Here is a 461,373-nt window from a genome sequence, read left to right as displayed (position 1 = left end):
GTAAGCGAATAGGTGGAATATGCGCGCCCCAAACGCGACCGGATCAAGTTACGCGGGTAGGTCAGGCCGTAGAAGACGTGCCGGAAATTCACCAGGAAACCGGTGACTGCCGCGGACAGCGGGGAAATCGCCGAGGAAACCAGGCTGATCGCCAGGAATTCCGCGGAACCCGCGTAGATGATTAACGAGAAGATTGGCGCCCACCACCAGGCGTACCCCGACTGGACGATGAGCACGCCGAACGCGAGACCCAGCGGGATCAGACCCAGGCCCACGGCCCACGTGTCGCGGAGGCCCTTGCGGATCTCGGCGACAGTCGATGTTTCACGTGAAACATTGCCGTCCATCAGTTATCCACAACGTCAGCCGGGAACGTAGAAAAGAGCGGCAGCGGCATCGCTTGACGACGCATCACGTTCGCCCACAGATCCACATCCCCGGGAGTAATCACGTCACCCGGGAGGGCCGGGGCGACGAACCAATCGCCGCGTTCAATCTCGTCGTGGAGTTGTCCGGGGCCCCATTCGGCGTAACCGGCGAAGAGCCGGAGGCCGTCGATAAGCTCCGTGAGCTCCTCGGGGTCCTTCCGCAGATCCACGTGCACCAGACGGTTAGCCAGGCGGGTGAAGTAGGGGTGCTCTTCGATGCGCACGCCGTGGGCCGTCACGCCCAAGCCCACGACGGACTGCTGCTGCAGCGGCCCGCCGATGTAGAGGGCGGCCGGGTCGGCCAGTAGGTGCTCCCACTCCGGCATCACGTTGAACACGGCGACGTCCGAACGCGCCGCCAGATTCACGCCGAAAGTGAGGTACTCGTTGTGTTCGATCACCAGGACGACAGACCGATTAAACTCCGGCGACAACATACCCGGCGCAGCCACAAGCAACTGGCCGGGCTCCGGGTCCGTGCGCTCTAAAGCGTTGAAGAGGCGGTCGCCGTACAGACCGCCGGGGTATGGGTCGTAGTCGCTGGGGCCGCCGCCACCGAACGGATCAAACATGGGCACTCCTTAGCGTTGATTCCACCACGAGAGTAGCCGAGCCACCGCCTCATCGCGGTCAAGTGGACCTTCCTCAAGCCGCAATTCCTTCATAAAAGCCCAGGCCTGACCCACTTCCGGGCCCGGTTTAAGGTCCAGAATCTGCATAATTTCATTGCCGTCCAAATCGGGGCGAACGCGCGCCAAATCCTCACGCGCCGCGATGTCGGCGATCCGCTCCTCCAAGTGGTCGTAGGTGCGCTGGAGGCGGGCCGCCTTCTTCGGGTTGCGGGTCGTGCAGTCCGCGCGGGTCAACTTGTGCAGGCGTGGCAACAGGTCGCCGGCATCCGTGACGTAGCGGCGCACCGCAGAATCAGTCCACTGGCCGTCGCCGAAACCGTGGAAACGCATGTGCAGGAAGACAAGACGCGAGATGTCCTCGATCTCGCGCTTGGGGAACTTCAACGCGCGCAGGCGCTTGCGCACCATCTTCGCACCCACCACCTCGTGCTGGTGGAACGTCACCCCGCCACCAGGCTTCGCGGCGCGGGTCGCGGGCTTGCCGCAATCGTGCAAGAGTGCAGCCCAGCGCAGGATCAGGTCCGGGCCGTCTTCTTCCTGATCCATCGCCTGGCGTAGCACCTGCATCGAGTGGGCGTACACATCTTTGTGCTGCATGTGCTCGTCACGTTCCATGCGCAACGCAGGAACCTCCGGCATCACAATCTGCGCCAGCCCGGTTTCCACCAGCAGGTCCCAACCATCCCACGGCGCCACCCCAGCCATGAGCTTGTTCAGTTCGACGGTGATGCGTTCTGTAGTAATACGGCAAATCTGGTCGGCCATCGCCTTCATCGCTTCGACGACGCGCGGAGCCACCGCGAACCCCAACTGTGACACGAAACGCGCCGCGCGCAGCATCCGCAGGGGATCGTCGTCGAAGGATTGGGATGGGACCGCCGGGGTGTCCAGGCGCCCGGCCACCAGGTCGGGGAAACCGCCGACCGGGTCGTGGAAGGCGGCGTGGAGGCCGGAGGCGTCGATAAGCAGTTCCACTGCCATGGCGTTGACCTTGAAGTCGCGGCGGATCAGGTCGCCTTCGAGGGTGTCGCCGAAGGTGACGTCGGGGTTGCGGGAGATGCCGTCGTACTGGTCGGCGCGGAACGTGGTGATCTCGATCTGCTGGCCGTCCTTCTCCGCGCTGATCGTGCCGAATTCGATGCCGGTGTCCCACACGGTGTTCGTGTACGCCTCGAGGATCTCCTGGATCACGTTCGGGCGGGCAGAGGTGGTGAAGTCGAGGTCGTGGCCCAGGCGGCCGAGCAGGGCGTCGCGCACCGAACCTCCGACGAGGTAGAGTTGCTCGCCGCGTTCGTGGAAGGCCTTCGCCAACGGTTCCAGCACCGGGGCAAGGCGGTGGACCTCCGCCTCGGCGCGGGCGAGGGTCGCGGCCTGGTCAGGACTCATCACATCTGGGGAATTCACGCAGGACAGTCTACCTGGGCCACATTTAGGCACCCACGCTGGCTTAGGGATAGTATGGGCATGATGTCTACCTCAAACCAGAAACCGCGGCGTTCCAACGGCCGGCCCAACCGCCGCCGTTCCTCCGGCGCCGGCAAAAACTCTGGCACGGGGTCTCACTCAGGTGCTTCTCGACGTCGCCGTCGCCACCCCAAGCAGGGTCAAGGAAGTGCACGGGGCGCGCAGCGAGGCCGTTCGCGCAATGCCCGTGGCCATGCACCGCAGCGGCCCTCGATGCCCACGCGCGACGAGACGTCGGCAGGCGGCCTCATGGTTTCCGGCCTCGCCGAGGCTGTGCGTGACGACGGCACCGTGGACCTCTCCCGCGTCTACGTCGCCCTCATCGGCCGCATCGACCGGCGCGGTCGCCTCCTGTGGTCCATGCCGAAAGGCCACGTGGAACCAGGCGAAGGCTACGCTTCCACCGCCGAGCGTGAAGTGTGGGAAGAAACCGGCCTGACCGGGGAAGTGATCTCCGAGCTGGGCGTTATTGATTACTGGTTCGTCTCCGATGGGGTGCGCATCCACAAGACGGTGCACCACCACCTGCTGCGCTACGTCGACGGCGACTTGAACGACGAAGACCCCGAGGTCACCGAAGTGTCGTGGGTACCCGCCGACCACCTCATCGAACACCTCGCATACGCCGACGAACGCAAACTCGCCCGCATCGCCCACGACCAACTGCCGGATCTTGCCCGCGCGGAAAAGGCTGCCGGAAGGCTCACTCCGCGATGATGCGCACGCTTCGGGGGCTGCTCGCGGTCGGCGTCGCGGGCACCGTGCTGTTCGGCACCAGTTTCCCGGCCGCGGCCGCGCCGTTCCCGCAGAGCCCAACGCATCCCGATTACTCCGAACTGTGGGCGAATCCCGTGGTGCGCGTCGGTGAAAAGGACGCCGAAGAGACCCTCACAGCGGAACTGGTAGAAGTTACTCCGTTTACTTCCGACGGCTCCGTGAGCGCAACCGTGCGCCTGACAAACCGCAGCTCAGAACCCATAACGCAGGCCTCGATTACGGCGCGGCGCGCCGGCGCGGTAGCCACCGTTGCGGAGGCGCGGCGCGCGCTCGCCCAAGACGTGGGGGCATACACCACGGTCGGGGAGACGACCGCGCTCGAAGACTTAGCGCCGGGGGAGAGCGCCGAGGTCACGCTCACCTACGAAGCAGAGAACCCGCTATCGCTTAATTTTACCGGCACGTACCCGCTGCTCTTCGCCATTTCTGGGCAAGCGATCACCCCCGAAGGCGCGCGCTTAATCAGCACGTCGGAGCGCACTCTCATCCGCGTTGAGGCGGGCGCCTCCGACGCGCCTACCGACGCATCGCCAGATGCGGCGGTACCGGAGGTTTCACTCTTACTTCCGTTGACGGCGCGCACCTACATCACGCCCGGCGAGACCGGCGAAGCCCCCGAAGACCCGCCCCTTCTCCTCCAAAACGAAAGCTTCAGCGAGCAACTTTCCCCAGGTGGGCGCCTCTTAGAACTCCTAGACGTCTACGCGGATGCACTCACCGGGCCGGCGGCCGCGGGCACGTGCCTGGCCGTCGATCCCGCCATCGTGTACACGGCGTCCCGCATGGTTGACGGGTACCAGGTGGCGGGGGAGCGAGGTGTCGTCGATACGCAACCGCGCAGGCTCCGCGACTCCTGGACCACGGAGAACACAGCCCCCGACACCAGCGACGGCACCGGCGCCGACGCAGCCGCCACCTTCCTGGAGACCCTGCGGGGACTGGCCGCCGACCACTGCGTCACCGCCCTCCCGTGGGCCAACGCGGACCTCGGGGCCGTCGCACGCACCAACAACGCGTGGCTCATGCGCGAAACCCTGGAACGCGGCCAAGGCACCCTCGCCACCATTCTGGGCATAAAGCCGCGGACCAACCTGGTCATCCCCGGTTCCGGGTACCTGGAACCCGGCACCGAACCCACGATGGCGTGGGCCGACGCAACCACAACCACCGTCTTCGAAACGGGCGGGCTCGCCGCCGCGTGGGAGGCTGCCACCCAGGAAGACCGCGGGGCTCTGACCACCGCGGCGGCGCCTGGCGAACCCATCCCCGCGCAACAGCCTGTGGGCGTGCTCGTCGCCGGCAACACCGTCCAGGCGGATACCCCGATCGCGGACCTCGGGGCCAATATCCACGCCGTCACCTTCGACGCCTCGCTTGCCGCCACGCTCGCCGCGACCGGCGCGCAGCCCCGCACCACCGCGTACTCCAACCCGGCGTTCCGGTACGACTACCGCGTCGACTCCGAAACAGCCCGCGCGACGACCGCCGCGAACTCCCTCCACCTGGCACTCGGCACCGCCGCGCAAGACGAAGAACGCCTGCTCATCATGCCTCCCGCCGACGTCGACGCCTCCACCGCGCGCCTCATCGTGGACACGCTCGCCGGCGAAGACGTAGCCTACGTCCCCGCCACTGCTGCCGAAGTCAGCCCCGGAACGAACACGGGCACCCCATTTACCGACCCCGCCGCCTACGGCGACACGGAAGTCCAACCGCTGGCCCAGCAAGCGTTCATCGCCGATGACATTTCCCGCCTCCTCATCAACGACCCCGGCATCGCGCTGACCCGCTACGGGTACACCGCGCCTCTGCGCCGCGACATGATCACCGCGCTAAGCGCCACCGGCCGCTCCACGATCGCCGGGTTCGACACCTCCGTCGAGGCCACCCGCCAGCGCACCACCGTGCTGCGCGACACGCTGCGCGGCATCGTCAGTTCCGTCGCACTCCTGCCCCCGGGCAACGTGTTCACCCGCACCAGCGACAACTCACCACTGCTCATCGCCGTGCGCAACGGCCTCCCCCTGCCGGCGCACACGTCGATCAAATACACGTCCGACGACGGCATGGTCATCTCCACCCCCGACTCCGTCATCATCCCCGCGCGCGGCTCTCTGACCATCCAGATGACCGCCGACACCCCCGACGGTGAAAACGCCTCCACCGCGGACCTCTGGCTCGCGACCACCGACGGCGCCCGCATCTCCGACCCAATCACCATCTCAGTGCGCACGCGTACCGACGCCATCCGGATCGGCGTCGTCGCCGCCTCCATCATCGCCGCAGCCGGGCTAGCACTCATATACGGAATCGGGAAGCGGCGGCGTTAACTTAACCGAGCGCGGCTAGCGGGACTACCACTATTCCGTCAGGTCGCGTGTACAGTTCTTTCCCCGCATGCACAACCATTCCGGCCTTAAACTTCTCGCCTAATTTTTCCTGCAACCACAACAGGTGGGCAACGTCGTTGTCGCGTACCACACCGGAAAGTTTCACTTCGATGCCAACTACATTCTGGTAGGCGTCTTCTACAACAATGTCTATTTCCCTCTTTCCGTCAGCCGTACGCAAGTGCCGGGTGGTGGCGCCGAAGGACTCAGCCGCAACGCGCACCGTTAAGACAACGAGGGATTCAAAAAGCTGCGCCAAAATGTCTGCCGACTTTGGAGAACCACTCAACAAGCTCGCCTGGTTGAAACCTAAAACGCGGGCAGCCAAAGCGGGATCACACAGGTGATGCTTCGGCGCTTTAGCCAACCGTGGAATCCCTTCGTGAAGCGGACTCCAGGCATCCAAAGGCTCCAGGATCATGAGCTGTTCGAGGAGGGCCCGGTAAGCATTCGTCGTAGAGCGCGACGGCTTATCCGACTCTCCGGGTGTAGCCCGGTCCAAAATTTGCTGGTAGGTATCCATCCGTGATGTTGCCAACGCGTAGGCCTGCATCCAATGCCGTACCGCTTCGGGGTTTCTCACCTTCAGGCCTTGCTCTGGAAAGTCGTGCGTGACAATGCGCGACAAATACGAGTCCAACCGGACCGTCCTGATCCTTTCCGGTAAATCCATAATCCCGGGAAATCCAGACCGGCAGATTTCGTGCGCGTAGTCGGCAATGCCTGGCCCCAGCGTGGCAGGCTCGACAGCGCCGATCTCGCCGGCAAACAACGCTTCCACAACAACCCTGGTATCTGCGATAGGCCTTTCTTGGATACCAAATGGCCGCATCCTGACCGAATCAATCCGGCCCGCACCCGAGTGGATCGACGCTGAATCCGGCGGGTACGCACTTCCTGTCAGAAGAAAGGAAGCTGGATCTGCCCCGTCATCGACAGCCCGACGCACAATATCCCACGAGGAGGGGAAGCGTTGCCATTCGTCGAGAAGCACAGTCCCGGAATAAGAAGTGATCAGCTGTGGGTCCGCCTCAAGCATCGCGTGAACCGCGGGAAAGTCCATGCGTAACGTCGTGTGCGCACGCTGCAGCGCAGTCTCGGTTTTCCCCACGCCCTTCGCGCCCTCCAGGGCGATCGCCGGGAGATGCGGCAGGTACTCATCAAGCAGCTTATCGACGCACCGAGTGGTATACGCAGGCACCTAAATCCATCCTTTTTAGTCCGCTATTTTCGCACTACAAACACTATACTGTACAAATTGCAGGCGTTCTACCGGTCAAATTGCAGCATTTCTACCGGTCAAATTGCAGGTGCGAGCAACCACCAATAAGCCCGAACGCATACTTAACAGCCAGGGTTAATATCCCAGGTCGCGACCCCGCGACCCAAAACTCCCCACCTGGGATGTTAAGTCTGGCCGATAAATATGCACCCAAACTCACAACCCGCAACGCAGCGCGGTAGTTCGCGTAAATTCCACGCAACGACAACAATAGGCGTGTGACTGATTCAAATTCCGTGGCCACAAACGCCAGCGCCACCAACCCCGGCGCCCGCACCCAAGGCGTCCCGGTGGGGTTGCGTTCGCGCATCGTGGAGCCGTCTCCGCCGGCTCCGGTTCCGCAACCCCGCCCGAAGCCTGGTAACCGGGCGTCGGAGAGGGAGGAGGTGGTCGTCGATAAGTCTAAGTTGACTGCGGCCCCTGCTGCGCCGCCGGCTGCCCCGACCGCGACTGCCACAGCTGAGGCGACCGCACAGGCGACGGCATCGCAGGAGGGGACCTCCGACCGTGATGTGGTGCGTGCCTCCGGTTCGATGGCGGTGGCAACACTGATTTCGCGTATCACGGGTTTCTTCCGTAATGCGTTGATTGGCGCGTCGTTGGGCGGCGCGGTGGGGTCGGCGTTTACGGTGGCGAATACGCTGCCGAACTTGATTACGGAGATCGTGCTGGGCGCGGTCCTGACTTCGCTTGTGGTGCCGGTTTTGGTGCGCGCGGAGAAGGAGGATCCGGATCGGGGTGCGGCGTTTGTGCGTCGTCTGTTCACGTTGGCGTTCACGCTGCTGGGTGTGATTACGGTGGCGGCGGTGGTGGGTGCGCCGTGGCTGACTAAGACGATGCTTCGCGACGACGGCGAGGTCAACATATCGATGGCCACCAGCTTCGCGTACCTTTTGCTGCCGCAGATCATTTTCTACGGCCTGTTCTCACTGTTCATGGCGGTGTTGAACACGAAGGGCGTGTTTAAGCCGGGGGCGTGGGCGCCGGTGGCCAACAATATTGTGTGCATTGCGGTGTTGCTGCTGTACATGCTGGTCCCGGGGCGTTTGAATCCGGCGGCGTCGGTGACGATTCTGGACCCGCACGTCCTGCTTTTGGGGGCGGGTACCACGCTTGGTGTCGTCGTGCAGCTGTTGATTATGATTCCGCCGCTGAAGCGCGCGGGCATTGACCTGCGCCCCTTGTGGGGGATTGATGCGCGGCTGAAGCAGTTCGGCGGCATGGCCCTGGCGATTGTGGTGTATGTGGCGATCTCCCAGTTGGGGTACGTGATTACCACGAATATCGCATCGGCTGCGGATGAGTCCGCGCCGCTGATTTACCAGCAGCATTGGCTGCTGTTGCAGATGCCGTACGGGATTATTGGTGTCACGCTGTTGACCGCGATCATGCCGCGGCTTTCGCGTAACGCCGCCGACGGCGACGATAAGGCCGTGGTCCGTGACCTCACGATGGCAACGAAACTGACGTTCATCGCGCTGATTCCGATCGTCATTTTCATGACCGCCTACGGCCCCCAGTTGGCGACCGCGCTCTTCGAGTACGGCGCCTTCAACCCAGAAGATGCGTACACCCTGGGCCTGACCGTCAGTTTCGCGGCGTTCACGCTGATCCCGTACGCGCTGGTCTTGCTGCACTTGCGCGTGTTTTATGCGCGTGAGGAAGCCTGGATCCCAACCTTTATCATCGCGGGTATCACGATCACGAAGGTGGTGCTGTCGGCGGCGGCCCCGCTGGTGGCCAGTTCCACGAAGAATGTGGTCATCCTGTTGGGTGCTGCGAATGGTTTTGGTTTCGTCGCCGGTGCCGTGATCGGCGTGTTCCTGCTCAAGCGCAAGCTGGGCAACCTGGGTATGCGCCAGGTCTTGCGGACCTCCATGTGGGCGGCCGCGGCGGCAATCGTGGGTGTGGCGGCGTCCACGTTGACGCACTGGTTGCTGGGCTTGGTCTTCCCGGTCGACGAACTCGGCTCGATCGCCACCATCGTCCTGCTGGGCGTGTTGGGCGTGATCTTCCTGATCGTGACCGGCATCGTGCTGAGCTTCTCCCGCCTGCCCGAGGTCCAGAATCTGGCCGCGATTTTCCAGCGCATCCCGTTTGTGCGCCGCTTCATCCGCACGGACCCGGAGGAGCAGTTGGCTGTGGGCGAGGTGTCCCAGGAGGAGAAGGCTGTGGAGTTCTCCGGCCTGGATTCCTTCGTCGCGTCCCCAGTTCCGCCGCCCATGTCCGCGGGTGTGGTCCGCGGGCCACGCCTGGTGCCGGGAGCGCCGGTGTCCGACGGCCGGTTCCGTCTCCTGCGCGAGCACGGTACCGCCCAGGGCGCCCAGTTCTGGCAGGCGCAGGATTTGCGCACGAAGCAGTTGGTGGCGCTCACGTTCGTCGATACTGCGGGTGCATCCCCGCTGGCGCCTCTCACCCCGGCGCAGGCTTCGGCGAAGGCCGCTGAGGTGACGCGCCGTACGCAGGTGCTCTCGAGCCTGAAGCACCCAGGTATCGCAACCGGGATCCAGGTCCGGGGTTACCGGTCTGGCTGCATGGTTGTGGCTGATTGGGTGGAGGGGTCGTCGTTACGCAGTGTCGCTGAGGCCGGGGGAGTGGACCCGCAGGCGGCGGCTCTGGCGCTGTCGCCGATTGCGGCGGCGACGGGTGCGGCCCACGCGGAGCACGTGCCGCTGGGGCTGGATAACTGGTCGCGGATCCGCATTTCCACCGACGGTCACGCGGTGCTGGCGTTCCCCGCGGTCTTGCCGGATAATTCCCGCGCGGAAGACATGGAGGCTTTGGCCTCTGCACTGAATTTGCTTATCGACGACACCGCCCCCGCCGACGTCACCGCCGCTAAGAAGCTGGCCGAGCAGGCTGCCGACGATGATTCCGGCGAGTCCGAGATCACCCCAGAAGACATCGCCGAAGCTTTGCGACGCGCCGGTGAGGGCGAGGAACCCGTCCTCGACGTAGAAGTCGAACAGGCCCCCACCGTGGAGGCGCAGACCGGTTTCGGCGACCGCTCCATGACCAGGCGTGGCACCGGCCTCCTGATCGTCGGCGCGGTCGGCGTGGTGACCTTGGCGGCGGCCGCGGTGACATACATCGTGGGTGTGCTCGGCGGCGATGACCCCGACGCCCCGGTCACCTCCGATTCCCTCCAAGGCGCGGCGACCACCACGACGCAACCGCAGCGAATGTCCCTGGTCTTCCCTGCCACCGACGCCCGCGTGTGGGGCGCACCGGGCACCGACATCTCCATGGACAACCCCGAGGATGCGCCCCTGGCTATCGACGACGACCCCGCCACCTCCTGGGCCACCGCCGAATACCCCAACGGTTTGGGCACCAAGCCGGGCGTGGGCCTGCGCGTGGCGATCGCCGAGGACGTGTACCTGCAGCACCTGGTGTTGGACACCACGGATTCTAAGGGCGCGCACTACAGCATTTACGCCCTCCCACCGGAGGTCACCCCGGACACCCCGCTGGAGGAACTGCCGCGTATCGCCGACGGCACCATCCGCGGCGGCAAGACCAACATCGAACCCAAGACTGAGGGCGTGCCACGCTCTGGCGCGGTACTGATCTGGTTGACCACCATGCCCGTGGAATCGGGCCGCGTGGATATCAATGAGGTTTCCGTTATTGGTTCCTACAACCCACCGCCACTGCCGAAGTCCATCGAAGTGGAGGAACCTGCCGAGGCAGAGACTGCGACACCGTAGTTCACACGCCTCCGGCGTATTGCGCGAAACGCACCGGCTACTCGGCCGGTGCGTTCTTTTTGTTGCTCCACCAGGCGTCTATCAGAGTTAAACACAGAAAAGTGTGTCCTGCCGTGCTGCATCCCGCTCCGCGAGCCGGCCTTTTTATTTACTGGGTCACGCAGGTGAGTCTCGGATATACGCAGATTGCGCCGCGTGATACGAAAAAGACATTCTGCCAGTTAAGGCCCATTAAACCCCCAGGTGGATTTTTCCAGACGATCGCACAATGTCTTTTTCATATCACCGCCAAGCCCATGCCCCGCCGAGAGCGCGCAGTGCGGGGCGATGGGCACCCGTTTCCGGCCTGCTGGGCGGGGTTATCCCGGATTGGAACCACACTTTTCTTTACGTAACCCGTACACCAGGTGGGCGCCTGCTGCGATGATAATAGGCGGATAAATAATCTTGGACCAGACGCTGAGATCCTCGACAAAAGGAGTGATCACGAACCACGGAAGAATCTGCGCCACAATAAGCGTGATGAAAGCGAATCCGGCAATCCAACGATTCCATGTCGCACGCACAAAAATAAGGGGGATGGAAATTATCACGCTATATCTCAGAATGAGGGCGATGACAAATGAAATATCCCACAGATAAAGGGGATAAGAAAGTGGCCAGACCGAGACAGTGAGGTTCTGGTCAGGGGAAACAATCCACACGAAAAGGTGGAATGGCACGCACATGAGTACCAAAACAATGGTACGTAGATTCGTTTCATGCTATGTAACCCTATCGCTGAGCATCGATACAAGCCATCTCCGCAAGAGGTGGCGCGCCCCGTAAAACTATGGCATCATGGGGCACACTTCGCCGTGGGGTCGGCGGGGAAAGGAAAACTACGTACAAGGGGAACTCGGGGTTATGCACGGGGGAGACATTTATGCGTCCGCCACGGACGAATTTTTAACACGGCACCATCTGGCAGGGGATTCGCGCGCATTCAGGGAGATTGTGCGCCGCCACGAGCGCGCGGTCCGCTGGGTGGCGCGCCGGTATGCGCGCACGGAGGCTGATATTGATGACATCGTCCAGGACACCTTCCTGAAGGCCGCCCAGAAGATGGATACTTTCCGAGGGACGGCCAAGCTATCTACCTGGTTGCACCGTATCTGTATGAATGTGGGGGCAGATTTTATGAGGCACAGGTTTCGTCGTGAAGTGCCCACCGATTCCGCTGACCTCTCTACTTTTTATGCACAGTTAGCGTGGGACCCGCTGGATTCGTGGGACACGGCGTTGTGGGTGCGGGCGGCATTGCGGCACATTTCAGCGCAGCAGGTGGTTGCGTTGGTGCTTATCGACGCCTTCGGTTACTCCGTGAAGCATGTCGCCGCACGTGAGGGGGTGGCTGTGGGGACGATTAAGTCGCGTCGGGCGCGGGGTCGCGACTGCCTGCGCATGGTACTGCACGCCTAATACCTCTAAGATTGTCGCCATGATTACGTTGAACACGTCCGGAGATAATTCAGCACCAACGGGTGGCAATGATGACGCCACCGTTTACGATGTGGCGATCATCGGTTCGGGCCCTGCCGGCTACACCGCAGCCCTGTACGCTGCGCGCGCCGAGCTGAGCCCGATCGTTTTTGAGGGCTACGAGTTTGGTGGTTCGCTGATGAACACCACGGAGGTGGAAAACTACCCAGGCTTCCAGAACGGGGTGATGGGCCCCGAGCTGATGGAACAGATGCGTTCCCAGGCGCAGCGCTTTGGCGCGGACCTGCGCATGGAACTCGTCGATTCCGTAGAGCTCGAAGGGGACGTGAAGGTAATCCACGTGGGTTCCCAGACTTTCCGTGCACGCGCCGTCATCTTGGCCACGGGTGCCGCACCGCGCCTCCTGGGCGTCCCAGGGGAGCAGGAGCTCATGGGCCGTGGCGTGTCGTCGTGTGCAACGTGTGACGGTTTCTTCTTCCGCGACAAGGAGATCGTGGTCGTCGGTGGTGGGGACTCCGCCATGGAAGAAGCCACGTTCTTGACCCGTTTTGCGTCGAAGGTGACGTTGGTGCACCGTCGTGAAGAGTTCCGTGCTTCGAAGATCATGCTGGACCGTGCACGCGAGAATGAGAAGATCGAGTTCCTCACCAACAAGGTGGTTGAGGAAGTCGTGCAGGACGATAATAAGGTATCGGGCCTGATCCTCCGCGACACGGTGACCGGCGAGAAGCTGGAACTACCTACCGCCGCAATGTTCGTTGCCATCGGCCACGACCCGCGTTCGGCATTCCTGGACGGCCAGGTGAAGTTGAAGGAGGGGGGTTACGTGTGGGTCGACGAGCCGTCGACACGCACTTCCATCCCGGGCGTGTTTGCGTGCGGCGATTTGGTTGACGACCATTACCAGCAGGCCGTCACCGCCGCGGGCTCCGGATGCCGGGCCGCGATTGATGCGGAACACTTCTTAGCGGAGCAGGGTGCATAGCCGTTTTCTATGGTGTGGGTTTTCCACGTAGACTGGGGCGGAATTTGATGAAGAAAGAATCCGCCCCAACCAAAGGAGAACGATGAGCAACGTCATCGACGTTACCGAGTCCACCTTCAAGTCCACGGTCATCGAGTCCGATAAGCCCGTGGTCGTTGATTTCTGGGCAGCGTGGTGTGGCCCATGCAAGAAGCTTTCGCCCGTGATCGATGAGATCGCCAGCGAAATGGGCGACAAGGTCACGTTCGCGAAGGTCAACGTCGATCAGGAGCGTTCCCTGGGCGCGATGTTCCAAATCATGAGCATCCCAGCTGTCCTTATCTTTAAGGATGGCAAGAAGGTGGATGAGTTCGCGGGGAACCGCCCGAAATCTGACATCATTGATGTGATTAATAAGCACCTCTAAGTGCTAGTGTTGATTTTTAGTTCTGTTACTACGAAAAAGGGGTCATCTGGTGCCGCAAGTTTTACGCGTTGGTGACCGTAGCCCGCGCGTCGCCGAAGTTCGTCTCACCTTCTCCCGCCTTGGGATGCTCGGAGACTACGACGGCCCGCACCCCACCACTGAAGGCTCTACCACGCAATTCGCCGATGAGGAGCAGCTTTTCGACGCCCCCCTGGCCGTCATCGTGAAAGCCTTCCAACAGTCGCGCGGCATCGTGCCCAGTGGCAACATTGACGAACTGACACTGCGCGAACTCCGTGGCGCCTCCTATTCGCTGGGCGCCCGCGTCCTCGTCTTCGACGAAGAAAACTTCGTCACTGGCGACGACGTCTCCCAACTCCAGAATCACCTCCAAGAGCTGGGCTTCTACACTTCGCGTATCGACGGCGTCTTCGGCACAAATACCGAAACAGCACTCAAGTCCTACCAGCTCAACTCCGGCCTCGAGCCTGATGGCGTGTGTGGCGACGACACCGTCCGCGCCCTGAGCCTCCTCGGACGCCGCATCACCGGCGGTTCCCTGCAGTCAATCCACGAGCGTGAATACGTCCGCGCCGCCGGCCCCTCGCTGCGTGGCAAGAAGATCGTCCTCGACCCGGGCCTCGGCGGCGATGAAGCCGGCCAAGTAGTCCGCGGCAAGCATGGCAGCATTAGCGAAGAGGAAATCCTCTGGGACATAGCCGCCCGCACCCGCGAACGCATGGAAAAGCTGGGCGTGGAAGTTATTATCTCCCGCCCGCGCGGCGATAATCCTGGCCCGCGTGCACGTGCCGCCATGGCAAACGCCGCGAAGGCCGACATCATGATCTCCCTGCAAGCTGACCAGTACCCGAACGAGAAAGCCAACGGCTGCGCAACCTTCTACTTCGGTTCAGAAATCGGCAACTCTTCAATGACCGGCGAAATGCTTTCCGGATACATTCAACGCGAAATTTCCGCACGCACCTCGCTGACGAACTGCGGTAATCACGCCCGCACGTGGGAATTGCTTCGCCTAACGAAGATGCCAACCGTCGACGTCGTCGCCGGCTACCTTTCCAACCCCCACGACGTCGCCGTGCTAACCGATCCAAAGCAGCGCGACGCCATCGCCGAAGCGATTGTTGTCGCGGTGAAGCGTCTCTACCTCCTCGACGAGGACACCCACGCCACCGGCACGTACAACTTCTCCGAACTGCTTGAGGCCGAACACGGGGCGTAGGAGTTTAGGAGCGCTGGGAGGCCTTACTGGGCGCAGGATAACGTACCCAATTCTGCGCTAAAGCGTAGCGCATTACTTCGCACACGCCAGCCGTCGATATCGCGCGAATGAATAGCAGAAGTAATGGGTATTGCCCCCACACGTCGAATTGAATTATCACGCATGCAATCACAGTAATTGCTGCTGTACTGATAACTGGCCACTGGAATATCGCGAGCGAAAGTATCGCAGATATTATTAAGAGGTAGGTGAATTCAGGGGAGTAATATTCGTGCAGGACGCTACGCGAAAACAACTCAGCAATACACGAGATAATACATAAAACTTGGGCATTGCTCCACCGAACATTAGCACTACTAGTTACATCGAAACGTGATTTCTGGACGAGGTATACAAAACCGCACCCGCCTCCGATGCCAGCGATTATAGGGCTCCACACGATGAGAATCAGCGGAGGCCCTGTGATTGCCAGTAAGGCTAGTACGGATGGAACTCCTAGCGGAAGAAGGATTGATGTTGCGCAGCGGTTTACCGAGGCTGGCAGCAAGAACCCGGCACTACTAGCGACGCCACATGCCGGAATAAACAGGACCAGAAACGGGTGTGTTGGTTCAGCCAACGATCCCAACAAAAACAGGGTAAGAGCAGGAATTAAAGCAACCATTATTCAGTAGAGGACTCTGTCCAAAAGCGGTAACAGTGCTGAGGCATAACGCCAGTAGGAGTTAAATCGCGACTGTCGAGGAATTTCCTAGACAGTACATTTATACTGAACTATGCGCAAGGGGGATTAGCGGATAGCATTTAAGAAAGCAGTTCAGAAATTTCCACTAGCTAATAAGATGACCCCCAGTATGTAACTGGGGGTCAGAGCTTCTTTGCCTCTCGGCCCGACGTACGCACGCTAGGCTTTGCCAAGCAGTCCCATGATGCGTTCGAAGTCATCCTGGTCGCTGAATTCTACGACCATCTTTCCCTTACGCTTGCCCATGGTCACGGTCACCTTCGTGTCCCATGCGTCGGCTAGGCGCTCGGCGGAGCGGGTGAAGTATTCGGGCTGGGGGATGGGCTCGCGCTTGCGCTTCTCGGCGGGTTTTTCGCCGCGGTTGAGTAGGGTGGCGGCTTCTTCCGTCGCGCGGACCGAGAGGCCTTCGGCGACGACGCGTTCGGCCAGGGCTACCTGGTCGGCCTCGCCGGTCTTGACGCTCATGATCGCACGGGCGTGCCCTGCGGACAGGACGCCGGCGGCGACGCGCGTTTGGACGTCGATAGGCAACTGCAGGAGCCTGATTGTGTTGGTGACCGTCGAGCGGGCGCGTCCCAGTCGCTTGGCTAGTTCCTCTTGGGTGACGCCGAATTCTTCCAAAAGTTGCTGGTAGGCGGCGCCTTCTTCGAGGGGGTTGAGTTCGACGCGGTGGATGTTTTCAAGCAGGGCGTCGCGGAGCATGGCGGAGTCGTCGGTTTCGCGGACGATCGCCGGGATTGTTTTCAGCCCGGCTTTGGAGGCGGCGCGCCAACGTCGCTCGCCCATGATGAGTTCGTAACCGCCGGCGACGGGGCGCACCACGATCGGCTGGAGGAGGCCGAACTCGCGGATCGAGTGGACTAGTTCGCCCAGCTGCTCGGGGTCGAAGACCTGGCGCGGCTGGTTCTCGTTGGGGCTGATCTTCCCGATGGGAATCTCTTGGTACGTTGCGCCCATGGAATCGATGCCCGGCTCACGTGGGTCAGGCTTGCGGCCAATGGTGTCGCCGCCGCCGGGCTTCTTCTTCGGGGCGGGGGTGCCGCCGAGGATGGCGTCGGCAGCCGAATCGGACAGGCGTGGCTTCTCCGGGCCGGAGGGGATCAGTGCGGCGAGGCCGCGCCCGAGTCCACCTTTGCGGGATTCTTCGAACTTGCCCATCTTGGGGCCTTGGGGTGCTTTAGCCATTGCTCTCCTCCTGGGCTGCTTCTAGTTGTGCGGCGGTCTCGGGGGAGACGCCGATGGGTCCGGTGCCGGGGCCCGGCTGGTAGTCGCCGCGGGTCACGAATTCCTCAGCGGCCGCAATGTAGGCCAGGGAACCGCGGGAGCCGGGGTCGTACGCGATGATCGGCATGCCGTAGCCGGGGGCCTCGGATACCTTGACGGAACGTGGGATGACGGTGCGCATGGTCACGTCGCCGAAGTGGTCGCGGACTTCGGTGACCACCTGTTCGGCGAGTTTGGTGCGGGCGTCGTACATCGTCAGCAAGATCGCGGAGATGTGCAGGTTGGGGTTCAGGTGCTCGCGGATCATGGAGATGTTGTTGAGCAGCTGGCCCACGCCTTCCAGGGCGTAGTACTCGCACTGGATGGGGATCAGGACTTCGTCGACGAACGTCATCGCGTTAATCGTGAGCAGGCCAAGGGAGGGCGGGCAGTCAATGAACACAAAATCGAAGCCATTTTCCTCCAGGAATCCGCCCTTGAGCTGGTCGTACAGACGGTATTCGCGGCGGACCATGCTCACCAACTCGATCTCTGCACCCGCGAGGTCGATCGTGGCCGGGATGCAGTACATGAGCGGGGAGTGCGGGGAAGGCTTCATCGCCTCTTCTGGGGTGGCCTGGCCGATGAGCAGTTCGTAGCTCGACGTCGTGCCCGCGCGGTGTTCCACACCCATTGCGGTGGAGGCGTTGCCCTGCGGGTCCAAGTCGATGACCAGAACCTTCATACCGACGGCCGCGAGACCCGCCGCCATATTCACACTCGAGGTAGTCTTACCAACCCCGCCCTTCTGGTTCGCGACCGTGATCAGGCGCGGTGCGTCCGGCTTGGGCAGGGGAGTGCGCTGTGGGATGACGGACTCGGTCATAGTTGAATGCTCCCTTGCAAAGTTGCGGTGACGAGGTGCTGCGTGCGTCGTAAAGCGCTAGTACCCACGCTATCGCACCCGCGGAATCTTGATCAGGGTGGTCGGCTCGGCCAGGACGGAGGAGCCGACGGTGAAGATCTCGCCCTGGCCGCCGCCTGCCTTGCGGATGTCGTCGGCGTCGCGTTCGAGTTCCTCGCTGACGGAGGAACCCTTCATGGCGATCATCGCGCCACCCACTTTCACCAGGGGCAGGGACCAGCGCGAGAGCTTGCCCAGCGGAGCGACCGCGCGGGAGGTGACGATGTCCGCGGAACCGGCTTCCTTCTGAATTGCAGCGTCCTCGGCGCGCCCACGGATGACGGTGACGTTCTCCAGGTTCAGCTCTTCGCAGACTTCGCGCAGGTACGTGGAACGCTTCAGCAGCGGCTCGATGAGAGTGATGCGCAGGTCGGGGCGGGCGATCGCCAGGGGGATGCCGGGGAGGCCGGCGCCGGATCCGATGTCGATGACGTGGACGCCTTCATCCATGGCCTCGCCGATGACGGCGCAGTTGAGGACGTGGCGATCCCAGAGGCGCGGGACTTCGCGCGGACCGATGAAGCCACGCTCCGAACCGGTCGTCGCGAGTGATTGGTGGTAGGCGATGGCCTTGTCTGTGTTCTCCCCGAAGATGCGCTCCGCCTCGGCAGGAACCGGGTATTCGGTGGTCTGATCTGCGTCGGGCGCGCCCTGTGTTTCGTCATGTTTCACGTGAAACATCCCCTTTATGTCATCGGCTGATGGATTTATCCCCCATAGCCTAGCGCATGAAAAAGTCCCCGGCCACTACCATTTCAGTGGCCGGGGACTCGCTCGTGAAAACCTACTTACACCGCAGGAGAACTACTTCTTCTTTTTCTTCTTCGGGTTATTCGGCTTCACGCCGGGCTTCGGAGCGGTGCTGCGCTGCGCTGCCTTCTTCTGCTCAATCTCCGCGTCTTCCTCCGCGTCGATCTTCTTGAAGATGTAGCGCTGCTGGAAGAACGTCCAGATGTTGTTGGACATCATGTAGACCAGCAGGCCGATGTGCCAGAACGCACCCGTGATGAGGATCGTAAACGGCATAACCCACATCATCATCTTGGACATCATCTGCTGCTGCATCTCAGCCATCTCGCCGGACGCGGCCTGAGTCTTGCCCTCTTCACGACGACGATTCATCCGCTCCACCGACAGTCGAGCATTCATGTGCGTTGCAAAAGCGATGATTGCAATGAGTGGCGCGGCCACCATAAAGATGCGGCCCTGCGAAAGCTCAGTAGCGGTGGGGAACGCGGCGTACATTTCCTTCGGCATAGAGATGAACGCCGAAAGTGGGACGCCAAAAATGTTCGCATCCAGGAAGGACTGCACATCGTCGACGCCGAAGATGTAGTTCGGGGTCATACGGTTCTGCTCTGGGGACATGCCCAGCTGGCCGGTACCTTCACCGGTTCGGTTGAAGGAGCGCAGCACGTGGAACAGACCAATGAACACTGGCAGCTGTGCCAGGGCGGGCAGGCAGCCGAGGAGCGGGTTGACGCCCATTTCCTTCTGCAGCTTGCGCGTTTCTTCCATCAGCTTCTGCTGATCGTTCTTGTACTTCGCCTGGATCTCACGCATGCGCGGAGCCATCTTCTGCATCTTCATGCTGGAACGCATCTGGTTGATCATGGGTTTCAGCAGCAGCAGACGCAGGGTGAAGGTCAGGAACATGATCGCGAAAATCCAGGACCAGGCTGAATCTGCCCCGAAGGGGAACGCGAAAATCTTGTGCCAGAACCACAGGACCGCTGAAATCGGCCAATAAATGAAGTTGAGCACTCTACTCAGTTACTCCTCGTGGTGGGTGGTCAGTGATTACAGTAAATATAGTGCACGCAGGCCTAAACGGGTATCCGTGGAGGCACGTGGTCAATCCCGCCGGGGTGCCACGGCCCGCATTTAGACAGTCGCACAACGGTCAGGATTGTGCCGCGGATTGCGCCCCACTCGCGTAAGGCCCCGATGGCGTAATTGCTGCAGGTTGGTTCGAAGCGGCAGCTCGGCGGAGTCAGCCCCGAAATGTATTTCTGGTAGAAATACATCCCTTTGAGAAGAATCCGCGTCCCTAATCCGCTTTGCGACGCCTCCGGCCGATCAGCGCACATGCTTTAAAGAGCGTGACGCTTTGTCAGTGGCGTGGCCCAGGGCGCTGGTGACGTCGCGAAGCAGCTTGTGGGAGGTAGCCTCCGCCGCGGCTGGGAGCGCCCGGACGACGACGTGCGCCTGGTCCGGGATCGTGCCGTCGGCTATGAGGCTGGCTAGGACGTGACGAAGCCGCCGGGACACGCGGTGGCGAACCACTGCATTCCCGACGGCTTTCGAAACAACCAGGCCGCAGCGCGGCGCTGCGCTTAATGCGACCTGGTCTACTGAAGTAGTCAGCGCGTCACGCTGCTGGACTCCTCCGAGGAAGGGACACCAGTAGTGAACAACTACGGTGCGGCTGCCTGCCTTCGACCCGCGTCGCATCGTGCGCTTGAACTGCGCCGGCGACGTCATTTTCAGGTGTGAAGGCAGCATGCTACCTCCTACGCGGTCAGCTTTGCGCGACCCTTACGACGACGAGCAGCAACAATTGCGCGGCCGGCGCGGGTGCGCATGCGCAGACGGAAGCCGTGCTTGTGCGCGCGGCGGCGGTTATTAGGCTGGAAGGTCCGCTTCGACACGGTGTTCTCCTTTTACTTTTATTCGGCACTAAGCCCTCACCACGGCATAGCCTGCCGCCGCCCCGGTGTGAGCGCTGCGAGCCACTAACTTTCAACAGCGCGATGCAGGTTTCCACACACGTGGTGTGCGAAGTAGCGATGCACCATCTCCGCAGCGCTCCCAGGGCGGGAAAGGCGTTGCTTGACGATCGGCGCGCCTGCTCGCTAAAGCACATGCACGCTCCGGAGCTTGGTTAAGCGCCTGAAGACATGGATGTGACGAACGGCAACCAGAATACGCCATCGTCGTAGGCCCTTACAAATCGACACACCCTCCCTTTTCGCACGCCACCCCCACGTACCCCCGAAATAACAAATGTGTGTTTTTCTCCAGCTGACGGCCATTTTTCACCTCGAGACTGGCGTACGCGCAGGCCACTCCGGCTCACATGGAAGTCACAGCTTCATGTAGACCTTTTCGCTTCTCGACGCCCATCCGGCCCCACTACTTCACATAAAAGTTACCAACATGGACAAATGCGAGGTGAAATGACAAAAATGGGGCGTTAGCGTCAAAATTTCACACACATGTTATCAACACAGATGTGGATAACTGTGGATAACTTGGCACCTAAAAATGCACCGGTTTTATAATTATGCTGGTAAGAGCAGTTTTAGGGGCCACGGAAAGTTATCCACAGGCATGCGGGTTGTTTGTGGATAACTCTCTCGCCTAAAGTTATCCACAGTTGTGCACAACTCTGTGGAAAGCCAGGTAACAGGACTTTCCCCTTGTGCATGGGAAGGTGGAAGGACCTGAAGTTGTGCACCTCCAGGCATTCCCGTTGATAGCTATACCGAACCGGGAAAATTCTCCTCGCGAAGGAGTTAGACAGAGAAAGGATGGGCAGACGTCGTGGCACCTGCCGAACTACCCCTCGCCCAACAATGGAACGAGGTGGTCTCTGAACTCACGCATCATTCAGAGTCGTCTGACCCCACCATTCCCGCCTTCACCGCGCGGCAACGCGCATTCCTAAGTTTGGCCAAACCAGTCGAGCTGGTCCCTGGCTTCGCGCTTATTACTACGCCGCACGAGATGGCCGCCCAGGTCATTTCTGAGGAATTGGGCCAGTACATCGCGCACGTCCTCGGTGAGCGCATGGGCGTCCCATGCCACGTCGAGGTCACGGTGGACCCGGATTTTAATAATCAGCCGGAGCAGCACGAACCAGCGGCGCCCGCGCCAGCAGCCCCGGCGCCCGCACCGGCAGCGGCGCCCGTCGAGAAGCCCCAGCCTGCGGAAACGCCCGCAGCACCGGTCGCTCCGGCAGTCACGCCCGAGCCGCCGGCGGAGTCGCCGGCTGAACCGTGGAACCAGAACCACAGTGTGGGCGACGAAGGTCCGGCGGGCGAGCCGGTGGCCCCGCCGCTTCACACGGCTGCTGACGCCATGGCCAAGCGTTTTCCCCGCGAGCAACCGGCGCATAACCCGGATCGGGAAACGTCGCTGAACCCGAAGTACACCTTCGATTCGTTCGTCGTGGGTTCCTCAAATCGTTTCGCTAGCGGCGCTGCGATCGCGGTGGCGGAGAACCCGGCACGGGCCTACAACCCGCTGTTCATTTCCGGCGGTTCTGGTTTGGGCAAGACGCACCTGCTGCACGCGGCCGGTAATTATGCGCAGGTGCTGCAGCCGGGGTTACGTATTAAATATGTGTCGTCGGAGGAGTTCACGAACGACTACATCAATTCGGTTCGTGATGACCGCCAGGAGTCCTTCAAGCGACGCTACCGCAACCTGGACATCCTCATGGTCGACGATATCCAGTTCCTGCAGGGTAAAGAGGGTACGCAGGAGGAGTTCTTCCACACTTTCAACGCGTTGCATCAGGCGAATAAGCAGATCATTTTGTCCTCTGACCGCCCGCCGAAGGAATTGACCACCTTGGAGGATCGCCTGCGTACGCGGTTCCAGGCTGGTTTGATTACGGATATTCAGCCGCCGGACCTAGAAACCCGCATCGCGATTTTGTTGAAGAAGGCTGAGGCCGACGGCACCCGCGTTGAGCATGACGTCCTGGAGCTTATTGCCTCAAGTTTCGAGTCTTCCATCCGTGAGCTCGAGGGGGCGCTGATCCGCGTGTCAGCGTATTCTTCGCTGGTCAATGAGCCCATCAATATGGAGATGGCAGAGATTGCGCTGCGCGATATTCTGCCGACCGCCGAGCAGATGGACATCACGCCAGAACTGATCATTTCTGCTGCTAGTGAGTACTTTGACTTCACCGTGGAGCAGATTCAGGGCACGGGTAAGACGCGCCCGCTGGCGCACGCCCGCCAGCTCGCCATGTACCTGTGCCGCGAGATGACGGATCTTTCTTTGCCCAAGATCGGGGAGGCTTTCGGCGGCCGCGACCATTCGACTGTCATTTATGCGGTGCGCAAGATCAATGAGGAGATGACGAAGAAGCAGGACACCTACGACGAGATCCGCGAGCTCACCCAGAAGATTAAGACGGGTAACTAGCCCGCTTATCGACGTCCTCCCGGCCCGAAGGGTCGCGCTGTGTGCTCAGCGCGCCCCTTTTTTATGCGCCTCACCAGCACCATCTACAACCATAAGCCCCACGAACCCCTTGAATCCCACTCTCCACAGCGCTATCCACAGTTGTGTAATTCCATGTTTGTAATTTAGAGATGTTCGCCACGAAACCGCAGCCACAACCGGCGCACGCAATGCTCTAGACCAAGGGAAAAGTGGGGGATCGGTGGCGTCGCGAAGCAATAAAACCGCAGGTCGCGGAGGTGTGCATAACCCAGGAAAACGTGTGCAGAACCCGAATGACAAAAGTGGAGAAACTGTGGAAGGATCGGAATCCCAAAATTTCTCCACAGAAGCGCGGAGTTATCCACAGGCCATCCACACCGAAAATCACACCCCAAATTTTCGCGCCGACCAGCACCGGGAGGCCCTTCTCCACAGTTTCGACAGGCCCTATTGCTGTTACTAAAGAAATTACTGGTTTCTATAGAGAAGAAAGAGGGGGTGGGGAAAACGTGTAATTCCAAGAAAATCGCGGGCGACCGGATGGGCGTCGAAAAGCAATTGAATTACAAACTTGTAATTCAGCCACCTGTTTCGGGAACCTGAAATTACAATTCCCATACCGCGAACATTTGCCGTATCTTGGTAAGCAGTTTGGTCCGTGGCCGAAACGTGTAATTTCACGTTTCCGGTCGCCGCGTAGCAAAAGAGCAGGAGCAAGAGATAGCGAACATGGATGCACAAGGGGTTTCGTTTCGGGTCGCCAAGGATGATTTCGGCGATGCAGTCAGCTGGGTAGCACGTAACCTTCCGACGAAGGCTGCGCAGCCGGTCCTGCGTGCAATGGTTATCTCGGCGACGGACGAGGGCCTCGAGATCGCAGGCTTCGACTACGAAGTCTCCACCCGTGCTCGCATCAGCGCCGAAGTCATGGTTCCAGGGCGTATCGCCGTGGCAGGTAAGTTGCTCTCCGACATCATTGGCCTGCAGCCCAACAAGCCTATCGACGTCTCCGTGGACGGATCCCAAGCCATCGTGACCTGCGGATCCGGCCGCTATGAACTGCCGCTGATTCCACTCGAGGAATACCCAAAGATTCCGCAGCTGCCGGAGACCACCGGCCAGATTGACCCAGCGCTTTTCTCCCAGATCGTCGGCCAGGTCGCAGCAGCCGCCGGCAAGGATGAAACCCTGCCGATGCTCACCGGCGTCCACGTCCAAGTCGAAGGTTCCACCCTGACCCTGGCCGCAACGGACCGCTTCCGTCTGGCGCAGCGCCGCGTGGAATGGCAGCCGAAGCAGCCGGACATCACAGCTGAACTGCTCATTCCTGCGAAAACGTTGCAGGATAACGCCCGCACGCTGGACACCAACAACGGCGAACCCATCGACATCGCCGTGGGCAGTGGCGACCAGATCGGTGCCGACGGCCTCTTCGGCGTCCACGCCGGCAACCGGGAGACCACCACCCGCATGCTCGACGCGGAGTTCCCGAACATCTCGCCACTGCTGCCGAAGGCACACTCTTCGATGGCCAGCATCGAAATCGGCCCGCTCTCGGAGGCGATCCGCCGCGTGGCTTTGGTCGCCGACCGCAATGCCCAGATCCGCATGCAGTTCTCCGAAGGCCAGGTCATCCTGTCCGCAGGCGGCACCGACGCCGGCCACGCCGAGGAAGTCGTGCCGTGTGCATTCGCGGGCCGCGACGATCTGCTCATCGCGTTCAACCCGTCCTACCTGCGCGATGGCCTGGCGGTCATCGACACGGGCCGCGTGGTCTTCGGCTTCACCGAACCAGCACGCCCCGCGATCATGATCCCGCAGCCGGAAAACATGCCTGAGCTGGGCGAAGACGGTATGTACCCAACGCCGGCCACGAATTTCACCTACCTGCTCATGCCGGTACGCCTGCCGGGTTAAACCGCAGGTGTTGTGGGCAGGAGGACGTCGATAAGCAAAGCAGAAAAGGGGGCATGACCTGTGCATATCGCGGAACTGTCCCTACGCGATTTCCGCTCGTGGCCGGAACTGAAAGTCACCCTCGAACCCGGGGTGACCATCTTCGTGGGGCGCAACGGCTTCGGCAAAACGAACATCGTCGAAGCAATCGGCTACGCCGCACACCTCGGTTCACACCGCGTGAACTCGGACGCCGCACTCATCCGCAGCGGGGCACCGAATGCGCGGATCTCCTGCACAGTGCTTAACGACGGCCGCGCCCTCACCGCACACCTCCTGCTCAAACCGCACGGGGCGAATCAGGCACAGATCAACCGGACTCGCCTGAAAAGTACCCGCGAAGTGCTCGGCGTGGTGCGCACCGTCCTCTTCGCCCCCGAAGATTTGGAACTTGTGCGCGGTGAACCGGCGGTGCGCCGCAAGTACCTGGATTCGATTATCGCGACGTTGACCCCGCGGTTGGCCGGCGCCAAAGCCGACTACGACAAAGTCCTGCGCCAACGCAACGCCCTGCTCAAATCCGCAGGTGGGAGCCTACGCCGCGGGTACACAGACGACGACGGCGCCTCCGCACTGGCAACCCTTGACGTGTGGGATGCGAACCTGGCCAGCCACGGCGCGCAGGTTCTCAAAGCACGCTTAGACCTAGTGCGCGCCCTGGAACCGCACGTTTTTGAGGCCTATTCGACCGTGGCGCCCGAGTCGCGGCCCGCGCGCCTGCGCTACACGCCGTCGATCACGATCCCAGCAGGGGAGGAACCCACGGTCGAAGTCTTGGAGGCATTGCTGCTGGCTGAGCTTGGTGCCGCGCGTACCCGCGATATTGAACGCGGCATGTCCACCGTGGGCCCACACCGCGATGACCTAGAGGTTTACCTCGGCGACCAGCTGGCCAAAGGCTTCGCCTCCCACGGGGAAACGTGGAGCATGGCGATCGCGCTGCGACTCGGCGAATTCCAACTACTGCGTGCCGGCGGCTCGGACCCCATCCTCATCCTCGACGACGTCTTCGCCGAACTCGACGCCCAACGCCGCGAAAAGCTGGTGGGCATAGCGTCCGACGTGGAGCAAGTGCTCATCACAGCGGCTGTCGACGAAGACCTCCCCGGCAACCTCGAAGACCACGTGGTGGCCAGGCACCTCGTGACAGTAGAAGACCGCGAAGAAGGGAGGGTGTCACTCCTTGACCACGTCGAATGAACCGGTACCGGAGCAACCGGTATCAGATGCTCCGGAAACGCCGGACGCTTTGGATGCTGCTTTCGAAGCGATGCGTGCCGCAGCAAAGAAACGTGGCGGTTACGTTCCCAACCTGCGGAAACCCGCGAAACTGAAAGTGGAGGATGATCCCTCAGTTCGCGTGCCCGGCTTGGAGAACGTTGCGGAGATGGACCGGAGGCCCGTCGGAAAGCGGAGGAAAGTACGCGGCATCCCCACTGGTAAAGACGGCTTTATCGTGCAGCGACGCCGCGACATGGACTCGCTTGGAACGCTCTTCGCGCGCGAGGTCCGCAAGCGGGGCTGGAATAAGGAAATCGCCGGCGGGTGGGTCACGGGCAACTGGGAAGAACTCGTCGGCGAAAAGATTGCGCAACACACCCACGTGAACATGATCAAGGAAACCACCCTGTTCATCAGCTGCGACTCCACCGCCTGGGCCACGAACCTGCGCATGATGCAACGCCAAATCCTGCAGGCGATCGCAAAAAAGGTAGGCCCGAACGTGATTACGGAACTGAAAATCTTCGGGCCGAACATTCAGCACAAGTGGCGCAAGGGCCCGCTGCACATCAAAGGCCGTGGGCCACGCGACACCTGGGGGTAATGCTGCGGGGAACTGGCGTGCGCGGGTGCGCGGGTGCGCGAGCGTGCATATTTATCGGCTGCGATTAACATGCCTGGTCGCGCGTGCTCGCCCGGGTGGCCGCGACCTGGGATATTAAGCCTGGCTGGTAAGGACAGCCGGAAACGCGGCTCAAGCGTAAGCCCGCCGCGCACCCACCAGCCCCCAGCCTGCGCCGGCCCGTCCCGTTCGTCCTGCTCATATGCTAAAATTTAAGGCATTTAGCACTTGCACGGCATCGGCGATTCGCGCAGACGGCCCCAGATGGCCGTTCGACGCGCCGAAGCATGCCCCTAGTGGGGGCGTACGTGGGTGTACAATCGAACAGTCTTAACCGTTTTTAGCGAGGAGATCAGGGTACACGTGGCCACTGAACAGCATGATTACGATGCCTCATCGATTACTATCCTTGAGGGTCTTGAGGCGGTGCGTAAACGCCCCGGCATGTACATCGGGTCGACCGGCTCGCGTGGCCTGCACCACTTGGTGTGGGAGGTCGTTGACAACTCTGTCGACGAAGCGATGGCCGGCTACGCATCCAAGGTCGACGTGACTTTGCTTGCCGACGGCGGCGTTCAGGTCACCGATGATGGCCGTGGTATCCCCGTCGAAATGCACGCGTCCGGCGTTCCTACCGTGCAGGTTGTTATGACGCAGCTGCACGCCGGCGGTAAGTTCGACTCCGAATCCTACGCAGTTTCCGGTGGTCTTCACGGCGTGGGTATTTCCGTGGTGAACGCCCTGTCCACCCGTGTTGAGGCGGATATTAAGCGTGACGGCAAGCACTGGTATCAGGAATTCAACAATGCGGAGCCGGAGCCACTCAAGGAGGGCGGCAACGCACGCGGTACCGGTACGTCGATTCGTTTCTGGCCGGATGCGGAAATCTTTGAGACCACCGAGTTCAACTTCGATACCATTGCGAAGCGTCTCCAGGAGATGGCCTTCCTGAATAAGGGCCTGACGATCACCCTGAAGGATGAGCGCGTCACCGAAGAGGAGCTGGAGCTTGAAGCTCTCGCTGAGGAAGGCGACACGGCGCCGTCGTTAGACGCTATCGACGAGGCAGCTGACCTTGAGGCCGCGTCCAGCGATGACGACAACAAGCCTGCGAAGGCCAAGAAGCTGGAAAAGAAGCGCGTCTTCCACTACCCGAACGGCCTGGTTGATTACGTTGAGTACCTCAACGCCAAGAATTCACCCATCCAGCCGACCGTCATCTCGATTGATGTTAAGGGCGAGACCGAGGAACTCGAACTGGCGATGCAGTGGAACGCTTCCTACAAGGAATCCGTCCACACGTTTGCTAATACGATCGCCACGATTGAGGGCGGCACCCACGAAGAGGGCTTCCGTTCCGCGCTGACCTCGGTGATTAACCGTTACGCGCGCGACCACAAGCTGCTCAAGGAGAAGGAATCCAACCTCACTGGTGACGACTGCCGTGAGGGCCTCGCCGCCGTCATTTCCGTCCGCGTTTCTGATCCGCAGTTCGAGGGCCAGACGAAGACCAAGCTGGGCAACACGGAGATCCGTTCCTTCGTACACAAGGCGCTGTACGAGCACTTCGGCGACTGGCTGGAGGCGAACCCTGCTGAGGCGAAGCTCATCGTGAACAAGGCGATGTCGTCGGCGCATGCCCGCCAGGCTGCACGACGTGCCCGTGACCTGGTGCGCCGTAAGTCCCCAACCGATTTGGGTGGCCTGCCCGGCAAGCTCGCGGACTGCCGTTCCAAGGACCCGGAGAAGTCCGAACTCTACATCGTGGAGGGTGACTCCGCAGGCGGTTCCGCAAAGGGCGGCCGCGATTCCATGTACCAGGCGATCCTCCCGCTGCGCGGCAAGATTTTGAACGTGGAGAAGGCCCGCCTCGACCGCGTGCTCAAGAACGCCGAGGTCCAGGCGATTATCACCGCGCTGGGTACCGGTATCCACGACGAGTTCGACATCAAGAAGCTGCGCTACCACAAGATCGTGCTCATGGCCGACGCTGACGTCGACGGCCAGCACATCGCAACGCTGCTGCTCACCCTACTGTTCCGCTTCATGCCGCAGTTGGTTGAGGAAGGGCACGTATTCCTGGCGAACCCACCGCTGTACAAGCTGAAGTGGCAGAAGGGTGAACCGGGTTACGCTTTCTCCGATGAGGAACGCGACCGTGAGCTCGAGGAAGGCCTGGCTGCTGGTCGGAAGATCAACACCGACGACGGCATCCAACGCTACAAGGGCCTGGGCGAGATGAACGCGAACGAGCTGTGGGAAACCACCCTCAACCCAGAGACCCGTATCCTGCGCCGCGTGGACCTGCACGATGCGGAGCGCGCGGACGAACTGTTCTCGATCCTCATGGGCGATGACGTCGCATCGCGTCGTTCGTTCATTACCCGCAACGCGAAGGATGTCCGTTTCCTGGACGTCTAAAAACGCGAGAATGGGCCACATTCGTGTGGCCCATTTTTTATTGCTTATCGACGCCCTCCCGGCCGCCGCACTGCCTACTTCGCGGTGTAGTGGCGCTCGATGAGCGCACCCAACTCCGGCAGGACGGGTTCAATGAGCGAGGACGCCTTGCCGCGTACGGTCTTGTAGATGCGGTGAACCGCGGCGTTATCGGAATTAGCGATGGCGTCGTCACCAACCTTGAGAAGGTCCCCGGTAACAGCCTCGACGTTGTTGGCCAGGTAAGCGCCGAATTCGGCATCAGCTGCGGCGGCTGCATCGGCGTGTGGCTGCAGGCTGCCCAACAGGTTGGGTAGGAGCCGGTTGACGCCTACGGGAACGATGTCTGCCTGGAGTTTCTTCGCAGCTGCTGCCGCACCCTTGATAGCCATGCCGGTGATTCCGGATTGTTCGGAGATCGTGCGGTCAACGAGGGCGCTCAGGTCGGAGACCAGGGGAGCGCGGCGGGTTTCGTCTAGTAATACGGATAAATCCATGCCAGCCATTGTTCCACAAGTCTTCAGCGTGGGGCGAATATAAATAAACGCGTGCGTCGGGGCGGTCTTATTGTTAAAAATCGCGATTTTTATAAATAAGGGGCACCGGTGGGGCGTGCTAATTGCTAGAAATCGGTGTTTTTGTAAAAAAGGGCTGCGCGCTCATCGGGCTGGAGTAGCCTTTCCGCTGCACCTGGATTTCCGGGTCCAGGGTTGCGGCGGTTTCGCGCACATCCCAGATGGCCAGGGCGAACGTCATATCCAGTTCGAATGGGATCCGGCCGCCTTCTTGCTGCTCGTTGAAGATGGTGTCGGCGACGTCGATAAGCGATGAGCCGTACCTGCGCGCATAGCGCTGCGCCTCGGTGCGGACGCCGTCGCGGTCTAGCCACCGCGAGCTGACGCGCCGCGCGTACCGCAGTTGCGGCAGAAACCCTTCAGACAGTGCCCACCCCACGAGCTTGCTTATCGACGCCCTTCCGCCACCACCATGTTCCTCCTGCCCGGTCCGGGCGAGGCATTCGGTGAGCAGGCTGGTGCGCCGGGCGATAGGTGTGGAAATGATGCACCATTCTTCCGCAAGCGCTACTGCTTTCTGCAGGTCAGCGGGCGTGTTCATGCCGGGGTTTCGGTTGGAGATGACGGTGGAAAACTTTCGCCCCTGGATGTCGCGGGGGAGGGGTGCGGCCCAGTCGTGGACGTGGAACGTCAGGTGTGCGGCGCGGCTTTTGTTCGCTTCGGCGATCATGCCGGAGGAGATGTCCAGCCCTACGCCCTCGGCGATGCGCGGGGCCATTTTCTTGAGGTGCCAGCCGGGTCCGCACCCAATATCTAGGACCGACGCGCCCTGATGCAGAACTGAGAATTCATCTATTACTTCGAGGAGTAGGTCCCGCGTCCCTTCGAGGCGTCCCGCCCAGCCGGCGGCCTGCTTGTCCCAATGCGAAGCTTTCATAGTCCGCGAGCATAGCAACGCGGTCTATATCCCCAGGTAATTAATTTTTGCCAGAATTCTTTCGCGAAAAAGATATCGGAAAGATATAGCGCGAAGATATCTCCGTGGGAAACCGTATTCGTGCAGTTCAGGGCTGTTATACGATATCTTTCTATATCTTCACGATATCTTTTCGGCGGGAATCCAACGGGTACCACGGCCGCGCGCAGGCCCTGTCGGATCGATGACAATCTTGCCCTCATTCTTCAGGTTTTGCAGTATTCGGCCGGCTTCAGGTGCGCTAATTCCGGCATAAGAAGCGATATCTGCAGAGGTAAGCGGTATACGTGCCTTGAGGCGACCGTTAATCCATTCCTCCACAGACATAGCGTCGTTGGTCTGTGGGGAAAGAAGTTCGCGCGCCTTATCACTGAGGACCCACTCGTCGGGGGAGAGTTGTGTAAGGATGCCGCAGGATTGAACAACATCCATGAACTCAGATATTTCATTGTCTGATGTTTGTGTTTTCAGCTTCGCGGTTGCCCGAGTAATGACCGGGGAGGTATTCAAATGCCATAGGACGATGAGGGTGTTCACATTATTGATAATGTGGTCGCCAAATTCTTCGGCGAGGCGGTTGAGCCCCTTGATGAAGGATATGTCTGGCTGCTGCGCTGCAAGTATTACCGAGACAAAAGACGAGGTGGCAGTTACCTCAGGCACCTCGCGCCCAGTACGAATCATTGCGGCCCACATGCGGTCGAAGCCACGTGAGTTTTCTTCAGCCAGGCCCAGCGTACGCATAGCCCCCATAAGCCGGTTATTTCGGGGGACTGAAGGCATCGTCAACAGTTTGTTTACTTTTACGCCCGGTGGCAGTGGTCCCGGGGAGGTTACTTTGAGGACTTTGCGGGATTGTTCAATAACAACTGGTCGTGGATCCTGCCAGTCACGGTGAATGACGGCATTAGAAATGACTTCATCGATGGCTTGTCCCGGGAACCGGGAAATTGCGGTTTCCTGGCCGTTATCAAAAAGTACGCGGTCGATCTCTTGAGAGCTGTTTTCCGCAATGAGCCTTCTCAAACGCGGTAAGGCGAGCACTAAAGGATCTGAGATTTCTGTTGCCACTGGATCGTCGCCGGGGATTTCGCGCCATAAGTGCCTGATGGTCACCTCGGTTGGTGCAGGGTCCGCAAGAAGGATTTCTCCTGCCTTCTTCAGTATTCCCTCTTCTGTGACTACACCTAATTCGCGAAGCAGCCCGAAAGTGGTGTGCGCAATGGCTAGATCTTCGCCTTTATTTTCCCGGTGTACTCGTAGAATTCTGCGTGTTTCTTCGATGACTTCGAGTCGAAGATCACTGATATTGATGGGTGACAGTGTGTTTGAAAAATCGGTGTTCCGGCGGGCAAGGTCGATAGCTCGTCTTTCCTCTTCAGTCATTGGAGCGCAGGAGAATTGGCCGTCATCGATACGGCGTTTCGCTGAGCCGCTCTTCCGGGAATAGAGGGCTAGGGCTTCCGGAATTTCAATGATTAGTAGATTCGACCCGAAACGCTCAACGGTTGAAGCAAATACGCGCATGTTGGGAACCGTGTGGCTGAATATACGTTGTCGTATATCTATCGGGTCCAGCTGGGTACCAGTGAATGCCTCGGGGCCACTTACTTTATCCGCGACTCCGACGATGATGTATCCACTGCCTACGTCGCTGTTTGCCATGCATACTGATTCGTCAATGAGCTTCTCGACGAGACCTGCACGCCCTTTATCCCCGGTTTTAAAAGAGCGGTCTTCCTTGAATTCGAGAGTCATTGATTCTTGGGCGTCGGCGGTTGAACCCTCGTAGATAGCGGTGAGGGCATCGTCGACGTAGAGAGGGATGCTTGCCATAGTTGTCACTATATCTCCAGGTAATTAATTTTTGCCAGAATTCTTGCGCGAAAAAGATATCGGAAAGATATAGCGTGAAGATATCTCCCCGGGAAACGCTATTCGTGCAGGTCAGGGCTGTTATGCGATATCTTTCTATATCTTCACGATATCTTTTCCGGTCACCGGGAAGTGCGAGCGTGAATGTAAATTAGAAGTTTTTCGATCTGGTTTCTGTGGCAAAACTCATGCTCAGGGGTACTTAGCCGGGCAACCCGCCAGGGGGCAGTCCTGTGCGGCCGTAAATTTTTCCAAAGTCAAGGGAACTTTAAAAAACGTGCGAGCGACTTAATGGAGGTCCAATTACCCTGAAACCTTCGAATGGAGTTTATTGCATGAAGAAAATTGCCGCCGTCGCAGCAGTAACGGTCGTCCTAGCTAACCCCGTTGCCGCATCTGCACACGTGTCCGCCGAGCCTTCCGAGGCAGCTGCAGGAACTTTTTCCACGATCTCTTTCGGCATTCCTCACGGTTGTGACGGTTCCGCAACGACAGCCCTTACTTTTGCCATCCCAGACGGGGTGGAAAAAGTGAAGCCAAACGTGAACCCGGCCTGGGATATCACGCTTGACCAGCAGAATGACCGCGTGACATCCGTGACCTACAAGGCGAAGACTCCATTGCCGGACACTCTGCGTGATTCCGTCGCGCTGACGGTGAAGCCTGCTGAATCGGCGGCTGGCCAGGCGCTCCTTTTCCCGGTCACCCAGGCGTGTGAGCAGGGGGAGATCGTGTGGGATGCGGCGGACCATTCGGAAAAGCACCCGGCGCCGGCAGTTCAGATTACGGCAAAGCAGGGCGATGAGCACTCGCACGGCGGTCATTCGCATGAGGGCCACGAAAGTCACGAAGCTGCAGCCCCAGCAGAGTCCCCAGCGGCAGAATCTTCGCCACTCGCCGGCTGGGGAGTGGGACTTGGCGCGGTGGGCGTTCTGCTTGGTCTGGCGGCGCTCATTGTTGCTTTGCGACGTCGCTAAGCGCATGTTTCACGTGAAACATTAAAGACGACGACCGCGAACGTACATGCGCTACGTTCGCGGTCCAGTCCGAATTCTTTGTGGTTCTTCCGCCACAGCCGCTAGGAAATGAGCTTCCTAAAGAAACTTTAGTCACACTAGTTAACTGTAACCACAACAGCAACAGAGTTTACTATAAAAAATCGGAGGCGCAACCCGAATTGGGAACGTCTCCGAAATATATGGTCTACCTCACGCTACTGCTGGGAAGACAGTGCCTTCTGCAGCTCGGCGAGCGGGGAACCTTCTGAGGAGAGGTTCGAGGACATCTGTGAGGAACCCGTAATCGGGCCGAGGTCGGGAAGCTGAATATTTTCCAGACCCGGGATGACGAGCTTGCCGGTGCGGAGCTGCTCGTAGAGGAAGCCCAGGGCGCCCAAACCCAGGACGACGCCACCAGTAATCAGCCCAACATCGATGGGGGAGGATCCGGTCAGTGAAGACCCCTGATCCGCTGGCGGATTGTAATTCGGGGCCATGCGGTCGGCGACGGGGTCAGAGGAACCGGTTGCGGCGTTCGCTGGGGTCACGCCGACAGTGCCCACGGTAACAGCGAGCGCGGTAGTCACGGCAATCACAGTCTTTTTCATGTTTCACACCTTAATTAATGTCCCGGACAAGGGCTAGTTCACGCATGGTATCGGAAACTAGGCGGGCAAACGTTTCATTGTGGCTACTCAGCGGCTGCAGTTTCAGGATGAGGCGCGAAGCCGTGCGCGCCGCGTTCTCAACGGAAATGTGCACCGGAACCCCGTGCAGGCGGGCGGTCGTGGCACCCGCTACGGCTGCTAGGGCGGGGTAGTCCACTATCTTCGCCCGCGTGTGGGGCCGGAGGGCGTCGGCAAGCAAAACTAGTTGCTCCAGGCTCATCGCAAGCGGGCCTCCGCGTCGAGGTATTCGGGCAGGAGAGTGCGGGCAACGTCTGCGACCTGCGCGTCCGCGAGTGTGCGCGCAGCCGCGGACACGATTGCGCGGACGGCGGCCTCGTGCTTGCTGGAGCCCTGAGCCTGCGCCAGCAATGTGAGCGCGCGGTCTTGGTCGGCGGTGAGTCGGAGCGTCATAGCCATACGGTGATGGTATCAAACTGATACCACAAAAAGGAGGAAAAGCCCGAAAACCGGGCGTAGACGGTAATATGGGCGGTTATGAGCGATGACAATAATCACGGGTCCGGCGAGACCCTCTTTGATCGCATCCACCCCATTGACATCAATGAGGAGATGCAGACCAGTTACATCGACTACGCGATGTCGGTGATCGTCGGGCGCGCCCTGCCCGAGGTCCGAGACGGCATGAAGCCCGTCCACCGACGCATCCTGTACGCGATGTATGACTCCGGCTACCGCCCCGACCGTGGCTTCGTGAAGTCCTCACGCCCAGTCGCGGACACCATGGGTCAATTCCACCCGCACGGTGACGCCGCAATTTATGACACCCTGGTGCGCCTCGCCCAGGACTGGAACATGCGCTACCCGTTGGTCGAAGGCCAGGGCAACTTTGGTTCCCGCGGCAACGACGGCCCCGCAGCAATGCGTTATACCGAGTGCCGCATGACCCCACTGGCCATGGAAATGGTCCGCGATATCCGCGAAGAAACCGTGGACTTCCACCCCAACTACGACGGCAAGACCAAGGAACCCGACGTCCTGCCATCGCGCGTGCCCAACCTGCTGATGAACGGCTCCAACGGTATCGCCGTCGGTATGGCCACGAACATCCCGCCGCACAACCTCACCGAACTGGCGCAGGCCATCTTCTGGTGCCTGGAAAACCCGGAAGCGGACGAAAAGTCCACGCTCGAAGCGTGCATGAGCTTCATCAAGGGCCCAGACTTCCCGACGGCCGGGCTCATCGTCGGCGACCAGGGCATCAAGGATGCCTACACCACCGGACGCGGTTCCATCCGTATGCGTGGCGTGACCTCCATCGAGCAGGAGGGCAACCGCCAGACCATCGTTATTACGGAGCTTCCGTACCAGGTCAACCCGGACAACCTGATCTCTAACATCGCTGAGCAGGTCTCCAACGGCAAACTGGCGGGCATCTCCAAGATTGAGGACGAATCCTCCGACCGCGTGGGCATGCGCATCGTCGTCACGCTGAAGCGCGACGCAGTGCCTCGCGTGGTGCTGAACAACCTGTTCAAGCACTCCCAGCTGCAGACAAACTTCGGCGCCAACATGCTTTCGATTGTCGACGGCGTCCCGCGCACCCTGCGCCTGGATCAGATGATCCGCTACTACGTGGCGCACCAGATTGAAGTCATTGTGCGCCGCACCCAGTTCCGCCTGCGCAAGGCTGAGGAACGCGCACATATCCTGCGCGGCCTGGTCAAGGCTCTCGACGCCATCGAGGAAGTCATCAAGACGATCCGCCAATCCGCGACCGTCGACATTGCCCGCGAAGGGTTGAAGGACCTCCTCGACGTCGACGACGTGCAGGCAGACCACATCTTGTCCATGCAGCTGCGCCGCCTGGCAGCGCTGGAGCGCAAGAAGATTGAGGACGAACTCGCCGAGGTTGAGGCGGAGATCGCCGATTACAAGGACATCCTGGAAAAGCCAGAGCGTCAGCGCGCGATTGTGCGTGATGAGCTGGGCGAGATCGTCGAGAAGTATGGCGACGAGCGCCGCACCGAAATCGTTGCAGCTACCGGCGACGTGTCAGAGGAAGACCTCATCGCCCGTGAAAACGTAGTAGTGACTATCACTTCTACCGGTTACGCAAAGCGCACCAAGGTCGACGCCTACAAGTCACAGAAGCGCGGCGGCAAGGGCGTGCGTGGGGCAGAGCTGAAGCAAGACGATATTATCCGCCACTTCTTCGTCTCCTCCACCCACGACTGGCTGCTCTTCTTCACCAACTTCGGCCGAGTATACCGCCTCAAGGCCTACGAACTGCCGGAAGCAACGCGTACCGCGCGCGGCCAGCACGTGGCTAATCTGCTGGAACTGCAGCCGGAAGAAAAGATTGCCCAGGTTATCCAGATCCAGTCCTACGAGGACGCCCCGTACCTGGTGCTGGCTACCAAGAATGGTCGCGTGAAGAAGTCGCGCCTGGCGGACTACGAATCTAACCGTTCCGGCGGATTGATTGCTATCAATTTGAACGAGGGCGATTCCCTCATCGGCGCGGCACTGTGTGAGGAAACGGATGATCTACTCTTAGTTTCCGAAGAGGGCCAGTCCATCCGCTTCACCGCCGACGACGAACAGCTGCGCCCCATGGGCCGCGCCACCGCCGGTGTCCGCGGTATGCGCTTCCGCGGCGAGGACCAACTGCTGGCTATGTGCGTGGTTACCGACGGCGATTACCTGCTGGTTGCAACCAGTGGCGGCTACGGTAAGCGCACCGCGATGGAGGAATACAACGCGCAGGGCCGTGGTGGCCTGGGTGTTGTGACCTTCAAGTACACCCCGAAGCGCGGCAAGCTCATTGGTGCCCTCGCGGTGGATGAGGACGACGAAATCTTCGCAATCACCACCGCCGGTGGTGTCATCCGCACCGAGGTCAACCAGATTCGCCCGAGCTCGCGCGCAACGATGGGCGTGCGCTTGGTCAACCTGGAAAATGACGTGGAACTCTTTGCCATCGACAAGAATGTTGAGGGCGAGGGCGAGGAAGCAGCCGAGGCCGTCGCTAAGGGCGACGTCGACGGGCCAGCCGACCGCAACAAGGGTCAGCAGGGCTTGGAGGACATCCCTGGCGTAGAAACGGACGAAAGCTAAAGGGGCACCCATGGCACACCGTGAAGTTGTGATCACGAAGGTCGCGCCCATGTCGGCCTTCCGTGTTGGCCTGGCTTTGTCGCTGGTAGGGCTCGTCGCGTGGGTGATTTGCGTGGCGATCCTCTACGTGGGTCTGGACGCGACGGGCGTCTGGAACAACGTCAATTCCGTCATCGGTGGTGTTGGTGGCGAACAGAAGGTCACGTTTGGCCTGGTCATGAGCGTGTCCGCGCTGGCGGGTGCGATCATGGCGATCGCTGCGACCATCATGGCCCCGTTGGGGGCGGTTATCTACAACGCCGTCGTGGACCTCTTCGGAGGCCTGCGCGTCAGTCTCTCGGAGACCCGCAGCATTGATGTTTAGCGGCTCACTCTGACCGCTTATCGACGCCCTCCCGGCCCCACACCAGTGGCCCGGGAGGGTTCCGTTTTTGCCCTGTGAACTGGCGATTTGCGGAATCTTCGAGTGGTATCGTAAAGTATCTATCTGTTGCACGGGCCTATAGCTCAGTCGGTTAGAGCGCATCGCTGATAACGATGAGGTCGCAAGTTCGATTCTTGCTAGGCCCACCAGCAACAATGGGGCATTAGCTCAGTTGGTAGAGCACCTGCTTTGCAAGCAGGATGTCAGGAGTTCGATTCTCCTATGCTCCACAGTGTGAAGAGGCTCGCAGAAATGCGGGCCTCTTCTTTTTTGGTCCATACGCTACCCACGGGTAGCCTTAACCCCCATGACTAACGCATCCCTCTTTGACCCCATCCAGTTTGGCCCGACTACCTGCACAAACCGCCTGGTGATGGCGCCGCTGACGCGCTTGCGCGCTGGCGAGGATGGGGTGCCGAATGCGTTGATGCAACAGTATTATGTGCAGCGCGCGAGCGTCGGACTGATCGTTACGGAAGGCACCTGGCCTGTGTTGGAGGGGCGTACGTGGCATGGGCAGCCGGGTATTGAAACCCAGGAGCAGCAGGACGAATGGTCGAAGATCGCGGACGCGGTCCACGCCGAGGGCGGCAAGATCGCGATGCAAATTATGCACGGTGGACGTGTTTCGCACCCTGAGCTTTCGGGGTCGGGGCGCACGGTTGCTCCGAGCGCGTTGGCTTCGCCGAATCCGATTCGCGTGTTCGCGGGCAAGGTGCCTGCGCCGGTGCCCGAGGCGTTAACCATCGCGGAGATCTGCGAGATCACGGATGGTTTCGTGGCCGCTGCACGTCGGGCAATCGACGCAGGTATGGATGCGGTCCAGATTCATGGTGCGAATGGGTATTTGCTGCACCAGTTCCTGTCACCAGTGTCCAACATTCGCGACGATGAATATGGTGGCAGCGCGGTGAATCACGCGCGCATGGTGATTGAGGTGGTGCGCGCGGTAGCGGCGGAGATTGGAGCGGAACGTACCGGCCTGCGCTTGTCGCCGCAGCATAACGTGCAGGGCGTCTTGGAACCGGATGATGCGTTTACGCGCGAGGTATACGTGGCGGTGGCTGAGGGGCTCGCTGATCTGCCTCTGCACCACGTCGACCTCTTGAGCGAGGAGCCGTCGGGTGCGCTGGTGCAGGAGTTGCGCACGCTTTTCGACGCACCGTGCGTCGTCAACACCGGCTTCTCGACGCCCACCACCCGCAACGAAGCCCTATCCGTCGTGGCCGATGGCGTTGCCGACGCCGTCTCCGTCGGCAGGGCCGTGATCGCGAATCCGGACGTGGTGCGTCGTTGGCGCGATGAGCTGCCGGAGAACGAGCTGGTGAGCGAGACAATCTACGCGAAGGGCGCACTCGGGTACACGGACTACCCTTTCTTTGAGGGATAGTATGGTCCTTTGCCCGCGGATTTGCCAGGACCAAGCCTAAATCAAACATTTAACAGCCGTTTCGGCCAATTTCTTCCTGAATAAAATAAAACTGGCTGTCAAATGTTCACTTTGGCCCAGAACCGCGTGCGCCGAGGAACGCGTTGCGGTGCTTTACTATTCTTTACTATTTTTACTATTTTGTGAATGATTGAATATTCTGTAGGTCGCGCGCTCTCGGATGTATTCACTCCTCCCAGGGCACGGTGCTTTACTATTTGGAGCTGAGCGCAGCCGTGTACTAAACTAGTCCGAGCGCGGGGCATTAGCTCAGTTGGTAGAGCACCTGCTTTGCAAGCAGGATGTCAGGAGTTCGATTCTCCTATGCTCCACAAAATAACCGGCGTCTTCCAGGTGGAAGGCGCCGGTTTTGCGTCTGCGTGTACCAGGAGTAACGTCACAAATGTTCAGGGGCATTAGCTCAGTTGGTAGAGCGTCGCGTTCGCAACGCGAAGGTCACGGGTTCGATTCCCGTATGCTCCACAAATTTTTGGGGCACACCCCGGCCGATTGTGCTTACACTTGTGCGCGAAGGAGGGTTTGTTATGGGGAAAACTCTGCGCCAGTGGTCTGGGTTGGCAATTTTTCTGGTCGTTGTGTTTCCGCTGGTCCCCTTTGTGTTGGGGGCTGGCGCGATTTTTCTTGCTGGGGGCGCGTCCGGGGTTTCAATCTGGCGCCTGCTCGCCTGTGGCTTCGCTGCGCTGGGGTTGAGTATCGTCGCTGGTCTAATGGCCAGAGTTGTGGTGAACGCCGTCCTGGCGCCGGGTGGCAGAAACCGAGCAGTCGTCCAAGAGGTATGCGAAAACGTGCTCCTCGTGGCTGTTTATATTGCGGTCTACAGTTTATTGGCTCCTGGCCCGTCCGCGCTTGTGGGCGCAGCCGTCGCGGTGTTGGCGCATTGGCTTGGGGATCGGCTGCTCACGCGCTGTAAGGCAGCGGCGCGCTAACCTGTTGCGCTGCCTTTACACTGTTGGGCATGCGTGTTCTTTCCACCAACATTGGGCAGCCCCGCCCCAGTGGCGTTCCTCGTTACGCGATGACGGGCATCGATAAGCGGCCACAACCATATGTGCAGGTCAGCGCGCCGGGACCGGAGTATGGTGACGGTTCTGGGGTGCTTCACGACGTCGTCGGGGACTCCCAATGCCATGGCGGCGAACAGAAGGCCGTGTACGCGTTTGCGCGGGAGGAGTTGGATTACTGGGAAAGTATCTTGGGCCGCTCCTTACCCAACGGGGTTTTTGGGGAGAACTTAACCACCGAGGGGATCGATCTTTCGCGCCTTGTTATTAACCAGCAGGTGCAGATTGGCGAGGTACTTCTCGAGGTTTCGGTTCCGCGTTCACCGTGCGCCAAATTTGCCGCGTGGGTGCAGCACCCTGGCTGGTTGAAAAAGTTCACCGCCCACGGTGATTGCGGTGCCTATTTTCGCGTGGTGAGTCCCGGCGTGATCCGCCCTGCTGACCCGATTGTGTTGCGTGAAGCCCCCGATCACGGGATCACTATGGCCGAAGCATTCGCCGCAAAGATGGGGAACAAGGAAATAGCCCGGAAGGTTGTGGCTGCGCACTGTCTTCCGGGCCATCATCACGAGGGTTTACTACGCCTCGTCTGATTCAGCTTCTTCGGTTTCTTCAGCTGGTGTTTCGGTGGAGTACACCAGGCGGGATTTGCCGTCTTCGCGGTGTTCTTCGACGCGCGGTGGGGTGTCGCTGACTTCTTCGTTGCGGTTCAGGAATTTTGCCACGACCCAGCCGACCAAAGTGGCAATCGCTGCAACCAAGGCCGTTATGCCTAGGGCGCGGAGAAGCTTCTGCCACCAGGGCTTTTTGCCGCGCGCCTTGTCAATCTTCTTCTGTGCTTTCGCGCGGGCTTTGTCTGCGGCCTTGTCGGCTTTTTTGGCTAGGCGCTTGGACATTTTCTTGCCGTCGGAGCCGAGGCGCTTTGCTTCGGAGGTAACGGTTTCAGCGGCGTCGGAGGCGGCGTCGGTGGCTTTGTCCCAGGTCTGTGCTAACCGACGTTTCGCCGAGGCCGTGAGAGCCCCGGCTTCTTTGGAGAGGTCGTCTGGGAGGTTCTCGGTGACGTCGACAAGCGCATCGTAGGCCTGCGATTGTTTCTTCTCGCGGTATTCGTTGAGTGCGCTAAGCGCGCTGCGCGACGCGTTCAGTGCGGTCAGGGCCATGCTGAGTGTGTTCATGTCACTATCATAGGTGTGAAAAGGTGGCACGTGGGGAAGTTTTCCGCCTACACTGGCCGGCATGAGTATTTCTACTGCTACTGCAATCATGCACACTAACCACGGTGACATTGAGATTGAGCTGTTCGGCAACCATGCGCCGCAGACCGTCGAGAATTTTGTTGGCCTGGCTGAGGGCACCGCTCCTTACACTGAGAAGAATGCCAAGGGTGAGAAGGAAGGCCCGTTCTACGACGGCGCGATCTTCCACCGTATTATTGCTGGCTTCATGATTCAGGGTGGCGACCCAACCGGCACCGGCATGGGTGGCCCTGGATACCGCTTCGCCGATGAGTTCCACCCAGAGCTCCAGTTCGATCGCCCATACCTGCTGGCTATGGCTAATGCGGGCCCTGGCACCAACGGTTCCCAGTTCTTCATTACCGTCGCACCGACCCCGCATCTGAACAACCACCACACCATTTTCGGTGAGGTCACTGACGCGGCTTCGCAGAAGGTCGTCGACGAGATCGCAAACGTGCGCACCGGCATGCAGGACCGCCCGGTTGACCCGGTAGTCATCGAGTCCATCGAGATCAAGAAGTAAGCTTCTCGACGCCCATCCGGCCACCTCCCTCTAGGTAAGGAAGTGGCCGGTTTTTTATGCCCACGCCTGGGTCGGGCTTCTCACAAACTTGTAATTTACCGCCTCCGGGCGGTTTTCTTTTATCCACAGCCGGTGACCTGCGGTTCGGTGTATTTTTGTGGAATATTCGAGGAGTTACCCACAGGTTCTTGTCATTTCACATTGTCCACATGGTTTCTCCACAATGTGGATAACTACATTCTTGTAATTTACCGAAAATCCGGGCGGGCACTTTCGAAAGCACGTCCCTCTGCCCGAAGAAAAACATGTAATTTCGAACTTCCTGGCGAACTGTGGAGTTTGTCAACAGGTTTATCCACAGGCTGTGGATAAAGGGTGTGGAATCCTGAATTACAAACTTTCCACAAAATTCTCCACAGCCTGTGGATAACTTTATGCACTGGCGGTGGACACCTTCTCCTGCTTCACCGGGACCAGCAAGAACGCGCCCGCAGCCAGTACCACGGCAATGCCCACGATGCCTAGGCGATCTCCGCCGATGGCGGTTAAAATCATGAACATGAGCGGAGCCAACCAGCTGACCGCGCGGCCCGTTGTTGCGTAGAGGCCGAAGATTTCCCCCGAATGTTGTTCATCGGTGAGGCGCGCCAGGAAGGAACGCGACGCCGATTGCGCCGGCCCCACAAAGAGGCACAGCAGGAGTCCGAAAATCCAGAAAATGGTGGGTCCTTCCCCGAAAAGCAGCACGCCGGCGACCACGATCATGGCTACGAGCGATCCCATAATCACAGGTTTCGGACCGATGCGGTCATCGAGCCAACCGCCGGCCGCGGCACCCGCCGCTGCAACCACATTCGCTGCCACGCCGAAGAGCAGGACGTCACTGTTATCTAGTCCGTAGACCGCTACCGCGAGGATCGCGCCGTACGTGAATACGCCGGCGAGCCCGTCGCGGAAAACAGCGGATGCGATGAGGAAGTAGGCGGTATTGCGGTCGTTAATCCACAGGTGGCGGATGGTCGCCCACAGTTTCTTGTAGGAGCCAGCCCAGGAGAGTTGTTCGCCGGTCTTCGGGGCGGGTGGTGCCTTGAAAAATAGGGGCAGGGCCGCGAGCAAGAACCAGGTCGCCGCGAAGAGGGCGACGAGGCGGATGTTCAGGCCGGCTTCTGTGGGCAGCCCGAATGCGCCACCCTCCCCGGAGATGAAGAGGATGAAACATAGAAGCAGTACGACGATGCCACCCACGTAACCGAGCGCCCAGCCCACTCCCGAAATACGACCGACCGTGGCGGGTGTGGAGATTTGGTTGAGCATGGCGAAGTAGTTGACCTCGGCGAACTCGAACGTGATGGAGGCGACGGCCATGATTGTGATGCCTACCCAGAACCAGAGCGCGGCGTCGTTGCGCACGAGGAAGAGGGAGGCCATGAGGCCGATCGTCACGAGGGTCCACAGGATCAGGGACTTTCGACGGGTGCCGCGGGCGTCGGCACGCTGACCCATCACCGGGGCTACCAGGGCAATCGCGACGCCGGCAATGGCGAGCGCGATGCTGTAGTAGAACGACGGTGTTTGGGAGGCGTCGATGGTGGCGCCGACGGAATCCGTGAGGTACACCGAGAAAATGAACGTCACCAACACCGCGTTGAATGCGGCGGAACCGCAGTCCCACAAAGCCCATGCTGTTTTCATACCCGAAAGTGTATCGGGTGGTGAAGCATTGGGCGCGGTGAAGCGGTGATGCAATTCCCGAGCGTGAAGAGTTTTGACGGCTAGAGCAACTTGTTGTCGCCCGGGATTTCCGGATACTTAGGATTTGGTAGCGCATTGCTAAGCAGTACCTTGTTCCATAAGAAGTCTAACCGCGTTTCTACGTCCAGGAGTCTGGCTTCGTTCAGCGGCGCTAACTCTTTGACTAACGCCTCGATTTTCGGCATTTCCTCTTTCACTGCTTGATTCACCTGCTGGGTGATCCACAACCACTCTGGATCCTTCTGGGTCTCCGGAAGCGGTTCGTTGAGGAACTGGATCCTTTCCAATAGTGCCTCCAGGAACTCGTCGAACAGTAGAGACCCGTCCGGCCATAGGCTCTCTCTGTAGTATTCCGTCAACTCGCCGACGACGATCTTGTCGCGGTCTTCCTTCCACCCGTTTGGGCGCATTAATACTTTCTTGGATTTCTCGAGCTTGCGAGCTTCTTGCTCTAGGCGGTACTGCTCCTCGTCCCACTCGTCTTCCTCAATTTGGCGTTGAGCGATCTCCTGATTCATTCCCTCCAGATATGCTCCGTAAATCTGATTCTTGGCCCGCAAAGCGCCCATCTGCCTAATCGATACGGTCTCCATGTATCCGGGTTCCTGGCCATACTTGGTTCTGAAAGCCTTCAACTCGGTATCAGCTAGCTGGTCACAGAGCTGACTCCATTGGGTGTACATGGTGTCGTAGAGATTGTCGATCTGCTCTTGGGTCACCGACGGGTCGTAGGCTTTCAGGACGTTGGCTATGTCTGCTTTCCAGATCATGGGTTGCTCCTTGTGGTTGCAAGCTATAAAGCTTGGTGGATGTTTAACTGGCGTCTATCTCGAGCATGTCCAGAAGGCTGGTATCCGGATAAAAAGGCCGCTGACCATCATCGATGTCGTCTAAAGGCGTGGCGATTTCTCCATACAGCGCATGGAACGGGGCTGCGCGGATTGTCTCATCGCGCATCGAAGCAATAGATGCGAAATGTACACCAGGTTTTGCGTCCCGCCAGTCCAGGTCGATCCCGTGTTTATAGGCCAGCGTTGTCATGACGAACCGGGTCGTGCGCCCATTGCCATCACGGAAAGGGTGAACAGCGTTGAGCTTGGCATGAATGGTTCCCAATGTTTCGATCAAGGCGTCAGAATCCAGGCCGCTAAGCGATTCAATATCACCGTCAATCGTGGCTAGGAAGGCTTCGATGTGTTCGGGGTCGATGAATTCCTGGACCTCATCGTCGTCGAAGATTTCATTGGCTTTAGCCATGGGGACATTACGAAACTGGCCAGCCCACGAGTAGCAATCCTGGAAAAGATGCCCGTGTACGCGCTTCAGATATTCGGCCACGGTGTCTCCACCGAGTCCTTCCGGTGGGATCTCAATTGCGCGGTAACTAGTCAGTTCTGCTTCTTGGTCTTGCCATACGTAGTAATCAGTTACCCCGCTCAAGTTACGGAGAGTTCCAGTTTCTGGATAGATTAATTCGTTCCAGCGTTCCCGATTACTGCTCATTGCAGTGCCTTGCTTTCCGCTTCCGCATAGCAGCAATAGCTTCGTCAGCGGTGATCTCACCGGCTGCGATCCGGTGGCACTGTCGCCTGGTTTCCTCGCTTAGCGGAGGGGTGTCGATTTCGATTGAGGCCAGGATGTTTTCAACCTGACGCTTACTATGGATGCGTTTCATGGCAGGACTCCTTGGAAGAATGTGTGGGTACTTGGTCTATCAGATAAAGCAGACACCCAATACCAACAATTCGAACATATGAACGCATATTAGCTGAAATGGTGCAGCACAACGCAGGTTTTGCCGCTAACATAAGTAGCAAATCCAAGAGCGATGAGAAAAGGGGGAACCCATGCGTACTTTCCGGCTAAGTGTGGCGCAGGTGATCGTCGTTAATCTGCTCCTGTTGGCGTGGCTGCTTTTCCTGCGCCCGCTGATTACGGGGATGCCGGGGGTGATGACGCTGCTGTTTGCAATGTCGTCGATTCCGCTTCTCATCGTGTGGGGCGTTGCGCTTCTTTTTGGGTGGCGCACCGAGGAGGCCACTGGGCGAAAGTACTACACAACGCCGGTTAGCTGGGCGTGGGTTGTGCACCAAGTCATGTTCTTCCTTTTCGGCTTCATGGTCCAAGACAGCTCTGATTTCAATGACAGCTATTCGGTGCTGATCACCTTGATGGGCGAGCAGGCCACAGACCTGTCCGACCTACTAGCTGGCTTGTTCTTCGTTGGCTGTGTACTCAGCTATATCGCGATCTTCGTGCTGGGCTTGTGGTCCTCCTACCGCATGAGAACCACGCTGTGAAGGAAAGTGCGCCTCCAATCCGGCTTATCCCCAGGCTCACAAGCTTGAAGAGGGTATCTATCGTTTCCGGAGGGGCTGGCGATGATATAAAAAAGACATTCTGCGGCCATCCGAAAAAATTCACTTGGGGGTTTAATGTTGCCTAACTGGTAAAATGTCTTTTTCGTATCACGCGCGGCAATCCTCGTGTAGCCGAGACGCCCCGCGTGGTCATGGCGCAATCTCCACCGCGGCCGGACACACTTTACTTCACCCAAACAAGCTGCGAAGAAGGCCAACGCAACAAAAAACCGGGCCCCGCGCATATAAGCGGGGCCCGGTGTGCCGGCTAATTCTCTAGCGCCAACCCATCGTCATGAGCAGGCCAACGATGAGGAAGCCGAAGCCGATGCCGTAGTTCCAGGGGCCGAGTTCCATCATGAATGGGATCTTGTCGCCGGCCAGGTAGTTCACAACCAGCCAGGCAAGGCCGATGAGCATAAGGCCGAACATAACGACCTTGTACCACACGGGCGTGCCGCCGGTATTGATTTTCACCGGGGTGCGGTTCGCGTTGCTGCCTGGGGTAGAGGAGGGCAGCTGGCCGGTGGTCGTAATTTTTGCCTTAGGCATAGTGGTCAACCTTCTGTATTAAGCTGCATGCGTTTATCGGCTCACTATACTATCAGGACCGGCGGGGCGTCGAGAAGCTCGCTACGGTGGGGTGGGTGAGTGAAATGATTTCTGTCCGCGGTGCCCATCTCCATAACTTGAAGGGGGTGGATGTGGACATCCCGCGTGGCCAGGTGGTTGCGGTGGCGGGGATTTCGGGGTCGGGGAAGTCGTCGTTGGCGTTCGGGACGATTCATGGGGAGGGGCAGCGCCGCTATTTTGAGTCGGTGGCGCCGTTTGCGCGTCGGCTGATTGGTTCGGCGACGGACCCGCAGGTTGATGCGATTGATGGGCTGCCGCCGACGGTGGCGTTGCAGCAGAATACGTCGGCGGGTGGAGCGCGCTCGACGGTGGGCACAGTCTCCACGATGTCAAACACGGTGCGCCTGCTGTATTCGCGCGCGGGCACCTACCCCGACGGTGTGGGCCATATGGATTCCGATCATTTCTCCCCGAACACGACGGCCGGCATGTGTCCACAGTGCCAGGGAACGGGCACCGAGTATGTGGCCACGGAGGCCAGCATGGTCCCAGACCCCACTTTGAGCATCAACGATGGGGCAATCGCCGCGTGGCCGGGCGCGTGGGCGGGCAAGAATTTCCACGACATCCTCGAGGAGCTCGGCTTCCCGATGGACACCCCGTGGCAGGACATCCCCGCTGACCAGCGCGAATGGATACTCTACACCGAGGAACAGCCGGTGGTCACGATTTACCCGGTCCGCGGCAAGGATCAGGTGCAGAAGACGTACGAGGGCACATGGCGTTCCGTGTCCTCGTACCTGAACAAAACACTCGCGGAGACGGAGTCGGATACCCTGCGTAAACGCACGCTCGGTTTCATGGAGGCGCGCACGTGCCCGCTTTGCGACGGCCGCCGCCTCATCCGCGAAGCGCTCACGGTGACCTGGGCGGGAATGCCTATCGACGAACTCGGGACGCTCTCCCTTACCGAACTCCAGAAGATTACGGCCACCCACCACGCGGACCCCGCCAGCGAAGCCGAACGCCTCCTCCTCGACGCCCTGGCCCCAATCCTGGATTCCGCCGTTGAGCTGGGCCTTGGGCACCTAAGCCTGGACCGTCCGGCACGCACGCTTTCTGGCGGGGAGACGCAGCGCCTGCGCTTGGCGTCCCAGTTGAAGACGGGCCTATTTGGGGTGGCGTACGTCCTCGACGAGCCGACCGCCGGCCTACACCCGGAAGAACGCGAAGCCGTATTCACCGTGGTGCGCACCTTCGTGGAACAGGGGAATACGGTGCTGCTGGTGGAACACGACATGAATTTGGTCGCCCAATGCGATTGGATCGTCGACGTGGGCCCAGAAGCCGGCGAAGGTGGCGGAAAAGTGCTGTTCAGCGGGCCCGTCGCCGAGTACCTGGACGCCGCTATTGATTCGCCCACGCACCGCGAACTCACCGCCGGTGCCAAGCCTGTGCTCAATGAGAATCCCCGCGAACCGCGGGGCACCGTGGAGGTGGTTGTAGATGAACGCTCCTTCGATGACGTCCACGTCAACCTGGGGGTCGGGCAGTTCACGACCGTCGCCGGGTTATCGGGTGCGGGGAAGACGACGCTGCTGGAGGCCGTCGAGAAGCAAGTGGAGAACCCACTATTAATTACGCAGGACCCCATCGGCCGGACCCCGCGATCGTGCGTGGCCACCTACACCGGCTTCTTCGACGACATCCGCCGCCTCTTCGCACGCACCGACGAGGCGAAACGTCGCGGCTGGGGTGTGTCGCGGTTTAGCTACAACGTCAAGGAAGGGCAATGCCCCACCTGCTCCGGCGAGGGGCAAATAGAGGTGGAACTGGTCTTCCTGCCGGGCTCCTACACCACGTGCCCCACGTGCGGCGGGGCGCGATACACGGACGAAACCCTCGAGGTCACGTGGCACGGGTACACGATTGCGGACGTCCTCGGACTCACAGTGGAGGAAGCGCTATCAGTTTTTGAGGGCGAGGAGAAAATCTCCCGCGCCCTGCGCACACTCCACGACGTGGGCTTGGGATACCTGCGCCTCGGGCAGGGCGCGCCTGAGCTCTCCGGTGGTGAGGCGCAGCGCATCAAAGTGTCCCGCGAGCTGGCCAAATCGCGGCGTGGGCACACCGTTTACCTGCTCGACGAGCCGTCGACCGGCCTGCACCCCGCGGACACTGCGAAGCTCATCGACAGGCTCCAAGAGCTTGTCGACGCCGGCGCATCCGTCATCATCGCCGAACACAATGTGGCCGCGCTCGCTGCCGCGGACCGGATCATTGAGGTCGGCCCTGGCGCTGGCGCGGACGGCGGGCGGATCATCGCCGACGGAACCCCCGCCGACGTGGCCGCCGGGGACACGCCGACCGGCCGGGTGCTGGCTTAGGTTGCTGGGACGTCACCTTCCATAATTACCCGGTTTTCTGCATCCGACCAGGTGAAGGTTGCGTGGGTTTCTCCAGAACGCATCGCGTTGCTTTCACCCGGGAGCGGGTAATGGTACGTCACCGCAATACTGTTATCACTGGTGCGCGTCACTGTCGGCATGAAGGCGTACGCATCCAGCGTGCCCGTCCCCAGGTACTCGCCCTGGTGGAACAACATGATCTGGAACGGGGACGACGACGATCCTTGCTCAATCGAAATAACAGCCCACGACAAGTCCGCGCACGCGTCGTATCCGGAGGTATCCGCGTGATCTGGATCCCAGTCTGACCGGACCGGCTGCAACTGGTGAAGGTTAGCCCGCACAGCTGTGTCGCCGTCCGGGTAACCACACGAAGCCACCGGCGCAGGGGCAGTGGTCGTTGCGGTGACCGTGACCGTAGAAACTTCCGGAGTGGACGATGTTGACTCCGTAATATAAGAGGCCGGGGTGGGTTCGGCGGAACAACCAGCTACAACCAGGCTGGCAGTAAGCGCTGCACACGCGAGAACGGGTCGGATTTCCATGGTGTTGTCCTTGTGCGAGATGGCTGCTTTAGTCTGGTGAGATGCGCTCACTGCCGATGACGCGGTTTTCCGCGTCCGACCAGTTGAATACGCGATACCACGCCCCGGAGGCCTCTGAATTACTTTCGCCTTCGCGTGGAGCCGAGTAGATGATTCGGAAAGCGTCGTCGCTGAGACGATCAACGCTGGGCAAAAGACCTTCCGGCTGCTCGGTAGCCGTGCCCACGTATTCACCCTTGTGGAAGAGCATGAAATGAATCGGGGAGGAACCAGTCCCGCCATATACATGGATGGCCGCCCAGGATAGGTCCGCGCACGGGTCATAGCCGCTGAGGTCGGGGCAATCAGCATCCCACTGGTACTTGTCAGGCTTCAGCGTGTGAATGTTTTCCCGAACTGCCGTAAGACCGTCTTGGGTTCCGCATGCTGCGCTGTTCTGGGATGCCGTTGAGGTTTCCGTGACCACCACGGTGGATGGTTCCGGGGTAGGTTCCTCCGTAATCGTGCTGGTCACGGTGACGACTTCGGGTTCTTCCTGCGCCTTATTATGTGCCGTCCCACAACCAGCGACGGTGAGACCGAGCGCGAGAGCTGTGACTCCGACTAGTCGAGTCTTCATAGTGTCCTCCTAGCAGGGGCTCGCATAATTATCGACACTACTTTTCAGCTCCCGGGCGTTGCCCTCACCACGAGCCTGCGCCGCGCAGACGCCAGCGCGGTCACTGCCGTAGTCCTTATATATGGGGTAGACGTCGGCACCGTCGTAACGCCCGCGTAGCGAAGGGCACGCTCCCGGGGAAGTAGCCAGCGCGCCGGGGTGACGCGCCAAACCTGCATCAACCAGCGGTTTCGGATCCTGGCCATCGTACGCCAGAACCGATTCGACGATGAGCACGTACCTGCCACCGCCACACGACACATTGGTCAGATTCGAAGCCGGGGAAGGGGCGGGAGCGGGTGCTGGCGCGGGCTGTTCAGGTGTGGACGTCGGGCACGTAAAAAGTTGGGGCATAACTTTCGCCCGAACGTCAGCTGGTACGCCCTGGGAGATGAGGTCGGACTCGTAGAAACAGGCCTTCATGGACACTGGGTATTTTCCGGTGCTCTTGATGTATTCCCATTTTTCGCCGTTCCAGTGTTGTAGGGAGCTCCCATCTGTAGCGTAACCTGCTGCTACCTGATACTGACCATCACAGTAGGACGAAAAGATTGCGCCCGCGGGAGATGGATCGTTAGCAAGAAGTTCTTCTCGGGTGGGCGCACACTCGCCCTTGCTGGGCTTCGCGACGACGGTGGTAACGGTCGTCGTCACGGCTTCAGAGGAGGTGGATGTGCTGGTTGTCGTCTGCGCGGTCGAGCTCGCTGCCTCGGCGAGATACGGCGCTGGCGGCGGGTTATCGCTGCAGGCCGTGAGCCCGAGGCCGAGGATCAGGGCGGCGGCGGTTGTGAGGACGCGACGCATTATCGATTGCTCCAGGTTGCTTCGTCGTCAGCAGAACACAGGTTAAGCTGTTCGATTAATTCGTCGGGGGCGCCGTCGGCACGTAGCCCGCTTTCGCGGAAGCATGAATAGCCACGGCTGAGGAACGTAATCTGGTTACGCTCATAGGGGACCCACTTTTCGCCGGTCCAGGCGGTGATGAAGTCGTGACCGTCGATAGTGAGGTGCGCCCACGTGCCGTTGCAGAAAGGTAGTTCGATGGACTCGGAGTCGTTGTGAATATCCTTGATTTCTGCCTCGGTGAGGGAAGAGCCGAAGATGGCATCGATGGAGCAGTTCGAAGGCTTTTTATTCTGTAAGGAGATGACCGCTCCAACAGCGACGAGGGCCAGGATTACGGCTACGATGATGGCTACGATTTTCGTCGGGAAAGAACGCCGTGCCGGCGCTGGCGGAGGGGTATCGAACGGGTTCGTCATATGCATCCTCAGTTTTGGTCTGACTGTGTTCAGATAAGTGTAGAAGATTTTCGCAGGCGCATAGCAGTACTTCCCCCGGGTTGTCTGGGTGGGTGTATAAAAGCAGGTGGTTAGGCGTTTGGACTGTCAGCGCAAATCGGCCCGATGTTCTGGTACTTCTGAATAATCGCCTCCGGCAGGCCCTCATTTCGTAGGGTTTCCGGGTTATAGCAGGGGAGAGCGCTCATCGAGTGCGCGCCGTCCTTCGCGTAAGGAACCCACGAAGTGCCGTCCCACCGAGCGAACCACGTGTGATCACTAGCGGGCTGGCCTGCATATTTCCACGTGCCGTCGCAGAACATGACGAATTCTTCGTACTGGTAGCCGTCGTTAGTAATCAGCTCCGGAGTGCACGGGCCTGGCATTGCGGTAACGGTGGTGAGCGCGGTAACGGTGGTCGTGCTGGGGGCGGCGGGCTCGGTCGGCGTGGTGCACGCGGCAAGTGCACACGCCATCGCTGTGGCTGACGCCCCGGCTATGAGTTTTCGCATGGTTTTCCTCTGTCGTTGGGGTGGGTTGGATTCATTATGTCGCTAAGCCTCCATTCTGCACAGGGTGCAAAAATTTGGCCTGCGAGTTTAATCTGGTTGAACCGACAGAATGGAGGGAACGCGACACCGGCTTCAAGGCGACAGTAAAAACCGTTCCGTCGGCGGGCGGGGAGCCTTACGGCGCTTGCGATTAGTGGGTTCGCGCGCGCCGGGCCAGCCAGTTTCCCAGCGACTGAATGAGCTGCACGACGACGACCAAGATGATGACGGTCATGACAATCGCGACGGTATCGAATTGCTGGTAACCGTAGGAAATAGCCAGGTCACCCACGCCGCCGCCGCCGATAGTTCCGGCCATCGCGGTAGCACCAATCAGGCCCACGGTGGAGGTGGTTAGTGCCAGGATGATTGAAGGCTTAGCTTCGGGGAGCAGGAAGTGGCGGATGGTTTGCCACGTTGTTGCGCCCATCGCTTCTGCCGCTTCAACGATGCCGGGATCGACGTCTAAGAGGGCGGATTCGATGAGCCTGGCGATAAACGGTGCGATGTACAGCGTCAATGGAACTAACGCGGCTGTCGTGCCAATTGATGTGCCTACCAGCAGGCGGGTGAACGGGATGATCGCCACCATCAAGATGATGAACGGCAGGGAACGTACGAGGTTCACCACCGCGTTCACAACGTTGTATAGGACGGTGTTCTTCAGCAGGCCACCGGGCCGGTACAGCACGAGTGCCAGTGCTAGTGGGATGCCGATCAGCGTGCCCACGAATAGGGAGACGAACACCATGTAGAGGGTTTCGTAGCCGGCGGATAGGTAATCGCCGAGGCCAACGCGGGTATCAAAGGTTTCTTGCCACCAGGTCATGGGAGTACCTCCACGTTCACATTGGGGCGCGAGTGGGCGTCGGCAAGCGCGGCGTCCACGTCGCTAGAGGCTCCGGAGATGGCCAACACTAGCGTGCCGACGGTCGTACGCCGCAGTGGGGCGTCCGCCGCGTGTAATAGCGATACCTTCACCGGATATGTACTGCTCAAGTCACCGATTAACGAGGCCGCGGCACCGCCTGTGTGGACGACGCGCACGAGCACGTCGGTGGGCTTGGAGCGGGCGCGGGTACGCACGTCGTCGGGGAGGCGTTGCGGAATGACGGTCTCCACGAAGCGTCGGGTCAGTGGTTGGACCGGTTGGGCAAACACTTTCTCGACGGGCCCATGCTCAATCAAACTGCCGTTTTCTAGGACGGCGACATCGTCGGCGATGCGAGCAACCACGCTCATCTGGTGAGTAATCACGATGATCGTGAGTCCCAGTTCTCGGTTAATCCGCGCCAGCAGTTCCAAGATTTGGGCGGTGGTGATCGGGTCGAGGGCGCTGGTTGGTTCGTCGCAGAGCAGGATTTCCGGGTTGGTCACCAGGGCGCGCGCGATACCGACACGCTGCTGCTGACCGCCGGACAATTGTGTAGGGCGGTGGCTGGCACGCTCGGCAAGGCCGACGAGGCTCAGCGCCTCTGCTACTCGACGCTCACGTTCCTCCTGTGCCACGCCCGCCAGGAGAAGGGGCATGGCCACATTCTCCGCGACCGTTTTGGAACCGACGAGGTTGTAGTGCTGGAAAACCATGCCAACCTTGCGCCGCAAGGTGCGCAACGCGGACGTCGATAAGCGAGCGGGTTCCTCGCCTAAAGTCTCAATCGTGCCTGAGGTGGGCTTTTCCAATCCATTGACCGTGCGCAGCAGGGTGGACTTGCCGGCCCCCGACGTGCCCACGATGCCGCAGATGGTGCCGCGTGGGATATCGAAGCTGATGTCGTCGACTGCGGTTACCTCGTCATAAGACTTCGTGACATTCCGAAACGAGACCGCTGGTCCGTGAGTGTGCGCCATTACTTGATCTCGTCCGGGACGAACCAGTAGTTATTCTTGTTCTCCTGATCCAGGAACTCGTGGAACTTGGGGTTGCGGTACGCCTCCGCGACGGCCTTCGCCCACTCGGAATCCTTATCCTCCGAACGGACCACAGCCTGCAGAATTAGCTCAGGGCGCAGGTTCTCCTGGAAGTACTGCAACGCTGGATCCACCTTCGCAGAATAAGAGATTGCGCCAGGGATAATCGCCCAGTCCAGGTCGCCCAAAGCGCGTGGAATTGTGGAAGAATCCATCGGCTGGATGTCCAGGTTGTAGCGGTTTTCTTCCACATCCTTGGTGGTCAGAAGGCCAGGGTTTGCGCCTTCCTTGAGGGTGATCCAGCCGGCGTCGGCAAGTATGAGGAATGCGCGGGACTGGTTGGAGGCGTCCGCCGGGATACCCACCTTGTGGCCATCGGCGACCTGGCTGATGTCGTTGTGGCGCTGCGAGTAAATACCCGCTGGGACCGTCGGGATCGGCGTAATTGCGGCCAAGTTCGCGCCCGTCTCCTTGTTGAAGTTATTCATGTAGGAGGTGTGCTGGTCCACATTCAGGTCCGTAGAACCTTCTTGCACGGAAACATCCGCCTGACGCAGATCGGTGAACTCCGTGTACTTAATCTTGTAGCCGGCTTCGGTCAGGATTGGATCGATGCCATCTTGGAAGAGAACAGAGTACGGGCCAGGGGAAGTGGCCACGCGAATCGTCTGGTCATCGGTTTCCCCACCACCGCAGGCGGCAAGGGACAGGCCGACGGCAGCTGTAGCAGCGAGGGTGGTGACTTTCTTGAGGAAAGACATGGGCGAACTCCTTTGGGGTGGGCGCATACTAACTAGACCGCTTAGGCTACTTCGAATAGACAAGGAAGTCTATTAGTTATATATTCCTGCAGGTGTGCTGTGAATAAAAACGTTCGTGCGATCATGGCTCCCTCTGGGTAATTATTCGGGTCCTCGCCGTAAGTAGAAAGCAAGCGACTAACGGAGGCGCCTGCTGGAGCCCGCGCGGCGGATTGTCGCAAACCCTCCAATCTGCACAGGGTGCAAAATTTTAACCTGCGGGTTTAGGTGGGCTTAACCGGCAGAATGGAGGGAAAGCGACACGAGCTGGCGCCAGCCAGCAAAAAGCGGCACCCTCCGCAGAGGATGCCGCCCAGCGCCCGGCCGCGCTAGTTCGCCAGCGCGCTGAGGTCGAATCGGTACAACCGGATATCGATCGTCTGGTTATTCCGGATCGGCGTGCCGGGTTCAGGGGAGACGACGGCGATGCGTTCGGCGTCGGTAGGCAGCGCGGTCTTGACCGTTTCTCCCTGCCGGAGCTGCGATTCTTGGCCTTGCCATCCGGCTGCGCGCAGGGCGTCGAGTGCGCCGGAGGGGGTCATGCGGGTGATGTCGGGCATCATGATGAGGTTCCCGCGCGAGACTTCGAGGGTGATCACGGAACCTTTCGGCCGGTATCCGCCCAGTCCGGAGACGCCCACGACCTGTTCGGCGCGTTCGTACCCGTCGATGGGTGTCACGGAAACTTCGAAGCCCAGGTCCTGCAGGATAGTGGTGGCCTGGGCGCCGGTCATGCCGCGTACGTCGGGGACGCGCAGTTCTTCTGCGCCGGTGGATACGGTGACGATGACTTCAGAGCCTTTGGATAGTTGGGCACCGGCGGCTGGGTGTTGGCTGATGATTTCGCCTTCGGGTACGTCGGTGGAGGATTCCTCCCGCACGTTTTGGGCGAGCGCCAGGCCGGCTTCGTCGAGAAGCTTGGATGCGTCGGAGAGTTTCTTGCCGGTCACGTCGGGGACGTCGGTGATTTCTTTACCTGCAGAAACCACGACCATGATCGCGGTGCCGCGCTGTAGCTGCGAGTTCGCCGACGGGTTGGTGCGCAGCACGGTGCCGCGTGGCACGTCGGGGCTGGGCTCCTCGGTGACGTCGACGAGCAGGCCCAGGTTCTCTAGCTGTTTGACGGCGGCTGCGCGGTCCATGCCTTCTACGTCGGGGACCGTGACGGCGTGTGCGGTTGCCCGGGATTCGGTGAAGTAGTCGTAGGCGAAGGCTCCACCCACGCCAACGACGACGACCGCAAGCACCGCGGCCACCCACTTCAACCACGCGGAGCCTCTTTCAGCGCGGCGGTGTGTCCCACCCTGCGGCGGGATCTGCGCCGGCTGTGCAGCAACCCCAGCACCAGCCCCGGCGGCTGCTGCTCCGCGTGCCGCCGGCGCGCCGGGTTCGATGTCCGTGGGCGCCTCGTGGGGTGTCACGTGGGTGCGGGCGGCTTGGGTGACTGCGTTGCGGGAGAGTAGTTCCAGGTCGTTGGCCATGTCGATGGCGGTTTGGTAGCGGTCGCCGGGGTGTTTTGCCATGGCGGTCAAGACCACGGCGTCTACGTTGACGGCTTCCGTGGGCGTCAAACCGGGGATGAAGTTGGACGGCGGTTCGGCGTTTTCTTGGACGTGTTGGTACGCCACGGCGAAGGGGGTTTCGCCTTGGAAGGGTGGTTTCCCGGTGAGAAGTTCGTAGAGGACGCACCCGAGGCCGTAGATGTCGGAGCGTGCGTCGGCTGCTTTGCCGCGGGCTTGTTCGGGGGAGAGGTATTGGGCGGTGCCGATGACTGCGGAGGTTTGCGTCATGGCGGAGGTGGAGTCGTCCAAAGCGCGCGCGATGCCGAAGTCCATGACTTTCACGTCACCGGTGTTGGTGATCATGATGTTGGCAGGTTTGACGTCGCGGTGGACGATGCCGGCGTCGTGGCTGGCTTGCAGCGCGTCGCAGACGGGGATGAGCGTGGCGGCCGCTTCGGTGGGTTCCATCGGCCCGTGGTCTTGGACGATGTCGCGCAGGGTGGACCCGACGATGCGTTCCATGACGATGTAGGGGACGGAGGTGCCGTCGATAAGCGTCTCGCCGGTGTCGTAGACGGCCACGATCGCGGGGTGGTTGAGTTTGCCCGAGTTGTGGGCTTCGCGGCGGAATCGTTCGCGGAAGTTGAGGTCGCGGGCCATTTCTAGGCGCAGCATTTTGATGGCGACGTCGCGTCCGAGCAGTGTGTCGGTGGCGGCGTAGACGTCCGACATGCCGCCGGTGCCAATGACATCGCCGAGTTCGTAACGGTCTGCGATCAGTGTCATTGTGCTAGCTCACCTCCTGGCGTGCTGTTCGGGAATACGGGTTCGGCCACGGGGTTTGCGGGGGCCGTGGTTGCCTCGGGGGCTTGTTGCGTGGTCGGCGGCAGCTCTGGCTGCTCAGCCGGGGTGCTGGCCCGCGTGGGGGCGGTCGTCGCTGGGGTGGTGGGCCGCAGCGTGGGCTCGTCGGTTTCGGTGACTTCCGGGGTTGTCGGCTCGGGGCGGGCGCTCGTCGTCGGTGGCGGTGCCTGCGTGGTCACGGTCGGGGTGACGGTTTCGGTGACCACCATGGTCTGCTGGGTGGTGGTCGGCGTTTCTGGCTCCAGCTTGGAGTTGCTGCTGCTCATCCACCACAGGCCGCCGGCGCCAAGCGCCGCGATCAACACGGCTATGCCCAGCCCGATGGCGAAGCCGTTGCCCTTCTTTGGGGTTGCTTCGCGACGTCCCACCTCCCGCGGAGCCACCGGCGCAGCAGGGGCCGGGCGTGGTGCCGGCGCGGGCTGCGGGCGTGCGGTCGTGAGCATGGCGGTGGACGCATCCGCGTCGGGGCCCAGGACTGCCGTCATGGAGCCGGTGGTCCCGCGTGGGTCCGTCGGACGCTGGCCGCCGAGGACTTCGGCGGTCGCGCCGGCTGCTTCGGTGCCGGTGGCGAACCGTTCAGCGGGCACCTTGCGCATCGCGATGCTGATCAGTTCGCGGGTTTCGGCCGAGATGGCCGTCGATAAAGCGGCTGGGGCTTGGTTGATGTGCGCCAGCACCACGGATACCGAAGAGTCCCCGGTGAACGGGCGGTGCCCGGAGAGCATCTCGTAGCCCACGACGCCCCACGAGTACACGTCGGAGGCGGACGTCAGGTTTTTGCCCTGCGCCTGTTCGGGGGACACGTATTGGGCGGTGCCCACGACCATGCCGGTGCGCGTCAGCGGGACGGCGGCGGCAGCTTTCGCGATGCCGAAGTCCGAAATCTTGATGACCCCATTCTGGGTGATCATCAGGTTGCCGGGCTTAATGTCCCGGTGGACCAGGCCCTTTTCGTGGATGGCGGCCAGGCCGGAGGCTGCCTGGTACAGGATCTGCAGGGCCTCTTCTTCCGGCAGGATGCTGCGGCGCGCCAGCAGGTCGGCCAGCGATTCGCCGCGAATAAATTCCATGACGATGAAGCAGAACGTGGTCCCGTACTGGTCGGGCACTTCCCGGTAGTCGTAGGTGGCCACCACGTTCGGGGAGTCGATGTCCATCGCCGCGTTCGCTTCGTTGCGGAAGCGTTCTAAGAATTCGGGGCTGTTGGAGTACTCGGGCCGTAACGCTTTGATGGCCACTTCGCGGTCGTTTACGGTGTCGTCGGCAAGCCATACCGTGGACATGCCGCCGTGCCCGACGATCCACTGCAGGCGGTAGTCGGGGCCGATGAGCTCCTGTAGGCGGGCGCGGTCATCGTTCGGGTTATTGCCCGCGTGGCGTCCCGTGCCGGGATTCGTATTCTCGTTCACGTCCACCCTCCTTAATTCAACGCGGCGCGCGCGGCGTCAATGACCGCGCGCCCAATCGGGGAGGCTACAGAGCCGCCAGTTGCAGAATTACCCTGGTGGCCACCATTCTTCACGACGACCGCCACCGCCACATCAGCGCCCTCACTGGGAGTAAACGCCACGTACCAGGTATGCGGTCCCACGGAGCCGTCACCGTGCTCCGCCGTACCGGTCTTCGACGCGATGTCGTCGCCCCGGTAGCCGTACGTGTTGCGCTCCGAATCGCGCATCAGGTCCGTCAGCGTTGCCGCAATCTCAGGCGAGACCGCCTGGGCTGCTTCCTTCGCGTCATTCGTGCGGATCGTGGTCAGGTCGGGGGCGGTGATCTTGGAGACCACGTGTGGTTCCATCCGCTTGCCGTCGTTAGCCACCGTCGCCGCCATCACCGCAGCTTGCAGGGCCGACATGGTGACGTCGCGCTGCCCGATCGAGGACTGCCCTAAAGCACCCTGGTCGGCCACGTCGCCGAGCGCGCCGGGGGCCATCGGCAGGCCCAGGTCGTAGGTTTGGCCTACGCCGAAGCCCTCGGCGGCTTTGCGCAGAGCGTCGGCGCCAATGTCTAAGCCCATCTCCACGAACGCGGTGTTGCAGGAGAGGGCAAACGCGGTGCGCAGGCTGACTTGCCCGCCGCCCGCGCAGGCCTGGCCGGCGTAGTTCGTAAGCGTCTGGGTGGTTCCCGGCAGGGTGATCTCGGCGGCGCCGGTCAGCTGGGAGTCCGGGGTGTAGTTGTTCTCCAGGCCCGCGGCGGTGGTGATGATCTTGAAGATCGATCCCGGGGGCAAGGTGTCTTGCGCCGCGTGGTTGAGCAGCGGGTTGGCGGGGTCGTTGGTCAGTTGGTTCCAGGTGGCCTCGGCGGTCTCCGGGTTGACGATCGCATTCGCGTCGAAGCCGGGGGTTGATGCCATCGCGAGGACCTCGCCTGTCGACGGGCGCAGCGCCACCACGGAACCCTCATAGCCGGCGGAGGCCAGCTGGTCGTACGCCACCTGCTGGATTTCGGGAACCAGGGTCAGTTCCACGTTGTTGCCCACGGCCTCGCCGCCGGTGAGCTGTTCGAACCACTGCTTGGTGGAACCTTCCTGCCCGGAGAGCGCCGCGTTATAGGAGGCCTCGATGCCGGAGGCACCGTACTGGTCGGAGAGGTAGCCCACCACGTTGCTGTACGCCGGGTTGTTGGCTTCGTAGGTGCGGTGGTAGAAATCGTCCTCGCCTTTGTAGGAGCTGGCCAGCAGCATGCCGCCGGCGGTGATCTGGCCGCGCGGGACGGACTTGATCTCAAAGAAGTTGCGCGAATTGAGCTGGTTGTGCGCGTATTCGTCCTGCTTGAATACCTGCACGACGGTGAGGTTAATCAGCAGGATCGCGGTGAGTACTAGAGAAAAGATGGCGGTCAGCCGTATTGATCGGTTCATGGGTTACGCCTTTCCTTTCTCATTCGGGGCCGGTTCGCCGGGGAATACCGGGAACAGGGAGGTCGCATACGGGCTATCCGACGACGCCACGCCCGCGTTACCTGCGGGAAGTTCCGCCTGCGGGACCGGGGGCGCGCTCTTGACTTCGGCTGGTTTACGCGCGGAGTTGGAGATCCGGATAAGTAGGGCGAGCAGGATGTAGTTCGCCATGAGGGAGGAGCCACCGGCCGACATGAACGGCGTGGTCAGGCCCGTCATGGGCAGCAGGGCGGAAATACCGCCGACGACCACGAACACCTGAATTGCTAGCGTCAGGGAAAGCCCGCCGGCCAGGAGTTTGCCGTAGGTGTCGCGGACCTCGGTGGCGGCCTTGAAACCGCGGGTCACAAACAGTGCGAAGAGCAGGAGGACAGCGCTCAAACCAATCAGGCCCAGTTCTTCGCCCACGGCGGACAAGATGAAGTCCGACCACACGATCGGGATGGTCAGCGGATAACCCTCGCCTAGGCCCGTGCCGGTGAGCCCGCCCCACGACAGGCCGAAGAGGCTGTTGGAGAGCTGCTGGCCGGTTCCGTAATAGTCGTCGAGCGGGTTGAACACGTTCTTCACGCGCGTCTGAATCTTCGTGGAGACCGAGTACACAGCGGTGGCGCCGATCGCGATGAGCACGCCACCGATGAGCAGCCAGGAGGCCCGGTTGGTGGCCAACCACATCATGCCGAGCACCGTGGCGAATAGCAGGAGTGCGGGCCCGAAGTCGTTGGATGCCGCCATGATCAAGATGGCGAAAGCCCACACCACGAGGATGGGCGCCAGGTCACGCAGGCGCGGGAAATCCAGTTTGAGGAATCGGTAGCCGGCGACGGTAAACAGGGAACGCTTCATTGCCAGGAGTTGGGCGAAGAAGATGATGAGCAAGATCTTGGCGAACTCACCCGGCTGCACCGAAAATGGGCCGATGCTGATCCAGATGCGCGCATCCGATTCGGTGGGCTGCGGCCACACCAAGGGCAGGGCCAGCAGAATAAGCCCCGCTAGGCCCAGCACGTACGAATACCGCGAAAGTGTGCGGTGGTCACGCACAATAGCGAGCACACCGCAGAAGAGGACCACACCAACGAGCGTCCACATGACCTGCCGGTTAGCCAGGCTACTGTCGCGGGCAATGTCGATGCGGTAAATAATCACCAGCCCGATGCCGTTGAGCAGCGCCGTCACCGGCAGCAGGATCTGGTCGGCGTGCTCCGCCAAGAAACACAGCGCCAGGTGCGCGATCGTGAAGACTAGGATGAACCCGCCAATCAGCCACAGGATGTCCGAGGTCAGCGCATTACCCTGGGATAATTCCAGGCTGACTAGCATCAGCGACACCACGATGGCCGCCACGATGAGCAAGCCCATCTCGCGCTTGCGTCCAAAAATACGCGACATTACTTCACCTCCCGGCAGTTCACGCCCGGATCCGAAAGATCCTTGCTGCCCGAGTCCGCGCCCGCTTTTTCACGGGTGACGCAGACGGGCAGGGCTTCGTCGGCAAGCGTGCGCAGGTGCGCGGTGGCGTCCTCGTAGCTGCCGGCCGGTGTCGCGGTAATCGAGCCGCGCACGGCAGGTGGCACGTCCTTCACGGAGAAGTACTGGCAGGATTCGGCGTCACTTTCGACCATCCGCAGGGAACCATCCTTGCCGATGCACGCGTATTGGTACGTCGAATGCAGGTCACGCCCGAACGCGGAGAAATCGAAACCGCGCTCGACCACGATCCGGTCTTGCGTATCGACGTCCACGTAATACCTATCTTGGCCAGCGGTATAAGCCCACCAGCCGCCACCAATCGCGGCGATAAGGACTACGAGCAGGCTAATAATTCCGACCCATTTCCATGCCTTCGAACCTGTTTCGCCCTCCTCGTCGGAGTCGTCGGGCACGTCCTCTTCGGTGGGGGCGGGTGGAATGACCTGGGGTTGGCGTCGCAAAGCTGCGGCGCGCCCGGCGGCGGTGTCCGGGTGCGTGGACTCCTGCTCCCCGAGCAGTGCGCCCGAGGTCGCCGGCTTCGTGGGCAGCTCGCGGTGCGGCGCGGAATCCTCCACGACGTCCGCGATGACCACAGTAATGTTGTCCGGCCCGCCCGAACGCAACGCCAGGGCGATTAGCCGCTGCGCGGCCTCCTCCGGGGTGCCTCCGGCCAGGGTGGACTCGATAGTCTCGTGCGTGACCGGGTCCGAAAGACCATCCGAGCACAAGAGGAGGCGGTCACCTGGCTGGGCGTCTAGGGTCCAGAGGCCGGGTTCGACGGGCATGCCCGTGTACGCCTTCAAAATCAGGGAACGCTTCGGGTGCGTGGACACGTCCTGGGGGTCCAACTGCCCGGACTCGACGAGGGACTGGACGTAGGTGTCGTCGACAGTAATCTGCTCCAGCTTGCCGTCGCGGAGGCGGTACCCGCGGGAATCGCCGACGTGGCAGATAGCCAGGTGCTTCCCGTTGAACATAATCGCGGTAAGCGTGGTGCCCATGCCCTCCCGCTCAGGGTGGTCCGTTACGGCCGCGGCAATCGACGCATTCGCGTCATCAGCAGCCGCGCCCAGGAGCGCGAGCATGTCGTTATCGCCTGGGTCGGCGTCCAACACCTCCAGGTGCGTGATCATGAGCTGGGAGGCCACCTCGCCGGCGGCGTGGCCACCCATCCCATCCGCGAGCGCGAGAAGATTCGGGCCCGCGTAGGCCGAATCCTCATTATTACCGCGCACTAAGCCCTGGTCGGAGGCGGTGGTGTAATCGAAACGCAAAGCCATGACCTACACCAGCCTTACCGTGGAACGGCCCATGCGGATATCCGAACCCACGCCCACACGCTCCGGCTGGTCAATGCGAACACCGCCCACCGACGTGCCATTACGCGAATCCAAATCCTCCACAAACCAATCCGAGCCGCGCCGGAAAAGACGCGCGTGCCGAGCCGAGGAGAAATCGTCACCCAACACGAAATCACAGTCCTGACTACGGCCAATCGTCACCGCACCCATACCGGAAATATCCATGTGCGAACCACGCAGCGGCCCATCAACCACAGTCATCCGAGTCACCGGAGCACGCTTCGGCGCACTCGGACCCGGGCCAGGAACCCCGCGCGCAGGCCCACGGCCCGCGTACGCCTTCGGCGCCACATCCTTTTTCATCGCCCGCAAGGCAAGCAGCACGAAGAGCCACAGCACCACAAGGATGCCTACCCGGATGCCGGTAACAACAAGACCGTCCACAGGTTTTCCTCTTTCCTTATATACGGGCTTTACACACCGACGGGTGCGGTGGTGATACGAACCTCTATGTGCGAATGGCCGATGGTGATGACGTCGCCGTCGGCAAGCAACCAATTCTCAATCGGAGTGTCATTGACCGTGGTGCCATTCGTCGACTGCAAATCAACGAGCACCGCATCCTGCCCATTCCACGTAATCTCCGCATGCTGACGCGACACACCCGTATCCGGCAGGCGGAAATCCGCATCCGTAGCACGGCCAATAATGTTCGACCCATCCTTGACCACATACGTCCGCGACGAACCATCCTGCAAAAGCAGCGTCACGACGGGCTCAGACACCTGCGGCTCCGGCTTCTCAGACTGCTCCTGCGCCGGATTCGGCACGGCAATAAACTCTGTCGACGGTGCATTGGTATCCACGGAATCCTCCTCAGAAAGTTCAACTTCGGCGTCCGCCTGCGTACCAGCCTGGGCCTCAAACTGGGCCAAGGCCTCAAAACCACTCGAATCCTGCGGTCGCTCATTGCTAAACGACGACACCCGCAACTGACCCGACCGCAAACCAGACTCCTCAGCGATCACCACAACCACCGGCCCAGCAACTGCCCAGCCCTGATTGCGACAAAAACGCCCCAGCTGATCCGCGAAATCTACAGGCAACCGCGGATTCTCCTCCTGCAACGAAGCAAAATCCGCGGCCGCGACGCCCACGTGAAAAACATTCGGCACCTGCGTGAACGTATCCGCCGCGTTCCCATCCGAGAACGCGGCGGTGGAGGTGGCGGTAAACGCATTATCGTCCATCTCCTGCTTGAGGGCTTCCTCAATCTCCGCAGGCACAACCTTGCCGCCAAACACCAACGCGAAAGCATTATCAAGACCCCGCTGCAAAGAACTGTCGAACTTAGCCAAACGACCCATCAACGACATCGCAGGGCCTCCTTTCTTATCCTTAAACACGTAAGCGTGCCTGGCGGGCACGTGATTGCAGCCCAGTATAGAGCGCACAAGGCCCTAAACCCTATCTGAACCAGAGGTAATCGTTCTTTTTCGGGCTGTTCAGTGTGCTTGCGGCACGGGCATTGGGGCTGTGTAGTGCGGGTTTGTAGGTTTCTGTCAATATGAGTAATATCTTAGGAGCTGCCCGCCCGGGTGGCGGAATTGGCAGACGCGCTGGCTTCAGGTGCCAGTGTCCGCAAGGACGTGGGGGTTCAAGTCCCCCCCCGGGCACAATATGACCGGCCACCTTATATATAAGGTGGCCGGTTTTGTTTTCGCTGTGGGGGTGTGGGGGTGGTTGGGGCTGTGGGTGCGCGGGGTTTCCTTTTCGGGTTGCCCGTGACGCAGGCGCGTCTCGTCTGCGCGCCAATTGCGCCGCGTGATACGAAAAAGACATTCTGCCAGTTAAGCTTTGTTAAACCCCCAGGCGAATTTTCCCAGGTGCTCGCAAAATGTCTTTTTCATATCATTCCCAAGCCCATGTTCCCCCGAGGGTGCGCAGTAGGGGCAACGGGCACCACGAATACTGAAGATTTGTGATTGCAGCTCTTCGTTGCTGGGCTGGTACGCGCGAATGCGATTTGTTTATAGGTCACAGCGAATAACGGATACCTATTTTGGGCCCGCTAGGCGGAGTCTTGCCGGATCGGAGATGCACGCTTTCTCTACATAATCCGCCCTCGGCACCGCACCCGACATTTACGTAGACGAATGTATCCCGCGGCTCCTTGCCGTAGCGCCATCCCGAATCCGAACAGCATTCCAGGAGGCGTCCAACGCGCACGAGTTCCCGACTTTTTGCTTCCACACCGAAGTGGCATATTTGTGTGGTTTTTTAACCCCGGGTGGTGCTGTCAGTTTTCTGGGAACAATGTGGAGTGGTCTGTGTATTTTGCGTAGATGTCCACTAAATCGCGTGGTCGGGGCTCCCAGAATTTTCCCAACTTTCCCGCCCTCAATCCATTAATCATTTGATAGAGAAATGTATGATTGAATATATCTTTTACCCATATAGTACCCCCAAAAGGGGGTGAGCCATTAGTGGTCAATCAATAGAAACACCGTATGGTTTTGCAGGTCAGAAAACAGTATGCCTATTGGTCTACCCAAATAAACATAAATAGTACTAATCGGTAAATCCATCTGTTACGGTTCACTCTGTGAATAAGACAACTCCAGGTGCGGTAGGCACCTCCTCCAGCAATTACCTGCCGGTTAAGCCGGTAGGGCACGGGAAGGCTGTGCTGATCATTGCGCTCGGTACTGCCATGCTGGCTTTCACTCCAATCTGGGTGAAGGCGACCAACATGGACCCTGCAACGCAGGCCTTCCTCCGTGTTTCCATCGGTTTCCTCTGCTTGCTCCCATTCGGTATTTGGGAGATCAAGCGTAAGGGCGCACTTCCTAAGAAGGGCATTACTTACTCTGTCGTCGCGGGTCTGTTCCTTGGTGTTGACTTCACCTGCTGGAACTACTCCATTTTCTATGTCGGCGCCGGTATTGCGGCGATTCTGCTGAACCTGCAGGTCATCGTTGTGCCTATGCTGACCGCGATCTTCGACAAGTACAAGATTCCTAAGGTCTTCCTCATTCTCGTGCCAATCATGGTCGTCGGTGTTCTGTTGACCGGTGGTGTCTTCGAGCCTGCTGAGGCGTCGACTGGCCCAGAAGAGATTCTTGGCATCAAGACCGCAACCCTGGGTACCATCCTGGGTCTGACCTCCGGTATCTGCTACTCCTTCTACCTGTACTTCTCCCGTAAGGCCGGTACCACGGCTCCTCGTAAGGACCTCTACGTCCAGCCGATGATGTACACCTTCGCGGCGCAGATGGTTGCTCCTACCCTGTGGGCCTTCACCGGTTCCCCACGTGGTGGCTTCGACTTCAAGTACGGCGTATTCGACAAGAACGGCCAGCTGCCAATGGGCGACCCATGGAACGACCTGGGCGCAGAGCTCACCGGCTGGAACTGGTTCCACCTGATCTCCCTGGCTGTTGTTGGTCAGGCTATGGCATGGACCTTCGTTCAGTGGGGTACGGTCTGGCTGGAGCCAGTGCTGTCCGCGGGTATCCTCCTGCTCTCCCCAGTGTCCTCCGTTGTTATCGCTTGGCCGCTGTTCGGCGAGATCCCGTCTGCTCTGCAGTGGGTTGGTATCGTCCTGATTCTGGGTACGGTTATGTACCAGAACGGCCTCTTCGACTCGATGTTCGGTAAGAAGAAGAAATCTGGCGACGTTGGTAACCCCGAAGACAACATCGACGACGAGCTCGTCCGTGAAGGTCTCGCACCGGGTCACTCCCCAGATGAGGCAACGCCACTTCGCGATCAGAAGTAAGCAGCCCGTAGCTAATTAAATAGCCTGCCAAACTTGGAAGCCCTGAGTAGTTCATCTACTCAGGGCTTTTGGCTTGCTTATCGACGTTTATTTGCCCTGGCCAGCGTCCGGTCGGAAGTGTGCGCCAGGTGCTGGGCGCGTGCATATTTATGGGCTGGGCTTAATATCCCAGGTCGGGTCGGTTTGTCAGGCGAGGCGTGACCTGGGATGTTAAGTCTGGCTTTTCGCGGCCGGTTTCGGCGCCTGGCGTTTACAACCGGATGGGATAATCCGTGGCGCGCTGTGCGCGCCTCGTTCTAGTTGACGCCGAGTGTGCAGGGGGCGTGAGCCGGAACGGCCGGCGCAGGAGTGCCGGGCTGATTTCCCTTCCGGTTGTATGCGCGTGTTCTTGATCCGGATTCTTGACTGGCGTTCTTGACTGACAAACCTGATACGCCAGGTCGCACGCGCCCGCCGCGTAACCGCGACCTGGCGTATCAAAGACGCGCACCAAATATGCGTGAAATCGCATAATTAGCAGCCAGGCTTAACATCCCAGGTGGGCGGTTAACTGCCCGGCACGCGCGACTAGGGATATTAAGTCTGGCTGGTAAGCCCAGCGCGTGGCGGCAAAAGAAAAGCGCCGGCACATGGCCGGCGCTGAACTTGCTACTAGAACGATGAGCCCAGGTTGAGCTGTCCGGTCAGCTGCGCGATGAGGTTGCGCAGGATCGTCAGTACGTCAGGTAGGGCGATTGTCTGACCTGCGACGTTCACGGTCACGGATGGCTGGCCTCCGGAGAGGTCAATCGCAGCGGCAGGCGCAGCTGGAGCGGGCGCAGGAGCCGGAGCACCAGCACCAGCACCCGGAGCAGCCGCCGGAGCACCGGCACCAGCACCCGGGGCAGCGTTTCCGCCCTTGAGGCCGCAGCGGTTGGCGGCTTCGTCGACACGCGCGAGCGCGGCGCGCACTTCTCCGCCACGCGGGTGGAAGGCGGCTAGGGCGTTGGCTTGGGCGACTTTGTTGTTGTAGTCGGCTTCGTTGGTCCAGTAGCGGTTGGCTTGGTCGCAGGAGATGGGGCCGGCCGGCAGTGCGGCGAGTGCCTTGTCGACGACATCAGCGTGAGCGGTCGCGGGCGCCAGCGCGAGGCCGCCGGCGAGGGCGGCGGTAAGCAGGATTCGTTTCATGCGCACCATTGTTACACATGTTGCTGGTGGGGTCCATGTTGCGAATAGGCGCGTACCCTTAGAAGCGGTTGCGCGTCCCCGCGAACGCAGGTACCGTAGAAGGTGATTGTAGATACATCAACAAAGGTTCATACAAGGTACATCCAAGGAGTTTTCATGGCTAAGAAACTGGCATCTGCGTTCCTCCGCGTCCCAACTGGCGCGTTCATCCTCAATTCGGGTATCGGCAAGTTGGGCCTGAAGGGCGAGGCGGCGGAAGGTCTTCAGGGCTTCGCGGCGACTGGTATTCCGGCGCTGGGCAAGCTGGATCCGGATACGTTTGGCAAGTTCATTTCTTACTCGGAGATCGGCATTGGCGCGTCCCTCCTCGCGCCGTTTGTTCCGAACAAGCTCGCCGGCGCGGCGGTCGCGGCGTTTGGTTCTGGTCTGCTGACTCTGTACTTCAACAATGACAACATGACTGAGGAAGATGGCATCCGCCCGTCCGAGGACGGCATCGCGATTGCTAAGGATTCCTGGCTGGTAGGCATTGGCGCTGCTTTGATTGCGCTGGGTAGCACGAAGAAGTAGGTCGTCGATAAGCAATCTTCGGTGTGGCGCCGACGTGTATCGGTGGAACCTTTAGACTGGGGGCATGAGTCTTCCGATTACCCTCGACGAATTTGCCGACAAGCTAGATAACCTAAACAACAAGAATTACGGGGCGTACAAGTCGCTCGCGGGGGTACGGGTGGATATTGCGCCGGGGATTGTGCTGGTGCTCGATAAGGTGCAGGCCGATCCGTTCGCGCCGCCGTCGTTGGCGCATGTAGAGATCGCTGACCACGCCCTCGACGGCACGGAGGCCCTGGCGGTGGAGGACCTGCTGGCTCGCCGCCTGCGCGACGCCTTCCGTGGCAACCGTGACCTGCAAGTCGGGCACGTGGGCCAGGAGATCATCGAGCGCACCGTGGCGAACACTCGCAGCGATGTGTGGGTGCTCCGCTTCACGGTGGCGCTGCCGGCTCGCGGCAGGCGCATCATGGGGTATGCGGCAAACACACTGCTCACGGAGGTTCTTCCCCCGCTTATCGACGACGTCGTGGACATCCCCGACACCGACTGGGACAATGCAGCCGACAACCTGGAGCGCCAAGAATCCATCCGCGCGCAGCTCGCCGAGCGTGGCCTTGTGGCCTTTGTTGCCGACGGTTCCATCCTCCCGCGCGAAGCCGGAAACCGCGACACCCCCGCCGACAACGCCGTCCCGTTCACCGCGCCCTCTGAGTTGGCCGTGGAGATTGACGGCGTACGCGGCATGGGCATCCCCGAAGGCGTGACCGTGATCGTCGGTGGCGGCTACCACGGCAAATCCACCCTCCTGCGCGCCCTGCAGCTGGGCGTTTATCCCCACGTGGCTGGCGACGGCCGCGAAGGCGTAGTCACGCGCCCCGACGCCGTGGCCCTGCGCGCCGAAGACGGACGCTGCATCACCGGCGTGGACATTTCCGCATTCATCAACGGGCTGCCCGGCGGCCAGGACACCACCGCGTTTTCCACCCAGAACGCGTCCGGTTCCACCTCCCAGGCGGCGAACCTCATCGAGGCTTTGGAAGTGGGCACGTCCGCGCTGCTCATCGACGAAGACACCTCCGCCACCAACTTCATGATGCGCGACGAACGCATGCGCGCCCTCATTAAGTCCGAGCCGATCACCCCACTCCAGGACCGCGTGCGCGACCTGCCGTGCTCCACCGTAATCGTCACCGGCGGCTCGAGCGCCTTCCTCGACGAGGCCGACACCATCATCATGATGGAAGAATTCGTGCCCTCGGTGGTGTCGTGGGAAAGCGAACCACGCGAGCGCGGCACGTTCGAGGTGCCGGCTGCGCGGTCCCTGAAGCTGGAGAACCCCGAAAAGCGCAAGCCAGCCAGCCCGAAAGGCCGCGCCCTGGTGCGCTACGGCCGCGACGTGATCAACCTGGGTGCCGCCGAGCAGCTCAACGACCCACAACAAACCGTGGCCATCGCCCACGCCATCGACCTCCTCGAGGAAAAGTCTTTAGACGAGGTCATGGCAATGCCACTGGAAGAATGGTCCCCGTACTCCCACAACCCCGGCCTCTACGCCCGCCCACGCCGCCACGAGGTGATGGTGGCCGTGAACCGGTGGCGCGGGCTGCAAGTGGGGTAGCGGGGTAATGGGTGCGTGCGAGATGGTTCGGTACGCGCCCAATTTACGTTTCTCCGTAATTGCTTTGGAAAATATCCGAATTTCTTGCTCAGGATGTTGATACGCGGTGCGCCTATCTTTCAATCAGAATTTGAGTCCTCAACTAGATTTTCGCCCCGTTGCAGCTCCCTGTTGGTAAACGGTGCAAGACGTTGTTTGTATTGTGATGGAATGTCAACAACCATCCAGGTATATCCGTCGATTAGCGATTTTCCGTTTGTTGAGCAAACTCGTGCCCGCACAGAAGAGCTTTTTCAAGAGCTTCTCGATCGCTACCGGGTAGGATCCACTATCGAAGTCAAGGCGTTTTATCCCGCTAAGAGCGCTGAAGATGAGATTCGCTACGTCGATAAGCATGTTGCGTGGGCGCCGGACATGGAAGTCGGTTTCAGCTACTGGATCAACGGCGAATGGGACTCTAGCTCGTGGCCAAGCTGTCTTCCTGTTGATGACGCAGATCGAATCTCTGAAGAAGATCTGGTTTACCCATTCCATTCGAAGCCAGAGCATCTTGGACAATGGGCAATTGTCGAGGAGTTTGAGGGTGTGCTGCCTCCGGAAAAGCTTTCGAAAATACTTGCCCAAGACCATTACTGGTCCGAGTACCGCAACTTTGCTGGACCAGCAATCGCATCGATCGGTTACGGACTCGTTGCCGCGGCCTTAGCTGAAGCCACAGACGGGGTCATCGCCTCGATTGATAGTGCTTTCGAAATCGAACACAACGGAGAGAGTGCTGCGGAGTTCCTGGCATGGTGGGGCGATGAACAAATAGCTTTTTATGGTACTGACGACTTTAAAGGCGTTGGTGGTATTTAGATTTCGTCGCTGAACCAACGGGGTTCCAGGGTTTCCGTATAAAACAGCGGGCTCCGTGCCAAAAATGGATCGACATCACAGGGTCGTATACGCACTAGCGACCGGTAGTCTTGGGGACATGCTGCACACAGATTCGCTGGTTTCAGTTCTATATTCGGCGGGCAAGGTCTTCGATAATCTTCGGTCAGGCCGGTTGGCTACCGAGGCCTTCCTTCGCAGCGGGGAAACAGCTGGTATTGCTTCGCGCGCTGACCTACAGCTCCTCGAAGATCTCAAAGCTGCAGGCCATCTCGTAGCCCAAACGAAAAGGGATGAGGCAACACTGACTGCTGACTTGGTGTGTGAAATCAATGCTGCGATGACTCGTTCCGCAGCATTGCACCCAGGTCAGTTACGTACCGATGAACAGCGAATTGGCGTGCGCACAACATACGGAAATCACATGCCTCCAGCTGTAAGTATGGATGGTTTGCGTGTGATCGTCGAAAAGTACCGAAGTGCACAGAACCGTGAGGGCGCTGCACGATTGTTCGTCGAGCTTGCGAAAGCTCAACCGTTTGAAGACGGCAACAAGCGAACTGCGTTACTTGCAGCCAACGTGCTTTTGCCTGGCGACGCAACGCTTGTGGTGCCCTTCGACGCGGAAGGCCCCGGAGATGTTGAAGCCAGGTTCCATGACTTGCTGGCCCGCGCCTACATCTTCGATGAGACCGAGCCCGTTGTGCGATACATGTGCGAGTGGGTGGAGTCCACGTAGGTGCTCATTGTCATCGATCACATGGCAATGACGTACGCAATGAGGGCCATTTTTACGCAATGACGTACGCAATGAGGGCGCCAAAATACGCAATGACGGCCTTCATTCAGTTCCTCATTGCGCTCATTGGGTACCTAAGGATCGCAATGACGAGCGCAACGAGACCGAGCGCCACCGCCCGGCCCCACGCCACGCGCCCACCCGCGCCCGTCGCGAAGCAGATCCGCCCAGCTGTGGCCTACCGTCCCTGTTCCTCCCGTAGCGCGAGCCAGCGGTCGCGTACGTCGTAGGCCGCCTTCTTGGGGCGGCGGTCGCGGGTGAACATGCCTTTCTTGTTGCCACCGACGCGCATGATGCCGGGGGTGGTCATGAAGTCGGCGAAGTTCCACATTTGTTCGCCGATGACCTGCGGGGTGTCGTCGAAAACTGCGTGGAACATGGCCAGCATGTCCACCTGGTATTCCTCTGACCAGGGGCGGCGGTATAGGTCGTTGAGCCCGGGCATGGTGTCGGGGCCGTATTCGGTGAAGATGATCGGCTTGCCGGGGTAGCGTGCGATCCAGACGGCGAGTTCTTCGCGCAGTGCTTTCTCCGCGTCGGCGAGGTTGCCGGTCTGGACGTACCAGCCGAAGTAGCGGTTGAGCATGATGACGTCGAAGAGGTCCGTGATGTTTTCTTTGTCGGCGGGTGAGGTCATCACGTTGACGTAGCCGACGGGGCGGGTGGGGTCCGCCTCCCGGGCGGCCTGCACCAGTGGGGCGAAGTAGTCGCGGGCGGCGTCGGTGTGCGATTCGGGTTCGTTGGCAATCGACCACAGGACCACGCACGGGTGGTTTTTGTCGCGCGCGATCAGGGCCTCGATTTCGCGTTTGTGGGAGGCTTGGGTGCGCTCGTTGATGGTCTCGGGGGAGAAGGTCGGTAGTGGTTCGCCGCCGAAAATACCTCCTGAGATGCCGGTATTCAGGCCCACGGCAGGCGTTTCGTCGATGACTACGAAGCCTTGCTCGTCGGCGTAGTCCATGACTTCTTCCGCGTAGGGGTAGTGGGAGGTGCGGAAGGAATTGGCGCCTTGCCACTTCATGAGTTCGAAGTCGTGGACCATCATCACGTTGTCGTGTTGCTTGCCGCGGATGTCGGCGTCCTCGTGGCGGCCGTACCCGCGGAAGTAGAAGGGCTCACCGTTGATGAGCAACTGCGAATCCTTGACCTCGACGGTGCGGATGCCCACGGTCTGCGGGTACACGTCCTGGCCGGCGGTAATTTCCAGGGTGTACAGGTAGCCGTCGCCGGGCGCCCAGAGGTGCGCGCCGGGAACGCGCAGGGTGCCGATCGCTCCGGTTGCGCGGGTCACTTCCGCGCCGTCGCGGTCGAGCAGGCGCACTGAAACCTCACCCGCGGACACGACGTCGTAGGTGACCAGGCCGTCCGTGCCGTCGATATCTGTGACCACGGTGACGTCCTCGACGTACGTTTCCGGCCGCGTATACAGCTTCACGGAGCGGTGAATGCCGGCGTAGTTGTAAAAGTCGTGGTAATAGTTCTGGACTCGGCGGCCCTGCGAGTCGGTGGTCACGTAGCCGGGAGGGATCGTCTCCCAGGACAAGCGATTATCGACGGCCACCGTCAGCCGAAATTCCGCGCACCCCGCAACAACGTCGGTGATATCCGCCTCAAACGGTAGGTAACCGCCGGTGTGGTGGGCTACTTCGGTGCCGTTGACCCACACGGTTGCGGCGTGCGTCGCGGAACCGAAACGCAGGATCATGCGATCCCCGGCAAGCGTGCGCGGCACGACGACGCGCCGCTGGTACCACAACAGCCCCACGTGATTGCGCACGTCCGCATCGGTGACGATGTCGTTAAACGACGCCGGCACCGGCATGCGTTGGGGGTTGGGCAGGCGGCCGGCGAACCACCCGTCTTCGATACCGGAATCGTTGCTATCAATTGCAAAGTCCCAGATTCCATCCAGAACATGGACCGACCGGGAGGGCGTTTCACGAACAGTAAGCACAGTGGACCTCTTTCACCTCAGCGAACGGCAATGATTAAGCCCCACTGTAGGACTGTTGCTCGGTCCGGCGCCTACACCCCGAGCATGAGTTCCGCCACGCGGCGGTATGCGCGCACGGTCAGTTCCAGGTCCTCGAGGTAGAGGTGCTCGTCGTGGGAGTGCAGCTGCCGGTTGACGTCGGCGAGGTTGCGGGAGGCGGCGTGCATCGCGAAGCCGTAGCCCACGCCACCGAGACGGCGGGCGAACCGCAGGTCAGAGCCACCGGTCGCGTGGACGGGGACGACGTTGGCGTTGGGGAAGATTTCCCTGGTAGTGGTCACAATCGCGTCCCACAGGGGGCCTTCGGTAGGCGATTGGGTGGCCGGCTCGGTGAGCAGGTGCTCGATTTCTACTTCGTCGGCGAGGTCGCCCAGGCCGGCGCGCAGCAGGTCGTCGATTTCTTCCTGCGTCTGGCCGGGCAGGGGGCGGATGTCCATCTCCAGGTAGGCGTGCGAGGGCATCACGTTGATCGCGCCGCCGGCACGCAGCACCGTTTGCGCCAGCGTGACGTGGGAGAATGCATGGGCGTACGCTGCGAGGTCACCGAAGGCTGAGTAGTTGCCGGTGCCGTCGAGAAGCGCTTGCTCGGTGGTGGGATCAAAGCGGAAGGACTGCACGAAGCCGCGCCACACCGAATTGTGGGTCACTGGGGGTTCGATGGCGGCGATGCGGCGGGCGACTTCACCAATCTTCACGACGGCCGAATCCTTCCCATACGGCGTGGACCCGTGGCCGGCATCCCCATGCACGTGAATGCGACGCTGCGCGGCACCCTTCTCACCAACGTTGAACCCGATCGCACCGTCACCGAAGTGAGAGCCACCGGTCTCAGAAAGGCAGTTCTTCCAGCTAAACGCGCTGGGCTCATGCTCGGCGATCCATCCCGCGCCGAGGCCGCCACGCGCTTCTTCGTCGGCAAGCCCCACAAACGTCAGCGTGCCCTTTGGGGTGCCGGTGCGCGCAATGTCCCTGGTCACAGCAGCCTGCGCCGCGGTGATGAAGAGCATGTCCATCGCGCCGCGGCCAAAAATCTTCCCATCAATAATCTCCGCCCCGAAAGGATCCGTGGTCCACTTCGGCTTATCGACGGGCACCACATCAATATGTCCCAAAAGAGTAAGCGGTTCAGCGGTTTCGTCCGCGCCGGGCACCGTAAACGCCACCGAACGACGACCCGGATGCGGCTCAAAACGCTGCACCTTCACCGAACCGGCCGCGATCTCCGCGGCGAAAAACTCCTCCAACGTATCTGCGTTACGGACCTCATGACCAGAATCGGCGGTGAGGTCATTGACGCACGCGTTGCGGATCAACTGCTGCAAAAGGGCGAGGGTGTCATCATAAAGAGTCATGGGGACCATTATGGCCCGCGGTGGGGGAGAGTGTCAGGGATTAATTTCGTGGTGGTGCGGAAGCTGGGCGTGAAACTGTAGACATCAGAAGCGTTCAGAGTTCCGACATAGTAACTGGAGAATTATCTATCCCTGCATGCGCGGGGAACGCCAGTCAGCAACCCCGTGGCCAGCGTGAATGTTGGGCTCATCCCCGCATGTGCGGGGAACACTAGGCCCTTGTATGGCGGTTGCTGAACGGTGCGGGGAACACCCGTGTGTGACCTCTAGGACAGTGACCCGCCCCGGCTCATCCCCGCATGTGCGGGGAACACGCTTCATACACAGCCGGGGGTTCCCTTTTAACCGGCTCATCCCCGCGTGTGCGGGGAACACCACCCGCGTAGCTTCATGTCAGACAGTGCGCGGGGCTCATCCCCGCGTGTGCGGGGAACACAGTAAAGTACGCCGTTGTCAACGCCGTAAAGGGGGCTCATCCCCGCGTGTGCGGGGAACACCATCTCCCACGACACACGCAGACCAACCGCAAACGGCTCATCCCCGCGTGTGCGGGGAACACAGGTGGAATGATGGAGTTAATCGCGCGGTAAAGGGCTCATCCCCGCGTGTGCGGGGAACACAGCAGTGGTTGGTCGGAAAAAGAGCTTAGTTTCGGCTCATCCCCGCGTGTGCGGGGAACACTTCGAGATCGTGCCCGGCAAACGCGGCGCCAACGGCTCATCCCCGCGTGTGCGGGGAACACTGGTGCCTCGACTGGGGTGCCGGTGGGGTGGAGGGCTCATCCCCGCGTGTGCGGGGAACACGATGGTTCGGATGCTGACGTACGCGCCGGGCGGGGCTCATCCCCGCGCATGCGGGGAACACTCATGATTTGAAATTTACCTGACCTGCGCAGAGGGCTCATCCCCGCGCATGCGGGGAACACCTCAGTGATCTCCCACGCTACGTTTGGCCACGGGGCTCATCCCCGCGCATGCGGGGAACACGCGTCGTTGGAGGAGTGTGTTCTTGCTGGTCGGGGCTCATCCCCGCGCATGCGGGGAACACTTTGCGACGGAGCTGGGGCCGATTGCGACCGCGGGCTCATCCCCGCGCATGCGGGGAACACGGAATGTGAGGTTCATGGTGTGTCCTTTCGGGGGGCTCATCCCCGCGCATGCGGGGAACACTGATGGTGTCGGTGAAGGTGCCGTTTTTCCTGGGGCTCATCCCCGCGCATGCGGGGAACACTCGGGTGTTTCTTTCCTACTCCTCGATTTACACGGCTCATCCCCGCGCATGCGGGGAACACTGTCAATGCTGAGCACCTGGCCGTGCCGTGGGAGGCTCATCCCCGCGCATGCGGGGAACACCAAGCCCTGAACGATATTCTGCCGCCCATTTCGGGCTCATCCCCGCGCATGCGGGGAACACACTCCTTGAACAGGAGTTTTATCAGCCGATTGCCTATTTTACATACGACTTGATCGAATGAAAATAGGGGCTTACGTCCGTCCCTGCAGGTGCAGGGAAAAATAATTGCCCCAACTTAACAAGGGCTCATCCCGGCAGAAGCCGGGATGAGCCACATTCTATAGCCCTGCTCCGTAATGCTCTAAGAGCGTCAGATTTACACAATAAAACTTGTTAAGTTGGGTATTGGGTATTGACATGTTTTACTTTTCAGGATAGATTCAAAACCATCGAAGAAAACATCTAAAAGAAAGCTAATCATGAGTGTCGGACATGAACTTCCGAAAAGTGTCCTTGATGTGGCACGCCTGTTCGATGGGTGGGTTTCTCGGCGCAGCCCCATGGCCAATTCTTTGTGGGCCAAGTCAGGCGATGAATCTGGGTATCTTTCATTAACGCAGCATCTAGTTGATGCAGCTTGCGCTGCTGCTGCGGTGTTTGACGTGTGGTTAGCGGCAAACGTGAAACGTCAGTTGGCTAAAGAGCTGGGGATTGAAGTCGAAGAACTGCGCACTCTTTACCTATGGCTGGCTGGCGTACATGATTGCGGGAAAGCAACCATGACTTTCCAATCACAGATTGAGATGACTTATCCGCATATCGTAAATGCGGTCTACGATTCAGGTTTGACGTTGGAAAAACCTAATTTAGAGCTAAAGCTACCTAAGATGCCACACGGCATATCGTCAGGTGTTTTAGTGAGTAAATGGCTTAAGGGTCAGGGGATTTCTGCCCTGCTAGCACGGCGTATCGCTTCGACTGTCGATGCTCACCACGGCATTGCCTCCGCAGACTCCGAAGCGCGTACGATTCGTCTCATTCTCGATGGTTATCCCGAAACGTGGAAGGCGGTTCAGGATGAGATCATCACCGCAATGGCTGACACTCTAGATGTTTACCCTGTCCTGGAAAAGCTTGGAGAGGTCCGCCTTGCCCGGGGTGGCGTAGCGCAAATTCTCACTGGAATTATTGTCATTGCTGACTGGATAGCTTCGAACGCAGACGCTTTCCCGATGGTAGTTCAGCAATCTCAGGAGGACCGCCTGAAAGATGGGATGGCGCTTACTGATTTAACCAACCCGTGGACTACGTCCATGCCTAATAAGGATATGGATACGTTCTATCGTGATTCTTTTGGGTGGCCCGATTCGTTTAACGCTAAAAGCGTGCAGCAGGCCATCGCCGAGTGCGCTCGACAACTGAAGGGTCCTGCGCTCGTGATGCTTGAAGCAGAGACGGGCGTGGGTAAGACAGAGGCAGCGCTCGCGGCTGCACATATCATCGGACGGAATACTTCTGCTCAGGGGATATATTTTGCAGCGCCGACGATGTCTACAGCTAACGGCATCCTGGAGCGAACGATTGAGTGGGCGAAGAACACCGGAGCGCGAGAAACGGTTGCGTCAATGTACCTGGCGCACTCGAAGAATCAGCTTTCGACACAGTTCAAGAAGCTGAAGCTGTAAAATATTGCGGAGGATGTGCCGGAACATGGTGGTGCGGCCGTCGCTAGCCAGTGGATGAATGGTAAGCGGCGTGGGCTGCTATCCAACATTGTTGTGGGCACCGTGGATCAGGTGCTGATGCTCGCATTGGAGCAGCGTTATTCCATGCTTCGCCATGCCGCTCTAGCTGGGAAGATAATCATTTTCGACGAGGTTCACGCCTATGATGCCTACACTTCCGATTATTTAGAAACAACACTTGAGTGGTTGGCATACTACGGCGCTACCGTGATTATGATGTCCGCGACGTTGCCTGCGAATCGGCGGGCAGCACTCGCACAAGCGTATACGGGTCACAGGTTGGAAAACGTGCCCGATTCGTATCCCCTGATTACTGTCGGCACTGCGGATGGTTACAGTTTCGCAACGCCAGCTCCCAACCCAACAAATCTTCGAGCTTCTGTCCAGGTCATCGGGGATTCCTTGGATGAGCTAGAGAACCTTACTCATGAACTGCTTATCGACGGCGGCTGCGCGCTCATAATCTGCAACACCATAGCTCGCGCGCAAGATGTCTACCGAACTCTATCTTCGGCGTATCCCGAAAAGGTTGAGTTGCACCATGCGGGTTTCATGGCGTGGGAGCGTTCGCAGAAGGAAGATTTTCTGCGCGAACAATTGGGGCCAAAGGCTAGTAGGGGTGATGGTCGCCCCGATTCCAAAATAGTTGTGGCCACACAGGTTGCGGAGCAAAGCCTGGATATCGACGCCGACGTGCTGATTACAGATTTGGCTCCTATGGATCTGATCATTCAACGCGCAGGTAGGTTGCACCGCCATAACCGTTCCGAGCATGATCGCCCAGAGCCGGTCCGCAAACCCAAAATCTTTATTCGAGGACTTACGCAAGTGGCGCCCACTCCCGAAATAGATGGCGGTGCGATGGCTATTTACGATCCGAAGATCCTCGTTGCAACCTTGCTTCATCTTCCCAAAGAATTCAATCGCCCCGATGACATTGCCGGATTGGTCCAAGCCACGTATAGCGACGACCAACCTGAAATGGGCGAGGAACTGCAGGAGCTGTGGGAACAATCCAAAATAACAAGTGCGCAGCGCGAGGCGGAAGCGCATAGGCGATCGAAAGGTTTCCGGACACCTTCTCCTTTCACTGTTAAAGAGTTGAATCAGCTGTTTAGCAAAGTCAATGCTGCTCTTTCACTTGCCGATGAAGAAGCCGGAGCGGCTCAGGTCAGAGACGCTGAGCCGACGGTGGAAGTGATACCGATTATTCAAACGGAATATGGGTATCGGCCGCTAGGGAAAGAGATGGAAATCTTGGATGAAAATGACGTAGATTATCCCACTGCTTTTCATCTTGCTTCCAGCACGCTTCGGCTACCTGCGCGAATGACACGTTATGCGAACGATTTCGAGCAGGTAATTAGCGAACTGGAACGCAACACTCCCGTCTCCTGGAGCAAACACTTCCTGTTGAAGGGGCAAGTCGCTCTCGTTTTGGACGAAGACAAGACAGCTCGTGTGGGTCGGTTCGTGGTCACCTACAGCAGCGAACTCGGATTCGAAATTTTGAGCGATGGGAAGAAGGCTGATGTCCATGCCTAACGCTAGGGTTAAACCATATAAAAGTTGAGTAGAAGTGAGTACAGAGAAAGGAGTGAGCAGCATGTCTTTCAATCTGATTGAAGAGCCGTGGATCATCTGCGAGACCGCGCAGGGGACTAAGGCCCTAGGAATCAAGTCGATTTTTGACGGATCGGAGAAGGTCCTAAGAGTTGTTGGTGATTCACCGACACAGGACTATGCCGTTCTTCGAACATTGCTGGCGATTTTCTGGCGTGCCCAGCATCAAAGCCTAGAAGGATCTTTCACTAATCCACGAGCTTATGGTCCATTTGAATGGTCATCTTGGTTCATTGAGAAGCGAAAAGCTTTGCTCGCTGAAGGTAGAGACGAAGCCGTACTTTCCTACCTGGAAAAATACCGTGATCGCTTTGATCTGCTGGATCATGAAGCCCCATTTATGCAGGTCGCAGACCTGCATACAAAAAACGGAAATACATTAGAAGTTTCTAGGATTATCCCGGAAGCGGAACATGATTATTTCACGATGCGTACCGGGACAGGACGCACATCTTTGTCCTTCGCTGAGGCAGCACGCTGGTTAATTCACACACAAGCCTACGACTATTCGGGGATTAAACCGGGCGTAGAAGGCGATCCCCGTGTGAAAGGTGGGAAAGGGTATCCCATCGGTACTGGGTGGACTGGTATGACCGGCGGTACTTTTGTCCAAGGCGAAAATCTGCTGGATACCTTGTTGCTGAACACGACGCTGGAGGCAATCGGACCTGATGCTGCGAATGACCGGCCAGTGTGGGAACGTAAACCAGACTCAAGTGCCCAGCGGGTCCTCAATGAGGCTGATGTTAATGCTGCGATGACTCCTGAGGGCGCTTCTGACCTGGCAACCTGGCAGTCACGCCGTATTCGCCTCTTCACAGAAGGGGGCGAGGTAGTCGCAGTATTAGTCGGCAATGGTGACCGTATTCCAGACGCTGGTAAGAACGTGTTTGGTGACGTGATGACTCCGTACCGCTTCAGTCCGAACCAGACCAAAAAAGGCATCCTCGCTTACTATCCACAGACATATTCTGTGGAGCGAACCATGTGGAATTCTTTGGATGCCTTGCTCGTCTCTCAAATGGATTCTGGGTTTAGCGAAAAATTGCATCCACCGAAAAGGCCACAAACGCTTGAAAATCTTAGTTCCGAAGCGTTGGTTGGATATGTCGATGAGGTACTCGATGTGTCCATCGTGTCTATGGAATATGGGCCGCAGAGTTCATCTGTGGGGACAATTATCAGTTCGCAACTGGGTATTCCATTGCACCTGCTACGTAGTGCGCAGCATTCTGAAGAAAGCCGGCAGAAGGTGCGCAATGCAGCGCAAACGGTGCGTGATGCTGCCACAGCACTAGGTTCTTTCGTCGGTCAGCTGTCGCTGGCAGCCGGAGGCGACTATGCGTTCAACGTTGACGCAGCTGACCGGCTCTACACGGATTTAGAGCCCAAGTTCATTGCTTGGCTCCGGGGCTTAACGCCGGAGAATATTGATGATGAATGCGTGCGTTGGGAAAGCACGATCCGTCGAGCAGTGCTTGAAATGGCGCGCGAACACGTTCGCGGTGCTGGCCCGAAGGCCCTCATCGGACGGCTAGATGGTGGTGAAGATGGAACGGGGCGCATTGTCAACGCTGGATCGTTACACAACCAGTTGTTACGAAAGCTCCGTGACATCCTGCCTTTGCTCACTAACCAACGAAAAAAAATAAAGAATGAAGAAGGAGGAACGTCTGATGAGTGAAGAACAGTCCACACTTCGTCAGAGCGTAGGTAAAACTGCAGCGCGGCTACAGCGGCAGTATCTAAACTCTCAAAACACTGCCGACGGTGCCTTAGCCCGCGGAACACTGGCGGAGCTACGCAAATTCGCTTCGCGGCCACTCGACACTAATCCGCTTGCCCTCCAGGAAGTCCTTCTGACGCTGGACCCACCGCTCAGCGAACGGGAAGTTGGACGAGGTGACGCGCCTAGCCCGAGCGAGCGAGCTGCGTACTATGCGCTGAGCCTTTTCGGTATCCATATGCAAAGTGCGAAGAAACCTATGCACTCTAACGACGTTTCTTTTGCAACCGCATGCGGTCAGCTTTACCGCGTAACTGAATCACGTTCCATCAAAATGCGTTTCGACGCAATGCAGGTGGCAGGTGACGAGCAATCCCGCCTGGTTCACCTACGTTCGTTAATATCGCTGCTTCGAGCCAATGAAATAGCGTGCAACTACGGGCAATTAGCTGCCGATCTTCGCAGCCTCTCTAATCCGGAGTACCGGGACCGTGTCTTGCTTCGTTGGGGGCGCGATTTTGCTACAGGAACCTTGCGCCTATCTGCACGAAGAGATGCAGAAGCCACTGCCCAAGAAATTCAATAACCAAAATTCTGGAAAGGAATTAAACATGTCCCTCGTCATTGATATCCACGCCCTTCAGACCCTCCCTCCATCACTGATCAATCGTGACGACACCGGTGCTCCGAAATCAGCAGTGTTTGGTGGTGTGTCACGTCAACGTGTTTCGTCGCAGTCCTGGAAGCGAGCAATCCGCAAAGACTTCAACGACCGCTTCTCGCCGGAGCTTGTCGGAAGCCGTTCCAAGCGTCTACCTGAGCAAATTGCACGGCTGCTCGAAAAGCGTGGAGATGTCGCGCAGGCAGATGCTATCGGGCGTGTAGAGCAACTTTTCAAAGCTGCAGGTATCAAAACGGTCGTCGAGAAGCCATCCAAAAAAGATGCCGAAGATACTGAACACAACCCATATCCGCAGACCTCCTATCTCATTTTCTTGAGCCCCGCCCAGGTTGAGCGTGCAGTCACGACGCTTATTGAGAAAGAGGGCGAAAAGCTCAAGAAGTCTGAGGCTCAAGAGATTCTCGACACCGACCATTCTGCTGACATGGCAATGTTTGGACGTATGGTTGCTGACGACGCAGCGTACAACGTTGACGCCGCCGTCCAAGTCGCGCATGCAATTGGTGTGCACGCTTCTGCTCCGGAATTTGATTTCTTCACCGCTGTCGATGACCTTGCAGAAGCTGGCGAAGAAACAGGCGCAGGCATGCTAGGCACTGTCCAGATGATGTCCTCGACGCTGTACCGCTATGCGACGGTCAACGTGGAAGGCCTAGAAAAGAACTTGGGATCGCAGCAAGCGGCAAATGAGACACTGAAGTATTTTGTCGATTCGTTCGTCGCCTCCATGCCCACCGGCAAGATCAACACTTTTGCCAACCAGACACTTCCAGAGCTGGTGTACATCACAGTGCGCGACAGCCGTCCGGTTTCCTTGGTCAATGCTTTCGAAGATCCTGTTGAAGCCGACAATGATCGCGACCGTCGTACGGTAGCTGCCGACCGCCTGGCCACAGAAGCAAAGGAAGTTCAGGAAAAGTATGGCTTCGTTCCCAAGGCGGCATATGTAATCGGTTTGGGTAACCTGGCTGATTCTTTCAAAGAGATCGCGCAGGAAGTTACGTTGCCTGAGCTCGGTGAGAAGCTAGTAGCTGAGGTCGAGAAGCTCCAGCAAGGTGCAGAGTAATGAAGCATTCACTCCTTCTTCTCCTCAAAGGACCAATGCAGTCCTGGGGCGATGAGTCACGCTTCAAAACGAGGGCTACCGCCCCGACGCCGACGAAATCGGGCATCATCGGCCTCATCGCTGCTGCGCAGGGGCGACGCCGAACTGACCCCGTCGAAGATTTAGTTGAGCTACGCTTGGCAATCCGAGTCGACCAATCCGGTAGCTTATTGCGGGACTACCAGACGGCACAACCATGGATTACTAAGCCTTCAGCTCCAGCCCAATTGGTGACCAGGTATTTCCTTTCGGACGCTGCCTTCGTGGCTGCTGTTGAAGCAGATGACAAAGAGTTTTTGGAAGAGATCGCAAGCGCTTTACGCAAGCCCGCATTCCCCTTGTTTATGGGACGCAGATCTTGCCCAGTTCATCCTGGTCTGGTGATTGGCATCGTGGACGCTGATGCGGAAACAGCACTCCGTGAACATAAGGAATGGTACGCAACGCGTCAGCACAAGCGTGAGTCTCCTACGGAAGTATCATTGGCTGTTTATCGTGACGGTACTCCACAGGAAGCCGGTGGGATCGCCCGTCAAGACGTGCCGATTTCGTTTGATCCGCAGCATCGCAAATACGGGTGGCGTACTGTCGTTCGCGGCGAGGACGTGATCTTAGAAAATCCAGACGGTAAAGATCAGATCCTGGGTAGCGACATCTTCTTCGATACGGTGGTGAAAGCGTGACAACACTTACACGAATCTTGCTGAATCCAGCACGGCGAGCAGGACGTAAATACCTCACCGAAACTAACGCATTGCATGCTGCTGTGCGCAGTACATTTCCACCGGACATCCAGGAGGATGAGGCCCGCGTCTTGTGGCGTGTCGATTCGCATGAACACACTCATACGCTCTATATCGTTGGACCTGAGAAACCTACAGCAGATGGGATAGTCGCTGAGGCCGGATGGGAAACTCGGCCGGCGCAAAGTGCTGACTACACCCGTTTCTTGGACGGACTGATAAAAGGCCAGCGGTGGCGTTTTGAATTAGTAGCGAATCCGACCTATTCCGAGCGTCGCGAAGGGAAGCGCGGCAAGATTAAAGCACATGTTTCACCGCGTCATCAGCTGGATTGGTTATATAAGAAGGCAGACCTCCACGGTTTCGCCCTTGCTCCACGTACGGATGATGAAGCCTCTGAACAGGAACGGGAACGCTGGTCAGCGTTAGAACAAACCGGAGTTGTGCAACGCTGGACCGATGTATTCCACAAGAACCGCCAAGATGGGACCAAAGGTAACCCGGTGCGCATCGTTAAGGCGCGCTTTGCAGGAACGTTAGAGGTCACAGAGCCCGAGGCACTCCGCCACGCGCTTACACACGGAATTGGGCGCGCCCGTGGCTATGGGTGTGGGCTAATGACGTTGGCTCCGGTGAAATAGGATGCCAACACCACAAGAAGTTCCGATTACCCGTCATGCATTAGCACAGATGGGTGATCGGATTTCTTTTCTATACGTAGAACGAGCAGTGGTTAACCGCGACGGAAACGCTTTAACCATTACAGACAAACGCGGAACCGCACACGTACCGGCTACACAACTCGCGGCACTACTTCTTGGACCTGGCACCAGGATTACTTATGCTGCAATGGCTCTGCTTGGCGACGCCGGTGTGTCCACCGTATGGGTGGGGGAGCGTGGCGTGCGGTATTACGCCTCCGGTCGTCCGCCAGCAAAATCTTCCCGCATGGCAATTGCGCAGGCAGAAATTGTGACCAACCAGCGGAAACGATTAGATTGTGCCCGCAAGATGTACGGGTTACGTTTCCCCGGTGAGGACGTTTCTGGCCTGACGATGGCCCAACTACGGGGCCGTGAGGGAGCACGCATGAAAAAGGTGTACGCGCAGGAAGCAGAGCGCACCGGAGTCTTTTGGGACCGGCGTAGCTACGACCCCAATGACTTCGATTCAGGATCCCCAATAAACCAAGCACTGACCGCTGCAAGTGCTGCTCTTTATGGCATAGCACACGCAGTAATCGCAGGTCTCGGCTTTGTTCCTGCGTTAGGCGTTGTACACACGGGAACCGACCGTTCCTTTGTCTATGACATCGCTGACCTCTACAAAGCGGAAATTGCAATTCCTGCCGCATTTGACGCCGTGGCGGCAGCGCAAGGAACACCACACATTGAGGTGCGGCGGAAGATCCGGGACGCGGTCGTCGAAAAGCGGCTCATGCAGCGCATGGTGTCTGACCTGAAGTATGTCATGGACATTCCTGACGACGATCTCATTTCAGATGCTGAACTGATGCTGTGGAGCGAACTCGAAGTTATTGCTTCCGGGATTAACTGGGCCGAGGAAGAACTGAAATCATGATGGTGCTCGTGGTAACAGCTTGCCCTGCAGGACTTCGTGGTGATTTGACCAAGTGGCTCATGGAATTGAGCCCGGGCGTATTCGTCGGTAACCCTTCCGCGCGCGTACGCGAACTATTGTGGGAGCGCACTGTCGACTTGTGCAAAGATGGCCGGGCATTGCTTGTACAGTCAGCGGCAAATGAACAAGGTATGGAGTTCAGGGAACACCGCCACAGCTGGAAACCCACCGACTTTGATGGTCTTACCCTGATGATGCGACCGGACAAACGTAGCTCGGCTCGTCGAACTGGATGGAGTAACGCCCGGCGACAGCGCAAGAAATACAACTCGCGGTGACATTCACGTACCCCGTCTCAACGCAAAAGTGACTTGCCTCGCCTTTACCTGCAAAGCTAATATGTAACACCAATACTGTTTTCTGCAGCGTCTAGCGCGCACCTTCACAACCATTGTCCTTGGGGCAACCGGTCAGGGGAGCGCCGTCCCGAGGCGTAGCACGGAAAAGTCCGCGGGATGTTGCATTCAGGCTCCCGCCAATTGTAGAGCGGAGTAAGCCCATCATGTCTGTCCTTTCGGTGACCGTAATTATTTTGGGGTGTATCGCGGTCGGGGAAATCCTGTCCGCATTGTCGAAGGCGCGCATCCCATCAATCCTGGTGGCCATGCTGCTGGCGTTCGTCCTGGCTAACCTCGGTTTCTTGCCGTATGAGATGGCGATGGCATCCGCGCTCGTGGCGTTTGGTTCGTGGGCGCAGTCGGCGGTCATGATTCACATGGGTTCGCTGATTCCGATTGGTAAGTTGCTGGTGCAGTGGCGTCCCGTCGCTATTGCGGTGTCGGGCATTGTTATGGCGGCGGCCTTCGTGCTGGGTATCGGTACGTGGCTGTACGGTTTCGACATTGCGGCGGCGTCGGTTGGCCCGATGACCGGTGGCCTTGTCGCGACGACGCTCATGAATGAGGGCCTCCAGGGCATCCCGGATCTGGATCCGATGGCGCTCATGATCCCATCGATGCTGCTCATGGTGCAGTGTCTTCCGGGGATGCCGGTTGCGTCGACGTTGCTGCGTCGATACGCACTTGCCCACCGTGAGACCCTCACCCCCGAGCCCGGCCCTGAGGTCGGCGACGTCGAGGACCACATCGACGAGGACGGCGACCTCAACGACGGCCACCGCACCCTCATCCGGCTTCCCGACGCCATCGCCGACAACGCCTACTTCGCCCTCTTCATGGCAGTCGCCCTCGGCTGGGTCGCCCGCGTACTCGAAGACGCGACGGGCGTCAGCTACTCGCTGTGGGGCCTAGCGATCGGCTTCATCGGCGCATACATCGGCCTCGTGCCACGCCGCCCCCTGGAGAAAGCCGGCTCCTTCGGCATTATCATGGCCAGCCTGGTATTCCTGGTCATCGTGCCGTTGACGGGCTTCACCTTCGCGGACCTCGCATCCATCGCCGGCATTCTGGTCGTCATGATGATCGCCGGCTTCGGCGGTGTCTTCCTCGGCGGCGCCATCATGACCAAACTCGTCGGCTGGGACCTCCGCCTCGGCATCCCCGTCGCCCTGACCTCCACGTTCGGCTTCCCCGCCGACTACATGATCTCCCAAGAAGTGGTCAAAGCCACCGGCCGCACGCCGAAGGAGCGTGAGGCCCTCCGCGAACAGATCCTGCTCCCCATGCTCATCGGAGGCTTCTCGACGGTCTCCGCCGGCGCCATCGTCATCGTCTCTATTATTCTGTCCGTGCTGTAACTAAAATCCCGGCGTATGACCGCCGTAAAACTCACAGCCCAGGCCAGCGCTCTCATAGCGGTGGCCTGGGCTGTTGCGTACGCCCCGAGTCATTTCGACCAGGCCTACTCGTGGTGGCACTACCTAGCCGGCGCATACGCACTCGCGGTCGGCTTAGCAACCAAAGCGCCCTGGCTCATGATCTGCGCCGGGCTATGCATGGCGCTGCCATTACTGATCTTGGTGATCGGCTTCGCGTTCTTCTTCGGGGTGTAGGTTTCTGACCTGGGCAGACGGCTGTGAAGGTTACCAAACGCATGACGTGAAGGGGTCCAAACGCAGGCCACGGCTACGTCCGAAGTGCCGGTTCCGTGAATATTTGGTGCGCATCTTGTATACGCCAGGTCGCTGAAACGCTGGCTGTGCTGGCGACCTGGCGTATCAGGTTTGCGAGTCAAGGATTCACGCCCACAACGCTAGCCTTACGAGCCAGCCTTAATATCCCAGGTCAGTCTCGCCACGCTGCACAGCCGTGACCTGGGATATTAACGCCAGCTGATAAACATGCGGATACACGCATGCGTTGTGGGCCAGGCGGGCGCCGTGTTTGCGCGGGGCTGCCGAGAATTCTTCGTACGCACCAAGATCTCACCTGTACTTTTGCATGCCACACGCCTGAAACCGGAAGGGAATAGTCAGCCCGGCGCCACTGCGCCGGCCCTTCCGGTCCACGCCACTTTCACAAGCATGCTGGCTAAGGCGAGGCGCGCCCAGCACGCCACGGACTTTCCCATCCGGTGGGATTCGGGTGGCTTCAGGTTCCGATTTTCTGCAAGCGCGCTCACGCCCACAACGCTAGGCTTACGAGCCAGACTTAATATCCCAGGTCGCGCGGAGCCTAGCGCACGCCCGCGACCTGGGATATTAACGCCAGCTGATAAATATGCACGTCCCTGCGCACTTCCCGCTCCTAAGAGCAGCGCGTTTGCGCTGGCGAAGCGCGCAACGCTGGCCGGCCGCCCCGCGCTGGCGAAGCGCCCTGTCGCAGCGCTGGCGGGCCGGAGGGCGTCGATAAGCGGGCTAGATCTTGCGCAACTTCTCCAGCAACTCGCGGGAGTGCGCGTCCTGTAGTCCAACGATGCGGACCTCTTTGCCGCGCTCGGCGTACTTGTGCTGCACGGAGTCGAGTGTGGAGACGGTGGAGGCGTCCCAGATCTGGGTTTCGGAGAGGTCGATGGTGATGGGGGAGGGGTCGTCGGCGTAGGCGAAGGAATACACCAGGTCGTTGGAGGAGGCGAAGAACAGTTGGCCGGAGATCCGGTAGGTGGTGCCGTGGTCGGTTGCTTCGCGGGTCATGTTCGTGAAGTTGGAGACCTTGCCGGCGAACGCGATCATCGCGACGAGCACGCCCGCAATCACGCCGATCGCCAGGTTGCCGGTAAACACGGTCAGCGCGACCGTAATGAGCATGATCACGGTCTCAGCCAGCGGCATCGTGCGCAGCGTCTGCGGTTTGATCGAATGCCAATCCATCGTGCTGACCACCACAATCAGCATCACGGCGACGAGCGCGGCCATCGGGATCAGGCCGGTAATATCGCCCAGCGCCACCACCAGGACCAGCAGGAATACGCCGGAAATGAAGGTGGACATACGGGTCCGCGCACCCGCCTGCACGCCGACGACCGTCTGGCCGATCATGCCGCAACCGCCGATACCGCCGAACAGGCCGGCCGCCAGGTTCGCCACGCCCTGGCCCCACGTCTCGCGCGTCTTATTCGAGTGCGTTTGGGTGGAATCGTCGACGAGGTTCGCCGTGAGCAGCGATTCCATCGTCGCCACCAGCGCCATCGCCAGCGCGTACGGGAAAATAATCTTGAGCGTCTCCAGGTTCAGCGGCACGTCGGGAAGCAGCAGGCTAGGCCACGAATTCGGCAGCTGCCCCATGTCGCCCACGGTGGGCACCGTCCAACCGGCGGCCACAACGATGGCGGTCAGCACCACAATTGCTACTAACGACGAAGGCAGCGCCGTCGTCACCTTCGGTAGCAACCACACGATAAGCACGCCGACGACCACCAGCGGGTACACCAGCCACGGCACATCAATAAGGTGTGGCACCTGGGCGGAGAAAATCAGGATAGCCAGCGCGTTCACGAAGCCAATATTCACCGAACGCGGGATGAACCGCATCAGCTTAGCCACGCCACCGATGCCCATCAGGATTTGGAGGACGCCGCCGAAAAGAACCGTGGCGATCAAGTAGTCCATCCCGTAATCCCGGACCACCGGGGCGATGACCAGAGCGACGGAACCAGCGGCGCCACTCATCATCGCCGGGCGTCCGCCCGAAAACGCCACCACGATAGCAATCGCAGCCGACGCGAAGAGGCCCACCTGCGGGTCCACGCCCGCCAAGATAGAGAAGGAAAGCGCCTCCGGGATCATCGCGAACGCCACGACCAGGCCGGCGAGGACCTCCGTCTTGAACCGTCCGAACGAACTCAGTGACGCCCGGAATGAACTGACAACGTCCAGCGCTTCCGGACGATTTCTATGCGGCATGACCTTGTAACCCCATCTAAAAATTCAAATAGTTCCGATATAAAGGTATCGGGGTGCTGGGGTAGGGGCAAACGGTCCACGTTGCTTAGGCAGTTCGTCCGGCTGCTTCATTGTCTGACGCAGCCTCAGCATTATAGAGAGCAAAGATGCCACGGTAAATACACACGTAAAGAACAAGAATGTAGAGCCGGTATCAGCAAAACCAGGAAACTCAGACTAGCCAGGGTTGTGCCAAGCGTGCCAATGGATAAAGGGTCTAAGTATAAATGCTCCTTATGTGCAATTAAATAAAACAGCGACGCAGAGTTAAAACCATCGATAGTACCCACGCCAAGCGGTAGTAAAAGTCGAGTGAGCAGCTACAGATTATCCCCTGTGCGGTAGGCGACTGCGCCGTAATATATATTGCTGGCTCCTAAGCGTCCGCGATTCCGTGGACAATTTGTTGTGCGCGGTCGTGGGTGCGAAATGAAGAGGTGATGAATCGGTCACGTGGTCGGTGAATTCTTTTTTCGTTTCCACCAGTCCTGAATCAGGTGAGCACCTGCCGCAATGATAAACGGTGGAGTTATTAGGGTTGACCACTCCGCTAGCCCACTATAAAACGGCCCTGTCCCGGCGGTGGAAACTAGGAGAGCTCCCAGGAAAGCTGTGAAGGTTAATCCGATGATCCAAAACAGCCATTTCCTACTCGCCCAAGCCATGGGGATAGAGATAATGCAACAAATCTGGAACAAAAATCTGAGCATGAATGATGTTTCCCACAGGTAGATAGGGAAGGGGATCGGCCACACGCTAATCGAAATCAAACGCTCCTGGGGAACAAGATACGTGATGATGAGGAAAGGCAGGCTGGCGATAGCAAAGAATAGGGGTACAGAAAAACGGTTCATCTTAGAGATTCCCAATGTGGTAGCCCGTAACAGCAATGAAATAGATGTCGCGTGCATCAAAACAACCGTTTCGACGGAGATCCACTACGGAGTAATTGTTGGAACACACTTGATGAAGATCTTTCCATAGGGTCTTGTTGCACGGACCGTAACCGTTTCCTTGGGTATCGGCAACATCCATGCACAAGTCATGGCGGGCACAGGCACCCTCAAAACGAGCATTACGTCCAGGTGCTGGGAACTGGTCGGGACTCTTGGTGCAGAAGTCATGCCGACCGTATGCGGGCAGTTCTTTCAGCCACTCACGACAGGCCCAGTAATTGTAATGCCCAGGAATAGAAATTCCACCGAAGTCTGTAGTTGATGAATCGGGTAACGGACACACGCTTACTGACCGTGCACTTCTTGTCGCTAAACTTTCGGAGGAGGCAAGACCTGCCGGCTTGATTGCATTCTCTAGTGAAATCCTATGGTAATTGAGGTATTCGATAAGGAGGTTGCTTACTTCCTTACCGCCAACGTCGCGTACCCCAGCAGTCTCAAACTCCTCCGCAATGCTCAATTGTCCACCACTAAAGGGCTGGGCTACTGTCACCGGAACATCCGGGTCCATCACCGGTGCCCCTACCGGATACTCCCACCGAGAATCCGTGCCACCGCGCATATCCCACAGGTCATGAACCAACCCAAAACTCTCCCACGCACCATAAGCTGGATGCCAGGTGATCATCCCATTCTGAAAAACCTGATACCTACCTACACCATCACTAGCGACAAGCTCATCGGTAATAGGAAAACCAAGTACTGACTCCGGCCCACCGATAGCTTTGTAGCGTTCTAAGATCGCACCCCACACCACAGCCACATGCTGGCCCACACCTTCTAGCGGTCCCCCAAGAGCTGCCTTCGACCGGTAGACGGTACCGCCCTGAAATTCTTGTAACCACCCATCTAATACGTCCCCCTCTACTGGGCTGCGCCCAGTAGAGGTGACTTCACCACCACGCGGGTATCCCATAGGGCCTGCTTCCCACCCGTGGGCAGCCCATACCTGGGCAACACGGGTACTAACAGCGTGCGCGCCTGTTACCGGGTGCCAGTAAATAAACCCGTTTTGGAATTGTTGGCGTGCCCCCACCCCGTCAGGGTTACGCAGTTCTGGGCCAATAGGCCATAGTAACCAGGAGGTGGGTCCTCCTTGTTGGATGTACCGGTCTTTAATTGCCCCACATACCTGAAACTGGTTGAAAGGAATACTCATGCAATTTGATCGACTTGCACGGATCGGGGCAGACGCAAGCTTGAGTCGAGCTTCTTCCTGCAACGCTTCTACTTCAGCGTCGGTATACCCGCCAGAGCCTGCGACAACGGGGCTACGCTGCGCGTCTTGGATCCTAGCTTCAGGTGGAAGGGACGCGCGATAATCTGCGGCCGTGTCGGTGATCGTATTCTCGGTTGCTGTGGCGGGCGGTGCATTAAACGCTCCGACGGCAAGCAGTGCAGCCGCTACAGAAGCTGCGAGTTTTCTAAACATAAGTAATACCTTCTAGGGGGAAACTACAAGCGTCAGGGCGTAACAGTACACTTATACGGTGAGATGTGCAATGGTTACGCCGATTCGCTAATACTGGTCGGTCTAGGTAGGGTGGACCAGTCAGTCTAGATAGTACGATTGGAAAACCTCGTGACCACACAAACACAGCCCGCGGGCGGAAAGAAGATCTTCGGCGCTCTTATCGGTAGCGCGATGGAAGTCTTCGACTGGAGTATTTACACAACGTTCGCCGCGTTCTTCGCTTTCTCCTTCTTTGGGGGCGGCGGAAGTGATACGCAGGCGTTTATTAATTCGCTGGTCGTGTTTGCGGTCGGCTTCATTGCCCGGCCTATCGGCTCCCTGCTGTTCGGCTACATTTCGGACGTGCGTGGCCGGCGCGTCTCGCTTTTCCTGACCTCCCTCACCGCGTTGATTGGTACGCTGCTCATCGCGCTGGCGCCGTCGCACGCGCAGATCGGGGTGGGCGCGGCCATCATCCTGGTTGTGGCGCGCGTGGTCCAGGGCTTGGCGCATGGTGGCGAGCAGCCCGCCGCCGGCGCGTACATCGCGGAGCGTTCCACCCCGTACAATCGCGGCGCGCTTTCTTCCTTAATATATGTGTCCATCATGGTGGGTTCCCTGCTGGCCACCCTGCTGGGCGCGGTGCTCACTAGCTCGACCAGCAAGGAAGCGATGATCGACGGCCTGTGGCGCGTCCCTTTCCTGGTGGGCGGCCTCGGTTCTTTGATCGCCCTGTACTTCGTGTGGCGCTTGGAGGAGACGGAAGTCTTCGAGGCCGCTGCCGAAGACTCCGCAGCCAAGGCCACGAAGCGCCCGAACCTGTGGAAGGAGATGGCCCGCGCATGGCGTCCGGCCCTCCAGATTATTGGCCTGACCTTGGGCATTACGATCGCGTTCCAGAACTGGGCTGCGATGGTCGGTTTCCACATCTCTATCCTGCACGCCGATCCGGCGCACGCGCTGTGGACCGCGGTCGCCGCGAATATCCTGGCGATCATCGCGCTGCCACTGTGGGGCGCCCTGTCAGACAAGATCGGCCGCAAACCAGTCCTGATCATCGGCTTCGTAGGCCTGGCGCTAAGCACGTACCCGCTCATGCAGTTCCTTGACGGTTCGTGGCAGCACATGCTCATTGGCATGGGAACCTCGATGGTGTTGTTGGCTGCGCCGCTTTCGATCCTGCCGGCGCTCATGGCGGAACTCGTGCCCACCTCGATCCGCACGATTGGCGTGGGATTCTCGTACGCCCTGGCCACCGCCATTTTCGGGGGCACGGTCCCGGCGTTGCAGGCGTGGATTGGTGAAAACTGGTCGCCACAGCACTTCGGAATCTACGTCACGTTAACTGTGATCATTTCGCTTATCGTGACGTTCTTCATCCCAGAAACGCGCGGCAAGGACCTGTCAGAAGAGGCGACGACCGCCGACATGGACGTCGAGAAGCATTAGGAGAAACATGAAAGACCATCTTGCGGCCGAAGCCGGGGCCCGCGGCGAGTTCAAACGCCAGAGCAACCGCTTCACCGAACCGTTCGAACCCGCCGCCGGCAAGTATCGCCTGATTGTGGGCAACCTGTGCCCGTGGGCGCACCGGCAGCTCATCGTCCGCGAAGTCCTCGGCCTCCAGGACGCGATCAGCGTGGGCACCATCGACCCCATCCGCGGCGAAGACGGCTGGGAATTCAACCTGGACCCCGGCGGGGTGGATCCGGTGCTGGGCATCCACGAACTGCGGGAGGCATACCTCAAGGCAGACCCGCTTTTCGACGGCCGCCCCACCGTCCCCGCGATCGTCGAGATTGAAACCGGCAAGGTGGTCAACAATGACTACCACACGCTCTCGCACCGCTTCGAAACTGAGTGGACCGACTATCAGAAACCGGGCGCGCCGAACCTCTACCCCGAAGAACTGCGCGCAGAAATCGATGAACTCGCCGACTACATCTTCCACAACGTGAATAACGGCGTGTACAAATGCGGATTCGCCCGCACCCAAGAAGCCTACGAAGACGCCTACCGCGAACTCTTCGCCGCCCTCGACCGGCTGGAAGAACACCTCGCCGGCCGACGCTTCCTCATGGGCGACCACATCACCGACGTCGACGTCCGCCTCTGGGTCACGCTCGTGCGCTTCGACGCCGCCTACCACGGCGGATTCAAATGCAACCGCCAACGTCTCACCGAATTTCCCAACCTGTGGGGCTACGCCCGCGACCTCTACCAAACGCCCGGCTTCGGGTCGACCACCAACTTCGACCACATCAAACGCCACTACTACTCAATCCCACAGATCCGCAACGAATTCGGCATCGTGCCCGCCGGCCCCGACGAATCATGGTGGGACACCGCCCACGGCCGGGAAGTACTCTCGGCCACACCGACAGAAAAGTTCCGCAACTAGGAGGACACATGGCAATCAGCGAACGCACTAAAGAAACCGACGGAAAAGGCGGCTTCAAGCGCCAGACCTCGGCATTTACCACCTCATTCGGCGAGGGTGGCCTGCCGGTGGAGTCCGGCCGCTACCGCCTAGCCGTCGCGATGATCTGCCCGTGGGCACACCGCCAACTCATCGCCCGCGAACTCCTCGGCCTGCAGGAACACATCTCCGTCGCCGTCGCCGGGCCACGCCGCACCGAACACGGCTGGCGCTTCTACCTCGACGAAGGCGACCGCGACCCCGTACTCGGCATCGAGTACCTCGACGAGGCATACCGCGCCGCCGACCCCGACTACTCCAAGCGCGGCACCGTCCCAGCGCTTATCGACGTCACCTCCGGCAAAGTTGTCAACAACAACTTCCACCGCATGACCAACGAACTCGAAACCGCCTGGGCACCCCTCCACGCCGCGGACGCTCCCGACCTATACCCGGCTTCGCTGCGCCAGGACATCGACGAATTCAACGACTGGCTCTTCCACAACGTCAACAACGGCGTGTACAAATGCGGCTTCGCCACCACCCAAGCCGCCTACAACGACGCCTACGACGCCCTCTTCACCGCCCTCGACCAGCTGGAAGAACGCCTGAGCACCCAGCGCTTCCTGTGGGGCGACCACATCACGGACTCCGACATCCGCCTCTACGTCACCCTCGCACGCTTCGACGCCGCCTACTACGGCGGATTCAAAGCAAACCGCCAGCGCATCGTCGACTTCCCCAACCTGTGGGCCTACGCCCGCGACCTCTACCAAACCCCAGGCTTCGGTTCCACCACGGACTTCGACGCCATCAAGGAAGGCTACTTCGGCGGCGCCGGCGTCCTCTCCGAAGGCGCGGAGCCCATCATCCCGAAGGGCCCCGACCAGTCCGGCTGGGAACTCCCGCACGAGCGCGCGTCACTGTCCGCCACGCCGAACGAGCGCTTTAAGCGTTAACCAGCGCCGCGAGGTCCGCGCGCACCAGTTGGCGCACCCGGCGGTCGCGCGGCAAGTTGTCGTGGGAGACCACGCTGGTGGGGTCCAAGTCCTGGACCCACACGTTGCGCACGCGGGCACTTTCCCGGTCGGTGTGGAGGAAGGCGGTCTCGGGTGGCTGCACGACGGCGTCGTAATGCGTGGCGATGCACGTGTAGGACATACCTTCCTCCGTGTCGCCGTCGTCGTTGATGGACGCCAGGAAATCCGAGCCGTGAATCTGCTCAAAGCCGGCGGGCCCGAACCAGGAATCGATGATCGAATCCGCCATCCGGCGACCCACCTCGCCGGTGAGCGCCTGCGCCACGATCCCGCCGTGCGTAGTCCCATGGTGCGGCGCACCCAACGTGACTAGGTGGCGGATCTTGCCCGCCCCGCCGCCGTGGCGCATCCACCAGCGGGGGAGCACGCCACCTTGGGAATGGCCGATGACCACCGCCTGTTCGGCACCCGTGGCAGCCAGGACCGCGTCAATGTACGCGCCCACCTGCGCGGCACTGGAAGCCAGGGGGTCCGTGGCGCGATGACCGTAGGATACGGCGAAGGTGGCCCAACCGTCGTGACGCAACTCGGTACCCAGTTCCTGGAAATAGCCGGCACTTGCGCCCGTGCCGTGGACCAGAATCACCGGCCACGGGCGCTGCTTCGTGGGGCGGGCGCGCCAATCATCCTCCCAGTAGCCGCGCGGGCGCAGGCGGGCGAGAACCGGCAGGGAGCCGTCGTGATTCTCCAGCTCAGCCTGCTCGTTTTCGGACTCGTAGTGCTCCACGATGCGCCGCGCCGTGTCTTCCGGGAGCGGGGTCTCCTCCGGTGCGCCGTCGGAAAGCACGTCCGGGCTGATATTGTTCCACGCCTTGGCTAAAAGGCGGGTGAGTTCCTTCTTCAAATTCAGCGCCATAGCGCCTAGGGTAGTGGACATGGACGCCGTGAGAGCCCTGCAAGAGTTGTACAACACCGCCTGCGACACCGCCCGCGACATCTTCCACACCGGCCAGTGGGAACGATACGCCGAGGTCACATACCCCAAACTGATCATCGACGTCCTCGACTGGCAACCCGTCGACCGCACCTATTCCTTCGGCTACGTCGACGGGCCAGGCACCTACTCGGCGGTCCTGTCCAAACCTGGGCTCATCGCCGACTACCTGCGCGAGCAGATCGCCGCGCTCACGTCCCACTACCGGTGCGAAGTGAGAGTCGAACCTTCAGATATCCGCATCGCCCCCGAATACATCCGCGGCCTAGAAAACATCGGCGACCACCGCGCCCCCGAAGTACCGCGCCCCACCCTCGACGACGTCCACGACGCCATCATCGACAGCCACTGGGACGCCTTCCACGGCGCCGAAAAACCCCTCTTCCAATTCGGGCCCCAACGCTTCGACATCGCCTGCGCGCGCATCGAACACTACACCGGCATCCCGGTCGATAGCCTGCAAAAATACATCCTGTTCACCAACTACCCGATGCACACCACCGAATTCGTGCGCTTCGGCGTCGCCGAACTCGGGGGCCGCTACACCCACATGATGCTTGCCGACGGCACGCGCATCAACGCACACGTGGACGTCGACAAGCTCAACCTGGAATCCCGCAACCAGATGCCCCGCTTCGACCTGTGTGCCGAAGGCGGAACCGGAATAACCATTATCAATATCGGTGTCGGGCCCTCCAACGCGAAAACTATCACCGACGCGCTGGCCGTCCTGCGCCCCGAAGCGTGGATCATGATCGGCCACTGCGCCGGCATGGACGGGCGCATGCGCATCGGCGATCTCATCCTCGGCAACGCCTACCAACGCGAAGACCACGTTTTAGACTCGCATATTCCCCCTTCGCTCCCAGTCCCGCCGATCCCCGAAGTACAACGCGCGCTCGAGGCTGCCGTCGACGAAGTCTACGGCGACAAACAACACATCATGCGCACCGGCACCGTCTTATCCACCGACGACCGCAACTGGGAATGGCGCACCCCCGCCGAACTATGGGAATGGCTCCGCGGATCCACCGCCGTGGCCGTCGACATGGAATCCTGCGCACTCGCCGCCAACGGATACCGTTACCGCATCCCCTACGGCACCCTACTCTCCGTCTCCGACCTGCCGCTGCACGCCGTACCGAAACTCCCGGCTGGCGCGCAGGCGTTCTACGCCAACTCCAAACAAGCACACCTCATGTGCGCGGTCCGCGCGGTAGAAAAACTCGCCGAAAGCCCCGGGAAACTACACACCCGCAAACTGCGACGCACCCTGGGGGAAGTGCCGTTCAGGTAGGGGGTATGGAAAAGCGGCGCGCTGTGTATAGTGTGAGCCATGAGTACCCTCGGGGGGTTCCTCGCCGCATTAGCTTCAGGGGTGGAGCTGGTGAAGGAAACCGCAAACAAACAACACCTCATTGACCTTGGCGTGTCCACGACTCTTGCCGGCAAACTCGTGAAAGCCCACGAAATGCTGTTCGGCCGCACGAAATTCAGCCGCTACCAGGAGCGATGTCGTCGTTCTGCGGAAGGTAAATCGGTGGAAACGCTGATCGTCATTGCTGAAACGTCGGGCAGAATCAAGGACGAAAAAGCGCGGTGGGAATTCCGCGAAGAACTCTGCGCCCTGAACCTGGGCCCAAACTCCATGAAAACACTGGCCAACAAGCGGGTGAAGGAAATTCAGCCCACCGTGCGCAAGCCTAAAGTCGCGTATGCGCGGCACGACGGCAACATGGCCTCGTGCACGATCACAGCAGACCGCGCCACGATCGAGGACTTGCGCGCCCAGATTCAGACCGTCGATGATGTTACTGCGCTTTTCGACGGCTCCCTGTTACCGAAACAAAAAGGTAACCTGCACATCATCATCCATGACGAGCAACTCCGAAAAATCCTCGACGGTGAAGAAGTCCGCCTTCAGATGACCAACGGTGCAGAAATATCCTCCACCGAAATCATGGAACGAGCTTCCGACGACCTACTCTTCGGCACCATCATGAATCAGGTGCTCGGCCCCATCGACGCCTTCGAAACCGCGCGCTTCGCCAACTTCAAACAACGCCTCATGCTTGCCGCGCAATACCCGACCTGCGTGTGGGACGATTGCCGCGTCCCCTTCTCTGAATGCGAAATCCACCACATCGAACCGTGGGTGACCGGCGGGCCGACAAACCTGAACAACCTGGTCCCGCTGTGCAAATACCACAACCGAATCAACGACGACGCCCGCGCCGGCTCCTCCCGCGGCTACGTCATCAAAATGGACAACAAGGTGAGGCGGGTGTTCGCCAAAGCCTAATCCAACTGCAAGAGGGAAAGTTCTAGGTATTCCAGGTAGGTGCGCTGGCGCTCGTAGTCGGCGTAGACGAGGCCGCGTTGGCACCGGTCGACGTGCCGGCGTAGCCGGGCGGCGTGGGCTTCCAAAGCCGCGCGTGGCAGGGTGTACTGCGTCATGTCGGGAACCCGGACGCGGCCGCCGTAGTCGGCCACATTATCCGCCCACGCCAACAGTAGCGCCGGGTCCGGGTCGGTGAGCTTGTTCCACGCCATCACGTGGGTGCGCATAAGCATGGTCAGCGGGGAGTTGAGGCCCTCCGCGCGGGGGAAATGAGCAGCCAGGATGGCCACCCGGGCGAGCATGTCGGAGGCTTGGAGGTAGGCGGTGAGGGGGTCGTCGCGAAGCATGATACGCAGACCCGGGATCGGGCGAATGAGTTCCGCGGCGAGCGTATCGCCGGATGCGCGTGGCGGGAAGGAATACGCGCCGGGCATGCCGTCGAGGGTCGGGGCCTGCAAGCCGAGGGCCACGAGGTGTTGGCACATGTCGGCGTTCGCGGCGTCGGGGCAGAAGCAGACGGCGTCCAGTTGGCGGAAACGCAAACGCAGGCGCACATCGTAGGTGTGGCCTGCGGCGTCAGTCACGCTGCCGGCGGCCAGGTGGGGTGTGCGTTCATGGACGCGCACCCCGGCCTGGAGTTGTTCGGCAGCGGAATAGGTGGCGGGTGAAGAGTTAGCGCGCAAGAACCCCGGCGACAGCGTCGGCGGCAGGGGTCCGAGCGGCAGAAACACTACTGGGACTTTACCACCAGGTCGACGATGTCATTGCCGGATGCGTCCTCGAGGTCGACTTCCCAGCGCAGTTCGCCGTTTTCGCGGTCGAGCTCGATGTTGTCCAGGTGCGCGTCCGGGTGGGCGGCGAAGGCCTCGGCCAGGGCGTCCTTCACGGAGACGATCGCTTCCTGGGCTGCGCGGATATCGTCTTCGTCGCGCTCGCGTTCCTGTTCGGTGACGGAGGTGCCGTCGACGCGCAGTTCAACGGTCTCTTCGCCGGCGACGATCTGGATTTCGTAGGAGTTGGAGTTGTCCTCGCGGTCTACGGACACGACGGTGCCGTCAACCTGGTCAAGTGCTGCGTCGATGGCGTCTTCGACGGACTTCTGGTCGCCACCCTTGTTTGCGGCGGCAGCCGAAGTGGAGGAAGCAGCCGACGATGCGGAGGTTGCCGCCTCGGAGGACTGGGAGACGGTGACGGTCTCGGTGGTGGAATCGCCAGAGCATGCAGTGAGGAACAGTGCGCCGGCTACGGTTACGGAAGCAATAATACGGGATGTAGTCATGTCCACCACCGTACCAACTTTCAGCGGCGCAGGACGCGGGCCAGCGGGCCGATCACCCAGCCGACGAGCCCCATCGCGATCGCGCCGGTAAATGCGGCGCGTACCGTCGTCACGTCCAGACCAATGCCCGCGGCGCGGGCCGCCCACGCCTGCAGCCAGAACATTCCGGCATTCATAACCAGGGCGAACAAGCCCAGCGTGAGAATATTCAGCGGCAGGCTGACCACCCGCACGATGGGACGCACCAGCATGTTGACCAGCGCGAACACCAGGCCAGCGCCGAGGAATACCCAGGCGGGGTGGACGTCGGTGCCGGCGGTCTCCAGGGCGACGCCGGGCACGAAGGCCACGACCACGTAGAGGGCCACGCCCATGCCGGCGGCGTTAATCAGCAGGTTCCATAGAAAACGCATGGGCGTGAGGTTACCGGAGGGCGTCGATAAGCATGTCCACGAGTTGCGAATTAATATCCGGGCTCAGCGATTCGACGGCCGGGGGCGCGGGACGCGCCACGACGCACAACCCGGCGATGAGCTGCTCGGGGCGGATGCCCGGGCGGATGAGGCCGGCGTCCGACGCTAAGCGGAGAATTTCCTCCGATTGTGCGGTGGCTTGCGTGCGCAGGGTCTTGACCTCGTCGGGGAGGTCGTCCAGGTTGTCGGGCGCCAGCGCGGGCAGGAGAGTGGCCACGCCGAAGTCGACGAGCGTGTACACGAAATCCTCCCACGCGGCCTGCGGGTCGGCGGGGAAGTCGGCGATGATGTCCGTCTGCAGTTCGAGCAGCTGGTCCATGAGGTGCGTGGCGCAGGCGAGGCGCAGGCTGGCGCGGTCGGGGAAGTTGCGGTAGACGGTGGCAACTCCGACGTCGGCGTATTCGGCGACCATGTCGTGGGTGACGGCGTCGGGTTCTGTGGTGCGGTAGAGCTCGCACGCGATGCCGATGATGGTGGTGCGGCGCTTGCGGGCGTCGCTGCGCATTGGGGTGTGTGGCATGGCTTTAACTTTAGCTGCGCTACTATTGGCAAACAATTAATAGTAAACCCTCCACTTGTGGAAGATTGGACACATGAACGCACCATTGGAACTGCGCGCACTCCGCGTAGCCAAGGACGCCCCCGAATTATCCTTCGAGGTCACAGAGCCCTTCACCGTGCTGCGGACAGGACGTGAGAGTCACGCCTCCGCCACGGCACTCGTCATCGCAGGCAGGCTGCGGGCCACATCCGGAGAGGTGCTTATCGACGGCACCCCCGCCGACACCCGCGCCCGCTTCGCACACGTCGCCCTGGCCGGCGCGATGGAAGTTGATTCCCTCCCGCGCCTAGCCGATGTGCGCGCCGTCGTCCGCGAGCAGCTGGCGTGGGCGTCGCCGTGGTACAAGCCGGTGCCGCGCACCCCGGACGTCGCGGAACCTTTCGCCGCGGCCGGCTGCACCGCGGATCTGGGCGACGTGATCGGGGACCTGGATGTGGAGCAACGATTCCGCTTACGCGTCGCGCTCGCGCTGATCGCCCGCCCGGACGCGCGCCTGCTCGTCGTTGATGACGTGGACCAGGTCAAGAACATGGCAATCCGCGACCGCATCCTGGACACCCTGGCCCGCGCCCCGCTGCCGACCGTCGCCTTGTCCACCAACCCGACCGACTACCCGGAGGTGTCCCTATGATCGCTGGCCTGCACATTGGTTCCGAGCTGCGCCGCCTGCGCCGCGGCGTCCTGCCCCCGGTAGGTTTCGTGGTGATCTGCCTGCTGCCCCTCATTTTTGGCGGCCTGTTCCCGTGGGCCTACTTCGACCCGGTAGGCGGTTTAAGCCGCATGCCGGTGGCGGTGGTGAACTCGGACCGCGGCGGCACGCTCGGCGGGGAGCCGTTTAACGCCGGCGACCTGGTGGCCGACGAGCTGGAGAAAAATGACGCCGTGAACTTCATCCCCGTGTCGGCGGATGAGGCGCGCCGGGGCGTGGCCGACGGGACGTATTACTTGGCGATCGAGTTGCCGGAGGATTTCTCGGACGCCGCGACTTCGATCCGCGGGGAGAATCCGCAGTCCGCGACGATCAACGTCCAGCTGAACAACAACAATGGTTTCATCGCCTCCACGCTGGGCAATCAGGTGTCCACGACGGTGGTCAACACCGTTGACCAGCAGCTGGGCGAGCAAGTCACGAACCAGTTGCTGCTCGGCTATTCCACGGTGAAGGACGGCATGTCCACCGCCCGCGACGGGGCTGGCACGCTTCACGACGGCACCTCGTCCGCTCGCACCGGCGCCGAGGACCTCACCAGCGGTGCCGCCACCCTGGAGGAAGGTTTGGCCACCGCGGAGCAAGGCACGCAGCGCCTGCGTGAGGGCGCGTCCACCTTGGACGCAGGCCTGGCGAAAGCGGAGGAAGCGTCGGCGCAGCTTGCCGACGGCCTTTCCCAGCTCGACGCCGTGACCAACCGCGTGGGCCAGGGCGCCGATAATCTGCAGGCCGCCTTCGACCAGGCGGTCGCGCCGCTGGTGAACGCGTCGGCGGCGCTGCGTTCCTCGGGCCTGCCGGGCGCGCCGCAGCTGGCTGACCAGATCGATGCGGCGCTTCATGGCGTGCGCACCGAATCCCAGGCGGCGCAGCTGCGCGACGCCCTGGCGGCCTACCGCGCCGGCATGAATACGGCGACGGCGGGCGCGCACGCCTTGAACGAGGGGCTCGTGCAGCTCAAGGATGGGTCGGCGGCGCTGGTCGTCGGCGTGAATGCGGTGGCCGACGGTTCCTCCAAGCTGTCCGCCGGCGCGACCCAGCTGCGCACCGGTGCGGCCGCCCTGCGCGACGGCCTGGTCACACTCGACGACGGTTCCGGAGAACTCGCCTTCAAACTGGGGGAGGGCACGGACGCGGTGCCCACCTGGGAAGGCCAGCGGCTGAACGACGCCTCCGCCGTCGGCGGCCAGCCCGCCCACCGCGAACTCACCGGCGACGGCCTGACCAAGTTCGGCGTGGGCCTGGCGCCATTCTTCCTGTCCCTGGCCATGTTTATTGGCGGGATCATGATGTTCTTCGTACTCAACCCGCTGCAGCGCCGGGCCCTGGATTCGGGTGTGTCGCCGCTGCGCGCGGTGTTGGCGTCCTACCTGCCGGCGATCGTCGTCGGTACGCTGCAGGCCACGATTGTGTGGGCTGTGATTACGGGCCTCGTCGGCCTGGATCCGGCACGCCCGGGTCTGCTGTGGGCGGCGCTGGTTGGTGTGTCGTGGACGTTCGTTGCGGTGGTCCAGGCGATCAACGCGGCGGTGGGTGCGACGGCCGGTCGCGTGGTCGCGATCGCATTCATGGCGCTGCAGCTGGTGTCCTCGGGCGGGCTGTACCCGCCGGAGACGCAGCCGGCGTTCCTGCGCTGGTTTAATACGTACGACCCCATGACGTATTCGGTGAATATATTCCGCCAAGCGATCATCGGGCCGGGCCAGGGGGATCCGCGCCTGCAGCAGGGCGTGATCGTGTTGGCGTGCGTCTGGGTCGGCGCGCTTGCGGTGTCGTCGCTGGCGGCGTGGGCCAAGCGGGTGATTGCCCGCAAGGACCTGCACCCAGAACTAGCGATTTAGCACGGGGAACCGCAGCGGGTCACGCAGCACGGGGTCGAGCGCTGCGGCCCGCGCGATGGCCTGCACAATCTCATTGTGGGTGGGGATCAGGCGCAGCTCGGGGACGGTGTCCACGACCTGGCGGATAGCCTGCGAGAACGCCTTCGTGGTGCCCTTGTCCTCGGTGAAGGTGGAGCCGGCCAGCACGACGGTGCTGGGCTGGTACCGGGCAATCAATTCTGCGGTCAGGCGCGCCAGTAGGGTGCCGCGTTCGTCGAGGACCGCGCGCGCACGCGGGGTGGTTTCCGCGGATTTCACCAGCGCCTGCAGGGAGGGGGCGGGCAGGCCGGTGCGGCGCACGTGGGCCAGGAAGCCATCGGTGTTGAGGCTCGTTTCGGGGGCGTTGTCGCGCAGGCCCAGGGTCTCGGACGTAACGGCAGGTAGGGTGCGGATCTGCCAGGCACCGTCGTCGGTGGTGACGGCGGCGGAGAGGGAGTCGTCGGCGAAAAGGGCCAGCGTATTCGTGGTTTCCAGGCGCGTGAGTTCGGTGGAGTGGATCTCGCTGCCCAGGATGGCGGGCACCGCGCCGGAAATGCTGACGGGCACGTTGACGTGTTCGCGCAGGAGGTCGGCGGCGGGGACTGCTTCCCACCCGAGGTTGGGGGCGTCGACGGTGCCGTCGTTAAGCACCCTGCCTGACGTGGTGACGCCAAGTGCCGCGATGGTGTACTGCCCGGCGGCGAGCGTGTCGTGCAGGGCGGTGGACAGGGCGGCGAAGAAGTCGCGCGGGGTCATGTCGGCGACTGGGATGCGCACGGGGGTGCCGTGGACGCGGGTGCCGTGGACGGAGTAAATGCCCAGGAAGTGGTCGGTGGTGCCGATCGCGATGCCGGCGAACAGGGTGGGCACGCGCGGCATGTCGACGGGGATGGTGGGCCGGCCGCGGGTGCGTTTGGTGGCAAGGTCGGGGCGCTCTTGCGCAAAACCGGCGTTAATGAGGTTCGTGACCGCGCGCGTGATTGTGGGCTGCGAGAGGCCGGTGGATTCTACGATGGAGGCCCTGGTCAGCGGTTTTCCCTGCCGTAAGAGGTGGAGGGTGCGTGCTGCCGGCGTGGTCGGCCTGGCGAATGCGAGTGCTCCGGTCTGGTCCATGGTTGACATCCTAGTCACAAGTAGACTGCATGGTCTAAATTTTCATCGTAAATCTGAACAACATGGTCTACCCCTGCGCTACCCCCGCCACAACGGGTAGGGTACATATCAGTACCTTGTTGTTTTTCAGGAGTATTTGTTTTATGTCTTTTAGAAATTACTACAGTGAACAAAATGTTCAGAATCTTTTGAGCCGCGTGGGCAAGGCAAGCGTCGGCTGGCTCGTCGTGCGCGGCATCATCGCGGCCATCTTCGGTGTGCTCGTCCTCATCGCCCCCGGCCCCAGCACCGCCGCGATCTCGGCGATGCTCGGCATCGTTATCGCAGCTTGGTTGCTTATCGACGGCATCGCCCACGCCTGGGGTGCCTGGCAGGAAAAGAAAAACGACGTCTCCGGCTGGGGCTGGGACATGTTCTTCGCAGTGATTGCCATCATTGCCGGCGTCATCTTGTTCTTCCTGCCACTATCCGCCGGATTCTTCATAGGCCTTTTCTTCCTCTGGCTCATGGCCATCGGCGTCATCTTCCGCGCCGTCCCCCTGTTCACCCGCGGCGGCGGTTGGTCCACGGCACTGGGCGTGCTCAACGTGATTATCGCCATCGTGTTCGTCCTGATGCTCCTGCTCAACCCGGGCGGCGCGCTCGTCGCGGCCGTATGGGTTGCCGGAATCTGGGCGATCATCTTCGCCATCACCAGCTTCGTGCTGGCGTACCAGGTTAATAAGGCGCTGAAATAAACTCCTGCGACGCAGGACCCGCCTCCGCGGCGGTCGTGGACCACGTGGCGCTGCATAGTGGCGTTAGGTCCGTGGGCTGAGGGCTCACCTCCACGAGGGTTGCCCCAGCCCTTTTCGCTTCCACCGGCAAACCCGCCGCCGGGAACACCACGCCCGACGTCCCCACAATGATCACCAGATCCGCAGCCAGCATCCGCTCCTGCGCCACCTGCCAATCCCGCGCCGGCAACGCCTCCCCGAAGAACGTCACCGCCGGCTTCACCAGGTTCCCGCAGGCCGGGCACTCCGGCGGGGCAATCCGCTCCACCGGCTCCTCCGGCAGGGGCACCTCGCCGCGATACGGGCGCCCACAGATACCGCACTCGAACTTTGCGACGTTCCCGTGCAGGTGAGCAACGTTGCGCGAACCCGCGGCCTCGTGCAAGGAATCGATGTTTTGGGTGGTCACGTGGGCGTCGCAAAGCGAAGAAGCCTCCCACGTGGCGGCGGCGAAGTGCCCCGGATTCGGCGCGGCCTGCGACATCAGCCGCGCCTGCCACAGGTGCCAGCCGAACACCAGCTCCGGGTCACGCGCCCACGCCGACATGCTGCACACTTCCTGCGGATCCACCTGCGACCACAAGCCCGTATCCTTATCCCGGAACGTGGCAATCCCCGAATCCGCACTGATTCCCGCCCCGGTGAAGAACTCCACAACCGGGCGCTCCACCCGCTCGAAAACACCGCTGATCGCTGCGAAAAAGTCCGTCTGCATAACTCCTATTGTCCCACAGGTGGCAGTTCACCGGCACGGTAGCTAAGATTGCCCGCTATGAGTTCTGAAGAACGTGAGTACTCGTTGCTCGATTCGTCGTGCGATGCCTTCGTCGTCGACCTCGCCCACATCAGCCCCACCGACGCCACCGCCTGGGGCATCGAAGGGCTCAACGGCGAATTGCAGGACTTCTCACCCGAATACTGGGAACGCCGCGCCGAACGCTACCGCGACATGATCATGGACGTCGACGCCTTCGACGAAGGCACCGACGAATCCGACGACGATGACGACTTCGACGCCGTCGACCACGTCACCGCCGCCACCCTCCGCGACCGACTCACCCTCGAGCTGGACAAACACCACCTCGACGAGACGCTGCGGCTCCTTAATAATATTGACTCGCCCGTCCAAACCATCCGCGACACCTTCCTCCTCATGGACCGCGAGACCGCCGAAGGCCGCGACGCCATCCGCAGCCGCATGTCCAAAATCCCGGCCGCGCTCGACGGCTACCGCGAATCCTTAAGCGAGGCCGCCAACCGGGGGCACGTGGCGTCGGCACGCCAAATCGACGAGGTCATCTCCCAGTGCGACGACCTCGTCGACGCCGACTCCATGCTCGACCACCTCGGCCTAGAAGAACACTGCGCCGAAATCGTCGCCGCAAAACACGCCTTCGAAGACTTCGCCGAATGGCTCGGCGACCAACTCGCACCATCCGCCCCCGACACCGACGCCGTCGGCCGCGACCGCTACGAACTGTTCTCCCACGAATTCGTCGGCGACGAAATCGACCTCGACGAAACCTACACCTGGTCCCTCGAACGCCTCCAAGAAATCCGCGCCGAACAAAAGAAAATCGTCCACAGCCTCTACGGCTCCGACGTCTCCATCCGCGAAGCCTTCTTCAACCTCAACCACGACGACCGCTACACCATCACCGGCGTAGACAACCTGCGCGAATGGATGCAGCGCACCTCCGACAAGGCCGTCGCCGAACTCGGGGCCGAACACTTCGACATCCCACCAGAGATGCGCACCCTCGACTGCTGCATCGACCCAGCAGGCACCGGCGGAATCTTCTACACCCCACCCACCGACGACCTCGACCGCCCCGGCCGCATGTGGTGGTCCGTCCCCGAAGGCCAAAACACCTTCCACACCTGGCAAGAACTCACCACCGTCTTCCACGAAGGCGTGCCCGGACACCACCTGCAATGCGGCACCACCGTCTCCTCCGACATACTCAACATGTGGCGCCGCAGCGTCTGCTGGATCTCCGGCCACGGCGAAGGCTGGGCCACCTACGCCGAAACCCTCATGGACGAACTCGGCTACTTCGACGACCCCGCCACACGGCTGGGCTACCTCGACGCCCAACGCCTCCGCGTCGCCCGCGTCGCCCTAGACATTGGCGTCCACCTGCGCAAACAGGTACCCGTCAAGACCGGCGTGTGGGACGCGTCCTACGCCAAGTGGTTCCTGCGCGAAAACACCGCCATGGACGAGGCCAACCTCAACTTCGAAATCAACCGCTACCTCGGCTGGCCCGGCCAGGCCGCCTCCTACGCCGTGGGCCAGCGCATGTGGCTGGACACCCGCGCCGCCGCGCTCGCCGAAGGGCAGACGCTCAAGCAGTTCCACACCAACGCCCTGGCGCTTGGCTCGGTGCCCATGTCCGTGCTCGCCTCCGAGGTGCTGGACAACTAGCGACGTCTAGCGACGCAGCCGGCGCAGGATCGCCGGCACGTACGAGGCCACCACAATCACGGTGAGCAGGCGAATTATCTGCAACACCACAACGACCGCGCCCGCATGCCCCTCGCTCGCCAGCGCGAGGACGGTCTCCAGCGCGCCGGGCGAGGTCGCCAAGTAGCCTTCGAGGCCGGTCGCGTCGATCGCGAGCGTGAGCAGCCAGCCCGCCCCGGCGCAGGCGGCCATCATGAGGACGATCATCGTCACCGTCACCGGCAACTGGCGGGCAAACACCTTCAGGGTGGGCAGCGACAACCCGCCGCCACAAATCCAGCCGATGCACACAAACGCGAACACGGCCAGCGGCGCCGGCACGGTCAACAGCGCCGCATAGTCTGCCGGTACGAACGAACCGACCACTACCGTCAACGCCAGCGGCCCCACCACCGAGGGAACGGGCAGGTGCAGGAGGCGCCCCGCCCAACTGCCGACGCCCGCCAGCACCGCCACAACCGCGGCCGCGATGAACAATTCCGCCACGCTCAGCCGCGGATCGTCGAGCTGCGCCGCGCCATCGCCGGGGAAAAGGCCGGCAACTAGTGGCAGCGTGACAGACACGATGAGCAGGCGCAGGTACTGGACCAGGGACACGTAGCGGTAATCGGCACCCAGTTCAGAGGCCAGGACCGGCATCATCGAAGCCCCGCCCGGCAGCATGGACAGGACGCCGGTGTTGGCGTCGATGGTGCGGTCGGAACGCGCGAGGACATACCCGCCCGCCAGGCCGAACGCGGTAGTTAGCAGCGCGATGCACAGGCCTGGGATGATGAACGATCCAACCTGGCCCCACGTGATCCCCACAACCGGAATACCGGCTATCACTCCGATGACGGCGCGGGACGCCGCGTACACGGGCCGCGCTACGTGCATGTCATGACCCGTCGATAAGGCAACCACCCCAGAGACCACGATCGCCCCAAGGATCCACGCCGCCGGGACGTGCGCCCAGGCCAGCAGCGCGCCCAGGGCGATGGAAAGCGGCGCCACGATTAACCAGCGCTTATAGTCCGTGTTCTTCACGGTGTCTACTGTAAACCGGCAGCCTTCAAGGGGGTATTTCGCAGCTGGCCGGCAGCAGGTGTTTTTAGCCTGGGAGGCATGTTGAATATTCCAGTGGCGGTGCGTATCCACCGCGAAACTCCTGCCCACACGCACGTGGTGATGGCGGTGGCCAGCATTGTGGCCGTGGTGGCGGGGATGATGGGCGTGGCGTTGGTCGCCCCGGAGCGGGATTTGCCGGCGCTTGCGGCGGATGTGGCGCATTACGAAGGCCCGCTGCCGGAATACTTCCAGCTGCGGGCCGAATAAGCAGGGGCGCGGTTAACTGCCGATGAGTCCCATCGTGGACGGCAGCCACAGGGAAATCTGCGGGATGAAGACCACGAAGAGCAGCGCCACCAGGATTGCGATGAGGAACGGCCACAGTTTGCTCAAGACCGATTCCAGGCGCAGACCGGCGACTTGGGCGCCGACGAAGAGCACGTTGCCCACCGGCGGTGTGATCACGCCCAGCGACAGGTTCATCACGACCATCATGCCGAAGTGAACCGGGTCCACTCCAAGTTCCGTGACCACGGGCAGGAAGATCGGGACGAAGATCAAGATCGCAGGGGTCGGGTCCATGAAGGTGCCGATGCACAGCAGGATGAACATCATGATGAGCAGGATGATCACCTTGGAATCGCTGACGGCCAGCAGGGCGTCGGCAATCAGCTGCGGAATCTTAGCGAACGCCATCACCCACGACAGGGCGGAACTGACCGCAACCAGCATCATGACGATACACGTGGTGCGCGTGGAGCTCAGCAGAATGCCCGGCAGGTCCTTGACCTTAATCTGACGGTACGCAAAGCCCAGGATCAGGCAGTACACCACGGCAATCGCGGCGGATTCGGTAGGGGTGAACCAGCCGGCCAAAATACCACCCACCACGATGAAGATCATGGCCAGGGACGGCACGGCACGCCAGATGGTCAGGGCGAAGAGGCTTAACGACGGCCGTTCGGTGGCCTTCGTGTAATTCTCTTTACGCGACAGCAACCACGCCACGATGGAACACGCGATGATCCACAGCAGACCCGGCCCCACACCAGCCATGAACAGCGCGGCAATGGAGGTCGAGGACACCAGCGAGTACACGATGAACGTGTTCGACGGCGGAATCAGCATGCCGGCCGGGGCGGACGCCACGTTCACGGCGGCGGAGTAGGAACGCGAATAGCCGTCTTCCTCCATGCGCGGGGTCATCACGGTACCGACCGCGGACGCGGCCGCGACAGCTGCGCCAGAGACCGCGCCGAACAGGCCGTTGGCCAGGACGTTGGTCTGCGCCATGGATGCGGGCATGCGGCCGACGAGGACCTTGGCGGCGTCGATAAGCCGGGCGGCGATACCGCCTGAATTCATCAGCGAGCCCGCCAACACGAAGAACGGAATCGCCAGCAGGCTGAAACTATTCGTGCCGGTAAACATACGTTGCGTGACCGCCTGGGCCGCGTTCTCCGGGCCTAGGACCGCCATCGCGGCAAGCAGGGACGGCAGGCCAATGGCCACCGTGATCGGCACGGACATGGCAATAAGGATGACCACGCCGAACAGCAGAATCAGAGCTGCAACTAATGCGGGTGACATTATTTCCTCCCATCCACAGCGACGAGCTCTTCCTCAGCCTCTTCGAGGTCGCGCGGCTCTTCAGGTTCTTCGACGTCGGGGTACGGTTCCTCTTCGCCACGCAGCAGCGCCACGAAGTGGATCACGGAGAAAATCGCGATGCACACGCCAGTAATCGGAATGACCAAGTACACCCAACCGATAGCAAACGGCAAGGCCGTCAGGTTCTGGTTCCACGCGATCGACGACGCCAGGTAACCGCCCCACACCATCGCCACCACGGCGAAGATGAAGATGATCGCCTGCACCGTCGCGGCCAAGTACTTCTGGCTACCGCGCGGCAGGCGGCGGGCAACGAAGTCCACCGCAATGTGGCCACGCTCGCCGTACAGGAAAGCGCCGCCGATGAACGACAGCCAGACGAACAGGAGCTTGGACAGTTCTTCCGACCAGGTCGATGGGTCATGCAAAATCTGGCGGGTGATGACCTGCCACACCGTCACGCACACCAAGAGTGCGAACAGGATGACAGACAGCACACCGAGCACCTTGAGCAGGGCATTCTTAGTTGCCAGCATCAGGATCCTCCTTGGCGTGGATAGCGTCGTACAGCTGGTTCTGGTATTCGGTGTTCAGGAACTCGTCACGCATCGGGGCGAGCGCCTTGTCGAAGGCCTCACGGTCGACGTCGTTGAACTCGGAGCCGGCGGCCTTGGCGGTCGCGATGGCGTCGTCAGTCTTCTTCGCCCACAGCTGCGTGTGCTCCACCATGGCCTCATCCCACATCTTCAGGAAGAGCTCGCGGTCCTCCGGAGTCATGGCCTCGAGCAGGTCGTGGCGCATAATCATGTAGTCCAGGCCCACCAGGTGTTCCGTCTTGGACCAGTAGGGCGCGACCTCATTGTGCTTCTGGGTGACGTAGGAAACCTCATTGTTCTCCGCGCCGTCCAGCACGCCAGACTGAATCGCGGTGTAGACCTCGCCGTACGACAATGGGGTAGCGGAACCGCCCATGAGTTCAATCATGCGGATGTGCATATCCGATTCCTGGACACGGATCTTGCGGCCGTGCAGATCCTCCGGCTTCAGCACCGGGGAATCCTTGGTGTACACCGAGCGCGTGCCCTGGGTAAAGCCGCCGATGACGGAAATGTTCTTGTCCTCCAGGCTGGTGAACAAATCACCGACGACCTCCTGGTCGCGGATCACATCCATCTGGTGGTCCACCGACTTGAACGTGGTCGGCATGTTGAGCACGCGGAAATCCGTGTTCAGGTTCTCCAGCTGGGTGCCGGACACGATCGCCAGCTCAATCGCAGAAGACTGGATGAACTGGAGGACTTCCTGCTGGGAACCCAACTGTTCGTTCGGGAAGACCTCAATCTTCCAGCGGCCGTCGGTGGCTGCTTCGAACTTCTCGGAGAAGCTTTCCAGCGCGATGAAGCTGGGGTGGTCCTCAGACTGGTTGAGGGCGAGTTTGACGTAGGTGGTTTTGTCGGGGGCGCCGACCGTTTCCAGGTCGAGGCCGCCGAGATCGCCGCATCCTGACACGCCGAAGCTCAGTGCAACGGCAGTGACGGCGGCCGCGAGTGTGTGGCGGAGTCGCACGTGTGTGTCTCCTCGGGGCTTGGGCAGGGACTCGGCCCCAGGGAGGGCGCTGACCTGCAGTGGAACATTATTTGTCTGACCATAACACGCTGATAGGTACCTCTGGGTACCCCCAAAATTCCTGGTCAGAATGTGCATGTCAGACATTGTTGCAGTTTGTTTCCAGGGGTAAAGGCGGGGGTGGGGGTAGTGTTTCGAAATGTGATATCACATTTCGCGGCGCTCTGTGATAATCTGATATCACATTAATTTTCAGCCCCCGAGGAGGCACCCCATGAGCGAACACGTCAAAGAAGCCGAAGTGGCCGACCGCCCCGTCGGCCACGACGGCGCCAAAGTAGAAGTCAAAGAAACCAAATCATGGTCCACCGGCGCCGGCGGGGCAGTAGGAATCCTGCTCGCAGCACTCGTGCTCGTGGTGGCGAGCATCGCGCTCCTCTTTGTTACCGCCGCGCTCTGGAGTCTGCTGCTCATCGTCCTGACCGGCCTCATCTTCCTGGTCGTGCTCGGTATGGTCCGCATCATCGACCCCGGCCACACCCGCGTGGTCCAATTCTTCGGCCGCTACGTAGGCACCAACCGCCGCACCGGCTTGACCATGGTCCCGCCGCTGACCACCACGAAGAAAGTCTCCGTGCGCGTGCGCAACTTCGAGACCGAAACCATCAAAGTCAACGACTCCAACGGCAACCCCGTCAACATCGGCGCGATTGTGGTGTGGCAGATCGCCGACACCGCCAAAGCGTCCTTCGCCGTGGAGGATGTGGATGAATTCATCCTCTCCCAAGCGGAGTCCGCACTACGACATGTGGCTACCACTCACCCCTACGACGGTGGGACGCAGCACGCGCCGTCGCTAAGCGGCTCGACGGAGCTGGTCTCCCAGGAGCTTGCCGACGAAGTCGCCGCCCGCGTCCGCGTCGCCGGTGTAGAAATCATCGAAGCCCGCATCGGCTCCCTGTCCTATGCGCCCGAAATTGCGCAAGCCATGCTGCAACGCCAGCAAGCCGGCGCGATCGTCGACGCGCGCGAAACCATCGTCGAAGGTGCCGTCTCTATGGTAGAAACTGCCCTCGACCAGCTGGAACAGAAAGACATTGTGGATTTGGACCCAGAGCGTCGTGCAGCAATGGTCTCCAACCTGCTGGTCGTGCTGTGCTCCGACAATAACGCACAGCCTATGATCAACACGGGGAGCTTGTACACCTAACAATGGCACGCAAAAGTGTGGCCCTGCGCATAGACCCGCAGGTCCACGACGCCATCGCCCGGTGGGCCGCCGACGAAGCACGCAGCACGAACGCTCAAATCGAGGTCATGCTTCGCGACGCCCTCCGGCGCGCCGGCCGTTTACCCAAAAACGTCGGCGACATCCCGCGGCGGGGCCGGCCGCCCGGAACGTAGGGCTGGGATGGTTCTACTCGAAAGCTACTAGAAAGAAAAATTTTCGAGTAGCTTTCGAGTAGCTTTCGAGTAGAAGAAACTGGCGTTAGCGTCCAGGCGCCGGTGCGGGGCACAACTTTACGTACCTAGAGGAGGCAAGCCGTGGTGAGTGGGGAAGCCGTAACGATTCCTTTGGCCTATGATCTTGCCTGGCTAGTCATAATCCTGCTGCACCTTGTGTTGAGTGTGGGCGTATTTGTTTATGAATTCCGGCGCCGCGGCACTGGCTCGGCGGTTGGTTGGGCGTTGATGGTTTTTCTTCTCCCCCTTGTGGGCTTCCTTATATTTGTTTTCGCCCGCTGGTGGAAGAACAGGAGCTAGAGCCTAGATATGGCTCGTCGTTGTGCGCGCGGAGGAAGGCGGCCTTCAAGGGAGGCCACAGTGCTGGAATATGCCGCTCACGCTTGAATCGGTTTAAATTTAGCGTTGTATTTTTGCATTCTGGAGAAGCGTCGCTGGGAGTATCGATGAGGCGCAGACAAACTCTATTCCCATTATCTTTCCATCGCTGCTGACGTCTATTTCAACTTCGCCGGCGATCTTATCGCAGGTTATTCCTGCTATTTGCGAATCCGATGCAACGCCTTCTTCGGCTAGGGATAGGTACGCTGCATCGGCCTCGGGGTCGTAGTATGTTAGCTCCATGGAGAGAACTCCTTACGGTAATTACTTTGGGTGCCTCTACATCCGCTTCTTCGTTCGCGCCGTCGCGGGCGCGGTCCAGGGGTCTTCCGGCCACGGGTGTTTGGGGTAGCGCCCGCGCATGTCGGCGCGCACTCCGGTGTATGGGCCGTTCCAGAAGGAGGCGAGGTCGTCGGTAATTGCTAGTTCCCGGCCGGCCGGGGACAGCAAGTGGAACTGCACGCGCACGCCCGCGCACTCCGGGGAGGCGGCCAGGCCGAAGCATTCCTGCAGCTTGACGCGTACAACGGGGCGTCCGGAAGAATAGTCCACTTTCGGGTTGCTTCCCGACGGCACCGGCAACCGCGCCGGCGCCAACTCCTCAAGCCGCGTGGCCTCTGGCCACGGTAGGAGCCGTTGCACCGCGGGGTACATGTCGATTCCGCCGGCGCGTGCACCGCCTACGACCTGCTCAATCTCGGGGTCCAACCACCCCTCCGGTGCCTCACCGGGCCACGGTTCGCCTACCTGCTCGTGCAGGAATCGGATGCGGTCTAAAAGTTCGCGCGCGGCCTGGGAGAACGTGAAGAGCTCGGGGCCGGCGTCGCGGAGGGCGCCGCGGGCTGCATCACGGTCGGGTTTCACTGGCGTGGAGCTGAGTTCGATGGCGCCGGCTCGGCGTACGCGCCGCCCGCGCACCGCGCCGCTTTCCAGCCAGGCTTCCGTAGTTTCAGTAACGCCGATGAGGCGCAGGGCGTCCGCCTCCGCGATGGGGGCGCTGTCTCGGACCACGGCCCGGTTGCCCGTGCGCGAGATTTCGCTGCACGCGATCCAGTCGCTGCTCGCTGGTGCCTCCACGCGCGTTCCCGAAGCCAGCAGGTAGGAATCCTTTTCGCGCCGCCCGATCCACTCCGGGTACGCGGAGCCGATGACCACGCCAGGTTCCACGGCGCGGGGTTTCACAAAGCGGCGCAGCCGGGCGGCCTCCTTCTTCCAATCGCCACCCTCCCGGGCCGATAAGCGGGCCACGGTATCCACGCCGCCGGTGTCCAGGAGTGCGCGGCCTAACCGCGGGTCCAGGGGCATGCGCGCCAGCTTCTTTCCCAGGGGCGTGACCTCCTCGCCATCCAGCGCGCCCAAGCGGTGCAGGGTCTCTTCGGCAGAGTGCAGGGAGGCGGCCGGAGGGGCGTCGAGAAGCGGGAGATCCGGGGAGCCCCAACACTTGAGCCACAGCGTGGCCTGGGTGAGGTCGGCGCTCAGGATTTCGGGCGTGATGTGGGCGGGGAAGTGGCGGAATTCGGATTCGGTGAACATGCGCACCACCCGGCCTGGGCCCTCGCGTCCGGCGCGACCAGCGCGCTGCTCGGCGGTGGAGCGCGCCTCCGACACGGTGACCAGGCCAGTCATGCCGCGGTTCTCGTCGCGGCGCGGGCCCCGCGAAAGGCCCGCGTCGACCACAGTACGCACGCCGGGTACAGTTACTGAGCTTTCCGCCAGCGCCGTCGACACCACAATCCGCGGCCCCGTGTCGCGCAACGCGGCATCCTGGTCCCGGGAACTCGCCCCACCGTGCAGCGCAATCCCGCCACACCGTCCGGCGACGTACTCCGCCTCCCACCGGCCCGGCACAAAAACCAGGACCGAGTAATCGCCCAGCTCACCGCGCGCCGTGTCGGCGACGGCGTCCCAAAACTCGCGGGTGCGCTGCCCGCGGCCTGGGTGCGCGCGGTACTCAATCTCCAAGGGGTGCGTCACCGCGGGCGTGCTCACCACATCCAGGCCCAAAAGTTGCTGGTAGCGGGCGGTATCCACGGTCGCGGACATCACCACCAGGTGCAGGTCCTCGCGCAGGAGGGCAAGCTCGGCGGCCATGCCCAACACCAGGTCCGTATCCAGCTGGCGTTCGTGCACCTCATCGATGATGATGGCGTCCACGCCGGGCAACTCGGCGTCGGAAAGCAACATCCGAAGCAACACGCCCGGTGTGCAAAACTCCACGCGCGCGCCGGGCACCGTGTCCGCATGGACCCGGTAGCCCACATCCTGGCCCAACTCCTGGCCAGCCAGGGACGCAAGACGCCGGGCCGCCGCCCGAACAGCGACCCGGCGAGGTGCCGTGACCAGCACTTTCCCCGACACCAGGTTGGCGGCGAGCGGCGGCACAAAGGTAGTCTTGCCCGTCCCCGGAGGCGCCTGCACCACCGCGCCGCCGGCCTCGAGGGCAGCTCGCAGGGCGCTTTCTTGCTTCGCGACGGGCAACCCCGCCCCAATAACCTCCAGGTTGAACATTCCTCCAGGCTAGAAGATGCCCTTATTCTTCCGCTTCATGTGGTCCACAGTGGCCTCACGGGAATCCACGTTCTGGTCGTTGTACTCGGACACGTCGCCAGCCACGCGGCCAATCTGGGTGACCGTGATGTAGTTGTGCAGGCGGCCCTCAGACGTGTTGCCATCGCCGAAGTTCAGGTTCGCCACCAGCTGCGACTGGCCCGGGCGCACCGGATTCGACAGTGTCACCTCGAAGGAACGCGTGGACGTTTCCTTATTAAAGCCCAGGTCACGGGTGTACGCCCCGTTGAACCAGCCCGGCGTGATCAAGCGATCAACGCCCTCCGGGCCACGGTCGGTGTGAACGTCGATGCGGAAACGGGTCGCCAGGTTGTCCTGGTAGTACTGCTTGGTTCCCACATTCTTCACACGCAGCGCCACCAGGCCCGCGAAACCAGACGCCTTACCTGCGGCGACGGTGAAATACGGCTCGAGGTCATACTCGTGGTCGCCCGGGTCCAGGGTCGGCTCCGGGATGATTTCTGGCTCCTCGGCAGGGCCGTCGACGACGTCCGGGTCCGCCACGGACGTATCCGGTTCCGAGGTGGTGTCTGGGGTGTCTGGGGTGCCTGGAGTGGTGTCGCCCAGCCAGGAGCCGGCAAGGGTGTCATACACCTTGACCTCCACCTCATTCTTCACCGGAGCCATGACGCGCCACGGAGTGGGGTTGGACCAGGTGCCGTTGGGCTTGCAGTACTGCTGGGTGCCATCCAGGTGGATGGTGCGGAAACCGAACGTCGCCTCACCCGTGTGGCCTGCAGGAACCTCGTACGGGCCGATCTTCTGGCCGGCAGTCCAGCTCAAGGAATACGAGAACTGGGCACCAATCTTCTCGACGATCGACTTCGTGATACCCACCGAACCAGACTTACCGTCCTCACTGACCGAACCGCCCAGGTTGACGGAGGTGGTGTTGGTGCGGTCGCCCTGGATGGACAGGGAAATGGACTGGGTGCGCGCCAGGTCCTGAGTCAGCGGAATGGGGCTCGACGTCTTATTCGTGGTGGAAATCGTGCCTGCCGGAGTGAAGTTGTCCGAAGCCTGGTAGACCACGGTGCGGAAATCCTCACCCGAATTGCATACCGGACGCGCGTTGAGCACATTGGCCTTGATGTGGTCAGAGCCGTGGGTAGTGTGCACGATTGGAAGCTGCGGGTTCAGCTTCGGGGTTTCCGGGTACGTGTCGTGGAAGGTGTACGCCTGCGCTGGGGTGGCGGTGAAAGCCAGCGCCGCAGCAGCAACGGTTGCAAGCAGCTTTTTCATGCAATTCTCCTTATGTGTCGGATGGCACAATTATTGTTGCTGTGTTTCACCTGCGCAATACTTTTAGGGGGTAGTGGTTTTCACCCCCGGAGTCTGGCGTGCGTGCCAGAATGAGCGCCATGATCGAAGTACCTGACAACACACGCGTAGCAGTAGTCACCGGAGGCTCCTCCGGGATCGGGGAGGCCAGCGCCCGCGCACTCGCTGCCGACGGCTGGTTCGTCGTGGTAGCGGCGCGTCGCAAAGAAAACCTCGAGCGCATCGCCGCAGACATCGGGGGCGCTGCCCACGTCCTAGACGTCACGGACCAGAACTCCGTGGACGCCTTCGCCGCCGCGCTGCCCCGGGTAGACCTACTGGTCAACAACGCCGGCGGAGCCAAGGGCCTGGACCCGCTGGCTGAAGCCGACTTAGAGGACTGGCAGTGGATGTATGACACAAACGTGCTCGGCACCGTCCGCGTCACCAACGCCCTGCGGCCCCAACTACTCGCGGCCACGGCACCGCTGATCATCAACATGGCCTCCGTCGCAGCCTTCAACCCGTACGAAGGCGGGGCCGGGTACAACGCCGCCAAATTCGGGCTCCGCGCCCTGACCCGCGTCCAACGGATCGAAGACGCCGGAAAAATTCGCATCACCGAAATCGACCCCGGCCGCGTCAAAACAGACTTCTCCCTCGTCCGCTTCAAAGGTGACGCACAGCGCGCCGCCGCCGTCTACGAAGGCCACCTCAACCTCACCGCCGAAGACATCGCCGAAACCGTCCGCTGGGTAGCGTCCCTGTCCGCCCACGTCAACATCGACCGCCTGCACATCATGCCGGCAGACCAGGTCTAATGCTCGGACTGCTCGTCGCGTGGATCGCGGTACTCCTAAGTCCCGGGCCGGACGTCTTCCAGATCATCCGGGTAGGCAGCCGCTCACGGCGCGCCGGGGTGCTGTGCGCGCTCGGCATCATGACCGGCAACACCGGGTGGGCCCTGGCCTCCTGGCTCGGCCTCGCCGCGCTTCCCGCCCAGGCGATCGCGGCCGTCCAGATCCTCGGTGGCGTGTTCCTGGTGTGGATGGGCGTGCAGGCCGTTCGCCCCGCGCCCGCACCGGCCGGCGCCGGCGGTGACGGGGACGGGAGCGCGCCCCCGGCGCAGCCACGCGAACGCAACCCATTCCTCGTGGGCCTAGTAACGAACCTGGCCAACCCGAAGGCGCTCCTCTTCTTCGCCGCGATCTTCGCCCAATACGGCAACAGTTTCTGGGCCGTGGCCTTGGTGTGCAGCACCGGATTCATCTACTTCATAAGCTTTGCGCTGCTGGTAGATAAGATTTCCCCACTGCTACAGCGCCTGGGCCCGTGGCTCGACCGGGGTGCCGGCATCCTGTTCATTATCTTCGGCCTCATAATCGCAGTTGGGGGCTTCAGTACACTATGAGCATGCAGGAATTCGAGGTGCCCGTCAGCGGCACAATCAAACTGGGTCAGTTCATCAAGCTCGCCAGCCTCGCAGAGACCGGTGGCCACGCCAAAGAACTCATTGCCGAAGGCCACGTCCAGGTCAACGGTGAGGTAGTCACCGCCCGCGGCCACGTGCTTCACGACGGCGACGTAGTCTCCATCCCAGGCGTGCGCGCCACCGTCACCGCCGACGACGGCGAACCCGAATTTGATGACGACTTCGATCCTGAAAAGTGGAGGAACATGTAATGCCAGCCTTCAAAGCAGAAGTTGGAATGCCCTACTGGGTAGACCTCATGAGCTCCGAACCCCGGAAATCCCGCCACTTCTACACCGAACTCCTCGGCTGGGAATTCCGCGACCGCCTCGCCCGCGTCGAAGGCCTCCCTGTCGCCGGCGTCATTGAAGCCACCGGCAACACCCCCGACACGTGGGTCACCTACTTCTACGCCCCCGACCTGTCCGCCACCGTCGCCCGCGCACAAGAACTCGGTGCCCGCGTGTTGGCCGAATCCACCACCGAAATCGGTGACATCGCAATCCTGTCCGACCCCGCCGGAGCACTCCTCGGCCTGATCAACCCCGCAGGCGAAGGGGCCTTCGTGGCCGCCGGCGAACCCGGCACCGCCGTCTGGCACGAACTCACCGCCACCACAAAGTACACCGAAGCCGCCGACTTCTACCGCGAACTCTTCGGCTGGGCCACCCAAGAAGGCGACCGCTACACCGTCATCCTCCAAGACGGCGGCGCCTTCGCCGGCATCGCCGACGCCCGCGGCCAATTCCCACCCCAAGTACCCAGTTTCTGGCAGTCCTACCTGGGCGTTGCGGATGTCGATGCAGCCGTCGCCGCCGTCCCCGGCCTCGGCGGAGAAATCATCCGCGAACCCTGGGACGCCGACTTCGGGCGCATCGCCATCGTCGCCGACTCCACCGGCGCCACCATCACCCTCGCCCAGGTAGACCCCTACGTTGAGGAAACCGTCGAAGAAGGCGACGACATCCTCCAGGTACTCAAGGACGCCGGCATCGCATAAAGTATTGTTCACCAAAGATTAACCGCGGGGTAGCGGTAAGGACTCCTTTCATGCATAGGGTCTGACGGTGTCACACTGACCGTCGATAAGCAGAAAGATCTGTTGCATGAAAAAGCTATGCGCCGTTCTGACCGCAACCGCAGTCGCGATTGCCCTCCCAACTCCTGCACTAGCGCAGACCACCACAGGTCCCAAAAACATCATCTACATGGTCGGCGACGGCATGGGCTACAACCATGTCGCCGCAACCAACCTGTACCAAGCCGGCGAAACCCGCTACCAAGTAGAAGGCGAAGCCAACCCGGCCACCCTGAAGGAAAAGCCGGGCAAGGCGGTCCAGCAGTTCGAGAATTTCAACCTGCTCGGCATGTCCACCTACCAGCACGGTAACTACTACGACGGCCAGAAAGCCTGGTCCGACCACAACTGGGTCAACGAATCCTACACCGACTCCGCCGCCTCCGGCACCGCCCTGGCCACCGGCGTGAAGACCGCCAACGGCAAACTCGGCGTCGACCCCAACGACGTGAAGCTGGAAAACACCTCCGAGCGCGCCAAGAAACTCGGCAAGGCAGCGGGTGTGGTGTCCTCCGTCCCGTTCTCACACGCCACCCCTGCCGCTTGGGCCTCCCACAACCCCAAGCGCAACAACTACCACGAGATCGCCGCGGAAATGATCGCCAGCGACCTCGACGTCATCATGGGCGCCGGGCACCCGCTCTACACCGACGACGCGACACTCGCTGAGCAGGCGACCTACAAGTACATCTCCGAAAAATCCTACGAAGAGATCATGGCAGAAGGCTCCAAGTGGGACGTCATCGTCGACGAATCCGAATTCCAAGCACTTGCCGACGGCACCGTCAAGCCCGACCAGCAGTACTTTGGCCTCGCACCGGCAGCGTCCACCCTCCAGTTCAACCGCACTGGCAACGACCCACTGCAACCATTCGCAACCCCCGAAAACGACATCGTTGACCTGCCCACCATGTCCAAGGCAGCGCTCAACGTGCTTGGCCAAGACGAAGACGGCTTCCACCTCATGATCGAAGGCGGCGCCATCGACTGGGCCGGCCACGCCAACACAATCGGCCCGAACATCGAAGAAGTCATCGACTTCAACGAAGCCGTCGACGCGGTCATCGAATGGGTAGAAAAGAACTCCTCCTGGGACGAAACCCTGCTCATCGTCACCGCCGACCACGAAACCGGCTACCTCTCCGGCGCCGGCGACCAGCCCGGCTACACCGCGCTCACCGGCGCAAAGGGCGAGGTCCCAAGCCACAAGTACTACTCCCCGAACCACACCAACATGCTGGTTCCCATCTTCTTCAAGGGCGCAGGCTCCGAAGATATTAAGGCGGCCACCGAAGGCACCGACCCGGTTCGTGGCGGCTACGTGGATAATACGACCGTCGCAAAGCTGACCCTGAACAACTGGTGGACCGGCACTACCGATGGCGGCTCCTCCGCAGGCGCCGTCGCCGGTGCAATCGCCGGAGTGATCGGCCTCATCGCAGCCATCGTCGGGGCACTGAACCTGCCGCAGATCGCAGACGCCCTGCGCAACCTGCTGCCACGCTTCTAAAAACACAAACCGCCACCTGCATTAGCGCAGGTGGCGGCTCCTTGTGCGGGCTAGTTGCCAGCGCGCAAACCGCCGTACAGCGTTGCGTTGAAGTGCTTAATCGGGCCGTACACATTCTGTGCGCCCAAGTACTCGCCCTGGACAGGGCCCAGGGAGGTCATGCCCACGGCGTAGTACTTGCCGTCGATGATCGCGAACAGCGGGCCGCCGGAATCACCCTGCGAGCTGATGTTGCTGACGCGGAAAATCTCCGAATTCATGTGGTTCAGGTAGCGGCCACACGAGTAACCACGAGTACGACCGATGCGGCACACCACGTCCTGGTTACGCAGGCTGCGGGCATCAATGTAACCAGACAGTTCGAACTGGCCGCCGACAGCCGGGTGCACCAGGGAAGCGCCCACGTTATTGAGCTCAACCAGGGCGAAGTCATACTCCGGGTCGAAGTATTCGCTCGGATCCTTATCAATCAGGAAGTGGCCCTCCGGGATGAAGGTGCCCACCTGACGCTGGCCGTACAGGGTGTTCATGAAGATGGGATCGCCCGGCTTGCCGCAGTGGCCGGCGGTCAACATGAACGGGCGGCCGTCGATAGTGACAAAGAAACCAGACGAACAAATACCGGTGCGGGTGAAGTACTCAGAGCCCGGGGTCAGGTAGCCGGTGTTGCGCATCTCCGTCGCGGCCTGCGGGTACCAGCTGGGGCGGAAGTCGCCGGACGCGTCGTTGCGGCGGTTCGGAAGCTGGTACTCCGGGGCCACAGTCCACGTCGCGTTGAGGCGGCCTTCGCGCAGTTCGTCCAAGTCAATACGGCCAGGCGCGATGTCCGCTGCGACGACCGTGACCGTACCCTTACCGATGAAGTACTTGCCGGTGTACAGGTAGAAATCGTAGGTACCCGGCTTCGCGTTCTCCAGGGCGGTGACGTTGAGCTTGCGCTCGTCCTTGTCGTACCAGAGCTGCAGGCCATCGGCCGGCGTATCGGTCCCAGAAACGTAGACGCCGGCGGTGGAGGTGTCATTGATGAAGATCGTGTCCGGCAAGTCAAGGCCAAAGCTCGAACCCACGCGGACCTCGGCAGCAGGCAGCTCAACCGCCTTCGGGACAACATTAACCACACCGTACGCAGCAGGTTTGCCGTCAACGTACATGCCCACCACGTAAGCACCGATCCGGGCATCCCGGTTCGCAGCAACCTGCAGCTGGCCATTGTAAATACCGCCGACGACATCACCCACGATACGGCCCGACGTGTTATCGAAAACCACAATCTCCTGGCGCGAACCCAAGTCAAAGTTTCGCGGCAGGTTCCACGCGGTCCAGTGGTTCGGGGCAAGCTCGACGTTGCCCAACTTCACAATCTTGCGCGGCGTCGGAGCAGGCTTACTCACGACGACGGCACCGTTACCAATCACGCGCCCACCACGATTAATCCGGTACGAGTAGCGGCCCGGAGCCGTCTTGGTCTTCGTGGTGACGCGAAGTTCACGTTCCTTCGCATTCAACTGCACGCCAACGCCACCGTCGACAGTGACGCGGTCGCCCGGCTGCAACTCCAGGGTGACGGGAAGCTCAAACGCCGTCGTATCATTCACGCCGCCGACGACCGTAGCCTCACCCAGCTCAATCGGGCTGGGCTCGGGGGCGGTCGGAAGCTTGACCTCTGGCTCGGGCAGCTCAGACGGGGCTGGAGCTGGTTCTGGAGCGGGCGCGGGCGCGGGCGCTGGCGCTGGCGCTTCGCTTGGCGCTGGCGCTTCGCTTGGCGCTGGCGCCGGGAATGGCTTGTCGTCCGGGCCCGGGGCAGGGACCGGATCCGCGGTCGTATCCGCAGGTGCGGGCAGTGGAGCCAGCTCGTCGGGAGCGACCTCAACGGGGTCTTCCGTCTTTGGCTGCTCCTCGCGGCCAGCGGTAACGTTCGATGATCCTGCATTCCCGGCGGACTCAGAGGTGCCCAGCGTAATGCCCAGAACCAGAGCCACGACGGTCAGGACTGTCCCAATAAATGGGATGGCCGCGCCAAGTGCGTTGGCAAAGCGCGGGAAATCTTTCAAGGGGTTCACGTGTGAAGAAGCTTTCGTCTATGGATGCAATATGTGCACAGTAGAAAGTAAATGCACATATATTAAACCCGCCGAATGCTTCTCGACGTTAATCCCTGCCCCTAGCTGCAGTTACGCAAAAATTCAGCGGCGTCTTTCACGCGCTGCCGCGCGACCGCCGGCGTGGAAATCCGGTGCCGCGACGTATAGGTACGCACCGTCGCCCCCGGAATCTCCGGTTTGGTGGCAACTTCGTCGTGGATCGCCCACTGCAATAACGTCGGCGGCCACTGCGTGGGAAGCTGCGCGTCGCCGCGGAGTTCGCTGGGAATGCCGTCGAGGGATGCGAAGTCTGGGTAGATGAGGACTAACGCGTCGGCGTCGTCAGCCAATAAAGAAGCCAGCGCACCGCCTGAGCTGTACCCGATGAGCGCAACCTGGTCCGCCTGCGTGCGCGCCCACTCCACACTACGGCGCACCGCGGCCACCACCTCGTCCACGGAATGCGCAGGCAGGAGCGGGTAATCGACGTCCAGGACGGTCACGCCAGACAACGCAGCAATCGCCGCGACCTCCGGGCGCCACGCCATCTCCAAAGGCTCGCCCGAACCGCGGCGCCACCCACCCGAATGCAGAGACACCGCCCACCTGCCATTCGGCTCCGGCGGGGTCAGGACCTGCCCATATTCCGTGTCGCGGACATCCACGTCCTGCGCGTACGCCTGGCCGGGCATCGAATGATCCAGCCCCGACCCCAGCATCAGCATGGACGCGTGCGTAATCCGGTCCGGGAGGCGGGCGGAGTAACGGTCGGCGGCCTCCAGGTCATCGGCGGGGTAAGGGTGGTGCGCGTCGAGGTACGTGCCCAACTGTTCTAGCTGCTCATCCTCGGTCAGTTCGCGGTCGACGCCACCAATCTGGAAGGCTGCCCGTTCTTGTGCGTCAATGTCTGCAGAATCCATGATTTTCAGCCTAGTCTTAAGACATGGACTTCACAGCTGAGATCGCCACCCGCTTTGGTGGCATGACAGAGGTCGACGACTCCTGGAGCCTCCCCGCCGACGGGGTCGACGTGCACTTCATCGTCGGGCGCGACGGCGCCGACAGCCCGCGCCAATTCGCCGTCGCGGTACGCCCTGTGTCTGACGCGATCGCGCCGTGCCACGAGTTCGCCCGCGACGAAACCCGCAGCGCGGCCATGCTCACCGCGGATCCCGTCGCCGTGGAGGCGGTGCTGCGAATGCTCCTCAACACCGAAGTCCGCGAGGTCCAGCTCGAGGAAGTCACCCGCCAGCGGGCCGTCGGCTCAGTGCTTATCGACGACCAACGCAAAGATTTTGTCCTCCGCATCCCAGCAACCCTCAAACCCGTCCGCCACGCCCAGCAGGGCTACACGACCCCGCCACTCCACGCCGTGCGCGGAGATTGGGTGATCGCCGAAATGTACTGGGACGTGGGTTAGGGCGGTTCCGGGGGTTCGTGCATCTTGCACCCACTTACGCTTCAAAACTATCGCGCACGCCCTGGTTTGGGTGCGCTTCGTGCGCTTCGTGCGCTTTGTGCGTTTCGCGGTGTTTCGCACACAACGCACCCATGGAACCTAGCTTCGCTCTGAAACCCATGCGAAGTGGGCGCAAAACGTGCGAAGCCGGGCGCGTCACCAGAGAATTAGCCCCCATAACCGCAGGCCAGTGACCGGAAGGGGAAACCTGCGCGCGCTCGCGCGCCCCGCCTGGCACACCACGTGACCTTTTCGTGCACAACGCACCCAAAAATCCCGCGCCGCACCGAAAACTGACGCGTTTTGGGTGCGAAACGCGCCAGGCGGACCGGGCGCACACATAACGCACCCATTATTCGCACACATCCATGGTTTTCGCTCCCGAATGGGTGCGAAACGTGCGCCCGCACACGAAACGCACCCACTAAACACGAAAGCACCCACCAACCCGGAGCTGATGGGTGCAAAACGTGCGAACCGCGTTTACCAGATGGTCACGCGTTCTTCGGGTGCGCGGTACATGGGGCCGTCCTCGGCGGTGGGGAAGGCGGCGTAGAACTCGTCGATGTTGCTTGCGATGACGTTGCAGCGGAACTCGGCGGGGGAGTGTGGGTCGATCGCAAGGTATTGGGTGGCCATCTCCGGGCGGATTGCGGTGCGCCATACGCGGGCCCAGGATAGGAAGAGTCGCTGGTAGCCGGTGTATTCGCCTTCGAGTTCCCCGAACGGGGCGGTTTCCTGGCCGGTCTGGTCGTGGTCCTTGAGCCAGTTGCGGTACGCCACTACGGCGATGCCCAGGCCGCCGAGGTCGCCGATGTTTTCGCCCAACGTGAACTTGCCGTTGACGCCGGAGGAGTCGGTGCCTTCCAGGACGGAGGGGACTAGGCCGTCGAATTGGCCGACCAGGGCGTTGGTGCGTTGGGTGAAGGCTTCGCGGGAGGCGTCGTCCCACCAGGGTTCGAGGTTGCCGTGGCCGTCGTATTGCGAGCCTTGGTCGTCGAAGCCGTGGCCGATTTCGTGGCCGATGACCGCGCCAATCGCGCCGAAGTTTTCCGCAGCGTCCGCGTCCAGGCCAAAGAATGGGGGCTGAAGGATGGCGGCGGGGAAAGTGATGTCGTTGACCACTGGGTTGTAGAAGGCGTTGACGGTTTGTGGGGTGGTCACCCATTCGTCGCGGTCGGCGGGTTTGCCCACCTTAGACAGTTCGTAATCGTGGTTGAAGGCCGCGGCCGCGCGCACGTTGTCCACCAGGAGCGAGCCTTCGTCGTGAAGCACTAGCCCTTCGTAGCTGCGGCCAGTTTCCGGGTAGCCGATCTTGGCTTTGAACTGGGAGAGTTTTTCTAGGGCGCGGGTCTTGGTGGCGTCGGTCATCCAGTCGAGGGCGCGGATGCGTTCGTCGTAGGCGGCGAGCAGGTAATCCACCAGGCGCAGCATGTCTTTCTTCGCCTCGGGGGAGAAGTGTTCGCGCACGTACGCCTTGCCAATGTCGTGGCCGACCAGGCCCTCCGCAAGGGCCACGCCACGCTTCCAACGGTCGCGCTGCTCCGTCGCACCGGAAAGGCGGCGGCCGTAGAAATCGAAGTTCGCCTCCCCAACCTCCTCGGGAAGGACGCTCGCGCGGGCGCGCAGCACATGCCAGTAACCCCACAGGACCCAATCCTCGAGAGACTCCGCAAGCAACTGGCCCAGCGCATCCGTATACGACGGCATCATATTAATCACCCGGCCCTCCGTCAGGCCGGCACCAGCCAGCATAACCTGCACCAACTCGGGCAATTCGGCGACGGTAGTCGGGTTATAGGTGCGCATCGCGTCCCGGGAAGCAACCACGTCCCAGTGCGCGGCCGCGAGCTTCTTCTCCAACGCGACTACACGCGGGGCGGCCTCACGCGGGGTGACGGGCAGCGACGGGGCGTAGGAGAGCATGCGCTCCACGTGGTCGGCGTAGGCGGCCAGGGTCTCGGCGTGGGCGTCTTCGCGGTAGTAGGCTTCGTCGGGAAGCCCCAGGCCAGACTGCACAAGGTAGGGGACAGCGTCAGAACCCTGGGAATCCTTTTCCACCCAGAAGCCCAGGGGCGCGCCGACGCCCACGCGGTCAAGCTGGCCCAGGGCGCGGGCGAGTTCCTCCGCGGAGTCCACGTTGAGGAGCCGGAGGTCGTCGTGAAGCACCCCCACACCAGCGGCGTTGACATTATTCACATCCATAAAGCTGCGGTACACCGCGCCGCCGCGGCCCGAATCTTCCTGCAATAAGGCGTGGACCTGGGCTTCCGCCTGGTCGCGCAGGGCGTGGAAAGTGCCATCGACGCCACGGTCAGCGGGGATTTCGTGGGACTTCATCCAGTCCCCATTAACGTATGAGTACAGGTCAGTTAAAGAGTTCATGCACCCACTCTAACCATTCACGTACTGTGTTGTGCATGCGGGAATATCGTTTACAACCGGCGCGGGTCGGGGGCCTCTGGGCAGGTGTGCTGGCTGCACTGTTGGTAGCTTTTGGGCTACCAGCGTTGATTGCGCCGCAGGTCCCGGCCCCGGAGCCGGACCACGAAATTTACATCGGCGAAGAAGAACACCGCGTCCCCCTGCCCGGGTGCACGCAGGACTCCATGGCGTTCTTCCCCACCTGGAACTGCGCCGGCACGACCGTGACCACGCAGTTGTATCCGGTGGCGGACATCGACGACCCCGACCGGACACTGCGCCGCACCGTCAAGGGCGCATTGTCCCTCGGGGACAACACCGGCCCGATTGAGCAGGCCGGCAACATCCGTTTGCTTATCGACGAACGCAGCCCCCTCATCGCCTTCTACTTCAAAGAAGGCGAAGAACTCTTCTACCTGGTCATCGAGGGGCCGGGCGCCCGCGAAGTGACCGCCCAGATCTGGCCCCACGTCGCCGACGTTCCACTGCCGCCCGCCGTCGACGAAGCCCTCAAAACCGCCGTACCGCACCGTGAAAAGTGGGAGCTACTATGAGCCGCCTATTCCGAATCACCCTCTGGGTCCTCCTGGCCGTTGGCATCGGCATGACGGTCGTCCAACTCCTCGGGCTGATGGTCATCGAGCCCGCCATGGCGGTGCTCAACATCGTCATCGGCGGCGCCTACCTGGCACTTGTACTCTTCCTGCTCAGCCGGCTCCCATTCTGGCCACGCGGCACAGCATGGGTGGCCAGCGCCCTCCTCTGGGGCGGCGGGACGACCATGATCTTCGTCTTCGCCTCGACCCCCGCGATCAACCTCGTGGACACGCTCCTACCCGAAGCAGTCATCTTCTCCTTCGGCGGCGCGTACCCCGAAGAAATCGGCAAGGCCGTGGGCATCCTCGTCATCTTGCTCTCATTCCGGCAGCTCAACCGCCCGTGGCACGGGCTAGCCGTGGGGATGAGCGTGGGCCTCGGATTCGAAGTCTTTGAAAACATCCAGTATGGACTCTTCGGCGCGCTCATGGACCCGAATTCCGACCTCATCGGCGTCGCCCAAATGTGGGGCGCCCGCGTCGTCGCCGGCCCACTCCTGCACGTGGCCTTTTGCGCCCTCTCCGGGTGGGGAATCGGGCTGGCGCTGTACAAAGCGGACTGGTCCGCGTGGAAGCGCCTCGGCGTGGCCGCCGCCGGCCTGGGTGCTGCGTTTCTGCTGCACTTCTGGTGGAACTTCAGCCCCGGGACAGACCTCGCGTACGTCATCAGTCTGGTCACGTGCGCGCTCGTCCTCTACCCGGCGGTCATCTGGTGCTGCGTCGATGCTTCTCGACGCTCCCACGCCGACAACTCCTACGCGTACACCGCAGTGGGGGCGTAGGGGTTCTGCGCGCGGGGGCGTGCGGGGCGCGGGGGTGTTTCACACGTTTCGCACCCATCAGCTCCGGGTTGATGGGCGCTTTCGTGTTTAGTGGGTGCGTTGTGTGTGGGGTCGCGCGTTTCGCGCCCAAAGCGCGTCAGTTTTCTGGGTCGGATCGGGATTTTTGGGTGCGTTATGTGTGCAATACCTCGAAACGCACGAAACGCACCCAAACCTGGGTACGCGTGGCAGCTTTGAAGCGCACGTGGGCGCAAAGTGTGCGATGAGGATTGGTATCACGCGTTTCGCGCCCATTGAGCGCTAGTTTCCGTGTTAACGGGGGATTTTTGGGTGCGTTATGCGCGAAACACTACGAAACGCACGAAACGCACCCAAATTTGAGCTGTTGCCGTAGATTTCACGCGCGTATGGGCGCAAAGTGTGCGAACACGCGCCACCTCGCACGTTTCGCACCCATGGCGCGCGGCTTTCGGAGCAAAGTTAGATCCCAAGTGCGCGTTATGTGCGAAACACCGCGGAACGCACAAAGCGCACCCAAACCAGGGTGCGCATGACCGATCTCAGGCGCGCGTGGGCGCAAAACACGCGCTCACGCCCGCGCGCTAGTCCGGCTGCGTCGCGATGTGCATCGTCGAAGGCTTCCACAGGCCGGAACGCGTGATCGTTTCGATGTCGATGTCCGCGACCAATGGGGCCTGGCCGGTGGAGTCGGTGCGGCGTTGGTACACCTCCATGGAACCCCAGTCGCGGCCTGGGTCGTTGACTAGGTAGCCCGGAAGTTCGTAGGACCAGCTGACCGTTTCCGTGAGGCCCATGACGCCACCGCCGGCGTAATTCTGGACCGGCGAAAGCTGCTTCTTGCCCGGGTGGTCTGGGGAGATGCGGTATTCGGCGATTTCCGTGACGCCCGCGTAGTGGCCGAATGTGCGCTGGCACGGGAATTGCAGCGCGACCGGCCAGTCCAGGAGACCCGGTGTTTCTGGGGAGATGACGGAGTTCATGGGTGCGAGCGTCGGGACGCGTGGTGGCGTGAGTGCCAGCCACTGGTCGGGGTCCAGGCTGTGATCCTTAGCGACCAAGCGCACCACGTTCGCGCCCTCCGGCAGGTCCTCGAGCGGGAGACGCAGGTTGCGCCAGGAGGGTTCGGGGCCGATGTCGTACATTTCGATCTCGCCGGTATCGCGGACGGAACCGCCGGTCAGGGTGCCGTATTCGAGGGTCAGGTCCTGGCCGTCTTGGAGGATGCCGTCGCGGTCATGGTGTGCGATCCGGCCCGCCACGGACACGACGAGCAGGGGCGCGTCGTCGGAAGCGGCCGGCAAGCGGTACCACTGGGTGGTCAGCTCAGCGGGAGTCTGGGTGGCCTCCTCCGGCTTCCACGAGCCGAGCACCGGCACGCGCGTGTAGTCCAGCGCGAACGGCAGGCGTTTGGTCGAACCGTTGATGCCCGTGGATTGGCGTTCGCCGCCCGTGGTGCCGGTGTCCTGGCCTTCGGGCTGGTCACCGGAGGTCACCTGCTCCGCGATGGCGGTGGTGGGGCCTTCGTTCTCGGATTCGAGGTCGTCCGAGATGCCGTCCGGGGTGAAGCCACGGGAGGCTCCCACGCTTAACGACGACCCCAGGTCCCCATCAACCGGCTGCAGGAAGGATTCGTTCGTGTTGGTTTCCAGGCGGATGTCGTTGGCCAGGGCACACGTCTCGCCCTTGAGGTCACGCAGGTTACCCAAGCCGACGGTGTACGCCGGGTACTGGGACACGAACGCTTTGGCCATCGTGGCGCCGGAAAACGCTACGACAAGTGCGGAGAGGACGGCGATGGGGGCGGCTGCGACCGTCGAGAAGCGAGGACGGTGACGCACAGCCCCAACAATGAGCACTACAACTGCGATGAGCAGCATGACCGACGCCGCCTCCACGCCCTTGAGCTGGATCGACTTGTCCCACCACGGAACGCCGAAGGAAGACACGTACCACCACGCATTCGCGCCCGCCAGGGACAGGGCGAAGAGCAGCAGGAAACCGCCCACGATGAACCAGCGGGACCGCGGCACCCGCAGCGCAAGGGCGGCCAACGCCACCGCAGCGACCGCCGCAACGATGGGGGCGATACCTGCGTAGACGCCGAAGTGGTGCGTCCACTTCGTGGGGGTGAACGTCATGAAGAGGACTGCGCCGAAAACTACCAGAATCAGGCGGACCGTCGGCGCCTTGTGGATGCCGGGGATCTGGCGGTAGCGCAGCAAACTCAGGCACACGATTGCGACGCAGGCGCCCAGCATGAGCATCGCGAAGCGGCGCGTGAACGAACCGTCCACCGACTCCGTCGATAGTAAGGACTGGTAGCGGGCAATCTCCAAGTACCACGGCAACGAAGGCCCAATCTCAGAGCGCACCGCGGTGGCCTCCATGACCGCCGCGAACGACTGCGTCCCAAACACCGGTGCCAAAATCGCCGTACCCGCGGCCAGGAACGGCGCCAGGTTAGCCACCGCGTCACCACGTTCCTTGAGCACCCGGATCAGGGCAGGCAGGGCGATCAGGAATGCGCCCACAGCCATCAGGCCCGTCGGGGCGGCCGCCAGCGTCGTGGCCGCCAACATCACACCAATCGCCGCGGGGAACAGGCGCTTCCGCGCAATCGCGTACTCGAACACCGCCCACGTCAAAAGCGCGCCGCACGCCACGACCGGCTCCGGCCGGGTGCCATTGTTGTACGGCATCCAGAACGCCAGGAACACCATCGCAGCCGACCACACCGCCAACTTGCGGGTAGCGCCCACGCGCGGCAGGGCCACACGCGAAATCACGAACCACATGACCACCGCTGCCACGAGCGCCGGCAGGCGCATCCACGTCGACGCCGTGGACACGTGCGTCATCGCCGCCAGCAGGTCATAATACGGCCACCCGAACGGGGATTCCGGCACGCCGAACCAGCGGTAGTAGTTCGCCATGTAGCCGCCCTCATCGGCGAGGCGGGCCATCGTCAAAATGTAGCCGTCATCAGCGGTGTTCGCGCCAAAAATATGCCACAGGCCCAGCACCGGCAGCACCACCGCGTCCGCGGCGATGAACCGGAACGGGCGGCGCGCCGGGGTAGCCGGGGCGGCCGCACGGTCCAGGCGCCACAGGCACACCAGGGCGATAAGCAGCGCGATGCCGCCCACCCACATGGCCGCCTGCTTGATCACCGTCGGGGAGGTAGTGAAGCGAGAGTTAATCTCCACGTCCGCCGCCAAACCGGCGGGCGCAGACTCCAGCTCCGAGTACACGCCCGTGACCATCGGGCGATTATCGTCCTCTAACTCCCACTCCTGGCCGCCGGCGCGCACAATCGTGGCGTCCTCGGTGGAGGAAACCGTCACATCCTGGCCGGCGGGGGTCTCCGCGACGAGTTCACCGCGGGCGACGACGGAGTAGCCGCCGTCGTCAAGCGCAGTGACAGTAAGCGCCCGCTCCACAGCATCCTCTGCATCGGTGGGGACCGTCGTGAGCACGAGGTCCTGGTCCGGGCGCAACGCATCCGCCGCACCGGCCGGGATCTGCAACTCCACCTGCTCCGGAACGTAAGAGAACAGGGGAGCATTCACCGAACTCGCGGCCGAATCCTGCGGCCAATGCAGCGAAGACTGCTGCTGATCCACCGGCAGGAAGGGAACCAGGATGAATGCAATAAAGCCAATCAGGCCCGAAACGATTGCAAGAGGCTTAGTAGACACTCATGGGAGTCTACTAGGGGACCTACTTATTTCGGGCTACCACCACGAATGGGCCAACCTGCTTCTGCGTCCACTCTGCCCCAAACGCATCCGGGTTAAAGAAGATCGCCCGGTACCGCACGTTCGGCTGGTTCGGGTAAATGTCCTCCGCCAGGTGGTACTTGTAGGGCTCGCCGACCTTGCCGCGGAACACGAAGGCGTCCATCGGCTCCCACCGCAGCTTATCGACGGCTTCCGTAAACTCACCCGGCGTATCCCAGGAGGTCTTCGCAAGCTCCTCGATGGCTGCGTTACGATCATCGAACTCGCCCAAAGGATTCGCATAATGGCTGGTAAACGCCTGGAAACCGAAGTACGGGTAGAAGCTAAATAGGCGCGTCTCATCGCTGAGCACAATCGTCTGGTTCGCCGGGTAACCCAACTCCACCAGCTTGTCGTGGACCGCCGGGTAATGCTTCGCGATATCCGGGGCGTACCGGTCCGCCCGCTGCCCGTCCAAGCCAGTTTCCGAGTAAGCCAAGTCAATCGCAGTCTCCAGGCGCGACGGGATCTGCTGCACATATTGCAACACCGCGCCACCCAGGCCCACCACCAAAAGGACGCTGACCACTTGCGATACCTTCGCCGTCCACTCCGCGCGCCACGACAAGTAAATCTGAATCATGCCGAGGATACCGGCGGTAGCCAACTGCAGCGTCACCAGGATTTCCAGGCGGAACCCCAGCAACGTAGTCCCCGCCAGCGTGGCCAACATAGACAGCAGGGCCCACAGGTAGAAGCACACCAAGCTGATCGCCATCGTGCGCACATCCGGTTGCCGGAACTTCACAATCAAGTACACCAAGCCAACCAGGCACAGTACGCCAATAACCGACGGCGCTAGGAACGGAAGCGGCATGGTAGTTCCAGATTCCGGCAAGAAGTGCATCGCCGTAGCACCCGACCGGGGGCGGCCCGACAGGACGTCGAAAATGTACGGCCCCCAACTAATCAACGCGATTGCGATGGAACCGAAACCGATGACCGCCAAATGCAGAATCGGACGCCACGACTTCATGAACAAGAACGTGACAACGGCCGCCAAAATAACAATCGAAATCGCAACCGCCCCGGTAAACAGCGTGTAATGCATCGCCGAGAACCCCAAGAAAATAGCGATGCCAATCGTGGACAACCAGCCACCATCCAACGCCGAACGCGCCATCACCGTAATCGCGGGAACACCCATCGCGATGATCGCAGCGTACGGTTCCTCAGCGCTCATCACCAGGGTAATCGCCGTGGTCACGATACTGATACCCACAGCCGCCGGCAACGAACCACACAACCGCTGCCACAACGGCGTCAACAGGCCGGAGGCCGCGGCGATGGACACAATCGCCCACGGCTGGAAAACCTCCCAGCCCGCTAGCCCAAACACGTTGGCAAAACGGCCCGCCGCCCAGAACCAGAGCGCCGGATAATACGTGGGCATATTCGCGTAATTCATATCCGCCAACGCGGCCGTATCCGTCATCCGCGTCAGGAATTGGGTGCGGAAACCCTGGTCAACCTGCAGGCCCTCAAGATAAAAATCGGTCGCTGACAGTGGGATCGCCAACGTGGTCACCACCATCGCCGGCGGAACCATATACAGCACGGGGTACGAAATAATCTTCTGCACCTTCGACTGCGGGCTCGGCCACAACCACCACGTGCACAGGGCAATCGCCACCACCGCGAGCAGCACCGTGCCCGCCGTCGCCACAGCACGCGTCACCATCGACGTATTAAACGCCGGCAACTCCACCTGTTTGAGCAGCCACCAGCCCACAAACGCCACGAAACCGCCCCCGAGCCCGCTCGCGAACATCGCGGCAATCGACTTGCCGGCAGGCAAAACATCCGGCCGGTACGGGGTCTTCGTGGCAGAGTGCAAATCCATGCTCAATAGTTTGGCACACCGGTCAGACATTGGGCTTATCCCCTACGGAAAGTGTCGCGCCCCCGCGCATGAGAAAACCCGGCGTGCCAGTTGGGCCAGCACGCCGGGTCTTAACGAAGCGCAGCTTCTAGAACGGCAGCTTCGCGAAAATCTTCTGCGGAATCAGCTTGAACACGGTGGCAACCGCGCCAAACAGTGGGTGCACGAAGATGGAATCCTTACGCTTCAGAACACCTTCGACAGTCGCCTTCGCGACATCCTCCGGGTTGACGGTCAATGGGGCTTCTTCGCCGCCGGCCGTCATCTTGGTGCGTACCTGTCCGGGGCGGACGACGAGGACGTGCACGCCTTCGTCGGCAAGCGCAACACCGAGGTTGGTGTAGAAGCCGTCCATGCCCGCCTTTGAGGCGCCATAGACGAAGTTCGAGCGGCGCACGCGCGCACCCGCGACCGAGGAAATCGCGACGATCGAACCGTGGCCCTGGGCGCGCATCTTCTCGCCGAGCAGCACACCCACCGACACAGCGGCGGTGTAATTCACCTCAGCCGACGCCACAGCCTTCGACTGGTCCTGCCACAATTCCTCCTGGTCACCCAAGGTGCCAAAAGCAACGATTGCAACGTCAACGTCGCCGTGCGCGAAAGCCTTCTCGATGACCTCCGGGTGGGAATCCGTGTCCAGGGCGTCGAAGTCGATGGTCTCAACCTTAGTCGCGCCAGCCTGCTCCAGCTTTGCGACGGCCTCCGGCAGGGAAGAGCTCGACTCGCGGGCAGCCAACGTGACGCGTGCCGGGCCCTTCGACAGGAACTCGCTCACGATCGCAACACCAATTTCGGAGGTGCCGCCGAGCAGCAAAATATTCTGGGCTTGTCCTACTGCGTTTAACATATGGGGCTCCTTCTAGTGCAGTTCCAGGCGACGCGACATATCGGACGCGAAGACGCCCGTCGGGTCGATTTCGTTGCGGGTCTTGAGCCAGCCATCCATCTCTGGGTACATGGCGTGGAAAGTCTCGGCGGTAGCGCGGGACTCCTTGGCCAGGTAGAGGCGACCGCCGAATTCGAGGACCTGGCGATCCAGGTCGTCGAGAAGCGCGCCGAGGCCTGGGCGAATCGGGAAGTCGACGCACACGTTCCAGCCACGCATCGGGTAGGACAGTGGGGCGCGGTTGCCGTCGCCGAAGACCTTGAACACGTTCAGCGCAGAGTAGTGGCCGGAAGCCTGCATCTGCTTAATGATGTCCTTGAACGGCTCCACAGCTGCCGGCGGTACCACGAACTGGTACTGCAGGAAGCCGGCCTTGCCGTAGCCACGGTTCCACTTCGCGATCATGTCCAGCGGCTGGTAGAACTGCGTCAAGTTCTTAATATCGTTGCGGCTCGGGGCGCCCATCATGTAGTAGGCCTCGCCGATCGCGGACAGGGTGAGCTTGTTCATCGTCCACGATGGGAAGATGTCCGGCACGGTGAACAGCTGCGGCGCGGAGAACTTCAGCGGGTCCTTTGCCAGCTTCGGTGCGAACTCCTTCAGCTGGTCCAGGGTGGCCAGGGAACCACGGGAAATGGTCGCGCGGCCCAGCTTTGGCTCCGGGCTGATGACGTCAAACCATGCGGAAGAGTAGGTGTAGTTCTCTTCCGAACCGTCCGAGTGCAGGGCGATGGTTTCGTCCAGGTTGTCGGTGCGGTCCGTGTCCGAGATGAAGTAGGCGGTCTCCGTCTTGGTCATCTGGATGCGTGCGCGCAGGATGATGCCGGTCAGGCCCATGCCGCCGACGGTCGCCCAGAAGAGGGTGCCGTCTGGGTCATCGGCGCTGCCTTCTGGCTCAAGGTGCAGGACGCGACCGTCTGCGACCAGCAGTTCCATGGAGACCACGTGGTCGCCGAAGGAACCCTCTGCGTGGTGGTTCTTGCCGTGAATATCGGGGCCGATTGCACCACCGATGGTCACCTGGCGAGTGCCCGGAAGGACTGGAACCCACAGGCCGTAAGGGATTGCGGCGCGCATGAGCTGGTCCAAGTTCACGCCAGCGTCCACGTCCACGATGCCGGAGTCCGGGTCGATGGAGTGAATCTTGTTCAGGGCCTGCATATCGACGACGAGACCGCCGCCGTTTTGCGCCGGGTCCCCGTAGGAACGGCCCATGCCGCGGGCGATGACGCCGCGACGCTGCTGCTCCGGCAGGCCGGATTCGCGTTCAGCGACTTCCTGCACCGCCTTTTGGATAACTTCAACGTCAGGGGTGGATAGCACGTGCGCGGTGGTGGGCGCGGTGCGACCCCAGCCGTACAGTGATTGTTCCGTGGTCTGGATAGTCATAGGAACAACCTTAGCCCCCATAAGGCTGAATTGGTGTATTTCCAGTGACCTCACAGGGATTTGTATAACTGCAGGTCAGGACGTACGTACTGTTAGGAGGGCTTAAAGGTCCATGAGTTCACGGATGCGTTCCGGCAGCTCTTCCTGCGACGTAATAATGGGGCCCTCATAGTTGCGCAGTTCCTCGTAGACCAGGATGCGGGTCGTGGAATCGACCATCGGTAATTCTTGGGCCATGAGCCGGGTCATGAAATCGTTCAGAGGCACATTCGTGTGCTGTGCTGCAATGTGAATCTCTTCCATGGTTTCAGGCTACATTGGTGGCCATGACTGACTACTACCCGCTCGACGACACCCGCGCTGGCCGCGTCACCCAGGCCGTACTTGCTGGCGGTTACGTCGCCGCACGTAACTGGCCCGCCCGCCTGGCGCTGCTCGTGGGAGGTGGCGCGCTTGTCGGCTACCTCAATGCCACCGATGATGACCCTTCCAACGACGTCGTCCCCGAGGGCAATCCGCTGCTCGGCGTGGGCGCTCTCGTCGGCGGTGTCTGGGCTGCAACAAAGCTTATCGACGTCACCACCGCCCGCCTTCCCCGCTGGGTAGCAGGTGTCGGGGCCGGCGTAGCCACGTTTGCAGTCTCCGAGGCCATGGCATCATGACTCGTTCTAAAATTTCGGTCGTCGACAAGCAGGCCGTGTGGCACGTTGAAACGGACACCGGCGCGTTGTCCGGCGCCTGGCTGGGCGAACCGGTAGATACGCTCGTGGCCGGGAGTGTTGTGGTCCACCCTGGCGACGGCTCCTTGACGCGCGTGGCCGACGCCATCGCCGCCGAAGCGAAGCGTTTAGGGTTCCCCAAGCCAGACACCTACACGCCCAACGACTACACCTACCACGGCGAACCTGCTGCCGAGGACGCTTGGCGGTATGCCCGCGCGTTCTCCGACACGGTCCAGGAATGGCTGGCGCTCGAAGCGAAACGCCGCGGCCGCAAAGCCCTCGCGGAGGAGTACGGTTCGGAGACTCGTGCGCTGCCCGGCCTAGATAGTTAGGCTGGGGGCATGGACGCACCGGTCATCGAGCTTCGGCCCACTACCTGGCTGCTTCGCTGCCAGGCGGGCGATGCCGTGCGTTATATCGGGGTGATTTCCACGATGCGCTTGACTGACCTGCACCACGTCCTCCGCCACTGCTTCCACCTCGCCGACGACGCCCCGTGGCGGTTCAACGCCCCCGCGGATGCGATGCTTCGCGACGTCGGGACCGCCGGCCTGACGTACCACTGGGGCCTCTGGGATGTCCACGTCGATGTGGTCGACCGCCTCCACCGCGACGGCACCGCGGCCGCCCAATGCGTGAGCGCCGAGGGCGACTTCTTCGGCGAAGCGGACGTGGACCGCATTAACGCCGAGCTGCATTCCTTCGGTTTCGGCGCGGGTCTAGAATAAGCGGAATGAAAACCCAAGCGTTCCGATTCCTCATCTCCGGCGGCGTGTCCGCGGTCGTTGACCTGGGGCTTACCTGGATTTTTAACGTTCTCCTCAGCGTCACCGTGCCTGTATCGCGCACTATCGGCTGGGTTTTCGGCACGCTGACGGCCTACGTGATTAACAGCCGCTGGACGTTCAGCTCCGGCCACTCAAACAAGCGCTTCGCGCAGGTCATGGGCCTGTATGGCATCACGTACGTCATCAACATTGGCGGCCAGTGGGCGCTCCAGCGCCTCGCCGAAGGTTGGGGCTGGAACCAGACCGTGGCCTTGGTTGTTGCGTTTGTTATCTCGCAAGGCACCGCGACTGTTATTAACTTCCTGGTCCAGCGGGCGTTCATCTTCAAGGACTAGCGTGGTCTAGGGGCGGGCTAGGGCTTCTAGGGGCGGTAGAACTGTTCCTTGCGACCTAACCGGTGCAGCTTCAGCCACTCCACGAACCCTTTCGGGTCCTTCTGCTGCACCAAGAAGTACCACCCGAAACGGGCGTATTCCTGGGGCAGGAGGCGGCGCATTCCCGGCTGGTTCATCAGGTAACCACGGTTTCGGTACGTGAAGTAGCGCTTCGACTCCGAATCCGGGTACTGCGTGTGCATCCGCCCACCGAGGATGGGTTTGAACTCGTCCGAACCATCTGGGTGCACGTACGCGGTGGTCAGCGCGGTCCCGAACCGCAGGCCCGAGCGTTGGAGCCGCCGGTGATATTCCACCTCATCCCCGCGGATGAACAGGCGGTAATCAGGTACACCGATGACCTGCATCGCGGCCGCCGAGAACAGCGCACCGTTGAACAAAGAGGCGTACCCTTCCAGAAACTCGCCCTCGAGTTCATCGCGGCGACGCTTCCACGTCAGACCCTGGCGCATTGGGAAAGCCAGACGCTGCGGGTCCTGAATATTGCAGACGACAGGGCTGACTTCATGCAGGCGATGCGCGTGCGCAGTACGCACGAGTGTTTCCAAGACGTTGGTGTCGGCCGGATGGCCGTCGTCATCTGCGCACCAAATCGCGTCCACTCCCAGCGCAAGCGCGTGCAAGAAACCGTAGGCGAAACCGCCGCCACCACCGAGGTTCGTGCGCGATTCCAAGTACACACCCGACTCCGGCGCGATGCTTTCCAACAGTTCGCGGACCTCCGGCTGCGCCCCGTTGTCTACCACGATGATGTGGTCCACCGGGTAAGACTGCCCAGCCACCATCTCCAACGACCGGCGTAAAAGCTCCACCCGCTGGTGCGTGACTATCACCGCAGCTACGGACGGGCGTTCAGGAATCGGGGCAACACTCATGCGCCTATTGTTGCACACCCCTCGAACGTGACTGCGATGCGATCATCCTTGATCTCGAGAGATTCCAGGCGCAGGGTTGCTTCCCCGCTTTGCGACGGATGCGGTGTCTCACCCCAGTCAATGGCGAAAGGTTCGGTACTGATTGGCGCCACCTCGGGCGTGATGAGCCGCCACTTAAGAACCGTGCCATCAGGCGCAGTGCGCTGCATGTCCACTACGCCTTTACCATGTTCCTTGGCGTATGCGTCCAAGTCGTCTGGGTGAATCGCCCATGCCGCAGGGGTAGGTTCTTTCACACCGTTGACGTCGAAGAAGTTCTGCTCCACCGGCTTTTCAGCGGCGGCGATAAGTTCCACGTAGGCGCCCTTCGGCTCCGCCAACGGCACCAACGCATTTTCCGTTCCGTGGTCGTGGCGCCCGCCCGGGATCGCGCGAACCCCGGTGAGCTCCTCAAACCAGTCGATGAGCTCGCCCAAGTCAGGGCCAGCGATGACAATATGATCCAAATTCTCCATGCCCAGAGTCTAAGGGAACTAATTCGCGCCAAGGTGCCACCTCCACACCAGGGGTCGGAAGCGCCGCTTCCGTTTCTTGAGGATTTCTTGCAGGATTTCGCTGACGTAGCCGAGGTGGTGGGCAATGTCAGAACCGCTGAAACGCAGCACTGTCCACCCACGGACAACTGCCTCGTTTCCCTTCACATGGTCCGCCACGAATTGACCGCGCTCCGAATGGAATTCCCATGAATTAATTTCGATGGCAATCTTCTTTTTGGGCAGGACGAGGTCGAACGCATACCCGCCAATGAGATAATTGTGTTCAGGTTCGAACCCAAGCTTGCGCAGCAGGTTCGCGACCTTGAGCTCGGCGCCACTGTCTGCACCGTACCTTTTTAGAATCGTGTCCGCCCGTTTCCGTTTCCGTGGGTGTTCACGCTGGTGAAGGCGCATCTTTTGGGCCCCGGATCTTCCGGAATACAGGCGCTCAACGCCGGACGAATGGCCGTCGAAAATAAGCTTTTGGTACCCGGTGACCACTCTGACCTTGTTATGTGTAAACGACTGAACAGTCCTCTTTCGGGTTGTAACCACGAACTCGTTGCTTACTGCCCTTCGGGAATGCTTCACGTACCCCTGGATGGGAAAGGTGAGCTCTTGGCCAGAGAAAAGCTGCTCAGCGCTCTCACCAGCTAAAACGAAGTCTGGGATTTTCCGGCAGAGTTCGCGCGCAAGCCCTAAAGGAGTAGTACATGATTTCGTATACCATCCCTGCATTATTCGTATCACTTCCCCCGATGCCACTGCTTTCCGCAGCGCATAGATAGATTTTGTGGATTGCTTGACGTCTTTCCTGGTAAATAATTCCCCCATGTCGAACAGAATAGCGATGTTTTTGGTGTAGGTCAAGGGTCTTTTGGGGCGAATGTTTTGCACCCAACTGGGCCGTATTTCGGGGGCGTTTCCTTGGTTTTGGGTGCGTTGTGTGTCATTTCTTGCGGCAGCGGGCGTATCGCACCCAAAAGTGGCGGCATATTAAAAGGATCGCTTAAAAATGGGTGCGTTGTGTGTGAAAGGCGCGCACCCCGCACATATTGCGCCCATGTAGGCAGGTCAGGCATCGGAAGAGCTCGCGGATGGGTGCGAAGTGTACGAAACCGCGCGGGGCGAAAGTATCGCGCCCAAACCTTCCGGAAAAGCATGCAATACGCGTGGATGTGGGTGCGTTGTGTGCGAAACCTTGGCCTGGATCCCAAGAAGGAGCGCGCAAGCGCGCACAGACTATCCCATCCGGTGGTTTACCTGGGGCTTTGGGGTCGGATCGTTAGGTTCGCGGTGCCCGGGCGCACACATCGCACCCAAAATCAGCGCCATAAAAGGGGCAGCGCGCAAAAAAGGGTGCGCCATGTGTGGAAACAGCGTGTCTCGCGCATAACGCACCCAAGAAACCAGGCTGGACCCCGATAAACGCCAAAAGTGGGTGCGAAACGCAAGAAACGCCCGCCCCCGCGCCAAACGCACGCCCCGCCCCCAAGCCCAAAAGCGCCCCTAAGCCCCCTCGATCTCGGCCCGCAACCTGCGCATATGTGCGCCGGCCTCGGGACCCTCGTAGGCTTCCACCACGTCGGCGACTAGGCCGGCCTTGCGGATTTCGCCGTGGTCTACCCAAAGCGCGGTGTTGCAAAGCTGGGCGAGGAAGTCGTTGGAGTGCGACGCAAATACTAGGATGCCGGAGCGTTCAACGAGCTCTTGCAGGCGTACGCGGGCTTTTGCCATGAAGGCGGCGTCGACGGCGCCGATGCCTTCGTCGAGAAGCAAGATCTCGGGCTCGATCGAGGTCACAACACCTAAAGCCAGGCGCACGCGCATGCCTGTGGAGTAGGTGCGCAGGGGCATGTTGAGGTATTCGCCGAGCTCGGAGAATTCGGCGATGTCGTCGATTTTGCGGCGCATCGATTTGCGTGTTTGGCCCAGGAAGAGGCCGCGGATGATGATGTTCTCGTAGCCGGAGATCTCGGGGTCCATGCCCACGCCGAGGTCGAAGACGGGGGCTACACGGCCGCGGACGATTGCGGAGCCGCGCGTGGGTTCGTAAATGCCCGAGAGCAGGCGCAACAACGTGGACTTGCCGGCGCCGTTGTGCCCGACGAGGCCCACGCGGTCGCCCTCGCGGAGGTGCAGGTTGATGTTGCGCAGCGCTTCGACGACCACGGTGTTGGAAGCGTTGCGGCCAATCATGCCGCCCGCGGCCCCGAGGAAGGCCTTCTTCATGGAACGCGATTTTGCGTCGAAGATGGGGAAGTCTACGCAGGCGTTATGCGTGTCAATGCTTACTTGAGCCATATTCAGTAACTCCTAAACCCAGTACGGGACGCGGAAGCGCCACTTCTTCATCGCCAGCAACGTCAGAAGCAAGCCCACGACCGTGCAGCCGAGCACAACCCACCACGAGTTCGGATTAAGCGGCTGCCCAATCAGCGGGGCGCGAACAATTTCCAGGTAGTGGTACAGCGGGTTGAGCTGCGCCAAGTGCGCGCGTGAACCCATGTCCGCCATATTTTCGCGCAAAGTCGTGGTCATCCATACGATCGGCGTGACGTAAAACAGGAGCTGCGTGCCCGCCTCGAGGAGGGGGGAGACGTCGCGGTAGCGGGTAGCGATGATGCCGAAGAACAGCGCCACCCACACCCCATTAACCACGAGCACGAACATGGCCGGGATCGCCAGCAGCACGTTCCAGCTCCAGTTTTCGGGGAAGATCAGCATCAGGATCAGCCAAATAACCAGGTTGTGCGCCAGAAAGAGGGTTTGCTTCCACACCAGACGGTACGCGTGAATCGAGATCGCGGAAGGCAGCTGTTTGATCAGGCCTTCGTTGTCGATGAAAACATCCGAGCCTTCCTTAATGCACCCGGAAATAAAGGTCCAGAAAATCAGTCCTACCGTCACGTGCGGCAGGAAAACGTCCAGGGGAACCTTGAACAGGACGGAATATAAAAGACCGAGGGCAAGCGCCATGACGCCCGTCGCGATGGTGATCCACAGGGGCCCAAGAACGGAGCGCTTGTAGCGTTGCTTGATGTCCTGCCACCCGAGCTGTAGCCACAGTTCGTGCTGCTTGAAGCCGCGGGAGAGGTCGTGCCAGGCGGCGCGCACTGTCATTGAGTCGGAGGCGGGCGCGTGGTCTCCTGGTGGGGAGGTCATGCGCGCGACGTCGGCGTTGAGCTTTGCGGCATTGCTTTCTGTAGACACAGTTGACTAGCCTAGCCGGCCGTCTGTAGGAATCGTGATTCCGTTGGGGTATTGTCTTTCCCATATGCTCCGTGCAGCGAGTGCGTAATATGTCTGGATAGTTAGGGAGGTTCGGGGATGGCTTCTTTCGATGTGCCGTCTGTCCGAGGTTTATACGTCACACTCGGCGATGGCTGGACCTATCTCAACGCGCATGAAAATCCGCTGGTTCCGGAGCGTGTTTCTGTTGGTATCGCACGCGCCGCGCGGTCTGTTACGGCCCCGGTCCGGACCGAGGACGGCTGGGTCACTCGCGCGGATGTGTTGCGCGATCAGGCTCGCAAGGCGGTCGCTGATTTTGCGGGGGTTGCGCCGGGCCAGGTGGTTTTAGGTGCAACGGTGGGCGAATTGTACGGAGCGCTGGTGCGTGCGATGGGCCCCCTGATGCGGCATGGTGGGTCGATGGTGCTCACGCGTGGCGACGCCCACGCTGGCGGCGATGTCCGTTTCGCCCAGTTCACTGACGGTATTCTGGATCCGGCGCAGTATTCCAAGCTAGTCAACGGCGGTACGCGCTTGGTGGCGCTACCCGCGGCGCACCCGCTCTTTGGTTCGGTGCAGCCGGTGGGGGAGATTGTGGATGCGGCGCGCGCGAAGTCGCGCTCTTGGGTGCTTATCGACGCCACCGCCTACGCCCCGTACCGCCGCTTCGACATGGACGCCTGGGGCGCGGACATCGTCGCCATGAATCTCGGCGCGATGGGTGGCCCGGATCTCGCCGCCCTGATTTTCCGCAACGAGCGCATGTTTTCCCGCATGCGTAACCTGGACGTTCCCCCAGTCTCTGGCATTCTCGCTGGTGGCGTTGCCCCGACGTTGGCGCATTACACAACGCTTTTCGACGCCGGCCTGGAAACCCGCATGCGGGAACTCGCAGGAGACCTCACTACTTTCATCGGTTCGCTGCCGGCCGTAGAGGTCGAAAGTGTGCCGCGTGAGTGGGAAGTCGGGGAGGCCCTCGACCGCACCCCGCGCATCACCTTCACGATTAAGGGCGTGCCTGCGGAAACGATTCAGCAGCGTCTCGTCGATAATGGCATGATGGCCGGCTTCAACGCCGACGGCTCGATCACCGTGGCGGCCGGGCCTTACACCCAGAACCACGACATCGAGCACCTCACCCGCGTCGTCGCCTCCCTGGCCTAAACCTCGAGCACCAGCTTGCCGGTATTCTCACCCGACGTGAGGAGCTCGTGGGCGCGTGCCGCCTCCTCGAACGGAAGTGTGCGGCTGTGGTGCACAATCTTCCCCTCCGCGAGTAGAGGCCACACGTTTTCCACGGTGGAACGCACAATCTCAGCCTTATCCTCGAGCGACCGCGCGCGCAAGGTGCGGCCGTGAATGGAAAGGCGTTTCGGTAGCAAAGCACCCAGGTTGATCTCCGCCCGGGTTCCTCCCTGTAGGCCGATGATGACCAGCTGGCCGTCGTCGGCAAGCGAACGGATGTTGCCGGCCAAATACTTTGCACCCATGATGTCCAAGATGATGTCGCAGGAACCCTTCAGGCGCTCCGCGAAATCCTCTTCCTTGTAATTGATCAAGGTGGTCGCGCCCAACGACGCGCAATAATCCAACTTTTCCTGCGACCCCGCAGTCACCGCGACCTCCGCGCCGAGCGCAGCGCACAGTTGGATCGCGAAGGACCCAATCCCGCCCGCACCCCCATGTATGAGCACCCGGTGGCCTTCGCGCAGGCCCGCGACCATGCCCAGGTTGGACCACACGGTGGCGGCGACCTCGATAATCGAACCGCCCTCAATCGTGGTCAGGGGTTCCGGAATCGGGGCCACCTGACCTGCGGGAACAGCCACATATTCGGCGTAGGCGCCGCCCGCGAGCAGGCACGACACCTTCTGTCCGACCTCCATGTTCGTGTCCCCGGCGTCCAGGATCGTGCCCGAACACTCCAACCCTGGAATATCCGTCACCCCAGGTGGCGGCGGGTAATGGCCCGCGACCTGGAGCACGTCGCCGCGATTTACGCCGACGCCCGCGACCTCCACAAGTACCTCGCCCGATTTAGGTTCCGGGCGGGGGCGCTCCGTGCGTACTAATTCCTTATTCACGACCTCATAAGCAAGCATGGGGCCCACTTTAGAGGTTTTGCCGACCCATGCGGTACGATTCCATGTGTCGCAGCGCGCTCGTGCGCGCCTGGGATATTTGGAGATGTGGCAGAGCGGCCGAATGCACCGGTCTTGAAAACCGGCGATGGGAAACCATCCGAGGGTTCAAATCCCTCCATCTCCGCAGTTCAACCGCCCATTCCGGGGTCTCCGGGGTGGGCGGTTTTGGGTTTGGGGTGGGTTTGGGGGTGAGCGTGGGTGTGGTGCGTTTGGGGGACGCACGTTTTGCGCCCAAAAATCGCGCGTGACCCTTGAAAGTGCACTCGTTTGGGTGCGAAACATGTGAAACGCACAAAGCGCACCCATCGCGGGGCGTTGTGCTTCCAGGGAGCGTGGTTTTGGGTGCAATGAGTGTGAACCCGGGCGCTATCGGAGGATTGGCCTCGAAAAGTGCAGGTGAGATGCCGGAAGGGTGGGCCTGTGCGCGCGGTAGAGCGCGCCTTTAGGTTCGTGCGCACGTATCGCACCCAGATCGGGCGCCCATTAACGGAAAGCGTGCTCGTATGGGTGCGAAATGGGTGAACCTTCACGCTTTCGCACGTAGTGCGCCCAAAAGCTGCGCGTGACCCTTGAAAGTGCACTCGTTTGGGTGCGAAACATGTGAAACGCACAATGCGCACCCAACTCGAGGCGTTGTGCTTCCAGGGTGCGTGGTTTTGGGTGCAGTGTGTGCGAACTCGGCCGCTGTTAGCGGGTTAGCCCCGAAAAGTGCAGGTGAGGTGCCGGAAGGGTGGGCCTGTGCGCGCGGTAGAGCGCGCCTTTAGGTTCGTGCGCACGTATCGCACCCAGATTGGGCGCCCCTAAACGGAAAGCGTGCCCAAGTGGGTGCGAAACATTCGAAAGAAGACGTGGGCACCAGTCGGAGCGCGCACACGCGCGCAGATCTTCCCATCCGGTGGCTGGCCAGTCGTCTGGGCAGCGGATTCGTTGTCGGCGGGCCGGGTTTCGTGCGTATTGCACCCAGTTCACGCGAATTTAGGTGTATAACGTGCCAAAGTGGGTGCGGTCCGTGCGAAGGAGCGCACTTTCGCACCAAACGCGCCCAAAAATCGCACGCAGCCGGGGGAAAGCGCCAGACTTGGGCGCGAAACGCACGAACGCCCAAACCCAACGCACCCAAACCCAACGCACCCAAACCCAACGCACCCAAAACCAAAACCCCTACTTGATAGCCTCCCAAGCTTCCAACAAGCGCGAGGTCTCAGAAGCGTTCGTTACGGTGATGCGCACGCCTTCGGGGAATGCGCGGACGATGACGCCGTGCTCGGCAAATGCCTCGGCGAGGGCGTATGGTTCGCGTTCGGAGGCGGGGATCCACACGAAGTTGGCCTGGGTTTTTCCAGCGCCGAGGGCGTCGGAGACGGAATCGCGGACGTCGATGGTTTCTTGGACACGCGCTGCGAGCTCCGAACGTGCTTCCAGGGAAGCTAGCGCGCCTGCCTGGGCTACGGAGGAGACGCCGAAGGGGACCGCCACCTTATTTAATGCGCTCATCACGGGCGCGGGGCCGAACGCATAGCCGACGCGGACGCCGGCCAGGCCGTACGCCTTGGAGAATGTGCGCAGGCCCACGAGGTTCGGGAAGCGGTCCAGTAATTCTGCGGCGTTGGGGGAGTCGGCGGCGCGGCTGAATTCGAAGTACGCTTCGTCGAGGGCCACGATTACGTGAGAGGGTACGGCTTCCATGAATTTCAGGAAGGCGTCGTTAGTAATGGTGGTGCCGGTGGGGTTGTTCGGGTTGCACACGAAAATGAGGGAGGTGCGCTCGGTGATGGCGGCGGCCATGGCTTCGAGGTCGTTGTGGCCGGATGCGGTGAGCGGGATTGCGACGGGGGTGGCGCCGACGACGCGCACGAAGATTGGGTACGCCTCGAAGCTGCGCCACGGGAAAATCACTTCGCTGTCCGGGGTGGACGTAATTTGGACTAACTGTTGGCACAACGCGGATGAGCCGGTTCCGACCGCAATCTGCTCAACCGGCAGGTTGAGGTGCTGGCTAAGGGCGGTGCGCAGTTCGTGGGCGCCCATGTCGGGGTAGCGGTTGGCGTGGGCTGCGGCGTCGGCCATAGCCTGCGCGGCGGCGGGAAGGGGTTGGAAGGTGACTTCGTTGGAGGAAAGTTTGACGGCGTCGGCCGCGGCGGGTTTTCCTTGGACGTAGTCAGGGATTGCGTTGAGGTCTGGGCGAATCATGTACTTATGGTAGCCGGTTTGCCCTTGGGGGGAACCTCCCGCTACGATGAGTCACGCTGGAGATGTGCCAGAGTGGCCGATTGGGGCTCCCTGCTAAGGAGTTGACCTTTCACGAGGTCCGCAGGTTCAAATCCTGTCATCTCCGCCAGCGCCCGTAGCTCAACGGATAGAGCATCTGACTACGGATCAGAAGGTTGGGGGTTCGAATCCCTCCGGGCGCACCATGTGGCCCTGCGAGTAATCGTGGGGTCTTTTTTCAGCCCTAACCTGCGGGGGAGGTAATGATGAATCACACCGAAACCATCGAGCACCTGGAGGAGATTCTCCGCTCCGAGGAGGATCTTGCTCCGGAGCGGGCGCATGAGCTTTCAGTGCTTCTCGACGAGCCCCCCATCCAGGACATCATCGAGCTGATTGAGCGCATCACCACCACCCGCGGTGCCATGCTCATGCGGCTCCTGTCCAGGGAACGCGCCATCGAGGTCTTCGATGCTCTGGACGCCGCGCACCAGGCAGACCTGATTGGTGCGTTGCAGAACGCGGACGTGGTGAACTTCTTCGGGGCTCTCGATCCCGATGACCGTGTTTCGCTTCTCGACGAACTTCCAGCTGAAATCGCCGAACGCCTCATGCGTGACCTGCCACGCGGCGAGCGTGCAGTCACGGATGTCGTTCTCGGGTACCCGAAGGGTTCGGTGGGTCGGCGCATGTCGCCGGAGGTTCCGGAGCTTTTCGTGGACCAGACGGTCCGGGAGGCGCTCACGTACCTGCGCACCCACGCCGATGATGTAGAGACGATTTATTTGCTTCCGGTGGTTGAGAGGGATCGTCGATTAGCGGGCGTGTGCTCCCTGCGCGACCTCTTCAAGGCTGACGAGGACGCCCTGCTCGGCACAGTTATTGGGACCGCGGTGAAGGCTGCCGCCCACGCGGACGCGGAGGAGACTGCCCGCTGGTTCCTGCCCTTGGACTACCTGGCGATGCCGATCGTCGACGACTCCGACCGCCTCGTAGGCATCCTCACCTTCGACGACGCCCAGGACATCGTGGAGGAAGAAGACTCCGAGGACTCCGCCCGCGCCGGCGGTTCCGAACCCCTGCAGCAGCCGTATCTGGCGACCCCGCTGCGCAAGATTGTGCGTTCGCGCGTGGTATGGCTGCTGGTTCTCGCGGTGTCTGCGATCCTGACAGTGCAGGTCCTGGACTCTTTTGAGGCCACGCTGGAGAAGGCTGTGGTTCTTTCCTTATTTATCCCGTTGCTCACGGGCACCGGCGGTAACGCGGGTAATCAGGCGGCGACGACGGTGACGCGTGCTCTTGCGCTTGGCGACGTCCGCAAGCGTGACATACTCACGGTCATGTGGCGCGAACTTCGGGTCGGCCTCATGATGGGCTTGCTGCTGGGCGTCCTGGGTGTAGCTTTGGCCTCGATTGTGTACGGACCTCAGATTGGCCTGGTCATCGGGCTTACTTTGCTGGCCGTGTGTGCGATGGCTGCAACTGTGGGCGGTGCGATGCCAATCATAGCGAAAACCGTGGGGGCAGACCCAGCAGTGTTTTCTAACCCATTTATTTCAACATTCTGCGACGCAACCGGGCTCATTATTTACTTCCTCATCGCGAAATCTGTACTCGGAATCTAAATTGGGGGTGTTTTCGGGGGTACATTTCTGCACTTTGTTGTGTAGTTCACTGTGAGCCACGTTAGAGTTCAGACTATGAGCACCCCCGAAATCAAAGAAAGCTCCAGCCACGCGCTGGGCGAAGATGACGTCGCGGCCGCCGGCAACGAAAATGGCCGCAAAGTCACCGGGCTTTTCGCCGGCCTAGCGCTGGCAATCATCATTTACCTCATCTTCCCGGAATCCGCCGTCGAGCGGGTCCTCGAACTCGAACCGGAGTCCGAGTACAGCTACGAGGCGATGCGCATCACCGCCGCCACCGCAGTACTCATGGGCGTGTGGTGGATGACAGAAGCCATTCCGCTCGCGGCAACCGCCCTGGTTCCGCTGGTTGCGTTCCCGTTGTCGCAGGTTATTGGGTTTGGAAAGATTTCCGCCTCCTACGCTGAGCCCACGATTTTCCTGTTCATGGGTGGCTTCATCCTGGCGCTGGGCATGCAGCGCTGGAACCTGCACCGCCGCCTTGCGCTGTCCGTTGTGTTGCTTGTTGGTGTGCAGCCGAAGCGCCTGATCTTGGGCTTTATGGTGGCGACCGGCTTCCTTTCGATGTGGGTATCTAACACTGCTACGGCCGTCGTTATGCTCCCAATCGGTATGTCGGTGCTGCAGCTCACCGCTGAGACCGTTGGCGGCATGCGTAAGCAAAAGAACTTTGCGACGGTCCTTATGCTGGCCATCGCCTACTCCGCATCTATCGGCTCCCTGGGCACCATCATTGGTACCCCGCCGAACGCCCTGCTCGTGGCGTACATGCGCAACACCCACGATATTGAGATTGGCTTCGGCCAGTGGATGCTCGTCGGCGTTCCGATGGCCGTGCTCTTCACCTTCATCGCCTGGTTCGTCCTGTGCCTGGTCTTCCCGCCCGAGATGGACACCATCCCTGGTGGCCGCGAACTTATCCGCGCGGAAGTCAAGAAGATGGGCAAGATGAGCACCGCCGAAATCCTCACTGCCATCGTCTTTGGTGGCGCGGCACTTGGCTGGATCTTCATCCCGCTGGCCATCGACCACTTCGGCTGGTCCATCTCCGTTGCCGACGCAGCCATCGGCCTCGCAGCATCCCTGCTGCTGTTCATCCTGCCGTCCGGCACGAAGAAGGGTTCCCGACTCATGGACTGGGAGACCGCGAACGAACTTCCGTGGGACGTCCTGCTCCTCTTCGGTGGCGGTCTGGCGCTGTCCAAGATGTTCTCCGAATCGGGCCTCTCCCTGTGGATCGGTGACCTGGCCCAGGGCCTGCGTGTCCTGCCTGTCTTCCTGCTCATCGCGGCGGTTGCCTTCCTGGTGCTTGCGCTCACGGAATTCACGTCCAACACCGCGACGGCCGCAACCTTCCTGCCGATCCTCGCAGGTGTTGCAGTGGGCATCGGCCTCAACGAGGGCGGCGAGCAGAACATCCTGCTGCTCACCATCCCGGTTGCGCTGTCTGCAACGTGTGCGTTCATGCTGCCCGTGGCAACCCCACCAAACGCGATCGCGTTCGGGTCCGGCTACGTGCGTATCAGCGACATGATCAAGGGTGGCCTGTGGCTCAACATCATTGCCGTCATCCTGATCACGCTAGTGACCTACTTCCTGGCAGTTCCGGTCTTCGGCATAGTGCTCTAGGGCTTAGTTGCGCGGCCCGCGGGCTAGGTTTTACCGCCTGGCCTGCGGGTTTGGTGTATCAGGGTGGGGACTGTAATATAACTAGGCGTTGCAGATACTGCAACGGGCGCCCGTAGCTCAACGGATAGAGCATCTGACTACGGATCAGAAGGTTGGGGGTTCGAATCCCTCCGGGCGCACAAATTAACCCGCTACCTCCCAGGTAGCGGGTCTTCGCATTGCTTGGGTTCGCTTTGCGACGGCGCGTGGGGCTTGGGGTGGGGTGTTTTGTGCGTTCGCGCGTTTCGCACCCAGAAGCGCGAGCTTTTGAACGCTTGGGTGTTCAAGTGGGTGCGTTGTGCACGTTTGGGCTTGGTTTCGCGCGTTTCGCGCCCAGAAGCGGCCGGAACGCGTTGATTGCGCGCTTTCTTGGGTGCATTGTGTGCGAAGCCGCGCGGGAGCCAAGGATTAGCCACTAAAACCCCTGGTCCGCGACCGGAAGGGAAGTCCGGGCGCGCGGTAGCGCGCTCGTTCTGGGATCCGCGCACATTTCGCGCCCACAGCGCGCTCAGATGCGTGGTTTCGCATCAAGAATGGGCGCGTTCTGTGCGAAGGCCCGTAAAGGCGCACGTTTCGCACCCAAGGGACGCTACGTTCGGGCAAAACCTGTCGTGTTTGGGTGCGTTATGCGCGAAAGCGGTACGTGGTGCTCCAAGCCGAGCGCGCAAGCGCGCGCAGGCTATCCCATCCGGTGGGAACCTCGCGGGTAGGAGGCGGGCGCTTCCAGGGCGGCGCGCGTAGCGCACGTATTGCACCCACCGCGCGCGATTTTTAACTCAAAAGCGTCGGAAATGGGCGCGTTATGGGCGCGTGCACGTGGAAAACACATAACGCACCCAAATGAGGAGCGCGAACCCCGAAACCCCGCGCGTTTGGGCGCACAACGTGCGCCCCGAACCCCGAACCCCTACATCACGTGGATGCGCGCGCCCTGCTGCTCCGCGAGCTGGAGTTGTGAAACCCAGCCTTCTTCGCCGGGGAGGAGTCGGAAGACGGGGCGTGATCCTGCGCCGCGGGCGCGGTAGCGTTCGTAGGCGGCGTTGCCGTCGACGGCTAATTCGGAAACTGAGCCGCCCGCCAAGGTCGCGCGCGCGTCTTGGAGGATCGCGAGCGCTTCGTCTAATGCGCCTAGAAGTGCGTCGGAGTTGTTTTCGCACATGGCGCGGACCAGGTCGGGGGCGGTGCCGGCGACCCGGGTGCCGTCGCGGAATGAGCCGGCCGCCAGGGATAGGGCGAGGGGTCCGCCGGCGTCGCCGACCAGGGCCAAAGCCTCCGCGAGCAGGTGCGGAAGGTGTGAGATGCGGGCGACGGCGGAGTCGTGGCGGGCAGCCAGCGCGGGGATCGCGTGCGCGCCTACGAGGTTTGCCAGGTGGATGACGTCGGAAAATGCTTGGGTCCAGCGCGGCGAGCACGCTTCTAGGGCGTGGTCGTACGTGACCACCCACGCCGCGTCTTCGAAGAGGCCGGTCTGGGACGCGTCCCACCCGGACTCCGCGGTGCCTGCCATGGGGTGGCCGCCCACGTAACTATCGGAAAGCCCGCGCTCGCGGACAAGGTCATAGACCGCGCCTTTGACGGAGACAACGTCGGTGAACACGGCGGTAGGGGCGTGCACCGTCAGGGCGTCGAGAAGCGAAGAGATTGCCGGCATTGGTGTGGCCAGCACGATGAGCGCATCGTCGCGGGCGGCGCGGCGGAGCGTGTCTTCGAGGGAGTCGGTGACATCGAACGAGGTGTCCAGTGGGCTGCGATTCCAGCCATACGCGGGGGCGCCGGCGGCATGGAGATCGCGCAGGAGAGAGCCACCGATGAGGCCCAGGCCCAGGATTGCTACAGGTCGGGAAAGTTTTGCGGAAATCACCTGACAAGTGTCGCATAAAAACGCTACGGTTACCGGTATGAGCGCTTCATCATTTGCCGTGTGCCTCGTGCGGGCCGATAACCGGTGGCTAGCCAGCCGCTTCGACCTCGCGGCACCGGAGAAGTTTGTGCAGGCGGCGGCCGCGCACGTCGCCGGGCTGCGCAGCGAAGGCCCGGCCCTGGCGCTGGCTGCTATTGAGGACGATTTCTTCGTCATTATCCGTCCGCAACCCGGCGGGGCAAAGCTCTACATTTCGGATGCCCTCGCCGCCACGTACGACGACTACGCGCAGGCTGTACTCGACGCCATGGACGCGGAAGTCCCTGAGGTTGACAATATTGACGACGCGGACCCCTGGCCGGACGGCGACGACGACATCCTCTCCGACCTCGGCCTCTCCGACCAGGTCCTCGACGTGATTGCCGGCGACGCGGACGCGTGGGCCAGCGAACAAATTGACCAGATCCTGGAGGAATTGGGCGTCGATGCTTCCCTTGACGCCATCCGCTAGCCACACCTGGATGGGCCGTGCGCTCGACGTTGCGCGCGCGACCCCACCCGCGGACGTGCCCGTCGGCGCCGTCATCTTTGACCCCTCCGGGCGCGAAATCGCCGCCGCGACCAACCGCCGCGAAACCGACTCCGACCCCACCGCGCACGCCGAAGTACTGGCCATCCGCCACGCGTGCGCCGTGCTTCACGACGGCTGGCGCCTAGAAAACTGCATCCTGGTAGTCACATTGGAACCGTGTGTCATGTGCGCCGGCACCATCGCTGCCGCCCGCCTCGGAGGAATCGTCTACGGCGCCTTCGAACCCAAAACGGGTGCCGTCGGTTCCGTGTGGGACGTGCTTCGCGACGGCCATTCCCTCCACACACCGCAGGTCAGAGCAGGCGTCCGGGAAGAGGAATGCGCGGAATTGATGCGCTCTTTCTTCGCGCGCCACAGGTAGTTTTTTGCCTCTCCCGTGGCGAGGTCGCGCAAACTTGCGTACAGTGGACTCAAGTAAGCAACGTATAAATTTCAAGGAGTGATTCCATGGGTTTCGCAGATGACGCAAAAGACAAGCTGTCCGACGCAGCCGACACCGTAAAGGACAAGGCTTCGGAGTTGGGCGACAAGGCTAAGGACGCCGCCGAAGACGCCAAAGACAAGCTTGATTAATACGTTTTAAGATTTTAGGAGGACCATATGGGCGACATTTCCAACAAGGCAGAAGAACTTAAGGGCAAGGCAAAGGACGCATACGGTGACGTCACCGATGACAAGTCCACCCAAGCCGAAGGCAAGCTCGAAGAAGCTGGCGCCAAGATTAAGGACGCCGCATCCGACGCAGCCGACAAAGTAAAAGACGTATTTAACTAAGGAGCACGCAATGAGTGACATTTCCAACAAGGTAGACGACCTCAAGGGCAAGGCTAAGGAAGCAACCGGCGAAGTAACCGACAACAAGGACCTCCAGAACGAGGGCAAGGCTGAGCAGCTGGTTTCCGACGTCAAGGACAAACTCACCGAGGCCGGCGAGACCGTCAAGGAGAAGGCCAACGAAGTTCTGGGCAAGATCCAGGACAAGCTTGACGACGACAACGAGAAGCCCGAGCAGCCACAGGCTTAAGCTCACGCTTTAGTTACTTCCGCCCACCCCGTGCTTATGCGCGAGGGTGGGCGCTTTTGTGCGCGGGGGTGCTGGCGCATGGGCGTTCCTAAAACAGCTGGTTAAGCGCCGGATGGGAGGACGTGCGCGCGCGTGGGCGCGCTCCTTGTGGGTTGTGCGCACGTTTCGCGCCCAATGCGTTTGATTTCTGACTCGCGGGGCGCACAAGTGGGTGCGGTGTGTGCGAAGTGCTCGCATTTCACACAGAATGCACCCAAACCTCGGGCGTTGTGCGCGAAAAGGCGCGTTCTTGGGTGCACTGCGTGCGAGTGCCTAGACGCGGCCCAGGACCCTTACCCGAAACCCCTGGTCACGGGCGCGCAGGGCACATGCACAACACGGAACACACGAAACGCGCCCATCGCGCCTTGCTTTTGCCCCGAACGAAGCCACAGTGGGCGCACAATGTGCGAGCACGCACCGTTTCACACGAATCGCACCCATTTAGCGCTCGGGATCGCGCAACGCGGGCTCACATGGGTGCGTTCCGTGCGAAAACCCACGTGGAGTGCCAAGCGGGGCGCGCAAGCGCGCGCAGGTTGTCCCTTCCGGTGGCTAGCGCCAGGTGTTTCAGGCCAATTTATGTTCACCGCACCCTAGAGCACACGAATCGCGCCCACTTCGCGACCGGAATCGCACCACGCGACCCCACATGGGTGCGAAATGCGCGAAATGCGCGAAACCCGCAAAACCCCAAACCCAACCCGCACCGAATCGATTTGGCCACCGCGCGCCGGGTACGTTAACCTAGTTCGCGGTGGCGTGTCCGAGCGGCCGAAGGTGATCGCCTCGAAAGCGATTGTTGGGTAACCCCCAACCGAGGGTTCAAATCCCTCCGCCACCGCCATGAACCCGCGGGCTTCCTGAAACAATGGGAGCCCGCGGGTTTTCTCGTTGCGCAACTGGGCGCGTCGTGAAGCACACAGGTAGACTGGCCAAATTAGGGAAAGCGCCCGCCGGCGCCCGCCTGCGCCCGGGCGCCCTAGCCACACCATCAGAGAAGTTTTGAGGAGACGGTTTCGTTGGCAGAGATGTTGTTTAAGCTTGGCCGCTGGTGTTTCCACAAGGGGTGGCTGGTGCTTACGGTGTGGCTCGTGATTTTCGCGGGTATGGCTGCCGCAGCGTTTACGTTTATGAAGCCGTTTACTTCGCAATTTAGTATTTCTAATACGCCGTCGATTCAGACGATGGAGATGCTGACGAAGAATTTCCCGGAGCAGGGTAATCCGGTGAATGCGGCGTCGGTGAACGTGGTGTTCCAGGCGCCGGAGGGGGAGAAGCTCACGGATCCGGAGAATAAGGAAGCGATCGATAAGGTCATTCACGCGCTCGAGCACAACTTGGGCGATGACCTGACCAATACGCAGCGCTTTGGTAATCCGGTGGAGTTGTCGCCGAAGTTGCAGCAGGTCGTCTACGACACGTACGTCGAGCAGGGGCTCCCGGAGGAGACTGCGAAGGAAGACGCCGCGAATCTGGCCATGCTTTCCGACGACCAAACCATCGCATACACAACCTTCGACTTTGACGTCCCCACCTCGATGGACGTGACCGATGAGCATCGCGCGGCTGTCAATGATGCGATGCAGGCCGGCCGCGACGCCGGTATCCGCGTGGAGGCGGGTGGCCCCGGTTTTGGTGATCCGATCCAGATTAAGGCCACGAGTGAGGTCGTGGGTATCGCGGTGGCGTTTATTATCCTGATTTTCACGTTCGGGTCCCTTGTGGCCGCGGGCCTGCCGGTGATTACCGCGCTGATTGGCGTGGGCATTGGCTTGTTCATTATCTTGTTGACCACGCATTTCGTGGAGCTCAATGACGTCACGCCGACGCTCGCGATGATGATTGGCATCGCGGTGGGCATCGATTACGCGCTGTTTATCGTGGCCCGTTACCGGGCGGAGTTGGCGCGTTTGAAGCGCCCGGAGGCGGCGGGTATGGCCGTCGGTACGGCGGGTTCGGCGGTGGTGTTCGCCGCGGTGACCGTGATTGTGGCGTTGGCGGCGTTGTCGGTGGCGGGCATCGGGTTCCTCACCGCTATGGGGTTGCTTGCCGCGGTGACGGTGTTCATTGCGCTGCTCGTGGCGTTGACGCTGGTGCCTGCACTTTTGGGTATTTTTAATACGAAGATTTTCGCGGTCAGCGTGCCGCGCGTGGGGAACCCGGATCCGAAGACGGCGATGGGCCGCCGGTGGGTGAAGTTTGTGCATAAGGCGCCGGGGTTGATTGTGGCGGCCGTGGTGGTAGCGTTGGGTGCGCTCAGTTACCCGGTGACGCATTTGGAGATGGCGCTGCCTTCGGATTCGACCTCGAACGTGGACACTACGCAGCGTCAGTCCGCTGACCTCATGGAAGAGGGGTTCGGCGCGGGGGTGAATGCCCCGCTTCTCATGGTTGTGGACGCCCACGGGGTGGATCCGGAGTCCACGGCGTTGGCGCCGCTTATCGACGCTCAGATGTCGGCCGGCGGGGACGTCGATAAGCAAGACGCAGCACAATTGGCTGCCTTCATGTACGCGGTTGACCAGGTCGATGGCATGGCGGACCTGAAGAATGCGCAGATCGCGGGCATTAACAAGGACGGGACCGCCGCGCAGATCCTGGTGACCCCAACCACGGGGCCCGCCGACCAGGAGACCGTGCAGGTTTCGCATGCGCTTCGCGACCGCGCCGCCGAAATCTCCGACGCCACCGGCGCCCAAGTCGGCCTGACTGGCCTGACGGCCGTGCAGATGGACATTACCGAGACCCTCGCCAAGGCGATGCCACCCTACCTGGGCATTGTGGTGGGCCTGTGCATCGTGCTGCTGCTCATGGTGTTCCGCTCCGTGCTGGTACCCGTGGTTGCAGGCGTGGGCTTCTTGCTTTCTGTCGGCGCGGCATTCGGCCTGACCGTCCTGGTGTGGCAGGAAGGGCTGTGGGACCTGGTGAACACGCCGGCGCCTCTGATTAGTTTCATGCCGATCTTCCTCATCGGCGTGACCTTCGGGCTGGCGATGGACTACCAAGTCTTCCTGGTCTCCCGCATGCGCGAATACTACTCACACTCCGGCGGGCAAGCGTCCGGGCGCACGCCGTACAACGCGGTCGAAGAGTCCGTTATCGAAGGCTTCTCCCAGGGTGCGCGCGTGGTCACCGCCGCGGCCCTAATCATGATCGCGGTGTTCGTGGCGTTCATCGACCAGCCCCTGCCATTCATCCAGATTTTCGGATTTAGCCTGGGTGCTGCCGTGCTTTTCGACGCCCTCTTCATCCGCATGGCCCTCATGCCCGCAGCCATGTTCCTCATGGGACGCGCCACCTGGTGGATGCCGCGCTGGCTGGACAAGATCCTGCCGCACGTCGACGTCGAAGGCGAAGGCCTCGAACGGCAGCTTCGGGAGGGGAAGCTGCCGGCTTAAGAGATTCTTAGAAAGGCTCGCGGCGCTTGCATTGGTGAGCGCTGCGGGTCTTTTCGTTGTGTGTCCGGGCGCATCTAACGCACCCCATTGGGTGCAGTAATACGATCCCGGGATTCTGTTTGGGTGCGATAAGAGCGAAGACCGGCGTGACGCTGCTCGTTCGCACACAACGCACCCACTACGTGCCCAAAACGTAGGCCAGCCGGGCGATCTGGGTGCGAAACGTGCGTCTCGCCACGCGCTCGCACACAACGCACCCGTTTCGGGCCCAGAAAGTAAGAAAACTCGTTCAAGTGGGTGCAAAACATGCCATACAGCCCGAAACCCCTGCTCAACCTTCCGCCTCGCACACAATGCACCCACCCGCACCTGAATCCGGGCACTCACTCCTCCGCGTGGGTGCAAAACGTGCGAAACACGCGAAACACGCGAAACATGCGAAACCCACGCCCCGCACACGCCCACGAAACGCCGCCCAGCGCGCCCCGCGTAACGCACACAACGCGCCCACTAGAATCGACCACCATGACCGCACACGAAAACCCAGCCCCAAACAACACCACAAACCCAGCCACAAACAGCACCCCAAACCCCACCCCAACCCCCCACGCCCAGGACACAACCTTCGAGCTTGGCACCGAAGTGTTCAATGAGCCGGGTAAGCATGGCCGCACGGGCGTGATTCATACGCCGCATGGCGCGATCCAGACGCCGGCGTTCATCCCGGTGGCCACGAAGGCGACGGTCAAGACGTTGACGCCGGAGCAGATCCGGGCGACGGGCGCGCAGGCGATCCTGTCGAATGCGTATCACCTGTATTTGCAGCCGGGGCATGACATTGTGGACGAGGCCGGTGGGGTGGCGGCGTTCGAGAATTGGCATGGGCCCACGTATACGGATTCGGGTGGGTTCCAGGTGATGAGTTTGGGCGTCGGGTTTAAGAAGGTCCTCGCGATGGATACCGCCGGCCTGACGGATGCGGATATTCGTGCGCAGAAGAAGGAACGCATGGCCGTCGTCGATGAGGATGGCGTGGATTTCCGTTCGATCTTGGATGGTTCGAAGCATCGGTTTACGCCGGAGGTGTCGATGCAGATTCAGCACGGGTTGGGCGCTGATATTATGTTCGCGTTTGATGAGCTGACTACGCTCGTCGATACGCGTGAGTACCAGGAGCAGTCGGTGGCTCGGACGCATCGGTGGGCGCAGCGCTGCATCGATGAGCACAATCGTCTGACGCAGGAGCGTGTGGGGAAGCCGTTGCAGTCGTTGTGGGGTGTGGTGCAGGGCGCCCAGTATGAGGACCTGCGACGTCAGGCGACCCGCGGCCTTGTTGCGCTTTCCGACGCTGCCGAGGCCGAAGGGCGTCGTGGGTTTGGTGGTTTCGGCATTGGTGGTGCCCTGGAGAAGGAGAATTTGGGCACGATTGTGGGGTGGGTGTGTGATGAGTTGCCCGTCGAGAAGCCTCGTCACCTGCTGGGTATCTCTGAACCGGACGACCTTTTCACCGCGATCGAGGCGGGTGCGGACACGTTCGATTGTGTGGCGCCGACGCGTTTGGGGCGCCGCGGGGGTGTGTACACTCTCGACGGCCGCATGAACCTGACGAACGCCCGGTTCAAGCGTGATTTCCGGGGTATTGATGAGGAGCTCGGCGGGTACGTCAGCGAGAACTATTCACGCGCCTACATCCGTCACCTGCTGAAGGCGAACGAATTCCTGGCAGGCACCTTGTGCACTATGCACAACTTGTATTTCATGGTCGGGTTGGTGGATAAGATCCGGGCGGCGATGGAGGCCGGCGATTACGAGGCGTTCCGCGACGAGTTCATGGGCCGCTACTACGCGGGAAAGGCGCGCTAAGCGCGGCGTCATTCTGCAAAGTATTCCGCCTCCCGCGTCTCTTTCAACCGCAGTACGTCGGCGCGCGAAAAGCGGGTGTGGGTGCCCACTTTGGTGGATGGGATGCGCCCGGCACCTGCCCATTTCATGAGCGTTGGGCGGGATACTCCGAGGATGTCGGCGGCCGTGGTGGAGGTCAGTGTTTCTGGAAGTTGCGTGACGGTGGCGTGCCCGTCGGTGGCTAGCGATTCCAGGACGTGGGTGAGCAGTTTCTCTACTTCGGAGCCCACTTCGATGGTGTCCCCGTGGGCGTCGTGCAGCGTGAGGGAGTGCGGGCTTTGTTGCACCACGCGCTGCGCTTCTGCGACGACGTGGGGTGGAACGATGATGTTTCCGTTGGGTAATGCGTGTGGGGACATGGGGGCCTCCTGGTTCGGTGCCCCCACCCTAAGGGTTTCAGTTATAACTGCAACCCCTGTTACGCTGCGTATCCTTCGCGCTTTTTCACCCAACCGATGACCAGGTAGGTCAGCGGCATGATGACAACTTCGATGGCGGTCTTCCATACGAATCCGACCACAACGTAATTGATAAAGTCTCCTCCGGTTGCGATTCCGATAACCGGTGCGGCGATGGCGCAGAACAATAAGGTGTCGGCAAATTCGCCGACCACCGTCGAACCAATCAGGCGCGCCCACAGGGACTTTTCGCCGGTGCGCTTCTTAATCGCAACGAGCACCCACGCGTTGAGTAGCTGGCCGACCAGGTATCCGGCCAGCGAAGCCAGCACAATCTGCGGTACTAGGCCGAGGACGCCTTCGAATGCTTCTTGGCCGTCCCAGAAGGATGCCGCTGGCAGTGCGATGGCGATGTAGAAGGACACCACGGCAATAATTGCGGCGACGAAACCGGTGATCACGGCACGTTTTGCGGCGCGGAAGCCGTAGCATTCCGAGAGGACGTCGCCAAGCACATAGGCCAGGGGGAAGAGAAAAAATGCACCGTCGGTGACCAGTGGGCCAATCTCGACGCCTTTGGTGGCGTTGATGTTTGAGATGACGAAGACGGCCGCGAACAGCGTCATCACGACGGGGTAGTAGGATTTCTGAACAGGGATGAACTGGGCTTTTCCGGACGCTGCGGCCTCGGCAGCAGCGCCCTCCCCAGACCCGCTGAGGGTTTCAACTTTTTGCATGCAGGCAATACTAATAGACGGGACGACCATGACAATAGGACGCTACGCCCCCAGCCCCAGCGGCGACCTCCACGTGGGAAACCTGCGCACTGCAGTCCTCGCGTGGCTCTTCGCGCTTCACGACGACGGGACCTTCCACATACGCGTCGAAGACATCGATACCGCGCGTTCCTCCGCCGCCGTAGCGGAGCGCCAACTATCAGATCTTCGCGCACTGGGCCTGACGTGGGCGGAACCGGTGGTGTGGCAATCGCAACGCACCGACGCGTACCACTCCGCGTTGGAGGCGCTGCCGGTCTACGAATGCTACTGCTCGCGCAAGGACATCCAGGAAGCGTCGCGAGCCCCGCACGCCATCCCCGGCCACTACCCCGGAACGTGCCGCGACCTCACGGAAGGGGAGCGGGCGCGCCGCCGCAGTGAGCTAGCGGAACAGGGGCGCGTGCCTGCGCTGCGCCTGCGCGCCGGGGTTGATTCGTGGGAGGTGCACGACCTGCTGCACAGGCGCGTGGAGGGTGAAGTCGACGATATGATCCTGCGCCGCGGCGGCCGCCTCCCCGAGGGGGTGGAACCGGATTGGGCGTACAACCTGGCGGTGGTCGTCGACGACGCCTACCAGGGCGTTGACCAGGTAGTTCGCGGCGACGACCTGCTATCGTCTGCCGCCCGCCAAACCTACCTTGCGCACCTGCTCGGCCTGCCGGCAGTGGACTACGTGCACGTGCCGCTTGTGCTGGGACCCTCGGGTGCGCGCCTGGCTAAACGTGACGGTGCGGTTACGCTGCGTGACCTGGGACCTGCGGCCGTGCCGGAGGTTGTGGCGTGGATCGCCTCTTCAGTCGGGGTTCCGGGTGCTACGACGCTTGCGGAGCTCCAATCTGCGTGGCATCCGGGATTATTGCCCCGCGAGCCCGTGACCTGGCCTTAAGGTTTCCCATTGTAGGATTCTGGTAACTCTCATTGTAGGATTCTGGCAAAAATGGAGGCGCGTGGCATGGACCGGTTTATTCAGCGCACTGCAGCAGACTCTGCGGCGAAATTAGCGCAGTGGTTTCCTGTTGTTTCGGTGACGGGTCCGCGGCAAAGCGGTAAATCTACGCTGGTACGTCATGTGTTTGATGGCTACCGTTATGTCAACTTGGAGGACGTGTCTTTAAGAGAGTTGGCGCAGGATGATCCCATGGGATTTGTGAAATCGCTCGGTTCATCTGCGATTATCGACGAGGCACAGAGGGTTCCGGACGTGTTTTCAGCAGTCCAGGTCTATTCTGATGAATCCGGCAAAACGGGGCAATATATTTTGTCTGGTTCGCAGAATTTTCTTTTGCAGAGAGAGGTTACTCAATCTTTGGCCGGGCGGGTAGGAAGGCTGGAATTACTTCCGCTGACCTTCGGTGAACTTTCGAGCTCTAGGCATGACATCAGTGTCCGGGATTTCTTAGTCCAGGGTGGGTACCCGAGGATTTACGATTCTGGCATCCCTGTAGATATTTATTGTGCGAACTATCTCCGCACGTACCTGCAGCGCGACGTGGGTGAATATGTCAATCCGCAGAATGTTGTCACCTTCGAAAAGTTTATCCGCTTGTGTGCCGAACAGGCCGGAAATTTGGTGAACTACTCGAGCCTCGCACGCGAGCTTGGCGTAGATGCGCGAACCATCAAGTCATGGCTTTCGATACTGGAATCAAGCTACATCGTTTTCATGCTGGCACCTTTCCATACCAACACTCGCAAGAGGGTGACCAAAACTCCGAAGCTGTATTTTTACGACACAGGCCTGTTGGCCTATTTGCTGGGTGTCAACTCAGAAAATTATGACTTTAGCCAGCATAAAGGGGCACTTATAGAAAATATGGTAATCGCTGAAACGCGCAAAAAATACCTCAATAACATCGAGGAACCTCGCCTGTACTTCTACCGCGACGATTCTAAGATTGAAGTGGACCTTCTCGACCTCACCAAAGAACCGCGCCTTATTGAAATCAAATCTTCAGCAACGTACCGGTCTAAGTTTGGAAAGCATCTGGCAGAGGTTGCCGAAAGATTGGTCTGCCAGACATCCGCACGATGGTGGTGTACGCGGGAGAAGGAGATTATGACCTTGCTGGCCACACAATCCAATCGCTGCGTACGTACCTGATGGATTAGCGTGCACCCCGCGCCCCGCTGTGGTCCCGGATCCCGCAAAAATAAGGGGACCCCGCGCACCCGGTAGAGCTCGTTGACCCTTGCTGCATTCCTGCCCTGGGGGAGTTCACAAGATAACCGCCGCGCGGGATCCGGCCTCCCATACTAGCCCATAGGTGGCGATTTGTCCTAAACGGGTATCAGTGTGTACAGTACTTCAAAGACGAAAGCGATAGCCGTATGGCTTGAGCTTGTTGTCGCTGGAGGATTCGACTAGCGGCCTATGTCACACGCCTGGAACGCGTGCGGGGTTCACGCCCCTCGTGGGTTCAAATCCCACATCCTCCGCCAATTGCCTCCCACATCGTATGGTGTGGGAGGCTTTCGCATTGAGGGGTAGGGGTGTGGCAGCGTCGCGCACAGTGCACCCATGAACAGGATGCGTAGGTATACATAGGCTGCCCGTGGGTGCGAAGTGTTTGATGCCGGAGCGGTCGCGCACATTGCACCCAAACCGGGTCAAATTCGCGCGAAAAGCACCACGGCTGGGTGCGATACGCGTGAAAATACCAGGGCTCGCACGCTTCGCACCCAAAATAAGCCACGGGACCGGAACGCCACACGCGAATGGGTGCGTTTCGTGTGAGCGCAAGGTAACGCACATAGTGCACCCAAGATGGGGCGATTCCGCGCGAAGAGGGGTACAAATGGGTGCGAAGTGTGTGCGCAGGCGCAAGGTATCGCACATAACGCACCCAAGCCGGGTCGAATCCGCGGGAAATAAGCCTCGGATGGGTGCTTATTGTCCCCTACTTGCTCTTTTAACCACCGGTGTTCTGAGCGTGAGTTTGGTGGTGTGCTCGAATTCTGGCGCAACCACTGGGTTGTGGCCACCAACCCGGACCGCTTCCAGGACATTGACCTGGTCAAGGAGACCCAGGACTTTTACAAGAAGTTCTACGACTACGACCTCTCCGCCGACGAAGTCCAGCGCATCATCGACGCCGAAGCGCCCGCGAAGTAGCGCACGCCGCGGAGCGGGCGGGGCGGGCGGGGCCGGCCACTCCGCGCCGGCCGCTAGACTGGCGCGGCATGAGCACGCAGCGAAAACCCGACACCCCGGATCCGAACCACCCGAACACTCTGGATTATGTGGCCAGTGGGAACTGGTTCCAGCCGGGGTGTTCCGCGTTCCAGGATGAGCGCGCCCGCACCCTGGACCTGGTACACGAATTCAATGCCCTCCCGCCCACGCAGCAGGAGCGGGCCCAGGAACTGTTGCGCCAGATCACGTGCTCGGACACACACGCCACCGTGGGCGGGCCATTCTTCGTGGAGGTGGGTAAGCACCTCCATCTGGGGGAGCGCGTCTTTATCAACACGGGCGCCACTATTTTGAATACCGCGCACGTGACTATCGGCGACGGCACGATGATCGGCCCGAACTGCCAGCTCATCACAGTCACGCACCCGCTTGACCGCGAGCAGCGCGCCGCGGGGTGGGAGCGCGCCGAACCGATCACTCTGGGCAAGGATGTCTGGTTAGCTGCGGGAGTCACTGTCTTGCCCGGTGTCACGCTTGGCGACGCCGCCGTAGCCGCCGCCGGCGCCGTAGTCACAAAAGACGTGCCGCCGGGTGTGCTCGTAGCGGGGGTACCTGCACGGGTAGTGCGGGAGGTGTAGCAAAGTCTCAGGATAGTACCCCCAATCAGCCAAAAAATGATTGGGGACAAAAATATCTTCTTTTAGGTCGAGGGCCTCCCAGAAAACACCGTTTTGGTTGCTTAATCGCATAGGTCAGGTGAGCCTTATTTTACAGCGAATACGGACAAAACCAACCCTCTTAGCGCGGGTACAGCCCGAAACTACCTAACTTTAAGGGAATATGTAGAGTATATTTATCCGGGGTTGAGTGAGCGCAAGGAAGGTAATCAGTGAATAGTTACGTGGGCCAGCTGCAGGATGAGCTAGACGTGCCGAAAACCGGCCCCATCTTCACAGTCGTCATCCCTGCCTACAACGTGGAAGACTACCTAGAAGAAGCTGTTCAGAGCATTCTAGATCAGGATTTCGACGTCGACGGCAACATCGAAATCGTCATTATCAATGACGGAAGCACTGACCAGACGCCTCACCTAGTAGATCAGCTCGCTGCCCGATACCCCACTATCATCCGCGCGTTCCACCAAGAGAACAGAGGTGTATCCCAAGCGCGGAATCGTGGGATGAGTTTAGCGCGTGGCAAGTATTTAGGCTTTCTCGATTCCGATGATAAATACTCTAAGAACACGTTTTCTAACGTTTACCGCTTCTTTGAAGATCATGAAAGCGAGATCGACGCAATCGGGATCCCTCTTGAATTCTTTGGGGATAAAACAGGGCAGCATATACTTAATCATAAATTTCATGACGGTACTCGTGTAATTAACGTAGAGAAAAATTGGGATTTAATCCAAGGATCACTATCAGCGTCCTTCGTGAAAAAAACGGCCATTGAAGAATATGGGCTACATCTAGACCCAAATTTGAAATACGCTGAAGACATGAAATTTATGACACAGCTCATCATGAAAAGGCGTAAATACGGGGTAGTAGCGGAAGCTTGCTACATGTACCGGAAGCGCAACGATGGCACGTCTGCTCTTGATACAAATCTAGGGCGAAAAGAGTACTATATTGATGTAATTGAAGGATTCGGGAAAGCGCTTTTCAATGAATTTCAAGATAGTGAAGGTAGCGTTCCCAAATATGTACAATATGCGGTTTGCTACGATCTTCAATGGCGTATTAGACAACGAACACAAAACGTATTAAGCGCTGAGGAACTTGAAGAATACAAGCGAGGAATAGTTAACCTGGCGCATTACCTGGACACCGATGTTATTCTACGACAGCGGCATATTCATATCGATCATAAGTTATTGCTTTTTAGTATGAGGCGCCAGAAACCAGCTATCCCGGATTTGCAAATCCGGTGGCATTCTGCCTTTCTCGACGATGAAAAGGTTTGGGCAGCCGGTGCCGCTTCTTTTGGGTGCGTAATCGAATCGTTGCGGCAGGAGTCTGGAAAAATTCGCGTCAAGGGCCACTATAAGGGTGTGCCGATAGCTGAGGTCGAATTTGGATTTCTTACCAACCACGAATTTGTACCACTGAAGCGTGTCCCAGCGCCCAAGAAAAAACGCACTATCTTCCTTGGCGAAGAGGTTTTCCAGCCATATTATTTTGAAGTAGATTTAGAGGTAATCCCAAATCTACGTGTTCGACCAGCGATCCGATATGGCGGCAGAACATATAGGCCAAAAGTTACATTTGTGAAAAATGCGGGGTTGGTTGACTCTCCGAGCGGTTACAAGATTTTAAAATCCTTTATTGTCCAAAATGTAAAAAACAAGTACTTCGCGGTTAAGCCCCGAACGGTACGTGAAATTTGGCGGCGCGAATTTTCTCTTCTGCGGACGATTGTCAACGATAAGCGAACTAAAGGCATCCAAAGAAAAAAGTCTATACTTCTATGCTATAGGATCCTGAGTCTTATATTAATTACTCTGAAAAGGAAGCAAATCTGGCTCATATCAGACCGCTTTTCATCAGCCGGCGATAACGGTGAAGCGTTTTTCCGATACATGGCATCAAATACGAATCGGAATAGGAAAGTTATATTCTTGCAGAGCAAAGATTCTGCGGAATACCAAAATCTGCGTAAAGTTGGAACTGTCGTTGAACCAGACAGTTTTGTAGGGCGTTTGCTCTATCTTGTTGCCGATGTTTTCGCATCGTCTCAAGCAGACGATCACATTCTTAATCCCTTTGGTGCCGATTCACGCATTATGCGCGATAATTATCGCTTCGAATTTGTGTTTTTGCAGCACGGGGTAACTATTAACGATATTTCTGACTGGCTGAATGCATTCGACAAGCCTTTGGCGAGGTTCGTAGTGTGTGGCCAGACAGAATTAAACGAAGTGACTAAAGGAAATTACGGCCTAGACAGCGTGGAGGTTCCGGTACTCGGATTCCCGAGGCACGACCGGCTGGTAAATAACAAAAATACCAAACGTATTGTTGTTGCTCCAACGTGGAGGTCGCAGTTAGCCGGTCAATTCGATCGTTCAACTAATACGCGACACTATCGGGAAGATTTCAAGGATTCAGATTACTTCCAATTTTATCAGCAGCTGTTATCTTCTGAAACGCTAAATAAAGCCCTTGAGCGCGAGGGTTACGTTCTTGATTTTGTGCTCCATCCTAACTTCTCCCCGCAAAATATTGATTTTGTTCCAGGAGAGTTTACAAATATTGTCGTGCCCCCGTATGACTACAAGACGCTTATTTCTAACTCTGAAATTTTTGTAACAGACTATTCTAGCGTGGTCGCTGATGCGGCTTATCTTCGGAAGAAAATAGCGTATATTCAATTTGATGATCTGGTCAATCGCGGTGGACATACCGTCGCCTACGGTGACTTTGATTTTGTCGAAGATGGTTTCGGTCCGGTCTTTTATGATTTACAGTCTTTGATTGGTTTCTTAGTGAACAGCATGGTTGGTTCAGCTCAAGATATTGACAAATATGAACCCCGTATTCAGAGAGTTTTCAAGTTTCGAGATTTCAATAACTCTGAACGTGTTAGCCAGGAGATTGAGCAGTTGCTGAAATAGCTGCATGACGTCGAAATGGCGTTTTGTAATTATCTAAAAGCGCCAATTTGGCTATATGCGCGTTGAATCAGGGCAAGATTCTTTAGGAAACCCTCTTTTGAGACGGTAGTGTCCTTTACTACCTGCATACGAGTTGTAGTGATGTATATGGTGACTATTTCTTTGATTGGGTTTTTAACAGATCTCCCGTTACCGCCTCTTAAATCAGTCTTTTAAGGTATATCAGGGTTGTTATGGCGGCGTTATCTTGTTTCTAAAACAGATCCTGTCAGCCTAAGCCGACACAGTGCGCGAGGCGCAGACTATGCCCTGCCGCACCGCCGCCAACCAACTCCGGAATGGTTAGCTCAACTCACAGGCGTGGTACCAGGCTTGGTTTAAACTCCGCTGCTAATGCGAAGCTATGTACGGTTCGTTCATCGCTGATTGGCTCTTTGAGTGCTATCTCGGATCAGCACGAGGGGTGACCACAATCTTTGCAACCCGTAATATGAAAGCGGTCTCAACCGGTGGAATGAACGAGCTTGTAGCCAAATTTGGTGTAGAGAACCTCTTGAAATTGCAGGTATCCGTGATGGGCAGAAGATTTCGATTCCCTGCTCGCTGATATCCGTACCCGGCACCTTAACCAGGAGCCGTATTACTACGTCTCGTGTGGTGCTTTAAATATGGTGGTTGGTGAGGGGGCGAGCAGCCAAATCCGGTGTGCTTTCTGCTCCCGGGTTCAGGCTGATGTCTCCCGAGAGCTACTCGGCATGGTGAGCTCGGCTTCGGAGCCGAGCTCACCATGGACTGGTTTTCCGTGCCTTGTATTTTTTGCCGTGATTTGTCTCTTGGCGTTAGATGAAAAACCGGTTTTTCTTGACGTCTTTTGTGTCTACAAGAAATTCGTTGACAACGTTCAACTTGGAAGTGGCGTCCTTTGCTGTACTAATCTTGCGATCGGCTAAGGAGTAATCTACGGTTTCGCGACTATCAAATTCATAAATCCATTCTTGTGTCTCCATAATTTCGTGTTCCTTAGTCTTTTCATCCCCCCCCCACGCATGTACGGAATGCGTCGAGAAAAACACGCCGTCACGGAGTTGGCGGGCTGGATTACCTCCGAAGACTGTGTTCGAGGGTTGTTTTTTCCCTGCAATAACAGAACCGGCGGCAAGTATCGCCCCAGAGCCTATATGAGTTCCTTTAAGGATGAGAGTGTCTTGGCCCAGCCATACGTGGTCTCCAATAAGTACAGATTTGCTGGCGTTAATACGCATTTTTGTTTTGGAGTCGTATATCAGATGAGGGTCAGCTGTACGCATGGTGATGCCATAAGAGAATAGTCCTTCGCGACCAATTAGAATATTCTTTCCTTCTGAGGTGGTCGCGGTGAGCTTTCCATTCATAAATGTATCTGGACCGAAAAAGACACAAGTATTTGCGTTGACGGACAGCTGAAGTCGGTAGGGGTGTCGATTTCGGCTTAAATAAAGAAGGCTGTTCGATCCATTGACATTAATGCTGCCACCTTCTATTTTAACTCCGTCTTCTATGACAATAATGTTATTACTGCCGTTAATGTTAATCCTTGCGTCTCTGGCCAAAGTAGATAGGCTTGGGTTAACTTTGATCTCATTGCTTTGTGGAGGTTCGGTGAATGATTTAATTATTTCCATTATTATCCTGGGGCTGTCGTACGATCTTTCGGGGTTTACTGGCTATTGGCCGGTTTCTAGCGGGACGTGTCAAACCTGTAGCCTGGTGTCCCATGGTAGCTTACTGTGCATAGTGTATCTATGTTGGCTGAGCGGTGTAGACTTACTGTCCTGCTTCCTTCCACACCGTTTAGATGTCGCTAATCCACGAATGGGGTATATGTATGTTTATCAATGAAGGAGATGGGGTCTACACCCACTGTGGTCGATCGTTAAAATATCGATACAAGCCCTCTCAGACTGATCGACGCAATATTCTGGTGATTTTCTCTGGGTTCCGGGATAAAGGAACATTAGATTTTTCCGGCAATAGTCTTAACTGTGTCCGGCAAGATATAGTTTGGATCTACGATGAATTCGGTGAAAATAACGCTAATTCCTACTACTTGCGCCACGATGGCGAGTCTTGGCCGGAAGATATTGTAGAGTCGTTCATTGACAATTTGTGTTCAGAATTCAATATTAGCCGCGATATGATTATTGCAGCCGGCTTTTCTAAAGGTGGCAGTGCTGCGTTGTATTTTTCGCTAAAACTTGGTCTAGGCGGTACGGTGGTTACCGTTCCACAGCTTTTTATGGGCACGTACCTGAAAACGAGTTGGCCGACTGCTGGAAAAATTGTTGCGGGTAAGCGCGGGCAGGCCGTCCTGGATGAAATGGATTCTTTACTGCCAGACCTTATTGAGGAAAACCGTGGCGGGGGTGCTCCGATTTACCTCATCACTTCTAAAGGTGATCCGCAGTTTAAGACCGAGATCGAACCCAATGTGGAAGCACTATCGAGGCTTGAGAACTTCAACCTCATCGCGGTTAATAGTGATTATGTAGATAGCCACATCGCAGTCACTTCCTACGCAGTGCCTATAGTCCAAGGACTTCTCTTGCTACTGCTAGAAGGCCTTAACGTAAAGTTGGGCCCGCATGAAATCCTAGATTGGAAAGAGGAGACGTCGCCAGCCGCCGCGTCAGTGTATGGTACGCCTGAGACCTCAATACAGGTTCTGAAAGTCAATGACGGCCGTCTGTTCGTCGAAGCAGACACAATTTTCCGCGGAATCCCAGTGGACGGCTACGGGCAGATGGAGCGTCGCCTTCACATAGGACCTAAAACTATTGATTTAGGAACCGTGCTAGACAGCGGTGTTTCTTTACGGAATTCACGTTGGGGGCGAGTTGACTATTCAGGTGGTTTAACCGCAACCCTTAAGCGTCAGGGTGTCTCCCTTGATGACTTACCTTTCGGTGGGCATGAAGCCAAAGTGTACCTAAACCATTTCAAAGCTAGGAAGTCTGCTCTAGCACCGCTAACGGCAAAGAACTCCCGGTGGGCCGGAGCAATCACGAAAGACTACAGCGTTTTAATCTCTGCGGACAAGAAAAAGACGGATGTGCTCAAGCTTCGGCACGCCGATTGTGAAATCATTCCTAATGGAAAATACAACCACGTAGACGTCTTGTCCATCAATCCAGAGGGACGCCTGTTGGTACGTGGTTGTTTGGCACCTGCTGGTACGACTATCTCCGAATGGGGCCAGGCGCTCATGTCCTTGGTTATCACCCAAGGTGGGGAAGTTGTTGCTACCAAACGGTTGGGAATTGCTCACCGAAACCGTGACCTACCAGCAAGCCTTGCTAAGGCCTACTACCATGACATTGGCAGTAAAGGCGTCGACTTAGACGATCTTGACGCCGGAAACTACGAATTGTCCGTCACTGTAGTCACGGCTGACGGCATTTGGTCCAGTGGAGCCATCGGCAAGTTGCATGTAGCAGGGGCGTTCGGTCAGTCATTTGGCACCAAATTTAAGGTAGAGGCTTACAACTCCTAATCTGCGTCATCCATCGTTTTTACGCACCTGCGTATAGCGGTGTATGTATCAGCGCAGAAGGACGGGTTCGCAGAAGCAGTAGGTTCTCGTTGGCTATTTATTGTGCCTAGGAGTTCCTTGACCTCGTCAACATTGGCTGCAACCGGCAGATTCGCCACGGCGGCGTTATCGGTCACTATCGGTCGGTCACCGTCGCCGTGCATAAGCAGCACCCGTTTTCCGGCCGTGAGGGCGTCGAAAAGCACCGAAGAGTAGTCGGTGACCAACACATCCGCCGCGGCGAGGATACTTTGGAAATCGTCTCTTCGCGGGTCCACCACATCCTGGGCAATGTCGACGCCTAGTTCGTTGGCGATCGAAGGATGCGCTATCACATGGACCTGGTAATCCTCGCGTAACTCCTTCGCAAGGTTTGTCCACGCGGAATAATCTTTGCCGGGGAACCACGTGGGCATCAACAACACTGTGAGACGCGCCCCCGGCAGTTTTCCCCTCGTCAATTCCACAAGTCGGTCCCAGCGAGGCATCCCTACCTGAACTACACGGTCAGGGCTAATACGGAACCGCGAATCTGGCGCCGCGACGTACTCGGTTTCCGCTTCAGTGCTGGTGAACATGAGGTCAATATCAATCGTGTTCAACCACCCGGCAATGTTTTTAATATTGCGGTTGTAAATCACCCCATGCTGCAGAAACACAAAAGGCGCACGCGAGGGACCATACAAGTACGCGGGTGCAAGGTTGCGGGACTCCACAACCGCGTCGGAAGAAATGACAACCTCCGCGTTCAAGTACGCAAGTATGGAACGCACACTTCCATGCGGTAAAACCCGGTAGCCGTCCTTCTTCAAACGGTCCCACCCAGGGGCGCCACGTTTGAGAACAAAAAACGCTTTTTGGTCCGTGTTGTCCACAATCCAGCGGTACAGGTGCTCTCCATTATCGCCAGCACCAGTAACCCGGTCCGTGATAACCCACGCGCCCTTCAAGCTCGCAGGCGCCCACGGAATGTTCACTATCACTTGTGCTTTCAGCTTGGCTGATTTCTTTACCAGGTGGCGGGCTTTCCGGGATACGGCCTTCGCCAGGTTCACGGCCCGATTATCTCCGGTCACCAGGCGGCGCAGCCGCATACGCTCAGCCCACGTCAGAGGATTCGTCCCCTTGGGCACGCGTGGTTCGCGTTCATACGTCACGTGGGCGAAGGGTTCGTCGAAAAAGTGCTGGCAAAAATCGCCGGTAGGTGGCTTACCCCAATACTTCACGGCCCACGCATCCCGAACCGTGGAACTGACCGGGCGGCACGGATCTGTGCCCGGTGGTAGGAGGGCGAAGATGGCGTCGAGAAGCTCTAAGAACTGGGCCTTGAGCTCGGCTTGGTGGTACAGCCACATAGTGCGTGCCCGAGTGGTGATGTCCTCGGTGAAGTACCAGGAAATGTCGTACAAAACAGTATTCGCCAACCATGCGGGCACAGCACCGCACTGAGTCACAGCCTGCTGCAACAGTGCTAGGTAGCCGAAGCGCACTTGATCGTCGTACCGTTCTCCGATGCCCCACCCGCTTTGTACCAACGAACTCGTGTCCGTGCGCGAGCGGTAGAAATACAGCGCAGATGCCACCTCACCTACCTGCACGCGCTCCGCGGAAGCAGTGCAACCAAGGAGATAGCGGCAAATAAGGTGCCCATCCTCGAATGTGGGGCGCACACGACGGTCATAGCGCAAACCTAAGCCTTCCAGTATGGCGCGCTTCAAGAACGCTGTAGCACCCAGTTGGATGTGTGTGGGCTGATCGCCCAAGTCCACTACCTGGTCCCCGCTGCGGTACTTGAAGCCCAGAGGTAAGGAATCACCGACCTCACCATTTTTCCCATTCAGGCGCAGAATACGGGTTGTGTACATCGCACAACCCGGGTATTTATCCATAAACCCGGCAACCTGGGTGAAGTAGTGCGGGTCCAGCACATCATCAGAATCCACCACCGTCACCCACTCACCGCGCGCGAAATCCAGGCCCGCGTTACGCGCGGCAGCTGCACCAACGTTGCGGCCCAAAGAAACCAGTGTGACATTCTGACGCTCAGACGCCCACGAACGCACTATCGCAGCGCTGCTGTCGGATGAACCATCGTCGATGAAGATATATTCAACATCCGCGAAGTCCTGCGCCTGCAACGAATACAGCAGCGCCGGCAAGTAATCAGCACTGTTGTACACGCCAATCACCACGCTGAACCGGTATGCCCGTTCCGTCGAACGCACCACCACGCGTGGCACCGCTGGACAGATCGGCTCCGAGTGATCTGTGACAGCGTCTAGCATCCGCAGCTGACCATAACTCAACCCGGAAACGCCCACCGCATAATCCGGCGCTGGGCGTGTGCGGTAAGAACACGCCTGGGCAAGATCGACGAAAGCCTCCGTGTCCACTACTTCACGTAGCTGGTCAAGGTTATTGGCGTCCAGCAGCGCGCAGACGGATGAGTGTAACTGTTCCATGTCGTCTTCGTGCATGCTCATCCTGCGTACGTCCTTGGTTACCGGTCCGGAATATTCAACCCTGAATGTTACTGTAGCGTGGAATGTATTCACGCTCCTCCCGATGGAAAGTACACATGCGATGGCCCAGGATGATACTCAGTATGAAAACTGGAAGTACCCAGTAATCACGCACTCCTCGCCCCAGGCCTTTACACAGCTTAAAGGCTATGGGGACGGCATCCACGCCATCAGCCTCGGCGAGTCCCACCTGGACATCCTCCTGCGTAGGCGCCCGGGTAAGAATGTGCTCGTGGTATTCGGTGGGGCAGTGGACCGCACCGCCGGGTATCCACCGTTTTTCTCCGGGGTGGGCCTGACTTCCCGGTTGCCCTTTTCGCTTATCGCGTTGTCGGACCCGGCGTTTACCGTCGATAAGCAACTGCGGATCGGCTGGTACACCGGCACCCGGAGCGAGCCCGCGCAACACCTCATCCCGCAGCTTATCGACGCCATCCTGGACACCTGGAACAAAGAAAAAGCCGTCCTGCTCGGGGGATCCGCTGGCGGTTTCGCGGCGCTCGTCACCGCACCCCAACTACGGCACAGCGCCGAAGCGTTCGTTATGAACCCACAGACAAACGTGGAACGCTACCACCACAAACACTCCGTCACAGCCTGGGCCGAAGTATGCAAAGACCCAGAATCCGGCCAAATCCTGGACCTACAGAAATACTATGCGGGGCTTCCCACCCAACCGCGTATTACGTACTTCCAAAACAAATCGGACACACACCGTGGCACCCACGCCGAACCCTTCCTAGAATCCCTGGAAACCCAGCCCGAATTAGTCCTCGGCGAATGGGGTGACGGCCACGTCCCGCCGCCCAGCAGCGTACTGGCCGCCTACCTCCTCCCAGCACTCCTGCCCACACCGGCTGGTGCTCTCGCCCAGAAGATCCCGGCTGAGCAGCGGCAAAAACTCACCGCCCTGATCCACAAGGTGAAAAAATGAAACAGCTCCTACGCCGGGCAGCCCTCATAGTAGAACGTCGCGGCCCGCTCGGCGGGCTCAAACTGGCATCCGCCTGGCCCCGTTTACGTGAAGCCCGCACATTCCAACTCCTTTCCTACGGGCCCAGCCAGGTAGGGCGGCAGCTGGAGAAAGAACAAAAAATCTCCTACCTGGAGCTCGGAACCTCCGGCGGGCTGTACACGCGGTGGGGTGCCAAAAAACTACAGGTCACCGATATTGCACCCCACGTGCAGGCGTGCATCGAACCACCGGCAGAGCTCCGCGCACCACTCATCCGCGCCGGAATCCCCCTGGTGGAAGAAAACACCACCGCAATCCGTACCGCCCTGAACTCCCCGCTGCTGCGCGCAAAGATTGCCACCGGGCAACTCCGTGAACTTCTCAGGGGTGAGCATGATGCCGCCGGGATGCCATTGCCCCTGATCAGCGTGGTTGTCTCCACGAACCGCCCCGACCAACTAGAACACGTGCGGGCACAGTTCAGCCGGCAAACCTACCCGCGCACCGAACTTCTCATCCTGACTCACGGGTTCCACGCCGAGGGCTGCCTGCACAAACCGGCAGAAGCCAGCCTGGGGGAGTGCCTCAACGAACTCGTAGCTCACGCCGCCGGGAAGATTATCGCCAAATTCGACGATGACGACCTCTACCTGCCCAATTACCTCACCGACCAGTACCTCAGCATGTGGGACACCGGTGCGAAAGTAGTGGGCAAAGCGGCGAATTACATCTATTTCCCCACGCTCAACGCCATCGCCCTCCGCCGGGAAAATCGCGCCCGCATGTTCACTGACTTCGTCGCCGGGGCCACCCTCATGGCGGACCGCGACATCCTCGAACAGTTTCCGTTTGCTGAACGCACCCGTGGGGAAGACACCGACTTCCTCCGCCGCGTAGCCCACGCCGGGGTACCCATCTACTCCACAGACCAGTTCAACTTCATGGTCATGCGTCACGACGACCACACCTGGAACGCCACAGACCTCACCTTGGCGCAAAGCGCGGACATCCACACCTTCGGCCTGAACGAAGACCACGTCCGCGCCTAGCCTAAGAATATGCTCTGGTAGCGGCGGCTATTCGCCGACCATGACCGCTGCCGCGCCCACTCCACCCCGCGCGCGTTCCGCGTGCCCGCAACGTCTGCGATACCGCGGGCCAAATCTTCCGGAGACTCCGGTATCACATACGTTTCCACACCCCCAGTGACCTCGCGCAACGCCGGAAGGTCGCTGGCCACAACCGGCGTGCCCAGCGCCTGGGCCTGCAAACCCTTAATCGGGGTGACCTTCCGGGTCACGGCAAGGTCCTTGCGCGGAATGACAAACACATCCACAAGCGCATACCAATCCAAGACCTCACTCTGCGGCTTCTTACCGACGAAGTGAACATTCTTAGCGCTGCACATAGCTTCAAGACGGGTGCGGTCCGTACCATCGCCCACAATCACGAAGACGTATTTATCAGGCAGTAGCTCCGCAGCGCGGATGAGGGTGTCTAAACCCTCATACTCCACAACCGACGTAATCGCGCCGACCACAATCTGGTCCTCCGCAATTCCTAGAGAAGAACGCAGCTCCGCAATCCGCGCCGGGTCCGGAACCCATTCCAGCTGGGCATCATCAACCGCGTTCGGGACCACCGTGATCCGCTCCTCTGGGACACCGCGTGCCATCACATCCCGCTTGGACACCTCGCTGAGAGTAACCACATGCGAGGCCGCCAGCATCGCGCGCGTCTCAGCAGCGTGGGCTAGGGCATAAAACTCCGAATCCACGGCCTCGGGTGGGCGTCGTGAAGCCCACGTGGATTCCAGCTCCCCGCGGACTTCGTAGACCCACGGGATCCCCAGGATGGCAGCCGCCTCCGCGACGACGATAGCGTTCGTGTAATCCGTCGTCGTCTGCAGCGCCTCCGCTCCCTGCTCCCGGCAGAAGTCCACCAACTCCTGCGTCGCCCGGGTATCCCGGCGGGTGAGGGACGTGGGGAAATCCTTGGGCAGCATGCGGTGGTACGTCACGCCTCCCACCACATCCGACTGCGACCGCGAAAACTGGCCGATCACCAGCGGATACCCCAAACGCGTTAGCGCCGTGGCGTGAATATCCGCTGCGTTCTGGGCCTGCAGCACCTTCTGGGAACGCAACGTGTACCCAGAATTCGTGTACGGCAACGAGTTCGTCAGATAGTGCACAACCGTGTGCGCGCGGCGCATCGGAATCCGTGCAGGGAACTCGTGGCGCAAGCGCTCCAACTTCTCCCGGTGAACCCGCACCAGCGCCGCCTCCCTACGGGAAACACGCCGCTGGCGTTCCGCCCACTGGATACCCGCGGTGAACTCCCCGGCATCACAATACGCATCCAACGGGCTACCACTTATCCGCTTCAGGCCACCAGAAAGAAGCCGCGCGCCCCGGTGCAGGACCGGGTTTGTAGACATCCGGAATTTCTCCGCCACCTTCGCAGTAAAACCAACCGGATCCTCAGCGAACAACTTCGCCGACACCGTACCGGCGAGCCGCACGGAGGGCAGAAGCAGACCAAGATTCTTAACCACGGACACGACCCTTCGCCCCAATCACATCACCAATAAGCTGCAGAAAACGTGCCGGCCCACGGTGAGCGTATTCATCCTCCACCCACGCGGCTGCGCGCTCATCCACCGCGAGCAACGATCGGTCCTGCGCCAAACAGGCCCACGTGCGCGCCAAGTCCTCCGGCGATTCCGGAGCCACCACAGCCCCCGCCCCCAAATCCTCAATCAAATCGGCGGCCTCACCAGCGACAACACCGGTAATATGCATGCCCAACGCCATCAACTCGAACGTCTTCGACGGCACCGCCTTCCGCAACGGCGGCCAATCCGTCAGATGAACCAGAGCGGTATCCGCCCACGCATAATGCTCATGCAACTGATCCGGTGTCACCCGCCCCAGCATCTCCACATCGACGCCCAGTTCGCCGGCTTCCTTCATAATCTCCTGCTTCGCCGCCCCGGCACCAATCATCCGCAACGTAATATGCACGCCTTCCCGGGCTGCCAGGTGGGCGGCGTGTACCGCGTTCGACAGATTCTGCGCACGGCCAATGGTGCCCGCGTACAAGACATGTAAGTGCGCGCCGGGCTTCTCGCCACGCGCGTGGTCTGGGGCTGCTGGCGTTTCCGGCATCGTCGCGGGCGGGAACACGTTACGCACCGTCACCACCGAGTGCGCTGGGGCGTGAAACCGCGCCACCAAGTCCTGCCGGTGCTGCTCCGAGGTCACGATCAAGGCGTCGGCGGCTTTAAACACACTGTTCAGGGCTCGCGTGACCACCCCTTTGACAAGACGCATCGGCAGCCCGGACAGCAGGCGCTCCCGACGCGAGGTAGTGCCCGTCGCCGCGTTCCAGCTTTCCGACGTATCCAGCAGTTCTGGCCAGGCGTCGCGTAAATCAATAACCAGGGGTGCCCGCCAAATCTTGGCCACCATAAAAGCGGCGACAGCCGTAGGAATAGCCGGAACAGTGCCCACCACGACGTCGGGACGCTCCATAGTACCGCGCACGCGTTGACCCACCGCAATTCGCACAGTGGAGAGCGCTGACCACAACTGATTCAAAGACTTCGACGTCAACGAGTGATTGACTGGGATAAAACTTGCCCGAACAATACGCTCACCCTGCGGGCCACTTTCCGGGCCGCGATTCCGGGAACTGCGCAACGAATTCCACCACTTATTCGTAGAAACATTCCGCAAATAATGCGGCGGTGGCGCAATGGCGGTGACCCGGTAGGAAGCATCTGTAAGTAAACCGGACAGCCATTGCCAGCGACGTTGTGGAACACCGTTTTCCGGGTACCAGTAATGCGAAATAACCATCACATGGTGCACGGGTAATGCTCGCTTTCGTGGTGAATGCATGAACGGGATTCGAAACCGAAGCTTCTATACACCATCCGATAGTATACTGTCTGGTTCTTCCCTGAGAGATTGCTCGGCTAAGCTTTGGAAGGTACTAGCAGACGGGAGAACCTTCTTGAGTGACGATGTAATCAGATACAACGGCCAAAGCTTGCAGCCGCTGCTCCTCAAGCCCACCCTCTTCGGCTATTTACGGCAGCTGCACGACCGCAGATTCTTCATCATCGCCGACGCCAAAGGAAAAGCATTCCGCACCACCCGTGACTATGCGCTGTGGCGCATCTGGCTCGTCCTTATGCCGGTGCTGGATATTGTTATTTATGCTTTCATTTTCGGCTTCGTCCTCAAAACAAGCCGTGGCGTGGAAAGCTTTTTAAGCTTTTTGGTCATCGGCGTCATCTTCTTCGGCTTCATGAGCCAGTTCCTCACCGCCGCCGTGGGACTTATTCAAGTGAACAAAAACTTGATCGATTCCTTCAACTTCCCCCGCGCGGCAGTCGTATTCTCCCACGTCCTCCGCTACTTTCTGGACAACCTCATTCCCGCCACTATCGCGGTGATCGGCGCGGTTGCGCTCAAAGACGAATTCAGCATTTCGTGGACGATCCTCCTGGTCATCCCCCTATACCTACTCATGCACGTTTTCGGCCTCGGGCTCATGTTAATCGTCGCCCGCCTAACGGCATTCCGGCCGGAATTCAAGGTTGCCGTCAACCTATTTAGTAGGGCCTGGTTCTTTATCTCTGGAGTGTTCTTTTCCATCGAACGCTTCGTGGACCACGAGGTTGTGCAAAAAATTATGATGGCAAACCCGGCCTATAAGTTTCTCACCGCCATCCGCGAATGCGTGGTCTACGATTCCGTACCGTCGTGGGAATTGTGGGCACAATTAGCGGCGTGGAGCGTGGGGCTTTTCATTATCGGTTTCATTTTCTTCTGGCAGGCTGAAGAAAAGTACGTCAACATCCGCTAACCATCCAGGGAAGAACAATGGAATCACCGTTATTTGTTGTCAACAATGTGGTCAAAGACTATTACCTCAAAAGTGGCGATGTAGAAACCGGGCTTTTCTCCCGCAAAAAAGGCCAACGGGAAGTGAACGCGCTCAAGGGTGTGTCCTTTTACGGGAAACCGGGTGAATTTTTAGGCCTCCTAGGCCAAAATGGGTCCGGCAAATCCACCGTCCTGCGCATCCTTGCCGGCCAAGAGGAGCCGACCTCGGGCCAAGTCCGCGCAACGTCACGCCCCCAACTGCTGGGCATTTCCGCAGCGATGCAAACCTACCTCACCGGTGCGCAAAATATCCGCTTGGGCTGCCTCGCGCTGGGAATGACTCCCGCCGAAGTTGATGAGGCCACGCCCAAGATCGAAAAACTCGCCGATATCGGCGCAGCCATCGACCGCCCCATGAACACGTACTCCTCCGGCATGTCGGGCCGTTTAAAGTTCGCGATTTCCACAGCAATTTCCCCCGAGATTTTGCTTATCGACGAAGCCCTGTCCGCTGGTGACGCCTCCTTCGCAGAGCGCGCCAAGCGCCGCATCGACGAACTCACCGAATCCGCCGGCGTGGCAGTCTTGGTTTCGCACTCCACGGCTCAAGTGAAATCGATGTGCAACCGGGCGGCGTGGCTGCACCTAGGCGAAATGATCGCCGACGGCCCCGTCGACGACGTAGTGAAAGGCTATTCCCAGTGGGCTGAGTACAAGTCCAAGGGAGATACCGCATCCAGTGAGAAAATCCTGGACGAATTCCGTGCCAGCTACACGCCTCCCAGGTTTATACCCGTCGCAAAGCTATAGCCTTAGTAGCGGGCCTGAAACTCCGCAATCCCATCCAAGGGGCGCGCAGCGACGAGTGCATCGAGTGCGCTGATGATCCGCGGAGTTGCTGCGCCGTCACCAAAGGGGTTGACGGCATGGCGCATTGCCTCATACGCGGCAGGATTTTCCAGCAGGTTTTCTACCTCGCTGATGATGGCCTGCGGGTCCGAGCCGATAAGTTTTACCGCACCGGCGTCGATTGCTTCAGGCCGTTCGGTGGTATCCCTGATCAGGAGGGCAGGAAGCCCGAGCGCGGGGGCTTCTTCCTGCACGCCACCAGAATCCGTAACGATCAACGTAGCTTCCTGCATAAGGTGCATGAACTGGTCATACGGCAGTGGGCCGGTGGTGACCACATTGTCCAACCCCTCAATCGCCGGCAGCAGACGCTTACGGATCTTAGGATTCATGTGCATCGGGAGCAGGAAAGCCGTATCCGGATACTCGCGCGCCAAATGCCCGATAGCGGAACCAATCGCGCTGAGCGCAGGCAGGTTCTCCCTGCGATGCGACGTCACAATAATCCGTTGTGAGTACTTCTCCAGCGCTTCACAGATGCGCGGGTCAGACAAAGCGGACGTCTTGTGCACGGTCTCACGCAGCGCATCGATCACCGTGTTCCCAGTGACCAGGATGCGGTCCGGATCAATGCCTTCATTAAGAAGATTCTGCTTCGCACTCTTCGTCGGCGTGAGGTGTAGGGACGCGATAGCGGAAATAATTTTCCGGTTCGCCTCCTCCGGGAACGGGGAACTCAAATCCCAGGACCGCAGACCAGCTTCGACGTGCACAATTTTCGCTTCCCGATTAAACCCAGCGATAGCCGCAGCAGCTGCGGTAGACGTATCACCTTGCACCACGAGTACATCAGGTTTGTGCTTTTTCAGAACCTCGTCCAAACGCTTCAACGCACGGGACATAATCCGGTTCAACGGCTGCTTTTTATGCATTAAGTTCAGTTCTACGTCGGGCGTAAAACCGAATAAGTCAGTGACCTGCTGCAGCATTTCCCGATGCTGGCCTGTGGACACAATCACTGATTCGAACCGCGAATCGTCCCGCAGTGCCTTAATAACTGGTGCGAGTTTAATCGCTTCAGGGCGGGTGCCGTACGCCACCATGATTTTTGCCGTCGGCATCAAAATCCCTTCTGTCGACTACGCGCACAATAAAAACAGGCTAACGGCCTGATATTAACAACTCCGTTGCCTGTTTCAAATTGTAGGTAACTGTTAGATGGAGCCCTATCCAACCGCCCGGTACACGGTACGCCCACCTTCGGTCTCTGCGGTGACCTTCACGCCCTTGGCTTTCACTTTCCCGCCGTCGAGGTTGAGCGTCCCACCTTCGGCCTGCGTGCCCTTCGGCAGCGGCACGAGGATTTCGGTGCCAGCCATCCACACGCCCGCATCGTCGACGGACAGTTCACCGCCGCCGAGCGCGTACTGGCCAACAAACCCCGCGACGGCATCCTTGCCCAGGTAGCTGACGAAGCTCTTGCTGTAAAAGCTTCCCGACGACGCCATTATATCCACCGCCAAGTAGGGAACTGAGGGGTCGTCCTCCGCTTCCTTGAGGGTCTGCATGTACGGGGCGAGCTGTTCATTCGCGTCCGCGATCGTTTCCTGGACGTCCTTCTTGATCGCGGGGTCCACGGTCTGCTCTGCAGGGGTCACGCCGGCAAGTAGTTTCTCCACGGGGGTGACGTTTTCCTTGAGGAAGTCGGGCTTCCAGTTGGGGTCGGTGGCGTCGAGAAGCAAACCAGCCACGTAGCCCAGCTCGTAGCTTTCCTTGTCGGCGCTGGGGAACGTCTCTTCCTTAATATTGTCCAGGGCGCCGGCGCGGATCTCCTCCGGTGTGCTGTCGGCGGTCTGGAAGGTGAGGAAATTCTCGATATACCGGGCGTGACCCTCCACAATGTCCACCCACGCGATGCCCTTGGCCTCCTCAGGGAACTGCTGCTTCCACTGCTCATGCCAGAACTTCGCGTGCTGCACGTGCTCCTCGCGCTGCTCAGGATGCTTTAACGCCTGGACTAGGTTGTGGTAAATCATGTGGCGGGCCACGCGCGGCGCCGGGTCGATGGGGTAGGACTCGGAACGGCTGCCCTCCTCAGCGGACCCGGTGAGGTTCGGCTGGTGGTAGAAGTGAACCAGCTCGTGGGAAGCGAAGCGGTACAGTTCGGTGGTATCCGGGTCCTCGGCGATGGTGTCGTCGTTAATAGCCAGGAAAACGGCGGTGCGATCACCCAGCTCGCCCTCGCTGTAACCGCCCGCATCCGGCGGGGTGAGACCCGCGATCTCCTGCGTGGTCAGCTCGCGGGAACCGTTCGTGTCGAAGGCCCAGGCCTGCTGCACCTCGTCGTTGGCATCAAGCTTAAAGACGACGGCCACGTGCTGCGTGTAATCCACACCCGGCCAAATCTCGCCAGACACCGGCCAATGCTCCTTTATCGCCGCGCCGAAAGGCTCCAGGTAGGCCTGGGTATCTTTCGTATCTTGGGTATCTGCCGCCTGGGCGGTGTGGGATTCCTGCTGACTGCTCGGGGTGGCGGAGTCCTGCGCTTGGGTACACGCGGTGAGCGCGAGGGCGAGCGTACTTAAAGCCGCTGCTAGGCGGACCGTATGGGAAGGGGAATGCATGGGTGGTGCTCCTTCAGTTGGGACGCTTCCGGGCCTGGTGGGCCGGAAGCTGTTGAGCCGGCTGGCTGTTTGACCGTTAGGCTATGTGGCTTTTGAAAATGATTCCCAATTATAAAACGGCCACGGGTGGGGTGACAAGGTGGGGAGACGGGTGGATATGCCCATTGGCTCACGAATCGATAGTGTTTTGCGATGTAAGCCAAGCTGTGGTTGGCGAATATCTTGGTGGTGGCAAACTTTCGTTGAACGGGCCGGAGCGGGGGACTTCTTCGACGCTTGTCGGCATTTCCCTGTGTTAGCCTGAGGGCGTTGCAACATCAGAAATGAGGTTGGAAACCCCGCGGTATGGCAGTGGCGATGCCTCGGCGGGCCACTGCTTATTTCACGCAGGGGCCGTCAAGCCAGAGGAGGTTCCGATGCGAGAACATTGCAACGACAATTCTCCAGGTCGATCCAAGAGGCCTCCACTTGGGCAAAAGTGGAGGCAGTGCTGGACAGTGAACGGGCTCAAAGGCTGGGACTAATCGCACGGTATTCCGTTCGGACGATTAGGTTCATAGCCTTATGTGCCTGACTGTTTAGCTAGGCGGTCTGTAGGCCTTTGCACTTCATCAGAGCGTAAAGGCCCCCTTTTGGGGGAAGTATTTTGCAGGCTTCCTCGCCACGAACTTTACTGTCCTACCTCACGTTTGGCAAGTTTTTCATTGCTAAAAAACCCTCAAAAATAAACTATGAGCAGCATGTTTGCCTTTTTTATTATCTGCATTGTAGCGGCTTGATGTTGTCAACAAATCTTGTCGCTGTGTAGAAGCTGGCAGTTCTTGGTAATGCGTCAGTTTTTCCGTGGGGCGTAGTGCAGACTCCTGGAATACAAAAACGCTCAAGCGATATAATCTGCTAAGGATCAGGGACCGTTCTTGAGCGCTAAGTCAATCACTGTAACACGCTAGGCTGTCAGGCCCACCTTCTGAGGCCATCCCTGCCCACCAACCCTCCCCGAAACCTCTTCCCCCGCGTTCCTGGCGGGTGTATCCTAGGGCGGACGATTGTGTCGACGTTGCCGGGCTCACAGGGGCTGGTGGGGCGTCGATAAGCACTGAGCCACTTCAGGAGGGTTTTATGTCTCTGCTCGACATGGATGCCGCGCAGCTGAAAGAGTTTGCGCAGGATATCCGCAATAAGTACGCCACCCTGCAGGCGGAGAACCTGCAGCTGGACCTCACGCGCGGTAAGCCGTCCAACGAGCAGCTCAACATTGCGGAGGAAGTACTTTCACTTCCGGGCGCGGGCAATCACACCACCCCCAGCGGGGAGGACGTGCGCAATTACGGCAATCTCAAGGGCGTGAAAGAGATCCGCGAGATCTGGGCCGAACTTCTCGGCGTCCCCACGGAACAGTTGCTGGCGGCCGATTCCTCCTCCCTGAACATCATGTTCGACCTCATCAGCTGGTCCTACATCTGGGGCAACAACGACTCCGAACGCCCGTGGGCGCACGAAGAGACCGTCAAATGGATCTGCCCAGTCCCCGGCTACGACCGCCACTTCACCATCACTGAGCACTTCGGCTTTGAGATGATCACCGTCCCCATGCTTGACGACGGCCCCGACACCGACGCCATCGCCGAACTCGCGAAGGATCAGCAGGTCAAGGGTATGTGGTTGGTCCCGATGTTCGGCAACCCCACAGGAATCACCATCTCCGAGGAACGCGCCCGCGCCCTCGCCGCCATGGAGACTGCGGCCCCCGACTTCCGCATCGTGTGGGACAACGCGTACGCCATCCACACCCTCAACCCGGACCCAGCCGCGGAGCCGGAACCCATCCTCCCGATCCTGGATTACGCGGCAGAGGCCGGCAACCCGAACCGCTTCTGGGTCATGGCCTCGACCTCCAAGATCACCCAGGCCGGCGGCGGCGTAGCCTTCTTCGCGTCCTCCCCGGAGAACCTGGCGTGGTACGCCAAGCACGCCGGCGTCCGCGGCATCGGCCCGAACAAGGTGAACCAGTGGGCGCACGCCGAATTCTTCAAGAATGCCGAAGGCGTACGCGAAGTCATGCGCAAGCACGCCGCGTCCCTGGCCCCGAAGTTCGCCGCCGTGAACCGCATCCTCGAGGAACGCCTCGGCGAATATGGCGTCGCACGCTGGACCAACCCGGCAGGCGGCTACTTCATTTCCCTGGACGTCCTCGACGGCACCGCGACCCGCGTCGTTGAGCTGGCCAAGGAAGCAGGTATCGCGCTGACCGGCGCCGGCTCTTCCTTCCCGCTCAAGGACGATCCGAACGACCGCAACATCCGCCTCGCTCCGTCCCTGCCGCCGCAGGACCAGGTGGAGACCGCGATGGACGGCGTCGCAACGTGCGTCCTGCTCGCCGCCGTAGAGAAGCTGGGCCACTAGGCCGACTTCGCGTGGTGATACGAAAACTACATTCTGTGGCTTTGCCCGCCGAATATCCGCAGGTCGGATTTTCTGAAATTCCGCAGAATGTAGTTTTTGTATCACGGCCTGTCTAGCCCTGTCGCGCAGTTAAAGGAGAACCGTGGACGCACACACCCGCATGGCCTGGCTCCAGGACGCTATGCCCGTACCCCTGACCGAAACGCCCCGCGCCGACTTCGGCCTGGCAGTCGGCAGCGAGGACGGGCTGACATACGCGGTGACCACTGACTTCTCTGAGGTAGACACCGGGGTAGTGCGTGCCGACGACCACGCCACCGACCTGCGCACCGAGATCCTCACAGTCACCACCGCCGGCGCAGATAGCGCTGATGTGGTGTTACGTGCCGCTGCCGGAATGCTCGCGGGTGCAGCCACCGCGTTCCCCGCGCAACCGGGAACCATCCTGCCCGGCCTGGCGGTACGGGCGAACTTGGACTTCGCGGATTTCACAGTGCGCCACGGTGCTCTTATCTCCCCGTTGCTGTGGGGCGGCCCGGTTCCTCAATACGTGGAACCGGAAGAGCAGCGGATGACCCTTATGCTGCAGTTACTCCTGCTGCGCAAGGAGGAATACGACTTCGCTCAAGAACACGGGTTGGGGGAGTTGCTACAGCGCGCCGCTGAGCGTGAGGTGAATCTGTACGACTGGTCCCGCGGGGAGTGGTTGTAGGCCGGGGTGTCTCCTTTCCCTACCGCAGTGTCCACCAATTCCCTACCGCAGTGGCGCGTAGCGCCGCTGCGGTAGGGTGGAGAGCGTGTCGCTGTATAGGAAGTATCGGCCGGCCTCGTTTGCGCAGGTAGTTGGCCAAGAGCAGGTTACTGTTCCGCTGTCGAATGCGTTGGATAGTGGGCGGATTAACCATGCGTATTTGTTTTCGGGGCCGCGGGGGACGGGGAAGACGTCGTCGGCACGCATTTTGGCCCGGTCGCTGAATTGTGTGCATGGTCCGACGTCGCAGCCGTGCGGGCAGTGCCCGTCGTGTGTGTCGCTCGCGCCGGGTGGGCCGGGCAATTTGGATGTGACGGAGTTGGACGCCGCTTCGCACAATGGTGTCGACGATATGCGTGAGCTGCGCGACCGGGCTTATTATGCGCCGGCGGAGTCCCGCTACCGGGTGTTCATCATCGACGAGGCGCACATGATTTCCTCTGCGGGTGCGAACGCGCTGCTCAAGGTGGTGGAGGAGCCACCGGAGCACCTGGTTTTTATCTTCGCCACGACTGAGCCGGAGAAAATCATCGGCACGATCCGTTCGCGTACCCACCATTACCCGTTCCGCCTGCTCACGCCGCAGGGCATGAAGCAGTTGCTGCAGCGCACCGTTGAGGCGGAGGGCGCGTACGTCGAGGATTCGGTGTACCCGCTGATCATCCGCCAGGGTGGTGGCAGCCCCCGCGACTCTCTTTCCCTCCTTGACCAGCTGCTTTCCGGCGCAGGCCCGGATGGTTTGACGTACCAGGCGGCGCTGCCGCTTTTGGGCGTGACGGATTTGTCGCTTCTCGACGACACCGTGACTGCCCTCGCGAACGTCGACAAGCCCACGCTCTTTTCCATCATCGACGACGTCATCGAAGAAGGCATCGAACCCCGCCGCTTCGTCACCGACTTACTTGACCGGCTACGCGACCTCATGGTGCTCCAAGCCGTCCCCGACGCCCTGGAATCCGGGCTCGTCGACGCCCCCACCGACCGCGCCGACATCCTCCGCGAGCAAGCCGCCATGTTCACCGGACCGCAGATCACCCGGCTTGCCGACGAAGTAAACTCCCGCATCACCGACCTTCGCGGCGCCACGTCCCCGCGCCTCCTCCTGGAAATCCTGTTCGCGCACCTGGTCCAGCCGGCGGCAGCCCCGCCTGCACCGGTTGCGGCCTCTCCGCAGGCTGCGGCGCACGCCGCTGCAGCGACGGGCACCACGAATTCCGAACCCGCCGCGAAGGCCGCCCGCTCCGGGCGCGTCTATGGGCGTAGGTCCCAACAGCAGGCCGGCCAGGCGGCCGCGGGTGCGGAACAGTCGCGTGTGGAGAAAGCCCGCGAGATGGCACGCCAGCAGGCGCAAGCCTCCCAGCCGGCGCAGCCGCAGCGGGAGCCGGAGCCGGAACCTGCGCAGCCGGCACCGCAACCGCAACGCGAGCCCGAACCCCAGGCTCCAGCTCCCGAACCGCAGCCCGAGCCAAAGCAGGAATCGTCGGAGCTTTCTGACGCAGAAATCCTGGACAAGGTGACGCAGAATTGGGCGCAGATTCGTCGTGAAGTGGGCACGAAGGCACGCACCGCCGAGATCATGATGGCGGAGGCGAAGGTCCTCGACTTCGCGGACAATGCGCTGACGCTGGGGCACACCACGGGCGCGTTGGCGGAACGCCTCAACGCGGATCCGAATAATGCGGCGATCGTGCAGGCGGTGTCGCATTATGCGCAGCGTGAGGTTGGGGTTCACGTGGTCGTCGGCACGCAAGCGGCGCGAGCGCCGAAACCTGCGCCCACGCCGGAACCCCAGCCAGAACCGGAACCCGAACCGGAGCCTGAACCGGCGCCGACGTGGGGCGAACCCGCCAAACTAGGCGGCCAACCCCAGCCACCGGAGCCGGAGCCGGCACCCGCGCCCCAACCTGAGCAGCCTGCACCGCGGCGCCGCATCAACGTGGCGGAGGCGGTGCAACGCGCCCGACAGAACAAGGCGCGCGAGCCGGAAGAGGTTCCCCTGCCGCCCGAACCGCCCGGCGAGGACGTCCCACCCGAGGACAGTTTCGACCAGTCGGAGGAGGCCCGGGAGATGATTGAGGAGTCGCAGACGCCGGGCCACCTGGACCGTCGTGACGCAATGTCGGTGGCCATGGACCTTCTGCACAAGGAGCTCGGCGCTACGCCGATGTAGTCGGTACACTAGTTGGAAGAAATTTACGCCCGAGAAAGGTACTGAAGAATGAGCGAAGCAAACCTCCCAGACATGCAGCAGATCCTCCAGCAGGCGCAGGAAATGCAGTCCCAGCTGCAGAACGCACAGGCTGAGATCATGGCTACCGAGCTCGTCGGTGAAGCCGGCAACGGCCTGGTCAAGATCACCCTGTCCGGCGGTGGCGAGGTCAAGGCCGTATCCATCGACCCGCAGGTGGTAGACCCTGAGGACGTCGAGACGCTGCAGGACCTCATCGTTGGTGCTTTTGCCGACGGCCACCAGAAGATCGGCAAGCTGGCTGAAGAAAAGATCGGCCCACTTTCCCAGGGCCTCGGCGGGGGCAGCCTCGGCGAACTCTTCGGCTAAACTTTACAACCGTGTTGCGGGGCGCTTCCGGCGCCCCGTTTTCGTTGCGAAAGGAAGAAACCGTGTTTGAAGGCCCACTTCAAGACCTCATCGACGAACTTTCCCGCCTCCCCGGTGTAGGCCCGAAAAGCGCGCAACGCATCGCCTTCCACCTGCTGACCGTCGAACCCGAGGACATCGACCGCCTCCAAAAGGCACTCGGCGAAGTCCGCGACGGCGTGACCTTCTGCCGCATCTGCAACAACATTTCCCAAGACGCCGTGTGCCGCATCTGCGCCGACTCCAGCCGCGACCGAGCCACCGTCTGCGTGGTCGAAGAGCCGAAGGACATCCAGGTCATCGAGCGCACCGGCGAATACTCCGGCCGCTACCACGTGCTCGGCGGCTCGCTGGACCCGCTGGCCAACGTGGGCCCGAAGGACCTCAACATCACGACCCTCCTGCAGCGCATTGGTGGTGTTGTGCAGGACCGGGAGTTGGCTGATTCCACCCCGGAGGCCCCGCTTTACGACGACGCCCCCACCATCACCGAAGTCATCCTCGCAACGAACCCCAACACCGAAGGCGAGGCCACGGCGGCGTACCTGGTGCGACTGCTGCGCGACTTCCCGGACCTGAAGATCTCCAAACTAGCGTCCGGCATGCCGTTGGGCGGGGACTTGGAGTTCGTCGACGAACTGACCCTATCCCGCGCCCTGTCCGGGCGGTTGACGCTGTAAAAACTGGAATGTCCGCCGAGCTGAAATGTGATTAAAGAAACTATGACAAGATTGCTCGTGAATGGAGCTGCGTCTAGGAGCTATGCGTCGGCTGTGATTGATATTTTTTCAAGCAAAGCCCGAAAAATATTCTTTGGCAGTTAGCTGTTGTAGGGCTCCTAGGTAACCACAACCATTCCCCTGTGGTTGCTTGTTTCATTGCGTACTACCAGCAAGGTTTTTTTAAGTACGAACGCGGACCACATCAGCTTGAGATTGATATTTTGAATGTCAGCTCGCACGTGATGGGTTGCTCACCCAGTCAGGAACGATGCAGACCTTTACATGAATGGAATGTTGCTGTAAGCTGCCTACGTGTTCGGCTTTTCCTGTGGAAATAATAATTTTCCAGGTATTTCCCTAGGCTCGATGGAGATAGGTTACGTCGAGACATAGGGAAATAGAGTCTAGGACATTCCTTCACACCTAGTAGAAAGAGCATGAATTCCATGCGTACGACTTATATTCGCTCCGCCAGCGCAGCAGCCGTTCTGGGCCTTGCGCTAGTAGCGGGGGGGGTCTGTAGCTAGCGCTCAGAGCCAGCAGCCCTCTGTAGTTTCCCCGACAATTGATCCTGATGCTAAGGTTACTCTCACCATTGACAAGCGTCTCAACCCGACCGCGATCGGTGGACCTGGTTCTGGTGTTGCAGATCCAGCCGTAACAGGCAATCCTCTTCAGGGCGCTACATTCACTGGTACGCTGCTGAACGTTGACAACGTTGATCCAGCTAAGCTTGGTACTCTCACCGCAGCAAACTATAAAGAGCTCGGGGCTACACTCACACAGACCACTGTCACAGGCACGACCGGTGCGGACGGCAAGTTGGTATTTGAGGAAGGCTCTTCCTCCATCGACCAGGGCATCTGGCTGTTCACCGAAACAATTGAAGGTGAAGTCACCGACACGGTCACTCAGAAGACTTATGCTGCAGCCGACGTCGCTCCTTCAACTCCGTTCATCGTCTCTCTTCCGTACACGAATTCTGAAGGTAACGGTTGGAATTACAACGTAACGGTTCAGCCGAAAAACACTACATCCGGAATTACTAAGGAAGTAGTTGACGCTGACCAAAACGTTAGTGACGACATTAAGTACCTGGTTAAGGGTACCGTGCCAGTAATTCCACAGGGTGAAACTCTCAAGGCGTTCCGTATCACCGACACCCTTGATGTGGAAAACCTGGAAAATATTCGTGCAGAAGTAGCGCTGTCGGATGGCACCGCAATCGCGGATGGTGCAGACTATGATCTAACCATCAACCAAGCTACTGGTGAAGTTGAGGTTAAGTTCACTCAGGATGGCCTGAAGAAGCTCTCCGGACTCGCACCTGCGACCACCGTCGATTTGACAATCACCGCAAAGGTTAAGCCTGTAGCGGGAACCGACGGTATTGCCGTAAACGAAGCACGTCAGCATATTCATTACCCAGGCCAGGACCAAGAGACGACAACCACGTCTGAAAAAGTCAAGACCTACTGGGGTCTGGTAAACATCGTCAAGACCGAAGAAGGCAAGGAAACTCCTCTTCAAGGCGCTGAATTCGAGCTTTACCGCTGCACGGGTGCAGAGACTGAAGTTTCTCAGCTAACCGACAAGATCACCGTTGGCAGCACTGATAAGTGGACCACCGGCGAGGACGGCAAGGTCGTCATCGACGGTCTGCACGTGACCGATGTGGAAAACAACAGCAGCACGATCGATAAGACCTACTGCTTGGTCGAGACCAAGGCACCGAAGGGCTTTGTGGCTACGAAAGACATTATCTCTTTCAAGCTAGTCTCGAGCGATGAGAAGCTCAACACTAGCGAACCAGTTCAATACACCGCAAAGGTTGAGAACAAGCGCTCCGAAATGCCGCAACTACCTCTTACCGGTGGTATGGGTGTTGGCATTCTTGCAGCATTGGCTGCTCTTGTAGCAGGCCTAGCTGCTTGGGTCGCACGTCGTAACAACGCTAAGGCTTAAACACCTTAGTCACCACTCTTGTTCCGCCCTAATAGGGCGGACGGGAGGGACTTTTTAACGGCTAATTGGTGCACCAAGATAGGTTGAAATGGTTTTATCAACGTCGCAGAGGCAAAAGCGGGATGGCGATCAAGCGTCCCTTGCGAAGAAACTTATTCCCACGTGTTTACTCGCGCTTATTGCTATAGTGCTCCTGGTGTATCCAGTAGTCGTGACACAATTAAATAACTGGGAACAAATGAGGGTGGCCGCGCAATACACTAGAAGTATAGATGGAGCTAATACTTCTGAACTCGAAGAACGCTATACTTCTGCGCAGGTCTATAATTCGAATCATTCGGACGGGCCAATTCTTGATCCATGGCTTAACCGAATATCGGAAGACAATACTGATTATCAAAATTATCTGGCAGAATTAGATACCCATGATGTGATGGCGCGTTTGGTAATTCCTGGTATCAAAGTAGATTTACCGGTTTACCACGGGACGAGTGAAAAAACGCTTCAGAAAGGCGTGGGACACCTTTACGGCTCGGATCTACCAGTTGGTGGTCAAGGGACTCATGCTGTACTCACTGCGCACACAGGACTTACAAATGCCACATTGTTCGACAACCTTGATGATGTGGTCAAAGGTGATGCTATCTATTTGGGGGTCTCCGGTGAGAAGCTCAAGTATGTTGTCGACGATATTCGGGTAGTCCTCCCGCATGAAACAAACACATTGCGCCCCGAAGCCGGAAAAGACCAAATCACGCTTATTACGTGCACACCTTACGGCATCAATAGCCACAGCCTTTTAGTAACAGCTCAACGCGTGCCGATGGATTCCACTGAAGAGGAAGTATTTCAAACAAGTGGACTGCAGTGGGCATGGTGGATGTGGGCAATGCTGGCGGGAGCGTTGCTCATAGGAATTCTGCTATTCCTATGGGTGCGCAAGACCACGAAAAGACATAACGATAAACTCCGTTCGCTGGCGGATCTGAAAGATGGTGCTTAAGAATGTATCTTCAACGGTATGCGCTTGCTACCACCCTAACCACGGCTATGACAGTGAGCTGTTGTGTGGGTCTGGGCCTACAGGAGGCACAAGCTGATGTCGGTGTAATTTCTGGTTATGCAAATACTGGAACTGTTGTAAATCCACGGTCGATTGGTGAGCGGAACACCACTCTGATAATCACCTTGCCCCGAAATAATATTTTTGATGATATTCCAACAGGCGAGTTACCCCCAGGTGCGTTGGAAGGATACACATTTACGGTCCGGCAGATTGATCGAATTGACGTCCGAACTGAAGATGGATACTCGCGCGCTCGTAGCCTTACGGTCCCGGAGGCCGAGAAACTTGGCTTTGCTAAGACATATCGCAGTGCCGTAAGCGATTCCGAAGGACAGGCTCGCTTTGAAGGAATGAAGCCTGGCTTATATCTCATTGAAACTGAACCACCTGCCATTCCCGGTGTGAAGCACAAGAGCATTAAACCGTTGCTAGTGCTGCTCCCGATGACCAGCAAATCTGGAGCTTGGCTTGATGAGGTGACTATCGAGGTGAAATCCGATAACGGTATAACAACGCCAACCCCTCCAAAAGAAATACCAAATCCTAATCCCACGCCAACACCTACGCCACCCCCGCTAACAACTTCTCAAACGCCACCCCCAACAACAGAAACCACGCCTGACAAACCCGGTACAGGTCGGCTTCCTGAGACCGGAGCATCAGTTCTCGGAATTATCGTGATTGGTCTCATCATGGTTATGTTCGGTGGTTTGGCTATACGACGTGCTAGGGGAAGTAAATAATGAAGAGAAGGACTATAACGTTGAGTTTGCTGAAATCGACTGCGGTGAAGGCTCTTGCAGCAACTTTTTCGCTGCTACTCGTTTTTTCACTTTTACCAGCTGCTGGAAATGGAAGCCAAAAAGTAGGGAGGTCCGCTACTGCTGTAGCACAGACCTCTACTGAGCCTGTTGAGATTACTAATTCATACCTCAATAGGAATGTAGGGAAGCTTGTTGTGGAAATGCAACCAAGTACTTCCATGAATATGAGTAAACTTACGTTAACCAGTAATGTTAACTTCGCGGCTAGGTCGAATGAAAAGCTCCGAAAGTTAACAATTGATGGCGTCGATTATCCAATATCCTACATGTCTGTTAGCGGTAAGACATTAACTGTGTCGATCCCAGGCGGTGTGGAAGTACAGCCATACAGCTCTATCGTCATCGAATGGGGGCAAGGCCAACAGCCATCTAACCTGAAAGCAACGATGCAGGGCCAGCCGATCTCGTCCGGACCAGTAACTCCTCCAACACAAGGTAACCCGCTTCATTCTGGCAGTTACCGCGAAATTCCACTTTCGAGGACTTGGGATTCCTGCTCTTCAAATCGTGGCGTAGTTGTTGCGAAAACTTGGTGGGATAACACATCTTCCGCATTGGCTAACGGGGGCGTGGATGTCGTACAGGTCGATGTCAACGATGTTGACGTCCCTTCTAAGTTAGATGTTTCTGATTCTCGACTCAAGCTTCGCTTTGGTAGCCAAGGAGACGGATGGCAAGAGCTGCAAAATGGAGTAGATTACACTGTTTTTGCCAGCGGGAATTCAGTATTTTTCGCTTTAAAAACGACAAAAATGCGCCCGCCAGCGAACGTTGTGTCGTATGATGTCGAAGCGCATCTGCCGATTCAAGGCGGAGCAAGTGGCTGTAAAGTTTCCTTGTGGAACGAATATGAGGCACCTGCCGAGGGGAATCCCACTAGTCCGTCAAATTTCGTAAAAATCCCCAATGATAGAGTCGATGACAAGTGTACTTATGCTGGTGGAGTTCTGTATTCGCGAACATATTGGGATCAGTACCAATCTACGAAACAGCGCGGACAAACAGATGTCGTTGAAGTAGTAGTCAATAATGTAAGTAACCTCGCACAAAAGGTAGCTCTAAACGATCCTCGCTTGCGCCTTCGCTATGGTGGCGACGAATCTGGTTGGACCGAATTGCGCGCAGATTCTGACTTCACAGTTACTGTTTCCGGGAATAGTCTGTTTTTTGATCTTCGCGAACCGATGAAGCGCGTATATTTCGCAGGTAGCTACGATTCAAAGGAGGGCTGGAAGCCACGTTATTTCGACGTTGAAGCATACATACCAATAGCTGAATCAACCAGTAACTGCGCCGTGAATCTTTGGCATGAAGGACCGCATTGGCTGGACCGGAATGCGCCAAAGCTGGAAATCAACGCCCCAGAGACTCCTCGTGAACAATTGGACTGGCTACCAAACCCTTCGAAAAACCCTGCCATTCCTCCTCGCTGTGGTGGAAAAATTGCGTTGGTCTTTGACCTTTCAGGCTCGGTACGCCGTGCCGGCGGCTTAGAACCAAGCCGAGATGCTGGCCTTGCTGTTATTGACGCCCTGCAGGGCACAGGTAGCTCCATGGCTATTTATAACTTCTCAACGACAGCAAACACCTATCCGGCCGTTTCAACCACGCCGAAAAACCTTAACGTCCCATCGGACGTGCAAGATTTGCGTCGCGCAGTTGGTGCAATTGAGAATTCTAGTAGAGGCGGCACCAACTATGAAGATGGTTTGAAACAGGTGCCATCAGGTGAATACGATGTAGTGTATTTCATTACTGACGGCATTCCGACCACCAGTAACCGTGATTACCCAGATCCTGGATTCGATGCTGGCGAATTGATTAATCAAAGTGACTTGTCTAGGGCTGTAACAGAAGCCAACCGTCTGAAAGACAGTGGCACGCGTATTGAAACGGTTATGGTTGGCGTTGAATCGTTCAATGAGCATATCTTGAAAGACGACTACTTCGACATTGTCGAATTACGTAAGAAAGATCCGTCTACTTGGCCAACCAATTCGTACGGTTACCCCAGTTATACTCCAAATGAACAGGAATGGGTACGTGACTTGCTTGCTGATGGCCAGCCTGTGGCCATCTGGGACAAACCAGAAGGCACCGAGTATATCGTCAATAACCAGCCCGAACTCTGGCGGGCAGGTGTTCGGAACACCCATAGAATGGCAGCAGACATATCCAGCCCCGATGCTGTAACTACTGTTGATAGTTACCAAAATCTGGTAAAGGAACTGAGTGACCTCATCCTAGATAACTGTTTTGGTTCGATTAACATCACGAAGAATGTCTATGACGAAAACGGTATCAAATCCCCAGGACAAGGCTGGACCTTTGATACATCCGTCGATTCAGGAAAGCAGGTTCTCATCGGTGATGGCGTGCTTACTGAGCAGACTCGTGATGTGACCAGTGCAGATGGAAGCTATGGTCGCACCCTCAATCAGTCTGATGGCCAAGGTCAAGCCGTAACGGTTGTTGAACACCAACAAGACGGGTATAACCTTCGACCGCAAAATGGCGAGAACGCTGTGTGCACTACCCGCCAGTATGTGACCACTAATGGAAAAGCGGAGTGGAAAGACAAACCCACCACAATTCGGAATATCAACGATGCTTCTCGCCCCGGATTTGGCGTTAATGTTCCTTTCCGGGGGATCGTGAACTGTGTCATCGAGAACGAAAAGGTCGCCGTGGAGATTGATTTGTCACTCGAAAAAGTAAGTTTTGATGATCAGCCCGAACAACTTTCTGGAGCAGAATTCACGCTCTTTGAAGTAAATGGTGACCAAAGGACTGAAGTCGCAGTTATTACAGATGGTAAATCGCGAGTTGAAAATCTCGGCGTCGGCAAGCGTTATGAGCTTGTTGAGACTTTGGCGCCAGCAGGTTATCAGTTGCTTGCACGCCCCATCGTTTTCGATGTGGTCAAGAATGAGTCCGGCAATCCTGAGATTAGGCTTGAAGGAGGTGCTGGCGAGTACCCCGAAATATCTATCAAGGTAGATAAGAATGAAGTAACGCACTCGATTATGCAGGTGGCTGACATCCGTAAGGGTGACCTCCCCAAGACTGGCGGTTACGGAATCGGCTGGCTGATTATCGGAAGTGTCTTGGCGGCTGGTGCAGCGTTCATGACTTCGCGCAAAACGGCTCGTAAGTTCTAACGAGTAGTAACCAACACAGTTCCACCAAAAGGAGGGCGGGGCTGTCGCTCCAAGCGACAGCCCCGCCCTCCTTTGTATGCCGTCTACGCCTTCAGACGCTCCGCCCGCAGGGCCGCGACCTCCGGCAGATCCAGGGGCTCCAACTCGGAAGGCTCCACGCCCATACCGCGGGCCAGCAGCAGGTCCGCCAACTGGGGGTTACGTGCCAGGACCGGGCCGTGCATGTAGGTGGCGATAATCTGGTTTTGGATGGCGCCTTCGGTCTGGTCGTCGGCGTTGTTGCCCATGCCGCGGCGTACGTTGCCCAAGGGGCGGGCACCAGGGCCCAGGACCGTGGCGCCGAGATGGTTCTCGAACCCGGTCAGGGGTTCGGTAAGACCGTCCACGTGTGCGGGGTCCGTGATGAGTTCTCCGATGGCGCGGTTGTCCTGGGGGGAGGTGGTGGCGTCGATAAGCCCTAAACCCTCGACCACCTTGCCGCCGGCGTGGAAGCTGTGGCCCAGGATTTGGAAGCCGGCGCAGATCGCCAGGATTGGCTTTGAGGTGGCGAGGGCGCGCAGGGTTCCGTCCTGGCGGAGGTGCTGCACGGCCAGGACTTGGGCTGCATCTTCGCCGCCGCCGATGGTGTAGACGTGGCAGTCGTCGGGTACGGGTTCGCCCAGGGTGATGCGCACGATTTCGGCGTCGTGGCCGCGCATACGGGCCCGGGAGCGCAGCACGAGTGCGTTGCCGTCGTCGCCGTAGGTGCCCAGGACGTCGGGGAGGACAAGACCGATGCGGATCACTGTTCAAGCTCCTTCTTCAGGTCGCGGAACGCGGTGTAATTGGCCAGTACGTCGACGCGGCCGGGCGGGCAGGCGCGGATCGCCTCGATGGGGGTGGTGAAGTGCTCGTGTGCAATGCCGCCGTAGGTTAGGCGCACGGCGAGGTCCGTGCCGCGTTCGCCGGCGGATTTCACGTTCACGCCTTCGAAGTCTTCGAAGCGGACGTCCCACAACCAGGACAGGTCTTCACCATCAGCGACTTGCCCGTTCACGGCGATGACGACGCCGGGTGCGCTCCGGTCTAGCATCGAGAGGGCTTCCTGCCAGCCTGCCGGGTTTTTGGCCAGCAACAAACGCAGCTGGCGGCCTTCGAAGTCGATGGTGGAGTAGCGGCCGGCCACGTTGTCCACGGCCTCGACTGCGGGCACCGCCTGGGTAACCGGTACGCCGGCAACGGTCGCGGCGGCGAGTGCTTGGGCGGCGTTGCCACGGTTCGCGTTCCCGGGAAGTGATAGGTTCAACTCCACATCGCCGGTGGGGGTGTGCAACGCCATGGCGTCGACAGCCCAGGCGGGTTCGGGGCGCTGGAAACCAGCCTCCCCGTGTTCCTCGGTGGAGAGCGGGGAGTACCAGTGCGCGCCATCGCGGATGATGGGCCCGCCGGTGCGTGGGCAGGTCACGGCGTCGCCGGTCCAGCCTGCACCCGCGGATACCCACACGGTCTTGGGGTGATCCCACGCCACGGAGGCGATCAGTGGGTCGTCACAGTTAGCCACCACGGTCATGTCCGGGTGGTTTTCTACTGCCCCGCGCAGGGAACGCTCAATCGCATTGATTTCGCCGACGCGGTCCAACTGGTCCCGCGAGAGGTTCAGTAGCACCAGCACCTCCGGGTGCAGCGCGTCCGCGACGTGCGCCACGTGCAGCTCATCGACCTCGAGGACAACGCGGTCCGCAGCTTGATCAGCCAGCAGGGCGGAGATGATGCCGGCGTCCATGTTGTCGCCGCCGTCGTTCGTAGCCACCGTGAACTGGGTGCGCAGTGCGGCGACCAGCATGCGCGTGGTCGTCGACTTGCCGTTTGTGCCCGTGACCAGCATGGTTGGGCGGCCGGCGAGACCTTCCATCAGGTGTGGGTCGATAGCCTGGGCCACCAAGCCGCCGATCATGCCGCCGGCGCCGCGACCCGTGGCACGGGACGCTGCGGTGGCAGCGCGCGCGGCCGTCACGGCCAACTTCGTGCGTGCTGTCTGCAGAAAACTCATGGCGCCGATATTACTCTGTAGGCTCCATGCGCCGGATCGCTGCCATAAACGCCGTGTCGCCCATCAGCGGGATCTCCTTGCGATGCGCATGCATCGCCTTTCCGCGCAGCTCACCGGCGGCGGTGGAGTTGGTCACCACCACGGACGTCTCCCGCGACAGCTTCTCCACATAGTTCAGGCCCGCCTTCGTGCCCGCCGCGATGAGCTCGTTCGGATCAATCTCTACCTCCGGCGCGACCACAAACTCCATGCCCGGCTTCAACTCCGTGCCCGGCACATACGGCCCCGGGTTCTCACCCTGACGCGGGGCGCCATGCGCATCGACGCGGATCTCGGAGCGCTGCAGGCCAAACCGGTCACCCTTGAGCGTCTGCGGGTCCCGCTTCACGACGGTCCCGTGCCCCCGGAAATACTTGTACAGCTCAAAGACCAGCAACGTCGCCTCACGCGCGGTCTCGGCGGCGGGGCGGGCAGCACGCTCCACCGACGCCACCGGCGAAGCCGCCGGGACACCCACCGCGTGGGCCACCGCGCCCGGGCGCGTGTCCGTGAGCACCACGCCACTACGACGCGCAGATGCCAACGTATCCACCACCGCAACTGGCTGCGGCACATGGCCAACCTTCTGCGTCTTATGATTACCACCCGACCGCTTGCGGGACCGGTTCGCTCGCGCCGCCGCGTTCATCGCACGGCGCGCCTCCGAGACCACAAAGCCCCAGCCCCGCGGGGCGTAATGGAAGATGGCGGTGCGGCCGTCGATAAGCGAATCAAGCGTGCGCAACACCTGCGAAAACTTCCGCCCCTCCGCGATCTCCTCCGGCTGCAGGCCGTGATAATGCGTCGGGCCCGGATTCGTCTTGCCGCCCGGGTTGAGGACGGCGAAAAACTCGTCGCGTGGCTGGCCGTCAGCGTCGAACGTCACCGCATCCACGGCTACCAGCCTGCTTGTCGACGGATGAATCCCCGTAGGAACCACCGTCACCACAACAAACGGGACCTCCTCATCCGGGGTCACCTGCACCGGCTGATGCGACCGAGCCCGCCCACGGCCAGACCCACGCCTGCGCCGACGACGCCGCCGCGGCTTATGCTCCTGTTCGCTCATGACCTGAATCCTTTCACAGCACGGAAGATGCCTACCAGTGCACTAACGATACCTACCGCCAGCACGGCCCACGTCACCACGGCCGAAAGCCCGGTAGCGAAAGTAGGAAGTGCTACTCCTACGGCGATGAGGACAATCCCAATAACAATAAGGGCAATACCGCCGTTGTTCTTCTTGGTCTCCGGTGCGGGTTCCGGTTCTGAGAGCTGGGCCTCCGGTTCTGGCTCGGGTGTGGGCTGTGGCTCCGGTTCCGGTTCGGGTTGTGGCGCTTTCACCGGGGTCCCGTCCGGACGCATCGCCAACAGGGACGGCGAAGTGATAGGGCGCAGTATCACATCCGGGTCGTACTCAATCGGGGTGGCAGCGGTCTCCGCATCGAAGGTAATCGCCCAGCCATCTTCGCCCACGCTCACCGCCGGGAATTCGCCCGTCGACAGTTCATATGGGTGCAGGCGAGGAAGCGGATCCACAACCGGCTCCAGGTCTTCCTCCGTGCACTCGTCCGTCGCGCGCAACAGGAGAACCGGACCGCCCTCGACGTCCAGGAGGCGGGCCACCGGCACCACCCCCAAGGCCTCAAAGTGCTGGATAATCCCCGCCGTTGCGTCCGAATCCTCCGCGCTGAGCGGACCCACAACCTTGCCTTGCACCAGGGCGACGACGGTGCCGTCGATAATGCTCACCTGGGCTAACCACTGCGCGGGGGCCTCACCTTGGGGCAATGCTGTGCCATCGCCGCGTGTCACATCCAGCGGGCGCGGCGGGCCCTCGGGGAGTAATGCCCACGGCTCCTCCGGGGGCATATTCTGCGGCATTACCGCGCCCGGGGCCGGGAACGATACCGTGGCCTCAACCTGACCCGACTCCTCATTGAGGCGGACCGCCAGTGCCGCCTGCGGCGCCTGATGCAGCGAACGCAGATAATCCAACTGCGGGTACTGCTCACGCATCTCCTGCGGCAACCGGCCCAAATGCACACGCTTGTGGCTAACAATAAAACCACCGTGGGCAGGATCCGGCAGCAAATCCACCCGCAGGCGCGACTCGCCGAGGAGTGAAAAAAGAAAAGCCTGGCTCACGCCAGACAAAGGCACCTCCGCGCCGCCACCCAACGCTGACGACGCCAGAGGATACGGTTGAAAACTCATGCTAGCCATCATAGAACGGCCAGCACGGCCATGGGCCAACCTTTAGATACCGCGAGCCACCGCAGTCTCTGGGGTGAGGGCGCGGTTACGGACGCGAATCTTGCGATGGGCAGGTTGCTCCTTAGTGACGTTTCAAAGATAGGACCGTAATCCAGAGCCCTCCAATAACTACGATTGCTAGCCCCAGTCCAGCGCCGACAGTCCGAAACGTGTGTGTGGCTACTTCGGAATATGTGCCTTGTTTGAAAATAGGTGCAACTGCGAAACAGTAAAACAGCACGCCTAATAGTGTGGCGAGTGTTCCTTTAGCTACGGCTGCGCGGTTTTTGAATTTACTGTTTTTCATTTTTTGCAGATGCCTTTCGGTTCATAAGGGCATCGCTAGGGTGCCGATGCACGATTTTTCAGAGGTCTATTCCTTGTGTAGCACGCTAGAAAGTAGTTTTGCGAGCCTTTTATTCAAAATCGCTTAAGTGCTCAGCAGTAAGAAAGGGGTTCCGGTGGTGAAAGTTGGTGGCAGTTTCTGATGCTGGGAAGAGTCTCGAGAAACGGGTGAGACATGTACAAGATGTACACTCAATGGCATGAAGACTGCAGCTGTTACTTCTTCCCAATTCCGCCAAGAGCAAAGCCGTTTCCTGGAAGAGGCCCAACGTACCCCAATCTCAATTATGAGCCGCGGTAAAAGGACCCGGGCAGTTGTCGTTTCACCGGAGTTCTTCGCCAAAGCGGTCGAAGCGCTCGAAGACAAGATTGATATACGTGCCGCTGAGCTAGCGCGAAACGAAGTTGGCGAAATAACCCACGATGACCTGAAGAGGGAGCTCGGGTTGGATTAGCCTGCACAGCACTTCGTACTGATGACAGATCAGCTCTACCAGATTGCCTACAAGCCCTCTGCAGCTAAGAGTTTGCGCAAGCTGGATAAGCCAACGCAACAGCGGCTTGTTTCAGCAGTTGAATCTCTTGCGCACGATCCACGACCAGCGGGTGTTAAGAAGCTTAAAGGCGCCGCAGACCTCTATCGAATCCGCGTAGGGGATTACCGAGTGGTGTACGAAATATGGGATGGGAAGCTACGGGTCCTCGTGCTGCGGCTTGTTCACCGTAGGGAGGTGTATCAAAAATAGGATCCTCGCAGTCGCCAAACTGCGAGGATCCTATTTAAGAATCAAGAAGGCCTTTAGATACCGCGAGCCACCGCAGTCTCTGGGGTGAGGGCGCGGTTAACTGCGGAATTAATGGCGTTGACCGAAGCCCAGGTCGTGGATCCTGCGATGCCGATGCCCCATGCCGCGGATTCGTTAATGTCGGCGTAGATGTAGCAGGCGGCCTCGGCGTCGTCACCGCGGGAACGGGACTGCTGCTGGTAATCCTGCTGCTCAAAGTCGATGCCCAGCGATTCCAGTGCGTTAGTGTATGCCGCGATAGGGCCGTTGCCCGTGCCTTCGATGTCGGTTGCGGAACCGTTGAAGCGCACGCGGGCGCGGGCGGTGTACTGGCCGTCGGCACGGTCTGGGGTATCAAAGTCCACGGAAACGAGCTCCAGTGGGGTGGCACGGTCCAGGTACTCGCTGGCGAAGATGTCCCACATGGACTTCGAAGTGACCTCGCCGCCCTCTGCCTCGGTGACGGATTGAACAACCTGCGAGAACTCGACTTGCAGTGCGCGCGGCAGGTTGATGCCGTGGTCCGTCTTCATGACGTATGCCACACCACCCTTGCCGGACTGGGAGTTCACGCGGATAACAGCCTCGTAGTCGGAGCCCACATCCTTCGGGTCGATTGGCAGGTACGGGACCTCCCAAATCGTGTCGCGCAGTTCTTCCCAGGAGACCTCGGTGTTGTTCGCGCCCGGCTTGACCTCGTTGGCCATCGCGTCGAGGCCCTTGTTGATCGCGTCCTGGTGCGAGCCGGAGAACGCGGTGAAGACCAGGTCGCCGCCGTATGGGTGGCGCTCAGGTACGCGCAGCTGGTTGCAGTATTCGACGGTGGCGCGGATCGTCGGCAGGTCAGAAAAATCGATCTGCGGGTCAACGCCCTGGGTGAGCATGTTCAGGCCCAGCGTGATCAGGTCGACGTTGCCGGTGCGTTCACCGTTGCCGAACAGGCAGCCTTCGATGCGGTCAGCGCCGGCCATGTACCCCAGTTCGGCCGTCGCCACACCGGTGCCGCGGTCATTGTGGGGGTGCAGGGAGATCAGGATGGATTCGCGGTTCTTCAGGTTGCGGTCCATCCACTCGATGGAGTCTGCGTACACGTTCGGGGTGATCATCTCTACTGTCGACGGCAAGTTGATGATCATGGGGTTCTCCGGAGTGGCCTCCATGATCTCGACGACCGCGTCACACACCTCGGCGGCGTACTCGACCTCGGTGCCGGTGTAGGACTCAGGGGAGTATTCCCACCGCCAGTTCGTGTCCGGGTAATCCTTCGCGATGTCCTTGATCAGGTGGGCGGCGTCGGTAGCCAGCTTCTTAATCTCTTCCTTATTCTTCCGGAACACCACGCGGCGCTGCAGGATAGAGGTGGAGTTGTAGAAGTGGACGATCACATTCTTCGCGCCTTCGCACGCCTCGAACGTGCGACGGATCAGGTGCTCGCGTGCCTGTACCAGGACCTGGATGGTGACGTCGTCGGGGATCATGTCCTGTTCGATGATCTCACGCACGAAGTCGAAGTCCGTCTGCGACGCCGACGGGAAGCCGACCTCAATCTCCTTATAACCCATCTTGACCAGCAGGTTGAACATGCGACGCTTACGCTCTGGACTCATCGGGTCAATCAGGGCCTGGTTGCCGTCGCGCAGGTCAACCGCACACCAGATAGGTGCCTGCGTAATTTTCTTGTCCGGCCAGGTGCGGTCCTGCAGGGAGAAGTCCTGCACCTCTTCCGCGTAGGAGCGGTAACGCTGGAAAGGCATGGAGGAGCCCTTCTGCTTATTATGCGGCGACTGGCCTGGGTTGCGTGGACCGTTAGGGGTCTGGATTTCGCGAGGGGCAGTGAAATTCTGAGGGGACATTGTAGTTTCCTAACTTGGTTGTCCTACCCCCGATTTCGCCCCTTCTAGGCGGTCGGGTGCAGGTAATTTTCGCTTCCACGACCGGCATGCACAAAGACCGCGACGGGGCGCCGGCCGTGTCTGACCTGGTTAGTTCCCGCCGCGGCTCAGTAGGAGGAGGTTCGACCGCGTGAACATGACTAACAGTGTAGCGTATTCACACTTCCGGCGTTTCAAAAGGGAGGAAGAATATCCCACACTTTGGGAATTGCTAACCGACGGAACGCCGCGACAACGCAAACGTACTCAAGACCATCGTCACCACAGCTAATGCCATGACCAGCCACCCGCCCCAACTGGACACCTGGAAACTCTCGCCCAACACCACATAACCCAAACCGAAGGCCACAAGCGGCTCGGTCACGGTCATCGCCGGCAACGACTTGCGCAACGCCCCCGCATTAAACGAATACTGCTGGACAATCGTCCCCAACGCAGCACCAGCCACTAGGCCATATCCCTCCCAGGTGGTAAGCAGGGCGAAGGGGCCGTCGTTAAGCGCAATATCTACGACAGCTTTAGAAAGCAATGCCACGTAACCAAAAATTCCACCCGTCACAATCCCCAGAAGAAGAGCGCGCTCACCGCGCATGAGATGGCGGGCCAGCCGGATAAGTCCCAGCATAACGATGGCCCCAACCCCAAGAGCGATCAACCACAGACGCAGCGGCGGGAACGGATCACCCGCGGTCGGCCGGCCGACCAAAACCAAGATCGCGACCGCCGCCGTCAACGCCGCCGACCAAAACACCTCCACCTGAGAGACCTTCGTGCCGTTATACCGCGCCGACAAGGGAATCGTGAACATCAGCGAAAGCACCAAAATCGGCTGCACAACCAGCAACGTTCCGAACCCCAACGCCACAATCTGCAAGCCATACCCCAAAAGCGCAGTACCCGTGCCAGCCCACCACAACGGCCGCGACACCGCGCGCCACAGCGGAGAGCCTTCGAGCGAACCATCGTTGGGCGATTCCTCGGCGATGCGATGCCGGACGACGGTACCCCAAGCAATCGTGAGTGCTGAAAGCAGCGCGAACACGATAGCGAGGAGATTATTATGCACGCGTCCACCATACAGGGGCTGGTCAGGTTTGATGTGGTGGGCTTGGCGTCTGCGTTCCAGGTCTTATCTGCTTCCGCGCATATTTACGAGCTGCGGTTAACATGCCTGGTCGCGCTTGGCTGGCAGGGAGCGTGCGACCTGGGATATTAAGTATGGCTCGTAAGGCTAGCGTTTTCGTAGGGCGGCGTTGGCCTGGAGGTGGTGCCTGAAGCTGCCGTAATCCCACCGGATGGGATGATCCGTGGCGCGCTCGCGCGCCTCGTCCTGGTTCGCGTGTTTTCTGGAGGAGGCGTGGGCAGGAATGGACCGGCGCGGGGTGCCGGGCTGACTAATCCCGTTCGGCTCGGCGGTGTTGCGCTTGCAGAAGAGCAGGTGAGTTCTTGACTCGCATCCTTGACTGACATCCTTGACTCACATCTTGTATACGCCAGGTCGCGGTTGCGACCCCAGTTTTCGCGACCTGGCGTATACAAGATGCGCACTAAATATTCACACGAAAGATAACTCCAGCCACAGGGTTAACAGAAAATGCGGTCTGCACGCATGCGTGGTTTGCATATTTACGAGCTGGCCTTAATATCGCAGGTCGCACGTGTCCCGGTGATCGTCCGCGACCTGGCAAGTTAACCGCAGCTCATAAATATGCACGCCACCACGCCCCGCTCACCCCCCGCCCCCGCGCCCCGCAATCCCGCGCCGTGGGACGCTTCTGTCAAATTTTTCACAATCGTCACCCATAAGTTTTCGTCACAGAACTGTGCAGGTAGTGTTTTGGGGTACAGACTGAGATATTCATGAGTGAGCACCCTTGTGAAAACGTCGCAAAACAACATAAAGCCAGACAAAATAAGCGTAAAACAACGAGATAAAACGCATATCAACATCTGGTCGTCGAGAAGCGGCATTTCTGAGGCGCGTTTGTGGGTATCTCGAGGCTTAAAATGTGTACAGAACGAAAGGTGGCTGGCCGCGATGGCTCTGGTCGTGCAGAAGTATGGAGGCTCTTCGCTAGAGAGCGCCGAACGTATTCGCAATGTTGCTGAACGTATTGTCGCCACCAAGAAGCAGGGCAACGATGTCGTCGTGGTCTGCTCTGCGATGGGGGATACTACCGACGAGCTGCTCGACCTAGCAGCGCAAGTCAGTCCTGTTCCGCCGGCTCGTGAGATGGACATGCTGCTGACCGCCGGCGAGCGTATCTCCAACGCGCTGGTGGCGATGGCAATTGATTCCCTGGGTGCGGATGCTCAGTCTTTCACCGGTTCGCAGGCCGGCGTGATCACTACGGAACGTCACGGTAATGCCCGCATCGTGGAGGTTACTCCGGGCCGCGTCCAGGAGGCGCTGGACCAGGGCAAGATTTGTATCGTCGCTGGTTTTCAGGGCGTGAACCGTGAGTCGAAGGACATCACCACTCTTGGCCGTGGCGGTTCGGATACTACGGCGGTGGCGTTGGCGGCGGCGCTGAACGCTGACGTGTGTGAGATTTACTCGGACGTCGACGGTGTGTACACCGCGGACCCGCGCATCGTGCCGAATGCTAAGAAGCTGGACAAGATTTCCTTTGAGGAAATGTTGGAGCTCGCGGCTGTGGGTTCGAAGATTCTGATGTTGCGCAGTGTGGAGTATGCGCGTGCGTGGAATGTGCCGCTGCGTGTGCGGTCTTCGTATAGTAATGACATTGGCACTCTTGTTGCCGGATCGATGGAGGATATTCCTGTGGAAGAAGCAGTACTGACTGGCGTTGCTACCGATAAGACCGAAGCCAAGATCACGGTCCTGGGTATCCCGGATACTCCGGGTGAGGCGGCAAAGGTGTTCCGCGCCGTCGCCGACGCTGAAATCAACATTGATATGGTGCTCCAGAACGTGTCCTCCCTGAAGGACAACACCACGGACATCACCTTCACCTGCCCGCGCGAGGACGGCCCGCGCGCCATGGAGTTGCTGCGTCGTCTGCAGACTGAAGGCTCCTGGGAGAATGTGCTTTACGACGACCAGGTGGGCAAGGTTTCGCTCATCGGTGCAGGGATGAAGTCGCACCCGGGCGTGACCGCAGACTTTACTGAAGCACTGCGTGACGTCGACGTGAACATGGAGCTGATCTCCACCTCTGAAATCCGTATCTCCGTGCTCATCCGCGAGGGTGACTTGGATAAGGCGGCACAGGCGCTGCATGAGCGTTTCCAGCTCGGCGGCGATGAAGAAGCTATCGTCTACGCCGGAACCGGCCGCTAAAACCTAAGAAAGGGACATCATGACCACTGTTGCAGTTGTTGGAGCTACCGGCCAGGTTGGCCGCGTCATGCGTGAAATCCTCGAGGAGCGCGGTTTCAAGGCGGATAAGCTGCGCCTGTTCGCGTCCTCGCGTTCTGCCGGCAAGACTTTGGAGTTCGCTGGCCACGACGTCGTCGTCGAGGATTTGGCCCAGGTCACCGAGGATTCCATCAAGGATATTGATATCGCGCTGTTCTCCGCGGGTGGCGCGACGTCCAAGCAGTGGGCTCCAGTGTTCGCTGCGGCCGGCGTGACCGTGATTGATAATTCTTCGGCATGGCGCGGCGACGCCGAGGTCCCGCTGGTCGTGTCCGAGGTGAACCCTGAGCAGGTCAAGGACCTGAAGAAGGGCATCATTGCGAACCCGAACTGCACCACTATGGCAACCATGCCCGTGCTCAAGGCGCTCCACGAGAAGGCTGGTCTGACCCGCCTGCACGTGAGCTCCTACCAGGCAGTGTCCGGTTCTGGCCTGGCTGGCGTGCGCGCACTGCTCGACCAGGTGAAAGAAATTGGCGACGACGCCGAGAAGCTGGTCCACGACGGCTCCGTCATGGCGCCTGAGGACTTCGGCCCCTACGTTGCGCCAATCGCGTTCAACGCGCTGCCGATGGCCGGCAACTTTGTGGACGACGGCTCCGGCGAAACCGACGAGGAGCAGAAGCTGCGCAACGAATCCCGCAAGATCCTGGGCATCCCAGACCTGCGCGTTTCCGGCACCTGCGTCCGCGTCCCCGTCCTGACCGGCCACACCATGACCGTGCACGCTGAGTTCGCGAACGAGATCACCCCCGAGGAAGCCAAGGAAGTCCTCGAGGCAGCGCCCGGCGTGACCGTCGTGGAGGTCCCGACCCCACTCGCAGCAGCGGGCAAGGACGATTCCCTCGTGGGCCGCATCCGCCAGGATCAGTCCCGCGACGACAAGCGCGGCCTGGTCTTCGTTGTCTCCGGCGATAACCTGCGCAAGGGTGCCGCGCTGAACACCGTACAGATTGCTGAACTGCTTGTTTAAGAGCCTTCGATAAGGTCTTTGCGGGCGCGGGCCACCCGGGAACGGATGGTCCCCACGCGGACACCTGCAATGCGGGCTGCTTCTTCGTAGCTGTAGCCCAAAACTTGCGTGAGTACTAATGCTTCTCGACGTTCCTCCGGTAGGGCGTCGAGAAGCATTTTTACATCCATCATCTGCGACCACTGAGCCTCCCCGCTGGACAGTGCGGGGCGCTCGGCGGCTGCGTCTTCAATTTCGGTGGCCGATTTCCGGGGGCGGGCCATGTCGTGGCGGATGTTGTCCACCCATGTGCGCCGCGCGATAGAGAGTAGCCAGGTGCGTGCGGAAGCCTGTGCTTTGAACTTGGGCAAACTTTTCATTGCCCTCAAAAAGGTTTCCTGCGTGAGGTCGTCGGCGATGTCCACACCCCCGAGATGCGCGATGAGACGCCAGACGTCGTCCTGCGTTGCCTTAATAAATTCAGTGAGAGCGCGCCGGTCACCGCCCCCAGCCGCGAGTGCTAGGCGCGTGACATGCTCGTCACGAGCAGCGGCGTCATACTTCACAAAAATGAGATTAGCAGGGGGGAGTAAAAGTTAGTTCATGCTTAGTTGCCGGACCTATCAATGTGGGTAAGATGGTTAGCGTTGGTTATTAATTGAGCAAGATTAATTCCAGGGAGGTTATAAATCATGGCTCATGACAAGAACGCTTCTGTAGAAGACATCGCCACCACCGGCATGTCCCCAGACGTTGAAGGACACTCCCGTCGCGAGAACGGCGCGCCAGTTCCTTCCGAGAACATCTCCGTCACCGCAGGCCCACAGGGGCCAACCATTCTCAACGACATCCACCTGATTGAGAAGCTCTCGCACTTCAACCGCGAGCGCGTCCCAGAGCGCAACCCACACGCAAAGGGCAACGGCGCATTCGGCGAACTGCACATCACCGAAGACGTCTCCCAGTACACCAAGGCGGGCCTCTTCCAGAAGGGCACCGTCACCCCAATGGTTGCACGTTTCTCCACCGTTGCTGGTGAGCAGGGCTCCCCAGACACCTGGCGCGACGTCCACGGCTTCGCACTGCGCTTCTTCACCGAAGACGGCAACTACGACATCGTCGGCAACAACACCCCGACCTTCTTCCTGCGTGACGCGATCAAGTTCCCAGACTTCATCCACTCCCAGAAGCGCCTGGGCAAGAATGGTCTGCGCGACGCTGACATGCAGTGGGACTTCTGGACCCGCACCCCAGAATCCGCACACCAGGTGACCTACCTCATGGGCGGCCGTGGCACACCACGCTCCGAGCGCACCATGAACGGCTACGGTTCCCACACCTTCCAGTGGATCAACGAAGAAGGCACCCCAGTCTGGATCAAGTACCACTTCATCTCCCAGCAGGGCGTCCACAACTTCACCGCGGACGAGGCTGAAGAGATGGCCGGCAAGAACGCCGACTGGCTGCGCGAGGACCTCTACAACGCGATTGAAGCAGGCGACTTCCCGAAGTGGGACGTCTACGTTCAGGTCATGCCTTTCGACGAAGCTGAGAACTACCGCTTCAACCCATTCGACCTGACCAAGACCTGGTCCCAGAAGGACTACCCACGCATCAAGGTCGGTTACTTCGAGCTGAACCGCAACCCAGAGAACTTCTTCGCTCAGATCGAGCAGCTGGCTCTGGACCCATCCAACCTGGTCCCAGGCATTGGCCTGTCCCCGGACCGCATGCTCATGGGCCGCATCTTCGCATACGCGGATGCGCAGCGCTACCGCATCGGACCGAACTACCGCCACCTGCCGATCAACCAGTCCCGTGCACCGCGTAACACTTACCAGCACGAGGGCCCAATGGCGTACTACTACAACTCCGGCGCAAAGCCGACGTATTCGCCAAACGGCTACGGCTACGGTGCAGGCTACCTGGATGACGGCGAAACCTCGTCCTCGAACCACACCACCTACGGCCAGGCAGAAGACGTCTACGTCAACCCAGATCCACACGGCACGGATCTGACCCGCGCAGCGTACGTCAAGCACGCTGAAGACGACGACTTCGGCCAGGCAGGCACCCTCTACCGCGACGTCTACAACGACGAGGAGAAGGAAGAGCTGGCCAACAACATCGTCGGCGCCATGAACGGCGTCTCCGAAGAAGTTGAGCAGCGCTGCTACTGGTACTGGACCCAGGTCGACGAGAACCTCGGCGCACGCGTCAAGGAACTCTTCACCAAGGCCAAGGAAGACGCAAAGCACCAGGCAAACGGCCTCTAAACCGTAACTGGAACGCACTAGCCCGGAAGCACCACGCTTCCGGGCTTCTTCCTATTCTTGGGCCCTCCTCTGTCGTGCCGAAATATGTGGTCGTACAAGGCATGGCTGCGCTCGAGCACAAGATTGCGCACGAAAAAGACGCCCAGAATAACCTGGGCGCCTCTTAACGTGCCGTTTAGGCTTCGGAGCCGGGGTCGCGGACGGTTACGCCGTAGATGGAGCGGCCGATGTAGAAGGAGCCAATCGCTCCGATGAACCATACGCCGCAGACGGCGAGGATCGCCCGGATCCATTCGTTGGGGCGGAGGCCGCCGGAGGTGACGTCGTTAAGCACCACAGCCAGAATGAGCAGCGGCACTGCGAGTGAGACGGTGGGCCCGAGCACGTTGACGCGGGTGAGCGCGTCGGGGGCGCGCCACAGGGCGACGGCGGTGGCCACGACCATGAGGGCGGCCACGATGACCAGGATGGAAATAACAATCTGCATTAGCGGCGCCCCCTCGAGATGATGCGCGACATCGATAGGGTCGGCAGGACGCCACCGGCGAGTGCTGCCAGGATCATGATGTCGTAGGCGATGGAAGTTTGATTGTTGAGCGTCCACACCAGGTACAGGCAGATCATGCCGTAGAACGCCAGGTCGGACAGGACCGCGCGGGTCAGGGGGTCCTTCGTGGTCACGATGAGGACCAGCCCGGAGATGATCGAGCCCGCGATCAGGACTGCTGCGATGACAAGCACCCATTCAAATGGTGTCATTTGCGTGCTCCTTTCAGATCCTCGTACTGCTTATCGACGCTCCACGCGCCCACCGGAACATCGCGCACCGAGGGAGCCAGGCGGGCCTCCATGTCGGCCAGTGAGTCGACGACCGCCGCCGGGTCAGAACCCTCAACGGCCTGGACCAGCAGGTAGCGCGGGCCGCCGGGTTCGGTCGGTTCGCGGAACCCCAGGGATAGGGTGCCCGGGGTGACCGTGATGGAGGAAGAAAACCAGTACAACTGCCAGTCGCTGGTGACCCGCAGCGGATAACGCACCACGCAGGGGTCAATGTTGCCCGGCCGGAACACGGCAGTGAACGCAAGGCCGAAGCCGGAGACGAAGATTTCTTTAATCAGCCACAGGGCATAGCCGATGACATGCATTAGCGGCCTCCTTGTAGGTCTGTCATGTCGGGGACGCCGACGGGATCATCGCCTAAGACGGCGGTGGTGTAGGCGGGGACGTCGAGAAGCTGGGCCGTTGCGTCCTGGGCAGCACCCACCACGGGGCCGGCGCCGAGGAACATCGCCAGCGACACACCGATCAGGGCAGTCGCCGGGGCGGAATGCGCGAACGTGATGCGCAGGTCTGCCGGCTGGTTCTGCATCGGGGCGCCCCAGAACACTTCACGCCATACGCGCAGCATGGATAGCAACGCACCGAAGCTGGCAATGATAATCACCGCGATGACCAGCCAGGACGCGCCCGACGCGGGTTGGGCCACGCCGAAGACCACGGCCACCTTGCCTACCAAGCCGGAGAACGGCGGGAAGCCCACCACGGAGAACGCGCCGGCAGCAAACAGGAAGGCTACCCAGCGGTCGCGGCGCATCAGGCCGGACAGTTTATCCAACTTGTCGCTGCCGTACGTTTCCTCGATCGCACCCGAGGTCAGGATCAGGGCGCCGACCGTGACCATGTGGTGCAGCGCGTACAGCAGGCCACCAGTGAGCGCCAGGTGCGCATTGCCGGAGGTAAAGGCCAGCATGACCAGGATGAACGGCATGCCGTTGACCATCTGGTACGCCAGCACGCGGCGGATCGAATTCTCCGCCAAGCCCGCGAAACCACCAATGAGCATAGAGATCACCATCAGGGCGATGATCAGCCAGTTCCAGCGGTCCTCGAGGTCGAAGATGACCACGTAGATGCGGTACAGCATGTACACCGCAACCTTGGTGTGCAGCGCGGAGAACAAGCCCATCACCGCGGCCGACGTGCCGGTGTACGTGCGCGGCAGCCAGGTGTGGACGGGGAAGACACCAGCCTTGGTGGCCACGGCGATAATCACAATGCCCATCGCAACGACGGCCGGGCCGTTGCCCGCGGCCACGCCCTGCAGCGCGGCTAGGTTCACGGTGCCCGTCACGCCGTAGACGAAGCCCACGCCGATCACCAGCAGCGTCGAGGCCGCAAGGTTCACCAGGACGAAGGTGCGGCCCACGGCCAGGCGGACGTTAGTGCCGCTGAGCGCGATAAGTCCGTAGGACGGTAGCAGCATGACCTCAATGAACACGAAGAAGTTGAAGAGGTCCGCGGTCAGCAGTGCTCCGTTCACACCGGTCAGGAGGATCAGCGTCAGGGCGGGGTAGTACTTGGAGCGCGTTTCCCCGACGGCGCTGGCGAACCAGTTCGCCACCAGGGTCACCAGGGAGGTGGTGATCATCATGATGGCGCTGAACTGGTCAGCGGCAAACGAAATCGCGGCGCCCTCCTGGAAGAGACCGACGTTGTGGGCCATCGTGCCGTGCTCGCCGGTGTAGATGAACAGCCACACGGCAGCAATCAGGGAAGCGCCAGGCAGGAGGAGGTGCAGTGCGTCACGCAGCCACTTCCACGGTGCCATCACGGCAAACGCGGCAGAAAACAGCGGGATCGCGACAAAGAGAGGAAGAACAATATCCACGTCAGTCCTCCTTCTGTGCTAATTGTGCCCGGTACTGGGCTTCTTGATGCTGTGCGACGACCTTCCGGTCCTCTTCGGTCTGCCGCGCCCAACCCGTGGTCGCGATTGGTTCCAGGTTGGTTTGCGGGACGTCGTCGTTGAACGGGTCCTTGACGCGCGTGTCGTCGGAGCGGCCCAACGCCGAATAGGTCAGCAGGATCGTTGCGGTGGCCATGGAAATCACGATGGCCGTCAGCACGAAAGCCTGGGGAAGGGGGTCGGCGGCATCGGCCATGTCGGCGCGGTCGGGGAAGACTTCGCCACGCCACGCGCCGACGCCGGCGGCCAGCAGCATGAGGTTACCGGCGTGGCCCATGAGCTGCATGCCAAAGACGATGCGCACCAGGCCACGCTGTTGCATCAGGTACACGGCGCCGGTGACTAGGACGCCAATTGTTAACGCCATAATCATTTAGCGCTCACCTCCTTGGGTGACGGTGTAAGAACTGCTCACGGCATTTTCTGCGGCCACACGATCGGGGCCGGAGTCTGCCGGTAAAGGGTTCGGCTCAATGGGTTCAGGGAAGGCTGGGGTGAGTTCCACGTGGTCGTCGATAAGCAATGGGGAACCGTCGGCCCGGAAGTAGTCCGTGGCCTTCACCGACCAGGCACCCGGCTTGAGGTAGCCGCCGAGCGAGTTAATCGCCTGGGTGAGCATACCCAGAACGGCGAGGTAGATGCCGCCGTCGAAGATGAGCGAGGAGCTCATGTGCTGCCCGAAGACGTGGAAACCGATCGGGTACAGGAAGGAACCGTACGCCAGGCCGAGGAAGCCGGAGGCCAGCGCCACGACGATGCCGATGCCGGTCAGCCAGGCGGCTGTCGACGGGCGGAAGATAATCGAGTCGCGGCCCTTGGCAAGGTACGTCAGCATCAGTGCTGCGCCCGCAATCAGCGCGGCGACGAAGCCACCACCCGGATCATTGTGTCCGCGGAAGAAGACAAGGACGCTCAAGACCGCAAGAACCGGGATCACCATGGTGATGCCCTTCTTCAGCGGAACCGAGTTGAGCATCGACTGGCCGAACGGGCGCGGACGCTCACCGACTGCAAACGGCATGCGTGGCATCGAATTGACCACCGCGCCAATCACGATCGCGGCCATACCCAACACGGACAGTTCGCCCAAGGTATCCAGTGCACGGAACTCGACGATGATCGTGGCCACGATGTTCTGCCCGCCGGAAATCTCCGGGGCATTATCAATGAACCACATCGCCAGCGGGGAACGCTCGCGGCGGCCAAGCAGAGTGAACACACCCAAGAAGGCGGTCAGGCCAGCCAGGACAGCCACGATCAGGGAACGGACCGTCTGGCGCTTCGGAACCGGCTTGAAGTGCGAAGGCTGGTAGCGCAGCACCATCATCATGATGACCACAACCAACGCTTCCACCAGGAACTGGGTGAGCGCCACGTCCGGGGCGCCCAGGATCAGCATCTGGAACGTGATACCCACACCCACCGTGCCAATCAGGACGGCGCCGGTGAGCCGGTGGCGGGTCACCATCAGGCCGACCACCGAAATTGTGATGATCAGGAATGGGAAGAGGTCCTGCCAGTTGTCCAGGCCCTCGGCGCGCGGAGCCATCGCGATGCCATCCACACCGGAGGTACCCAAGAGTGTAAACAGCATGAGCGTAATCAGCGTGAGCACCGGCCAGATGAGGTGGCGCGACGGGTTCAGGGAGTTCGCCATGGAACCCACGAACTTGCCAAACGCGTTCAGGCCCTGCAGCAGGCCGTGGAGCAGCTGGTTGCCGGACGGCATGAAGTCGCGGCCTTCGAAAGCCGGGAAAATCTGGTGGCGGCGCAGCACCAAGATGATGCCCACGACCAGCACGAGTACCGAAATCATCAGTGGCACGTTGATACCGTGCCACAGCGCCAGGTGCGTGCCTTCGCCAGCGGCAGCGGGGCCAGCCACCGAGGTGACTGCGCTTTCCACGGTGTTATCCAGGAAGGCGGGGTACAGGCCCAGCGGGATGGAAAGCAGCCCAGGCAGTGCGGCAGGAAGCCACAGTGCGACGGGTGCCTCGTGGACCTTCGCGTCGCGCTCTGCGGTGGCGTCCACGCCCTTATCGACGAACGCGCCGAAAACATACTTCGCCGAGTACAAGAAAGTAAACAGAGCAGCCACACCAGCGATAGTGAGCAGCAGCCACGTGCCGGCCGTACCGAACGGGCCGCCCTCAAATGCGGCGAGCATGCCTTCCTTGGACACGAAACCAAACAGTGGCGGAACCGCAGCCATCGACGCGGCCGCAATCGCAGCCGAGCCAAACGTAAACGGCATCTTCTTCCAGATCACGCCCAGGCGGCGGGTGTCGCGGGTGCCGGCCTCGTGGTCGACGACACCGATGAGCATGAACAGGGAAGACTTAAACAGGGCGTGCGCCAAGGTGTGTACCAGGGCCGCAATGAGAGCAGCGCGGGTACCAATACCGATCGTCGCCACGATCCAACCCAGGTGGGAGACCGTGGAGTACGCCGTCAACTTCTTCAGGTCCGTCTTCGTCAGGGCGTACACCGCGCTGACGAATGCGGTGACAATACCCACGATGACCAGCAGGTAGTTCCATACGGCAACGTCGTGGAAGATGCCAGAGAAGCGGACCAGCAGGTACACGCCGGCCTTCACCACGGCGGCCGCGTGCAAGAACGCGGACACTGGTGTGGCGGCGGCCATCGCTTCCGGCAGCCAGAAGTGGAACGGCAGCTGCGCGGCCTTGGTGAACGCGGATACCGCGATCAATACGGCCAGCCACGCCGTCAACGTGTGGTTCTGTGCCCACACCTCCGAGTTCAGGATGCCTTGCAGGTTGGTGGTCCCGGCGCTGGTCGCGGCAATCGCGAGCGCAGCCAACAGGGTCAGGCCACCGAAGAAGGTAAGGATCAGGGTGCGCATCGAGCCCTTCTCACCACCGGAACCCGACCGTGCGATGAGCAGGAAGGAGGCGATAGAGACCAACTCCCAGCCCACGAAGAGGACCACGGCGTCGTCGGCAAGCACCAGCATAACGACGGCTAAAGTGAACGCCGTCATAATCAAGTAGAAGCTGGTATTCCCGTCGTGCCGAGGGAGATAAGCGGCGGAATATATAAGGACAACCCCGCCAATACCCAACGCTAGAAGGGCAAAGAAAACGCCCAGGCCGTCGCCACGCAACGCAAAATTGACATCCAACCCGGAACCCAAGAAATTAGGGATCCAGGTGCGATGCCAGGAAAGTACGTCACCTTGAGCAACGGCGGGCAACTGCACTGCCAGCGGCGCGGCGGCTGCAAAAAGCAGCAGGCCAAGCACATAACCGGCGGCGCGATCGAGTACGCGCACTAAAAGCGGCGACACCACAACGGCGGCCGCAGTCAGCACGAGAAGATAAAAGAGAGCCACAAGGTACCTCGCACTTCCCGCATAGTTCGTTGAAAAAGGTCATACTGTCTTAAGAGACAGACATGGCCATAAGGTTAGCAGGGTGACGCGGTGCGCCTGTACCGTTTCCTGAGAGGAAAGCGATACATTTTTACACTATGAGTCGAGTCTCCGCGCGCATCCTCGCAATTTTGGCCTTTTTACCGCTACTTCTGGGAGCAGTAGGCATCGTGGCTTTCGGCGCCTCACCAGAGAAGACGTGGACCACTGACGAGGCCACGGGTGCCCCCACAGATACTATTAATCCCGCAGACCTGGTCACCGCCCGCCGTGCGGCAGGTGAAGCCGGCACGCAGGCAGGATTCTTAGCGACGGGCGCAGACGAACTCAAACGTGGCGTCGACGAAGCCGCCGGCGGGGTGGGCGAACTCACAGGTGGGCTCGACGAACTGAAAGCCGGAACCGCGGAACTTGCCGACGGCATGAACCAGATCCAGGCCGGCACCGGCCAACTCGGGCGTGGAGCTACCGAACTCGCCGACGGCGTGGGCCAGGCCGTCGACAGCATTACTGGCCTGACCGTGGTCCAGGGCCAACTCCTCGAAGCGATCGACCATATTGCCCGCGAATTGGAGAGTTCCCCCGACCCGCGCGCCGGGGAACTGCGCGAACAGTTGGCCGGATTCCGTGGCCAGGTGGAGACCTTCGCCATGGGCGACGATGTCACGAACCAGCTGAAGCGGCTGAAAGATGGTTCCCGCGATTTGGCCAACCAGTTGGCTGTCCCCGGGTACGCGTACCACGACGGTATTTACACAGCCACGAAGGGCGCGAAGGAGCTCAACGCCCGCGTCCAGGAAGCCACGGGTGGGGTCGATGACGCACTCGGTGGCGTCGATGAGCTTGTCGACGGCACCACGCGCCTGGCCCAGATGGCGGAGCAGAACAAGAACAACGTGACCAATATCCAGCGCGCAATCCCCGCGGTCCAGGTCGCGTCCGGTGAGGCCACACCGGAGGACACCGGTTCCCAGATCGCCCCCATGTACGCGCTCCTTATCGCGGCACTCGCAGTTTTGGGTGGCGTGCTCGTGGCGTGGGGCCGCGGTCCCGCGCGGTGGGTACTTGGCGCCGGCACCGTTGTGGCTGGCGTGATCCTCTTCGCGCTGGTGGGAAGCAGTGTGGGTGCTGCCGGTATCGCGGTGTCCGCCCTCGCCTTGGCGCTGCTGGCCGCCGCGTCGGCCGGATTGTCCACGTTGGTGGCCCGCACCTGGTCGGGCGCGGTCGCGGCGACTGTGGTCATGGTGACCGCGGTGGTGCAGGTCGGAATCGTGGGATGGGTGTGGAAGACCGCCACCACCGCGGACGTCCCCGCCTGGGCAACCGTGATCTCTGGTCTGATGCCCTTGCACTACGGCACGATCGTGCTCTCTGCCGCCGGCAACGGTGTGATGGGCGGCCTCGTGTGGGGTGCGATCGCGGTGCTGGCGCTCGTCGCCGTCTTGGCCGGCGCGGCAATTTGGGTGGCCTCCGGGTACCGGCACTGGCGCCGCGGGGACTGGGTTGACGCAGCATGATCGACGTCATCGTCCTCGCCGGCGGGCGCAGCACCCGCATGGGTGGCCATGATAAAGCACAGGTCCAGCTCAATGGCACCAGGCTTATCGACGTCCTCACGGCCGACATCCTCCGCGCCGACTGGGCAGGCAGAGTGATAGCCGTGAGCTCCCATGACCTTTCGGTCCCCGGCGTTCGGTGCGTTTCTGAGGACCCGCCGTTCGGCGGGCCTGTCGCCGGAATCGCCGCGGGCGTGGCTGCGCTTGACGGTGCCGCCGAGTATGTGGCCGTGCTTTCTGTGGACGCGCCCGCATCTGCTGCCGCGGTACCAGGGTTGCACGCGGCGCTTCTTGCTAGCCCGGATGGGGACGTCGCCGTCGTGCAATCCCGCGATGGATTCCTGCAACCGCTGTGCGCCGTGTGGCGCCGCGGTGCATTGGAAGAGGCGCTGGCTTCTCTGGGAGAGGTGCGGGACGTTTCTGCGCGGGCGCTGCTACGTGGCGCGAACGTGGTGGAGGTGCCCGGTGATGGGGCGGAGGCGGACTACGACTCTGTGTCAGAACTCTCAGAGCTAGGTGATGTGGAGATGGGGCCGAAGGTATAGGGTAAAAGCGCTTTTATCCTTTTCTTTCGTCAGAAGTTGGTCTCGTCATGAAATTTGCGTTGGCGTTGGTTTCGGTTCTTATTGGGGCAGCGCTCATAGTCTTGGGTCTGTTTGGTCTTGTCATTGGCAGCGTACTGAGCTTCATCGCTTTTGTTCTGCTTGGCATCGCGTTCGGCTTGCCCGGACTGTGGTGGCTCCTCCACGCACGTCGGGAGAAGAACGGTGCGGTCCCGTTGAAGCGACACTGGACTGCCGTGGGTGCGGCATCTGCTGTATCTGCTTGTGCGGGGCTGGCATTCGTGGGTGGTGCAGATGCAGAATTAAATACTGGAGAAGCAACACCGACTACCACCGTCGTGAAAACTTCCACAACTACGACAACGTCTACAACGAAGGTGCGCGTGACGTGGACCCCGAGCAGTGTGCCTGAACCAACCCCGGAGCCCATCGAAGAGAAAGCTGTGGACCACTGCGGAGAAGTCGGCGTGCATGAAACTGGTACTACCTTCTTTACCGACGGAACTACGGACTGGACCCAGCAGTGTGCAGACCAGATGAGCGCCGAAGCCGATCGTGCCCAGCAGAACCAGCAGATGCAAGGCTTTATTGCCCCAGCACCGGCTCCCGCATCGGCGAATACTTACTACCCAAATTGTGCAGCTGCCCGCGCCGCTGGCGCTTCTCCGCTGTATGCAGGCCAGCCAGGCTATCGGGCGAAGCTCGACCGCGATGGTGATGGCGTCGCATGTGAGTAAGGTGCAATGCTGAAACCCGCTGCTGTTGTAGCAGCGGGTTTCCGTGTGGTCGGGATGACAGGATTTGAACCTGCGACCCCCTCGTCCCGAACGAGGTGCGCTACCAAGCTGCGCCACATCCCGATATTCGGTGAACCTATAAGGGTTTCGAACAAAGAGACATTCTAGCACCGCGTTGGCCCTAATCCCAAAACGTGCAGGCCCCTACTTCGCGACGATCCGCAGCAGCGTGGCCGAAGGCTTGCAGAACAGGCGCACCGGCGCGAACTTGGAGGTGCCCAGTCCGTTGGAGACGTGCAATGCCATGCCGTCGAACTCGCTCAGGCCGGAGGCGCGCGCCGGGTCGATCTCGCAGTTCGTGACGATCGCCCGCCCGCCGGGCAAGCACACCTGGCCGCCGTGGGTGTGGCCGGCGAAGGCGATGTCGTAGCCGTCGGCGGCGAATTTCTCCAGCACGCGTGGCTCGGGGGAGTGGGTGAGTGCGATCGCCAGGTCGGCGTCGGGGTGTGGGGCACCGGCGATGGTGGAGTAGTCGTCGAGGTCGTGGTGTGGATCATCCACGCCCGCTGCGGCGATCCGCAGCCCGGAGGCGACGAACTCGTGGCGCTTGTGTGTGGCGTCCATCCAGCCGTGCTCCTGGAAGAACGCGCGCATCCCCTGCCACGGCAGGTCCACGTAGGAAGGCTCGCGCTTCTTACGCGTCAGGTACTTCAACGGGTTGACCGGGCGTGGCGCCCAGTAGTCGTTGGTGCCAAAGACAAAGAGTCCGGGGATGGAAAGTAGGGGGCGGAGCGCTTCCAGGGCGTAGGGGACTGCGCCAACGTCGGAGAGGTTGTCGCCAGTATTAATAACCAGGTCTGGTTGCAGGTCCGCGAGCCCGTTAACGAAGTCGATCTTTTCCTGTTGCCCGGGAACCATGTGCAGGTCGGAGACGTGCAGGATCGTGAATTCCCCGCCCAAGCGGCGGGCCACCTTGGCGTCGAGAAGCGGGACAGTGACCTCGTGCAACCTAAAGTGGTGGGTCTCCGCATTGGCCCACCCGGCGACGCCGAGGGCCGCCGCACCGCCGATGCCGGCGAGGGACAGAATTTTTTTGGCGTTACTCACCTGAACAACCCTACCCGGGGGTAGCGTAGTGGCATGACTGAATTGAAGAATCAACTGCGCACTGACATGAAAGAGGCCATGAAGGCCAAGGATAAGGTCCGCCTGGGCACCATCCGCATGGCGCTCGCCGCTATCCAGGAAGAGGAGACCAAGGGCGCAAAGCACGAGCTCACCGACCCGGAGATTCTCAAGGTGATTGCTCGCGAGATTAAAAAGCGCAAGGAATCTGCGGAGGTGTACCAGGAGGCTGGCCGCACGGAACTCGCCGACAATGAGCTCGCGGAGGCGGCAGTGTTGGAGGGCTACCAGCCGAAGCAGCTTGACGACGCCCAACTCGCCGCACTGGTCAACGAGACCGTTGCAGAGGTTGCCGGCGACGATGCCCCAAGCATGAAGATTATGGGCCAGGTCATGAAGGCGGCCCAAGCGAAAGCCGCCGGCCAAGTTGATGGGAAGCGTCTTTCTGAAGCGGTGAAGGCTGCGCTGGCCTAGTTGCCGGGACGGCCTGGCCTAAGTTCCTTCTTTGGGGCTTAGGCCAGATTTTTCTCGCTGTAGCGTTCGAATATGTATGCCTTGAATGTGGCTGTGGGCTGCGGAAAAGGCGTAGTATTGACAAGCATGTTCTAAGTTTGTATGCTTGTTAGTATCACTTCATAACTAGCTCGCAAGGGGTATGCGGGCTTCCATGCTCGAGGGGGCAACTCAGTGACCGTTACCGCTGAATCACGACATATCCGAACCAGACCAGACGTCAACCCACCAGCCTTCTTTACTAGAAGCGACCAAACCGACCCGGTGGCAGTCATGCTCGAAAATGCCAGAAAAACTACCTTTATGGCGCTCGAGCACCTCACGCCCAACGGGCGCGATCCTATGCGTGATGTCATCAAAACCATCCGCAAAGCTACTGGCTACAGCGAACACCGGGCAAAAACAGTTGTCATCATTGGTATGCGCTTGATGAAACGGCTGCCGCAAACGCTCGCGCTCCAACGCGCCCTTTACTTGCTGGATGACACCCACATCGCCATCCTGGCGTCCGTCCTTGATGCAGCAGATGGGGACACCTATGCGGCCATCGACGCCCAATTAGCCCGGATGCTCACCCCGACAATGCCACGGCAAGCATTCCCGGACTACACCGCTTTTCGCCGTAGGGTCACCAGAATCCTGCTGGATACCAACCCCCAGCTTGCTGAGCAGGAAAACCCGGCCGACCCTCCCGACTTCGAGCTCGACCAACCCGGCCAAGACGAAGCTGGCCCCGTGAGCCTGCAAGCAGAGTTCACTAAGATGGAAGGCTTAATACTCGACGAAACCTTACGCAAAATAGCCGCCCAGTACGCCTGCACCAGGCAAGAAGCCTTCCACAAACTCATCTTCGATCAGGTCACCGTCCAGTTGACGCTGAACATCTACCAAGCCGAGGACATCCCCGATGCTCCCGCATGGATATCCGGTATCGGGTGGATTACGGGAGAGCTTCGCGAAGAGCTACTCGCTAAAGTGACCAAGACCCGGGATTTAGCGGATTACAAAGACAAGGCCGCAGGCTCCTACGCTCCCAGCGAGGGAATCAAGGCTTACGTGGAAGGCCGCGACGGAGGTTGTGGGGTTCCCGGGTGTAACGTCCCGGCGCATAGGTGCCAGAAGGATCACCGCGTTGAGTACGCGGAAGGCGGGGAAACGTCCTCCAAGAACCTGTTAGACGTGTGTTCCTATGATCACAACCATAAAACCAACGGTGGCCTGCACTACATCCTCGACCCGGAGACGGGGACCACAATCTGGTTGCACACGGATGGCACTTTTGAAGTCAGCCTTGCTACGGGCCCACTGTCCCCGCAGGGCAAGTGGGAGGCGCAAACCGTCGCGGACTACACCCGGGAGCGTCAGCGCCGGGCGAAGCACCGACGGAAGAAAGAAGACTAAGACTAGCCGCAATAATTACAGCCCGAGCTCACGGAGGAATTCGTTGGTCAGGTTCTCCAAGTCCTCGCGGCTGATATTCGGTAGCTCCGGGGTGGCCTGGTCGTTGCCAGGCGCCGGAGTGGGTCGCGTGGTGGGCGCCGGTCGCGTGCCGTCGGAGATTTCCAGGATAACGGTTCCGCCCTTTTTCAGCGTTCCACCTTCGGGGACAGCGCGCACTACGTCGCCGCGGACAATCCCCATGCCCGGGACCGTGCGTGTCGTGACCTTGTAGCCTTCCTCAGTCAGACGCTTACGTGCCTCCTCCTCGGGATAGGTCCGGAGGCCGTCGAGAAGCGATTGTGCAGTGCCGGCGCGGTACCGGTTATCCAGCGGTAGAAGTTCGCCGTCGCGGGCTGCCGGGGTGGCGTTACCCATGTCGAACCACATGCGCGCGGGTTCGAGGCCGCCGTAGAGAGAGCCGTTTTGGCATTGGCGGACGGGCCCGGTGCACAGCGGGGTGGTGGACGTGCCGTCGTTGTAGATGTACGGCGCGGCCGCAACGCCGGTGTTAAACCCAAGGAACGCGGAGGACTGGTTGGACTCGGTGGTACCTGTTTTTGCGGCGACGGGGTCGGTCCAGCCGGAGCTCTTGGCGGAGTCGGCGGCGGTACCGACCTTGGTGTCCTGCGACATTCCGGCCATCAGGGCCGCGGCAGCGCCTTCGTCCATGACGTCTTCGCAGTCGGGGCGGTCGATGAACACCTCTTTGCCGTTCTCGTCGAGAACTTCGAGGATGGGGTTCGGTTCGCACCAGCGCCCGCCGGAGGCGATGGATGCGCCAACGTTCGACAGTTCCAGCGCATTGACAGCAGTTGGCCCCAGGGTGAAGGAACCTAGGTTGTGGTCCTTCATGTAGTCCGCGATGGACGCTTCCCCGTTGAAGCTTCCGGGCTCAGCGTACGAACGCAGGCCCAAGCCCACGGCCAAGTCCACGACGGGCGCTACGCCGACCTTCTCAATGAGCTGCACGAACGTGGTGTTCGGGGAGTGCGCGAGCGCCTCCTGGAGCGTCATCTGCGACTTGTACACGCCCGCGTTTTCCACGCAGTACACCCCGGGCGGGCAGTTCTTGGCGCCGCCGTCGCCCATGCCACGTGCTTCGTAGCGGGCAGGCACGGGCAGCACGGTGTCCAGGCCCATGCCTTCCTCGAGTGCCACGCCGGCGGTGAAGATCTTGAACACGGAGCCGGCGCCGTTGCCCACCATGGAGGTCGGCTGGGGGAGGACAGTTTCCCCGGCTTCGAGGTTGAGGCCGTAGTTGCGCGAGGACGTCATGGCCATGATTTCACGGGAATCTGCACCCGGCTTTACGACGTTCACAACCCCCGCCACACCTGGCGTATTGGGATTGACGTGGTTGGTTGCCGCGGTGTGTGCGGCTTGCTGCGTCGCAGGGTCCAGGGTTGTGGTGATGGTATAGGAGCCGTTGAGGATTTCGTCTTGGCTGAGGCCCTTGGATTCGAGGTAGCGTAGTGCGTAGTCGCACATGAAACCCTTGTCGCCTGCGGTAATGCATCCGTTAGGGAGCCCGCCGGGCTGTTCGAGGACGCCTAAAGGTTCCTGCTTGTAGGCTTCAGCGTCTTCGGGGGAGAGGGTGCCGGTGGAGACCATGGCGTCGAGCACCATGCTGCGGCGTTCGAAAACTCCGTCGGGGTTGGTGTACGGGTTTAAGTAAGCGGAAGCTTGAACCATTCCGGCCAGCATCGCGGACTGGGGGACGGAAAGCTCGGCGGCGGTGATGCCGAAGTAGGTTTGTGCTGCAGCTTCGATGCCGTAGGCGCCGTTTCCGAAGGGCACTAGGTTGAGGTAGCGCGCCAGGATTTCATCTTTGGGTAGGAGGGCGTCGAGGTCGGAGGCCATGCGCATTTCGCGTAGTTTACGGGGGACGGACTGCTCGGTTGCGGCGGCTTGTTCTTCTTCGGAGTCTGCGGTGACGAAAAGGAGGTAGTTCTTCACGTACTGCTGGTTCAGTGTGGACGCGCCCTGCTCGACGCCTCCGGAGAGCAAGTTGGCGGCCATGGCGCGGGCTGTGCCTTGGATATCCACGCCATCGTGTTCGTAGAAGCGGCGGTCTTCGATACTGACGATCGCATCTTTCATGGATTGCGCGATAGCGTCAGCGGGGACTACGTAGCGGCGTTGCTTGTAGATCCAGGCCATGGGTTCGCCGGTGCGATCCGTGATGGTGGTGACGCCCGGGGCGTGCCCGGCGGACATGTCTTCGAGGCCTTGTTGCATGGTGGCGTTGGTTTCCGCGACGGCAAAGCCGCCGACGCCAGCTGCGGGTGCGAGGGCGGTGGCGGCTAGGATTCCGGCACCCAGAGTTGCACCAATGAGCGTGAGGAAGGACTTCCCCGGTGAACGACGCGCTTGCACAGACATGAGCAATACCTTACGCAATCGGACGCGTGCGGTGAAGTGTCTGTGGCAGGGTGTCTGAAGCCGGCGGATATACCCCCATTCAGGTGCCGTGGCGCGCAAATAGCCCTAATAGTGAGTAGAATTACATCAAAAGTCCGATTTTTGTGAATATAAAACCGACTCAAACATGAACAAAAATGAAAGACCAACTAAACTCACAATTAACCACATAGGATAGACCGAAGAAATACCGGAGGCCGCCATGACTACTGCAGCCCGCACCTATGAGTACCTGGGCCTACATCAGCAATCGGGCGAGGAATACACGGAGTGGTTACTCCACGCCCAGTGCCGCAACTTCGACCCAGACATCCTTTTCGTGGAAGGACGCCACCAGCGCGAAGCGGCGCGCTACTGCGACGGCTGCCCAGTGAAGGCACGCTGCCTCGCCGAGGCGCTCAACACGGAAACCGAATACGGGGTATGGGGTGGCAAGACGGCCCGCCAGCGTCGCAGCCTGCGTCGCCAGCATCCGAAGGTTGTGGACTGGCGCGACTTCATCTCCGAGCACGTGGACGCTGGGGGAGACCTCGCCTCCCTGTAAGTAATTGCAGGAAACCGTGGACGTAAGCGCCACGGTCTGGCTACAGTGGTGCCATGACTAAATGGGAATACGTAACTGTGCCACTGCTCAGCCACGCAACGAAGCAAATCCTGGACTCCTGGGGTGAGGACGGCTGGGAGCTCGTCGCCGTAACCCCCGGCCCGAACCCGGATAACACTGTCGCCTACATGAAGCGCGAGGTGCAGTAATGTCCTGGACCGCGAAACTCTCCGAGCTGGGCATCGAACTCCCAGCCGTAGCCAAGCCTGTCGCCGCCTACATCCCTGCTGCACAATTCGGCAACCAGGTGTGGACGTCGGGTCAGCTCCCGCTTATCGACGGCTCCCTGCCGGCCACCGGCCAGGTAGGTGCAGAAATTAGCCCCGAGGATGCATACAGCTACGCACGTACCGCGGCGCTGAATGCGTTGGCGGCCATCGATGGGGTCGTCGGCCTTGACGCGATCACACGCGTGGCCAAGCTGACCGTTTTTGTTTCTTCCGCGCCGGACTTCCACGGTCAGCCGGCTGTTGCTAATGGTGCTTCGGAACTGATGGGCGAAATCTTCGGGGATGCGGGCGTGCACGTCCGTTCGGCCGTCGGCGTGGCTGAACTCCCCCTCGACGCACCCGTCGAGGTAGAAGTAATCGTCGAGGTCGCTAACTAATTTCGGGGGTACTAACGCGGTGGTGGGTGTAGCCCCACCACCGCGTACACGCTAAGCTGGGGGCCATGGAGCATCCTGCTTATAGTCAGCTTCGTCCCGTAACTAAGTCTGTGGGTGTGGTGTTGTGCCCCAACCCAAGTTACGCGGCGTTGGAAGGTACAAATTCGTGGGTAATTCGCGCTGAGGGTGATACCCGCGCGATCGTCGTTGATCCAGGCCCCGAGGATGAGGGCCACCTCAACGTACTGCACGCGAAAGCCGGGGAGGGGGAAGTCGCGCTGACGCTGCTCACGCACCGGCACCACGATCACGCCGACGGTGCGCACCGTTTCCGCCAACTGACCAACGCTCCAGTCCGGGCCTTCGATCCGAGCTCGTGCCACGGTGGTGGCGAACCACTCGTTGACGGCGAAATCATCACGGTGGAGGGTGTAACCCCGCAGATTGAGGTCGTCGCATCCCCTGGCCACACCAATGACAGTGCATGCTTCTTCGTCTGGTCGGGCGTGCCGCACGAGTCTGAACTCGAGGGCATCATTACCGGCGATACCATCGCGGGCCGCCACACCACCATGATCTCCGAAACGAATGGTGACTTGGGCAAGTATCTAGAAACCCTGCACATGCTCGAAGAACGCGGTGCTGGTATCCCGCTTCTCCCAGGTCACGGCCCGGACGCTCCTGACCTGGCCCCATTTGCCCGCAAGTACATTGACCGCCGCGAGTACCGCCTCCAGCAGATTCGCGACGTCTGGGCAGAGCACGGCAAGGACATCGACCTGCAGGAAATGATTGACCTCATGTATGACGACGTCGATCCCGTCCTCCGCGGCGCTGCCGAGCAGTCCACGCGCGTGGCACTGCGGTACCTGGAATCCAAGGAATCCTAAACGCTATACAAAGGGCCGGCACCACACGGTGCCGGCCCTTTCGCGTTGCTCTCTAACGTGCGCGGCGAGCCAGGTGCTCGGTGTCTATGATGAGCACGGACTTGCCCTCCAAGCGAATCCAACCACGCTGGGCGAAGGTTGCCAGGGCCTTGTTCACGGTTTCACGTGAAGCGCCGACCAACTGCGCAATTTCTTCCTGCGTCAGGTCATGGTTGACGCGCAGCGCAGCACCTTCCTGGGAGCCGAAACGGTTCGCCAGCTGCAGCAGAGTCTTAGCGACGCGGCCGGGAACGTCGGTAAAGATGAGGTCTGCCAACGATGCGTTCGTGCGGCGCAGGCGACGAGCCAGGACGCGCAGCAGCTGCTGGGCGATTTCCGGGTGCGCGGTGACCCAGTCGCGCAGCATCTGCGAATCCATGGTGGCGGCGTGAACTTCGGTAACGCACACCGCCGAGGACGTACGTGGGCCCGGATCGAAGATGGACAATTCACCGAACATGTCGGATGGGCCCATGACGGTGAGCAGGTTCTCGCGGCCGTCGTTGGAGTGGCGTGCCAGCTTCACCTTGCCTTGGGTGATGATGAACAAGCGGTCGCCGGGCTCGCCTTCGTCGAAAATCGTGGTACCGCGCGGGTAGCGGACCGTCTGCATGTCTTCGATGAGGTTGCGCACTGCCTCGGGGTCAACACCCTGAAAAATGCCGGCGCGGGACAGGATCTCCTGAACTGCTTCCACTTGCTTTACTCCTTCGAGTTTCACATGGTGAGGCTCTCCGGTGTACGCCGGTTGCCTCTCCTCTTCGTTTTCGCCCGGATGTGGGCTAGCTAACGCAAGTCTAGCGTTAAAAGGGTCACTAATGCATGTTTGGTGCCAAATTTGTCACAGGACAAATGGACGGTTTTACGCGGTGGTGGTGGGTTCAGCGCGGCGGGGGAGCACTTTGGCCTCCAATTTCTCCATGCCGGTCATGAAGAGGCCAAGCAGGATCGGTAGCGCGATAACGACGACGTAGAACATGGCACTCAATCTACTCCCTGCTATGTCTGGGTCGATAGTTAAGATGGCTGGCATGGCTTCCACACTGACTCGTCCCACCCCGCACGCGCCGGGCAAGCACCCAGCAGCGCGCGGAGAATCGCAGCTAGCCCGGGTGCGGCGCGCGCGGCGAATCAACCGGACGCTGGAGTGGGTGCACCCCGATGCCCACTGCGAGCTGGACTTTAACAATGCGTTCGAACTGCTCGTGGCCACAGTACTTTCTGCACAGACGACGGACGTGCGCGTCAACAGCATCACCCCCGCACTCTTCGCCGCGTACCCCACACCGGAAGCACTAGGCGAGGCGAACATTGAGGAAGTCGAAGAAATCATTCGGCCCACCGGCTTCTACCGGGCGAAAGCCAAAAATATTGTGGGATTGGGCCACGTGCTCGCTACCGAACACGGCGGGGAAGTACCAGAAGACATGGAATCACTGGTAGCGCTCCCGGGCGTGGGGCGTAAAACGGCGCACGTGGTCCGCGGCAATGCGTTTGGCTACCCGGGGCTGACCATCGATACGCACGTCGGAAGGCTTGCGCGCCGGTTGCAGCTTACGGAGAATGAGGACCCCGTGGCCGTCGAGAAGGATTTGGCGGAACTCATCGAGAAGCGGGAGTGGACCATGTTCTCCCACCGCATGATTTTCCAAGGCCGGCGCGTCTGCCACTCGCGGAAGGCTGCCTGCGGGGCCTGCGTAATCGCCGCGGACTGCCCGTCCTTCGGGCTGGAAGGCCCCGCCGATCCGGTTGAGGCAGAAAAGCTGGTCACAGGGGACCGGGCAGAAGAACTCGTCGCGGCCGCACGGGAGGAGGACCGCCACTATGAAAAATAAGGTCATCGCCGGATACGTCGTCGCGGTGTGCCTCGTCGCGGCACTTCTTATACTGCTCGTGCCCCGGATGCTCGAGACCGTGAACGGCCCGCAGGAGACCACCGCAGCGCAGGAGGCGTCGCCGGAGGTGGTCGTCGAGAAGCGACCAGACTGCTCCGACGTGGGCATTGACCTGCCGTGCCTCGGCGGGGAGGTGACGGGGACGCAGGACTCCAAGCCGGTCGTGGTGAACGTGTGGGCCTGGTGGTGCGCGCCCTGCCGGGACGAATTGCCCTACCTGCAGGAATTTGCTGACGAGCACCCGGAATACCACGTCGTGGGCGTGCACGCCGACCGTGCTGGGGTGGGCGGTGCCGCCCTGCTCAACGAACTCGGCGTGGACCTGCCCTCCTTCCAGGACGAAGATGGCGCGTTCGCCGCCCGCTACGCCCTGCCCGGGGTAGTGCCCATCACCGTGGTGCTTCGCGACGGCAACCTGGTCGCCATGTTCCCGCGTGCCTTCGAATCAGCCGCGGACATCGCAGCAGCCGTAGCCGAGGTGGTGTAGCCCATGCCACACCGACTTGTCGGCGACTACCCGCCCGACCACCCCGGGGAAAACACCACGCTACAACCCCACGCCGCGCCGCCGTGGATGCGTGAACTCGTCCGCGCAGCCGCCGCCGGGAACGTGGGCGCCCACGTGCGCAACGTCATGGGCATCCGCGCCGACGAGGACGCTCCCCGCAAGGCCGCGGTGCTCGTGGCCATCTGGGGGAGCGGGGACACGCACACGCTTCCCGACGACGCCCGCGTCCTTATGCTCCACCGCGCACCCACCATGCGTTCGCACGCCGGCCAGCTCGCCTTTCCGGGTGGCGGCATAGACCCGGAGGATACGTCAGTAGTCGATGCAGCCCTGCGCGAAGCTTGGGAAGAAACCGGCCTCGACCGGCACGCCGTGACCCCGATCGCCCAACTGACACCCGTGCCCGTACGCTCCACTTCCTTCCCCGTGCATCCGGTCGTGGCTCACTGGCATACGCCCGCGCGCACCGGGGAACACAGTCCGGAGGAAACCGATGACGTCTTCACCATCCCCATCCGCGAGCTCATCAACCCGGACAACCGGCTGACCGTGCGGTGGGGAAAATGGTCCGGCCCCGCATTCTGGGTCAACGGGTACTTGCTGTGGGGATTCACGGCCGTCGTCGTGGACGCCATCCTCCGCAACGCCGGATGGGCACCCGCCTGGGACGGCGGCCCCACGGTGGACCTGCCGGACGCGCTCGCGCGCTCCCGTAACAACGAAAAACACGAACCTGAACTAAAGTAAGACCGATCCTAACCACCCCCGCGAAAGTGACGTGCACGTGACCGCAGCCCTCATCGTCGACATCATCTTGGTCGCTGTCTTCCTGCTTGCAGCAATCAGCGGGTACCGCAGCGGTGCCGTGTCCTCGATCCTCTCGACGATCGGTGTCGTCGCAGGTCTGCTCGTCGCCGCGGGACTTCTGCCCGTGGTGCTGCGCTGGACCGATTCGGTGGCGCTGCGCTTCGTGCTGGCCCTTGGGCTGTTTATCCTGCTCGTGGCACTCGGCAACGTGGTCGGTGGCGTGCTGGGAAGTACCCTGCGCCAAGGCGTGCGCGGCCGATTCCTACGGGTCCTCGACTCCTCATTCGGCGCCGTCTTCCAGACCGCTGTTGCGATGCTGGTTGCCTGGTTCATTGCCACCCCACTTGCGACGGGCATCGGCGGCAACGTAGCGGCCGGAATTCATTCCTCCACAGTGCTCGGCGGCATCAACCGCGCGGTACCCGAAACGTGGAAGGACGCGCCGGCTTCCGTTTCCGCACTCCTTTCCGACACCGGCCTGCCACCGCTGGTCAGCCCCTACGACGCCAGCAAATCGCCCCAGGTCGAAGCCCCGAACATCAAAGTCGCCGACCGGCTCCTCGTCGAGGAACTGCGCCCATCCGTGATCCACGTGGTCAGCGAAGCTCCCTCGTGCCGTCGCCGGCTCATGGGCTCCGGGTTCGTCACCGCCGACGACTACGTGATCACCAACGCGCACGTCGTCGCCGGTGCCTCCGCCGTCACCCTAGACACCACGATCGGGATGCGCCAAGCGGACGTGGTCTACTACAACCCCCACGTCGACATCGCCGTGCTCTACGCCCCCGACCTCGGCTTACCCGCCCTGAAATGGGCCGAAGAACGCGCAGTGACCGGCCAAGATGCGGTAGTCATGGGCTTCCCCGCCTCCGGACCCTTCGAAGCCGCCCCGGCACGCGTCCGCGACGTCCTCACCATCGCCGGACCCGACATCTACGCCAACGACCGCGTCGAACGCGAGGCCTACACCGTCCGCGGATCCATCCGCGAGGGCAACTCCGGCGGGCCGATGGTCGACGCCAACGGCGACGTCCTCGGCGTCGTCTTCGGCGCGGCAGTCGACGCCACCGACACCGGATACGTGCTCACCGCACGCGAAGTACTCTCGCAGATTGGCGACGTAAACATGCTCACACAGCCCGTCGGCACCGCGGAATGCGTGGCGCAGTAGGGTTTTGCTGCCGCCCCTAGTCCAGCCACCCAAGAACAGTCGATACGAACCCTGCAGGATCCTCCAACATGGGCAGGTCCTGTGCGCCGGGGATAGACGTCACGGTGGTGGGGCCGGAGGTGCGTCGAGAAGCGTGCTTCGCCACAGTCCGCCACAAGCCGGTGCGCGGGTGAATGTAGAGGACCGGGCAGGAGACCACGTCACGCTGCCACTTCAGGGGAACAATGCCGGTGAGCAGGCGGTGAATACGCGGGGAATGCGCCCGCACGCCACTGATCCCGCCGGCGCGGATACGTGTTGCAATAGTCTCCTCGCAGGCCGCGGTGGTGTGGAAAGACGAAGCTGTAGCGACTCGCGTCGCAGTCTGATAAGCCCGCTCCGAAACTAGCCGCGGCGCCAGCCACCGGACGCGCGACACCCAATGCCGCACCACAGTCCCCGGTGACAACCACGGCCGGCGGAACACAATCCGGCGCAGGTCCTGGGGGTGCGCCGCCGACACAGAAACCAGCTTATCGACGACCTCCGGATACGCCCCGGCAACACACCACGCCACCGCGCCGCCCACATCAGCGCCGACGAGGGTTGCGCTGCTGTGCCCGAGGGAGCGGATAATGCCGGTGATGTCGCCGGCGACGGTGCGGACGTCGTACGTGAAACCACCCGCGACGTGCGGTGGCTTATCCGAAGCACCATACCCGCGCAGGTCAATCGCGGCGACGTGGAAACCTGCCCCCGCCAGTGGCGCAATCACCTTCTGGTAATCCCACCAGCCACCGAACCCTGAGTGGAGGAGCAGGATCAATGGGTCGGTGGGTTTCCCGGCCTGGGCTGCGTGGAGGCGAATGCCGCGCACGTGGAGCATGGAATGAGAAAATGACCCATCGAAAAGCACGGTAGACGGGGATAAGTGCCCGTACCCGGGGATTCGATGAGCCATCGTGAGTCTGAAGTAGCGGGGCCTAGCTGTAGAGGCCGCGGTTACGGGACTCCAGGTTTTCTTCAGCCTTACCTGGGACCAAATTCTTCAGTTCGGTAACCGAGTCGATGGTGCGCTGCGGGGTCTTCATCTTCTTGACCTGGCGCCAGCCAATCAGGGCAATCAACGCGGCGAGGACCAGCATGACGACGAACACGATAAGGAACGCAGCCCAACGCTCAAGCCAGTTAGCCAGCAGTTCTGCGGCGAAGAAAAAGAAGAAGAACGAGCTGTACAGAGCAACAACGCCAGCCACACCAAACATGCCACCACCGACGGCAGCCTTCTTGGCGGAAGCGCTAATCTCGGTCTTGGCCAGCTCAACCTCGGAACGGACCAGGGAGGAAATCTGGGACGTTGCGTTGCTGACCAGGGTACCTAAAGATTCGTCCCCAGTGCTGGCATCGACATCCGACAGGGGGATGGAATTTACTTTGGGCTCAAAGGTCTTAGCGCCTTCGGTAAAAAACCCGTCCTTGGTGCTCACGGTTATTGATTCCTCCACTTATGTGCTGGTTTTCATGGCTCGCGGGGCAATCACCCCACGCACCTTTGACGCTTATCTTTCTTATCGTAGCCCAGATTAACTGGACGAATGGCTACCAGTGTACTGGGCGCGGCCACAACCCTTCAACGCCACGGTGGTTTTCCCGGCGGCAGTCAGGCGGGACCTTCACGCTTTTGGCGCCCCGCCCACCACAGAGCCCCAGCGGTGACGGCCGCGATCCCTGCCACGACGCCGGTGCCGATCCCGACCTCCTTCACAGCAGCGGCGCTGAACAGTGGTTCTGGGTTCTTGAACGTACGGATCTCCCACCCATTGTCCAGGGCATGCTTCTTCAAGGGGCGATCCGGATTCACGGCAACTGGGTTGCCCACGAGTTCCAGCATGGGAATGTCGGTGGCGGCGTCGGAATAGGCGAAACTGGCGTTTAGGTTGTAGCCGCGTTCGTCGGCAAGCGCGGTGATGGCCTCGGCCTTCTTGTCGCCCTTGTTAAAGAAGAGGACCTCACCGGTGTACTTGCCGTCGCGGACTTCGAGCTCAGTGGCGACGACATCGCGTACCCCAAGTTCGTGGGCGATCGGCTTCACCAGGTCCGTTGCTGACGCGGAAATGATGACCACGTCGTGGCCGGCGTCTTGGTGGAAGGCGATGAGGTCGCGGGCCTCCGCATAGATAGTGGGAATGACCGTGTTGTGGATGGTTTCCTGGGCGATCGCCTGGACGTCAGCGACGGATTTACCGGCGATGAGGCCGGCGAGCTGGTCGCGGGTGTTCGCCATCGTCTCCGCGGAGGCTCCGGAAATCATGTAGCCGGTCTGGGCAATCGATAAGATAAGCGCCTCTTTGGCCGACACCACGCCGTGGGAAATGAAGTCCTTACCAAAAGCGTGCGCCGAGGACGCATGAATGATGGTTTTATCCAGGTCAAAGAACGCGACGACCTCCCCGCGCCGGCGCTGCGGCTGGGGCGCTGTCTCAGCGTTCGAACTCATAGCCAACATAGTAGCGGTTTTCTTTGTAAAGCGTGGCGTAACACCGCCACTACCTGCGCAGTTAGCGTCTTTTTCTCGGTTGCTTGCCATGGCTGAAAACCTGTGCCATAATCGAACGTGCAAGGCCCCGATATACTGTGTGGCCTGCCCCGGCCCACCCCCCCCCGAGGCCGGGTTACAGATGGCCCACGCACACCCCCCCGAGGCGTGGGCCATCGCCTTTTCTTAATTACAGCAGCATGTTGTCGATGAGCCGCACACCTTCGACGGACGCGGCCACGAGTGCCAGCGCGCCAGCCTGGGCGGCATCTACTTCACGTAAATCATCCGGGCTCACCACGGTCAGGTAATCCAATGTCACACCATCCGCTGCGGCGAGTTCTGCCCGCGCGCCGGCGAGGTCAACGTGGCCGTCGCGAAGCCTCATCAGCGTGCGTGACAACGCCAGGGCCTGCGTCCGGCCCGTCTCGCTGAGGAGGGTGTTGCGGCTCGAGCGGGCAAGTCCTTCCGGGGTCCGGGCGATCGGGACCGTGCGCAGTTCTACGTCTAGGTTGAGGTCGGAGACCATGCGCTGCAGGATGACCACCTGCTGCGCATCCTTCTGCCCAAAGTAAGCCACGTCGGGTTTGACCAGGTTAAACAGTTTATTTACCACGGTGGCCACGCCGTCGAAATGGCCGGGCCGGGACGCCCCTTCCAGGATCTCGCCCATGCGTCCGGTACGCACCCACAGTTCGGGCAGCCCGCCGGGGTACATCTCTTCCACCGCGGGGGCGAAAACCACATCCACGCCGTGGGCCTCGCACAACGCTGCGTCCGCTGCGAGGTCGCGCGGGTAATTCCGGTAGTCGTCGCAATCGCCCAGGTCGGTGAATTGCAAAGGATTGGTAAAGACGCTGACAACCACGGTGTCGCATTCTGTGCGGGCGCGGTCGATGAGGGTGGCGTGGCCGTCGTGAAGTGCACCCATGGTGGGGACGAACCCCACCTGGCCGGTCGCGGCGGCCAGGGCGGTGCGCAGTTCGGGGATGGTGGTGACGATTCGCATGATAGGGCTCCTAGAACGATTCGGACTGGTTGGGGAAGGTGTGGTTTTCTACATCGGCCTTGTACTCGCGCGCGGCCGCCAACAGTTGGTCGCCCAGGTCCGCGTACTGGCGCACAAATTTCGGGGTCTTGGCACCGGCGTTGAAGCCGAAGGCATCCGTCCACACCAGGATCTGCCCATCGGTGGCGTTACCTGCGCCGATGCCGATCGTGGGGACGGAAACGGACTGGGTGACCTGGCCGGCGATGTCTGCCGGCACCATCTCCAGCACAATGGCGAAGGCTCCAGCTTCGGCGACGGCCGTGGCGTCCTGGATAAGCGACTGGGCTGCCTCGCCGCGGCCCTGCACCACGTAACCACCAAGGGCATGCTCGGACTGCGGGGTAAAACCAATGTGCGCGCAGACGGGGATGCCCGCGGCGACGAGCGCGCGGATCGTCGGCGCGCATTCGGCGCCGCCCTCAAGCTTCACGCCGTGGGCGCCAGACTCTTTCATTACCCGCGCCGCCGAACGCAGCGCCTGGTGCGGGCCCTCCTCGTAGCTACCAAACGGCAGGTCAACGAGCACGAACGCGCGCTGGGTGGAGCGGACAACCGCGGACGCCAGCGAAATCATTTCATCTAAGGTCACCGGCAGGGTGGAGGCGTGCCCGAAGACCACGTTCGCGGCAGAATCGCCGACGAGGAGGAGGTCGATGCCGGCTTCGTCGAAGATGCGCGCGGACATGGTGTCGTAGCTGGTCAGGGCTGTAAATGGGCGGCCTTGTTCCTTGGCTGTGGTGAAGTAACGGGTGCGTAGTCTGTGCATGGTTAGGCAGTCTAGACCTCTGCATGTGTGGCGCGGGTCACGGGTGCATGTTGGGGAGGCGTGGGCCGCCGGGAGGGCGTCGTGAAGCGGGAGTTATCCACAGGGCCTGTGACAGAAGTGATGAATAAAAGGGGTTATACACAGGCGAAAAAGAAGTCCTGGAAAGCTGCCTGGCGGACCGCGACGATGAAATCATGAGCCACACACAGTCCATGAAATCCATCGTCCTCGCCATCGCCGACCCCACCTGCCACGCCGAAGCCACCTACATTGCCGCGGCTACGGGGCGGCCAATCATCGACGTCCTCGCCGGCGAAGGCTCCCTGGAGAGCTGGTACCACCGGGCGTACGCCATCTTCGCCGACCGCGAAGGCGCCGCCGAATGCGGCCTGGATACCAGCCCGCCCCGCGACCGAATCTTCGCCGTTGCCCCCGACCCCGGGCCACCACCCGACATCCCGGGCGCCACTGCCGGCTTCTGCTTACCGGCCCAGGCGCTGGAACTGTTGCGCGCGCTCGTCGTGGCGCCAACACGTGCCGCGGACCGCCGCGCGCCCGTCATCGCGATCTACGGTGCGACCGGGGGAGTAGGCGCCAGCACACTCGCCGCTGCTGTAGCGCTCAGCGTCCCTGGTGCAGTGCTTATCGACGCCACCGTCACCTCCGGAGGCCTGGACCTCCTCATCGGTGCCGAAGATTCCACCGGCGCGCGGTGGGCGGACGTTGGCGGTACCGAAGGGCACGTGGACGCGCACGCCGTGCTGGGTGCCTTACCGCACGCACCTGGGGGAACGCCGGTGCTCACGGTGGCGCGGACCGCGACCGCCACCCCCGGGTTGGCGAGTGTTGCCGGCGACGGCGGTAAACGGGCGGAACACCTTATCGGGGCGGTGCGCTCTGCGGTGCCTGCGGTCGTCGTGGACGCTGGCGACACCGACGCACTGGGAGCGATCATTGCTTCGGCCGACTACCACGTGATACTCCATGCCGCGGAGATTCGCTCCACCGCACAAGCCACCAACCTGGCCGCACGGTTGCGGGCGGCGGGGGCGCAGCCGGTGAGTATTCTGCGCCACCGGCAGTGGTCTGCGCTCAGCGCCGCCGACGCGACGGCCGTAACAGGCATGGACGTGATCGCCGAGATTCCCCACATCCGCGGACTGGCCAAAGCCACCGAATTGGGCGCTTTGAGCAAAGTCCCCGGCAAGCTCAAGCCCGTGGTGGGGGCCATTGTCCAGGCCGCGGAGGTGCGCCCATGAGCAGCCAGAACCTCGTGGGGCTTGCTGAAGAGGTGCAGCGCAGCTTCGCGGGAACCGGAATGCCAGGCCCTGGTGAGGTGGCGCGCCGCATCCGCGAGATCGCGGGCGTGATCAGCGACGTTGAAGTCGTAGCCGTCATGCGGGAACTGCAGCACAGCTCGGTGGGGCTGGGCCCTCTGGAACCGCTGCTCGCGCGGCCTGGGCTGACGGACATCGTGGTCAACGCGCCCGACGAAGTCTTCATTGACGCCGGCGCCGGACTAGAACGCATGCCTGTCCGCTTTGCCGACGACGACGCCGTGCGTTCGCTGGCCACCCGTCTGGTCAGTTCGGCCGGAGGGCGCCTGGATGCCGCGCAGCCCTTCGCCGACGCTCAAGTGCGCCGCGACGACGGCACCATCGTGCGCGTCCACGCCCTCCTCGCACCGATCGCCGGCAGGGGTACCAGCGTATCCTTGCGGGTGCTCCGCCATGCGCGTCACAGCCTTGCTGAGCTGGAGGAATCGGGCAGCGTGCACCCGGAGGCAGGAGCGCGGTTGCGCGATATTGTACGAGCGCGTGAACCCTTCCTCGTTGTTGGGGGAACGGGATCCGGGAAGACCACGCTGCTTTCTGCCCTACTCGGGGAGGTCGATCCTGCCGAGCGCGTACTCATCGTGGAAGATACTCCTGAGCTGCGCCCGGAGCATCCGCATTGCGTGTACGCCAGCACGCGCGGGAAGAATGTGGAAGGGTTCGGAGAGATCACTCTCACTACGTTGGTTCGGCAAGCGTTGTGCATGCGCCCCGACCGCATAGTGCTCGGTGAAATTCGAGGCCCCGAAATCGTTGACCTCCTCATGGCGCTGAACACTGGTCACGACGGTGGCGCGGGAACCATCCACGCGAATTCTCTGGCAGAGGTGCCTGCACGCGTGGCCGCGTTGTGCGCGCTCTGTGGACTCGTGGGCCCGGCGTGCGGGGTGCAGGTGGCGGCCGCGCTGCGACACATTGTGGTGATGGCGCGCGGGCGTGACGGGAAGCGTCGTGTAGCGCAGTTGGGGTCCATCGGTGTGAACCGGAGTGGAGAACTTACTACCACTTCGCAGTGGGAGGCACCATGACCTGGATGCTCCTATTGTTTGGTGCGGTAGTTGTTGCACGGCCCGCACCCGCCCGGCGCATCGTCGCCGCGAAATCCACGTTCCGCTTCCGACCCCGCCACACAATCGTGGCCGCGGTCGTCGCCGTTGTTGCCGTGTGGGCGGCTGGCCTGCAGATGGCGGTCGTGGCGGCGGGCATGCTGGCTATCACGCTCTGGGCGATCACGGTGCGCCGCCGCGAGACCCGCAAGCGCTGGCGGGCCAAGGAAAAGGAGGCGGACGCAGTCCGGGGAATCGCAGCCCAGGTGCGGGCAGGCGTGCCCGCCCACCAGGCCGCACTCGACTATGGCAGCGCGGTGCCGGAACTCCTCGCCGCCAGTACCCAGATAAACGAGGCCAAGCGCCCCGAGGACCGCCTCGCGCGGCTATGGCAAGCAACCACCCACTTTGGGCTACACGTCGCTCCCATCCTAGAGGCGCACGCCCACGATACGAGCGAGCAGATACGCGCACGTGGGGAACTCAAAGCACTGCTCGCGGGACCCCAATCAACGGCCATCATCCTCACGCTGCTCCCGCTCGCCGGAATCGGGCTTGGGGCTTCCATGGGGGCGGACCCACTGGGCCTGCTCATCCACACAGGGCTGGGCAACATCCTGCTGCTTGTCGGCGTGGGGTTGTTGTGCGCGGGGATGGTGTGGTCGAACCACATCATGACTTCGGCAGGAGGCCAACCATGATCGCACTCTGCCTAGCAGTAGCGCTGGTACTTCCTAGCCTGCGCGGACCGGCACGCCGGCTGCTTGCCACCAACCACCCCCGCGACGGCCCGCCACCAGGCGGCGGGGGCTTTCGGGGAATGCGCTATCGCATAACTCGGGGAAAAGGGCCGGACCCGGACATTCGGGAACTAGCCCGCGACGTCGACGTCTACGCCGCAGCCGTCACCAGCGGTGCACCGGCAGCGACCGCCACGCAGGTCGTGGCGTGGGTTGCTGGCGAACAGACCCGGGGGATCTGGCAAGAAATTGCCGGACTCTACGCCCTGGGCACGGGCCCGCAACGGGCGTGGGAACCCGCCGCCGGGATCCCCGTCCTCGCGGAGCTGGCAGCCGTCGAGGTCGCCTCCGGGCGCTCCGGGTCTGAGGTGGCGCGTGAGGCACGTCGTTTAGCAGACGACGCCCGCAGCACCGCGCACACCGCCGACGCCACCGCGGCCCAACGCGCCGGGGTACTCATTGCAATGCCGCTGACCATGTGTTTCTTGCCCGCCTTCTTCATCCTGGGGCTCGCCCCGGTGGTGATCTCGCTGGCAAGCGACATGTTCTAACACTAACCACGTAAGGAGAAAACTATGCTCACCAAAATCCGCTTACTCCTGTCCAACGACGAGGGGCTTTCAACCATCGAATACGCGCTAGGGACCGTCGCGGCCGCCGCCATGGCCGGGATCCTCTACCTCATCATCAACTCAGGAGGTGTCACCGATGCGCTCGAAGGGGTCATCACCGATGCGCTGAACAACCGCCCGGGCTCATGATCCACGACGACACCGGCTCAGTCACCCTCGAAGCGGCAATGGGCATCGCCAGCCTCATCACCATCATGATGGTGGCGTTTGCTGGACTTGCGACCGTGGGCGCGCACATCCACGCCACCCACGCCGCAGGCAGCGCCGCGCGGGCCGCAGCCATCGGGGAGGACCCGGCCACCGCCAGTGAGCGTGCCACGATCACCGTCCGCCGCGACCCCACCTGGGTCCACGTCACGGCGGAAGTGCCCGCACCCATCGGCACCGCCACAGCGCAGGCCAGCTTCCCCGTGGAGCTCGCCCCATGAGATCGCTTCACGACGACACCGGGTCCGCAACCATCACCGCAGCAGGCATGATTGCGGCCCTAGTGCTCGCCGCCATGACCATCGCCGGCGCCGCCCACTGGGTCGTCGCCGGCCACCGGGCCCAGGTCGCCGCCGACATGGCCGCCGTCGCTGCGGCCTACGCCCACGCGGTCGGCCGCGAAGCCTGCCCGGCCGCCGAGGCGACCGCGCACGAAAACCAGGCGACGGTCACCGCGTGCGCCGTCGACGGCGCCGACGTAGAAATACGCGCTACCATCAGCGGCCGGGACGCCGTCGCACGCGCCGGGCCCCTCTAACCAAACATCGTGACCAGCCCGCCAAGGAGCGCCAACGCGCCCTCCTTGTGCAAGGGCTGGTTACCATTTCCACACTTCGGCGACTGCACGCACGAAGGACACCCCGACTCGCAGGGGCACGCCTTAACCGCCTCGTACGTTGCCGTAATCCATTGCGCAAAACGCCGAAAACCAGCATCCGCGAAACCCGCACCACCCGGGGTGCCGTCGTACACGAATACCGTGGGCAGCTGCGTATCCGCATGCAGAGCGGTAGAAACTCCTCCGATATCCCACCGGTCACACGTCGCGATAAGCGGCAGTAAGCCAATCGCCGCGTGCTCTGCCGCGTGCAGCGCGCCGGGAACATCTGCCTCCGCGATACCCAGCTCACGCAAGACCAACGGATCCACCGTGTACGCCACCGCGCGCGTCCGTAGCTGCTGCGCCGGCATATCAAGCGGAACAGTATCTATCGTTTCCCCATTCGGGGTGCGCACCGTGTAGTGCGTCACCTGCTGGGTGACCTCAACGTCCACGTTGGCCAACCACACCCCGGTAGAAAGCTTGACGATATCCTCCTGCACCGGGGCGTCCACGATGCGGATGTCCGTCGACGAATGTGCACGCGTGGTGTACTCCGGCTGGTCCGGGTGGACGAGCGCGAGGGCGTCGTCAAGCAACAAATCATCCACCACAAACATTTCACCCTGATGCGTGTACACCGCGCCCGGGTGTAGCGATGCCGGCGCGCGGGCCCCGTCCACCGTGCCCAAGAGGCGGCCGTCCGTCTGATCCACGATCATGATCTCCCGGTCCGTGCCCCGAATGTGCACCTCGCCGTGCGGGTCGTCCACCGTGGGGAACCAGGCGTGGCCGCGCCACCGCAACACGCCCTCGGCGACAAGTTCAGCGACAACCTCGCCCGCGCCGAATTCCTCCACGTCCGCGGGCGTGAGCGGAAATTCCACCGCCGCGCACACCACATGGCCCCGCAGCACATGCGGATTGCGGGGGTTAAACACCGAATCTTCCACCGGCGCCCCAAGGAGCGCGTCTGGGTGGTGGACCACGAACGTGTCCATCGGATCATCGCGGGCCACCAGCACCGCAATCGATCCCTGCCCGCGGCGGCCCGCGCGGCCAGCTTGCTGCCAGAACGAAGCGATCGTGCCCGGGAAACCCGCGCTGACCACCGTGTCTAGGGAGCCGACGTCGATGCCCAACTCCAGGGCATTTGTGGTGGAGACACCGAGCAGACGGCCGTCGTCAAGCGCAGCCTCCAACGCGCGGCGATCCTCCGCCAGGTAACCCGCGCGGTACGCCGCCACACGCTTCGCGTCCGCGAACCGGCCCGCCAACGCAAGGGTCTCCTGGGCCCGCAGACTCACCACCTCCGCGCCGTGACGCGAGCGCACGAACGTAAGCGTGCGCGCGCCCTCGCCGATGAGCGTTGCCATGATGTCCGCGGCCTCCGTCGTGGCAGCGCGGCGCACCGGGGCGCCGTGTTCGCCCTCCACGTCCTCGAGGAAGCCGGGCTCCCACAACACGATTGTGCGCGAACCGCGCGGGGCGCCATCCTCCGTGACAGCAACCGCGGGCCGCCCGGTGAGGCGCTGCGCGTGGGCGGCTGGGTCAAAAGCGGTGGCCGACGCCAGGATAATCGTCGGGTGCGCGCCGTAGCGGGCAGCGATCCGCAGCAGACGGCGAATCACAATAGCCACATGCGCCCCAAATACTCCGCGGTAGGTGTGGCATTCATCAATCACGATGAAACGCAGGTGCCGCAGAATCCGCGCAAACCGGGCATGCGCCCCACACAACGCCGCATGCACCATGTCTGGATTCGTCAACAAGAGGCGCGAGTTGTCGCGGATCGCGCGGCGTGCCTCGGTGGGCGTATCACCGTCGTAGGGGGAGGGCACGACCCCCCGAAGTTCAGGAACCGCGCGACAAATCCTGTCCAACCGGGCCCACTGATCACTGCCCAAAGCCTTCGTAGGGGTGAGGTATAAGGCGGTGCCGGTGGCGTCGTGAGCCAATGCCGTAAGCACCGGAAGCAGATACCCCAACGACTTTCCCGACGACGTCCCCGTCGCCACCACCACGTCCCGGCCCTCCCACGCCGCCTCCGCGGTAGCAACCTGGTGGCTAAACGGTGCAGAAATCCCCTGCTCAAAGAAATATTCACGCAGGGAAGGCAGCGTCCACTCCGGCCACCTGCTTAGCGACGCCTCCCGGCCCGGCACCGTCCCCACATACGTAGCCGTACTGCCCGGGAAACGCTGCTGGAGAGTAGCCGCCAACTCCTCGCCGACCGACTGCGGGACACCCACCAGACGACTACCCCTTACACTTGCCCCCGCTATGGTTCATGACCTGCGGGTTATTGGAAATAAATTCTGCCGACCCACGCGCGTTGCCGATTCGTGGAACACTGGGGGCTGGTCGCTAGTATCTTAGCGCAGAGTTTTAACCCGTTTGAAGCGCTCGCACAAGAGAATTACGCGAGTGTCCTAGTCCGTCCCCTCTTTGCACCATTTCGTAAGAGGCGGGTTGGTACCTGGGATTTCGGTACGACCCGGGCGGTAAACACCGTCTGATTCACCCCTTACGAAAAGGAAAACACCATGGCACAAGGAACTGTTAAGTGGTTCAACGCTGAAAAGGGCTTCGGCTTCATCGCACCGGAGGACGGCTCCGAGGACGTATTCGTCCACTACTCCGAGATTCAGGGCTCCGGCTTCCGCACCCTGGAAGAAAACCAGCGCGTCGAGTTCGAGGTCGGCGAAGGTGCAAAGGGCCCACAGGCTCAGCAGGTTCGCGCACTCTAATTACGTGCAGAGCGTGAAGGCCGCCCTTCGGGGCGGTTTTTTCATGGGCGGCCTAGCTCGCCCGCGGCTGCATATTTATCGGCCAGGATTAACATGCCAGGTCGCGCACCTACGGCCACACGTCGCTGACCTGGGATGTTAAGGCTGGCTCGTAAGCCTAGCTCTCTGCGCACCCGCGTCCCGCGCCGCCTAAGCCGACGACGTCGCCGACCGGATCGAGCGCATCTCCTGGATCCGGTTTGCAACCTTATCCAGAACTACCCCCACGAGCGAGCCGATAACCAGGCCCAACGCCATGCCGAGCAGCGGGTAATCGCGGAGCACCCAGCCGCCCGCGAAGCCGATGAGCGTGGCTTGCGTGGCCCAGATGAGTACGCCGATGGTGTCGAACAGGAAGAATTTCCACCACGGGTAGCGGTTCGCGCCCATGATGATGGTCAATACCCAGCGGGCCCAGGGGATGAAGCGGGCCACGATGATCGTGAGCCCGGGGCGCGTCTCTACGGACTTGTTGATCCACGTCAGCGCGTGCGCCACCTTTTTAGCGCCGGGCGCTCGCTTGAAGCGGCGCCCAATCTTGACCATCCGCGCGCCTAATAGATAGGAAAGGTTGTCGCCGATCATGCCGCCGATAATGCCGGCCAAGACGATGCCCCACACCCACGGCACGCCCCGCGAACCAGCCCATGATCCGGCCAGCGTGAGCAGCGATTCTGCGGGTACGACGGGCAGGAGGGCGTCGCCAATCGTGAAGAGCGATAGTAATGGGTAGACCACCCAGAGCGACATGATGGATTCGATCCATTGGGTAATCTGGTCCATTACGGTTATTCACTCCCTTTCCGCAGCATAGGCTCTGCGCACCCGCGTGCGAGCTGTAAAAAAACAACTTTCGCCCCATCATAATGATGGGGTGGGGGTGCGCGTGGGGGCACTGTTTATATAACGTGTAGTTTCAAGACTAGGTTCCCGGGCCGACGTGTGACCCGGGCGATAGGAAGGATTGGGCACTTAAGTGGTCAAGCGTTTGGTCATCGTCGAGTCAGCGACAAAGGCGAAGAAGATTCAGCCATACCTGGGCGACGATTACATCGTTGAAGCTTCGGTGGGCCACATTCGCGACCTGCCACGCGGCGCTGCGGACGTGCCCGCCAAGTACAAGAAGGAACCCTGGGCGCGCCTGGGCGTCAACACGGACAAGGACTTCGAACCTCTCTACGTGGTGAGCCCGGACAAGAAGAAAAAGGTCGCGGACTTAAAGTCCAAGCTCAAGCAGGTCGACGAACTCTACCTGGCAACAGACCCGGACCGTGAAGGCGAGGCCATCGCCTGGCACTTGCTTGAGGTGCTCAAGCCCAAGGTGCCGGTGCGCCGCATGGTGTTCAACGAGATCACGAAGCCCGCCATCCTGGCCGCTGCGGAAAATACCCGTGAGCTGGACATGGACTTGGTCGACGCGCAGGAAACCCGCCGCATCCTGGACCGCCTCTACGGCTACGAGGTGTCCCCGGTCCTGTGGAAGAAGGTCATGCCACGCCTTTCGGCGGGTCGCGTGCAGTCGGTGGCTACGCGCGTGATCGTCGAGCGTGAGCGCGAGCGCATGGCGTTCATCTCCGCGAACTACTGGGACGTCCTGGCCACGGTTGCCAAGGACCTGGACTTCGATGCGCGCCTGACCGCCGTCGCAGGCAAGCGCGTGGCCACCGGCCGCGACTTTGATGATCGCGGGCGGGTGAAGTCGGATGCGGTAGTGGTCGTCGATAAGCAGAAAGCTGAGGCGATTGCTTCTTCGCTTGACGACGCCACGCTCGACGTCACAAACGTCGAGGAAAAGCCCTACACGCGGCGGCCCTACGCACCGTTTATGACCTCGACGCTGCAGCAGGAAGCCGGCCGCAAGCTGCACTTCACCTCCGAGCGCACCATGCGCATCGCGCAGCGCCTCTACGAAAACGGCCACATTACGTATATGCGTACGGACTCGACCTCCCTGTCCAAGCAGGGCACCGAAGCCGCCCGCAACCAGGCCCGCGAACTCTACGGTGAGGCCTACGTTTCGCCGAGCCCACGCAACTACGACCGCAAGGTGAAGAACTCGCAGGAAGCGCACGAAGCCATCCGTCCGGCCGGTGAATCGTTTGCCACCCCAGGCCAGCTGGCCGGCCAACTCGACGCCGAAGAGTTCAAGCTCTACGAACTGATTTGGCAGCGCACCGTCGCCTCCCAAATGACCGACGCCAAGGGCACCTCGATGAAGGTCACGCTCACACACGAGGCCTCCGAACCCGTCGAGCTGTCCGCCACCGGCCGCACCATCACGTTCCCCGGCTTCCTGCGCGCCTACTCCGACGCCCCCGCGAAGGATAAGGACAAAGCAGAGGCGCACCTGCCGCAGCTGGCGCAAGGCGATACGGTGCAGGTCAAGAAGGTGTCCGCCGAAGGCCACTCCACGAACCCGCCAGCCCGCTATACCGAGGCGAGCCTGGTCAAGAAGATGGAAGAACTGGGCATCGGCCGCCCATCGACCTACGCGTCGATCATCAAAACCATTCAGGACCGCGGCTACGTCATGTCCCGTGGCAACGCTCTCGTGCCCTCGTGGGTGGCGTTCGCCGTCGTCGGCCTGCTGGAATCCAACTTCAACGAACTGGTCAACTACGACTTCACCTCCTCCATGGAGGACCAACTCGACGACATCGCCGCCGGCGAAGAAGACGGCACCGCGTGGCTCAACGCCTTCTACTTCGGCGACGCCAACGCCGACGACAACCTGGCCGAAGCCATCGCCCGCCACGGCGGCCTGAAATCCCTGGTCAACGACAACCTCGAGCACATCGACGCCCGCCAGGTCAACTCCCTACACCTGTGCGACGACGCAGAAGGCCGCGCCATCAACGTGCGCGTCGGCCGCTACGGCCCCTACTTGGAACGCCAAATCGGAGTCACCGCCGACGGCGAACCCGAATACCAGCGCGCCAACCTGCCCGAATCCACCACCCCAGACGAACTGGACCTCGAGGCCGCAGAAAAACTCTTCGCCACCCCACAGGGCGGCCGCGAACTCGGCGAAAACCCCGACAACGGGCGCATGATCGTGGCGAAGGAAGGCCGCTACGGCCCCTACGTCACTGAAATCGTGCGCGACGACGAACGCGAACGCGCCGAAGCTGAAGCAGAAAAAGTGGTGGCGAAGGAACGCGCTGAGGAAGACGCCCAACGCGCCGCCGAAGGCAAGCGCGCCAAGAACTGGGACACCAAAACTGCTGCCAAGCAGAAGGAAAAGCGAATCGGCGAATTCGTCGAAGAATCGCTCAAACCTAAGACGGCCTCCCTGTTCTCCTCCATGGAACCGGCCACCGTCACGCTGGAAGAAGCACTCAAGCTGCTCTCTCTGCCGCGCGAGGTTGGCGTCGACCCGGCAGACGGTGAAGTCATCACCGCCCAAAACGGGCGCTACGGCCCCTACCTGAAGAAGGGCTCCGACTCCCGGTCCCTGGCCAGCGAAGACCAAATCTTCAGCATCACCCTCGACGAGGCACGCCGCATTTACGCCGAGCCCAAGCGCCGCGGCCGCGCCGCCGCTAAGCCGCCGCTGAAGCAACTCGGCGACAACGACGTCTCCGGCAAACCCATGTCCGTCAAGGACGGCCGCTTCGGCCCCTACGTCACCGACGGGGAAACCAACGCCTCGCTGCGCCGTGGCGACACGCCAGAGACCATGACCGACGCCCGCGCCAACGAACTACTCTCCGAGCGCCGCGCCAAAGTCGCCGCCGAAGGTGGCACGAAGAAGGCCTCGAAACGCAGCACCAAGAAGGCCTCCAAGAAGGCGACGAAGAAAGCGGCGAAGAAGTCTACTAAGAAGACGGTGAAGAAACCGCCACAAACCACCAAACGCGTGGTCAAAGCTGGCACCCGGAAGAGCTAACGCCGGGTACGCTTAGCAGGTATGACGCTTACAACAAACCTGCAACGCATCGCACAAGACGCCACCGGGCGCACCCGCGAAGGGATTGCCGCCCTGGTGGCGTCTTTGCGTACCTTCACCACCGACCAACCCGACCGGCTCGCTTTCGCGGGCGTCGGGGGCTTAAGCGCCCTGGCCAAGCTGGGGGGTGAGTCGGCGGTGAACACCACCACGAGTGCTGCGGCCCTGCCCTTCCTGCTGGGCACCGTGAACCGTGCGGACCTTCCAGAAGACAAGCGCACCGCGATCTCGGCAGCGCTGATCGCCGGGGCGATCGGGCAGGGCAGTCAGGCCCGCGGCGCGAAGACCGGCGTGACGGTGGGCGCAGTGGCGTTGGCCGCCCACTACGGGCTGCTGGCCTGGCTGCTGTATGAAAAGGGCGCGCGGTTCAGCCGGGAACGCGTGGTCCCGCGCGCGGTGGCGTGGGGTGCGGGCACGCTGCTCGCCGCGGTGAAGGCCCCCCGCCTGGTCGTCCCGACGCTGCTCGCCGGTGGCCCGCTGGTTGCGCTGTCGGCGCTGGCCAATGATCGCGCCCTCGTCCGCGACGTCCCCTCCTTCGGCTACGGCCACGCCGGTAACCTGCTGCTTCTTACCCAGGGGTGGGCGTTGGCGCGTGAGGCTTTCGGCCCCGTGGCCCCCGTCGATGCGGCCGCCCGCTGCGCCGAACTCGGCGCCTACTTACTGCTTATCGACGCCCTCACGGCCTAAAACCTGCGCCTCCAAACCCTGGAGGAACTCTTTGTCGGCCGTGCCGCCCGGGCTGGCGTAACGCCCGAGGGCGCCGTCGGCGCGTACCACGCGGTGGCACGGCACGATGAGGATGAAAGGATTCGTCCGGCACACCGTCCCCACGGCGCGTGCCGCCCCCGGGTGCCCGATCTCCTCGGCGATCTCACCGTACGTGGCGGTGTACCCGTACGGGATCTCAAAAATGGCGCGCAGCACGTGGCCGCGGAAATCGTCGCCGAGGCGCAGCGGGATATCGAAGTGGTGGCGCCGGCCGGCGAAATATTCGGCTATTTGCGTCGCGGCGGCCTCGGCGATGGGGCCGGAGTCACCGCTGGGGTCCGCTCCGAAGGTGACGCCGGTGAGGGTGGTGGCGTCGTCGTGAAGCGTGAGCGGGCCGAGCGGTGACTGCAGAATCATACGGTCTTCGCCTGCGTGCGAACCCAGCGGTACACGAACCCGATGAGGAGCACGAAGACCACGATGCCCACGGCGTTCGCCGGGAAGTTTTCGCCGAAGACGGCCAACGGTTCGTCGCCGCCGGCAGCAGCGATGAGGCCCGCGTTGAGCACACCGAACAGCGACTCACCGACGATGAGGCCCGTCGCCATGAGCGTGCCCATGCGCTTCGTGGTCTCCGGGTTCTGCTGGCGGGCAGCCCACTTGTTGTAGAACAAGCCCAGGAAACCGCCGATCGCGATCATGATGTTCAGGCCAGCCGGCAGGTAGAGGCCCATGCCCACGGCCAGCGGCGGCAGGTGGTAGCGGCCACCGCTGACGCGGCCCAGCACCTCGTCGATGATGATGACGACAACGCCGATAATCGCGCCGAGCCCGATCTTCGACCAGTCGAGGGAATCACCGAAGATACCCTGCGTCACCGACGACATCAACGCAGCCTGCGGCGCGGCCAGCGCGTCGGGGCCGGCACCGTCCATGCCCTGGAAACCGAAGGCCGTGAGCATGAGCTGCATAATCGGCGGGATGATCAGGGAGCCAAAGAACACACCGATAACCAGGGCGACCTGCTGCTTCCACGGCGTCGCGCCGACGAGTTGACCAGTCTTCAGGTCCTGCAGGTTGTCGTTGGAGATTGTGGAAATACCAAAAATGATGGCCGCGGTAAACAGCGTGTAAGCCACCAGGGCGGTGGGGTTGGTGTCGGATTCGTCGCCAGTGACGGCCTTGATCATGAGCGCAGCCGCGAGCACCGTGATGATGCCAACGCCGGAAATTGGGCTATTCGACGCACCAATCAGACCCGCCATGTAACCGCACACCGCCGCCACGAGCAGCCCGATGAGCAGGGTAAACAGCACGCTGACCAGCACCAGTGAGGTCGCGTGGTGGTGAATCTCAGAATTGTGCACGAACTTCCACAGCATGAACCCGATCGGGATCATGGAACCAATGATCACAGTGAGCACGATGGGGAAGGGGATGTCGCGATCCGTCAGCGGCACCTGAACGCCACTGTGCCGGCTTTGCGACGACCGGAACGACTCACGCATGCCCTTGAAAATTGGGCCAATAATCTTCAGCAGCGTCCACACCGCAGCAACGGCCATGGTGCCAGCGCCCACGAAACGTACCTCCGCAGAGAACACGGCCGAGACGTCGCCGGCGACATCCGCGCCGACCTTGTCCTGCGAGAAGATCGGCAGCAGCACGCCGTGGGAGATTGACACGCCCACCAGCATCGCGATACCCACGGTCACGCCAACCAGGTGGCCCACACCAATAAGCGCCACGGACAAGCTCGCGCCGACGACCGAACCGCCGGTCCCGATCTTGAACGCACTCGACACCGACGAGGCCGTAGCCTTCAGCGCGGACAGCAGAGCGTAGCCCGCCGACGCGGCCGCGCCAGCCACAATGACACGCAGACCCGCCTTGTTTTCCTCGGCGGAACCCTGCTCGTCGCCAACCTTGAGCACCTCAGCTGCTGCCACACCCTCCGGGTACGGCAGATCAGAACCGGTGACCAGGGCGCGGCGCAGCGGGATGGAATACATGACGCCCAGCACACCGCCGACGAGGCAGATCGCCAGGGTGGTCCAATACGGGAAGCCAGCCCACCAGCCGACCATCACCAGGCCGGGGAGGACGAAGATAATCGCCGACAGCGTACCCGCGGCCGAAGCGATCGTCTGCACGATGTTGTTCTCCATGATGGTGTGGCCTGCGAACTTGCGCAGGATCGCCATGGAGATCACGGCGGCAGGGATGGATGTGGCGAACGTGAGGCCCACCTTGAGCCCCAGGTACACGTTGGCGGCGGTGAACACGAGCGTGATCACTCCGCCGAGGATGATGGCGCGCAGGGTTAGCTCACGGATGGGGCTAGCCTTGGTCGTCGTAGGTGAAGACATACCGGGCCTTACTATCAAAGGGATTGGATAAATCCGTTAAATGGTAAAACACGGTAGTTCCGGAGAGTAATCCGGCCCACACCGGCTAGCTCTGGTCGGCCATCGTTTCGCGGATCGGGCGAGCCAGTTGAGTCATCTTATGCCGGCCGCGCAGCTCGATAGATTTCAACAGCGTCCAGCGCGCCTGCTCGGCCTCGTTGGCTCCGCGGAGGGTGGCGGCGTTGGTCAGCACGCCGCCCGGGGTGTCTTTCGCCAGGTCGGTGAGCCGGGAGGCCTCGTTGACGGCGTCGCCGATGACCGTGTATTCGAAGCGGTCGGCCCCACCGATGTGGCCGGCGACGACGTGGCCGGCGCACACCCCAATGCCGGCCTCCAACTTCACGTTCTTCAGGGCGAGGCGGAGTTCTCGGGCGGCCTGGAGGGCCATCGAGTTGGCGTCGGAAAGCGAAAGGGGAGCGCCGAAGACTGCCAGCGCGGCGTCACCCTGGAACTTGTTGATGATGCCCTTGTTGCGGTGCACCGTGTCCACGACGATGGAGAAAAACTCGTTGAGCTGCTTGACCACTTCCTCGGGCTGATTTTCTACGGCGAAGGTGGTGGATCCGACGACGTCGATAAATAGCACCGCGACCTTGCGGTCCTCGCCGCCGAGCGTGGGCTTTTCTTCCAGCGCGCGGCGGGCGACCTCCGTGCCCACGTAGCGGCCGAAAATGTCGCGCACCCGCTCGCGTTCGCGCAGGCCACGCATCATTTCGTTGAAACCAGCCTGGAGGACGCCGAGCTCCGAGCCATCGTAGATGTCGACCTGGACGCGGTCGTCGCCGCGGCGTACCCGGTTGATCGCGTCCTGCAGTTCGTCGATCGGGTCGACCACGCTCATAATCGCCAGGGCCGTCGCCCAGAAGCCGGTCACCAGGCCCGCGATCAACAGCCACAAGATGGCGGGCAACAGGTCGGAGGCGTCCTCGGTGAAGATGCCCGATTCGTGGCCCCACAGTAGGAGGAGCACACCGCCCATCGGAATCGCAGACGTGAGAACCCACGTGGTGTTCAAGCGGTGCTTAATCGGCGGCTCTAGGGTGGCGTCCTCAAAACGACGCGCCAGCGCAGCGGCCGCCACGGGACGGACCAGGCGCTCAGCCTGCAAGTACGTAATCGACACAACCAGGAACATCGCCATCGCCGTAGCAACCACGACCACCAGCGCAAACTCGCGTGACATCGTTGACGCCACCGCGCCCGCAATCACGATCCCGATCACCCACACCACCGCGCACACGATGGCCTGATAGATAGGAAGCCGCAGTACCAGGTTGCGCACCATGTTCTGGTCATGGCCGTCAGGATCACGCTGCCAATCCAACACCGGCCTAAACATGATCAACGTCGCCACAATGCCCACGATCACGGCAAAAGTGACGTACGCGATACCAATAGCCGGCAGGTACGCGATCTGAGACTGGAAGTTTCGGGCCTCCTCCATGGGGATGAGGTAGCGCACGAACAGCATGACAGCCGCGGCACCTGCCACGTTGGAGCCCAGCACGAGCGCCGCATACAGCGGCCACGACGTACCGAGCAGCCATTTTACCGCCCGCACTAATCGATTCATGGCCTCTACTCTAGGACACACTAGGGTGGGCGGTGTGACACACTCGACGGAACCCACACGCAGCGTCGCCGAACGGCTAGCTGACACCCCGGCGGTCGCCGCAACAATCCTCCGCGCCGCCGCAGCTGCTCGACGACGCATCGCCGGCCACGCCACCGACGCCGACGCTTATGCCCTGGCCCACTCCTGGGTCATCACGGGCGCGCCTGGTTCCGGGCGTTCCGAGGCGGCCGTCGCTTTCGCCGCCGCGCTGGAGTGCACGGACCCCGACGAGATCGGGTGTGGACGCTGCGACGCGTGCCGCGGCGTCTTCGAGGGCGCGCACACCGACGTCGAGTTCGTCCGCCCCCAAGGCCTGGTCATTCCCGTCAAATACGTGACTGAGGTCCTCCTCCCCGCCGCACACACGCTGCCGACGGTAGGTAAGTGGCGCGTGGTGATCATCGACAATGCCGACCGCCTTAATAAGGAGTCCGCCAACGCGCTGCTCAAGACGGTCGAAGAGCCGCCGGCGCGCACAATTATCCTGTTCTGCGCCCCGTCGACGGATCCGCTCGACTTCATCGTGACGCTACGTTCTAGGTGCCGGCACCTGTACGTGCCGTCGCCGTCGGCACGCGAAGTAGCCCGCATTCTCGTCGCAGAAGAAGGGGCGAGTGAGCAGGACGCCCAGCTGGCCGCGCACGCCTCCCTGCGGCACATCGGCCGGGCACGCCGGCTGGTGACCAGCCCGGAGATGCAACGCCGCCGCGCCCAGGTGCTCAATGTCGCCGAGCTGATTGCGCACCGCGAACAAGGCTTCCAGGCGATGGGGGCGCTGGTGAAATCCGTGGACAAGGAAGTCGACGACACCTGGGCGGAAGCCGACGCCGCCGAGGTCGCCGCCCTCGAACGCTCCCTCGGCGTGGGTGCGCGCGGCAAAGGCGCCCAAAAAGCGGTGCGCGGGGCGGCAGGGCAGGTCAAGGATCTGGAGAAGGAGATCAAGCGCCGCGCTACACGACGCCGCCGCGACCTCCTCGACCTCTCACTCGTCGACTTAGCCGGCCTCTACCGCGACGCATTACTGCTGGCCATCGGCTCCGACGTGGCACCCATCCACCCCGACTTCGCGCCGCTTGCCGCCGAACTCGCCGAGAACGTGGGAGAGACTGGACTGCTTGCCTGCCTCGACGCCATCCAAATCTGCCGCCAACAGATCAGCGTCAACGTGAACCCGACGATTGCTACCGACGCGCTCGTCGGACGGCTACGCATGGCGTATCGGGTGAACTAGGCGCCAGGCGCCAGGTGCGCCGAATTTTGGCGCGGCGCGGCGATGCGCTAACATTGGCTTCTGGTTTACAGCGCGCGTATGCCGTTGGACCGGCCGCCTTAGCTCAGTCGGCAGAGCGTCTCACTCGTAATGAGAAGGTCGCGAGTTCGATTCTCGCAGGCGGCTCCACCAAAACCCCAGCTAGAACATTGTTTTAGCTGGGGTTTTCCGTGTAACAAAACGGTAACGTTGTGCCAAGAAAGGCCAAGATGTTACTTCTTTTACCGAACACAGACCGAGCACAGACCGAACATGAAGGCAAGGCGTTTTGGGCCATAACAGCAAGGCGTGCTGGGTAAGGGGTAGCCAGGAAAGTAGCAATACAAATTGATATGCTTACGGTGAATCATCAATGAGGGAGGTGACGCTATGTTGGCGTGGCAATCGGCACGAAACGAAGCTCGCGCAATACGCGACGCTGTACCTGTAAGTAAGCACGGGCTGGGTAGTCTCACAGAGATAGCAAACATGCTCGGCGCCGAGGTATGGGTGGGCAACCTCGACCCGGACATCTCCGGTTTCGTGGTCAAAGAAGCAAACAAGTCCCCCGAAATCTTTATTAACGCGTCGGACACCCCTCAGCGGCAACGCTTCACGCTTGCACATGAAATTGGGCACCTCGTAGACCGAATGAAACTTGCTGAAGATGATGATTACTCTTTCATCGACCACAGGTCGTCAAAACATTATGATCTCCACGAGTTTTACGCAGATGAGTTCGCAGGAGAACTGCTCATGCCTGCTGATCAATTCCATGAGATCATTACGAAAGGCGAGTATGCTGCTGCCGCAGAATTCGGGGTATCACTGCCCGCAGTGCGCAAGAGGCACTCACGTTTAAAGAAGAACCCATAGTGACGTCCGACGAAGCTAATAACACAGGCGCCCCAAAAGCTGACACGCCAGACGGTACCGATTGGGAAAGCCACAACGTAGACGAGCTTGCGCGCAAGGGGAAAGAGGATCTCGCCAATCGTGACAAAGAGCTGAACTCGGAGGCCGTGGATCTAGCGGATACGATGAGGCGGGCACACCCCAGTCCTGACCCGCTATCTACCGCAATGCAGAAGCCCGTTGGGTCCCCGGCATTCTTGACTGCTTTAGTGAAATGGCACCCAGCTATCGGCTGTTTCCAGTTCCTGGCAGATTGCACTAATCCAAGTAGCGATGCCCCAGATATCCGGTTCAACCAGGCATTAGAGAGATGGCCGCGACTGTTTTGGTTTTGCATCATTGTTGACAAAATCGTGATGCTCGCGGTTTTAGCGGGTCTCGGGATCATCGCAAGCAGAGTTATTTACCTAACGCTATTCGCATAGCAGTACCCCCAAATTCTCTACGAAGGCGACCATCGCCGACCGCCAACAAAGAAAACGCTAACCCTTGGAGCAAAGGAATTCTAAGGCCGAAGCCCTACTCCCATTCGGGAACCCAGCTTAATCCTTCACGGGTTAGCGTCTTGAGTACGAGAATAATTACGCACAATATCTTGTGCAAAATTGAAACGCCACGCTCGGGTTAACTGGCCGCTTAGCGCGAGCGAAAGCGCTAAATCGCCTCCGGCACCGCCCGCATGCCACCCCGCCGCGCAGTCCTCTGCGAACGACGCGCAGCGCGCCGGGTCTCTCGGTCGCGCTCGGCGGCCAGGTGCGCGTCCATCGCATCCGGGATAGCGTCTAACCCTTCGTCCCAGAGGTGGCCGTACACGTTCAGTGTGGTCGAGGCGTCTGCGTGGCCACACATGCGCTGGACCACGTAAACGTCTGCCCCTGCGGCGATGGCCATGGTCACCCCGGTGTGTTTCAGGGTGTAGGTGTCAATGCCCTCGAGGCCAGCAATCTCGCACATGTGGCGCCAGACGCGCCGCCATCTGGCGTCTGTCCACACGTGGCCATGCTCGTCGGGCAGGAGTAGATCGTCGGGGTTTTTACCGACGCAGGCGTCTTCGAGGTCCAGGAGTAGGTCCCCGCCGACGGGCACGTCGCGGTGGAGTTTGTTCTTGGTGGGTCCAGGGTGCCCGAGTGCGTCAACAGAGCGGCGAATGGTCAGTCGTCCTCGCCGGTAGTCCAGGTCATCGACAGTTAAGCCTTTGGCTTCACCGGGGCGCATGGCCGTCATGAGCAGGACCCGGACAAGGAGTTCTGCTTCTTCGGTGGGTGCGGCAGCAAGCAAGCGGTCGATCTCGCCCACGCGCAGCGCCCGACGACGTCCTTTCTCTTGGCGGACAAGGTCACCGGATTCCAGTGGGTTGCGGTAGATGATGGATTGCTTGACTGCGAGCTTCAGGATGGCGTTGATAACGATGCCAACTTTACGTTTTTGGCCACTGCCTAGTGGTTGGCTTGAGGTTTGTCCGACGCGTCTGGTGTGGAGGGTGTCGATCCAGGTGGTGATTGTCGGCCCGTCGAGTTCGCAGATAGGTGTGTCACCGAAGACGGGGGCAACATGCGCCCACGCTGACTTGTAGGAGGCGATGGTTTTGGGTGCGCGGCTGGCTTTCGATTCGATCCATGGTTCCCAGAGGTCACCAAGGGTGATGTCGCGCTTATCCTTGGTAATCCAGGTGCCGTGGTCTTGGCCGACGCGGGCGGTGGCCACGTAGGCTTCGGCGGCGTCTTCGGTTGCGAAGGCTTTGGAGACGGGTTTACCGTGTTCTTCCCAGACGGCTAGCCAGCGTTTGCCTTTGCCCCAGCGAGCGGATTTGATGCGCTTCTTGCGGCTGGTTTTATCTGGGTTGGGTTTGGTCCACAGGTCGCGTACGTGTCCCATGTAGAATCGTCTCCTGTCTAGTTAGTCGCTGGACATTCTTTGTTAGTCGCCTTGGGGTGAGCCTGCCCGCTCACCCCAAGGCGCATCTCGTAAGTGGAAGGCTGCCAGTCGGCATACTCCCTCCAGGCTTAGTTTGTTATCCGAAGCTCTCGAGATTTCTGTAGACTGTTCCCTCGCTTGGGCCTTCGGTAACCGTGCATGTGAAGGTATTCCTTATTGATGCTCCGTAACTGTTGTCCGCATCTACCCACCCCGAAGCGCGGTAGCCACCAGTAACTGGGGTGAAAGTCCACTCCTTACGAGGTGCGAATTGTGCACTCGATGGGGACTTCAATTGCCCTCTCACGAGGTCTTCGCAGGAGAGTCGAGCTTCTGTTTCGTCGACTGTCGTTTTTGCTTTTTCCTTTTCTGTGCTTGTGGAGCTACCTCCGCACCCTGTGAGCAGGACGGATAGGCTGATTACCATGGTGGGTAGTAGGTATTTCATGAGAGTCCTTCCGGATCGATGGCAAGTTTTCAGACGTTGGGCGTAGTGGCCTGTGGTCAGGTGTACAATCGGTCGTTCATGATGTGCCGCCAAGTCGTAATGACATGGATTGTGACCCCGAGCTCGTGTGCAATAGCGGATGCCGCTGGGCCATAAAGATTCTCAGCAAGGGCATACTCGCCCGGGCTGATGAGCAACTCCACCGCGAACTGGTCAGCCTGCTGCTCCTGGCGTGCAGACCACCACCCTTGCGCGCCGGGTACATGTCCGTGGTGCGCATGGCCTAATTCGTGAGCAAGAGTGCATAGCTGTTCGACGTGGTTGAGGTTCTGTGCGAGCAAGATTAGTTCGAATTCGGGGAACCACCCTCCTTTGTGTCCTTTTGGTAACCAGCCCATATCGTCGAAGTCGACAAACACTCCCATGCCTGAGGCTAAATCAAGCAAAGAGTAGTAATTATGTGCCATTGTCGCCTGCCTTGAGTGCTTTGACCTCGCGGGCAAGTTCAGCCATGTCTTTCGCATTGACGCGGGCGTCTTCGGCCTCACGGTAACCAACCGCAAGGATGGCATCCAGGTTGTAGTGCTCGATGTTGCGGCGTACCGAACGCCCCTGTTCAAGGGCAACATTTTCCATTTTGGAAATAGTTGCTTCGCGTAAAAGTTCCCCATCTTCATAGATGGACTTTAAGTGCTTGCTGATTGAAGAAACACCGACATTGAACAGGTCGGACATTTGCTTCTGGCTAAGCCACGCGGTGCCGTCTTTAAGCTGAAGACGAACGTGCGCCTTGCCGTCCTCGGTGGTGTAGATGGCGATCTGGTCCGGTGTGCTCATAGCCGTCTCCTTTACGGCCCGTCGTGGTAGCCATCATCCCCTGGCCCGGGCTCCGGCGGGGTGGTGTCAGCCACGTGCGCACGCTCCGGCTTCTCATTCTCCCGCCAATTCTCACCCTTGTGGACAGTCGCGCCGGCTTCCTTCGCCTTACGCTTCGCCGCCAGGTCTGCAGGCTCCGGAATCTCCACCGGCGTATCCAGCGACAGCTCAAAGGTGCCCTCAAACATCTCCGACGCATTCACCCGCGCGGTGATCTCCGCGAAAATGTCCTCCCAGTCCGCACGCTTTAACGCCTCACGCACCGCAAGCGACTCACTGGCGCCAACCTCGTCAGCATTCAGGAAGCCCATCTCGACGAGCGCATCCGCCGGCGCGACCCCATACGCCCGAGCAATCGCAATCGCATTCTCCGCCGTCGTATAGCGGCGGTTTACATGGTTCAGCAGGCTGGAGTGATTGAGCTTCGCAGCTTTAGCCGCAAGCGATGGCGTCGGCGCGCCGGGTAGCGACGCAAGCCATTCTCCAAAGTCTTTTCTTTGCATGATGTCAATTTTAAACATCAAGGTCAGGCATGTCAATAAATGACAAAACCGGTAAAAGTTGACAAAAAATAACACGGCTGATAAAAATTAACATCAACGTTAAAGATTGGAGAACGGGATGAAGTTGAAACCTGGATACCTCGACGGCCTAGCCCGCGACATCGCAGCCACAAGCGACCAAGACCTCGCCGGCTTCCTCGGAATCACAACAAAACAACTCGAAAACCTACGCTACGGCGCCGAAATCACACCGCAAACCGCGGCAATCCTCGAAGCCCGACGCCAAGCACACCTCAAAGCAGCAAACATCCTCGACCCCGCCGCATAAGCGACGTCGAGAAGCACAAGAAAGGAAAAGGCTGATGATGGATACCTCAACACTTGAATACGTCGCCTACCTCAATGGCGTGTTCGAAAGCGAGATCAAATACCTTGCCGGCGAAGATCGCGCAAAGGAGATTATCGCCGAAGCTAAAGCATCGGCCAGGCGATTCTGTCGCGAAAATGCACTCCGGCGAGGCGACCATGCGACCGCCGAATTCTACAGCGATTAAAGACGGAGACACGAAGCCCGACTAGTCGGCGCCGGTGTGCGAGCCACCGGCGGGCACTAGGGGAGTGCCGCGCGATGAGGACACGCGGCACGTAAGGCGTACCCATGACCGGTCCCTTTCTGCCGAGAGGTACTGCCTCCCCACCAAAAGAAAAACGGCCCTCACCGCCGCAACCGGTGAGGACCAGTGGAATCAAATAAAGGAAACCATGAATCACAATACCACCTTCTTAACCGTCAAGGAATTCTCCGCCAGATCCGGCTACAGCGAACAATTCGTCCGCCGCCTCGTACGCCGCGGCGAAATCCGCTCAGGACGACGCCGCGGTGCTACACCGCGCAAAGGCTTGAAGATTCTCATCCCAGAACAAGAGCTTGACCGGTTCTGCCGCATGGATCCCGCCGCATGAATCAGAAGGAACGAACTGCCATGAAACTAACCACCAAGATTGCCCGCTGGCTTACGCACAACCCGCGCCCACCCCGTGGGAAGCGTCGCATAGAAAATCAGCCCGACCCGGTCACTATCGCAGACCTCTTGGTCCGCATGGGAACCACAAAGGAGAAGCCATGACCGCCCCAGACCCCGACACGCTGGGAATCAGGCTCTTCGCCCTGGCCCAAGAGACGCCCCCAGCCGCAAAGCGTCGGCGCCAGTGCCCGGAGTGGAAGAAGCTCCGTGAGGCAACCGTGGCGCTTGACTACCTGCTCCAGCAGACACTGCTCGCTGATGAAGCACTCAGCCTGGACACCCACCTTAAAGAGGTTGATGCCGCGGTATTCGAGATTTCCAAAGCCCTATCTGACTTCCGCCAAGTCTGCCTGCAGAAGATTGCCCGCTACCCACACCTACCCATCCAGGAACAACACCAGGCGTTCCTGGATATGAAAGGACAACCCCGTGAAACCTACTGACATGCCCGGAGCACCACACCCTGTCTCCAAACCCCAGGAGCAAGAAAACCGTAGTCAACCTCCGGCATCACGTGTGACCTTGTATACCACCCGCAGTGGCGAGCCTGTTGGGCTGCTCGTTGATAGGAAGCGTATCAACCTGCCGCACGGCACGCAGTTCCGTCTGCGGAGCCAAAACGTCGGCCAAGTGCGCCTAGAGCTGAGTTTGGCCGTCAGCAATATCCGCATGATTCCTGACGGCACTCGCGTGGCCAAACAACACAACAAGGCGGTCAGGTAATGAGTCCGATTATCGCCATTGCTGTCTGCATCTGGGCAGGCGTGATTATGACCGTCCATCAGCGCAGCTGCCGCGACCTCGTCGCAGAAAAAGACCAAGAACTCAAAGCCCTGCGCTATCGCTTGGACGAACTACTCTCAGAACGCCCAGGGAGGTGGCACCATGCCCGCTAACCCACTTGTCAACGCCGGGCACTTGGCCGTGCCGTGGGACTTCCTCACCGGAACCGGCTCAGATGAAGCAATCCGAAAGACCGCAAGCCAAGCAGCCACTGACCTCGCAGAGGTCATGGTCGGGGCGTGGGCAGAACGTGGCATGCACCGCGGCAGCGTCTACGCCCGTGAACTGCGCCGCGAGGTCCTCAACGTTACCCACGGTTTCCACCTGCGTCTCTTAGCCGAAGAACGCGAGTTAGCACGAAAAGAACAGGAGGCATTCGGAGCATGAACGACGATCTGATTCTTGATATCGAACGCACCGTCCTTAGCATCGTGGCCGAGCATATGGCCACGGGCAAAGTCCCAGCCCAGGACGCACCCCAGGAGTCCGTCCCGGTGGTGGCTTCGACAGTAAACGAGTTGGCGGTTGCCCGCCAAACCGCAGCGGACTACGCCGCCCAGATACAAGTCCTGGAGCAGGACCTTGCCGACGCACAGGCTGAGACGAAGAAAGCGGCTGTCGAAGTGAGCGAATTGAAAGAGGCTGTTGCCCAGACTGAGCGCATCATCTTCGACCATAAGGACACAATCAAAGAACTCGACGCTGAGGTCAAGAACGCCCATCGCAGTGCAGAGCATGCGAAAAAGACCGCGACTGAGGCCCGGGCCGCACGTGACGCAGCACTCGAAGAACTGTCCACAGCTCAAAGCCTTGTCGCCGCGCGGACGAAGCAGCGTGATGAACTGCAACGCGTTGAAGAGCGGCTGAACGTCCATAACGAGAATCTGCGCAAGGATCGCATGCAGCTGTCGGAACTGAATCAGCAGTTGCAGACCAAGTTGGAGAAGAAAGAATCTGAGTCCAACGATCTGGTGCAGAAACTGACCCGTCAGCTGGAGAACTCCAAGCGGGCTAACGACGAACTGCGCGAGAAGCTCGACACAATCGCTGATGCGGGTGCCACCAAGCAAGCGCTTAAAGACCTTGTCGCTGGCCGTCAAGCCGTCTCCATGGCCGTCGACATGCTCATCGCAGACGATGGGGATTACGCTCTGGACCCAAAAGACGCCCCGGTCAAGAAGTTGATGGCGGCTATCCAGATCTTGGATGGGAAGGCGAAAAAATGAGTGTTGCCGATTGCTACAGCCGTCGCACCTACCCGCCGGCTAAGCGACTTGTTGGTGTGGCTATCTGGGATGGGAAAACGTGGGTCGATCACGGGGACATCGCAGCAGCTATTCCGAAGTGGTGGGAATCCCAGCGTATGCGTCGCACGTCTGCAGCCATCATCGCCGGTGTGCGCCACATCGACACCGCCTCGTTAAAGCAGTGGGTTCACGAACTCGAGCACGCTGACCGCAAAGACCAAGCGGCTGCCTTGACCCGGCTGATTGGTTGGGCGGAGATGGTGGCAGCGAACCTGCGATTGCGTGGCCATGAGTGATTCCCGTGAGGCCGACCGGTGGTGGGATTCCCTTGAACCGGTCCGACGGGTGCAGATTCATCGGTGGATTGAAAACCCGGTTCATGTGGCCACGATCCCTGGCCAGATTCCGTTGATTGATGTCGAGAAAGGAAAGGAGCAAGAAAAATGAGCACGAAAGAAAGAAAATCACTGCTGATTATGGACGGTGTCTCCCTCCAGGGCGCGTTGCGTGCAGCCCTTGCGGTTGCCCCGTCGTCTGGGGAAACCGCATGCGTGTGGCTGCAGGTCATCCAGTCAGAACAACCGAGCATATTCGTATGCGCGAATGACCCGAAAAACCATATGCTCTTAGCAGCATTCGTGCCCGTGGTGAGCATCGACCTCGCCGACGAGCGGGACGATTGCATCATCGTGTCGATTCCGACGGTCCGCGAGTTGCTTGCGATGAAGGTGAAGAAACCACGCGATGATGAACTGTGGCCAAACGTGGCGTGGGAAATCACCGAGGACCGCATTACCCAATCCGACGCAGGTGTCATCTTCGGGCGGGTGTTCAAGGTCAAGCGGGAGTCTCCGGCGGTGTATGAATCTGTTTCAGTACCGGAAGTGCTCGCCGAGCGTGTTGCTGAGGCGCGTGACAGGGGTTTCCTTGAGTACGAAGATTGGAGCATTGCGCTGGAGCCTGCGCAGGTGAAGCGCATTGGTGCGGCTATGTCCAACGTGGGCGTGTCCTCTGCCCTGATTGAGTGCATGCCACCGCATGGCAATCAGAGCTCCTGCACCTGGGTCCGCGCAGATGACCTCAGTATCTTGGCCTGGACTCTGCGTGAAGAGCCGGACGCCACGACTTCTGCCCCGGAGGCTGATGTAACAGTGGAAGCGAACGTGTTAGAGCTACCTTCGGCTCGCCAACTGGTTGCCGCTAATCCACCCAAGGGATTTGCCTGATGGTGGATTCGTCTGATGCACGGTGTCGGATTGAGCGCTGGCCTGCCGGTGTGCGCTTGTGGGAATCGGCCCAGCCTGGTGAGTCATCCGCTCGTGTTGCTTACCGTCATGCTCGCGCTCGGGCGGAATGCCTGCGGTGTCCCTTGCTTGAGGCGTGCGAGTCTGCGCTGTCCGATATGGAAGTGTCGCGGTTGCCGGTTGATGGGGTGATGGCGGCACGGTATTCCGATGTAGGTGTGCCCAGTGAGGGCAAGATCCTCCAGGACCGCTGCTTGGTGTGTGGCCACCAGATGGCGCCACAAGGCGGGTGGGGTGCCATGCGCATGTATCCCACAACAGCGCTTCGTCATGTTGGCCAAGGCCTGTGCAACAAGTGTTGGCCTGGCAATCACAGACCACCAGCACAAAAGCCCCGGCAACCTCGCAGGGACAATCACCCGTTTCCTACCCATTTCGATGAGTAACCCGTAAGAAAGGAGAAGGTCATGGCATGGCTTCGAGTTGGCGACAATATTGTGACGCACCCGTTGATGTCTCGCCTGCTGGAAGCATGCGAATATGACCACGCCCTGAAAAATGAGGCCTTTGGGCTATTTATCTCCATGGCGACTGTCTCGGCAGCCCATCTCACTGATTATGTGGTGGAGCCTGGTCTTGTCGGTCAGTTTGCCCCTGGCCATGAGACTCGACTCCTGGACGTCTTGCGTGAAGCAGGACTGGTCAAAAATCACAAGGATGAGGCTACGAGCCGGTGGCTGTATGCACTGGAGAACGATGAAGAATTCGTCCACATGCGGTCGAAGGCTGAAGTCGAGCTCGACCGTGACCGGCAGCGTGACCGTCGTAACCCCGAGCTCTCGATCCCCGTAAGGGTCCGCGATGGTGACCAGTGCCGCTGGTGCGGGAAGACACTGAACTTCAACGACCATAAATCTGCCCGTGGCGGCACAATCGATAGCCTTAACGGTCACGAAGAGTCGACTGTCGACACGCTGGTGGTCTCGTGCAGGGCATGCAACTCGGCGCGCAAAGACGGTGAGGGTAAAAACTTTGTCCTTCGTCCTGTGCCTACGGATCCGTGGTATCGTCCGCAGACCATTAAGTGGATTAATAACCACGAGTGGTCGCAAGCAAATGGGGTAAGCATTACCCCTGCTCAACAAGAATTACCCATCGACAAAGACGAAAAGGAAGAACAGCCCCGTGAAGTAGATCCCTATGAGGGCGCCCCGGAGTGGGCGAAGCCGAATGAAGCGGAGCGTGCCGAGATGGCGCGTTTAGCAGATGAGATGCCCGACTGGATGACGTCAGATCCGCGTAGTGGTGGAGCGCAGCCTGGGAGTGCAGCAGACCCACTTGGTGGTGGAGCGCAGCCTGGGAGTGCAGCAGACCCACTTGGTGGTGGAGCGCAGCCTGGGAGTGCAGCAGACCCACACGCGGAAGACGCGTCTGCTCTTGAGAAAAATCCAAACGGATATCCGTTGGATATTACGGGTAGCCAGGGTGACGAACCGGGGTTGTACGGGTCGGGTCGGGTCGGGTCGGATCTGGTCGGGCCTGGAAGGAAAGGCAAGCGCCGTAGGCGCAGGGGCAGGAGAGGAACTAAGTAGTTATGGATTCTCTTTCTGTTGAGGATTATCTGCGTAAATCATTAGGGAAGTTGGAGCGGTATCTGCCTGTCCTTGATGAGCTGTTGGTGCCGAGTTCGTCGAGTAAGTCTGATGGTGGCGTTCGCGGTGGTGCGCCGGGTTCGCGTCCGCCGTTGAGTGTGCCGTTGCTTGATTTGAAGTGTCAGGTGGAGGACACGTTATCGCGGTGGGTGGTCATGGCGTTATCCGTGTCGGGTGTCCCGACTCCTGGCCCTTGGCATGGTGTGGACGCTGTGGCTGTTCTCGGCGAGTTGGCTGGGGTGGTTGCGTCGCAGCCGTGGGCGTCGAGGTGCTGTGATGAGGTTGCTGCCCTGGCGCTGGTGGTCGGTGATGTGGTTGCCCCGTCTGATGGTGTTGGCCATATGCCACCTGAGGTTGGGGGTGTTCGTGAGGTTGCTTCGTGGGCGGTACACCTGGGTAGGAAGGTTCATTACTCGACGGTCTCGCGGTGGGCGAAAGCCGGGAAGATTCCTTCTGAAAACACTGCCGATGGTCGCACCCTAGTCCGGCTTGCTGATGTTTTAGAAAGGTGTCATGAACTGGGGTTCTAGGTGTGCAACACCCTGTGTGTTATGCTCGTGGTGAAAGAGTTAGGCCCCCAGGGAAGTTATCCCCTGGCGGGCCTTTCGTCATTCTTCACCCCGAAACCCCAGCGCTGCTTATCGCGGCACTGGGGTTTTGTCGTTCCTGCAAAAGAAAGGAGGCCCTCATGAGCAAGCATGAGAGCCAAGGCCAGATTACACCATTCGACTTCCAGGGCAACACGGTGCGTGTGATCGCCACTAACCCGGACGTCCCGCTGTGGGTGGCCCGTGATGTGGCGGTTGCTCTTGGGTATAAGGACCCGACCAATGCCATCAAGCGTCATTGCAAGGGGTTCAAAGCGTGCGCGTCATTGGTGAACCGGACCTGTACCGGCTCATCGTTGGTAGCGACCTGGAGACTGCCCAGGAATTCGAGCGCGTCGTGTTCGAGGAAGTGCTGCCGTCGATACGCAAGCACGGCGGCTACCTGACCCCGTCGAAGCTTGAGGACGTGCTGCTGAATCCGGACACGTTGATTCAGTTGGCGCAGAATCTCAAGGCGGAGCAGGAGAAGTCCAAGGCGTTGGCCGCCAAGATTGAGCGTGACCGTCCTAAGACTGTGTTTGCGGACGCGGTGGCCACGTCGTCAAGCACAATCCTGGTTGGTGATTTGGCGAAGATTCTGCGTGGCAATGGCGTTGATATCGGAGCTAACCGGCTCTTTGCCTGGCTTCGCGATAACAAGTTCTTGATCTCAAGGCGTGGCCAAGACTGGAATATGCCCACGCAACGGTCGATGGACCTTGGCCTGTTCCAGATCAAGGAGACCGCCGTGACTCACGCTGATGGTCATGTGACGGTGTCGAAGACACCGAAGGTGACAGGCAAGGGGCAGCGGTACTTCATCGATAAGTTCCTTGGGCAGGAATCAAGCTATGATGGCCAACTAGAACTAACGCATACGTAGGAGGTGGTCACCATGGCACGCGCGAACACTGTCTGCGCTGTCCCCGGCTGCCCACGTCCAACACATGCGCGAGGCTTCTGCCGGGAGCATTCCGCATTAAGCGACAAGCACCAGCGCGAGACAGTCCCAACAAAGATCCTTGGGGCACGTAGCCAAGAGAAGCGCCGTCGCGCCGACGCAGTTGAACAGTGGCGGCAACGCTTCGGAAACATCTGCCCCGGATACGGTCGCCCGCCACACCCCGCGACCGATCTCACCGCCCAGCATTCACACGCCCTCGTCCTGGGCGGCGACGCTGACCAACCCCTCACCGTGCTGTGCCGGTCGTGTAATTCCCGGCACGGTCTTGAGTCTCGGAACCGTCAGAGGGACCGCCGTCTCGTCGGGGTGGGGGAGACCCCCTAAACCCCACCTGACCTGAGCCGTGGGGGAGGGCGCCAAGAAGTTTTTAGGGTTCAAAAAACCAGGTAGGAGGGTGAAAACATGGGTTCTGGTGGTGCCCGAAGTCGGTCCGGGCCGCGCCCTGATCCGACGTCGAAACGCTCCGCGCAACGCGGAATTACAAGTTCACTACGACGGCTACCAACAAGCGGGTACACGGGGAAGATACCCGCTTGGCCGCTACCGAAAAAGCCGAACCGAGAGGTCGCCTTATGGAAGAAAGTGTGGCGCTATCCGCAAGCTGTCGCATGGGCTGAACAGCCCTGGCAGTGGTTGATGATTGCCCACTACGTCCACTGGGCGGTCAAAAGTGAACAACCTGATGCGTCCCCGTCGACGATGACACAAACGATGCGCTTGGCCGATGCTATTGGGTTAACCCCGGCTGGGCTTCGTGAGAACGGGTGGGAGATTAGCGCCGATACCGAGATGGAGGAGGCGGAGTCGACCGCTTCCCAACCCGGACAAAACGTGGTGCAAATCCGCCGCCGACTCCGCGAATAAGCATTGCCTGAATGGAAAGTTGATTTCCCTACCCTTGGCGATCTCTGGGACGCCTGGGTCCAAGCACACTGCCGCGTCCCAGACGGCTACCTTCGTGGCGAACCTATGAGGTGGTCAGACTGGCAGTTCTGGTGCGCAGCGAAATTTGGCGAGATTCGCGCCGGGTTGAAGTGGGACGGCAAACCGTTAGGTAACCAGGCGTTTCGTTACCGTCGTATGCAGGTTGTTCTGCCCCAGAAGATGGGTAAAGGTCCATGGGCGGCAACGATGTGTGCGCTGCAGGCTGTAGGGCCTGCGGAGTTCTGCGGGTTTGCTCAGGCTGGTGATGCCTACAGGTGTGCCGATTGGGGTTGTCCGTGTGGGTTTGAATTCCAATACATGGAAGGCGAACCGATGGGCAGGCCTCACCCGTCGCCACTTCTGCAGATTACGGCAACTAGTGAAGACCAGACAGACAACACCTACCGCCCGCTGCGGTCCATGATTCGTCTGGGCCCGTTGCAGTGGCTGTTAAAGGACCTTGGCACGTTCGTCAGGGTCCTGGGCCACGAGGGCGGCGAAGATGCGGACCGTATCGACGTCGTCACCGCCTCAGCAGACTCCAAGGTCGGCAACCCTGTCAGTTTCGTCATCCAGGACGAGACCGGCCTGTGGACGGCAACGAATCGAATGACAAAACTGGCCGATAACCAGCGCCGTGGCCTGGCGGGTATGTCGGGACGCTCTATCGAGACCACGAACGCCTGGGATACGGCAATCAACTCGGTAGCCCAACAGACCTACGAGTCCCCGGTTGATGACGTCTTTCGCTTCTACCCACAACCGCCAGCAGATCTGCGGTGGCAGGTAGCCAGTGAGCGGCGCCAAATCCTGGAGTACGTCTACATGGGTACTCCATGGGTCAACCTCGACTCGATTGAAGCAGAAGCCTCAGAACTAAATCACCGCGACCCGGAGCAAGCCGAAAGGTTCTTCGGGAATCGGTCAACGTACGCCTCTGGCACATGGCTGCCAGCTGGACTGTGGGAGGACGCATATGGAATGGCTGAACAATCCGCCGAATAACACCAGCATCTGCCTAGGCTTTGACGGCTCCGAAGTCAACGACTTCACCGCTCTGCGAGCAGAAACCTCCGACGGCTTCCAATTCACCCCACGCTACGGCCCCGACAAACGCCCCACCATCTGGAACCCCGCCCAATGGGGCGGACGTATCCCCCGCGGCGAGGTCATGGCAGCAGTCGATGAAATCTTCGACCGCTACAACGTCGAGCGCATGTACTGCGACCCACAAGACTGGCGCTCCGAGATAGGCGACTGGGCACTAGCCCACGGCAGTGAAACAGTCTTTGAATGGCCCACCAACTCCATCAGACGCATGTGCGCAGCCCTCTCTCGCTTCGAGATTGACCTATCGACAGGCCGGATCCGACACGACGGCTGCCCACTAACCGCAATGGCCGTAGCCAACGCCAAACGCGTGGCCAAACCAGGCCAACAGTACATCCTGGGAAAACCCACAGACCACCAAAAAATAGATGCCGCAATGGCCTCCGTAGTCGCCCACGAAGCAGCCATGGACGCCCACGCAGCAGGCTGGGCAAGCACCCAACAATCAGCAGTCATCGTATTCGGACGCCGAAGGAGGTAAACCCCTGTGCTCACAGACGACGAACAACGGCTCCTGGAGCAACTCTTCCGCAAAATCCAACACGCCAAACCCGCAGACCGGGAAAACGAACGCTACTACCGAGGAATCCAAGACATTGGAAACCTCGGTATTTCTGTCCCGCCCGACGTCCAACCCTTCGCATTCCCCCTGAACTGGTGCCGCACTTACGCCTCCGTGCTCTCCGAACGCATGGAAGTCCGCATGATCCTCCGCTCTGGAGAAACCAGCGAAGACGCCGAACTCCGCGAAGACTGGGAAAGCAACGACCTCGACGCCTCACTACCCTTACTCATCCGAGACTTCATCGTCCTCGGACGCTGCGCACTCTCCGTCGCAGCAGACCCCGACGGCGGACGCCCCCGCATCCGCATCGAATCCCCCAAAAACCTCGCCACCATCGTCGACCCTCTAACCCGAAACACAACCGCAGCACTGCGCATCTACCGCGCAGAAACCGGCCACGCAGAACACATGACCCTCTACCTGCCCAACGAAACCGTCCTGATTTCGCGCCGGGTAGGTAAGTGGGAGGCCACTGAGCGCATCGAGCATGGTTTAGGTCGTGTGCCGATTGTCATGGCGTTTAACCAAGACACCTCTGATGATGTGTGGGCCGGTGAAACACAGTTCTCTGACCTCAAACCGTTGGTGAATATGGCAGGCCGTGTCATGCTGCAGTTACAGATGGCCATGGAAACGGTCTCCACGCCGCAGAAGATTGCTCTTGGTGTGGCTCGTACGGATTTCCAGGACGAGTTCGGTAACCCGGTTGATGACTGGGACACCTACCTGGGGTCAGTCTGGGCTATCTCTACCAAGGGCGCTGACGTCAAACAGCTACCAGGAGCGGACCTGGCAGGCTTCCACAAAACAATCACGATGCTGGCCGAGCAGGCAGCCACGGTGACGGGTCTTCCGGTGCGCATGATGGGCCAAAACACGGCCAATCCTGCTGCCGAGGGCTCTATCCGCGCTGACGAGTCCCGCCTGGTCAAACAGGTTGAGCGCATAGGCCGTTCCATCGGTGCAGCCCTGGGGTGGTCGCTTGGGGTGGCTGAGCGTATTCGGCGCCATACCTGGGAATCTGACGGCAAGATCTCCATTTTGTGGCACGACCCAGGAACCCCAACGGAAGCACAGCGTGCGGACGCGCTCTCGAAGAAGACTGGCGGTAAGCCAGTGCTCTCGGTCCGTGGCGCGCTGCTCGAGCTTGGGTTTACCCAGGCACGTATTGATAAAGAACTCCAGTGGCTGGCACAGGAAGAAATGGGGCTCGCCGAGGCACTGCCGCGGATCCAACGCGATATCACAGGCGCACAGTCGACCGACGTGACCTAAATAAGGCAGGTGATGGCCAATGCCAACAACAGTCAATCAATGGGAACGCCTCCCATATTCGGCCCGGCAAGCCGCCAAGCGCCGAATTGCAGTCATGCGCAGAGTCGAAAAAGCAATCCTGGCGATGTGGCCACAGACGATGGTCCCCGCCTATATCTGGTTTAACACCTACGCCGACGTCTACACAGACCTCGTCGAAGAAGCTCAAGCAGAACTCGTCGACATTGCGGCAGAAACAGTTGACATCCAATTAGCTGAGCAAGGCTACACCGGCCCCACAGGCCTAACCGCTAACCCCGAGGCGTTCATCGGGGCAACGGGAACAGGTCAAGCAGTCATGGGTTTAGCCTACGCCCAGGCCCTACGAGTAACCCATGCCCAAGACAACCCCGAGACAACCTACTACCAAAAACACCAAATCTGGAACTACGCCGGGGCCATGCTCTTCCAAGCAACACAAACCGCTCTGGCAGACACCTCCCGAACCGCCAAGATGGTCCAAGCAACAGCCAGACCAGGAACAGCCATGATCCGCGTGGTCCGCCCACCATGCTGCGCCAGGTGCGCAATCCTGGCAGGCAAAGTCGGCATCAACGTCGGATTCGACCGCCACCCCAACTGCGACTGCGACGCCGTCCCGTTTGCCGACTACAACAACCGACACACCGACCCCGAACTAAAGAACTACATGTTCGACACCGGCGAATACTTCGCCAGCCTGACCGAACAACAACAAAACAAAATCTTCACCCGCGCCGGAGCCCAAGCCATCCGCGACGGCGCAGACCCCGCCCAGGTCGTCAACGCGCGCCGGGGAATGAGGAAGGCTTCGGATAAGTTTGGGTCGCGTCCGGTGTTTACGGATGAGGGCACGACGGTACGTGGATGGGCAAGTAGGTATTTGCGGCAGTCGTATAACCAGAAGATGGTCAAACGCGGTGGCCGGTATATGCAGACTCAGCGGCCTCGTTTGATGCCGGAGGAGATTTACCGGATTACTGGGGGTGACCCTGATTGGTCGTTGTCGATGTTGCATGCCAACGGGTACCTCTTGGATGCGTCTCCGCAGTTGGATGGGAAGCGTTCGTGGTTTCCACGTGATGAGCAGGTTGCTGCTGCACGTGATCGTACGACTGCCAAGATGATCGCCCGGTACGAAAAGAAGATGGGGGCAGAGCGTGATCGACGTGATCTGAGTGCTGATTCTAGGCAGCATCCTAGTTACAGTGAGCTGGTTGTTACGACCGAGAAGCAGTTTAAGAATCGGAAGAGGCGTGCGCTTAATGCTGCGCGGATGGTTCATGGGAAGCAGGTGCCGGTCCCAGATATCAAAATTTCCTTGATGGACCCGCGTAATTTTACAGCTGCTGAAAACCGAAATCTTCGAGGCAGATCGAGAGTTGACCAGGGCTGGATTGTCATCAACGGGGCGAAACAGGGCCAAGAACTGACAATCTTGCACGAAGTCGGGCATCATATCGAACGATTTGTGCTCCCCGATAGCAAATCCTTAGAGCGGTTTGCTCGGGTAGCCTCGGGAACAGTCACCGTCCGGGAACTACGGAAGTGTAAAGAACGCGCTCTATCTGCCAAAGAATTAGGTCATTACGATTATTTGTTGGGTAACCGGGAAATTTTTGCGCGCGCTTATGCACAGTGGGTTACTATAGAATCAGGAAACCGTAGACTAGGGATTCTGTTGAATAGGCACAGGCGCAGTGAATATTCAGATTCTTTAGAACAGTGGCCTGATGATGATTTCACTGTTCTCCATGAGGCTTTAAACCAATTATTTAAAGGAAGTAGGTAACAACGATGATTGTGACATCAGCTCCTAAAGCCTCGACCTGGGAAACCCATGTATCGGCATTTGAAAAAGAATACCGGATGACCCGTAGTGAAGCGGAAGACACGACCCGAATTCATACACAGATGGGCTATCTCATCTGCACAGATCGTCCGGAGTTATCGCCACCCGAGGACGAAGAGTTCGATTGGGAAATTTTCTAACAGCCCCCCAAGCACCCATCACCTTGTGTGGTGGGTTTTTTCATGCCCACCTTGCTGGTGGGTTTTTGCATGTAAGGAGAAATAAGCATGAAAAACCATGTACGCCCCTGGGTTCGGATGTTTGCCGCCGAAGCCGATACTGGCCAAGGACCAGGAGCACCTCAAGGTAGCGCTGACCTCGCGTCCACGCAGCACGATACAACTGCTGCGCAGTCAGATCATGAGTCTGAAACCGATACTCGTCCCGATGGTGGGACAGATAGCGATGATGGAGAGGATGATAACCTTAACCGTCGTGGTGGCCTCCGCGCTGTGCTCGCTGATCTTGCGAAGGAACGCGATAAGCGGCAGGAGGCTGAAGCTGCCCGCGATGAGTACAAGGCCCGCATCGATGAGATTGACCAAGCCAACATGACCGAGTTGGAACGCACCCAAGCACAACTTGCCGAAGCCAACGAACAGATTGCCACGCTGAAACAAGCACAAGAGCAACAGGCGCGCCAGCAGATGGTGGCCAAGGTACTTGCTGACGTGAAACTCCCCGCCGAGATGGCGGACCGACTACGCGGCGAGACCGAAGAAGAACTCGCCGCTGACGCCAAAACCTTGGCCGAAGCACTCGGCTTCGACCGCAAACCCGTTGACCCAACCCAAACCCAAGGAGGGCGCCGAACAGGTGCCCCTATGACACTCCAGCAGGCAACCGATGCCCGCCTGAATATCAAACGATAACGAAAGGAAGTGGTAGCACATGGCTATTACTCTCGAGCAGGCAAAGCTCAACACCCAAGACGATTACGATGCAACCGTCATCGACGAGTTCCGCAAGAACTCCGTTGTCCTCGACAACCTCATCTTCGACACCGCCGTTAACCCTGCCGGTGGCGGCGCGACGATGACCTACTCCTACCGCCGCCTGTCTACCCAGCGTGGAGCGGACTTCCGCGAGCTCAACACCGAATACAGCCCTAAGGCAGTAGAGACCACGAAGCACTCCGTAGACCTCAAAGTCCTCGGTGGCAGCTTCCAGATTGACCGCCAGCTCGCACACCTTGGCCCTGCAACCAGCGATGAAATCGCCCTGCAGATGTCCCAACTCATCAAGTCCACCACCACCAAGTTCTGCGATGCAGTCATCAACGGCGACTCTGCTGTCGACGCCCACGGCTTCGACGGCCTATCTAAGGCACTGTTGAACTCCGCAACCGAGGTCACCACCGTCAAAGACTGGAGCGCCTACACCACCGCAGACGCAGCCCTTGGCATCCTCGACGACCTCGACGAACTCCAGGGCCTGCTCGATGGCCCGCCAACCTTGCTGTTTGCTAACCAGCGCGCTCTCGCCAAGCTCCGTTCTGCAGCGCGCCGGGCTTCCATGTACACCGTCAACCCCATCGACGGTCTACTCGGCGCTAACGGGCACGCTGTGGAGCGCGAACAGTACGGCAACCTCATCCTGGTTGACCCCGGCAACAAGCCAGGAACCAACGACCCGATTATCCCCGTCGACGAGGGCATAACCAGTATCTACGCGGTCCGCGTCGGCCTGGACGGCTTCCACGGTGTCACCACGACCTCTGGAGAAATGATGAAGACCTGGCTGCCAGACTTCACCACCTCCGGGGCAGTCAAGACCGGAGAAGTCGAAATGGGCCCCGTGGCCGTGGCCCTCAAGGCGACCAAGGCAGCCGGTGTGCTGCGCAAGGTCAAGGTGGCATAACCAATGATCGTGACAGCACCAAATACCAACTACTGCGGTGTTATTGGTGGTGACGTCTTTGTCGAAGGTGTATGCAAGGACCCGAATCCGGGCAACCTCTGGTACTACAAGCGGAACGGATTCGGTATTGGCAACGGCACAACCTCCGAGGAACTACCCGCAGAACTCGCGGTGGCCACACGCCCAGAAACGCAAGCCAAAAAGAAAGCCTGGGAAGACTACGCCCGAGTCTTAGGCCTGGACCCAACAGGCATGACCCGCGACCAGATCATCACCATGGTCGACGCACACGAAACCACCAGCAACGCCTAACAAGTAAAGGGGGAAACATCATGCCTAAATGGCTCACCGAATCCCCCGAAGAAATCTGGCCAGACGCTACACCTGCAATCCTGCAGCGCGCCGGGCGGTGGATTGACCAGGCCGAGCGCCTGATCATAGCCCGTGCCCCGAATATTGAGCAGCGTATTGCGTCTGGCCAGTTAGATCCCCTTGTTGTCGCTGACATCGTGGAAGCCGTCGTAACGCGAGCTGTGGATAAGACCACGCGAGGTGGCTTAGACAAGCTTGCGTACCCGGAGATTTCCATGGAGTGGGAACAAGGTGGTGGGGCTGGACAAGGAAGTCTGCTGTACCTGACGTTGGACGAGCTGATGGTCATCGTGCCACAGCAAGCACAGGCGGCGTTCACGATTCGCCCGCGTGGGGGTACGCGTTGGCTTCCTGAAGATAGTCGAGGTTATCGGCGATGGTAACCAGATTGTTGTTTCAACCCGGATGGGTTCATGTTGGCCTGCGCGCTGCCGGCGTGGACCCGCTGACAGGAAACCCGAAAGGGAAACGCCGTGAAGAAACCGTTGGTACTGGCCTGGTCCAGGAGCGGTTGTTAACGGCGCAGAAAGAGGTCAGTCAGACCGGGACTATTGACGAGCGGCTGGTTCTTTTCCATCCGGTGGTCGATGTGCTGTCTACCGACGAGTTCATCGCCCCAGATGGTAAGCGCTGGCTAGCAATCCAAGACGGATACCCCAGGGGAATCCCTGGGAAACCTGCAGAGTATGTGGCGGTAAGAGTCCGCCGAGCAAAGGAGAAAGAATGACCACGAAGAAAAACACGGAAAATGCTGGTGACCTGTACGAGGGCACCGATAGTGACGGCAACGTCTTCTACACGGCCTCCAAACAGACCTACCGGGATAACCACGTAGAACAGGAAGAAGACAAGGCCGATGGCGAAAGCAAGGATAAGCCTGTTTCCCGCGGCACTACGAAGGCAGACCAGAAGCGAGAGTCTTAAGGCCCGCGAAGAGATTGCCCACAAGATTGCCGCCGATGCCGCTGATACTGCCCATGTACTGACTGGCCGGTATCAGGCATCTTTCGACGTTGAAGTCCACGGCACTCAGGTACAGGTCATCAGCCATGATATGACCGCAATCCACAAGGAATACGGGACCTCAAAGATGCCGGCGCAGGCCACACTGACTAACGCCGCGATGGCGTACGGCAAGTACTCCGGTACGAGGCCCAGAAAGAGGTAACCAATGCGTGAACCTATGCCCTATGTTCCTGGAGCAATCCGCGAGTTCCTGCTCAACCATCCTGCGGTAGGTGAGCTACTGCATGGTGGAACAATCAGCACTCGGGTACTGCCCGACCCGCTACTAAAACCTCATGTGTTGGTCGCTGTGGTCGGCCACCAGGGCGACGACCCCATGCTGCGCCGCTTGATTGTTCAAGTCACTCCATGGGCGCCCGATAGTGATGTCTCCGGCCTGGATGAAGACCCAGACGTGACAGTCTGGAACCTTGCGGCAACCATCGGGGAAATCTTGGGGCGCACCAGAAACGTTGTTCTCGATGACAATCACGCCTGGACAGCCTCGTGGCTTGATGGGCCAATCCAACTCTATGACACCGAACGCGGCCATGACAGGCCGCTTTTTTATGCCCCTGTGCGGTTTACGGTTCACCTGCGCAGGCGCTCAACCATTCAAACCTAAGGAGAAAACAGTATGTCTAACTACGCAGACCCAAATAAGGCGTATGTCTGGATGGACGGTGACGCCTTCCGAGGCAAAGCCGGCGCCAAGCTGCCTACCGACCCATTTGCAGCAAAACTAGCCGACTTTGATGCCTTCGGCGGTATCGAAGCAGGTTTCGAGGAGACCGCCGACCAAAGCGTCGATAAGAAGAAGGTGTGGAACTACCGCCAGTCCGCATACAAGGTCACCCGCGACCCACTGGAATCCGGCATAAAGTTCCGCGCCGTGGACAACTCCAAGGCCACCCTGCTCACCCGCGCCCAGGGCGGAAAAATCACCAAGCTCGGCGAAAACTACGGCATGGAACGCGGCCTCGGCGAAGAATTCTCCCTGCTGGTCCGCCTTGATGATGGTGAAGACAAGACCGCAATCTTCTGCGAGCGCGCCACCCTTGCCGGCCCACCAGTCCGCGCAGCCCTCGACGGCACCAACATCGACGGCTGGGAATTCGACGTGACCTTCCTGGCCAAGCCGATTGAGATCCTGCCAGGACTCCCCGAAGGCATTGAAGCCCCACAGCAGTAAACCCCTGCTGGAGCGCGAGTAAGCCCACACCCAGGTGTAAGTCCTGGGCGCGCACGATACCCACCACACACAGTGGTGGGTTTTCTTTACCCATTTTCACACTCTCGAGAGGAAGTACACACTATGGGCACACAGCCACTAGACCTCATGGACCTCGCCTTGGCATTCGACGCAGGCGAACCCCAAGAAATCACCCTCAAGGGCAAAATCATCAGCATCAAACGACGCTTCACAGGCGCTGAAGTCTCCACGTACATGAGCTTCTACGAACCGTCACACCTCGCACAGGCCACAGACCAGCGTGCCTGGATTATCGACCAAATCAAGCTACTGTCCGACTCTCCGAAGAAGGTCATCGCCGAATTCGTCGACGAAATCCTCCAACTCTCCCAGGTCGAGGTCTCTCGCATCCTAGTGGCCATCGGCAAGCTCGCCGGTCTGCGTGAAGGGAGCGGAGATTTTTTGCCTGGACCCGTCGGCACTACGACCCTGCCGAACTTACCCGCGGATTCCAGCAACAATACGGACTAAGCTTCCGCCACGCATTCCACAGCATCGACCACCGAGACCTCGCAGCATTTATCGACGGCCTCCAACCGTCCTGGACACACACTGAGGAAAACCTCGCCCTACTGGTCGACCGCCTCGACTACTGGCTGCAATCCGAATACACCTCATGGATCACCGACCCTGATGACCCTGAGGTGAAAAAACAACGCGCCGAACGCAAACGCGCCGGGGTAAAGCCCCCGGATAAGCCTGTGATTTGGCCGGTGGCACAACGGCCACCGGCACGCCAGGAGGCGTTGATGGCCGCACTTGTCAAGGGGCTAGAGGACCGGTCCGCGCGTCCGGTGAAAAAGAAACGGATTTCTATTGCCCAGCTGCGTCAGATGCGTGGCCAAACCAACGACTCCTAGGAGGACATTATGAGTACTGCTGCCGGTGGCAAGATTGATATTCTTGTCGAGCCAGATCTGAAAGGTTTCGACAAGAAACTCGAGTCGGGCTTAAGTGGTGTTATTGGCGCAGCCGGCAAGATGGGTGCAGCCCTTGGCGCTGCGATGGGTGGCGCGGAGTTCGCCCGGAACGTGTTTGAGACCGGTAAGGAATTCCAGTCTCAGCTCAACACCATGGCAGCAGTGTCTCAGGCCTCGGCTGCACAGTTGGAGGCTGTCCAGGCTAAGGCCCGGGAACTGGGCAGTGCGACGGACCTAACGGCTACGTCGGCCTCCGATGCGGCAGCTGCGATGACGGAACTTGCCAAAGGTGGGTTTAGCGTCGAGCAGTCCATGGAGGCAGCCAAGGGCACACTGCAGCTGGCTTCAGCTGCTCAGGTCGACGCGGCTACTGCGGCAACGATTCAATCCCAAGCCTTGCAGGCGTTCTCGTTGGACGCCTCAGAGGCTGGGCGCGTTTCGGACATTCTGGCTGGTGCGGCTAATGCTTCATCTGCTGAGATGACCGATGTTTCGATGGCATTGCAGCAGGCCGGTACTGTGGCCAACCAGTTCGGGGTCAATATTGACGATACGGCGACCGCGATTGCAATGTTCGCCAATGCCGGTATTACCGGCTCTGACGCCGGTACTTTGCTCAAGACTGCGCTGCTGTCACTGACCGACCAGGGTAAACCTGCTCAGCGAGCCATTGAGGAACTTGGTCTGACGATCTACGATGCCCAGGGCCGGTTCGTTGGCCTTGAGTCTTTGATGGGCCAGCTGAATAAGGCTGCCGCATCTATGTCAGACGAACAGTACCAAGCAGCAACAGCAACCTTGTTCGGGTCTGACGCGATGCGCCTAGCCGGCATTGCTGCATCCCAGGGTGCTGAGCAATTCGCGAATCTGCGTGATGCGGTTACCCGCCAAGGGCAGGCTGCCGAAGTTGCAGCAGCCCAAACCGAGGGCCTTCCAGGGGCACTCGAGCGCATGCAAAACACCGCCGAAGATGCCTACCTGGCAGTCTTTGACGCTTCCCAGGACTACCTCGTCGGCGGCCTGGACTTGTTTACCAAGGGAATCGAAAAGGCCGGTTCAGCCCTTGAATCCGGGCTTGGTGCAGGCAAGGTCGTATTCTCCGGGATTGCTAGCGCTGCAGAGCCAGCAGCCTCCGCAGTCGCTGGTCTCGCGAGCGCTTTAGAAGGTATCCAAACTCCACTCATGGCAGCCGGTGCTGTCATGGCACTGTCCAAGTGGCAAGCATTCCCCGAAAAAGTGAGCATGATGGGTGCCTCTATGCGGGCCTCCGCAGGCAACGCACGAGAGTGGCAACAAATGCTTCAGAAGTCGGGTTACACCATCACTCGACTCGACGCTGCGATATACGCAGCAACTGAATCGACAAACAAATCTGTGGCAAAAACTGCCACAACGTTTATAAATGCAAAAGAACCACTCCTTGAGTGGCGCCAAAACCACATCAATGCGGCGAAAACAGCGCAACAAGCAGCCCTGGCATCATCTAATGCATGGGAGTCTGCAGATCACATCATCACCCAATTCGGGCATCGGTCTGCAGCCGGCTTGGCCAGCTTCGCGGGCAATGCCAAGGGCGCAGCAGCCGTCGCTGCGCAAGCAGGTCGCAGTGTCGTCGACTTCCTTGGCGGCCCCTGGAACGTCGCACTCGGCGCGGCCACCATCGCAGTCACAGCCGTCATCGACGCCCACACCGCCCTAGCCGCAGCCCAAGATAAGGTCCGCGAATCAGCAGCAAACGCAGCAGCAGTCCAACGCGACCTCACTCTCGCAGTCGCAGGCACTACCGGAGCACTCTCCGAAGCCGGACGTAAAGCAGCCGAAGCAGCAGCACAAAACCAACTCACCGAATTCATGGCCAAAGGCCAAGCCTCCGACAAGTTGGTCTACAAAGTAGACACCGACGAAGGCCTTCTCGGACGGATGACCTTCTCCGACCAATACCAAGCCGACGCAGAAGCCACACGTACGCGCCGGGCTGCGTACAAGGAGTTGCAGGACACGTTTGAAGAGCTGTCGATGACTGAGCAGCAGATGTATCAGGCTATTGCTGCCGGTGGCCCGCAGTATGATGCCCTGATTAATAAGTTGCGTGAGTCCGGTGAAGCTGGTGGCCATGCTGCCGACCAGTTAGCCGGAGTCAAGCGTGAGCTTGATGCCCAGGTTGCTGCGGCACAGCGTGTGGAGCCGGCGACTGCCCAGATTGCTGCAGGTATTGGGGTTCTTGCTGATTCGTCGGCAAGTGCTGAGGACCGTCTGTCGGCGTTGAAGTCTGTGCTTGAGGGCATGGGGATGTTGCCGGCGTCTGCTCAGGACGCGATGATGAGTCTTGCTAAGACTGTGGACCAGGTGGCGTCGTCTGCCCAGTCGGCCATTGTTGATGGTGAGGGGCTAGGCGATGCGCTGTTTGATCAGTCGGGCAAGTTGCAGGCAACGGATAAGAATGCGCAGTCGTTGCATGATTCGTTGATGTCGTTGTCTGACCGCTTCTTGAAAGCTGTGGCTGATGGAAATGATGCAGGCGAGGCGTTTGAGGTCGCCAAAGTCGGCCTTGCGGGGCTGTCGGACGCTTACGAACTTCTTCCAGATCAGTTGGAAGCTTTGCAGCAGCAGTACGGTCTTATGCCGGAGGTTGTGGAAACTCTGGTGCAGTTAAAAGGCGCATCGGATGTTGAAACGGAAGTAGCTATTGTCTGGGCGCTCATTGAGAACATGCCGAACGATAAACCGATTGAGATGTCCATCGTGTCCGAGGACGCACGGCGCCAGCTTGAAGAATTGGGCGTGGCGCTGGATACCACCCCTGATGAGAAAAACACGATCATCGAGGCCCGGACTGAGGAAGCCCGGGATAAAGTCAAGAAATTTGTCGATGACATAAAGGACGCGCCCGAAGAGAAGAAGACCAAGGTCGAGGCCGATGTCGAGCAGGCGCGTCGTGACATCAAATCGGTAAGTGATGACCTCAACGCTCTGAAGGACAAGAACATCACGGTCACGACGACTCGCCGGACGGTGTCTGGCAATACCGGTGGCCGCGCTTCCGGTGGTCGGGTCCAGGGCCTGGCAGCTGGTGGCAATGTTGGCTACCGCTTGCCGACGACTGGCCCGGGCACAGAGATTACTGATGGTTTCCTTGGGGTGACTGCCGAGGGCATGCCACTGTCGCGTCTCGACGGTGGGGAATGGGTGATTAATGCTCGTTCCGCACGACGGTATGACCGACAGCTTGCGGCTATGAATGCCGGAACGTTCCCGGATGTGGTTCCTGGTCTGCAGGCTTTGGAGACCGGTGGGCGTGTGCTGGATTCGGCTGCGCTGAAGTCCAAGATTCGGTTCATGGACGGCACTCCGTACATCATGGGCGGGTGGTCACCTGCCGGCGTCGACTGCTCCGGTGCCGTAGCGCTCACGATTAACACGTGGCAGGGCCGCGACCCGTTCGAGTCACGCATGTCGACGGTAACCGAGGGGCAGTGGTTGGCCTCCCGTGGTGCGGAGCCAGGCCAGGGTTCCAGTGGCGATATCACTATCGGATGGTGGGACCAGGGCGGTGGCATCAATGGGCATACCGCAATGGTGTTGGCTGACGGCACTTTCGTCGAGTCCGGTGGTAACACCGGCGGTGGGTTTACTATCGGGAAAACTGCAGGCCCCTTGACAGGTCGTGGTTTTACCGACTGGATGCATTTCCCGAATGCTGATACTGGTGCCACCAGTGTGGAAGTAACCGACGCTGGTGGTCGCAAGCAGCGTTCCCGCTCGGCTGTTGGATTCGGGTCAGCGGCACGTACCCATGATGTTGTCTCTACGCTGATGGCGCTGCGTCTGAATGGGCGTGCAACCGGTGGGCAACTGCCAACTAGCGGCCCCGGCACCGGCACCCGTGATGGGTTCGGTGGGGTTGACTCGCTTGGTATGCCACTTGTGCGCCTTGATGGCGGGGAATGGGTGATTAATGCCCGGTCCTCCCAGCGGTACCACCATCAGTTGGCGGCAATGAACGCGGGCACGTGGCCAGACACGCCAGGGCTGTGGACTGGCGGTCGTGTCCCCGGAGGGTCTGTCACGTCCGCAGTCTCTGGTGCTTTGTCGGGTGCGTCCTGGGCGGCACTTACCCGGGCTGCTGAAGCTTTGCCTGGGGCGACCGAGGCGCTGAACAAGGCTGCAGAAGCCATGACTGGGGTTGCTGAGCGGATTGACTCTAACCCCACCCGTTACGGCCTGCAGGTTGCGTCACTTCTGTTGCCTGAAGAGTTCACTGGTCTGCGTGATGCAGAACAAGGTCTTGCTGATACCCGCGCCCAGGCTCATGCTGATGTCCTGGCCATGGGCGAGGCCGAAGAAGAACTCCGCGAAGCGCGCAAGGAACTAGAGAAAGCGACCGCTGAAGGTGGTGGGATGTCGAAGCAGGCAGCCCGTCGCCTTGAAGATGCCGAACGCGATCTGGCTAAGGCACGCGCCAGCGGTAAGGCTGACCGGATTGAAGCTGCCGAGCGTAAGCTTGCTCGCGCCCGTGAAGATGCCAGCGATGACATCGATAAGAACGGTGCGAAAAACGCCCAGGCTATCAAGAAGGCAACGCAGCGTGTCTCGGACGCCGAACTTGAAGTTGCCGATGCCGCCAATACGGTAGCCCAGATCTCTGGCAACATCTACGCTGCCCAGATCACGATGGCTATCGAAGCGGCGAAGGCTATTTTCTCGGTGGTTAATCGCATCATTGAGGCAGTCAACCGCATCAAAACGTTGCAGGCACAAGCTGTTGCCGAGTCTGCCCAGGCGATGGCAGAGCTGGTCAGCGTTATCGACGAGATGTCGCAAGCAACTGCCCGGCTGCATATCCAGGTGGCCCAAGACAAACTGGCTCAGGCACGCGCCCAGTGGGACTTGTCGCGAGCACAGTTTGACTACCAGAAAACCCAGATGGACGGCCTGGTCAACATTGCCCGCGCACAGGCAAAACTGGAGGCTGCACGCGAGCAGTCCATTACGATTGCCTCGACAAGCGTGGCTGCCCTCCAACGCCAGATTGAGGAAGCCTCGCGGACAGGTATCTTCCGGTGGCAGGAATTAGCTGACGCTTCCAGGGCTGCGTTAAACGAGCAGAATGCGCTGCAGCATGAAGTGTGGCAAGCCAGAGCCGAGGCCATGGCGGCAGAGAAATCCTCAGCGATCCAGTTGCTGGAGGCACATAAGGCTTCTGCTATCGCAGCCTTGCAAGCAGCATCGTCGGTGCGCACTTTGCAGGCACAGGCGGCACAGCTTGCCGCGGCCACCGGCCTAGCCCGCGGCATGAACGTCGAGAAGGCACAAACTGGGTCCAGGACTGCCGAGCTCTACGTCAAGCTTGCAGAAGCCCAAGGCAAGAAGCGCCAGAAATGGTGGTCAGTCTCCCAGAAAAAGACCTACCAACGCCAGATCGAGCAAATCCAAGCCGAAATCGCCCAACGCGAAGCCTCCGGCAAGGGCCTAATGTCCCAGCTCACCGTCCAAGAACAAGCCCAAGCCCGCAAAGCCATGGAAGAAGCAGCCTTCCACATGGGCTTAGGCCGTGAGGACGCAGCTAAAGCGGCCCTCGAAGCTTCACCACTAAGCAAAGCGCGCCGGGCTCTGGACGATCTGGAGGAAGAGAAGCGGATTGCGGACTGGAAGAAGTCGATTGCTGATATTGAGCGGTCGATGGGTGAGACAAAGATTGAGGCTGATTACGCCCCGAAGATCGCCCAACTCCAGCAAGAGCAGTTGGCGTGGCAGGCTGCTGCAGAAATGCAGAAGCTTGAAGCTGCTATTGACCGGTCATCATCCAAGACTGAGGTGGCGGCACTTCGTAAGGCTTCTGAGTTCTACCTAAATCAGTTCAACACGCTGCTAGGTTCTGCAGGCAAGCAGGCAGAAGCCCTCCAGGGTGTGCAGTCGATGATTGCCCACCAGTTGAAGTTGTCGCAGCAGCAGGTCAAGGCTGCCGGGATGGAACCTTTACCGATGCCTGATTTTGCGGCACCCCCAACGGTCTCAAGCCAGTTCAATCAGGCTGACGTCAAGGGCTTTATTGCTGGGATTAACGACCGCGGCAACGTGAGCGCTACCGACGCAGCACAGTCGGCAGCCCCTGGCGACTTGGCGGAGATGATGAAGAAGATATTCGCAGCCCCGAAGACCCCATCTATTCGGTATTCCACCCCTGAGGAAGTTCAGCGAGCTGAGCAAGCACAGCGTGAGGCGATTGCTTCAGCATTGGACCGCCAGGGTGGGGCACTCGAAGCACTCGCTAAAGCACTAGAGACAAAGGGTAAGGCAGCAGGCCCCACGTTCAATATCACGGTGCCGACTGAGGGCACTGCTGAAGAACGGCTGCTGAATGTTTTCAACCAGGTTGCAGAAGGCCTCGGTGGCCGCATTGGTGAAGTTGAACGCAAGCTCGCCCCCTCAGGCGCGGACTACTTCACCCGCTAAACAAATGAAAGGAGAAACACATGGCTTACTCGATCACGTACACCAGTCCTGCCGGTGATCTTTTAGACCTCACCGGCGCAGACTCCACAGTGGCGATTGAACGAGCAGCCCTCAGCGGCCTGGTGGGGACACCAACCACGCAATCAGTCACCAGCCCCTACGTCCCGGGCGAGATCATCACAGGGACGACCACGGGCAAGATGACCGGAAGCTTGGGCTTGCTTATCGACGTCCACGAGGTTGATGCCGTCTATTCACGAGTGCGCGCCGCATTCTCACACACCACCCCAGGGATACTGTCCCTGCTAACCAGCACTGGTGATACGTGGGCCTGCCATGTCACCCAAGACGGGGCAATACCAGCCCCCGAATCAGACCCAGACCATGAATGGCTGGTTTCGGTGACCGTCCCCCTGGTCTGCCACACCGGGGTCTGGCAACGATCCACAACCCTGCCACCAGGCACACACCTCATCGCAAACGACGGCGACGTACCCCTGTCTCCAACAGTGGCCTGGCAAGGCTCCAACAGCAAGGTGTCGCTCCCTTCAGCAGTCACCATGCGACTACCCAGCGCACCCAGCATGCGCACCGTCAACCTCGACGGCACCCGCGGCGGAGTGGTCTGCACCCCGGACGGCACCCAAGACCTGGGGCTAACCCGCGCACTGGAATTCATCCCATCGTCAATCCCCCCAGGTACACAAGCGGCGTACACCGCAACGAACGCAACGTTGTCCTACGTCATTGGGATTTGGGACCCCTGGAAACGCCTCTAGAAAGGAGCCCACGTGACACCTGAAGACTTCGCCCGCCACCGATCTACGCAGCTATCAACGCACGGGCTCTGGACGGGCCTCCTCGACGAAAACGGCACCTGGTTATGCGACCTGCCGCACCCCACATCACTATCGGCACGTACTACCAGAAACGCCACCGAGACCCTACAACTAACAATCCCAGTCCAACCCCAACCCGGCCACATCCACCCATGCGTTCCACACCTCATTGACCCCTCAATCGGGACAACGGACAACACAGGCACACTACAACCAGTAGAGAAAACAAGGCTCATCGTCATCGAACGCAATGGGTTACGTCAAGCCTTCCGCGCAGGACCGCGCCGGGTGGAGTTCAACGCGCATGGACCGGTCCTGATCGAAATACAGGGGGCGGACATTGCGTCGTATTTGTGGCAGATTCCGTGCGTGTCCAATCCGGCTTCGTGGAAAGGAAGATGGTTCACCGCTAATCGTGACTGGGTAGGGGAATCTCACAACCTCAAAACGTTTACGACCCCTCGTCGTATCCAGGACATCAAGTTCAGCGAAGCCTACGACACTGTCATCGTTGAGGGCCCAGCCTTAGCTACAGTCGAAAAGATCATTGATGAATCACTCGCAGCAGTGTTCACAGCAATTGGAGTAACGACTAACCCGCCTATCGTCGTCGAAAAGCAGCCTGCCCAAGAATCCCCATGGCTGATGATTCATCCTTCGGACAAACCGTTGGGTGAAGATACTATCCCGCTTGCGGCCTCAGCCGGCATTACGGTCTCAACGTACCTGTGGCTTCCGGGCGATCCGCAGCCGAAAGGACATCGCCTGCAAGTGGCAACGATCGTTGTGCGTTGCTCTCAGCAGAAGGAGGACAAATGACACCAACCCTGTACGCGGACAAAGGTGAGGTCACAGTAGCCCCACAGAAAGCGACCTACATCTACGGAGCTTTCAACGTCCAAATCCCGGAAGGTAAAAAACTGGCAGAACAGGATTACCGGTTCAAAGACGCCTACATCTACCAACCGGAAACCGCCCGTAAAGCAGGCCGATTCGACCTATCGTTCCGACGCGCAGACGTTATCATCAACGCTGAAGCCGAGTACTCAGCCTTCGAGCACACCATAGACGCAGCCACGAAAGAGGCTGCTGAGGGAATCTACTTCGAACGACAAATCACCACCTACGACGGCGGCAGGTACGCCCCAGGCCGAGACTACGATGTGGGCTCCGCCGTAGAAGTGATGATCCCGTCACTTGGGGAGGTGTCCTCTATTGTGTCCTCAATTGAGGTCGGCGTCGATGCGCAAGGTAGCGGGGTGAGCGTTTACGTAGGTGGCCAGCCTATTGCTGAGCCAAATGAACGGGAACGCACGAACGCGGAACTTGTTGCCCAACGAACCGCGGAAAGAAAACGCCGCGTCCGCGAACTCGAACAAGCCCAAGCCCGCGCCGAATCAGCAACACGCGACCTTCTCGCACCGGTGGACAACCGCCTCTCTCGCGTGGAAACGCAACTCGCCCCAACGGACGCGGTGGCCAAATCCCTGGCCTATGCGCGCCGGGACTTGGAGCAGGCGGCGAAGCTCACCCCTGAAATTGAGAAGACCGTGAAAGCCCTCCAGTCGGAGCTGGAGAAAACTCCGGATAATGTCGTCGCCCAGGGGGCAAGCCTCTCGCTGGGGTTGAATGTCCTGAATTTGCGTATTTCTGCGGCACATCAGGAGGCGATGGAGGGCCTGGAAAAACAGCAGGACACGCTGAAGGAGCAGCAGAATAAGCTGGGAAAACAGCAGGGTGAGTTAAGTGACGCGCAGCGTGAAATTTCGAGTACCCAGACCGCGATTGTGCAGCAGCAACCCGAGTTTTTGGCGGTGGAGGGCAACGGGTCAAAAACTGGTGTGAAAGGAACATTGACCGTTGATGGTCGTCGCGCAAGTGCATCTTTTCGCGGTGGGTACTACGGCAGGTGTGTGCTGATTGGGTCGGTGCAGGCCACGAACTCGTTTGTGTATTTCACTGAAGGGTTTAACGGGGCGTCGACTCGCGTGGGCGGGTTTGAGTCTCATCGTGAAGCCATTGCGCTGTTTTTCCCCGTCGGAAAAACCTAGATAAGGAGGAAGTAGATGACTACTGTGTCTGGGCCGCTTAAAGCGGTCACGAATCAACAATCAAGCGTGGCGCAGGTGCTTGTGCGGGCCCCTGGCCATCGCCCTCACGGCGGCGGTGTAGTCACCCCGGAGTCCGCACCGGTGACCGTGTCAGGCGGACAGGTGCGATTTGAATGCATTCCGGGTCCGGCCGTGCTGGTTCTGACCTGGGTGGGCGCAGTGTCGGATGTGGTGCGCCTGGTCGTGCCGGCGACATCGACCGCGACGCTGGAGGAGTGTGTCCTCGCTGCCCAGGTCGCTGGTGAGGCTGACCGTTCTGTGCTGGAGTGTCTGGCTGGTGAGGTCGTCGCTGACCGACGTGCTGCGCGTGAGGCTGCTCAGAAAGCAGAACAGTCTGCTGCCAGCGCATCATCGGCTGGCGAAATTGCGGTGAAAGCCCAGAAAGCGGCATTGGAATCGGAGAACAATACCAACATGTACCTCTCTCAGGCAGAATCCTTTGCTTCTGCAGCAGGTATTTCTGCAGAAAATTCGGCTAAGAGTGCTGCACAGTCGCAAGCTTCCGCAGATGTCGCACGCACAGCTCAATCAGCTGCAGAATCTTCTGCCTCACAAGCCACGTCGATGGCTGATACAGCCAGCACTCAGGCTGGCTTGGCTGTAGATGCTCAATCCCAAGTAGAAAAGGCTAGAAAAGAAGCAAGTAAGTCGGCGCAAGAAGCCAAAACTTCAGCATCACAGTCGATGACAGCCGCAGAGGCTGCGGGACGGAGCGAGCAAAAAGCTGCTGATTCGGCTAAAACGGCTGGTACGGAAGCTCAAAAGGTTACCTCGGCATCGCAGAAGGCCGAAGCCTCCTTAGAAGAAGCCCAAGCTGTTTTAGTCAAAACTGGTATTGCTGCCGCAGTTTTTGAAGAAAAGGGTAACGAGCTAGTTACTGCGTGGAACACGGCTGAGAAAAATACGGCCGAATATGCTTCACGGGCTGAGGACGCTGAACGAAAAGCTGTCGCTGCTGCAGACAGAAGCATGCGGCAGACTGAGGAATTCGGTGACTTTTTCCGCGAAGCGACAGATAGTATCTCCTGGGCTGGAGACAAATTGACGGTAATGGGGAAGCAATCTCCTTCGTTGCGTGGTCCGAAGGGAGAACCGGGGCCTGAAGGGAAACCCGGAACTGTGGGATTTGAGCAGCTGACCCCGGAGCAGCTTGAGCGTTTGCGTACAGATATTGGGGCGCCGACCTGGGATACTCTTGGCGGTAAACCTCCGATTACTGTGGGGGAGCCCTTGGGCGAGGGCGCAATTGCAATAGGCCCACGATCGGATGTCCAGGGCTTAGCTAGTGACAGCGGGGACGGTGTAGCTATCGGTAATGAAGCTGCAGCCCAAGGGGCTGGTGTTGCGATTGGTGATGGTGCTCGAGCAGCTGGCCGCAAAAGCGATTATGAGCCGCATGGAGTGGCAATAGGTCGAGGAGCTACTGCAGAAGTTGGTGGGATTGCGATTGGTGATGGCGTTCACGCAGCCGGGGGGGAAATCAGGCTAGGTATTACAACAGATACACCAGGCATGGGTTTATACCTGGGAGAACTTAATTTGATTGAAGTGCTAAATAACTTTACCCGCGAAATCATGAGCAGGTTGAACATACTAGAGGAAAAAATCATGTACTTATAAACCCTATAAAGCTATCGGAATTACGCCCCCCACTGTGGGGCTTTTCTTATAACTCCAGAAAGGAGGGAACTATGGTCACAATGCCCGTGCAAAAGGCCTTTATTGTCACCAGTCCGCTAGGACAGCGCTGGGGCACCACCCATTGGGGCACCGACTACGGACGTGCCGGCGGCTGTGGTGGATACCCCATCTACGCCGTCAAAGACGGAACCGTCGTCCAGGCAGGACCGGCACAAGGCTTCGGACGATGGATCAGACTCGACCACCCCGCCAGTGTAGGTGGTGGCGAATCTGTCTACGGCCACATCATCCCCGAAGTGGCCGCAGGCCAGAACGTCCGCGAGGGACAACGGATTGGCCGTATCGACCCCAACTCCGCCACCAACGGAGGTGTAGCCCCGCATCTGCACTTCGAGTTCTACCGCTACTCTTGGGTCCCAGCCGTGCGCCGGGTTTTAGGGGAATCGATTTTAGATCCGCAGAAGGTGCTTGCCGGGGCCCGGTGGCCGGGCGAGGCCGCTGAGGACAAGAGCCCGTCGGCCACCGTGTTTGGTGTTGACGTCTCCGAGCACCAGGACGGCATGAGCCTAGCTCAAGCAAAACGTGAGGGGTGGGAGTTCGCGATTCTTCGGCTCTGTGATGGCACGTATCGTGACCGGACCTTCCAATCACATCTAGCTGACGCTGAAGCAGCTGGCATACTGGTGGCCACATATTGGTATCTCAGGGCTCCATCTGAGGGCACCACCATCAACCAGCAGGTCGATGTCATTGACCAGCAGATGGGCGGGCGCCGGGACCTGGGCGTCTGGATTGACGTCGAGTCTGTGGATTCGGCCAACCGCAAGCTGCTCACGGGCACAGACGTGTGGGAAGCAAAACGCGAACTCGAGCGTCGCGGCTACTACGTCCCGGGAATCTATTCAGGTGCCTGGTACTGGGAGCACATGCCAGGTGGTGAACCATCGATGGACGGCCTTGGCCACCTATGGGTCTCCCACTATGGCAAGCGCAACGCCTACGGCCCAGGCCGCGACCTGTATCAATCCGAGGGCGGTAACGCCCACCCCGGATGGTCGTACCCGCTCGGTGACCGCAGGCCAGACATCCTCCAGTACGGCTCAAACGGTGCTGTCGCTGGCAGATACGTCGACGTCAACGCTTTCCGCGGGACTCGCGATGAGCTCGCCGCAATCTTTACGGGGAAAAATCTTCAACGAAAGGGGCCACTCATGGCACTCACTGACGATGAGCAGCGGGAACTGCTCGAGAAAACCAGGCGTATTCACCACGAATTAGCCCACGATTTCCAGTCGCGCTACATCAACCCAGATGGCCAGCGCTCGGAATTCCGCGACACCATCGCAGGCTACGTCCTGGAACTGGACCGAAAAATCGAGGACATGCACGCAAACATGCTCGTGGCGATCTGGAAGAAACTCACCGAATGGAGGAAGAAGCAATGAAGAACGGTCGTGCGCCTAAACCCCGTGCCGTCATCGGCACACCCTGGTGGATTCGCCTCGCAATCTACGTTGCAGTAGCCGTGGTGGGGCTTGTCCTAACAGTATTCGGCATCGTCCAGCCCGAACAGGTCGATTCCTGGCTTGGACAAACCGGCGGCCTAGCAGCCCTCATCGGCGGCTTGATTGCGGCAGTAAACACCGGCAAGGAATCTGACGAAGCCCCAGTGGGCGTCCCGCTCAGTGAATTCCCCGCCCCAGAGCACCATGCCGAATCCCAATTCAGCTCCTACCACTAGGAGGTGCCCATGCCAATTGAATTGCTGCCCGAAAAGCTGAAAGGCCCAGTCAGACGACTACGCAAGCTCATGCTCACAGACTCCGGAGTGCTCGTCATCCTCGGGGTCTTTTTTCTTGCCCGCGGCATCGGTTACCTAGCCGGCAGCGGCGCGCCGGGTATTCCCGCGCAGCTGCTCCCTTTCCCGGGCTGGGCGTGGGCGATCGTGTGGTGCGTGACTGGCCTTGTCGCTGTGTGTTGCGCCAAGTGGTGGTCCAGCCCCATTGCGGGTGCGGCACTGTACGTCATGGCCGCCACGCTGGGGCTGTGGGGCGCGGCATTCATCCTCGTTTCCCCGGCTGCGTTCCTTGACCGTGGGAGCGGGTTTCTGACGATTGTGGTGCTCGCAGCCTGGGCCGTATGGCGCGGCCGTCGTACCGAGATCACTGTCCGCGTCACTGACAAGGGGGTTGCCGATGCACTTCGACCCAACGAACGCCGATAACCCGTGGTCTGCGCTTGCTGTTGGAATGTTCGTCGTGGGAACTGTTCTTCTGGTCTGGGTGATGCGCAAGAAGTCCCCGCCAGATCCCGCGTCCGATGAAGCCACGGTCTCTGACGCTACTCAACGGCTCCTGGACGTCATCGAAGAGATGACCGTCCAAGCCCGTGAGGCCCGCGCAGAACTCGCTGAAGCACGTGAGGAACTTGAGCGAGTCCGCGAGAAATACGGTTGGGCGCTTTCTGGAATCCGTGGCGTGATGCAGTCCAACCCTGCGCTGAAAATCGAGTTACATCCGTCTGTGAAAGCAGACCTTTAAACCGTGCCCCGACGGTCCGCAACTGGACCGTCGGGGCACTCTTTTCGTTTCCCGGCCTGGGCATCAAAAATCCTCACCGAACGCCCACCGAGCAAACCTCATATAGGTGCAGGTCAGGACCATAAAGTGTTTCCCTCGTAATGAGAAGGTCGCGAGTTCGATTCTCGCAGGCGGCTCCACCAAAACCCCAGTCCGGTTTCGCACCGGCCTGGGGTTTATGCGTCGTGGGGGCATGCGATGGTTGCTTGGTGTAGTCTATTTTTGTTTTGTCTGACACCGGCTAGGCCACCGAGGAGGTCCCGTGAAGAAGCGCGCTGTTGTGCTTTCCACCGCGGTGGTTGTGGTGATCATCGCTGTACTCGGGGTCTTCCTCATACCCATCCTGTTCCGCGGGGAGACAGTGGACGCCGCCGACGTGTCCACGGCGCACAGTGAGAACGGGGGACTCACTCTCAACTTGACGGGGCAGGTGGATTCGCGCACCAAGGCGGCCGTGTACCCGGAGGTGGAGGCCCCGGTCACGCGCATCACGGTGGTCGCCGGCGACCGGGTGCAAGAAGGCCAGGTCGTTGCCGTTCTGGACACGTCGAAGCAGGAGCTGGAGGCACAATCGAAAGCCGCGGAGGCGCAGACCCGCCGCGTGGAAGGCGATGTGGAGCAGCGTCGCGCCCAGGAAAACCTTGCCCGCATCACGAAGGAGGTGCAGGAGGGTAATCACCCGGATCAGGTCAGTGCGGGGCGTGCTGTCCGCGACGCGGAGGCTGCGATTGCTGCGGCGAATACGGAAGCTAAGGCGGCTGAAGTCGCCGGGGATCCGGTGGCGGAAGCGGCGGCGAAGCAGCGGGCTGGCCAGGCGCAGCGCGCCCTCGACGACGCGCAGCGTAACGCGCAGCTCGTCGCCGAGCGTTTGCGCCAGGAGGTGGCGAACGCGCAGAAGAACGCGAACGATACTGCCGCGGTGGTGTCTGCTCGCCAGGCGCAGGCGTCTACGGAGTTGCAGAAGACGCAGATTACAGGCGATCCCAGTGAGGTGCGCGCCCCGTTTGGCGGGGTCGTGGGCGAGGTTCTGGCCACTGCGGGGCAGCCGGCTGTGGGAGCACTGCTGACGATCATCGACGATTCCGCCATCGTCGTGCACACGAGCGTCCGCGACGTCGATGTGGCAGCCGTGCGCCCCGGCATGAAGGAACGCTTCACGACGTCCGCGACCGGGAACCGCGAATTTACCGGTGTTGTCGAGCAGGTGTCGCCGGTCAGCGGGACGGTGGCGTCGAGAAGCGAAGACGCGACCGGGCGCCCCTACTTTCCCGTGCAGATTCGGCCTGACGGGGACGTGGAGCCGCTGCTCGTCGGCGCGGTTGCCACGATTGAACTCGTCGTGGAGGAACCTGGCGCCGACGCCGACCCCGACCTCGTGCTAGTGCCCGCCGGCGCCGTCGCGGACGGTTCCGTGCTGGTCCTGGGGCCCGGCCAGGTGGTGGAACGCCGCCAGGTGACGCCGCTGACCACGCAGGGCGCACGCATCGAGGTGCGTGGCGACATCCGGGCGGGCGAACAGGTCCTGGAGAACCCGCAGCGGTACGCGGGGCTCGTCGGCAAGCCTGTGACCATCCATGGGAATTAAAGAAGCCGTCGCCCTGGCCTGGGCGAGCCTGCGCATCAACCGGCTCCGATCCGTGCTCACACTGCTGGGCGTGATCATCGGAATCATGGCCGTCATCTCCATCTCCATGCTTGGCGACGCCCTCCGGCTGCGCACCCTCCACGACGTAGAAACTCTCGGCATGGCCGACTTCCAACTCACCATCGAAGCGCGCGCCGCAACCACCTCCAACGCCGACGACTACAACCTCGGCGGCGACATCATCGCCGGAGACCTGCTCACCGAAAACGACCTCGACATTCTCCGCGACGACCTAGGCGACCAGATTCGCGGCGTCTCCGCCTACGGGCCCATCCTCGACGTCACCACACTTTCCATCGGTGCGGAGGCCATCGAAGCGACCGTGCTCGGCGTCAACGAAGACTTCGCCGAAGTCAACAACGTGGTATTTCTTGCCGGGCGTGGTGTCCTCAGCAGCGACATTGGCGCCGGTGAGCGCGTCATCACCGTGCCTGAGGAAGCCCTGCCCGACGGCCTGACGCCCCAGACCGCACTGGGGCAGAGCGTCACCGTCGACGTATCCGGCACCAGCGTCGCCTTCACCATCGTCGGCGTGACGCGTGCGCCCCAAATCGCCGGCGGCCTCGTCAACCCCGACGCCGCGCCGCGCGCCCACGTCCCCTACACCACGCTAGCCGGGCTACTCGGCGCGCCGCCCGCCTTCCGCTCGGTGGGGGTCTCCCTGGCCCGCGGTGCCGACGCCGACGTCGCCCACACCCAGCTCGTGCGGCTCGCCGACGCGCTTTACGCCGACAATCCCTACGCGTACGCACGCGTCTACGACTACACCGCCAACTTCGAGCGCATCAGTGGCATCGTCACCCTCATCACGTGGGTCATGTCCGCGATTGCCGCGATTGCGTTGCTCGTTGCGGGCATCGGAGTGATGAACATCATGTTAGTTTCCATCACCGAACGAACCCGCGAGATTGGGGTGCGCAAAGCACTCGGGGCCACGCAGCGCGCAATCGCCGCCCAATTCGTCATCGAAGCCATGGTGATTTGCGCATTCGGCGGGGTCATCGGCGTTGTCGCCGGCCTGGGGTGCGGGTTTACGGCCGCCGCGGCCATGGGCGTGAGCATCGGCGTGCCACTCGTCGAAGCGGCGGCAGCCGTTGCGTTCGCGGCTGTGATTGGCCTGTTATTTGGTGCATACCCCGCTGTGAAAGCTGGACAATTAGACCCAATCGTCGCGTTGCGCTATGAATAACGACCTCGGGGCGTTTATGCTCAACCCGTGGCTACTGAAAAACATTCCCGCTGGAAGAAAATCAGCATCATCGTCGCAATCATCGTGGTACTCGTCCTCGCGTTGACGTGGGCGTGCACGCGCGGTGCAAAGTCGGCGAATATTGTGCCGACGGCTGACGTCGTCACGCTCGAACAGGGCGAGCTTGAAACCACCGTACCCATTTCCGGGACGGTCGCCTCAGCGCGCACGGCCGGTCTCTACACGAACCTGAGCGTCCCAGTCGCGGAGGTCCCAGTCAAAGTCGGCGACCGGGTCACCGCCGACCAAATCGTCGCCCGTCTTGACGCCGCCCAGCTGCAGCGCGAACTGGACAAGCAATCCGCCGACTTCACCAACCAGTACCAGCAGGGACAACAGGCCGTCACCCAGGCGCAGAACAAGCTCAGCCAGCTTAACGACGCCCTGACCTCCGGCCTGAACACCGAAATCAACGCCGCCCACGCGACGGCCCGCCAAGCGAACAACGCCTTCGAAGACGCCCAGCGCGCTGCACAGAACGCCGCGCCCCAGGACGCCAAAGTGCGCGACAGCCTCGCCGCCCTCAACACAGCACGCGACACCCTCGACTCTGCGCGCCGGGCCAGCCTGCGCGCCTCCGGCGCAGTCGTGGACGCCGCCGAAGGTGGGGTTGCCGAATCCACCGCACTCGGTGACGCAATCGCCGCCGAAGACGCCGCAAACCGGGCATTAGAGAAGGCAAAGGCCGACCACCAAGACGTGCTGCGCGCCACCTCCGAAGAGGCGGCAAAAGCTGCTCGCGCCGCCGATGAAGCGTGGGCCGCGAAGAATGACGCCGACATCGCCGTCGCAGCCGCAGAACTCAACGCGCACAACCAAATCTCCGACGCCCAGGACGCCCTCAACGCCGCCCAACAGACCGCCGACGCTGGCTCCCGGGCCGCCGCCGTAGGCGTTGAACAGCTGCGCGTCGATTTAGACAATGCCACGGTCCGCGCCCCATTCGCCGGCGTGGTATCCAGTGTGAGCGCGCAGCCCGGCCAACCTGCCTCTGGCGCGCTGCTGACGGTTGTGGATGATTCCCGGCTGACCCTCACCGCCGCGCTCAAGGAAGCTGACCTGTCAAAGGTAAAAACCGGTGATAAGGTCCGCTTCACGACGCCAGCAACCGGCCGCACCGAATTCACCGGCGTGGTCCGCACCATCAGCCCCGTCGCATCCGCCCCCGAGGCACCCGCGTCGACGTCCGGTAACCAGAGCGGTGGCCAGGGCACGCAGCAGGTGACGTTCCCCGTCGAAATTGAAGTCACGGGCAAGACCGAGGGGCTGCGCGTGGGTGCGTCGGCGAAGATTCGGGTCATTACCGGTCAGGAGAAGAACACGCTCACCGTCCCCCGCGACGCTGTCCTCGATGAGCCGGATGGCAGCCACGCCGTACTGGTCATTAGCGGCGACGAGAACGCGGAGGTAGGAGCCGTCGAGAAGCGCCCTGTCGAGGTAGGTATCGCCAACGACGTCAACATCGCAGTCTCTGGTGACATCAAGCCCGGCGAACGCGTACTGGCACGCGCCGCCGAGTACGCGCACCTTGCGGGCCACGACGCCATCATCACCACGATGGAGGGCCAATAATGACGCCGGTCGTCGACATCCGTGACATCACGAAGACGTTCAACATCGGCACCCCCAACGAACTCACCGTGCTGCACGGCGTAGACCTGCGCATCGAACGCGGTGAACTGCTGGCCATCGTCGGCGCGTCCGGGTCGGGCAAATCCACGCTCATGAACATCATCGGGCTCCTCGACCGGCCCACCACCGGCAGCTATCTGCTCTCCGGCGAAGATGTTTCCGGGCTTGACGACGACGCCCTAGCCGGCCTCCGGTCACGCAAAATCGGGTTCGTCTTCCAAAACTTCAACCTCATCGGGCGTATCAGCGCAAAAGCCAACGTCGAACTGCCCATGATGTACGCCGGGATGCCGTCCCGCGAGCGCAGCGAACGCGCCGCCGAACTCCTAGCGCAAGTCGGTATGGGCGAACGCATGGAACACTCGCCCGCCGAACTCTCCGGCGGCCAACGCCAGCGCGTCGCTATCGCCCGCGCCCTGGCCAACGACCCCGACCTCATCCTCGCCGACGAACCCACCGGCGCCCTCGACACAGCCACCGGGGACATGGTCATGGAACTCTTCCACGAACTCCACCAGGAACGCGGCACCACAATCGCGGTGATTACCCACAACCCAGAACTCGCCGACGAGTGCGAACGCACCCTGGTCATGCGCGACGGGGTGCTTGGCTCATGAACCTGAAAGATGCGATAGGCCTCGCCTTCAGCAGCTTGCGCGTGAACAAACTGCGCGCTGCGTTGACACTGCTCGGCGTAGTTATTGGCATCACCGCGGTGGTGGGTATCTCCACCATCGGGTCGGCGCTGCGCGTAAAAACGATCAACGACATCGAAAACCTAGGTTCCGCCGACTACAACGTCCAGGTCCACGAAAAGCAAGAAGAAGGCGACGAATACAACCTTTCAACCAGCAACCTCACCAGCAGTGACCTGCTCAGCGAAGAAGACGTAGACAACTTACGCGCCCGACTAGGCAGCCGGGTCAACGGTATCGCGCTGCAGGGATCCCAACTTTCCGGCCCCATGACCAGCGACGCCAGTGAGGACGATGCGTCAGGTGAGGTCCTTGGCGTCAACGCTGACTTCCAGGACGTCAACAACATCAACGTGACCACTGGACGCAAGCTCACCGACGACGACGTAGCCGCCGCCAGGGCGGTCGCGGTGGCCACCGAAGGGGTCGTCGATAAGCTGTTTCGTGGCAACGCGCGCGCCGCCATCGGCTCAGAGGTGACTGTCGAATCCGGCAACAATATCGCCAGCTTCACCATCGTCGGAGTTTCGAAGGCCCCGCAAACCTCCGGGATCGTATCCGGCGGGTATGAACCACCGACCCTTTACGTGCCGTACACCACCGCAAACGCAGCAGTCGGCGCGGACACCGCCTTTTACCAGGTGGGGATCTCCGTGAAAAAAGGCGTGAAACCTGGGCAGGTCAAGGAGATGGTGGATGCCTTCTTCTCCGCGAAATACAGTGCTAACGAAAAGGCGACCTACAAGATTTGGGATAACACCGAAGCGCTCAACAGCGTGAACCAGGTGCTCGGTGCCATGACCCTGGCGATTTCGGCAATTGCGGGTATCGCGCTCCTCGTAGGTGGTATCGGGGTTATGAACATCATGCTGGTCTCCGTGACGGAGCGCACCCGAGAAATCGGTATCCGGAAAGCGCTCGGCGCGTCGCGCGGCGCAATCCGGCTGCAGTTCGTCATTGAATCGATGATTATCTGCCTCGTCGGTGGCGTGATCGGGATTCTCGGTGGCACGGCGCTAGGCGTGGGCCTGGGGCTCGCGGTCGCGCAGACGGTTGTGGCGCCGCCCGTCTCGATGATCGTTGTGAGCCTGCTATTCTCGCTGGCTATTGGGCTCTTCTTTGGGTCTTACCCGGCGAATAAGGCCGCCAAGCTAGATCCGATCGAGGCCCTGCGCTACGAGTAAGTCCCGGACCTTCTGCTCGATGAAATCGGCGGCGCGACTGATCTCCACTTCGTCGCGCGGGTGGCGGATGTCCCACGTTTCGTACCGGTGGCCGGGCAGACTAGGGGTTTCGGACACGCCAAGGAGTACCACGACGTCGGCGGTGTGCACGGTGCGCGCGACGTCATCCTTGGTGTACAGGGCGCTGGCGTCGATGCCGCGGCGTTCAAGTTCGGCGACGACCTGCGGGTCGACGTCGTTGTTGCTTTCGGTGCCTATAGTTCGCACGTAGACGCGGTCGCCGGCCAGGTGCTTGGTGATGGCGTAGGCAAGTTGCGCGCGTGCGGCGTTGTTTTTGGAGGCGTACAGGATCTCTGGGCGTGCTTCGCCGAGCGCGCTGAGCCGTTCGCGGGCGGCGCGCTCTACGGTGATGGGCAGGTACGTGTCGACGGTGGCGTCACGCTCTGCGGCCGCGATCTCTTCGGCCAGCACCTGGTCGATGGTGGCGGGGTCGATGGACCCGTCGTAGTCGCGGTGGAGGTCTTCTTTCACGATTCGGTAACGCATGTATCCAGCGTACCGAAGCTACTCCTTTTCTTTCGGGTCGGCGAAGGCGCGGTAGATTGTGCCGTTTTTGTCGAATTTTAGGTAGCCGCGGGGCCGGCCTTCGCGTTTGTCGTCGTTGACGCCGTTGTGGTGCTTGCAGACTGGGACTTCGTTGTCCAGGTTGGTGTCGCCGCCTTCGGCGTAGGGGTGGACGTGGTGGATTTCGCATTCGGAGAATGGGACGCGGCAGTCGTCCCACACGCACGTCGGGTATTTGGCGGCGAGGAAGAGTCGTTGCAGGAAGGTTGCGAAGCGGGTGGATCGGAACGCGTCGATTGGCCCGCCGATGGGGTCGAAGAGGACGGAGTACATTTCGTCGTCTAGCGTGCGTTCGAGCAGCTCTTTGCTGGATATGACCGCGCCGTTAGTCATGCGGACGGAGATTTCTTCCCCGTCAAAAATCCGCTCGACCTCCTGCGCCGTCGCAACGATGAGCAGTCGCCCCTTCTGCTTGGGTAGGAGGCCGCCGTCAAACAGCTTCTCGACGTCCTCAACGCTGGTCAACTGGGCTCGTAAGTCTTCGATGAGGGCGTTTTTCGCAGTGATGGTTACGGAGCTCATGTCATTGGAATGACGCCTGTATGCCACTTTTTCTGCGCGTATTTTCGGCTGGATTTTCTTTATCCGGGCGTTGGCGAAGTCGCGCATTCCGTCAGCGTCGAGGTCTTGGGCGCAGAGTTCCTCGCAAAACTTCCATTGCTCGGTCAGGCCTTTGATTTCCTTGGTCTTTTCGGCGATGACGAGCAACGTGTGGACGTCGAGAAGCTCCGCACTCTTGCGGCACCTTTGCTGGTAGCGGGTGTGAGAAGTGGGACCCCAGAATAGTTTGTTGGCGCGTTCCATTTTCAGCGCGAGCGCTTTGGGGATCCCCAATTGCGCCAAAGCTTTGCGGTCAGTGGTCTCTTTGATGAAATTTAGGCCGTCGGCCAGGGCTTCGATTAACCCCCCGAGTTTCGTCATACAACTGACACTAAACACATTTTCCGCATCGCGTCGGAGGGAGCCCAAAAACCTGTGGATAATGGTACGAACCCCCCAGTTATCCACAGACCGAGCGGTCTAATAGTAGGGTAGTTGCCATGAAAACTTTAGTTACTGGCGGTGCGGGCTTTATAGGATCCCACCTCGTAGACCTCCTTCTCGCAGAAGGCCATGACGTTGTAGTCATCGACGACCTCTCCGGCGGGCGCCTCGAAAACCTAGACGACGCCTTCGCCACCCACGGCCACGAAAAGCTCACCTTCATCGAAGGCGACCTCCTCGACCTCGACCTCGACGCCACCCTGGCCGCACACCAGCCCGAAGTCATCTTCCACCTCGCAGCGCAAATCGACGTCCGCAAATCCGTCGCAGACCCCATCCACGACGCTGAACTGAACATCCTGGCAACCATCCGCCTCGCCGAAGCCGCCCGCACCAACGGGGTCCGCAAGATCGTGCACACCTCCTCCGGCGGCTCCATCTACGGCGAGCCCACCGAATTCCCCGTCGCCGAAACCACCCCCGTCGACCCGCACTCCCAGTACGCGACCTCTAAGGTGTGCGGCGAAATCTACCTCAACACCTACCGCCACCTCTACGGCCTGGAATGCACGTTCATTGCGCCAGCCAACGTGTACGGCCCACGCCAAAACCCGCACGGCGAAGCCGGTGTCGTGGCCATCTTTGCCGGCGCACTCCTCGAAGGAAAGCCCACCAAAGTATTTGGCGGCGGTAACAACACCCGCGACTACGTCTACGTCGGCGACGTTGCGCGCGCCTTCTATCTGGCCGCAGGCGCAGACGGCAACGGTGAACGCTTCAACGTGGGCACCGCTGTCGAAACGTCCGACCGCGAACTTCACAGCCTCGTCGCCGCGGCCGTCGGGGCACCCGACAACCCCGAAGACGCACCCGCCCGCCTCGGCGACCTGCCACGATCCGCGCTCTCCTACGCGAAGGCTGAAAAGATGCTGGGCTGGACGCCCCAGGTCGCTATCGCAGATGGTGTGAAGAAGACCGTGGAGTTCTTCCGCGATCGCCTCTAGGTGGTGCGCGCAGCCCCGCCTGGCGGATTATTCGCCGGGCGCGGCTTTTTCTAGCTCGCCGTCGATGATTTCCTTGAACTTCTCGTAAGGAAGCGCGCCGGGCACAACCTGCTCGTTGATGATGAAGGTCGGGGTGGCGTTCATTCCGAGGGCGGCGGCGTAGCCGTTTGCGAGCATCACGTCAGCGCCGAAGCGCCCGGATTCGATGTCGGCGCGGAAGGCGTCAATGTCGGAGACGCCGGCGTCGCGGGCGATGTCAATGAGCTGATCGAGGGTGAATTCGGGGTGTTTGCCCGGTGCGTCGGTGTTGGCCCGCTCGTAGAGGGCGGACTGGAATTCCCAAAACGCGCCTTGCGCGGCGGCGGCTCGGCCGGCTTCGGCGGCAAGTACTGAGGTGGGGCCGTTAATGGCGAAGTCGTTCCATTCGATGCGTAGCTTGCCGTCGCGGACGTATTCGTCGATGAGCTGGCCCTCGGTCTCGGTGGCGAATTTGACGCAGAACGGGCAGTCGAAGTCGGAGAACATGCCCATCACCACAGGCGCATCGACCTCACCGAGGGCGAACGGGTCGTGTTCGACGCGTCGGTGGACTTTGGCGATGTTGTCGGGCCAGGCGGAGGGGCCGACAATGTGTGCGCCTTGTTCGGCGCGGGCGGCGGTGGCAGCCTGGTTGTGGCCTAGCGCGTAGCCTCCGGCGCCGACGACGATTGCGCCAGCGACCGCGAGGGCGATGGGGCCTGCGAGGCTTTTCTTTTTGGGCTCGGCGTCTTCGGCGGGTGTGGTGTCGTCGTGAAGTTCTTCGGGGCTGATTTCTTGCTTAGGCATGTGTGCAGCTTACCGGGGGTAGTCGTCGGTCGGGCGGACCGCCCCTTTCAGCGCGACGGCACGTGCCAGGCGGGCGTAACGCAGTTCTTGTTCGCGGAAACGCACCCAGGTGGACAGGCTGGTGAACATGAAGGCCACGATGAGGCCGTACAGGAGGAGGTCGGTGCCGCGCGCTACGCCGACCCAGTTTGCGACGACGGTGAGATCGTCGGGGCGTAGTACCGCCCAGATGGCCACGAAGACGAACACGACGGCCAGGATTTTTACGCTAGCCCGCGACTGTGCCGTCCCGCGGTGGGAGAAAAAGTACCAGGCCACGGCCAGGGTCGCGGCGATGAGCAGGGCTTGGATGATGAAAATCATGGCAGCCTCCGGGCGACGAGGTTGTCGGCCAGGATGTTCACCCCGTTGATGAGTGACTGGCCCTTGGACATGGAATATTCGGTGTACAGGATGTCGACGGGCTCTTCCGCCACCCGCCAGTTACCCTCGTCCATGACGGAGATGAACTCGGACGCGTGACTCATGCCGTTCATCCGCAGGTTGAGGGCGTCGGCGAAGGGTTTGTTGAAGGCCCGTAGCCCGTTGTGCGCGTCGGTGAGGCCGAGACGCTTGGTCCGTGGCGATAGCTTCACGACGGTCTGAAGTACCACACGCTTAATCCATGGAACTTGGTCGTCCTCGCTGCGGGGCCGCCCGAATCGGGTTCCCACGATGATGTCGAGGGGCTCGTCGCGAAGCCGTTGCACCATGCGGACGACGTCCTTGACCTGGTGTTGGCCGTCCGCGTCGAAGGTCACGAAATACTGGGCGCCGGGTTGGGCTCGCGCGTATTCGACACCGGTCTGAATCGCGGCACCCTGGCCCAGGTTGACTGGATGATTGACCAGGTGGGCGCCGGCTTCGTGGATTTTCCGGTCGGAACCGTCGTGGGAGCCATCGTTGACCGCCACAATGTTGGGGAAAGTTTCGCGCGCCTGGGAGATGACGTCACCGATGACGGTCGCCTCGTTGTAGCACGGCACAATCAGCCAAGTATCTGCAAAGTTCATGGTGACGCTTATGCTAGCGGGTCCGGTTGAATAATAGTTGGTTCACACGGCGAAGAACCCCAGCCGGCAGTGCGCGGTACGCCGAGCGCACCACAAAATTCAGCGCCGCCCGCGGCGGGCTAATCAGCCCGTACCGCACCAGGTTGGCCTGCATGCGGGCCTCAGCGCGCCACATGCCGTCGGTGCGGCGGTTGAGCTGGTCGGGGGAGGTGCGGAACCACGTTAAAGGTTCCGGCAGATTGTGCAGCACAGCCCCGCGGGCAAGCGCCCGGGCGGCGAGGTCATAGTCTTCCATGCGAGGCACGTGCCGGTAACCGCCGGCTGCACGCAGGGTGGAGGTGCGCAGCATGAGCGATGGATTATTTATCGGGGAGTTAATCTTGGCGTATTTAGCCAGTTCCGCGTGGGTCTCTGGCAGGCGGCGTATTTTGCCGGCGGCTGCTTCGAGGGAAGCGGTGGCGCGGAAGGTGGCGTCGTCGAATTCCTGCATAGCGGTGCTCAGCACGTCGACGTGCGGGTGCTCAGCGAAGTAGCGCAGTTGGGTGGCGAACCGCTCAGGGGCGGCGATGTCGTCGGAGTCGAGGCGTGCCAGGAATTCGGCGGTCACGTGCGCGGCGCCGGCGGCCGAGGCGAGTCCGGAGCCCACGTTGTCGTCGAGACGCTCGATGCGCTTGCCCGGCAGATCGACGGACTCGGCGGCGGCCGCAACCTCAGCGGCGACGGGCCCGTCAAAAACGATGATGTGCTCATCGGCGGGCCGGGTTTGATCACGCAATGATTCGAGGGCGAGGAGGAAATCGTCGGCATTCGTGCCCCGATACGCGGTGATAAGGCAGGCCAGACTAGTCATGGGCCGTTAGTCTAACAGCGCTGCACGTGGCCGCCGCATCGCCACGGCGTGGACCAACACGCCGGCTGCCGGCCCGGCGATAAGCGCAGCACATACCGCGACCTCCAGCGGGGCCGGGATGAACAACACCGCGAACGCCACGGTAGAAGCGACCGCCCACCCAGTCACGTAGTGTCCGTGGCGGTCTGCGGCCAGGGCAGCGGCCCCGGTGATGAAGAGCGTGCCGGTCGCTGCGGAAGCGAACGTGAGAACGGCAAGCACCGGTCCCGCAACCACGAGTTCTTCCCCAAAGAACGTGCCCAGAATCCACGGTCCGAGCACCCAGGCGGCCGCCCCGCCGGCCAGGCCAGCGCCGTACGTCAGGGCGATGGGCAGGCGCAGCGCGGCCCACAGTGCGTCGCGGTGTTCGACGCAACGCACGATAAGAGCCGACTGGAACCGTTGCACCGGTACAAGGATCGGCGCGCGCGTGAGCGTGACAGCCAAGATGATTGCGGCGACCGCCCCGCCATGTGCCCCGCCGGGCTCCGCAACCTTCACTAAGACCGGAAAGCCCGTGATAAGGACCGCGGACGCCCCCGTACCCGCCATCGCAGAGAGGGTGCGTCGCAGGAAAGCACGCGCGGACACATCCAGCGGTGCGCGCAGGTGGGAAGTCCGCTGCGGGTCAGTTCCTAGGATGAATAACCAGGACAGCGCGCCGATCACGGTAATAAGGAGGTAGACGCCGATGCCTGCCCCGGCCATCCACGCCACAACCGCGCCGGCGAAACGCACGCCAGAGTCTAGGGCCACGAGTGCCGCGTAGCGGGGCCACAGCCCCAGGCCTGACAGCACGCCGGAAAGCACAGCTTGGAACGCGTACGAAAGCAGTCCGGCCGCCAGGAGGGTGGTGGCGCTGCCGGGGCGCGTGGGGACGATGGGGTTCATCCACAGAATTCCGGCCACCAGCGCGAGCGTTGCGGCGACGACGCCAAGGAGGCCGGCGATAGGCCACGCGGTTGTGGTGGCGACGCTGGTGCGCCGTTCGCGTGCTGCGGCCACGGAGCGGGTGGTTTCTTGCATGATGCCGTCGAGGAAGCCGGTGAGGGCGAAGAAGAGGCCCCAGAAGGCTTGGAAGTCGGCGAACGCGTCGACGTCGAGGGCTCGTGCCGCAACCCAGAGGACGAGGAAGCCACTGGCTGCGGCGAAGATGGTGGCCAGGGAGAGGAAACGCACGTGCCTTAGCCTAGTTGGCTGGTGGCGCGGCGCCGCATCCATGTGGCGATGAGCGCCTCGACGCGGGCGGTCTGGGTGGTGCCGTGGGCTCCAGCGTGGCCCCCTTCGGTGTTTTCGAAGTAGTCGACCTCTTGGCCGGCGTTCTCGAGCGCTACCGCTAGGAGGCGGGCGTGTGCGGGGTGTACGCGGTCGTCGCGGGTAGAAGTGGTGATCAGTGCGGGCGGGTATGCCGTGTCTGACCTGTCTGCTACGTTGTGCACGGGGGAGTAGCTTTCGAGGATGGGGCGCTCGTCGGGGTTGTCGGGGTTGCCGTATTCGGCCATCCAGGAAGCTCCGGCGAGCCACTGGTGGTAGCGGAGCATGTCGGCAAGCGGGACTTGGATGACGGCCCCGCCGAAGGCGTCGGGGTATTGGGTGAGCGCGCCACCGGTGAGGAGCCCGCCGTTGGAGCCGCCGCGAATAACAATCTGTTCGGGTCGGGCGATGCCGCGGGAAACGAGGTCGCGGAGTACGGCCTGGTGGTCTTCCCACACCTTGTGGCGGCCGGCTTTGGTGGCTTGCGTGTGCCAGTCGGGGCCGAATTCGCCGCCGCCGCGCAGGTTGGGCAGGACGAAGGTGTAGCCGGCTTCGAGCCAGGCTATGCCACGCACCGGGGAGTAGCCGGGGAGGAGGGATACTTCGAAGCCACCGTAGCCGCCGACCCAGGTGGGCTGGGGGGCTGTGCTGCTGCGCACGACGAAGTAGGGGATTTTGGTGCCGTCGGTGGAGGTTGCCCAGAACTGTTCGGTGTTCAGGCCGGAGGCGTCGAAAAGTGCGGGTGCGCGACGTACGGTGACGGGGTCGCCACCGACTTCGAGGCGGTACAAGGTAGCAGGCTGGGTGAAGGAGGAGGACGTAATCCAGACTTCGTTGCCGTCACGTGGGCTGGTTGCGACGACGGTGTGCGTTGCGTGCTCGGGAAGTGGGATGGCGCGCAGGTCGGTGGGGTTGTCGAGGGGCGCGTAGTGGCAGGTGGTGGTGACGTCGCGAAGCACGGTGAGGATGAGGTAGTCCTGGGTGAACGCCACCGCCTCGAGCGTGGTGTGCGCGTCGGGGGTGAAGATGGCCTGGTACTCTCCGCCTTGCTTCGCGACGCCCAACCCACCCGCAGCGATACCGGCGAAAGCAGTGCGCGGCTGGATGAACAGCCACTGCTTATACGGGGTGACCTCGCAGTCGTCAGGGACCGCGACCTCGTGGCCGTCGATGGTGGTGCGCGCGGAATAGAAATCAAGTGCGCGTGTGGACACCAGGCGCGGTGGGGTCACGGAATGGTCCGCGAAGGTGGCGCCGAGGACGTCGGTATCCGCGGCTTCGAAGATCAGCTCGGCGTCGGCGAGCGCTTGGCCGCGCTTCCACAGCCGCGACTGGCGCGGGTACCCGGACGTGGTCAACGAGCCCTCGCCGGTATCCGTGCCCACGATGACCGTGTCCACATCCAACCACGAAACCTGCGATTTCGCCTCCGGCAGCGTGAAGCCGTCGACGAAAGCGTGGGAATCCAGGTCGAATTCCCGGACCTCCACGGCGTCGGCCCCGCCGCGGGAGAGCTTCACGAGCGCGCGGCGCGGCACCCCGGCCTCGTCACGCCCGACGACCGCACCCTTCCACACCCATGACACGCCCTCGGCAGCAGCCAGCGCGTCGATGTCTAAGAGAACCTCCCACTGCGGCACGCCAGCCAAGTAGCTTTCCGTGTCAGTGCGCCGCCAGAGGCCGCGTTCGTGGTCCTTGTCGCGCCAGAAGTTGTACAGGTGTTCGCCGCGGCGGCTGACGTAGTCGATCTTCTCATCGGAGTCGAGGGCGGCGTGGATCCGGGCGCGCAGTTCTTCGTATCCGGGATCTGTGACGGCCGCGGCTTCGGTGCGCTGCGACCATTCTTCGGCCCAGGCGAGGGTGGTGGGGTCGGTGGCGTCGATAAGCTGCTTGTCGGTGGGGTGCATGGAGGTCCTTTCGCGGGGCATGAAAAAGGCCACCCGGGTGGGTGGCCTGTGCGCGGGTGCGGCTTACTTGGCAGGCTCGAGGCCCAGTGCTGGAGCCAGTGTGGTGTTCCAGGAGGTCTCGAGGTCGCTGCGCCAGCCTGGCCACGAGTGGGTGCCCGTGTTGCGCAACTCGTAGTTGGCCGGGATGCCGGCGCGGTCGAGTTTCGCCTTGAGGTCGTGGGTGCAGGCGTTCATCGCACCTTCGATGACGCCACCTTCGACGATGAGCGTCGTGGCACTTGCCGAAGCCTTTTCGTTGGACACGCCCTTGTCGCGCATGTAACCGGCCATGTCGGTTTCGGACGCAAGGCCGGTCGCGGTGGAGATGTAGAGTTCGGTGCCACGCAGCTTCTCGGCGTTGACCAGGGCGTCGTTGTACACGTTGTAGGTGCCACCGCGTGGGCCCCACATCTGCTCTGGTTGCGCACCGCCGCGGCTGACGGTCAGGCGCAGGTACTCGTAGGGCAGGAAGCTGGAGGTTGCGGCGCAGCCGGAGAAGGATGCGGCGGCGTCGTAGAAGCCCTGGTTGTGCTGTGGGAGCAGGAGCGCGGAGGTGGCGGACATGGAGAAGCCGACGACGGCACGCTTGTTATTTGCGTTCAGTTCCTGCTCGATGGGGCCGGGGAGTTCCTTGGTCAGGAAGGTTTCCCACTTCTGTGGGCCCTTGAGGTACGGGGTGTCGAGGGTTTCGTCAACCCAGTCGGTGTAGTAGGTGAACGCACCCTGCATGGGGATGACGACGTTGACGGACTTGTCCTTGTAGAAGTCCACGGTCTTGGCGAGGACAATCCAGTCATTGTCCTGCTCAGCGCCACCAGCGCCGTTGAGCAGGTACACGGTCGGCGCGCCGCTGACCGGGTTGCCGTCCTTGTCGTGTGCTGGGATGACAGCTACCGGGATGTCCTTGTTCATGGACGGGGAGTGCACCTGGTAGCTCTTGAGGAACTTGCCGTCGACCTTGCTCAGCCACTCTTGCGGCTCCTGGTCGGTGACAGACATCGGGGTGAAGCTCAGGGGAGCGACGGTACCGACTGGTGCGTCGCCGGCGACGTCAGCGGCGGTTTTCTCGGCAGCGGTTGCGAATGGGGCTGCAGCCAGGGTGGTTGCCAAGCCCAGGGCTGCGATGGAGGCGCCGAAGCGGCGGGTCAACTTCATAGTCATCGTCCTTTGTCGTGTGTATTCGTCTAACTACTGTATCGGTAGGGGAAGAAAAGTGTTAAGTCTTCACACCTAACGCGTGCGAGAGCACGGGCCAGGAGCCCCGCAGGTCTTCTTGCCAGTAGCCCCACGAGTGGGTGCCGGTATTCCGGAAGACGTAGGTGGCGGGGATACCTTCGGCGTCGAGGCGGGCTTTGAGGTCGTGGGTGCACCGGTTGGTCACCATTTCGATGGGCCCACCCACGACGGACGTGTTGATGTGGGAGGCGGAGGCCTGTGCGTGCGTCTTCCCGCGCAGGTAAGGCCCGCCGACTTGGTCGATGGCGCCCTGGAGGCCGGAGCCGTTGGAAATGTAGAGCGCGGTTCCGCGCAGGGCGGGTGCGCCGAGGTGGGCGTCGTTATAGCGCCACGCCGCCGAGCCGTACGGCCCCCACATCGCGACCGGGTCTTTAGCCCCGTTGCGCAGCGTGGTTGCGATGGCCGCCATGCCCAGTGGGCTGGACGTTTGCGCGCACCCGGAGAGGGAGGCGGCGGCCTGGTAGAAGCCGGGGTTGTGCTGTGCGAGTGTTAGCGCAGAGGTTGCGGACATCGATACGCCCATGATGGCGCGCCTGTCGCCGGCACCGAGGTGCGCTTCTAGCGGCCCGGGCAGTTCTTTGGTCAGGAAGGTTTCCCACGCCTGCGAGCCATCAGCCCAGTCGGTGTAGTACGAGAACGCTCCCGCCATGGGAATGACTACGTTGACGCCCTTGTCTGCATAAAAGTCCAAAACGTCGGTATTTTCAATCCAGTGGGCGCGGTTCTCGCCACCGTCGGCTCCGTTGAGCAGATACAGGGTGGGCGCGCCGGGCGGGCCGGGGATGACGGCGACGGGGACCTCGCGGTCCATGGCGGGGGAGTAGGTAGTCAGTTCGTACGCCGTGGCATGCTTATCGACGTCCTTACGCCACTGCGGTGACTCCTCTGTAATAGAAGGAATCGCAGTGGAGATAATAGGAGTAGCGGTAACGTGCGGCGCGCTCGCGCAGACAAGCGAGGCCGCGGCGAGCGCGCTGCATAAAGCTAGGCGTAGACGCATAGGAGACAAGCTACCTATGTTAAACCTGGTACGCAAATGGCAAATGTGTCATAATATCTGGACTGCGCGTGTAAAAATTACAGAAAGGCATACCCATGACCCCTATCGAAACGCTCATCGTGACCCTGAACGAGTTCTTGGGCGAGCTGCTCCACTTCGGCTCCTCGACTTCTTCCCAGATTTCCCTGGCCTTCGGCCTGATCTAAAACTTCACAGGGCAGCAGTACGGCCACCCCCAAATGGGAGGGCCGTACTGTTTATTTTTGCCCGTCTAACAGGGTAAACGTGGCGTCGAGAAGCAAGAGCACAGCGAAACCCACAGAGAGTACGTAAGCTAGGACACCGTGAGTGAACATTATGATGTCGTAGTCCTCGGCGCCGGCCCTGGTGGGTACGTCGCCGCAATCCGCGCAGCCCAGCTTGGCAAGAAAGTTGCCGTGGTGGAGAAGCAGTACTGGGGTGGCGTATGCCTCAACGTTGGCTGCATCCCCTCCAAGGCGCTACTGAAGAACGCCGAAGTGGCACACACCTTCACCCATGAAGCCAAAACCTTTGGCATTAAGGGCGAAGTCTCCTTCGACTATGCGGACGCGCACAAGCGCTCCCGCAAGGTGTCTGAAGGCATCGTCAAGGGTGTCCACTACCTGATGAAGAAGAACAAGATCACCGAAATCGACGGCTGGGGCGAATTTCAAGACGCCAAAACCATCAAGGTCTCCGGCGGCAAGGCCGACGGCACCACCGTCACTTTCGACGATTGCATCATCGCTACCGGCTCCGTCGTTCGCACCTTGCCTGGTGTTGAGCTCTCCGAGAATGTCGTTTCCTACGAGGAGCAGATCCTCAACGCAGACGCGCCAGACAAGATGGTTATCGTCGGTGGCGGCGCCATCGGTATGGAATTCGCATACGTCCTGGCCAACTACGGCGTGGATGTCACCATCGTCGAATTCATGGACCGCGTCCTGCCCAACGAAGAGCCTGAGGTCTCCAAGGAAATCGCGAAGGCCTATAAGAAGCTCGGCGTCACCCTGCTGACCGGCACCAAGACCACCGCGGTTCGTGACAACGGCTCCTCCGTCGAGGTAGACGTTGAATCTAAGGACGGCTCCAAGAAGGACACCCTGACTGTCGACCGCGTCATGATCTCCGTCGGCTTCGCCCCGCGCGTCGAAGGCTTCGGTCTGGAAAATACCGGTGTCAAGCTGACCGATCGCGGAGCTATTGACATTGACGAGCGCATGCGTACCAACGTCGATCACATCTACGCCATCGGTGACGTCACCGCCAAGCTGCAGCTGGCGCACGTCGCTGAGGCGCAGGGCGTCGTAGCGGCCGAGACCATTGCCGGCGCAGAAACTTTGGAGCTCGGTGATTACCAGATGATGCCACGCGCAACCTTCTGCAACCCGCAGGTCGCATCCTTCGGATACACCGAAGAGGCCGCCAAGGAGAAGTTTGCCGACCGCGAGATTAAGTCCGCAACCTTCCCGTTCTCCGCGAACGGCAAGGCGGTCGGCCTCGGCGAACCGGCCGGTTTTGCCAAGGTCATCGTGGATACCGAGTTCGGCGAGATCGTCGGCGCACACCTAGTCGGCGCCAACGTCTCCGAGATGCTCGCCGAGCTGACGCTCGCGCAGCGCTTCGATCTGACCGCCGAGGAGATTGGCCGTAACGTCCACATCCACCCGACGATGTCGGAAGCGATTAAGGAAGCTGCCGAAGGCACGATGGGTCACATGATCAACCTGTAAAACGTGCTAGTTGTGAAGCCCCGAAGTGGACCCCCACTTCGGGGCTTCACTCATGTAGGGCCGTGCGCGCATTGATTCTCTACAACATTTGCTGAAATAAGTGAATGCTAACAAACGAAAGTATGACACCTACCGGGGGTAATAAAGGGTGTAGTTTGCGGCGAAATCAAAAATGTGTGACCAGTTACACATGAAAGTGCCGGAACGTACGGCCGTACTTTTCTGCAAGTTAATCCCCAGCGTGTGGCCGGTGTTGCGATTGATGCCCAAAGTCGACCCGTTCGAACCTGTAGGTAACCCTAACCTTAAAAGCTCAAACGAAGCCCCACTTTTCGGGCGTTATCCCCGCTAAACGGGGGTTCTGGAACGGAAAAAGACGGCCAAGGCTAATAGAGTGGAGGGGACTACTGGAGGTGTCATGACTGTAAGAAATCCTGACCGTGAAGCAATTCGTCACGGCAAAATCACTGAAGAACCCATTCGCCCCAGCCGAGGTCTACCCACCTGGGGTATCAAGCTTGGCATGGCGATCACTGGCCTGATTTTCGGCGCGTTCGTCCTGTTCCACATGGTAGGTAACCTGAAGATTTACCTCCCAGACTACGACGACGGCACGGCGCAGATTGACGTTTATGGCCAGTTCCTGCGCGAATTCGGCTACCCACTGCTGCCGCACGGCTCCTTCCTGTGGATGTTCCGCATCGTGCTGCTGGCCTGCCTGCTCTTCCACGTGTACGGCGCATTCGCCCTGCACGGCCGCTCTAGCCGTTTCCGTGGCAAGTTCAAGCGCACCAACCTCATGGGCGGCGTCAACAGCTTTGCAACCCGCACCATGCTGATCACCGGCATCATCCTGCTGGCGTTCGTCATCTTCCACATTCTGGACCTGACCATGGGTGTCGCACCTGCAGCTCCTGAAGAGTTCGTCCACGGCAACATTAAAGACAACATGATTGCCACGTTCAGCCGCTGGCCAGTGACCATCTGGTACATCATCGCAATGGTGGCGCTGTTCTTCCACCTCTGCCACGGCATCTGGCTGGCAGTCAGCGACCTGGGTGTTACCGGTCGCCGTACTCGCGCCGTCATGGTCGCAATCGCGTACATCGTCCCTGCAATCGTTGTGCTTGGCAACATTGTTATGCCACTGACCATCGCTCTTGGTTGGATTAGCTAAGGCTGGAAGGTAAGACATTGACTACACATACTGATACCGCTGCCCGGCCAGAGTTTGTGGCCCCGGCAACCACCGTTGAAGGTGTCACCCTCGGTACCGTCTTGGATTCCAAGGAGCCTAAGGGTGTCCCAACCAAGGACATGTGGCAGTACCAAAAAGACCACATGAACCTGGTCTCCCCGCTGAACCGTCGTAAGTTTGAGATTCTGGTTATTGGTACCGGCCTCTCCGGCGGTGGCGCTGCTGCAGCTCTTGGTGAGCTCGGCTACAAGGTGAAGGTCTTCACCTACCACGACGCCCCACGTCGTGCACACTCCATCGCCGCGCAGGGTGGCGTGAACTCCGCCCGCGGCAAGAAGGTCGACAACGACTCCGCGTACCGCCACGTCAAGGACACCGTCAAGGGTGGCGACTACCGCGGCCGTGAGTCCGACTGCTGGCGCCTGGCCTACGAGTCGGTGCGCGTCATCGACCACATGAACGCCATCGGCGCTCCATTCGCCCGCGAATACGGCGGTACCCTGGCAACCCGTTCCTTCGGTGGTGTGCAGGTCTCCCGTACCTACTACACCCGTGGTCAAACAGGTCAGCAGCTGCAGCTGGCTGGTGCTGCTGCACTGCAGCGCCAGATTCACCTGGGCTCGGTGGAAATCTTCACCCACAATGATCTCCAGGAATTCATCGTCACCGAAGAGGGCGGCAAGAAGCGTGCCCGCGGCATCGTGACCCGCAACCTCATCAACGGTGAGCTGCAGGCATTCACCGGTCACGCAGTCATCCTGGCGACCGGCGGTTACGGCAACGTCTACGGCATGACCACCCTGGCGATTAACTCCAACGCCTCCGGCATGGTTCGTGCCTACGAGACCGGCGCCTACATGGCTTCGCCATCGTTCATCCAGTTCCACCCAACCGGCCTCCCAATCAACGCCGACTGGCAGTCCAAGACAATCCTCATGTCTGAGTCGCTGCGTAACGACGGCCGCATCTGGGTTCCTAAGGCTAAAGGCGACGACCGCAAGCCTGAGGAAATTCCGGAAGATGAGCGCGACTACTTCCTCGAGCGTCGCTACCCGGCGTTCGGCAACCTGGTCCCCCGTGACGTCGCATCGCGTGCCATCACCCAGGAAATCCTGGCAGGCAAGGGTGTTGGCCCGAAGCACAACTCCGCGTACCTGGACTTCCGCGACGCTTTCGAGCGCCTCGGTGTGGAGACTATCGACGAGCGCTACTCCAACCTCTTCCGCATGTACGAGGCAGCGATCGGCGAGGATCCGCACAAGACTCCGATGCGCATCGCACCGACCGTGCACTTCTCCATGGGCGGCCTGTGGACTGACTTCAACGAAATGACCTCCATCGACGGTCTCTTCGCTGCCGGCGAGTGCTCCTGGACTTACCACGGTGCAAACCGTCTCGGCGCAAACTCCCTGCTTTCCGCATCTGTCGACGGCTGGTTCACTATCCCGTTCACCGTCCCGAACTACCTGGCCGACCACCTCAACGAGCCAGTACTGCCACTCGAGGACAAGGCGGTTGCAGAGGCTATCGACCGCGCCCAGTCGCGCATCGATTCCCTCATGAACACCAACGGCCCTGACCCCCACGGTCCGGACTACTACCACACCCAGCTCGGTGAGCTGCTCTATCGTGCATGTGGCGTGGCCCGCGATGTTGAATCCATGCGTGAGGGCATCAAGAAAATTCGCGCGCTTCGCGAGGACTTCTTGAAGAACGTCCGTATCCCTGGTGGCCAGCACGAAATGAACCAGGTCCTCGAACGCGCCCTGCGCATTCGTGACTACCTGTTCCTCGCGGAGCTCATGTGCGTCGACGCGCTCGACCGCGACGAGTCCTGCGGTGCGCACTACCGCGTGGATCACCTCTCCGAGGAAGGCGAGGCAGAGCGTGACGACGAAAACTGGTGCTTCGTCTCCGCATGGGAGGACGCCGGCGACGGCAAGTTCATCCGCCACGCAGAACCTCTCTACTTCGAATCGATCCCGCTGCAGCAAAGGAACTACAAGTAATGAAACTTCATCTTGAGATCTGGCGTCAGGCCGGACCGACCCAGGACGGCCACTTCGAATCCATCGACTTGGACGACGCCGTACCGCAAATGTCCATCCTCGAATTGCTCGACTTCGTCAACGGCAAGCTGATCGAGCAGGGCAAGGAACCGTTCGCATTCGCTTCTGACTGCCGCGAAGGTATCTGTGGCACCTGTGGCCTCTTGGTCAATGGTCGTCCACACGGCGAAGGCAAGAACGCCCCTGCCTGTGAACAGCGCCTTGTCAACTACAAGGATGGCGACACCCTGAAGATCGAGCCTTTCCGCTCCGCCGCATACCCAGTGATCAAGGATATGGTCGTTGACCGTTCCGCACTGGACCGCGTCCTGCAGCAGGGTGGCTACGTCTCCATCAACGCTGGTACTGCACCAGATGCAGATACCCTCCACCTCAACCATGAGACCGCCGAGTTCTCCCTCGACCACGCCGCCTGCATCGGCTGTGGCGCGTGTGTCGCTGCCTGCCCGAACGGCGCAGCACACCTGTTTACCGGCGCTAAGCTCATCCACCTGTCCAAGCTTCCGCTGGGCAAGGAAGAGCGCGGCAAGCGTGCCCGTCAAATGGTTGACGAAATGGAAACCAACTTCGGCCACTGCTCCCTCTACGGTGAGTGCGCAGACGTCTGTCCTGCAGGCATCCCACTTTCCGCAGTCGCTGCCGTGACCAAGGAACGTGCCCGCGCAGCACTGCGCGGCAAGGACGACTAATCCCCGTCCCCTTACAGCGCCCTGGTAACCCCGGGGCGCCTTCTTTATCCAACAATCGGATACCCCCAACATGTGGCGGGGTAGGATTACACACAAGCGTATTTATACCTAGAAGGAAGGCGAGTTACAGCAATGTCTAGCTCCAACCAGGCGGTTGCGCACACCGCCGGCGAAACGTTCCCTGCTTATTCCGGCAGCCTGCACTATGTGGAAGGGTACGACCCCGTCAGCTACGAGGCCCCGCACTCTTCCCTGCACAAGACCGCAACGTGGGTCGGCATGGGTGTCGCGCTCGCTTCGTTGTTCTTCATGGGCATGGCACTGTGGGCGTTTTCCATCGGCGCGTTCGGTAACTCGGGCGAGGCGGCTATTAACTGGCAGCCAATGGCAACGATTGGTGTCATCGGCGCGATCGTATTCATCATTGCAGCCACGATTCTGATTAAGAGTGGCCGCAAGGATTACCACGCATACCGCAAGGCCACCGGTCGCGTGAACTAAAAAGCGCAACAGCAAGCCCCAGCAGAGTTTTCTGCTGGGGCTTCTACGTGCCGGAGGGCGTCGATAAGCGGTTAGATCACCATGCCCCAGATCGTTGCGATCAGGACAATCACTCCCATGACGGCGATAAACACGTTGGACTTACGGCCCCGGAAGCGGGCGAGGGCGTCGATCTTGGAGATTGCGATGACGGGAAGAAGGTACGTCATAAACGCGAAGAAGATGCCGCCGACGACGGAAATCATGTCCAGGATCGACGGATTCCCAATAGCCACGAGGCTGGTTGCGCAGAAGATGAAGAAGTACGTCCACATGTTCAGCGTGCGCGTACCCATCCGCTCCGTGATGCCCGGCAGCGCGAGCTTGAACAGGTATTCCGTGCTTTCGACTGCGCCGAGCGAATGCCCGAAATAGGAGGACGCGATCGCACACACGACGACGACCGGAGCCATGTACGCCATGAACGGGGTGCCGGTGACGTTCGCGAAGTAGGACAGGACGGGAAGGTTGAGGTCGTTGGCCTCCTGCATGCCGTCGGCGCCCATCGCCAGGGCGCAGGACCAGACGAAGAACATCGTGAACACGACGAGCAAGGTACTGGCCCACAGGATGACGGTGTTCGAGTGCTTGTCGTGGTGAGGCCCGTACTTGCGTTCCATGTCCAACGAGAACTGCGACAGCGCGGCGACGTAACTAAAGGAGAACACCAGCACCGGCAAAATCAGGATGATTGCGGAAATCATGCCACCGGGGGTCGAGGGGTTGGCCTCCATGAAGCTGCCCAAGTCCCATTGTGGAATCAGGTAAATCGAAACGGCGGCGAGCGCGATGATCAGCGGGTACACCACAATGTTGGCGATGGCCAGCATGATCGTGTTGCCGAATGCCAGCGCCAGGGTCATCGCGCCGACCAACAGTGGAGCCAGGACCCACCGCGACAGGCTGGGCCCACCGAGTTGGTTGACTATGAAACTATCGACGGTATTCGTGATGCTTACGCCGTAGATGAGGACCACGGGGAAGATGGTGAACCAGTAAATCAGCGCCAAGATGACGCCGCGGTGCTGGCCGAAGTAGTCGGTCAGCGTGGCTAGGACGTCTTTGCCCTCGTGCGGGGAGAACGAGATCATCCATTCGAAGGCGCGGTGGGCCAGGTAGGTCATGGGGCCGATGAGAACACTGGCCACGACGAGGGGCCAGAATCCGAAGCTGCCGGCGTTGATGGGTAGGAAGAGGATGCCGGCTCCGACGGCGGTGCCGAAGAGCGTGATGATCCAGGACAGGTTAAATGTGTGGTTTGCGGGTGGATTCTGCGCGGTATGTGTGTCCACGACGCCTCCTAGTAAATAGTGTGCTCTGGTTCACGAATAGTGAGAACAGTATGCTCCATTGCTTTCCGTCGCACAAGGTGCCACCCCCGCTGTCGCCTCACACCCGTATGCTGGGGCCATGTCGAGTCAGGAGAAAAAGCGCCCCTGGTGGAAGAAGTGGTCCACCTGGCACCGAATTCGCATGGTCGCGGTGGGGGCGATCATGCTCATCACGTGTATCGGGTTGATTAAAAGTGGTGAGGCCATGCTGTAGGCGTGCAGCCGGCTACACTTGTATCCCATGGCTGAACACGCATTACAGGAGATGCCCGCGCCGGCTGACGAGCAGGAACGCCGCCGCGCGCTGCGCAATCACAAGGCGTTTGTTACCGGGCTGCTGATCCTGGCGGCGGTAATCTTCTTGGGCTGTTCGTGGTGGCAGTCGCAGGGGACCGCGCCGGGCTGGGTGGGCTACGTGCGCGCCGCGGCGGAGGCCGGCATGGTGGGCGGTCTGGCGGACTGGTTCGCGGTGACGGCGTTGTTCCGGCATCCCATGGGGCTTCCGATTCCGCACACGGCGCTGATTCCGAAGAAGAAGGACCAGTTGGGTTCGGCGTTGTCGGAGTTTGTGGGCACGAACTTCCTCAACGCGCGCATTATTACGGAGAAGGTGGCGCACGCGGAGATTCCGCTGAAGGTGGGGCAGTGGTTGGCGGAGCCGGAGAATGCGGAGACCGTGTCGCGTGAGGCGGGGCGTCTGACGGCGAATGCAGTTCGCGGGGTGCAGGCCGCGGATGCGGAGCAGGTGATTCGGACGGTGGTCGTCGATAAGCTAGCGCAGCCGCAGTGGGGGCCTCCTGCGGGTCGGGCGCTCGAGCAGCTGGTCAGTGAGGGCAAGGTTGAACCGCTTATCGACGACCTCACCGTCTGGGCAGCCCGCAAGATCAGAGAGAACGAGGACGCGATCATCCGCGTGGTCGATGAGCGCAAACCGGTGTGGGCGCCGCGCTTCGTGCATGACTTGGTGGGGGAGAAGATTTTTAAGGAGGTCACGAAGTGGGCGGATGCTGTGGCCGCCGACCCGAACCACGAGGCCCGCGGGGCGCTGCGCCGCTTCATCGACCAGTTGGCCTTCGACCTGCAGCACGACCCCGCCATGATCGAACGTGTCGAAGGCTGGAAGCAGGAGATTCTGGGCTCGGACGCGGTGGCCCGCATGATCCCGGCCGCCTGGGAAGCTACTTCGGAAGCGGTGATTACTTCGGCCGAGGACCCGGATTCGGTGATCCGGCGCAAGCTTGCGGAATTCGCGCAGGGCTGGGGCGAGAAGCTCGTCGCCGACCCGGAGGCGCGCGATACGCTGAATGAGCGGATCGTGAAGGTTGTGGCGTTCGTGGCGGATAACTACGCCGACCAGATCACCGCGATTATTGCGGAGACGGTCCACAGTTGGGACGCGGCCGAGGCGTCGGAGAAGATTGAGCTGATGGTCGGTAAGGATCTGCAGTTCATTCGCCTCAACGGCACGATTGTGGGCGCGTTGGCGGGTCTGGTTATTTACACGGTCTCGCAACTTCTGTTTTAAGGTGGGGGACATGTCTCACGAATTGCCTGAAAGCTCACCTGTCGACAAGATTCGCCAAGCCGGCACCCTACTGGGTAGCGCGGCGCGCCAGATAGCCCGCGACGTCGCGGACGCCGGCAAGGAAACCTGGCCTGAAATTAAGGATAAGGCCCGTGAGGTCGGGGAGAACGTGCAGACCCGCATCGCGGAGGCCCGCAGCGAGAAGGAACCACGCGACCCGAACGTCGTCGACGGCGAAGTTGTTGAGGAGAGCCGCAAATGATGTACACGCAGATCCTGTGGTCGCTGGCCATGGTCGAGGCGCTCGTGTTCGTGGCTGTGGGCGTGGCCGGCCTCGCGGGCGCGATCATCGCTGCGCGCACGCGCGAGGACGCCTTCACCGCCGGCGACCGCCAACCGAAGAAAGTCTGGCTGGCCCTGCTGGTCGGCTCGGCGTTGGTGTGTTTCGTCCCCCGGATCATGATCTTGTCGGTGGTCGGCTGCGTCATTATCGGTGTCTACTGGTTTGACGTGCGCCCACAACTCAAAGACATCACCGAAGGCAACGCAGGATGGTACTAACCCCCACGCGTGTCGACATCCCCGCGGCCCTAGCGCAGGCGCGCAGCACCGGCGAGAAGGTCGTGCTCCCAGCAGGGTGGGTGCAACCCACTGAGGGGCTTTACGACGGCGCGACGGTCATCGCCGCCGTCGCCTACCCCACCGGGACGTCGCACAGCCTGATCAAAGCAACAGAGGCGCGCTTTGCTGTCCAGTGCGGGGCCAGTGAGATCCTCCTGGCCCTTGATGCGTCGGCCACGGAGGAGAACGCACTCATCGCAGATATCATGGCCGTGCGTGAAGCGGTGAGCGAACAGGTGCCCGTCTGGTTGCACGAGGGGTTCGCTGGCCAGGTCCCGCAGCACGTGCAAGACCTGACGGGTGCACGCGTGCTACACGTGGCGGGCGTCGGCGGCCTGTTGTAGTTCGACGTGTTCTCCACTGAGGTGGAGTTGCAGCCCGTTTTCGGTGACGGCCATGCCAGTGAGTTGGAGGCCGCCGGCTGCGTCGAGTTGGTTGTGCAGGCCGTCCTGGAGTGCTTGGGAGATGGCTTCGGAGACTTCGGTGGGCAGCTCGAGACCGAAGAGGCGCGTTTCGGCGACGGTGAAGACGGCCTGGTTGCCCTCGGTGGTCGGGGTCAGTGAGAGGTTTGCGGCGCCGCCGGTGAATTCGATGTCGAGTGTGCCTTCCGACGGGTTGCTGGTGACGTCGGTGATTTTGATGAGATCGGCCAGGAATCCGCCTCCGGTCTGCGCAGCCATGCCGCGCTGCAGGATATTAAGGAGGAGGGCGTCGGAGATGTCGGTGGTGACTTCCATCTGGTCGGCGCGCATGGTCTGCTGGTCGCGGACGTCGAGCCCCTGGGCGGTCACGTTGGCCGCCGGTGCGTCGGTGGTGGCGGGGATGGTGAGGTCCATGTGCCCGACCTTACCGGTGAATACGCTGGCCAACACTGGGGAGGCACCGAAGCTGATCGAGGCGTCCTGACCGTATTGTTCTTCGACTTGGTTGCCGATGAACCACCGCATGCCCAGTTCCGCGACGATGGCGAGGACGATGATCACGGCTAGGATGCCGCCGATGACTTTACCCAGAGTTTTCATGGGCACGACTTTACCGGCTTGGCGCCACGAAGCTCCACGGGACGGTGATTTGGTTGTCGCGCAGTGGGCGACGCTGCGGGCGGACCGGCACGCCTTCAGCAGCGAGTGTCTCGACGGCGTGCCGCCACCGCACCCGCGGCCCATAGGGGGCCCAGCCGGCGGCCGTGTCCCACGCGTGGTCGGCGCGCTGGAGGAAATCGTGAATCGCTTCGCCGGGGACGTTGCGGTGAATCAGAATCTTAGGAAGGCGTTCGGCTAGGTCGGAGGGGCGCTCCGAATGGAATGGGTCCCAGCAGAGGGTGAAGGTTTGCGGGCCGGTGTCGTCGAGGCGGATCCAGCAGGCACGCCGGCCGATTTCGTCGCAGGTGCCTTCGATGAATTGGCCGCCAGGCGCTAGCCGCGAGCACACCATGTCCCAGGCGGCGGGGACGTCGGTGGCGTCGTATTGGCGGAGCACGTTGAAGGCCCGGACGTATCCGGGCCGGTACCCGGCGAGTTCGAAGCCGCCGAGTTCAAAGGTGACGCCGTCGCGGGGTGCTTGGATGCGATCGGGGTCGATTTCTAGGCCGATGACGCGCACGTCTGGGCGCACGCGCCGCAACCAGTGCGCCATGTCGACGGTTGTGGTCCAGCTTGCGCCGTACCCGACGTCGAGGGCGAGAGGTGTGCGTCGTAAAGCGGATCTGACCTGCGGGTTAGCTATTGACCACCGGTCGCAGCGCCGGAGGCGGTTGTAGCCGGTGGTGCCGCGGGTGATGTGGCCTACTGGTTTGCGTTGATCCACTGGTCGAGCAGGTCTGCTTCCTTCTCGAAGATCTCACCGAGTGCGTCGGCGACCTTGGGCTCGAGTGCAGCACCCATGATGGGGATGTTGACGGTGAGCTTGTTCTCGTAGTCGAAGGTGGTGGTGTCGCCCTCGCCGGAGAGGAAGATTTCGCCTTCGTAGTCGACTGGGGTGCCCTTGACGTCGGCGGTGTAGTCGAGTTCGACCTTGCCGTCGTTAAGCGGGCCGATGCCGATGACGCGCTTGACCTTGAGCGCCTGGGAGATCATGGAGCGGACTGCTTCCGGCAGGATCTCGAGGGGAAGGACCTCGAAGAGGACGGCTTCGGAGCCGTCGAAGGAGTGGACCTCGCCCGGTTCGGGGGAGAGGTGTGCAACGTTGAACTTCCAGAATTCTTCGTTGGTCAGTGCGGCGTGCACCTTGTCGATCGGGTGATTGACGGTGACGGTGTATTCACTATGTGTAGCCATGTCGTACAGACTACCGTGGTAGGCGTGTTTGATAAATCTCTACTCGCCGGCATTGCTGATATCACTGTCGAAGACGGTGTCGATTTCGCCCACCTGACCACCCTGCGCGTCGGGGGCCCGGCCCGTGCCGTGGTCCGTGCCCGCACGACGGAGGCTGTGGTTGCGGTGGTCCGCGCCCTGGACCGTGCTGGTGTGGAGTTGCTGGTCGTCGGCGGTGGGTCGAACCTGCTGGTGGCTGATGAGCCGCAGGATGTGGTGGCTGTGGTGCTGGAGAACACAGGCCATCACATTGGTGGGGATGGCCTCGTGCGCGCTGAGGCGGGCATGGTGTGGGACGAACTGGTCGCCGCGACGATCCGCGCCGGCCTCGGTGGCCTGGAGTGCTTGTCTGGGATTCCGGGTTCGGTGGGCGCTACCCCGGTGCAGAATGTGGGCGCTTATGGGGTGGAGGTCGCTGACGTGCTCACCCGTGTGCACCTCTACGACCGGATTACGGCGCGTTCCTATTGGGTGCCGGTAGGTTCCCTAGATTTGGCGTACCGCTATTCGAACTTGAAGTTCACCGCCCGTGCCGTCGTGCTCGAGGTGGAGTTCCAGCTGCTTACCGACGGCCTCTCGGCCCCCTTACGTTTCGCTGACGGACATCGCGTGGCCCCTGCCGAGGCCCGCGCTAAGGTGCTTGAGCTGCGCCGTTCCAAGGGTATGGTCCTTGCCGCGGACGATCACGACACGTGGTCGGCGGGCTCCTTTTTTACTAACCCCGTGGTGCCCGTGGAGCTGGCGGATGAGATTGCGGCGGCAATTACCGTCGATATGCCCCGCTACCCGGTGGACCGCCCGGGCCATACGAAGCTGTCGGCGGCGTGGCTGATTGAGCAGTCGGGCTGCGCGAAGGGTTTCCCTGGCGAGGATGCGCCCGCCCGCTTATCGACGAAACACACGCTCGCCCTCACCAACCGGGGTTCCGCGCAGGCGGCCGACATCGTTGCCCTAGCGCGCCGGGTACGCGACCAAGTCCGTGACGTGTTCGGGGTCTCTTTAGTGCCGGAACCTGTGTGGGTGGGCGTTGCGCTGGATGAGGAGGAATAAGCCCACGTCCTGGCGCTGATCTGCGGGAATGTTTGGTGGGCGAAAAAAATTAGTGCGCGCGCCCACCTTTCGTGTTTAGACTGGCGGAGAACCTAGTTCAATTCATCTTTCCACTCCCGTGGAACAGAAAGGAGTCCGTCATGGCTTACAAGACTACGAACCCGTACACCGGTGAGGTTGTCAAGGAATTTGATACCGCGACCCCCGAGCAGATCGATGCCGCGATTACCGCCGCTGACGAGACTTTCCGGGAGTGGAGCCTCAAGCCCATTTCGGAGCGCGTCCAGGTGCTGCAGAAGGCTGCGGACATCCTGAAGGAAAATAAGCGCGAATACGCCGAGGTTGTGACCCTGGAAATGGGTAAGCTCCTCGCCGAGGCTGAGGCCGAAATCGATATCTGCATCGGCATCCTCGAGTACTACGTGGCCCACGCTGAGACCCAGCTGGCGCCACGTTACCTCCCGGCGAATGGCTTCGATCAGGAGGACGTGCAGCTGGTCAACGAGCCACTCGGTGTCCTGTACGCCGTCGAGCCGTGGAACTTCCCGTACTACCAGGTCATCCGTATCGGTGCCCCGCAGTTCGCCGCCGGTAACACCATCGTGCTCAAGCACGCATCCAACGTGCCGCAGTCTGCGCTGAAGATGGTAGAGCTTTTCGACGCCGCCGGCGCCCCGAAGGGCCTGCTCAACAACGTTTTCGCCGCGCACGACGCAACGGAGCAGATCCTAGGCGACCCGCGCGTACGTGGCGTGGCGCTCACCGGTTCTGAGGGTGCGGGTGCCGCAGTGGCTGCGGTGGCCGCGAAGAATCTGAAGAAGTCCACCCTGGAGCTCGGCGGTGCGGACGCGTTCATCGTGCTTGCCGACGCCCAGCTGGACAAGGCCGTGGACTGGGCAGTCTTCGGCCGCCACTGGAACGCGGGCCAGGTGTGCTGCTCCTCCAAGCGCATCATCGTGGAAGATTCGGTGTATGACCAGTTCGTGGAGAAGTACACCGCCAAGGTTGCAGAGCTCAAGGCTGGCGACCCGCGCGACCCAGAAACTACATTGGCTCCGCTGTCCTCCCAGGGCGCTGCCGATGAACTCGGCGAACTCGTGGAGCGCGCACGCGCCGAGGGTGCCACGGTTTCCGAGGTCGGCATCGACCTGCCTGAGCACGGCGCGTTCTACCAACCGACCATTCTCACGGACATCCCAGAAGGCTCCGAGACCGCGAATGCCGAATTCTTCGGCCCCGTCTCCCAGCTGTACCGCGCCCGCGACGTGGAGCACGCTATTGAGATTGCGAACTCCTCCCCATTCGGTCTGGGTGGTTCCGTATTCACCGAAGATGACGAGCTGGCCCACAAGGTTGCCCGCCGCCTGGACACCGGCATGGTGTACATCAACCAGCCGACCGGCGTGAAGGCCGACATCCCATTCGGTGGCACCAAGCGTTCCGGCTACGGCCGTGAGCTCATTGACTGGGGTCTGCTGGAATTCGTGAACCAAAAGGTTGTGGTTCGCACCGATATTGACGGCAGCTTCTAGGCCGCGTTAGGAGCGCTCACCCCGGCGTCGGGGAGGGCGCTCCTTTTTCGTATCACGAATGGTGGTCACAGTATGGTTCGCGGCTAGACACGTCAACAGCCACGTATTGTCGAGGCATGACTGAACCCGTAGCCACACGTGACCACGCCCAAAGCCTCCTGGAAAAGATTGCTGGCCCCACCGCGGTGTTGCGGCCCGACCAGTGGGAAGCTATCGACGGCCTCGTGAACAAGCGGCAGCGTATGCTCGTCGTGCAGCGCACGGGGTGGGGGAAGTCCGCGGTGTACTTCATCGCGGCGAAGATCCTGCGCGAAGCAGGGGCGGGGCCGGCGGTGATTATTTCGCCGCTGCTTGCGCTGATGCGGAACCAGGTGGACTCCGCCGCGCGGGCGGGGATTCGGGCGGTGACGGTGAACTCGGCGAACATGATGCAGTGGGACGCTATCAACGCGGAGATCGCCGCCGGCAACGCCGATGTGATACTGATTTCTCCGGAACGGCTCAATAACCCAGACTTCCGCGCCGAAACCCTCCCACAGCTTGCGGATAACACGGGGCTTTTGGTCATCGACGAAGCCCACTGCATCTCTGACTGGGGCCACGACTTCCGCCCCGACTACCGGCGCATCGCGGACCTTCTCGCCGGCACGAACCCGAACACCCCGGTCCTGGCCACCACGGCTACCGCGAACGATCGCGTGGTGGCGGACGTCCAAGCGCAGTTGGGGGAGCGGACGCGTGTGCTGCGGGGGAATTTGGATAGGGAGTCGTTGCGTTTGGGCGTCGTGAAGCTGGAAGATAGCACGGACCGTCCGGCGTGGCTGGCCACCCACCTGAAGGATCTGCAGGGTTCGGGCATCATTTACGCGTTGACGGTGACCGGCGCGGAGGAGTTGGCCGCTGCGCTGCAGGCCGCGGGGTACCCGGTGGAGGCGTACACCGGGCGCACCGAGGCCGAGGAGCGGGCCCGGTTGGAAGCTGCGCTGCAGGCAAACGAAGTCAAAGCGCTGGTGGCAACGAGTGCGCTGGGGATGGGCTTCGATAAGCCAGACTTGGGTTTTGTGATTCACGTCGGCGCGCCGAGTTCCCCGATCAGTTATTACCAGCAGGTCGGGCGCGCGGGCCGCGGCACGCAGCGCGCCGAGGTGATCCTCCTGCCCGGGGCAGAGGACCAGGCGATCTGGGACTACTTCGCTTCCGTCTCCTTCCCCGATGAGGGGACGGTCCGCACGCTGCTGGACGCGCTCGGCGACGAACCGATCTCCACCGTGAAACTCGAAACCGTCGTGGACCTTACGCGCACCCGCATCGAGCAAACGCTCAAGGTCCTCGACGTTGACGGCGCCGTGCAGCGCGTCCGCGGCGGGTGGGTGCGCACCGGCCAGTCCTGGTCCTACGACACCCAGCGCTACGCCGGCCTGGACGCCGCCCGCGCCGCCGAACAACAAGCGATGCGCGACTACATCGCCACCGACGGCTGCCGCATGAATTTCCTGCGCGCCCAACTCGACGATCCCGAACTCGACCCCGCCACCGGCTGCGGGCGCTGCGACAACTGCACTGGCCAGCACTATTCCACGCTTATCGACGCCCACGCCACCGCTACCGTCACCGCCGCGACCAACCAACCCGGCGTCTCGCTCCCGCAGCGCAAACAGTGGCCCACCGGTTTACAGGAGGTGCGCGGCAAGATTCGGGGCGTGGAGCAAGGGAAGGCGCTCGGACGTCTCAACGACATCGCGCACGGTCCGGCGTTGCGCGCGTTTCTCCAGGAGCGTTCTTGGCAGCCGGCGCAGTGGTGGCGCGACGACCAGTGGTTGCGCCGCTTTGTTGACGTGTTGGCGCAGTGGCAGTGGTCGCAGCGGCCCACCACGGTGGTGGCTTTGGGAGGCGATCCGTTCGTCGAACGCATCGCGCGCGCCATTGCCCAGGTTGGGCAGTTGGCGTTCGCGGGAACCGTCCCTGAGCTGGGCGAACCGGTGGAGGCGCAGAACTCGGCGTACCGGGTGCGCGGGCTGTGGCACCACTACGACGCCCCCGGGACGGACCTAGCTGGTGTCGAGGGGACAGTCCTGTTAGTTACCGATGTTGTGGACACCGGTTGGTCCGTGACTGTGGCGGGCGCTCAGTTGGCGCAGCAGTGGGGAGTGACGGTGTTGCCGTTGGCGGTTGCGGTGCGTGCTTAAACCCAAACTACCCCCGGTATCGGGGACTTTCTGGGCCTTTATCATGCGTTTATGAAGAAACTTTTAGAAAGCAATGTGCGCTGACTCAGAAAAGTGCGACAATACGATTTGGTCCTGAGTATTTATCGGGATGAGACCGTGTTGTGTTAACAAGGGGTTAGCGTGAACTTGCATACACCTAAGCATCGTGCTGAGGTGCAAAATCCGGCACCGTGGCGCGTTCTTGGAGGGTGCTATGTAGCCACCGTCGTCCTGTGGGCGGTGTATCGGGCTCTCATATATTCGGAAACTTATGCTGCATTAAGGATTGTCCTGGTTGGCTGCGGTGTCGCAGCGGCGGTATGTGCTGTGCTCCTGGCGGTCCGGGTGTTGCGGCGTCGTGACGCACTGGTATCACCGGGCAACCTCTTTCAAGCCGTGGTGATTATTTCGCCTACCGCCTTGCTGATGACGGCGTTTAGCGTCGCGTACCAGCAGATGGTGGGCAAGACGCTCGGGGGAGAGTCCTCGCTGCTGTTGCTCATGGCGGTGTCGGTGACGGTGCCGTGGATCTCCGCGGCGGCCTCACGGCCCCTGTACCCGGTGGTGCAGCAGGCCAACACCTACTCTGAGGTGCAGGGTTCTGCCCGGAAGGGTTCCGACGACGACCACATCCTGCGCGCTTTCGCCGTGAATTGGCCGGTAGTTTTCTGCTGGTCTGTCCTGTTCGTCGCGGGATTCAGCGCGGTCTTTGGGCTGGCCCTCCAGCTGAGTCTCACGGGCGTGGCAGTCTACGCGCTGGGTGTGCTGGCCAACGTGGTCTTCGCGCAGACGCTTATCGCGGTGCAGGAGGTCCGCCGCTACGGTTTCGTGCTCGCCGGCTGGGCCGCGTATGCGATCTGTCTGGCTGCTGCACCCGAGTTGTGGCTGGTAGCGCCGCTGGTGGGAATGGTGCCGGGTGTGGTACTTATCGCGGTCGGGTGTGTGCGCACTCGTGGCGGGTGGGTTTCCGATGCGCACACCCCGCACCGTTTCATCGTGCGCGATATGTGCGTTGGCCTGGGCGTGGGTGCGGTGCTGTGGGCGGACAAGTTGTTCATCGTGGTGGCGTTGGGGGAAGAAAGCTTCCCGGTGCTGTACCTGCTGTACGTGTCGCTAGTGCCTACTGTTGCGGGCACGGCTTTGTACTGGAGCCGCCACTATCAATTCCTACAGCAGGCGATCTCCCGGGTCTGGGATGTGATTAACGGGGTTCCCGCCCGAGACCTGCAGCGCACGATGTGCCAGGCCGGCCAGCCGGCGGACCGCGCGTTGGGTGAGGTTATGGTGCCTACCGCGCTGGGTGGCGTGGCTGTCGTGGGGTGTGCTCCGCTGCTCGGTTTCGCCCCGGACCTGATGCTGCTGATGGCGGTGTTGGCGCCGCAGGCGTTCTTGGCGCTCATGATCGCTACGCACAACCTGGAGCAGGTGAGCAAGATGAGTGTCGCGCTCCGGGTGCATGGTGTCCATGTGGCCGCGTGTGCGTGTGCGCTCGTGGCAGCGTTCCTGCCGGGTGCGTTGCCGTGGGTGTATGTCCTGTTTATTGGGGTAGATGTGGCGCTGACAGCGTACGCGGTGCGGGTGCGCCGCACGACTGTGCTGGATGCGCCGTATGAACTGTTTTGGAAGGAAGCTGTGGCTTTATGAACTCCTCCGCATCAGGTGGCGGCCCGGTCGTGCGTGTACCGGGTGACTGCTTCGAGTTGCCGGCCGTCGACGTAGCGTTGGTGATGGAGTCCACCTACCCGTTTTTAAAGGGTGGCCTGTCTGGCGTTGTGCACGATCTGATAGTGGCGCATCCGGATATTCGGTTTGGCATCATTTTCACCACGTGGGATTCGTCGGCGGAATTGTCGCCGCAGTACCCGGTGCCGGGCAACGTGGCGTGGGTCGACGTCCGGTACCTGGCGTTTACGGAGCACCGCGAGGCGTTCACCGCCGCCGTGCAGGCGGGCACTGATAGTCACGCGGAGCGGCAGGCTGGGCTGCTTATCGACGCCCTCACCTCCCTTCACCGCCACCACGACACCCAGGCGTGGTGGGACCTCTACGACCGGGCGTCTTCCCTGTGGCCCGCGTTGCGCAGCCGCACGTTTATGGACGCCGCGGTGGCGCACTGCGGGGACGTGCCGTTGGGTAGCCTGTTTTGGACGTCGCGGGATTTCTTCTCCCTCTTGTTTGCCCTGCTGGAGCGCCCGTATCCGGAGGCTACGGTGTATCACGCGCATACGACCGGCTACGCGGGCTTGATCGCTGCTGTGGCGAGCCGTCAGCATCCGGGTTCGAAGTATGTGCAGTCGGAGAACAACCTCTACGCCCGTGATGCGGTGAACACGGTGCTGGGGCGCCGCAGCGATCACACGGTCACGCTGGATACGGTCGCGCAGGTCAGCGACCCAGTAAAGCGGGCGTGGGTGTGGTGGTACACCCGGTTGGCGCAGATCACGTACCCGGAGGCTGACGTCCTGACATACCTGTACCCGAGCGCCATCACCGAGGCCGCCGCCTTAGGTGGCGTGCCGGCGAAATCAATCCTTATCCCCAACGGGGTGGATAAAGCCCGTTTTACCGCGCCGGTGCGGCAGCGTGGCGAAGGCCCACTGCGTGTGGCATGCGTGGCGCGCGTGGTCCCGATTAAGGCGCAGCTCGACCTCATCGACGCCATCGCCTACGCCCGGGCACAGGGCGCGGACCTGCGCGTGGACCTCCTGGGGCCACTGAGTCACGACCCGGATTATGTGCACTCCTGCCGCCACAAGGTCGCCGCGCTTGGACTCCAGGGCGTGGTCCGGTTCCGCGGCACAGTGGATACCGCGGCCGCCCTGCCGGACTATGACCTCACCGTGCTGGCCAGCCACAATGAGGGCCAGCCGTTGGCAGTCATGGAATCGCTCGTGGCCGGTGTCCCGGTCGTGGCAACGGACGTAGGCGGGGTGCGTGACCTCATCTACAACGGGCACCAGAAGCCCGCTGGTGCGGTTGTCCCCGTTGGTGACGTTCGTGCTCTGGGGAATATGTTGTGCCAGGTGAGCGTCGATAAGCAACTGCTGGACAGCTGGCAGAAAGCCGCCGCCGCGCGTGGGGCGGCGATCCCGGATGCGGCCGAGGCGATGGCCGAATACGGCCACCTCTACGAAGAATGCGGCGTGGTCCGGGCGCGGGAGCGGGCGCATGCCTAAGTACTACACGCGATTTCCGGGGGATACCACCGAACTGCCGGAAGTTGACGTAGCCATCGTGATGGAATCCACCTACCCGTTCCTGAAAGGTGGGGTGTCGGCGGTGGTGCATGACATCATCACCCACCAGCCGGAACTGAGCTTCGGGATCATCCACGTGGCCTGGGACCACGACGCGCCCCTGACCGCGCTGTACGACGTGCCCGCCAACGTGGCGTGGGTGGACGTCCTCTACCTTTCCCTCGAAGAACACAAGGACGCCTTCGCTGCGGTGACGGATACTATCGTCCCGGATCCGGCCAGGGCGGTGGACGCCTTGGACTACGCGCTGACCAGCCTGCTGCGCGACAACGTTGAACCGTTGTGGGAGCTCTACCACGCCGCTGTCAACCCCGCGACGCGCACGTGGCGGCTGTGGTCGCTCATGCGCACCCGGGAGTTCATGCAGTGGTGTGTGTCGCGCATCCCCGACGTGGAACTTGGCCGCATGTTCTGGACCATCCGAGACCTGTTCTCCCTGGCGTACGCCGTCGCCGACCGTATCCACCCGCCGGCCAAGGTCTACCATGCGCACACGACCGGCTACGCGTCCCTCATCGCGGCCTGCGCCGCCCGGCAACACGAAGGCTCTTTCCTGCTGACCGAACACAACCTGTACGTGCGCGACACCGTGAACACGCTGCTCGGGCGTAACATGAGCCAGATTGTCACGCGCCGCACGTACCGTGAAGTCACCGACCCACTGCATCGCATGTGGACGGTGTGGTGGACGGAAATGGGTGCCATGTTTTACCCGTCGGCGAACGCGATCACGTACCTGTATACCCGCGCGATCGAGGAAGCGAAGGCCCTCGGCGGCGACCCGAGTAAGTCGATCGTGCTTCCCAATGGTATCGAGTGGGAACGCTTCGCCGCCGGCCGTGAGCAGCGGGAACCGGCACTGAAAGAGATTGCGGCCGGCGCACCACGCCAGTGGCGGTTCGCGTGCATCGCCCGGGTGGTGCCCATCAAGGGGATCATGGAGCTTATCGACGCCACCGCCATCCTCCGCGACACCGGCCACACGTCCATCACCATCGACGTGTGCGGGCCCACCGAACACGTCCCCGACTACGCGCAGCGCTGCCGCGAGTACATCGTCGAACGCGGTCTTGAAGGCGTAATCACGCTGCGCGGGACCGTCGACGTGGGTGCGGAACTGCCGTCCTACGATGCCCTTGTGCTCAGCTCCTTCAACGAAGGCCAACCCGTCGTTGTCCTGGAAGCCATGAGTTGTGGCCTACCGGTTATCGCCACGGATGTGGGCGGTTTGGACCACATGGTGACGCTGCCGGTCGGGCAGCCGGGCGAGGAGGTTGGCCCGTGTGGTGTGCTGGTGCAGCCCGGCCACCCGGAGGCGCTGGCCGCCGAACTAATCCGGCTCATCCACAACCCGGACCTCTACCTGACGTGGCACCACAACGCTTTAGCCCGCGTCCGGAGCGAATTCCTCATGGAAAACATCATGGTGCGCTACCGCCAGCTCTACACAGAACTCGGCGCGTAGCGTGAAGACCCGCCCACCGGGATTGGCGTGGATCAGGTACGGCGACCCGATCCCGCCGCACCAGTTGCGCGCCGCCGCTGGGAAGTTCCGGGCCGTCGTCCTGCAACCGTGGGAGGAAGACGCCGCCGCCTTCCTCAAAGCGGCCGACCCGAGCTGCACCGTCCTGGCATACCAGTGCCTATCTTCCGTGCGCACGTATGAGCCCGGCCCGCGCTATTCCTCAGGGATAAGCCCTGCCCAGGCACGTACGCTGGGCAGTTTCGCGGGCGTGCCGGAGTGGCGTGGCTACCCCGGGCACCAGCAGCAGACAGTGTGGGACCCGCAGTACCAGGCGGCGTGGGTGGAGTCGGTGGTCGGATGGGTGCAGGATTCCCCCTTCGACGGTGTGATGGCCGACAATGACGTCTTCGAGGACTATTACGGAACCGGCTTGCCCGCCCAGTTGCTTCGCGACGGCCTCAACACCCTGGTTATCGCGGCTGGGGAAGCGCTACGCCAGGTGGGGAAAGTGCTGGTTCCTAATATCGCGGAGTCGCGTCGTGAAGCGGGACGGTGGGCCACGCACTCCCAGTTCGGGGGTGGATTGGAAGAGGTGTGGCTGGGATGGGGTACCGGCACCGATGAACGCCTTGCCCTGCATAAAGACGTGGCCGCCCAGGCGGAAACGTTGCGGGCGCCAGGACTGACGATCGCGCGTACCGCCGGAGCGGACAACCTGGGCCTGGCAGTGGCGGCCGCGTGGGTGTTCGCGCCGGGGGCGGACGTGGCGGTGACGGCCACCGACCACGACGCCTACTCAGGCCTGCCGTGGATGACCGTCCCTGACTTTGGTGTACCGGTAGGCGATGTGCAGCGCACGCCGGGGGTATGGGCGGGGGCATATTGGCGCGAGTTCAGCGGCGGGCGGGTGGCCCTGAATCTGGGTGTGGAGCCAGTCCGAGTATATGGACGTGAACTGGGCTTTTGTGAATATTCGTGGGAATTTTCCCGGTAAAAAGAAAAGTGTTTCACTTTGTGGACCAAAAAAGTGAAAAAAGCCTGCGGGCTAGCCCAAAAGTAGCTATAATCCACCTGATAAATTCTTAGCGCTCATTGGAGAAAATACATGAATATTGCGTTGGGTCGGAAGGGTGTGCGCGTGGGCCACACCGCTCTTTCTGCACCATTGGTAGCACTTATAGCCATCGTGGTACTCATTGCCGGAGTTGTCGGCGCCGGTTTCGCTCGGGCTCAGGCGAACCCCGTTTTCACAGTTTCGAACCCCACCATCACCGCGTCGGAGAACGCCCGCAACCAGGACGGCCAACTAGTCCAATGGGCCGAAGCGGTGCTCTCCGTCGAATGGTCGGCGGCGTACGGCTGGGCCCCCGGCGATTCCTTCGGATTCGAGCTGCCCACCGAACTGAAGTTCCGCGGCAACGCCCCCGCCATTGACCTCAAGGCTGACGACGGCACCGTCGGCGGCACCTGCACCGTCGACGCAACGTCTGTCACCTGCACGCTCAACGACGCATTCCAGGGCAAGGACTCCGTCCACGGCACCGTCTCCTTAGGCATCCAGCCCGTAGAGAGGACCTCCGAATCCTCCCTCCCACTGAAGACCGACGCTGGCATGGAAATCCTGGTCCCACTGCCCGCCGGCGCGAAAACCGGCATCGGCACCTCCACCGACCCGGAGCACCCGGTAAAGAATGGGTGGGTAGAGGACAACGACAAGACCTTCGGCTGGCAGCTTGTCCTTCCCGGGGCTTACCTGCAGAAGATCGCACCAGAGGGCCAGGTCACGGTTCGTGACACGCTCGGTGGCAAGCACCTGTTCGTCGAGAAGCCAATGCCCAACAAGCAGTGGTCCTTCATCTCCGTAGACCCCACCAACCCGGCCTACGCCAACCCCTGGGGTGACCCCGACACCGAATGGCTGACCGACTCCGCCAGCTTCGAATTCTCCGCAGACAACAAAGAAGTTGTCATCACCCTGCGCCCGGGTGCTTCCGGGCAGTGGGACCCCGCCCGCAACTACCGCCTGTACTACTACACCAAGTACACCGGTGAAGGGCAGTTCATCCCCGCCGTCAGCCCAGAAATCAGCGTCGAAGGCGAAACCCCTGAGACCGCATCCTGGCTGTTCGGCAACCACGCCGTCATCGAGAACACACAGGAAGAACTGAGCTCCCGGGTGTACCGCATCGACTGGTCGCGCGGCACAATCGCCGGCGTTGGGCGCGGCAGCTTCGCCATCAGCAAGAAGCTTTCCGACGGCTCCGCCACCATCCCCGACGGCACGGAATTCCAAGTCCAGGTCGACGTAGATTCCCCAATCGACAGCTTCGACGAAACCTACGTTCTCAAAGTCCCGCTCGGCGGCGAACCCATCTCCGGGAACAAGGTCCTCCCAGCGGGAACCACCGTCACGCTCAGCGAGCCGACCTTCCCCGAACTGGACGGGATCACCTTCGGCGAGCCACGCTTCAGCTCCGCCACCGCGGGTGACCCGAACGTGGCCATCTCTGCTGACGGAACGAAAGCCACGATCACGACCATCGCCGACACGAACGTTGCAGTCGTCCTGACGAACACCGCGAACGAGGTGCCGCCGACGACACCGGAGACGACGCCGCCGACCTCGACGCCGGAGACGACGCCAGAGACGACGCCGCCAACCACGACTCCGGCAACGCCGACGACGACTCCAGTAACGCCGACGACTCCGGCAACGCCGCCTTCTGTGCGGACGACTCCGACGCCGGAGGTGCCGTCGACAAGCGTGCCACGCACCCCGACCGGCCTCGATGAAACGCCGACCGAGGTTGCCCGCGCAGAAACCCCGGCGCCGACCACTCCGTCGCAGCCGGCGGAGAAGACCCTGGCGAACACGGGCGCAACCTACACGCAGTGGGCCCTGGCCATTGGCGGCCTCGCCGTAGCACTCGGATTCGTCCTCATACGACGTGCACGTAAGGCCTAAAACCGCTTCACGACGACGCCCTCCGGTCCACACCGGAGGGCGTTTTCGCTATCCACGAAGTAGAATTTGCCTCGATTGGAGGACCCTTGGCTGAACCAGACGCCCGCACCTCGCGCATGACGCGCTTCGCGGCGACCCTGCACCCGTGGGGTGTCGTCGCAGCCACCCTCGCATTCATCGTCGCGTTGAGCCCCTCGCTCCTCCCGCGCGACTGGTTCTACCAAGGTGTCGTCTCCGGGGTCGCGGCCAGCCTGACCTACCCGCTCGGCTTCGTGTCCCAGTGCTTGTGGCACACACTACCCGGCTCGTGGCGGGCGTCGCCGCGCACCCGGTGGATTGTGGAACGCGTGGCCCCCGTGATCGCGATGCTGTGGATTATCGGGTTCGTTATTGCGGCGCGCGGCTGGCAAAACGACCTCGCCGCGCTGACCGGCGCCCCCTTGCCGTCCCTGTGGGGATCGCTGCTCATCGTGCCCACTGGGCTGGCTTTTTTCCTGCTCATCATCGGGGTGGGGCGCATAATTGGGTGGCTGGCGCGTCGTATCGCACATCGGCTGCCCGGTTCGTGGCAGGACACGGTGCGCGCGTCGGTGGCGTGGGTCCTAGTCCTCATTGTCGGTGCGTGGGTGGTGGAGAGGGCGCTGCCCGGTACCTTGGTGGCCGGCGCGGAGCGGGCCTTCGCGGTGGTGAACACGGTTCCGGATGCCCCGGCGCCGGAGCAGCCACAGCGTTCGGGCTCGCCGGAATCGCGGATCGCCCACGAGAATACGGGTAAGCAGGGTGCCCGCTTCCTGGCCCAAGGCCTCGATGCCGCAGGCTTAGCGCAAGCTACTGGGAGCCCGGCGCGGGAACCGATCCGCATCTATCCTGGCGCCCTGGCCGCGCCCACGGACCGGGAGCGCGCCGAGCTGGCGATCGCTGAGCTGGAACGCACCGGCGCCGCGGAGCGGGAGGCCATGTTGCTGGTCATGACGACGGGCACCGGGTGGGTAAACCTCCACGCGGCGCAAGCTTTCGAGATGCTCTACGGCGGGGACACTGCGATCGTGGCGGAGCAATATTCGAATATCCCGTCCGCCTATCATTTCTTTACCGATGGCCACGACGTTGCTACCGCGGGCCGCGACTTCCTTGGCCCCATCATCGACTGGTGGAACACCCTCGACCCCGAAAACCGCCCCGAGTTGTACCTGTACGGGGAATCGTTGGGCACCACCGGCGTCGAGACCGCGTTCTCCGGCATGCGTGACATCATTGCGTCCGTCGATGGCATCCTCTTGGCCGGCCCGCCGAACTTCAACCCATTGCACACCGAACTGACCGAGGCCCGCGACCCCGATTCGCGGGAGGTCCTGCCCCGGCTCAGCGACGTCACGGCGGTGCGCTTTGCCGACGACCGCGACATGATCCGCACCTGGTACGGCGACGGCGCCGCGCCCGACTGGGGCCCAACGCGCGTCCTCTACATCCAGAACGCATCCGACCCCGTGGTGTGGTGGTCGCCGCAGCTCCTCTTCCAAGAGCCGGAATGGTTGAAAGAAGAAGCGGGCCGGGACCGCTTGCCCCAGATGCGCTGGTTCCCGATCATCACGTTCCTGCAGGTGGCGGCAGACCTGCCGGTGAGCCAGAACGCGCCACAGGGCTCGGGCCACAATTATGGGGCGGACCTGCTGGACGGATTCGCAGCGATCGCCGGCCCGGACCGTTTCACTCCGGAGCAGGTCGCGGGCCTCTACGCGCCGTACGCGGCGGCCACCACAGCGGAGCCGATACGCTAAAACCGCCCACCCCGGGGCGGGGCAGGCGGTTCTAGGTGCGGTGTTTAGGCGTTCGGGTAGGTGCCGTCGGCGGTGAGGCGAACGTCATCGCTCAGCAGCAGGTTAATCTCTGCCGCGTGCCCGCCGCGCGCCGGGAGGCGGCGACCGTCGATCTGTTCGTAGAGCGGCTTGCGGCCGATCATGCCAGATTCGAGGTGGTGGACGCCGGCCTGGAGGCGTCGAGTAGCGGACGCCTGCCACGCTGCGACGTCGCCGCCGGAAGCCTGCAGTGCGGCTGCGAACACGCCCGGGTGGGCGAGCACGACGACCGCGGCGACGTGACCGAAGCCCAGCGAGGTGAGCACGCCAGCCTTGACTTCGCCCGCGCCGAGGTTCAGCGGGGAACGCAGCCAGACCAGATTCTTGCCCTTCTCGCCGATCTCGGGGGCCACGCAGTCCAGGGAAGCGTTCTGTGGAAGTTCGCCGGAGCGCAGGATTTCCACCAGTCCGCCCATCTGGAAGAGGGCAGCGCCACCCTTGGCGTGGCCGGTCAGCGACTTCTGGGAGACCACGAACAGTGGGTTCGCGTCGTCGCGGCCGATTGCGCCCCACAGGGTGGAGTGCAGTTCGGACTCGTTCGGGTCGTTCGCATTGGTGGACGTGTCGTGCTTGGATACGACGCGGACGTCGTCTGGGGTGAGGCCCAGGCCACGCAGCGACTTCGCCAGCTTCGAGTTCGTGCCACCACGCGCGGCGCCGAGCGCGCCCAAGCCTGGGGCCGGAATGGAGGTGTGGGCGCCGTCAGCGTAGGACGCTGCGTGGGCAACCACGGCCAGAACTGGTAGTCCGAGCTCCGCTGCGACGGATGCGCGGGCCAGGAGGACGGTGCCGCCACCCTCGGCCTCGAGGAAGCCGCCGCGGCGACGGTCGTTCGGGCGGGAGATGAAGCGCTCGTCGATACCCTTGGCGGTCATCGTGGCGGTTTCGGCGGTGGCGTTCATGTCGCCGAAGCCTTGCAGGGATTCGACCTGGACGTCGTCGATACCGCCGGCGACCACGAAGTCAGCCTTACCCAGCGCAATCTTGTCCACGCCCTCTTCCACGGAGACCGCGGCGGTGGCGCAGGCGGCGACTGGGTGGATCATGGAGCCGTAGCCGCCGACATAGTCCTGCATGACGTGCGCTGCCACCACGTTCGGCAGTGCTTCTTGCAGGATGTCGCTCGGGCGGTCCTCACCCAGGAAACGGGAGACGAACACCTTGTGCAGGGATTCCATGCCGCCGATACCGGTGCCTTGGGTAGAAGCCACGTCACCTGGGTGGACGGCCTGCAGTAGTTCGGCGGGGGAGAACCCGGCGGAGATGAAGGCGTCTACGGCGGTGACCAGGTTCCAGATGGTGATCCGGTCGGTGGCGTCGATCATGTTGGCTGGGATGCCCCAGTGTGCAGGGTCGAAGCCTTCCGGCATTTGGCCGGCGACGGTACGGCTCAGGGTGGCCCGGCGTGGGACACGTGTGGTTGCGCCCTTGGCGCGGGTGACGGTCCATTCGCCGTCGACGAAGGCCTTGCTGGTCTTGTCGGGGTCAGCGGCGACGATGTCGTCGGCTTCAGCCTCGGTTGCGACGGTGAAGGTGATGTCGCGGTCGAGGAAGACTTCGGCAACGTCGATGGAGCCCTGGTCCTTGAGGAAGTACTTGTCGGTCAGGGTGCGGATGCCGGAGCGCGCCACGACCTCGTCGCGGTAGCGGTCGAAGATGTCTTCTTCGGGGACTTCCGCGCCGTCGGCGTCGTACCAGCCTGGGGTGGGGTCTTCGGACCAGTGGATGAGCCCGGTCATCCACGCCAGTTCGAGGACGCCGGCGGCGGTCAGGTCGACGGAGCCGTCACGCTGGATGCCGTATTCGGCCTCGTGGCGGGTGCGGCCGGAGCCCCAGGAGGAGACCTCACCGAGGCCGACGATGACGACCATGTCGTCGAGGTCGGTGGTCACGGTGCCCAGGGAGCCGTCGTCAAGCACTGGCTGGACTGGGCGTGGAGAGTTCGGCAGTGCGGTGATCGTTGCGGTCTCGTCGGCCGCTTCCTCAGCTGCGTCGGGTGCGGTGACCTGGCCGGCCAGCTCGGAGATGCTGATCGCGGTGGAGCCGAGGCCGCCGGTCAAGTCCTTATCGACGGGAGCCTGCGCCGCCTGCGCACGCGTCTCCTGCGAAGCGAGCGCCATGATTTCCGAAGAAATCTCTTCCGGATCCCAGACGTGGATTCCGGCTTCCTTCGCCGCCGGGATGAGGACGTCGTTGCCGCCCATCAGGTTCGTGCCGGAGACCCAACCGATCTTCGCCTGCGCCAGGGTCACACCTTCTGGCCAGCCGGCCTCCGCGGACCACTTGGCCAGGATCGCATCCAACGCGGCCTTGACCTCGCCGTATGCGCCGTCGCCACCGAACATGCCGCGGTTCGGGGAACCGGGAAGCACGATGTGGGTGCGGGTGTCCACCGTTTCTTGCGCCAGGGCGGAGAGGCCGGCGATGGTGCGTTCGACGGACCAGAGCAGCAGGCGGGCCTGGTTTTCGGCGGCTGGGCCGGCGTCGGCAACAGAGCCGCTGACCGACGGCGCCGCGAATGGGAACGCCAACGTCGGAACCAAGGCCGGCTTGATCACGTTGACCTGGTTGCCCACGGATTCGACCTGCTCGGAACCGATCCAGTCGATGAGGGCGTCGACGTCGCGGTAGCTCGACAGGTTCGCTGGGACCAGCCACAGAGCAGCACCCTGGGAGGCGTGATCGGCGAAGAGCTGGCGGGCAAATTCCTTCCGGGACTGGGTCACGCGCGACGCCGTCATGATCACGGTTGCACCACCCTCAAGCAGGCGTTCTACCAGGGCCGTTGCGATCGAACCCGGTGCGGCGCCGGTGACCAGGGCGATGTCGTCGGCAAACTCTAGGTCCGCCTCGCGGGCCGCCACGTCAGCGATCTGGCGCAGTAGGTCCGCGCCGTGCTCGCCGTGCTCGGCCCACCACGCGGCCTGCTTCGCGACGACCTCCCCGGTACCTGCGAAACGCGCCGCGTCATACTCAGCGCCCTCCACGGCGATACGTGCGAGGTCTTCACGCGCAGTTGCCCAGCGGTCGTCGAAGAGTACCGCCTTGCGCGCGTCGAAGGTTGGCGTGACCAGCTTCAACCAGCCGGAACCCAGCTCCGCGTCTACGGCTTCCACGAGGGTGGTGTCGCTTTCGGGGGTAGCTGCTTCGTCGGCTGCGCTGCGCGCCAGGCCCAGCTGTTCCAGGACACCGCGCGCGGCGGTGGCCAGCACGCCTTCTTCACCGGTGACGGTTGCTGCGAAAGCATCCAGGGCTGCGGAATCAACAACCGCGCCACCAGCGGCAGAACCGCCGGAAGACAGGGAAACGCTCACTCCGTTGCGGCCGGCTACGGCCTGGACGGCGGCGTCGATAAGCGCCTGAGCGTCCGCCTTAGAACCCACCGACGCTGGCAGAGTACCTAGGGCGCCGCCGCGCACGGACTCGTCTTCGCGGGTACCCAGCAGGATTTCCGCCTCGACGTGCGCAGCCCACGAAGCCGGCAGCCCCCACGTTCCGGTTACGCGCTCACCGACAGCCTGAGGCTTGAGGCTAGCCGCACCCAGCAGGGTGCGCAGGCGTGCCGTGACGGCCTCGCTGAGGACCGGGCCGAAAGCGCTGTAGCCAGGCGCAGCGGTGCGCACGCGACCACGCAGGGTAGCCACGTCGGCCTCGGCGGCGCCGTCGATGGCGGGCACGCCGAGCTCGGCGGACATGTCCATGAGCAACTGGTTGCGGCGCGAGGACACACCATTGGTCAGCTCTTCGACGGTGTCGGAATCGTTGATCTGGTCGATACGGATCTTGTTCTGGAACGCGAACAGCGTCATGATCGCATCGGCTGCGTCGAAGCCCAGGTCAGGAGCGTCCGCGCCGGAACCGCCTGCAGCAGGCGCTGCTGGGGCCGGGGCCGCCGGAGCCGCTGCCGGTGCTTCCGCCGGGGCGGCGGCGTCAGCTGGCGCCCCGGCCGGTTCTGATACCTCTTCCTCCGGTTCCGCAGCCTGTGGGGCTTCCACCACGTCGGTCAACGTCACGGCAGCCTGGTCACGCTCCACGTTGAAGACAGGAACGTGAATGCCCACCACGTCCATGGTGCGCTTGGCCATGTTCGCCAAGGTTGGCGAGGCCGCCAGACCAACCTCAATGATCTGGTCAACCTTGCCCAGCAACAGTTCCTGGGTTTCAATCCAGCGCACAGGGGAGGCGAACTGCCAGCTCAGTAGCTCGATGAGGAGCAGGCGAGCCAGCGAATGCGGTTCCATGGAATCCACGGTCACGCCCTGCAGGCGCTGGGAAGGAACGACCTCCAGGATGGAGTCGATGAAGTCCTGGGTCAGCTCGAATGGGCGGGCCACCAGGTTCGGGATGTAGCGGTCGACGAGCGCCTCCAGGTTAACCTGCTCCGGCAAGAGTTCGTCGAGCTTCTCGGCGAAGGCCTCCACGCCGGGGCGCAGGACCTCAGAGTGGAATGGGACGTCAATGCCCGGAATCCGCACAAAGGCGCGCGGGTTCACAGCGTTCGCCTGTGCTTCCAGGGCGTCCAGGCCGGCGCGGGTACCCGCGATGGAGTACTGCTGGCCTGGAATGTTGTAGTTCACGATCTGCAGGAACTCGCCGGTTTCGGCTGCGACGCCGTCGACGTACCCCTGCACCTGATCCGGAGAAACCCCTATCATATTCGGGCGCAGCGCACCCAGACCGTAGTTCGAGCGGCCCGCAGCATCCCGGGGCACCAGGGAACCCATCGCGGAACCACGCGAGTACACGATGTCGATAACACCCTCAAGGTCGAAGATGTCACCCAACGACGCCAGCGCGGTGTATTCACCAAGCGAGTGGCCAGCGTAGAAGCTACCCGGCGCAATAGCATCATCAGCGCGCAGGCGTTCGGTCTGTGCGTACGCCACGACAGCAAGCGCAACCTGGGTGAACTGCGTCAGGTGCAGCACGCCCTCGGGGTGCCGGAAGATTTCACCGCGCACTGAAAGCTCGGTCGGGTTGTCGTCGATGATCTGGCGGATGGAGAAGCCCAGGTTCGTGCGGGTGTGGCGGTCAGCGCGACGCCAAATCTCACGTGCTGCAGGGGAGGCGTCGCGGTCGCCGCGGCCCATGCCCTCAGCCTGGATGCCCTGGCCGGGGTACACGTACGCGGTGTGCGGTACAGCCAGCAGGGCCTGGCCGCGCGAAACAACCTCGCCACCGATGCGGCACGTGACCTCTAGGGCGGCGTGTAGGCCGGCGCGACCGACGCGCTCGACGGTGATCTCGACTTCGTCGCGGAGCTGGACCATGCCGTACATGTTGTAGGTCCAGGCCATGACCGTGCCGTGCTTGCCCGCCAGGTGCTGCGCGGAGGCAGACAGCCACATTCCGTGGACCAGCGCGTCCTGCAGGCCGACGAGGCCGGCTGCGTTCTTCGAGGTGTGGATCGGGTTGTAGTCGCCGGAGACCATAGCGAAGGCCGCCATGTTGTCCGGCGCGGTGATCGTGGCGCGGTCCACGAAGGAACGCGGGGTCGCGGTGATCTCTGCAGCTACCGGTGCGTCGCCGTATTCCGGTGCGGCCGGCGGCATGTCGTGGCCCACGGCGCGGCCGCGGATAGCGAAGCGCTCCACCATGGTGGCTACCAGTTCGCCGCCCTTGTACAGGGAAAGGTTCACGCGGACGATGCGCCCGGAGGCGGACTCGTCGATGGCGCCGCAGTAGCTCTCGATGGTGATCTCGGAGCCGTCGGCAAGCTCAGTGAGTGGGACGCGCAGTTCGACGGAGTGGTCGAAGTGGACAGCGTTGAGCAGGCCCTCGATGACGGGGTACCCGTCGGAGAGTTTGCCGGTACCCAGGGCGGTGTAGATGGCAGGCCAGGCTGGGCCAACCAGCACGTCCGGGGTGCCCGGGGTGACTTCAAATGGGGCACCGGTGACGGCGGTATGGGCGCGCAGCAGCGATTCCGGCAGCGTAATCGTGTCGCGGACCAGGCCGTACGGCGCCTCGGCGGTCGCTTCGCCGACGGTCGGCAACGCGGTGATCTCGCGGCCGGCAGCGGAGGTAGAACCTACGCCGGCAACGCCTGCGAGCAGCGCGAAGACGCTATCTGGTAGACGTTCCTCCGAAACCACTGGGGAGGCACCGGTCCACACAGCCTCGGACAGGTCGAGTGGAATGTCCACGTGTTCCACGGTGTATGGCTTGGAGGGAAGGTCGTCCCACGCTGTTTCTGCCAGGACGCGGATGGTGTAGCCGGCGTCGTCGTGAAGCAGTTCGAAAGCGTCACGGTCCAGCACGTATGCCGGGTTATCGATGAGGTGACCGTGCCACACGATCGTGGGGGAAGAAAGGATGAGGTCTTCGGCAGTGCGGGCCTTGCCTAGGCGCGAGTACACCTCGGTGGGCTCGGCGTCGATACGGTGTGCCGCTGCGACTTCGTAGCGGTCCAAAATATCGGCGACGGGTTCGTCAACCGTGGTGATCGCACCCACGGAGACTGGGCCGGGGATGGCGCGCACGGACTCGGCAGGGTAGCGCTCGTCCTGGGATTGCCACAGGGAATCCAGGCCGAACCAGCGCTTCAGGTCGGCATCAATTGCCGTGACCCACGGCATCGGCTTGTGGTGCTTGCGGTTCAGGCCTACCCACCAGGCGGCGTCGCGTGCGGCGACCGTAATCTCCTCAGCCTCCGGGTAGGCGGCCAGCAGGCGCTCGACGGCTGCGGGGCCGTCCTGGATGGAATCATGATCCGGGAAGAGCGTTGGGATCTGGCCGTGGTCAGCCGGGTTCAGGCGGGCCTCGACGCGGCGTACCAGGTCCAGGAAGCGGTCCGGCCAGGTGACGTCGACCCACGGGTACGCAAGGTCGACGAAGCGGCGCACCCACTGTGCATACGTCATGGTGTCCACGTCGCCGAAGTACGGCTTCGAGGTCTTGGACAAAAGCTCGATGAGCTCGTCGCGGTGGTCTGCGTAGGAATCGGAGTCCAGTTCGGTGATGCGTCGCGACGCCGCCGCGAAGTCATTGTCCAGCTCGTTCAAGTCAGCCAGCAGGTGCGACTGCCCCGAGGTGACGCCGCCGCGGCATTCCAGGCGGCCGACCCAACCGTTGTTGTCCTCGTAGGACACGCCCGGGGTGTTCTTCAGCAGTTCCTTGACCTGTGGGGAAGTCTTCGCTTCCTTCGCGGTCATGGCGGTGGTGCCCACCAGGATGCCGTCGACAGGCATCTTCGGCAGGCCCAGCGCCTGCGACCAAGTGCCGTGCAGGTAGTCCGCAGCACGCTCCGGATCGCCCAGGCCGCCGCCGACGACCAAGGTGACATTATCCAGCGCGCGAATCTCTGCGTAGGTGTCTACCAACATGTCGTCGAGGTTGACCCAGGAGTGGTGGCCACCGGCGTGGCCGTCCTCGACCTGCATGATGATCTGGTGCTCCGGGTTATCGGCTGCAATCGCAAGCGTTGCGCGGATCTGGTCCGCGGTACCCGGCTTAAACGTGATGAAGGTGTAGCCATCTGCCTTGAGCTGGGCCAGCAGTTCGCGCGCTTCGTCGAGCTCGGGGATACCCGCGGAGACGGTCACGCCGTTAATGGCGGCACCAGCAGCACGCGCCTTGGACACGATGCGCTGCACACCGAACTGCAGGTTCCACAGGAAGCGGTCGAAGAACATGGAGTTGAACTGCGCGGCACGGCCCGGCTGCAGCTGCTCGACGAGCGAGTCCTTGTTCTCCGTGAACACTTCCTCAGAGAACTGACCGCCACCGGCCATTTCGGCCCAATGCCCGGCGTTTGCGGCCGCTGCGACGATGTCCGGATCCACGGTGGTCGGGGTCATACCGGCCAACAGAATCGGAGAATAACCTGTCAGTTCCGAGAACTTAGTGTGCAGCTTCGTCTCACCGTTAGGCAGGCGCACCAGTTCCGGAGCGAACTGCTCCCAGGTCTGCGCAGAAGGCAGCTCCGCGCCCGGGGTGGCCAGGGTGTCGCGCTGCGCAACCGTGGCAGCGGGGACAACCGCAACCCCAGTGCCCTCCAGCAGTGGGGTGGTAATCCGTGCCAAGCCCTGATCCAAGACCAGGGCTTCCTTCACGCCTGCACCGCGGGCGTCCGCGATGCGCGCTGGCCAATCAAACTGGTCGACCAAAATCTCACGGGCCAGGCCGGCAGCATCGACCTGGTCAATTCCGCACTCGCGTGCCCACTGTGCCACACGCTTGGCGGCGTCGGCGTTGGACTCGTGGTGGAATGCGGCTGCCACCGGGAGGGCGTCGAAAAGCGGTGCAACCGGGTCGCCGCCGACCTCTGCCGCCTCAATGCGGGCGTTGACCTGTGCGGCGAAAGCCTCGATGGCGCGCTGCGCGGCGGACAGCTCCTCCGGCGTGCCAGAAAGTACAACGTGGCGTGGGCCGTTGACCACGGCGATGTTTGCGTTGGCATGCTTCGCGACGTCCTCCCGGCGCACACCGCGCACCGAAAGCATGCGGCTGCGGCTGTCCGCGGCGGTGGCCTGGCTCAGCGCGGTGCCCATGAGGAGGGCAAGGGCCAATGCCTGCTCCGGGTTTTTCACCGCAGCGGCGCCGAGATCGCCCTGGGAATGGCCGATGAGCTCGGCGTTTTCTACGCTCATTCCGAGGTCGCGCAGCTGGTCAGTCGCTGCGATTTGGGCGAGCACGATGCCCGGCATGGAGATGGCGGGGTGGACGTCAGCAGGTTTTTCCTCTGGTGAGGCTTCTGGCGAGATGAGCTCCGACAGCCGCTCGATGACGCCGGGGATGGTGCTGGCGATCTCGCGGGTAAACGGTGCGGTGAGCTGGCGTGCCTGGTTGAGAACCTCGCGCAGGCGGGTTCCGGCCCCGCCGTGCGCAGCTGCTGCGGACAAGGCCAGTTGCCAGGGCGAACCCTGGCCTTGGAAGAGAATGGCTGGCGAACGCAGCGCGAGCAGAGGAGTCAAAGACATACAACTTCCTTATGTGTTGGGGTTGTGGACGTCCACATTCGGTGGTTTCGTTTGGGTTACCAAACGTTATGTTACGACATCGTAACCTACGGAAGCGTATTTTTGTGTTCTGAGTGAATAGTGGCGAGAATTTAGCCAAAAAAGTTTCGCAGTGAGCTACGTCATTGCGCAGATTGTTCTGTGGACAATACCGCGCCCGTCACTCCGCTGAGGCAAAGGGAATGCGCGTTCTTCATGGGCTCGTTTATGGTGTGACTATGCGCATCCCCACCACAATCCTGGCTGGCCTCACCGCACTGACCCTCGCCGGGTGCTCCGCGGGCGAAGAGGCAGCGCCGACTTCCACGCCCACTTCCACGCCCACTCCCACCCCGCAGGAGACCACTATGAACACTGCTGCTGAAGTGCCCATCCTCGGCCTCGGCGTCGGCTACGAAACCGTGCGCGACCCCGACATCGACACCACGGCCCTGCGCGAACGCCTCGACCAAACGGGCGCCACCGCCGTGGCCGTGTCCGTCGGGCGCCCCGAATTCCTCGCCGCCCCACTCGAGGGAATGGAAGAACACTGGGCGCCCTCGGCCCGGCGCGCCGCCGAAGAGGGGGAGGACCAGGTGGCACACATGGTCGAGGAGTTGGCCGGGGGCACATCCCGGGAGGTCACTCTCACCCTTGACGTGCTGGCCCCATTGCTTGTCGACGCCGATACCGACAGCTCAATGACCGGCTACTTCGCAGATGGCCAGCGTTCTGAATCCTTCCCTTCGGCGACCGCCCTCTCGGGATCGTATGGGGACGTCATTGCGCGCACGTGTGCTGGGGTGGCCAGCAGGTACCAGCCGGACCGCATCGCGCTTACTGAACTGATCGGTGAGGCGTTTTTCTCGGAAGCAGACGAACAGCTTTTTGCCCAGGCGTCGGGCAGGGAGGGTTTCCCGCGCACCCCAGACGGTGAGGTTGACACTGCGGACCCGCAGGTTGTTGCGTGGCAATCGGATGTTATCAGCGGGGTTGTGTCCGGGTGTGTGGACGCTGCCGCGCCGCACGGGGTAGCCGTGGATATGGATGTCCGGGTGAATTGGGATAATCCCGGCGCTGATCGTGCGGATTCGGGCCACCGCTATGACGAGCTCCTGGCGACGGGTGCCACGCTGACGCTGTGGGCGTACACCGGCACCGGCGATGTCCCGGCAAGTAAGGTTGCCGACATCGTCCGGGGCCTGCAGGAGCGTTACGACGCAGAAACGTTGCAGCGCATCACCGTCTCCTTGGGCTTATGGGGTGACGGTGACAGCGTGATCTCCCCAGAAGAGTTTTCCGTATCGCTGGATGCATTCGCCGAAGCGTCCAACGGGGAGCTTGGCCTGCTCGTCACGCCGGCCTCACTTTTCGACGACGCCCACTGGAAAGCTCTCGCCGATCACAGCGCCGAACACAGCGCCGAACACGGAAAATAGCGGCGTTAAATGAGAATCCTTTCATAAAGTTTAGGGCGCGATTGTCCCCTGTTGGGGGCAAAGTGCCAGGTAGGGGCGTCGAGAAGCGAAATGGATAGCGTTAAGGCATAACTTTTCCGCCCAATTGTTGCACTGAAAAAACTACCTGAGTGCCCTATGGTCCCTGAAGCATCCTCAGTACGACGATTTTGGGAAGTGTAAAGGACCTCATGGAGACGCATAGTGCATATTCGTTTCTCGCTTTCTTAGCCTCGGCAGCCTCCGCGGCGGCGCTTGTTATTCACCTGCTCCGCGGGGCGAAATTACAAATATTCCGCTACTTCAAAATCTCGCCGCGCATGCACCTTTTCTTCACCGTCGCATACGCCCTGACTACCGCGGTCTCCCTGGCGACGTGGGTCTGCCACGCGCAGGGCTGGGACAGCCACTGGTTTATCTCCGTCACCTTGACGATGGTGTTGGTACTGCTCATCGTGGAACTGGTGCTTATCATCGCGCGCCGGGTCAACACCCAAGCCTGCGCGCAGGTGCAGTCCGTGCTCGTCGTGGCCGCCCACCCCGATGACCTGGAGATCGCCGCCGGCGGGACCCTGGCCAAGCTCGTGGATCGCGGCCACCAGGTACATGCGGTGATCATGTGCCACGGCGCCCAGGGTGGTGACGCCAGCGTGCGTCCCGACGAAGCCCGCGCCGGCTCCAGCTTCCTAGGTTTAGCGAGCGTGACCATTCACGACCTCGAAGATCGCCACCTGGAGGAGCACAGTGCCACGATGGTGGATTACATCGAAGAAGCCATCGCGGCGCACGCTCCGGACGTGATCATCACGCACTCGCGGCACGAGGTCCACCAAGATCACGCCGCGGTCCACCACGCCGTCATGCGTGCCGCGCGTAACCACCACTCGATCCTATGCATGGAATCGCCATCGGTGACCAGCGATTTCACGCCCACCGTTTTCGTGGAGACCACCGAGTACGCAGACGTGAAGAAAGCCGCGATCGCCGCGCACGCCAACCAGTCGGACAAGCCGTACATGTCTGACCACGTGGTCGATGGAATTACACATTTCCGCGGCCGCCAGTCGCGCCTGGGCAAGGCCGAGGCATTCGAGGTGATGCGCCTGCGACTTTCCAACGTCATGCCCCTATAAAACTTCTGTATATAAGGACTTTTTCGTGATTACCATTCTTGTTTCCGGCGCCGGCGGCCCCGCCGGTTCCAGCCTGATCCGCCAACTTCGCTTCGCCGACACGAGCACCCCGCTGCGTATCATCGCCACCGACATCAGTGCGGCGCCCACCGTCGCCACGCTTGCCGACGACTTCCTCCTCGGCCCCCGCGCCGACTCCCCAGCTCTCCTGCCGTTTTTACAGCGCACGATTGCTGAATACGGGGTGGACGTCTTCATCCCGACGGTCCAAGACGAACTCCCGGCCGTCGCAGCCGCAGCAGACATCCTGGGCGCGCGGGTTCTGCTCTCCTCGGTCCCTGCCGTGGCGGTGTGCAACGACAAGTGGCTGACCGCGCTCGCCCTCGAGGACAGGGGAGTGGCCGTGCCGCATACCACCGCGGGCACCGCCGAATCACACGAATTCCCCGTCGTGGTCAAACCACGCGTCTCCCGGGGAGGTCGGGGCGTCGTCGTCGCCGATACCCCCGGAGACCTCCCCGACCTGGACGACGCGCTCATCGTCCAGTCCTTCGCCCCGGGCACCGAATACTGCCCGCAACTGTTCATCCACCCCGCCGACGAGAAAGCGGACGTCGTCGTGCTGCGCAAGACGGTGCTTCGCGACGGCCGCGTCGGCAATGCTGATGCCGTCGAACGCGTCACCGAGCCGGACCCCGAAGCAGACGCTGTCGCCGCGTTAGCGCGGCGCGCGGCCCGGGCCCTCAACCTGGCCGGCCCCGTGGACATGGACATCCGCATCGACGCCGCCGGCAACCCCGTCGTCCTGGAAATCAACGCACGCTTCGGCGCAAACTCCGCCCACGCACCCGAACTTCTCGACGGCGTCCTGCGCATGATTGGGGCCCGATGACTGCGCTCAGTGCCATCGGCGGGCTGCTTCTTATCCTGTCGGTGATCTTCCTTGCGACGTTTGTCCTACGCATCCTCTTCGTCCCTCTCGCGATTGCACACGAGGTCGCCGACTGGAACCGCCGCCTCAAAGGTAAAGACGGCGTCCTGCACGCCACCCCGACGGTGACGGTCGTTGTCCCGGCATACAACGAGGAAGCGGTGCTGGAATCGTGCGTATCCTCCATCATTTCCTCGGGCTACCCGGCGCTGGAAATCATTATCGTCTCCGACGGGTCCACCGACGCCACCGCAGACATCGGGGCGCGCCTTGCCGCAGAGAATCCGCAGGTCCGCTTCGTCCACCAGACCAACGCGGGCAAAGGCGCTGCGCTGAATAATGGGTACCGCAAGTCCAGCGGCGAGTTCCTCATGTTCGTCGATGCCGACTCCGTATTCACCCCCGACACCGTGCCCGAAATGCTCCGCGCGTTCCGCACCGACGATATCGGCGCTGTGTGCGGGGATGACCGCCCAGTCAACCTCGACCGGATCCAAACCCGATTCCTCGCGCTGATCACCTACGTGGGCACGGGCCTGGTACGCCGCGCCTTCGATATTTTGCGCTGCGTCCCGGTGATTTCGGGCAACTGCGGGACGTTTCGTCGTGAAGCATTAGAAGCCGTCTCGGATGAGCGTGGCCCCTTCCGCGAAGACACGATCGGGGAGGACCTCGAACTGACGTGGCGGTTGCACCGCTCGCAGTGGCGCGTCGCGTTTGCTCCGCACGCGGTCGTCTTCGCTGAATCCCCATCCACGGCACGCGACCTATGGAAACAGCGAGTTCGCTGGGCCCGCGGTCTCCTGCAAGGGATCCGGCATCACGCCGATGCCCTCGTGAACTGGCGGCGCCCTATCTTCAGCGCATTCTTGTGGTTTACCGTGGTCACCATGGTTGTTGTGCCGATCTCCCAGATTGGGCTGAGTATTGCGGCGGTGTGTGCGGTCATCCGGGCGCTCGTCTATGGCACCTGGGACGCGCTGACCGTCGGCATCGACGTCTGGGCCATCCTGGCAGCGAGCGGCCTGGGCTTGTCCCTGGCGCTACTGCTGATCTCCATGGCGCTGTCCAACGCGCTCTACGACCTGCGCCACATCTGGACCGCGCCCGTGTGGCCGCTGTACTCCCTGGCCATGTCGTTCACGATCCCGCGCGCCCTGTGGCTCGAGGTGCAGAACCGGCCGAACGTGTGGAATAAACCGCAGCGCACGGGCGTGATTTCCACGGCTTCGGAAACCACGCTCACCCCCTAGCGCTGTACAACAAAGGTGGCAGGCTTCGCATCGGAAGCCTGCCACCTTGTCACCTTGTCACCGTGTCATCTAGTCACGCGCGGAACTTATTTGCCGTCTTCAAGCAGCTTAAGAAGGTCCTCGTGAACCTCACGGCGGCGGATCTTACCCATCTGGTCACGCGCCAGTTCCTCAAAGTGGTAGAAGGTGCGCGGAACCTTGTATCGGGTCAGACGCTGGCGGGCGTACTCCTTCAGCCCCTCCGGGTCCAGCGCGGCACCTTCGCGCAGGGTCACACACGCGACGACGTCCTCGGCACCGTCGGAACGCGGGCGGCCCACCACGGCCAAGTCCTGGATGTCCGGGTGCGGGCGCAGCGCCTCTTCAACCTCGGCGGGGTACACGTTGAAACCGCCGGTGATGATGACTTCCTTGATGCGCGCAACCAAGCGGATGAAGCCGTCCGGTTCCATGATTCCGACGTCGCCTGTGCGGAACCAGCCGTCGTGGAACGCGGCGTCGGTGGCTTCCTGGTTGTTCAGGTATCCCTTGAATACCTGCGGGCCGCGGACGAGGACCTCGCCTTCCTCGCCGTCAGGCATGGTCTCGGAGGGGTTCTCCGGGTTGGCGATGCGCACCTGCGTATCCGGGAACGGGATGCCCACGTAGCCGGGGCGGCGGTCACTGTTCATCGGGTTGCCCACGATCACAGGGGAGGTCTCGGTCAGGCCGTAGCCCTCGATGAGGTGGCCGCCGGTTAAGGACTCCCACTTCTCGACGGTCGCAACCGGCAAAGTCGCAGCACCACAGAAGGAGGCGCGGATGCCGTCGATAGTGATGTTCTGCTCTTCGGCTGCCTCGATGATCTTCTCGTAGAGGGTTGGAACGCCGGGCACGAAGGTGGGCGTGTGTTTCTTCATCACGTCCATGATCAGCGGGATCTTCGGCGAAGGCAGGAAGATGACCTCGCCGCCAACCAGCATCGGGAGCGTGAAGTTAAACGTCAGGCCGTACGCGTGGAAACCAGGCAGTGCAGCGAGCATGCGTTCGTCCTGGTCACCCAGTCCACGGACCCATGCCTTGCCCTGCAAGATGTTGGCGTACAGGTTGCCGTGCGTGAGCTGCGCGCCTTTCGGCTTGCCGGTAGTACCGGAGGTGTACAGGATAAGTGCTACATCGTCCTTGACCAGTTCCTCGGTGGGGAAGTGATCGGGGACTTGTGCCATCTCCAACAGGGCAGACCACGCGATGGTATCCGGAGCCGGGCCGGACAGCTGCTCGCGCAGGTTCTTCAGCTTCGGGATCGGTAGTTTCAGGGCGAAGCGCTGCAGCGTGGGCATCTCTTCAATCATGTTGACTGAGATGATGGTCTCCAGCGGGGTGTCTGCACGCAGCGGGCCGACGACCGTGCTTGCGATCTTGTCCCACGCGATAGCCACGCGGGCTTCGTGGTTCTGGAACGGGCCGCGCAACTCGTGGGTGGTGTACAGCGGATTGTGTTCTACCGCCGTCGCGCCGATGTATTGGACCGCCCAGAAAGCAACGAAGTGCTGTGGGCAGTTCGGTAGCAAGATAGCCACGCGGTCGCCCTTGCGCACGCCAAGGGCACGCAGCCCGGCGGCCGCTTTCTTCACCAGTTCGTCGATCTCCGCGTAGGTGTGGGTGCGGCCAAAGAACCAGGTTGCCGGATTATCCGGGCAGCGGTTCATATTCGCGTTGTACACGTCCACCAAAGTGACGTCGGCGTAATCGAGTTGGTGGGGCGTCCATTCTGGGTAGTGCTGGAGCCAGGCACTGGTTTCGGCTGCGGACATGTAGGTCCTTCCATAGCTGTCGTGGCGTTATCAAGATAGTTTCTACTAGTGTAGCTTTTATGCGCGTCGCCATGATATCTATGCACACCTCACCCCTCGAACAGCCAGGATCAGGCGATGCAGGTGGCATGAACGTCTATGTCCTCCAGTCGGCCCGGCACCTGGCCAGGGCTGGTGTGCAGGTGGATATCTTTACGCGTGCCACGCGTCCCAGCCAGGGCGACGTCGTCAATGTTGAAGAGAACCTGCGCGTTATCAATATTGTTGCCGGCCCGTATGAAGGTTTGTCCAAGGACGAGCTAGCCACCCAGCTCGCCGCGTTTGCTGGGGGGATCATTGCGTTTGTGCGGTGCCACCCGCAGCGGATGCGCGCTGAAGAGGGGCAACAGCCTTACGACGTCATCCATTCCCACTACTGGCTGTCCGGACAGGTCGGCTGGTTGCTCCGCGACCTCTGGCAGATTCCGCTGGTACACACGGCGCACACGCTGGCGGCGGTGAAAAATTCCTCCCACCAGAGTGCGGGCACGGAGTCGGAATCGCGGCGTATCTGCGAACAGCAGTTGGTGGATAACGCGGACGCGCTCGTGGTGAACACGCAGGAAGAAGAAGCCGACCTGGAATTCCACTACGACGCCGACGTCAACCGCATCATCGTGGTTCCCCCAGGCGCAGACACCGCACTCTTTTCACCTGGTACTGGCCGCACGACGGAAGCCTCCCGGCGTGCTTTGGGCGTGCCCCTGCACGTCAAAGTGGTGGCGTTTGTGGGCCGGCTGCAGGAATTTAAGGGCCCACAGGTACTCATTCGGGCTGTCGCCGAGCTGGTAAAGCGTGGCCATAACCTGCGCGTTCTCATGTGTGGCGGAGCATCAGGGGTCAGTGCTACCCACTACCAGGACTTGGTCCGCGACATGGGTGTGACTAAATACATACGTTTCCTCGAGCCCCGCCCGCCCCAAGAGCTTGTCACGGTGTACCAGGCGGCGGACGTCGTCGCGGTGCCTAGCTACAACGAATCTTTCGGGTTGGTCGCCCTGGAAGCTCAAGCGACGGGAACCCCGGTCGTGGCTGCCGCCGTCGGTGGTTTGCCGGTAGCCGTTGCAGATGGTCAGACTGGTGTTTTAGTCCCCGGCCACGAACCGGAGCAGTGGGCAGATGCGCTCGAGCAGATCTTGCTTGACGACGCCCAACGCATCGCCATGGGTGAGGCCGCCGTAGACCACGCCGCGAAGTTCTCCTGGGATGCGATGGCTGGCCGGCTACAGAACGTCTACGACGATGTGATGAACTCTGAAGCAACAATTTGTCCCAAAAGGCGAGCGGGCGGCGCTTAATCGTGGCATATTAGTAGGCATGAGTAACGGAAAACTGATCCTTTTGCGTCATGGCCAGTCCGAATGGAACGCTTCTAACCAGTTCACTGGTTGGGTTGATGTAGACCTGACCGAAAAGGGCAAGCAGGAAGCTGCCCACGCTGGTGAACTTATTAAGGAAGCCGGCCTGACCCCAGACGTCCTCTACACCTCGCTGCTGCGCCGCGCGATCAAGACCGCAAACATTGCTCTTGACGCAGCGGACTACCACTGGATTCCAGTCGTTCGTGACTGGCGTCTGAACGAGCGCCACTACGGTGCTCTCCAGGGCCTGGATAAGGCTGAGATCAAGGAAAAGTACGGCGACGAGCAGTTCATGGCATGGCGTCGTTCCTACGGCACCCCACCACCAGAGCTCGATGATGACAACGAGTTCTCCCAGGCACACGACCCTCGCTACAAGAACCTGGACAAGGTTCCTAACACCGAGTGCCTGAAGGACGTTGTTGCCCGCTTCGTTCCTTACTTCGAGGAAGAGATTCTGCCACGCGTCAAGAATGGCGAGCAGGTTGTCATCGCAGCGCACGGCAACTCCCTGCGCGCACTGGTCAAGTACCTGGACAACATCTCTGAAGAAGAGATTGCCGGCCTGAACATCCCGACCGGTATCCCACTTGTCTACGAGGTCGACGCAAATGGCGCCGTCCAGAACCCAGGCGGTACCTACCTAGATCCTGAGGCCGCTGCTGCGGGTGCTGCTGCTGTCGCTGCACAAGGGGAGAAGAAGTAGGTTCTGTGGCTGGGTGGGTCATCCTGGCTTTTGTGGTGGGATTATGTATCCCACCACTATTTTCGCGTTTTCGGGTGGCGTGGCAAAAGAGTAAAGCCACCGCGACGCTAGAAGAAAACCAGGTCACCACCATCAGCCAGGTACTTCACCTGGTTATCCAGGGTTCGCCGACCGGCATCATGGTCCTTGACCGCGGCGGCGAAGTCCTCCTTTCTAATGCGCGTGCCCACGACATGGGTATGGTGCACGCGCGCACGGTCCACCCAGAGGTGTGGGAGCTGGCGCTCCACGCGTACAAAGATCGCGAACCTCACACGGTGGACCTGCACTTTTCTAAACTGCGGACGGGAACTCGGGTGACGTCCGTACGCGCTACGGCCCAGCCACTGACGCTTGTCGACGACCGCTTCGTCATCGTGTACTCCACCGACGAGTCAGAGAACCAGCGGATGGAAGAGGCCCGCCGCGACTTCGTAGCTAACGTGTCCCACGAACTCAAAACCCCGGTAGGCGGCATGGCATTGCTCTCCGAGGCGCTGATGCAGGGCGTCGACGACCCAGAACACGTGGACTACTTCGGGACGAAAATCCACCGCGAAGCGCAGCGCATGTCTAACCTGATCAACGAGCTGATCTCCTTATCTAAGTTGCAGGGCGCGGAAGCGTTGCCGAACATGGAGCCGGTGAGCGTTGACGATGTCATTGACGAGGCCATGAGCCGCAACGCCCTGTCCGCGGAGAATCACAATCTTCCTTTGACCCGGGATACCCCAACGGGCGTGCAGGTCAACGGTGATAAGTCCCTGCTAGTGACAGCTGTTTCTAATCTGATCAGCAACGCGATCAACTACTCCGGCACTACTGCGCCAGTTAGTATTACCCAGCGAATCGTCGATGATGGGGCCGCAGTGCAAATCCGGGTGACTGACCGCGGCATCGGTATCGCGCCTGAAGATCAACAGCGTGTTTTCGAACGATTTTTCCGTGTAGACAAGGCACGTTCCCGTTCAACAGGCGGAACCGGGCTGGGTCTGGCTATTGTTAAACATGTGGTGGCAAACCACAGCGGAACAATTAAGCTGTGGTCGAGACCGGGGACGGGCTCGACGTTTACCATCGAATTACCAATTCACCAGGCAACCGCTGCCGATGTTTCGGTTGTGCAAGAAAGGATGTCTAGCTCGTGACTACCAAAATCTTAATTGTTGAAGACGAGGAATCGTTGGCAGATCCGCTAGCATTCCTGCTCCGCAAGGAAGGTTTTGACACCATCATCGCTGGCGACGGCCCCACCGCCCTCGAAGAGTTCGCCCGCAACGAGATTGACATCGTCCTGCTTGACCTCATGCTGCCAGGCATGTCCGGCACGGACGTGTGCAAGGAACTGCGCCAAACCTCTAACGTTCCGGTCATCATGGTCACCGCGCGCGATTCCGAGATCGACAAGGTCGTGGGCCTTGAGCTAGGCGCCGACGACTACGTCACCAAACCCTATTCCTCCCGCGAACTGATCGCCCGCATCCGTGCGGTCTTGCGTCGTCGTGGTACCACGGAACCTGTGGAAGTAGAATCCCACAACATTCTCAAAGCTGGCCCGGTGGCTATGGACGTGGAACGCCACACGGTCACGGTTGGTGGCACCCCTGTCACCATGCCTTTGAAGGAATTTGATCTCCTCGAGTACTTGCTGCGCAACGCCGGTCGCGTGCTCACCCGCGGCCAGCTCATTGACCGCGTCTGGGGTGCAGATTATGTGGGTGACACAAAGACTCTCGACGTCCACGTTAAGCGCCTGCGCTCCAAGATTGAAGAAGAACCATCCCGCCCCCGCCACCTGGTCACGGTGCGTGGTCTGGGGTATAAGTTCGAAGGTTAGGTAGGGAAGAAAGTTTCCATGCGCCCCATTTTTTTTGCAGTCCTTGAGTTCCTGCTGATTTTTATCCTGGGAACCGCACTTATCTTTGTGCTCGTTGGCGCGCTCGGCCTCAATATAGGCGTGGCCGAGCTGGGGATCATCACCTTGGTTGTGCTGGTGCTAGCTATCTACCGGGGTATTCGTCGCTACCGCGTAACCAAAGATTCGCGCTAGCTTGCTCGTCCTGATTCCACGGACGCGGGGTGCACGGTAGCGCCACCGCCGCGCTCGGCCCGCCGCCGCAGCATATTCGCCAAGACGTCGTAGGCGGCGTCACCCATGAGGGTACGCAGTTCGGTTTCCATCGTCTGCCACAGGGGGTTCGTTGCGGTGTGGCAGGCGGGTGCGTCGGTGCACCACCAGTCGAACCAGAGGCCACCGTCGCCCCATTGGCGGCGGTCGTATTGACCGATTGTGGTGCGCAGAATGTCTTCGCCGTCGCCGCGGACTTCCCACTCGTCCTCGCGGGATAGGGGCACCTGCCAGCACACTTCCGGTTTTGCCACGGTAATCTTGATGCCTTCGTCCATGGCCCATTGGTGCAGGGCGCACCCGTGGCCGGTGGCCCAGCCGGCGCGGTTGGCAAAGATGCAGCCGCCGTCCACGACCTTCGTCTTGAGCGCGGGCTCCATGTTGCCGTCTTCGTTTTCCAGCTCGTCCCATTCGAGCCACGTCATGTCGTCGTCAAGCGGGCCCTCGGGCCGCAACTGCCAGTACTTGGCTGGCATCTTCTGGACTGACTGGTAGAGGTTTTCGCGGTCGCAGTCGTCGGAGAGGAACGCGCCGTGGCCGCAGCAGCCGACGTCGGGCTGCGCGAAGTTGATACCTTGACATTCGGGGGTCCCGAATGCGCAGTTCCAGTAGGATTCCAGCCACGTGATGTCGATGGAGTAGACGCGCTGTGGGTCTTCGGGGTCGGGGAATTCTATCCATTCCCGTGGGAAATCGGGGGCAACCTCCACCCCGGCATCTACCTGCTTTTTAGCAGGAGTTACCTCTGGATATCCCAGGAAAACCGAATTATTTGACGCGTTGCTCACACCCAACCACCGTAGACGGTCTACGCTGGGAGTGTGCGATTAGGTGTATTAGACGTGGGAAGTAATACCGTCCACATGGTTGCTGTCGACGCCCGCCCCGGTGGGCGCCCGACACCCATGAGTGACTGGAAAACTTCCCTGAAGCTCGTGGAGCAGCTGGACAAAGACGGCGCGATCCACGAGAAAGGCGTGAAGCGGCTGACCAAGTGCGTTGCGGAAGCCACGGAACTGGCGCAGAAGCTCAAGTGCGATGAGGTCATCCCGTTTGCTACCTCTGCGGTACGCAGCGCCACCAACTCGAAAGAAGTCCTTGACCACGTTGAGAAGGAAACTGGCGTCCGCCTGGAAATCCTCAGTGGTGAGGACGAAGCCCGCCTGACATTCCTGGCTGTGCGGCGCTGGTACGGGTGGTCTGCCGGCCGAATCACAAACCTAGACATCGGCGGCGGTTCCCTTGAGTTGACCACGGGAACGGATGAAACCCCTGACGCCGCTTTCTCTCTGGACCTTGGTGCAGGTAGGCTAACTCATCAGTGGTTTGATACGGATCCGCCCGAGCGTAAAAAGATTAATCTTTTACGCGATTTTATCGACGCGGAACTTGTCGAACCGGCAAAGCAGATGCGCAACTTTGGGCCCGCGCGTGTTGCGGTCGGAACGTCGAAGACGTTCCGCACGCTGGCACGTCTGACTGGTGCGGCGCCTTCTTCGGAAGGCCCGTTTGTCAAGCGGTATCTGACGGCCCCGGGTTTGCGTCAGCTCATCGCGTTTATTTCGCGTATGACTGCCGCGGACCGCGCGGAGTTGGAGGGTGTGAGCAGTGATCGTTCGCACCAGATCGTTGCGGGTGCGCTCGTAGCTGAGGCCGCTATGCGTGCCCTTGGTCTCGAGGAAATTGAGATCTGCCCATGGGCTTTGCGTGAAGGGATCATCCTGGAGCGCACGGACAAGGGCGTGGATGAGGAAAGGACTGACGATGAGTGAGAGCGATAAGCAACTCACCGTTGCCGAGCTGTTAGCCCGTTCGGGTTCGCAGCCGAAGGAGGGAGGACGCCGCCGGCGTCGTCGCCTGGAAGAAGGCGGCGTATCCGTCGCGGAGCTCACGGGATCCCTCCCTAAGGTCACCGAGGCTCCGGCCGATTCTCGCCACACCGCGCAGCCGCTCGAGGCGGAGAACGCCGACCGCCCAGAGCCGGTGGCTATTGAAGAGACTGCAACGTTTGAGGCGGTCTCGCTTAACGACGCCCCTCCGGCCGCCGAGCCTGCCGAGGAGAAAGAGCCAGAGGCGCCGGTCGAAGAGCCGGTTGCCACGGATACGGTCGTCGAGAAGCCTGCTGAAGACACCGAGATCGAGGCCGAGGGGTTAGAGCGCCCGGCCGCGGATACTGAGGTCACGGGCGAGATTAAGGTCGTCGAGGACACCCCGGCCGAGGCGGAAGAGGACGTTGAAGACTCCATCGCCGGCTTCGAATACCCAGACCAGGACGAAGAAGTCGCAGAGCTCGAAGAGGATGAAGAAGAGTCTTCCGTGGGCATGGGTTCTGTCATCCTCATGGCACTGGTGGGCATCGTGCTTGGTGCGGTCGTCTTCATCGGTTTCCAGTTCCTGTGGGAATCTGGCCTGAGCCGCCTGATCGTGGCGGTGCTCGCGCTTGCGGTGACCGCCCTCATGGTGGGTGTTGCCCACGCTATGCGTACCTCCCGCGATGGGCTTTCGATGGTGCTTGCGGGCGTCGTCGGCCTTCTTATGACTTTTGGACCAGCGATTGTGGTGATGATGTAACAATGATCGGCCTGATTGGTGCAGGCCACATGGGACGGGCTATCCTCGATGGACTCATCGGGGGTGGCCTTAATCCATCTGGCCTCGTAGTAGCAACGCGGCGTGAAGAGCACGCGACCCAACTCCGCGAGGAACTCGGCGTCCAAGCCGTCACCGAACCGGCCCGCGCGGCCCGGGGTGCGGATATCGTCATCGTGGCCACGCGCGTGGACCAGGTACCCGGGGTCCTCGAGGAGCTTTCGGAAACCCTGGCCGCCAACACGCAGGATACTGTCGTTGTGTCCGTGGCAGCGGGCCTGACGGTGGCTCACCTGGAGGAGCACCTCGAGGCGGGCACATCGGTAGTGCGCGCCATGCCGAATACCCCCATGGCTCTGGGGAAGGGCGTCGTGGTCTACACCCCCGGCAAGCGGGTGAGCCCGGAGCAGGAGCAGGCCGTGGTCAGTCTCTTCGAACGCTGTGCCGTCGTCCAACGGATTGAAGAAAAGCAGATGGACGCCGCGACCTCCCTCATGGGGTCCTCCCCGGCGTATGTGTACCTCATGGCTGAGGCGCTTATCGACGCCGGCGTCGCCCTGGGTATCCCCCGGGAGGCAGCTGCGCGCATGGCCAATAACACCATTGCGGGTGCTGGGGAAGTGCTGACCCAACCGGGGGTAGACGCGGCGTCGCTGCGCGCTGCGGTGTGCTCTCCTGGTGGTACTACTGCGGCTGCGGTCCGTGAGCTGGAGGAATCTGGTTTTCGGGGAATGTTCTATCGAGCCACTGAAGCATGCACCCGTCGCGCTAATGACCTTGGGTCGCACTAGTCACACGGTTCACGCTAAGATGGTTTGAGCACGTGCGTGACAAGTACTGCGGGAGGGGAAGCCTGCAGCGCGCCACCTGCTTAAAGGATAGGTATATTTATATGGCTAATGAAGACAAGGGAACGTTTCTCACCGTCGCTGAGGTCGCTGAAATCATGCGCGTCTCCAAGATGACCGTGTACCGCCTGGTTCACGCTGGTGAGTTGCCTGCAGTGCGTGTCGGACGCTCCTTCCGTGTTCACGAGAAGGCAGTGAACGATTACTTGGATTCCTCCTTCTACGAGGTCGGCTAAACCTAGTCTGGTGGGGCCGGTGGTTGAAGTTTTTGCAACTGCCCCTAGTCTCCCAGTAAGCTAGGCCCGTTAAAGGCTTATGGTAAGTCCGTTAGGGGTCCAGGCGGATCGCTGAAGAAACGTAGAAAGGAACTGACTCATGGGTTCAGTTATCAAGAAGCGCCGCAAGCGCATGTCTAAGAAGAAGCACCGCAAGATGCTGCGCCGTACCCGCGTCCAGCGTAGGAAGCTCGGCAAGTAAAGCTTGTGTAGCCCGGTCACCGTTGTGGTGGCCGGGTTTTCTTTTTGACTCTTAACGCCTGAGTGCAGCGCGTGATACGAAAAATACATTCTGCGAGTTAAGCTTAGTTAAATCACCAGGTGGATTTTTCCAGAAGTTCACAGAATGTCTTTTTATTATCATCGTCGCGCTGTTGCTGATGATTCGGGGTTTTAGATCGTGTATAGATCGCTGGGGATCTCCTGGATTGGAGACGCACATTTCTTTACTTAACCCGTGGTTGTCTCTAAGCCTCCATTCTGGACAGGGTGCAAAAAATTCACCTGCAGGTTTGCTCCGCGCTGCCTCGCAGAATGGAGGTTTTGCGACACGCCGGTTCGCATGACGTAATTTCCCAGGGCGGGGCAGGGCATGCGAGCGCGGTGTGGCCGTATGTTACTTGGTGCGCCGCCGCCTGGCGCGCATGCCGGCGAGGGTGAGGGCAGCCGTCGCTAAGCCTGGGATACCCCACTTCTTTACTGCGGTGCGGACGCTGCGGTAGTCCTTGATGGGCCAGCCGCGGGCCTCGGCCTCTTTTTTCAGCTTCGCGTCGGGGTTGACGGCCACCGGGTTGCCCACCATGGTGAGCATGGGTAGGTCGTTGATGGAATCCGAGTAGGCGGTGCAACGTTCCAGGTCGAATTCCTGGTGCTTGGCTAACGCTTTGACGGCGTGGCGTTTGCCGGGGCCGTGGAGGATGTCGCCCTCGAGGCGGCCGGTGAAGATGCCGTCGACGACCTCTGGGACGGTGCCGAGTGCTCCGGTGAAGCCGAAGCGGCGGGCGAGGATGTCGGCAAGCTGGACTGGGGTGGCGGAGACGAGCCACACTTCCTGGCCGGCGTCTAGGTGCTCTTGGGCTAGTTGGAGGGTGCCGGCGAAGGCTTGGTACTGCATGGAGTTTTCCACGATTTCTTCGCACAGGGCCACGAGTTCTGCTTCGGAACGGCCTTTGATGAATTCGAGGGCCTGGTTGCGGCCTTCTTCGACGTGGTCAGCGTCTTCGGAGCCGGTGAACTTGTATTTCAGTTGTTTCCACAGCATGGGGCCTACTTCGGAGGCTTTGAAGTAGCGACGTTTAGCCAGGCCGAGGCCGAATTCGATGAGTGAGGAACCCCGGATGACGGTGTTGTCGATGTCGAAGAATGCGGCGGCCCCGTGGTCCCGGTTCGGTGGTGGGGATGCGGCTTTGAGGGCGGCTTTGGCGGCGGCGCGTTGGGCGGCGTCGCCTTGCGGGGGGAGGCCTTTGGTTTCGATGAAGTTACGCAGCGTCGCCCGCGACGGCGTCCATCCGGAGAGGAATTCTTCGGGGGTGTTCAGGAAGTCATTGGCCACGTCTCCAACAATACGCACTAGGTTGTTGGTGAGTGCGCCGAGCATGGCGCAGCCGGGTTGAAGGAGGTTGAGATGTCGGGACGTCTTGTGGAGTTGATGGTGCGGCAGACGTGCGGTTCGTGCGGGAGGGTCGCCGAGCAGATTCGGCCCGTCGTGGAGCAGGCGGGGGCGCAGTTGGTGCTTCGCGACGTCGACGTGGACCGCGAGTTGGCCATGGAGTACGGGGACCGCGTCCCCGTGGTGGTTATTGACGGTGAGGAATTTGCCTGCTGGGAGGTCGATAATGAGGAGTTAGGGCAGGCTTTGTTGTTCTAAAAATGTGGCCTAATTACCCTCGAGAAAGTGTTTAAATTCCCGTTTCGGGGTTAATCTTAGGTGGATATCACACCTAGACAAAAGATTGATAGCCTTCAGCGTGGGCTGAAAGTGGTGAAACTTATCGTGAGTGTCCTTGTGGTTGGCATGTCCCATCGTTCGGCGCCCGTATCTTTGTTGGAACGCTTGAGCATGGATGACGTCGTGCGATCGCAGACGACGACCCGCCTTGTGGATAAGCCGTCGATCACAGAAGCGATGATCATCTCTACCTGTAATCGGATGGAGGTGTACACCATGGCGAAGAGTTTCCATACGGGGGTTCAGGACGTGGTGAAGGTCCTCCACGATATTTCCGGGGTGGATATGGAGACGTTGCGCGGGTACCTCTACGTCCGCTACGCCGATGCTGCCGCCGAGCATGCTTTCACCGTGACGTCCGGACTGGATTCCATGGTGGTGGGCGAGCAGCAGATTATTGGCCAGGTGCGCAGCGCGTATCAGGAGGCTACTGAGCAGGGGACCGTGGGCCAAGCCCTGCACGGCTTAGTGCAGGCGGCCCTGCACACGGGCAAGCGTGTGCACTCGGAGACGGACATTGACGACGCCGGCGCTTCCATGGTGTCGTTCGCGATGGATGAGGCCCTGCGCCTCATGGGGGTAGAAAACCTGGAAGGCAAAACCGCACTAGTCCTGGGTGCTGGCGCCATGAGTTCTTTGGCTGCGACGCATGCGGGCAAGGCGGGCGTGCGGGAATTGGTTATCGCGAACCGGACGAAGGAGCGTGCGGAGCGCCTCGCCGGGCACTCGGAAGAGGCTGGGGTTCCGGCGCGCGTCGTCGATTTCGCGGACCGCGCGAGTGTGCTCGGCGAGGTCGACATTGTGATTTCGGCGACCGGTGCGGACGGTTTTACCGTCAACGCGGCCGATATTCCAGACCGCGGCACCCCGCTCATGCTGGTAGACCTTTCTCTGCCACGCGACATCAATCCGGATGTCACGGAGGCTGGCGCCCAGCTGGTCAATATCGAGCACCTGCACGAGGCGCATGCAGAAGGCGAGGTCCCCGCCAACGCGGAGGCCACCGAGATCATCAGTGAAGAGCTCAGGGCATTTACTTCGGAGCAGCGCGTGCGCGATGTCGCTCCGGCAGTTACTGCTTTGCGACGCCACGCCGCCGACGTCGTAGCCTCCGAGCTGGATAGGTTGCGCGGGCGCGTCCCCGGGGTGACCGAGGATGAATTCGTGGAAGTCACGAAGGCGGTCCGGAGGGTCGTCGATAAGCTGCTGCACAATCCGACGGTAAAAGCCAAGGAATTGGCGGTTGAGAGTGGAGTCGTCTCCTACGAGTCCGCGTTGCAGGAGTTCTTCGGCCTGGTGGACGCGGAAACGAACACCGATCAGGAACGCAGTGTAGCCTTGCCAGCAACGGCCCTCCCGGGCAAAGATTTCAAGGTAGAAGAGGAGTAGCTGTGACGCTCACGCTTGTCATCGGAACTCGTGGTTCCCTCTTGGCCACCACGCAAGCCGGCCATATCCGCGACGCTTTCCGCGCGCACGGCCATGAGGCTGACCTGCATATTGTCACCACTGCTGGGGACGTGAACATGGCCCCCGTCGAACGCATCGGGGTAGGCGTGTTCACCCAGGCGCTGCGTGAAACCATGGCCGCCGGTGAGGTCAATGTGGCCGTGCACTCCATGAAAGACCTGCCCACCGCGCCGGATCCGCGCTTTCACCTCATCGTCCCGAAGCGTGCCGACCACCGCGAGGCCCTGATCGCCCGCGATGGCCTGCAACTGGCGGACCTCCCCGAGGGGGCCCGCGTGGGAACTTCCGCACCGCGTCGCATCTCCCAGCTGCGTGCGCTGCGCCCCGACCTGGACATTCAGCCACTGCGCGGCAACATTGATACCCGCATGGGCAAAGTGTCCGACGGCGAACTCGACGCCATCATGCTGGCCTACGCCGGCCTGTCCCGCGTGGGGCACCACGACCGCGCCACCGAAGTCTTCGAACCGGAGACCATCATGCCGGCACCCGCGCAGGGTGCCCTGGCGATCGAATGCCGCGCTGACGACACCGACGTTGTTGCTGCACTCGACGAGATTGCCGACCCCGTGGCCACCGACCAGGCGCACGCCGAACGCACCGTGCTGCGCACCCTTGAGGCCGGCTGCACCGCGCCCGTGGCCGCACACTCCGTGGTCGACGGCGATTCGATTACCATCTACGGTGGCGTTTTTGCCCTCGACGGCAGCACCTCGCTGAAGGCTTCCGAAACCGGCCCACGCGACCGCGCCGTCGAACTGGGACGCGAGGTTGCGCAGCGTCTGCTGGCCGATGGTGCCGCAGACATCATTAGTGGCTAAGGTTGTAGACCTCATGGCTACATTGCACATCACAGATAAGAAAGTGATTGTGGAATTAGATTGGTGGGAAAAGCTCGCTGCCCACCGCTCCCACCTCACTATCCCGACCCGCACCGTCGTCCGCGCCACAGCTGTCGACGACGTCTTCGCCCTCCCCGAAATCGCAGAAGGCAAACGGGAACCCGCCACCCGAATCAAGGGCGTAACATCCACCGGCACGTACCACCAGGACGGGGACTCCGTCTTCGCCGTCTGCCACGGCAGCGCACCGAAGCCGGGGATCGTCATAGAACTTGACGGTGCCACCGTGGAACGGATCGTGGTGTCTACCGGTACGTCGCAGCAAGCCCGCGACTACGCCACTCAACTCGGCGCACTTACGGTATAAAACGAAAAATAGGGGGCGTGAACAGGTAGTTTCCCCCTAAAACACCCCCTACGCCTCGGTGGATTTCAGTGTGGTGTAGGGTGTTCGGTTTCCTATTTAGTGTCACTTATTTTATGGTGTTACTACCACATGATGACACGCCACCGCCCAAAGGGGTGTTGGTACGCCCGCCCGCGAGCTTTTTAACTGCGCGTGGTGGAGGTTGTAGGTAGTCGTCGTAAGTAAACAGGGCCGCGCCACGTGGTGCGGCCGTCTTTGTGCATGTCCAATGAAAGAGATAAGTATGGCATTGACGTCCGAGGCGCCGGAGTCCTCCGAAGCATCCGACGCACATCTCACGGCACCTGGCGACCACGCGCCCGACACGTCGGACGTGGCCGATGCTAGAGGTGACGATTCGGACGTCCCCTGCGGGAAAGTCTTCTTCGTCGGCGCGGGCCCCGGAAATCCCGACTTGGTGACGGTGCGCGCCCGCGAAGTCATGGGCGATACTGCGCACGCCGTTGTGGATGAGGACGTACTCCAGGGTGTGCGCGCCATGGTCGGCGTGAATGTTCCGGTCCCTGATCACAAGGTTGAGGCTGCGCGCAAGGCGTACGAGGAACTTGTCGCGCAGGCTAAGGAATCGGGTGCCCGGCGTCGTCCGCCACGCCCCGAACCGCCGACGGCTGCCGAACTGATGGAATCGTCCGAGGTTTTCGCGTCAGTAGCGTCTTCTGCAGCGGCGTCTCCCTCAGTAGCGTCCGCTACTGAGGGCGAGGATGAAGACGAAACCCCGGCCATTCCCGGGCTGGCTGGCGCTGCCGGTGCTGAGGGCGCGGCCGCCATGGCCGAGGTCCTCGCCGCCCGCGCACGCCAAGGCGACAACGTTGTGCGCCTGGTTGCAGGCAACCCGCTCTCGCGTGAAGCCGTCCTCGCGGAAATTAATGCCGTGGGGGAGTCGGGCGTGGAATTCCAGGTGGTACCTGGCATGAGTTTGCCGTCGACAGTCCCCGCTTTCGCCGGCGTGGCCCTGGGCTCTACATTCACTGAAGCCGACGTGACCACCACCGACGTGGACTGGGACCAGCTGGTCGCCGCTCCGCAGCCGCTCGTGCTGCAGGCGGTCAAGGCGAACTTGCCGACGATCGCCGCCGAACTGACCGCGCGCGGGCTTCCTGACGACACACCAGTGAGCGTCACCACCCACGGCACCACCCGTCTGCAGCGGACGTACGACGCCACAGTCTCCACCATGGGCGCCATCGAAGCTGAGCTGTCCGGCTCTCTGGTCGTGACCGTAGGCCACGCCGTGGATACTCGCGCGAAGTACTCGTGGTGGGAATCCCGGCCACTGTACGGGTGGCGCGTCCTGGTGCCACGCGCGAAGTCGCAGGCTGCTGAGATGAGCGCGCGCCTGGCAACGCATGGCGCGATCCCGCAGGAAGTCCCCACGATTTCCCTGGAACCGCCACGTAACCCGGCGCAGATGGAACGCGCCATCAAGGGCATTGTGGAGGGCCGTTACCAGTGGGTCCTGTTCACCTCCGTCAATGCTGTGGACGCGGTGTGGAACAAGATTACGGAATTTGGCCTCGATGCCCGCGCTTTCGCCGGCGTGCGCCTCGGTGCGGTAGGCCACAAGACCGCCAAGGCAATCCGCGCCCTGGGCCTGACCCCGGAGATCCAGCCGGACCCGCACGAGCAGAACGCTCGCGGTATGGTCAAGGTATTCCCGCCGTACGTCGAAGACCTGGACCCAGTGGGCCGCGTGCTGCTGCCCCGGGCGGACTTGGGCACGGATGTGCTCGTCGATGGTTTGACTGAGCTGGGCTGGGAAGTCGACGACGTCGTTGCTTACCGCACCGTGCGTGCGGCCCCACCGGCTGCAGAGACCCGCGACATGATCAAGACTGGTGGCTTTGACGCGGTGTGCTTTACCTCCTCTTCTACGGTGAAGAACCTCGTGGGGATTGCGGGTAAGCCACATCAGCGTACGATTATTGCTGCAATCGGTCCCATGACCGCAGAGACCGCCAAAGAGATGGGCCTGCGCGTGGACGTCATGCCCGAGGTGGCGGACGTCAACGGTTTGGTCGACGCTTTGGCGGAGCATGTGGCACAGTTGCGGGCAACCGGTCAGCTGCCTCCGCCTCGGAAGAAGCGTAGGTCGCGCAAACAGTCGTCATAGATTTTCGGAGGTTTTCTGATGTCACAGTTCCCAGTTCGTCGTCCCCGCCGTCTGCGCCAGTCAGCGGCGATGCGGGAGCTGGTGGCGGAAACCCACCTGCACCCAAGCGACTTCATCCTGCCGATGTTCATCGTCGACGGCCTCGATGCCCCGCGTGAGATTTCCTCCATGCCGGGTGTCTACCAGCACACTTTTGACTCGCTGAAGAAGGCGGTCGAGGAGGCTGCTGAGGCCGGCGTCAAGTGCGTGGACCTCTTCGGTGTGCCCCGCGACGAGGACAAGGACGCTACCGGCTCCGTCGCCTGGAACCCGGACGGCATCCTCAACCGTGCGGCCGGCGCGCTGCGTGCAGAATTCGGCGACGACGTCCTCATCATGACAGACACCTGCCTCGATGAGTTCACCGATCACGGTCACTGTGGGGTGCTTGTCGACGGCGTGGTGGACAACGACGCCACCCTTCCGTTGTACTGCGACATGGCTGTCGCCCAGGCGCGTGCGGGCGCCCATATTGTGAGCCCGTCGGGCATGATGGACGGCCAGATTCGCGCCATCCGCGACGCGCTCGATGAGGAAGGCCACCAGAACGTTGCCATCATGGCGTACTCCGCGAAGTACGCGTCTGCGTTCTTTGGCCCCTTCCGTGAGGCCGTCGGCTCCTCCTTGGAGGGCGACCGCCGCACCTACCAGCAGGATCCTGCGAATGCGCGGGAATCCCTGCTGGAGGTCGAGCTCGACATTGCCGAAGGCGCTGATTTCGTGATGGTCAAGCCTGGCCTGCCGTACCTGGATATTCTGCGCCAGGTTGCCGACATGTCCCCGGTCCCCGTCGCCGCGTACCAGGTGTCTGGTGAATACGCGATGATCCAGGCTGCCGGCGAACGCGGCTGGATTGACCGTGACGCCGTCATGATGGAATCCCTGCTCGGGCTGAAGCGCGCGGGCGCGGACCAGATTCTGACCTACTTTGCGGTAGAGGCAGCGCGGGCGTGCAGGTAGAACAACAGGCCCCCAGCACAGAACAGCAGCGCCCCGAGTCGGTGCAGCTGATGGTGTACGTGTGGATAGCAATCCTCATTGCGGAAGCACTGCACCAGGTCATCAACGTAGCTGTCGCAATCATCGACCCGTCCGCCATGATTGCCGCCGCCAAGCAAGCCGGCGCGCAGACCGAGATGCTCGGCGATGCCGCCATCCACGGCGTGGCTATCGCAGCGGCCGTCTTCTCCGGACTCATCGGACTGGGGATTGTGGCTCTTCTGGGGTGGTTTGTATCCCTGGTGTGGAAAGCACACAAGTGGGCCGGCTTCGCACGCCGCTTCCTGCTGATTTTCGGCTTTTACCTGGCGGTTCGCGGACTGCTCATGTTTGGTCTGACCCCCGGAGCAAGCCACGCGCCGGACGCATTCTTTGCTATCGACGGCGCCCTGCAAATCTTCGCTGCCGTCGCCGCAGTAGTGTCCCTGATCTTTAATTACCGGGAGGAGACCTGGACATGGACCGGCGACAAACGCCCGTAGCGTATTGGACAGCGGTCGTTGCAGCAGTCCTGGCACTGTTAGCCGGCATGATCATCCTCACCGCCGACGTCCCCTACGGCACGGCCGCAGAAATTGTGCGCAACCAACGCTTCATGGCGTGGGTCAACATTGTTGGCGGCATCGGATTGGCGCTGGCTATTCACGCCAAGTGGTGGATCTATAGCGTGCTCGCTGGCGTACTCATCTTGGTCAACGTGATGGCTCTGGCCATCCAGGCGGTGGGGTACATCATGGTGATCAACATCATTGTCACAGCGGTCAGTATTTTGCTTGTGGTGCGTGGCCGTGGCTAACAATAACGCACTTATTTCCTACGTCTTCCACGTAGAAGGCGTCGTCGACGGGCCCCACACCACCGCGCTGGAGCGAGCACTTGAGGCTATCGATGGGGTGCATGCGCACGTCGTGTACCCCACGCACACTGCCTGGGTTACGGCTCCGCGGGCTACGGACGTCGCAAAGCTGATCACAGCCTTCGAGGACAACGGCGTGACCGCCACGCTCACAGACTCCTCCATCCACCGCCGCGACCGGGAAGAATCCTTCCCCCTGCGCAAACGCGCAGTCGTGCCGGACCGCACCATGCGTGTCGCGCAGCGCGCTGGCTGGTTCATCCACTCCAAACCCGTGCCGCAGCCGCTGCACGACACGCTGTACACGCCACGGCACCTGATTACCTGGGCGCGCGTCATCATCGCGATCGTATTCACCGTGCCCGTCCTGGCGCTGACGTACATGGAAGAGCTGCAGTTTTACGGGTGGCAGTGGGCACTCGCCGTCGTCTCCGCGCCCGTGGTCATCTGGTGCGCCTGGCCTTTCCACCGCGCGTTCCTCGGCGGGGTGCGCCGCGGCGTGGCCACCCTCGACGGGGCAAGCTCCATCGCAATCGTGTCCGCCTACCTGTGGTCGCTAGGCACGCTCTTCCTCACCCCCGCCGGCGACCCCGAGTGGTCCGCGGCGCCCGACTGGTTCGGCGTCTTCAACGAAGGCCCCGAATTCTTCTACGATGTCGCCTGCGGCATCACCGCACTACTCCTCTTCGGGCGTAGGCTCTCCCTGCAGACCCGGCCCTCGTTGGCTGCGGACGTTGCCCGCGAACGCGTCGACCCCGAATCCGAGGTCACCGTCGTGTACAAGGGCCAGCACCTAGAAACGCCGGTCAACGAGCTCAACCCGGGCGACGACGTCTCCCTTAAACCCGGGCAACGCGTGCCTTTCGACGGCATGGTCGTCGGCGGGTCCGCCACAATCCGGCCCTCGGTCGTAGAACCATCCGGGCGGCGCACCGTCTCCGTGGACGACACAGTCTTCGCCGGGGCGCTCATTATCGATAAGCCACTGAAGATCCGCGTCGTGCGCAGCGGCCACGGCACCCGGGCCGCAGCCGTCGAACGGTGGGTCGGCACCGTCCAAAACCGCCTGCGCAAAAGGATGGAAGAAGCCACCAAAACGGCGTCGCGAATCATCCCCATCGCCTTCTTCGTGGCCGTACTCGCCGGCATCGTCTGGTACGTGAGCACCCGCCACGCCGTCGCAGCGTTTGCCGTCTACCTCTCCGTTCTGGCCGTCGTCGCGCCGACCGCCTACGCACTCGCCGCCGCACTCCCGCTGCGCCTCGGGGTGGAGGTCGCCGCGCGCCGGGGCATCCTGGTCCGCGAAGGGGTCACCTTCAGGACCCTGCGCGACATGGACACCGTGGTGTTCAACCGCGTGGGAAGCCTGGTCGAACAGGAGATGACCGTCCGCGACGTCACCGTCGCACGCGGTGAAGACCCCGAACTGGTCCTGCGCGTCGCCGCAGCACTGTGCATGGAATCCAACCACCCGGCCTCCCAAGCCCTCGTGCACGCCGCCCGACAATCCCGCGACAACGACTCCGGGCGCACCCAATACTGGGTGGATGTAGAGGCCGTGGACATCGACGTCAGCGGTAACTTCACCGCACGCATCGAACTCAAAGTAGGGGAGACCACCCACGAAGTCGACGCCCGCCTGTGGCGTCCCCGGCACCTCGCCGAACTCCGCGGCCCGCTCGGCCGGGCGGCCGTCTCCGGGGGCACGCCGCTCGTCGTCAGCTGGGCGGGCAAAGACCGCGGCGTGATTTCCCTGCGCGACCGCGTCAAGGACGACGCCGTCGAAAGCATCAACCAGCTGGAATACATGGGCCTATCCACCGTGTTGCTCTCCCGCGACACGTACCCGGTGGCCCGGCGCTTCGCCTCCCGCCTAGGCATGTCGCAGGTGCTGGCCGGCATGGCGGCCGGCGACAAACCAAAGTCCGTACGCGGGCTTAAAGTCCGCGGCGCACACGTGGCGATGGTCGGCGACGTCTCCGTCACCGAGGTGCTCAAAGTTGCGGACGCCGGCATCTTGCTCTCGGACTCCGTTCCGGTGCTGCCCACCGAAGAAGAGGACCGGCCCGGCCGCGACGCCGTCATCATGCGCCGCGACGTATCCGCCGTCCCCGAACTTTTCCGCATGGCGCGGTCCGTGTGCCAGGTGGTTGATCGCAATTACGCCATCACAACCGTGTACAACATCGCCGGCGTGGCTGTCGCCTTATCCGGCGTGCTGCACCCGATGGCTGCGACACTGCTCATGCTCGTGTGCTCACTACTTGTGGATCTGGGGTCGAACACGGTTCGTCGATAAGCAATCATAGGGTTGCCCGATTCAACTTAGTACACCGATAGTTGGATACTGTCTGTCGTTGGGGCACAATGGTGGCCATGACTACTTCCCGACGTCAGCTCGAAGCTGCACCGTTTCTTGACGCCGTCGCCGGGCGCACTCCGGCACGTACACCCGTCTGGTTCATGCGCCAGGCCGGACGCTCCCTCCCCGAATACCGCAAGGTCAGGGAGGGAATTACGATGCTCGATTCGTGCTTCATGCCGGAACTGCTCGCCGAAATCACTCTGCAGCCCGTCCGCCGCCATGACACCGACGCCGCGATCTTATTCTCCGACATCGTGGTGCCACTGCGCGCCGCGGGCATCGGCGTGGAAATCGTCCCCGGCCGCGGGCCCGTCATGGACCACGCCGTACGCACCCGCGACGACGTCAAGAACCTTCCCATCCTCGAAGCCCCCGTCGCGGAAATCCAGGTGGGTATTAGCCAGATCCTCGAAGAGCTGCGCAACGACCAGGTGCTCATCGGTTTCGCTGGCGCCCCCTTCACCCTGGCCAGCTACCTGGTCGAAGGCGGCCCGTCGAAGACGCACCAGCACACCAAGGCGCTCATGCACACCGACCCGGAGACGTGGCACCTGCTCATGGAACGCCTCGTGCCCACAATCGTGAGCTTCCTGCGCACCCAAATTGATGCCGGTATCGATGCGATGCAGCTGTTCGACTCGTGGGCGGGCTTCCTCTCCGAGCACGATTACCGGGAATACGTCCTGCCGTACTCGCGCCAGATTTTCGAAGAGATCGCCGACGCGAACATCCCTCGCATCCATTTCGGCGTGACCACCGGCGAACTGCTTGCGGACATGTCGCAGGCCGGATCTGAGGTCATGGGTGTGGACTGGCGCGTGCCCATGGACCGCGCGGCCGCCCGCATCCACGAGGCCTCCGGCGCGAAGGTGCTGCAGGGCAACCTTGACCCGGCGATGCTGTTCGCCGGCCCCGACGTGGTTCGCCGCGAGGTACACCGCATCAAGGACGAGGTTGCGCGCGCCATCGACGCTGGCCACGCCACCGGCCATATTTTCAACCTGGGGCACGGCGTCCTGCCGGATACCCCAGCTGAGGCGATCACTGAAGCGATCGCGATCATCCACGAAGACTACTAAGGAGTTTTACTACTTATGCGTATTGCCGTTATCGGAGCAGGCCTAGCAGGTCTTACCGCCGCCTACGAGATCCAGAAACTGGACAAGGATGCCCAGGTGGAGGTCTTCGAAGCGGCAGACCGCCCAGGCGGGAAACTGCGGACTGTGCCCTTTGAGGCTGGGCTTGTCGACGTCGGCGCCGAAGCTTTCTTGGCCCGCCGCGGGGCAGCCCGCGAATTCTTTGAGGAGCTCGGTCTGGGGGACCAGATTGTGTCCCCCTCCGGGCTGCGTTCCCTGGTGTACACCGGCGGAGCCTTGGAGAATTTGCCGGGAGCCACAGTCATGGGTATTCCCGCCACGTCCGAGCCGGTAGCGCACCTGGTTTCTGCGGAGACTGCGGCACGCATCGACGCGGAGAAGGATGCCGATCCGATCGATTGGCCAGTCGGCGGCGACCTCAACGTGGGTGCGCTCGTGCGCCAGCGTTACGGCGACGAGGTCGTGGACCACGCCGTATCTGCCCTGCTTGGTGGCGTCTACTCGTGCACCGCCGACGACTTAGGCGTGCGCGCCACGATCCCGCAGCTTGCCGCAACCCTGGATGAGATGGAACGCCCGACGCTTTCCGGCGCGGTGCAGAAGATCCTGGACTCGCGTCCTGCTCCCGCCCCGGGGGCGAAGCCCGCGCCTGTTTTCGGCGCGTTCAAGCGCGGTTACCAGCAGGTTTATGAGACCCTGGCGGAAAAATCTACCGTCTACGTCGACGCCTTCATCGCTGGCATCAGCCGCGAGGGCGAAAGCTTCACACTCAAGGGTGCCGATGGCCGCTTCGACCGTGTGCTGCTGGCCACCCCCGCGCCCACCGTGGCAATGTTGCTTCGCGACGTCGCACCGGAAACGTCTGCTGCCCTGCAACCGGTGAAGTTGGCTAGCTCCGTCGTGGTGGCCATGCATTTTGAGTCCGACGAGGGTTTGCCACAGAACTCGGGTGTCCTTATCGCCTCCGACGAGCCGGGCGTCCACGCCAAGGCGTTCACGTTCTCGTCCCGGAAGTGGCCTCATATCGCAGAGTTCGGCGGTGCGACAGTCCGCGCCAGCTTTGGCCGCTTCGGCGATGATGCGGTGGTTCGCGCCGACGAAGATGATTTGGTCGATTGGGCTTTGGACGACCTGCAGAAGATCACGGGCTTCGACGGCCGCGCCGCAGGTTTGAAAGAGATTTACGTGCAGCGCTGGTTCGGCGGTATCCCGCGTTACGACGAGAACCACCTCGCAGCGGTTGCAGCCGCGAAGGCTGGCCTGACCCCGGGTATCGAAGTCACTGGCGCATGGGCCGGCGGTGTCGGCGTGCCTGCGATTATCGCGGACGCACGTGCGGCAGCGGCACGGATCCTTGCCTAGGTTCTAACTCAAGACCTTGCCGCGTTGCTCCGGCAGCGTGAATGCTGCCGCGGCCGCCAGAGCGAAAGCACACGCAAACAGGCCGAACACGCCAGCTTGTCCGCCGAATACGAGAACGGGCGGAACAATAAGGGGCGCCAGGATTGATCCCACGCGCCCAAAGGCTGCGGCCGCACCAGTGCCGGTAGCGCGGATAGCGGTGGGGTAGAGCTCTGGCCCAATCGCATACAAAGCACCCCACGCACCCAAGTTAAACAGGGACAGTAGGCAGCCGGCGGCAATAATCTGCCACGGAGCAGCCGCCAACCCGTACAGTCCGGCGGATACGGCTGACCCCACCAAGAAGACGGCCAATGTGGTGCGCCGCCCCCATACTTCGATGAGCCAGCCTGCTAGCGCGTATCCGGGAAGCTGCGCCAGGGTGATAATGAGCGTGAAGCTAAACGAACGCACCAGGCTAAAACCTTGATCCACCAGGAGAGACGGTATCCAGGTAAACGCCCCATAGTAAGCCAGCGACACGCAGAACCAGACGATCCAAAACGCTGCGGTGCGCCGGCGCAGGCCAGGCCCCCAGATGCTGGAATCGGTGGCGTTTTCGTGGGGTGCGTTGCTGGCCGGAGGGGCGTCGATAAGCGCGGAAGGGGGAACGTCTGCTTCGAAACTGCGGACCACTTCCTCGGCCTCATCGTCGCGACCGCGGGATTCCAGGAAACGCACGGATTCCGGCATCTTCATGCGCACATACAGCGCATACACGGCGGGCACGGCGCCGAGGGCAAGGCCCCAGCGCCACCCATTTTCGCTTTTTGCGACGACGAACGTGCCAATCACCGCCGCGAGAATCCAGCCGACGGCCCAGAATGCTTCCAGCCACACGACCATGCGCCCGCGAATATGCCGGGGAGCAAATTCGCTGACCAGCGTAGATGCTACCGGCAGTTCGGCACCTAATCCCAGGCCGGTGAGGAAGCGGAAAATAATCAACACCGCGACAGACCCGGCCAGTGCTGACGCGCCGGTGGCCAGACCATACACCAACAGCGTGATAGCGAAGACGTGGCGGCGGCCAATCTTATCGGCGAGCAAACCGCCAAGTGCTGCGCCGATAGCCATGCCGATGAACCCAACTGACGCAATCCAGCTGGTGGTGGTCTTATCCAGATCCCAGTGCACGGCGAGGGCAGCGATGATGAAGGAAACGAGGCCCACGTCCATGGCGTCGAGAGCCCACCCGATGCCAGAGCCTACGAGCAGTTTCTTGTGCTTCCCAGTAACAGGGAGGCGGTCGAGGCGTTCACTTCGCGTTAAATCCGGTTTCATGGACGAAAATATTACTCCTTCGATGCGGGTGTTTTGCAAGGGCCGTGCAGGTGTTCGAATATATGAGCGCGGGCATGGCTAATTGCCAGTTCTCATGAATGTAAATTGACACGCATGTTCTAATCTTGTATGGTGGGGTGTATAACCATACAACACCACAGATGGCCCCAGGGGGTGGGCCAGAAACATGGGGGACCAATGCAACTTACCGACTTACCACGCCACATCCGCCGCCGGCCTGGAGTTAACCCGCCAGCATTCTTCTGCCGCAGCGACCAAACAGATAAAACCGCCGTCCTCCTCGAAGACGCCAGACGCATAGAATTCATGGCCCTAGAACACCTCATGCCCAAAGGCCACGAACCCTTACGCGACGTACTCAAACGTCTCAAAGCAGTCACTAACTTCAGTGAAGGCCGTGCCAAACGCATCCTCATTGTCGGCATGGACATCCTCTACCGACTACCTAGGGTGCTTGATTTGCAACGCCAACTTCACCTGCTAGACACAGAACACATCGGCATGCTGGCATCGGTCTTCGAAGCAGCAGAGGCAGATACCTTCGACGCGATCGACCACCAGTTAGAAAAACTTCTGACCCCCACCATGCCCAGGCAAGCGTTCCCTGATTACACCGCACTGCGCAAGAAACTCACCACCATCCTGGTAGCAACCAACCCCCACCTTAAGGAAGAACCCACCCGGGAAGAACTGCCACCTTTTGATTTAGACCTCCCAGGCGAAGACGACCAAGACGGCGACGGTATAGCCAACCTTCGTGCGGAGTTGACCAAACCTGATGGGCTGATTTTGGAGGAGGCAATCCGGAAAATAGCAGCACGCTACAGTTGCTCTAGGCAAGAGGCTTTCCATAAGCTGCTCTTTGACAACATCACCGTGAACTTGACGTTAAACGTCTACCAAACCCAGGACATCCCTGATGCTCCCGCGTGGGTATCGGGTATCGGGTGGATGACCGGTGCCTTACGTGATGAACTCCTAGGCAAAGTGACCGCTACCCGGGATCTGGCTGACTATAAGGACGTGGTGTCGAACTCGTATACCCCGAGTGCTGGTATTAAGGCCTACTTAGAAGGCCGTGATGGGACCTGCGGGCTACCGGGGTGTATGACACCGGCCCATAGGTGTCAGAAGGATCACCGGGTGGAGTATGCCGAAGGTGGGCCCACGTCAGCTAACAACATGGTGGACCTGTGTTCGAGTGACCATAATCATAAAACTCATGGTGGGTTGCATTATGTTCTTGATCCGGAGACAGGGACCACGATGTGGTTGCATACTGATGGCACGTTTGAAGTCGGGTTGGCTACTGGTCCGTTGTCGCCGCAGGGGAAGTGGGAGGCGATGACTATTGCTCAGTACCGCACAGAGCGTGCGGCTCGGGCACGCCACGCACGCAGAAAGTAACTGGGGCCCAGCGTGCCATCGTTAACTAGTCTTCATTCCGGTACACCAGAATGGCGGAAAAGTCGTGCTCACCCCGGTCCTTGTCCTGCTGCGCCTCTAGGGAATCTAAAGCGGTGTGCGCTGCCGGCAGTTCGCCTGCGGTGTCCAGCATGAGGCGGACATCCTTAGCAATTGCGTTGACCGTGAAGTCACCAGGCTCGGTATCACGCTCGCCGAGGACGAACGGCGACTTCATATTCTTAATGAATTCCAGGCCAGTGGAGTTCAACATATCCACGACTTCCGCAGCCGAGGTGCCGGTAGCCTCACCAAGTTTGAGCGCCTCGCGGAAGCCCTGCGCAGTCACCGCCAGTGCCAGGTTTGCAAGTAGCTTCCCGACGGCCGCCTTACCCGCCGTATCCACCTGCTTAATCCGCTCCGGGTTCGCAGCACCCCACGGGTGCACAATCTTTGCAGCCAGCTCGCGCAGCTGCGCGTCCTTAGTGCCCACGTATACGCCTAACTTCTGATTACGAGCCGGGGTGAGCGTTCCCACGACTGGGGTGTGCACGTAGGTGGGAACCTTCTCGGCGAAAGAATCGGCGTCCTGAGGGGAAATCGTGGTCGCATCAAGCCATGGGGTTCCTTCGGGAATCAGGTTCGCGTCAAGAACAACTTCGCGGACCGTGTCCGGGCCGAAAAGGCTAGTAATGACGACGTCCGCGCCGTCGACAGCCTCTTGCGGGGAATCCGCGACGGCGGCTCCCTTGTCTGCGAGAGTCTTGGTCTTCTCCTTGGTGCGGTTCCACACCACAAGTTCGTGTTCGTCCAACAAATGCAGGGCAAGCTCGGTGCCCATGCGTCCAGTTCCTAAAAATGCAATCTTCATGCGCCCCAGGATATCCTTTCTCGTGTGATTTAGAGTGTGGTGAGTAATACCGTCGGCAAATGGCGCCCGCAAAATGTGATACATCTGCATGATTTAGGAGTCGGCTACATTTTGTGATTTTCCCGGTGCTGCGAGTTTTGTTTTAGCTAGTGAACACAGTTTTCGAGCATCTCGCAAGGTATTGAAAACATGATGTTTTTGGGCAATGGCGAAGTAGGAGATATATATAAAAGTCATCGAAAGCTTTTATTTGGCACTTCGCTTGAACTAGCTTGCCAAACATGTAGAAGAGTTGATTTGTTTTAATAATATTAAGATAGATTCAGTAAACACTTTTGAAAGTCCCGCTACGGTAATCTATCGCGAAATTAATCACCTTATTTTTGGCTTTATGTCAGGTGGACGTGCGATGCGAATTAATCCAGAGATAAGTTCTTATGGGGTGTGCGGGAAAACCCATAAGTTTTTGCAAATTTGCCGGTGCACGAAGGTCTCGCAGTAGCCAGAGGCTACTTCGTCGAAGTGATTTTGGTGATTTTAGAGGCCTGGATGTCGTTCAGTGGCGGAAGACGGACTGTCGGCGACCTGCAGGTTAAATTAATTGGTTGTATGATGGGAAATGTATCTTATATAAGGAACTGTCTCTGCATCGTGCGATATTGGTAGGGGTCACATAGTCCAAGAGTTGAAATGTGGCGATATTTCGATGCAAAAAATTGACAAGGATTGTGTCATGAAAAGTGCAAATGCGCTCAAGAGAATTAAGAACTCGACTATTGCCAGTGCTCTTGTGATAGGGCTGGTAGGAGTCTCTCTCGCTGTACCTCGAGGAGGGTACCTCGCTGAATCTTTCTCGGAATCCGGTTCTGGTGTCCAAAAGGTCGTTGAAGAGGATACTGTGCCAGTGGGTGTTAAGGTTGTTGGTCTGCGGTTCAATGGCCTCGAACCTATGCTTGGCGTTCTCCTTGGTGCGGGTGGACTCGCTCTTGTTGGTGCTATCGTAGCACTTCTTTCCGACGCTACTAGCTCTTCTGATTTGGGATTGGGTAACGGGTCTTCCGTTGCTATTCCCTCTAGTGGAGACAGCAACTCCGGAAGCGCAAAGCAAACCACTGATGTAACCACCACCCCACGGCCGAGGGTGACAACTACTACCCCTACAGAGATTTTCGAGACTGAGGTTCCTGCAAAAACAACCCAACCCTCTCACACCGTATCTCCAACTCGTGCTAAGTACAGTCCTGAGGGAATTCCACTACCTTTTGACGCCTCTGGATATAACTACAAGGACATTCGCTTTGGGGATGGGTATAATATTCCAAAAGCGCCCTCGGGACTTACTGATCGTCAATACAGTGAGAATTTGTTCAATATTCAAAATATGTATCGTCAGTATCACGGAATTCGCCCTCTAAAATGGGATGAAACCCTCTATCGGAATTCTCTGCGTTGGAACAAGCAGATGATTGCTGCGAATGAAGCTCGAATGGGTAATGTGATCGATTTTGATAGCCTTCCTGGATTTGAGCATAGTCCGGATAATGTTTGGGAAAATATTGGCATCGACTATGGTCCTAATTCGAATTTCACCCCTATTGAGAAGAATGGGGGAATATTCACCGGATGGAAGAGTTCTCCCGGGCATAATCGAAATATGCTAGAAAAAGGGGCAAATCGTGGTGCTATTGCTGTAACAAGAGTCAGTGGTAACTACCATCCCAGGACTGGTGTCTACGTGGATACTTACTGGGCTACTGCCCAAATGTTGTGGTGACAAGGAGGGGTGCCTGCGTCCGAAAGGTTCAGTTCTGTTTACGTTCGTCGCCACCGTTTTCTTCGCTATAGCGTGCCGGCGCAAGCGCTTGTGTAGCTCCGAGAAAAGCCTTTGGCCTAGATTGGCATCGCGTGGGCAACGCACTTCTCACACTCGACGCGGCCCAGACCCTGCACCAGGCAGAGCAGCTGGTTCAGCAGCGTGAACAGGAACTGTCGCAGGCTCGGGCCGAGCAAGTATCCCGACAGCGCAAAGCTCAAGAAGAGCTGACTGCAGCGCAGCGCCAGCAAGCAGAGGCCACCGAAGCGTTGAACACAGCGGAGTCAGCCGTAGCAGCAGCACAGGTGCGCGCGGACCAAGCCCGCGCGGATTACGCCCCCTACAAGCAGGACTGTGAGAAGTCGGACGGGTCCTCCAACGACGGTTCTTCCGACGGGTCCTCAAGCGACGCCGGGAAGACCGGTGGAATTATCGCAGGTGTTCTCGCAGCTATCCTGGCCCTGCTCGGCCTGACTTCCGTGCTGAACGTGCAGTTCTCTTTCACCACGTTCTAGGTAGTGCCGGCGTAATGTCCGACAGTTCTACTAGGGTGGTTCACTATGAATACATCTGCGCACGTGAAGAAGTCCCAAGAATGGTTCGATAAGGCCAACCAGTTCACCCCTGGTGGCGTGAACTCCCCGGTTCGTGCTTTTGGATCTGTCGGCGGTACGCCTCGATTCATCGCTTCCGGTGAGGGCTCGCGGATTAAGGATATTGACGGCAACGAATACATTGACCTGGTCAATTCCTGGGGCCCCATGCTCATGGGGCATGCCCACCCGGACGTCGTCGCAGCGGTGCAGATGACTGCTGCCCGCGGCCTATCCTTCGGCGCGCCGACCACCGGTGAGGTGGAGCTGGCGGAAATGATCGTGGCGCGTACCTCCGTCGATGAGGTCCGCCTGGTCAACTCGGGTACCGAGGCAACCATGTCAGCAGTGCGCCTGGCCCGTGGTTTTACTGGCCGCTCCAAGATCCTCAAGTTCGAGGGCTGCTACCACGGCCACGTTGACGCGCTGCTGGCTTCCGCGGGTTCGGGCGTCGCAACGTTTGCCCTCCCAGATTCCCCGGGTGTCACTGGTGCGCAGGCTGCGGACACCATCGTGGTCCCGTACAACGACCTCGCCGCGGTGCGCCAGGCCTTTGCCGAGCACCCTGGTGAGATCGCCTGTATCATCGCGGAGGCGTCGGCCGGCAACATGGGCACCGTCCGCCCGGAGGAAGGCTTCAACCAGGCACTCAAGGACATTGCGCATGCCGACGGCGCCCTGCTCATCCTCGACGAGGTCATGACAGGTTTCCGCACTTCCTACAACGGTTGGTGGGGTGTGGATCACGTCGCTGGTGACCTCACCACCTTCGGCAAGGTCGTCTCCGGTGGCCTGCCGGCGGCTGCGTTCGGTGGACGCGCCGACATTATGGCGTACCTGGCGCCGCAGGGCCCCGTGTACCAGGCGGGCACGCTGTCCGGTAATCCGGTAGCGGTGGCAGCTGGCAAGGCTTCGCTCAACGCAGCCACCCCAGAAATCTACGAAATCGTGAACCGCAACGCTGACCGCTTGGCGGCAATGCTTTCTGAAGCCTTGGGCAAGGCGGGCGTCGTGCACCACATCCAGCGCGCGGAATCCATGCTTTCCATCCGCTTTGCGGAAGGCGAAGGCCGCAACTTCAAGGATATGCAGGCGGCAGAAACATTCCGCTACGCACCGTTCTTCCACTCCCTGCTAGATAACGGAATCTTTGCGCCACCAAGTGTCTTCGAGACCTGGTTTGTATCTTCGGCTCTCACAGAGAAGGATTTCGAACAGATTGAAAAGGCGTTGCCAGCAGCAGCGTTCGAGGCAGCTCAGGCACAACCTGAGGCTTAAAGAAAGCAACCACAAAGGAACCATGAGTACTACCATCGTTCACCTCGTTCGCCACGGGGAAGTGTTTAACCCAGAGAAGATTCTGTACGGACGCATCCCCGGTTTCGGTCTGTCGGCACGCGGCATCAGCCAGGCGGCGCGCACCGCGAAGGCGTTTACGGGCCACGACGTCACCTATCTTGCGGCCTCGCCGTTGCAGCGTGCACAGGAAACCGCAGCCCCGATCGCCGAAGTCACCGGGCTTGAGGTTCAGACTGACGACGACCTGCTGGAGGCCGGCAACCGTTTCGAAGGACTGCGCACCAAGGGTCTGCGTTCCCAACTGTGGAATCCCATCCGGTGGCCGTTGATGGTTAACCCGATGGAACCGTCGTGGGGCGAATCCTACGAAGATATTGCACTCCGCATGTGGGACGCAGTCGAGCGTGCGCGCGTCGCAGCGGAAGGCCACGAGGCCATCCTGGTCAGCCACCAGCTTCCCATCGTCATGATTCAGCGTTCTGCTGCGGGCAAGGGGCTGGCGCACATGTCGCGCCAGTGCAATTTGGCATCGGTGACGTCTTTGATTTTTAATGGGGAATCGTTGACAAGTCACATGTATGCCGAGCCTGCTCAGGAGATTTAAATGCGTCGCCCCGCCACTGCTTTAGCCGCCTGCGTCGTAGCAATTGCAACCACCCTGGTGGCATGCGGTTCCGATGAAGACTCGCGCCACAATGCGGTGGCGGTGGGCGGCCAGTTCGAATTCGTGGCCCCCGGCGGCCAGACCGATATTCGGTACCCCGTCGAGGAGCGTAAACAGATCATGAACTTCTCCGGTGAATCCCTCACTGAGCCTGAACAGGAGATTCAGCTCAGCGATTTTGCAGGCGAGGTCGTGGTCTTAAATTCGTGGGGCCAGTGGTGCGCGCCGTGCCGCGCGGAGGTCGACGACCTACAGATTGTGCACGAATACATGCAGGAAAACGGTATCGGCACCGTCTTGGGTATTAACGTGCGTGACTATAACCCCGAAATCTCGCGGGACTTCGTCCACGACAATGGGGTGACGTACCCATCTCTGTACGACCCACCCTTCCGCACCGCCGCTGCCTTGGGCGGAATCCCATCCTCCGTGGTACCGACCACGGTGATCCTGGATAAACAGCACCGTCCGGCTACCGTATTCTTGCGCAGCATCACCCACGATGAGCTCAAGGAAGAAGTCGACCGCATCGCGGCCGAAAGCTAACTATGGGTAACGCATTCGCAGAGGCAGTCGCCTCCGGTCCGTTGCTGCTTGGCATTCTCGCCGCGGCACTGGCAGGTCTTGTATCCTTCGCCTCACCGTGCGTGGTGCCCCTGGTCCCCGGATACTTAAGCTACTTGGCCGGCATTGTCGGTGGGCACAGCAATGCAGGCGAGACGCCGGCGAAGAAACAGCGCGCCGGCGTGGTGGGTGCAGCGCTGCTGTTCATCCTCGGGTTTTCCGTGGTCTTCGTCCTGGCTACCGTCACGGTGTTCGGCGCGATTAGCCTACTTACCCTGAACCACGACACGCTTATGCGCATCGGCGGGATCATCACAATCCTCATGGGCTTGGTGTTCTTGGGGTGGATTCCTGGCCTACAGCGTGACACCCGCATGGCCCCGAAAAGGGTCGCCAGCTGGATTGGGGCACCGCTGCTCGGGGGCGTTTTCGCTCTGGGGTGGACGCCGTGCTTGGGTCCGACGTTGGCGTCGATAATCTCCGTTTCTGCAGGTACGCAGGGGATGACGGCAGTACGTGGCATCATCTTGATCATCGGGTACTGCTTGGGCTTGGGCTTGCCGTTCCTGCTTTTGGCGTGGGGTTCGAATGCCGCGGTCCGCGGGGTAGACTTCTTGCGCAAGCACTCGCGCACCATCCAAATTATTGGCGGGGTGTGCATGATTCTCGTTGGCGTGGCGTTGCTTACCGGTCTGTGGGACGTATTCATCACCTGGGTACGCCAATGGACGGTGGAGTACGGGGCCACACTCATTTAACGCGGAAAGGGTTGTCCCAGCCGTGAAGGTAGTCAAAAAATACCTGCGCAAGGCGTGGAACTGGTTGACCAGTATGCGCACCGCTTTGGTGCTGCTGTTCCTGCTCGCCGTCGCTGCTATCCCGGGAGCGTTGTTGCCGCAGCGTAGCCTGAACGAAGGCAACGTTATCGAGTACATCGAAAACAACGGAAAGCTCGCAGAAATCTACGATAAGCTGCAGCTTTTCGACGTCTTCGAGTCCTCCTGGTTTACCGCCATCTATGTGCTGCTCATGATTTCACTCATCGGCTGCATCATTCCGCGGTCGTGGGATCACTACAAGGCGATGAAAACCCCGCCGGTGCGCGCGCCGCGCATCTTGAAGCGGATGCCGCATTTCACCGAAGGGGTCGTCGAGAAGCAACCAGAAGACTTCGCGGCCACGGTGCGCACCCGGTTGAAGGGCTGGCACGTCTCCGAATTCAGCGCCGACGAGGACCGCGCCGGCAAGCGCTCCATCTCCGCGGAGAAGGGTTACGCGCGCGAATTTTTCAACCTGGTGTTCCACCTGTCGATCGTGGGTGTGCTGGTCATGGCGGGACTGGGACGCTTGGTCCACTACGAAGGCCAGGTCATCGTGGTCACCGAATCGGGCTCGAACAATGCGGTCGCGCTGGATCAGTCCACGGAATTCTGTAACACGTCGGTGTCCAACTTTGACTCCTTCCAGGCAGGGCCGCTTTTCGACGGCACAGGTCTGACCCCCTTCTGCTTCGTAGCTCACGACTTCATCGCCGATTACCTGCCCAATGGGCAGGCCGAAATGTTCACATCGAACATCTCCTACGCCACCGGCGAAGACATTTTCAGCGACCAGGACACCTGGGAAGACTACAAACTCCAGGTCAACCACCCGCTGCGCCTGGGCAACGGGGACCGCGTCTACCTGCAGGGACACGGCTTCGCGCCAACCTTTACGGTGAAGTGGCCCAACGGTGAGATCCGCACCCAGACCATCCAGTTCCGCCCCGATGATCTGACCTACTTCCTCTCCTCGGGCGTGATGCGCTTCGACCCGCCTGCCGGCATGTACCCGGACCTGTACGAACGCCGCCAGAACCAGTTAGCTATCCAAGGCCTCTTCGCGCCGACCGCCGCGTGGTCCGGCGAGAACGGCGAACTCCTGCAGTCCGCCTTCCCCGAGATGCGTGACCCGGCGGTGGCGATCGATATTTACCGCGGCGACAACGGCTTGGATACCGGTGTGGGCCAGTCCATCTTCTCGCTGGACACCTCGTTGGTCCACTCCGGCCAGCTGCAGAAGATCGAGCGCGTCAACCTCACCCAAGGTGAATCAGTCACGCTTGACGACGGCACCGTGCTGACCTTCGACGGGGCCTCCGAATACGCCAACTATCAGATCTCCCGCGACCCCTTCCAGGTGTGGATGCTAGTCTTCGCGGTTACCATGCTGGCCTCACTCATGGCATCCCTCATGATTAAACGCCGCCGCGTCTGGTTCCGGTTCGAACCCGTCGAAGGCGGCACCCGCGTAGAGGTTGCCGGCCTGGCGCGTACCGACCGCGCCGGGTGGGGTAGCGAATTCGATGAAATCTCCCGCGAGGTCTTGGGACTACCGGACGACGATGAGGACGATCCTGTCGTCGTGGAGTAGCGGACCTCCGCTAATCTGTCACGCATCTCCACTTTTGACGCAACCGTGTTAGATTAGAGGGGTCTAATCTAACAAAGTGCAGGTAGGTGCATGTCATGAGTGCTGCGATGTTCGGTGGAAAATGGAACAAAACCGTGCTGCAGGACGAGGTTGAAGAAATCCTCGCTTCTGCTGCGGGTGGCCGCTTGCAGAAAACCACTGAAACGCAACGCGTAGATTTCAAGGAGGAGGCTGGCCGGCGCAACGGCTCGACGATTGAGCCCGGCCGTCCAGAAAATCCTGTTGCGGCGACAAAACTTGCCGATGAAGTCGCGTGCATGGCGAACTCGCCAGAGGGTGGGGCGCTCATCCTGGGGGTAGAAGATAAAACGGGTCTACTCATCGGTACGGAGCTGGATCGTGATTGGCTGCGTCGCAGAATTTATGAAGCCGTTGATGTGGCACCGGATATCGTCGTAAAGCACGTCGAAGGCCAGCGTCTTCTTGTCATTTATGTAGCCCCCGCAGCGGAGCCGGTTGAGGATACTCATGGCCGGTTGCGGTGGCGAGTCGGTGATGCATGCACCGCGGTTGATCGTTCGCAGTGGTGGGAATATCGCCGTGAACAGCGCGTTTACGACGAGATGGCGCAACCCACCGACATCGGCCTCGGCGAGGTTCGAGCCGGAGCAATCGAGGTAGTGAGACGGTCTTTGCCTGATGCAGCGGAGCTGACCGCCGAAGAGGTTTTGATCCGCATCGGTGCGCTGGGTTCGCAGAAGACACTTACCGAAGCGGGAGCATTACTTTTTACCGCACTTCCCGCTACGGTGATCGAACTTACTGTGTTCGATGTGTTCGGAGGCCAGATCATAAATCGAGTGGTAGGGGACCCTGGAACATCAGCATTAGAGCAGCTCGACCGCATCGATCAGGCACTTGGGGTAGTAAACAAAAACACCACTGTGGAAAAAGGGTTTGTACATCGACACATCCCGCAGATCCCTCACAGTGCGGTGCGTGAAGCTCTGCTTAATGCGATGATCCACCGTGACTGGAACCGGAGTGAGCCTGTCGACGTGCGCTGGGTTGATCTCGACAGCACACTCATTGTGCGTAGTCCCGGAGGTTTCCCGGCGGCTATTACCGCCGACAATGTTTTAAGCAATCGCGCCGCGCGCTATCCAGCGCTTGCTGATTTGTACCGAGCCATCGGCCTAGTGGATAAACAAGGCGTCGGGGTGGATCGCATGTACCAGTCAATGATTGCGCTGGGGCACCGACCGCCAACTATCACCGAGGTCGCGGGACCTTTCGTGGAAACGGAACTGGTCGGTGGACTGCCTGTCTTACCGGTCATCGACTTAATGGCGCGGATTGTCCCTGAGCCCCGGCAGCGCGATTATCGCATTGCGATCATTGTGTACCTGCTCTTGTCACGCGCCTTCGTGACGGAAATGGCGGTTGCGCGGGGCCTCCAGGTAGATAGTGTCGTTTCCGCCCGGAATGCGCTGGAGGCTGCCGAGCAGACCACGGTAGAAGGCATTCCGCTTGTCGAACGGTACAACTCGGTGTGGCGATTTGGCGCGGCGGCGCGCGAGCTTCTTGGAGAAGCCGGGCAACTTCCGTACCGGTCGACGGATACTGAGGAAATGCGAAAAGTCGCACTGGAGTGGCTGCAGCAGGTCGGTAATCTTGCGACCAGCGACATTATGGAGTTATGCGGAGTGTCGCGAGGAACCGCCACCAAGGGGATTGACATGCTTCTCGACGACGGCATCATTGAGAAAGTAGGAGCAGGGCGCTCCACCCAATACCGTCTCCGCTAATCTGTCACGCATCTCCACTTTTGACGCAACCGTGTTAGATTAGCAGTGTCTAATCTAACAAAGTGCAGTTCAGGACTGTTTATATAGAGTGGTACCAGGCGCCGGTGCTCGCGGTGAGAAACGCAGAACCGTCAATGACGCTGCCCACGTGCGGTGCCGGGGACACATTCCCCGGCAGCGCAACGGACAGTGGGAAACCGCAGTCGATTTCCACGTAGTACCACGACTTGCCAGTGAGTTTATTGGTGCGCAGTTCTACTGCGCTGCATTCACCGTTGAGGACGGCGATGGGGTTGGCGTCGTCGATAGCCGAAGAGTTGCCGGCGAGTTCAAACAGCCACGGGCTCGCGATGAAACCTGGGCCGATGTAGACCTCCTGCCCATCATCGAGGACCGCTGGCTTCTGGGTGGCGCGCCATTCGTCGACAGTGTCGAAGACGCGTACCTCGTCGGCTAGCGCCCCGATACGAAGCTCCGCGATTCCGGCAGTGCTGAAGTACATGGGGTCGTCTACTCCGACCAGGATCTTGGTGATCGTTTCCCCTTCGTTGTCAAGAAGCTCGGCCTCTACGATGCCTACACCTAATGGGGTGGCCATCGCTGTGACCGCATATGGGGAGCGCAGTGAAAACGTGGACGCCGGGGTGCCGTCGGCAGTGATGAAGTAGCCCATGTTCGCCCCACTCGGGTCCGGGTAGATAGCCCACCGCGCGATACCCGCCACCGGGTCCTCCACGCGATCGAAAGCGAGTACATCCACCGTGTCGAGGAGCGCGGCGTTGTCGTCGAAGTCAGGAAGCCAACCCAGGGACTGCCAGAAATGAGTAGTCATGGTTGAATTCTTCCATACACCCCCGACAACAGGGGAGGACGTGGGGTCGGCCAGGTGGTTGATGTGGGTAGGGGTAGGTTCACGCACGTGGCAAAAACAGGTAAGGTAAGCGCTTATGATGCCGGTAAATCAAGATTGGGCCAACATCTCTGACATCGCCTTCCAGGGTGCTGTGCTGGTGTACCTCGTCGCGTTGCTTATTTCCTTGTACGCGTACGTCAAGGCGCAAACCGTTATCCGCGACCGCGCACGGCTGAAAGAATCCGTCTCCGTGTCTGCGGGTGGTGGTGTCGCGGTCCTGGAGCGTGATGAAGATGACGCGGCCCCGGTCACCGCAGAAAGTATCGCGGTCGATGAGGCCAAGGCTGACAAGTGGATGGGGGCCACGCAGTCGCTCGCGTGGCTGGGCATCATCTTGCACGTCACTGCGTTTGCGGGCCGTGGTTTGTCTGCTGGCCGTTTCCCGCTGGGCAACATGTACGAATATGTCATGGGCATTACCGCGGTCACCATGATTACTGCGGCGATTGTCCTGCAGCGTCGCCACCAGCGCGTCATGTGGCCGTGGGTCCTGGTTCCCGTCTTGATCCTCATGTTCTTGGGCGGAACCGTTTTGTACGCGGAATCCGCTCCGACCGTGCCGGCGCTACGCTCCTACTGGCTCCCCATCCACGTTTCCACCGTGTCCATCGGCGCGGCCGTGGGCCTGGTGTCTGGCGTCTTCTCCCTCCTCTTCCTGCTGCGTGTATGGCAGCCCAAGGGCAAGGAGCATGGCTTCTTCGGGTCAGTTGCCCGTCCGCTTCCTACCGCGACGAAATTGGACAATATTGCCTACAAGCTGGCCGTCATCACCTTGCCGACACTCGGCGTGGGCATCATCCTGGGCGCCATTTGGGCGGAGGCCGCGTGGGGCCGCCCGTGGGGGTGGGACCCGAAGGAAACCGTCTCCTTCATCACCTGGGTTCTCTACGCTGCCTACCTGCACGCCCGCGCGACTGCCGGTTGGAAGGTTGGCGCCGCCTGGATCAATGTGATCGCGTTAGCGACGATGATTTTTAACCTCTTCTTCATCAACATGGTGGTCTCTGGTCTGCACTCCTACGCCGGATTGAACTAGTCTTAGGCACTATGCAGCACACCGAAGTACAGCGCGTCCTGGTCACAGGGGGCGCTGGTTTTATTGGGGCCAACTTTGTCCGCCGCACCCTGGCCACCCGCCCGGGCGTCCACGTCACGGTCTTGGACGCGTTCACGTACGCGGCGAACCCGGCGTCCCTGCAGGGGCTACCCGCCGACCAGCAGGCCCGGCTCACTGTGGTCACGGGGGACGTGTGTGACCGGGAGGTCGTCGATAAGCTGGTCGGGGCTGCGGACCTGGTTGTGCACTTCGCCGCCGAGTCCCACAATGACCGATCGCTGGCCGACCCGCTGGCATTCGTCCGCACCAACGTCGACGGCACTGTTGCGCTTCTCGACGCCTGCCGGACCCACGACGTGCGCTTCCACCACATCTCCACCGACGAAGTCTTCGGCGACCTCGCTGTAGATTCGCCGGAACGGTTCACCCCGGAGACCCCGTACCGGCCGTCCTCACCGTATTCGGCTTCGAAGGCCTCCAGCGACCACTTCGTGCGCGCCTACGTGCGTAGTTTCGGGGTGCGCGCCACAATCAGTAACTGTTCTAACAACTATGGGCCGTTCCAGCACCCGGAGAAGTTCATACCGCGCCAGATTCTGCTGCTGCTTGCGGGGGAGGCGCCGCGCCTGTACGGGGCGGGCGATAATGTGCGCGACTGGATCCACGTTGATGACCACAACGATGCCGTCTGGACAATCATTGAGCGTGGCGAGATCGGCCACACGTACCTCATCGGTGCTGATGGGGAGCGTTCTAACATTGACGTAGTCCGCGATCTTAACCGGGCGTTTGGGCGCGACGCTGAAGATTTTGTGCACGTGACTGACCGCCCAGGCCACGACCGTCGCTACGCTATCGACCCGGCGTCGACCCGGGAGCTGGGGTGGCGCCCACGCCACGACTTTGCCTCTGGGCTGGCTGCCACGATCGATTGGTACCGGGAAAATCAGCAGTGGTGGGAGGCGTCCTTCGCCGCCTCGGAGGCGTTTTACACCAAGGGTGAAAGGCCGCTGTAGTGGTCTCTCCGGACAATATTCTGTTGCGCCTCGTTCCGGAGCAGGAGGATTATGTCCGCGAGGTATTCGCTGAGCTGGCCGAACGCGGTTTCCCACCGCAGCAGCAGACCCCGCACATCACGATGACGTTCGCGACGGTCATGCCCGAATCCGTGGTGCGGTTGGCGCAGGAACTCCTGCCGCCGTTGCTGCCGTTAACGGTGCGGCGCAGTGGGGTGGCAATCTTTGGCACGAAATCGAAGCAGACGGTGTCCTGGCTTCTCGACGCCCCTCCGGCCCTCCACGCCGCCGCCAGGGAACTTGCGGCCGCGAACCCAGATACGCATGTGACGGATTGGATTCCGCACATCACGGTAGGCCTGCGCTTACCGCGCGCGATGGTAGGCGAGTATGTGGCCGCGTTGGATGAGGTGACTAGTGGGCATTTTCGCGACCTACACGTTGCGCGTGCGGTGGTGTGGAGTTCCCGCACGGATACGTTGCGTGAGCTGAACTAAACCTGGATTTCACCCCTGACCTGTATGTTGGCTTGGCCGCCGACCCAGATGTCGTGGCCGTCGTCGGTGATGTGCACTTCTCCGGCGCGGCCTACGTTGTGACCTTGGGCGACGGTGTACGTGTCGGGGACGAGGCCCCGTTCGCGTAACCATTGGGCCATAGAGCCGTTGAGGCTTCCGGTGACGGGGTCTTCGAAGGTGGTGGTGAAGGCGCGGACTTCGTAGGTATGTGGTTGGTCTGGGGTAAGGGCTACGAACCCGACCTTGTGGTCCCGTGGCCCGCGTAGTCGGCGCAGGGTGTCTTGGTCGCGTACCTGGATTAGCCGCCATCCGGGGCCGTTGTCGCCCCAGGCGGCGTCGATGATCTCCTCGGGTTCCAACTGGAATTCAGAGGCGATCGCCTGGACTTCTTCCTCTGGCAGTGGGCCACTTTTCTGCAGTGGGGGAGTGGCGAAGGCGAGGGTATCGCCCTGCCGGGAGACGTTGACAAGGCCCACTCCGCATTCCTGGACCAGGATATCGTCGCGGGCTGGCACGCCACCGGCGGCAAGCCACGCCCGCGCCGAGCCTAAGGTCGGGTGGCCGGCGAAGGGGAATTCTTCCACCGGGGTGAAGATGCGTACCCGGTAGTCGGCGGCGGGGTCTGTTGGCTTAAGCAGGAACGTGGTTTCGGAGAAGTTCGTCCACGCGGCGATGCGGTGCATCTCCTCGGTGGAGAGGGCGTCGGCACCCACGATGACAGCCAGCGGGTTCCCGGTGAACGGGCCGGTGGAAAAGACATCGACTTCGAAGAACTGTAGCGGGGAATTCATAGCAACCATCGTGGCACATCCGTTTAGGCTGCGAGCACGTATTCCGCACCGGCTAGGCAGGCGCGCAGTTCTGCACGCAAGCCTTCGAGGAAGTATCCCAGGTTCCCGGTGCCGAATTCGTGGCACCGGCGCGCAGCAATTGCGGCCCGGTTAGCTACTTCGTTGAGTACGTGACCGTTATGCCCGCGTACCCACCGGACCGTGATTGTTGTGTGTTCGCGCGCAAGGCGGACCAGTTCCATACACTCCAAGCGGCGTGGGCCGTGGCAGCGGTCATCCTCACCGGACAGGGCGCGCGCCACGACACGGGAGTCAGTAAGAATTTCCAGGTGAGAAAGCTTGCCGGCGTATCGGCGCACGGCCATCGCAACAGCTGCGAATTCGCCTTCGTGGCTCGATGAAGCCTCAATAACGTGTGCTTGGACTACGCCGTGATCGGTCGCCAGCGCTATGCCCGTGCTGCGGCGGTTACCACGCGAAGCATCGGTAGCGACCACCAACGAATCCCGCCGTGGTTCGTGGTGCGCGGTAGCCGTCTGCATATCTTCGCGGACGGCCGCAAGCGCGGAGTGCGCAACGTAGTCGGTTTCCCGCAGCATGTCCCCGGTGACTACGTCGCGCACGCATAAATTCTCCAGGGATGAGGTGGCTAAAACGTGGCGCACGGTTGCATCGTTGATATAGACCGTGGCCCCGTTCTGGTGGGCGGTGCTCCAGAAGCTCAGGAAGGCGTCGATAAGCAGTTCCTGGGTGGACAATTCACTTTCAAAAACCACGACACCAGCCAGATCGCCATCGATGGCGGTGACGATGATGTGGTGATTGTCCAGGACGGTTGTATGGCGAATTACAGCGATTGTGTGTGTCATGGAGGGCAGTGTGGCACAGGGGGCAGACACGCGCGACAAAGTGTTCGAACGTCTGTACACTTGCGGGCATGAATCAGACCATTGAAACGCAACTAGGCCACCGCACCATCCGCGAGTTCACCGACCAACCGGTCACGGACGAACAGCTAGGGGTGCTTTTCGACGTCGCCATGCACACCGCATCCTCGCGCGGCCTGCAGCATGCGAGCATTATTCGGGTCACCGACCCCGGCCTACGCGCCCGGCTCGCAGAAATCGGGAAGCAAGAATACGTGGGCCGCGCACCCGTATACCTGCTCTTTATTATTGACGGCGCCCGCCACGCGGCGATCTTGGAGGAACGTGGCGGGGACCGCGCCGGGGTGGCGCGCCCGCAGGTATTCGTCGAAGGTTTCACCGACGCCTGCCTCATGGCCCAAAACGTGGTAGTTGCTGCAGAATCTTTGGGTATGGGCGCGAATTACCTGGGCAATATCCACAATGACACCGCTGCGGTCATCGAGGCGCTCGACCTGCCCGAGTTGACGTTCCCCGTTGTTGGCCTGACCGTCGGCTGGCCGAACCAGGACCCCCAACTGAAGCCCCGGATGCCCAAGAAGTTCCGCGTCATGGAAAACGGTTACCAGCGCCCCGAATCGTGGACGGAGGCGCTCAAGGATTACGACGCCGACATGACCACCTACTACGACCTGCGCGATGCGAACAATCGCGTGGACAGTTACACGAACCAAATCCTGAAACAGCTCGGCCCTGAACCGAAGCCACAAGACGGCTCCATTGCAGCAGCGCGCGCCCAAGGATTCCCGCTCTAAAACACTTCTAGAACAGTGGTGTCGGGGGCACGCGCTACGATTGGGGTCATGTTTACCGCACCGCTTGATGGTTTGTTGCATTTCCAGCCCACAGTCCACGAGGATTCCCGAGGCACTTTCCTGGAATGGTTCAAGGCCAGCGACTTTGAAAACGCCACCGGTTATCCTTTTGACCTGCAGCAGGCGAACTTGTCGACGTCGAAAAGCGGCACCATCCGGGGCCTGCACTTCGCAGACGTCCCGCCCGGGCAAGCCAAGTACGTGACCTGCGTTGCGGGCCGGATCTGGGACGTAGCGGTGGATATCCGCGAAGGCTCGCCGACGTACCTGCAGCATTTCGCCGTCGAGTTGTCCGCTGAAAACCGGGAGGGGTTGTACCTGGAATCCGGCTTCGCGCACGGTTTCCTGGCGCTGGAGGATTCCACCGTGGTCTACCTGACCACCCACGAATACCAGCCGGAGATCGAGCACGCGATTAACCCGTTCGACGAGCAGATCGCCGTCCCGTGGCCGGATGCGGAATATATCCTCTCTGAGAAGGATCGCACTGCCCCCGCACTCGCCGAGGTCACTGTGCCAACTCACGACGACGCTCGCCGCCACTACGCGGAACTCAAAGATTTCTGGGTCCTGGCGAACCAGGAGGACTAATGAAGGGCATCATCCTCGCAGGTGGCACCGGGTCCAGGCTATGGCCCATTACTTTTGGCGTGTCCAAACAGTTGGTCCCGGTCTACGACAAACCGATGGTCTACTACCCGCTGACCACCCTCATGCTGGCGGGTATCCGCGACATCCTCGTGATCACCACTCCGGAAGACCGCGCCCAATTCGAGCGCTTGCTCGGCGACGGCTCCCAGTGGGGAGTACACATCACGTACGCGCAGCAGGACGCCCCGCGGGGGCTTGCCGACGCCTTCCGGATCGGTGCCGACCACATCGGCAATGATTCCGTGGCTCTGGTCCTTGGCGACAATATTTTCTACGGCGCCGGCCTGGGGACTCAGCTGCGCCGGTTCACGGATGTGGATGGTGCAGCCGTGTTCGCGTACTGGGTGTCCAACCCGGAGGCCTACGGGGTGGTGTCTTTTACCGACGGTCTGGCCACCGCGTTGGAGGAAAAACCAGCCCACCCGGCCTCGAACTACGCGGTCCCGGGCTTGTACTTCTACGACAACTCGGTCGTCGACATTGCTGCTGGCCTGGAGCCTTCCGCCCGCGGGGAACTGGAAATCACCGACATCAATAATGAATACCTGCGGCGTGGCAAACTGCACGTAGAGGTCTTGCCCCGGGGGACCGCATGGTTGGATACCGGGACCGTGGACCTGCTCATGGCTGCCGGGGACTTCGTGCGGACCATCGAGCAGCGTCAGGGCCTGAAGATTGGTTCGCCCGAAGAAGTGGCCTGGAGGATGGGCTACATCTCTTCGGACGAGTTGCGCGTGTTGGCGCAGAAGCTGGAGAAATCAGGGTACGGGGAGTACCTGCTAGAAACGCTGGAGCGTGGGGACTAGCAGCTGTTAATGCTTGGGTGGCAGGGTCGGGTCGGCGCCGCCGGTGGCATCGGGGCCCTCACCGCCCTCGCTGCCTGAGCCGCCTGGGCCGCGGGAGCCGTCTGTGCCGTCTGTGCCGTCTGTGCCGTAGCGCTTCCGGGCCCGGCGGATGCGCTCCTCTTCTTCTTTTGCGGCTTCTTCGGCGGCGCGCCGCTGCTTGAACTGGTTCTTTTCTAGGTTCCAGAGGAATTCTTCATCGTCGTCAGGGCCCTTGATCTGACGTTGCGGTTGCTGCGCGCCCATCTGGTTACGGTTGCGTGAACCTGGGCCGAATGCTTTCCACACCAGTACGGCGGCGACGATGATCAGCAGTAATAAAACCAGGCGGCCCATGAATTCCTCCTTGTGAAAAGTCCTAATAGTTAAGGATACGCGGTTCGACTACGGTAGGTGGGGTGTCCGAGAATACCGAAAACCTAGAGTCCCAGCACCCGGATGAGTCCTCCGATAAGGAGTTGCGCAGCCAGGCGAACAAGGCCCTGGCTAAGTACGGCTTGGCCCGCCTCGGCCTGTTTATCGTGCTGACGGTCATCATTCAGGTGGCGGCTGTCCTCATCGGCGCGCCGGTGCCATTGGTGATGAGCGCCCTGCTGGCACTTATCGTGGCGTTCCCACTGTCGATGCTCACTTTCCCGACGATGCGTCTGGAAGCCAACGCCGCGGTGGCGGCGTGGAATCAGCGCCGTAAGGACCGCAAGGAGTGGATCGCCCAGGAGCTCTCGGAGCGTTAACGCCCGAACAATAGTGCGATGACCAGCATGATCGGCAGTGCTAGGAATGTTGTGAGGAAGACGGTGTCGCGCGCCACGATCGTTCCCCGCTGGTAGGTGGCGGCGTAGTTGTACACGTTCTGTGCGGTGGGTAGTGCTGCGAGGATGACTGCGGCGTAGAGGGCGTCGTCACGCAAACCGACCGCCCAGCCGATCGCTGCAGCCAGTGCAGGCATGACAACCAGCTTCACGACGGTCGATGTCACAATAACCGGCCGTTCAGAGGGGGTGTCCAGCATTTTTTGGGTGGTCAGTGATGCGCCGAAACTCATCAAAATCATGGGGATGGACGCACCACCCAGGATTTTCAGCGGCGCCATGACTGGTTCGGGGACGGTCCACCCGGTCAGGCAGACCACGAGGCCGAGGGCGCTCATGACAACGAGTGGGCTGAATAGCGCGTTGCGGATGGCCTGCCACGTTTTGCCACGGTCGAGCATCGCCAGCAGGATTGGGGTGAGAATCACCATCTGGATCACAAGAATCGGGGCCACGTATGCGCCAGTGCCGATGACGTACATGCTCACCGGCAGGCCAATGTTGTTGGAGTTCACGTAGCTTGCCGACGCCGCCCCCGTGGCTGTTGTCGCAAGGTCGCGGGGGAAGAAAATGCGACTGAGCGCAACGTAGATGGCCGCGGTGCCCGCGATCGCCACAACGCTTACGCCGATAACGGGGGAGAAGAGTTCCTCCGGGTTCGATTCCGCCACGACCGTGAAAATCAGCGCCGGGGTCGCGGCGAAGAACGCCACCCGGTTCAGTGCCAGGCGCTCCTGATCGCCGGCGAAGACGCGGGCTTTACCCAGCAGGTAGCCCACGAAAATGACCGACAGGATAATTGCAAAACCAGTTATGACACCAAGCACAGAGAAGAACTGTAGTCCAGGGGTAGCGTGGTTACTTCAGTTCTGCTCCGGCCAGGAACGCGAAGGCGTCGACGTGTTCGATATGTTCTACCGAAGGTGGCACGGTATCGGTGGTGATGAGGTAGCACCGTGCGCCGGCCGGTAGCCCGTTGAAGGCGTTTACTTCACGGCTGAGAGTTGCGTCGTCCATGGTGTGCAGCGCCACCTGGATGTATCTGGTGTCTTCACCTTGTTGCGCGACGAAATCAATTTCCCCTGTTGCTGTCTTTCCGGTGGATACCTCCCACCCGCGACGTAGTAACTCTAGATAAACCATATTCTCTAAGTCGTGGCCACGGTTTGATGTAAACGAGGAGCCGAGGAGCGCGTTGCGTAGCCCGGGATCAACCCAGTAGAACTTTGGATTCGTGCGCAGCCACTCTCGACCACGAATGTCGTACCTGTAGCAGGGATAAATGAGGTGGGCGTTACGCATCAGACTGAGGTAACGGTCAACGGTCCCATGGTTTACTTTGTGCCCGCTGGAGGTCAGTGTGCCGGCAATCTTGGAAACGGCTACGGGTGACCCTGCGTTGTCAAAGATGTAGCGGGCGATGCGGAGAAAGATTTCGGTATCGCGGACGTCGCCGGCGATGGTGATGTCGCGTGTGAAGATTGAGTCGAAAACTGCGGAGTTGAACTGGCGGGTAAGTCGGTCGTCGGAAAGCGTAACGACGCCAGGCAGTGACCCGTTTTTCAGGAGCTCCACATATGACTCCGCCAGGCTACCTGCTGTTCCGGTGAAGTCGCGAAATTCTGCGAGCGACAAAGGAAACATATCGAGCTGGAGGTATCGCCCTGCCATATAGGTAGCGTCTTTGCTGGCGAAAATTGAAGCGTTAGAACCGGTAACGATAATTTCCAAGTCAGTGGTGGTGCGTAGTGAATTGATAACCCGGGGCCATTCGCTCAGTTCCTGAACTTCATCCACGTGGAGATACGTGGCGCCCTCTGCAACTCGTTGCTTCACATAGTCGTGAAAGGTGTGGGGATCCCGGAGAGTGTCGTTAGCAAAGTCTTCGAAATTAATGCTGACTATCTGCTCATGTGTGGCGCCGTGAGCCAAAAGATGTCGCCGATACATTTCTAGCAATGAAGATTTGCCACAACGCCGAACGCCAGTGATGATTCTGACGATGTCAGCATCGACGTGTGTCGTCAGTTCGTCGAGATAGCGCTTACGCGGGACCAAATCTTTCATAATTTACAGTGTACTAGAAATATTTCTATATTCAGGAGAAATTTACAGTGTAATAGAAATCGGCCCCCGCTCTTCCTGCCGAACAGGGGAAACGGGGGCCAACGGACAGCGCTTCACCGCTACGGGCGTGCGATGTACTTCGTAGAGAGGTATTCCAGAATTCCTTCGGAGCCGCCTTCGGTCCCGGAAACTAGCCCAAGACCAGGCCTAGGGCGGTGAGTACAGCCCAGGCGAGCATGGCTTTGCCCGTCGCTCCGATGACGGGGATCAAAGCTTTGCCGGTTACGCCCCGGACAACCGGACGCGCAGCGGGCAGTACCAGGGCCAGCGCGGCGAAACTGAGCAACGTCCACGGGCTGGCGAAAGCTAACAGGATGGACATGATAAACGGCGTTGCTACCAGGAGGCAGTAGACCAGGCGGGTGCGGGCGTCGCCAAGCGTGACGGCGAGCGTAATCTTGCCACTTGCCTGGTCGGTGGGGATGTCGCGCAGATTGTTCGCCAGGTTCACTCCCGCCGAGATCGCGCCGACGCCCACGGCGCAGGCCAGGCCTACCCACGACAGTTTTCCGCGGTGGATGAACTCGGTGCCCAGAACAGCGATGAGCCCGAAGAAAATGAAGACCGCCACTTCGCCGAAGCCCCGGTAACCGTAGGGATTTTTACCGCCGGTGTAGAACCAGGCGCCAGCGATGCAGAACATGCCCACCAGGATCAGCCACCATGCGACGTCGATAGCCAGCACAATTCCGGCGAGTGCTGCCACGCCGAAGCAGATGAATGCAGCACGCTTCACTGTTTCTGGTGCGGCGAGCCCCGAGCCCGTAAGGCGGAGTGGGCCGGTGCGGTCTTCATCGGTGCCGCGGATGCCGTCGGAATAGTCGTTGGAGAAATTCACCCCGATGATGAGCGCCCACGACACGATCAGTGCCAGCAGGCCACGCCACCAGGAGAATTCCCCGTTGTAGTATGCGGCTGCTGAACCAACGATGACGGGTGCCCACGCGTTAGCCCACGTATGCGGGCGTGCGCCCTCTTTCCACTGAGCGAATGTTGCCACCAGTTATGCCTCCACAATCTGCTGTAGTTCCAACCTATCTACTGTGCCAGATGCGGAGCATGGAAGTGGCTTTCGGGCACCCTAAAGGGCCCAGTGTGGGGTACTAGTATTTCAGGACAGCCACTTCGCTGGTCGTCCCATTAGCGAATTCTCTGGATTCTTTATGCACAGTAATTGGGGACCCCGCATCAATCTCCGTACCTGTTTGCATTCTGTCCTCGCAGGCGCTGACCTCACGCGGGTCAAACCACTCCACCTGTGAGGAGCCGTCTTCGAAAAGGACGCCGATGCCCGTTTCGGTTTCCCAAGCCTGTGGATTGTCATCGATGCCATAAAAATCGTCAGCGTTGAAGCCAAGCTGTTCGCCGAGTTCTTTGGAAGTATAGGGGCAGAACGCGTACGCGCTAACAACGGAATCGCCTAGGGCCTGCTCGACGGTAAAAGGTTCACCGTCGAGGGCCGCCTGCGTCAGCGGGGTAACTTGTGTCCCACACCCCGCGGTTGCAAGTAAACAAGTGATAGCGATAGTTCCGAATAGAGGCTTTTTCATGTGTTCCGGCATGCCGTGACCTCATTTTCACTAAGGGGTACAACCACAGTCGAGATATGAGCCACGTTACATGGAAGAGGGGGGGAGACAAGACTGAAGAAGATTTAGCCTGCTAACACCTGCTGCAATTTCAGCCGGTCCACCTTCCCGGACGACAACTTCGGTAACTCCATCTGCCGAATCTCGCGCGGAATCTCCCAGGCCGGCAGCTCGGCATCGTTGAGCGCGGCAATAACCTCCAGCGGGGACGCCGTGCCCTCATAACCGCAGGCCACGGCCGTGCCCAGGCGTGGATCTGGGATGCCCACAACAGCTGCGGCACTGACCCCATCCACGTTCAAAAGATGCTTCTCGACGACCTCCGGATGGACCTTCACCCCGCCTGAATCAATGATGGTGTCCATGCGGCCCAAGATTTCCAGGCGGCCGTCGATAAGCTGGCCAGCATCCGAGGTGTAGAACGTGCCGTCTTGGAGCGCGGGGTCGGGGGTGCGGTAACCGCGTGCGACCATCGGCCCGGATAGGACCACGCGCTGCCCGTCCAAAGCTACATGCGCGCCGGGAATCGGGTATCCGTTGTACACGCATCCGCCTGCGGTTTCGGAGGCTCCGTAGGTAGTCACCACGGTAATGCCCAGCTCCTTGGCCGCGCGCAGCGCGTCATCGGGGATACCCGCCCCGCCGACGAGCACGGCCTTGTATTCGCGCAGTGCTTCGATACCGTCGAGGTAGTCCATGGCCTTGAGCAATTGCATAGGGGTCAGCGAGACGTAGTCGCCGCGCAAGCGAGCGAAGTCCGGGATAGAAAATCCGCCACGCACATCGAGGACCTGCGGGGTCGTGCCGGCTAAAACTGAGCGCACCAGAACCTGCATCCCGGCGATGTAGTGCGCCGGCATAGCCAACACCCAGGAGCCTTGCCCGATGATTTCAGCGGTGGCCTGCACCGAGGCGCGCAGATTTTGTGCAGAGAGCAGCGCGCCTTTTGGGGTGCCCGTCGAACCGGACGTGCACATGACAAGTGCAACGTCTTCTTCAATTGGTTCGCCGGCCCGTTGGGTGGTACGCAGAAGTCCCGCCCGGTTGGGGTCGTGGGCGGGAACGGGCAGAAAAGAACGACGACCCTCCAGGGCCTCCTCGATGTGGGGGAGGGCCGACAGGGGGTCGTCGATAAGCAGTACTTCCAAAGTGCGCATACTGCTTAGCTTAGTGAGTACCGAAGATGTCCCATCCAAAGTACTGGTGGATCGTGGACTTTGTAATCCACAGGATGCCAAAGAGCACGGCCGCCGCGATGATGGCAAAGCACAGGTAGCCCAACGGCTTGTTGGTGAAGTGGCGTCGGCCAGGATCTTCACCCGGGGCAGCGTGCTCCGGTCCCGACGGGGTGGTCCACCGGATGCCCAAGGCAAAGAGGGCGGGCAGGCCGGTGCCGAGGATGAGGCCGACGATGAGGACGTCGAGAAGCGATTTACCCATTGCCCAGAAATCCATTATTTGGCCTCCTGCCACTCATCATTGACATTGTCCGGGTTGACCGGCGCGCGCAGGGAACGGATGAAAATCCATGCCAGCAGAATCAACAGCACCGCGAAGGCTACGAGGACGCCCGTCATCTCATTCGTGACCAGGCCAACCTCGTGGGAAAGCCACCACAGAGCAGCTCCGACGGCCGCCGCAGCTGGGAGTGTCACGATCCAGGCGATAGCCATGCGTCCAGCCAGTGACCAACGGACCTTCGCGCCTGGGTGGCCTACACCGGAACCCATGATCGAACCCGTCGCGACGTGGGTGGTGGATAGCGCCATGCCGAAGTGAGACGAGGTCAAAATGATGGCTGCCGACGACGCCTCCGCCGCCATACCCTGCGGTGCAGAAATTTCCACCAGGCCCTTGCCCAGCGTGCGAATCACACGCCAGCCGCCCGTGTACGTGCCCAAGGCGATCGCGATGGCACATGCTGCCTTCACCCAGAACGGAATATGATCCTCCGGGTGCAGGTGGCCCGTTGCAACCAGCGACAAGAAAATCACGCCCATGGTCTTCTGTGCATCGTTAGTACCGTGCGCGAGCGAAACCAGGGACGCCGAACAAATCTGGCCCCAGCGGAATTTCTCCTCCGTGCGCTTGTGAGGCAGCGCCTGGGTGAGGGCGTACACCAAGAATGTGCCCAGCGCAGCGACGAGGCCGGCGACCACCGGGGCAGCGACTGCGGGGATCACAACCTTGGAAATAACTCCGCCCCAGACCACGCCGTCGAGGCCCAGGGAGCACAGCGCCGCACCGATCAGGCCACCGAACAGCGCGTGCGAGGAGGAGCTTGGCATACCGAAAAGCCAGGTCAGGACATTCCACACAATTGCGCCTATGAGGCCTGCAAAAACGACGAGGAGAAGTTTGTGGGAATCGTACGCATCGGTGAGGTCGAATTGATCGAGGTCAACGATGCCTTTGGCCACTGTGGTTGCCACCTCCACCGACAAAAATGCGCCGACGAGGTTCAAGATTGCTGACAAGCCGACCGCCACTCGGGGTTTGAGGGCGCCTGTGGCGATGGAGGTAGCCATCGCGTTGCCGGTGTCATGGAAACCGTTCGTGAAGTCGAACACCAACGCGGTGGCGATCACGATGAATAGGATGAGCAGTTCCGTCACAGCGGCTAGTTTCGCAGGCCAGGGGTAAAAAACGAAATCGTTTCCGTCTTCAAATTTTTGAGTCTAACCCCGTTAAGGGGTGGTTTGATGTACGGGGTTGTGGCCAATGATGGGACGCCGTCAAGTAATGTCCAGCGGATTCGCAGCTTTCGACGGGGGTGTTAAGGGGGAATTCTTCTGGAAGATACTTAAAAATCCAACAGGTAATAGGGAAGTGAACTTTAGGTTAACAACCGTGGGGCTTCATCGGTAGCGTCTGTGTTCGTGTGGAGCGCGCACGCGGTCGCCCGGGCGGGGTGGCGCGATTGTGGGGATACCACTGTGGGACACATCTTTAACTTGCATGGTGTGGCAGCGTAATCCTGCGTGATGCGAGAAAGGCGAGATTGCACGTCGGCTTCGTTGCTCGTGGGACAGAGGTGCCAGGCTCGCCAATCTCAGCTGTATAGGCCAGGCGAATTGCCTGGAAGATTGCGTTGATAAACGAATAAGGGCCTTGCCAATTGGCAAGGCCCTCAGAGCGGTTGACGCTCGGGGCACTATTTCAGCCCTAGCTATCGAAAACCAGTGTATGCGGCACGGAATGAAAATCAAGTACCACATCCTGTTGGTTGAGAATGACCACAAGAAATGGGGTGATTAGCTTGCTACCGATTAAATGCCCCGCCCTCTTTACCTAGTAGTAATACGGGAACTCTGACCAATCCGGGTCGCGCTTTTCTAGGAAGGAATCGCGGCCTTCGACGGCTTCGTCGGTCATGTAGGCCAGGCGGGTGGCTTCGCCGGCGAAGACCTGCTGGCCCATGAGCCCGTCGTCGGTGAGGTTGAATGCGAACTTGAGCATGCGCTGTGCTGTCGGAGATTTGCCATTGATTTCTCGGCCGGCCTGGATGGCCTCGTCCTCAAGGTCTGCGTGGTCAGCCACAATGTTCACGGCGCCCATGCGCTGCATTTCCTCAGCGTCGTAGGTGCGGCCAAGGAAGAAGATCTCGCGGGCAAATTTTTGGCCGACCATCTTGGCTAGGTAGGCGGAGCCGTAACCGGCGTCGAAAGAGCCCACGTCGGCGTCGGTTTGCTTGAAGCGGGCCTCTTGGCGGGAGGCGATAGTCATATCGCAGACCACGTGCAGCGAGTGCCCGCCGCCGGCAGCCCAGCCGTTGACTACAGCGATAACCACCTTGGGCATGGTGCGGATGAGGCGCTGGACTTCGAGGATGTGGAGGCGCCCGCCTTCGGCTTTGGTGCGGGCGGCGTCCACGGTGGAGGCGTCGGCGGTGGCGTCGTCGTGTTCGTGCGCGGTGGCGTATTGGTAGCCGGAACGCCCGCGGATGCGTTGGTCGCCGCCAGAGCAGAACGCCCAGCCACCGTCTTTGGTGGAGGGGCCGTTGCCGGTAAGGAGGACCGTGCCCACGTCGGGGGTCATGCGCGCGTGGTCGAGCGCGCGGTAAAGTTCGTCGACAGTGTGGGGGCGGAAGGCGTTGCGTACTTCCGGGCGGTCGAAGGCGATGCGGACGATGCCGTCGTTACGCTTGTCGCCTTTGAGCCGGTGGTAAGTGACGTCGGTGAAGTCTTCGAAGCCGGGGACCGGTTCCCAGAGTTCGGGTTTAAAGGGTTGCTCGGTGGAATAGCTCTTCATAGCTTTTCACCCTAGCCGAGCAACCCGGGCCGGAAATGAAGCGCTTAGACCAGTGTGGAAGCAGCTGCGGTGATCAGGGCCAGGATGGCAACGATGATGCCTCCGATTGCTCCGCCGCTGAGCTGGGAACTCGACGAACCCGTTGGGGCTGAGTTATCCACTGTGAGCTTGGCGCTGCCGGTGTATTTCCCGTCTTCGGAGGTGTAGCGCACGGTGGTGGTTCCTTCGCTGAGGGCTTGGATCCGGTTGCCGGTGACGGAGGCAATGCTGGGGTCATCGACGGTAATCGTGCCCGGAATGGTGTAGCCGTTGTGGCTCATTCCGTAGGTCGTTGTGCGTCCGACGCGCAGCGTGGATGTGCCCAGTTGGGTCCTGAATTCTTCGATGTCAGATTCGGGCACAGCGACGGAGACCGTTTGGGTACCTGTAGGTGCGGCTGCGGTTTCGCCGGAGTGCGTGTCGCCAAGCTGCATGGCTCCGAACTTGTGAATGTAGGAAAAGCCTACGGCCCGGAAACGCGGGTTGAGGATGCTGTGTAGGTGTCCGTTTCCTTCTGCCGAGTACCCGTTGGCGGCTTTCAGGGCGTCTTCTTCGGGTTTGATGAGGCTAGCGACGCATTCGGTGGCGGAACTGTTCTGGCACAGGTTTTCACCCCAACTCTGGGTTCCCTTGTATGTGGCACTCCAGATTTCGCTGCCGTCGGGGCGTCGGTGGTCGATGCTCCCGGAGTACAGTTCCTCGGCTGTGCGTTGGATGGCGATGCGTTCGAGTGCTGGGTCCCAGGAAATGTTGACGTAGTCGTCGCGGGTAAGCCCGGCGCTCATGACTGCGTTTTGCAGTGAGATGCCTTCGAAAACGATGTTGTCGTCGTAGTAGTGTGCTCGGGCCTCGCGCACTGCTTTGAGGGCTGCGTCGCGGGACGTTTTCTGGTTGAGTTCCAGGGTGCTGGTGACGCGGATGCCGTCGTTAAGTTCGACTCCGGTGGTGGGGGCGGTGGCTGCGTGGGCGGGTGCCGCTAGTCCGCAGGCGACGGCCACTGCTGCGGTGAGGGCGAGAAATCGTTTCTTCATACTTACAACCTAGGGGGCTAGCCGGTGGATGTCTATAGGGTGGGGTCATGCAGTTGTCTTTCCCGAAGCCCACTATCGACGACATCCTGGACCGTACCCGCGTGGTCAGCCTGCCGATGCGCGTGAAATTCCGCGGTATCACGGTCCGGGAGGCCGCCCTCATCGAAGGGCCGGCCGGGTGGGGTGAGTTTTCGCCGTTCCTCGAGTACGGGCCGGAGGAGTCGTCGCGCTGGCTGGCCTCCGGGCTGGAGGCGGCGTTCGCTGGCTTACCCGAACCCCAGTCGGACTTCGTCGAGGTCAACGCCACAATCCCGGCCGTCGACGCAGCCCAGGTGCCCGAACTCATGGCCCGCTACCCGGGGTGCCACACGTTCAAAGTGAAGGTGGCCGAGCCCGGCCAGTCGCTTGACGACGACCTCCGGCGCGTCAACGCAGTCCGTGAAGTGAACCCGGATGCTGTGATCCGCGTGGACGCGAACATGGGCTGGACCGCAGATCAGGCGATTGAAGCTGCCCGGCGCCTCGGCCCAATTGAATACATGGAGCAGCCGTGCCGCACGGTCGCGGAGTTGGAGCGGGTGCGTGAGTATGCGCCGGTGGCGGCCGACGAATCCATCCGCAAAGCCGCCGACCCGCTGCAGGTGAAAGGCCGCGTGGATTACGGGGTGGTGAAGGTGGCCCCGCTGGGTGGCGTGCGCAATGTGCTCGCGTTGGAGGAAAAGTTGGGCCTTCCTATTACTGTGGCGAGTGCTTTGGACACGGCCGTCGGGCTGTATAGCGGTGTAGTGGCTGCTAGTTACGGTTCGTTGGCGGCGGGTCTTGCCACGACCACCCTGTTTGAGCAGGATGTGGCAGATGTGCCCATAGTGGATGGGAAGATTTCCACGGCTCGGGTCGTGCCGACGCGCATCGACGAACTGGAGGCCGCGCCAGACCGGGTGGCCTGGTGGCAAAAACGCATTGCAACCGCGTACGGTTATCTTCTATGACCCAGTATTTTCCGGATAATAGTCAGGGCGGTGGCCAAAACTACGGCCAGGACTACAACCAGGACTATGGCCAGCCGTACCAGAATGATTACGGTTACGAGTACTACGAGCAGCCCCCACAGAAGCGCAATACCGCGCTGGTGGCTACGGTTACTGGTCTGGCTACTGCTTTGATTGTTGGCGGTATCGCATACTTCGGCGGCAAGTACGTGGGCGAGACCACGGTGGAGCCGGTCACGCACACCACCACGTCCACGGAGTTGTCCACCACGACGGAGACCACCACGGTCACCACGACGTCCCGCCAGTCCATCCCGGACGCGGTCCGTGATCGCTTCTCGACGGACCAACGTGAGGCACCGACAACTGGCCAGAACACGCTCGATTCGCTGCTGGACCAGTTTGTTTCCCCCAATTCCAACGACACGAACTAGCTAGTCAGGGTACTTGTGTCTGTTCTTTCTTCGCCCCAGATTGCACGCCACGTCGCAGAGGTTGTGGCGCAGCACTGCACGGATGTTGTTATTTGCCCGGGCTCGCGGAATTCGCCGCTGACCATGGAGTTGTTGGCGCGCCGGGATCTTCGGGTGCATATGCGTATCGACGAACGCTCCGCCTCCTTCCTCGCACTCGGAATGGGGCGGGTGCAGCTCCGCCCGGTTCCGGTCGTGATGACCTCCGGGACTGCTGTGGCGAACTGCCTTCCCGCGATGGTGGAGGCGGCGCATGCGCACGTGCCGTTCGTAGTGTTGTCGGCGGACCGCCCGGCGCACTTGGTCGGCCGCGGGGTCTCGCAGACGATTGAACAGCCCGGCCTCTTTGAGCCGTGGGCCAAGACGATCACTATCGACGACTTCGCAGACGGCCTTCCCGCGCGGGCGCACATCAACGTGCCGCTGGATGTCCCACTTCTTGGCGAACTGCCAGAACCTGTAGGAACTCCAGGCCCGCGGTTCCCGAAGCCGGTCACGCACTGGGTCGACCACGGTGAAGTCACCGTGGACTTGTCCAAGAACACGCTGGTTATTGCCGGCGATGAGGCCTGGGAAGTTCCGGATCTCGAAGAGGTTCCCACGATCGCTGAGCCGACGGCACCTACTCCGTATTATCCGGTGCACCCGTTGGCCGCGCAGATTCTTGCGCCCCTGGTGGAGCAGGTCATTGTGGTGGGGCACCCGACGCTGCACCGTCCGGTCATGGGCCTGGTAGACAACGCGATTACCCTGACGCGCACTGAGACGGCCACGAATCCGAGTGGGAAGGCGACCGTCGCAACGCGAGTTCGTACCACCGGCGAGCCGACGCAGCAGTGGCGCGACGTGTGTGCGGCAGCTGGCGACGTCGGTGCGCAAGCCGTGCGCGAGGTGCTTGAGGATCCCCAGTACGGGTTGACGGGCCTGCACGTGGCCGCGGCGGTGGCGGACACGGTCGCGGTGGGGGACGCGGTGTTTATTTCGGCGTCGAACCCGATCCGTGACGCGTCCTTCGTGGGCTTCCCGCTGGGTGGCGTGACCACCATTTCCCCGCGCGGCGCCGCCGGCATCGACGGCACGATCTCCCAAGCCATCGGCGTCGCCCTAGCGCACCAAGCTGCGCAGCCAGATCAGATGCGCGCACCGCGGACGGTTGCCCTGACCGGCGATCTTTCCTTCCTCCACGATGTCGGCGGACTCCTCATCGGCCCGCACGAGAAGCGCCCGGAAAACCTCACCATCGTGGTAGCTAACGACGACGGCGGCGGCATCTTCGAAACCCTAGAAATTGGCGGTGCTTCTTACCGCGACGTCTTCGAACGCGGCTTTGGCACCCCAACCGGCGTGGACATCGCACCGCTCTGCGCTGCCTACGGTGTGGACTACCAGCGCGTAGAAAACCTCCAGGACCTGCTTTTGGCGCTAGAAAACGCCGCAGAAACCGGCGGCTACCAGGTCATCGAGGTCCCGTGTCGCCGCGATACGCGCCGGGCGATGCATGAGGCGCTGAACACCCGGCTGCGCGGCGTCGCCGAGGACGCTGCAGGATAAGAGCCCGTGATGTTATCGCGCAGATTACGCCAGCTGGTCATGGCCTTATACGCGGCCGCCGTGCTGGGGTGCGTGGCCATGGTGGTGGGGCCGGCGGTCAACGACGCCACCATCGCCAAGAACCCCGGGCGCGCACTGGCGCATGTCACGGCGGTGACGTGGACGCGAACATTGGTTGAATACCAGGATCACGAGGGCATTTACCATGCGCCGGACTCCGGGGTGCTCTATCCTCCAGGGTTAAGAGAAGGACAACGGGTGTGGGTGAACTACGCCAAAGATGATCCGGATCTGGTCAAGGTTCAGGGCCGCGAGTGGACGCTGTCTATCATCCCAGCACTGTCCGTGTTCGCGGTGTCAACGCTCGTTGCCGCGGGCGCGTGGTGGCTGGTCGGCCGGATAAGAAGGTAAGCAGAAGGTCTATGCGCGTAGCTATTGTTGCGGAATCGTTCCTACCGCACGTCAACGGCGTGACGAACACGGTTCTCAAAGCAGTAGATTACTTGACCGCCCGCGGGCACACGGTGCTGATTATCGCGCCGGGTGAGAATGAGACTACCTCGTACAAAGAGGTACCCGTAGTTCGCGTGCCGCAGTTTTTCCTGCCCAAGGTCAATTCCTTGCCCCTGGGGTTACCCGTGCCCAGGCTCTACAAGATCTTGCGGGAATTCCGTCCCGACGTGGTGCACCTGGCCTCCCCGTTCCTGCTCGGGCTCGGCGGGGTGCTCGCGGCCAACCGCCTGCGCGTGCCGACGGTCGCCGTCTACCAGACCGACGTCGCCGGCTTCGCCACAGAATACGGCCTGGGCTGGACCACTCGCGCTGCGTGGGCGTGGACCCGCGAACTGCACAATCGTTGTAGCCGCACGCTGGTTCCTTCTTCGCAGGCCGGGCGTGCCCTCCGCGCCCATGGAGTCCAGCGGATACAACGGTGGGGCCGGGGAGTGGACCCGGTTTTTAGCCCCACGCGCCGCGACCCCGCTCTCCGGGCGCGGTTCCGCGCGGATACGCATACGGTTGTGGGGTTCGTGGGCCGCCTCGCCGCGGAGAAAAACATTTGGCGTCTGCGCCACGCCGGTCCGGGTACGCAGGTGGTCATTGTAGGTGATGGGCCCGAGCGTGAGGCGCTCCAACGTCAGCTTCCCGACGCCATCTTTACCGGCGCCCTCCACGGAGAGGACCTGGCCCGCGCGTATGCCAGCTTCGATGTCTTCGTCCACACCGGCGAGCACGAAACGTTTTGCCAAACCATCCAGGAGGCCCAAGCCAGCGGGCTGCCCGTCGTGGCCCCGCGGGCCGGTGGGCCCGTGGACTTGGTGGGTTCCGGTGGGGTACTTGTGAACGTCGATAAGTTTTGTGAGCACCTGCCGGCCGCAATTGCCCAAGCCCGAACCCTGATCCCGGAAACTGGTGTGCCCACGTGGGACATGGTGTGCACTGACCTGTTCGAGCATTACCGGGCGGTCGTGGCCTAGACTGGTCCCTTGTGGCTAAGGCGAACCTAGATAAGCAGGCATTTGATGTTGCGCGCATGTTTGACGGCGTGGGCAAGAAGTACGACATCACCAACACCGTCCTTTCCTTCGGGCAGGACCGCTATTGGCGACGTAAAACGCGCGACCGCCTGAACCTCAAACCCGGAGAGAAAGTCCTGGACTTGGCAGCCGGCACCGCGGTGTCGACTGTCGAGCTGTCCCAGTCCGGTGCGTGGGTTGTGGCCTGCGACTTCTCCCAGGGAATGCTGCGCGCTGGTGCCCATCGTGATGTCCCGAAGGTGTGTGGTGATGCTATGCGTCTGCCGTTCGCTGACGAATCCTTCGACGCCGTCACCATCTCCTACGGCCTGCGCAACATCCAGGATTTCCGCGCCGGCCTGCGCGAGATGGCGCGCGTGACCAAGCCCGGCGGCCGGCTGACGGTCAACGAGTTCTCCGACCCCGTCATCCCCGTATTTAAGACTGTGTATAAGGAATACCTGATGCGGGCCTTGCCGGCTGTGGCAAAAGTGGTGTCCTCCAACCCGGAGGCCTACATTTACCTGGCCGAATCGATCCGCGCGTGGCCGTCGCAAGAGGAACTGGCCCGCGAAATTAACCAGTGTGGCTGGACGGAGTGCGGCTGGCAGAACTTGACCGGTGGCATCGTCGCGATGCACTCCGCAGTCAAGGCGTAGGGGCTGCACGTTCGGGGTGCCAAAATCCCCGGTTTTCCATGAATATAAATTTTTTGGCACCCCGAACGTGCCAAGCTAACGCACAGGGACCCCACAGAAAACTACGCCCACAGTGGCGCGCGACTAAACTTCTGCGTCGCACCGCCTGCTAGGCGCCACGCCCGCGCGATAAGATCCGTGTCCTCCTCAGTGATGAGGTTGCCCATGAGCCGCGCAGCAGCCGGCATGAGCTTCGCCCCGAGCGGGCCGCGCAGCGCAATCGGGCCGGCAAACGGAAGGAACTGCGGGTAGGTCAACAGCCGGGCTGCGGTGCGCGCCAGGGAGAAAGCGCGGCCGTAGTGCTCGCGCAGGAGGGTCGGCCAGCCCAGGTAGTCACGCTCAGAGAGCATCTCGACGGCCAAACCCGCGGTTTCCATGCCGTAGTCGATGCCTTCACCGTTCAGCGGGTTGACCATGGCGGCGGCATCGCCGATAAGCATCCAATTCAACCCGGCGACCCCGGAGACGGCCCCGCCCATGGGCAGCATGGCAGAGGTGACGTCGCGGATTTCGCCCAATTGCCATTCGGGAACCTGGGCCGCGTATTCGTGCAGCAGTTTTTTGGTGTTGATTTTGGCGGGGCGCTCGTTGGTGGATAGGGCGCCGCAGCCGATGTTGACGTCCCCATTACCAAGCGGGAAGATCCAGCCGTAGCCGGGTTGGATCTCGCCGGCGGAATCACGCAGTTCTACGTGGGAATGCATCCACGGTTCGTCGTGGAAGGGGGAGGAGGCATAAGACCGGGCGGCGATGCCGTAGACCTCGCCGCGGTGCCACTGCCGGCCCACAAGCTTGCCGACGGGCGAACGCACCCCATCAGCGATAATCACAGAGTCGGGCCGGAATTCTCCATTATCTGTTTCCACTAGGACGATGCGCCCGTCTGTGATGGTTACGGAGGTTGCCCGAGCCTTATGGAATGTCGCGCTGGCGGCGATGGCTGCGCGGACAAGTGCTGCATCGAACTGGGTGCGCGGCATCGCGGAGCCGGTATTCCCGTAGTGGCCGGTCCACGGGGCGGTGACGTTTCCGCCGTAGCCGTGCAGCTTGAGGCCTTTATTGTGATAGCCGGCGACGATGTCTTCTAAACCGAGTGTTCGGAGTTGATGCATGGCCCGGGGGGTGAGCCCGTCGCCGCAGGTCTTATCGCGGGGGAAACCGGAGGCGTCGATAAGCGTGACCTCGTAGCCGGCACGTGCTGCGTAGATTGCCGCTGTCGATCCGGATGGCCCTGCGCCCACGATAAGAAGTTCAGTCATGCCTGCCATTGTCCCTTACCGGGGTCGGAGTGTGAAAGCGGGGTCCGGTGGACTACGGTTGAACGGAGAACTCGTCGACGAAAATATTTGCAAGGATCACAGATATGACACACCCTGCCGGCACCCCCGGCGTCGTTACCGGTGCGCTGCATCTCGGTGACGACGAACTCGAAGCCCGCATCCTTGCAGGGCTTTCCCGTGTAGAGAACCTTTTGCGCACGGAGCTGTCTCACGGCGATGATGTCATCACCGACAAGGTCATGCACCTTGTTAACGCTGGTGGCAAGCGGTTCCGGCCCATGTTCGCGCTCCTTGCGGCGCAGTACGGGCCCGACGCGGAGTCCGACGACGTAGTCAAAGCGGCCGCCCTGGTCGAGATGACCCACCTGGCCACCCTGTACCACGATGACGTCATGGACGAGTCCCCTCGCCGTCGCGGCGTGGAATCCGCCAATGCGCGCTGGGGGAACTCGGTGGCCATCCTTGCCGGCGATCACCTCCTTGCGCAAGCATCCGGGCTGATGGCCGACCTGGGCGTTCCCACTGTCCGGCACTTCTCTGAAACCTTCGGCGAACTGGTCACCGGCCAGATGCGTGAAACGGTGGGCGCCGAGGGAAAGGATCCCATCGAGCATTACACCAAGGTGATTCAGGAGAAGACGGGCGTGCTCATCGCCTCCGCTGGCTACCTGGGGTCCCTGCACGCCGGAGCACCTGCGGAATATGTGGATGCGCTGCGCGGCTACGGGCGCGCGGTGGGCGTGGTGTTCCAGATCGTCGACGACATCATCGACATCTATTCCACCAACGAGGAATCGGGCAAGGAACGCGGCACCGACCTGCGCGAGGGCGTGTTCACGCTGCCCGTATTGCACGCGCTGGCAGAGGGCACGCCCGTCGGCGAAGAACTGCGTGGCCTCCTCACCGGCCCGCTGACCGCCGACGAAGACGTCGCCCGCGCCCTCGCACTGCTCGAGCAGTCAGGTGGCCGCGAGGCTGCGCTTAACGACGTCCACCACTGGATCAAGGTCGCCGAATCCCACATTTCCGTGCTCCCAGACAACGCAACAACCCGAGCGCTGCGCTCCCTGGCACAGTTCACGGTGCAGCGGGTCGGCTAAGGCTTTAACGCCTGTGACCTGCTTATTTGTGTGCGGGCCTGTAATCCATTAGTGTTATCACCTGCACGCCAGGTTGTCCGAGCGGCCAAAGGAAGCGGACTGTAAATCCGCCGGCGTATGCCTTCAGAAGTTCGAATCTTCTACCTGGCACGCGTGTTATCTCCTCCTCACGGGTATTCGTGAGGGGGAGATTTTTCATGTGCGGGGTGGGGCATGCGCGGATTGCAGCGCGTGATACGAAAAAGACATTCTGCCAGTTAGTGCGCATTAAACCCCAAGGTGAATTTTCCCAGAAGGTCGCAGAATGTCTTTTTCGTATCACTGCCGGCTCATGCGTCTTCCGGGAGGGCGCAGCGTGGGGGGAGGGGCTACGGACGTCATGTGAGAAATCTGATCGCTTATGGCTCACGGGGAACGGTAGGTACCTGACCCTCATAATTCGCACGCTATGCCTGCTACATAACTGCTCAAAATTAACGTTGGCCTGCGGATTTGTGTTGTATAGCGCTGTCGGTTAATCTCTTTAACAGCTTCAGCGCAGAGCAGCGCAAGAAATTGTGATGTGAAGTGTGAAGTGTGCCCCCTTAGCTCAGTCGGCAGAGCGTTTCCATGGTAAGGAAAAGGTCGTCAGTTCGATTCTGACAGGGGGCTCTGTTGTTTCTCATGGGTTAATTGATTTGTGCGGAACACATGGCGGTGTAGCTCAGTTGGTGAGAGCGCACGACTCATAATCGTGAGGTCGAGAGTTCGAGTCTCTCCACCGCTACGGCGTAAAGCACACGTGCTCGCGCGTGTGCTTTATTTTTACCCTCACCTTTGGTAGGGTTGCCGTGTTGCCACGTTTGTGGCGATAGGGATGTGGCGCAATTGGTAGCGCAACGGTCTCCAAAACCGTAGGTTGCAGGTTCGAGTCCTGTCATCCCTGCCAAGTATTTAGCAGGAGGCACGGGCAGTGAGCGAACCAGTCGATCCGCAGAAGCGCACACCAACGGGTAAGCGCCAGCGTACCGGTGCTGCAACGACGACCACTGCTTCGTATGAAGCCAAGAAGGTTGATACTCCTGACGGGGAAGATAACAAGGGCAATGGGGTTGTCTCTTTCCTTCCTGAGGTCGTTCAGGAAATGCGCAAGGTCATTTGGCCGACTGCACGCGAAATGGTCACCTACACCCTCGTGGTATTCGGATTCCTGATTATCCTTACTGCCTTGGTTTTCGGCGTGGATGCCGCAGCGGGTTGGGGAGTTGAACAGGTTCTCGTCCCGTAGTAGGATTCCGGTAGGAATGTTCCCGCCCCTCAGCGCCGCTGGGGAGGCGGGATTAATCTTTAAACCACCAGCCCTTTCGGAGTGGAGAGACACACATGGACAACACCCCAGACAACCCAGTAATTGAGGAAGAATCCTTCGACGAAGCCGTCAACAAGGCCCTCAAAGCTACGCAGGACGCAGCCGCAGAGGCTGACAATGAAGCAGAGTCTGCCCCCGCTGAGGATGGCACCCTGCCTGAAGAGTCCGCTACCACCCAGGAAGTCGACGCAGCAGTTGCCGCCCAGGCCGACGCTGCAGGCAGCCCAGAATCGCCGGAGGCTCCCGCCGAGGACGGCGACGCCGAATACAAGGCTCGTCTGCGCAAGTTCACTCGTGAGCTGAAGAAGCAGGACGGCCAGTGGTACATCATTCAGTGCTACTCCGGTTACGAAAACAAGGTGAAGACGAACCTGGACATGCGTGCCCAGACCCTCGAGGTCGAGGACTCCATCTTCGAGGTTGTCGTCCCAGTCGAGCAGGTCACTGAAATCAAGGACGGCAAGCGCAAGCTGGTGAAGCGCAAGCTGCTGCCGGGCTACGTTCTGGTCCGCATGGACATCAACGATCGTTCCTGGTCTGTCGTCCGTGAGACCCCGGGCGTGACTTCGTTCGTGGGTAATGAGGGCAACGCTACGCCGGTCAAGCACCGGGACGTCGCGAAGTTCCTCATGCCGCAGGAGGCCAGCGAGGATAAGCCGAAGACCGACGCCGAGGGCGACCAGGTTGTGGCAATGCCGGAGGATCATTCCGCTCCGAAGGCCCAGCTCGACTTCGAGGTCGGGGAGTCCGTCACCATTCTCACCGGCCCACTGGCTTCTGTCTCCGCGACGATTTCTTCCATCGACCCGGAGACCGGCAAGATGCAGGCGCTCGTTTCCATCTTTGGCCGCGAGACTCCAGTGGAGTTGACTGCCGATCAGGTTGAGAAGATTATGTAATCTTTTCCCGCTGCTTATCGACGTCCATCCGGTGTGAAACCGGGAGGGCGTCGATTAGCATTTCTGCTGGTAAAAGCGTAAGATATTTCCTCGCGTGTTTTTGCACGCATTGAACTTTGAATCCCCGGTGGCCGGGTTACGTGAAGATCCAGGTTTTGCCTGGTAGCGGGGCCTAGCATCCGGTAGTGCGCAGGGTTATTTTCGATGAGCCCCGCGTGCGATACCACGGAAAGGAAATCGAAATGGCTCCAAAGAAGAAGGTTACTGGCTTCATCAAGCTGCAGATCGAGGCAGGCGCTGCAAACCCAGCTCCTCCAGTCGGTCCTGCTCTGGGTGCTCACGGCGTGAACATCATGGAGTTCTGCAAGGCTTACAACGCAGCAACTGAAAGCCAGCGCGGCAACGTGATCCCAGTTGAGATCACCGTCTACGAAGACCGCTCCTTCGACTTCAAGCTCAAGACCCCACCAGCAGCCAAGCTCCTGCTCAAGGCAGCTGGCCTGGCAAAGGGTTCCGGCGTTCCTCACACCGACAAGGTTGGCTCCGTCACCATGGCACAGGTTCGTGAGATCGCTGAGCAGAAGAAGCCAGACCTCAACGCTCGTGACATCGACGCAGCAGCGAAGATCATCGCTGGTACTGCTCGTTCCATGGGCATTGTTGTCAACGACTAATTTGGTCAAGCGCCACCGCGCTGAAGTGTGACGGTGGCGCGTGGCAGGGCCAGCTTCGGCCCGCACACCACAACCCCTAAAGAGATTTAAGGATTTTCAATGAGCAAGACTTCTAAGGCTTACAAGGAGCAGGCAGCAAAGATTGACCGCTCCAAGGAATACCACCCGCTGAACGCAGCGAAGCTGGTCAAGGACACCTCCTCCAAGAACTTCGACGCAACCGTCGACGTCGCTGTCCGCCTGGGCGTTGACCCACGTAAGGCAGACCAGCTGGTCCGTGGCACCGTCTCCCTGCCACACGGCACCGGTAAGACCGTCCGCGTCGCTGTCTTCGCAGAAGGCCCGAACGCAACCGCAGCTCAGGAAGCTGGCGCAGACATCGTTGGCACCGACGAACTGATCGAGCAGATCAACGCCGGCCCCATCGACTTCGACGTTGCAATCGCAACCCCAGACCAGATGGCTAAGGTTGGCCGCGTCGCTCGCGTCCTGGGCCCACGTGGTCTGATGCCTAACCCTAAGACCGGCACCGTCACCCCTGACGTTGCAAAGGCTGTTGCCGAGGTCAAGGGCGGCAAGATCTCCTTCCGCGTGGACAAGGCTTCCAACCTGCACGCTGCAATCGGTAAGGCATCCTTCACCGCTGAGCAGCTGGCTGAAAACTACGGCGCACTCCTCGACGAGCTGATCCGTATCAAGCCTTCCTCCTCCAAGGGTATCTACCTGAAGAAGATCACCCTGTCTTCCACCACCGGTCCTGGCGTTCCAGTTGACCCGTCGGTTCAGAAGAACTACTCGGAGATCGCATAAGATTTCCCTAGTACCCCTCGAGCACACGCTCGAGGGGATTTTTTATTGGTTAGATACGGGGTGTGGGTGTGATTTCGGGGGCAAATTAGATACTCCCTTTAAAAGATTAGTCCTAAAAACACCTGCTGAGGGCTATAAAGGTGTTACAGGGCACAAATGCAGGTGTATTTAATGGAGGTCGCAGTCTAGTGTTCTTGCTATGACGCACATCACGCAATGGGATGATTCGAATCACATCAACGATTCGGGTGCTCCCATGGTTAAACTGGACGGAGTAAATAAGTACTTCGGCGACTTCCACGCGCTGACGGATATCAACCTAGCAATTCCTCGCGGGCAAGTCGTTGTGGTGCTAGGGCCGTCGGGAAGCGGTAAATCGACTCTGTGCCGCACCATCAATCGGCTCGAGACAATCGAAGAAGGCACCATCACCATTGACGGCGCACCGCTCCCCGAGGAGGGGAAAGAGTTAGCGAACCTGCGGGCCGACATCGGCATGGTGTTCCAGCAGTTCAATCTCTTCCCCCACATGACAATTCGCGACAACGTCACTCTTGGCCCTATCAAGGTGCGCAAGATGGACAAAGCTGACGCCACAGCACTAGCAGACAAACTCTTGGACCGTGTTGGGATCGGCAACCAGGCGGACAAATATCCGGCACAGCTTTCGGGCGGTCAGCAGCAGCGCGTCGCTATCGCCCGGGCGCTCGCGATGAAGCCGAAGGTCATGCTTTTCGACGAGCCAACCTCCGCCCTTGATCCCGAGATGGTCAACGAAGTCCTTGACGTCATGACCAACCTGGCCGAGGAAGGAATGACCATGGTGTGTGTCACCCACGAAATGGGATTCGCCCGCAAGGCAGCAGACCGCATCCTATTCATGGCAGACGGGCACATCATTGAAGACACCGATCCGGAGTCTTTCTTTGACAATCCGCGCAGTGATCGTGCCAAGGACTTCCTCGGCAAGATCTTGTCCCACTAAACCACTTCACACAAGGAGAATCCCATGTTCAACCGCACCAACGCAATCAAAATCGCTTCCTTGTCCGCCGTCGCCGCTCTCGGCGCAACCGGGCTTGTCGCTTGCTCCGGGGACGCAGGCTCTGCGAGCCTTCTGGAGGCTATCGACGCCGGCCAGGTCACCCTGGGCACCAAGTACGACCAGCCGGGTCTAGGCCTGCAGAACGCTGATGGTTCTATGTCGGGCTTTGACGTTGATGTCGCAACCTACGTGGTGAATCACATTGCGAAAGAGCGCGGTGTTGCTGAACCGCAGATTACCTGGCGTGAAACCCCGTCGGCACAGCGTGAAACGCTGATCCAAAACGGTGAAGTTGACCTCATCGCTGCGACGTATTCCATCAATGCCTCGCGCGCAGAATCCGTAAACTTCGGCGGCCCCTACCTGGTGACGCACCAGGCGCTGCTGGTGAATCAGGACAACAGTGACATCACCAAGTTGGAGGACCTGGAATCAGGGAAGATCCTGTGCTCGGTTACCGGCTCCACCCCAGCGCAGAAGATTAAGGATGTGCTTCCGGGCGTGCAGCTGCAGGAGTACGACACCTACTCGTCCTGCGTAGAGGCGCTCCGCCAAGGCAACGTCGACGCCATGACCACGGATGCAACGATTCTTAACGGGTACTCCGAGCAGGATCCGGGCAAGTTTAAGGTCGTCGAGCTGGAAAAGGATGGCAAGCCGTTCACCGACGAATACTACGGCGTGGGTCTGAAGAAAGATGACGCCGAGGCTACCCAAGCTATCAACGATGCGCTCACGGCGCTCATCGATTCCGGTGAGTTTGAAACCTTGCTGTCTAAGAACCTGGGTTCCGCTGAAGGTGTTCAGGCGGGTAAGGTCGGCGACCTCAGCTTTGTAAAGTAGTTCGCGATGGAAGCCATGTGGCAACAGCTGTGGCCGGCGATTTTGTCGGCCTTCTGGCTCACTATCAAACTAACCGTGTACTCGGCTTTGGGTTCCCTTGTGCTGGGAACGATGTTGACCGCGATGCGGGTCTCACCGGTAGGTATCCTGCGAACGCTGGCATCTGCCTACATCAACACGGTGCGTAATACCCCGCTGACCTTGGTTGTTCTGTTCTGCTCCTTCGGTTTGTATCAGACGCTCGGACTGGCGTTAGCAGATCGCGACAGTAGCACTTTCCTGGCCGACAATAATTTCCGGCTGGCTGTGCTCGGGTTCATTTTGTACACGTCCGCGTTTGTTGCTGAATGCTTGCGCGCAGGAATCAATACGGTGAGCTTTGGGCAGGCAGAAGCCGCCCGCTCCCTGGGATTGAGTTTCGGGCAAACGTTCACCACAATCGTGTTTCCACAGGCCCTGCGTGCGGCGATTGTTCCCTTGGGTAACACTCTCATCGCGCTGACGAAAAACACCACGATTGCCTCGGTCATTGGCGTTGCGGAAGCCTCCCTGCTGATGAAAGAAGTCATCGAAAATCACGCAAGCCAGCTGTGGGTCATCTTCGCATGCTTCGCCATCGGCTTCATGATCTTGACCCTGCCGATGGGGCTGGGAATTGGAAGACTTGCAGACAAGATGGCGGTGAAGAGCTAATGAGCGTACGTGCAACTGTCCTCTATGATCAGCCCGGCCCCAGGGCCCGTGCCCGCAACCGGGTATACACGGGAATAACGCTGGTAATTCTGGTCGTCGCAGCCTGGTGGGTGCTCTCCACGTTGGGGGAAGCAGGCCAGCTGGAGGCGGAGAAATGGACACCTTTCCTTAACTCCAATACGTGGAAAACGTATCTGATTCCAGGTCTGATCGGCACCCTTAAAGCGGCGTTCTTCTCCATCATCTTGGCGTGCGCTATGGGAACAATTCTGGGCCTCGGCCGTTTGTCCCAGCACGCCCCGGTGCGCTGGGTATGCGCAGTTATCATCGAGTTTTTCCGCGCGATCCCAGTCCTCTTGCTGATCATCTTCAGCTACCAAGCGCTGGCGCTGTACAAGGTGGTGCCGCCTAAGGAATTGGCGCTCGTAGCAGTGGTCTTCGCGCTGACAATGTATAACGGGTCGGTGATTGCCGAGATTTTGCGTTCGGGCATCAAATCCCTGCCGAAGGGTCAGTCCGAGGCGGCTGCGGCGTTAGGCCTTTCGCATAGTCAGATTCAGTGGAAGATTCTGCTCCCGCAGGCTGTCGCAGCGATGCTGCCGGCACTCATCGCGCAGCTGGTCATTGCGCTAAAGGACTCTGCGCTTGGCTACCAGATTGGTTACGTGGAGATTGTGCGCCAGGGCATCCAATCTTCGGCAGTCAACCGCAACTACCTGCCGTCGCTCATCGTGGTAGCGGCAATCATGATTCTGATTAATTACAGTCTCACGGCGTTGGCCGGCCGCGTGGAACGTCAGCTGCGTGCCGGGCGTGCCCGCCGGAATATTTTTGCCCTCGTTCCTGAGGCGAAGAGCCAAGGTTTGGACACCAAGGACAACGCGAACGTGGACTGGCGCGATCCGGACTACAAGGAAATCAGAAACCCGGACGAAGGTTCCTAGATCAGTTTCAGCCGTCGTGCCTCTGTCACGGCGGCTGTTCGTGATTCCACACCTAGTTTTTGGTAAATGTGCAGCAAGTGCGTCTTTACCGTCGCCACGGAAATAAACAGCTGTTTGGCCAGCTGCCCGTTGGTGGCGCCGGTTTCCAGCGCCCGGACGATCTCAATTTCGCGCGGCGTGAGCGACATTTCGGGGGAGGCCACGCGCGCCGCAAGGACGGTGGCGACTTCAGGGGAGAGGGTACGCTTGCCCGCGGCTGTCGCGACGACAGCGCGGTGCAATTCCTCTACCGGGGCATCTTTGAGGAGGTATCCCAAAGCGCCCGCCTCTAAAGCAGCGAGGATGTTTGCTTGGGTGTCGTAGGTAGTCAAGATTAGTACTGGGGTATCGATGGCGCGGGTAGCCTCAATGCCGTCGACTCCGGGCATCTGGATGTCCATGACTACCACGTCGACGTCGCTCAAATCGGAATTGATAGCGTCAGCTCCGTTTGATCCCGTGGCGATAACGTGGATGTCGGGGTGGGATTCCAGGATTGTTTGGAGGCCGGCGCGGACTACCGGATGGTCGTCGATAAGCATGACATTAATCATGGGCCCTCCTTGGGATGTACGCGGATACCGTGGTTCCGTCTGTGGATTCGATGGAAAACCTACCACCAACCTCCGCCACGCGCGCCCGCATGCCGGTGATGCCGGTGCCCTCGGAACCGTCCCAGCCGCGGCCATTGTCGTGGATGTCCACGCTCACGGCTTCGGGCCACGGGGTGATCGTGACCTGGGCGTGCGTTGCCCCAGAATGCTTCACGACGTTATTCAGAGCCTCACGGACGATCCGCTCAATCGGTTCCTGCAACTCCTGCGGCGCTTCCCCAGAAATGGTGACCTCGACGCCGTGATCCCCGGCGCCCCGGGCCAGCTCCTCGAGTTTGGAGGTCCGAATCTTGCCCTGGACCAGCGCGCGGGCCTGCTTCAGGTTCTCCCTGGCAATCGCTTCGATGCGCTGTGCCTGGGTACCCGGCTGGGCCTGCTCGGCTTGGGCGAATAAGACGATGGAGTTGAAACCCTGGGCGAGGGTGTCGTGGACTTCGCGGGACCAGCGGGAACGTTCCGCTTCGCGGGCGGCTTCCGTTTCTGCGCGGATAAGTTGGTGCTGCGTGGCTTGGAGGCGGCGGGCAAGGTCAGAGTAGTACTCGGCCTCGCGGCGTAGGGCTTCGTACGCGCCGAAACCCAGGATGGCGACAACCGTACCGATAGCAGGCCCTATCACTTGCGCCGGCGTAGTGGCCGGTATGAGCACCACGGCCCACGACGCCGCCGCGGCAACCAGCCGCGACCACCAACACCTACCCACGCCCATGGCATAAATGACGATGGGGAAGAGCAGCCACAAATACTGACTACTTAACGCCACACACCACGCCCACAACGCAGCCAACACGGCCCACCAGGCCCAGCGCACACCGGGCGGGTACACGCGCCGCTGCACACACACCAAGCAATACCAAGCGCCAAGGAATAGTGCAGGCCACTGCGGGTCAGTCACCACCGCGATGAAAAACAGCACGATGAACATCGCATGCACCAAACCACGACTAATCCGCAAGATTTGGGGAAGAGACGGGAAGGGGCCGGAGGGGTCGTCGTGAAGCGGGGAAGCAGCAGGTGAGGTCACCCCACCACTCTAGGCAGAACCTGGATGACCTGGCATCAACCAGGTGGTGGAGGGAAGAACCGGCTCGCCGGCCGATGTACTGCACCCCGTGCGTGACGGACACTGAAAGCACTGAACACGAGACCCGGGCAGACACCTGGGTACCAGAAGGAGACACCATGTACCTGGCATTACGCGACATCCGGCGGGCGAAAGGCCGCTTCAGCCTCATTACGGCTGTGATCGCACTGATGACGTTCCTGCTTGTCATGCTTTCCGGGCTCACCAACGGCTTGAGCTCGCAGAACACGTCGGCGGTAGAGAACTTAGACCCTGATGCGTATATCCTCTCTGAGGCTGACGACGGCGTCACCTTCACCCAGTCGCGCATCGACAACGAGCAGCGGGCAGCATGGTCCCAGCATGCGGACAAGGTCGTGCCACTAGGTATCACCCAAACCCGACTTGAGACCGCGGACTCCACTTCCTCCATCGCGTTATTTGGGCTCCCCGATATTGAAGGCTTAGTCCTCCCCGATGAAGTAAACGCACAGGTAGGCGACACCGTCACTGTCGGCGGCCAGGACCTGAAGGTTGCGGATACCACCGATACCTACTACTACAGCCACACCCCAACCGCCTATGTGGGTTTGGATACGTGGAAGAAGCTGGCGCATTCCGACGAACCAACTGCCCTCATGGCCTGGGGCGTAGAAAGCGAGATGCTGGGCGAAGACGGACCCGTCGCCGGAACCCAGGCGCTGAAAGTCAAGGATTCCTTCGACGCGCTTCCCGCGTACTCCTCCGAGCGCGGTTCGCTGGTAGCGATGCAGGTCCTGCTCTACGGCATCTCGGCGCTGATCATCGTGGCTTTCCTATCCGTATGGACGCTGCAGCGCATTCGCGACATCGCAGTCCTGCGTGCACTCGGTGCCTCCACCGGGTACGTGCTTAAAGACGCTGTATCCCAGGCCGCGATCGTGGTCATCGCAGGCGTGCTCGTCGGTGGCCTTGCCGGAACAGGCCTAGGCCTGCTCGCCGCCAATGTGCTGCCCTTCGAGTTGTCCGTCGTAATCCCGATGGTTGGCGTGGGAATCCTGGGCATCGCCGGGTCGGTTATCGCCACCCGAAAAGTTGCATCCGTTGATCCAGAACTAGCCCTAGGAGCTTAAAAATGAGCCTTGAACTACGCGACATCACCGTCACCTTCCCAGACGGAGAATCCACTATCACTCCGCTCGACGGCGTGAACCTGACCCTCGAGCCCGGTACCGTCACCGTCGTAACCGGAGAATCCGGTTCCGGAAAATCCACGCTGCTCTCCGTTGCGGCGGGGCTACTCGAACCAACCAGTGGCACCGCAACACTCGACGGAGAACCAATCAACGAGACGGTCCGCCGCGATAAGATCGGCCTGGTGTTCCAGCGCCCTAACCTGCTGGCCTCCCTGACCGTGCGCGAGCAGCTACTCATCACCAACCACATCCGCGGCGAAGCGCTCGATGAAAAACGCGCCGACGCTGTCCTCCACGAAGTGGGCATGGAAGCGATGGCTAATAAGCAGGTCCAGAAGCTTTCCGGCGGCCAGCAGCAGCGCGTCAACATTGCACGGGCCATGATGGGAGACCCCGTTGCAGTGCTTGCCGACGAACCAACGTCCGCCCTTGATCCCAGCCTCAGTGGAGAAATCATGGAACTTATTGCACGGTTTACCCGTGAACGCGGACTTGCGACACTAATCATCACCCACGACCATTCCCAGCTAGGTATCGCCGACCGGGTCTTCGAACTGCACGCGGGCGTGCTCAAAGAGCCCGTTGCGAGCGCCTAGGGCTTGCGCGGGCGCAGTTCCTGTATTAAAAATGTACAGCTAGGAATATCACCGCAGGAAAGAAAGAGTAGGCACATGCTGTGTATAGGCGTAAAGCACGATCGGCAACGTTGCGCATGCGCCTGCCCTGGTGATTGTTAGAGTAAGAATCTGACAGCTATTCCTCCGCTTCAGGCGTTACGATTACACGCCTTGAGGTGGAGGAATTTTTGTATCCACCAGCCGTAACCGTAGCGCCCTTACACTTCAGAAAGGGTCACACTGTGGCTGACATTAAAAACTTTGCATCACATCTGGAACCAGAGGTCCTCGAGCAGGTTGGCCAACTGGCAACACTGGACTTCATCTACCCGCACGTGGCACTCATGCCGGACGCCCACTTCGGGATGGGCTCCTCGGTGGGCACCGTATTCGGGACGAAAGGTGCTGTGATCCCCGCCGCGGTCGGGGTGGATATAGGCTGCGGGATGATCGGGGTGAGAACCAGATTCACGGCCACCGATTTGGAAGGCCGTGATCTGGTTGAGCTCCGCGACCGCCTGGAAGCAGATATTCCCCTTTCCCCGGGGAACTACAACTCCTGGAATCTCACAGAATCCGCTGAACAGCGGTGCCGAGAGCTTGACGCGCAGGCCCGCCGCGATGGGGTAGATCTGCGGCACTCGAAGAATTGGCGCCAGCAGTTGGGTTCGCTTGGCGGCGGTAACCACTTCATCGAACTATGCCTCGATGAGGAGGACCGCGTCTGGATGTTCCTGCACTCCGGTTCTCGGGGCGTGGGCAACAAAATTGCGCAGCGGCACATCAAAATTGCCCAGCGCCTGACCGCAGACCGCGTGCCCCACAAGGACTTGGCGTACCTGGAGGAGGGTACCCCGGAATTCGACGCTTACCTGGCCGACCTGCACTGGGCGCAGCGTTTTGCGTGGCTCAACAGGGAAGAGATGATGGACCGTTTCGCCCGGGCTCTCGGAGATTTTGTGGGCCGCCCCGTGGAGGAGGAGCAGCGTATCAACTGCCACCACAACTACACGGTGCGGGAGGAACACTATGGTGAACAGGTGTGGTTGACCCGCAAGGGCGCTGTTCTGGCCGACGCTGGCGTCCCCGCGCTCATTCCGGGCTCAATGGGCACGTCTTCCTACGTTGTCGAAGGGCTGGGCAATCCGAAGGGGCTTCATTCTGCACCTCACGGTGCGGGCCGGAGGATGAGTCGTCGCAAAGCGCGCGAAGCGTTCACCGCTGAGGACCTCGCCGCGCGCATGGAAGGCATCGTGTACCGGCCGGGCGAAGCGTGGATCGACGAGATTCCCGACGCATACAAGGACATCGACCAGGTCATGGAGGATGCCCGCGGGCTGGTGCGCGTCACGCACACCTTGCGGCAGGTGCTCAACGTCAAGGGAACGTAAGGGATTTGCGCTTCTCGACGCCGCGTAGTAGGGTTGTCTCCCGAAGTTTGAACAGTCCCGCTGCGGTGGGGCTGAGCTCAAGTTTCACCGAAGACCGTCGGTCATCCGGCTAGCCGGATCGAAGGTCCTACGCTAGTAGGCGGCCCACGCAGGAGACACTTTAGAGCCCTTAAAGTATTTAAGGCCCTGTGCTCCCTGCACGGGGCTTTTTTGTTGGCTACCTTCTGGTGGCGGCAGGGAAGTTCCGGCGGACAATACAAATATGAACGTCAGGAAGGAGGCGAAGTACATGGCAAACCCGAAGAACGTCGAACAGCTCGCAGAGCTGAAGAACCGTTTCGCAGAGGCTGACTCCGTCGTGCTCACCGAGTACCGCGGTCTGACCGTTGCTCAGATCACTGAGCTGCGCACCAACCTCGGCCTGGATGTCGAGTACTCCGTCGCCAAGAACACCCTTCTGAAGCTCGCAGCTGCTGACGCAGGCATCGAGGGACTTGACGAGCACCTGACCGGCCCAACCGCTATCGCCTTCATCAAGGGCGAGGCTGTTGACGCTGCAAAGGTCATGAAGGACTTTGCCAAGGGCAACGACGCCTTCATCGTCAAGGGTGGCTACATGGACGGCAAGGCTCTGACCGCCGACCAGGTAAAGGCTATCGCAGACCTCGACAACCGCGAGACCACGCTGGCAAAGCTGGCTGGCGCAATGAAGGGCAGCTTGGCCAAGGCTGCAGCGGTGTTCAACGCACCGGCTTCCAAGATGGTCCGCCTCGCAGCGGCCCTCGAGGAAAAGAAGCAGGCAGAGTAAACAAACCCCCCAAACCATTCCGGTGCCCGCCTAAACCGGCAGCACCACAACAGAAAGGAACGCCACCATGGCTAAGCTTTCCAAGGATGAGCTCATCGAGGCTTTCAAGGAAATGACCCTCATCGAACTGTCCGAGTTCGTTAAGGAATTCGAAGAGGTATTCGACGTTGAGGCTGCAGCTCCAGTTGCAGTCGCAGCAGCAGGTGCAGCTGGCGGCGACGCTGGCGCAGCTGAAGAGAAGACCGAGTTCGACGTTGTCATCGAGGACGCAGGCGCTAAGAAGATCGGCGTCATCAAGGCTGTCCGCGAGATCGTCTCCGGCCTGGGTCTGAAGGAAGCTAAGGAGCTCGTAGAGTCCGCTCCTAAGGCTATCCTCGAGGGCGCAAACAAGGACGACGCTGAGGCTGCAAAGGCTAAGCTCGAAGAGGCCGGCGCAAAGGTCACCCTGAAGTAAGACTTCCGGATTGCGCATAACGCGCGACCTAAAGCTTTCGAAAGGCTCCAACCCATGTGGTTGGAGCCTTTTGCTATGCGTGGGGCAGATTCGGGTTAAGGAAAAGCGTGGCCGGTCGTGGTGGAGGTTGCGCCATGGCCACGCCGGTGTGTCTCGGCTATGTGCGGGTGGCAGCGCGCGATACAAAAAAGACATTCTGGCAGTTAATCCACGTTAAACGCCAAGGTGAATTTTCCCGGACGGCTACAGAATGTCTTTTTAGTATCGTTGCTGAGTACATGCGCCGATCGAGAGTCTGCAGTATGTGATCTGTTTACAGTTACCTGTTCTAGGCCCGTGAGTCGCGGCTATTCCGGATTTGAGACCTACTTTTCTTTATTTAACTCGCGCTAAGGCGCCGAAACAGGAGATTGGCAATCCCGCTTTCGTTATCGTTGTCGCAAGGCCTCCATTCTGTAACTTTTTCAAAAATCTGACCTGCGATTTCGTCCCGCACCGACCGGCAGAATGGAGGCTTCGCGACATCGTGGTTCGGCTCCTAATTTTCGGGGCAGCGTCGAGCCTGTCTTTGTATGGTGCAAGCTTTCTGGGCCAAGAATTTATAGATTTGTATCACTCAGGGTGTTACAAATCTAGAAAAATGGGCAGCGAAAGACCCTTGAGTGTGTTCGGTGCGGGTGGTTGGTAGTCCACAATCCGGTGTCCGGGGTGCGCGAACAGCTCGACACTGTAACCCGTTAACGAAAAGCATTCCCAATAGTGTAGAGTCGGCACGAGTTAATGGGAAATGTTACCAATAGCGGGCTTGGGTTCCGCAAAATACCTGTATGCAGGAGGTTTAACGGGTGCTAACACGACTATCAGCACGCGTCGGCGCACTCATCAGTGCGTTCGCGCTGACCGTCATCACAACCACGCCGGCGGCAGCGCAATCAGTCACACTCAACCAGGGGCATGTCGACGCCTTCAACGTCACTGCCCCTGGCGGACAACTACACCTCAACCTCAAAGAGGACGTCACCGGCTCCCACGTGGAGCACGAGGCTAGCGACGTCCTCCTCGAGGTAGGGGACAACGCATGGACAGAAGACACCGCCCAAGTGGACGCGATAGGCACCGGGTCCTATTTCCTTCCGCAAACCCAGCAAGCCGGACTCCTGTGGCCCGGCTGGGACACCTTCGGGGTCGCGGATGCAGGTATGGACTCAATTACCTTGAACTTCACGCAGGTTGCAGGCCCGGGCGAGGTGTACGTGTGGCAGACGGCTTCCTTCGGTGGGGCTCAGGCCGTGACGGCGGACGGTTCCATCGCGTTGCGCACCGGTTCGCAGATCGTGCAGTCACAGCCTGGGCATACCCACGCTAACTGGGCGTTCACCCAGCCTGGCATGTACACGATGGACGTCGTCGCTGAAGGGGGAGGTCAGCGCAGCAATACGGCCCGCTACACCTGGCAGGTCGGAGGTGCCAGCGCCTACGCAGCGCCCGCAGCTCCGGCACAAGCACCCGCGGCCCCCGCTCCAGCTGCGCCCGCAAAGCAGAAACCGGCGCCGGCACCATCCGCTGCGCCTGCTGCTAAGCAGGCGCAGGGGGCCGGAGGGGCGTCGCAAAGCAACCAAGAAAAGTGCACGCCCGCTCTAACCCCCATGGTCAAGGGGCCGCAGGGGTGGGTGGCGGCGGATTCGTTGCGTTTTGGGCTCGGCGAGGCAGCCAAGATCACTCTGCCGGAGCAGGTCGGACCGCTTAAGGGGCAAGTGTGGATGATTGGTTCTACGCAGCAGGCCGGTGTCCCGTGGCTGGGTGCGAACACGCAGCACCCCAGTGTGCTGGAGCATGGCACAGGGGAGGTGACGATGCGCCTGAAGTCCGTGACTGGCCCGGGCCCGATGTACGTGTATACGCAGGGCAGCCTGGGGCAGGTCGTGGGCGAAGAATGGTTTACGTTCGACGGGAGCGGTGCGCGCGGCGAGGTCCGCCTGCCCCTGAATACTCACGTGCATCCTTCGTGGCTCTTCGGCGCCGAGGGCACCTACCAGGTGAATGTGGAGCAGTCGTTGAAACTCAAGGATGGGCGCACTGTTACGGGGGCGGGCACGCTCACGTTCGTCGTCGGGGGTGCCGGTAACGCGAACGACGGCCACTACGACTTCGGTCCGGCCGTCGACCCGAACGGCCAGGACCATTGCGCCGCCCCCGCAGCGGGGTCGGGGAAGCTTGCGGACACGGGGACCACGGTGTTCACCGTGCCGGGCGCGATCTTCGGGCTTGGTGCCTTAATCTTCGGTGCCGCTGTGCTGTACGTGTCCCGGGTGGTCCGGCGTGGCCTCTAAACTTGCTGCGGCGTTGGCGGCGGTGGGTGCGGCTGCGCTCACCGGCTGTTCTGCGCCCACGCCAGCCACCCACGACGCGCTACAGGTGGTGGCCAGCACCCCGCTTATCGCGGACATTGTGGGCAATGTGGCAGGTGAGCGCGCCGACGTCACCTCACTGATTCCCGTGGGGATGGACCCGCACGTCGCGGAGCCGTCGCTGCGCACGGTGCGCTCGGTCGCATACGCGGACGCCATTTTCTACAACGGACTGCTCCTCGAGCCGGACGCACTGACCTCAACGCTCCACGAATCCGCTGCGCCGGACACGCCCGTCGTCCCGCTCGCTGAAGAGTCCACGGCCTATGGCGCGCGCCAGATTCCGCTGGTAGAAAACGTGAACCTCGACGCCGTGTGGCTGGGAATGCGTTCTGGCGTGGAACCCGGAGAAGACCCTACGGCTCTCATGCTTCACGACGTCCACGGCCCCGGCGATGTGGCCGCCTTCATCACAGGGACGTTCGGTACCCCGGAGGTGGTCTTCGATTCTGCGGATGGGATAAATAAGCGCGATTCCATCGTCCTGCCTGCCGGCGCGCACACGCACGTGAGCTGGGCGTTTAGTCAGCCGGGCGTGTATGCCCTCGACGTGGGTGCCCCAGATGAGGAGCCCGCTACGGTCACTGTCGCAGTCGGGGTTCCTCCGCAGGACGCGGCCAAAGAGCGCGTCGTAGATCATGGGCACGTAGACATTTCCGTGGGGCAAGGCCGGCCCACGCTGTTGGTCGGCGACGGCGCCGAGACCGAAACCGTGCGCTCGGAAGATGCGGTCATCGCGGTGCCTGCATCCGTCTTACAAGAAATCCCTGCCGACCCCACCTACCGGTTCCTGGGAAAACCTGGCGAGCAGACCTACCTCCTCCCGCAAGCGGTTCTGGGTAAGCATGTCCACGGTGAAATTGACCCACACCTCTGGCATGACGCCGACAACGTCATCGCGTACGTGCAGGTCATCGAAAACCAGCTGGCCGCCATCGACCCAGAAGGCGCAGCCGAGTACGCGCACAATGCGCGGAAGTACGTGGGCAGGCTGAAAGGCGTCGATAAGCGAATGCAGGCAGCTGTGGACTCCATCCCACCGGCGCAGCGGACCCTGGTGACCACGCACGACGGTTACAACTACCTCGCCGAAGCCTACGGGCTGAAGATTGGTGCGGTGATCTCGCCGAACCCGGCCATTGAGCCTTCGCCGCAGGACCTCATCACCGTGCGCGCGGCGCTGGATAACCTGCGCGTCCCGGCCGTGTTCATTGAGCCGGAGCTAGCGGGTCGAAGCACTCCGTTGAGTGAGATCGCGCGCGGCGCCGGGGTCGGGATCTGCCAGATCCACGGCGATACCTTCACCCCACACGTGAATTCCTACATCGAGCTTATGGACGCCAACGCTGAAGAACTTTCCCGCTGCCTGGGGCAGCACACAACTGAAGAAAAGAGACCACAATGACTACTCGCGCCACGCGCATCGCAACCGTTAGCCTTATCGCGGCGCTTATCCCGTCCGCGCTTATAGCCCCCGCACACGGGCACGTCGACCCCGCATTACAACAACACGTGGACGCCAACGAACGCCACGCCCCGGCTGGTGAATCCGCAACGTTAACGGCAGGGCACGCGGACATCGGCCCCACAATCACAGACGACGGCGGCGCCCGCACCATGAGCCTGAAAGTCCGCGACGACCACGCCCAACCACCAGTGTGGCGCGAACTTTCCGACGTCACAGTCAACGTTCCCGATCACGCGGCCATCACGCTTCCCGACGACCGCGCCTACGACTTCACCGGCGGGGAAGCAGGTAAACCGGTGTGGGTGCTTCCCCAAACCGAGGCCACGGACGTCCCCTGGTTGGGATGGAACACCCAACACCCCGGCCTGATTGAGTCCGGGGCGCAGGGTGTGACACTCTCCTTGACCCAGGTGGAAGGCCCCGGGCAGTTCTCCTTATTCCTCCAAAACGGTGGCTTTGAGGCACCGCAGGTGCTGTGGAACTCCGCGGAGAACCTCCCGCAGGACCTGTGGGTGGATATGAACACGCACACCCACGCGAACTGGGTGTTCAGCGCGCCGGGTACCTATGAACTCACCGTCACTGCCACCGCTACTGGTGCCGACGGCACCGAGTACAGCGCCACCGCGCCCCTGCGCTTCGAAGTCGGTTCCGAACAAGCGCGCGCCGAATACACGCCCGCGTCTTCCACCACGTGGCTGTATATCGTGGCAGCGGCCGTGATCATCGCAGTGCTCGTCGGCGCAGCGGTGGCAGTGCGCCGCCGGCGCAGCGCAGGCGGTGAGCGCGCATGACGGCACCGCAGAAACCGGTCGTTGAGGTAGAAGACCTCGCCGTCAGTTACGGGACAGGCGCCGTCTTCGACGACGTCTCCTTTCAGCTCTACCCGGGCCAGTTCGTGGGCCTCCTCGGGCCCAACGGCGCTGGTAAAACCACACTCATGCGCGCCATGATGGGACTTATCCCGCACCGCGGCACCGCAACCATCTGTGGTGACACCGGCAAGGCGGCCCGGCGTCACCTGGGCTACGTGCCCCAGCGTCACGACGTCGCCTGGGATTTCCCCATCACCGTCGCGCAAACCGTGCGCAACGCGCTGGTGGCCCGGCGTCCGTGGTGGCAGTTGCCGGGGAAGAAGGATCAGGTGGCCGTCGATAAGTCTTTGTCGTATGTGGGCCTGCACGATTTGTCTGCGCGTCCCATCGCGGAGCTCTCGGGTGGGCAACGTCAGCGCGTGCTTATCGCGCGTGCCTTGGTCACCGAACCGCGGGTGCTCTTCCTGGATGAGCCGTTTACCGGCCTGGATTACCCGTCGGTGGAAGCTTTGCTTGACCTGTTCGCGCAGTTGGCGGGGGAGGGGACCGCGCTCATGATGAGTACGCACAACCTGCCCGAAGCTGTCGACGCGTGCGGCCACCTCATGCTCTTCCGCGGTGGCGTGACCGCCTACGGCACCTTCGCGGACGTCGATAGCCCGGAACTGTGGCAGGAAACTTTTCAGGTGCGTTCCGATTCACCGCTCCTGCGCGCCATCAACGTGGCGGCACCGGAGGTGCGCAATGCTTGAGATCAGCCCGCTGGAATTCATCCAGGACCTGACCAACCCTGCGCTCGGCTTCCTCCCGAAAGCGCTGTGCATCGCCGTGGTTACTGCCATCGTGTGCGCGGTCGTGGGCGTGCACGTTGTGCTGCGTGGCATGGCGTTTATTGGCGATGCGGTCTCGCACGCCATCTTCCCGGGCATCGCAGTGGCCTTCGCACTCCAAGGATCAGTGCTGCTGGGCGGGGCGGTCGCGGGTGCCATAGTCGCCGTGCTCATCGCGGTGACCTCCCAACGCCGGCAGGTCCGCGAAGATTCCGCGATTGGAATATTCTTCGCCGCAGCGTTCGCGCTGGGCCTGGTTATTATGTCCCGGATTCAGGGCTACACCACCTCGCTGACCTCTATTCTCTTTGGCTCGATAACCGGTATCTCTGCCACAGACATTGTGGTCTCCACGGTTGTGGGCGCGGCGGTGATCGCAGTGATTACTGTGTGCACGTCGCGGCTGGTTGCGGTGGCCCTGGATAGGGAGACCGCGCAGGTGATGAACATCCGCGTCTTCGCCATGGACTTGATCATCTACCTCGCCGTCACGGCGGCCGTGGTGATTTCCGTGCGCGCGGTCGGCACAATCCTGGTGCTCGCGCTGCTGATTACGCCCGCTGCGACGGCGCGCCTGCTGACCACACGTTTAAGCACCATGATGGCCGTCTCCGTCACCGTCGGAGTTATCGGCGCGGTGGTAGGGCTGTACCTCTCGTGGTCCATCGACCTGCCCACCGGCGCCACGATTGTTCTCACCCTGACCGCCCTGTTCATCGTGGTCTGGATCCTCACCACCATCGCCGGCCAGCGAACCTACCCAGTACCGCACGTGAAGGAGAAAGAATGCGCCCACTAAAAGCACCCCTTGCAGCACTGACCGCCGCACTTACTCTCACGCTTGCCAGCAGCCCCATGGTCCACGCGGAGGAATCCCTGCACAAGCCCGGAATGGTGGGGCATTCGGTGGGCGTCGATAAGCAACTCGACCACCCGTGTGCCGGACGCGACCTCCTTTTCAACTCGCACGTCGACGCCCTCTACGCCACCCACAACCAGGCCGGCGACCTGGACATTCAGGTGGTTAATGGCCAGCACGTCCAGCCGATGGACACAGTATGCCTACGCCTGGCACCTGAATCCGACGCCCAGGGCAATGACCTCTCCCGTGTCGTCCTCCCCGAGCCCGCCGGCACGAAAAACCACCTAGAATTCCTCGGACAACCAGGCCACACCATCTGGCTAGCGCCACAGAACATGCCGTTTAGCCAAGGCAACAAGCCCATCTGGGCCGGCACCGGAGCCTTCGACCCGGCGCACGAATGGGACGTGCCCACCCAGTACGGCGACGAGCTCACCTTCGAACTCGTCGACTACTCCATCCCCGCCGGCGCTGCCATGCACGCATTCGCGTCCGTCGCCTCCGACCCCGCACCGGAACGGCTCTTCTCCATCCCGGACGGACCACAAAAATTCCCCGTCTACGTAGGCAGCCACGGCCACAACTCCTGGGCCTTCACCAAACCCGGAATATATAAGACCACGTGGAAAGTCACCGGATCGCTTCACGACGGCCGCCCGGTCGAATCCGCCCCCCGCGAACTCATCTGGCTCGTCGGCGACGACACCCAGGTCGGCCTACCCGAGGGCACAACCACCGGCGCCACCTCTGGAACACGCCCGGCACCGCAACCCGGGCGTCCCGGCGTGCCCGCCCCTGAACTAGATTCGACCAAGCGCCGCATCGAACGTGGCCACATGGACCTGTCGCTCGGGGCAAACTATCTGGGCGAAATGAGCGCTTACCTCAAAGCCACCGAAAACAAAGAGGTACACCGCTACGAATCGGGCCAATTCGTTTTCGTCGTCGGAGAGCACGCCCAAGCCACCCCCGACCTCACCATCCCCGGAATGCCGCAGCGCGTCTGGGTCCTGCCCCAAACACAGAATGAAAACCCGAACGTCCCCTGGGTTGGATTCTCTGCCGAAGACGGGGCAGACATGTTTGGGGAAGGGCCCATCACTCTCCGGATCGCAGAGTTCACCGGCCCCGGGCGCATGGTCAGTGGACACGTGGGCTTGACCAACTTCACCACGGCGCTCGATTCCGACGACCTCACCACAACCGTTACCTACGCTCCCGGCGCCCACGACCACCAAGCATTCTTCTTCAGCGCGCCGGGAACATACACCGTGACCTTCGAATACTCCGGAACAGATATTTATGGCGAACCCTACCGGGTGCCTCTGACCGCGCACTTTGCGGTCGAGGGTCAGCCGGGCCACACCCAGCAGGCAGGTAGTACGCGCCACGTGAACCCCCACGAAGTACGCGGCATAGTCACTGACCTGACCACCATGCTGCGCAGCGCCGACAAACTCGCCGCTTCAGTTCTCTCCGAGACGTCAGCTCACAAGAAGCCGGTGGCTCAGGTGCCGGCGCAGGCCCCTGCGCAGAACGCGACTGCGGCTACGGCACCGGCACAACACGTTGCCGCCGCGCCGTCGGCACCGGCTGCGCGGCCAGCCTCTGCACCGGCGCCCGCAGCACCGCAGGAAGCGACGCCGCAGGAAGCGACGCCGGAGGAAGCGACGCCGGAGGAAGCGACGCTTCCTCCGGGGTCAGAGGAACTGGCCGGAGGGGCGTCGATAAGCGAACAACCTGGGGGAGTGGCCCCGAACCAGGGCGGAATACGCCGCGTGGAAGCACAACCTAGCCCCACCGGAATGACCGTGGGCGGATGGTGGGCCGGCCTGGCCGTCGGGATGGGGTCGATGGGGCTGCTCGGCGGGCTGATCATGTGGCTTTCCGCACGCAGCCTGCTTAAACAAGCTGCCACCGCGCGGAGAACTTCAGGCCGAGAAAACGCCGGGAGCTAGGAAGTCGGTAGACTAGCCCCCATGCTTCCGAAGTCCCGCGTCCTTTCAACCCTGTTGCTCGGCCTGGGTGTAGCGCTCGCTGTGGCAGGCATCCTCGCACCACGCATGCTGCCCACCGCCGCTACGCTGCCACTCGACACAACAGGGCTGACCTGGACAATCCACGCCAAGGACGCGAAAGTCGGCGAAGAAACCACAGACCTCACCCGGCAGTGGCACGTCACCCTCGAAGAACCCTCGAGCACAGAAAATGTCATGGTCCGCCTCGGCGAAACCATCAACCGCGCCGACCGCCCGGAGCCCGAAAACCTCATCACAGCAACCGTCTGGAACTATCCGATGGACCGCGAAACCGGCGAAGCAGTCCACCACGCCGAGGTCAGCGAAGTCCTGGCCACCCCAACGCGCACTGTGCCTATCGACGGCCCGTGGTGGATGACCCCCGCCGGGGCAGCAGACAACCTGACGCAACTATTCGACCCATACCTGCGCAGCGCGGAACCTGTCACCTTCGCGGGAGTCGCTGAAGTAGCAGGCCGGGAAACCTACCGGTACACCCAAAACATCGCGCCCACCAACGTGGCAACCAAGTACGCAGGCTTGGGCAACACCACCATGCTGACGCAAGATGATGGATCGCCCCAGCAGGGATACCTGTTCTACTCCGCTGAGCGGGAGATCTTTATTGATAAAGACAGCGGTTTGGTCCTCCACATCAACGAAGATGTGGAGCAGTACTACGGCGAGCGTGACGGTACTTTCCGTGAACCTGTGTTAGCGTATGCCGGTAGCACTACCGAAGACTCACAACAGCGCCTGACGGAGGTCGCTGAAAATATGAGCCACGGAGGCGCTGTCACCGTCATTTCGTGGATTCTTCTCGGGCTCGGTGCACTGATCGCCGTGGTCGGAGCGGTGGGGGTATTCTCCGGTTTTGGGCGTGACCGCAAAAGTGGTATGGAGCCCTTGCGTGAGGATGAAAAGTAGAGTAAGCTACGACGTTGCGCTGGAATCCGTCTCTAGCGTGCGTAGAAACCTTGAAGGTCCAATTATAAAAAGTTGGACTTGACAAGGTCGTTTTCTGCATTCTAGGGGCGGGTATCCACAGCAGGTTAATTGCTCAAATTTATCCAGCGGTAGAGGCGGCCCCAGCCCACGGTGTCCGTGCTCACCGCGTGAGGTGCTGGAAGGACCCATCTTGGCAGTCTCCCGCCAGACCAAGTCAGTGGCTGAAATCCCCGGTGCTCCAAAGCGGTACTCATTTGCTAAGTACCAGGAGCCAATCGAAATCCCGGGTCTCCTTGACGTGCAACGAGATTCTTTCTCGTGGCTCATCGGTGCGCCTGAGTGGCGTGCAGAACAACAGGAACTCCGCGGCGAAGACGCGCGCGTAGTTTCTGGTCTTGAGGAGATCCTCGAAGAGTTGTCCCCGATTGAGGACTACTCCGGAAACATGTCCCTGTCCTTGTCTGAACCCCGTTTCGAGCCGGTGAAGAACACCATCGAAGAGGCGAAGGAAAAGGACATCAACTACTCGGCGCCACTGTATGTGACCGCAGAGTTCATCAACAATGAGACCCAAGAGATCAAGTCTCAGACCGTGTTCATCGGTGACTTCCCGATGATGACGGAAAAGGGCACCTTCATTGTGAACGGCACCGAGCGTGTCGTTGTCTCCCAGCTGGTCCGCTCACCAGGCGTCTACTTCGACCAGTCCATCGACAAGTCCACCGAGCGTCCGCTGCACGCGGTGAAGGTTATCCCTTCGCGCGGTGCGTGGCTCGAGTTTGACGTCGATAAGCGTGACACCGTCGGCGTGCGTATCGACCGTAAGCGTCGTCAGCCTGTCACCGTGCTGCTCAAGGCCCTGGGTTGGACCACCCAGCAGATCGTGGACCGCTTCGGTTTCTCCGAAATCATGATGTCCACCCTCGAGTCCGACGGTGTGGAAAGCACCGACCAGGCTCTGCTGGTGATCTACCGCAAGCAGCGCCCAGGCGAGCAGCCCACCCGCGAGCTCGCACAGTCGCTGCTGAACAACTCTTTCTTCAGCTCGAAGCGCTACGACCTGGCACGCGTTGGTCGTTACAAGATCAACCGCAAGCTGGGCCTCGGTGGCGATCACGACGGCCTGCAGACCCTGACCGAAGAAGACATCGCAACCACCCTGGAATACTTGGTTCGTCTCCATGCTGGTGAGCGCACCATGACCTCCCCAGACGGCGTTGAGATTCCGGTCGAGACTGACGACATTGACCACTTCGGTAACCGTCGCCTGCGCACCGTTGGCGAACTGATTCAGAACCAGGTCCGCGTTGGCCTGTCCCGCATGGAGCGCGTCGTTCGTGAGCGCATGACCACGCAGGACGCGGAGTCCATCACCCCGACCTCGCTGATTAACGTCCGCCCAGTTTCGGCAGCTATCCGCGAGTTCTTCGGTACTTCCCAGCTGTCCCAGTTCATGGACCAGAACAACTCCCTGTCCGGCCTGACGCACAAGCGTCGTCTGTCCGCACTGGGCCCAGGTGGTCTGTCCCGTGAACGCGCCGGCATCGAAGTCCGTGACGTGCACCCATCGCACTACGGCCGCATGTGCCCGATTGAGACCCCTGAAGGCCCGAACATTGGCCTGATCGGTTCGCTGTCCACCTACGCTCGCGTGAACTCCTTCGGCTTCATCGAGACCCCATACCGCAAGGTAGACAACGGCCACGTCACCGACATTGTCGAGTACCTGACCGCGGATGAAGAAGACCGCTACGCGATTGCAGAGGCAACCACCGAGGTCAACGCTGACGGTGACATCATCCAGGAGCGCATCGAGGTCCGCGTGAAGGACGGCGACATTCAGGTCACCGGCCCACAGGGCGTCGACTACCTGGACGTTTCCCCACGTCAGATGGTTTCCGTTGCAACCGCAATGATTCCATTCCTCGAACACGACGACGCTAACCGTGCCCTCATGGGTGCGAACATGCAGCGTCAGGCTGTGCCACTGCTGCGTCCGGAATCCCCATACGTGGGCACCGGTATGGAGCAGCGCGCAGCATACGACGCTGGCGACCTGGTCATTTCCAAGAAGGCCGGCGTCGTCGAAGACATGTCCGCTGACTACATCACCATCATGGATGACAACGGTCAGCGTGACACCTACCTGCTGCGTAAATTTGAGCGCACCAACCAGGGCACCTGCTACAACCAGACCCCGCTGGTCAACACCGGCGACCGGGTCGAGGCCGGCCAGCCACTCGCTGACGGTCCGGGCACCCACAACGGCGAAATGGCGCTGGGCCGTAACCTGCTCGTCGCCTTCATGCCGTGGGAAGGCCACAACTACGAGGACGCAATCATCCTCAACCAGCGGATCGTGGAAGAGGACATCCTGACCTCCATCCACATCGAAGAGCACGAGATCGATGCCCGCGACACCAAGCTTGGTGCCGAGGAAATCACCCGTGAAATCCCGAACGTTGGCGACGAGGTCCTCGCGGACCTCGACGAGCGCGGCATCGTCCGCATCGGTGCCGACGTCCGCGCCGGCGACATCCTCGTCGGTAAGGTCACCCCGAAGGGTGAAACCGAGCTCACCCCGGAAGAGCGTCTCCTGCGCGCAATCTTCGGCGAGAAGGCCCGCGAAGTTCGCGACACCTCCCTGAAGGTTCCACACGGCGAGACCGGCAAGGTCATCGGCGTCCAGCGTTTCTCCCGCGATGATGACGACGACCTGCCCGCTGGTGTCAACGAGATGATCCGCGTCTACGTCGCACAGAAGCGCAAGATCCAGGACGGCGACAAGCTCGCCGGTCGCCACGGCAACAAGGGTGTCGTCGGTAAGATCTTGCCTCCTGAGGACATGCCGTTCATGGAAGATGGCACCCCAGTGGACATCATCCTGAACACCCACGGTGTGCCACGTCGTATGAACATCGGCCAGGTCCTGGAAACCCACCTTGGTTGGTTGGCTTCCGCAGGTTGGCAGCTCGACGAAAACGACGAGCGCAACGCCGAACTACTCAAGACCCTGCCAGAGGAACTGCACAGCGTCCCAGCCGGTTCGCTGACCGCAACCCCAGTCTTCGACGGCGCCACCAACGAAGAAATCGCAGGCCTCCTGCGCTCCTCCCGCCCGAACCGCGACGGCGACGTCATGGTCGACGAGGACGGCAAGGCAATGCTTCTCGACGGCCGCTCCGGCGAACCGTTCCCATACCCAGTCTCGGTCGGCTACATGTACATGCTCAAGCTGCACCACCTGGTTGATGAGAAGATCCACGCTCGTTCCACCGGCCCGTACTCCATGATTACCCAGCAGCCACTGGGTGGTAAGGCACAGTTCGGTGGCCAGCGCTTCGGCGAGATGGAGGTGTGGGCAATGCAGGCTTACGGCGCTGCCTACACCCTGCAGGAACTCCTGACCATCAAGTCGGACGACGTGGTCGGCCGCGTCAAGGTCTACGAAGCGATCGTGAAGGGCGACAACATCCCAGACCCAGGCATCCCTGAGTCCTTCAAGGTGTTGCTCAAGGAACTCCAGTCGCTGTGCCTTAACGTGGAAGTCCTTTCCGCAGACGGCACGCCGATGGAACTCTCCGGCTCCGACGATGACGACATGGAAGGTTCCTCACTGGGCATCAACCTGTCCCGTGATGAGCGTTCCGACGCCGACATCGCCTAAGCGAATCCCACGTACAAGAAGTAAGAATCAACCGCCATCACTAGCCCTCCCGTACAACAAGGGAGGGGAAAGGGAGTTACGTGTTTGACGTAAACCTCTTCGACGAGCTTCGCATTGGCCTGGCTACCGCTGAAGACATCCGCCGTTGGTCAAAGGGCGAGGTCAAGAAGCCGGAGACAATCAACTACCGTACCCTCAAGCCTGAGAAGGACGGCCTGTTCTGCGAGCGCATTTTCGGCCCTACCCGCGACTGGGAGTGCCAGTGCGGCAAGTACAAGCGCGTCCGCTACAAGGGCATCATCTGTGAACGCTGTGGCGTCGAGGTGACCAAGTCCAAGGTGCGTCGTGAGCGCATGGGCCATATCGAGCTCGCCGCACCAGTGACCCACATCTGGTACTTCAAGGGTGTTCCATCCCGCCTGGGTTACCTGCTTGACCTGGCGCCAAAAGACCTGGAGCGCATCATCTACTTCGCGGCGTACATCATCACGTCCGTCGACGAAGAAGCACGCCACGACGACCAGTCGACTCTGGAAGCAGAAATGCTCCTGGAGAAGAAGGAAGTCCAGCAGGACGCAGAAGTTGAGATCAACGAGCGCGCCCAGAAGCTGGAAGAAGACCTCGCAGCCCTCGAGGCTGAAGGCGCAGCAGCTGATGCTCGTCGCAAGGTCCAGCGTGCCGCTGAAAAGGAAATGCAGCACATCCGCGAGCGCGCTGAGCGTGAAGTCGACCGCCTCGAGGAAATCTGGCAGACCTTCATTAAGCTTGCTCCAAAGCAGATGATCATCGATGAGACCATCTACGACGAGCTCATCGACCGCTACGAGGACTACTTCGAGGGCGGCATGGGTGCAGAAGCCATCCAGACCCTCATCCGCAACTTCGACCTCGACGCTGAGGCTGAAGAACTCCGCGAGATCATCAACAACGGCAAGGGCCAGCGCAAGCTGCGCGCCCTGAAGCGCCTGAAGGTTGTTGCCGCGTTCCAGCGTTCCGGCAACGACCCAGCCGGTATGGTCCTGGACGCGATCCCGGTTATCCCGCCAGAGCTGCGCCCCATGGTCCAGCTCGACGGTGGCCGCTTCGCGACCTCCGACCTGAATGACCTGTACCGCCGCGTCATCAACCGCAACAATCGTCTGAAGCGCATGATCGAACTGGGCGCACCAGAGATCATCGTGAACAACGAGAAGCGCATGCTGCAGGAATCTGTGGACGCGCTGTTCGACAACGGCCGTCGTGGTCGTCCGGTTTCTGGTCCGGGCAACCGTCCGCTGAAGTCCCTGTCTGATCTGCTTAAGGGTAAGCAGGGTCGCTTCCGCCAGAACTTGCTGGGTAAGCGTGTTGACTACTCTGGCCGTTCGGTTATTATCGTCGGCCCGCAGCTCAAGCTGCACGAGTGTGGTCTGCCGAAGCTCATGGCGCTCGAGCTGTTCAAGCCGTTCGTCATGAAGCGTCTGGTGGAGCACGATTACGCACAGAACATCAAGAGCGCAAAGCGCATGGTGGAACGCCAGCGTCCAGAGGTGTGGGACGTCCTCGAAGAGGCTATTTCCGAGCACCCTGTGATGCTGAACCGTGCACCTACGCTGCACCGCCTGGGTATTCAGGCGTTCGAACCGAAGCTGGTCGAGGGCAAGGCTATCCAGCTGCACCCACTGGCCTGTGAGGCGTTCAACGCTGACTTCGACGGCGACCAGATGGCAGTCCACCTGCCGCTGTCCGCCGAGGCTCAGGCTGAGGCCCGCATCCTGATGCTGGCATCGAACAACATTCTTTCCCCAGCATCCGGTAAGCCACTGGCTATGCCACGTCTGGACATGGTCACCGGTCTTTACTACCTGACCATGGCTAAGGGTGAGGACGAGTTCGGCGGCCAGGGCGCATACTCCGAGGCAACCGACGAGCACCCAGCAACCGGTGTGTACAGCTCCATGGCTGAGGCCATCATGGCCCGCGACCGTGGCGTTCTGGGCCTACAGGCTCCGATCCACGTGCGCATCAGCCACCTGCGCCCGCCAGCTGACATCGAGGCTGAGCAGTTCCCCGACGGTTGGGAAAAGGGCCAGACCTGGATGGCGCACACCACCTTGGGGCGCGTCATGTTCAACGAGCTGCTTCCATGGGACTACCCATACCTTGAGGGCGTTATGGCCCGTAAGGGTGGCGGTGACACCATCATGCTTGGCGACGTCATCAACGACCTCGCAGCCAAGTACCCGATGATCACCGTTGCGCAGACGATGGACAAGATGAAGGATGCCGGCTTCTACTGGGCTACGCGTTCCGGTGTGACCATCGCAATGTCTGACGTTCTGGTTCTTCCAAACAAGGAAGAAATCTTGGAGCGCTACGAGGCAGATGCTCGCCAGATTGAGCGTAAGTACTGGCAGCAGGGTGCGCTGACCGAGCGTGAGCGTTACGACCGTCTCGTGGAGCTGTGGAAGACCGCGACCGACGAGGTTGGCGAGGCCGTCGAGAAGCTGTACCCAGACGACAACCCAATTCCGATGATCGTGAAGTCCGGTGCTGCCGGTAACATGCGTCAGATTTGGACCCTGGCCGGTATGAAGGGCATGGTCGTGAACTCGCGTGGTGAATACATCACCCGTCCGATCAACACCTCCTTCCGCGAAGGCCTCTCGGTTCTGGAGTACTTCAACAACTCGCACGGTTCCCGTAAGGGTCTGGCCGATACCGCACTGCGTACGGCTGACTCCGGTTACCTGACCCGTCGTCTTGTTGACGTCGCGCAGGACGTCATCGTCCGCGAAGAAGACTGTGGTACCCGTCAGGGCATCCGCGTCCCAGTTGCGGAAGCAATTCAGGATGCTGCGGGCAACGTCACCGGCTACCGTGGTCACGAGCTCATCGAGACCTCTGTGGCAGGCCGTGTTCTCGCAGCCGATGCCAAGGACTCCGAGGGCAATGTTGTCCTCGAGGGTGGTTCCGACCTCACCGATGCTGCGATCCAGAAGCTCATCGATGCCGGTATCGAGCAGATCAAGGTCCGCTCCGTGATGACCTGCCAGACCCCAACCGGCGTCTGCGCTAAGTGCTACGGCAAGTCCATGGCCTCCGGCCACCAGGTTGACATCGGAGAGGCTGTCGGCATCGTCGCTGCACAGTCGATTGGTGAGCCTGGTACCCAGCTGACCATGCGTACGTTCCACCAGGGTGGTGTCGGTGGCGACATTACCGGTGGTCTGCCACGTGTCCAGGAGCTGTTCGAGGCCCGCGTTCCCAAGAACTGCGCCCCGATTGCTTCCGTCGCAGGTACGATCCACCTGGAAGAAGAAGGCAACTTCTACACGTTGACGATTACGCCTGACGACGGCTCCGACAACGTGGTCTACGAGAAACTGTCGCGCCGCCAGGGCCTGGCCCAGGTCCGTCGCCCGATGGAATCCAACCCGCAGGCCATGATCGAGCGTTCGCTGCGCGACGGCGACCACGTCGAGGTGGGCGACCGCCTGCTGCGTGGCGCTGCCGATCCGCACGACGTACTCGAGGTCCTCGGCCGTCGTGGTGTGGAACAGCACCTCATCGACGAGGTTCAGGCTGTGTACCGTACCCAGGGTGTGGCCATCCACGACAAGCACATCGAGATCATCATCCGTCAGATGCTGCGTCGCGGTACCGTCATCGAGTCCGGTTCCACGGACTTCCTGCCAGGTACCCTCGTAGATCTCTCCGAGGCGAAGGCTGCGAACGCGGAAGCAATCGCAGCTGGTGGCCAGCCGGCAGAGCTGCGTAGTGAGATCATGGGTATCACGAAGGCCTCCTTGGCAACCGAGTCCTGGCTGTCGGCCGCATCGTTCCAGGAGACCACCCGCGTGCTCACCGACGCTGCGATTAACAAGCGTTCGGACAAGCTGATCGGTCTCAAGGAGAACGTGATCATCGGTAAGCTGATCCCGGCCGGTACCGGTATCTCGCGCTACCGCAACATCACGGTCACCCCGACCGAAGCGGCACGCACCGCCGCGTACTCCATCCCGACGTACACCGACTCCATTTACGGTGACGACTTCGGCGAGTACACCGGCGCATCCGTCCCACTGGACGAGCTCGGCCTCTAATCCCGTCGAGCGCCTAGGGCCGGGTTCCACATACTGTGGAGCCCGGCCTTTGCCGTTGCCGCCACCGGGGGAGAGGGAGGTGAAGTAACAGGTCATCCCAATAGCCGGTAAAGTACCGGGCATGGCTGAGAAAGTAGCGCGCTATCGTCCCGTCCCGCAGTTCGTCATCGCAGCGGGCATCATCTTGGTATGTGCTTTCGGTTCACTGTTCAACCGGGACAAGATTCTGGATCCGTGGGACGCTTACTTTGTGGAATTCCCAGCTAATACCACGGGTATTTCGCTAGCCACGGGCTACATTCCCGCCCTCATATGGCTCATCATGCTGGCCGCCACGCTGCTTCAAGGCCAAGATTTTGACGGCGACGACAAGTTCAAACCACGCCTGCTTGCAAGTGAGGTCAAGCGCCGTGCAGTGCTTCACGACGAGCTCGCTAAGCTCTCCGGAACGCTCGTCATAGTCCTTGTCGTATGGTTTGAGGCGCTCATGGTTCCCGCGCTTTTCATCGGGTCATCGTGGTGGTATCTCACCCTGTGGCTGATCGCGCTGGCGGTCATCTTTTACTGGTATGCGAAGGGCCGGGTGCAGGCACGTCGTAAAGCGGATTCCTTCCATAAGCCGAAAAGCTATGATCCGAAGAAATTCAAATGGGAGATGTTCTACGTGGATAACGAGGACTTCCGTGTCACGATCGGTAATGAGCGCGAAGCAACGTCCATGGTGAATTATGGCCACTGGTTAGCCAAGGTCATCGTGGGTGTTGTAGCGGTGGTTTTTGTGTGGATCTTCGTTAAAGGCTTTGGCATCATCTAAACAAATTTGCGTATTAGGGGAACTTCGCGTAGAGTTGCGCGGAGTTCCCCCGTTTTTGCGGTGGGAGTCTGACACCGCTTCCGCGGTGCCTGGACATCATCGGTAGGGCCCCGAAGAAGAGCCTCTATTTTTGCATGTGTGGGCACTGTTTGGATCATACGGGAATGAAACGATAACCAACCTTTAAGGAAGGTCATGCCAACTATTCAGCAGCTGGTCCGTAAGGGCCGCCACGATAAGTCCACCAAGGTGGCAACCGCTGCGCTGAAGGGTTCCCCTCAGCGTCGTGGCGTGTGCACCCGCGTGTACACCACCACTCCTAAGAAGCCTAACTCTGCTCTCCGTAAGGTCGCTCGTGTGCGCCTTACCTCCGGCATTGAGGTTTCCGCATACATCCCAGGTGAGGGCCACAACCTCCAGGAGCACTCCATGGTGCTTGTGCGTGGTGGTCGTGTGAAGGACCTCCCAGGTGTTCGTTACAAGATTGTCCGTGGCGCACTGGATACCCAGGGTGTTAAGGATCGTAAGCAGGCTCGTTCCCGCTACGGCGCAAAGAAGGAGAAGTAATACATGCGTAAGTCACGTGCTCCTCAGCGTCCTATTATCAAGGACCCAGTATACGACTCCGAGCTGGTCACCCAGCTGGTAAACAAGATCCTGCAGGACGGCAAGAAGTCCACCGCGCAGCGTATCGTCTACGCGGCCCTCGAAAAGTGCCGTGAGAAGACCGGTACCGACCCAGTAGGTACCCTCGACAAGGCTCTGGGCAACATCCGCCCAGACCTCGAGGTTCGTTCCCGCCGCGTCGGTGGCGCAACCTACCAGGTTCCAGTTGAGGTTCGTCCGAACCGCTCCAACACCCTGGCACTGCGCTGGTTGGTCACATTCTCCCGCGCTCGTCGTGAGAACACCATGATTGAGCGTCTGGCTAACGAGATCCTGGATGCGTCCAACGGTCTCGGTGCATCTGTGAAGCGTCGCGAAGACATGCACAAGATGGCAGAAGCCAACCGCGCATTCGCACACTACCGCTGGTAATTCGCAGCGCAGCCCACCGCACAACCGGATATCGCCGAATTGCAGGTGGGCTAAGTGCTCTCATGGGAGTAAAATTAGCTCCCACCAGTTGCCGATACTCGGCAGCCGGTGCACCATGGGATAAAGCGTGGTTGCTCTACGCTGGCACAACAATGAACACACCCGATGCCATCCCTGGCATCACGACTATTCGAAGTTGGGGTAACAAAAGTGGCACAAGACGTGCTTAAGGACCTCCACAAGGTCCGCAACATCGGCATCATGGCCCACATCGATGCCGGTAAGACAACGACCACAGAACGTATCCTGTTCTACACCGGCATTAACCGTAAGGTCGGCGAGACCCACGACGGTGGCGCAACCACCGACTGGATGGAGCAGGAGCAGGAGCGCGGTATTACCATTACCTCCGCTGCAGTCACCTGTTTCTGGAACGGCAACCAGATCAACATCATCGACACCCCAGGCCACGTCGACTTCACCGTTGAGGTCGAGCGTTCCCTGCGCGTGCTCGACGGTGCAGTTGCTGTTTTCGACGGCAAGGAAGGCGTTGAGCCACAGTCCGAGCAGGTGTGGCGTCAGGCTGCGAAGTACGACGTTCCACGTATCTGCTTCGTCAACAAGATGGACAAGCTCGGTGCAGATTTCTACTACACCGTCGGCACCATCGAAGACCGCCTGGGTGCACGCCCACTGGTCATGCAGCTTCCAATCGGTGCAGAGGACGACTTCGACGGCGTTGTCGACCTGCTCGAAATGAAGGCTCTGACCTGGCGCGGCAAGGTTGAGGTTGGTACCGAGGCCACCGTCGAAGAGATCCCTGCGGACCTCGTCGACAAGGCAAACGAATACCGCGAGAAGCTTGTTGAAACCGTTGCTGAGTCTGACGAAGAGCTCATGGAGAAGTACTTCGGTGGCGAAGAACTGACCATCGAAGAACTCAAGGCAGGCATCCGCAAGATGGTTGTCAACTCGGAGATCTACCCGGTTTACTGCGGCACCGCATACCGCAACAAGGGTGTTCAGCCCCTCCTCGACGCAGTCGTTGACTTCCTGCCTAACCCGCTGGACATCGGCGAGGTTCACGGCCACAAGCCAAACCACCCAGATGAGGAACTCACCCGTAAGCCTTCCGACGAGTCCCCACTGGCTGCACTTGCGTTCAAGATCGCAGTTCACCCATTCTTCGGTAAGCTGACCTACGTTCGTATCTACTCCGGCACCATGACTCCAGGTGACTCCGTTGCTAACGCAACCAAGGAGAAGAAGGAACGTATCGGCAAGATCTTCCAGATGCACGCCAACAAGGAAAACCCGATTGACGTTGCACACGCTGGTAACATCTACGCAGTTATCGGTCTGAAGGACACCACCACCGGTGACACCCTGTGTGATGCTAACGACCCAATCATCCTTGAGTCTATGGACTTCCCGGATCCAGTTATCAAGGTTTCCGTTGAGCCTAAGACCAAGTCCGACCAGGAGAAGCTCGGCGTCGCAATTCAGAAGCTTTCTGAAGAAGACCCAACCTTCACCGTTGAGCTTGACGCAGAATCCGGCCAGACCATCATCGGTGGCATGGGCGAGCTGCACCTTGACGTCCTCGTTGACCGCATGAAGCGCGAGTTCAAGGTTGAGGCAAACGTTGGTGCACCGCAGGTTGCATACCGCGAGACCATCCGCAAGGCTGTTCCTTCCGTGGAATACACCCACAAGAAGCAGACTGGTGGCTCCGGTCAGTTCGCAAAGGTCATCGTCTCCTTCGAGCCTTACAACCCAGAGGTTGAGACCCTGGAAGAGGGCGAGTCCGCAACCTACAAGTTCGAGAATGCCGTCACCGGTGGCCGTATTCCAAAGGAATACATCCCATCTGTCGACGCAGGTATTCAGGACGCAATGCAGTACGGCTACCTTGCTGGCTTCCCACTGGTCAACATCAAGGCAACCCTTGAAGACGGCCAGTACCACGACGTTGACTCCTCCGAAATGGCCTTCAAGATTGCAGGCTCCCAGGCACTCAAGGCTGGCGTTGCAAAGGCTAAGCCAGTTCTGCTTGAGCCACTGATGGCAGTCGAGATCACCACTCCGGAAGAGTACATGGGCGAAGTTATCGGCGACGTTAACTCCCGTCGTGGCCAGGTTTCCTCCATGGAGGACCGCGCTGGTGCGAAGCTGGTCAAGGCCAAGGTGCCGCTGTCCCAGATGTTCGGCTACGTTGGTGACCTGCGTTCCAAGACCCAGGGTCGTGCAAACTACTCCATGGTCTTCGACTCCTACGCAGAGGTTCCATCCAACGTTGCTCAGGAGATCATCGACGAGCGTAACGGCAACGCCTAATTCGGTACTTCACCGAATCAGCGAGTAAAATGAGGCGCCAGTAAACCTCGTTTTACTCGTGGGCCGCCGTAGCGGCCTCGTGAACATATCACCCCAGGGTGTTAGGTTGACGTGGCCGTTACGACGACCCGAAGTACTTGGGTTCGAGTGTCACGGCCGAAAGGCTTTCATGGCTTGAAAAAGCCGTGACTAAAACCTAGTATTGTGTAACTGGCACATTGTAAGTGCAGATCTGGTCGAAACATGGCCAGTTTGTACATGTAAATCTCGTGGCTGCGAAAGTCGTAGCCACCACGAAGTCCAGGAGGACATACAGTGGCAAAGGCGAAGTTCGAGCGTAATAAACCGCACGTAAACATTGGTACCATCGGTCACGTTGACCACGGTAAGACCACCACCACCGCAGCTATCACCAAGGTGTTGGCTGACCAGTACCCGGACGAGAACGAGTCCTTCGCTTACGACGCTATTGACAAGGCGCCGGAGGAGAAGGAACGTGGTATTACCATTAACATCTCCCACGTCGAGTACAACACCCCTAAGCGTCACTACGCACACGTCGACGCTCCAGGTCACGCTGACTACATCAAGAACATGATCACCGGTGCTGCACAGATGGACGGCGCTATTCTTGTTGTTGCTGCAACCGACGGCCCAATGCCTCAGACCCGTGAGCACGTTCTGCTTGCTCGTCAGGTCGGCGTTCCTTACATCCTCGTTGCACTGAACAAGTGCGACATGGTCGACGACGAAGAAATCATCGAGCTCGTCGAGATGGAAATCCGTGAACTGCTCGCAGAGCAGGACTACGATGAGGAAGCTCCTATCGTTCACATCTCCGCTCTGGGCGCCCTGAACGGCGAGCAGAAGTGGGTTGACTCCATCGTCGAACTGATGGAAGCTTGCGACAACTCCATCCCAGACCCAGTTCGCGACATCGACCACCCATTCCTGATGCCTATCGAGGACATCTTCACCATTACCGGTCGCGGTACCGTTGTTACCGGCCGTGTCGAGCGTGGCCGTCTCAACGTCAACGAAGAAGTTGAGATCATCGGTATCAAGGACAAGTCCCAGAAGACCACCGTCACCGGTATCGAGATGTTCCGCAAGATGCTGGACTACACCGAAGCTGGCGACAACTGTGGTCTGCTGCTCCGCGGCATCGGCCGTGAGGATGTCGAGCGTGGCCAGGTTATCATCAAGCCAGGCGCTTACACCCCTCACTCTGAGTTCGAGGGCTCTGTCTACGTCCTGTCCAAGGACGAGGGTGGCCGCCACACCCCATTCTTCGACAACTACCGTCCACAGTTCTACTTCCGCACCACCGACGTGACCGGCGTTGTGCACCTCCCAGAGGGCACCGAGATGGTCATGCCTGGTGACAACGTAGACATGCGCGTTGAGCTGATCCAGCCTGTCGCAATGGACGAAGGCCTGCGCTTCGCTATCCGCGAAGGCTCCCGCACCGTTGGCGCTGGCCGCGTCACCAAGATCATCAAGTAATAACACTTGAAGGATCTAGGGCCTAAGTCCTAAACCAAGGACCCGCACACCACTGAGTGTGCGGGTCCTTTAGTATCACTACAGTAGACTCACATGGACAACCTCGATCCAACGCGAATCCCAACAATCCTCGGAATTCTCCAAGAGGCCTGGGAAGGGCAATCCGACCTCACCCTCGCCCAACTATGGGGTGTACTCGAGAACCAAGGAATTTCGTGGGGATCGTCAGACGCAGACATCGCGGCAGTTCTGCAGGAATTAGTACGCCGCCATCCGGCGCGGGTCTCTTCGCACGGCAGTGATATCTACTCGGTCGAGCTTAACTCCCTACGCGAGGGTTCATATAGCGGATCGCTTGTCGTTTCACCCGAGCAGCGGACAATAGTGGTGAATCGGGATTCCGGGACAATTCCTGTTGCCTGGAAATACAGCGGCCAGCCACTGATTCAGCGGTCTCGACCGGTGCGAATTACTGACAGGGACGGCAATGTCCATGTGTTAGGTATAGCTGGTCTCATTACCGCCTATTCGCAACCGACTTTCGTTCTGAACGGACTGATTCAACGTAACCGCGGCGGTGGATCGTGGCTGATTGAGTTAGCTGACGGCTCTTCCGTATTCGTCGGCGGTAAGCTTCGTATCGCGCACAAGGGAAACAGATCCTTGTCGGTATTGGAACGGACATGGCAGGTCCTCGGCACCGTTGAAATAGGTGAACCCCTCCGCATAGACGGAGAGGTTTACGCTGATGTGGAAGCCGTATGGCCCGTTAGCTTTCCACGGGTCCTAGATTGAGGATAAACCGAGTATCTATATCCATGTCGCCGATTGCTGCGCGGACGTCCTGCTCCACGGACTGCAAGTGAGAGCGGAGAGCTTTAATATCGATCGTCGGGTCGGCCTTAATAGTCCACTGCATCGTGGGGCGGTGACGATCCATCGCGACTTTATGTCGCGTGTCGTTAACCCGCGGAAACTCGGACAGTTGGGTGCTGACGGCCGCGGCGATACGTGCGACAGCAATGTCGATGGAACCGTCCTCGTTCGATGCTGACGAGGGGCGCTTATTAAAGCGACGGGCCCGGAGATTGGAAATCAAGTAAGCGAGCCCAAGAATCACGCACAGTAACGTGACCACTCCGAGGGCCACATCCATCCAGCCAGTTGCGGCAAAATCAGTAAGGTGACGTGCGTCAAATTGCGCGTTGAAATCCATCACCTGTGGTACCTGGAAATACACAAGCGCACCGTACACACCGCCGGCGAGAGCAATGAGGCCAAGGAGAATAAGAAGGAATCGATCCCAGCCAGCAAGTTGTTTACTCATTGCTGACCTCCTTTACGTCAATAGCAATCGTGCGACTATCGCCGAAGACACTCGTAGCATAAGCACGGATGGTTTCCGCGGTGCGATGCGCAAGTGTCGAGGGCGAGGCTGGGGTGGCGGTGTCGTCGATAAGCACATCCAAATTGCCGCCTGCCGCCGAAGCAGCCTCAGCATGGTGTGCCACCTGCGTTGCATCGGCGTCGGTTGTGGTGCGGGCACCTTCGCCAGTTGTGGACTTCGCTTGAATAGTGACCACTTGGGTGATCTTGTTTTTACGCACTGTCGTCGTAGCATTCTGTACGCCCGGCTGGCGTTTGGCGAAAGCAGTGAGATGGCGCGCGATATCGACTGGGCGTGCCCATAACGACACCTCGGCGGGAATTGCGCTATGGGTACGAGGGCGTGGCTTCACTCCGGCAATGAAGAAAATCAGGCCGACGACGAGAGCTACGACAGAGGCAATCGTCATCCATTGGTGATAGTCGTTCGTTGCCAGGCTATCGAGCACCGGGTCGATCCAGCTTTCCCACCTGATGCCCTCGAAATTGCGGAGCAAAAGCTCGCGGCCGGTCACTACGGCAACCGCCAGCAGCAGGAGAGCAACGATGATCGCCCACCAGCGCGCAGACGGCGATCCCTTCGGCTCCAGGGCGCGGGAATTCTGTTGGTCATGAGAACTCATCGCTGCTACCTCCTTCCTTGACGGATACGAGTGGGGCGGATTTCAATCGGAATCTCAGGAGCCATGTCGACGACCGCAAACGGCTTCAGCGGCTGCTCGCGAGGTACGCGCGGATGCAACGGAGCATCATGACGTACAGTTTTAACCTTGCGCAGCTGAGGCGGACGGGGAGTACGAACCTTTACCTTAGGTGCCGAGTTATGCACCGAAATCTTCCGCAAAGGCACCTCGCGCGGAATCTCAGGCGTTGGGGCGTCGAATTCTTGGGGAAAATCAGGCGCAAACCTGGGCACGATGGCGCTTTCTTCTGGGGTGCTAGGACGATAGATGTCACAATCGTCCGGCGCGGACACCTCAACAAGATCCTGGTTAGAGTGGACCTCCACATCGACGTGGACGTCGTGAGTCCGCACCGTGACTGGCTTCAAACCGGCTTGCGTGTCCGTAGCAGCGGACTGCGGAATAACGCGAGGCGACGAGACACGCCCGGCATGGTTGCGGCGAACCTCTGGTGTCTGAGCGTTAGGACGAGGCGCTTGCGCAACCTGAGCGGCGGTAATCCTAGAATCGCCGGGCATCACGGAACCCACGTACACGTTGACATGAGTTGCGGCATAGCCAGTGAAAGCTTCTACCCACTCCGCGAAAGTGCTTCGCACTTTTTCGGCAACAGTGACGGTAGGGGCGGGCCATGTAGCGCAGATAAAAGCTTCCACGCTGACGGTTTGCTGCTTGTCGTCGACCATGATGTCGAAACGTGGGAGGCTACGCCCCCCGGGGTTTTCCAAACTCATTCCGACATGCGTGGTTCCGGGGACGGAATCCGCTGCCTGACGGATGATGCGTTCGAGGGCGCGCTCGTCAATGGTGGTGTGACCGACGGCGTTGCTCACCCTCGACCACCTCGATTACTGGTGGCCGAGTCAAGCAACGCGCGGACGTCGATACGACCATCGAGCTGCAACCCGACAATAGTGCCGATGATTCCAAAGAAGAGCGCCCAGAAGAATCCGGACACGCCCCCGAGAATCACCGCAAACGCAAGCGCAAGGCCTGCGAAAAGGCCAATGACGGTGTAATTTTTCATAATTAATTCTTTCCTTGACAGCAGCCGGGGCGTGACACGCTAATGTTCTGGAGTGGAATCAGCTGGGGAGGTGAAGTCATCGAACACGACATCCACGGGAAAATCAACGAAAGTTCCTGCGATTGTGCGGACGGCATCAGCGCGCTCGGTAAGCGGAACGGCACTTGTCGCGTCGGCGATGAGGTGAATCGATAGGCGTTCGGTCCCGTCCTGGGTGTGAATACGTAAACCCGGAACGCGATCGCCTGCAAAAAGCAGAGCGACCTCTCCGAAGAATCCACTCGAGAGGCCGATAATCCCTTCAACACCCACGACTGCGTCGCGGAGGCGGTGTGCATCCTCCGCGCTAATTGGGTCGCGGTATGTCATGGCTTAGTTGACGCGCTTAGGGGCTGCTTCGACCTCGCGGGTCTGGGAAGAGTTGTCTTCGTCCTCGCCAAGGTCCAGGTGGACGTCGGTGACGGTGACGTTGACTTCGGAAACCTCGAGGCCAGTCATACGCTCGATTGCACGAATGATGTTGCGGCGAATAGCTTCTGCCAGTACGTGGATAGCCACGCCGTATTCAGCGACGATGGAGAGGTCTACCGCAGCCTGGGTTTCGCCAACCTCGACGTCAACACCTTGCTGGACGTTCTCGGAACCACCGAAGGTTTCGCGGATAGTGCCCACCATGCGGGCTGCGCCACCACCAAGGGCGTGGACGCCGGTAACCTCACGAGCTGCCAGGCCAGCAATCTTGCTGACGACGACATCCTCGATCACGGTCTTGCCATGGTCGGTATTAGCCGGAGAAGCTGGGTTCGCAGCGTTCTTGTTCGCAGGCTTCGAATCTGGGACGGTCGTGGAAACAACCTCGCCCTGTTCGTCAATGTTGTTCACAGCAGATGGCTTCTGAGTCATAGCTAAATCCTTTTCTTTATGTAGGGGACTGTGTTGTCTCCCACCATACATATTTCCTATCGACGCTGCCCGGTGTGTTATCGGACCGTAATGAGTGTGACGTCGACAACGGATGGCGTCGAAAAGCTCCGAGAAAACTACAGGCTGAAACCTGACGGCACGAGTAAAAAATATTTTTTGGAAGTACTTGCATAGTGTCCAGTTATGTGTTTTAATGCTTGGGTTGCCTCAACATGGCGCACACGAAAGTGCGGGATGGTGAGGTGAACATGACACCTTCGCAGGCTCCATATGGAATCGGAAGGCTCCACCAGATAGCTCAGGCTAGATCAGTGGAGACCGGAGAAGGGGCATGGCAAATAAACAGCGGCAGTGACAGACAACAGGCCAACTCGTCTTCGTCTACTTGGCACAATATCGGGTCTTGTACCCCGTGCCGGGAACTCCTGTGGCGTTTATTTACGCCCGTTGTTACCCGGTCAGTCATGACAGTCAAGTGAAAACAACTGGCGTTGCGCCCGTGCTCTTTAAGCCGGACAACGTTATAGAGAACATCAGGAAGCGAATTCCCACCTCTCCATTGGTGGAAGTGGGACGAAGCGAGGAAGAGGTAAGCGTGGCGGGACAAAAGATCCGCATTCGGCTCAAGGCCTATGACCACGAGGCGATCGACGCGTCTGCACGCAAGATCGTCGAGACCGTGACCCGTACCGGTGCACGCGTTGTTGGCCCTGTGCCGCTGCCCACCGAAAAGAACGTATACGCCGTTATCCGTTCTCCCCATAAGTACAAGGATTCTCGCGAGCACTTCGAGATGCGCACCCACAAGCGCCTGATCGATATTCTCGACCCGACGCCGAAGACGGTAGATGCTCTTATGCGCATCGACCTTCCGGCAAGCGTTGATGTGAACATCCAGTAATCGACGGAACTTTGGCGGAGAATACTAATGAGTGAAAACGAGATCAAGGGAATTCTGGGCACCAAGCTCGGCATGACCCAGGTCTTCGACGAGGAGAACCGCGTTGTACCGGTCACCGTCGTTGAAGCTGGACCGTGCGTGGTCACCCAGATCCGTACCCCAGAAAAAGATGGCTACAGCGCCATCCAGATTGCTTATGGCGAAATTGATCCACGCAAGGTCAACAAGCCAGAAACCGGCCACTTCAAGAAGGCCGGCGTCACCCCACGTCGCCACGTTGCAGAAATCCGCATGGATGACACCTCTGCATACGAGGTAGGCCAGGACATTACCGTTGAGCTGTTCCAGGACGTCGAGCTTGTCGACGTCACCGGAACCACCAAGGGTAAGGGCTTCGCGGGTGGCATGAAGCGCCACGGCTTTGCAGGCCAGGGTGCTGCACACGGTAACCAGGCTGCACACCGTCGCGTCGGTGGCATCGGTGCCGCTGCAACCCCAGGTCGCATCTTCAAGGGTAAGCGCATGGCTGGCCGCATGGGTCAGGACCGCGTTACCACCCAGAATCTGAAGATTCAGAAGATCGACGCTGAATCCAACCTGTTGCTCATCAAGGGCGCAATCCCGGGCAACCGTGGCGGAATCGTAACCGTTAAGACCGCAGTGAAGGGCGGTGCCTAAGCATGACCAATCTAAAATTGGACGTCCACACCGCTGACGGTAAGACCGACGGCCAGGTAGAGCTTCCTGCAGAGATCTTCGACCGCGAAGCATCTGTTGCACTTATGCACCAGGTCGTCATCGCGCAGCAGGCTGCTGCACGTCAGGGCACCCACTCCACCAAGACCCGCGGCGAGGTCCGCGGCGGTGGACGCAAGCCATGGCGTCAGAAGGGCACCGGCCGTGCCCGTCAGGGCTCCACCCGTGCTCCTCAGTGGACCGGTGGCGGCACTGTCTTCGGCCCGAAGCCGCGCGATTACTCGCAGCGCACCCCTAAGAAGATGAAGGCTGCAGCTCTGTTCGGCGCACTGACCAACCGTGCGACAAACGAGCGCATCCACGTCATCACCGAGCTGGTTCCAGGTCAGACCCCATCGACGAAGGCAGCACGTACCTTCATCGAGCGTCTCACCCCGAACAAGTCGGTTCTCCTGGTCATCGGCCGTGAGGACGAGAACGCACGTCGCAGCGCTAACAACCTGCCAAACGTTCACATCCTCAACCCAGACCAGCTGAACACCTACGATGTGCTCAACTCCGATGACGTTGTGTTCTCCGTAGAGGCACTGCACACCTTCATCAACCGCGCCACTGGTGCGGACAAGGAGGAGAACAACTAATGGCTAAGATCTACAACCCGCGAGACATCATCCTCGCGCCAGTAGTCTCTGAGAAGTCCTACGGCCTCATGGAACAGAACACCTACACGTTCTTCGTTGCTAAGGACTCCAACAAGACTCAGATCAAGCAAGCCGTGGAGGAAATCTTCGGCGTGAAGGTTGCTTCTGTGAACACCGTAAACCGCGACGGCAAGCGCAAGCGCACCCGTACCGGCTACGGCTACCGCAAGGACACCAAGCGCGCGTATGTAACCCTCCGTGAGGGCAGCGACTCCATCGACATCTTCGGCGGCGCAGCCTAATAACGGGCCGCACCAACAGAGTCGAGAAGTAAAGGACACATTATGGCTATTCGTAAGTACAAGCCGACAACCCCGGGTCGCCGCCAGAGCTCCGTCTCCGAGTTCAGCGAGATTACTCGCTCTACCCCTGAGAAGAGCCTGCTGCGCCCGCTGCACAAGACCGGTGGCCGTAACTCCCACGGTCACATCACCACCCGCCACCGTGGTGGCGGACACAAGCGTCGTTACCGCGTCATCGACTTCCGTCGCAATGACAAGGACGGCATTCCGGCAAAGGTCGCTCACATCGAGTACGACCCGAACCGTACTGCTAACATCGCGCTGCTGCACTACGCCGACGGTGAAAAGCGTTACATCATCGCTCCCAAGGGTCTGACCCAGGGCACCATCGTCGAGGCTGGGAAGAACGCAGACATCAAGGTTGGCAACAACCTCCCACTGCGCAACATCCCAACCGGTACCACCATCCACGCTGTGGAGCTCAAGCCAGGCGCAGGTGCAAAGCTTGCACGTTCCGCTGGCGCTTCCATCCAGCTGCTGGGTAAGGAGCACAACTACGCAGTTCTGCGTATGCCGTCCTCCGAGATCCGTCGCGTCTCCATCGACTGCCGTGCATCCATCGGCGAAGTTGGTAACGCAGACCAGATCAACATCCGCTGGGGTAAGGCCGGCCGTATGCGTTGGAAGGGCTGGCGCCCAACCGTTCGTGGTGTTGTCATGAACCCTGTCGACCACCCACACGGTGGTGGTGAAGGTAAGACCTCGGGTGGCCGTCACCCAGTGTCCCCATGGGGCCAGAAGGAAGGCCGTACCCGCAACCCGAACCGGTACTCCAACAACATGATCGTGCGTCGTCGCCGGTCCAACAAGAAGCGCTAAGAGGAGGTAAGTCAAATGCCACGCAGCCTGAAGAAGGGCCCGTTCGTCGATGAGCACCTCCTCAACAAGGTCGATGCTCAGAACGAAAAGGGCACCAAGCAGGTCATCAAGACCTGGTCCCGCCGGTCCACCATTCTTCCCGAATTCATCGGTCACACCTTCGCCGTCCACGACGGTCGCAAGCATGTGCCAGTTTTCGTGGATGACTCCATGGTTGGCCACAAGCTGGGCGAATTCGCACCTACCAAGACCTTCAAGGGTCACGTCAAGTCCGATCAGAAGGGACGGCGATAAGCGATGAGTGAGACCATCACCAGCGCACGCGCCACCGCGCGCTACCAGCGCATCAGCCCAATGAAGGCACGTCGTGTACTCGATCTCGTTCGCGGCAAGTCTGTTTCCGAAGCGCTTGCAATCCTGAAGTACGCACCTCAGGGTGCCGCAAAGCAGGTTGCAAAGATTGTTGCTTCCGCAGCTGCAAACGCAGAGAACAATTTCGGTCTGGATCCAGCAACCCTGGTTGTCTCCGAGGCATACGCTAACGAGGGCCCAACCATGCGTCGCTACCAGCCACGTGCCCAGGGCCGTGCATTCCAGATCCGCAAGCGCACCAGCCACATCACCGTGGTTGTCGCTTCCCAGAAGGAAGGGGCCAAGTAGTGGGCCAGAAGATTCATCCTCACGGCCTCCGGCTGGGAATCACTTCCGACTGGAAGTCCCACTGGTACGCCGACAAGCAGTACAAGGATTACGTCGCTGAAGACATCAAGATCCGCGAGTTCCTGTCCAAGGGCCTGGAACGCGCTGGTATCGCCGATGTAGTCATCGAACGCACCCGCGACCGCGTTCGTGTGGACATCCACACCGCTCGTCCGGGCATCGTCATCGGCCGTCGTGGATCCGAGGCTGACCGCATCCGCCGTGAGCTGGAGAAGCTCACCGGCAAGCAGGTTGCCCTCAACATCCTCGAGGTCAAGAACATCGATGCAAACGCTCAGCTTGTAGCGCAGTCCGTTGCAGACCAGCTGGCAAACCGCGTGGCATTCCGCCGCGCGATGCGCAAGGCTGTTCAGTCCGCAATGCGTCAGCCACACATCAAGGGCATCAAGATTCAATGCTCCGGCCGTCTGGGCGGTGCTGAGATGTCCCGCACCGAGCGCTACCACGAAGGCCGTGTGCCACTGCACACCCTTCGTGCAGAAATCGACTACGGCTTCCACGAGGCCCACACCACCTTCGGCCGTATCGGCGTCAAGGTGTGGCTCTACAAGGGTGACGTTGTCGGTGGCGTTCGCGAGTCCGAGCTGAACGCTCCGTCTGAGCGTCGTGGCCGTGGCGATCGTCCTGGCCGTAACCGTCGCGGTGGTCAGCGTCGTCCACGTGCTGAAAAGAAGCAGGAGGGCTAAACACCAATGCTTATTCCTAAGCGCGTCAAGTACCGTCGCCAGCACCGTCCGCACCGTAGCGGCGTGTCCAAGGGCGGTAACCGCATTCAATACGGTGATTACGCCATCCAGGCTCTCGAGCCGGCATACATCACCAACCGCCAGATTGAGGCAGCTCGTATTGCCATCAACCGCCACGTCAAGCGTGGTGGCAAGGTTTGGATCACCATCTTCCCAGACCGTCCGTTGACCCAGAAGCCACTCGGGGTTCGTATGGGTTCCGGTAAGGGTCCAGTGGAAAAGTGGATTGCAAACGTCAAGCCTGGTCGCATTCTCTTCGAGATGAGCTACCCGAACGAAGAAACCGCACTGGAAGCTCTGCGCCGCGCAGGCCAGAAGCTGCCTTGCAAGGTGCGCATCGTTAAGAAGGAGGACCAGTTCTAATGGCTGCAGGTACCCCCGCACATGAGTACCGCGAACTGAACGCGGAAGAACTCAACGAGCGTCTGGCTGAGGCCAAGGAAGAGCTGTTCAACCTGCGCTTCCAGGCCGCAACCGGCCAGCTGACCAACAACCGCCGCCTTCGCACGGTCAAGCGCGACATCGCCCGCATTTACACGGTTATCCGCGAGCGTGAGCTGGGCCTGTCCGTCGTTCCGGGAGCTGAGGCTTAATTATGAGTGAGGCAAACGTGAACAAGAAGGAAAAGGGTGCTCCAAAGGTTCGCACCGGCTACGTAGTCTCTGACAAGATGCAGAAGACCATCGTCGTCGAGATCGAGGACCGCAAGCAGCACGCACTGTACGGCAAGATTATGCGCACGAACTCTCGCGTGAAGGCGCATGACGAGAACGAAGAAGCAGGCGTAGGCGACCGCGTACGTATCGCGGAAACCCGCCCGCTGTCCAAGGACAAGCACTTCCGTCTCCTCGAGATCATCGAGAAGGCTAAGTAAGCTTTCCTGGTTGAAGCCACCCTTCGGGGTGGCTTTTTCTTTTGCTTATCGACGCCCTTCCGGCTGCCAGTCTTCCCGTGCTCGAAATCGACGGCTTCGGGTGTACCCATTATGGGGCAAGACCCAGGAAGTTCTCTGAATATTTTTATTTTTAACGTGCGTTAGCACTAGTGTTTATACCCATGAATGCTGTTCTTATTGCCGTCATCGTGATGCTACTGCTCTCGGTGTGTCGTGTGCATGTAGTTTTGGCGCTGTTCATCGGTGCCGTCGTTGGCGGCCTGTTGGCCGGTATGGGCCTGGAGGCCACCATGGTTGCCTTCCAGGAAGGCCTGCAGGGAGGGGCGAAGATTGCGCTGAGTTACGCTCTTCTCGGTGCGTTCGCTATGGCCGTTGCTGCGTCTGGACTTCCCAAAGTGTTGGCAAACTGGCTTATTAGCCGTCTTGGGGTGAGTACGGAAACTGGTAAGAATCGCACGGTGTTCCTGACCAAACTTGGTATGCTCGCCGGCATTTTGGCAATGTCCGTGATGTCGCAGAACCTCATCCCCGTACACATTGCTTTCATTCCGTTGCTGATTCCACCACTGTTGGTGGTGTTTAACCGCCTACAACTGGATCGCCGCCTGGTCACATGTATTTTGACGTTCGGTCTGGTGACCACATACATGTGGATCCCCGTCGGCTTCGGTTCGATCTTCTTGAATGACATCTTGCTCGGCAACATTGAGAAGGCTGGAATGGATGTCTCCGGCATCAACGTGATGCAAACGATGACCATTCCTGCGCTCGGTATGGTTGCAGGTTTAGCAATCGCAACATTTAGTTACCGGAAGCCCCGCGTCTACGCGGACGTTGCTGTCGACACAGGCGGCGAGCACGAGGCAGGCGACGAAATCTCGAAGTACAAGATTGGTGTCTCCCTGCTGGCTATCTTCGCTACCTTCGCTGTGCAGGTGGCAATGCAATCGGTTGGAACAGATGCGGACTCGCTTCTGGTCGGCGCCTTGGTTGGTTTGTCTATCTTCATGTTGACTGGCGCTGTGAACTGGCGCGAGGCAGATGACGTGTTCACCAACGGCATGAAGATGATGGCGCTCATCGGCTTTATCATGATCACTGCTCAAGGCTTCGCGGCCGTGATGGGTGCGACTGGGGAAGTGGAATCGCTCGTCGAAACTTCTGCTGAACTGTTTGGCTCCAACAAGGCAATGGCTGCCATCGTGATGCTTATCATCGGGCTCGTGGTCACCATGGGCATTGGTTCTTCGTTCTCCACGCTGCCTATCATCGCGACAATCTACGTCCCACTGTGTGCGGCACTGGGATTCTCGCCGGCGGCCACGATTGCAATCATCGGTACGTCCGGTGCGCTGGGCGACGCCGGCTCGCCAGCGTCGGACTCCACCCTCGGGCCAACAGCAGGTCTGAATGCAGACGGCCAGCATGATCACATTCGCGATTCTGTGATCCCTACGTTCCTGCACTTTAATATTCCGCTTTTGATTTCGGGTTTCATAGCAGCGATGGTGCTGTAGCACGGATACACGGTTAGACGCCCGGTTGTTGTATGCAACCGGGCTTCGTCGTGAAGCGAGTAAAATCTCCGGGCATGGACAGTGCAAGCTATCGGCAACAACTACGCGTCGCTGAGATTTGCCGCGCCTCAGGCGATACGGCCGGATGCGAGCGAGCACTGCACGCATTCCTGGATGGTGTTGTTCCCAACGCTGATGGCCACTATGCGCTGGGTAATAGGGACGTTTATACGGAGGTCGCCAACGGTTTCGTTGAGCTTATACGCCTGAGCTGGAAGCGCGACGATCTTCCAGGCGCCAGGGTAGCGGCGGTGAAAGCGACCGCTTTCTTTATGGGCAGGGGTGACCGTCTTGCGCGGGTCGCTAGGGCACTGCGGGGTGACCTGTTCGCGACAGTCGCCGATAACGTTCCAGGGCCGGGGATGAAGGCGCAGCTCTTCAGTGCCGCCGCGCGCGAGTATGGGGAAGCCAATAAATTAGCCCGCGCCGCTGATTGCCTTCTTGGGCAGGTGGCTGCTCTTAAGCACGAACGGCGCTACCACCAGGCTCACGAAGCCGCGCTTGGGGCCCGGGAACTGGCCCGGCAAGGCGACGATACGGTGTTGGAAACGTATGCGGTGTTCGAAATTTCGGAATTATTTCGCATTGGGGGCGATAGTGCGGCTGCGCAAGGGGTAATCGCCCAGTTTCTGGACCGCTCCTATAACCCCAAGGCTAACGACGATGTGTTGCGCGCTCGCGCTCAGCTGACCGAGACACTGATGCGGCGTTTTGAGGAAACCAAAAATTATCACGCCGCCGGTGTGGCACGAAAAGATGCTGCGGAATTGTTCCGCAGCATCGGGGAGTTTGGGGAAGCAGCGCGCCTACAGGGGCGCATGTAGGCGTTATTTGATGGGTAGTCCTCGGGCATCAGAAGTGTAGATGCTGGTACCAAGCAGGATGCACGCGAAGTCAACTAGTGCCCAGACGCCGACAGCGAAAAGGATGAACAGTCCGATGATGAAAATCGACGTCACGAACCCAATGCCAAACATGATGAGCTGGGTTTTGCCGCGATCATTGAAGCCCAGGTAGAAGTTATGCAGTCCTAGAGGGCCAAGGAAAAGCGCGAGCAGTGCAGCCACGACCTTGGACTTGGGCTCGACTGGGAGTCCATTAACGTTGTATGCAGGCTGCTGGGGTAGGTAGTGCGCGGGTACGTTAGCCTGCTGCGCTTGTTGCGGTTGCTGGAGGAATTGCTGGTACTGGTGTCTCGGCTGCTGGGGTTCGGGGGTGTCGAATGGGTTGTTGTACAGGTATTCTTCGGAATTGTTCGGGTTCGACATGCTTCTCCCACGTGTTTCGGTAATAAAGATTTAGCTGGCACACCGTGCGTGCATTGTTCTTATAGTAGCGCACTACGCGGGGCGGACAAGGGCGCACGGGTGCTGAGGTAAAAAGACGCCCTACCAGCCGGTAGGGCGTCGATAAGCAACTTTTTAGAGCGTCGGGTGCATGACGTCAGGGTTGCTAAATGGCCATGGGAAGAAGCCCACGTGGCCGTAGAACAGGGTGAGGCCCAGGACGGTCCACATCATGCCGATGAACCAGGTGATGCAGATGAAGATCGTGCGTACCTTCTTGTTCGTCAGCGCGAATGGGGAGAGCATTGCTGCGACACCAGTGCCGACGTACATGGTGAAGACCATGAGTGGCTCGATGAGCTGGCCCTCCAAGAGGCGGGCGATAGGTTCGACGGCTGGCGGGCGCCACTGGCCGAAGTGCATGCCAGCGATGCCGAAGAAGATAAGGCCGATGCCACCGGCTGCTGCCACGTACAGGATTGGGCGCAGGGTAGCTACTAAATCGAACTCGCGGATGCCGCGGTCGGCACGGTCTTCACCACGCAGAATCGCTAGGCCGGCGATGAAGGTGATGATGCCGTAGAACGCTGCTGGCTCGCCGAAGGTGACGTTATCTACCGCGCAGCAGAAGACGCCTTCGATTTGCTCGAGTGGCCAGGTCAGGGTCATGTGCATACCGGTGATGCCCAGGAATGCGCCCAAGAAGATGAATGCCCAGGCGAAGCCGCTCAGCGTACGGCCGTGGCGTGCGAGGGCTGCACGCAGAAAGATGGGTACCAACACCATGATGATGCCCACGACGAGGCCCATGGTGGTGTTGTAGGTAATACCTTGCATCAACATAAGCGGTTACACCCTCTCTTCCAACAGTGCTTGACGGATAGAGATGAGGGCGATTGCACCGCCGCCGGCGAGAACCCAGACGAGGGCGCCGAGGTCTTCACCGGTGGCGCCGTCTACTGCTACCCACAGGATGGCACCGAGGATGATGCCGGCAATGATCACAACAAAAGTCTGTTTGATGCACAGATCTGCCCATTTTGCGATCTTTGGCTCAATCTCACCGTACTTTGCTGTGTCAAGAGCTTCGTTCGTAGTCATACGTGTCTTTCTCTCAACAAGTGGTGTGCTTCAGCGCACCTGCAGGTGTGTGGAAGCACTATAGGAAAATTCCCCAACCCAAAGTCCAGGGAACTATCAGGACAATTTAAGGTGGGATACCCTCACAATACTGCCGTACTGTAAAAATGCAAGCACACCCATTTGGTTTACCCTATACGGGGGTAGGCGGCCGCTAGTCTAGGCGTGCTTATCGACGCCCTCCCGGCCGAAATGCAGGTTTGTATTTCGCGACCTGGTGTGGTTTAATGTTCGAGTTGTCTGCCGTGACCGGCGCACATTAGCGGTGCTTTTCCGAGCCGCCCAATGCGCCACCAGGGTTTATGGCAGTGACTTTGTACGTTTAAGACCACGTGCGTGGAGGCCGGAAATCTCGCGCACATGTAACCAGGTCAGGAGACCCTAGTGATTCAGCAGGAATCGCGTCTCAAGGTCGCCGACAACACCGGTGCACGTGAAATTCTGTGCATCCGTGTCCTCGGCGGATCTGTTCGACGCTTCGCTGGCATTGGTGACGTCATCGTCGCCACCGTTAAGGATGCAGCTCCCGGCGGCAACGTTAAGCAGGGCGACATCGTCCGCGCTGTCGTTGTTCGCGCGAAGAAGGAAACCCGTCGCCCAGACGGTTCCTACATCTCCTTCGACGAGAACGCTGCAGTTCTTATCCGCCCAGACAACGAGCCACGTGGTACCCGTATCTTCGGCCCAGTTGCTCGTGAACTGCGCGATAAGAAGTTCATGAAGATTGTTTCCCTCGCACCGGAGGTGATTTAAGTATGAAGATCCTCAAGGGCGATATGGTCCAGGTAATCTCTGGCCCCGACAAGGGCGCACAGGGCAAGGTAATCCAGGCTTTCCCAAAGACCAACAAGGTTTTGGTAGAAGGCGTGAACCGCATCAAGAAGCACGTTGCTGACCCAACCCAGGAGCGCGGCGCAGATTCCTCCGGAATCGTCACCCAGGAAGCTCCGATCCACGTCTCCAACGTTATGGTGCTGGACTCTGATGGTAACCCGACACGCGTCGGTTACCGCTTCGACGAGAACGGCAAGAAGGTCCGCATCTCGCGTCGTAACGGGAAGGACATCTAATGGCTGAGAACTACACCCCTCGTCTGAAGCAGCAGTACCGCGAAGAAATTCGCCAGAAGCTTGCTGACAAGTACAACTACGAGAACGTCATGCAGATCCCTGGTCTGACCAAGATTGTGGTCAACATGGGTGTCGGCGACGCTGCTCGTGATTCCAAGGTCATCAACGGCGCTATCGAGGACCTGACCGCTATCACCGGCCAGAAGCCACAGCTGCGTCGCGCAAAGAAGTCCATTGCAAACTTCAAGCTGCGCGAAGGCATGCCGATCGGCGCAAAGGTCACCCTCCGTGGCGACCGCATGTGGGAGTTCCTGGACCGTCTGCTGACGATCGCTCTGCCACGTATTCGTGACTTCCGCGGCCTCTCCGATCAGCAGTTCGACGGCCACGGCAACTACACCTTCGGCCTCACCGAACAGACCATGTTCTACGAGATCGACGTCGACAAGATCGACCGCCCACGTGGTATGGACATCACCGTCGTCACCACCGCTGGCACCAACGAAGAGGGTGCATCCCTCCTTCGTCTGCTCGGCTTCCCATTCAAGGATGGCGAAGGCAAGCGCCAGGCAGTAGAAGCATAAGCTGCTTGTACCACTTCCGGCCCCACGTGGGCCGGATTTTTTATGCTTGACGACGCCCTTCCGGCAGGGAGACGTCGTCAAGCAACAGTAGTACGCGCGTACTAAATTCATTTTAAGCGTGCATAATAGTAAGTTCTTAAAGGTGGCATTTTAAGTCATAACACTGTGCGCATAGAAAGGTCCCGAGCACAATGTCTCTTAATGGCTTCGCCAAAGCGGCGGTTGATAAAAAAGTCGATCTCTTCGAACACGATTTTTGGCGCTTTGCCGGGCGCTCCACCCTCGCGGGCGCGTTCCTGACCCTCGGCGGTGCCTGGGGCATGGTTTTCGGCAACGTTGTTGAACAGCACGTCGCGGGCATGGGCTCCATTGTGTTCGCGTTGCTCTTCGGGCTTGGTCTGTTCTCGATTATCATCCTGAATACTGACCTTGCGACCGGCAACATGATGTACATGACCTACGGTTCCGTGAACAAGTGGGTTGGCTGGGGCAAGGCATTCTGCTGCTGCTGGTCTGCACGATCTTCAACCTTGTGGGCGCTCTGCTCATCGCCGCAGCCCTGGGTGTCTCCGCGAAGCTGGGCAATATTGATACCTCCCACCTCGCATTCACGCTTGCAGAAGGCAAGCTGAACAAGACTCCGGGCGTGCAGTTCACCGAGGCAATTGTTGCT

The 461,373-nt window shown here is 60.6% G+C and carries 435 protein-coding genes, 17 tRNA genes, 1 other RNA gene, 3 pseudogenes and 1 CRISPR repeat array (2 of these 457 cut by a window edge); of the genes and pseudogenes, 296 read left to right on the top strand and 160 right to left on the bottom strand.

Annotated elements, in window-relative coordinates; genetic code table 11:
* The 3 genes in view from ATK06_RS03600 to ATK06_RS03590 are tightly spaced (at most 9 nt apart) and all read right to left on the bottom strand, a layout consistent with a single transcriptional unit that may run on beyond the window.
* A protein-coding gene (locus ATK06_RS03600) for an AzlC family ABC transporter permease (protein WP_048381884.1) crosses the window boundary here: on the bottom strand, positions 1–347 show its beginning. The gene continues 412 nt to the left of window position 1, outside the view; 347 of the gene's 759 nt are visible here — the first part of the coding sequence; the start codon lies at positions 345–347; the stop codon falls past the left edge of the window.
* Positions 347–1,000, bottom strand: a complete 654-nt coding sequence (locus ATK06_RS03595; protein ID WP_197712615.1) for a YqgE/AlgH family protein — start codon at positions 998–1,000, stop codon at positions 347–349. The genes ATK06_RS03600 and ATK06_RS03595 overlap by 1 nt, the downstream gene beginning before the upstream one ends.
* Positions 1,001–1,009: 9 nt before the next feature.
* Positions 1,010–2,446: a CCA tRNA nucleotidyltransferase gene (locus tag ATK06_RS03590; protein ID WP_098389383.1), complete on the bottom strand. Its 1,437-nt coding sequence runs from the start codon at positions 2,444–2,446 to the stop codon at positions 1,010–1,012.
* Positions 2,447–2,518: 72 nt separating this feature from the next.
* Between ATK06_RS03590 and ATK06_RS03585 the strand changes: the two genes are divergently transcribed.
* Entirely contained in the window at positions 2,519–3,241 is a 723-nt protein-coding gene (locus ATK06_RS03585; RefSeq protein ID WP_083986219.1) for an NUDIX hydrolase, read from the top strand.
* Positions 3,238–5,631, top strand: a complete 2,394-nt coding sequence (locus ATK06_RS03580) for a hypothetical protein (protein ID WP_053072929.1) — start codon at positions 3,238–3,240, stop codon at positions 5,629–5,631. Before ATK06_RS03585 ends, ATK06_RS03580 begins: the two co-directional genes overlap by 4 nt.
* A gap of 1 nt (position 5,632) precedes the next feature.
* On the opposite strand, the gene ATK06_RS03575 is transcribed toward ATK06_RS03580, so the two are convergent.
* Positions 5,633–6,892: an ATP-binding protein gene (locus ATK06_RS03575; RefSeq protein ID WP_048381888.1), complete on the bottom strand. Its 1,260-nt coding sequence runs from the start codon at positions 6,890–6,892 to the stop codon at positions 5,633–5,635.
* Positions 6,893–7,359: 467 nt separating this feature from the next.
* Here ATK06_RS03575 and murJ point away from each other — a divergent pair, with 467 nt between their 5' ends.
* Positions 7,360–10,683 carry a murein biosynthesis integral membrane protein MurJ gene (gene murJ / locus ATK06_RS03570; RefSeq protein ID WP_428839366.1) on the top strand — a complete coding sequence of 1,108 codons (3,324 nt, stop codon included), beginning with the start codon at positions 7,360–7,362 and terminating at the stop codon, positions 10,681–10,683.
* Positions 10,684–11,042: 359 nt separating this feature from the next.
* Here the strand turns inward: murJ and ATK06_RS11045 are convergent, their stop codons facing one another.
* Positions 11,043–11,249, bottom strand: a complete 207-nt coding sequence (locus ATK06_RS11045; protein WP_143341386.1) for a hypothetical protein — start codon at positions 11,247–11,249, stop codon at positions 11,043–11,045.
* Between the two features lie 340 nt (positions 11,250–11,589).
* On the opposite strand from ATK06_RS11045, the gene ATK06_RS03560 reads away from it, so the two are divergent.
* From ATK06_RS03560 to ATK06_RS03545, 4 genes are all read left to right on the top strand, one after another.
* The gene (locus ATK06_RS03560) at positions 11,590–12,144 is read left to right on the top strand and encodes an RNA polymerase sigma factor (RefSeq protein WP_048381894.1); all 555 of its coding nucleotides are present in this window, start codon (positions 11,590–11,592) and stop codon (positions 12,142–12,144) included.
* Positions 12,145–12,163: 19 nt separating this feature from the next.
* On the top strand, positions 12,164–13,150 hold the full coding sequence (trxB, locus tag ATK06_RS03555; protein ID WP_048381896.1) for a thioredoxin-disulfide reductase: 987 nt from the start codon (positions 12,164–12,166) through the stop codon (positions 13,148–13,150).
* Positions 13,151–13,232: 82 nt separating this feature from the next.
* Positions 13,233–13,556 carry a thioredoxin gene (gene trxA, locus ATK06_RS03550; RefSeq protein WP_048381897.1) on the top strand — a complete coding sequence of 108 codons (324 nt, stop codon included), beginning with the start codon at positions 13,233–13,235 and terminating at the stop codon, positions 13,554–13,556.
* Between the two features lie 49 nt (positions 13,557–13,605).
* Positions 13,606–14,796 carry an N-acetylmuramoyl-L-alanine amidase gene (locus tag ATK06_RS03545; RefSeq protein ID WP_048381899.1) on the top strand — a complete coding sequence of 397 codons (1,191 nt, stop codon included), beginning with the start codon at positions 13,606–13,608 and terminating at the stop codon, positions 14,794–14,796.
* Between the two features lie 904 nt (positions 14,797–15,700).
* Here the strand turns inward: ATK06_RS03545 and ATK06_RS03540 are convergent.
* From ATK06_RS03540 to rpmH, 7 genes are all read right to left on the bottom strand, one after another.
* Positions 15,701–16,726: a ParB/RepB/Spo0J family partition protein gene (locus ATK06_RS03540; protein ID WP_249026784.1), complete on the bottom strand. Its 1,026-nt coding sequence runs from the start codon at positions 16,724–16,726 to the stop codon at positions 15,701–15,703.
* Positions 16,719–17,630 (bottom strand): ParA family protein, encoded by a 912-nt coding sequence (locus tag ATK06_RS03535; RefSeq protein ID WP_098388853.1) that lies wholly within the window; start codon positions 17,628–17,630, stop codon positions 16,719–16,721. Before ATK06_RS03535 ends, ATK06_RS03540 begins: the two co-directional genes overlap by 8 nt.
* 69 nt (positions 17,631–17,699) lie before the next feature.
* Positions 17,700–18,389, bottom strand: coding sequence for a 16S rRNA (guanine(527)-N(7))-methyltransferase RsmG (gene rsmG / locus ATK06_RS03530; protein WP_098388852.1), 690 nt, complete (start codon positions 18,387–18,389; stop codon positions 17,700–17,702).
* A 123-nt stretch (positions 18,390–18,512) separates the two neighbouring features.
* On the bottom strand, positions 18,513–19,472 hold the full coding sequence (gene yidC / locus ATK06_RS03525) for a membrane protein insertase YidC (RefSeq protein WP_048381903.1): 960 nt from the start codon (positions 19,470–19,472) through the stop codon (positions 18,513–18,515).
* Between the two features lie 62 nt (positions 19,473–19,534).
* Positions 19,535–19,798 (bottom strand): membrane protein insertion efficiency factor YidD, encoded by a 264-nt coding sequence (gene yidD / locus ATK06_RS03520; protein ID WP_083986220.1) that lies wholly within the window; start codon positions 19,796–19,798, stop codon positions 19,535–19,537.
* A complete protein-coding gene (gene rnpA, locus ATK06_RS03515) occupies positions 19,788–20,213 on the bottom strand; it encodes a ribonuclease P protein component (RefSeq protein WP_098388851.1) in 426 nt (141 codons plus the stop codon). Before rnpA ends, yidD begins: the two co-directional genes overlap by 11 nt.
* A gap of 8 nt (positions 20,214–20,221) precedes the next feature.
* Entirely contained in the window at positions 20,222–20,359 is a 138-nt protein-coding gene (rpmH, locus tag ATK06_RS03510) for a 50S ribosomal protein L34 (RefSeq protein WP_048381908.1), read from the bottom strand.
* Between the two features lie 961 nt (positions 20,360–21,320).
* On the opposite strand from rpmH, the pseudogene dnaA reads away from it, so the two are divergent.
* The 5 genes and pseudogenes from dnaA to gyrB form a co-directional block, all read left to right on the top strand.
* A pseudogene (gene dnaA, locus ATK06_RS03505) lies at positions 21,321–22,868 on the top strand (chromosomal replication initiator protein DnaA); the annotation flags it as partial.
* 750 nt (positions 22,869–23,618) lie between these two features.
* Positions 23,619–24,806, top strand: a complete 1,188-nt coding sequence (gene dnaN, locus ATK06_RS03500; RefSeq protein WP_098388850.1) for a DNA polymerase III subunit beta — start codon at positions 23,619–23,621, stop codon at positions 24,804–24,806.
* A 60-nt stretch (positions 24,807–24,866) separates the two neighbouring features.
* Positions 24,867–26,045, top strand: a complete 1,179-nt coding sequence (gene recF, locus ATK06_RS03495; RefSeq protein WP_048378610.1) for a DNA replication/repair protein RecF — start codon at positions 24,867–24,869, stop codon at positions 26,043–26,045.
* A gap of 70 nt (positions 26,046–26,115) precedes the next feature.
* Positions 26,116–26,670 carry a DciA family protein gene (locus tag ATK06_RS03490; protein ID WP_098389380.1) on the top strand — a complete coding sequence of 185 codons (555 nt, stop codon included), beginning with the start codon at positions 26,116–26,118 and terminating at the stop codon, positions 26,668–26,670.
* 381 nt (positions 26,671–27,051) lie between these two features.
* Complete coding sequence (gyrB, locus tag ATK06_RS03485; RefSeq protein WP_048378612.1) at positions 27,052–29,109, top strand: DNA topoisomerase (ATP-hydrolyzing) subunit B; 2,058 nt, start codon at positions 27,052–27,054, stop codon at positions 29,107–29,109.
* Between the two features lie 74 nt (positions 29,110–29,183).
* Here the strand turns inward: gyrB and ATK06_RS03480 are convergent, their stop codons facing one another.
* From ATK06_RS03480 to ATK06_RS03470, 3 genes are all read right to left on the bottom strand, one after another.
* Complete coding sequence (locus ATK06_RS03480; RefSeq protein WP_048378758.1) at positions 29,184–29,624, bottom strand: DUF6918 family protein; 441 nt, start codon at positions 29,622–29,624, stop codon at positions 29,184–29,186.
* 118 nt (positions 29,625–29,742) lie between these two features.
* The gene (locus tag ATK06_RS03475; RefSeq protein WP_098388849.1) at positions 29,743–30,579 is read right to left on the bottom strand and encodes a class I SAM-dependent methyltransferase; all 837 of its coding nucleotides are present in this window, start codon (positions 30,577–30,579) and stop codon (positions 29,743–29,745) included.
* A gap of 159 nt (positions 30,580–30,738) precedes the next feature.
* The gene (locus ATK06_RS03470) at positions 30,739–32,454 is read right to left on the bottom strand and encodes an ATP-binding protein (RefSeq protein WP_098388848.1); all 1,716 of its coding nucleotides are present in this window, start codon (positions 32,452–32,454) and stop codon (positions 30,739–30,741) included.
* Between the two features lie 374 nt (positions 32,455–32,828).
* On the opposite strand from ATK06_RS03470, the gene ATK06_RS03465 reads away from it, so the two are divergent.
* On the top strand, positions 32,829–33,470 hold the full coding sequence (locus tag ATK06_RS03465) for a YcnI family protein (RefSeq protein ID WP_098388847.1): 642 nt from the start codon (positions 32,829–32,831) through the stop codon (positions 33,468–33,470).
* A gap of 236 nt (positions 33,471–33,706) precedes the next feature.
* Here the strand turns inward: ATK06_RS03465 and ATK06_RS03460 are convergent, their stop codons facing one another.
* From ATK06_RS03460 to ATK06_RS03450, 3 genes are read right to left on the bottom strand one after another with little or no spacing between them, the layout of a single operon-like run.
* Complete coding sequence (locus tag ATK06_RS03460) at positions 33,707–34,099, bottom strand: hypothetical protein (RefSeq protein ID WP_048378616.1); 393 nt, start codon at positions 34,097–34,099, stop codon at positions 33,707–33,709.
* Between the two features lie 10 nt (positions 34,100–34,109).
* Positions 34,110–34,379 carry a TetR family transcriptional regulator gene (locus ATK06_RS03455; RefSeq protein ID WP_098388846.1) on the bottom strand — a complete coding sequence of 90 codons (270 nt, stop codon included), beginning with the start codon at positions 34,377–34,379 and terminating at the stop codon, positions 34,110–34,112.
* Entirely contained in the window at positions 34,376–34,576 is a 201-nt protein-coding gene (locus ATK06_RS03450) for a CopG family transcriptional regulator (protein ID WP_048378620.1), read from the bottom strand. The genes ATK06_RS03455 and ATK06_RS03450 overlap by 4 nt, the downstream gene beginning before the upstream one ends.
* A 78-nt stretch (positions 34,577–34,654) precedes the next feature.
* Here ATK06_RS03450 and gyrA point away from each other — a divergent pair, with 78 nt between their 5' ends.
* The 9 genes from gyrA (at position 34,655) to ATK06_RS03405 (ending at position 40,705) form a co-directional block, all read left to right on the top strand.
* Positions 34,655–37,237 carry a DNA gyrase subunit A gene (gene gyrA, locus ATK06_RS03445; RefSeq protein ID WP_048378622.1) on the top strand — a complete coding sequence of 861 codons (2,583 nt, stop codon included), beginning with the start codon at positions 34,655–34,657 and terminating at the stop codon, positions 37,235–37,237.
* 10 nt (positions 37,238–37,247) lie between these two features.
* Positions 37,248–37,601, top strand: a complete 354-nt coding sequence (locus ATK06_RS03440; protein WP_048378624.1) for a DUF3566 domain-containing protein — start codon at positions 37,248–37,250, stop codon at positions 37,599–37,601.
* 132 nt (positions 37,602–37,733) lie between these two features.
* Positions 37,734–37,810 (top strand) — tRNA-Ile (locus tag ATK06_RS03435).
* Positions 37,811–37,818: 8 nt separating this feature from the next.
* Positions 37,819–37,891: transfer RNA gene (locus ATK06_RS03430), tRNA-Ala, on the top strand.
* Positions 37,892–37,968: 77 nt separating this feature from the next.
* Positions 37,969–39,051, top strand: coding sequence for an alkene reductase (locus ATK06_RS03425; RefSeq protein ID WP_048378627.1), 1,083 nt, complete (start codon positions 37,969–37,971; stop codon positions 39,049–39,051).
* Between the two features lie 298 nt (positions 39,052–39,349).
* A tRNA-Ala gene (locus ATK06_RS03420) sits at positions 39,350–39,422 on the top strand.
* Positions 39,423–39,500: 78 nt separating this feature from the next.
* Positions 39,501–39,573, top strand: a tRNA-Ala gene (locus tag ATK06_RS03415).
* 62 nt (positions 39,574–39,635) lie between these two features.
* Positions 39,636–40,037: a hypothetical protein gene (locus ATK06_RS03410; RefSeq protein WP_048378628.1), complete on the top strand. Its 402-nt coding sequence runs from the start codon at positions 39,636–39,638 to the stop codon at positions 40,035–40,037.
* A 29-nt stretch (positions 40,038–40,066) separates the two neighbouring features.
* Complete coding sequence (locus ATK06_RS03405) at positions 40,067–40,705, top strand: MOSC domain-containing protein (RefSeq protein ID WP_048378760.1); 639 nt, start codon at positions 40,067–40,069, stop codon at positions 40,703–40,705.
* Here the strand turns inward: ATK06_RS03405 and ATK06_RS03400 are convergent.
* Positions 40,691–41,287, bottom strand: coding sequence for a hypothetical protein (locus ATK06_RS03400; RefSeq protein ID WP_098388845.1), 597 nt, complete (start codon positions 41,285–41,287; stop codon positions 40,691–40,693). The two genes, ATK06_RS03405 and ATK06_RS03400, sit on opposite strands and share 15 nt — an antisense overlap.
* A 61-nt stretch (positions 41,288–41,348) precedes the next feature.
* On the opposite strand from ATK06_RS03400, the gene ATK06_RS03395 reads away from it, so the two are divergent.
* Complete coding sequence (locus ATK06_RS03395) at positions 41,349–41,873, top strand: peptidylprolyl isomerase (RefSeq protein WP_048378632.1); 525 nt, start codon at positions 41,349–41,351, stop codon at positions 41,871–41,873.
* A gap of 432 nt (positions 41,874–42,305) precedes the next feature.
* Here the strand turns inward: ATK06_RS03395 and ATK06_RS03390 are convergent, their stop codons facing one another.
* From ATK06_RS03390 to ATK06_RS03375, 4 genes are all read right to left on the bottom strand, one after another.
* Positions 42,306–43,565 (bottom strand): MFS transporter, encoded by a 1,260-nt coding sequence (locus tag ATK06_RS03390; RefSeq protein WP_098388844.1) that lies wholly within the window; start codon positions 43,563–43,565, stop codon positions 42,306–42,308.
* An 80-nt stretch (positions 43,566–43,645) separates the two neighbouring features.
* Positions 43,646–44,395, bottom strand: a complete 750-nt coding sequence (locus ATK06_RS03385; protein WP_048378634.1) for a hypothetical protein — start codon at positions 44,393–44,395, stop codon at positions 43,646–43,648.
* 43 nt (positions 44,396–44,438) lie between these two features.
* Positions 44,439–45,128 (bottom strand): Fic/DOC family protein, encoded by a 690-nt coding sequence (locus ATK06_RS03380; protein WP_098388843.1) that lies wholly within the window; start codon positions 45,126–45,128, stop codon positions 44,439–44,441.
* Complete coding sequence (locus ATK06_RS03375; RefSeq protein ID WP_048378638.1) at positions 45,118–45,300, bottom strand: antitoxin VbhA family protein; 183 nt, start codon at positions 45,298–45,300, stop codon at positions 45,118–45,120. Before ATK06_RS03375 ends, ATK06_RS03380 begins: the two co-directional genes overlap by 11 nt.
* A gap of 172 nt (positions 45,301–45,472) precedes the next feature.
* Here ATK06_RS03375 and ATK06_RS03370 point away from each other — a divergent pair, with 172 nt between their 5' ends.
* A complete protein-coding gene (locus tag ATK06_RS03370) occupies positions 45,473–45,925 on the top strand; it encodes a hypothetical protein (RefSeq protein WP_048378640.1) in 453 nt (150 codons plus the stop codon).
* Between the two features lie 336 nt (positions 45,926–46,261).
* Here ATK06_RS03370 and crgA read toward each other — a convergent pair whose 3' ends face one another.
* Positions 46,262–46,537 carry a cell division protein CrgA gene (gene crgA / locus ATK06_RS03365; RefSeq protein ID WP_048378642.1) on the bottom strand — a complete coding sequence of 92 codons (276 nt, stop codon included), beginning with the start codon at positions 46,535–46,537 and terminating at the stop codon, positions 46,262–46,264.
* A 104-nt stretch (positions 46,538–46,641) separates the two neighbouring features.
* Between crgA and ATK06_RS03360 the strand changes: the two genes are divergently transcribed.
* Positions 46,642–48,945, top strand: a complete 2,304-nt coding sequence (locus ATK06_RS03360) for an ATP-binding cassette domain-containing protein (protein ID WP_098388842.1) — start codon at positions 46,642–46,644, stop codon at positions 48,943–48,945.
* Here ATK06_RS03360 and ATK06_RS03355 read toward each other — a convergent pair.
* The 15 genes from ATK06_RS03355 to ATK06_RS03285 all read right to left on the bottom strand — a co-directional run bounded on the left by ATK06_RS03355 (position 48,942) and on the right by ATK06_RS03285 (position 64,123).
* Positions 48,942–49,511, bottom strand: a complete 570-nt coding sequence (locus ATK06_RS03355) for an LppP/LprE family lipoprotein (RefSeq protein WP_083985868.1) — start codon at positions 49,509–49,511, stop codon at positions 48,942–48,944. The genes ATK06_RS03360 and ATK06_RS03355 overlap by 4 nt on opposite strands.
* 28 nt (positions 49,512–49,539) lie before the next feature.
* The gene (locus ATK06_RS03350) at positions 49,540–50,130 is read right to left on the bottom strand and encodes an LppP/LprE family lipoprotein (protein ID WP_053072549.1); all 591 of its coding nucleotides are present in this window, start codon (positions 50,128–50,130) and stop codon (positions 49,540–49,542) included.
* Between the two features lie 9 nt (positions 50,131–50,139).
* Positions 50,140–50,973 (bottom strand): hypothetical protein, encoded by an 834-nt coding sequence (locus tag ATK06_RS03345; protein ID WP_053072550.1) that lies wholly within the window; start codon positions 50,971–50,973, stop codon positions 50,140–50,142.
* On the bottom strand, positions 50,973–51,431 hold the full coding sequence (locus ATK06_RS03340; protein WP_048378646.1) for a hypothetical protein: 459 nt from the start codon (positions 51,429–51,431) through the stop codon (positions 50,973–50,975). The genes ATK06_RS03345 and ATK06_RS03340 overlap by 1 nt, the downstream gene beginning before the upstream one ends.
* A 110-nt stretch (positions 51,432–51,541) precedes the next feature.
* Positions 51,542–51,961, bottom strand: a complete 420-nt coding sequence (locus tag ATK06_RS03335) for a hypothetical protein (protein ID WP_048378648.1) — start codon at positions 51,959–51,961, stop codon at positions 51,542–51,544.
* Positions 51,962–52,151: 190 nt separating this feature from the next.
* The gene (locus ATK06_RS03330) at positions 52,152–52,829 is read right to left on the bottom strand and encodes a methionine ABC transporter permease (protein ID WP_048378651.1); all 678 of its coding nucleotides are present in this window, start codon (positions 52,827–52,829) and stop codon (positions 52,152–52,154) included.
* A complete protein-coding gene (locus ATK06_RS03325) occupies positions 52,826–53,851 on the bottom strand; it encodes a methionine ABC transporter ATP-binding protein (RefSeq protein ID WP_048378653.1) in 1,026 nt (341 codons plus the stop codon). Before ATK06_RS03325 ends, ATK06_RS03330 begins: the two co-directional genes overlap by 4 nt.
* Positions 53,851–54,672 (bottom strand): MetQ/NlpA family ABC transporter substrate-binding protein, encoded by an 822-nt coding sequence (locus ATK06_RS03320; protein ID WP_098388841.1) that lies wholly within the window; start codon positions 54,670–54,672, stop codon positions 53,851–53,853. The genes ATK06_RS03325 and ATK06_RS03320 overlap by 1 nt, the downstream gene beginning before the upstream one ends.
* Positions 54,673–55,040: 368 nt before the next feature.
* Entirely contained in the window at positions 55,041–56,999 is a 1,959-nt protein-coding gene (gene pknB / locus ATK06_RS03315) for a Stk1 family PASTA domain-containing Ser/Thr kinase (RefSeq protein ID WP_048378654.1), read from the bottom strand.
* Complete coding sequence (locus ATK06_RS03310; RefSeq protein WP_408608304.1) at positions 56,996–58,357, bottom strand: serine/threonine-protein kinase; 1,362 nt, start codon at positions 58,355–58,357, stop codon at positions 56,996–56,998. The genes pknB and ATK06_RS03310 overlap by 4 nt, the downstream gene beginning before the upstream one ends.
* A 137-nt stretch (positions 58,358–58,494) precedes the next feature.
* Positions 58,495–59,934 carry a penicillin-binding transpeptidase domain-containing protein gene (locus ATK06_RS03305; protein WP_098388839.1) on the bottom strand — a complete coding sequence of 480 codons (1,440 nt, stop codon included), beginning with the start codon at positions 59,932–59,934 and terminating at the stop codon, positions 58,495–58,497.
* A gap of 3 nt (positions 59,935–59,937) precedes the next feature.
* Entirely contained in the window at positions 59,938–61,365 is a 1,428-nt protein-coding gene (locus tag ATK06_RS03300; RefSeq protein ID WP_098388838.1) for an FtsW/RodA/SpoVE family cell cycle protein, read from the bottom strand.
* The gene (locus ATK06_RS03295) at positions 61,365–62,726 is read right to left on the bottom strand and encodes a PP2C family protein-serine/threonine phosphatase (RefSeq protein WP_048378658.1); all 1,362 of its coding nucleotides are present in this window, start codon (positions 62,724–62,726) and stop codon (positions 61,365–61,367) included. Before ATK06_RS03295 ends, ATK06_RS03300 begins: the two co-directional genes overlap by 1 nt.
* 3 nt (positions 62,727–62,729) lie before the next feature.
* Positions 62,730–63,191 carry an FHA domain-containing protein FhaB/FipA gene (locus tag ATK06_RS03290; RefSeq protein WP_048378660.1) on the bottom strand — a complete coding sequence of 154 codons (462 nt, stop codon included), beginning with the start codon at positions 63,189–63,191 and terminating at the stop codon, positions 62,730–62,732.
* 29 nt (positions 63,192–63,220) lie between these two features.
* On the bottom strand, positions 63,221–64,123 hold the full coding sequence (locus tag ATK06_RS03285; protein ID WP_098388837.1) for an FHA domain-containing protein: 903 nt from the start codon (positions 64,121–64,123) through the stop codon (positions 63,221–63,223).
* A gap of 216 nt (positions 64,124–64,339) precedes the next feature.
* Here ATK06_RS03285 and ATK06_RS03280 point away from each other — a divergent pair.
* A tRNA-Leu gene (locus ATK06_RS03280) sits at positions 64,340–64,423 on the top strand.
* Between the two features lie 929 nt (positions 64,424–65,352).
* A complete protein-coding gene (locus tag ATK06_RS03275; protein WP_098388836.1) occupies positions 65,353–66,528 on the top strand; it encodes a DMT family transporter in 1,176 nt (391 codons plus the stop codon).
* Positions 66,529–67,179: 651 nt separating this feature from the next.
* Here the strand turns inward: ATK06_RS03275 and ATK06_RS03270 are convergent.
* Positions 67,180–67,704 (bottom strand): hypothetical protein, encoded by a 525-nt coding sequence (locus tag ATK06_RS03270; RefSeq protein ID WP_048378664.1) that lies wholly within the window; start codon positions 67,702–67,704, stop codon positions 67,180–67,182.
* A gap of 147 nt (positions 67,705–67,851) precedes the next feature.
* Here ATK06_RS03270 and ATK06_RS03265 point away from each other — a divergent pair, with 147 nt between their 5' ends.
* The 4 genes from ATK06_RS03265 to ATK06_RS03250 all read left to right on the top strand — a co-directional run bounded on the left by ATK06_RS03265 (position 67,852) and on the right by ATK06_RS03250 (position 71,483).
* Positions 67,852–68,265 (top strand): hypothetical protein, encoded by a 414-nt coding sequence (locus ATK06_RS03265; protein WP_048378666.1) that lies wholly within the window; start codon positions 67,852–67,854, stop codon positions 68,263–68,265.
* Positions 68,266–68,329: 64 nt separating this feature from the next.
* Positions 68,330–69,868 carry an ABC-ATPase domain-containing protein gene (locus ATK06_RS03260; protein ID WP_098388835.1) on the top strand — a complete coding sequence of 513 codons (1,539 nt, stop codon included), beginning with the start codon at positions 68,330–68,332 and terminating at the stop codon, positions 69,866–69,868.
* Positions 69,869–70,078: 210 nt separating this feature from the next.
* Complete coding sequence (locus ATK06_RS03255; protein WP_048378668.1) at positions 70,079–70,726, top strand: hypothetical protein; 648 nt, start codon at positions 70,079–70,081, stop codon at positions 70,724–70,726.
* A 118-nt stretch (positions 70,727–70,844) separates the two neighbouring features.
* Positions 70,845–71,483: a Fic family protein gene (locus tag ATK06_RS03250; RefSeq protein ID WP_098388834.1), complete on the top strand. Its 639-nt coding sequence runs from the start codon at positions 70,845–70,847 to the stop codon at positions 71,481–71,483.
* 238 nt (positions 71,484–71,721) lie between these two features.
* On the opposite strand, the gene uidA is transcribed toward ATK06_RS03250, so the two are convergent.
* Positions 71,722–73,497 carry a beta-glucuronidase gene (gene uidA, locus ATK06_RS03245; RefSeq protein ID WP_098388833.1) on the bottom strand — a complete coding sequence of 592 codons (1,776 nt, stop codon included), beginning with the start codon at positions 73,495–73,497 and terminating at the stop codon, positions 71,722–71,724.
* A 71-nt stretch (positions 73,498–73,568) separates the two neighbouring features.
* Positions 73,569–74,888 carry a M20/M25/M40 family metallo-hydrolase gene (locus tag ATK06_RS03240; protein ID WP_098388832.1) on the bottom strand — a complete coding sequence of 440 codons (1,320 nt, stop codon included), beginning with the start codon at positions 74,886–74,888 and terminating at the stop codon, positions 73,569–73,571.
* Positions 74,889–75,174: 286 nt separating this feature from the next.
* Positions 75,175–76,301: direct repeats of the CRISPR family, unit length 28 nt; unit sequence GGCTCATCCCCGCGTGTGCGGGGAACAC.
* A gap of 299 nt (positions 76,302–76,600) precedes the next feature.
* Between ATK06_RS03240 and ATK06_RS11420 the strand changes: the two genes are divergently transcribed.
* From ATK06_RS11420 to ATK06_RS03190, 11 genes are all read left to right on the top strand, one after another.
* Positions 76,601–77,806: a CRISPR-associated endonuclease Cas3'' gene (locus ATK06_RS11420; RefSeq protein ID WP_231913568.1), complete on the top strand. Its 1,206-nt coding sequence runs from the start codon at positions 76,601–76,603 to the stop codon at positions 77,804–77,806.
* Positions 77,807–77,821: 15 nt separating this feature from the next.
* Positions 77,822–79,411, top strand: coding sequence for a CRISPR-associated helicase Cas3' (gene cas3, locus ATK06_RS11415; protein WP_231913569.1), 1,590 nt, complete (start codon positions 77,822–77,824; stop codon positions 79,409–79,411).
* A 61-nt stretch (positions 79,412–79,472) separates the two neighbouring features.
* Complete coding sequence (casA, locus tag ATK06_RS03230; RefSeq protein WP_048378672.1) at positions 79,473–81,173, top strand: type I-E CRISPR-associated protein Cse1/CasA; 1,701 nt, start codon at positions 79,473–79,475, stop codon at positions 81,171–81,173.
* Positions 81,166–81,801, top strand: coding sequence for a type I-E CRISPR-associated protein Cse2/CasB (gene casB, locus ATK06_RS03225; RefSeq protein WP_048378674.1), 636 nt, complete (start codon positions 81,166–81,168; stop codon positions 81,799–81,801). Before casA ends, casB begins: the two co-directional genes overlap by 8 nt.
* Positions 81,802–81,826: 25 nt before the next feature.
* Positions 81,827–82,963 carry a type I-E CRISPR-associated protein Cas7/Cse4/CasC gene (gene cas7e / locus ATK06_RS03220; protein WP_048378677.1) on the top strand — a complete coding sequence of 379 codons (1,137 nt, stop codon included), beginning with the start codon at positions 81,827–81,829 and terminating at the stop codon, positions 82,961–82,963.
* On the top strand, positions 82,963–83,685 hold the full coding sequence (gene cas5e, locus ATK06_RS03215; RefSeq protein ID WP_048378678.1) for a type I-E CRISPR-associated protein Cas5/CasD: 723 nt from the start codon (positions 82,963–82,965) through the stop codon (positions 83,683–83,685). The genes cas7e and cas5e overlap by 1 nt, the downstream gene beginning before the upstream one ends.
* Positions 83,682–84,386 (top strand): type I-E CRISPR-associated protein Cas6/Cse3/CasE, encoded by a 705-nt coding sequence (cas6e, locus tag ATK06_RS03210; protein WP_098388831.1) that lies wholly within the window; start codon positions 83,682–83,684, stop codon positions 84,384–84,386. Before cas5e ends, cas6e begins: the two co-directional genes overlap by 4 nt.
* Before the next feature lies 1 nt (position 84,387).
* Positions 84,388–85,326: a type I-E CRISPR-associated endonuclease Cas1e gene (cas1e, locus tag ATK06_RS03205; RefSeq protein WP_098388830.1), complete on the top strand. Its 939-nt coding sequence runs from the start codon at positions 84,388–84,390 to the stop codon at positions 85,324–85,326.
* On the top strand, positions 85,323–85,664 hold the full coding sequence (gene cas2e, locus ATK06_RS03200) for a type I-E CRISPR-associated endoribonuclease Cas2e (protein WP_048378684.1): 342 nt from the start codon (positions 85,323–85,325) through the stop codon (positions 85,662–85,664). Before cas1e ends, cas2e begins: the two co-directional genes overlap by 4 nt.
* Positions 85,665–85,888: 224 nt before the next feature.
* On the top strand, positions 85,889–87,082 hold the full coding sequence (locus tag ATK06_RS03195) for a hypothetical protein (protein WP_048378686.1): 1,194 nt from the start codon (positions 85,889–85,891) through the stop codon (positions 87,080–87,082).
* 15 nt (positions 87,083–87,097) lie between these two features.
* Complete coding sequence (locus tag ATK06_RS03190; protein WP_048378688.1) at positions 87,098–87,337, top strand: hypothetical protein; 240 nt, start codon at positions 87,098–87,100, stop codon at positions 87,335–87,337.
* A gap of 804 nt (positions 87,338–88,141) precedes the next feature.
* On the opposite strand, the gene ATK06_RS03185 is transcribed toward ATK06_RS03190, so the two are convergent.
* Positions 88,142–89,626, bottom strand: coding sequence for a SulP family inorganic anion transporter (locus ATK06_RS03185; RefSeq protein WP_098388829.1), 1,485 nt, complete (start codon positions 89,624–89,626; stop codon positions 88,142–88,144).
* An 894-nt stretch (positions 89,627–90,520) separates the two neighbouring features.
* On the bottom strand, positions 90,521–92,053 hold the full coding sequence (locus ATK06_RS03175) for an LGFP repeat-containing protein (RefSeq protein ID WP_098388828.1): 1,533 nt from the start codon (positions 92,051–92,053) through the stop codon (positions 90,521–90,523).
* A gap of 150 nt (positions 92,054–92,203) precedes the next feature.
* Between ATK06_RS03175 and ATK06_RS03170 the strand changes: the two genes are divergently transcribed.
* The 3 genes from ATK06_RS03170 to ATK06_RS03160 are packed head-to-tail and all read left to right on the top strand — an operon-like array spanning position 92,204 to position 95,452.
* Positions 92,204–93,523, top strand: a complete 1,320-nt coding sequence (locus ATK06_RS03170) for an MFS transporter (protein ID WP_231913570.1) — start codon at positions 92,204–92,206, stop codon at positions 93,521–93,523.
* 7 nt (positions 93,524–93,530) lie between these two features.
* On the top strand, positions 93,531–94,475 hold the full coding sequence (locus ATK06_RS03165) for a glutathione S-transferase family protein (protein ID WP_048378776.1): 945 nt from the start codon (positions 93,531–93,533) through the stop codon (positions 94,473–94,475).
* Between the two features lie 8 nt (positions 94,476–94,483).
* Positions 94,484–95,452 (top strand): glutathione S-transferase family protein, encoded by a 969-nt coding sequence (locus ATK06_RS03160; protein ID WP_098388827.1) that lies wholly within the window; start codon positions 94,484–94,486, stop codon positions 95,450–95,452.
* Here ATK06_RS03160 and ATK06_RS03155 read toward each other — a convergent pair.
* A complete protein-coding gene (locus tag ATK06_RS03155) occupies positions 95,442–96,389 on the bottom strand; it encodes an esterase/lipase family protein (RefSeq protein WP_083985871.1) in 948 nt (315 codons plus the stop codon). The genes ATK06_RS03160 and ATK06_RS03155 overlap by 11 nt on opposite strands.
* Before the next feature lie 19 nt (positions 96,390–96,408).
* Between ATK06_RS03155 and amn the strand changes: the two genes are divergently transcribed.
* Together amn and ATK06_RS03145 are read left to right on the top strand one after the other, a co-directional pair.
* Positions 96,409–97,764 (top strand): AMP nucleosidase, encoded by a 1,356-nt coding sequence (gene amn, locus ATK06_RS03150; protein WP_098388826.1) that lies wholly within the window; start codon positions 96,409–96,411, stop codon positions 97,762–97,764.
* Positions 97,765–97,803: 39 nt separating this feature from the next.
* Positions 97,804–98,769: an HNH endonuclease signature motif containing protein gene (locus ATK06_RS03145; RefSeq protein WP_098388825.1), complete on the top strand. Its 966-nt coding sequence runs from the start codon at positions 97,804–97,806 to the stop codon at positions 98,767–98,769.
* Here the strand turns inward: ATK06_RS03145 and ATK06_RS03140 are convergent.
* Genes ATK06_RS03140 through ATK06_RS03125 form a run of 4 tightly spaced genes read right to left on the bottom strand, consistent with a single transcriptional unit; the run spans position 98,766 to position 101,080 of the window.
* The gene (locus ATK06_RS03140) at positions 98,766–99,539 is read right to left on the bottom strand and encodes a hypothetical protein (protein ID WP_098388824.1); all 774 of its coding nucleotides are present in this window, start codon (positions 99,537–99,539) and stop codon (positions 98,766–98,768) included. The two genes, ATK06_RS03145 and ATK06_RS03140, sit on opposite strands and share 4 nt — an antisense overlap.
* The gene (locus ATK06_RS03135) at positions 99,539–100,087 is read right to left on the bottom strand and encodes a PepSY domain-containing protein (protein WP_048378779.1); all 549 of its coding nucleotides are present in this window, start codon (positions 100,085–100,087) and stop codon (positions 99,539–99,541) included. The genes ATK06_RS03140 and ATK06_RS03135 overlap by 1 nt, the downstream gene beginning before the upstream one ends.
* 20 nt (positions 100,088–100,107) lie before the next feature.
* Positions 100,108–100,500, bottom strand: coding sequence for a phage holin family protein (locus ATK06_RS03130; RefSeq protein ID WP_048378700.1), 393 nt, complete (start codon positions 100,498–100,500; stop codon positions 100,108–100,110).
* A 10-nt stretch (positions 100,501–100,510) separates the two neighbouring features.
* Positions 100,511–101,080 carry a TetR/AcrR family transcriptional regulator gene (locus tag ATK06_RS03125; RefSeq protein WP_083985862.1) on the bottom strand — a complete coding sequence of 190 codons (570 nt, stop codon included), beginning with the start codon at positions 101,078–101,080 and terminating at the stop codon, positions 100,511–100,513.
* Between the two features lie 73 nt (positions 101,081–101,153).
* Between ATK06_RS03125 and ATK06_RS03120 the strand changes: the two genes are divergently transcribed.
* Entirely contained in the window at positions 101,154–101,753 is a 600-nt protein-coding gene (locus tag ATK06_RS03120; protein WP_048378702.1) for a hypothetical protein, read from the top strand.
* On the top strand, positions 101,750–103,669 hold the full coding sequence (locus tag ATK06_RS03115; RefSeq protein WP_231913571.1) for a YhgE/Pip family protein: 1,920 nt from the start codon (positions 101,750–101,752) through the stop codon (positions 103,667–103,669). The genes ATK06_RS03120 and ATK06_RS03115 overlap by 4 nt, the downstream gene beginning before the upstream one ends.
* Here ATK06_RS03115 and ATK06_RS03110 read toward each other — a convergent pair.
* Positions 103,658–104,800 carry an ROK family transcriptional regulator gene (locus tag ATK06_RS03110; RefSeq protein WP_048378705.1) on the bottom strand — a complete coding sequence of 381 codons (1,143 nt, stop codon included), beginning with the start codon at positions 104,798–104,800 and terminating at the stop codon, positions 103,658–103,660. The two genes, ATK06_RS03115 and ATK06_RS03110, sit on opposite strands and share 12 nt — an antisense overlap.
* A 143-nt stretch (positions 104,801–104,943) precedes the next feature.
* On the opposite strand from ATK06_RS03110, the gene ATK06_RS03105 reads away from it, so the two are divergent.
* Complete coding sequence (locus ATK06_RS03105) at positions 104,944–105,537, top strand: HdeD family acid-resistance protein (RefSeq protein WP_053072559.1); 594 nt, start codon at positions 104,944–104,946, stop codon at positions 105,535–105,537.
* Here the strand turns inward: ATK06_RS03105 and ATK06_RS03100 are convergent.
* Entirely contained in the window at positions 105,518–106,291 is a 774-nt protein-coding gene (locus tag ATK06_RS03100; protein ID WP_098388823.1) for an NAD-dependent deacylase, read from the bottom strand. The two genes, ATK06_RS03105 and ATK06_RS03100, sit on opposite strands and share 20 nt — an antisense overlap.
* Before the next feature lie 57 nt (positions 106,292–106,348).
* Between ATK06_RS03100 and ATK06_RS03095 the strand changes: the two genes are divergently transcribed.
* A complete protein-coding gene (locus tag ATK06_RS03095; RefSeq protein WP_197712616.1) occupies positions 106,349–108,004 on the top strand; it encodes a DUF885 domain-containing protein in 1,656 nt (551 codons plus the stop codon).
* A gap of 6 nt (positions 108,005–108,010) precedes the next feature.
* On the opposite strand, the gene ATK06_RS03090 is transcribed toward ATK06_RS03095, so the two are convergent.
* A complete protein-coding gene (locus ATK06_RS03090) occupies positions 108,011–109,198 on the bottom strand; it encodes an AbrB family transcriptional regulator (protein WP_346190149.1) in 1,188 nt (395 codons plus the stop codon).
* Between ATK06_RS03090 and ATK06_RS11410 the strand changes: the two genes are divergently transcribed.
* Positions 109,148–109,357 (top strand): hypothetical protein, encoded by a 210-nt coding sequence (locus ATK06_RS11410; protein ID WP_048378708.1) that lies wholly within the window; start codon positions 109,148–109,150, stop codon positions 109,355–109,357. The two genes, ATK06_RS03090 and ATK06_RS11410, sit on opposite strands and share 51 nt — an antisense overlap.
* 12 nt (positions 109,358–109,369) lie before the next feature.
* On the opposite strand, the gene ATK06_RS03085 is transcribed toward ATK06_RS11410, so the two are convergent.
* Genes ATK06_RS03085 through ATK06_RS03075 form a run of 3 tightly spaced genes read right to left on the bottom strand, consistent with a single transcriptional unit; the run spans position 109,370 to position 112,267 of the window.
* Positions 109,370–110,683 carry a TRAP transporter large permease gene (locus tag ATK06_RS03085; RefSeq protein WP_098388820.1) on the bottom strand — a complete coding sequence of 438 codons (1,314 nt, stop codon included), beginning with the start codon at positions 110,681–110,683 and terminating at the stop codon, positions 109,370–109,372.
* On the bottom strand, positions 110,680–111,237 hold the full coding sequence (locus tag ATK06_RS03080) for a TRAP transporter small permease (RefSeq protein ID WP_048378712.1): 558 nt from the start codon (positions 111,235–111,237) through the stop codon (positions 110,680–110,682). The genes ATK06_RS03085 and ATK06_RS03080 overlap by 4 nt, the downstream gene beginning before the upstream one ends.
* Positions 111,224–112,267, bottom strand: a complete 1,044-nt coding sequence (locus ATK06_RS03075; protein ID WP_048378714.1) for a TRAP transporter substrate-binding protein — start codon at positions 112,265–112,267, stop codon at positions 111,224–111,226. The genes ATK06_RS03080 and ATK06_RS03075 overlap by 14 nt, the downstream gene beginning before the upstream one ends.
* A gap of 274 nt (positions 112,268–112,541) precedes the next feature.
* Between ATK06_RS03075 and ATK06_RS03070 the strand changes: the two genes are divergently transcribed.
* Positions 112,542–113,477: an SPFH domain-containing protein gene (locus tag ATK06_RS03070; RefSeq protein WP_048378716.1), complete on the top strand. Its 936-nt coding sequence runs from the start codon at positions 112,542–112,544 to the stop codon at positions 113,475–113,477.
* 2 nt (positions 113,478–113,479) lie between these two features.
* The gene (locus ATK06_RS03065; protein WP_048378718.1) at positions 113,480–113,671 is read left to right on the top strand and encodes a type II toxin-antitoxin system antitoxin; all 192 of its coding nucleotides are present in this window, start codon (positions 113,480–113,482) and stop codon (positions 113,669–113,671) included.
* 459 nt (positions 113,672–114,130) lie between these two features.
* Here the strand turns inward: ATK06_RS03065 and ATK06_RS03055 are convergent, their stop codons facing one another.
* From ATK06_RS03055 to ATK06_RS03045, 3 genes are read right to left on the bottom strand one after another with little or no spacing between them, the layout of a single operon-like run.
* Positions 114,131–114,355, bottom strand: a complete 225-nt coding sequence (locus ATK06_RS03055) for a DUF2283 domain-containing protein (RefSeq protein WP_048378722.1) — start codon at positions 114,353–114,355, stop codon at positions 114,131–114,133.
* Between the two features lie 36 nt (positions 114,356–114,391).
* Positions 114,392–116,620, bottom strand: a complete 2,229-nt coding sequence (locus ATK06_RS03050) for an ATP-dependent RNA helicase (RefSeq protein WP_098388819.1) — start codon at positions 116,618–116,620, stop codon at positions 114,392–114,394.
* 9 nt (positions 116,621–116,629) lie between these two features.
* Entirely contained in the window at positions 116,630–117,922 is a 1,293-nt protein-coding gene (locus ATK06_RS03045) for a hypothetical protein (protein WP_048378724.1), read from the bottom strand.
* A 119-nt stretch (positions 117,923–118,041) separates the two neighbouring features.
* Between ATK06_RS03045 and ATK06_RS03040 the strand changes: the two genes are divergently transcribed.
* The 5 genes from ATK06_RS03040 (at position 118,042) to ATK06_RS03020 (ending at position 121,999) form a co-directional block, all read left to right on the top strand.
* The gene (locus tag ATK06_RS03040; RefSeq protein ID WP_098388818.1) at positions 118,042–118,761 is read left to right on the top strand and encodes an SDR family NAD(P)-dependent oxidoreductase; all 720 of its coding nucleotides are present in this window, start codon (positions 118,042–118,044) and stop codon (positions 118,759–118,761) included.
* Complete coding sequence (locus ATK06_RS03035; protein ID WP_098388817.1) at positions 118,761–119,351, top strand: LysE family translocator; 591 nt, start codon at positions 118,761–118,763, stop codon at positions 119,349–119,351. Before ATK06_RS03040 ends, ATK06_RS03035 begins: the two co-directional genes overlap by 1 nt.
* Positions 119,352–119,353: 2 nt before the next feature.
* Positions 119,354–119,623 (top strand): RNA-binding S4 domain-containing protein, encoded by a 270-nt coding sequence (locus tag ATK06_RS03030; protein ID WP_098389376.1) that lies wholly within the window; start codon positions 119,354–119,356, stop codon positions 119,621–119,623.
* Complete coding sequence (locus tag ATK06_RS03025) at positions 119,623–120,411, top strand: VOC family protein (protein WP_048378728.1); 789 nt, start codon at positions 119,623–119,625, stop codon at positions 120,409–120,411. The genes ATK06_RS03030 and ATK06_RS03025 overlap by 1 nt, the downstream gene beginning before the upstream one ends.
* A gap of 106 nt (positions 120,412–120,517) precedes the next feature.
* A complete protein-coding gene (locus ATK06_RS03020) occupies positions 120,518–121,999 on the top strand; it encodes an alkaline phosphatase (RefSeq protein ID WP_048378730.1) in 1,482 nt (493 codons plus the stop codon).
* 50 nt (positions 122,000–122,049) lie between these two features.
* On the opposite strand, the gene ATK06_RS03015 is transcribed toward ATK06_RS03020, so the two are convergent.
* Entirely contained in the window at positions 122,050–124,059 is a 2,010-nt protein-coding gene (locus ATK06_RS03015; RefSeq protein WP_048378732.1) for a trypsin-like serine protease, read from the bottom strand.
* Positions 124,060–124,160: 101 nt separating this feature from the next.
* Positions 124,161–125,000, bottom strand: coding sequence for an alpha/beta hydrolase (locus ATK06_RS03010; RefSeq protein ID WP_048378734.1), 840 nt, complete (start codon positions 124,998–125,000; stop codon positions 124,161–124,163).
* Between the two features lie 23 nt (positions 125,001–125,023).
* Here ATK06_RS03010 and ATK06_RS03005 point away from each other — a divergent pair, with 23 nt between their 5' ends.
* Complete coding sequence (locus ATK06_RS03005; RefSeq protein WP_048378736.1) at positions 125,024–125,500, top strand: hypothetical protein; 477 nt, start codon at positions 125,024–125,026, stop codon at positions 125,498–125,500.
* A 522-nt stretch (positions 125,501–126,022) separates the two neighbouring features.
* On the opposite strand, the gene ATK06_RS02995 is transcribed toward ATK06_RS03005, so the two are convergent.
* Entirely contained in the window at positions 126,023–127,924 is a 1,902-nt protein-coding gene (locus ATK06_RS02995) for a M13 family metallopeptidase (RefSeq protein ID WP_098388816.1), read from the bottom strand.
* Between the two features lie 35 nt (positions 127,925–127,959).
* On the opposite strand from ATK06_RS02995, the gene ATK06_RS02990 reads away from it, so the two are divergent.
* Together ATK06_RS02990 and ATK06_RS02985 are read left to right on the top strand one after the other, a co-directional pair.
* Complete coding sequence (locus ATK06_RS02990; protein ID WP_143341384.1) at positions 127,960–128,517, top strand: hypothetical protein; 558 nt, start codon at positions 127,960–127,962, stop codon at positions 128,515–128,517.
* Positions 128,514–129,341, top strand: a complete 828-nt coding sequence (locus ATK06_RS02985; RefSeq protein ID WP_048378741.1) for a PrsW family intramembrane metalloprotease — start codon at positions 128,514–128,516, stop codon at positions 129,339–129,341. The genes ATK06_RS02990 and ATK06_RS02985 overlap by 4 nt, the downstream gene beginning before the upstream one ends.
* Before the next feature lie 602 nt (positions 129,342–129,943).
* On the opposite strand, the gene ATK06_RS02980 is transcribed toward ATK06_RS02985, so the two are convergent.
* The 5 genes from ATK06_RS02980 to ATK06_RS02960 form a co-directional block, all read right to left on the bottom strand.
* A complete protein-coding gene (locus ATK06_RS02980; protein WP_098388814.1) occupies positions 129,944–133,060 on the bottom strand; it encodes an arabinosyltransferase domain-containing protein in 3,117 nt (1,038 codons plus the stop codon).
* Positions 133,061–133,082: 22 nt separating this feature from the next.
* Complete coding sequence (locus ATK06_RS02975; RefSeq protein WP_098389375.1) at positions 133,083–134,984, bottom strand: galactan 5-O-arabinofuranosyltransferase; 1,902 nt, start codon at positions 134,982–134,984, stop codon at positions 133,083–133,085.
* A gap of 127 nt (positions 134,985–135,111) precedes the next feature.
* Positions 135,112–135,873 carry a decaprenylphospho-beta-D-erythro-pentofuranosid-2-ulose 2-reductase gene (gene dprE2, locus ATK06_RS02970; RefSeq protein WP_048378743.1) on the bottom strand — a complete coding sequence of 254 codons (762 nt, stop codon included), beginning with the start codon at positions 135,871–135,873 and terminating at the stop codon, positions 135,112–135,114.
* Between the two features lie 12 nt (positions 135,874–135,885).
* Positions 135,886–137,301 carry a decaprenylphosphoryl-beta-D-ribose oxidase gene (gene dprE1 / locus ATK06_RS02965; protein ID WP_098388813.1) on the bottom strand — a complete coding sequence of 472 codons (1,416 nt, stop codon included), beginning with the start codon at positions 137,299–137,301 and terminating at the stop codon, positions 135,886–135,888.
* A gap of 102 nt (positions 137,302–137,403) precedes the next feature.
* Positions 137,404–137,604, bottom strand: coding sequence for a hypothetical protein (locus ATK06_RS02960; protein ID WP_048378745.1), 201 nt, complete (start codon positions 137,602–137,604; stop codon positions 137,404–137,406).
* Between the two features lie 23 nt (positions 137,605–137,627).
* Between ATK06_RS02960 and ATK06_RS02955 the strand changes: the two genes are divergently transcribed.
* The 4 genes from ATK06_RS02955 to ATK06_RS02940 are packed head-to-tail and all read left to right on the top strand — an operon-like array spanning position 137,628 to position 139,146.
* Entirely contained in the window at positions 137,628–137,963 is a 336-nt protein-coding gene (locus ATK06_RS02955) for a hypothetical protein (RefSeq protein ID WP_048378747.1), read from the top strand.
* A complete protein-coding gene (locus tag ATK06_RS02950; RefSeq protein WP_048378750.1) occupies positions 137,960–138,355 on the top strand; it encodes a hypothetical protein in 396 nt (131 codons plus the stop codon). The genes ATK06_RS02955 and ATK06_RS02950 overlap by 4 nt, the downstream gene beginning before the upstream one ends.
* A gap of 9 nt (positions 138,356–138,364) precedes the next feature.
* The gene (locus ATK06_RS02945) at positions 138,365–138,751 is read left to right on the top strand and encodes a hypothetical protein (protein WP_048378752.1); all 387 of its coding nucleotides are present in this window, start codon (positions 138,365–138,367) and stop codon (positions 138,749–138,751) included.
* A 5-nt stretch (positions 138,752–138,756) separates the two neighbouring features.
* Entirely contained in the window at positions 138,757–139,146 is a 390-nt protein-coding gene (locus ATK06_RS02940) for a GtrA family protein (protein ID WP_048378754.1), read from the top strand.
* A gap of 26 nt (positions 139,147–139,172) precedes the next feature.
* Here the strand turns inward: ATK06_RS02940 and glfT1 are convergent, their stop codons facing one another.
* The 5 genes from glfT1 to wzm form a co-directional block, all read right to left on the bottom strand.
* On the bottom strand, positions 139,173–140,081 hold the full coding sequence (gene glfT1 / locus ATK06_RS02935; protein WP_048378756.1) for a galactofuranosyltransferase GlfT1: 909 nt from the start codon (positions 140,079–140,081) through the stop codon (positions 139,173–139,175).
* Positions 140,078–140,596: a VOC family protein gene (locus ATK06_RS02930; protein ID WP_053072561.1), complete on the bottom strand. Its 519-nt coding sequence runs from the start codon at positions 140,594–140,596 to the stop codon at positions 140,078–140,080. The genes glfT1 and ATK06_RS02930 overlap by 4 nt, the downstream gene beginning before the upstream one ends.
* An 18-nt stretch (positions 140,597–140,614) precedes the next feature.
* Positions 140,615–141,451, bottom strand: a complete 837-nt coding sequence (locus tag ATK06_RS02925; RefSeq protein WP_143341383.1) for an endonuclease domain-containing protein — start codon at positions 141,449–141,451, stop codon at positions 140,615–140,617.
* Positions 141,452–142,126: 675 nt separating this feature from the next.
* The gene (wzt, locus tag ATK06_RS02920; protein WP_048379796.1) at positions 142,127–142,921 is read right to left on the bottom strand and encodes a galactan export ABC transporter ATP-binding subunit Wzt/RfbE; all 795 of its coding nucleotides are present in this window, start codon (positions 142,919–142,921) and stop codon (positions 142,127–142,129) included.
* Positions 142,922–142,933: 12 nt separating this feature from the next.
* Positions 142,934–143,782 carry a galactan export ABC transporter permease subunit Wzm/RfbD gene (wzm, locus tag ATK06_RS02915; protein WP_098389374.1) on the bottom strand — a complete coding sequence of 283 codons (849 nt, stop codon included), beginning with the start codon at positions 143,780–143,782 and terminating at the stop codon, positions 142,934–142,936.
* A 165-nt stretch (positions 143,783–143,947) separates the two neighbouring features.
* Here wzm and ATK06_RS02910 point away from each other — a divergent pair, with 165 nt between their 5' ends.
* Positions 143,948–145,015, top strand: coding sequence for an aminotransferase class V-fold PLP-dependent enzyme (locus ATK06_RS02910; protein ID WP_048379794.1), 1,068 nt, complete (start codon positions 143,948–143,950; stop codon positions 145,013–145,015).
* Here the strand turns inward: ATK06_RS02910 and ATK06_RS02905 are convergent.
* On the bottom strand, positions 145,012–145,953 hold the full coding sequence (locus ATK06_RS02905; protein WP_098388812.1) for an NAD(P)H-quinone oxidoreductase: 942 nt from the start codon (positions 145,951–145,953) through the stop codon (positions 145,012–145,014). The genes ATK06_RS02910 and ATK06_RS02905 overlap by 4 nt on opposite strands.
* Before the next feature lie 81 nt (positions 145,954–146,034).
* On the opposite strand from ATK06_RS02905, the gene ATK06_RS02900 reads away from it, so the two are divergent.
* Positions 146,035–146,119: transfer RNA gene (locus ATK06_RS02900), tRNA-Ser, on the top strand.
* Between the two features lie 1,037 nt (positions 146,120–147,156).
* Here ATK06_RS02900 and ATK06_RS02895 read toward each other — a convergent pair.
* A complete protein-coding gene (locus tag ATK06_RS02895; protein ID WP_098388811.1) occupies positions 147,157–148,185 on the bottom strand; it encodes a histidinol-phosphate transaminase in 1,029 nt (342 codons plus the stop codon).
* A gap of 58 nt (positions 148,186–148,243) precedes the next feature.
* Here ATK06_RS02895 and ATK06_RS02890 point away from each other — a divergent pair.
* The 5 genes from ATK06_RS02890 (at position 148,244) to ATK06_RS02870 (ending at position 151,657) form a co-directional block, all read left to right on the top strand.
* Positions 148,244–148,333 (top strand) — tRNA-Ser (locus tag ATK06_RS02890).
* Positions 148,334–148,409: transfer RNA gene (locus tag ATK06_RS02885), tRNA-Arg, on the top strand. It begins immediately after the preceding tRNA gene.
* 57 nt (positions 148,410–148,466) lie between these two features.
* The gene (gene mgtE, locus ATK06_RS02880; RefSeq protein WP_408608300.1) at positions 148,467–149,828 is read left to right on the top strand and encodes a magnesium transporter; all 1,362 of its coding nucleotides are present in this window, start codon (positions 148,467–148,469) and stop codon (positions 149,826–149,828) included.
* 75 nt (positions 149,829–149,903) lie between these two features.
* Positions 149,904–151,478, top strand: coding sequence for an SLC13 family permease (locus tag ATK06_RS02875; protein WP_048379790.1), 1,575 nt, complete (start codon positions 149,904–149,906; stop codon positions 151,476–151,478).
* A gap of 106 nt (positions 151,479–151,584) precedes the next feature.
* Positions 151,585–151,657 (top strand) — tRNA-Arg (locus ATK06_RS02870).
* Positions 151,658–152,424: 767 nt separating this feature from the next.
* On the opposite strand, the gene ATK06_RS02865 is transcribed toward ATK06_RS02870, so the two are convergent.
* Positions 152,425–153,378 (bottom strand): prephenate dehydrogenase, encoded by a 954-nt coding sequence (locus ATK06_RS02865; RefSeq protein ID WP_048379788.1) that lies wholly within the window; start codon positions 153,376–153,378, stop codon positions 152,425–152,427.
* Positions 153,379–153,415: 37 nt separating this feature from the next.
* On the opposite strand from ATK06_RS02865, the gene ATK06_RS02860 reads away from it, so the two are divergent.
* From ATK06_RS02860 to tgt, 8 genes are all read left to right on the top strand, one after another.
* A complete protein-coding gene (locus ATK06_RS02860) occupies positions 153,416–153,889 on the top strand; it encodes a tRNA adenosine deaminase-associated protein (protein WP_048379812.1) in 474 nt (157 codons plus the stop codon).
* A complete protein-coding gene (locus ATK06_RS02855; RefSeq protein WP_231913572.1) occupies positions 153,864–154,331 on the top strand; it encodes a nucleoside deaminase in 468 nt (155 codons plus the stop codon). Before ATK06_RS02860 ends, ATK06_RS02855 begins: the two co-directional genes overlap by 26 nt.
* A gap of 86 nt (positions 154,332–154,417) precedes the next feature.
* Positions 154,418–154,543 (top strand): hypothetical protein, encoded by a 126-nt coding sequence (locus ATK06_RS11485; protein WP_258863173.1) that lies wholly within the window; start codon positions 154,418–154,420, stop codon positions 154,541–154,543.
* A gap of 27 nt (positions 154,544–154,570) precedes the next feature.
* Positions 154,571–154,744 (top strand): CsbD family protein, encoded by a 174-nt coding sequence (locus tag ATK06_RS02850; protein WP_048379786.1) that lies wholly within the window; start codon positions 154,571–154,573, stop codon positions 154,742–154,744.
* Between the two features lie 10 nt (positions 154,745–154,754).
* Positions 154,755–154,994 carry a CsbD family protein gene (locus ATK06_RS02845; RefSeq protein WP_048379784.1) on the top strand — a complete coding sequence of 80 codons (240 nt, stop codon included), beginning with the start codon at positions 154,755–154,757 and terminating at the stop codon, positions 154,992–154,994.
* Between the two features lie 795 nt (positions 154,995–155,789).
* Positions 155,790–155,880, top strand: a tRNA-Ser gene (locus ATK06_RS02840).
* Between the two features lie 175 nt (positions 155,881–156,055).
* Entirely contained in the window at positions 156,056–158,434 is a 2,379-nt protein-coding gene (locus ATK06_RS02835; protein WP_098388810.1) for an MMPL family transporter, read from the top strand.
* A gap of 525 nt (positions 158,435–158,959) precedes the next feature.
* The gene (gene tgt, locus ATK06_RS02830) at positions 158,960–160,297 is read left to right on the top strand and encodes a tRNA guanosine(34) transglycosylase Tgt (protein WP_098388809.1); all 1,338 of its coding nucleotides are present in this window, start codon (positions 158,960–158,962) and stop codon (positions 160,295–160,297) included.
* Between the two features lie 8 nt (positions 160,298–160,305).
* Here tgt and ATK06_RS02825 read toward each other — a convergent pair whose 3' ends face one another.
* Positions 160,306–160,695, bottom strand: a complete 390-nt coding sequence (locus tag ATK06_RS02825; RefSeq protein WP_048379778.1) for a helix-turn-helix domain-containing protein — start codon at positions 160,693–160,695, stop codon at positions 160,306–160,308.
* Positions 160,696–160,754: 59 nt separating this feature from the next.
* On the bottom strand, positions 160,755–161,501 hold the full coding sequence (locus ATK06_RS02820; protein ID WP_048379777.1) for a queuosine precursor transporter: 747 nt from the start codon (positions 161,499–161,501) through the stop codon (positions 160,755–160,757).
* Between ATK06_RS02820 and gluQRS the strand changes: the two genes are divergently transcribed.
* Positions 161,500–162,399: a tRNA glutamyl-Q(34) synthetase GluQRS gene (gene gluQRS, locus ATK06_RS02815; protein WP_098388808.1), complete on the top strand. Its 900-nt coding sequence runs from the start codon at positions 161,500–161,502 to the stop codon at positions 162,397–162,399. The two genes, ATK06_RS02820 and gluQRS, sit on opposite strands and share 2 nt — an antisense overlap.
* Positions 162,400–162,450: 51 nt before the next feature.
* Positions 162,451–163,614, top strand: a complete 1,164-nt coding sequence (locus ATK06_RS02810) for an ATP-binding protein (protein ID WP_231913573.1) — start codon at positions 162,451–162,453, stop codon at positions 163,612–163,614.
* A 49-nt stretch (positions 163,615–163,663) separates the two neighbouring features.
* Here ATK06_RS02810 and ffs read toward each other — a convergent pair.
* Positions 163,664–163,758, bottom strand: an RNA gene (gene ffs, locus ATK06_RS02805) — signal recognition particle sRNA small type.
* Positions 163,759–163,863: 105 nt separating this feature from the next.
* Here ffs and ATK06_RS02800 point away from each other — a divergent pair.
* The 4 genes from ATK06_RS02800 to ATK06_RS02790 all read left to right on the top strand — a co-directional run bounded on the left by ATK06_RS02800 (position 163,864) and on the right by ATK06_RS02790 (position 168,262).
* A tRNA-Ser gene (locus tag ATK06_RS02800) sits at positions 163,864–163,952 on the top strand.
* Between the two features lie 505 nt (positions 163,953–164,457).
* Positions 164,458–164,625 (top strand): hypothetical protein, encoded by a 168-nt coding sequence (locus ATK06_RS11180; protein WP_161795994.1) that lies wholly within the window; start codon positions 164,458–164,460, stop codon positions 164,623–164,625.
* Between the two features lie 68 nt (positions 164,626–164,693).
* Positions 164,694–165,284, top strand: coding sequence for a sugar O-acetyltransferase (locus ATK06_RS02795; RefSeq protein WP_098388807.1), 591 nt, complete (start codon positions 164,694–164,696; stop codon positions 165,282–165,284).
* A 251-nt stretch (positions 165,285–165,535) separates the two neighbouring features.
* On the top strand, positions 165,536–168,262 hold the full coding sequence (locus ATK06_RS02790) for a bifunctional glycosyltransferase/CDP-glycerol:glycerophosphate glycerophosphotransferase (protein WP_098388806.1): 2,727 nt from the start codon (positions 165,536–165,538) through the stop codon (positions 168,260–168,262).
* Positions 168,263–169,101: 839 nt separating this feature from the next.
* Here ATK06_RS02790 and ATK06_RS02785 read toward each other — a convergent pair.
* Positions 169,102–169,923 carry an acyltransferase gene (locus tag ATK06_RS02785; RefSeq protein WP_098388805.1) on the bottom strand — a complete coding sequence of 274 codons (822 nt, stop codon included), beginning with the start codon at positions 169,921–169,923 and terminating at the stop codon, positions 169,102–169,104.
* A gap of 203 nt (positions 169,924–170,126) precedes the next feature.
* Between ATK06_RS02785 and ATK06_RS02780 the strand changes: the two genes are divergently transcribed.
* Entirely contained in the window at positions 170,127–171,791 is a 1,665-nt protein-coding gene (locus ATK06_RS02780; RefSeq protein ID WP_098388804.1) for a hypothetical protein, read from the top strand.
* Here ATK06_RS02780 and ATK06_RS02775 read toward each other — a convergent pair.
* The gene (locus tag ATK06_RS02775) at positions 171,788–174,313 is read right to left on the bottom strand and encodes a bifunctional glycosyltransferase/CDP-glycerol:glycerophosphate glycerophosphotransferase (RefSeq protein ID WP_098388803.1); all 2,526 of its coding nucleotides are present in this window, start codon (positions 174,311–174,313) and stop codon (positions 171,788–171,790) included. The genes ATK06_RS02780 and ATK06_RS02775 overlap by 4 nt on opposite strands.
* On the opposite strand from ATK06_RS02775, the gene ATK06_RS02770 reads away from it, so the two are divergent.
* Complete coding sequence (locus ATK06_RS02770; RefSeq protein ID WP_143341382.1) at positions 174,291–175,286, top strand: hypothetical protein; 996 nt, start codon at positions 174,291–174,293, stop codon at positions 175,284–175,286. The two genes, ATK06_RS02775 and ATK06_RS02770, sit on opposite strands and share 23 nt — an antisense overlap.
* Positions 175,283–176,356, top strand: a complete 1,074-nt coding sequence (locus ATK06_RS02765) for a glycosyltransferase family 2 protein (protein WP_098388802.1) — start codon at positions 175,283–175,285, stop codon at positions 176,354–176,356. Before ATK06_RS02770 ends, ATK06_RS02765 begins: the two co-directional genes overlap by 4 nt.
* On the opposite strand, the gene ATK06_RS02760 is transcribed toward ATK06_RS02765, so the two are convergent.
* The gene (locus ATK06_RS02760) at positions 176,353–177,864 is read right to left on the bottom strand and encodes a glycosyltransferase (protein WP_098388801.1); all 1,512 of its coding nucleotides are present in this window, start codon (positions 177,862–177,864) and stop codon (positions 176,353–176,355) included. The two genes, ATK06_RS02765 and ATK06_RS02760, sit on opposite strands and share 4 nt — an antisense overlap.
* Positions 177,857–179,212, bottom strand: coding sequence for a glycosyltransferase family 4 protein (locus ATK06_RS02755; RefSeq protein ID WP_048379762.1), 1,356 nt, complete (start codon positions 179,210–179,212; stop codon positions 177,857–177,859). The genes ATK06_RS02760 and ATK06_RS02755 overlap by 8 nt, the downstream gene beginning before the upstream one ends.
* A gap of 115 nt (positions 179,213–179,327) precedes the next feature.
* On the opposite strand from ATK06_RS02755, the gene ATK06_RS02750 reads away from it, so the two are divergent.
* Both ATK06_RS02750 and ATK06_RS02745 read left to right on the top strand, forming a co-directional pair.
* Complete coding sequence (locus ATK06_RS02750) at positions 179,328–180,185, top strand: ABC transporter permease (protein ID WP_048379760.1); 858 nt, start codon at positions 179,328–179,330, stop codon at positions 180,183–180,185.
* Positions 180,186–180,307: 122 nt separating this feature from the next.
* The gene (locus ATK06_RS02745; RefSeq protein WP_408608305.1) at positions 180,308–181,015 is read left to right on the top strand and encodes an ABC transporter ATP-binding protein; all 708 of its coding nucleotides are present in this window, start codon (positions 180,308–180,310) and stop codon (positions 181,013–181,015) included.
* 2 nt (positions 181,016–181,017) lie between these two features.
* On the opposite strand, the gene wecB is transcribed toward ATK06_RS02745, so the two are convergent.
* Together wecB and ATK06_RS02735 are read right to left on the bottom strand one after the other, a co-directional pair.
* Entirely contained in the window at positions 181,018–182,175 is a 1,158-nt protein-coding gene (gene wecB, locus ATK06_RS02740; protein WP_048379755.1) for a non-hydrolyzing UDP-N-acetylglucosamine 2-epimerase, read from the bottom strand.
* 105 nt (positions 182,176–182,280) lie between these two features.
* Positions 182,281–183,678, bottom strand: coding sequence for a hypothetical protein (locus tag ATK06_RS02735; protein WP_048379753.1), 1,398 nt, complete (start codon positions 183,676–183,678; stop codon positions 182,281–182,283).
* A gap of 1,119 nt (positions 183,679–184,797) precedes the next feature.
* Here ATK06_RS02735 and ATK06_RS02730 point away from each other — a divergent pair.
* From ATK06_RS02730 to ATK06_RS11035, 9 genes are all read left to right on the top strand, one after another.
* Positions 184,798–186,081, top strand: coding sequence for an aspartate aminotransferase type Ic (locus ATK06_RS02730; protein WP_098388800.1), 1,284 nt, complete (start codon positions 184,798–184,800; stop codon positions 186,079–186,081).
* 142 nt (positions 186,082–186,223) lie between these two features.
* The gene (locus tag ATK06_RS02725) at positions 186,224–186,793 is read left to right on the top strand and encodes a suppressor of fused domain protein (protein ID WP_098388799.1); all 570 of its coding nucleotides are present in this window, start codon (positions 186,224–186,226) and stop codon (positions 186,791–186,793) included.
* An 85-nt stretch (positions 186,794–186,878) separates the two neighbouring features.
* Positions 186,879–189,002 carry a DNA polymerase III subunit gamma and tau gene (locus ATK06_RS02720; RefSeq protein WP_098388798.1) on the top strand — a complete coding sequence of 708 codons (2,124 nt, stop codon included), beginning with the start codon at positions 186,879–186,881 and terminating at the stop codon, positions 189,000–189,002.
* Between the two features lie 48 nt (positions 189,003–189,050).
* Positions 189,051–189,389: a YbaB/EbfC family nucleoid-associated protein gene (locus ATK06_RS02715; RefSeq protein ID WP_048379752.1), complete on the top strand. Its 339-nt coding sequence runs from the start codon at positions 189,051–189,053 to the stop codon at positions 189,387–189,389.
* 62 nt (positions 189,390–189,451) lie between these two features.
* Positions 189,452–190,108, top strand: coding sequence for a recombination mediator RecR (gene recR / locus ATK06_RS02710; protein ID WP_048379750.1), 657 nt, complete (start codon positions 189,452–189,454; stop codon positions 190,106–190,108).
* A 606-nt stretch (positions 190,109–190,714) separates the two neighbouring features.
* Complete coding sequence (locus ATK06_RS02705; protein ID WP_231913597.1) at positions 190,715–192,115, top strand: SpaH/EbpB family LPXTG-anchored major pilin; 1,401 nt, start codon at positions 190,715–190,717, stop codon at positions 192,113–192,115.
* 211 nt (positions 192,116–192,326) lie between these two features.
* On the top strand, positions 192,327–193,118 hold the full coding sequence (locus tag ATK06_RS02700) for a class C sortase (RefSeq protein ID WP_408608302.1): 792 nt from the start codon (positions 192,327–192,329) through the stop codon (positions 193,116–193,118).
* A gap of 2 nt (positions 193,119–193,120) precedes the next feature.
* Complete coding sequence (locus ATK06_RS11040) at positions 193,121–193,924, top strand: LPXTG cell wall anchor domain-containing protein (RefSeq protein ID WP_111704127.1); 804 nt, start codon at positions 193,121–193,123, stop codon at positions 193,922–193,924.
* Between the two features lie 20 nt (positions 193,925–193,944).
* Positions 193,945–197,166, top strand: coding sequence for a SpaA isopeptide-forming pilin-related protein (locus ATK06_RS11035; protein WP_143341381.1), 3,222 nt, complete (start codon positions 193,945–193,947; stop codon positions 197,164–197,166).
* A gap of 83 nt (positions 197,167–197,249) precedes the next feature.
* Here ATK06_RS11035 and ATK06_RS02690 read toward each other — a convergent pair whose 3' ends face one another.
* Genes ATK06_RS02690 through ATK06_RS02675 form a run of 4 tightly spaced genes read right to left on the bottom strand, consistent with a single transcriptional unit; the run spans position 197,250 to position 201,451 of the window.
* A complete protein-coding gene (locus ATK06_RS02690; RefSeq protein WP_098388797.1) occupies positions 197,250–197,951 on the bottom strand; it encodes a type 1 glutamine amidotransferase in 702 nt (233 codons plus the stop codon).
* Positions 197,948–199,195: a MurT ligase domain-containing protein gene (locus tag ATK06_RS02685; protein ID WP_048379747.1), complete on the bottom strand. Its 1,248-nt coding sequence runs from the start codon at positions 199,193–199,195 to the stop codon at positions 197,948–197,950. Before ATK06_RS02685 ends, ATK06_RS02690 begins: the two co-directional genes overlap by 4 nt.
* A gap of 10 nt (positions 199,196–199,205) precedes the next feature.
* Entirely contained in the window at positions 199,206–200,303 is a 1,098-nt protein-coding gene (locus tag ATK06_RS02680) for a DNA polymerase III subunit epsilon (RefSeq protein ID WP_231913574.1), read from the bottom strand.
* Complete coding sequence (locus ATK06_RS02675) at positions 200,300–201,451, bottom strand: DUF4231 domain-containing protein (RefSeq protein WP_143341380.1); 1,152 nt, start codon at positions 201,449–201,451, stop codon at positions 200,300–200,302. The genes ATK06_RS02680 and ATK06_RS02675 overlap by 4 nt, the downstream gene beginning before the upstream one ends.
* Positions 201,452–202,035: 584 nt before the next feature.
* On the opposite strand from ATK06_RS02675, the gene ATK06_RS02670 reads away from it, so the two are divergent.
* Both ATK06_RS02670 and ATK06_RS02665 read left to right on the top strand, forming a co-directional pair.
* The gene (locus ATK06_RS02670; protein WP_048379741.1) at positions 202,036–202,290 is read left to right on the top strand and encodes a hypothetical protein; all 255 of its coding nucleotides are present in this window, start codon (positions 202,036–202,038) and stop codon (positions 202,288–202,290) included.
* A gap of 21 nt (positions 202,291–202,311) precedes the next feature.
* A complete protein-coding gene (locus tag ATK06_RS02665; protein WP_048379739.1) occupies positions 202,312–202,581 on the top strand; it encodes a type II toxin-antitoxin system RelE family toxin in 270 nt (89 codons plus the stop codon).
* A gap of 53 nt (positions 202,582–202,634) precedes the next feature.
* Here ATK06_RS02665 and leuA read toward each other — a convergent pair whose 3' ends face one another.
* Entirely contained in the window at positions 202,635–204,473 is a 1,839-nt protein-coding gene (gene leuA / locus ATK06_RS02660) for a 2-isopropylmalate synthase (protein WP_048379737.1), read from the bottom strand.
* Between the two features lie 250 nt (positions 204,474–204,723).
* Positions 204,724–205,578, bottom strand: coding sequence for a DMT family transporter (locus ATK06_RS02655; protein ID WP_048379736.1), 855 nt, complete (start codon positions 205,576–205,578; stop codon positions 204,724–204,726).
* Positions 205,579–206,550: 972 nt separating this feature from the next.
* On the opposite strand from ATK06_RS02655, the gene ATK06_RS02650 reads away from it, so the two are divergent.
* Both ATK06_RS02650 and ATK06_RS02645 read left to right on the top strand, forming a co-directional pair.
* The gene (locus ATK06_RS02650; protein WP_098388795.1) at positions 206,551–207,816 is read left to right on the top strand and encodes an aspartate kinase; all 1,266 of its coding nucleotides are present in this window, start codon (positions 206,551–206,553) and stop codon (positions 207,814–207,816) included.
* 19 nt (positions 207,817–207,835) lie between these two features.
* Entirely contained in the window at positions 207,836–208,867 is a 1,032-nt protein-coding gene (locus tag ATK06_RS02645; RefSeq protein ID WP_048378790.1) for an aspartate-semialdehyde dehydrogenase, read from the top strand.
* Here the strand turns inward: ATK06_RS02645 and ATK06_RS02640 are convergent.
* A complete protein-coding gene (locus tag ATK06_RS02640; protein ID WP_048378792.1) occupies positions 208,864–209,412 on the bottom strand; it encodes an RNA polymerase sigma factor in 549 nt (182 codons plus the stop codon). The two genes, ATK06_RS02645 and ATK06_RS02640, sit on opposite strands and share 4 nt — an antisense overlap.
* Before the next feature lie 174 nt (positions 209,413–209,586).
* Between ATK06_RS02640 and ATK06_RS02635 the strand changes: the two genes are divergently transcribed.
* Positions 209,587–211,122: a catalase gene (locus ATK06_RS02635; RefSeq protein WP_048379010.1), complete on the top strand. Its 1,536-nt coding sequence runs from the start codon at positions 209,587–209,589 to the stop codon at positions 211,120–211,122.
* A gap of 175 nt (positions 211,123–211,297) precedes the next feature.
* Here the strand turns inward: ATK06_RS02635 and ATK06_RS02630 are convergent, their stop codons facing one another.
* The 6 genes from ATK06_RS02630 to ATK06_RS02605 are packed head-to-tail and all read right to left on the bottom strand — an operon-like array spanning position 211,298 to position 217,223.
* On the bottom strand, positions 211,298–211,609 hold the full coding sequence (locus ATK06_RS02630; RefSeq protein ID WP_098388794.1) for a Na+/H+ antiporter subunit G: 312 nt from the start codon (positions 211,607–211,609) through the stop codon (positions 211,298–211,300).
* Positions 211,609–211,881, bottom strand: coding sequence for a cation:proton antiporter (locus tag ATK06_RS02625; protein ID WP_048378794.1), 273 nt, complete (start codon positions 211,879–211,881; stop codon positions 211,609–211,611). Before ATK06_RS02625 ends, ATK06_RS02630 begins: the two co-directional genes overlap by 1 nt.
* Entirely contained in the window at positions 211,878–212,267 is a 390-nt protein-coding gene (locus tag ATK06_RS02620) for a monovalent cation/H+ antiporter subunit E (protein WP_048378796.1), read from the bottom strand. Before ATK06_RS02620 ends, ATK06_RS02625 begins: the two co-directional genes overlap by 4 nt.
* On the bottom strand, positions 212,267–213,790 hold the full coding sequence (locus tag ATK06_RS02615; protein ID WP_098388793.1) for a monovalent cation/H+ antiporter subunit D family protein: 1,524 nt from the start codon (positions 213,788–213,790) through the stop codon (positions 212,267–212,269). Before ATK06_RS02615 ends, ATK06_RS02620 begins: the two co-directional genes overlap by 1 nt.
* A 1-nt stretch (position 213,791) precedes the next feature.
* Positions 213,792–214,241 carry a cation:proton antiporter subunit C gene (locus ATK06_RS02610; RefSeq protein WP_048378798.1) on the bottom strand — a complete coding sequence of 150 codons (450 nt, stop codon included), beginning with the start codon at positions 214,239–214,241 and terminating at the stop codon, positions 213,792–213,794.
* Positions 214,242–217,223, bottom strand: a complete 2,982-nt coding sequence (locus ATK06_RS02605) for a DUF4040 family protein (RefSeq protein WP_048378800.1) — start codon at positions 217,221–217,223, stop codon at positions 214,242–214,244.
* A gap of 137 nt (positions 217,224–217,360) precedes the next feature.
* Between ATK06_RS02605 and ATK06_RS02600 the strand changes: the two genes are divergently transcribed.
* From ATK06_RS02600 to ATK06_RS11405, 3 genes are read left to right on the top strand one after another with little or no spacing between them, the layout of a single operon-like run.
* Positions 217,361–218,779 carry a YhgE/Pip domain-containing protein gene (locus ATK06_RS02600; RefSeq protein ID WP_048378802.1) on the top strand — a complete coding sequence of 473 codons (1,419 nt, stop codon included), beginning with the start codon at positions 217,361–217,363 and terminating at the stop codon, positions 218,777–218,779.
* A complete protein-coding gene (gene mobA / locus ATK06_RS02595; RefSeq protein ID WP_098388792.1) occupies positions 218,776–219,363 on the top strand; it encodes a molybdenum cofactor guanylyltransferase in 588 nt (195 codons plus the stop codon). Before ATK06_RS02600 ends, mobA begins: the two co-directional genes overlap by 4 nt.
* A 47-nt stretch (positions 219,364–219,410) precedes the next feature.
* Positions 219,411–220,118, top strand: coding sequence for an excalibur calcium-binding domain-containing protein (locus ATK06_RS11405; protein WP_048378804.1), 708 nt, complete (start codon positions 219,411–219,413; stop codon positions 220,116–220,118).
* 46 nt (positions 220,119–220,164) lie between these two features.
* On the opposite strand, the gene ATK06_RS02585 is transcribed toward ATK06_RS11405, so the two are convergent.
* Both ATK06_RS02585 and ATK06_RS02580 read right to left on the bottom strand, forming a co-directional pair.
* Positions 220,165–220,241, bottom strand: a tRNA-Pro gene (locus tag ATK06_RS02585).
* A gap of 81 nt (positions 220,242–220,322) precedes the next feature.
* Entirely contained in the window at positions 220,323–221,225 is a 903-nt protein-coding gene (locus ATK06_RS02580) for a metallophosphoesterase (protein WP_048378806.1), read from the bottom strand.
* A 33-nt stretch (positions 221,226–221,258) separates the two neighbouring features.
* On the opposite strand from ATK06_RS02580, the gene ATK06_RS02575 reads away from it, so the two are divergent.
* Together ATK06_RS02575 and ATK06_RS02570 are read left to right on the top strand one after the other, a co-directional pair.
* Positions 221,259–221,717, top strand: a complete 459-nt coding sequence (locus ATK06_RS02575) for a GatB/YqeY domain-containing protein (protein WP_048378808.1) — start codon at positions 221,259–221,261, stop codon at positions 221,715–221,717.
* A 342-nt stretch (positions 221,718–222,059) separates the two neighbouring features.
* Positions 222,060–223,157, top strand: coding sequence for an HNH endonuclease signature motif containing protein (locus tag ATK06_RS02570; protein WP_098388791.1), 1,098 nt, complete (start codon positions 222,060–222,062; stop codon positions 223,155–223,157).
* Positions 223,158–223,172: 15 nt separating this feature from the next.
* Here ATK06_RS02570 and ATK06_RS02565 read toward each other — a convergent pair whose 3' ends face one another.
* Positions 223,173–225,578 (bottom strand): transglycosylase domain-containing protein, encoded by a 2,406-nt coding sequence (locus ATK06_RS02565; RefSeq protein WP_048378812.1) that lies wholly within the window; start codon positions 225,576–225,578, stop codon positions 223,173–223,175.
* 241 nt (positions 225,579–225,819) lie between these two features.
* Between ATK06_RS02565 and ATK06_RS02560 the strand changes: the two genes are divergently transcribed.
* From ATK06_RS02560 to ATK06_RS02545, 4 genes are all read left to right on the top strand, one after another.
* A complete protein-coding gene (locus ATK06_RS02560; RefSeq protein ID WP_053072564.1) occupies positions 225,820–226,161 on the top strand; it encodes a WhiB family transcriptional regulator in 342 nt (113 codons plus the stop codon).
* A gap of 53 nt (positions 226,162–226,214) precedes the next feature.
* The gene (gene sp36, locus ATK06_RS02555) at positions 226,215–226,370 is read left to right on the top strand and encodes a Sp36 family protein (protein WP_098388790.1); all 156 of its coding nucleotides are present in this window, start codon (positions 226,215–226,217) and stop codon (positions 226,368–226,370) included.
* Positions 226,370–226,828: a RidA family protein gene (locus ATK06_RS02550; RefSeq protein ID WP_048378814.1), complete on the top strand. Its 459-nt coding sequence runs from the start codon at positions 226,370–226,372 to the stop codon at positions 226,826–226,828. Before sp36 ends, ATK06_RS02550 begins: the two co-directional genes overlap by 1 nt.
* A gap of 65 nt (positions 226,829–226,893) precedes the next feature.
* The gene (locus tag ATK06_RS02545) at positions 226,894–227,718 is read left to right on the top strand and encodes an MBL fold metallo-hydrolase (RefSeq protein WP_048378815.1); all 825 of its coding nucleotides are present in this window, start codon (positions 226,894–226,896) and stop codon (positions 227,716–227,718) included.
* Positions 227,719–227,770: 52 nt separating this feature from the next.
* Here ATK06_RS02545 and glxR read toward each other — a convergent pair whose 3' ends face one another.
* Positions 227,771–228,454, bottom strand: coding sequence for a CRP-like cAMP-activated global transcriptional regulator GlxR (glxR, locus tag ATK06_RS02540; protein WP_048378818.1), 684 nt, complete (start codon positions 228,452–228,454; stop codon positions 227,771–227,773).
* A 165-nt stretch (positions 228,455–228,619) separates the two neighbouring features.
* Positions 228,620–228,790 (bottom strand): hypothetical protein, encoded by a 171-nt coding sequence (locus tag ATK06_RS11175; RefSeq protein WP_161795972.1) that lies wholly within the window; start codon positions 228,788–228,790, stop codon positions 228,620–228,622.
* On the opposite strand from ATK06_RS11175, the gene nth reads away from it, so the two are divergent.
* From nth to ATK06_RS02520, 4 genes are read left to right on the top strand one after another with little or no spacing between them, the layout of a single operon-like run.
* Positions 228,789–229,592: an endonuclease III gene (nth, locus tag ATK06_RS02535; RefSeq protein WP_098388789.1), complete on the top strand. Its 804-nt coding sequence runs from the start codon at positions 228,789–228,791 to the stop codon at positions 229,590–229,592. The genes ATK06_RS11175 and nth overlap by 2 nt on opposite strands.
* Positions 229,582–230,139: a TlpA family protein disulfide reductase gene (locus ATK06_RS02530; RefSeq protein WP_048378819.1), complete on the top strand. Its 558-nt coding sequence runs from the start codon at positions 229,582–229,584 to the stop codon at positions 230,137–230,139. Before nth ends, ATK06_RS02530 begins: the two co-directional genes overlap by 11 nt.
* Positions 230,140–230,142: 3 nt before the next feature.
* Positions 230,143–230,907: an NUDIX hydrolase gene (locus ATK06_RS02525; RefSeq protein WP_098388788.1), complete on the top strand. Its 765-nt coding sequence runs from the start codon at positions 230,143–230,145 to the stop codon at positions 230,905–230,907.
* Positions 230,908–230,944: 37 nt separating this feature from the next.
* Positions 230,945–232,138, top strand: coding sequence for a MarP family serine protease (locus tag ATK06_RS02520; RefSeq protein WP_048379016.1), 1,194 nt, complete (start codon positions 230,945–230,947; stop codon positions 232,136–232,138).
* Positions 232,139–232,154: 16 nt separating this feature from the next.
* Here ATK06_RS02520 and ATK06_RS02515 read toward each other — a convergent pair whose 3' ends face one another.
* The 5 genes from ATK06_RS02515 to panB all read right to left on the bottom strand — a co-directional run bounded on the left by ATK06_RS02515 (position 232,155) and on the right by panB (position 236,470).
* Positions 232,155–233,078: an alpha/beta fold hydrolase gene (locus ATK06_RS02515; RefSeq protein ID WP_048378821.1), complete on the bottom strand. Its 924-nt coding sequence runs from the start codon at positions 233,076–233,078 to the stop codon at positions 232,155–232,157.
* Between the two features lie 22 nt (positions 233,079–233,100).
* Positions 233,101–233,604: a phage holin family protein gene (locus ATK06_RS02510; RefSeq protein WP_048378823.1), complete on the bottom strand. Its 504-nt coding sequence runs from the start codon at positions 233,602–233,604 to the stop codon at positions 233,101–233,103.
* A 173-nt stretch (positions 233,605–233,777) separates the two neighbouring features.
* Entirely contained in the window at positions 233,778–234,614 is an 837-nt protein-coding gene (locus ATK06_RS02505; protein ID WP_053072585.1) for an HAD family hydrolase, read from the bottom strand.
* A 229-nt stretch (positions 234,615–234,843) separates the two neighbouring features.
* Positions 234,844–235,662, bottom strand: a complete 819-nt coding sequence (panC, locus tag ATK06_RS02500) for a pantoate--beta-alanine ligase (RefSeq protein ID WP_048378826.1) — start codon at positions 235,660–235,662, stop codon at positions 234,844–234,846.
* Positions 235,663–235,672: 10 nt separating this feature from the next.
* The gene (panB, locus tag ATK06_RS02495) at positions 235,673–236,470 is read right to left on the bottom strand and encodes a 3-methyl-2-oxobutanoate hydroxymethyltransferase (RefSeq protein ID WP_048378827.1); all 798 of its coding nucleotides are present in this window, start codon (positions 236,468–236,470) and stop codon (positions 235,673–235,675) included.
* A gap of 194 nt (positions 236,471–236,664) precedes the next feature.
* Between panB and ATK06_RS02490 the strand changes: the two genes are divergently transcribed.
* From ATK06_RS02490 to ATK06_RS02460, 7 genes are read left to right on the top strand one after another with little or no spacing between them, the layout of a single operon-like run.
* The gene (locus tag ATK06_RS02490; RefSeq protein WP_048378828.1) at positions 236,665–237,729 is read left to right on the top strand and encodes a CpaE-like family protein; all 1,065 of its coding nucleotides are present in this window, start codon (positions 236,665–236,667) and stop codon (positions 237,727–237,729) included.
* Complete coding sequence (locus tag ATK06_RS02485) at positions 237,726–238,832, top strand: TadA family conjugal transfer-associated ATPase (protein WP_098388787.1); 1,107 nt, start codon at positions 237,726–237,728, stop codon at positions 238,830–238,832. The genes ATK06_RS02490 and ATK06_RS02485 overlap by 4 nt, the downstream gene beginning before the upstream one ends.
* Positions 238,829–239,551, top strand: coding sequence for a type II secretion system F family protein (locus ATK06_RS11170; RefSeq protein ID WP_053072566.1), 723 nt, complete (start codon positions 238,829–238,831; stop codon positions 239,549–239,551). The genes ATK06_RS02485 and ATK06_RS11170 overlap by 4 nt, the downstream gene beginning before the upstream one ends.
* Positions 239,548–240,141 (top strand): type II secretion system F family protein, encoded by a 594-nt coding sequence (locus ATK06_RS02475; protein ID WP_169916237.1) that lies wholly within the window; start codon positions 239,548–239,550, stop codon positions 240,139–240,141. Before ATK06_RS11170 ends, ATK06_RS02475 begins: the two co-directional genes overlap by 4 nt.
* A 24-nt stretch (positions 240,142–240,165) precedes the next feature.
* The gene (locus tag ATK06_RS02470) at positions 240,166–240,351 is read left to right on the top strand and encodes a DUF4244 domain-containing protein (protein ID WP_048378831.1); all 186 of its coding nucleotides are present in this window, start codon (positions 240,166–240,168) and stop codon (positions 240,349–240,351) included.
* Positions 240,348–240,650, top strand: a complete 303-nt coding sequence (locus tag ATK06_RS02465; RefSeq protein ID WP_048378833.1) for a TadE family type IV pilus minor pilin — start codon at positions 240,348–240,350, stop codon at positions 240,648–240,650. Before ATK06_RS02470 ends, ATK06_RS02465 begins: the two co-directional genes overlap by 4 nt.
* Entirely contained in the window at positions 240,647–240,967 is a 321-nt protein-coding gene (locus ATK06_RS02460) for an Rv3654c family TadE-like protein (protein ID WP_098388784.1), read from the top strand. The genes ATK06_RS02465 and ATK06_RS02460 overlap by 4 nt, the downstream gene beginning before the upstream one ends.
* On the opposite strand, the gene ATK06_RS02455 is transcribed toward ATK06_RS02460, so the two are convergent.
* A complete protein-coding gene (locus tag ATK06_RS02455; protein ID WP_098388783.1) occupies positions 240,964–243,282 on the bottom strand; it encodes a DEAD/DEAH box helicase in 2,319 nt (772 codons plus the stop codon). The two genes, ATK06_RS02460 and ATK06_RS02455, sit on opposite strands and share 4 nt — an antisense overlap.
* Before the next feature lie 294 nt (positions 243,283–243,576).
* Between ATK06_RS02455 and ATK06_RS02450 the strand changes: the two genes are divergently transcribed.
* On the top strand, positions 243,577–243,780 hold the full coding sequence (locus ATK06_RS02450; protein WP_048378835.1) for a cold-shock protein: 204 nt from the start codon (positions 243,577–243,579) through the stop codon (positions 243,778–243,780).
* 189 nt (positions 243,781–243,969) lie between these two features.
* Here ATK06_RS02450 and ATK06_RS02445 read toward each other — a convergent pair whose 3' ends face one another.
* A complete protein-coding gene (locus tag ATK06_RS02445) occupies positions 243,970–244,602 on the bottom strand; it encodes a DedA family protein (RefSeq protein ID WP_048378836.1) in 633 nt (210 codons plus the stop codon).
* A gap of 193 nt (positions 244,603–244,795) precedes the next feature.
* Here ATK06_RS02445 and topA point away from each other — a divergent pair, with 193 nt between their 5' ends.
* Both topA and ATK06_RS02435 read left to right on the top strand, forming a co-directional pair.
* Positions 244,796–247,708, top strand: coding sequence for a type I DNA topoisomerase (topA, locus tag ATK06_RS02440; RefSeq protein ID WP_098388782.1), 2,913 nt, complete (start codon positions 244,796–244,798; stop codon positions 247,706–247,708).
* 21 nt (positions 247,709–247,729) lie between these two features.
* Complete coding sequence (locus ATK06_RS02435) at positions 247,730–248,455, top strand: hypothetical protein (protein WP_053072569.1); 726 nt, start codon at positions 247,730–247,732, stop codon at positions 248,453–248,455.
* On the opposite strand, the gene ATK06_RS02430 is transcribed toward ATK06_RS02435, so the two are convergent.
* From ATK06_RS02430 to ATK06_RS02420, 3 genes are all read right to left on the bottom strand, one after another.
* Positions 248,426–248,893 carry a methylated-DNA--[protein]-cysteine S-methyltransferase gene (locus tag ATK06_RS02430; protein WP_048378838.1) on the bottom strand — a complete coding sequence of 156 codons (468 nt, stop codon included), beginning with the start codon at positions 248,891–248,893 and terminating at the stop codon, positions 248,426–248,428. The two genes, ATK06_RS02435 and ATK06_RS02430, sit on opposite strands and share 30 nt — an antisense overlap.
* Positions 248,890–250,845, bottom strand: a complete 1,956-nt coding sequence (locus tag ATK06_RS02425; RefSeq protein ID WP_098388781.1) for an OPT family oligopeptide transporter — start codon at positions 250,843–250,845, stop codon at positions 248,890–248,892. Before ATK06_RS02425 ends, ATK06_RS02430 begins: the two co-directional genes overlap by 4 nt.
* An 85-nt stretch (positions 250,846–250,930) precedes the next feature.
* Positions 250,931–252,457: an adenylate/guanylate cyclase domain-containing protein gene (locus tag ATK06_RS02420; protein ID WP_048378840.1), complete on the bottom strand. Its 1,527-nt coding sequence runs from the start codon at positions 252,455–252,457 to the stop codon at positions 250,931–250,933.
* A 34-nt stretch (positions 252,458–252,491) separates the two neighbouring features.
* Here ATK06_RS02420 and ATK06_RS02415 point away from each other — a divergent pair, with 34 nt between their 5' ends.
* From ATK06_RS02415 to ATK06_RS02405, 3 genes are all read left to right on the top strand, one after another.
* Positions 252,492–253,730, top strand: a complete 1,239-nt coding sequence (locus ATK06_RS02415) for a DNA polymerase III subunit delta' (protein WP_048378842.1) — start codon at positions 252,492–252,494, stop codon at positions 253,728–253,730.
* A gap of 92 nt (positions 253,731–253,822) precedes the next feature.
* A tRNA-Thr gene (locus ATK06_RS02410) sits at positions 253,823–253,898 on the top strand.
* 240 nt (positions 253,899–254,138) lie between these two features.
* Positions 254,139–254,624, top strand: coding sequence for an ImmA/IrrE family metallo-endopeptidase (locus tag ATK06_RS02405; RefSeq protein ID WP_098388780.1), 486 nt, complete (start codon positions 254,139–254,141; stop codon positions 254,622–254,624).
* 693 nt (positions 254,625–255,317) lie between these two features.
* Here the strand turns inward: ATK06_RS02405 and ATK06_RS02395 are convergent.
* The 4 genes from ATK06_RS02395 to ATK06_RS02380 all read right to left on the bottom strand — a co-directional run bounded on the left by ATK06_RS02395 (position 255,318) and on the right by ATK06_RS02380 (position 258,404).
* Complete coding sequence (locus ATK06_RS02395) at positions 255,318–256,538, bottom strand: tyrosine-type recombinase/integrase (RefSeq protein WP_048378844.1); 1,221 nt, start codon at positions 256,536–256,538, stop codon at positions 255,318–255,320.
* Between the two features lie 543 nt (positions 256,539–257,081).
* Positions 257,082–257,492 (bottom strand): ImmA/IrrE family metallo-endopeptidase, encoded by a 411-nt coding sequence (locus ATK06_RS02390; protein WP_048378845.1) that lies wholly within the window; start codon positions 257,490–257,492, stop codon positions 257,082–257,084.
* Positions 257,482–257,862, bottom strand: coding sequence for a virulence RhuM family protein (locus ATK06_RS02385; RefSeq protein ID WP_048378847.1), 381 nt, complete (start codon positions 257,860–257,862; stop codon positions 257,482–257,484). The genes ATK06_RS02390 and ATK06_RS02385 overlap by 11 nt, the downstream gene beginning before the upstream one ends.
* A gap of 11 nt (positions 257,863–257,873) precedes the next feature.
* Complete coding sequence (locus tag ATK06_RS02380) at positions 257,874–258,404, bottom strand: XRE family transcriptional regulator (protein WP_143341378.1); 531 nt, start codon at positions 258,402–258,404, stop codon at positions 257,874–257,876.
* Between the two features lie 118 nt (positions 258,405–258,522).
* Here ATK06_RS02380 and ATK06_RS02375 point away from each other — a divergent pair, with 118 nt between their 5' ends.
* The 47 genes and pseudogenes from ATK06_RS02375 to ATK06_RS02170 all read left to right on the top strand — a co-directional run bounded on the left by ATK06_RS02375 (position 258,523) and on the right by ATK06_RS02170 (position 297,087).
* On the top strand, positions 258,523–258,732 hold the full coding sequence (locus ATK06_RS02375) for a hypothetical protein (protein ID WP_048378849.1): 210 nt from the start codon (positions 258,523–258,525) through the stop codon (positions 258,730–258,732).
* Positions 258,733–258,766: 34 nt separating this feature from the next.
* Entirely contained in the window at positions 258,767–258,958 is a 192-nt protein-coding gene (locus ATK06_RS02370) for a hypothetical protein (protein WP_048378851.1), read from the top strand.
* 208 nt (positions 258,959–259,166) lie between these two features.
* A complete protein-coding gene (locus ATK06_RS02365; protein WP_048378853.1) occupies positions 259,167–259,367 on the top strand; it encodes a helix-turn-helix domain-containing protein in 201 nt (66 codons plus the stop codon).
* 20 nt (positions 259,368–259,387) lie between these two features.
* Entirely contained in the window at positions 259,388–259,531 is a 144-nt protein-coding gene (locus ATK06_RS11165) for a hypothetical protein (RefSeq protein WP_161795973.1), read from the top strand.
* Complete coding sequence (locus ATK06_RS02360; protein WP_048378855.1) at positions 259,528–259,872, top strand: hypothetical protein; 345 nt, start codon at positions 259,528–259,530, stop codon at positions 259,870–259,872. The genes ATK06_RS11165 and ATK06_RS02360 overlap by 4 nt, the downstream gene beginning before the upstream one ends.
* Positions 259,859–260,152 carry a hypothetical protein gene (locus ATK06_RS02355; RefSeq protein WP_143341377.1) on the top strand — a complete coding sequence of 98 codons (294 nt, stop codon included), beginning with the start codon at positions 259,859–259,861 and terminating at the stop codon, positions 260,150–260,152. The genes ATK06_RS02360 and ATK06_RS02355 overlap by 14 nt, the downstream gene beginning before the upstream one ends.
* The gene (locus ATK06_RS11160) at positions 260,152–260,325 is read left to right on the top strand and encodes a hypothetical protein (RefSeq protein ID WP_161795974.1); all 174 of its coding nucleotides are present in this window, start codon (positions 260,152–260,154) and stop codon (positions 260,323–260,325) included. Before ATK06_RS02355 ends, ATK06_RS11160 begins: the two co-directional genes overlap by 1 nt.
* The gene (locus ATK06_RS02350; protein WP_098388775.1) at positions 260,315–260,599 is read left to right on the top strand and encodes a hypothetical protein; all 285 of its coding nucleotides are present in this window, start codon (positions 260,315–260,317) and stop codon (positions 260,597–260,599) included. The genes ATK06_RS11160 and ATK06_RS02350 overlap by 11 nt, the downstream gene beginning before the upstream one ends.
* The gene (locus ATK06_RS02345; protein ID WP_048378861.1) at positions 260,596–261,438 is read left to right on the top strand and encodes a coiled-coil domain-containing protein; all 843 of its coding nucleotides are present in this window, start codon (positions 260,596–260,598) and stop codon (positions 261,436–261,438) included. The genes ATK06_RS02350 and ATK06_RS02345 overlap by 4 nt, the downstream gene beginning before the upstream one ends.
* Positions 261,435–261,755, top strand: a complete 321-nt coding sequence (locus ATK06_RS02340) for a hypothetical protein (protein WP_048378863.1) — start codon at positions 261,435–261,437, stop codon at positions 261,753–261,755. Before ATK06_RS02345 ends, ATK06_RS02340 begins: the two co-directional genes overlap by 4 nt.
* Complete coding sequence (locus ATK06_RS11155) at positions 261,748–261,906, top strand: hypothetical protein (RefSeq protein WP_169916234.1); 159 nt, start codon at positions 261,748–261,750, stop codon at positions 261,904–261,906. The genes ATK06_RS02340 and ATK06_RS11155 overlap by 8 nt, the downstream gene beginning before the upstream one ends.
* On the top strand, positions 261,903–262,685 hold the full coding sequence (locus tag ATK06_RS02335) for a hypothetical protein (RefSeq protein ID WP_098388774.1): 783 nt from the start codon (positions 261,903–261,905) through the stop codon (positions 262,683–262,685). Before ATK06_RS11155 ends, ATK06_RS02335 begins: the two co-directional genes overlap by 4 nt.
* A gap of 485 nt (positions 262,686–263,170) precedes the next feature.
* The gene (locus ATK06_RS02330) at positions 263,171–264,295 is read left to right on the top strand and encodes a TraB/TrbI/VirB10 family type IV secretion system protein (RefSeq protein ID WP_098388773.1); all 1,125 of its coding nucleotides are present in this window, start codon (positions 263,171–263,173) and stop codon (positions 264,293–264,295) included.
* Between the two features lie 2 nt (positions 264,296–264,297).
* Positions 264,298–264,885 (top strand): MerR family transcriptional regulator, encoded by a 588-nt coding sequence (locus ATK06_RS02325; RefSeq protein WP_048378867.1) that lies wholly within the window; start codon positions 264,298–264,300, stop codon positions 264,883–264,885.
* Between the two features lie 158 nt (positions 264,886–265,043).
* Positions 265,044–265,261 (top strand): annotated as a pseudogene (locus ATK06_RS11400) (BRO-N domain-containing protein); the annotation flags it as partial.
* Positions 265,262–265,300: 39 nt separating this feature from the next.
* Entirely contained in the window at positions 265,301–265,825 is a 525-nt protein-coding gene (locus tag ATK06_RS11480) for a phage antirepressor KilAC domain-containing protein (RefSeq protein WP_428839365.1), read from the top strand.
* Between the two features lie 12 nt (positions 265,826–265,837).
* Positions 265,838–266,230 carry a hypothetical protein gene (locus tag ATK06_RS11030; RefSeq protein ID WP_143341376.1) on the top strand — a complete coding sequence of 131 codons (393 nt, stop codon included), beginning with the start codon at positions 265,838–265,840 and terminating at the stop codon, positions 266,228–266,230.
* A 258-nt stretch (positions 266,231–266,488) separates the two neighbouring features.
* Complete coding sequence (locus ATK06_RS11390) at positions 266,489–266,770, top strand: hypothetical protein (RefSeq protein ID WP_231913575.1); 282 nt, start codon at positions 266,489–266,491, stop codon at positions 266,768–266,770.
* A 3-nt stretch (positions 266,771–266,773) separates the two neighbouring features.
* Positions 266,774–267,835 carry a hypothetical protein gene (locus ATK06_RS02310; RefSeq protein WP_048378874.1) on the top strand — a complete coding sequence of 354 codons (1,062 nt, stop codon included), beginning with the start codon at positions 266,774–266,776 and terminating at the stop codon, positions 267,833–267,835.
* Positions 267,807–268,421 (top strand): terminase TerL endonuclease subunit, encoded by a 615-nt coding sequence (locus ATK06_RS02305; protein WP_048378876.1) that lies wholly within the window; start codon positions 267,807–267,809, stop codon positions 268,419–268,421. The genes ATK06_RS02310 and ATK06_RS02305 overlap by 29 nt, the downstream gene beginning before the upstream one ends.
* A 6-nt stretch (positions 268,422–268,427) precedes the next feature.
* Positions 268,428–269,780 (top strand): phage portal protein, encoded by a 1,353-nt coding sequence (locus ATK06_RS02300; RefSeq protein WP_098388772.1) that lies wholly within the window; start codon positions 268,428–268,430, stop codon positions 269,778–269,780.
* Between the two features lie 19 nt (positions 269,781–269,799).
* Positions 269,800–271,590, top strand: a complete 1,791-nt coding sequence (locus ATK06_RS02295) for a hypothetical protein (RefSeq protein ID WP_053072575.1) — start codon at positions 269,800–269,802, stop codon at positions 271,588–271,590.
* Positions 271,591–271,595: 5 nt separating this feature from the next.
* A complete protein-coding gene (locus tag ATK06_RS02290; RefSeq protein ID WP_048378878.1) occupies positions 271,596–271,790 on the top strand; it encodes a hypothetical protein in 195 nt (64 codons plus the stop codon).
* Positions 271,791–271,877: 87 nt separating this feature from the next.
* Positions 271,878–272,522 carry a capsid assembly scaffolding protein Gp46 family protein gene (locus ATK06_RS02285; protein WP_098388771.1) on the top strand — a complete coding sequence of 215 codons (645 nt, stop codon included), beginning with the start codon at positions 271,878–271,880 and terminating at the stop codon, positions 272,520–272,522.
* A 19-nt stretch (positions 272,523–272,541) separates the two neighbouring features.
* A complete protein-coding gene (locus ATK06_RS02280; protein WP_098388770.1) occupies positions 272,542–273,510 on the top strand; it encodes a major capsid protein in 969 nt (322 codons plus the stop codon).
* Between the two features lie 9 nt (positions 273,511–273,519).
* A complete protein-coding gene (locus tag ATK06_RS02275; RefSeq protein WP_143341375.1) occupies positions 273,520–273,822 on the top strand; it encodes a hypothetical protein in 303 nt (100 codons plus the stop codon).
* Positions 273,823–273,842: 20 nt separating this feature from the next.
* The gene (locus ATK06_RS02270) at positions 273,843–274,265 is read left to right on the top strand and encodes a hypothetical protein (RefSeq protein ID WP_048378881.1); all 423 of its coding nucleotides are present in this window, start codon (positions 273,843–273,845) and stop codon (positions 274,263–274,265) included.
* Positions 274,259–274,609: a hypothetical protein gene (locus tag ATK06_RS02265; protein ID WP_048378883.1), complete on the top strand. Its 351-nt coding sequence runs from the start codon at positions 274,259–274,261 to the stop codon at positions 274,607–274,609. The genes ATK06_RS02270 and ATK06_RS02265 overlap by 7 nt, the downstream gene beginning before the upstream one ends.
* Positions 274,606–274,806, top strand: a complete 201-nt coding sequence (locus ATK06_RS11025) for a hypothetical protein (protein ID WP_143341374.1) — start codon at positions 274,606–274,608, stop codon at positions 274,804–274,806. Before ATK06_RS02265 ends, ATK06_RS11025 begins: the two co-directional genes overlap by 4 nt.
* Positions 274,807–275,053: 247 nt before the next feature.
* Entirely contained in the window at positions 275,054–275,512 is a 459-nt protein-coding gene (locus tag ATK06_RS02255) for a hypothetical protein (RefSeq protein ID WP_048378885.1), read from the top strand.
* A 12-nt stretch (positions 275,513–275,524) separates the two neighbouring features.
* Complete coding sequence (locus ATK06_RS02250) at positions 275,525–276,079, top strand: hypothetical protein (RefSeq protein WP_048378887.1); 555 nt, start codon at positions 275,525–275,527, stop codon at positions 276,077–276,079.
* A 123-nt stretch (positions 276,080–276,202) separates the two neighbouring features.
* Positions 276,203–276,610 (top strand): hypothetical protein, encoded by a 408-nt coding sequence (locus tag ATK06_RS02245; protein WP_098388769.1) that lies wholly within the window; start codon positions 276,203–276,205, stop codon positions 276,608–276,610.
* 173 nt (positions 276,611–276,783) lie between these two features.
* Positions 276,784–276,999: a hypothetical protein gene (locus ATK06_RS11385; protein ID WP_231913576.1), complete on the top strand. Its 216-nt coding sequence runs from the start codon at positions 276,784–276,786 to the stop codon at positions 276,997–276,999.
* A gap of 9 nt (positions 277,000–277,008) precedes the next feature.
* Positions 277,009–283,512 (top strand): phage tail tape measure protein, encoded by a 6,504-nt coding sequence (locus ATK06_RS02235; protein WP_098388768.1) that lies wholly within the window; start codon positions 277,009–277,011, stop codon positions 283,510–283,512.
* A gap of 20 nt (positions 283,513–283,532) precedes the next feature.
* Positions 283,533–284,291, top strand: a complete 759-nt coding sequence (locus ATK06_RS02230) for a hypothetical protein (RefSeq protein WP_048378896.1) — start codon at positions 283,533–283,535, stop codon at positions 284,289–284,291.
* Between the two features lie 12 nt (positions 284,292–284,303).
* Positions 284,304–285,170, top strand: a complete 867-nt coding sequence (locus tag ATK06_RS11020; RefSeq protein WP_143341373.1) for a hypothetical protein — start codon at positions 284,304–284,306, stop codon at positions 285,168–285,170.
* The gene (locus ATK06_RS02220) at positions 285,167–286,402 is read left to right on the top strand and encodes a hypothetical protein (RefSeq protein WP_098388766.1); all 1,236 of its coding nucleotides are present in this window, start codon (positions 285,167–285,169) and stop codon (positions 286,400–286,402) included. The genes ATK06_RS11020 and ATK06_RS02220 overlap by 4 nt, the downstream gene beginning before the upstream one ends.
* Before the next feature lie 15 nt (positions 286,403–286,417).
* Positions 286,418–288,082 (top strand): hypothetical protein, encoded by a 1,665-nt coding sequence (locus ATK06_RS02215; RefSeq protein WP_048378910.1) that lies wholly within the window; start codon positions 286,418–286,420, stop codon positions 288,080–288,082.
* A 71-nt stretch (positions 288,083–288,153) separates the two neighbouring features.
* Entirely contained in the window at positions 288,154–289,548 is a 1,395-nt protein-coding gene (locus ATK06_RS02210) for a GH25 family lysozyme (protein WP_098388765.1), read from the top strand.
* Complete coding sequence (locus tag ATK06_RS02205) at positions 289,545–289,844, top strand: hypothetical protein (RefSeq protein WP_111704132.1); 300 nt, start codon at positions 289,545–289,547, stop codon at positions 289,842–289,844. Before ATK06_RS02210 ends, ATK06_RS02205 begins: the two co-directional genes overlap by 4 nt.
* A gap of 9 nt (positions 289,845–289,853) precedes the next feature.
* On the top strand, positions 289,854–290,327 hold the full coding sequence (locus tag ATK06_RS02200; RefSeq protein ID WP_048378914.1) for a hypothetical protein: 474 nt from the start codon (positions 289,854–289,856) through the stop codon (positions 290,325–290,327).
* The gene (locus tag ATK06_RS02195; RefSeq protein WP_048378918.1) at positions 290,299–290,643 is read left to right on the top strand and encodes a hypothetical protein; all 345 of its coding nucleotides are present in this window, start codon (positions 290,299–290,301) and stop codon (positions 290,641–290,643) included. Before ATK06_RS02200 ends, ATK06_RS02195 begins: the two co-directional genes overlap by 29 nt.
* Before the next feature lie 301 nt (positions 290,644–290,944).
* Positions 290,945–292,267: an efflux RND transporter periplasmic adaptor subunit gene (locus ATK06_RS02190; RefSeq protein WP_098388764.1), complete on the top strand. Its 1,323-nt coding sequence runs from the start codon at positions 290,945–290,947 to the stop codon at positions 292,265–292,267.
* Complete coding sequence (locus tag ATK06_RS02185; RefSeq protein WP_048378922.1) at positions 292,257–293,516, top strand: ABC transporter permease; 1,260 nt, start codon at positions 292,257–292,259, stop codon at positions 293,514–293,516. Before ATK06_RS02190 ends, ATK06_RS02185 begins: the two co-directional genes overlap by 11 nt.
* A gap of 27 nt (positions 293,517–293,543) precedes the next feature.
* The gene (locus ATK06_RS02180; RefSeq protein WP_098388763.1) at positions 293,544–295,148 is read left to right on the top strand and encodes a permuted SH3 domain-containing protein; all 1,605 of its coding nucleotides are present in this window, start codon (positions 293,544–293,546) and stop codon (positions 295,146–295,148) included.
* Positions 295,148–295,825: an ABC transporter ATP-binding protein gene (locus ATK06_RS02175; protein ID WP_048378926.1), complete on the top strand. Its 678-nt coding sequence runs from the start codon at positions 295,148–295,150 to the stop codon at positions 295,823–295,825. The genes ATK06_RS02180 and ATK06_RS02175 overlap by 1 nt, the downstream gene beginning before the upstream one ends.
* The gene (locus tag ATK06_RS02170) at positions 295,822–297,087 is read left to right on the top strand and encodes an ABC transporter permease (protein ID WP_098388762.1); all 1,266 of its coding nucleotides are present in this window, start codon (positions 295,822–295,824) and stop codon (positions 297,085–297,087) included. The genes ATK06_RS02175 and ATK06_RS02170 overlap by 4 nt, the downstream gene beginning before the upstream one ends.
* Here ATK06_RS02170 and ATK06_RS02165 read toward each other — a convergent pair.
* Together ATK06_RS02165 and ATK06_RS02160 are read right to left on the bottom strand one after the other, a co-directional pair.
* Entirely contained in the window at positions 297,055–297,633 is a 579-nt protein-coding gene (locus ATK06_RS02165; protein ID WP_048378930.1) for a three-helix bundle dimerization domain-containing protein, read from the bottom strand. The genes ATK06_RS02170 and ATK06_RS02165 overlap by 33 nt on opposite strands.
* Positions 297,634–297,651: 18 nt before the next feature.
* On the bottom strand, positions 297,652–298,632 hold the full coding sequence (locus ATK06_RS02160; protein WP_048378932.1) for an HNH endonuclease signature motif containing protein: 981 nt from the start codon (positions 298,630–298,632) through the stop codon (positions 297,652–297,654).
* A gap of 119 nt (positions 298,633–298,751) precedes the next feature.
* Between ATK06_RS02160 and ATK06_RS02155 the strand changes: the two genes are divergently transcribed.
* Entirely contained in the window at positions 298,752–299,699 is a 948-nt protein-coding gene (locus tag ATK06_RS02155; RefSeq protein ID WP_048378934.1) for an NAD-dependent epimerase/dehydratase family protein, read from the top strand.
* Between the two features lie 27 nt (positions 299,700–299,726).
* On the opposite strand, the gene ATK06_RS02150 is transcribed toward ATK06_RS02155, so the two are convergent.
* The 8 genes from ATK06_RS02150 to ATK06_RS02115 all read right to left on the bottom strand — a co-directional run bounded on the left by ATK06_RS02150 (position 299,727) and on the right by ATK06_RS02115 (position 307,901).
* A complete protein-coding gene (locus ATK06_RS02150) occupies positions 299,727–300,524 on the bottom strand; it encodes a DsbA family protein (protein WP_053072577.1) in 798 nt (265 codons plus the stop codon).
* A gap of 9 nt (positions 300,525–300,533) precedes the next feature.
* Positions 300,534–300,887: a DUF2304 domain-containing protein gene (locus ATK06_RS02145; protein WP_048378936.1), complete on the bottom strand. Its 354-nt coding sequence runs from the start codon at positions 300,885–300,887 to the stop codon at positions 300,534–300,536.
* Positions 300,884–301,576, bottom strand: coding sequence for a glycosyltransferase family 2 protein (locus tag ATK06_RS02140; protein WP_048378938.1), 693 nt, complete (start codon positions 301,574–301,576; stop codon positions 300,884–300,886). The genes ATK06_RS02145 and ATK06_RS02140 overlap by 4 nt, the downstream gene beginning before the upstream one ends.
* 13 nt (positions 301,577–301,589) lie before the next feature.
* Positions 301,590–302,426: a glycosyltransferase gene (locus tag ATK06_RS02135; protein ID WP_048378940.1), complete on the bottom strand. Its 837-nt coding sequence runs from the start codon at positions 302,424–302,426 to the stop codon at positions 301,590–301,592.
* A 6-nt stretch (positions 302,427–302,432) separates the two neighbouring features.
* Positions 302,433–303,644 carry a polysaccharide biosynthesis protein gene (locus ATK06_RS02130; protein ID WP_048378942.1) on the bottom strand — a complete coding sequence of 404 codons (1,212 nt, stop codon included), beginning with the start codon at positions 303,642–303,644 and terminating at the stop codon, positions 302,433–302,435.
* A 5-nt stretch (positions 303,645–303,649) separates the two neighbouring features.
* Positions 303,650–305,626 carry a prolyl oligopeptidase family serine peptidase gene (locus ATK06_RS02125; protein WP_048378944.1) on the bottom strand — a complete coding sequence of 659 codons (1,977 nt, stop codon included), beginning with the start codon at positions 305,624–305,626 and terminating at the stop codon, positions 303,650–303,652.
* Between the two features lie 63 nt (positions 305,627–305,689).
* On the bottom strand, positions 305,690–306,820 hold the full coding sequence (locus tag ATK06_RS02120) for an alpha/beta hydrolase (protein WP_098388761.1): 1,131 nt from the start codon (positions 306,818–306,820) through the stop codon (positions 305,690–305,692).
* 61 nt (positions 306,821–306,881) lie between these two features.
* Positions 306,882–307,901, bottom strand: a complete 1,020-nt coding sequence (locus ATK06_RS02115) for an alpha/beta hydrolase (RefSeq protein WP_048378946.1) — start codon at positions 307,899–307,901, stop codon at positions 306,882–306,884.
* 344 nt (positions 307,902–308,245) lie between these two features.
* Here ATK06_RS02115 and lpdA point away from each other — a divergent pair, with 344 nt between their 5' ends.
* The 5 genes from lpdA (at position 308,246) to ATK06_RS02090 (ending at position 314,112) form a co-directional block, all read left to right on the top strand.
* Positions 308,246–309,655, top strand: a complete 1,410-nt coding sequence (gene lpdA / locus ATK06_RS02110; RefSeq protein WP_048378948.1) for a dihydrolipoyl dehydrogenase — start codon at positions 308,246–308,248, stop codon at positions 309,653–309,655.
* 418 nt (positions 309,656–310,073) lie between these two features.
* A complete protein-coding gene (locus tag ATK06_RS02105; RefSeq protein WP_098388760.1) occupies positions 310,074–310,832 on the top strand; it encodes a succinate dehydrogenase cytochrome b subunit in 759 nt (252 codons plus the stop codon).
* A gap of 17 nt (positions 310,833–310,849) precedes the next feature.
* Positions 310,850–312,862, top strand: coding sequence for a fumarate reductase/succinate dehydrogenase flavoprotein subunit (locus ATK06_RS02100; protein ID WP_098388759.1), 2,013 nt, complete (start codon positions 310,850–310,852; stop codon positions 312,860–312,862).
* On the top strand, positions 312,862–313,611 hold the full coding sequence (locus ATK06_RS02095; RefSeq protein ID WP_048378950.1) for a succinate dehydrogenase/fumarate reductase iron-sulfur subunit: 750 nt from the start codon (positions 312,862–312,864) through the stop codon (positions 313,609–313,611). Before ATK06_RS02100 ends, ATK06_RS02095 begins: the two co-directional genes overlap by 1 nt.
* 132 nt (positions 313,612–313,743) lie before the next feature.
* Positions 313,744–314,112 (top strand): hypothetical protein, encoded by a 369-nt coding sequence (locus ATK06_RS02090; RefSeq protein WP_048378951.1) that lies wholly within the window; start codon positions 313,744–313,746, stop codon positions 314,110–314,112.
* Positions 314,113–314,183: 71 nt separating this feature from the next.
* Here the strand turns inward: ATK06_RS02090 and ATK06_RS02085 are convergent, their stop codons facing one another.
* On the bottom strand, positions 314,184–315,443 hold the full coding sequence (locus ATK06_RS02085) for an amino acid permease (RefSeq protein ID WP_048378952.1): 1,260 nt from the start codon (positions 315,441–315,443) through the stop codon (positions 314,184–314,186).
* A gap of 118 nt (positions 315,444–315,561) precedes the next feature.
* Between ATK06_RS02085 and ATK06_RS11475 the strand changes: the two genes are divergently transcribed.
* The 5 genes from ATK06_RS11475 to ATK06_RS02065 are packed head-to-tail and all read left to right on the top strand — an operon-like array spanning position 315,562 to position 317,972.
* Positions 315,562–315,696 (top strand): hypothetical protein, encoded by a 135-nt coding sequence (locus tag ATK06_RS11475; RefSeq protein ID WP_269460759.1) that lies wholly within the window; start codon positions 315,562–315,564, stop codon positions 315,694–315,696.
* Between the two features lie 27 nt (positions 315,697–315,723).
* On the top strand, positions 315,724–317,007 hold the full coding sequence (locus ATK06_RS02080) for a DUF445 domain-containing protein (protein WP_098388758.1): 1,284 nt from the start codon (positions 315,724–315,726) through the stop codon (positions 317,005–317,007).
* Positions 317,008–317,017: 10 nt separating this feature from the next.
* Positions 317,018–317,269: a hypothetical protein gene (locus ATK06_RS02075; protein WP_048378954.1), complete on the top strand. Its 252-nt coding sequence runs from the start codon at positions 317,018–317,020 to the stop codon at positions 317,267–317,269.
* Positions 317,266–317,568 carry a DUF2516 family protein gene (locus ATK06_RS02070; RefSeq protein WP_048378957.1) on the top strand — a complete coding sequence of 101 codons (303 nt, stop codon included), beginning with the start codon at positions 317,266–317,268 and terminating at the stop codon, positions 317,566–317,568. Before ATK06_RS02075 ends, ATK06_RS02070 begins: the two co-directional genes overlap by 4 nt.
* Positions 317,559–317,972 (top strand): beta/alpha barrel domain-containing protein, encoded by a 414-nt coding sequence (locus tag ATK06_RS02065; protein WP_053072578.1) that lies wholly within the window; start codon positions 317,559–317,561, stop codon positions 317,970–317,972. Before ATK06_RS02070 ends, ATK06_RS02065 begins: the two co-directional genes overlap by 10 nt.
* On the opposite strand, the gene ATK06_RS02060 is transcribed toward ATK06_RS02065, so the two are convergent.
* Genes ATK06_RS02060 through ATK06_RS02050 form a run of 3 tightly spaced genes read right to left on the bottom strand, consistent with a single transcriptional unit; the run spans position 317,940 to position 319,904 of the window.
* On the bottom strand, positions 317,940–318,650 hold the full coding sequence (locus ATK06_RS02060) for an LmeA family phospholipid-binding protein (protein ID WP_048378959.1): 711 nt from the start codon (positions 318,648–318,650) through the stop codon (positions 317,940–317,942). The genes ATK06_RS02065 and ATK06_RS02060 overlap by 33 nt on opposite strands.
* Before the next feature lie 10 nt (positions 318,651–318,660).
* Entirely contained in the window at positions 318,661–319,434 is a 774-nt protein-coding gene (locus tag ATK06_RS02055) for a class I SAM-dependent methyltransferase (RefSeq protein WP_048378961.1), read from the bottom strand.
* Positions 319,413–319,904: a DUF2505 domain-containing protein gene (locus tag ATK06_RS02050; RefSeq protein ID WP_098389370.1), complete on the bottom strand. Its 492-nt coding sequence runs from the start codon at positions 319,902–319,904 to the stop codon at positions 319,413–319,415. The genes ATK06_RS02055 and ATK06_RS02050 overlap by 22 nt, the downstream gene beginning before the upstream one ends.
* 24 nt (positions 319,905–319,928) lie before the next feature.
* On the opposite strand from ATK06_RS02050, the gene ATK06_RS02045 reads away from it, so the two are divergent.
* The 9 genes from ATK06_RS02045 to ATK06_RS02005 all read left to right on the top strand — a co-directional run bounded on the left by ATK06_RS02045 (position 319,929) and on the right by ATK06_RS02005 (position 334,197).
* Positions 319,929–320,993, top strand: a complete 1,065-nt coding sequence (locus ATK06_RS02045; protein ID WP_048378964.1) for a UDP-N-acetylmuramate dehydrogenase — start codon at positions 319,929–319,931, stop codon at positions 320,991–320,993.
* A 104-nt stretch (positions 320,994–321,097) separates the two neighbouring features.
* Positions 321,098–322,525, top strand: coding sequence for an NAD-dependent succinate-semialdehyde dehydrogenase (locus ATK06_RS02040; RefSeq protein ID WP_272913481.1), 1,428 nt, complete (start codon positions 321,098–321,100; stop codon positions 322,523–322,525).
* 116 nt (positions 322,526–322,641) lie between these two features.
* Entirely contained in the window at positions 322,642–324,711 is a 2,070-nt protein-coding gene (locus ATK06_RS02035) for a RecQ family ATP-dependent DNA helicase (RefSeq protein ID WP_098388757.1), read from the top strand.
* Positions 324,712–324,873: 162 nt separating this feature from the next.
* Entirely contained in the window at positions 324,874–326,376 is a 1,503-nt protein-coding gene (locus tag ATK06_RS02030) for a hypothetical protein (RefSeq protein WP_143341372.1), read from the top strand.
* Complete coding sequence (gene pelF, locus ATK06_RS02025) at positions 326,373–327,908, top strand: GT4 family glycosyltransferase PelF (RefSeq protein WP_098388755.1); 1,536 nt, start codon at positions 326,373–326,375, stop codon at positions 327,906–327,908. Before ATK06_RS02030 ends, pelF (ATK06_RS02025) begins: the two co-directional genes overlap by 4 nt.
* A complete protein-coding gene (gene pelF, locus ATK06_RS02020; RefSeq protein WP_048378970.1) occupies positions 327,901–329,454 on the top strand; it encodes a GT4 family glycosyltransferase PelF in 1,554 nt (517 codons plus the stop codon). Before pelF (ATK06_RS02025) ends, pelF (ATK06_RS02020) begins: the two co-directional genes overlap by 8 nt.
* Before the next feature lies 1 nt (position 329,455).
* Complete coding sequence (locus ATK06_RS02015; RefSeq protein WP_053072580.1) at positions 329,456–330,448, top strand: putative glycoside hydrolase; 993 nt, start codon at positions 329,456–329,458, stop codon at positions 330,446–330,448.
* Between the two features lie 111 nt (positions 330,449–330,559).
* Positions 330,560–332,419, top strand: a complete 1,860-nt coding sequence (locus ATK06_RS02010) for an Ig-like domain-containing protein (RefSeq protein WP_098388754.1) — start codon at positions 330,560–330,562, stop codon at positions 332,417–332,419.
* Between the two features lie 86 nt (positions 332,420–332,505).
* Positions 332,506–334,197, top strand: a complete 1,692-nt coding sequence (locus ATK06_RS02005; RefSeq protein ID WP_098388753.1) for an alpha/beta-hydrolase family protein — start codon at positions 332,506–332,508, stop codon at positions 334,195–334,197.
* A 44-nt stretch (positions 334,198–334,241) separates the two neighbouring features.
* On the opposite strand, the gene ATK06_RS02000 is transcribed toward ATK06_RS02005, so the two are convergent.
* Positions 334,242–343,196 carry a type I polyketide synthase gene (locus ATK06_RS02000; protein ID WP_098388752.1) on the bottom strand — a complete coding sequence of 2,985 codons (8,955 nt, stop codon included), beginning with the start codon at positions 343,194–343,196 and terminating at the stop codon, positions 334,242–334,244.
* A 257-nt stretch (positions 343,197–343,453) separates the two neighbouring features.
* On the opposite strand from ATK06_RS02000, the gene ATK06_RS01995 reads away from it, so the two are divergent.
* The 4 genes from ATK06_RS01995 to ATK06_RS01980 all read left to right on the top strand — a co-directional run bounded on the left by ATK06_RS01995 (position 343,454) and on the right by ATK06_RS01980 (position 347,988).
* Positions 343,454–344,653: a hypothetical protein gene (locus ATK06_RS01995; protein ID WP_048378977.1), complete on the top strand. Its 1,200-nt coding sequence runs from the start codon at positions 343,454–343,456 to the stop codon at positions 344,651–344,653.
* 209 nt (positions 344,654–344,862) lie between these two features.
* Complete coding sequence (locus tag ATK06_RS01990) at positions 344,863–345,804, top strand: PIG-L deacetylase family protein (RefSeq protein WP_098388751.1); 942 nt, start codon at positions 344,863–344,865, stop codon at positions 345,802–345,804.
* Positions 345,805–345,829: 25 nt separating this feature from the next.
* Complete coding sequence (locus tag ATK06_RS01985; RefSeq protein WP_048378979.1) at positions 345,830–346,696, top strand: ATP-grasp domain-containing protein; 867 nt, start codon at positions 345,830–345,832, stop codon at positions 346,694–346,696.
* On the top strand, positions 346,693–347,988 hold the full coding sequence (locus ATK06_RS01980) for a glycosyltransferase family 2 protein (RefSeq protein WP_048378981.1): 1,296 nt from the start codon (positions 346,693–346,695) through the stop codon (positions 347,986–347,988). The genes ATK06_RS01985 and ATK06_RS01980 overlap by 4 nt, the downstream gene beginning before the upstream one ends.
* Before the next feature lie 86 nt (positions 347,989–348,074).
* On the opposite strand, the gene ATK06_RS01975 is transcribed toward ATK06_RS01980, so the two are convergent.
* A complete protein-coding gene (locus ATK06_RS01975; protein ID WP_048378983.1) occupies positions 348,075–349,781 on the bottom strand; it encodes a long-chain-fatty-acid--CoA ligase in 1,707 nt (568 codons plus the stop codon).
* Between the two features lie 59 nt (positions 349,782–349,840).
* Between ATK06_RS01975 and mshA the strand changes: the two genes are divergently transcribed.
* Genes mshA through ATK06_RS01950 form a run of 5 tightly spaced genes read left to right on the top strand, consistent with a single transcriptional unit; the run spans position 349,841 to position 353,976 of the window.
* Positions 349,841–351,118 carry a D-inositol-3-phosphate glycosyltransferase gene (mshA, locus tag ATK06_RS01970; RefSeq protein WP_098388750.1) on the top strand — a complete coding sequence of 426 codons (1,278 nt, stop codon included), beginning with the start codon at positions 349,841–349,843 and terminating at the stop codon, positions 351,116–351,118.
* Positions 351,119–351,137: 19 nt separating this feature from the next.
* Complete coding sequence (locus ATK06_RS01965; protein ID WP_048378985.1) at positions 351,138–351,887, top strand: phosphoglyceromutase; 750 nt, start codon at positions 351,138–351,140, stop codon at positions 351,885–351,887.
* 5 nt (positions 351,888–351,892) lie between these two features.
* Positions 351,893–353,074, top strand: a complete 1,182-nt coding sequence (locus ATK06_RS01960; RefSeq protein WP_098388749.1) for a sensor histidine kinase — start codon at positions 351,893–351,895, stop codon at positions 353,072–353,074.
* Positions 353,071–353,763, top strand: a complete 693-nt coding sequence (locus ATK06_RS01955; RefSeq protein ID WP_048378987.1) for a response regulator transcription factor — start codon at positions 353,071–353,073, stop codon at positions 353,761–353,763. The genes ATK06_RS01960 and ATK06_RS01955 overlap by 4 nt, the downstream gene beginning before the upstream one ends.
* Before the next feature lie 18 nt (positions 353,764–353,781).
* The gene (locus tag ATK06_RS01950) at positions 353,782–353,976 is read left to right on the top strand and encodes a hypothetical protein (RefSeq protein WP_048378989.1); all 195 of its coding nucleotides are present in this window, start codon (positions 353,782–353,784) and stop codon (positions 353,974–353,976) included.
* Here ATK06_RS01950 and ATK06_RS01945 read toward each other — a convergent pair.
* Positions 353,973–354,842 carry a DUF3109 family protein gene (locus ATK06_RS01945; protein ID WP_098388748.1) on the bottom strand — a complete coding sequence of 290 codons (870 nt, stop codon included), beginning with the start codon at positions 354,840–354,842 and terminating at the stop codon, positions 353,973–353,975. The genes ATK06_RS01950 and ATK06_RS01945 overlap by 4 nt on opposite strands.
* Positions 354,843–354,875: 33 nt before the next feature.
* On the opposite strand from ATK06_RS01945, the gene ATK06_RS01940 reads away from it, so the two are divergent.
* The 5 genes from ATK06_RS01940 to ATK06_RS01920 all read left to right on the top strand — a co-directional run bounded on the left by ATK06_RS01940 (position 354,876) and on the right by ATK06_RS01920 (position 357,968).
* Entirely contained in the window at positions 354,876–355,826 is a 951-nt protein-coding gene (locus tag ATK06_RS01940; RefSeq protein WP_048378990.1) for a Ppx/GppA family phosphatase, read from the top strand.
* Positions 355,819–356,625 carry a hypothetical protein gene (locus tag ATK06_RS01935; protein WP_048378991.1) on the top strand — a complete coding sequence of 269 codons (807 nt, stop codon included), beginning with the start codon at positions 355,819–355,821 and terminating at the stop codon, positions 356,623–356,625. Before ATK06_RS01940 ends, ATK06_RS01935 begins: the two co-directional genes overlap by 8 nt.
* A 2-nt stretch (positions 356,626–356,627) precedes the next feature.
* Complete coding sequence (proC, locus tag ATK06_RS01930) at positions 356,628–357,434, top strand: pyrroline-5-carboxylate reductase (RefSeq protein WP_048378993.1); 807 nt, start codon at positions 356,628–356,630, stop codon at positions 357,432–357,434.
* Positions 357,435–357,535: 101 nt separating this feature from the next.
* On the top strand, positions 357,536–357,727 hold the full coding sequence (locus ATK06_RS01925; RefSeq protein ID WP_048378994.1) for a helix-turn-helix domain-containing protein: 192 nt from the start codon (positions 357,536–357,538) through the stop codon (positions 357,725–357,727).
* Positions 357,728–357,866: 139 nt separating this feature from the next.
* A complete protein-coding gene (locus ATK06_RS01920; protein WP_003855542.1) occupies positions 357,867–357,968 on the top strand; it encodes a 30S ribosomal protein bS22 in 102 nt (33 codons plus the stop codon).
* A 414-nt stretch (positions 357,969–358,382) separates the two neighbouring features.
* Here ATK06_RS01920 and ATK06_RS01915 read toward each other — a convergent pair whose 3' ends face one another.
* A complete protein-coding gene (locus tag ATK06_RS01915; protein ID WP_231913465.1) occupies positions 358,383–359,336 on the bottom strand; it encodes an HAD family hydrolase in 954 nt (317 codons plus the stop codon).
* A gap of 54 nt (positions 359,337–359,390) precedes the next feature.
* Here ATK06_RS01915 and ATK06_RS01910 point away from each other — a divergent pair, with 54 nt between their 5' ends.
* From ATK06_RS01910 to ATK06_RS01860, 11 genes are all read left to right on the top strand, one after another.
* Positions 359,391–359,633, top strand: a complete 243-nt coding sequence (locus tag ATK06_RS01910; RefSeq protein WP_048378997.1) for a glutaredoxin family protein — start codon at positions 359,391–359,393, stop codon at positions 359,631–359,633.
* 126 nt (positions 359,634–359,759) lie between these two features.
* Positions 359,760–361,103: a glutamyl-tRNA reductase gene (locus tag ATK06_RS01905; protein ID WP_098389368.1), complete on the top strand. Its 1,344-nt coding sequence runs from the start codon at positions 359,760–359,762 to the stop codon at positions 361,101–361,103.
* Between the two features lie 2 nt (positions 361,104–361,105).
* Positions 361,106–362,005 (top strand): hydroxymethylbilane synthase, encoded by a 900-nt coding sequence (gene hemC / locus ATK06_RS01900; protein WP_048378999.1) that lies wholly within the window; start codon positions 361,106–361,108, stop codon positions 362,003–362,005.
* Between the two features lie 13 nt (positions 362,006–362,018).
* Positions 362,019–362,393: a hypothetical protein gene (locus tag ATK06_RS01895; protein ID WP_098389367.1), complete on the top strand. Its 375-nt coding sequence runs from the start codon at positions 362,019–362,021 to the stop codon at positions 362,391–362,393.
* 283 nt (positions 362,394–362,676) lie between these two features.
* Positions 362,677–364,563 carry a uroporphyrinogen-III synthase gene (locus ATK06_RS01890; protein ID WP_098388746.1) on the top strand — a complete coding sequence of 629 codons (1,887 nt, stop codon included), beginning with the start codon at positions 362,677–362,679 and terminating at the stop codon, positions 364,561–364,563.
* Positions 364,564–364,581: 18 nt separating this feature from the next.
* Positions 364,582–365,562 carry a porphobilinogen synthase gene (gene hemB, locus ATK06_RS01885; RefSeq protein WP_048379000.1) on the top strand — a complete coding sequence of 327 codons (981 nt, stop codon included), beginning with the start codon at positions 364,582–364,584 and terminating at the stop codon, positions 365,560–365,562.
* Positions 365,553–366,083: a hypothetical protein gene (locus ATK06_RS01880; RefSeq protein WP_048379002.1), complete on the top strand. Its 531-nt coding sequence runs from the start codon at positions 365,553–365,555 to the stop codon at positions 366,081–366,083. Before hemB ends, ATK06_RS01880 begins: the two co-directional genes overlap by 10 nt.
* The gene (locus ATK06_RS01875) at positions 366,059–366,397 is read left to right on the top strand and encodes a hypothetical protein (protein WP_048379004.1); all 339 of its coding nucleotides are present in this window, start codon (positions 366,059–366,061) and stop codon (positions 366,395–366,397) included. Before ATK06_RS01880 ends, ATK06_RS01875 begins: the two co-directional genes overlap by 25 nt.
* The gene (locus ATK06_RS01870) at positions 366,390–368,756 is read left to right on the top strand and encodes a heavy metal translocating P-type ATPase (protein ID WP_098388745.1); all 2,367 of its coding nucleotides are present in this window, start codon (positions 366,390–366,392) and stop codon (positions 368,754–368,756) included. Before ATK06_RS01875 ends, ATK06_RS01870 begins: the two co-directional genes overlap by 8 nt.
* Before the next feature lie 68 nt (positions 368,757–368,824).
* Entirely contained in the window at positions 368,825–369,901 is a 1,077-nt protein-coding gene (gene hemE, locus ATK06_RS01865) for a uroporphyrinogen decarboxylase (RefSeq protein WP_098388744.1), read from the top strand.
* Between the two features lie 15 nt (positions 369,902–369,916).
* Positions 369,917–371,281, top strand: coding sequence for a protoporphyrinogen oxidase (locus tag ATK06_RS01860; RefSeq protein ID WP_048379006.1), 1,365 nt, complete (start codon positions 369,917–369,919; stop codon positions 371,279–371,281).
* Between the two features lie 3 nt (positions 371,282–371,284).
* Here ATK06_RS01860 and ATK06_RS01855 read toward each other — a convergent pair whose 3' ends face one another.
* Complete coding sequence (locus ATK06_RS01855; protein ID WP_098388743.1) at positions 371,285–372,604, bottom strand: MFS transporter; 1,320 nt, start codon at positions 372,602–372,604, stop codon at positions 371,285–371,287.
* A 198-nt stretch (positions 372,605–372,802) separates the two neighbouring features.
* Here ATK06_RS01855 and ATK06_RS01850 point away from each other — a divergent pair, with 198 nt between their 5' ends.
* The gene (locus tag ATK06_RS01850) at positions 372,803–374,032 is read left to right on the top strand and encodes an HNH endonuclease signature motif containing protein (protein WP_098388742.1); all 1,230 of its coding nucleotides are present in this window, start codon (positions 372,803–372,805) and stop codon (positions 374,030–374,032) included.
* Between the two features lie 25 nt (positions 374,033–374,057).
* Here the strand turns inward: ATK06_RS01850 and ATK06_RS01845 are convergent, their stop codons facing one another.
* Positions 374,058–374,900 (bottom strand): NAD(P)-dependent oxidoreductase, encoded by an 843-nt coding sequence (locus ATK06_RS01845; protein ID WP_048380031.1) that lies wholly within the window; start codon positions 374,898–374,900, stop codon positions 374,058–374,060.
* Between the two features lie 733 nt (positions 374,901–375,633).
* Here ATK06_RS01845 and ATK06_RS01840 point away from each other — a divergent pair.
* The 8 genes from ATK06_RS01840 (at position 375,634) to ATK06_RS01805 (ending at position 384,053) form a co-directional block, all read left to right on the top strand.
* A complete protein-coding gene (locus ATK06_RS01840; protein ID WP_169916231.1) occupies positions 375,634–376,674 on the top strand; it encodes a CAP domain-containing protein in 1,041 nt (346 codons plus the stop codon).
* Between the two features lie 131 nt (positions 376,675–376,805).
* Positions 376,806–377,228, top strand: coding sequence for a hypothetical protein (locus ATK06_RS01835; protein WP_048380029.1), 423 nt, complete (start codon positions 376,806–376,808; stop codon positions 377,226–377,228).
* 45 nt (positions 377,229–377,273) lie between these two features.
* On the top strand, positions 377,274–378,584 hold the full coding sequence (hemL, locus tag ATK06_RS01830; RefSeq protein ID WP_098388740.1) for a glutamate-1-semialdehyde 2,1-aminomutase: 1,311 nt from the start codon (positions 377,274–377,276) through the stop codon (positions 378,582–378,584).
* Between the two features lie 22 nt (positions 378,585–378,606).
* Positions 378,607–379,209, top strand: coding sequence for a histidine phosphatase family protein (locus ATK06_RS01825; RefSeq protein WP_098388739.1), 603 nt, complete (start codon positions 378,607–378,609; stop codon positions 379,207–379,209).
* The gene (locus tag ATK06_RS01820) at positions 379,210–379,815 is read left to right on the top strand and encodes a TlpA family protein disulfide reductase (RefSeq protein WP_048380025.1); all 606 of its coding nucleotides are present in this window, start codon (positions 379,210–379,212) and stop codon (positions 379,813–379,815) included.
* Between the two features lie 2 nt (positions 379,816–379,817).
* The gene (locus ATK06_RS01815; protein ID WP_048380023.1) at positions 379,818–380,591 is read left to right on the top strand and encodes a cytochrome c biogenesis CcdA family protein; all 774 of its coding nucleotides are present in this window, start codon (positions 379,818–379,820) and stop codon (positions 380,589–380,591) included.
* A 73-nt stretch (positions 380,592–380,664) separates the two neighbouring features.
* Complete coding sequence (locus tag ATK06_RS01810; RefSeq protein WP_098389366.1) at positions 380,665–382,245, top strand: cytochrome c biogenesis protein ResB; 1,581 nt, start codon at positions 380,665–380,667, stop codon at positions 382,243–382,245.
* A gap of 95 nt (positions 382,246–382,340) precedes the next feature.
* Positions 382,341–384,053: a DUF5635 domain-containing protein gene (locus tag ATK06_RS01805; protein ID WP_048380022.1), complete on the top strand. Its 1,713-nt coding sequence runs from the start codon at positions 382,341–382,343 to the stop codon at positions 384,051–384,053.
* A gap of 79 nt (positions 384,054–384,132) precedes the next feature.
* On the opposite strand, the gene ATK06_RS01800 is transcribed toward ATK06_RS01805, so the two are convergent.
* A complete protein-coding gene (locus tag ATK06_RS01800) occupies positions 384,133–384,885 on the bottom strand; it encodes a hypothetical protein (protein WP_098388738.1) in 753 nt (250 codons plus the stop codon).
* A 118-nt stretch (positions 384,886–385,003) separates the two neighbouring features.
* Here ATK06_RS01800 and ccsB point away from each other — a divergent pair, with 118 nt between their 5' ends.
* Genes ccsB through ATK06_RS01785 form a run of 3 tightly spaced genes read left to right on the top strand, consistent with a single transcriptional unit; the run spans position 385,004 to position 387,536 of the window.
* The gene (gene ccsB / locus ATK06_RS01795) at positions 385,004–386,002 is read left to right on the top strand and encodes a c-type cytochrome biogenesis protein CcsB (RefSeq protein WP_048380216.1); all 999 of its coding nucleotides are present in this window, start codon (positions 385,004–385,006) and stop codon (positions 386,000–386,002) included.
* Positions 386,003–386,013: 11 nt separating this feature from the next.
* On the top strand, positions 386,014–387,039 hold the full coding sequence (gene rfbB, locus ATK06_RS01790) for a dTDP-glucose 4,6-dehydratase (protein WP_048380018.1): 1,026 nt from the start codon (positions 386,014–386,016) through the stop codon (positions 387,037–387,039).
* Positions 387,039–387,536 carry a 2'-5' RNA ligase family protein gene (locus ATK06_RS01785; RefSeq protein ID WP_098388737.1) on the top strand — a complete coding sequence of 166 codons (498 nt, stop codon included), beginning with the start codon at positions 387,039–387,041 and terminating at the stop codon, positions 387,534–387,536. Before rfbB ends, ATK06_RS01785 begins: the two co-directional genes overlap by 1 nt.
* On the opposite strand, the gene ATK06_RS01780 is transcribed toward ATK06_RS01785, so the two are convergent.
* Both ATK06_RS01780 and ATK06_RS01775 read right to left on the bottom strand, forming a co-directional pair.
* Entirely contained in the window at positions 387,533–388,348 is an 816-nt protein-coding gene (locus tag ATK06_RS01780) for a PhzF family phenazine biosynthesis protein (RefSeq protein WP_048380214.1), read from the bottom strand. The genes ATK06_RS01785 and ATK06_RS01780 overlap by 4 nt on opposite strands.
* Before the next feature lie 23 nt (positions 388,349–388,371).
* Positions 388,372–389,217 (bottom strand): ribonuclease HI, encoded by an 846-nt coding sequence (locus tag ATK06_RS01775; RefSeq protein WP_048380014.1) that lies wholly within the window; start codon positions 389,215–389,217, stop codon positions 388,372–388,374.
* A 68-nt stretch (positions 389,218–389,285) separates the two neighbouring features.
* Between ATK06_RS01775 and ATK06_RS01770 the strand changes: the two genes are divergently transcribed.
* The 3 genes from ATK06_RS01770 to rfbA are packed head-to-tail and all read left to right on the top strand — an operon-like array spanning position 389,286 to position 391,546.
* The gene (locus tag ATK06_RS01770) at positions 389,286–390,029 is read left to right on the top strand and encodes an NADPH-dependent oxidoreductase (RefSeq protein ID WP_098388735.1); all 744 of its coding nucleotides are present in this window, start codon (positions 389,286–389,288) and stop codon (positions 390,027–390,029) included.
* 48 nt (positions 390,030–390,077) lie between these two features.
* Positions 390,078–390,680 (top strand): dTDP-4-dehydrorhamnose 3,5-epimerase, encoded by a 603-nt coding sequence (gene rfbC / locus ATK06_RS01765; protein ID WP_048380212.1) that lies wholly within the window; start codon positions 390,078–390,080, stop codon positions 390,678–390,680.
* Entirely contained in the window at positions 390,680–391,546 is an 867-nt protein-coding gene (gene rfbA / locus ATK06_RS01760) for a glucose-1-phosphate thymidylyltransferase RfbA (protein WP_048380011.1), read from the top strand. The genes rfbC and rfbA overlap by 1 nt, the downstream gene beginning before the upstream one ends.
* 6 nt (positions 391,547–391,552) lie before the next feature.
* Here rfbA and ATK06_RS01755 read toward each other — a convergent pair whose 3' ends face one another.
* Positions 391,553–391,918 (bottom strand): hypothetical protein, encoded by a 366-nt coding sequence (locus ATK06_RS01755; RefSeq protein WP_048380008.1) that lies wholly within the window; start codon positions 391,916–391,918, stop codon positions 391,553–391,555.
* A 62-nt stretch (positions 391,919–391,980) separates the two neighbouring features.
* Here ATK06_RS01755 and ATK06_RS01750 point away from each other — a divergent pair, with 62 nt between their 5' ends.
* On the top strand, positions 391,981–392,316 hold the full coding sequence (locus ATK06_RS01750) for a DUF4229 domain-containing protein (protein ID WP_231913466.1): 336 nt from the start codon (positions 391,981–391,983) through the stop codon (positions 392,314–392,316).
* On the opposite strand, the gene ATK06_RS01745 is transcribed toward ATK06_RS01750, so the two are convergent.
* The 9 genes from ATK06_RS01745 to ATK06_RS01705 all read right to left on the bottom strand — a co-directional run bounded on the left by ATK06_RS01745 (position 392,313) and on the right by ATK06_RS01705 (position 401,431).
* Positions 392,313–393,221: an AEC family transporter gene (locus ATK06_RS01745; RefSeq protein ID WP_048380004.1), complete on the bottom strand. Its 909-nt coding sequence runs from the start codon at positions 393,219–393,221 to the stop codon at positions 392,313–392,315. The two genes, ATK06_RS01750 and ATK06_RS01745, sit on opposite strands and share 4 nt — an antisense overlap.
* A 31-nt stretch (positions 393,222–393,252) precedes the next feature.
* The gene (locus tag ATK06_RS01740; RefSeq protein ID WP_048380002.1) at positions 393,253–394,461 is read right to left on the bottom strand and encodes an ATP-binding protein; all 1,209 of its coding nucleotides are present in this window, start codon (positions 394,459–394,461) and stop codon (positions 393,253–393,255) included.
* A 190-nt stretch (positions 394,462–394,651) separates the two neighbouring features.
* Entirely contained in the window at positions 394,652–395,521 is an 870-nt protein-coding gene (locus ATK06_RS01735; protein WP_231913467.1) for a 1,4-dihydroxy-2-naphthoate polyprenyltransferase, read from the bottom strand.
* A gap of 103 nt (positions 395,522–395,624) precedes the next feature.
* On the bottom strand, positions 395,625–396,071 hold the full coding sequence (locus tag ATK06_RS01730; protein WP_143341371.1) for a hypothetical protein: 447 nt from the start codon (positions 396,069–396,071) through the stop codon (positions 395,625–395,627).
* 104 nt (positions 396,072–396,175) lie between these two features.
* Positions 396,176–397,267, bottom strand: a complete 1,092-nt coding sequence (menE, locus tag ATK06_RS01725; RefSeq protein ID WP_048379997.1) for an o-succinylbenzoate--CoA ligase — start codon at positions 397,265–397,267, stop codon at positions 396,176–396,178.
* 10 nt (positions 397,268–397,277) lie between these two features.
* Positions 397,278–397,565 carry a hypothetical protein gene (locus ATK06_RS01720; RefSeq protein WP_048379996.1) on the bottom strand — a complete coding sequence of 96 codons (288 nt, stop codon included), beginning with the start codon at positions 397,563–397,565 and terminating at the stop codon, positions 397,278–397,280.
* The gene (locus ATK06_RS01715; RefSeq protein WP_098388734.1) at positions 397,565–398,725 is read right to left on the bottom strand and encodes an inorganic phosphate transporter; all 1,161 of its coding nucleotides are present in this window, start codon (positions 398,723–398,725) and stop codon (positions 397,565–397,567) included. The genes ATK06_RS01720 and ATK06_RS01715 overlap by 1 nt, the downstream gene beginning before the upstream one ends.
* 676 nt (positions 398,726–399,401) lie before the next feature.
* A complete protein-coding gene (locus ATK06_RS01710; RefSeq protein ID WP_048379990.1) occupies positions 399,402–400,361 on the bottom strand; it encodes a 1,4-dihydroxy-2-naphthoyl-CoA synthase in 960 nt (319 codons plus the stop codon).
* A gap of 44 nt (positions 400,362–400,405) precedes the next feature.
* Complete coding sequence (locus tag ATK06_RS01705; protein WP_098388733.1) at positions 400,406–401,431, bottom strand: CAP domain-containing protein; 1,026 nt, start codon at positions 401,429–401,431, stop codon at positions 400,406–400,408.
* Between the two features lie 47 nt (positions 401,432–401,478).
* On the opposite strand from ATK06_RS01705, the gene ATK06_RS01700 reads away from it, so the two are divergent.
* Genes ATK06_RS01700 through ATK06_RS01675 form a run of 6 tightly spaced genes read left to right on the top strand, consistent with a single transcriptional unit; the run spans position 401,479 to position 406,617 of the window.
* Complete coding sequence (locus tag ATK06_RS01700) at positions 401,479–402,420, top strand: o-succinylbenzoate synthase (RefSeq protein ID WP_098388732.1); 942 nt, start codon at positions 401,479–401,481, stop codon at positions 402,418–402,420.
* Positions 402,417–402,854, top strand: a complete 438-nt coding sequence (locus tag ATK06_RS01695) for a hypothetical protein (protein ID WP_048379986.1) — start codon at positions 402,417–402,419, stop codon at positions 402,852–402,854. Before ATK06_RS01700 ends, ATK06_RS01695 begins: the two co-directional genes overlap by 4 nt.
* 15 nt (positions 402,855–402,869) lie before the next feature.
* Entirely contained in the window at positions 402,870–404,444 is a 1,575-nt protein-coding gene (locus ATK06_RS01690; protein ID WP_098388731.1) for a thiamine pyrophosphate-binding protein, read from the top strand.
* Positions 404,445–404,453: 9 nt separating this feature from the next.
* Positions 404,454–404,855: a DUF3592 domain-containing protein gene (locus ATK06_RS01685; protein ID WP_048379984.1), complete on the top strand. Its 402-nt coding sequence runs from the start codon at positions 404,454–404,456 to the stop codon at positions 404,853–404,855.
* An 11-nt stretch (positions 404,856–404,866) separates the two neighbouring features.
* Positions 404,867–405,919: a glycosyltransferase family 4 protein gene (locus ATK06_RS01680; protein ID WP_048379982.1), complete on the top strand. Its 1,053-nt coding sequence runs from the start codon at positions 404,867–404,869 to the stop codon at positions 405,917–405,919.
* An 11-nt stretch (positions 405,920–405,930) separates the two neighbouring features.
* On the top strand, positions 405,931–406,617 hold the full coding sequence (locus ATK06_RS01675; protein WP_048379980.1) for a demethylmenaquinone methyltransferase: 687 nt from the start codon (positions 405,931–405,933) through the stop codon (positions 406,615–406,617).
* Positions 406,618–406,718: 101 nt separating this feature from the next.
* On the opposite strand, the gene ATK06_RS01670 is transcribed toward ATK06_RS01675, so the two are convergent.
* A complete protein-coding gene (locus tag ATK06_RS01670) occupies positions 406,719–407,915 on the bottom strand; it encodes a geranylgeranyl reductase family protein (protein WP_269460722.1) in 1,197 nt (398 codons plus the stop codon).
* Positions 407,916–408,019: 104 nt separating this feature from the next.
* On the opposite strand from ATK06_RS01670, the gene ATK06_RS01665 reads away from it, so the two are divergent.
* The 13 genes from ATK06_RS01665 (at position 408,020) to ATK06_RS01605 (ending at position 416,292) form a co-directional block, all read left to right on the top strand.
* Positions 408,020–409,036, top strand: a complete 1,017-nt coding sequence (locus ATK06_RS01665) for a polyprenyl synthetase family protein (RefSeq protein ID WP_098388729.1) — start codon at positions 408,020–408,022, stop codon at positions 409,034–409,036.
* A gap of 67 nt (positions 409,037–409,103) precedes the next feature.
* Positions 409,104–409,186: transfer RNA gene (locus ATK06_RS01660), tRNA-Tyr, on the top strand.
* 428 nt (positions 409,187–409,614) lie between these two features.
* A tRNA-Thr gene (locus ATK06_RS01655) sits at positions 409,615–409,687 on the top strand.
* A 41-nt stretch (positions 409,688–409,728) separates the two neighbouring features.
* A tRNA-Met gene (locus ATK06_RS01650) sits at positions 409,729–409,802 on the top strand.
* 86 nt (positions 409,803–409,888) lie between these two features.
* A tRNA-Trp gene (locus ATK06_RS01645) sits at positions 409,889–409,964 on the top strand.
* Between the two features lie 24 nt (positions 409,965–409,988).
* Positions 409,989–410,303: a preprotein translocase subunit SecE gene (gene secE, locus ATK06_RS01640; RefSeq protein ID WP_098388728.1), complete on the top strand. Its 315-nt coding sequence runs from the start codon at positions 409,989–409,991 to the stop codon at positions 410,301–410,303.
* 95 nt (positions 410,304–410,398) lie between these two features.
* Complete coding sequence (gene nusG, locus ATK06_RS01635; protein ID WP_098388727.1) at positions 410,399–411,283, top strand: transcription termination/antitermination protein NusG; 885 nt, start codon at positions 410,399–410,401, stop codon at positions 411,281–411,283.
* A gap of 242 nt (positions 411,284–411,525) precedes the next feature.
* The gene (gene rplK / locus ATK06_RS01630; RefSeq protein WP_098388726.1) at positions 411,526–411,957 is read left to right on the top strand and encodes a 50S ribosomal protein L11; all 432 of its coding nucleotides are present in this window, start codon (positions 411,526–411,528) and stop codon (positions 411,955–411,957) included.
* Positions 411,958–412,056: 99 nt separating this feature from the next.
* On the top strand, positions 412,057–412,767 hold the full coding sequence (gene rplA, locus ATK06_RS01625; protein WP_098388725.1) for a 50S ribosomal protein L1: 711 nt from the start codon (positions 412,057–412,059) through the stop codon (positions 412,765–412,767).
* A 256-nt stretch (positions 412,768–413,023) separates the two neighbouring features.
* Positions 413,024–413,752: a glutamate ABC transporter ATP-binding protein GluA gene (gene gluA / locus ATK06_RS01620; protein WP_048380210.1), complete on the top strand. Its 729-nt coding sequence runs from the start codon at positions 413,024–413,026 to the stop codon at positions 413,750–413,752.
* A 24-nt stretch (positions 413,753–413,776) separates the two neighbouring features.
* Positions 413,777–414,655 (top strand): glutamate ABC transporter substrate-binding protein, encoded by an 879-nt coding sequence (locus tag ATK06_RS01615; RefSeq protein ID WP_098388724.1) that lies wholly within the window; start codon positions 413,777–413,779, stop codon positions 414,653–414,655.
* Positions 414,656–414,661: 6 nt separating this feature from the next.
* Entirely contained in the window at positions 414,662–415,348 is a 687-nt protein-coding gene (locus ATK06_RS01610) for an amino acid ABC transporter permease (RefSeq protein ID WP_048379972.1), read from the top strand.
* Positions 415,348–416,292 carry an amino acid ABC transporter permease gene (locus ATK06_RS01605; protein ID WP_048379970.1) on the top strand — a complete coding sequence of 315 codons (945 nt, stop codon included), beginning with the start codon at positions 415,348–415,350 and terminating at the stop codon, positions 416,290–416,292. Before ATK06_RS01610 ends, ATK06_RS01605 begins: the two co-directional genes overlap by 1 nt.
* Here the strand turns inward: ATK06_RS01605 and ATK06_RS01600 are convergent.
* Both ATK06_RS01600 and ATK06_RS01595 read right to left on the bottom strand, forming a co-directional pair.
* Positions 416,289–416,885, bottom strand: a complete 597-nt coding sequence (locus ATK06_RS01600) for a response regulator (protein WP_098388723.1) — start codon at positions 416,883–416,885, stop codon at positions 416,289–416,291. The two genes, ATK06_RS01605 and ATK06_RS01600, sit on opposite strands and share 4 nt — an antisense overlap.
* Positions 416,878–417,966, bottom strand: coding sequence for a sensor histidine kinase (locus tag ATK06_RS01595; protein ID WP_143341370.1), 1,089 nt, complete (start codon positions 417,964–417,966; stop codon positions 416,878–416,880). Before ATK06_RS01595 ends, ATK06_RS01600 begins: the two co-directional genes overlap by 8 nt.
* 158 nt (positions 417,967–418,124) lie before the next feature.
* Here ATK06_RS01595 and ATK06_RS01590 point away from each other — a divergent pair, with 158 nt between their 5' ends.
* The 20 genes from ATK06_RS01590 to ATK06_RS11015 all read left to right on the top strand — a co-directional run bounded on the left by ATK06_RS01590 (position 418,125) and on the right by ATK06_RS11015 (position 446,038).
* Entirely contained in the window at positions 418,125–419,117 is a 993-nt protein-coding gene (locus ATK06_RS01590; protein WP_098388722.1) for an FtsX-like permease family protein, read from the top strand.
* Positions 419,118–419,119: 2 nt separating this feature from the next.
* Positions 419,120–419,776, top strand: coding sequence for an ABC transporter ATP-binding protein (locus tag ATK06_RS01585; protein ID WP_048379968.1), 657 nt, complete (start codon positions 419,120–419,122; stop codon positions 419,774–419,776).
* A gap of 263 nt (positions 419,777–420,039) precedes the next feature.
* Positions 420,040–421,188, top strand: coding sequence for an RtcB family protein (locus tag ATK06_RS01580; RefSeq protein WP_098388721.1), 1,149 nt, complete (start codon positions 420,040–420,042; stop codon positions 421,186–421,188).
* A 289-nt stretch (positions 421,189–421,477) separates the two neighbouring features.
* A complete protein-coding gene (rplJ, locus tag ATK06_RS01575; protein WP_048379966.1) occupies positions 421,478–421,996 on the top strand; it encodes a 50S ribosomal protein L10 in 519 nt (172 codons plus the stop codon).
* Positions 421,997–422,063: 67 nt separating this feature from the next.
* Entirely contained in the window at positions 422,064–422,450 is a 387-nt protein-coding gene (gene rplL, locus ATK06_RS01570) for a 50S ribosomal protein L7/L12 (protein WP_048379965.1), read from the top strand.
* A gap of 845 nt (positions 422,451–423,295) precedes the next feature.
* Complete coding sequence (locus ATK06_RS01565; RefSeq protein WP_098388720.1) at positions 423,296–424,780, top strand: choice-of-anchor M domain-containing protein; 1,485 nt, start codon at positions 423,296–423,298, stop codon at positions 424,778–424,780.
* The gene (locus ATK06_RS01560) at positions 424,770–426,263 is read left to right on the top strand and encodes an anchored repeat ABC transporter, substrate-binding protein (protein WP_098388719.1); all 1,494 of its coding nucleotides are present in this window, start codon (positions 424,770–424,772) and stop codon (positions 426,261–426,263) included. The genes ATK06_RS01565 and ATK06_RS01560 overlap by 11 nt, the downstream gene beginning before the upstream one ends.
* Positions 426,260–427,120 carry a choice-of-anchor M domain-containing protein gene (locus ATK06_RS01555; RefSeq protein WP_048379963.1) on the top strand — a complete coding sequence of 287 codons (861 nt, stop codon included), beginning with the start codon at positions 426,260–426,262 and terminating at the stop codon, positions 427,118–427,120. Before ATK06_RS01560 ends, ATK06_RS01555 begins: the two co-directional genes overlap by 4 nt.
* Positions 427,117–427,893: an anchored repeat-type ABC transporter ATP-binding subunit gene (locus ATK06_RS01550; protein ID WP_048379960.1), complete on the top strand. Its 777-nt coding sequence runs from the start codon at positions 427,117–427,119 to the stop codon at positions 427,891–427,893. The genes ATK06_RS01555 and ATK06_RS01550 overlap by 4 nt, the downstream gene beginning before the upstream one ends.
* Positions 427,886–428,770 (top strand): anchored repeat-type ABC transporter permease subunit, encoded by an 885-nt coding sequence (locus tag ATK06_RS01545; protein WP_048379959.1) that lies wholly within the window; start codon positions 427,886–427,888, stop codon positions 428,768–428,770. The genes ATK06_RS01550 and ATK06_RS01545 overlap by 8 nt, the downstream gene beginning before the upstream one ends.
* A complete protein-coding gene (locus tag ATK06_RS01540) occupies positions 428,758–430,791 on the top strand; it encodes a choice-of-anchor M domain-containing protein (RefSeq protein ID WP_098388718.1) in 2,034 nt (677 codons plus the stop codon). The genes ATK06_RS01545 and ATK06_RS01540 overlap by 13 nt, the downstream gene beginning before the upstream one ends.
* A 21-nt stretch (positions 430,792–430,812) precedes the next feature.
* Entirely contained in the window at positions 430,813–431,778 is a 966-nt protein-coding gene (pgfA, locus tag ATK06_RS01535) for a cell envelope lipid trafficking protein PgfA (RefSeq protein ID WP_048379955.1), read from the top strand.
* Between the two features lie 193 nt (positions 431,779–431,971).
* Positions 431,972–435,466, top strand: a complete 3,495-nt coding sequence (gene rpoB / locus ATK06_RS01530) for a DNA-directed RNA polymerase subunit beta (RefSeq protein WP_098388717.1) — start codon at positions 431,972–431,974, stop codon at positions 435,464–435,466.
* Between the two features lie 80 nt (positions 435,467–435,546).
* Complete coding sequence (locus ATK06_RS01525; protein WP_098388716.1) at positions 435,547–439,548, top strand: DNA-directed RNA polymerase subunit beta'; 4,002 nt, start codon at positions 435,547–435,549, stop codon at positions 439,546–439,548.
* A gap of 121 nt (positions 439,549–439,669) precedes the next feature.
* On the top strand, positions 439,670–440,362 hold the full coding sequence (locus ATK06_RS01520; RefSeq protein WP_048379953.1) for a hypothetical protein: 693 nt from the start codon (positions 439,670–439,672) through the stop codon (positions 440,360–440,362).
* Positions 440,363–440,557: 195 nt separating this feature from the next.
* Positions 440,558–440,929 (top strand): 30S ribosomal protein S12, encoded by a 372-nt coding sequence (rpsL, locus tag ATK06_RS01515; RefSeq protein ID WP_048379951.1) that lies wholly within the window; start codon positions 440,558–440,560, stop codon positions 440,927–440,929.
* A 3-nt stretch (positions 440,930–440,932) separates the two neighbouring features.
* Complete coding sequence (rpsG, locus tag ATK06_RS01510; protein ID WP_048379950.1) at positions 440,933–441,400, top strand: 30S ribosomal protein S7; 468 nt, start codon at positions 440,933–440,935, stop codon at positions 441,398–441,400.
* A 210-nt stretch (positions 441,401–441,610) separates the two neighbouring features.
* Complete coding sequence (gene fusA / locus ATK06_RS01505; RefSeq protein ID WP_098388715.1) at positions 441,611–443,737, top strand: elongation factor G; 2,127 nt, start codon at positions 441,611–441,613, stop codon at positions 443,735–443,737.
* A gap of 315 nt (positions 443,738–444,052) precedes the next feature.
* Complete coding sequence (gene tuf / locus ATK06_RS01500) at positions 444,053–445,243, top strand: elongation factor Tu (protein ID WP_048379947.1); 1,191 nt, start codon at positions 444,053–444,055, stop codon at positions 445,241–445,243.
* A 93-nt stretch (positions 445,244–445,336) separates the two neighbouring features.
* Complete coding sequence (locus ATK06_RS11015) at positions 445,337–446,038, top strand: hypothetical protein (RefSeq protein WP_048379945.1); 702 nt, start codon at positions 445,337–445,339, stop codon at positions 446,036–446,038.
* Here ATK06_RS11015 and amaP read toward each other — a convergent pair.
* The 6 genes from amaP to ATK06_RS01470 are packed head-to-tail and all read right to left on the bottom strand — an operon-like array spanning position 446,013 to position 449,242.
* Positions 446,013–446,570 (bottom strand): alkaline shock response membrane anchor protein AmaP, encoded by a 558-nt coding sequence (amaP, locus tag ATK06_RS01495; protein WP_053072723.1) that lies wholly within the window; start codon positions 446,568–446,570, stop codon positions 446,013–446,015. The genes ATK06_RS11015 and amaP overlap by 26 nt on opposite strands.
* Complete coding sequence (locus tag ATK06_RS01490) at positions 446,563–447,252, bottom strand: Asp23/Gls24 family envelope stress response protein (protein ID WP_053072720.1); 690 nt, start codon at positions 447,250–447,252, stop codon at positions 446,563–446,565. Before ATK06_RS01490 ends, amaP begins: the two co-directional genes overlap by 8 nt.
* A gap of 5 nt (positions 447,253–447,257) precedes the next feature.
* The gene (locus tag ATK06_RS01485) at positions 447,258–448,145 is read right to left on the bottom strand and encodes an Asp23/Gls24 family envelope stress response protein (RefSeq protein WP_053072718.1); all 888 of its coding nucleotides are present in this window, start codon (positions 448,143–448,145) and stop codon (positions 447,258–447,260) included.
* On the bottom strand, positions 448,142–448,339 hold the full coding sequence (locus ATK06_RS01480; protein ID WP_048379943.1) for a hypothetical protein: 198 nt from the start codon (positions 448,337–448,339) through the stop codon (positions 448,142–448,144). The genes ATK06_RS01485 and ATK06_RS01480 overlap by 4 nt, the downstream gene beginning before the upstream one ends.
* Before the next feature lie 39 nt (positions 448,340–448,378).
* On the bottom strand, positions 448,379–448,708 hold the full coding sequence (locus ATK06_RS01475) for a hypothetical protein (RefSeq protein WP_048379939.1): 330 nt from the start codon (positions 448,706–448,708) through the stop codon (positions 448,379–448,381).
* Between the two features lie 3 nt (positions 448,709–448,711).
* The gene (locus tag ATK06_RS01470; protein ID WP_083985968.1) at positions 448,712–449,242 is read right to left on the bottom strand and encodes an Asp23/Gls24 family envelope stress response protein; all 531 of its coding nucleotides are present in this window, start codon (positions 449,240–449,242) and stop codon (positions 448,712–448,714) included.
* A 616-nt stretch (positions 449,243–449,858) separates the two neighbouring features.
* Here ATK06_RS01470 and rpsJ point away from each other — a divergent pair.
* The 13 genes from rpsJ (at position 449,859) to ATK06_RS01405 (ending at position 457,444) form a co-directional block, all read left to right on the top strand.
* Positions 449,859–450,164 (top strand): 30S ribosomal protein S10, encoded by a 306-nt coding sequence (rpsJ, locus tag ATK06_RS01465; RefSeq protein ID WP_003854291.1) that lies wholly within the window; start codon positions 449,859–449,861, stop codon positions 450,162–450,164.
* Between the two features lie 27 nt (positions 450,165–450,191).
* Complete coding sequence (gene rplC, locus ATK06_RS01460) at positions 450,192–450,842, top strand: 50S ribosomal protein L3 (RefSeq protein ID WP_048379937.1); 651 nt, start codon at positions 450,192–450,194, stop codon at positions 450,840–450,842.
* A gap of 2 nt (positions 450,843–450,844) precedes the next feature.
* The gene (gene rplD, locus ATK06_RS01455) at positions 450,845–451,501 is read left to right on the top strand and encodes a 50S ribosomal protein L4 (RefSeq protein WP_048379936.1); all 657 of its coding nucleotides are present in this window, start codon (positions 450,845–450,847) and stop codon (positions 451,499–451,501) included.
* Entirely contained in the window at positions 451,501–451,803 is a 303-nt protein-coding gene (gene rplW, locus ATK06_RS01450) for a 50S ribosomal protein L23 (RefSeq protein WP_048379934.1), read from the top strand. The genes rplD and rplW overlap by 1 nt, the downstream gene beginning before the upstream one ends.
* Positions 451,804–451,845: 42 nt before the next feature.
* Complete coding sequence (gene rplB / locus ATK06_RS01445) at positions 451,846–452,682, top strand: 50S ribosomal protein L2 (RefSeq protein WP_098388714.1); 837 nt, start codon at positions 451,846–451,848, stop codon at positions 452,680–452,682.
* A 15-nt stretch (positions 452,683–452,697) separates the two neighbouring features.
* On the top strand, positions 452,698–452,976 hold the full coding sequence (rpsS, locus tag ATK06_RS01440; RefSeq protein WP_048379932.1) for a 30S ribosomal protein S19: 279 nt from the start codon (positions 452,698–452,700) through the stop codon (positions 452,974–452,976).
* Positions 452,977–452,979: 3 nt separating this feature from the next.
* Positions 452,980–453,342, top strand: coding sequence for a 50S ribosomal protein L22 (gene rplV, locus ATK06_RS01435; protein ID WP_048379930.1), 363 nt, complete (start codon positions 452,980–452,982; stop codon positions 453,340–453,342).
* Positions 453,342–454,088 (top strand): 30S ribosomal protein S3, encoded by a 747-nt coding sequence (rpsC, locus tag ATK06_RS01430; RefSeq protein WP_098388713.1) that lies wholly within the window; start codon positions 453,342–453,344, stop codon positions 454,086–454,088. Before rplV ends, rpsC begins: the two co-directional genes overlap by 1 nt.
* A gap of 6 nt (positions 454,089–454,094) precedes the next feature.
* Positions 454,095–454,511, top strand: a complete 417-nt coding sequence (gene rplP, locus ATK06_RS01425) for a 50S ribosomal protein L16 (protein WP_048379928.1) — start codon at positions 454,095–454,097, stop codon at positions 454,509–454,511.
* On the top strand, positions 454,511–454,741 hold the full coding sequence (gene rpmC, locus ATK06_RS01420) for a 50S ribosomal protein L29 (protein ID WP_048379926.1): 231 nt from the start codon (positions 454,511–454,513) through the stop codon (positions 454,739–454,741). Before rplP ends, rpmC begins: the two co-directional genes overlap by 1 nt.
* A gap of 2 nt (positions 454,742–454,743) precedes the next feature.
* Positions 454,744–455,022 carry a 30S ribosomal protein S17 gene (gene rpsQ / locus ATK06_RS01415; protein WP_048379923.1) on the top strand — a complete coding sequence of 93 codons (279 nt, stop codon included), beginning with the start codon at positions 454,744–454,746 and terminating at the stop codon, positions 455,020–455,022.
* A 182-nt stretch (positions 455,023–455,204) separates the two neighbouring features.
* Positions 455,205–456,560, top strand: coding sequence for a Na+/H+ antiporter family protein (locus tag ATK06_RS01410; protein ID WP_048379922.1), 1,356 nt, complete (start codon positions 455,205–455,207; stop codon positions 456,558–456,560).
* A 74-nt stretch (positions 456,561–456,634) separates the two neighbouring features.
* Positions 456,635–457,444, top strand: a complete 810-nt coding sequence (locus tag ATK06_RS01405) for a hypothetical protein (RefSeq protein ID WP_048379921.1) — start codon at positions 456,635–456,637, stop codon at positions 457,442–457,444.
* Positions 457,445–457,447: 3 nt separating this feature from the next.
* On the opposite strand, the gene ATK06_RS01400 is transcribed toward ATK06_RS01405, so the two are convergent.
* The 3 genes from ATK06_RS01400 to ATK06_RS01390 form a co-directional block, all read right to left on the bottom strand.
* Positions 457,448–457,888 carry a TM2 domain-containing protein gene (locus tag ATK06_RS01400; protein WP_098388711.1) on the bottom strand — a complete coding sequence of 147 codons (441 nt, stop codon included), beginning with the start codon at positions 457,886–457,888 and terminating at the stop codon, positions 457,448–457,450.
* A gap of 153 nt (positions 457,889–458,041) precedes the next feature.
* The gene (locus ATK06_RS01395; RefSeq protein WP_048379919.1) at positions 458,042–458,749 is read right to left on the bottom strand and encodes a DUF981 family protein; all 708 of its coding nucleotides are present in this window, start codon (positions 458,747–458,749) and stop codon (positions 458,042–458,044) included.
* 6 nt (positions 458,750–458,755) lie between these two features.
* Positions 458,756–459,007 carry a hypothetical protein gene (locus ATK06_RS01390; RefSeq protein WP_098388710.1) on the bottom strand — a complete coding sequence of 84 codons (252 nt, stop codon included), beginning with the start codon at positions 459,005–459,007 and terminating at the stop codon, positions 458,756–458,758.
* A gap of 423 nt (positions 459,008–459,430) precedes the next feature.
* On the opposite strand from ATK06_RS01390, the gene rplN reads away from it, so the two are divergent.
* The 4 genes and pseudogenes from rplN to ATK06_RS11525 all read left to right on the top strand — a co-directional run.
* On the top strand, positions 459,431–459,799 hold the full coding sequence (gene rplN / locus ATK06_RS01385) for a 50S ribosomal protein L14 (protein WP_048379911.1): 369 nt from the start codon (positions 459,431–459,433) through the stop codon (positions 459,797–459,799).
* 2 nt (positions 459,800–459,801) lie between these two features.
* Positions 459,802–460,116: a 50S ribosomal protein L24 gene (rplX, locus tag ATK06_RS01380; protein WP_048379909.1), complete on the top strand. Its 315-nt coding sequence runs from the start codon at positions 459,802–459,804 to the stop codon at positions 460,114–460,116.
* On the top strand, positions 460,116–460,700 hold the full coding sequence (gene rplE, locus ATK06_RS01375; RefSeq protein ID WP_048379908.1) for a 50S ribosomal protein L5: 585 nt from the start codon (positions 460,116–460,118) through the stop codon (positions 460,698–460,700). The genes rplX and rplE overlap by 1 nt, the downstream gene beginning before the upstream one ends.
* A 191-nt stretch (positions 460,701–460,891) precedes the next feature.
* A pseudogene (locus ATK06_RS11525) lies at positions 460,892–461,373 on the top strand (formate/nitrite transporter family protein) (it continues 306 nt past the right edge of the window).

This window comes from Corynebacterium renale, from assembly GCF_002563965.1.
Classification (GTDB): domain Bacteria; phylum Actinomycetota; class Actinomycetes; order Mycobacteriales; family Mycobacteriaceae; genus Corynebacterium; species Corynebacterium renale.
This window is presented reverse-complemented; position numbering and strand designations above follow the sequence as displayed.

Coding starts and splice junctions, on each gene's coding strand:
- ATK06_RS03595 (WP_197712615.1), bottom strand. CDS start 1,000: ATGTTTGATCCGTTCGGTGGCGGCGGCCCCAGCGACTACGACCCATAC.
- ATK06_RS03590 (WP_098389383.1), bottom strand. CDS start 2,446: ATGAGTCCTGACCAGGCCGCGACCCTCGCCCGCGCCGAGGCGGAGGTC.
- ATK06_RS03585 (WP_083986219.1), top strand. CDS start 2,519: ATGGGCATGATGTCTACCTCAAACCAGAAACCGCGGCGTTCCAACGGC.
- ATK06_RS03580 (WP_053072929.1), top strand. CDS start 3,238: ATGATGCGCACGCTTCGGGGGCTGCTCGCGGTCGGCGTCGCGGGCACC.
- ATK06_RS03560 (WP_048381894.1), top strand. CDS start 11,590: ATGCACGGGGGAGACATTTATGCGTCCGCCACGGACGAATTTTTAACA.
- trxB (WP_048381896.1), top strand. CDS start 12,164: ATGATTACGTTGAACACGTCCGGAGATAATTCAGCACCAACGGGTGGC.
- trxA (WP_048381897.1), top strand. CDS start 13,233: ATGAGCAACGTCATCGACGTTACCGAGTCCACCTTCAAGTCCACGGTC.
- ATK06_RS03540 (WP_249026784.1), bottom strand. CDS start 16,726: ATGGCTAAAGCACCCCAAGGCCCCAAGATGGGCAAGTTCGAAGAATCC.
- ATK06_RS03535 (WP_098388853.1), bottom strand. CDS start 17,630: ATGACCGAGTCCGTCATCCCACAGCGCACTCCCCTGCCCAAGCCGGAC.
- rsmG (WP_098388852.1), bottom strand. CDS start 18,389: ATGTTTCACGTGAAACATGACGAAACACAGGGCGCGCCCGACGCAGAT.
- yidD (WP_083986220.1), bottom strand. CDS start 19,798: ATGTGCGCTGATCGGCCGGAGGCGTCGCAAAGCGGATTAGGGACGCGG.
- rnpA (WP_098388851.1), bottom strand. CDS start 20,213: ATGCTGCCTTCACACCTGAAAATGACGTCGCCGGCGCAGTTCAAGCGC.
- dnaN (WP_098388850.1), top strand. CDS start 23,619: ATGGATGCACAAGGGGTTTCGTTTCGGGTCGCCAAGGATGATTTCGGC.
- ATK06_RS03490 (WP_098389380.1), top strand. CDS start 26,116: ATGCGTGCCGCAGCAAAGAAACGTGGCGGTTACGTTCCCAACCTGCGG.
- ATK06_RS03480 (WP_048378758.1), bottom strand. CDS start 29,624: ATGGATTTATCCGTATTACTAGACGAAACCCGCCGCGCTCCCCTGGTC.
- ATK06_RS03475 (WP_098388849.1), bottom strand. CDS start 30,579: ATGAAAGCTTCGCATTGGGACAAGCAGGCCGCCGGCTGGGCGGGACGC.
- ATK06_RS03470 (WP_098388848.1), bottom strand. CDS start 32,454: ATGGCAAGCATCCCTCTCTACGTCGACGATGCCCTCACCGCTATCTAC.
- ATK06_RS03465 (WP_098388847.1), top strand. CDS start 32,829: ATGAAGAAAATTGCCGCCGTCGCAGCAGTAACGGTCGTCCTAGCTAAC.
- ATK06_RS03460 (WP_048378616.1), bottom strand. CDS start 34,099: ATGAAAAAGACTGTGATTGCCGTGACTACCGCGCTCGCTGTTACCGTG.
- ATK06_RS03455 (WP_098388846.1), bottom strand. CDS start 34,379: ATGAGCCTGGAGCAACTAGTTTTGCTTGCCGACGCCCTCCGGCCCCAC.
- ATK06_RS03450 (WP_048378620.1), bottom strand. CDS start 34,576: ATGGCTATGACGCTCCGACTCACCGCCGACCAAGACCGCGCGCTCACA.
- gyrA (WP_048378622.1), top strand. CDS start 34,655: ATGAGCGATGACAATAATCACGGGTCCGGCGAGACCCTCTTTGATCGC.
- ATK06_RS03440 (WP_048378624.1), top strand. CDS start 37,248: ATGGCACACCGTGAAGTTGTGATCACGAAGGTCGCGCCCATGTCGGCC.
- ATK06_RS03425 (WP_048378627.1), top strand. CDS start 37,969: ATGACTAACGCATCCCTCTTTGACCCCATCCAGTTTGGCCCGACTACC.
- ATK06_RS03410 (WP_048378628.1), top strand. CDS start 39,636: ATGGGGAAAACTCTGCGCCAGTGGTCTGGGTTGGCAATTTTTCTGGTC.
- ATK06_RS03405 (WP_048378760.1), top strand. CDS start 40,067: ATGCGTGTTCTTTCCACCAACATTGGGCAGCCCCGCCCCAGTGGCGTT.
- ATK06_RS03400 (WP_098388845.1), bottom strand. CDS start 41,287: ATGAACACACTCAGCATGGCCCTGACCGCACTGAACGCGTCGCGCAGC.
- ATK06_RS03395 (WP_048378632.1), top strand. CDS start 41,349: ATGAGTATTTCTACTGCTACTGCAATCATGCACACTAACCACGGTGAC.
- ATK06_RS03390 (WP_098388844.1), bottom strand. CDS start 43,565: ATGAAAACAGCATGGGCTTTGTGGGACTGCGGTTCCGCCGCATTCAAC.
- ATK06_RS03385 (WP_048378634.1), bottom strand. CDS start 44,395: ATGATCTGGAAAGCAGACATAGCCAACGTCCTGAAAGCCTACGACCCG.
- ATK06_RS03380 (WP_098388843.1), bottom strand. CDS start 45,128: ATGAGCAGTAATCGGGAACGCTGGAACGAATTAATCTATCCAGAAACT.
- ATK06_RS03375 (WP_048378638.1), bottom strand. CDS start 45,300: ATGAAACGCATCCATAGTAAGCGTCAGGTTGAAAACATCCTGGCCTCA.
- ATK06_RS03370 (WP_048378640.1), top strand. CDS start 45,473: ATGCGTACTTTCCGGCTAAGTGTGGCGCAGGTGATCGTCGTTAATCTG.
- crgA (WP_048378642.1), bottom strand. CDS start 46,537: ATGCCTAAGGCAAAAATTACGACCACCGGCCAGCTGCCCTCCTCTACC.
- ATK06_RS03360 (WP_098388842.1), top strand. CDS start 46,642: ATGATTTCTGTCCGCGGTGCCCATCTCCATAACTTGAAGGGGGTGGAT.
- ATK06_RS03355 (WP_083985868.1), bottom strand. CDS start 49,511: ATGGAAATCCGACCCGTTCTCGCGTGTGCAGCGCTTACTGCCAGCCTG.
- ATK06_RS03350 (WP_053072549.1), bottom strand. CDS start 50,130: ATGAAGACTCGACTAGTCGGAGTCACAGCTCTCGCGCTCGGTCTCACC.
- ATK06_RS03345 (WP_053072550.1), bottom strand. CDS start 50,973: ATGCGTCGCGTCCTCACAACCGCCGCCGCCCTGATCCTCGGCCTCGGG.
- ATK06_RS03340 (WP_048378646.1), bottom strand. CDS start 51,431: ATGACGAACCCGTTCGATACCCCTCCGCCAGCGCCGGCACGGCGTTCT.
- ATK06_RS03335 (WP_048378648.1), bottom strand. CDS start 51,961: ATGCGAAAACTCATAGCCGGGGCGTCAGCCACAGCGATGGCGTGTGCA.
- ATK06_RS03330 (WP_048378651.1), bottom strand. CDS start 52,829: ATGACCTGGTGGCAAGAAACCTTTGATACCCGCGTTGGCCTCGGCGAT.
- ATK06_RS03325 (WP_048378653.1), bottom strand. CDS start 53,851: ATGGCGCACACTCACGGACCAGCGGTCTCGTTTCGGAATGTCACGAAG.
- ATK06_RS03320 (WP_098388841.1), bottom strand. CDS start 54,672: ATGTCTTTCCTCAAGAAAGTCACCACCCTCGCTGCTACAGCTGCCGTC.
- pknB (WP_048378654.1), bottom strand. CDS start 56,999: ATGACACTGATCGCAGACCGTTACGAACTCGGCGATGTCATTGGCACC.
- ATK06_RS03310 (WP_408608304.1), bottom strand. CDS start 58,357: ATGTCCACGGTATGGCTTGCCGACGACACCGTAAACGACCGCGAAGTG.
- ATK06_RS03305 (WP_098388839.1), bottom strand. CDS start 59,934: ATGAACCGATCAATACGGCTGACCGCCATCTTTTCTCTAGTACTCACC.
- ATK06_RS03300 (WP_098388838.1), bottom strand. CDS start 61,365: ATGTCGCGTATTTTTGGACGCAAGCGCGAGATGGGCTTGCTCATCGTG.
- ATK06_RS03295 (WP_048378658.1), bottom strand. CDS start 62,726: ATGGCTTTGCGTTTCGATTACACCACCGCCTCCGACCAGGGCTTAGTG.
- ATK06_RS03285 (WP_098388837.1), bottom strand. CDS start 64,123: ATGTCGTTGATGGGTCGTTTGGCTAAGTTCGACAGTTCTTTGCAGCGG.
- ATK06_RS03270 (WP_048378664.1), bottom strand. CDS start 67,704: ATGGTGCGCATGAAACGAATCCTGCTTACCGCCGCCCTCGCCGGCGGC.
- ATK06_RS03265 (WP_048378666.1), top strand. CDS start 67,852: ATGGCTAAGAAACTGGCATCTGCGTTCCTCCGCGTCCCAACTGGCGCG.
- ATK06_RS03260 (WP_098388835.1), top strand. CDS start 68,330: ATGAGTCTTCCGATTACCCTCGACGAATTTGCCGACAAGCTAGATAAC.
- ATK06_RS03255 (WP_048378668.1), top strand. CDS start 70,079: ATGTCAACAACCATCCAGGTATATCCGTCGATTAGCGATTTTCCGTTT.
- ATK06_RS03250 (WP_098388834.1), top strand. CDS start 70,845: ATGCTGCACACAGATTCGCTGGTTTCAGTTCTATATTCGGCGGGCAAG.
- ATK06_RS03240 (WP_098388832.1), bottom strand. CDS start 74,888: ATGACTCTTTATGATGACACCCTCGCCCTTTTGCAGCAGTTGATCCGC.
- ATK06_RS11420 (WP_231913568.1), top strand. CDS start 76,601: ATGAGTGTCGGACATGAACTTCCGAAAAGTGTCCTTGATGTGGCACGC.
- casA (WP_048378672.1), top strand. CDS start 79,473: ATGTCTTTCAATCTGATTGAAGAGCCGTGGATCATCTGCGAGACCGCG.
- casB (WP_048378674.1), top strand. CDS start 81,166: ATGAGTGAAGAACAGTCCACACTTCGTCAGAGCGTAGGTAAAACTGCA.
- cas7e (WP_048378677.1), top strand. CDS start 81,827: ATGTCCCTCGTCATTGATATCCACGCCCTTCAGACCCTCCCTCCATCA.
- cas5e (WP_048378678.1), top strand. CDS start 82,963: ATGAAGCATTCACTCCTTCTTCTCCTCAAAGGACCAATGCAGTCCTGG.
- cas1e (WP_098388830.1), top strand. CDS start 84,388: ATGCCAACACCACAAGAAGTTCCGATTACCCGTCATGCATTAGCACAG.
- cas2e (WP_048378684.1), top strand. CDS start 85,323: ATGATGGTGCTCGTGGTAACAGCTTGCCCTGCAGGACTTCGTGGTGAT.
- ATK06_RS03195 (WP_048378686.1), top strand. CDS start 85,889: ATGTCTGTCCTTTCGGTGACCGTAATTATTTTGGGGTGTATCGCGGTC.
- ATK06_RS03190 (WP_048378688.1), top strand. CDS start 87,098: ATGACCGCCGTAAAACTCACAGCCCAGGCCAGCGCTCTCATAGCGGTG.
- ATK06_RS03185 (WP_098388829.1), bottom strand. CDS start 89,626: ATGCCGCATAGAAATCGTCCGGAAGCGCTGGACGTTGTCAGTTCATTC.
- ATK06_RS03175 (WP_098388828.1), bottom strand. CDS start 92,053: ATGTTTAGAAAACTCGCAGCTTCTGTAGCGGCTGCACTGCTTGCCGTC.
- ATK06_RS03165 (WP_048378776.1), top strand. CDS start 93,531: ATGAAAGACCATCTTGCGGCCGAAGCCGGGGCCCGCGGCGAGTTCAAA.
- ATK06_RS03160 (WP_098388827.1), top strand. CDS start 94,484: ATGGCAATCAGCGAACGCACTAAAGAAACCGACGGAAAAGGCGGCTTC.
- ATK06_RS03155 (WP_083985871.1), bottom strand. CDS start 96,389: ATGGCGCTGAATTTGAAGAAGGAACTCACCCGCCTTTTAGCCAAGGCG.
- amn (WP_098388826.1), top strand. CDS start 96,409: ATGGACGCCGTGAGAGCCCTGCAAGAGTTGTACAACACCGCCTGCGAC.
- ATK06_RS03145 (WP_098388825.1), top strand. CDS start 97,804: ATGAGTACCCTCGGGGGGTTCCTCGCCGCATTAGCTTCAGGGGTGGAG.
- ATK06_RS03135 (WP_048378779.1), bottom strand. CDS start 100,087: ATGACTACATCCCGTATTATTGCTTCCGTAACCGTAGCCGGCGCACTG.
- ATK06_RS03130 (WP_048378700.1), bottom strand. CDS start 100,500: ATGCGTTTTCTATGGAACCTGCTGATTAACGCCGCCGGCATGGGCGTG.
- ATK06_RS03125 (WP_083985862.1), bottom strand. CDS start 101,080: ATGCCACACACCCCAATGCGCAGCGACGCCCGCAAGCGCCGCACCACC.
- ATK06_RS03120 (WP_048378702.1), top strand. CDS start 101,154: ATGAACGCACCATTGGAACTGCGCGCACTCCGCGTAGCCAAGGACGCC.
- ATK06_RS03115 (WP_231913571.1), top strand. CDS start 101,750: ATGATCGCTGGCCTGCACATTGGTTCCGAGCTGCGCCGCCTGCGCCGC.
- ATK06_RS03110 (WP_048378705.1), bottom strand. CDS start 104,800: ATGGACCAGACCGGAGCACTCGCATTCGCCAGGCCGACCACGCCGGCA.
- ATK06_RS03105 (WP_053072559.1), top strand. CDS start 104,944: ATGTCTTTTAGAAATTACTACAGTGAACAAAATGTTCAGAATCTTTTG.
- ATK06_RS03100 (WP_098388823.1), bottom strand. CDS start 106,291: ATGCAGACGGACTTTTTCGCAGCGATCAGCGGTGTTTTCGAGCGGGTG.
- ATK06_RS03095 (WP_197712616.1), top strand. CDS start 106,349: ATGAGTTCTGAAGAACGTGAGTACTCGTTGCTCGATTCGTCGTGCGAT.
- ATK06_RS11410 (WP_048378708.1), top strand. CDS start 109,148: ATGTTGAATATTCCAGTGGCGGTGCGTATCCACCGCGAAACTCCTGCC.
- ATK06_RS03080 (WP_048378712.1), bottom strand. CDS start 111,237: ATGCTGGCAACTAAGAATGCCCTGCTCAAGGTGCTCGGTGTGCTGTCT.
- ATK06_RS03070 (WP_048378716.1), top strand. CDS start 112,542: ATGAGCGAACACGTCAAAGAAGCCGAAGTGGCCGACCGCCCCGTCGGC.
- ATK06_RS03065 (WP_048378718.1), top strand. CDS start 113,480: ATGGCACGCAAAAGTGTGGCCCTGCGCATAGACCCGCAGGTCCACGAC.
- ATK06_RS03055 (WP_048378722.1), bottom strand. CDS start 114,355: ATGGAGCTAACATACTACGACCCCGAGGCCGATGCAGCGTACCTATCC.
- ATK06_RS03050 (WP_098388819.1), bottom strand. CDS start 116,620: ATGTTCAACCTGGAGGTTATTGGGGCGGGGTTGCCCGTCGCGAAGCAA.
- ATK06_RS03045 (WP_048378724.1), bottom strand. CDS start 117,922: ATGAAAAAGCTGCTTGCAACCGTTGCTGCTGCGGCGCTGGCTTTCACC.
- ATK06_RS03040 (WP_098388818.1), top strand. CDS start 118,042: ATGATCGAAGTACCTGACAACACACGCGTAGCAGTAGTCACCGGAGGC.
- ATK06_RS03035 (WP_098388817.1), top strand. CDS start 118,761: ATGCTCGGACTGCTCGTCGCGTGGATCGCGGTACTCCTAAGTCCCGGG.
- ATK06_RS03030 (WP_098389376.1), top strand. CDS start 119,354: ATGCAGGAATTCGAGGTGCCCGTCAGCGGCACAATCAAACTGGGTCAG.
- ATK06_RS03025 (WP_048378728.1), top strand. CDS start 119,623: ATGCCAGCCTTCAAAGCAGAAGTTGGAATGCCCTACTGGGTAGACCTC.
- ATK06_RS03020 (WP_048378730.1), top strand. CDS start 120,518: ATGAAAAAGCTATGCGCCGTTCTGACCGCAACCGCAGTCGCGATTGCC.
- ATK06_RS03010 (WP_048378734.1), bottom strand. CDS start 125,000: ATGGATTCTGCAGACATTGACGCACAAGAACGGGCAGCCTTCCAGATT.
- ATK06_RS03005 (WP_048378736.1), top strand. CDS start 125,024: ATGGACTTCACAGCTGAGATCGCCACCCGCTTTGGTGGCATGACAGAG.
- ATK06_RS02995 (WP_098388816.1), bottom strand. CDS start 127,924: ATGAACTCTTTAACTGACCTGTACTCATACGTTAATGGGGACTGGATG.
- ATK06_RS02990 (WP_143341384.1), top strand. CDS start 127,960: ATGCGGGAATATCGTTTACAACCGGCGCGGGTCGGGGGCCTCTGGGCA.
- ATK06_RS02985 (WP_048378741.1), top strand. CDS start 128,514: ATGAGCCGCCTATTCCGAATCACCCTCTGGGTCCTCCTGGCCGTTGGC.
- ATK06_RS02975 (WP_098389375.1), bottom strand. CDS start 134,984: ATGGATTTGCACTCTGCCACGAAGACCCCGTACCGGCCGGATGTTTTG.
- dprE2 (WP_048378743.1), bottom strand. CDS start 135,873: ATGTTAAACGCAGTAGGACAAGCCCAGAATATTTTGCTGCTCGGCGGC.
- dprE1 (WP_098388813.1), bottom strand. CDS start 137,301: ATGACTATCCAGACCACGGAACAATCACTGTACGGCTGGGGTCGCACC.
- ATK06_RS02960 (WP_048378745.1), bottom strand. CDS start 137,604: ATGGAAGAGATTCACATTGCAGCACAGCACACGAATGTGCCTCTGAAC.
- ATK06_RS02955 (WP_048378747.1), top strand. CDS start 137,628: ATGACTGACTACTACCCGCTCGACGACACCCGCGCTGGCCGCGTCACC.
- ATK06_RS02950 (WP_048378750.1), top strand. CDS start 137,960: ATGACTCGTTCTAAAATTTCGGTCGTCGACAAGCAGGCCGTGTGGCAC.
- ATK06_RS02945 (WP_048378752.1), top strand. CDS start 138,365: ATGGACGCACCGGTCATCGAGCTTCGGCCCACTACCTGGCTGCTTCGC.
- ATK06_RS02940 (WP_048378754.1), top strand. CDS start 138,757: ATGAAAACCCAAGCGTTCCGATTCCTCATCTCCGGCGGCGTGTCCGCG.
- glfT1 (WP_048378756.1), bottom strand. CDS start 140,081: ATGAGTGTTGCCCCGATTCCTGAACGCCCGTCCGTAGCTGCGGTGATA.
- ATK06_RS02930 (WP_053072561.1), bottom strand. CDS start 140,596: ATGGAGAATTTGGATCATATTGTCATCGCTGGCCCTGACTTGGGCGAG.
- ATK06_RS02925 (WP_143341383.1), bottom strand. CDS start 141,451: ATGGGGGAATTATTTACCAGGAAAGACGTCAAGCAATCCACAAAATCT.
- wzt (WP_048379796.1), bottom strand. CDS start 142,921: ATGGCTCAAGTAAGCATTGACACGCATAACGCCTGCGTAGACTTCCCC.
- wzm (WP_098389374.1), bottom strand. CDS start 143,782: ATGACCTCCCCACCAGGAGACCACGCGCCCGCCTCCGACTCAATGACA.
- ATK06_RS02910 (WP_048379794.1), top strand. CDS start 143,948: ATGGCTTCTTTCGATGTGCCGTCTGTCCGAGGTTTATACGTCACACTC.
- ATK06_RS02905 (WP_098388812.1), bottom strand. CDS start 145,953: ATGCTTGCTTATGAGGTCGTGAATAAGGAATTAGTACGCACGGAGCGC.
- ATK06_RS02895 (WP_098388811.1), bottom strand. CDS start 148,185: ATGATTCGCCCAGACCTCAACGCAATCCCTGACTACGTCCAAGGAAAA.
- mgtE (WP_408608300.1), top strand. CDS start 148,467: ATGATGAATCACACCGAAACCATCGAGCACCTGGAGGAGATTCTCCGC.
- ATK06_RS02875 (WP_048379790.1), top strand. CDS start 149,904: ATGAGCACCCCCGAAATCAAAGAAAGCTCCAGCCACGCGCTGGGCGAA.
- ATK06_RS02860 (WP_048379812.1), top strand. CDS start 153,416: ATGAGCGCTTCATCATTTGCCGTGTGCCTCGTGCGGGCCGATAACCGG.
- ATK06_RS02855 (WP_231913572.1), top strand. CDS start 153,864: ATGCTTCCCTTGACGCCATCCGCTAGCCACACCTGGATGGGCCGTGCG.
- ATK06_RS11485 (WP_258863173.1), top strand. CDS start 154,418: ATGGGTTTCGCAGATGACGCAAAAGACAAGCTGTCCGACGCAGCCGAC.
- ATK06_RS02850 (WP_048379786.1), top strand. CDS start 154,571: ATGGGCGACATTTCCAACAAGGCAGAAGAACTTAAGGGCAAGGCAAAG.
- ATK06_RS02845 (WP_048379784.1), top strand. CDS start 154,755: ATGAGTGACATTTCCAACAAGGTAGACGACCTCAAGGGCAAGGCTAAG.
- tgt (WP_098388809.1), top strand. CDS start 158,960: ATGACCGCACACGAAAACCCAGCCCCAAACAACACCACAAACCCAGCC.
- ATK06_RS02825 (WP_048379778.1), bottom strand. CDS start 160,695: ATGTCCCCACACGCATTACCCAACGGAAACATCATCGTTCCACCCCAC.
- gluQRS (WP_098388808.1), top strand. CDS start 161,500: ATGACAATAGGACGCTACGCCCCCAGCCCCAGCGGCGACCTCCACGTG.
- ATK06_RS02820 (WP_048379777.1), bottom strand. CDS start 161,501: ATGGTCGTCCCGTCTATTAGTATTGCCTGCATGCAAAAAGTTGAAACC.
- ATK06_RS02810 (WP_231913573.1), top strand. CDS start 162,451: ATGGAGGCGCGTGGCATGGACCGGTTTATTCAGCGCACTGCAGCAGAC.
- ATK06_RS02795 (WP_098388807.1), top strand. CDS start 164,694: ATGAGCACGCAGCGAAAACCCGACACCCCGGATCCGAACCACCCGAAC.
- ATK06_RS02785 (WP_098388805.1), bottom strand. CDS start 169,923: ATGGAAATAATTAAATCATTCACCGAACCTCCACAAAGCAATGAGATC.
- ATK06_RS02780 (WP_098388804.1), top strand. CDS start 170,127: ATGTTTATCAATGAAGGAGATGGGGTCTACACCCACTGTGGTCGATCG.
- ATK06_RS02770 (WP_143341382.1), top strand. CDS start 174,291: ATGTCGTCTTCGTGCATGCTCATCCTGCGTACGTCCTTGGTTACCGGT.
- ATK06_RS02775 (WP_098388803.1), bottom strand. CDS start 174,313: ATGAGCATGCACGAAGACGACATGGAACAGTTACACTCATCCGTCTGC.
- ATK06_RS02765 (WP_098388802.1), top strand. CDS start 175,283: ATGAAACAGCTCCTACGCCGGGCAGCCCTCATAGTAGAACGTCGCGGC.
- ATK06_RS02755 (WP_048379762.1), bottom strand. CDS start 179,212: ATGCATTCACCACGAAAGCGAGCATTACCCGTGCACCATGTGATGGTT.
- wecB (WP_048379755.1), bottom strand. CDS start 182,175: ATGCCGACGGCAAAAATCATGGTGGCGTACGGCACCCGCCCTGAAGCG.
- ATK06_RS02735 (WP_048379753.1), bottom strand. CDS start 183,678: ATGCATTCCCCTTCCCATACGGTCCGCCTAGCAGCGGCTTTAAGTACG.
- ATK06_RS02730 (WP_098388800.1), top strand. CDS start 184,798: ATGTCTCTGCTCGACATGGATGCCGCGCAGCTGAAAGAGTTTGCGCAG.
- ATK06_RS02715 (WP_048379752.1), top strand. CDS start 189,051: ATGAGCGAAGCAAACCTCCCAGACATGCAGCAGATCCTCCAGCAGGCG.
- ATK06_RS11040 (WP_111704127.1), top strand. CDS start 193,121: ATGTATCTTCAACGGTATGCGCTTGCTACCACCCTAACCACGGCTATG.
- ATK06_RS02685 (WP_048379747.1), bottom strand. CDS start 199,195: ATGAGTTTTCTGCAGACAGCACGCACGAAGTTGGCCGTGACGGCCGCG.
- ATK06_RS02680 (WP_231913574.1), bottom strand. CDS start 200,303: ATGAGCGAACAGGAGCATAAGCCGCGGCGGCGTCGTCGGCGCAGGCGT.
- ATK06_RS02675 (WP_143341380.1), bottom strand. CDS start 201,451: ATGAGTTTTCAACCGTATCCTCTGGCGTCGTCAGCGTTGGGTGGCGGC.
- ATK06_RS02670 (WP_048379741.1), top strand. CDS start 202,036: ATGAAGACTGCAGCTGTTACTTCTTCCCAATTCCGCCAAGAGCAAAGC.
- ATK06_RS02665 (WP_048379739.1), top strand. CDS start 202,312: ATGACAGATCAGCTCTACCAGATTGCCTACAAGCCCTCTGCAGCTAAG.
- leuA (WP_048379737.1), bottom strand. CDS start 204,473: ATGTCCCCTCAGAATTTCACTGCCCCTCGCGAAATCCAGACCCCTAAC.
- ATK06_RS02650 (WP_098388795.1), top strand. CDS start 206,551: ATGGCTCTGGTCGTGCAGAAGTATGGAGGCTCTTCGCTAGAGAGCGCC.
- ATK06_RS02645 (WP_048378790.1), top strand. CDS start 207,836: ATGACCACTGTTGCAGTTGTTGGAGCTACCGGCCAGGTTGGCCGCGTC.
- ATK06_RS02635 (WP_048379010.1), top strand. CDS start 209,587: ATGTCCCCAGACGTTGAAGGACACTCCCGTCGCGAGAACGGCGCGCCA.
- ATK06_RS02630 (WP_098388794.1), bottom strand. CDS start 211,609: ATGCAGATTGTTATTTCCATCCTGGTCATCGTGGCCGCCCTCATGGTC.
- ATK06_RS02625 (WP_048378794.1), bottom strand. CDS start 211,881: ATGACACCATTTGAATGGGTGCTTGTCATCGCAGCAGTCCTGATCGCG.
- ATK06_RS02620 (WP_048378796.1), bottom strand. CDS start 212,267: ATGCATGTCATCGGCTATGCCCTGTGGCTGATTAAAGAAATCTTCGTC.
- ATK06_RS02610 (WP_048378798.1), bottom strand. CDS start 214,241: ATGATTATGGCGTTAACAATTGGCGTCCTAGTCACCGGCGCCGTGTAC.
- ATK06_RS02600 (WP_048378802.1), top strand. CDS start 217,361: ATGAGTCGAGTCTCCGCGCGCATCCTCGCAATTTTGGCCTTTTTACCG.
- mobA (WP_098388792.1), top strand. CDS start 218,776: ATGATCGACGTCATCGTCCTCGCCGGCGGGCGCAGCACCCGCATGGGT.
- ATK06_RS11405 (WP_048378804.1), top strand. CDS start 219,411: ATGAAATTTGCGTTGGCGTTGGTTTCGGTTCTTATTGGGGCAGCGCTC.
- ATK06_RS02575 (WP_048378808.1), top strand. CDS start 221,259: ATGACTGAATTGAAGAATCAACTGCGCACTGACATGAAAGAGGCCATG.
- ATK06_RS02570 (WP_098388791.1), top strand. CDS start 222,060: ATGGCGCTCGAGCACCTCACGCCCAACGGGCGCGATCCTATGCGTGAT.
- ATK06_RS02565 (WP_048378812.1), bottom strand. CDS start 225,578: ATGTCTGTGCAAGCGCGTCGTTCACCGGGGAAGTCCTTCCTCACGCTC.
- ATK06_RS02560 (WP_053072564.1), top strand. CDS start 225,820: ATGACTACTGCAGCCCGCACCTATGAGTACCTGGGCCTACATCAGCAA.
- sp36 (WP_098388790.1), top strand. CDS start 226,215: ATGACTAAATGGGAATACGTAACTGTGCCACTGCTCAGCCACGCAACG.
- ATK06_RS02550 (WP_048378814.1), top strand. CDS start 226,370: ATGTCCTGGACCGCGAAACTCTCCGAGCTGGGCATCGAACTCCCAGCC.
- ATK06_RS02545 (WP_048378815.1), top strand. CDS start 226,894: ATGGAGCATCCTGCTTATAGTCAGCTTCGTCCCGTAACTAAGTCTGTG.
- nth (WP_098388789.1), top strand. CDS start 228,789: ATGGCTTCCACACTGACTCGTCCCACCCCGCACGCGCCGGGCAAGCAC.
- ATK06_RS11175 (WP_161795972.1), bottom strand. CDS start 228,790: ATGCCAGCCATCTTAACTATCGACCCAGACATAGCAGGGAGTAGATTG.
- ATK06_RS02530 (WP_048378819.1), top strand. CDS start 229,582: ATGAAAAATAAGGTCATCGCCGGATACGTCGTCGCGGTGTGCCTCGTC.
- ATK06_RS02525 (WP_098388788.1), top strand. CDS start 230,143: ATGCCACACCGACTTGTCGGCGACTACCCGCCCGACCACCCCGGGGAA.
- ATK06_RS02515 (WP_048378821.1), bottom strand. CDS start 233,078: ATGGCTCATCGAATCCCCGGGTACGGGCACTTATCCCCGTCTACCGTG.
- ATK06_RS02505 (WP_053072585.1), bottom strand. CDS start 234,614: ATGAGTTCGAACGCTGAGACAGCGCCCCAGCCGCAGCGCCGGCGCGGG.
- panC (WP_048378826.1), bottom strand. CDS start 235,662: ATGCGAATCGTCACCACCATCCCCGAACTGCGCACCGCCCTGGCCGCC.
- panB (WP_048378827.1), bottom strand. CDS start 236,470: ATGCACAGACTACGCACCCGTTACTTCACCACAGCCAAGGAACAAGGC.
- ATK06_RS02490 (WP_048378828.1), top strand. CDS start 236,665: ATGAGCCACACACAGTCCATGAAATCCATCGTCCTCGCCATCGCCGAC.
- ATK06_RS02485 (WP_098388787.1), top strand. CDS start 237,726: ATGAGCAGCCAGAACCTCGTGGGGCTTGCTGAAGAGGTGCAGCGCAGC.
- ATK06_RS11170 (WP_053072566.1), top strand. CDS start 238,829: ATGACCTGGATGCTCCTATTGTTTGGTGCGGTAGTTGTTGCACGGCCC.
- ATK06_RS02475 (WP_169916237.1), top strand. CDS start 239,548: ATGATCGCACTCTGCCTAGCAGTAGCGCTGGTACTTCCTAGCCTGCGC.
- ATK06_RS02470 (WP_048378831.1), top strand. CDS start 240,166: ATGCTCACCAAAATCCGCTTACTCCTGTCCAACGACGAGGGGCTTTCA.
- ATK06_RS02465 (WP_048378833.1), top strand. CDS start 240,348: ATGATCCACGACGACACCGGCTCAGTCACCCTCGAAGCGGCAATGGGC.
- ATK06_RS02460 (WP_098388784.1), top strand. CDS start 240,647: ATGAGATCGCTTCACGACGACACCGGGTCCGCAACCATCACCGCAGCA.
- ATK06_RS02450 (WP_048378835.1), top strand. CDS start 243,577: ATGGCACAAGGAACTGTTAAGTGGTTCAACGCTGAAAAGGGCTTCGGC.
- ATK06_RS02445 (WP_048378836.1), bottom strand. CDS start 244,602: ATGGACCAGATTACCCAATGGATCGAATCCATCATGTCGCTCTGGGTG.
- ATK06_RS02435 (WP_053072569.1), top strand. CDS start 247,730: ATGACGCTTACAACAAACCTGCAACGCATCGCACAAGACGCCACCGGG.
- ATK06_RS02430 (WP_048378838.1), bottom strand. CDS start 248,893: ATGATTCTGCAGTCACCGCTCGGCCCGCTCACGCTTCACGACGACGCC.
- ATK06_RS02425 (WP_098388781.1), bottom strand. CDS start 250,845: ATGTCTTCACCTACGACGACCAAGGCTAGCCCCATCCGTGAGCTAACC.
- ATK06_RS02420 (WP_048378840.1), bottom strand. CDS start 252,457: ATGAATCGATTAGTGCGGGCGGTAAAATGGCTGCTCGGTACGTCGTGG.
- ATK06_RS02405 (WP_098388780.1), top strand. CDS start 254,139: ATGTTGGCGTGGCAATCGGCACGAAACGAAGCTCGCGCAATACGCGAC.
- ATK06_RS02395 (WP_048378844.1), bottom strand. CDS start 256,538: ATGGGACACGTACGCGACCTGTGGACCAAACCCAACCCAGATAAAACC.
- ATK06_RS02390 (WP_048378845.1), bottom strand. CDS start 257,492: ATGGCACATAATTACTACTCTTTGCTTGATTTAGCCTCAGGCATGGGA.
- ATK06_RS02385 (WP_048378847.1), bottom strand. CDS start 257,862: ATGAGCACACCGGACCAGATCGCCATCTACACCACCGAGGACGGCAAG.
- ATK06_RS02380 (WP_143341378.1), bottom strand. CDS start 258,404: ATGCAAAGAAAAGACTTTGGAGAATGGCTTGCGTCGCTACCCGGCGCG.
- ATK06_RS02375 (WP_048378849.1), top strand. CDS start 258,523: ATGAAGTTGAAACCTGGATACCTCGACGGCCTAGCCCGCGACATCGCA.
- ATK06_RS02370 (WP_048378851.1), top strand. CDS start 258,767: ATGATGGATACCTCAACACTTGAATACGTCGCCTACCTCAATGGCGTG.
- ATK06_RS02365 (WP_048378853.1), top strand. CDS start 259,167: ATGAATCACAATACCACCTTCTTAACCGTCAAGGAATTCTCCGCCAGA.
- ATK06_RS11165 (WP_161795973.1), top strand. CDS start 259,388: ATGAAACTAACCACCAAGATTGCCCGCTGGCTTACGCACAACCCGCGC.
- ATK06_RS02360 (WP_048378855.1), top strand. CDS start 259,528: ATGACCGCCCCAGACCCCGACACGCTGGGAATCAGGCTCTTCGCCCTG.
- ATK06_RS11160 (WP_161795974.1), top strand. CDS start 260,152: ATGAGTCCGATTATCGCCATTGCTGTCTGCATCTGGGCAGGCGTGATT.
- ATK06_RS02350 (WP_098388775.1), top strand. CDS start 260,315: ATGCCCGCTAACCCACTTGTCAACGCCGGGCACTTGGCCGTGCCGTGG.
- ATK06_RS02345 (WP_048378861.1), top strand. CDS start 260,596: ATGAACGACGATCTGATTCTTGATATCGAACGCACCGTCCTTAGCATC.
- ATK06_RS02340 (WP_048378863.1), top strand. CDS start 261,435: ATGAGTGTTGCCGATTGCTACAGCCGTCGCACCTACCCGCCGGCTAAG.
- ATK06_RS11155 (WP_169916234.1), top strand. CDS start 261,748: ATGAGTGATTCCCGTGAGGCCGACCGGTGGTGGGATTCCCTTGAACCG.
- ATK06_RS02335 (WP_098388774.1), top strand. CDS start 261,903: ATGAGCACGAAAGAAAGAAAATCACTGCTGATTATGGACGGTGTCTCC.
- ATK06_RS02330 (WP_098388773.1), top strand. CDS start 263,171: ATGGCATGGCTTCGAGTTGGCGACAATATTGTGACGCACCCGTTGATG.
- ATK06_RS02325 (WP_048378867.1), top strand. CDS start 264,298: ATGGATTCTCTTTCTGTTGAGGATTATCTGCGTAAATCATTAGGGAAG.
- ATK06_RS11030 (WP_143341376.1), top strand. CDS start 265,838: ATGGCACGCGCGAACACTGTCTGCGCTGTCCCCGGCTGCCCACGTCCA.
- ATK06_RS02305 (WP_048378876.1), top strand. CDS start 267,807: ATGGAATGGCTGAACAATCCGCCGAATAACACCAGCATCTGCCTAGGC.
- ATK06_RS02295 (WP_053072575.1), top strand. CDS start 269,800: ATGCCAACAACAGTCAATCAATGGGAACGCCTCCCATATTCGGCCCGG.
- ATK06_RS02290 (WP_048378878.1), top strand. CDS start 271,596: ATGATTGTGACATCAGCTCCTAAAGCCTCGACCTGGGAAACCCATGTA.
- ATK06_RS02285 (WP_098388771.1), top strand. CDS start 271,878: ATGAAAAACCATGTACGCCCCTGGGTTCGGATGTTTGCCGCCGAAGCC.
- ATK06_RS02280 (WP_098388770.1), top strand. CDS start 272,542: ATGGCTATTACTCTCGAGCAGGCAAAGCTCAACACCCAAGACGATTAC.
- ATK06_RS02270 (WP_048378881.1), top strand. CDS start 273,843: ATGCCTAAATGGCTCACCGAATCCCCCGAAGAAATCTGGCCAGACGCT.
- ATK06_RS02265 (WP_048378883.1), top strand. CDS start 274,259: ATGGTAACCAGATTGTTGTTTCAACCCGGATGGGTTCATGTTGGCCTG.
- ATK06_RS11025 (WP_143341374.1), top strand. CDS start 274,606: ATGACCACGAAGAAAAACACGGAAAATGCTGGTGACCTGTACGAGGGC.
- ATK06_RS02255 (WP_048378885.1), top strand. CDS start 275,054: ATGCGTGAACCTATGCCCTATGTTCCTGGAGCAATCCGCGAGTTCCTG.
- ATK06_RS02250 (WP_048378887.1), top strand. CDS start 275,525: ATGTCTAACTACGCAGACCCAAATAAGGCGTATGTCTGGATGGACGGT.
- ATK06_RS02245 (WP_098388769.1), top strand. CDS start 276,203: ATGGGCACACAGCCACTAGACCTCATGGACCTCGCCTTGGCATTCGAC.
- ATK06_RS02235 (WP_098388768.1), top strand. CDS start 277,009: ATGAGTACTGCTGCCGGTGGCAAGATTGATATTCTTGTCGAGCCAGAT.
- ATK06_RS02230 (WP_048378896.1), top strand. CDS start 283,533: ATGGCTTACTCGATCACGTACACCAGTCCTGCCGGTGATCTTTTAGAC.
- ATK06_RS02220 (WP_098388766.1), top strand. CDS start 285,167: ATGACACCAACCCTGTACGCGGACAAAGGTGAGGTCACAGTAGCCCCA.
- ATK06_RS02215 (WP_048378910.1), top strand. CDS start 286,418: ATGACTACTGTGTCTGGGCCGCTTAAAGCGGTCACGAATCAACAATCA.
- ATK06_RS02210 (WP_098388765.1), top strand. CDS start 288,154: ATGGTCACAATGCCCGTGCAAAAGGCCTTTATTGTCACCAGTCCGCTA.
- ATK06_RS02205 (WP_111704132.1), top strand. CDS start 289,545: ATGAAGAACGGTCGTGCGCCTAAACCCCGTGCCGTCATCGGCACACCC.
- ATK06_RS02200 (WP_048378914.1), top strand. CDS start 289,854: ATGCCAATTGAATTGCTGCCCGAAAAGCTGAAAGGCCCAGTCAGACGA.
- ATK06_RS02195 (WP_048378918.1), top strand. CDS start 290,299: ATGCACTTCGACCCAACGAACGCCGATAACCCGTGGTCTGCGCTTGCT.
- ATK06_RS02185 (WP_048378922.1), top strand. CDS start 292,257: ATGGGAATTAAAGAAGCCGTCGCCCTGGCCTGGGCGAGCCTGCGCATC.
- ATK06_RS02175 (WP_048378926.1), top strand. CDS start 295,148: ATGACGCCGGTCGTCGACATCCGTGACATCACGAAGACGTTCAACATC.
- ATK06_RS02170 (WP_098388762.1), top strand. CDS start 295,822: ATGAACCTGAAAGATGCGATAGGCCTCGCCTTCAGCAGCTTGCGCGTG.
- ATK06_RS02165 (WP_048378930.1), bottom strand. CDS start 297,633: ATGCGTTACCGAATCGTGAAAGAAGACCTCCACCGCGACTACGACGGG.
- ATK06_RS02160 (WP_048378932.1), bottom strand. CDS start 298,632: ATGACGAAACTCGGGGGGTTAATCGAAGCCCTGGCCGACGGCCTAAAT.
- ATK06_RS02155 (WP_048378934.1), top strand. CDS start 298,752: ATGAAAACTTTAGTTACTGGCGGTGCGGGCTTTATAGGATCCCACCTC.
- ATK06_RS02150 (WP_053072577.1), bottom strand. CDS start 300,524: ATGCCTAAGCAAGAAATCAGCCCCGAAGAACTTCACGACGACACCACA.
- ATK06_RS02145 (WP_048378936.1), bottom strand. CDS start 300,887: ATGATTTTCATCATCCAAGCCCTGCTCATCGCCGCGACCCTGGCCGTG.
- ATK06_RS02140 (WP_048378938.1), bottom strand. CDS start 301,576: ATGAACTTTGCAGATACTTGGCTGATTGTGCCGTGCTACAACGAGGCG.
- ATK06_RS02135 (WP_048378940.1), bottom strand. CDS start 302,426: ATGACTAGTCTGGCCTGCCTTATCACCGCGTATCGGGGCACGAATGCC.
- ATK06_RS02125 (WP_048378944.1), bottom strand. CDS start 305,626: ATGCACCCCACCGACAAGCAGCTTATCGACGCCACCGACCCCACCACC.
- ATK06_RS02120 (WP_098388761.1), bottom strand. CDS start 306,820: ATGAAGTTGACCCGCCGCTTCGGCGCCTCCATCGCAGCCCTGGGCTTG.
- ATK06_RS02115 (WP_048378946.1), bottom strand. CDS start 307,901: ATGCGTCTACGCCTAGCTTTATGCAGCGCGCTCGCCGCGGCCTCGCTT.
- ATK06_RS02105 (WP_098388760.1), top strand. CDS start 310,074: ATGACTGTAAGAAATCCTGACCGTGAAGCAATTCGTCACGGCAAAATC.
- ATK06_RS02095 (WP_048378950.1), top strand. CDS start 312,862: ATGAAACTTCATCTTGAGATCTGGCGTCAGGCCGGACCGACCCAGGAC.
- ATK06_RS02090 (WP_048378951.1), top strand. CDS start 313,744: ATGTCTAGCTCCAACCAGGCGGTTGCGCACACCGCCGGCGAAACGTTC.
- ATK06_RS11475 (WP_269460759.1), top strand. CDS start 315,562: ATGTCGAGTCAGGAGAAAAAGCGCCCCTGGTGGAAGAAGTGGTCCACC.
- ATK06_RS02080 (WP_098388758.1), top strand. CDS start 315,724: ATGGCTGAACACGCATTACAGGAGATGCCCGCGCCGGCTGACGAGCAG.
- ATK06_RS02075 (WP_048378954.1), top strand. CDS start 317,018: ATGTCTCACGAATTGCCTGAAAGCTCACCTGTCGACAAGATTCGCCAA.
- ATK06_RS02070 (WP_048378957.1), top strand. CDS start 317,266: ATGATGTACACGCAGATCCTGTGGTCGCTGGCCATGGTCGAGGCGCTC.
- ATK06_RS02065 (WP_053072578.1), top strand. CDS start 317,559: ATGGTACTAACCCCCACGCGTGTCGACATCCCCGCGGCCCTAGCGCAG.
- ATK06_RS02060 (WP_048378959.1), bottom strand. CDS start 318,650: ATGAAAACTCTGGGTAAAGTCATCGGCGGCATCCTAGCCGTGATCATC.
- ATK06_RS02050 (WP_098389370.1), bottom strand. CDS start 319,904: ATGGCTACACATAGTGAATACACCGTCACCGTCAATCACCCGATCGAC.
- ATK06_RS02035 (WP_098388757.1), top strand. CDS start 322,642: ATGACTGAACCCGTAGCCACACGTGACCACGCCCAAAGCCTCCTGGAA.
- pelF (WP_098388755.1), top strand. CDS start 326,373: ATGAACTCCTCCGCATCAGGTGGCGGCCCGGTCGTGCGTGTACCGGGT.
- pelF (WP_048378970.1), top strand. CDS start 327,901: ATGCCTAAGTACTACACGCGATTTCCGGGGGATACCACCGAACTGCCG.
- ATK06_RS02010 (WP_098388754.1), top strand. CDS start 330,560: ATGAATATTGCGTTGGGTCGGAAGGGTGTGCGCGTGGGCCACACCGCT.
- ATK06_RS02000 (WP_098388752.1), bottom strand. CDS start 343,196: ATGTCTTTGACTCCTCTGCTCGCGCTGCGTTCGCCAGCCATTCTCTTC.
- ATK06_RS01995 (WP_048378977.1), top strand. CDS start 343,454: ATGCGCATCCCCACCACAATCCTGGCTGGCCTCACCGCACTGACCCTC.
- ATK06_RS01990 (WP_098388751.1), top strand. CDS start 344,863: ATGGAGACGCATAGTGCATATTCGTTTCTCGCTTTCTTAGCCTCGGCA.
- ATK06_RS01980 (WP_048378981.1), top strand. CDS start 346,693: ATGACTGCGCTCAGTGCCATCGGCGGGCTGCTTCTTATCCTGTCGGTG.
- ATK06_RS01975 (WP_048378983.1), bottom strand. CDS start 349,781: ATGTCCGCAGCCGAAACCAGTGCCTGGCTCCAGCACTACCCAGAATGG.
- mshA (WP_098388750.1), top strand. CDS start 349,841: ATGCGCGTCGCCATGATATCTATGCACACCTCACCCCTCGAACAGCCA.
- ATK06_RS01965 (WP_048378985.1), top strand. CDS start 351,138: ATGAGTAACGGAAAACTGATCCTTTTGCGTCATGGCCAGTCCGAATGG.
- ATK06_RS01950 (WP_048378989.1), top strand. CDS start 353,782: ATGCGCCCCATTTTTTTTGCAGTCCTTGAGTTCCTGCTGATTTTTATC.
- ATK06_RS01935 (WP_048378991.1), top strand. CDS start 355,819: ATGAGTGAGAGCGATAAGCAACTCACCGTTGCCGAGCTGTTAGCCCGT.
- proC (WP_048378993.1), top strand. CDS start 356,628: ATGATCGGCCTGATTGGTGCAGGCCACATGGGACGGGCTATCCTCGAT.
- ATK06_RS01925 (WP_048378994.1), top strand. CDS start 357,536: ATGGCTAATGAAGACAAGGGAACGTTTCTCACCGTCGCTGAGGTCGCT.
- ATK06_RS01920 (WP_003855542.1), top strand. CDS start 357,867: ATGGGTTCAGTTATCAAGAAGCGCCGCAAGCGCATGTCTAAGAAGAAG.
- ATK06_RS01910 (WP_048378997.1), top strand. CDS start 359,391: ATGTCGGGACGTCTTGTGGAGTTGATGGTGCGGCAGACGTGCGGTTCG.
- ATK06_RS01895 (WP_098389367.1), top strand. CDS start 362,019: ATGGCTACATTGCACATCACAGATAAGAAAGTGATTGTGGAATTAGAT.
- ATK06_RS01890 (WP_098388746.1), top strand. CDS start 362,677: ATGGCATTGACGTCCGAGGCGCCGGAGTCCTCCGAAGCATCCGACGCA.
- hemB (WP_048379000.1), top strand. CDS start 364,582: ATGTCACAGTTCCCAGTTCGTCGTCCCCGCCGTCTGCGCCAGTCAGCG.
- ATK06_RS01875 (WP_048379004.1), top strand. CDS start 366,059: ATGGACCGGCGACAAACGCCCGTAGCGTATTGGACAGCGGTCGTTGCA.
- hemE (WP_098388744.1), top strand. CDS start 368,825: ATGGTGGCCATGACTACTTCCCGACGTCAGCTCGAAGCTGCACCGTTT.
- ATK06_RS01860 (WP_048379006.1), top strand. CDS start 369,917: ATGCGTATTGCCGTTATCGGAGCAGGCCTAGCAGGTCTTACCGCCGCC.
- ATK06_RS01855 (WP_098388743.1), bottom strand. CDS start 372,604: ATGAAACCGGATTTAACGCGAAGTGAACGCCTCGACCGCCTCCCTGTT.
- ATK06_RS01850 (WP_098388742.1), top strand. CDS start 372,803: ATGCAACTTACCGACTTACCACGCCACATCCGCCGCCGGCCTGGAGTT.
- ATK06_RS01845 (WP_048380031.1), bottom strand. CDS start 374,900: ATGAAGATTGCATTTTTAGGAACTGGACGCATGGGCACCGAGCTTGCC.
- ATK06_RS01840 (WP_169916231.1), top strand. CDS start 375,634: ATGAAAAGTGCAAATGCGCTCAAGAGAATTAAGAACTCGACTATTGCC.
- hemL (WP_098388740.1), top strand. CDS start 377,274: ATGAATACATCTGCGCACGTGAAGAAGTCCCAAGAATGGTTCGATAAG.
- ATK06_RS01825 (WP_098388739.1), top strand. CDS start 378,607: ATGAGTACTACCATCGTTCACCTCGTTCGCCACGGGGAAGTGTTTAAC.
- ATK06_RS01820 (WP_048380025.1), top strand. CDS start 379,210: ATGCGTCGCCCCGCCACTGCTTTAGCCGCCTGCGTCGTAGCAATTGCA.
- ATK06_RS01815 (WP_048380023.1), top strand. CDS start 379,818: ATGGGTAACGCATTCGCAGAGGCAGTCGCCTCCGGTCCGTTGCTGCTT.
- ATK06_RS01810 (WP_098389366.1), top strand. CDS start 380,665: ATGCGCACCGCTTTGGTGCTGCTGTTCCTGCTCGCCGTCGCTGCTATC.
- ATK06_RS01805 (WP_048380022.1), top strand. CDS start 382,341: ATGAGTGCTGCGATGTTCGGTGGAAAATGGAACAAAACCGTGCTGCAG.
- ATK06_RS01800 (WP_098388738.1), bottom strand. CDS start 384,885: ATGACTACTCATTTCTGGCAGTCCCTGGGTTGGCTTCCTGACTTCGAC.
- ccsB (WP_048380216.1), top strand. CDS start 385,004: ATGCCGGTAAATCAAGATTGGGCCAACATCTCTGACATCGCCTTCCAG.
- rfbB (WP_048380018.1), top strand. CDS start 386,014: ATGCAGCACACCGAAGTACAGCGCGTCCTGGTCACAGGGGGCGCTGGT.
- ATK06_RS01780 (WP_048380214.1), bottom strand. CDS start 388,348: ATGAATTCCCCGCTACAGTTCTTCGAAGTCGATGTCTTTTCCACCGGC.
- ATK06_RS01775 (WP_048380014.1), bottom strand. CDS start 389,217: ATGACACACACAATCGCTGTAATTCGCCATACAACCGTCCTGGACAAT.
- ATK06_RS01770 (WP_098388735.1), top strand. CDS start 389,286: ATGAATCAGACCATTGAAACGCAACTAGGCCACCGCACCATCCGCGAG.
- rfbC (WP_048380212.1), top strand. CDS start 390,078: ATGTTTACCGCACCGCTTGATGGTTTGTTGCATTTCCAGCCCACAGTC.
- rfbA (WP_048380011.1), top strand. CDS start 390,680: ATGAAGGGCATCATCCTCGCAGGTGGCACCGGGTCCAGGCTATGGCCC.
- ATK06_RS01755 (WP_048380008.1), bottom strand. CDS start 391,918: ATGGGCCGCCTGGTTTTATTACTGCTGATCATCGTCGCCGCCGTACTG.
- ATK06_RS01740 (WP_048380002.1), bottom strand. CDS start 394,461: ATGAAAGATTTGGTCCCGCGTAAGCGCTATCTCGACGAACTGACGACA.
- ATK06_RS01730 (WP_143341371.1), bottom strand. CDS start 396,071: ATGAAAAAGCCTCTATTCGGAACTATCGCTATCACTTGTTTACTTGCA.
- menE (WP_048379997.1), bottom strand. CDS start 397,267: ATGCGCACTTTGGAAGTACTGCTTATCGACGACCCCCTGTCGGCCCTC.
- ATK06_RS01720 (WP_048379996.1), bottom strand. CDS start 397,565: ATGGATTTCTGGGCAATGGGTAAATCGCTTCTCGACGTCCTCATCGTC.
- ATK06_RS01710 (WP_048379990.1), bottom strand. CDS start 400,361: ATGAAGAGCTATTCCACCGAGCAACCCTTTAAACCCGAACTCTGGGAA.
- ATK06_RS01705 (WP_098388733.1), bottom strand. CDS start 401,431: ATGAAGAAACGATTTCTCGCCCTCACCGCAGCAGTGGCCGTCGCCTGC.
- ATK06_RS01700 (WP_098388732.1), top strand. CDS start 401,479: ATGCAGTTGTCTTTCCCGAAGCCCACTATCGACGACATCCTGGACCGT.
- ATK06_RS01695 (WP_048379986.1), top strand. CDS start 402,417: ATGACCCAGTATTTTCCGGATAATAGTCAGGGCGGTGGCCAAAACTAC.
- ATK06_RS01685 (WP_048379984.1), top strand. CDS start 404,454: ATGTTATCGCGCAGATTACGCCAGCTGGTCATGGCCTTATACGCGGCC.
- ATK06_RS01680 (WP_048379982.1), top strand. CDS start 404,867: ATGCGCGTAGCTATTGTTGCGGAATCGTTCCTACCGCACGTCAACGGC.
- ATK06_RS01670 (WP_269460722.1), bottom strand. CDS start 407,915: ATGACTGAACTTCTTATCGTGGGCGCAGGGCCATCCGGATCGACAGCG.
- ATK06_RS01665 (WP_098388729.1), top strand. CDS start 408,020: ATGACACACCCTGCCGGCACCCCCGGCGTCGTTACCGGTGCGCTGCAT.
- nusG (WP_098388727.1), top strand. CDS start 410,399: ATGGACAACACCCCAGACAACCCAGTAATTGAGGAAGAATCCTTCGAC.
- rplK (WP_098388726.1), top strand. CDS start 411,526: ATGGCTCCAAAGAAGAAGGTTACTGGCTTCATCAAGCTGCAGATCGAG.
- rplA (WP_098388725.1), top strand. CDS start 412,057: ATGAGCAAGACTTCTAAGGCTTACAAGGAGCAGGCAGCAAAGATTGAC.
- gluA (WP_048380210.1), top strand. CDS start 413,024: ATGGTTAAACTGGACGGAGTAAATAAGTACTTCGGCGACTTCCACGCG.
- ATK06_RS01615 (WP_098388724.1), top strand. CDS start 413,777: ATGTTCAACCGCACCAACGCAATCAAAATCGCTTCCTTGTCCGCCGTC.
- ATK06_RS01610 (WP_048379972.1), top strand. CDS start 414,662: ATGGAAGCCATGTGGCAACAGCTGTGGCCGGCGATTTTGTCGGCCTTC.
- ATK06_RS01605 (WP_048379970.1), top strand. CDS start 415,348: ATGAGCGTACGTGCAACTGTCCTCTATGATCAGCCCGGCCCCAGGGCC.
- ATK06_RS01600 (WP_098388723.1), bottom strand. CDS start 416,885: ATGATTAATGTCATGCTTATCGACGACCATCCGGTAGTCCGCGCCGGC.
- ATK06_RS01590 (WP_098388722.1), top strand. CDS start 418,125: ATGTACCTGGCATTACGCGACATCCGGCGGGCGAAAGGCCGCTTCAGC.
- ATK06_RS01585 (WP_048379968.1), top strand. CDS start 419,120: ATGAGCCTTGAACTACGCGACATCACCGTCACCTTCCCAGACGGAGAA.
- rplJ (WP_048379966.1), top strand. CDS start 421,478: ATGGCAAACCCGAAGAACGTCGAACAGCTCGCAGAGCTGAAGAACCGT.
- rplL (WP_048379965.1), top strand. CDS start 422,064: ATGGCTAAGCTTTCCAAGGATGAGCTCATCGAGGCTTTCAAGGAAATG.
- ATK06_RS01555 (WP_048379963.1), top strand. CDS start 426,260: ATGACTACTCGCGCCACGCGCATCGCAACCGTTAGCCTTATCGCGGCG.
- ATK06_RS01550 (WP_048379960.1), top strand. CDS start 427,117: ATGACGGCACCGCAGAAACCGGTCGTTGAGGTAGAAGACCTCGCCGTC.
- ATK06_RS01545 (WP_048379959.1), top strand. CDS start 427,886: ATGCTTGAGATCAGCCCGCTGGAATTCATCCAGGACCTGACCAACCCT.
- ATK06_RS01540 (WP_098388718.1), top strand. CDS start 428,758: ATGCGCCCACTAAAAGCACCCCTTGCAGCACTGACCGCCGCACTTACT.
- pgfA (WP_048379955.1), top strand. CDS start 430,813: ATGCTTCCGAAGTCCCGCGTCCTTTCAACCCTGTTGCTCGGCCTGGGT.
- ATK06_RS01520 (WP_048379953.1), top strand. CDS start 439,670: ATGGCTGAGAAAGTAGCGCGCTATCGTCCCGTCCCGCAGTTCGTCATC.
- rpsL (WP_048379951.1), top strand. CDS start 440,558: ATGCCAACTATTCAGCAGCTGGTCCGTAAGGGCCGCCACGATAAGTCC.
- rpsG (WP_048379950.1), top strand. CDS start 440,933: ATGCGTAAGTCACGTGCTCCTCAGCGTCCTATTATCAAGGACCCAGTA.
- ATK06_RS11015 (WP_048379945.1), top strand. CDS start 445,337: ATGGACAACCTCGATCCAACGCGAATCCCAACAATCCTCGGAATTCTC.
- amaP (WP_053072723.1), bottom strand. CDS start 446,570: ATGAGTAAACAACTTGCTGGCTGGGATCGATTCCTTCTTATTCTCCTT.
- ATK06_RS01490 (WP_053072720.1), bottom strand. CDS start 447,252: ATGAGTTCTCATGACCAACAGAATTCCCGCGCCCTGGAGCCGAAGGGA.
- ATK06_RS01480 (WP_048379943.1), bottom strand. CDS start 448,339: ATGAAAAATTACACCGTCATTGGCCTTTTCGCAGGCCTTGCGCTTGCG.
- ATK06_RS01475 (WP_048379939.1), bottom strand. CDS start 448,708: ATGACATACCGCGACCCAATTAGCGCGGAGGATGCACACCGCCTCCGC.
- ATK06_RS01470 (WP_083985968.1), bottom strand. CDS start 449,242: ATGACTCAGAAGCCATCTGCTGTGAACAACATTGACGAACAGGGCGAG.
- rplC (WP_048379937.1), top strand. CDS start 450,192: ATGAGTGAAAACGAGATCAAGGGAATTCTGGGCACCAAGCTCGGCATG.
- rplD (WP_048379936.1), top strand. CDS start 450,845: ATGACCAATCTAAAATTGGACGTCCACACCGCTGACGGTAAGACCGAC.
- rplW (WP_048379934.1), top strand. CDS start 451,501: ATGGCTAAGATCTACAACCCGCGAGACATCATCCTCGCGCCAGTAGTC.
- rplB (WP_098388714.1), top strand. CDS start 451,846: ATGGCTATTCGTAAGTACAAGCCGACAACCCCGGGTCGCCGCCAGAGC.
- rpsS (WP_048379932.1), top strand. CDS start 452,698: ATGCCACGCAGCCTGAAGAAGGGCCCGTTCGTCGATGAGCACCTCCTC.
- rplV (WP_048379930.1), top strand. CDS start 452,980: ATGAGTGAGACCATCACCAGCGCACGCGCCACCGCGCGCTACCAGCGC.
- rplP (WP_048379928.1), top strand. CDS start 454,095: ATGCTTATTCCTAAGCGCGTCAAGTACCGTCGCCAGCACCGTCCGCAC.
- rpmC (WP_048379926.1), top strand. CDS start 454,511: ATGGCTGCAGGTACCCCCGCACATGAGTACCGCGAACTGAACGCGGAA.
- rpsQ (WP_048379923.1), top strand. CDS start 454,744: ATGAGTGAGGCAAACGTGAACAAGAAGGAAAAGGGTGCTCCAAAGGTT.
- ATK06_RS01410 (WP_048379922.1), top strand. CDS start 455,205: ATGAATGCTGTTCTTATTGCCGTCATCGTGATGCTACTGCTCTCGGTG.
- ATK06_RS01405 (WP_048379921.1), top strand. CDS start 456,635: ATGGACAGTGCAAGCTATCGGCAACAACTACGCGTCGCTGAGATTTGC.
- ATK06_RS01400 (WP_098388711.1), bottom strand. CDS start 457,888: ATGTCGAACCCGAACAATTCCGAAGAATACCTGTACAACAACCCATTC.
- ATK06_RS01395 (WP_048379919.1), bottom strand. CDS start 458,749: ATGTTGATGCAAGGTATTACCTACAACACCACCATGGGCCTCGTCGTG.
- ATK06_RS01390 (WP_098388710.1), bottom strand. CDS start 459,007: ATGACTACGAACGAAGCTCTTGACACAGCAAAGTACGGTGAGATTGAG.
- rplX (WP_048379909.1), top strand. CDS start 459,802: ATGAAGATCCTCAAGGGCGATATGGTCCAGGTAATCTCTGGCCCCGAC.
- rplE (WP_048379908.1), top strand. CDS start 460,116: ATGGCTGAGAACTACACCCCTCGTCTGAAGCAGCAGTACCGCGAAGAA.